This is a genomic window from Pseudomonas sp. PSB11, assembly GCF_014596605.1.
GTDB classification, from domain to species: domain Bacteria; phylum Pseudomonadota; class Gammaproteobacteria; order Pseudomonadales; family Pseudomonadaceae; genus Aquipseudomonas; species Aquipseudomonas umsongensis.
Window position 1 is genome coordinate 1 of sequence record NZ_NOIO01000003.1, and the last position, 375,985, is coordinate 375,985.

Sequence of the window (375,985 nt, forward strand, 5' to 3'; positions counted from 1 at the left end):
AGCGTTGGAACCACCTGATCCCATCCCGAACTCAGAAGTGAAACGATGCATCGCCGATGGTAGTGTGGGGTTTCCCCATGTGAGAGTAGGTCATCGTCAAGATTAAATTCCAAAACCCCTATCTGCGCATGCAGGTAGGGGTTTTGTCTTTGTGGCCATCGCTAACCCCCCCCTGTAGGAGCGAGCATGCTCGCGAAGAACCGGAGAGCGCCACGGAATATGAGGCCCCAGCCTTATCGTTAACGCCCACCGTCGAAACGCCACCCGGAGCATGTTCGCTCCTACCACCATGAAGCAAACCGCTCAATTCCACTCCCCTCGCTTCAAGAGAATGCGACTGCCGGCCGATAACCCTTAGGTCGCAGCGAGCTTTATATCTCGCCGCGTCAACAGTCATCACGGTTTCGAGAAAAACCCCTTGATGACTAATGGCTAACCGCTATCATCTGCGCGCCGTAAAGGGCAGTGAAGCTGATCTTGTTCGTGTATTCGCCTCTCGGTTCTTCTTCTTAAATTGCCTGGAAATCTTCGATGCTGTCGTATCACCAAAAGAGTTTTCTGATCGTCGATGATTTCTCGGATTTCCGCAGTTCGGTCAGGTCGATGCTGCGGGAGTTGGGTGTCAAGGATGTGGACACAGCCGACACTGGCGAACAGGCGCTGAAGATGTGTTCGCAGAAATCCTACGATTTCATCCTCCAGGATTTCCACCTGGGCGATGGCAAGAAGAACGGTCAGCAGGTGCTCGAAGACTTGATGATCGACAAGCTGATCAGTCATGAAAGTGTATTCGTGATGGTCACCGCTGAAACCAGCCAGGCCATGGTGCTCAGCGCCCTGGAGCACGAGCCTGATGCTTACCTGACCAAACCCTTCAACCGTTCCGGTCTGGCTCAACGCCTGGAGCGACTGGTGCAGCGCAAGACGTTGCTCAAGCCAATACTGCAGGCCCTCGACCGTGGAAAGCCGGTGGAAGTGCTCAATGCCTGCATAGCCTTGTGCAAACAGGACATCCGCTATTCGCCGTTGTGCTTGCGCTACCGTGCTGACGCCCTGCGTGACCTCAATCAGAACGAGGTGCTGGAGCGACTCTACGACGGCATCATCGCCGACCGACCCTTGCCATGGGCATTTGCCGGACTGGGCAAGTTGCTGTTCAAGCGGGGCCAGGTCACCCAGGCAAAAGCTGTCTACGAAAAAGCGCTGAAAGTGTTTCCGATGATGCCAGCGCTCTACGATGGCATGGCAGAGGTGCTGATTGCCGAAGGCGATACCAAGGCCGCTCAACGCGTTCTTGAAGAGGCGATTCGCTTGTCGCCACTGGCGGTGCGCAGACAAGCGCAATTGGGAAAATTGGCAATGGCCAATGAGGATTTTGACACGGCGTCCAAAGCCTACCGCCAGGCTGTTGCCCAAGGCGCCCAGTCACGCTTCAAGGATGCGGAAAGCAACCTCGGACTGGCTCATGCCTTGATCAGCAAGGGCAGTGAAAAGGGCCTTGATACCCGCACTCGCCTGGAAATCAACACGACCCTGAGTGCGGTGGCAAAGGAGAACCCGTCTGATCCCGGTCTGCAAATCAGGGCGCGATTGATGAAGGCGACCAGCCTGCTGCTCAACGACGCCGAAACGGCGGAAAAGCTGACTGAGCAAGCCATCATGCGGCTCGATGGCATGGAGCAGTTCATGAGTGCCGAAGCGGCGCTGTTGGTGGCCAAGCAATTACAGATGCTGGGCCAAGCCAATGCGGGCGCTTCGATGTTGAAAAACTGCGCAGAGATTTACGGCGACGATCCTGCGGTCATGAAGGGCATCGCCAAGTTGACTGATGATCCGAGCATCCTCAACTCCGGCAACGTTGCAGCCGATCTCAATCGGCAGGGCGTGCGCGTGTACAAGACCGGTGACTTGGTGCAGGCCCGAGGAATTTTTCGCAAAGCCCTGGCGCTGCAGCCCAAGAACATCAGCATCGCGCTGAACCTCGCACAGGCGTTGCTGCACGGCACCGATACCAATGTGCCCTCAGAGGAACTGGTGGAATGCCGGGCCTGCCTGAAAATGGTCGGCTTGATGCCGGACACCGATTCGCGTTTTGCGCGTTATCAAAAGCTCAAGAACAAGGCATTTGGCGAATGAACGAACACCAACAGGCACTGGATTTCTCGACGGTGATTGCGTCCACCGTCCATGACATGAAGAACTCGCTGGCCACACTGATGCAGGCTCACAGCCAATGCCTGGCGAGCTTGCCGGCGTCTGCCCGGCACTCTCCTTCGCTGGGTGCGATCGAGTTCGAGTTCGCGCACCTCAATGGCATGCTGGTGCAGTTGCTGGGCCTGTACAAACTGGGCGTCAACCAGATGCCCCTGCAGCCGGCCTACCACGAACTGGACGATTTCATCGAAGCGCAATTGGCGTGTCATCAAGACGTGTTCGCCAGCCGCGGTATTGCCGCCACGTTTGAAGTCGATCCCTTGAGTCCCCTGGGGTTTTTTGACCGAGAGCTGATCGCTTCGGTACTGGCCAATAGCATCAACAACGCGATCCGTTATGCCCGTCACGCAGTGTTGATCAGCGCCAGCGACGAAGCCGGGCAGTTGGTCTTGACCATCAACGACGATGGTGAAGGCTATCCTGCGCAAATGATCGAACACCAGGCCGAGTATGTGCAGGGCATCAACCACAGCACCGGCAGCACCGGCCTGGGACTGTACTTCGCCGGTCGGATTGCAGCACTGCATCAACGTAACGGCGTAGGCGGGCGCACGGAAATCAGCAATGGCGGTCCTTTGGGTGGGGGCGTCTTCCGGCTCTATCTCCCTTGAAACCTCGGGGCCTACATATTTGAGAATCCTGCTTGATATTCTGAACACGCGGAGCCTATTTTGTACGAGTTGCCGCTCGCGGCTCGTGTAAAAACAAGGATTGCGTCATGACAACCGATGGCCTGGGTTCACTCGCGCAGCGATTGACGGGCATTGATGAGATCGAATGCGTCACACCGGATTTGAATGGCGTGCCCCGTGGCAAGGTGATGACTGCCGAGGGCTTCCTCGAAGGACGCCGCTTGCAGATGGCGCGGGGAGTGATGTTGCAATGCATCATGGGCGGATATCCGCCTGCACGCTTTTACGGTTGCGATGACGGCGACCTCGCGCTCGTCCCTGATCCGGCGCAGATCCACCGCTTGCCTTGGAGCCAGCAACCTCGGGCATTGGCCATCTGTGATGCGGATGAATTGACGGGCGAAAGCTCCAGTCTGTCGACCCGCGGCCAGCTCAAGGCTGTCATCGCGCGTTACGCGGCGGTGGGGCTGGCTCCAGTGGTGGCGACTGAACTTGAGTTTTTTGTCTTCGCTCCCAATACCGATTCGACCCAGCCCTTCCTGCCGCCGACGGGCTTGGACGGTCGGCGCGAGGAAGGTCACTCGGCGTTCAGTGTCAGCTCCAACAATGGCCTGCGGCCATTCTTCCGCGAGGTGTATGAGTGCATGGCTGCGCTGGGCTTGCCGCGCGATACCTTTATGCACGAGATGGGCATCAGTCAGTTCGAAATCAACTTGCTGCACGGCGATCCTTTGCTGCTGGCAGACCAGACATTCCTGTTCAAGCATTTACTCAAGGAAGTCGCGCTCAAGCACGGCCTGATCGTGGTTTGCATGGCCAAGCCATTGGCGCACACGCCAGGCAGTTCGATGCACATTCACCAGAGCATCATAGAGATCGGCACGGGGCGCAATGTCTTCAGTGACGAAACCGGTCAACCGACTGCTGCCTTTCGCCATTTCATAGGGGGGCAGCAAGCCGGCATGGCGGATTTTACCGCGCTGTTTGCACCCAACGTGAATTCGTATCAGCGCTTGTGCCATCCCTTTGCATCACCGAATAATGCCTGCTGGTCCCATGACAATCGGTCGGCTGGATTGCGCATCCCCGCCAGCTCGCCGGTCGCTCGTCGGGTCGAGAACCGATTGCCGGGGGCTGACGCTAACCCATACCTGGCGATCGCAGCGAGCCTGGCCTGCGGGTTGTACGGCATCGAGCATCGACTGGAGCCCGACGAACCGGTTCAGGGTGAGTTCCAGGTGCCGGATAAACTTTCATTGCCCTGTACCTTGCATGCAGCGCTTGAGCGTCTGAAACGTAGCCATTTGGCAATTGAACTGTTCGGCAAGGAATTCATCGAAGGCTACGTCGCTTCGAAGACCCTGGAATTGACCAGTTTCCTTGACGAAATTACTCCCTGGGAACGGCGTGTCCTGGCCGCCCAGGCCTGATGAAATGTCGACACCGGGCTATCGTTTGAATAGCCCGTCACCCACTGCAAGGAGTCGCTCGTTGCGCCTAATCTGGAAGTCCTTTCGAGCGCTTTATTTCGCGTCGCTGATGATGTTGATCGGCTCGGGCCTGCTGAGTACTTACCTGGCTTTGCGCCTGGCTGCCGATCATGTCGATAGCCTGTGGGTCGGTGCGTTGATGGCTGCCAACTATTTCGGCCTGGTGCTGGGCGGCAAGATCGGCCATCGGTTGATAGCCCGGGTCGGGCATATTCGGGCCTACTCGGCCTGTGCCGGGATAGTCGGCGCCGCGGTGCTGGGCCATGGCCTGGTAGACTGGTTGCCTGCGTGGTTGTTCCTGCGGGTGATCGTCGGTCTCGGCATGATGTGCCAGTACATGGTCATCGAGAGCTGGCTCAATGAGCAGGCCGATGCCAAGCAGCGCGGCCTGGTGTTCAGCGGATACATGATCGCCTCCTACCTGGGGTTGGTGCTGGGTCAGTTGATTCTGGTCATGCACCCGGGGCTGGGGTTGGAACTGCTGATGCTGGTAGCCCTATGTTTCACGCTTTGCCTGGTGCCGGTGGCCCTGACCCGACGGATTCACCCGGCGCCTTTGCATCCCGCACCGATGGAGCCGCGGTTCTTTATCAAGCGGGTGCCACAGTCATTGAGTACCGTCCTAGGCGCAGGCCTGATTGTCGGTTCGTTCTACGGTCTGGCACCGCTGTATGCCTCCCAGCAAGGGCTTTCCACGGAGCAGGTCGGCCTGTTCATGGGTAGCTGCATTTTTGCCGGGTTGCTGGTGCAGTGGCCGTTGGGATGGTTGTCCGATCGCTATGACCGGGCGCTGTTGATTCGCTGTTTTGCGTTCAGCCTGGCGTTGGCTGCCTTGCCGCTGGCGATCATGGAGCGGGTGCCGCTGGAAGTCCTGTTCGTTGCCGGTTTCCTCTGCTCGTTGGTCCAGTTCTGCCTGTATCCGTTGGCGGTGGCCTTTTCCAATGACCATGTCGAGGGCGATCGACGGGTATCGCTGACGGCGATGTTGCTGGTGACCTACGGCGTTGGCGCCAGCATCGGTCCACTGGTGGCGGGCGTGCTGATGAAGTTGTTCGGCAGCCAGATGCTCTATGCATTCTTCAGTTTCTTCGCGTTGGTGCTGGTGTGGCGAATTCGTCCGAAAGCGGTGACGAATTTGCATCAGGTGGACGATGCACCGCTGCATCACGTCGCCATGCCAGACAGTATGTCGAGTTCACCACTGGTGGCGGCCCTGGATCCTAGGGTGGACGAGCAGGTGGTGCAGGATCAGATGCAGAATCCACTTCCTGCCGATCCGAGTCCGGAAACCGAACCGGAAACCGATCCTCCCCCGCAAGAACCGGATTCTGGCAGGGAGCAGAGTTTTACCGAGGCCAGGCCCTGACATTCAGTCAAAAAAAAACGGGCAGTCACCGCAAGGGACTGCCCGTTTTTGCTTGAAGCGTTGCCTCAGAAGTCGTCTTTGTCGAAGCGCCGCGCTTCGCGTTGCAGCTGGTAGACGAACCGCTCGACCTGACGTTGCACCAGTCCGCTCATGTTGTGGAAACGAACGCCAGCGAAAGTGGTGGAGATCTTTTCTTCAAAGTGCAGGTAGCGCAGTTCAACCGGTGCCGTCATTTTGCCAAAAGGCAGATCGGCGTTGAAACGGTCGTAAACCTGACCCAGTTGCAGGCTGCCGGTGATATCGCCTTCGAAGCGCAACTTGCAGCCAGTGGCGGAGATGTCCAGCAGCTTGCCGCTAATCGACGCCTTGAGTTTTTCACCGTCCAGATTGACGTTGACCAATTGGGCCAATTTCAAGGCAGCACGGAATGCATTGCGGCGCTGGTGGTAGACAACTTCATCAGGCAGGGTGCCACGGTAGCAACGGCTGCCGTTGGATTCGTCGATGGTCAGCGGGCCATTGCTTTCCCACGCGATGCGCACGCCTTCATGAAAACCTTCGACTTTGAAGGGTTCGCCGGCCAGCAGGAAACGTTCGCCATCGCGGGGAATCATTTCGTCCAGGGCAATCATGTTGCGCTCACGATCAAGGTCCACCAGATAGCTCTGGAAGCGCTGGCTGCGCTCGTGGAACGTGATGATCAGCGGGTCATGGCTGTCTAGCAATTGGCGCAAATTGCCGGAGATTTCCAGGGGCGTTCTGAGCACCTTGGGTGGCTGCGGAGCATCTTCCGCGTTTAAGGCATTGGACACGGCTAATCAATCTCCAGACAAATGTTGACTACGGCAAGCAGCATTTTGCCATCATGTTTCGCGTCTTGATAGAGCGGGCTTATCGACAGGCTCAAGCCTGACTGAGCGGGCGTGGTTTCACTAATCGGGAGAATGATCCGCTGGCGTCATAGAGCGCGGGCTGGTCACCGCCGTTAAGGATTCTCAGCTGGGTGGCCGTGGCGGCCTGCTGTACAAGGATCGATTGTCCATTGTCGGCGTTGGCGGCGTGGCATTGAGCCAACAGGTCGGTCAGCGCATCACTTTGCACCAGCAGTTCTTGACCAATGCTCGATTGACTGGCCAGTTGCTCCAGACCGCTGCGGTTGGCTGGCAAGTTGAGGCTGGCAAGAATCTCACTGCGTCTGCGGCCATGCTGATCGAGTTCGATGACCAATGCCTGCTTGCGCGCCAGGATTTCTTCCAGCAACCGCATGTCGCGGCCGTGCAGGGCGAGGGATTCGGTGTGCAGTAATTCCAGCAAGCGTTGCGCTGGAGCAAGGTCGTCGGTGATCAGTTGCAGTAAATTAGTGTCGTGCATGGCTGGCCTTGGGGTTTAAGCGTCCAAAAGCCTGGCGCGGGCCTAGGCCTAGCGCTGGGCTTCGAAGTTGAGCAGTTTGCTGGCTACACGGTTGCTGTCGACTTTATAGCTGCCATCGGCGATAGCTGCTTTCAACTCAGCTACGCGGGATTTGTCGACGACAGGCTGATCACGCAGCGTATCGGAGATCTTTTGCAACTGTTGCGCCTCATTGCTCAGATGTACCGACTCCCCGCTCTGGACGGTACTGGCCTGTTCCGCCGCGGAGGCAGGCTCGGCAGGTTTGCCGGATTCGGCGGTTTCCCTGGCGGCGCTGGTACGTGTACTGCCCGTGACTGACGGGGAGCTGTTCAATCGGCTGAAATCGATAACCATGTTAAAAACCTCTGGGAATTTGGACGCTTGCCATGTTTTCGGCCATTCCCTGAAAAACTTTAGGCTCATTGATCAAATGAGCTTGCGCGCGCCAGCGCTTGCCGTGCCTGGCACACAGTTTAGGGAACCGCCGAGGCCGGCGCCACTTCTTCACCCACAGTAAATCCTACATGGACACTTCCACCTGGCCTGGTGCGATCACCTGGGCCTTGATGACCCGTTTGGAATTGAGATTCTTGACTCGGATCTGTTCGCTCAGGCCGCCACTGGCCAATGCCTCGCCGGGCATTCGCACGCTGAGCGTACCACTGCGGGCGGTAATCACCACCTGGTCACCCTTGCGTATCACTTCCGCTTGTTCGATGTGCACCAGGCTGATGACCTGATCGTTGACCATTGGTCGGGTAAGTCGCTGTCCCACGGCCTGGTCCACGGCAGTCAGGTACCCCTGGTTAAGCAGGCTGATATCGCGCTCACGCAGCATGACGTCCTGCGACTCGATAACACCGGCCCGGCGCAGTGGCCGGGTGGTCGTGACGACCTCGCGAAACAGGCGTACTTGAGCGGGCACGAAGACTGTCCAGGGGGATGCTCCCTCACAGCGAACCTTGACCGTTACACGGCCCAGGGGCTTGGCCGGACTCTCCAACGTGGCTGTCAATTCCTTGTCGCACGTCGGCATGCGCAGGCGCGGATCGAGCGGGTTTACCTGGATTTCATAGCGACCCTGGGTTTGACTGGTCGCCAGATAGTCCTCTACGGTGAATTCAAGAAAGCCCTGGGTGACGCCGATAAGCATGTCAGGCAAGGTAACCGCGTCAGCAAGGGCAGGGCTGCCAGCGTTGAACAGGCAAACAGCCGACATCACCCCTAGCCATTGGCGGCAGCGGGTGGTCAGGCGTCGGAATAATGTCGGTTCTGAGTTCATGACAGATAAAAAGCAAGCGCCGTGCCGTTTAGTGAAGAAGGCGCGTCGCAACAACACTTAGCGTTGGCGTAGGAGTCAGGCATGGCTGGTGTAATGGATTCGGTAAACCAGCGCACGCAACTGGTGGGGCAGAATCGCCTTGAGTTGCTGTTGTTCCGTCTCGACGGCCAGCAGCTTTATGGGATCAACGTGTTCAAGGTGCGGGAGGTGCTGCAATGCCCCAAACTGACGCTGATGCCCAAGTCCAGTCCTGTCGTGTGTGGCGTGGCAAATATTCGGGGGGCGACCATTCCGATCCTTGATCTGGCAATGGCGACCGGTTCCGGTGGCTTGAAGGACAAGAACAACCCCTTCGTGATCATCACGGAGTACAACACCAAGACCCAGGGATTCCTGGTTCGCTCGGTGGAACGCATCGTCAACATGAACTGGGAGGAGATTCATCCACCACCCAAGGGCACGGGACGTGATCATTACCTGACGGCGGTGACCCGGGTCGACAACCAGTTGGTGGAAATCATCGACGTCGAAAAGGTGCTGGCGGAAGTGGCTCCAACCCCGGAAGCGATCTCCGCTGGCGTGGTGGATGTCGAGACCCAGCACAAGGCGCTCTCCTTGCGCGTGCTGACGGTCGATGACTCCTCGGTGGCGCGCAAGCAGGTCACCCGTTGCCTGCAAACGGTCGGTGTTGAAGTGGTGGCGTTGAACGACGGTCGGCAAGCGCTGGATTACCTGCGCAAACTGGTCGACGAGGGCAAGAGGCCGGAGGAGGAGTTCCTGATGATGATTTCCGACATCGAGATGCCGGAAATGGACGGATACACCCTCACGGCCGAGATCCGCAACGACCCTCGCATGCAAAAGCTTCATATCATCCTGCATACTTCGTTGTCGGGTGTATTCAATCAGGCGATGGTCAGGAAGGTCGGTGCCGATGACTTCCTCGCCAAATTCCGTCCTGATGACCTGGCATCCCGGGTAGTCGACCGGATCAAGGCAGCAGACATCAGCTAGGGGCGTTCGGCCCCCGGCAGTCAACACGATTTTAGAGGCGGCAGCATTGTCTACGGGTAATTTGGATTTCGAACAGTTCCGGGTGTTCCTGGAAAAAGCCTGTGGCATTTTGCTCGGTGAAAACAAGCAATATCTAGTCTCCAGCCGTCTCAACAAACTGATGGAGCAGCAAGGCATCAAGTCCCTGGGTGAGCTGGTCCAGCGCATTCAGACCCAGCCGCGCAGCGGGTTGCGCGAGATGGTGGTGGATGCGATGACGACCAACGAAACCCTGTGGTTTCGTGATACCTATCCGTTTGAAGTCTTGAAGAACAAGGTGCTGCCCGAAGCGATCAAGGCCAGCCCCGGCCAGCGTCTGCGGATCTGGTCGGCGGCCTGCTCGTCGGGTCAGGAACCGTATTCGCTGTCGATGTCCATCGATGAGTTCGAGCGGTTCAATGCCGGGCAGTTGAGGATGGGCGTACAGATCGTGGCGACCGACCTGTCGGGCACCATGCTGAACAACTGCAAGACCGGCGAGTACGACAGCCTGGCCATCGGTCGCGGCTTGTCTCCCGAGCGGCTGCAGCGTTATTTCGATCCCAAGGGACCGGGTCGCTGGGCCATCAAGGCACCGATCAAGAGCCGGGTCGAGTTTCGCTCGTTCAACCTGCTGGACAGCTACGCCGGCCTTGGCAAGTTCGACATCGTGTTCTGTCGCAATGTGCTGATCTACTTCTCCGCCGAAGTGAAGAAGGACATCCTTTTGCGCATTCACAGCACGTTGAAGCCGGGAGGTTATCTGTTCCTCGGTGCTTCCGAAGCGTTGAACGGATTGCCGGACCATTACCAGATGGTCCAATGCAGCCCGGGGATTATTTACCAGGCGAAGTGATGCAAGCGCGACAGGCATAAAAAATGGGAGCCCACAGGGGCTCCTTTTTTATGCCTGTCGCGCTTGCATCACGTAGGAGCTGCCGAAGGCTCGGGCCGCGTTCGGACGATCTTTTGGACTTGATCTTAAAAAACAAAATCAAAAGATCGCAGCCTGCGGCAGCTCCTACAGGGTATGTGTTGTCCACGGGAAGCGGCAGAAAAGCGGCATCCAGCGGAAACCGGTTGCCGCTTTTCTGTCGTTGCCGCATGGGTCGATGCCCGCAAAGCCCCGGTTTATGGGGTTTTGTGAATTGGCATGACGCTTGCTTTGACCATCGTACGAAAAACAGGTCAGCCGAAGGTTTCCCGCCATGAGCATCAGCTTCGATAAAGCGCTCGGTATTCACGAAAAGGCCTTGGGCTTCCGCGCTCAGCGTGCCGAAGTCCTGGCCAACAACATTGCCAACGCCGATACCCCCAACTACAAGGCTCGGGACCTGGAGTTCTCGAAAGTGCTCGAGGCGCAGAACGACAAGGCCAAAAATGGCACCTTCGCCTTGAACATGACCAACAGCCGTCACATCGAAGCCCAGGGCCTGGGCAATGGCGACGAGTCGCTGATGTACCGCACGCCGATGCAACCGTCGATCGACCAGAACACCGTGGACGCCCAGCTGGAACAGTCGAACTACGCAGAAAACTCGGTCAACTTCCAGGCCAGCTTCACCCTGCTCAACAGCAAATTCAAAGGGCTGGTGTCAGCCCTGCGCGGAGAATAAGTCATGTCTCTCTCCAGTGTTTTCAACATTGCCGGTAGCGGCATGAGTGCCCAGACCACGCGCTTGAACACCGTGGCTTCGAACATCGCCAACGCCGAGACCGTCTCGTCGAGCATCGACCAGACCTACCGTGCGCGTCACCCGGTGTTCGCCACCATGTTCCAGGGTGCTCAAGGTGCTGGCAGCGACTCTCTGTTCCAGAACCAGGACGCGGCCGGTCAGGGCGTGCAGGTACTGGGCGTGGTCGAGGACCAGAGCAACCTTGAGGCACGCTACGAGCCGAACCATCCGGCCGCCGATGCCAAGGGCTACGTCTACTACCCGAACGTTAACGTGGTAGAAGAAATGGCCGACATGATTTCCGCAAGCCGCTCGTTCCAGACCAACGCCGAAATGATGAACACCGCCAAAACCATGATGCAGAAGGTACTGACCCTCGGTCAGTGATAAGGGGCGACTCAGATGAGTGTTACCGATACCACCAGTGCTCCGAGTCTCAACGACATCCTGGCCAACTCGTCGATCAAGACCAATACCAATTCAGATAGCCTGGCATCGGCGGCCGGCAGTGCCACGGGTAAAAAGGCCCTGGGCAAGGACGCGTTCCTGCAATTGCTGGTGACCCAGCTGAAAAACCAGAACCCGTTGGAACCCCAGGATAACGGCGAATTCGTGGCACAGCTGGCGCAGTTCAGCAGCCTGGAAGGCATCACCACGCTCAACGATACCGTGTCCGGCATCGCCGGAAACTACAACTCGTCCCAGGCGTTGCAGGCTTCTTCACTGGTCGGGCGTTCAGTCATCGCGCCGGGCGACAAGGCCGTGGTCGATACCACGAAGGGCCTGACCGGTTCGGTTGTTCTACCGCAGTCGGTGGCTGAAGTGGCGGTGAAAATCACCGACAAGGATGGCAAGACTGTCCGCACCATCACCCTGGACGATCAGAAAGCCGGCACCAGCAGCTTCACCTGGGACGGCAAGGACGATGCCGGCCAAGTCGTCGATTCGGGTACTTACACCTTTGTGGCAAACACCACCATCGATGACAAGGCTGTTGCGCTGGTCACCAATCTGCCGGCAACGGTCAACAGCGTGACCATCAGCCAGACCGGCGGTGAGTTGATGCTCAACCTGGCCGGGCTTGGCAGTGTCGCCCTGTCCAAAGTGCAAACCATTGGTATATAGAGCCGACTAATGCGGCATAAAGGAGTGGAATATGTCTTTCAACATCGGCCTTAGCGGTCTCTATGCCGCCAACAAACAATTGGACGTCACCGGCAACAACATCGCCAACGTGGCAACCACCGGCTTCAAGTCGTCCCGCGCAGAATTCGAAGACGTGTACTCGGCGACCAAACTGGGTACGGGCAGCAAGGTCGTCGGCAGCGGCGTGCGTCTGGCCAACGTTTCCCAGCAATTCACCCAGGGCGATATCAGCGCCACCGGTAACGTGCTGGACATGGGCATCAATGGCTCAGGTTTCTTCGTATTGAACAACAGCGGCTCGTTGTCCTATACCCGCGCGGGCACGTTCAAGGTCGACAAGGAAGGCTACGTCACCAACAGCGATGGCACCTCGCGCCTGCAGGGCTATGGAGTTGATAACAATGGCAAGATTGTCAACGGCGTATTGACCGACCTGCGCATCGACACCTCCAACCTGGCGCCAAAATCCACCACCACGGTGTCGTCGACGATCAACCTGAACTCGACGTCTCCCGTGATCGATCAGGCAGTGGCAACCAACAAGTTCGACCCTAGCAAATCGGAAACCTTTACCAAGCAGTTCAGTACGCCGGTTTTCGATACTCAAGGCAACCAGCACACCATGGATCAATACATGGTCAAGACCGGTCCGAACACCTGGGACACCTACACCCTGATCGATGATCGCAATCCGGATGGCAGCGACCCGACGGATGCTACGACACCGCCAATCGCGTCGACCATGTCCTTCGACACTTCGGGCAAGCTGGTGTCGGTCAGTACGCCGGTTCCACCGACCGTGCCTCCAACCGTTCCAACGCCTGCACCGGTGATCAGTAATGAGCTGAAAATCACCAATTGGACCCCGGGCAAAGTCAAGGATGGTGTCTGGACGGCTAACGGTGCAGCCGCCGATCCGGCTGGCCTGACGATCGCCATGGGTAGCACGACTCAGTTCAACGCCGATACCGCGCGCTCCATTCCCGTGCAGAACGGTTATGCCACGGGTCAGATCACCAACCTGACCATCGACGGCAGCGGCGTGCTGTTGGCCAACTTCAGTAACTATCAGACCAAGCCGATTGGCCAACTGGCGCTGGCCAGCTTCACCAACGAACAAGGCCTGCAGGCAGTCGGCGGTACCAGCTGGAAAGAAACCTACGCGTCGGGCATTCCGGGCTACGACGCGCCGGAAACCGGCTCGCTGGGTACGATCCGCTCCAACTCCCTGGAAGAGTCCAACGTCAACGTGACCAATGAGCTGGTCGATTTGATCAAGGCGCAGAGCAATTACCAGGCGAACGCCAAGACCATCTCTACCCAGAGCACCATCATGCAGACCATCATTCAAATGGCCTGATGTGGAATAGCTCAAAGCACTGCACAAGGAGCCCCTCGATCGAGGGGCTTTTTTTTGTAGATCAAAAGATCGCAGCCTCGCTTCGCTCGTCAGCTCCTACAGGGATCGCATTTTCAATGTAGGAGCTGACGAGCGAAGCGAGGCTGCGATCTTTTTCGTGGGCAAAAGAAAACCCCCGACAAGCCAGGGGCCTGTCGGGGGTCTTGTATTACCGGCTCAGCTTATTGACAGAGTGCCGATGTATGATTCATATACATTGTTGTAACCCTTGTATAGCGGGGCTTCCAGCAAGATTTTCTAATTATCTTTTCGAGAGAACGTATACTTTTGAGGTTTTTTGCCCTATTTGAAGCTGTAAAGTATACGTTTTTTAGCTGAGAGTCTGGCTTCGAAATTTTTTTCCTCCCACATCATATCGCCTCGATTTTACGGCGCTATCACTCTCTTTAGGCAGAAGCCTCGTGCGCTATTCGATCACCTTGAAGGGCGTGAGAATTCGCTTCAGCCGCTCCGGGTCGTCGAAACGAATCGACTGATGAAGAAAAGGTGGGGCGAATTGGCAGATTGAATTGCTCAGTTCCCTCTGGCAGACCAGGGCTCTTCTATGGGGCACGCAGCGCGAGTGTTGTACGTGAGGAAATTGTGCTCAGCTTGAGAGCGCCAGGGGCACTCTGTTGGGTCGTCACGTCCAACGAGACGGAAGGTACCTGAGCCGCTAAGGATGAGCTGATAAAAATCACTCGATTCTTCTGTGCCAGTGCTTATGAACGGTAGCCGTAGAGATACCTAATTCATCTGCGATCTCTTTTTGAGTAAGTCCTTGCTCGCGCAATGAGTGGACTTTGGTGGTCGTAAGCAGGCCTTTCTCTGTTGGCGATAGCCTAGGGGTGGCTGTTTCTTCTCGAAGCTCATCGATGGCGCCAACTTCAGTTAGGTGCTGAATTTCGGCGGTCAGGCGCGAGAGCGTTACACCCATCGGCTCATCGTTTCGGCTGCAAATTGCCATAGCGAATAACGCCAAAGGATCAACTCCTAAGGCTTTGGAAATCTGGTCAAGCTTCTCCAGCGTCACGCCAGAGCGTCCACTCTCCAGCAAAGCTAAGTAACTTCGGCTGGTCACGTTAGCCAGGTCATCCTGCCGAAGCTCCTTGGCCCGACGCGCAGCCCGTAACGCTTTTGCGAATGCCTGACTCAACGACATTGAAGACCCTCAAAAACGAGGATCAGGCCATGTTGATTGATTAGCTGCCACCCTATATATTGTACGTAGCTAATTATTGGTTTACAGCGCTCACATTCACTGAGAGCTTGATGTGCAGTGGGCTTCGGATGAGGCTAACGTAATAACAATGATTATAAATTGACAGAAAAATCGGGCGGGCGGGGAAAATGAAAATTCAATTTTTTTCAGATATTCATAACGAATTCTCCATGTTCAACCCGCCGTGCCTAGACGTTGATGTTGTGGTTTTAGCCGGTGACATTGATACAGGGACTCGTGGTGTGGAATGGGCGAACAAGACCTTTCACTGCCCCGTGATCTACGTTGCTGGAAACCACGAGTTCTACAAAGGCCATCTGCACCGAACGTTGGAAAAAATGCGTGCTAAAGCGCTCTCGCGTGTTCACGTTCTAGAAAACGAGCAAGTCATCATTAATGGGGTAAGGTTTCTTGGCACTACTGGTTGGACTGATTTTTACTCAGCAGACAACGCCACCACTGCGATGCTTGCCGCTCACATTTCCATGAACGACTACAAACAAATAAGAACAGGAAATCAGTATCACCGAATAACGCCAGAAGACCTCCAGCAAAAGTCGCAATTTGCGAAACACTGGTTGCTTTCGAATTTGTCCACTAAATATCAAGGAAAGACGGTTGTCGTAACGCATCATGCACCTTTGCCGGAATGTGCCCCTGGAATCAACTATGAACTAGGGCATTTGGCTGCAGCTTATGTCAATGATTGGAACGAATTTTCTGGATTCGATATTGATCTGTGGCTACACGGCCACACACATGTCGGTTACGAGAAGACCATAGAGGGCATTCGCTGTGCGTCCAATCCGCGGGGCTATCCTTTCGAAGAGACCGGTTTTGTAAACGATCTAATACTTACTATCTGAATTCAGATTAGCGCCAAAGAAATAAATCGTCAGCCAGGAGTAGTGTTTTGTTCAGAACAAACGAGAGTCAACTGCACGGCAGATTTAAAATGCCGGATGAAAGCCTCCTGCTTTGGAAATCAGTAGATATTAGTCACAACCAATATTCCTTCTTGATAGAAGGGGTAGGGTTCTTCGATGGGACTATGGGGCCAAGCGCGCGCCTCGTCTGTGACGCAGCATCGGTTCAAAATATTTGCAATTCGGGCGATTCAGAGTTTCTTGCTGTCACCAAGGTATACCTCATTTCGCCGCCTTGGATGAACCGGCAGCATGAACGTCTGATGGAACCGCTTTCCGAAATCAGATTGCAAAGTTCTGATAAAGAACAGCCAGTTTACGAATTCGTAACCATGGCAGGGCAGACTTATACAAGCGTTCCTCAACCTAGAACAACTTGAGACTCCAATATGGTCACGTTGGATGAAATCGCTCAGCTCCTGTATGGCATCGACGGGGAGACTTCGGGTTGGACTGGTTCCCAAGAGGATTTGATTTCCTTAGCGGGAAAGCTGTTCCCCAGCAAAGCGTTTTGTTTGGTGCGGCAGTGGATTTTGATCGACCTCACTGTGACGCCAGTTGAAAAGGAAAAGCTTACTGGCCTAGGTCTGCTCCCCATGACGCTATTCGCTCACGAGTTAGTCCTAGACAGTAAAGGCCGCTTCCAACCAAAAATGTGGGTGCGCAGCAACTTCGGAGTGTCACTTATCTACGGCTGCATGTTTGAAACCAAGAACACTGTTTACCTTCTCTGGGGCCCAGGCCAGCGAAAAGAAGCGACTCTGGAGGTTGCTTTTTCGATGTCGCCCGCTTGAGCGCGCCGTAAACACATAGTGAGTCATTTTGGAGATTTGGCCGGATGCCTAATGCAATCGAAGTAGAGCTTCACGGTAAGGATGTAAGTGACTTTCAGCTGAGTCGCTTGATGCGAGCAAGCCACCGAAAATACAGCGTGCCGATAACTGCTTTTATCAGTGAAGCTTTCATCGCCGAGGATACGTGTGCGGGCGTTTCTTTTGACCACGCAGAAAAACACGAGGGATACCGCAAAGCAGATGGCGCCATCCTTCGAACAGGAAAAATTCACACCGTACGGAAAGAGGGGCGTTTCTGGATGCTTGAAGCACAGGATGGCAATTACGTCATAGCCGGTTTTTTGCGAGGCGTTGGACGGCAGAGTTTTCTGAGGTTTCTGCGCACTGGTGAGCGCGTCTGAGACGTCAGTCAAAGAGCTCCGAAACCGTAATTCGGAGCCCTTAACTTGGTCGGCTCCATCCCGTGACTCGCCTCATCCGTGGGCTGTTTTTACGAGAGTGGTACCTGGCTCAGTAGCCGAACTCGTTCAGCAATTTCTGCAAAAACTCGCGCCGCCTTTGAACGATGCAAAGAATCAAATAATCACGGTCGGCGTCTCTCGTTGACAGGTGCCCAGCGTCCACCAGGCCATGGATGTAGCCTTCAGCTTTGCCCCTTGCCTCAAGTAATGCCTCAATGGAGGTGCTTTTGTAAATGTCGTCAGCGATGAGCTGCCACCGCTTTTTTTCGGCGGTACCCGATAGGATCGTCCGAAAATTTTGGTGCGCTGATCAGTGCCTCGAAATCGTTAGGTACGTGGGTTGTTCTCAAGATGGTTTCTCACGACGTTGACATCTGAGAGGAGGCTATCTTGCGTACACTATATGACCGGTTACTGGCTGTCGTACCGTTAAAAACAACCATACAGCCGAGAGATAAAACCCTCGATATTCGTTTCAGCTTGGCAGATTCGGCCCGCGTCTCTAGCTGTGAGATGAACCCTCCGATATTCTTCTGAGACCTGGTGTTGCGGCTCGCAGCAGCCGTTGAGCCGAGAGATAAAACCCTCGATATTCGTTTCAGCCTGCTGATGCGGCCCGCGTCTCCAGGTGGGAGATGAAACTACGGATATTCGTCTGAGACCTGGTGTTGCGGGTTGCAGCAGCCGTGGAGCCGGGAGATAAAACCCTCGATATTCATTTCAGCCTGCTGATTGGGCCCGCGTCTCTAGGTGGGAGATGAAACCCCCGATATTCGTTTGAGCCCGTGTTTGTTGGGTCAAACGACCACGGGGTCGAGAGATAAACCCCTCGATATTCGCATCAACCAGCTCGTTCAGCCTGCTCCGGCAGGTGGGAGATGAAACTCCTGATATTCGTCTGAGACCCGGTGTGCGGGCCGAAAAACATTCACGTTGCGAGAAAAAGGCATCAGAAGCTTCGTACTTCGTCGCTAAAAGCACCGTTGGCTTCCACTTCTTCGTTGTAGGCATTTACGGCTTCGCTGTTCTCTGCCAGCCATTGCTCGCACTGTTTATTCCTCAGTGCCTCGGCCAGGGCCCGCTCCAATTGATGTTCTTCCTGAGTTTGCATGGTCTTTTCCTCTCAACCGCGATACCCAAGCTTACCCTTAAGCAAGCACCCTATTTCAAGACGGCTGATAGAACTGTTCCTGGGTGGAACACTCCAGCCCGCACGGCTAGCCGCTTACGCGAAGAAGCGACTGCATTATTGCCGGCGGCGCAACGAAAAACCCTTACATCCCAGCAATCAATCCCTCTTGGACAGCCTTAAGACTTTGCTTCCAGCGAATCCATCGGTCGCAATTTTCCTCGCCCAAGATTGACCGCAAGCACGCTTCCACGTTTACTGTATGTATATACAGTTTTGGTTAAGGCATCCATCATGAGCGTCACCATTCTCGGCCCATTGGCAGAAGGGGGAGTTCAGCTTCCGTTCTACTCCTTCAAAGTCCCTGCGGGCTTCCCATCACCTGCGGCTGATCACCTTGAACAGCACATCTCCATCGACGAGCTGCTGGACATCCGTGCGCCGCATATCTACCTAGTGCGCATTGAAGGCCACAGCATGGAGGGTGCCGGGATATTCGATGGAGATATGGCAGTGGTGGATCGCTCGATCACCGCCGAGCATGGGCATATCGTGATTGCGGCAGTGAACTGCGAGCCAGTGTGCAAGCGCCTGTGCAAGCGAGGCTCGGACATCATCCTAATGTCTGAGAATGTAGGTTACCCTCCGCGATACATCCTCGAGGGCGATGAGTTGATCATATGGGGTGTAGTGACATTCAGCGTGCGTGCACATGATCCGAAAGCCTGATCCTGTATTCGCCCTGATCGACTGCAACAGCTTCTACGCAAGCTGCGAGCGAGTGTTCCGACCTGACCTGGTGAAGACGCCCATCGTGGTTTTGTCGAACAACGATGGCTGTGTGATCGCCCGCAGCGCGGACAGCAAGCCGTTCGTGAAAATGGGCGAGCCGTACTTTCAAATCAAGCACAAACTCAAGCAGCACGGCATCGTGGCGTTCTCGTCGAACTATGCGCTTTACGGTGACATGAGCGAGCGAGTGATGAGTGTGATTGAGTCAATGGTGCCTGCCGTTGAGGTCTATAGCATCGATGAAGCTTTCGCAGACTTAGCCGGGGTGCCAGGTAATCTTGAGGCGCTTGGACGACGTATCCGTGCCCAGGTCTATCAAAGCACTGGCATCCCTGTCGGCGTTGGTATTGCCGGTACGAAAACCTTGAGCAAACTCGCGAATCATTCGGCCAAAAAATGGCAGGCGCAGACTGGCGGTGTCGTTGATCTACGTGACCAGGTTAAGCGCGACTGGGTGCTTAAGAAATGCTCGGTCTCACACGTCTGGGGTGTAGGTCGGAAGATGACTGTTCACTTGGAGGGTATGGGTATCAAGACGGCTTGGGATCTCTCCAAAACAGATCCCTGGATGTTGCGCAAAAAATTCAGCGTGGTGATCGAGAAGACAGCTCGTGAGTTGGCGGGTACACCGTGCCTGGAACTCGATGAGCCTGATCCACCCAAGCAAGAGATCTGTTGCAGTCGGATGTTCGGAAAACGCCTCACAGAGATTGCGCCAATCAAAGAGGCCGTGGCCACATACATGATGCGAGCCACGGAAAAGCTCCGTGCGCAGCAGTCACTTTGCAAGAAAATACGCGTGTCTATTCGCACAGGCATGTTCAATCCGGAGGAAGCCAAATACGCCAATGGAGTCCTGGTCGAATTGCCGTACCCAACTGACGATGTGCGGTTAATGACAAGGGCTGCTGTGGAAGCTGTGGATCGCGTCTTCCGACCAGGCTTCAAGTACAGCAAAGCCGAGGTGCTCCTACTCAGCCTTTGCCAGAAGGGCGAGTACACCGAAGATCTTTTCTCGATCTCTCAACCGGTTGCCACTGAGAAAGTCATGGGTGTTCTCGATGCTATCAATGGCCGATGGGGCAGAGGGACTATGAGACTTGCGAGTGTACCTACCAATCCGGTTTGGGGTATGCGGCGGGAGATGATGAGCCAGAGCTTTACTACTAGGGTGGATCAGCTATGGACTGTATTCTCTAAATAGGCTTTGCTCAAATAGGGTAGAGAGGGGCGGATAGAGCTTAAACGTCTTCAACGTGGTGCGATTCATCAGTACCGTCGGTCGCTTTACCGGTCAGTGATGAGCCTCAGTCGGCTTTCTCAGTGTCGCTTCAACGCCTCCACGGCTCTGCGCTTGTGAGAAATGGTTTGGTTTTTAGCTAATCCGCCTTCGCAACTGGGATTAGAAAAGGACGCTAGTTTTCTGCAAACAGAGGCCAATGAGGCCTATAATGCCCGGCTTGTATGAGGTCAAATATGGCAAGCGCAGAACAGGTCAAAGCACTGCTGAAATCGCATATCACTGGTGATGAAAGTCACTTTTTCTCTGTGGCTATGCAGGTTGCGGCGCACGAGGCCAAGCTAGGCCACGGAAAGTTAGCAGGGGAGCTTAAAGCTCTTATCGATGCTGCTAAGGCACGCCCGACTTCAAAAATCACCAGTAAAACTGTTCCCATCAGTCAACCCCGTGGTGAGCTAGCTGACCTTCTTCAAGCGTCTTACCCCCAAGCTCGATTGTCCGACATGATATTGGACGAGCACGTTGCGATGCGCCTAAATCGGATCATCAAAGAGCAGCAAAGCCATGCAAAAATTCGGGCGCATGGCCTGTCTCCAAGACGAAAATTACTTTTGGTCGGCCCACCAGGTACGGGTAAAACTCTGACTGCTTCAGCTTTAGCAGGTGAGTTGGGTATCCCTCTATTTGTAGTAAGGCTAGACGCGTTAATCACCAAATACATGGGTGAGACTGCCGCTAAGCTTCGTCAGGTTTTCGAAACTATCTCCGAAGTTCGTGGCGTCTATTTCTTTGACGAATTTGATGCAATTGGCTCGCAACGAGGATTGGCTAATGACGTTGGTGAGATTCGCCGCGTGCTAAACAGCTTCCTGCAAATGCTTGAGCAAGATCAATCTCACAGCCTTGTAATCGCAGCCACGAATCACCCTGAAATTTTAGATTACGCTTTGTTTCGCCGCTTTGATGACATGATCCAATATGGGCTTCCCGAACCCCAGCAAATTATTGCGGTTCTGAAAAATCGCTTAGCCAGCTTCAAGCCCAAACGGTTGTCTTGGATTAAACTGGCTGAGAGAGCAATGGGTTTGAGTTACGCAGATATTGCACGTGCTGCTGACGATAGTCTTAAAGATGCGATCATTCATGATCGCGCAGTAATTACCGATGCGGACATCTTCCGAATGCTGGAAGAGCGGAAACTGATCAGCAAAAAACTCGTAATCGACACTTAACTTAAAGAGCTGTATCGCGATGACGGATCAACGCCAAGCCAATCTTCCCCATCTATATCCTCAAAACACATCATCAAAAGAACCATTTACGTCTCACAAGGTTATTGTTAGGCCATCCCCCTTGCCTGATCGAGATCGCACACAGCACGGCAGTTCATTGCAAGGGCAGGTTAAGCAACTTCAGCCCATTGCGGAGCAAGCCAAAGCTGAACAGCAGGCGTTGGGTATTGAGGGCGGAATTGGTCTACGCGTTCAGTTCGAAAGCTTCACTGATGTTAAATTAGCGTTTGAAAGCCTGGCCAACAAAACGCAAGGCATCGAGCTTCTAAATTATAAAGAGGAGGGAGAGCAGAGCTTTGCAACTGTATTCGTCCCTGACGGAAAGCTCGCCTATTTTGAAAAGATTATTGTTGAGTATCTCAATGATCGCAAGGGAGCTAAGGGGCAGAGCCTTGATCACAAGGCTTTGATAAACACTATTAGATCTATCCATGTTGCACAGCTTGAAGCACTTTGGACAGACAGCCCCGAGCTATTACCATCAGATGAAAATGAAGTTATTTGGTGGGAAGCTTGGTTGCCGATCAGGGATAGTCGAGAAGCTACGCGTGAAACATTCACTAGAATTGCAGAGATGCTTGGGATTAGGGTGTTAAATGGAACACTCAATTTTCCTGAGCGAACAGTAGTTTTAATTCAAAGTAGCAAAGCCCAATTGCAGCACTCCGTTCTAACGCTTAACTGCATAGCAGAGCTGCGGCGCGCAAAAGAAACAGCAGATTTTTTCGATTCTTTCACTCCCGCTGAGCAACACCAGTGGGGGCAAGAGTTACTGGAAAGAACGAGTTTTTCTGAAAATAATAACGTACCTCATGTTTGTATCATCGATACCGGAGTCAATCACGGCCATCCTTTATTAGTTTCTGCCTTATCAGGTGAGGATTTACACTCCATTGAGCCTGATTGGGGGGTAGATGACCGCAATGGGCATGGAACCAGTATGGCCGGCTTGGCACTATATGGAGATCTTTCAGCGGCTCTCCACTCAGCAGATCCGCTAATCATCGGACACCGTTTAGAGTCAGTAAAGTTACTTCCAAGTAGCGGTGCGAGCACGGATGACGAAAAGCAATATGGCGTCAACACCATTGAAGCCGTAGCCAGAACCGAAATAACCGCACCATTTAGAGCTCGTGTGTTCAGTATGGCAGTCACGACACTGGATGGTCGGGATAGGGGTCGTCCTTCTTCATGGTCATCAACGCTCGACCGCCTTGCCTTCGATGCAGACGAGCAAGGCGCCAATCCGAGACTTTTCATTGTATCGGCAGGTAATATACGAAATCCGTCTGATTGGGCGACTTACCCTGAAAGCAATACTCTGATGGGTATTTGTGATCCTGCACAATCTTGGAATTCGCTGACAGTAGGTGCCTTTACTAATCTGGTAGACCTCCCACGTGGCTTACGCGCAGTTGCCGAGCTAGGGGCGCTCAGTCCATTCAGTACCACCTCTCAAACATGGGTAAATTATTACCCCCTGAAGCCGGATGTACTATTTGAAGGTGGAAATCTTATTCAAGATGACCACATGGGGCCAGCAACAGCCGGTGAGCTGTCCCTGCTTACAACGCACCATCTGCCTATCGAAAGGCCTCTAACGCTCGTTACCGCAACCAGTGCTGCGACGGCTCTCTGTTCGCGTATGACAGCGCAACTGATGGGTGCATATCCTCAGCTATGGCCTGAAAGCATCCGAGCCTTGGTCGTTCACTCAGCAAAGTGGACGAATGCGATGAGGAGCATGTTTCTTCCTCCTGACCGCTCACCAACAAAGCAAGATTATGAGCGCCTCGTTCGGCATTGTGGATTTGGGGTTCCTAATCTTGAGAAAGCACTGTGGAGCGCTTCTGATTCACTCACACTCATGATTGAAGATATTCTCCATCCCTTCAAAAAGTTAAAGGGGAAGGAACCATCCCTCTGCGACATGCACCTGCATGCATTGCCATGGCCAAAGGATGAACTGGAAGCGTTAGGAGCAACTCCAGTCGAGATGACTGTAACGCTATCTTACTTCATCGAACCCAACCCCTCAGCAAGAGGGCGTTCTCGTTATCGCTATGAATCACACGGCCTTCGTTTCGACGCAAAGCGGCCCGCTGAAGAACTGGATAATTTCAGGGCAAGGGTTAACGCCGCAGCAGTTGATGACGAGAACGGTATGGTTAGCCGTGATGGTGATCCTGCATGGATTTTAGGTAAGCAGAAACGTCATCGTGGCTCTCTTCATCAGGATACTTGGAGCGGTACTGCAGCAGAGTTGGCAAGTCGAGGTTTTATCGCTGTTTATCCATCGCTAGGATGGTGGAAGACGAGAGCGGCTCTCGCGCGATATGACACCCCAGCCCGGTACTCGCTGATAATTTCAATCAGAACACCTGGGGTCGATACAGATATTTACAATGTCGTCGCAGCCAAGATTGCGGCTAAAAATGTTGTCCAAGTTTAATCGTTGATTTAAACCTTAATAGTTAAGAGGCCTTCTATGTCCAAACTCGCAGAATTCCGCCAGCTCGAAAAACACCTTGCCGAGCAACTCGAAGCGCTCGAAGCCCTGAAAGGCGACGCTGGCCTCAAGAAAGAAATCGAATTTGAAACCAAGCTGCGCGCTCTGCTTGCCGAGTACAGCTACAGCCTTCCGAACGTGATCAACCTGCTTGATCCGAAGCCTGGTCGTCGCGCACTAGCAGCCGACTCCAAAACCGGCACTCGTAAACCACGCCAGGTAAAGATCTACAAGAACCCGCACACCGGCGAAGTCGTCGAGACCAAAGGCGGCAACCACAAGACCCTGAAAGAGTGGAAAGCAGAGCACGGCTCCGCAACCGTCGAGTCTTGGCTGACCAAGTGATTTTGGTTTGAGTGCAAAAGGGCCCTTCAAGGGCCCTTTTTGTTAGGTGAGCCAGGTAAGGCGCGTTATCCGTATCGAAGTCTGTAAGGCCGTCCCATAGCTAAGCCATGCTCAGAAATCGACCGCGATGATCGGGAGGTGCTAGAGCCAGTACCGACGTGATCGGGTTATTTCATCGAGTACCGCATGCCCGCTGGGTGTGATGCAGTGGCCAGTAGCCTGTCCGGAAGAACCTATGCAGGATTCCTGACCATGTATAGGAATCGTGGCCAGTTATCCGATTTAGCAGTCAATCGTGAAGCAAGCCGTGGCCTCCGTACATCTCTGCGCTATGGTAAGTTTTCCGACGCATAAGACTAAAGTCGTAGGAGGGCGGGCCATGCGAATTCGTGGGGACGTGTTCTGGCAGTGGGCTGATCCGGCGCTTCACCATCGAACACACGATGAAACGTTAGACGACGGAACCTTCATTGATGTCCAAGTGAGGCTGTCGCCCTCGGGAAGCACGCAAATGTTCATTGGTGTGTATGCAGCGAGCGGCACGGCTTTGCATGAAGAGGCGCTTGATTCCAGGCCAGGTGAATCAATGACTCGTGCTTTAGCATGGGGCGTGGGGTGTGCAAGGCGACTCGCCATTGGCCTCAAGCCTACTGAAAGACATGTTGCATAGACCTATGGTTGCAGCGTGGTAGGGGTGTGGTTGCCCTATCAGTTCGTGATCAACCTGCTGATCCAGAAGTTGGCCGCCGTCGTGCTTCAGCTGTTGAGACCAAAGTAAGCCATGCCAGGTGACGGCCTATAAAAATCCGCACACCCGCGAACTCGTCGAAACCAAAGGCGGCAATCAGCGGACGCTGAAAGAGTGGAAGGCCGAATACAGCTCAGACACGGTTGAGTCCTGGCTGGCAAAGTGATTTTAGTTTGAGTACAAAAAAGGGCTCCTACACTGGGCCCTTGTTGTTGGTGTGGTAGGGAACGCTGGAAATCCTGAAATCAGAGAGACTCAAATCGCATCAGTTTGATGGGATCAAGAGCTATAGGCTTGATTCAGTCCACCGAGCAGTTCTTTCACAGCTACGTAGGAGACCTGCTTAACTAGCTCGACTACCGTTGGTTGGAGAATATCGGTGGGCATCCCTCGGATGTTGGCTTGGCTACCGACAGCAGCAACCACCGCCGTTTCCACCACAACCTGAGGTTTTCTTACTTGCTACGCTTTCCACTGTCGCCAGCTGTGCTGGATAGCCTGCGTCCTGCAGTGCTGCAAGCAGCGCATGGCTGTCCGAATCGCCGCTGACCTTCACCCGTCCGGCTTGCAGATCCACTGTTACGTCACTGACGCCTTCAAGTGGGCGCAGCGCTTCGGTGACATGTTTGACACATGAACCACAGCTCATGCCTTGGACTTGCAGTTCAACCGTTTTCATTGATGACTCCTCACAACAAAGTTGATCATGGAAAGACTGACGCATGAGGCTTTTCTGCGGCGTTGGCTAATCGTCAACCTTGCCGCCATGGCAAGGTCAAGCGGTCGTTTTCACTCAATCAAAGGACGCCTGGCGCAGGCGCAAGGCGTTGAATACCACCGACGCCGAGCTCACGCTCATGGCCAGTGCGGCAATGAGCGGTGACAGAAGGTGACCGGTAAGAGGGAAGAACAAGCCGGCGGCCAGTGGGATGCCCATGGCGTTGTAAAGGAAGGCGAAGGTCAGGTTCTGGTGCATATTTCTCACCGTTGCTACTGACAGGCTGCGAGCACGCAGGATACCGAGCAGATCGCCCTTGACCAGGGTGACCTGAGCGCTGTTCATCGCCACATCAGTGCCAGTGCCCATGGCGATACCTACATCAGCGCGAGCCAGTGCGGGGGCATCATTAATGCCGTCGCCGGCCATCGCCACGCGGTGTCCGGCTTGTTGCAGAGATGCCACCAGACGTTCTTTATCTTGCGGTTTGACCTCGCCGTGCACCTCCTCGATGCCCAACTGGCGAGCTACCGAGCGAGCAGTCGTAAGGCCGTCGCCAGTGGCCATGATGACCCTGACGCCATCCGCCTGCAGACGCTCGACGGCCAGCTTCGTGGTGGGTTTGATGGGGTCGGCAACAGCCAGCAAACCCGCCAGGGCGCCATTGACTGCCAGGTACATGATGCTCGTGCCGTCGCCGCGAAGCTTCTCGGCATGTGCTTGCAAGCTCTCTGTGGAAACGCCGGCCTCCTGCATCAACGCGGTATTGCCTAGCATCAGGCGGCGACCCTCGACCTGACCGCTTACACCAATACCTGAGGCTGACTCGAAGGTTTCAGGTGTCACCAGTTTTAGCCCTGCGGCACGAGCCTGCTCGACGATGGCGTGGGCCAATGGATGCTCACTGCCCTGATCGAGACTTGCGGCCAGGCGCAACACTTCATCCTGAGTAAATCCGGGTACGGCCTCGACGCTATGGAACGCTGGTCGACCTTCAGTGAGGGTGCCAGTTTTATCGACTATCAAGATGTCTATCTTGCGCAGGTTTTCGATGGCGGCGGCATCGCGAAACAATACGCCGCTGCCAGCAGCCTTCCCGGTGGCGACCATGACTGACATCGGTGTCGCTAAGCCAAGGGCACAGGGACAGGCGATGATCATGACTGCGACAGCGTTGATCAGTCCGAACACCCAACTTGGCTCGGGCCCCCACAGTCCCCAGCCGAGTAGAGTTAGCGCAGCGATAGCAATCACAACGATCACGAAGTAACTGGCAATCACGTCTGCCAGCCGTTGCATCGGCGCTTTTGAGCGTTGTGCCTGCACAACCATCTGCACAATCTGTGCGAGCAGGGTCGCCGACCCTATCTTCTGCGCCTGCATCACCAGACTGCCATGAATGTTGAGGGTGGCTCCGATCAGCGCGTCGCCGGCCCTTTTCATTATCGGTATTGGCTCGCCGGTGAGCATCGACTCATCTACAGCGCTTTCGCCTTGCAACACCTGGCCGTCGACAGGCACTTTTTCGCCCGGACGCACACGTAATGTGTCGCCGCTGTGTACGTGTGTCAGTGCGATGTCTTCTTCCGTGCCGTCGGCATTGATTCGACGGGCAGTTTTTGGGGCCAGTCCAAGCAGCGACTTGATGGCAGCCGAGGTTTGTGAGCGAGCCTTGAGCTCAAGCATCTGGCCGAGAAGGGTCAGTGAGATGATCACAGCCGCCGCTTCGAAGTACACACCGATGCGGCCCTCCATCATGAAGTTACTGGGGAATACATCGGGGGCCAGGGTGGCCACGACGCTGTAGAGGAAGGCCGCCGCCGTGCCAAGCCCGATCAACGTCCACATGTTCGGACTACGCTGAATCACCGAGCGCACGCCGCGCACATAAAACGGCCAGCCAGCCCATAGCACCACGGGCGTGGCTAGTCCCATCTCGATCCAGTTTTGCGTGGGCCCGTGAAACAGCACCAAGGCATGGCCGCCCATGGCCAGAACGGTGACGATTATTGTCAGTGGCAATGTCCACCAGAAGCGCAGGGAGAAGTCCTTTAGTTCTAAGTTCTCTTCTTCCTCCAATTCGGGAATCACTGGCTCCAAGGTCATGCCGCACTTAGGGCAGACGCCGGGGCCGATCTGGCGAATTTCCGGATGCATGGGACATGTGTATTCAGCGGCACCCGTTAACGGTTCTGCTGTTGTCTGATGGACGTGTTCGATTTTCAGTTGAGATATTCGATAACGCTCGGGCGCTGCCCTGAAGGTCGTTTGGCATTTCTGGCTGCAGAACCGGTAGTTTTGCCCCTCATATACCGTGCTGAACTGGCTGTCGTTACTGACGGTCATGCCACATACCGGGTCATGGGAGCCGGTGGGTGGGGGTTCAGACTTCTGTATTGGGTTGTGCTCTGAACGAAGCTCAGGGGTGGGCATGAGCTAACTCCTCTTTTCATCCTTGGTGGCGTCTGAGGTTTGGCCGTGATGACTGTGACCACCGTGGTGGTGCCCGAAAAAATGCATCAGCGGGCACAACAGCAAAATCATGTAAGGCAGTAAGCCCAGCATATGGCCGTAGTGTTCTCTTGCCAGATAGAACAGAACGATCACCAGCAGCATGCCCAGCGCTATGCCGGGCTTGCTCCTCCAAAATGCTGGTGAGGTGTTAGCGGAATGTGGTGAATTCATCATGGTTCTGTACTCCTGAGGGAGTGCTGTTGAGTGATACGTCGTAGAGGTGCAACGGGCGGCAGTTTTACCCTTGGCATATTGGCTAAAGTAAAACCGTCGCTGCGTTGCCTACAGGCTTGTGCGCGTCACTTGCTCATCGGCATGTTCATCATGCTCGTTTGCTGATCCATCATTTTCATCATCATGTTCATCATTCCCATCTCCATGCCGTCTTTGTTGCCGTCCATGCCCATGCCCTTGCCATGGCAGTTCTTATGCATCATGGCCATGCTGTCCTTCATCGTCTTCATGCTCTCCTGCATGGCGGCGTGTCGCTCGGCAGGGGTCTTGGCGGCGGCTGCCTTGTCGTGTGCAGCCTGCATTTTTTGCATTTGCTCGGCCATGACATTGTTTTGCATCGGCGTAGCTGCTTCGCTTGTCTGGCCGGGCGCGGTCTGTCCCTGCTCCGGGTGATGCTCATCGACTGCCGAAGCGATGAGTGGGCTGCTCACGAGCAGGGTGGCGAGGATAAATTTCAATGAGGCATGCATGGCTATCTCCAAAGGGTGAGGACAACTCAGGTAATAACAAGCCGCGCCAGGTTGGCGCAGTCAGACAGTGCGCCGAAGATCGGCGCGCAGAAGGTCGGATTAATCGTTGAAACGGACGAAAATCAGGCGGGCTGGTGGTCTGGCTGGTACAGGGCGCCGTAATGCAAGAAAGGCAAAAGCGGAGGGGTTGGCGGGATACAAAATCAGCAACGCAGGGATTAGGAACAGAAACGTCCAACTGTATTGGTCAAATATTTGAAGATGGAGCGAAGGACTTACAGCTATCCCCGCATCGGCACAGTGCTGAAGGCAACCGAGGGCATGGGTGTCGTGGATATCGTGGTCTTGCGCGGCGATCAGCGAGACATGAGCTGTAGCCGGATTGTGGCTGGGCTGTGCCAGACATCCCTGGGTCGCTGCCAGACCAAACGCTAACACCCACAGCACGATGGCGAGGCGTATGAACGTTGGTTGACGATGGCGAAACCAGAACATGGAGAATCTCCGGTACTGATTAGCGGATTTTGATTTTTCAACATACGCCACATTGAAGTGTCGCGGTTGATCTACATCAATTTATGCAGCCGGCTGTCGGTTCTGTGTTGCGGTCAAATTTTATGACGCCCATCGATCTTTCAGACGCTGAGTTTCTCCGTGTGCTGTCAAAAGTGTAATCAACGGCTAAGCGTGCTGACAGGTGCGTCCCCTCATCATCCTCATCGAGCTGACGCTCAAACTCTCTGGTTTCATCGAGAGTCAATTCTTTGAAGGAGATGCACTATGAAAGCAACCAACGTTGTGATTCTTACACTCAGTTTGGCTATATCGTCGCTGGCCTTCGCCGAAGGTGGCGGCGACCGTGCGGTTGAGCGCATGGAACGAGCTCGCGAAACGGCTATGGCCACCAGCAAGCCCGTTCCACAAGCGCAAGTGCAAGAGGAAATTGCACAGGAAAAGCCCACGGCTGAAGAGCAGAAGCATCAATGCTGAGCCACTCAGCTTACGGAAATGTAATCACCCCGTTTGCTAGCTTATGTCATCTTCCAATCTATTGAGCATTAGCTATCCAAAGCATGAACACTCGGGAGCACACCACAGTGTGTGTGTGCACCTGACATCTGACTGACGGGACATCAATCGGTATGCATTCCAAAACTTCTCGGCGCACCTTTGTGAAAGGTCTCACCGCAGGCGGGATCCTCGGTGGCTTAGGGCTTTGGCAGACGCCTATATGGGCGGCACCTCGCTCGGGCGAAACCAATGTTCTGTCAGGTACAGAGTTCGATCTATTTATCGGAGAAACTCCGGTAAACATCACTGGGAATGCCCGGACAGCCATGACAATTAATGGTGGGATTCCGGGGCCTCAGCTTCGTTGGCGTGAGGGCGATACCGTGACCTTGCGGGTCAAGAACCGCCTTAAGGATATGACTTCCATCCACTGGCACGGAATTATCCTCCCCGCGAATATGGACGGTGTGCCGGGCCTTAGCTTCCATGGGATCGAGCCTAACGGCACGTATGTCTATCAATTCAAGGTCAAGCAAAACGGAACGTACTGGTATCACAGTCACTCCGGCTTCCAAGAACAGGTAGGTGTGTACGGCCCGCTGGTAATCGACGCGAAAGAGCCCGAGCCATTTGAGTATGACCGTGACTACGTGGTGATGCTTACTGACTGGACGGATGAAGATCCTGCTTCGCTGATGAAAACACTGAAGAAGCAGTCTGATTATTACAACACCCACAAGCGCACAGTCAGTGATTTCATCCATGACGTAGCGGACAAAGGTTGGTCAGCCACTGTCGCTGACCGAAAGATGTGGGCCGAAATGAAGATGAATCCCACGGACATTGCAGACGTCAGTGGCGCGACATACACCTACTTGATGAACGGCCAAGCGCCGAACTCCAACTGGACGGGGACATTTAAACCTGGCGAAAAGCTTAGGTTGAGGTTCATCAATGGTTCGGCCATGACTTACTTTGACGTCCGTATTCCGGGCTTGAAGATGACCGTTGTGGCTGCCGATGGCCAGTACGTTAAGCCTGTAAGCGTGGATGAATTCAGGATCGCCACAGCTGAGACCTTCGATGTGATCGTCGAACCAACTCAGGACGCCTACACACTGTTTGCGCAGTCGATGGATCGGTCGGGGTACGCCAGAGGCACCTTGGCTGTCCGCTCTGGCCTGGCGGCTCCAGTACCTGACCTTGACCCTCGCCCTCTCGTCACCATGGCCGACATGGGAATGGCCGGTATGGATCATGGGTCGATGGCTGGTATGGGCGATATGGCTGGGATGGATCACAGCAAGATGGCCGGCATGGGCGACGACTCGATGAAGGGTATGTCAGGCATGGATGGAGGTGCCATGGAAGGTATGAACCATGGCGCTATGCAAGACATGTCCGGCATGGACAGCATGGCTGGAATGGATCACAGCAAAATGTCCATGGGCGGCATGAGTGGTATGGGGGAAATGCAGTCGCACCCAGCCACGGAATCCAACAATCCTCTCGTCGACATGCAGGCAATGTCGACGTCGCCAAAGCTTGATGATCCTGGTATGGGCCTTCGCGAGAATGGCCGAAAGGTGCTTACGTATTCCGACCTAAAAAGCACGTTTGAGGATCCAGATGGCCGTGAGCCGAGTCGAACTATCGAACTGCACTTGACCGGGCATATGGAGAAATTTTCCTGGTCTTTCAACGGCGTGAAGTTTTCGGACGCCGAGCCTTTAAAACTGAAATACGGCGAGCGAATCCGGATCGTTCTCGTCAACGACACCATGATGACTCATCCCATCCACTTGCATGGCATGTGGAGCGACCTTGAAGACGAGAATCGCCAATTCCTTGTCCGCAAACACACCATTGATATGCCGCCAGGGTCGAAGCGCAGCTACCGAGTGACAGCCGATGCGCTGGGACGCTGGGCCTATCACTGTCATCTCCTGTACCACATGGAAATGGGGATGTTCCGCGAAGTGCGAGTAGAGGAATAAGGAGTCGACTATGAGCAATTTTCTTTGCGGGACTCGCATGCACTCAGCTGTGTTTACGGTCGCTCTGACCGCTGGTTTTGTCTTTCCCGCAGCCGCTGAAACAAGCCAGGGCACCGAAGACGGACAGATGCAGACTATGGATCACGGCCAGATGCAGGGTATGGATCACAGCCAGATGCAGGGCATGGATCACAGCCAGATGCAGGGTATGGATCACAGCCAGATGCAGGGCATGGATCACAGCCAGATGCAGGGTATGGATCATGGCCAGATGCAGGGTATGGATCACAGCAAAATGGAGGGTATGCAGCCCGCCAAGCAACCACAAACCCAAAGCCGGACTCCGATACCACGGCTAACCGATGCAGACAGAGCCGCAGTCTATAAGTCCCCAGGTGGTCACGCGGTTCATGACACAGCCCTCAACTCATTTTTTATATTTGAGAAATTGGAATGGCAGGATGCTGACGATGGAAGCGCACTGAACTGGGAAGCCCAAGGTTGGATTGGGGGAGATGTTGATCGTCTATGGTTGCGCTCCGAAGGCGAACGCACCAATGGGAAGACTGAAAAGGCTGAGGTTCAAGCTTTATGGGGACACGCCATCAGCCCTTGGTGGGATCTAGTCGGCGGCGTTCGTCAAGACTTCAAACCAGGCGACCCTCAAACGTGGGCGGCTTTCGGTATCCAGGGATTGGCGCTCTACAATTTCGAGGCCCAGGCTACTGCTTATTTGGGTGAAGGCGGCCAGACCGCAGCGCGGCTGGAAGGTGACTACGACATTCTCCTAACCAATAAACTGATTTTGCAACCGACGGCAGAATTCAATTTCTATGGCAAAAACGATCCCAAACGTGGAGTCGGTTCAGGGTTGTCTGAGAGTGAAGTCGGTTTGCGGCTCCGATACGAAATCCGTCCTGAGTTTGCACCTTATGTAGGCGTTACTTGGAATCGGGCTTATGGAAAGACTGCTGACTATGCCAGCGAGGAAGGCGAAGACAATAACGAAGCACGTCTGGTGCTCGGCGTCCGGGTGTGGTTCTAAATCACAGTTAGCGGCGCCAAATAATTATTTAACCTCATTACAACAGCTACGCGCTGTGAGGAGCCTTGCATGTCTGTACTTAAATCCTGTGTTGTGGCCGTCGCACTTTCATCCAGTCTTCTGCTCAGTGCAGTTGCCCAGGCTCACCCGAAGCTAGTCTCTTCAACTCCAGCTGAAGGCGCGAACGGCCCAGCCCCAGCAAAGATTGAGCTGCACTTTTCTGAAAACCTGGTTACCCAGTTTTCCGGAGCCAAGTTGATCATGACCGACATGCCCGGCATGCCAAACTCTCCTATGGGTGTTAAAGCCAGCGTGGCCGGCAGTAACGACCCTAAAACCATGGTCTTGACCCCGGCCTCTCCTCTCACAACTGGCACCTACAAAGTGGAATGGCGAGCGGTTTCGTCCGATACCCATCCGATTACTGGCAGCGTCACCTTCAAAGTGAAATAAGTATGAGCGACCCAATTAACGTGGCGCTGCGCCTCGCGCTGTATTTGGATCTGATGCTTCTCTTCGGTCTTGCCGTCTTTGGGCTATACAGCTTTCGGGGAAAAGAGCGTGTATCGGGAACGCTGTTGCATTTTGGGTCGCTACTACCTGGCACCGCTGTTATAGGTATGCTTTTGTCCGTAGCAGCTTTTGTAGTTATGACAAAAAATATGAGTGGCGCATCCGACTGGGCGGAGCTGCGACCTCACATGGAAATGATGCTGTACGAGACTGAGGTCGGCTACAGCTGGGTGACACGTATGATCTCGCTAGCAGTGGTGATTTTTGCTGGAAGCCAGAACAGGCGATGGCCGACGGGTAGTCTCTGGGTCGCTACCATAGCGGGCAGCATTTCCTTAGCGACAATCCCATGGACAGGTCATGGGGCGATGGATGAAGGCGCCCTGCGGTTCTGGCACTTTGCCGCTGATATTCTGCACCTACTTGCCGCTGGCGGCTGGATCGGAGCTCTCGCGGCGTTTGGTCTGATGTTGAGTATTAGGGGGGCTAATTCGGAGCAACTGGTACGAGTGCTATCACGAGCGCTCAGGGGATTCGAAACGGCGGGCGCATTCATTGTTGGTACGATCATAGTTACTGGCGTCGCTAATTACCTCTTCATTGTCGGGCCGTCAGTAATCGAAGTCGTAACCAGCACCTATGGCGCTCTCCTGTTCGTGAAGATCCTGCTGTTCCTGGGCATGATCGGGCTCGCTACCCTCAATCGTTTCTACCTAAGCCCTTCACTAGAGCGGTCTGTGGTGGCCGGTGATTTTTCTCTAGCGGCAACTGCTTTGAGAAAAAGTGTGGTGATCGAATCGACCTGTGCTGTCGTCATCGTTTGCTTGGTGGCCTGGCTAGGAACATTGAGCCCCTCAATCGAGATGGCTCAAGGGTGATCCAGGAGCTAGATCCGAGCGGCCCCAAGGGCGCTCAGATCTGAGCAACGACTATCGGCTGATGGGGTAGTCAGCGACCACTTCTTGCGCACCTGCCTTGGTGAGCCCCAGGACTTGGTAAGGTTGATGATTCTGGCCGTAGTCCATGCCAGGGGAACCTGCGGGCATGCCTGGCACTGCGATTCCTGCGAGGTCTGAACGTCCATTCAGCTTCTTGATTTCATCGGCAGGGACATGACCCTCTACGAATTTGCCGTCAATCACAGCCGTATGGCATGAAGCGAGTTCCTGTGGCACGCCCAGGTTCTGCTTGATAGCGCTCATATTACTTTCCACATGGTCTACTACCTTGAATCCATTTGATTCGAGGTGCTTGACCCATTCCTTGCAGCACCCGCAGTTCGCGTCCCGATGTACATCGATTGTGAGTGGCTCAGCTGCCTGCACAACCCCACAAATCATCAATCCCACAGCAAGCGATAGCTTTCGTTTGAACATTCGATGCACCTCGTCACGTTTTAGTGTGCGGTTGCGCTGTATGCACTGGCCGTAGGCCAGGAGTCGTGCTTCCGCGCTGGATGGAAAATAGGTTAAGCGCAAAAAGCTCAGATTGCCGATTACGTTTTTGTAAGCTGCCGACTAGCTGCCCTCCCTCAATGCGCCACACCCCGCCCCGTCTTGACTGGGAACTTTCTGTTTGCTGTTTGGGCAATTACATTTGCGTAAGCTTCCGCACAGTCGTCAGATTGGTAGCACACTAGAACACCGCAAAACCGGAGCCCCTGCATGAGAATCTTGGTTGCAGAAGACGAACCCAAAATTGGGATGTACCTACAGCAAGGCCTTCTGGAAGCTGGCTTCAGTGTCGACCGGGTTGTGACGGGAACAGAGGCGCTGAACCAGGCGCAAAATGAGGCCTACGATCTTCTAATCCTGGACGTAATGATGCCGGGCCTGAATGGCTGGGAGGTCATTCGCTCTATCCGCACAGCCGGGAGCACTGTTCCTGTGCTGTTTCTGACGGCCAGGGACGGAGTTGACGACCGGGTCAAAGGTTTGGAATTAGGTGCAGACGATTATTTAGTCAAACCCTTCGCATTTTCCGAGTTGCTTGCTCGCGTCAGAAGCTTGCTTCGCCGTGGTGCCACCGTACCCAACCAGACATCAATCAAGATCGGTGATCTAGAGGTCGATCTTCTGAAGCGTCGGGCTTCGCGGTCAGGTCGACGTATTGACCTTACTGCCAAGGAATTTTCGCTGTTAGAGCTGCTGATGCGCCGTCGGGGAGAAGTCTTGCCGAAATCACTGATCGCATCGCAGGTTTGGGACATGAATTTCGACAGTGATACCAACGTGATCGAAGTCGCGATTCGTCGGCTCAGGGCCAAAATCGACGACGATTTCGACACCAAGATGATTCAGACCGCGAGGGGAATGGGCTACATGCTAGATGCTCCGGATACAGAATGAAGCGTGCATCTCTTACCCTCCGTCTAAGCATGATGTTTGTCTGTGCCGTGGTCGCTGTGCTGGTAGTAGCAGGCTTTACTTTTGACGGGTTTAGCCAACATCACTTCAAGGCCCTCGACCGACAAGCGATGACGGAAAAGCTCGAATCCATTCGGCAAATAATGGATGGCGAAGCTGGCTCCGCAGACCCTTCAGAAGTTGTGTTACAACTACAAGCACTCCTTGGTGCTCACCAGGAACTCTCAGCCTCAATTATCGCGATGGACGGGAAGACGTTCTTCATGACTTCAAATGCAGTTGGACATCCTTCTTCCTCCTCTGGTGACCCGAGGGAAGATATGTGGGAGTGGACAGCTGGAAACCATAAGTACCGAGGCATGAAAGCCCAAGTTCACTTGGCGAATGAAGCTGAGCCAATGACCGCGTGGCTGAGTCTAGACATCACAAGCCATATGCATTTCGTTGAAACTCTGCGCTGGTGGTTAGTGATCGGGCTGGCAATTAGCGCCTTGGTCAGCGCAGGTTTAGGGTGGTTGGTGGCGCTCAGCGGGCTGAAACCGGTCGCACAAGTGACGAAAGTCGCGGCCTCGATGTCAGCCGGATCGCTGAAAGAGCGTATTCCGATGGATTCTGTGCCTCGCGAGCTTGAGCTCCTTGTCACTTCGTTCAACGCTATGCTTGCTCGCCTTGAAGAGTCATTTGCTCGGTTGTCTAACTTTTCAGCCGATATCGCGCACGAGCTACGTACTCCTATCAGCAATCTGCGCACACATACCGAAGTCATCCTCACAAAGAAACGTGCACCAGAGGATTATGAAGAGAATCTTTATTCCAACCTGGAAGATCTAAACCGACTCTCCGGCATTATTGACGGCATGCTTTTCTTAGCAAAGTCGGACAACGGTCTGGTTCTACCTGCCAAAGAGAAAATCGAGTTGCGTTCGGTCGTCGAGAAATTGTTTGAGTATTACCAGCTTCTGGCAGACGACACAGGGGTGAAGCTGCAGGTAGTCGGGCACGGCGCGGTGAATGGTGACGGGACGATGCTGGATCGGACGATCTCGAATTTGCTGTCCAATGCGCTCAGGTATACCCCACCTGACTGTACGATCTCCGTGAAAATCGAGCCCCTTGGCGACATGATCTGCTTGTCAGTGGAAAACCCCGGCGAGGAAATAGCGGTAGAGCATCTGCCCCGGCTGTTTGACCGTTTTTACCGAGTCGATCCCGCACGGAGAGAGAGCACTACGAACCATGCGGGGTTAGGGCTGGCAATCGTCAAATCATTGGTTGACGCCCATGACGGCACCGTTGGGTGTGTCTCCAGAGAAGGCCATACGACCTTTATGATCAGCCTTCCCGCGTGGCGTGCTAACCACGAGTGAAAGCAAAGAGATCCCCGGCCCAGTCCACAAACATGGCGCAAACAAGCGCGAATACTACCGTTATTGTGAGTGTTCCGCTGAACATGGCGTTCGGGTTTCAACTCGTTTAATACGGTTTTGTTACGTTTGACCCATCCCCTGGGGGGGATAGGATGCCGGCGTAATTCATTGAGGCCCGGCTCCTGTTTTGTGGGGACTATCCGTAAGCGCTTCACCAATCGTGAGGTCACCACGGGCCAAATCATCATGTTCGGTCTGACTGGTGATCTGATTCCTTGTCCTGCCACCATTACCGTCCTGCTGCTGTGCCTTCAGGTTAAAGAGGTGGCGCTTGGAGGCATGCTTGTATTGTGTTTCACCATCGGCTTGGCAATCACCTTAGTGGCTGTGGGTGCAGCTGCGGCTATTGGTGCTAAACAGGCTTCCAACCGCTGGCCTTGGCTTGGCACCGTTGCTCGTCGTGCGCCATATCTGTCCAGCGTACTGATCATCGGTGTTGGTCTCTACGTGGGCTTCCAAGGCTGGATAGGCCTCAACGTATAGTGGGCATAGCGCGACAGTTGAAGCCGCACATTTAGCTAGCCTTACGACGACTAGACATCGACTCGATAATGCGGCATTGCTTGATCACGCCTCCCTCGCAACAAGCAATCAACTGCACCAGCTCAGCTTCCAAGCCTTGCAGGTCTCGGATTCGCATCCTCACCTGCTCTAACTGCCCTTCGACTTTTGAATCCACACTGGCGCAGGAGGCGTCGCGTTTATCAGCGAAACCCAACAACTCCCGAACATCGTCAAGACTGAAGCCTAATGCGCGGCTACGGCGAATGAACAATAGACGGTCACGCTCCTCGTCCGTGTAGAAGCGATAGCCCGCTGTTGATCGTCCTGCAGAGGGCAGCAGGCCGACCTGTTCGTAATAGCGGATGGTCACCGCTTTGGTGTCGGTCGCTTTTGCAAGGGCGCCAACCGTGTATGTGGCCGCATTCATTTCGCTTGACCTTATAGTCGCTAGAACCTTCATTCTACCCCGATCAGGCGATAAGCAAATCCGTGCGTACGCCCTTATCACTTCGACAAGAAGGGGCTTTCACCCGATGCCAACCTTACATCCACAGCCTCACCCCAAAGGCTGGGCGCTCCTGCTATGCGCCTGGCTGCTGGCTCTTATTTCCACCATTGCCGTGCTTTTCGTCGGTGAAGTCATGGGGCAGGAACCCTGTGTTCTTTGCTGGTTTCAGCGTGCCTTCATGTTTCCTCTGGTGCTTGTGCTGGGTGTGGCGTGCTGCATCTCGGACGCGGGCGTCTGGCGTTACGCATTGCCTTTGGCCGTTGTGGGGTGGGTGATCGCCCTGTATCACAATTTGCTTTATTTCGGACTGATCTCCGAAAGCATCCAACCCTGTGGTGCCGGCCCGTCATGCTCCGGTGCGGACATGACCATCCTCGGCGGCGTGCCGCTGCCATCGTTATCGCTGGGCGTCTTCAGCCTTCTGATCCTTCTTCTTGTTCTTATCCGCCGGAGATTTACCCAATGAGCCGACGCATCATCGTCCTCGCCATCAGTGTCCTGGCCGTGATCGGCTTTGCGGTTGCTGCATTCTTTTATGACCGCGCATCGACAGTGCCCCAGGCGACTGCTCCCGTGGAGGAGGCTGGGGCGCTGGTGCGATTCAATTCGCCAAGCTTTGGCCCTGCCAAGGCACCGGTCACTATTGTTGAGTTCTTTGACCCATCGTGTGAGAGCTGCCGCGCCTTCTATCCCATTGTCAAAAAGATGATGTCCCAGCATCCGGGCGATGTTCGTCTGGTGCTGCGCTATGTTCGACTTCATGTCGGGTCTGAAGAGGCCATCCGTATTCTAGAAACCGCGCGCAAACAAGGCGTGTTTGTGCCGGTACTGGAAGCTGTCCTTGAGGCTCAGCCGCAATGGCATGATGACGTCAAGGCTATGGCGGCATGGGACGCTGCCGGCCAGGCAGGCCTGGATGTGGCCAAGGCACGCGAGGACATGATGTCTCCCGAGATCACGGCAACTATTGAACGAGACGCCGCCGATGCGAAAAAGGTTGGTGTAAGCGGCACGCCGACATTCTTCGTCAACGGTAAACCGCTGACTAACTTCGGTGCCCAGCAGCTCTATGACTTGATCTGGAGTGAGATCAATCAGTCGCGATAAGCGAATTTAGTGATGCTAAAAACGGGTCAAAGCGCTTCACGAAGTGCTTGACCTTATAGTGGCTATAGGGTGTTCACTCTTCGCCATGAACTGCCGAGAGTGCCCTTATGAAAAGCTGTTGCGGTGACAAGCCAACACCGGAAACTCAGGCCGGTGTCGAAGTTTTTGATCCGTCCTCAGGCTCGGACTGCTGTGCACCTGCCGCCACGGCTTGCGATCCAGGCGCAGCCAAAATTCAGTCCACAAGCAGTTGTTGTGATCCGAAAGCTGCAGACGTGAGTCCAGCCCCCTCCCTAACAAAAGGCGAAGGTTGTTGCGCGCCTGCGCCGGATGCCGGCAAATCATGCTGTGCGGCCAACGCAGCTCCGTCCACCCTGTATGCCTTGGCGGAGCCGAGCAAACCTGCCCCTCCGGTCGGCAACGATCTATTTACTGAAGTGTGCTGCCCGCCATCTGACTCAAAGTCTCGTGGCGCAGAGGAGCGTCAGACTGATAGCGGGGACGCAACTCGCTTCAGCAGTTTCCGAATTGGGCAAATGTGCTGTCCTTCCGAGCAGACCATGATCGAGGGCAAGCTCGCTCGAATGAGCGGGATTCAAAAGCTCGAATTCAACATGATGAACCGCACACTGGGTGTCTGGCATGTACTGCCGGATACCTTGGGTATCGAAGCAGCAGTGCTATCGCTGGGCATGCATGCAGAGCCACAAACGCCTGAGAGCAACGCACCTGTCGCCAATTCAGCGCAAGCCAAGTCGCAAGCTCCATCCGCACATAAAAGCAGTTGGTGGCCATTAGCGCTGTCCGGTATCGCTGCGGTGATTGCAGAAGTCTTGCACTTCACCCAGTCGGCCCCGGATTGGGTGATTGCCGTCGTCGCGTTGTTCGCCATCGCGCTATGCGGGCCGACGACTTATAAGAAAGGCTGGATTGCGCTCAAACACCTGAACCTGAACATCAACGCCTTGATGAGCATCGCGGTGACTGGCGCTGTATTGATCGGACAGTGGCCAGAAGCGGCGATGGTCATGGTGCTATTTACCATTGCCGAGATGGTCGAGGCGAAGTCGCTGGATCGTGCGCGTAACGCCATCAAAGGCTTGCTGGATTTGACTCCGGAGCGCGCAACTGTCCGTCAGGTCGACGGCTCGTGGCTGGACGTCGATGTGAAGACGGTCGGGATCGGGGCCCTGGTTCGGGTGCGTCCCGGTGAACGTATCGGCCTGGATGGTTATGTCGCTTCCGGCACGTCTACCGTCAATCAGGCACCTATCACGGGGGAGAGCCTGCCCATTGAGAAGGCGGTCGATGATCCTGTGTATGCAGGCACCGTTAATGAGTCAGGATCATTTGAGTACCGCGTGACGGCGGAGGCCAACAATACGACGTTGGCTCGGATCATTCACGCGGTGGAAGAAGCCCAAAGTTCGCGAGCACCTACCCAGCGATTTGTCGACAAATTCGCCAAGGTTTATACGCCTGGTGTGTTCTTCTTCGCTTTAACCATTGCTGTGTTCCCACCCTTGTTTTTGGGTGGGGTCTGGACAGACTGGATCTATCGCGCCTTGGTGCTTCTGGTCGTAGCCTGCCCCTGTGCATTGGTCATTTCCACGCCGGTCTCCATCGTCAGCGGTCTGGCAGCAGCTGCCCGTAAAGGAATTCTGGTCAAGGGCGGCGTCTACTTGGAAATCGGCGCCAAGCTGAGCTTTGTCGCGCTGGATAAAACCGGCACCATCACCCATGGCAAGCCGGTTCAAACCGATTACATGCCACTGGTGGAGCCTTCAGCGGTTAACCCTCAGGTTATTGCCGCAAGCCTGGGTGCTCGCTCGGATCACCCAGTGTCGCAGGCAATCGCCAAACACGAGGGACTGGACACCTCAACGTTCAAACAGGTGGACAACTTTGAAGCGCTTCCCGGACGTGGGGTTAAGGGCGTGATCGAAGGACAGCTTTATCACCTTGGAAATCATCGCCTGATCGAAGAGCTGGGGCTTGGAACACTGCAGGTGGAAGCTTCACTGAATCGACTGGAGCGTCAGGGAAAAACAATTGTAGCGTTGACCAACTCTACTCAGGTCTTCGCCCTGTTTGCCGTGGCCGATACCGTAAAGGATTCAAGTCAGGCTGCGGTCAAGGAACTGCACGAGCTGGGCATCAAGACCATGATGCTGACAGGTGATAACGCGCACACGGCTGAGGCCATTGCTCAACGTGTAGGGATTGATGAGCCGCGAGGAAACCTGCTGCCTGCCGACAAGCTGGCGGCCATTGGCGAGTTGCAGAGCCGCAACCACGTGGTGGGGATGGTCGGTGACGGGATAAACGATGCACCGGCACTGGCGAAGTCCCAGATTGGTTTTGCCATGGCTGCCGCTGGTACGGGCACCGCCATTGAAACGGCTGACGTTGCGTTGATGGATGATGACCTGCGCAAGATTCCGGCCTTTGTTCGTCTGTCACGGCAGACCGCATCGATCCTCAAACAAAATATCGGATTCGCCCTTGGCATCAAAGCCATTTTCCTGGTGTTCACTCTGATGGGGATGGCGACTATGTGGATGGCGGTATTCGCCGACGTCGGGGTCAGCTTGCTGGTGGTGCTCAACGGACTTCGATTGCTGAAGAAGTAGCGTTGGAGTTCGACATGAAAGAGGTTTTGCGTAACGCCATAACCGAAGCGTTCCATGAGGCTGGACTCGCTATGAGGGCCCGTGACTTTCAGGCAGCCTACCGCTGGACTGAGCGTGCGCACATTCTCACCCAGCGTATGCCACTGGCTCACGCGAAATCTCATTGGCTCATGTTGACGCTGGGGTGGATCACGAAGGATTGGCGGGAGGTGGTAGGTCAGCTTCCTTGGATCGTTGCCGCGTTGTTGTTTTCCAGGATCTGGGTGCCTTTCGGCAATACGGGAAGAGCGCGTGTCAGTGCTTTTTCCGTCATGCCACTGTCTGCCGATCTGGAGGAGCTATTGCGCAAAGACTAGCGCAACCCACTCGCTCTTCTTTCCACAACCCTGAAACTCAGGTGCACGGATGTTCCCTTGTCTTCGTGGTGGGTCAGACTGGCTTCTCCTCCAAAACTTTCCATGATCTGCTTCACCATGATCAGCCCTATACCCAGCTTGCCTTGTTTGGTGGTGTAGAAGGTCTTGAAAGCCATCAGTTCCTGTTGCCGTGACAATCCATCCCCGGTGTCACCAATGACGAGATGCAGCCATTGATGGGTGTCATCAACATTCGCTTCGATGGTGAGCTTCCCGCCGCCCGGCATTGCCTCGATGGCATTAGCGATGACGCTATTCAGAATTTGAGACAGCAAAAGCGGATTACTGATGATCCGGGGAGTGGGCTCATTGTTGAACTCGACCTGGATTCTTGATTGAGCCAATTGCGCGCTGTAGCCGGCCAACGTGGCCTGTACCACATTCATCGGCTCCACCAGTTCCGCCTCTCCACGAATCGGTCGCAAGCACAGCAACAATTCATGCACCCACTGCGACATTCGATCCACTTGGCTGACAATATCGTCGATGTTCTTCTTGACGGGTGGGCAATCCATTTCGCTCGCCAGTTCTGCGCTAGAACGGATGCAGGCCAGGGGGTTACGCAAACTATGGGCGACTGCTGTGGACATCTCGACCAACCCCACGTAAGTCTTGTTGGCGACGAGTTGCGCCTCCTGTGATGCCAGCTGAATCGATGCACGTCGAACAATCCAATACAGTCCGAAGTAAAGGAGCAGACCGCCTAAGGCTGTAGACAGCCAGATGATCCAGTGACCACGGTTGAGCCGCTCGATCAGATCGACCGGTTCCTTGTAAATTTCTACCACGGCCAGCGTATTCCCCAGATCGTCGACCAAGGGGATGTAGCTCTCGATGAAGAACATTTTGGGAGGATGCAAAAATTGTTGCTCTGGGCGGATTTCATCCGCGTCGCTGTATTTAGTGGAGACCCGGTCTTTGGAGGTAAATGCCGCCTCAAGCACCTCATCGTTCAGAAATCGTTGTCCAATCAGTTGCGGGTTGGTCGACCACATCACTGTCCGAAGTGGCGAGTAGATGCTAATCAGAAGTGAATCCGGGAGGTGAGAAAGGTGGTCGAGGAACTCGGAGCGGGCACGGTGCCGATTCAGCGCCATTTCTTCCGATAGCATTCCATATTGGGTGGCTGCCAAAACGTCACCCATCCGCATCCCGGACAACCCGTGGTGACGGATTTCACCCACAGCGATAGTCTGAATAAATTGTGCCGACAACAGTGCGTCGCGCTCCAAGCTTTCGATGACCAGGAATCGAGTCGATACTGAACCCAGCCCAAAAGCTATCGCGCTGATCAGGATGAAGCTGATAATCGAAAACCGGCGTAGGAGATTCGGTTGTCTGCTAGAAGCAACTGAGCCAACTGCTATCCGATTTAGGCGCTTAAACAATGCTGATATTGCAGGCATGGTCGCGTCCCTTCGAAGGTTTCCTAACTACACCTTCAATTTGAATTTCTCAATGAAGCCTAGGTGACATCCAGCATTCTCTATGCCAGATATCCACCACCTAGCAATGATGGTGAGCCCGGCCCGTATCTGAACTGCCCTGCATTTGAAACAGGCAAATTAAATCCGCGACCGTTCAGATAGTCAGACACGAGCATTGGGGAAACACCCCAACTCCGGGGAAAAATCCCCTTTGATTGGGGCGCTCAGAGCCGGGATTTTTCTGGTTGAAGCGATGGGTTAAATATCTATTTTTGACACGTAATTCTGTCTTAATTGATGTCAGGTGTGATTACCTTCCTCACACCTTGACCACGGGGTGCGGATGATACGTGACCAATTGTAAGAGCCATTTGCAGCGACTACACTCCAGCCCATGAAACGCTACCTGCGGTTTTGTCTCATATTCTTGATCAGCCTGGCGCTTCCCCTTAGCGGGATGGCGGGGGTTCAGGCACCGACAGAACCTTGCCCGATGAAGACCATGGGCATGGCGATGATGGACGACATGGGGATGGACTGCTGCAACGACATGAAAAGTCCTGTCGAGCACGGTAAGCCTTGCAAGCCGGGCCAGGAATGCAAGACAGGCGGCATGCTGCAAGTATCGATCCTAAAGCCTCCCGTCACCGTGTTCAGCCCCGTTGTCGTTTCCCTTATCAGCGATTCGTTACCTATACAGACCCCGTCCGGGGTATGGCGACCGCCACGCGTTTGATTCCTGTCCCACATTGAGCCTCATTCCCATTAGCGGGATGGACTAGCTGTGCGCATGTCTTTTGAAGCGTGCAGTGGATGATCACAGGAATCGTAAACATGAACTCCAAGTGCAATTGCACAGGCTGGTCTCTCGTGGCTGGCCTGGCGGCAGGCTTGCTGGCATTGCCGAGTTTCGCTGCCGCCTTGACGCTCGATGAAGCGTTGCGGCTGGCCGAAAATAATGCGCCGTCACTGACCGCACAAGACGCGAAAATTCAGGCAGCCAGCAGTGCTGCCATTCCAGCTGGGGAATTACCTGATCCCAAGCTGCTGGTGGGCGTGCAGAACTACCCCATTGGCGGCCCGGATCGTTGGAGCATCGACCAGGACTTCATGACCATGCAGATGGTCGGTGTCATGCAGGAGATGCCCAACAGCGACAAGCGCAAAGCGCGCATTGAGGTCGCCGATGCAGCTATTGATCGCGCCGCTGCGGAGCGTCGAGTCGAACGTCTGAAGGTACGCCAGTCCACGGCATTGGCCTGGATCAGCAGCTACTCGGTTGAGCGCAAAGATGCACTGTTCCAGAACTTCTACAAAGAAAATCGTCTGCTAGCCGATACTGTCCGAGCCCAAATCGCCGGGGGCCGCGCTCAGCCCGCCGATGCGGTGACACCCAAGCAGGAAGCAGCTCAACTGGCGGAGCAACAGGACGATCTGATTCTCCAGAGAGCACAGGCCCGAGCGGCCCTCAAACGCTGGATTGGCTCCGCCGCCAACGACAAGCCCGTGGGCAGCTTGCCTGAATGGCCCGTCGACACCTCAAGTTACTCCCATAAACAGCAACACCATCCCGAGTTGGCAGCGTTTGCACCGATGACCCGCGAAGCGCAAGCCAAGGTTCGTGAAGCCGTGTCGGAGAAGCAGTCAGACTGGAGCTGGGAACTGGATTACCAGCGCCGTGGCCGTGAATTCGGGGATATGGTCAGCGTGCAATTTTCCTGGGATCTGCCGCTGTTTCCTGACTCTCGCCAAAACCCCAAAATCGCAGCCAAACAGGCGGAACTCAGTCAGCTTGAGTCCGAGCGCGAAGCCCTGTTACGCGAGCATACCCAGCAACTGGAAAACGAACTGGCTGACTATGAGCGCCTGAATCGTGCGGTACGCCGTAACCAGGAAAGCCTGTTGCCGCTGGCCAAGGAAAAGGTCGAACTCAGCATGGCCAGTTACCGTGCCGGCAAAGGCGATTTAAACGCTGTTGTTGCTGCTCGACGTGAACTCATCGAGGCCCGTCTCAAGCAGATCGACGTGGAAGAGCAGCGAGCGCTGACCAGTGCGCGTCTGTATTTTGCTTATGGGGAGGCCAGTCAATGAACCTTAAATGGAATGGGGCATTGATGGTTGGTATCTCGCTGGCATTCGGTAGTGCCGGTGGTTACTGGTTCGCTCAACATCGCATGAATGGAGTATCCAGTTCTGCCCAGGAGCAGAGCCTCGATTCACCTAACGAACGCAAGGCTCTGTATTGGTATGACCCCATGTACCCGCAGCAAAAGTTCGATAAGCCGGGTAAGTCCCCCTTCATGGATATGCAACTGATTCCTAAGTACGCCGGTGGCGCAGGGGATCGTGCGACAGTCAGTATCGATCCGAGTCTGACCCAGAATCTCGGTCTGCGTTTTGCAACAGTCACCCGTGGAATCTTTGACTCCAGCCTCGATGTGACGGGTGTCTTGGGATTCAACGAACGTGATGTCGCTGTGATTCAGGCACGCACCACAGGCTTTGTGGAGCGGGTATATGCCCACGCTCCCGGTGATGTGCTCAAAGCCAACGCGGCATTGGCGGATATCCTGGTGCCGGAATGGGCGGCTGCCCAGACAGAGTTTCTTGCATTGAAGCGCAGCGGGGATGCTGATTTGTTGACTGTGGCCCGCCAGCGACTACAGCTCACTGGGATGCCGGCAGCACTGATTACTCAGGTAGAGCGTGGCGGTAAGGTTCAGCCCTACCTGACTCTCACCAGCCCTATTGGTGGTGTGCTGCAAGAATTGAATGTACGTGCGGGTATGACTGTGGCTACTGGCGATACTCTGGCACGCGTCAATGGCTTGAGCAGTGTCTGGCTAGCCGTGGCCGTTCCAGAATCGGATGCCGGATCGATCACCGTGGGGCAGGCGGTCGAAGCGCGTCTGCCAGCCTTCCCAGGGACAATGCTCAGCGGCAAAGTCAGCGCGATTTTGCCCGAGACCAACCCGGACAGCCGTACTCTTCGCGTGCGGGTAGAACTCCCCAATCCCGACGGGCGCCTCAGACCGGGTTTGACGGCGCAGGTACGCCTGAGTCGCTCGACCGGGCAAAGTGTGTTGTGGGTGCCGAGCGAGGCTGTCATTCGCACTGGCCGACGTGCCTTGGTGATGCTCGCCGAAGACGCAGGCCACTACCGTCCAGTGGAAGTGCACCTCGGGCAGGAAAGCGATGGCAAGACGGCGATAGTGAAAGGTCTGGAAGAAGGCCAGAAGGTGGTTACGTCTGGCCAGTTCCTGCTCGACTCGGAGGCCAGTCTCAAGGGCATCGTTGCAAGCTCGGAGGAAGAGTCACCACCCGGCGCAGCAACCTCCAGTTTTCATGAGGCGGATGGGCAGATCGTTGAGATCAACGACAAAGACGTCACGCTTGCCCATGGCCCCTTCAAGACGCTGGGCATGCCTGGCATGACGATGACGTTCCCACTCGCCAACCCGGCTCTAATGCAGGGCCTTAAAACGGGCGACAAGGTTCGGGTCGCGGTGAGCCAGACTGACGATGGCTTGCGTGTTGAGCGCCTGGATAAATCAGGGAGCCAGCCATGATTGCTGCCCTCATTCGTTGGTCGGTGGCCAACCGATTCCTGGTATTACTTGCGACACTGTTCGTCACGGCTTGGGGCATTTGGTCGGTGCAGAGCACGCCCATCGATGCGCTGCCGGATCTCTCCGATGTGCAGGTGATCATCCGTACACCTTACGCAGGCCAGGCGCCGCAGATTGTCGAAAACCAGGTGACCTATCCGTTGGCGACCACCATGCTCTCGGTGCCAGGCGCAAAGACGGTGCGCGGTTATTCCTTCTTCGGTGACAGCTTCGTCTACGTGCTGTTCGAGGACGGTACTGACCTGTACTGGGCCCGCTCACGGGTGTTGGAGTATCTAAGTCAGATACAAAGTCGGTTGCCAGCCAGCGCCAAGCCAGCGTTGGGGCCGGATGCAACGGGAGTAGGTTGGATCTATCAGTACGCACTGGTAGATCGCAGTGGCGGACACGACCTAGCACAGCTTCGTGCACTTCAGGATTGGTTCCTCAAGTTCGAACTCAAGACCCTGCCGAACGTTGCGGAGGTGGCCACTGTGGGGGGTATGGTCAAGCAGTACCAGGTGCAGCTTGATCCGCTCAAACTGGCCAGCCTCGGTATCACTCAAGCTGAGGTAACCGAGGCTATCGGTAAGGCCAATCAGGAAACCGGTGGTGCCGTGCTGGAGATGGCAGAGACCGAGTTCATTGTGCGGGCCTCAGGCTACCTAAAAACGCTTAATGACTTTCGTGCTATCCCGTTGAAGCTCGGTGCTGGAGGTGTACCGGTGAGTCTTGGCGATGTCGCCACGATCCAGTTGGGGCCGGAAATGCGGCGTGGTATTACTGAACTCGACGGCGAAGGCGAGACCGTCGGCGGCGTGGTAATTTTGCGTAGTGGCAAGAATGCTCGCGAGACCATTGCGGCGGTCAAGATCAAACTCGACGAGCTGAAAAAAAGTTTGCCGGTCGGGGTGGAAATCGTTACCACCTATGACCGCAGCAAGCTGATCGACCGTGCCGTGAAAAACCTCAGCCACAAGCTAATCGAAGAGTTCATCGTCGTCGCGTTAGTTTGCGGGATCTTTCTCTGGCACTTGCGCTCATCGCTGGTGGCGATCATCTCCCTGCCTGTTGGTGTATTGATTGCCTTTATCGTCATGCGTTACCAAGGCATCAACGCCAACATCATGTCCTTGGGTGGGATTGCCATCGCCATCGGCGCCATGGTCGATGCCGCCGTGGTCATGATCGAGAACGCCCACAAGAAGGTTGAGGCCTGGCACGCGGCCAATCCTGGTGAGGAACTGAAGGGTGAGCGTCATTGGCATGTAATGACCGAAGCGGCGGCAGAGGTAGGCCCAGCACTGTTCTTCTGTTTGTTGATCATCACCCTGTCATTCATTCCGGTGTTCACCTTGGAGGCGCAGGAGGGGCGCCTGTTCGGCCCGTTGGCTTTCACCAAGACCTACGCCATGGCCGCAGCGGCTGGATTGTCAGTGACCCTGGTGCCAGTGCTGATGGGTTATTGGATTAGGGGGCGAATCCCCAGTGAACAACAAAACCCGTTGAACCGGTGGTTGATTCGGATCTATCAGCCTGCCCTGGACGTAGTCTTGCGTCGACCAAAGATCACGCTGCTGGTGGCACTCTTGGTTTTTGTCAGTGCGCTATGGCCAATGTCTCGCTTAGGTGGCGAGTTTCTTCCCCCATTGGACGAGGGCGATCTGCTCTATATGCCTTCGGCACTACCGGGATTGTCGGCGCAGAAAGCGGCGCAACTGCTGCAACAGACCGACCGCCTGATCAAGACCGTGCCCGAGGTCGAACATGTCTTCGGTAAAGCCGGTCGTGCAGAAACCGCCACCGACCCGGCACCGCTGGAGATGTTCGAAACCACCATCCAGTTCAAGCCACATGAGCAATGGCGTCCAGGCATGACCCAGGAAAAGCTGGTGGAAGAACTGGATCGAGTGGTACGAGTCCCTGGGCTTACGAATATCTGGATACCACCGATTCGCAACCGTATCGACATGCTGGCCACTGGGATCAAGAGTCCCATCGGCGTGAAAGTTGCCGGCACCAACCTGACGGAGATCGATGCCGCTACTCAGGCGGTCGAGCGGGTGGCGAAGGGTGTGCCCGGTGTCAGTTCGGCTCTGGCCGAGCGACTGACCGGTGGCCGCTATATCGACGTGGATATCGACCGCAAGGCCGCCGCCCGCTACGGACTAAATATCGCTGACGTGCAGTCCATCGTTGCCGGCGCTATCGGCGGCGAAAACGTCGGGGAAACCATTGAAGGCCTCGCACGCTTTCCGATTAACGTGCGTTACCCACGTGAGTGGCGTGACTCGCCAGGCGCTTTGGAGCAGTTGCCAATCTACACTCCGCTAGGTAGCCAGATCACCCTCGGCACGGTAGCGAAGGTCACGGTCACGGACGGCCCGCCAATGCTCAAGAGCGAGAACGCACGGCCTTCAGGCTGGGTTTATATCGATGTGCGTGGTCGGGACATTGCTTCTGTGGTCGCCGATCTACGCCAGGTCGTCAATGAGCAGGTCAAGTTGCAGCCAGGCATGAGCCTGAGCTACTCAGGACAGTTCGAGTTTCTCGAAAGAGCCAACGCACGCCTCAAACTGGTGGTGCCTGCCACGCTGTTGATCATCTTCGTGCTGCTCTACCTGACTTTCGCCCGCTTCGATGAGGCCTTGCTGATCATGGCCACTCTGCCATTCGCACTGACTGGCGGGGCATGGTTCCTCTATCTGTTGGGGTTCAACCTGTCGGTCGCCACCGGAGTCGGCTTTATCGCCCTGGCCGGGGTGTCTGCCGAGTTCGGCGTGATCATGCTGCTCTACCTGAAGAACGCCTGGGCCGAACGTGAAGACCTAGGCGACAACACTGAGCGTGGGCTGGTTGCGGCCATTCGCGAAGGCGCTGTGCAGCGCGTTCGACCCAAGGCCATGACCGTTGCCGTGATCATTGCCGGCCTGTTGCCCATCTTGTGGGGCAGCGGTACTGGTAGCGAAGTGATGAGCCGCATCGCCGCGCCTATGGTAGGCGGCATGATCACGGCACCCTTGCTTTCCCTGTTTGTCATTCCGGCAGCCTATCGCCTGATGCGTCGCCGGCACCTAATAATTGAACCCATGAAGCCTCAAGGAAAAGTCGTATGAAACTGACCATGATTGCAGTTGCAAGCACCGTATTTGCGCTTTCACTTTCTGTCCACGCTGAGGACATGCCGGGGATGAAAATGGACGGTATGGAGGGCATGGAGATGAAGCAGGATGCAAAACAGGCTCAAGTTGCCAATGCCGAGGGAACGATCAAGGCTATAGATACTACGAAGCATACGGTGACCATCTCCCACGGAGCTGTTCCAGCCGTAAAGTGGCCGCCAATGACTATGGCTTTTTCCGTAACGGAGAATCAGCTGGCAGGGCTGAAGGCCGGAGACCGTGTTTCGTTTTCGTTTCGGCTAGACGGTAGTAAAGCCACGATTGTTTCCATAAAAAAGTAAGGCTGTAGTGATGACAATTGCCGGCACGCTCTATTGTGCCGGTTTTGCGGTCATTACGAGGCGTTACGAAACGAATGGATCAGAGACTCAGGGGCATACGACCTACACCGTGCTGACGTGGATTCTCGGCATTCAGGAGCGAACAAACAGCCTCTGCCTCGACCCTGGCCTTGAACACACCGTGCTTACTAGCAGAGCCTCCCTCGACGAGATCCACAACCCGATATTGCTTGATGCCATCATCCATTCTGGTTGTTTCGATGACCCTGAATCTTGAATGCATGGTGCGTTCCCTGCTGAAACTGGTGCTTTAGGAGTACCGGTATGGCTCCATGATTTCAACAATTATGCGGGACTGAGCTGAGACAATTTATGACAGGGCGCAATGATTCTCTGCATGAGGACAGAGACTTTGCGGGAGGTGGGAGGGGTAGGTTGTGTTCAAATCATTGTGTGCGAGTCATCGCACAATTCTTACCTACCAGCCCTCGTAATGAGTAACCAGGTGGCCCCAGTACGAGAGCGCCGGCCCATTTCTGCGAAGGATGTTCATTGCCTCGGCGGCGGGAATTTTGGTCGGACAGCCCCCAGTCAAGTATGTCTTGTCTTTACCCGGGCAGTACAAGTGCATGATCGTTAAAACCATGATCTGTTGCAGCGGCGACATTGCGCGATAGCTTTTGCGCATTGCTTTCAAGGATTCGGGGACGGGCTCTTCTCCGCCACCCCAATCGAAGCCGCGAGGCCGCAAGTTGTAATGGCTACCTTCACTACCATACGCGCGTTCGACGTACTCAAAACAACCTTCAAGCGAGTAGGCTTCTACGATCCTCCACACCGCTTGTCCAAAAATATTTTCGCGCTCTGAGGCACTGGTGAACGCAGGGATGGAAGCTCCGCAAACCATCGACAGCGCAGTAAGCTCAGCACCGTCCATGCAAGGCACTCTATCCACCATATCGACCAACGCCCAGTTGGGAAAACGGCCTGCAGCGAACGTGGGGTTAACTGCCGCGTAAGCAGCAAGGGCGGCTGGCTGGAGTGAGTGGTGGATGTAAGCTTGACTGGCAGTGTGAACATCCGTGAACGCCCATACACCTTCCGAAAATTGGTGGATGCCAATCTCAGACAGAAGACTTTTAGCTTGGTCAACGTAGTTGTTGTTCATGCATTCGAATCCCTTTGCCCTTGGTGTCACACTGGCCTACGGCTCTGTCAGCAGGTGCTCGCACGAGGAGCTTTAGCGCACGACGGGTTGCGATCACGCGGTCTCAGATTTCCACGCGTAGAGTTAGATGAGCGGTTTCGTAGCTAAAGTAAACTGTAGAAGTAAACGCTGATAACCGCCTTATTTGATCAAGGGCTTGGGGACGTTAGTCTGATTGAGATTCCTGCGCGCACCGCCTGCATGCCTAATGGAAATTCGGTAGGAGATCGAGTGCAATCCAGGCCCGTAAGCCTATTTCCAGCCTATGAAGGTTAGATTGCGGGCTCATCACGATGCCTAGCTTGATCAACCGGTTGATCTGATCGTCTACTGCTTCATACGGAAGCCCGGTAAAAGTTAGGAACTCGCTTCGAGGCAATGCGCCTTGGAGCAGCAGCGCTAACAACGCAGGCATCGTTTCTGGTCGAATGCCTGAGTCCTTCAAACGCGAGTTTGTTTTGTAGGCACGAGTGACGGACTCACGAAGCCTGCGACGATTCAGGGCGGTAGTCACGTAGTCCACCTCCTCATGACAGACACCAAGCATAAAGTCGATGAAAGCGAGCTGCTCCCTGCCTATGAGTTGTTGGGCACCCTCAAACCCATCTGTCTGCATGGGATCATTCATACCTGTAGCAGACTGATACTCGTCGAGCCTTCGGCCCAGGCCTCGCGAAAGCGACCACAGCTGTGGGTGAAGTCCAAGCAGTGCGAAATACTCGAACGTAAGCGCCCGCGCAAAAGCCCCTATGCCATTACGGAGTGTTCGCCTATGGAGAAGCTGGTAGTGCTGACACAAGACCGCCACGATACGTCGACGAAGCTCCGGGATGTCCGCGAAGGTGCTCTGATGGTGCTCAAGTACGAATTCACGCTCCAGTATTTCTGGCTCAGAAGGGCTCCCATCAATAAGTCTTGAGTAATGAGCGTCGGTGAATTTCAGCAGTTCGCTCAAGCATGCAGCGGTCTCTGGTGCGACCATGCCAGCGAGGAAGGCAGTATTCCTTACAAGCTCATCTGCTCGAACCAGAGTCGATTCAGGAATCGAACTGGGAATGATGGGGCGGAGCCAGAGCTCAGTCATCTGCGTGAGTATCTATAAAAGGGCATTGCTCACTCATCATCCGCTGAAAGCGGAGAGTTGATGTCAACCTCAACACCGCCGACTAAAGAGCCGAGGCGAGCCAGGAGGGTTGAATCAACGGCGATCAGTTTTTCAGGGTGGCTCTGGATGTCGTCCTCCAGCCATTTTAGAAACTCGCCAAGCTCACGGTCATGCTCTGTGGCGTTGATGCACTCCGACCCATTGCGAGAGTGGCTCGTCGGAATGGATGGGGTAGGATCTGATTCGTTCATGCTCTGACAATATCCGTGAGTGAAGTGCTTGTCATGCGCTGCCTTCGGAAGTCGCAAACTTGTGCCTGCCGCCGAGAGGGTATGTCGCTGATTCGGGCCTTGGCCCGGCTCGCCTAAGGTCTGTCAGAGGGAGATGAAAGTGCTGTCATCGATCAAGGAATACCAGCCAGGACTTCCCGCGTCTGATTGCATTTGGTCAACTTTAGGACTGCCATCGCGCGGAACCAGATTGCATGAACTCATCCACCAAGGTCTGCCTTTCAAGCACCTTGATCAGATTGCGACCCTACTGCAGATGCAGCGAGGAGAGATCTCCAGAGCCATAGGCTTGTCGCCCGCAAGGTTGGCACGTAGGGCGAAAGCAGGGCGATTTAATACGGCAGAAAGCGACCGACTGGTTGCGTTGGTAAATCTCTTTGACGGAGCACTTTCCCTCTTCGAAAACGATAAGGTCGGTGCAGCGGAATGGATGACGTCACCAGTGCCGGGGCTCGGAGCGAAGCGTCCAATCGACATGCTAGGGACGAGGGTGGAAACGCAAGCTGTTGTCGATCTTATCGGCCAGCTGGAAAGGGGCGTTCTTGTGTGAGATTCGTCGGGCTAAGGCTTAGCGCATTCCCAATGCGCTGCCAGGTGCTGCATCTCGGCTTTCCATAGTCGTAAAAACCGACGCCAATCTCTCGCATAGCAACCCTCCCGTAAATGGGTAGACCCAGTACTCGCCTCTTCGAAACGAGTCTCCTAGGGTTCAGGTATGTGCTCGTCAAGCACGACTACAAAGTGGGATCCGCTGGCACCCTCGATCTCGGTTTCTGGGACACGCTCTCGTAGCTCCTCAACCGACATGTCAACTGCATCGCCAATGGGGGCATCTCGATCTTGGCGCTCTATTTCAAGGTACTGAATCGCTCGATCAGATCCAGGCTGCAGTTTTTCTAATTCCCACAATGCGTAGCGACGTTTTCGTTCGCGCTGCCAGAGATGATTCGTGTCAATCATCATTATTGCCCGCTAATCCAGGCCCCAGTGAGTTCGTCTAGTATCTCGAATGCTATAGATTCCTTGAGGGTGCTCATCATACTTCTCTTGTGTGGCCCATATTGCCCCTCTGTAAACTCGAGCGTTTATAACGCTATTTGGTTTCTTTACGAATAGAAACTGGGAGTGGCCTGTCGAGGTCTTTTAGCGCAAGCCCATGACGAGTGGCGTTATGAGCCCAGCGCACAAATTGCTCAAGGAGCTGATGGTTTTCTCGCTGAAGTCGCTCCACGCGGTCTTCTAGTTGTTGTATGCGGCTTACGGACAGCGTGAGTGCTACGTTGCCATGACCAACATTTGGCGCAGACTCTCTACCTCTCGCTTTAGCATGATCCCATGCTGTCTTTATCCTAGGCTGTCTTAGCATCGCTGCTTTTGTATATCTATGCCCGATTTCAACCTCGAGAATCGCCAGGTAGCGATCCCAAATAAGTTTGCCAGCCCAGCCGTCTAACACCATCACAGCTTTTTCGATTTTTTCATCAGTCAGCTTAGGAGCGCCCATTAGAAGAAATCCAAGTCATGCAAGGTTTTATCAAGATCAATCTCCTCATCCGCTTGCTGAGCGTCAGGTATCCCCTGGATTGTCCGCACCGCTTCAACTAAGCCAGTTTTTGACTGGGAGTGAGTCGGCGGCGGTAGCGTTATCACCGCTCCATCGGGGATAGAAAGATCGTTCATTTTTTCCAGCATCAAATTCCACCTTTCGAGTTTTGGTGCGTTGACAGAAATCCATCTAGAAGCGCCTGCGTCGCCTGCTGCAAGCGCAGCTTGAGCTCTCATCAACGCTCCTTCGAGCAGTTGTTTCTGATACTGAGCCTCTTTGTAGTGGCGTTCATCGCCCTTTACACAAAAGAATTCCCCGCAATTAGGACAGTCTTTGTCCTTTGGACAGGGCGTTAGCGCATAGTCATGTCTGCACAAGCCAAACCGTGTGGTGTGAACGGCTCCAAGTTCAACTTTGATCGCTTCTTGACGGGACAGCATATTCGCTATGGCGACCGATTCGATTTTTTCATCTAGTGGGCCGTTGATAGATATAGTCGGTATTTGCTTACCAAGCGAGGTATAAGCCTCGATGAACGCCTCTTGAGGTAGATGATCATACCATTCGTTTTGAGCGATACTTTTTCGGCCAGACCAAAAAGCAATCAGTGCCTCGCTCAAATGCTTAGATTGGGCGAGCGTATTTAAAAGATGCCGGAATTGGTGAGTTGTAATGGCTGCGGGGCTGCCATCAGGTAAAGTTTTAGCGTGCCTTGTGAATATAGTTATGTCACCCGGGTTCGCTCCCAGTTGGTTGTTTAGCTGGTTGACGCTTATAGGTGTTGGTATGTGTTTTGAAGGCTCGACGTTAGGTCTGAATATGTTCTCAGGAAGAATGAATAAAGCATCGTGCCAAGCTAGTCCCGTCAAAGGATCCAATATTGGGAAATTCGCAGGAAGTTTTTTGAGTACAAACGACTCCAGCGATGAAAAGGAGTATGCAGGAGCACCTCGTGGGGGCATTGACTCATGCCGGGCGGGGTCAGTGATAATTTCTTTGAGTTTTTCCAGCCCATACCTACTCGCTCTGGAGGAGTGGATGGCGGTCTCTTTCCCTAGGATTTTTGCTGCTTCCCAAAGCGTTATAGGCTGATCGCGCAAGTGCTCAAAACCTGGCGGTAAATACAAAGCTGTAGGATTATTCGCGTACCATCTAGCTGCGTCCCTAGCTGGTGCACCAAGTTGAATTAAATATTCAATTGCCTCAGTAGTGACTCGTTCAAACGTTTCTGAAGCAGCAAATTTCGTTAAAGGCATCCCTTTCTTCAACGGTGTCCACTGTAGCCCCATCAGAGGGCCTGCATCGCTTTCTACACTAGTAATACATTTGACCGGAAGCGTAAGTACCTCTGTCGCCCGGTTAGGTGCGAACATGGCTAAGGTTACAAAACAAGTCACTACTTTGTCCGGGATATGATCAGATGTATGGTGAATCTCTGCTAAATCCAATATTGATTTTACATGCGGGAGCCTCTCATGCGCTCTGTCCGTACCCGCTTGACGCACTCTGTCGTTGCGCGTAGGGGCTTTATAGGATGTAGATGATTTCCAGCTTAGCTGGTGGGGTACCATGTGTCCTGGAATAACAATATCGTGAACGAGGCGTTCGAGGCAGCGTCCTACGCTCCAGGCGTCAGCATATCGCTCATCTAACAGTTTCGCCGCATCGTCAAGTACACTCGCACTTATCGACGTAATGCATGGCGTAAGTTTTAAATTAAGTAAGGCTTGCTCTATTGCCTGCATCGCATAAAGATATCTTTTGAACTCTTGAAGCCTTGAATGTCTCATTATTTCACTAAATGCAGATTTAGCAAATGTCAAGAATGGTTCGGACAGCGGGATAGTTACAATGGGTTTATTGCCGCTTGGATCCTGCGAAGAGCGAAAGAGCACGATTTTTCGTCGTTTCCCTTGGTTACGATCCGGTGCGAAAGTGGATATATCCCAGCTATTGTCCTCCCAGTAAACATCCTTAAAAGGAAAGTTTGCTTTTGCGTGAGTAACAAACCGTGCCAGATTTTCCTTTGCTGTCAGCGTAGGTTTACCTACGAAGTGTATTATATCACCCATGAAGCTCTCTCGCTGCGATACGCTGTCGATTGTCTCGTTCGACTATGATTTCATTAATAGCGGACATCGCATTGTGATTGATCTGGCGAATGCGACTGTCGCTTTCAACTGCTTGGTCATCTTTGAGCGAAGCAAGGAGCTCCTCCCAAGGCGCCTCTTCAAGCGGTTCGAAAAATGGACAATATAGGCATGCGATTGGAGCATTTTGATGGCACTCAGCTCTAGTGCCGCATGCCCCCAATGATTGCCCGGCTAAACGAAGGAAGTCTGCGATAACTGATGACTCCTCGCCGGCGCGGGTTGCTTCTCCGAGGCTGTTAATCAACTTACCCTGGAACGCCTTGGCAAAATAGTCCATTTCGTCCCCCAGAGCCTGACGTATCGGCTTCTGGAGTTCGGGCATCGAGGCTCTATAAAACTGGATACAGCTAGTGCCACGGTGAGTTAGCAGTCTGGCAACCTCAAAGTCGGAGGCACCATGTATTAATGCACGCGTGGCCATGGTATAGCGAAAACGATAAGCGTTGACTGGTATCTGGCCTTCGAGCCTTTCGGAGTACGTATCGAGAGAATCAAATGTATTGATGATTCTCTTTGAAAGCACATTGGAGTTTCCGTCGAACAACGGGGAGTCTTTAGGGCGTTCCGACATGAACTCGCTGTCCAAATAATTGATAAGACATTCGGCCAAAACAGTGGGCGCGCGACGAAGCCAGTATTCTTGGGTGCTGGTCTTATCCCCTTTGGCCAGAGGAATACGCAATGTTACCTCTTTGCCTTCCGGCCCAGATGCAATCTGAACGTCTGATATTTTCATTCGAACTACTTGTATCGGTCGAACACCTGTGGCAATGAAAAACCAGCAAAGGGTAAATGTACTTTTGCTAATTTTAGCATGAGCGTAAGCATGATTGAGGGCGCCGTGTATATTATGTAGTTCCTGGCTAGTAAGCGCACCACAGGTTGGATCATTAGTAATTAAGGAGTAATAGGCGCCTGTTCCTCTCTCCTCCCATTGATGCCCAGATGTTAGGAAGCTACGTACGTCTGGTGATAGTCCAGCCAGTTTTTGGGCCTGAATCCTGCGTAATACCGGCAAAATGAAAGAGCGATAATCTAACGGGATAGTGACCAGGCTTTCGATGTGAGTGAGTTCTAGTAAGGCAACATCGCTCATTTGTTCAATTGTTAACCAGCTTTTGAGCGCTCGAATAATTGTATGATTGTAAACCAAACTATGAGTCGCGAGAGTGCCATACAGCACTCTGAAAATACTGGCGTGCAGCTCGTTTTCTTCCGACAAGAATGTAGTATTGAGGTTGATTTTAGCTCCATCTGAGTCCAGAATTCGCAAATCTTCCCCTAACCTAATACTTATGGCTCTGCCATCTTGCAGTACCACTGTTTTAGAGGTGGCGTTTGGTCGGTTAACGAAGTCGAATTCCTGCTGTTCAAGTCTCATTATTTTGCCCGCCGTTGGCAATTTCATTAGCCATTTCTTCTGCTATCTTGTCAGCCGCTTCTTTGATGCTGCGCCTGGCGTATTTGGCCGCTATATTAGATTTTTTACTCCAGCCCATCAGTCTGTTACGAACCTGAATCTCTTTCTCTGCAGACATGCGTTTATCTTCAGGTAAGGCATCGTTTTTCCTGCTCAGCCGATCATTCCAAGTTCGACGAAACGCATGTGGCGCAACATGCTCTGGTACTCCAGGTACCTTGCTCCTCAATGTCCTAAAGATTAGGTTGATTGAGTCTTTCGCCATATGTGCACCAAACTCAGTAATAAAGAGGTATCCGTGCTTGGTATTTTGCTTGGAAACTTTACTCCAGAACCTGACAACGAAATCGTGGAATGTTTGCGCTGTAACGCTCGAGATCGGCACAGTACGGGGCTGTGTTTTGGATACTCGGACGGTGACCCTGTTCTGGGAGTAGTCGACATCGTTGACTTTGATATAACGAAGTTCACTCCGGCGAATACCTGAGTCAGCAAATATCTGAAACATGAGATAGTTGCGGTGCCTGACGAAGTCTGTAGTAAAAGGGTTGTCAGAAGAGCTGGGATCTAACACCCTATGAATCAGGCTCATCGTGGCTTCAGGAAGACCTTCCAATGTCTCATCTTCATCAGCATATGCCGCCAGAGGTATTAGCGCCTCAAAGCGGCTAATGGCTGCATCAGCAGCTTCTTTAAAGGCACTCAGTACTTCTGGTTCTTGGCCGAGCGATGCCAGGTGGCGGTTGATGTAGAACTTGAAAAACCTAGAAACGGCTCTGATTCTATATCCGCCCTCAACAGCAGTTATGTGCGGGCCGTCCACGGGCGGTTGATTAAATCCGCCTCGGACTTTTTCAAAGCTCAACACTTTCGCCGAACTAGCTGTCTGAATATTTACTTGCAGACACTCGTCTTGGGTTTTTCGACTCAACCTCAAGAACAGGGCAAGATCTTCCACTTGGTCAATGGTGAGAAAACTGCCGCTGTTGAGCATATTGGTTAGATTAATCTGTCTGGCGCTTGCCCACAGAAATGTCATGCCCAAGGCTCTGAGAGCTTTATCAATGGTTGCGATGGATGCGCCACAGTCGCGGTATTCAAGAGTGGCGTAAGCATTGGGGAGAAAGAGAGGGCATCCTTGGTCGTCAACCAGGACAGCCATCTCAACGCCGTCACTGGCGGTGAAGGTGCGTACAGCAAAGCTTCTCAAAGTATACGGCTCCTACCCATCGTCTAGATGGGGTAGGAGCCTATACCCGATGTTTACAGCCTGTAAAGCTAAAAATCTCAATGAATACAGGCTTTAGCGTGCAAAACGTTCGTATAAGTATACGTTTTTTAGCCTGTCGTCCCTATTGGCAAGCTTCGCAATCCGGCTCGTCGATGGCGCAAGCCTTCGGCACTGGAGCAGGGCCGGCTGGTGCTGCCAGGACCGAATCGTCACCGTGGTTGCCACCGCTGGAAACAGCGTTGAGCTTGCCGGTGTTGATGGTCGACTTCTCGGTGCTGGTCGCGGCCAGGGCACGGAGGTAGTAGGTGGTTTTCAGGCCACGGTACCAGGCCATGCGGTAGGTCACGTCCAGCTTCTTGCCCGAAGCGCCAGCGATGTACAGGTTCAGCGATTGAGCCTGGTCGATCCACTTCTGACGACGGCTGGCCGCATCGACGATCCACTTGGTATCCACTTCGAACGCAGTCGCATAGAGCTCCTTGAGTTCTTGCGGGATGCGCTCGATCTGCTGCACCGAACCGTCGTAGTACTTCAGGTCGTTGATCATGACCGAATCCCACAAGCCGCGAGCCTTCAGGTCGCGAACCAGGTACGGGTTGATCACGGTGAACTCGCCCGACAGGTTCGATTTCACATACAGGTTCTGGTAGGTCGGTTCGATCGACTGCGAAACGCCAGTAATGTTGGCGATGGTCGCGGTCGGTGCGATGGCCATGATGTTCGAGTTGCGGATGCCGTTCTGAACACGGGCGCGAACCGGTGCCCAATCCAGGGTTTCGTTCAGGTCGACATCGATGTACTTCTGGCCGCGCTGCTCGATCAGGATCTGTTGCGAATCCAGTGGCAGGATGCCCTTGGACCACAGCGAACCCTGGAACGTCTCGTAGGCGCCACGCTCGTCAGCCAGGTCGCAGGAAGCCTGGATCGCGTAGTAGCTGACCGCTTCCATCGACTTGTCGGCGAACTCGACGGCAGCGTCGGAACCGTAAGGGATGTGCTGCAGGTACAGCGCGTCCTGGAAGCCCATGATGCCCAGGCCGACCGGACGGTGCTTGAAGTTGGAGTTCTTCGCTTGCGGCACCGAGTAGTAGTTGATGTCGATCACGTTGTCGAGCATGCGAACGGCGGTGTTCACGGTGCGTTGCAGCTTGGCGGTGTCCAGCTTGCCGCCCACGATGTGGTTAGGCAGGTTGATCGAGCCCAGGTTGCAAACGGCGATCTCGTCCTTGTTGGTGTTCAAGGTGATCTCGGTGCACAGGTTCGAGCTGTGGACCACGCCGACGTGCTGCTGCGGGCTGCGCAGGTTGCACGGGTCCTTGAAGGTCAGCCATGGGTGGCCGGTTTCAAACAGCATGGACAGCATCTTGCGCCACAGGTCTTTGGCCTGGATGGTCTTGAACAGCTTGACCTTGCCTGGGTACTCGGTCAGGGCTTCGTAGTACTCGTAGCGCTCTTCGAAGGCCTTGCCGGTCAGGTCGTGCAGGTCCGGCACTTCCGATGGCGAGAACAGGGTCCACTTGCCATCATCGAAGACGCGCTTCATGAACAGGTCAGGGATCCAGTTGGCGGTGTTCATGTCGTGGGTACGACGACGATCATCACCGGTGTTCTTGCGCAGCTCGATGAACTCTTCAATGTCCATGTGCCAGGTTTCCAGGTAGGCACACACAGCGCCTTTGCGCTTGCCACCCTGGTTCACGGCGACGGCGGTGTCGTTCACTACTTTCAGGAACGGCACGACGCCCTGGGACTTGCCGTTGGTGCCCTTGATGTACGAGCCCAGCGCACGAACCGGGGTCCAGTCGTTGCCCAGGCCGCCAGCGAATTTCGACAGCATGGCGTTGTCGTGGATCGCGTGATAGATGCCCGAAAGGTCATCCGGCACGGTGGTCAGGTAGCAGCTGGACAGCTGTGGACGCAGGGTGCCGGCGTTGAACAGGGTCGGAGTCGACGACATGTAGTCGAAGGACGACAACAGGTTGTAGAACTCGATCGCACGGTCTTCTTTCTGTTTCTCTTCGATCGCCAGGCCCATGGCCACGCGCATGAAGAAGATCTGCGGCAGTTCGAAACGCACGCCATCCTTGTGGATGAAGTAACGGTCGTACAGGGTTTGCAGGCCCAGGTAGGTGAACTGCTGGTCGCGTTCGTGGTTGATCGCCTTGCCCAGTTTTTCCAGGTCGAAGTCGGCCAGGACCGGGTTCAGCAATTCGAATTCGATACCTTTGGCAATGTAGGCCGGCAGGGCCTTGGCGTACAGGTCGACCATCTCGTGGTGGGTCGCGCTTTCGGCAACACCGAGGAAGCCCAGGCCTTCGGCACGCAGGGTGTCCATCAGCAGGCGCGCGGTCACGAACGAGTAGTTCGGCTCACGCTCGACCAGGGTACGGGCGGTCATCACCAGGGCGGTGTTGACGTCGGTCAGGGCCACGCCGTCGTACAGGTTTTTCAGGGTTTCACGCTGGATCAGGTCGCCGTCGACTTCTTCCAGGCCTTCGCACGCTTCGGTGACGATGGTGTTCAGGCGGCCCATGTCCAGCGGCGCCAGGCTACCGTCGGCGCGGGTGATGCGGATCGACGGGTGAGCGTTGACCGCTTCTTCGGCTGGAGCGTGGGCGGCGCGTTCCTTGGAACGCGCGTCACGGTAGATCACGTAGTCGCGAGCGACTTTTTGCTCGCCGGCACGCATCAGGGCCAGTTCGACCTGGTCCTGGATTTCTTCGATGTGGATGGTGCCGCCCGATGGCATGCGACGCTTGAAGGTGGCAGTGACCTGTTCGGTCAGGCGCGCCACGGTGTCGTGGATTCGCGACGAAGCGGCAGCGGTGCCACCCTCAACTGCGAGAAACGCTTTGGTGATGGCGACGGTGATCTTGTCATCGGTATAAGGAACGACAGTGCCGTTACGCTTGATCACGCGCAGCTGGCCCGGCGCGGTGGCGGACAGATCCGAATTCGAATCAGCGGCCTGCGGCAAGGTGCCCTGCGGGTTCTCGCGAGTTGTGTCGGTTTGCATCGGGGGGTGTCTCCACATTCTCTATGTTTGATTGGGCACCATCTCGGTGCCCACCGTTCCGTCCTGAAGCACTACAACCGGCTAAGGCCGGGCATAACAACTTCGGGACAGTAGGAAGGGGGCTATTGGGCGCCGCTTCCATGCCGAAGTCTTTGGTCTCACGCCTTGGGCCTGAGACCTTGGTCCTTTTGAGATGACAGTTGGGAGGTGGCAGCTGCACTGCAACACCCGTACCGTTTTTCACCCCATGGGCCGAAATACAGTAGCCATCCGCGCGCGCGGTTTTGGGCTTTGGAAATTACGTTTGGTTCAACCGGAAAGAGGCAATAAAAGCGCTTGAATTTGGTATCCGGTTTGTGTTTGGTAATTTTCGAAAAACCCTACATCTAGGGTTTTTTTTACGCTGGGCTACAAGATAATGCGTTTTGGGGGGTGATTGCAACGTACTACCTGTGGATAAACCTGTGCGTAAATTGTGTGTTGTGAAAGGAATCGGCGTGCAGGCCGCGACGCTGCTGGACCCGGCTTTTTTTCATCGATTTTCAACCCGCGAAAACGCCCGAGCGGATTTTTAAGGGCGCGAACCCTATCACAAAAAACTCTGTTGTCCGAACGCATTTGCCAGCTTGTGTTCTGGGTGGGCGACGTTTATACAATCGGTCGGCGTGTACGCAATTTATCCACCCCTATCATTACAAAAAGACGGGCGGATCCTTCCTTATGAGCGTTCTGGCAAGTAGAGGTCACCGGTGGAACAAGAAGCCTGGCAGGTATTGATTGTGGAGGACGATCAACGTCTGGCCGAACTGACACGTGATTACCTGCAAGCCAATGGCCTGCGTGTATCGATCGAAGGCAACGGTGCGCTGGCCGCGAACCGCATCATCAAGGAACAACCGGACCTGGTCATTCTCGACCTGATGCTGCCAGGCGAAGATGGCCTGAGCATTTGCCGCAAGGTTCGTGACCGTTATGACGGTCCGATCCTGATGCTCACCGCACGCACCGACGACACCGACCAGATCCTCGGCCTGGACCTGGGCGCCGACGACTATGTGTGCAAGCCGGTGCGCCCGCGCTTGCTGTTGGCGCGCATCCAGGCATTGCTGCGACGCAGCGAGGCGCCGGAGGTGACCCCGGAAAAACAACGACGCCTGCAATTCGGCCCGCTGGTGGTGGACAATGCATTGCGCGAAGCCTGGCTGCACGACAGTGGCATCGAACTGACCAGCGCCGAATTCGACTTGCTCTGGCTGCTGGTTGCCAACGCCGGACGCATCCTGTCCCGGGAAGAAATCTTCACCGCGTTGCGCGGCATTGGCTATGACGGCCAGGACCGTTCCATCGACGTGCGCATCTCGCGCATCCGCCCCAAGATCGGCGATGACCCGGACCATCCGCGACTGATCAAGACCGTGCGCAGCAAAGGTTATCTGTTTGTCCCCGAGGCCTGCGTAGACCCAACCCCGTGAATTCGATCTTCCTGCGTATCTACGGCGGCATGTGTGCCGCGCTGATATTGGTGGCGGTACTTGGCGTGCTGGCCTTGCACATGCTCAATCAGGTGCGCGGCGAGCAGTACCGGGAACGACTGGCACACGGCACCTTTTCGCTGATGGCCGATAACCTGCAGCCGATGAACCAGACCGAGCGCCAGCGGGCGTTGCTGGTGTGGGAGCGGCTGCTGGGGATTCCGCTGGCGCTGAAAACCTTTGCCCAGACCGATCTCGACCTCACCCAGCGCACCCGCGTCTTGCGTGGCCAGGCCCTGGTGGAGAAGACCGGCCCGCATGCGGCCCGAGTCTATCGACTGGTCAGTGACCAGGAGCAGCTTGTGCTTACGGGGGACGTCCAGCAGATCAGCGAACAACTCGCCCGGGCGACGATTTACCTGTTGGCGGACGAGTTGGTGCGCTACCCCGTGGGCGAGCAGCCGGTGCGCCTGGCGCAATTGAAAAAGGACAAAGGTTTTGGCTTCGATTTGCGTCTGGTCACGGTCCAGGAAGCCGACATGGACGAAGACCAGAGCCGTCGGGTGTCCGAGGGTGACACTGTGATGGCGCTGGGCAAGGAGGGCGATTCGATCCGGGTGTTCGCCGGCATGGTTGGCACGCCGTGGGTGCTGGAAATTGGCCCGTTGTACCAGATGAATCCGTATCCACCCGAGTGGCTGGTGCTGATTGCCGCACTGGGGCTGAGCCTGATCGGCCTGATCGTCTACCTGCTGGTGCGGCAACTGGAGCGCCGTCTGCGCGGGCTGGAAGCAGCGGCCACGCGGATCGCCAAGGGCAGTCTGGAAACCCGTGTGCCGACGCGGGGCGCGGACTCGGTGGGGCGGCTGGCGTCGGCGTTCAACGGCATGGCCGAGCACCTGCAACAACTGCTGGCCATTCAGCGCGAGCTGGTACGTGCCGTGTCCCACGAGTTGCGCACGCCGGTGGCGCGCCTGCGCTTTGGCCTGGAAATGATCGGCTCGGCCAAGACACCGCAAGCGCTGGAAAAATACTGCGAAGGCATGGACCACGATATCGAGGACCTCGACCGCCTGGTCGACGAGATGCTGACTTACGCGCGGTTGGAGCAGGGCTCGCCGGCACTGAATTTCCAGCGTATCGATCTGGACGCCTTGGTCAATCAGGTGATCGAGGAGCTGGCGCCCTTGCGCGCCGACGTCACGGTGCAACGAGGATTGTGCCTGTCGGCCGCCGACTGTGACGACGCGTGGGTCGAGGCAGAGCCGCGCTACCTGCACCGGGCACTGCAAAATCTGGTGAGCAATGCCATGCGCCATGCTCATTCGCGGGTCACCGTCAGTTATCAGGTGGGGCAACAGCGTTGTCGAGTGGATGTCGAAGATGACGGGCCGGGAGTTCCGGAAATGGCCTGGGAGAAAATTTTCACACCATTCCTGCGACTCGACGACAGCCGGACCCGGGCCTCGGGCGGCCATGGGTTGGGATTGTCGATCGTGCGACGGATCATCCATTGGCACGACGGCCGGGCGTTGATTGGCAAGAGCAAAAGCCTGGGCGGCGCGTGTTTCAGCTTGAGCTGGCCAAGGAGTCAGGAGAGGCGGTGAGCGGTTTTGTGTCGAACCTCATGTTGTGGATCGATGTAGAACTGTAGGAGCGAGGCTTGCCCGCGAAGAGTCCCTTACAAACTGCAGAAGTCTTCAGGCCTTGATGCTGACCAGACTCAACAACTGCCCATCCTTGACCCCGAACTGCGCCTCGAGCTCGGTACCGTTGCGCCACTCGCCGGACAGGTCGGTCAGCAACCGCAACCGCACTTCACCTGATTCGCTCCACTCCAACACCTCTGCGTGTTCGAAGTAGAAGCGTTGTTGGACGATCGGGTAAAGCGCCTTGAACAGGCTCTCTTTCACTGAAAAAGTCAGGGTGACCAGCAACGCCAGTTGATCACGATGCCCAGCGGTCATGCGCTGCATTTCCGGCGGAGTGAGGATTTCTCCGGCCAGGCGTTCGGCACGTTCGGCATTGAGCAGGTTTTCCAGGTCCATGCCCAACCCTCGCCAATGGGTTTTCCTGGCGACAATCGCCGCGGCCCGACCGGTGCTGTGAGTGATCGAGCCGGTGATGTGCGCAGGCCACACAGGTGCCCGATCATCACCGATGGCCGGGCTGAAGTTCAGGCCTTCCAATTGATGCAGGGCTGCGCGGGCGCAGATTCGCCCGGCGAGAAATTCTGCCTGGCGTTTGGCGACGGACCGCTGAATGCTTGCGGGCGCCTCGATGGCGCTGCGCTGGAAATCATCGCTGTGCAGTTGCGAAGTATCGAAGTGGGTACTCAGCAGCACTGCGTCGGGCAGCACCATCGGCAGCGGCCAATGGGCATCGAGGGGCGTGCAGCAGACGGGCAGGGCAGGGACGGAATTCATGTCGGGCATTTTGCCGGGTTGCCTTGATGCTGGGTAGTGCTTGCCACAAAAGCCCCTCAATACGGGATCTACTTGCTAAAGATCTTCTTGAAAAATGCCTGCATATCCGCCCACGATTTTTCATCCGCCGCCTTGTTGTAGCCGATATCCGGCCCGCCATGATCGCCATGGCTCAAGCGATCAGCATCGGGGTTGCTGAAACCGTGCTTGGCGCCGTCGAGGCTGACAAACTGGTAGTCAGCGCCGGCCTTGTCCATCTCGGCCTTGAAGGCCGCGACGTTTTGCGGTGTGACCAGGCTGTCCTGGGCGCCGTGTTCGACGAGGATTTTCGCCTTGACGCTGCCTGGTGTCGCAGGGGTATTGGTCGCCAGCGCGCCATGGAAACTGACGACACCGGCCAGAGGAACACCCTGGCGAGCGGCATTGAGCACCACGCCGCCACCGAAGCAATAGCCAATGGCGGCAAGCTTGTTCGGATCGGTTTGCGCCTGTCGCTTGAGCAAGTCGAGGCCCGCCTGAAACCGCGCGCTGGCAATTGCGTTGTCCCTTTGCACGGCCTGCATGAAAGCCATTGCGTCCTTGGGATGCTCGGTATTCTTGCCGTCGCCATACATATCGATGGCCAGGGCGCTGTAACCCAGACCGGCGAGGTCGCGGGCGCGACGCTTGGCGTAGTCGTTCAAACCCCAGAACTCATGTACCACCACGACACCGGGACGCGGACCTTTTATCGCGTCATCAAAGGCGTAGTAGCCAATCATCCGGGTGCCGTCGGGACCTTGGTACGGGATTTCCTGAGTCTTGATGGCGGCCTGGGCCAGCCCGCTGGCGGCGAGCAAGAAGAGGGCGAAGAGCATGCGCATGGTCGGTCTCCTGCAAGAAAATCCTCGAAACATCCAGGTGGATAGGGTTCAGCTTAGGTTAAGCGGGTGTTCAGGGTGAGTTCAGGGCTGCGTGGGTAATCTTGCCCCGTAGCCAAGACAACACTAATTCTTGAGGAGTCTCACCCATGACTGGATTCAAAAAACTGCTGCTGGCATTCACCGTCTTCGGCGCTAGCACCGCAGCGATCGCTTCCAACGACAGTTTCGCCAGCCTTACTTATGGGCAGACCAGCGACAAGATCAAAAAATCCCACGCCTTGAACAATAACCTGGACAGGCCGAACGCCGACGGCGTGATTGGAAAGGACAACACATGGGGCTTGCGTTTAGGCCAGCAAAACAGCCAAGGCCGCTACTACGCCACTTACGATAACGTGTCGGGCTCGCACAATGGCATTAAACTGCGCCAGGAAAACCTGCTGGGCAGCTACGATCTGTTCCATCCGCTGGGAGCCAATACCAAGCTGTTCGGCGGCGCCTCGGCCGGATTGACCAAAATGACCCAGGAATCGCCAGGCTTCAGTCGCGACAGCGACATCGGTTACGCCATTGGTGCACAGGCAGGCATTCTGCAACAGGTTTCGCAAAACACTTCTGTTGAACTGGGGTACCGTTACCTGCGCAGTAACGCCAGCACCGAAATGAGTGAGCGAGGTGGTAGCAAACAAGGTTCGCTGAGCTTGACCAGCAGCGCGCAGACTTACCTTTCAGCCAACTACGCTTTCTGAAAAGCGAGTGTGACCGCCGCGCCGGGTCAATCCAGGAGATTGATCCGGCGCGGCCCGTCAACCATGGAGGTCCGTCAATCGTGCCTCAGAAGTATTTGATTTGCCTGGGAGAGCGAGATGAAACTGCTGGTCGTCGAGGATGAAGCGCTGTTGCGTCATCACCTGCAAACCCGCCTGACGGATAGTGGCCATGTGGTCGAGTCCGTGGCCAACGCCGTCGATGCGCTGTACCAGACAGATCAGTTCAACCATGACCTGGCGGTGATCGATCTCGGGTTGCCGGGTATGGGCGGGCTGGATCTGATCCGTCAGTTGCGCTCGCAGGGCAAGACCTTTCCAATCCTGATCCTCACAGCACGTGGTAACTGGCAGGACAAGGTGGAAGGCCTTGCTGCCGGCGCCGACGACTATGTGGTCAAGCCCTTCCAGTTTGAAGAACTGGAAGCTCGGCTAAATGCCTTGTTGCGTCGCTCCAGCGGGTTTACCCAGTCAACGATCGTTGCCGGGCCGCTGCTGCTGGACCTCAATCGCAAGCAGGCGACCCTTGATGAGCAACCCTTGGCGCTGACTGCGTATGAATATCGGATACTCGAGTACTTGATGCGCCACCACCAGCAGGTGGTGCCCAAGGATCGTTTGATGGAGCAACTTTATCCCGATGACGACGAACGCGATCCGAACGTGATTGAAGTGCTGGTTGGCCGGCTGCGTCGCAAACTCGAAGGTACCTCCGGTTTCAAGCCAATTGATACGGTGCGCGGCCTGGGCTATCTGTTCACCGAGCGTTGCACTTGATCGGTTCTCTTCGCGTTCGCCTGATGCTCGCCGCCACGATCCTGGCGGTATTGTTCATGCTGGCATTGTTGCCGGCGATGCAGGGAGCATTCAGCCTGGCGCTGCAGGATGCCATCGAGCAGCGACTGGCGTCGGACGTCACCACGTTGATCTCTGCCGCAAGGGTCGAGAACAACCGCTTGCTGATGCCGGAACAGTTGCCCGATGAGCGCTTCAACCTGGCCGATGGCAATTTGCTCGGTTATATCTACAGCCGCGAAGGCCAATTGGTTTGGCGCTCGAAGGACACCCTTGACGAGAATATCAATTACACGCCGCGTTACGACGGGCGCGGTAATGAATTCGCCAGGATTCGCCAGGACAATGGCCAGGAATTTTTTGTCTATGACGTCGAGGTCAAACTGCTCGGTGGCAAAAGTGCGGCGTTCAGCTTCGTCGCGTTGCAACCGGCGCGTGAGTACGACGCCACGCTCGGCGGCCTGCGGGACAACCTGTACTTGGGTTTCGGCGCGGCGTTACTGGTGCTTCTGGCGTTGCTTTGGGTCGGCTTGACCTGGGGGTTGCAGGCATTGCGCCGGCTGAGCCAGGAACTGGACGAGATCGAAAGTGGCACCCGTGAAAGCCTGAGTGAACAGCACCCGCGTGAACTGCTGCGCCTGACGGGCTCTCTCAACCGCCTGCTGTTCAGCGAGCGCGAACAGCGTAGCCGTTATCGCGATTCACTCGACGACCTGGCCCATAGCTTGAAAACCCCATTGGCGGTATTGCAGGGTGTCAGCGAAGGCATGGCGCAACGCCCTGAGGACCGGGAGCAGGCCTGGGTGCTGCAGACCCAGATTGAGCGCATGAGCCAGCAGATCAGTTACCAACTGCAACGAGCCAGCCTGCGCAAAAGCGGTCTGGTGCGTCATCAGGTACGCCTGCAGCCGGTGTTGCAGAGCCTTTGCGACACACTGGACAAGGTCTATCGCGACAAACAGGTACAGGTAACCTTCGATTTGCCGGAGCCGTGTCTGGTCCCTATCGAGCAGGGCGCCTTGCTGGAAATGTTGGGCAATCTGCTCGAGAACGCTTATCGACTGTGCCTGAGCGAGGTGCGCGTCAGCGTGCGCGCCCTCAACGGAATCGAGATATGTGTAGAAGACGATGGTCCAGGCGTCCCGCTCGATCAGCGCACGCGGATCCTGCAGCGCGGTGAGCGCCTGGACCGACAGCATCCGGGGCAGGGTATTGGCTTGGCGGTGGTCAAGGACATCATCGAAAGCTACAGCGCAAGACTTACCCTGGGTGACTCGCCCTTGGGCGGTGCGGCTTTCCGTATTCAGTTTCCGCAGGCGTGATGCTGCATGAGCCGGCTTGCTGGCGATGGCGATCGTACAGACGCTATCGCCAGCAAGCCGGCTCCTACAAATCCCGAGCCCGATAGGCCCCTGGCGTCAGTCCGGTCCACTTCTTGAATGCTCTATGAAACGCTGACGGTTCGGAAAATCCCAATTGCTCGGCGATCTGTTGCAATGGCAAGTCGTTGCGGCCCAGGTGATAAATGGCGATGTCGCGGCGTAGTTGGTCCTTCAGTTCCTGAAAACTGGTGTTTTCTTCACGCAGATGCCGGCGTAGCGTTTGCGGGCTGATGTGCAGGTGCGCAGCCACGGCCTCCAGATCCGGCCAGGGTGACCGGTCGCGACTGAGCAAGCGTCGTAACTGGCTGCTCAGGCTATGGCCGTCATCGGGGCGTGATAACAGATCGGCAGGCGAGCGTTCAAGGAACTGCTTGAGCGTGCGTTCGTCTTGCAACAGTGGCATGTCCAAGTAGCGGCTGTGAAACAGCAGGCTGCTCTGTTGTGCCGAAAACTCGAGCGGGCACGAGAACAGCAACTCGTATTCGGCGCCATGTTCCGGTCGCTGATAGCTGAACGTGGCGTGCTCCAGCCGAATACGCTGGCCGATCAACCAGCTGGCGAAGCGATGCCAGATCACCAATAGACTCTCGGTGAGAAAATGTTCCGGGTCCCAGAGGTGTGAGTCATCCAGGCTCAGTCGAATCATTTCGTCTTCGCGCGCCAGCGTCAGGCGCGGGGAGTCCGGGAATAGGCTATAAAACATTAATCCGCGATGCAGTGCCTTATCCAGATTGCGGCAATGGATAACGGCATGACACATCATCGCGAAGCTGCCTGGCTTGCTGACACCTTGCCCGAAACCCAGGTACTCATCGTCCAGTGCCAGCCAAAGTCCCTGGATCAGGCGGGTGAATTGTTCCGGAGGAATGCGCGCTCGAGGCTCGTCGAGCAATTCGGGGCTGATCCCCAATTGCTGCAGCAGTCTTGAATAATCGTAGCCACGCCGTTGCGCCCCACCGAGGACGGCGCGGGCGAAATGACTGGCGATGGTGCGTTCGCGCATAGCTGGCAAGTCCGTCCATTGAACGACGGATGGTAGCCGCGCTTCATACCCATGAACAAGGCGGATATCCGCCAGATTGCCGGGGTGTGATTCGACGAGTGGGCGGAAATCCGCCATGGCGCAAACGTCGTGCGCGGCCCTGGAAAAACCTGCAGCCCTTGTTGTCACAAGGCTTACAGACTTTTCGTACAAGGTGGCACGGCCCTTGCGATTAAACCAGCAGATGCCTGCCGTCGCGCAGCTCGAAAAAACAAATCCCTCCAGTGCAGGAGGGTTCGCCATTGAGGTGGGGTGGGCAACAGATGGATGTTGTCGCCGCGCACTCTTGAGGAACTTTGCAATGACGACTCGTCAGCCACTGTACAAATCCCTGTATTTCCAGGTGATCGTTGCAATTGTCATCGGTATTTTGCTCGGTCACTACTATCCACAGCTCGGTGTGGCCGTAAAACCGCTGGGTGACGGGTTCATCAAGCTGATCAAGATGATCATCGCGCCGATCATCTTCTGCACCGTGGTCAGCGGCATCGCTGGCATGCAGGACATGAAGTCGGTCGGCAAGACCGGCGGTTACGCACTGCTGTACTTCGAGATCGTTTCGACCATCGCGCTGCTGGTGGGCCTGGTGGTGGTCAACATCGTCCAGCCGGGCGCCGGCATGCACATCGACGTGTCCACGCTGGATGCCTCCAAAGTGGCTGCCTATGTCTCGGCCGGTGCGGATCAAAGCGTCGTCGGCTTTCTGCTCAACGTGATCCCGTCCACCATCGTCGGTGCGTTCGCCACCGGTGACATTCTGCAAGTGCTGATGTTCTCGGTGATCTTCGGTTTCGCCCTGCATCGCCTGGGTGCCTACGGCAAGCCGCTGCTGGACTTCATCGATCGCTTCGCCCACGTGATGTTCAACATCATCAACATGATCATGAAACTCGCGCCAATCGGTGCCTTCGGTGCCATGGCTTTCACCATCGGTGCCTACGGTGTCGGCTCGCTGGTGCAACTGGGCCAGTTGATGGCTTGCTTCTACATCACTTGCCTGCTGTTCATCCTGATTGTGCTGGGCAGTATCGCCCGCGCTCATGGCTTCAGCGTGTTGAAACTGATCCGCTACATCCGTGAAGAGCTGCTGATCGTGCTGGGTACATCCTCTTCGGAGTCGGTGCTGCCGCGTATGCTGATCAAGATGGAGCGTCTGGGGGCGCAGAAGTCCGTGGTTGGTCTGGTGATCCCGACCGGCTACTCGTTCAACCTCGACGGTACTGCGATCTACCTGACCATGGCGGCCGTGTTCATTGCCCAGGCCACCGACACCCACATGGACATCACGCACCAGATCACCTTGCTGGTGGTGTTGTTGCTGTCTTCCAAAGGCGCTGCAGGCGTGACCGGTTCGGGCTTCATCGTACTGGCGGCCACCCTGTCCGCCGTAGGCCACCTGCCGGTTGCCGGCCTGGCGCTTATCCTGGGTATCGACCGCTTCATGTCCGAAGCCCGTGCGTTGACCAACCTGGTCGGTAACGCCGTTGCCACCATCGTTGTCGCCAAATGGGTCAAGGAACTGGACACCGACGTGCTGCAGGCAGAGCTGGCCTCGGGCGGCCGCGGGATTGCCGACGAGCCTAAAGACGATGTTCTGGGCCACGTCGAAGGGGCTACCCCGACGAACGCCAAGTAAGCCTTGTTGTCATGAAAAACCCGCTTCGGCGGGTTTTTTCTCGCCCGGGATTTGAGCGCAACGGTCATTGCGTTTGGCGCATAAGGTGATTGCTGCAAAGCGCTTGGCTGCCTAGGCTGGGGAATCATCCAGGGAGAACGCTCATGCTCGGTCCACTGGCATCACTCAAGGTTCTGGATTTCTCGACACTGCTGCCGGGGCCGTTCGCTTCGCTATTGCTGGCGGACATGGGCGCCGAGGTGCTGCGCATCGAATCGCCGGCCCGCATGGACCTGCTGCGCGAGCTGCCGCCGCACGATCAAGGTGTATCGGCCAGCCACGCCTACCTCAATCGCAACAAACGCAGCCTGGCTCTGGATCTCAAGCAGCCCGAAGCACTGGAAGTGGTCAGGCAATTGTTGCAGGACTACGACATCGTGCTTGAGCAGTTCCGCCCCGGCGTCATGGAACGCTTGGGCCTGGGTTATGAGGCCCTGAAGGCGATCAATCCAGGACTGATCTATGTATCGATCACCGGTTACGGCCAAACCGGCCCCTATAAGGACCGTGCCGGCCATGACATCAATTACCTGGCGCTGGCCGGGCTTTCGAGCTACAGCGGTCGCGCTGACAGCGGGCCGCTGCCGTTGGGCATGCAGGTGGCAGACATTGCCGGTGGTTCGCTGCACGGGGTCATCGGCCTGCTGGCCGCCGTGATCGCTCGACAGCAAACCGGACAGGGCCAGCACCTGGACGTGAGCATGACCGACTGCGTGTTCAGCTTGAATGCCATGGCGGGTGCCGGGTACCTGGCTTGTGGTGTCGAGCCGGATCGGGAAGCCCAGATGCTCAATGGCGGCAGCTTCTATGACTATTACCGTTCCCGGGATGGGCGTTGGCTGTCGGTGGGCAGCCTGGAACCGGGGTTCATGAAACAGTTGTGTGCGGCGCTGGGGCTGGAGGAGTGGGCCAGCCTGGGGCTATCTGCGCAACCTGCACAGCAACGCAGGCTCAAGGATGCGTTGAAGATTGAGTTCGAAAAGCATGATTTTGCCGAGCTGTGTGCGCTGTTCGCCGAGCTTGACGCTTGTGTCGAGCCGGTACTGAGCCTGGGTGAGGCGGTGCGGCATCCGCAGTTGCAGGCGCGGGAGCTGGTGACGCAAGTGCCCCGGGGGGATGGTTCGAGTCAGGCGCAGATGGCGTGCCCGTTGAAGTTTTCCCAAGGACTGCCTCAGCCTCGGCATATTGGCGCGGCGCTGGGGCAGCATACGGATCAGGTGTTGGGGGAGTTGGGGTTCACTGCTGAAAGGATTGCCGAGTTGCGGCGTGCCAAGGTAATTCTTTAGCGCCTGCCAGTGCGCCTTCGCGAGCAAGCCCGCTCCCACATCGGATTTGAGCTGGAACGAAAATTCCCTGTGGGAGCGGGCTTGCCCGCGAAGAGGCCGGCGCAGACACTGAAAATCCTGTTACTCGACCCGCATTTCGCCGCTGAATACCAAGGTGTTGCGACACCGCCGACATAAATACCGCCGCCCCTGGCGCACCAGGCCATGACGTTGCGCCGAGAACGGGAAATCGCTGTCGGCGCACGGGCACTTGTAGATGTAGCGGGTCACGCTGCGGCGCTTGACGTCGTAGGTGTGGCAGCGGTTGGGCGGCAATTCGTAAACGCCGCGCATGATCAGTTGCCACTCTTCGCCATGGGGCTGGATGCGGTCGCCGAACAATTGATGGGCGATCAGGTGCGCGACCTCGTGGGCGACGGTCTGCTTGAGAAAATCTTCGGTGTTTTCACGGTACAACTGCGGGTTGAAGCGCAGCAGGTTTTCGTGCAAGTGCGCGACACCGGCTTTTTGCCCACGCAGCTTGAAACTCACCACGGGGCGCTTGAAAGGTCGTTTGAAAAAGGATTCGGCTTGTTGGAAACAGTCTTCGACGCGGTTATTGAGTTGCTCGGGCATGCTTGATGGATCTCCAGAGCGGTCGAGTATGCCGCAAGCCAGGGGCCTTGCGAATCTGCGAGGTGCCGAATGGTCTTCGGACTCTTTGTGCCTGGGCATTAAAAGGCCGCCTTGCGGCGGCCTGTGTCGGCAGATCTGATTTTTTTGTGGTGAGCTGTTAATTGGTATAGACCGGCCCCACGCCGAGTCCCCAGACAATCACGGTGAACGCCATGATGGCGACCAGCACCACCAGGCCTACGGCGAGCACCGAACTTGAAAACAGAAAGCCCTCGTCAGATGGAATGTTCATGAAAGTTGGCAATCCCACATACAGCAGGTACACCGTGTAGCAGATGGCCGCCGTGCCGACGATCATCCCCAGCCACAAGTGGGGGTACAAGGCCGCGAGGCCGCCGATGAACAGCGGCGTAGCGGTATAGGTTGCGAACGCAATGCAGCGTGCGAGGCTCGGATTGGCGTCATAGGTGCGGGCCATCCAGTGGATGAACGCGCCCATCACCGCCACTCCGCCGAGCATCGCCAGGTACGACATGACTGTCATCCATAGTGCGCTTTCCACGGTCAGCATTACCGGCGGGCGATTGCCGATGACCCAGCCCACCTGCGTGGTCCCGATGAATGCCGATACCGCAGGTATCGCCGCCAGGATCAGCGTATGGGTCAGGTACATGTGGCTGATACTTTCTTCCTGATCGCCACGAATCTCTTTCCATTCTTGGTCAGGGTGGGTAAATAGCCCCACTACGTGATGGATCATGCCAGTCACTCCTCTTGTTTTTACCGTCGCCCCCCAGTGGAGCGCCCTACGGGCCAATGAGGCCAAGTAAGTACTAGGTCTGTATGTGATTGCGACCTTATGTCGCAGTATAGGAAGGACTTAACCCCACAGGGGGTAGGGCTTAGAGCAAATTGCGCTGTAAAGCACCGGGGTAATCGCTGTTGCATCTGTAGGACGGGCGATCCGTCGGGGCACTTCGCCCCTGGAGGGTTTTTGCGTAAAATGCCGGCCTTTCGTCACACCTCACGGATTTCGCGTCATGGGCACTCTTACGGTCAACCAGAACAAACTGCAAAAGCGCCTTCGCCGACAGGCCGGTGAGGCGGTCGCCGATTTCAACATGATTGAGGACGGGGACAAGGTCATGGTCTGCCTGTCCGGCGGCAAGGACAGCTACACCATGCTTGATGTGCTGATGCACTTGCAGAAGGTCGCGCCGATCAAGTTCGAGATCGTGGCCGTTAACATGGATCAGAAACAGCCGGGTTTTCCCGAGCATGTGCTGCCGGCCTACCTCAAGGAATTGGGCGTCGAGTATCACATCGTCGAGAAAGACACTTACTCGGTGGTCAAGGAGCTGATTCCGGAAGGCAAGACCACCTGTTCCCTGTGCTCGCGCCTGCGTCGCGGCACGCTCTACACCTTTGCCGACGAAATCGGCGCGACCAAGATGGCCTTGGGGCATCACCGCGACGACATCGTCGAAACGTTCTTCCTGAACATGTTCTTCAACGGCTCGCTCAAGGCCATGCCGCCGAAGTTGCGTGCCGATGACGGGCGTAACGTGGTGATCCGCCCCTTGGCCTACTGCAACGAAAAAGATATCCAGGCCTACTCGGACCTTAAGCAATTCCCGATCATCCCTTGCAACCTCTGCGGCTCCCAGGAAAACCTGCAGCGCCAAGTGGTCAAGGAAATGCTGCAGGACTGGGAGCGCAAGACCCCAGGCCGTACCGAAAGCATTTTCCGCAGCCTGCAGAACGTGATCCCGTCGCAATTGGCGGACCGCAACCTGTTCGATTTCACCAGCCTGAAGATCGACGAATCCGCCGCTTCGCGCTTCGTCAACGTGGTCAACCTCTAAACACGATGACTGTGGGAGCCAGCCTGCTGGCGCCCACAGGTGTTGTTTCCGGAGTGGGGCGTTTATTTTTCAATCCTCAGGAGAGGGCATGCGCGACTACAAGTGGCTGAACGAATACTGCTTGAACCGCTTCGGTTCGGCGGCTGAACTGGAAGCCCATCTGCCCGTTCCCAAGACTGCGGCACAACTGCGTGACATCACCGACGATCGTTACTTGTCGACCATGGCGCTGCGCGTATTCCGCGCCGGACTCAAGCACAGCCTGGTGGACGCCAAGTGGCCGGCCTTCGAAGAAGTGTTCTTCAAATTCGACCCGGAAAAAGTCGTGCTGATGAGCGCCGAACACCTGGAGCGGCTGATGCAGGACACGCGGATCATCCGCCATCTGGGCAAGCTCAAGAGCGTACCGCGTAATGCGCAGTTCGTGCTGGACGTGGCCCATGAGCAGGGCAGCTTCGGGGCGATGATCGCCGATTGGCCGGTGACCGACATCGTCGGACTGTGGACCTTGCTGAAAAAACGCGGTCATCAATTGGGCGGCTTGTCGGCGCCACGATTCTTGCGCATGGTCGGCAAGGATACGTTTGTGCCGAGCTATGACGTGGTGGCGGCGTTGAATGCGCAGAAGATCGTCGACAAGGTGCCGAGCAGCCAACGGGATCTGGCGTTGGTGCAGGACGTGTTCAACCAGTGGCATGAGGAAAGTGGCGGGCGGCCGATGAGCCAGATTTCGATGATGCTGGCCTACACCGTCAACCATTAAGACCGAGTTGCCCCCTTCGCTGGCAAGCCAGCTCCTACAAAAACACCAGACTTGTAGGAGCTGGCTTGCCAGCGATGAAGGCCGATCAGGCGACGGAGATTTCTCCCTCGCCAGCCAACTTGCGGTTCAATTGATATCGCCACCGCACATACAACAGTGCCGAACAGAACACCGCCAAACTCGCGGCCATCTCCAGCATGCCGAAGATCTGGCGATTCGGGTCATAAGCGGCCAATGCGCCCTTGATGAAATACAGGTTCACCACAAAGCACATCCACGAATGCCCGCGGGCATTGCCGACTATCATCCCCGGCGCGAGCAGCAGCAACGGCACCAGCTCAATCAGCAGAATCACCCACGGCCGTGCTCCGTGCAGGTCGGCGACCATCAGGTAGTAAACGCACAGCAACCCCACCAGGCCGAAAAAACACAACAGGCTGATAACGCGCATGGCCCGAACCCTTGGTTCAAGCCATTCGATAGCGGGCAGGACCTTCGGTTTCCTGGCCACCCTTAACCCTCCAGTTTCTGAGCAGTCTTGGCCAAGCGCATGCCCAAGGCCCGGCACAGTGCAACTTCATGGGCATCCAACCCGCTTTTGCCATCGGCCCCGGCGTGATGGCTGGCACCGTACGGCGTACCGCCGCCCTGGGTTTCGAGCAATGCCGACTCGCTGTAGGGCAGGCCGGTGATCAGCATGCCGTGGTGCAACAGCGGCAGCATCATCGACAGCAGGGTGGTTTCCTGCCCGCCATGCAGGCTCGCGGTGGAGGTGAACACACCGGCGGGTTTGCCCACCAGGGCGCCGGTCAGCCACAAGTTGCTGGTGCCGTCGAGAAAGTACTTGAGTGGCGCCGCCATGTTGCCGAAGCGGGTCGGACTGCCTAGCGCCAGGCCTGCGCAGTTCTTCAGGTCATCGAGGCTGGCATAGAGCGCGCCTTCATCCGGGATATCCGGCGCGACGGCTTCGCACTCGGTGGAAATGGCCGGTACCGTGCGCAATCGGGCTTCAAGGCCGGCCTGTTCGACACCGCGGGCAATTTGCCGGGCCATTTCGTTGGTCGAACCGCTGCGGCTGTAATACAGCACCAGAATATACGGCGCAGTCACGGCAACAACTCCAGGATCTGCTCTGGCGGACGGCCGATGATTGCCTTGTCGCCGACTTCGAGGATCGGTCGCTCCATCAGTTTCGGGTGGGCGGCGATGGCGGCGATCAATTGCGCCTCGCTCAGGCTGCTGTCGGCCAGGGCGAGGGTCTTGTATTCGTCTTCGCCGGTGCGCAACAGTTGCCGTGCACTGATCCCGAGTTTGCCCAGCAGGCTCTGGATTTGCGCGGCGTCCAGCGGCGTTTCCAGGTAGCGGACCACCGTCGGAGCCAGGCCGCGGGCTTCCAGCAGTTCGAGCGCACCGCGGGATTTCGAGCAGCGCGGGTTGTGATAAAGCGTCAGATCGGTCATGAGCGGGTCGCATCTTGCGTAAGGTGGCGGCTATTCTAACTGGGCAGCGCGTAATCCTGAACCTTGCCGGGCGATGGGTCGCAGGCGCTTTCAATTTTTGACAAGGAACACGACATGACTAGGCGACTGGCAGCGGCATTGACGATTATCGGGGCGTTGATGTTGGGGGGCTGCGGTAACGACTACGGGATCGATCAGAACGGACAGAAGGTCGCCGCCGAGCGCCTGGATGGCAAATGGCTGGTGATCAATTATTGGGCTGAATGGTGCAGCCCGTGCCGTACCGAGATTCCGGAATTGAACGCGTTGGCCGACCAGCTCAAGGACAAGAAGATCGGCGTGTTCGGGGTCAACTTTGACAATGTGCAGGGCGAAGAGCTGAAAAGTGCCAGTGAGAAACTCGGAATCAAGTTCACTGTGCTGGCGCAGGACCCTTCCGAGTTATTCGAATTGCCGCGCAGTGAAGCACTGCCGGTGACCTACATCATCGATAACAAGGGCAAGGTGCGCGAACAGTTGATGGGCGAGCAGACGGCGGCGGGGGTGGTGGCGAAGCTGGAGGCGTTGCAGGCTAAAAACTGATTGAGCTGATGGTTCCCCCTGTGGCGAGGGGATTTATTCCCGTTGGGTTGCGAAGCGGCCCCAAAAAAGGGACTGCTGCGCAGTCCAACGGGGATAAATCCCCTCGCCACAAGAACGATCAGGCAGAGGAGATCAACCCTCTTCCAGCCACCAGCGCAACGGCTTGCCTTCAGCGGGCCAGAAGCGCATCTGGTCGATCGACGAGACGTCCCAGCGCTGCACGCTTTCCAGCGCCTGGAGGAAGCGTTTTTCCTGCTCCATCAGCGCCGGTGCGCAGAGTTTGCGGGTGCTGCCGATCTTGCCGAAGCTCAGCTTGTCGCCTTCCAGTGTGTACGGCGCGAACCAGTGGTTGCAGCCGCCGCTACCGTAGGCGCGACCGTCTTCACCCAGGGTGATGGTCAGGTGGCTGTAGTCCATCAACGGCCGTTCGCCGATCCACTCCAGGATGTAGCTGCGATTTTGCTGCAGTTGCACTGGCTCCGCGGCGCAACCCAGCAGGCTTGCACCGGCCATCGCGGTCAGGGCGAGGCGTTTCATCACGCAGGCTCCTGGCATTTGGGGCACAGGTGTTTTTCGCCAACGGTGGTCCAACCCAACTCGGCAATCCGCGCGGTGGCAGCAGGCTTTTCGGCCTTGTTGCCGAGCTTGGCGTCAACGGCGAACTCGAAACTCAGTTCCTTGGCGCAGCTGTCGCAGTTCACCTGCCAGGTATGGATCGCCAGTTCGCCGAACACCGGGCCACTGGCCACAGCGACCCATTGCCCTGGCGGGTTGATCAGGTGTCGAACCGTTTCGACGGTCAGGCGCATGGACAGGTCCTTTGCGCCCTTGAGAGTCACGACCAGCACGTCGTTATTACGAATCGAGCCGCCGTTGCCGGTGACTTGATAACGTCCCGGCACCAGGGCGCGGCATTCAGTGAGGGTGTGTTGCGGGTTCATCAGGGTGTAGCGGAAATCGTGTTCGACCATGGGTCCTCCAAATATGCGCGATATGCTAGCACGGGCATAAGCGCAGCATGGCGCAGGCATATGACCTTCGATCAGGTTCAATCACCCTCGACCTGATTCTGCGGGGTTCCTGCCGCCCAGGCCGCGATGTTCTGCAAGGTGGTCGCGGCAATCGCGCCCAGGGCTTCGCGGGTGAGGAAGGCCTGGTGTGCCGTGACGATCACGTTGGGGAAGGTCAGCAACCGCGCGAGTACATCGTCCTGCAACGGCAGATCGGAACGGTCTTCGAAAAACAGTTGCGCTTCCTCTTCATACACATCGAGTCCCAAATAACCCAGTTGGCCGAGCTTCAAGGCATCGATCAGCGCCGGGGTGTCCACCAGGCCGCCGCGGCCAGTGTTGATCAACATGGCGCCAGGCTGCATGTGCGCCAGGGACTGGTGGTTGATCAAGTGCTTGCTCTGCTCGTTGAGCGGGCAGTGCAGGCTGATGATCTGCGACTCGGCCAGCAGCTGCGGCAAGCTCAGGTAACGGGCGCCCAGCGCTTCGACCTGCGGATTGGGGAAGGGATCGTAGGCCAGCAACTGGCAGCCGAAGCCATGCATGATTTTCGCAAAAGTCGCGCCGATCTGTCCGGTGCCGACCACGCCGACGGTCTTGCCCACCAGGTCGAACCCCGTCAACCCGTGCAGGCTGAAATCGCCTTCGCGCGTGCGGTTGTAGGCGCGGTGCAGGCGTCGGTTGAGGGCCAGGATCAGGGCTACCGCATGCTCGGCCACGGCGTGGGGCGAATAGGCCGGGACGCGCACGACCGCCAGCCCCAGTCGCTTGGCTGCCGCCAGGTCGACATGGTTGTAACCGGCCGAACGCAGGGCAATCAGACGGGTCCCGGCCGCAGCCAGGCGTTCGAGCACCGGGGCGCTTAGATCATCGTTGATGAAGGCGCAGACCACCTCGTGGTGCTCCGCCAGCGCGACGGTATCGAGGCTCAGTCGTGCCGACTGGAAGTGCAACTCGATACCCGGTGGCAGGCTGGCGGCGAGAAAGCTGTCGCGGTCGTAGGTCTGGCTGCTGAAAAGAATCGTGCGCATCTGTTCTCCTTGAAGACTCATGCCCTGGCGTTTTCACAACCTTGCAGGAGCTGCCGCAGGCTGCGATCTTTTGATCTTGAAAATCAATATCAAAAGATCGCAGCCTGCGGCAGCTCGTACATTATTAGCCCTCCCATCGCCCGGCGCCTTGCGCTGCATCAGGCGTTGATGCGCGCCTGGGCGGCCAGGCGGTTGATCGCCCGGTCGAGATCTTCAAGTGCGCCGAAGGCCTTCGGGTCTTGCTGCTTGAGCAAGGTTTCACTGCGTTGGCAAGCGGCGCGCAATTGCGGAACGCCGCAATAGCGGGTAGCGCCATGCAGGCGATGAACCCGTTCGATCAAGGCGTTGTGGTCATTACTTTGCCGAGCCTGGCGGATGGCTTCGCGGTCGGCTTCCAGAGATGCCAGCAGCATTGCCAGCATGTCTGCCGCCAGATCGGCCTTGCCGGCGGCCAGGCGCAAGCCTTCTTCGTGATCGAGCACCTGCAACTCGTAGGTGTTGGCGTGGCCATCGCCTGCACGCTCTGGCGAATGGTTGCGCAGTGCCAACCCGCTCCATTTGAGTACCACTTGCGCCAGTTGCCGCTCGCTGATCGGCTTGGTCAGGTAATCGTCCATGCCGCTTTGCAGCAATGCGCGTTTTTCATTGGCCATGGCATGCGCCGTGAGGGCCACGATCGGCAGCGGCGTGCAATGCCGTTCGCTTTCCCATTGGCGGATCGCTTCGGTACTTTGGCGCCCATCCATGCCGGGCATCTGCACGTCCATCAATACCAGGTCGAATGTCTCGTTCTGCACCGCCTTGATCGCCGCGTAGCCGCTTTCCACGGCGAGCACCTTGGCGCCCATGTCTTCAAGCAGGGTTTGCACCAGCAGCAAATTGGCCGGATTGTCGTCGACGCACAGCACCTTCGGCGCACGGCTCGACAGCGGCTCGCTGGACTCGGTGCGCGACTGCCGCGGGTTGGCCAGGTCGGACAGCGCGCGCCGCAGCTTGCGGGTACAGGCCGGTTTGGCCTGGAGCTGGCTGTGGGGGTTGGGCACCGACAGGTGGAATAGCGTCTGCTCCGTGGTGGGGCACAGCACCAGCACCTTGCAACCCAGGTGCTCGAGGTCCCAGATGTGTTGGTTCAAGCGTTCCGGTGGCATGTCGTTGCTGGTGATGCCGAGGACCGCGAGTTCGATCGCCTGATCGGTCTGATGCACGCCGGTGACGCCGTTCGTCAGGCTTTCCAGGGTATTGAACGTGGTGACGTCCAGGCCACAGTCTTCCAGTTGATGCTGCAACGCCTGGCGTGCCAGCTCATGATTTTCCAGCACCGCAACCCGCCGTCCGAGCAGCGGTGCACTCGGCAGGTCCTCGGCATCGTCGCGGGTCTTGGGCAGGTTCAGGCTGATCCAGAACTCCGAACCCTCGCCCGGGGTGCTGTCGACGCCAATCTCGCCCCCCATCTGTTCGATCAGGCGCTTGGAGATCACCAGGCCCAGGCCCGTGCCACCGGGTTGGCGCGACAGCGAGTTATCGGCCTGGCTGAAGGCCTGGAACAGCGCGCGCACGTCCTGGTTCGACAGGCCGATGCCGGTGTCCTGGATGCTGATGCGCAATTGCACGCTGTCTTCGTGCTCTTCTTCGAGCATGGCCCGGGCGACGATGGTGCCCTCGCGGGTGAACTTGATCGCATTGCTGACCAGGTTGGTCAGGATCTGCTTGAGCCGCAACGGATCGCCCACCAGCGACAGGGGTGTATCGCGATACACCAGGCTGATCAGTTCCAGCTGTTTGGCGTGGGCGGCCGGGGCGAGGATGGTCAGTGTGTCTTGCAGCAGGTCACGCAAATTGAACGGAATATGGTCGAGCACCAGCTTGCCTGCCTCGATCTTCGAAAAGTCGAGGATCTCGTTGATGATCCCCAGCAGGCTGTCGGCAGACTTTTCGATGGTGCCCAGGTAATCGAGCTGGCGCGGGGTCAGTTCACTTTTTTGCAGCAGGTGGGTGAAGCCGAGGATGCCGTTGAGCGGCGTGCGTATTTCATGGCTCATGTTGGCCAGGAACTCGGACTTGATACGGCTCGCCTCCAGGGCCTCCATGCGCGCCAGGTCCAGTTCGATGTTCTGGATCTCGATGGTCTCGAGGTTCTGGCGCACGTCCTCGGTGGCCTGGTCGATGCTGTGTTGCAGTTCTTCCTGGGCATTCTGCAGGGTGCCGGCCATGCGATTGATGCCGGAGGCCAATTCATCCAGCTCCTGGCTGCCCAGGGGGGGCAGGCGGGTTTCCAGATGACCGTCCTTGAGTTGAGCCACGGCTTGTTTGATCTGGGTCAGCGGCCGATTGATCGTGCGGCCCATACGCAATGCCAACAGCGCCGCGCCGCCGAGACCGGCGCCGATCATCAGCAGGCTGGCGAACAGGCTGCGGTAGCCACGCAGCAGCATGCCGTTGTGGGACAGTTCGAGTTCGACCCAGCCCAGCAGGCGGTCGGTTTCATCGGGGATCACGTCGCCGGCGAGGTTGCGGTGTTTGCCAAACACCGGCAGCAGGTAACGCGTTGCTTCGCTGCCACTGCGACGCTGCATCTGCGAGCCTTCGCCCATTGGCGCCTGGGTCAGCATGATCGGCCCGGCGTGGGCTCGCGGCGTGCGGTCTGGCGCAAGGAAGGTCACGGCTCGCACGTCCGGTTGTTCCAGGGACTGGGTGGCGATACGTTCCAGCATTTCGTTGTTGTTGTGCCCCATGGCTGGCGCCACCAGCGGCGCCAGTTGCTCGGCGATCATTTCGCCGCGCTGAAGCAGTTGGGTTTGCAGGTCCGATTGCTGCATCCAGGTGAAATAGCCGCCCAGGACCAATGCCATGAGGCTGGTCGGCAGCAACGTCAGCAACAGCACACGGCCCTTGATTCCCAGTTTCGTCAGCACGCCACTCTCCTGCAACCGGCTGTTTATCGAGCTGCGCGTGCGTCTGGCACGCGCCACTTGCGCAGTGTAGCGATTTGCAGGCGGGCGATCCTCGATAATTGATGCCGTCACTCGTCGGTTGGTCGTGCGCTTTTGCCCCCCGCGCAAACCCTTGGGTTGCCCCAAGAGAAGCAATCTTGAATAATTACCAACTGAGAATTATTTGCAGATACTAATGACGACCATCAACGCTGGCCATCCCCGTATCCTCTCCATCGAAGACGACCTCGTACTCGGTGCCTATGTGCATGAACATTTGTGCCGTAGCGGCTTTCAGGTGACGTGGTGCCAGAACGGCCGGGAGGGCCTGGACATTGCCCGAGAGCAGGCCTTCGATGTGGTGTTGATGGACATTTTGTTGCCAGGTATGGACGGGCTGGCGGTACTGACGCAACTACGCCGCAGCCATTCCACTCCGGTGTTGCTGATGTCGGCACTCGGTGCCGAAGCCGATCGCGTTAGCGGTTTTCGCCTGGGGGCCGATGATTATCTGCCCAAACCCTTCAGCATGATCGAGTTGCGCGTGCGCATCGAAGCCATCCTGCGCCGCGTAGCGCTCGATCGCCGGCCGACGCCTGTGGCGATGGTGGCCGAGGTGGACAGCCTGCGTTTTGACGACGATCACTTCGACGTTTTTCACGGCCAACAGCCTGCCGGCCTGACTCGAACTGAGTATCGCCTGCTGGAAACCCTGAGCCGCAGCGTCGACGAAGTGCTGAGCAAAGCCTTTCTTTATCAACAGGTACTGCAACGCGGTTATGCCGCCCACGATCGTAGCCTCGACATGCACATCAGCCAGATTCGCCGCAAACTCAAGGCCATCGGCTATACCGAGCGGGAGGTGCGCACGGTCTGGGGCAAGGGCTATATCCTGAGTGCCGTCGATGAGATGTAACTTGCCGGGCCGGCACTCGCTGTTCTGGAAACTGGCGTGCCTGTTGGTGGCGTTCTGTCTGCTGATGATCTGGTTGAGCTGGTCCTGGGGCCGCTACATGGAGCAGCGCAACCAGTTTCTCTCCGATGAGGCCCGCGGCACCCTGGCGCGCTATGCCGCCGAAGCCGAACAAGCCTGGCAGCAGGGCCAGAGTGTCGGCGTCGATGACTGGCTGCAGGGCATGCATCAGCGGGAGAAAGGCTGGGTCGGTGTCATCGGCGGTGATTTGCAATCCTTGAGCAACCAATCGCTGACGGACAAGGAAGTCGAGCGCCTGACTTTTTTGCGTGGCCTCGATTGGCCGATCCACAAAAAAGGCCGGCCGTGGATGCGCATACCGTTTCCCAGTGACCCGTCCGTCGGCAGCCTGGTGATCGAACTGCCGCAACGCTTCGTGCCCGGGCGCTACCGGGTGTTCTGGCGGGTGATCACCAACGGCGTGATTCCGGGCTTGTTCACCTTGCTGTTGTGCGTCGGCCTGTATCGCTTGTTGGTAGTGCCACTCAATCACTTGCGCGAACAGGCCAATGCCTGGCGTGCCGATCAACTGAACGTACGCCTGTCGAGCCGCACCACCAATCGTTCCGATGAATTGGGCGAATTGGCCAGGGCGTTCGATCACATGTCCGAGCGCCTGCAAAGTACCGTGGCCCTGCAGCAACAACTGCTCCGCGACCTGTCCCACGAATTGCGTACGCCGTTGAGCCGCCTGCGGGTGGCCAGTGAAAGCGAGCAGGGGCTTGAACAATTGTGCGAGCGCATTGGCCGCGAGGTCGATGGCATGCAACGGCTGGTGGACGACACGCTGCAATTGGCCTGGCTCGATACCGAACGCACGCGATTACCCGACGAATCGATCCAGGTCCAGGCCCTGTGGGAAATGCTCACGGAAAACGCCTGCTATGAAAGTTGCTGGCCGGAAACGCAGTTGCAATGCTCGGTGGACGCCTCCTGCTGGGTGCGCGGCCATCTCAACACCCTGGCCCAGGCCCTGGAGAACATGCTGCGCAACGCCATTCGACATTCACCCAAGGGTGGCATCGTCCATCTGGGCGGGCGGCGCGACGGCGACTTCTGGCACCTGTGGCTGGAGGATCAGGGTGGCGGCGTGGCGGAGGCGGATCTTGAGCGGATCTTCCTGCCCTTTACCCGCCTCGACGGCTCGCGGCCGGGGGATGGCGGATTTGGCCTGGGCTTGAGCATTGCCAGGAATGCGGTGCGGCGTCAGGGTGGAAGGCTTTGGGCTCAGAACACAGGGAGCGGGTTGCGGATGAATATGCGCCTGGTGGCGGATGATGGAACTGTCAGTGACGATGCCATCGCGAGCAGGTTCTCCCATCCTGCAACGCGCTGATTTTGCCGGAGCGTTCCTGAGTTTCTGTACGACATTTCCCAAAGGGTATCACCGGTCATTTCAAGCAGCCTTGACGGTTTAAGCTCAGGCTCTAACTCGTGTCCAAGGAGCCATTGCATGACTGTAACCCAGGTGCCTGGTGGTACCACCGACGATCGCTTCAAGTCGCACCACTGGCGCGACAATTGTCCTGGGCCCACAACTTGATCATCTTCGGCCAAAGCAGGCACCCGCAAGAGCGCGAGTTTTATCTGCGAAGCTCAATCGGAAGAGGGCTGAATCAGACGCTTATTCCCATAAGCCATAAGCACCACACTTTGCGTGATATGGCCTTGCGAGGTTTGCCGGTATGATAGGCGCCCCCGCAGTCTGGATTGCGAATACGCCATGACCTTGCAGTACCCAACCATCGCCGATTGCGTCGGCAACACTCCGCTGGTCCGTTTGCAGCGCCTGCCCGGCGAAACCAGCAACACTCTTTTGCTCAAGCTCGAAGGGAACAACCCGGCGGGTTCGGTCAAGGACCGTCCGGCGCTGTCGATGATCACCCGCGCCGAGTTGCGCGGGCAGATCCATGCCGGCGATACGTTGATCGAAGCGACCTCCGGTAACACCGGCATCGCGCTGGCCATGGCCGCGGCGATCAAGGGTTACAAGATGATCCTGATCATGCCGGACAACTCCAGCGCCGAACGCAAGGCCGCCATGACCGCTTATGGTGCCGAACTGATTCTGGTCAGCCAGGAACAAGGCATGGAAGGCGCCCGCGACCTCGCCCAGCGTATGGAAGCAGAGGGCCGCGGCAAGGTGCTGGACCAGTTCGCCAACGGTGACAACCCTGAGGCGCACTACACGACCACCGGTCCGGAAATCTGGCGCCAGACCCAGGGCACCATCACCCATTTTGTCAGCTCCATGGGCACCACCGGCACCATCATGGGCGTCTCGCGCTACCTGAAAGAACAGAACGAGAACGTGCAGATCATCGGTCTGCAACCGATGGAAGGCTCGGCGATCCCGGGTATCCGTCGCTGGCCCCAGGAGTATCTGCCGAAGATCTACCAGGCCGATCGCGTGGACCGTATCGTCGATATGGCCCAGAGCGAAGCCGAAGACGTGACCCGTCGGCTGGCTCGCGAAGAAGGCATCTTCTGTGGCGTGTCATCCGGCGGTGCCGTGGCAGCGATGCTGCGCCTGTCCAAAGAAGTTGAAAACGCGGTGATCGTCGCGATCATCTGCGACCGTGGCGACCGATACCTGTCGACCGGCATTTTCGACGCGCCCAACTGATGGCCAAGCATGAGAGAGGCCTGCGCTTCCAGCCCACGGGCGGCAGCAAGGCCCCGCAAGTCCCGACCGGCAAAAAGCAGCGCCTGAACATCGAGCGCCTGGCCAACGACGGTCGCGGTATCGCGTTTTTCGAAGGTCGCACCTGGTTCGTCATCGGCGCACTGGCCGGTGAAGAAGTCGAGGCACGCGTGCTCGGTGCCCACGGCAAAGTGGTCGAGGCGCGTACCGAGCGGGTGTTCAAGTCCAGTGAACTGCGTCGCCCGGCACCGTGCGCCCATGCTGGTAGTTGTGGCGGCTGCAGCGTGCAACACCTGCCCCATAGCGAACAGCTCGCCTTGAAACAGCGCATGCTCGCCGAGCAATTGTCGAAGGTCGCCGGTGTCGAGCCCGAAGAGTGGGTTGCGCCTTTGAGCGGTCCGGAGTTCGCTTATCGCCGTCGCGCGCGGGTAGCGGTGCGTTGGGACATGAAAGCGAAAAAGCTCGAAGTCGGTTTCCGCGCCGCCGGCAGCCAGGACATCGTCGGCATCGATGATTGCCCGGTGCTGGTACAGCCCTTACAGCCGATCATGGCCCACTTGCCGCAGATGCTGCGACGATTGAGCAAACCTCAGGCCCTGGGGCACGTGGAATTGTTCAGCGGCTCATCGCTGGCGGTATTGCTGCGCCACATGGCGCCGTTGTCCGAAAGCGACTTGACCATCCTCAAGGAATTCTGCGCGCTCCATGAAGCCCAGTTGTGGTTGCACGGGGACGGCGAGCCGCATCCGGTCGAGGCCGATCAGTCCTTGGGCTATCGTCTTGAACAGTGGGATTTGAATCTGGCGTATCGGCCCGGGGATTTCATCCAGGTCAATGCCGGGGTCAACGAAGCGATGGTTGCCCAGGCGCTGGATTGGCTGAAACCGCAAGCCGATGAGCGAGTTCTCGATCTATTCTGTGGGTTGGGTAACTTTGCCTTGCCATTGGCTAAAGCCGTTCGCGAAGTCGTTGCGGTGGAGGGTGTGCAGGTGATGGTCGATCGCGCAGCCGCGAATGCTGTCAGCAACAATCTGCATAATGCGCAGTTTTTTCAGGCCGATTTATCCCAGCCTTTGACCGATGCTGAATGGGCGCGTGAAGGCTTTTGTGCGGTACTCTTGGACCCACCGCGTGACGGCGCTTTCGAGGTCGTGCGCAAGCTCAAGTCCCTGGGGGCCGAGCGGTTGGTCTATGTGTCGTGCAACCCGGCTACCCTGGCGCGCGACACGGTCGAATTGATCAAGCAGGGCTACCGGTTAAAACGTGCCGGGATTCTCGATATGTTTCCTCAGACGGCACATGTCGAAGCCATGGCGTTATTTGAAGCGAGCTAGGATGCTCGTCTGGTCCGACTGGCCCGCCCGTGCAGCCGCGTACCAGCCCGACGTGGGCTCATGGGCAACGAAGGTCAGCGATTTGACGCATTGAATCTGCGTCGTAGGGAAGGTAAGCAAGATGGTACAGGTGAGAGCACACCAGCCGATCAACACCGACGGCAGTATCAATCTCGAGGCTTGGCTCGATCACGCGGTCAGTGTCGATCTGGCACTGGATCGCGAAGCCTTGAAAGAAGCCTGCGAGTACGCTCGCGAGGCCGAACAACAAGCCAATGCGGCGAAGAATTTGTGGTCCGAAGGGACCTCGAGTTTCCGCACCGGCCTTGAGATCGCCGAGATCCTCGCCGACCTCAAGCTCGATCAGGACTCGCTGGTTGCCGCGGTTCTCTACCGCGGTGTGCGTGAAGGCCAGATTCCGTTGCCGGCCGTCAGCCAGCGCTTTGGTCCCGTAGTCGCCAAACTCATCGACGGCGTGCAACGCATGGCCGCGATCAGCGACAGCCTGAGCCCGCGCAAGTCCATGGTGATGGGTACTCAGGGCCAGGTTGAAAACCTGCGCAAGATGCTGGTGGCCATGGTCGACGACGTTCGCGTCGCCCTGATCAAACTGGCCGAGCGTACCTGTGCGATCCGTGCGGTAAAAACCGCCGATGACGAAAAACGCAACCGCGTTGCCCGCGAGGTGTTCGACATCTACGCGCCGCTCGCTCATCGCCTGGGTATCGGTCACATCAAGTGGGAACTGGAAGACTTGTCCTTCCGTTACCTCGAGCCGGACCAGTACAAGCAGATCGCCAAGTTGCTCCACGAGCGGCGACTCGATCGCGAGCGCTTCATCAGCGACGTGATGAGCCAGCTGAAAAACGAATTGCAGGCCACCGGGGTCGATGCCGACATCAGCGGCCGGGCCAAACATATCTATTCGATCTGGCGCAAAATGCAGCGCAAGGGCCTGGAGTTCAGCCAGATCTACGACGTGCGCGCCGTGCGTGTGCTGGTGCCGGAAATGCGCGACTGCTACACCGCGCTGGGCATTGTCCACACCTTGTGGCGGCACATCCCCAAAGAATTCGACGACTACATCGCCAACCCCAAGGAAAACGGCTATCGCTCGCTGCACACGGCGGTGATCGGTCCTGAGGGCAAGGTGCTGGAAGTACAGATCCGTACCCACGCCATGCATGAGGAGGCCGAACTCGGTGTATGCGCCCACTGGCGCTACAAGGGCACCGACGTCAAGTCCGGCTCCAATCACTATGAAGAAAAAATCTCCTGGCTGCGTCAGGTGCTCGAGTGGCACGAAGAGCTGGGTGACATTGGCGGGTTGGCCGAACAGCTGCGGGTCGATATCGAACCGGACCGGGTCTACATCTTTACCCCGGACGGTCACGCCATCGATTTGCCCAAGGGCGCTACGCCACTGGACTTCGCCTACCGTGTGCACACCGAGATCGGTCACAACTGCCGTGGCGCCAAGATCAACGGGCGCATCGTGCCGCTCAACTACAGCCTGCAAACCGGTGAACAGGTCGAGATCATCACCAGCAAGCACGGCACGCCAAGCCGCGACTGGTTGAACCCCAACCTGGGTTACGTCACGACGTCACGGGCACGGGCGAAGATCGTTCACTGGTTCAAGTTGCAGGCCCGCGACCAGAACGTCGCCGCCGGTAAAACCCTGCTGGAACGGGAACTCAATCGCCTCGGCTTGCCAGCGGTGGATTTCGACAAGCTGGCCGACAAAGCCAACATGAAAACCGCCGAGGACATGTTTGCCGCGCTCGGTGCTGGCGACCTGCGCCTGGCGCAACTGGTCAACCTGGCGCAGCAACTGGTCGAGCCGGAACGCGGCAACGAACAGCTGGAACTGATTCCACGCAAGGCCACCGGCTACAAGCCAGGCAAGCGTGGTGATATCCAGATCCAGGGCGTGGGCAATCTGATGACCCAGATGGCAGGTTGCTGCCAGCCGTTGCCGGGGGATGCGATCGTCGGCTACATCACCCAGGGGCGTGGCGTCAGTATCCACCGCCAGGACTGTGCCTCGGTGCTGCAATTGGCCGGGCGCGAGCCTGAGCGGATCATTCAGGTCAGCTGGGGGCCGGTACCGGTGCTCACCTATCCGGTGGACATCGTCATCCGTGCCTACGACCGTTCCGGATTGCTGCGTGATGTCTCGCAGGTGTTGCTCAACGAGCGAATCAACGTGTTGGCGGTCAATACCCGCTCGAACAAGGAGGACAACACCGCGCTGATGTCCCTGACCATCGAGATTCCAGGGCTGGACGCGTTGGGGCGGTTGCTGGGGCGGATTTCCCAGTTACCGAACATCATCGAAACCCGGCGTAACCGTACGCCATGAACCTCACCCCTGTAGGAGCTGCCGCAGGCTGCGATCTTTTGATCTTGATTTTTTAAGATCAAAAGATCGTAGCCTGCGGCAGCTCCTACAGTGCGTTTGAATGGGATTAATGATGTACAGCCTTGAAGACTTATTGCACCTGATGAACCGCCTGCGCGACCCGCAGTACGGCTGTCCGTGGGACATCAAGCAAACCTACGCCACCATCGTCCCGCACACCCTCGAGGAAGCCTATGAAGTTGCCGATGCCATCGAGCGGGGTGATTTCGATCACCTGCAGGGTGAGTTGGGCGACCTGCTGTTCCAGGTGGTCTACTACAGCCAGTTGGCGCGGGAAGAAGGGCGTTTCGAATTCGCTGGTGTGGTCGACAGCATCACCCGCAAGCTGATCCGCCGTCATCCGCATGTATTTCCCACCGGTGATCTGTACGCGCCGCTGGATGTACCGCGCTTGAATGAAGAGCAGGTCAAGCAGCGCTGGGAGGAGATCAAGGCCGAAGAGCGCGCTGAGAAATCCGCTGCACCGCAACAGCTGTCCTTGCTCGATGATGTCCCGGCAGCATTGCCGGCATTGTCCCGTTCGGCAAAATTGCAGAAGCGCGCTGGGCAGGTCGGTTTCGACTGGCCCGACGCCTTGCCCGTGCTGGACAAGGTCCGGGAAGAACTCGATGAAATACTCGAAGCGATGGCCGATGACGACTCGGTGGCGATTGCCGATGAAGTCGGCGACCTGCTGTTTTCCGTGGTCAATCTGGCGCGTCACCTCAAGGTCGATCCGGAAACCGCGCTGCGTGGTGCCAACAGCAAGTTCGAGCGACGCTTCCGTTTTATCGAACAGGCATTGCGCGACACCCATCGTCCCATGGAAGATTGCACCCTCGAAGAGTTGGACGCCCTGTGGGGCGAAGCCAAACGCCAGGAAAAGAATGTGCCCAGCTGCGGTTGAGCAGTTGCCTAAGTGAGTAATAAGCACCATGAGCATTTCCCTTCGCGACCAGTTGCTCAAAGCAGGGCTGGTCAACCAGAAGCAGGCCAAGCAGGTCAGCAAAGACAAACAGAAGCAGCAACGCCTGGCCCACAAGGGACAGATCGAGCTTGATGATTCCCAGCAGCGCGCAGCCCAGGAAGCCATGGCTGAGAAGGTCAAGCGTGACCAGGAACTCAACCGCCAGCAGCAGGAAAAAGCCGAGGCCAAGGCCCGTGTCGCGCAGATCAAGCAATTGATCGAGGCCACGCGCCTGCCGAAATTGACGACCGAGGACTACTACAACTTCGTCGACGACAAGAAGGTCAAGCGCCTCTCGGTCAACACGCTGATGCGTAACAAGCTCAGCAACGGTTCGCTGGCTATCGTGCATCACGCCGGCGGTTATGAAGTGATCCCCCGTGAAGCCGCCCTGAAGATCCAGGAGCGCGATCCGCAGCGCATCGTGCAACTGAATGTGCAGACCGAAGAAGTGGCCGCCGAGGACGATCCGTACGCGGCCTATCAGATCCCGGATGACCTGATGTGGTAAGTGGTTAACCGCTGCAATAACGACAAACCCCGCTCATGGCGGGGTTTGTCGTTTTCAATGCGGTCATTGCTCAAGCGGAGCGTAGCGCTCGTTGCTGCTCCAGGGTTTCCAGTTCGGCCTTGTAGTTGTGGGCGTCAGTCTCGCTATGGAACATCCCGACCAGCAGGTCCTGTTGGTACACATCCCAGATGCGGACACCGGCGGCTACGCCTTCGTGTGACATGCGTGAATCGTCGCGTTCAGTTACTTTTACAGTCATCTGCTAGCTCCAATTTCTATTATCTGCAGCAAGGCATGTGCAGGACTTCGTTATAGAGTTTGGTAGCTTGCTAAGTAAACGACTGAGTTTGGAAAGAGTTTGTTGCAGAATTGGAAACAGTCCTGCAGCCCGCGTAATCCGCGACATTCGGTCGCAGCGCCGTAAGTTTCATGACAAAAGCTTCATCTCCAGAGGCCTCACGCACCCCCGTAGGAGCTGCCGAAGGCTGCGATCTTTTGATCTTGTTTTTCGGCGATGCCAGGAAGATCAAGATCAAAAGATCGCAGCCTTCGGCAGCTCCTACAGGGGTTTGTGTTTGCCGCGAGGTTTTCTCAAGACGAAAAAAAACGCCCCGAACCAGTCGGGGCGTTTTCATGTGCGACTCAGCAGCGGGGAATTACTTGCCTTCCCAGCGCTTCAGTACCAGCGTGGCGTTGGTGCCACCGAAACCGAAGCTGTTGCTCATCACGGTGTTGATGGTGGCGTTTTCGCGGGTCTTGGTCAGCACCGGCAGGTCGGCCACTTCAGGGTCCAGCTCGTCGATGTTGGCGGAACCGGCAATGAAATTGCCTTCCATCATCAGCATGCAGTAGATCGCTTCGTGAACGCCGGCGGCGCCCAGGGAGTGACCCGACAGGCTCTTGGTGGAGCTGATGGCCGGAGCCTTGTCGCCGAACACTTCACGCACGCCTTTCATTTCCGCGACGTCGCCGACCGGAGTCGAAGTGCCGTGGGTGTTCAGGTAGTCGATCGGGGTGTCGACGGTGGACAGCGCCTGCTGCATGCAGCGGATCGCGCCTTCGCCGCTTGGGGCGACCATGTCGTAGCCGTCGGAGGTCGCGCCGTAGCCAACGATTTCCGCGTAGATCTTCGCGCCGCGGGCCAGAGCGTGTTCCAGCTCTTCCACCACGACCATGCCGCCACCGCCTGCAATGACGAAGCCGTCACGGTCTGCGTCGTAGGCGCGGGAAGCTTTTTCCGGGGTGTCGTTACGCTTGCTGGACAGTGCGCCCATGGCGTCGAACAGGAACGACTGGCTCCAATGCTCTTCTTCACCGCCGCCAGCGAACACGATGTCCTGCTTGCCCATCTGGATCTGTTCCATGGCGGTACCGATGCAGTGAGCACTGGTGGCACAGGCAGAAGCGATGGAGTAGTTCAGGCCCTTGATCTTGAACGGCGTGGCCAGGCAGGCGGAAACGGTGCTGCTCATGGTCCGCGTGACGCGGTATGGGCCAACGCGCTTTACGCCTTTCTCGCGCAGGATGTCCAGCGCTTCCATCTGGTTCAGTGTCGATGCGCCACCGGAACCGGCGATCAGGCCGGTGCGCGGGTTGGACACTTGCTCTTCGGTCAGGCCGGAGTCAGCAATGGCGTCTTTCATGGCCAGGTAGGCGTATGCCGCCGCGTGGCCGACGAAGCGATAGATCTTGCGATCGATCAGTTCTTCAAGGTTGAGGTCAATGGAGCCGGAAACCTGGCTACGCAGACCCATTTCGGCATATTCCGGGTTGAACCGGATGCCAGGGCGGCTTGCACGCAGGTTAGCGGAGACGGTCTCTTTGTCATTGCCCAGGCACGAAACAATGCCCAGACCAGTGATAACGACGCGGCGCATGCGGATAACCCTTAGAAGTTGTCAGTGGAGGTGAAAACGCCGACCCGGAGGCCTTCGGCGGTGTAGATTTCGCGACCGTCGACAGTCACCGAACCGTCGGCGATGGCCAGGTTCAGCTTGCCCTTGAGGACGCGCTTGATATGAATGTTATAGGTGACTTTCTTGGCGGTCGGCAGGACCTGGCCGAAGAATTTCACTTCGCCCGAACCCAGCGCACGGCCACGGCCCGGCAGGCCTTGCCAGCCCAGGAAGAAGCCGACCAATTGCCACATGGCGTCGAGGCCCAGGCAGCCCGGCATCACCGGATCACCTTCGAAGTGGCAGGCGAAGAACCACAGGTCCGGAGTGATATCCAGCTCGGCGACCAATTCACCTTTGCCGTACTTGCCACCCTCTTCGCTGATCAGGGTGATGCGATCGACCATCAGCATGTTCGGGGCGGGCAGTTGCGCGTTACCTGGGCCGAACAGCTCACCGCGACTGCAGCGCAGCAGGTCTTCCCGGGTAAAGGCGTTTTGTTTGGTCATGCGAGCTCCTCAATAGTCCCATGCGGCAGGTGGGGCAAATCATCCCGGCCGATCGAAGCGTTCATGCCTCGAGCCGGCAGCCTACTCATAGACTATTGCGTTGTAGTGAAAGTCACAGCACCAAGGACATGAATGTACACTTGTGCACTGAAATTTTTAATCAAGCCCCTTTTCGAGCTTGTTCGGGTGCCTAAGACTGCCGCACTTTCGCCTTTCACGCCAGTCACAGATGCTCGAAAGGCCTGTACTACTGCACCCATCGCTGCAGAATTTGCTGAAGATCAGTGCGTTTGAAGGGCTTGGCCAGGTAATCGTTCATTCCCGCCGACAAACAAGCTTCGCGATCCCCCTGCAAGGCGTTGGCGGTCAGGGCAATGATCGGCAAGTCGGTACAGCCAGGCAGTTCACGAATCTGCCGGGTGGCCTCATAACCGTCGATGACCGGCAGTCGGCAGTCCATCAGTATCGCCTCGAAGATAAGGCTCTCGGCACTGCGCACTGCCTGTGCGCCATCGGCGGCAACGCTGACAGTAAAGCCCAGGCTGCGCAGCATGGCTTCGATCACTGTCTGGTTGACCGGATTGTCTTCGACCAGCAGCACATTGCGCCCTTCGCCATCCCCCTTGTGGGTCGGTACGCGCGGTACCCGAGCCGGCAAGGCCTGCTGATACAACGCCAGCGGAATTTCGAGGGTAAAGACCGAGCCACGGCCTTCCTCGCTCTGGGCGCGCAAGGTGCCACCCATGCGTTCGGCGAGTGTGCGTGCAATCGGCAGGCCCAGGCCGGTCCCACCATAGCGTCTTGATATGGAGCTGTCGGCCTGTTGAAACGCGTCGAACATCAATTCCAGGCTTTCGGGGGGAATGCCAATCCCACTGTCGCGCACCGTGCAGGTGAACCACAGCAGTTCGTGATCCAGGGACTGCCACTGCGATTCGATGCGCACGCGTCCCTGTTCAGTAAACTTCAAGGCATTGCCGACCAGATTGACCAGTATTTGCCGGATGCGCGTCGGGTCACCCTGAACCTGCAGCGCGCGCATGTCTTGTGGGATCTGCAACTGTAGATCGAGCCCGCGTTGGACGGCGCTGTGCTGGAACGACTGGGCGCAACTGCCGATCAGGTCCGCGAGATTGAAGGGAATATGCTCCAACTCCAGTTCTGAGCGTTCGATACGCGAAAAATCCAGGATGTCATTGATGACTTTGAGCAGGTGCTCGGTGGATTCCGAAGCCAGGGCAGCGTATTCGAGCTGTTCTTCGGTCATCCGGGTGGTTTCCAGCAACTGCAGCATGCCCAGCACGCCATTCATCGGCGTGCGCAGTTCGTGGCTCATCATGGCGAGGAAGTCGGACTTGGCGTTATTGGCCTTTTCCGCTTCCTCGCGGGTCTGGATCAACTGCGCCATGGCCTGGTGCTGTTCGTGGCTGGCCTGCTCGAGTCCCTTGGCGAGGTTGTTGATGTGTTGCGACAGGGCGCCGAGTTCGGTGTCATCAACGATGGGCAGGGGCGTTTTGTAGTCGCCAGCCTGGATCGCCTTGACCGCATTGCCGATATCGCGGATCGGTTGCGACAGGCTCGCGGCCAGGCGCCGGGCGACCATGAAGGTAAACAACAGGGCGAACAGCGCCAGAATGCCAGCCTTGAGCAGGATTTCCTGCTGACGCTGGCTGAACGCATCACTGGAAAGCCCCACAATCACCCGACCCAGGTAATCCTCGGTGGGAGCCGTGGGGGGCACGCTGGCGTCCTGGAAAAAATCATTGTGCAGCGCGATCCGTTGCAGGCGCACGGGGGCCTGGAAGACTTCAACCTGGTGCGGCTTTTGGTAGCTTGCCGAAGGTTGCTCGACATACACCAGAATCCGGTTGGCGCTGTCCTGCACCTCCAGGAACCGTACGTTGGGCGTGGCCAGCGTGGCCTTGAGCAGGCTCTCGAGCACTTCGTTATTGCCCGAAATCACCCCGTATTCGGTGGCCGGCGCCAGTTGGTTGGCAATCAACTGGCCGGTGTGGTTGAGCTCCTGGCGCAGGTCCTGGATCCGCACGAAAGTGAAGAAGCTGATCAACAGTAACGTCAGCAGCAGGGCGGGGCCGAGGCTGATGATCTGGGTACGGGTACTGATGTCCCAGCGGCGACGGAAGGTCATGGCTGGCGTTCTCCTTCTGCCAACAGCGTTGCGACAGCCACTTCATTGACCTGTTCAAGCCCCAGGGAACGAGACACCTGCCGATTGCTCGAGACTTTGAAGCGGTGTGGATATTGCGTGCGTGGCCACGTGGCGGGTGGCAGGTCGAGCAGCTCATCGAGAATCGCCAGCCAGTCGCTTTGATCGCTGTAGGTACTGGCCAGGCTCCCGGCCTTGACGAACCCTGCATTGGGACCGATCAAGGCCAGTTGTCGCGCATAGCTGCTGAGCAACAGGTTTTTCGCGGTTTTCGGGTTGTACAGATCGGGGTCGTCGAGGCCCAGTACTACATCGCTGTTGTCCAGCAAAGCCTGCAAGGGACGACTGTCCTGGGTGTTTTCCCAACGTTCGGTGACCACTTCAAGACCCAGGGGGTAGGCGGCCTGGCGCAATTCCCGCAACAGGAACTCGCTATGGCTGTCGTACAGGACGCCAACCCGCTTGGCCTGGGGCAGCAGGACACGGGTGAGGCGCAATTGCCGGTCCAGTGGCGGATCGCTCCAGAGCAGGCTGAGGTGCGGGGGCAGGGCGTGCCCAAGGTGTTGTCGCGCCTGCAGGCGGCTGATACGCAGCACCAGTGTCGCCGGGCCGCGAGGGTCCTGCAGGCGCCAGTCGAGACTGGGCAGGTCGAGCAGGATCAAGCGGGTGTCCGCCGCCAGCTTGCCAGGTGGCGGCAGGCTGGCCAATGGCTGGAAGTGCACGTTGTCGGCCGGTCGCATTTGCACCAGGGCCTGGACGAAGGATTGCACGCCGGGGCTATCGTCGACACCGGTGAGGAGAATGTCCGCGGCGCTGGCCGACTGGTTGTGTAGCCAGCCACCGGACAACAGGCAAGCCATGGCCAGCAGGTGGCCAAGGATTGACGGCTTGCGTGACGGACGATGGGGCATCTTAAAACGCCAACTGCGCGCTGAAATACATCAAGCGACGCTCGTCATAGTTGTTGTCGACAAAGGAGGTGGGCTGGTTGTCGAGGCGCTGCTGCAGCACACCGGCCAGTTCCAGATGAGTCTTGCCCAGGCGGATGCGCCTGGCGATGCGCGTGTCGACGCGTTCGAAGCGGTAGCCGTTGAGCGCGTCGTCAGCATAATAGAAGAGCGCGCTGTTCCAGCCATGGCCCCAGTCGCGCAACCAGGCGGCAGAACCACTGTTGCCTGCAGTCTGTTGTGCATCTAGCCGGTTGCTCGCGTCAGCGTCGACGTAGGCATAGGTTAGGCGCAAGCGGTCGGCGCTGCTGATTTTCCAGTCGAGTTGGGTTTCCGCTCCGGTGTAGCGAGCGGTGTTGGCATTGCTGGCGATGTACTGGTTATTGCGCAACGGCTCACTGATCATCCCGGTGATCTCGTCGTAGAACAGCTTTACATCGACGGCCAGGCCCGATTCGGCAAAGTAACCGTTATAGCCCAGTTCCCGGGAACGCATGTGTTCCTGGTCGAGGTCGCCGGGGCCGCGGGTCTTGACGAAATAGCGGGCACTGGGCTGGCCATAGGCGCCGGGTTGCAGGTGGGTGACCTGGTAGCTCCAGTTGACGTTGTTCTCGAACATGTCCGGCGAGCGGACGGCTTGCGAGTACACCGCACGCAAGCCGTGGCGCGGATTGATCAGGTAGTTGACCGCCATCCGTGGGCTCAGTGAGCTGCCGATCAACTGCGTGTCTTCGAACATGGCACCGCCCTGCAGGAGCCAGTGTTCGCTGGCGCGCCATTCGAGCTGGCCGAACGCTCGCCAGGTGGTGTCATCGAGAGTGCCATTGAAGTAGGTCTCGGAATCTGCCCGGTCGTAACGATAGTTCAATCCGCTGACCAGCCGCAGGTTATCGGACAGGCTCAGGGTGTCCTGCAATTCAAGGTCGTAGCGCGATTCCCGAGTGCTTTGGTCGATATCGCCGCAGACCGTTTGCCGGGCGCCGTTGCGCCACTGGTCAAGGACTTGATTGGCCAATGCGCGTTGGGTCGGATCGGCGTCAGGGGGCCCGGAGACCAGAAAGCTCTCGATGTTACGCGCCAGGCGTTCCGTGTAGTTCGGGTTGAGTTGCCAAAGCTCGCTGAGTTCGGGGCTGAACGATACTTCGGCATCGCAGGCGCGCCAGGTTTGCTGACGGTCCCAGTGCTGGGCCGACCCCTGGATGTAAAGGCTGTGCTCGGTGTCCAGGTCGAGATTCCAGCGCAGCGAGCCGGCGTAGTCCTTGGCGCTGACGTCGGAATTGTCCCCAGCGCGGGTAATCCCTGAAAACACCGGGCGGTAGGTATAGGGGCGCTGATTGGTGCCGTCCTTGGCATTCACCTGCCATTCGATGCCTTGTCGTTCGTCGAGCGACTGACTGACGGCAAGGTTGAAGCGCTTCAAGCGTCGACTGTCATGGTAGTCGCCGCCCCAACGGTCGGTATCAAAGCCATCGTCTTGCTGGCCAGACAGCGACAGACGTAAATCGCCGTCCTCCCAACCCACGCCCTGGCTGGCATAAAAGTCGTCGATGCCACGCTGGCCGCGGGTGACTTTCAGGCGCGTACCGTGGCTGTCGGCCGGATTACGCGTGATGATGTTGACCACCGCCATCAGCGCATTGGCGCCATAGCTGACGGTATTCGGGCCGCGGAAAACCTCGATACGCTCGATGTCCTCCATGGCAACCGGAATATCGCTCCAGTCGACCGTGGCCAGCCCTGCGCGGTACACCGAGCGGCCGTCGATCAATACTTGCAGGCGCCGTGCTTCGGTGGCGCTGGTGCCGTGGTAATTCACCGTGGCCTGATTACCGCTGATATTGCCGACCATCATGCCGGGTACCAGGCGCAGCACTTCACTGATGTCGCGCGCGCCGCTGGCATTGATCAGCGCAGTGTCGAGCACCGTCATGCTCCCCGGCACGGCAGCCGGCGACTGTTTCAGGCGCGTGGCCGTGAGTACTTGCGGCAACGGTTCGCTGTCGAGAAACAAGTCGTCGGCCATCGCCGGCGAGCTGAACACCAGCGCCAGGACCAACGGCGAATGGGGTGAAGTCGAACCCAGGGACACAGCACATCCTTGTTAACGATCGATGGCGCGCATGTTAACCGAGCCCGTTGACTTTTCCAGTCACGATGTAAGCATTTTCCTGGGTATTACCGGACTTCTTCCTACCCGTGCCGGTAATTGACGCGGGGACTGGCCGACACGGGGGCGCTCCGTATAATGCCGACATTGCCACTGGTATGGATTAACGGATTACATATGACTCAACAGCGCCCGATCGCGGTTTTGGGAGGCGGAAGTTTTGGTACCGCCGTGGCTAACTTGCTGGCCGAAAATGGTCATCAAGTCCTGCAATGGATGCGTGACCCTGAACAGGCCGAGGCCATTCGGGTCAATCGCGAGAACCCGCGTTACCTCAAAGGCATCAAGATCCTGCCCGGCGTCACGCCGGTCACTGACCTGCTGGCCACCCTGGATGCGTGCGACCTGAGTTTTGTCGCGCTGCCCTCCAGCGCGTTGCGCTCGGTGCTGGCCCCGCAGGCTGATCGACTCAGCGGCAAAATGCTGGTGAGCCTGACCAAGGGCATCGAAGCCCACACCTTCAAGCTGATGAGCCAGATTCTCGAAGAGATCGCGCCACAGGCACGCATCGGTGTGTTGTCCGGGCCGAACCTGGCTCGTGAAATCGCCGAACATGCATTGACCGCCACAGTGGTCGCCAGCGAAGACGAGGCGCTCTGCCAGCATGTCCAGGAAGTTCTGCACGGCCGCACCTTTCGTGTGTATGCCAGCGCCGACCGGTTTGGCGTGGAACTGGGCGGTGCGTTGAAAAACGTCTACGCGATCATTGCCGGCATGGCGGTGGCGATGGGCATGGGCGAAAACACCAAGAGCATGCTGATAACCCGGGCGCTGGCGGAAATGACCCGCTTCGCGGTGAATCAGGGTGCCAACCCGATGACATTCCTCGGCCTGGCGGGCGTGGGTGACCTGATCGTGACCTGCTCGTCGCCAAAAAGCCGTAACTATCAGGTCGGGTTCGCCCTCGGCCAGGGCCTGAGCCTCGACGAGGCAGTCAATCGCCTGGGCGAAGTCGCCGAAGGCGTGAATACCCTCAAGGTGCTCAAGGCCAAGTCCCAGGAAGTTGGCGTGTACATGCCATTGGTCGCCGGGTTGCACGCGATCCTGTTCGAAGGGCGCACGCTTGAGCAGGTGATCGAACTGTTGATGCGGGGCGAGCCGAAGACCGATGTCGACTTTATTTCCACCAGCGGCTTCAACTGAACCCCCACTTCACAGGAACGGAGCGAGAAATGAGTGATCCAAAAGTAGAAGCCAAATACGAGTCCATCCTGCTTCGAGTGCTGTGGATGGTGGTGTTCCTGCTGGTCTGGCAGGTGGCGCAGTTCATGCTTGGCGCCGTGGTGCTGGTGCAATTGATCTATCGTTTGATCTATGGCGCCCCGAGCGCCAGCCTGATGAACTTCGGCGACAGCCTGAGCCAGTTCCTGGCCCAGATCGGTCGTTTCGGCAGCTTCCACAGCGACCAGAAACCTTGGCCGTTCGCCGATTGGCCGACGCCGCGTACGCCGGAAGGTGAAGCGCCGCACGTGGTGGCGCCTGCGCCGCACCCGGCCAGAGATGAGGAACCCAAGCTATGAAACTCTGGGTATTGCGTCATGGTGAAGCCGAGCCACACGGCTCCAAACCCCACGATTCGGAGCGGGAGCTGACCGACAATGGTCGTGAAGAAGTGCTGCGGGCCGCCGCCAACCTGGTTGGCCAGCCGCTGACAGCGATTTACGCCAGCCCTTACATGCGAGCGCAGCAAACCGCACACCTGGTGAAAGATGCATTGGGTTTCGAACCGGAAATCCGCACGGTTGAGTGGCTGACCCCGGATTTCGATCCCGACCGAGTCACCGATCAACTGAAATCGGTGACCAACGTGCTGCTGGTTTCTCATAACCCGCTCGTGGGAAACCTGCTCAGCTACCTGCAACATGGTGCGGGTCATCCGCCAGAGAAGGTCAGCACCGCGGGCCTGGCCGAGCTGGAAAACTCTGAATTGCTGATTGGCGCAATGAAGCTCAACAGCATCAAGCACCCTTAAAGGCAAAAGACCACTGCCAGCGGCGGCGCCTAAAAGGGGTTTCAGCGTTTCCGCCGTAGGAGCTGCCGCAGGCTGCGATCTTTTGATCTTGAAAAATAGCCAACCAAGCATTTGCTTGGTTGGCTACGCTTGCTCCAGACCAAAACAAAGGAGCGAGTCCCATGCCTGCTGCTTCCCGTTTGCCCCTGGACGTCTTCTACGAGCGCGAGGCCCGTCATCCTCGCCAGCGCTTTCTCGTCCAGCCTGTGGGCGGTGGCCGAGTCGAGACCTTGAGCTGGGAGGACGTCGGTCATCAGGCACGCTGCGCGGCCCATTGGCTGCGATCCCGGGAACTGCCCCAGGGCAGTCATATCGCCCTGATCTCAAAAAACTGCGCACACTGGATCATTGCCGACCTGGCAATCTGGATGGCCGGGCATGTCTCGGTGCCGTTGTACCCCAACCTCACCGCCGAATCGGTGGCCCAGGTGCTCGAACACTCTGAAGCGGCGCTGGTATTCATCGGTAAACTCGATGACTGGCCTGGCATGTCCCGTGGGGTGAATCCCGAGCTACCGACCATCAGCCTGCCGCTACATCCGCCCGGCACTTTCGATTTCAGCTGGGACGACCTGCAACGCAGTTCGCCGATCCAGGACGATCCCAAGCCCGCCGCCGATCAACTGGCAACCATCATCTACACGTCCGGCACCACCGGCATGCCCAAGGGCGTGATGCACAGCTTCGCCAACCTGGGATTCGCCACCACGCGCGGCACGCAGTTATTCGGTCTCAATGAGTCGGATCGACTGTTGTCGTATTTGCCGTTGTGCCACGTTGCCGAACGGATGTTCGTCGAACTGGCATCGATTTACACCGGGCAAACCGTGTTCTTTGCCGAAAGCCTTGACACCTTCCTGACGGACTTGCGACGTGCCCGGCCAACGGCGCTGTTTGGCGTGCCGCGCATCTGGACCAAGTTCCAGATGGGGGTGTACAGCAAGATCCCGGCAAAGCGCCTGGATTTCCTGCTCGGGCTGCCGATTATCGGCAAGCGGGTCGGGCACAAAGTCCTCGCCGGGTTGGGGCTCGATGCCTTGCGCGTGGCCTTGTCCGGTGCGGCGCCGGTGCCCCTGAGTCTGCTGCTGTGGTATCGCAAGCTCGGACTGGACGTGCTGGAGGTCTATGGCATGACGGAGAGTTGCGGTTACTCGCACATTTGCCTGCCGGGCCAGAACAAACCAGGCTGGATTGGCATGCCGTGCCCGGAGGTCGAGGTGCGCATCGACGAATCGGGCGAGGTCATGGTACGTAGCGGGGCGACCATGCTGGGGTATTTCAAGGATCCGCAGAAAACCGCCGACACCATCACCGAGGACGGCTTCCTGCGCACCGGCGACAAGGGCGAGGAAGATGCCGAAGGCAACCTGCGCCTGACCGGGCGCTTGAAGGAAATCTTCAAGACCAGCAAAGGCAAGTACGTAGCGCCGGCGCCGATCGAAAATCGCCTGGCGGTGCATTCGCGCATCGAGCAGGTGTGCGTGGTCGGTGATGGCTTGAATGCGCCACTGGGCCTGTGCGTGCTTTCGGCCGTCGGGCAGCAGGAGACACGGGCCGGGTTGCATTCAAGCCTGGAAAAGCTGCTGGAAGAGGTCAACAGCGTCCTCGACAAGCACGAACGCTTGCGGCGGCTGGTGGTAGTCAAGGACAGCTGGGCGGTGGAAAACGGTTTTCTCACACCGACCCTGAAGATCAAGCGCAACGTCATCGAAGCCACTTACGGCGCTCGCTTCGAAGAATGGAGCGAGCACACCGAAGCGGTGCTGTGGCAGGATTGAGCCACGATAAAACCAACAAGGAAAACCTGCTATGAGTCTGTGGCGTACCGTTCCCAACATCGAACAACTGAACGCAATTCAGAAAAACACCATCGGCGAACTGTTGGACATCCGTTTCGAAGCCTTCGATGAAGAGTCCCTGACCGCGAGCATGGTCATCGACCATCGCACCCATCAGCCGTATGGCTTGCTGCATGGCGGCGCTTCGGTGGTGCTGGCTGAATCAGTCGGCTCCATGGCCAGTTACCTGTGCATCGATGCCAGCAAGTTTTACTGCGTGGGGCTGGAAATCAACGCCAACCACCTGCGCGGCTTGCGCAGCGGCCGCGTGACGGCGGTCGCCAAACCCATTCACATCGGGCGTACGACCCATGTCTGGGATATCCGCTTGACCAGTGACGAAGGCAAGGCCAGTTGTGTCTCGCGGCTGACCATGGCTGTGGTGCCACTGGGTGATAATCCGCCAGCACGTTGAACTCCCCGTTCCTTTTATTCGCATGGCCGGACTGTCATCATTCCTGTCAGTTACGGTCATTGCTCAAGAACGCGGTCTTGCGGACAATCGGGTTTGTTTTCGCGGATGGATCGACCGGTATGTCGCAACAGATATTTTTCGCCCACGCCAATGGTTTTCCTTCGGGAACCTACGGCAAGTTGTTTGCGGCGCTGGCACCCGAATTTCAGGTGACGCATCTGGAGCAACACGCCCACGACCCACGTTTTCCGGCGGACGACAACTGGTACAACCTGGTGGATGAACTGATCCACCACCTGCAGCAGCAGTCGCAGCCGGTGTGGGGCGTCGGTCATTCCTTCGGTGGCGTACTGCATCTGCACGCGGCGTTGCGTTGCCCCCAGTTGTATCGCGGTGTGGTGATGCTCGATTCGCCGGTGCTGACGCGCACCGATCAATGGGTCATTCGCGCAGCCAAGCGCTTGGGTTTCATCGACCGCCTGACCCCGGCCGGGCGCACCCTGGGGCGTCGTGAAGAATTCGCCGACCTCGAGAGCGCCCGCCGTTATTTCGCTGGCAAGAGCCTGTTTCGCAGCTTCGATCCGGAGTGTTTCGATGCCTACCTGCACTATGGTTTGCATCAGGACGGCGACAGGTTGCGCTTGCGTTTCGACCCAGCCACGGAAATCAGCATCTACCGTGGCGTACCCCACACCAGCCCGGGCCGCCTGCGGCAGTTGCAAGTGCCGCTGGCGGTCGTTCGCGGGCACGAGAGCCGGGTGGTGATGCGGCATCACACCAGTTCAGTCGGGCGCATGCCAAATGGCGAGGCGCTGAGCATGCCTGGCGGGCACATGTTTCCTCTGGAACGGCCGCAGGAGACGGCCGTACTGCTGAAAAACCTGTTCGAACGCTGGACCGCTCGCCAGCAACGGGATTGCGCATGAGCCAGGTCGTCGAAGAAGTGCGCCTGAGCCTGCCGCATATCGAGTTGGCGGCGCATTTGTTTGGCCCTGAAGACGGTTTGCCGGTCATTGCCCTGCATGGCTGGCTGGACAACGCCAATAGCTTCGCCCGCCTGGCACCCAAGCTCAAAGGCTTGCGCGTGATCGCCCTGGACATGGCCGGTCACGGGCACTCAGGGCACCGCCCACCCGGTGCCGGTTACGCCATGTGGGACTATGCCCACGATGTGTTGCAAGTTGCAGAGCAGCTTGGATTGAAGCGGTTTGCGTTGCTGGGACATTCGATGGGCGCCATCGCCTCGCTGATCATTGCCGGTTCGTTTCCGCAGCGAGTCACTCACCTGGCGTTGATTGACGGGGTCATCCCTCCCACCGACAAAGGCGAAAACGCTGCCGAACGTATGGGCATGGCCCTGCAGGCGCAACTGGACCTGCGGGAAAAACGCAAACCGGTCTACAGCACCCAGGACCGCGCCATCGAAGCGCGCATGAAAGGCCTGGTGGCGGTCAGTCGCGAAGCCGCCGAGTTGCTGGCCCAGCGTGGCTTGATGCCGGTGCCGGGCGGCTATACCTGGCGCACCGACAATCGCCTCACGCTACCATCGCCGCTGCGCCTCACCACCGAGCAGGCCATGGCCTTCGTCCAGCGGGTCGCCTGTCCGGCGAAACTGGTGGTCGCCGCTGACGGCATGCTCGCCACACATCCGGAGTTGCTGGAGCGTCTACCCTTTAGCCTTGAACAGCTGCCAGGCGGCCATCATTTGCACTTGAATGATGAACCCGGTGCCGACCTTGTCGCAGACTGTTTCAATCGGTTCTTCGCCATTCCTTGACTTGCGCCGGGCAACTGTCGAGGCTGGGTGGGTTGAAAAGGGAGACAACCATGATAGACCTCTACACCGCTGCGCCCCCGAATGGCCACAAGGGCATGCTGATCCAATGAGTCTATCCATGCGCTCATTCAGTTTGCTGGTGCTCTGTTGTTTCAGTCCACTCTCATTAGCCGCCGATCTGCCCGGCAGTCAGGACTTGCCGATCGTGCCGCGCATGACCGATGCGCAAATCGTCGACTATCGCCCCATGGCAGAGCTTGAACGGATCTACCCGCTCGGCTCGATCCGCAAGATCAGCGGTCAGTTGCGCTTTGACGGGCAGGTCAGTGCTCGTGGGCATGTTACCTCGGTGACCTATGAATTGCCGGCGGAGCATTCCTCGACCGAGGCCTTCACCGCTGCGCGCGAAGCGCTTCAACAGCAGGACGCCCAATTGCTGTTCTGGTGCCAGGCGCGAGATTGCGGCGAAAGCAGCCTATGGGCCAACGAAGTGTTCGGCAACGCCAAGCTCTATGGCGCCGATAGTGAGCAGGCTTACCTGCTGTTACGCCTGGCCGCACCGAAGGACAATACGCTGGTGGCGCTCTACAGCATCACCCGTGGCAATCGCAAAGCCTATCTGCACGTCGAACAATTCGACGCCGTCGCCCCGCTGGGGGAATTGCTGCCGACGTCCGCAACCTTGTTGCGCGAGCTCAAGAGTACCGGTGAACTCGACTTCCCCAAGTTGACGCAAGCACCCGATGACACCTGGTTGCGCCTGATCTCCCGGGGCCTGAACCTGGACACCACCTTGCGGGTCAGTGTGTCCGGGCCCAACGCTGAAGCCTGGCGTCAATCGTTGATCGAGCAGGGTGTACGTGCGGCGCGGATGGAAACCGGTGGTGTCGACGGTTCTGGATTGCATATCAAACTGCTGCGATAAGTGTCATCCGGCGAACACGCGTGGCGTGTTCGCCTACTCTTTTTGCTGAATGACTTTTTCGAGACTGTGATGATCAATAACGATCGGCTGTTGGTGCAGATCCTGCTCCTGGTGCTGTTTGGCGCGAGCTTATGGGTGATGGCGCCGTTCTGGTCGGCCCTGTTCTGGGGCGCGGTACTGGCATTCGCCAGTTGGCCACTGATGCGCCTGCTGACCCGCTGGCTCAATGGCCGCGAATCCCTGGCAGCGGCCCTGCTGACCGTGGGCTGGATGGTGCTGGTGGCGGCGCCGCTGGTATGGCTGGGGTTCAACCTGGCGGACCATGTGCGCGACGCCACGGCGTTCATCAAGGACGTGCAGGTCGACGGCCTGCCTGAAGCGCCGCACTGGCTGGGTGGCATTCCCCTGGTGGGCGAGCGGCTGGTGGTCATCTGGAACAGTGTCGATCAGCAGGGCGCGGCGATGATGGTGTCGCTCAAGCCTTATCTGGGGCAGGTCGGCAACTGGTTGCTGGCGCGTAGCGCACAGATTGGCGGCGGCATCCTCGAGCTGACCCTGAGCATTGTCTTCGTATTCTTTTTCTATCGCGATGGCCCACGGTTGGCGGCCTTTGTTCATGGATTGCTGGAGCGGCTGATCGGCCACCGTGCCGGTTACTACATCGAGCTGGTGGCCGGCACCGTGCAACGGGTGGTAAACGGCGTGATCGGCACCGCCGCGGCCCAGGCGGTCCTGGCGTTGATCGGCTTCCTGATTGCCGGGGTCCCCGGGGCACTGGTGCTCGGTATCGTGACCTTCCTGCTCAGCCTGATTCCCATGGGGCCGCCGCTGGTATGGATTCCAGCCACTGCCTGGCTGGCCTGGAAGGGCGAGTACGGGATGGCGGTGTTCCTCGGCGTATGGGGCATGTTCATCATCAGCGGCGTGGACAACGTGCTCAAGCCTTACCTGATCAGCCGGGGTGGGAATTTGCCGCTGGTGATTGTGTTGCTAGGGGTGTTTGGTGGGTTGATCGCGTTCGGATTCATTGGCCTGTTTATCGGGCCGACGTTGCTGGCCGTGGCTTACAGCCTGTTGACCGACTGGAGCAAAAGCCATTCGCGGATTGATGACCGTCGCTGAATTCAATCCTTGCGCTGCACTCAAGTCCTGGGCAGGCGGATGATCGCCGTCAGCCCACCACCGGGCGTTTCTTCCAGGCTGAGCTGCCCGCCCAGGCGTTGCGCTGCCTCGCGAGCAATGGTCATGCCCAGGCCGACGCCGCCGGAGTTGCGGTTGCGTGAGCCCTCCAATCGGAAGAACGGTTCGAATACGGCTTCACGTTTATCCGCCGCGATCCCTGGACCATGGTCGATGACCCTGATCACCAGGTGTTGGCGATTATCTTCGAGCGTGATCAACGCATTCCCGGCATAACGCAAGGCGTTGTCCAGCAGGTTGTTGATACAGGAGCGCAGCGCCATCGGCTGGACTTGCAGCGGCGCGCAATGACCGCTGGCCTGGACGTTTGCCCCCTGATCCTGGGCGTTTTCGCTCAGGGACTCGACCAGCGCCTGCACATCCATCCACTGTGACGCCTCGCTGGTGCGCTGTTCGTGCAGGTAGCCGAGCGTTGCATCGAGCATGCTGATCATGTCGTCCAGATCCTGGCGCATCTGTCCTTGCAGCTTGTCATCGTCAATTTGCTCCAGGCGCAGTTTGAGCCGCGACAGGGGCGTGCGCAGGTCGTGGGACACCGCGCCGAGCATGCGCGAGCGCTGCTTGACCTGCTCGATGATGCGTTGCTGCATTTTGTTGAACGTGTGCGCCGCTTGTCGCGCTTCCCGCGGGCCGGATTCCTCCAGTGGCTTACTGTCGAGGTTTTCACTCAGGCGTTCGGCCGCGTCGCTCAGGCGCTGAATCGGCCGGCTGAGTAATTTGGCGCCGTACCAGGCTGCAATGATCAGCGAGATCAGCTGAAACGTCAGCGGTACCAGTGGTCCGCCAAACCATGGCCTCGCAGGGTGGGGGGCCAGGCGCGGGTCCATCGGCGGGCGTTGACCCGCCAGGTCTTCGGAAAATGTCGGTGGCGTGGGGGGAGGGGGCGGCGGGCCGTAATAGTGAAACCATGCAAATGCCAGCAGGTGTGCCAGGACAATCGCGATCAGCAGTACTCCAAACAGGCGGCCGAACAACGTATCGAAGCGCGCCCGCATCAACCGATGTCCCGGGCGTCAAACAGGTAACCCTCACCACGGACGGTTTTGATCAGTTGCGGGGCCTTGGGATCGTCACCGAGTTTCTGCCGCAGGCGCGACACCAGCAGGTCAATGCTGCGATCGAAGGCTTCGATCGAACGGCCACGAGCGGCATCCAGCAGTTGCTCGCGGCTGAGGACCCGGCGCGGACGTTCAATAAACACCCACAACAGGCGAAATTCGGCATTGGACAGCGGCACCACCAGGCCATCGGCTGCAACCAATTGGCGCAGCACGCTGTTCAGGCGCCAATTGTCGAAACGGATGTTCGCCCGTTGTTCGCTGCGGTCGTCCCGCACCCGGCGCAGAATGGTCTGGATGCGTGCGACCAGCTCGCGGGGTTCGAACGGCTTGGCCATGTAGTCGTCGGCGCCGAGCTCGAGGCCGATGATCCGGTCGGTGGGTTCGCAACGTGCCGTGAGCATCAGAATCGGAATATCCGATTCGCCGCGTAACCAGCGGCACAGCGACAGGCCGTCTTCGCCGGGCAGCATCAAGTCGAGCACCACCACGTCGAAATGCTCCGCCTGCATCGCCAGGCGCATGGCGGCGCCATCGGTGACACCGCTGGCGTGGATGTTGAAGCGCGCCAGGTAGTCGATCATCAGCTCGCGGATCGGCACATCATCGTCGACGATCAGTGCGCGAATGCTCCAGCGCTTTTCATCGCCGGGCGCTTTTTGATCGTCGTTCACGGGGGCTGGAGAGTTGTGCATGCGTGGGTTCATCTGCCAGGTAGGCTGCCAACCACAAAGATAGGCTGCGAGGTTGTGGTTCCAGCATAGGCGTCCTGCCCGGAGGCGGGAAGTGCTGAGCCGAGGACGTAAAGCGGTTGCCGAGGGTAGCGGAGAAGGATGTTGGGGGCGTGTCGTGACTGTACCGAACTCGACACAATTGCCGCAGAGGCTAGTCTTGGCGCAGCGATCTCGACGATTTACCGATCATCGGGTCCCGCAGGGCCATTGGTTCCGCTACAATGCGCGCCGATTTCGACTTGCCTGAGAGCCCACTCATGTCCGCCTGCCAGACTCCTATCATCGTCGCCCTGGATTTCCCTACCCGTGACGCCGCACTGAAGCTGGCCGATCAATTGGACCCGAAACTGTGCCGGGTCAAAGTCGGTAAAGAACTGTTCACCAGCTGCGCCTCGGAAATCGTCGGCACCCTGCGTGACAAGGGTTTCGAAGTGTTCCTGGACCTCAAGTTCCACGACATCCCCAACACCACGGCCATGGCCGTCAAGGCCGCGGCGGAAATGGGCGTGTGGATGGTCAACGTTCACTGCTCCGGTGGCCTGCGCATGATGGCGGCTTGTCGCGAAGTGCTGGACCAGCGCACCGGGCCAAAACCGCTGCTGATCGGGGTGACGGTGTTGACCAGCATGGAGCGTGAGGATCTGGCGGGTATCGGTCTGGACATCGAGCCGCAAGAGCAGGTTCTGCGCTTGGCCGCCTTGGCGGAAAAAGCCGGTATGGATGGCCTGGTGTGCTCGGCCCTGGAAGCCCAGGCGCTGAAATCGGCGCACCCGTCGCTGCAACTGGTGACCCCTGGGATTCGCCCGGCGGGCAGCGCCCAGGACGATCAACGCCGTATCCTGACTCCGCGCCAGGCGCTGGATGCCGGTTCCGATTACCTGGTGATCGGCCGCCCGATCAGCCAGGCCGCAGACCCGGCCAAGGCACTGGCTTCTGTAGTGGCTGAGCTTGCCTGAATACCTGTAGGAGCCGGCTTGCCGGCGAATGCACCACCGCGGTTCACCTGAATAACCGCGGTGCCTGCATCGCTGGCAAGCCAGCTCCTACAGAACAGCGTCAGACTTTCAGCACCAACTTGCCGAAATTCTCCCCGCTGAACAACTTCATCAGCGTCTCCGGGAAGGTCTCCAGGCCTTCGACGATGTCTTCCTTGCTCTTGAGCTGCCCCTTGGCGATCCAGCCAGCCATTTCCTGTCCGGCGGCGGCGAATTGCGCGGCGTAGTCCATCACCACAAAACCTTCCATGCGTGCGCGGTTGACCAGCAGTGACAGATAGTTGGCCGGGCCCTTGACCGCTTCCTTGTTGTTGTACTGGCTGATGGCGCCACAGATCACCACCCTTGCCTTGAAGTTCAAGCGGCTCAATACCGCGTCGAGGATATCGCCGCCCACGTTATCGAAAAACACGTCCACGCCTTTGGGGCACTCGCGCTTGAGGCCGGCAACGACATCTTCATTCTTGTAGTCAATGGCGCCGTCAAAACCCAGCTCGTCGATGAGGAACCTGCACTTGTCCGCGCCGCCAGCGATACCGACTACCCTACAGCCCTTGATCTTGGCAATCTGCCCGGCAATGCTGCCCACCGCACCGGCAGCGCCCGACAGTACGACGGTATCGCCGGCCTTGGGCGCACCCACGTCAAGCAACGCGAAGTAAGCGGTCATACCGGTCATGCCCAGTGCGGATAAATAGCGCGGTAGCGGCGCCAGTTGCGGATCGACCTTATAGAACCCGCGCGGCTCACCCAGGAAATAATCCTGTACGCCGAGGGCGCCGTTGACGTAGTCGCCCACCGCAAAGCCGGGGTTGTTTGAAGCGATGACTTTGCCCACGCCCAACGCGCGCATCACTTCGCCAAGACCGACCGGCGGGATGTAGGACTTGCCTTCGTTCATCCAGCCGCGCATGGCCGGGTCCAGGGACAGGTATTCGTTCTTGACCAGGATCTGGCCTGCAGCCGGTTCGCCGACCGGTACTTCCTGATAAGTGAATGTTTCCCGGGTCGCGGCACCCACTGGGCGTTTGGCGAGCAGAAATTGGCGATTGGTCTGGGACGTCATGGCAGGCACTCAGGATGAATGAAACCTTGTTGATAGACCCTCGAGGTCGATGCCGCAAGTTCGGCTGATCCGGCGAATACGGTCTTATCCAGTACAGTGATAGTTGGTACGGTAGTTCCATCACTGCCACTCATGGGGACTCAACCGGCCTTTTGATAGTGCTGCCGGGCCATGGGGGCTGTGGCTATGCTGGGAACTCGCGATCCCCCGCAAACTACTCTTCGAGGACAGCACAATGAGCATGACGTTTTCCGGCCAGGTGGCAGTGGTGACAGGCGCGGCAGCCGGCATCGGCCGAGCCACTGCCCAGGCGTTTGCCGCCGAAGGCTTGAAGGTGGTGGTGGCCGACCTGGACACAGCGGGCGGCGAGGGCACGGTCGCGCTGATCCGTACGGCTGGCGGTGAAGCGACCTTCGTGCGGTGCAACGTGACAGTGGAAAGCGATGTAAAGAACCTGATGGATGAAGTGGTCAATACCTACGGCCGTCTCGACTATGCGTTCAACAATGCCGGTATCGAGATCGAAAAAGGCAAGCTGGCCGAAGGTACGGTCGAGGAGTTCGACGCCATCATGGGCGTCAACGTCAAGGGCGTCTGGTTGTGCATGAAATACCAATTGCCTTTGTTGCTGGCCCAGGGCGGCGGTGCAATCGTCAATACCGCGTCAGTGGCAGGTCTCGGGGCTGCGCCGAAGATGAGCATCTACGCGGCGTCCAAGCACGCTGTCATCGGCCTGACCAAATCGGCCGCGATTGAATACGCCAAGAAAAAAATCCGCGTCAATGCCGTGTGCCCGGCGGTGATCGACACCGACATGTTCCGCCGTGCTTATGAGGCAGACCCGAAGAAGGGCGAGTTCGCCAATGCGATGCACCCGGTCGGCCGCATCGGCAAGGTCGAGGAAATCGCCAGCGCGGTGCTGTACCTGTGCAGTGATGGTGCGGCGTTCACCACCGGGCATTCATTGGCCGTGGATGGCGGGGTTACGGCGTTTTGATAGCGGATCGACCTCCAGCGTTCTGAAAACGACGCGGGCGTAGCTTTTTGCCATTATTCAGGCGCCAGAGTCTTGTGTTGATACGGGGCCGTTGCGACTCTGCCGTAACGATAATGGCGGGGGACTGAGTGCAATGAATTCGGCCGTGCAAGGACGTTTTGCCAACCTCGGTATGGCAAAAAAACTGGGTATAGGGTTTGCGCTGGTGTTGCTGCTGACGGCCCTGGTGGCGGCGATCGGTGTATGGTCGCTGCAAACCATCAGCCATCGCTTCGATGGGCTCAAGCAGATGTCTTCGCTCAACAGCGGTTTGCTCAAGGTGCGACTGCTGGAGCAGGAATATGCCTTGCATGGCAGCTCGAAAACCGTCGATGCCCTGCACGCAGGCGTTGACGGCCTGATCGCCCTGGCAAACCAGCTCAAGTCAGCATCGGCGGCCAATGTACCGGTCATGAATGATGTCGAGCAGTCCCTGGGGGCTTACCGCAAGGCGTTTGACGAGTTCGTCTCGCTCAGCCAGGCCAAGGACCTGGCGCTGGAAATGGCCAGTTGGTCGGTGTCCAGCGTGGCCAACAATCTCGACATCCTGCAAGCCGGGCTCGCCGATGATGGCGCTTACACGCTGAAGGAAACCGAAGGCAAGGACGGGGCCGCGTTCATCGAGCAAGCCAGTCAGGTCAGCCAGGTTTCGCGGTTGATGTTGCAAGCCATGAACGAAGCACACGTGCGTCTGGCCCAGAGCCGCAAGGGCGACGACAGCGCCGGGCAGGGCAAGATCGAGCAGGCCAGTCAGGCGCTGGCCCAGGCCGAGCAACTCAAGACCACGGTCAAGGATGAGGGCTACCAGACGGTCCTCAATGAAGTCACCGGCCATATCGCCAGTTTCAGCGACAAGCTCGCTGAGTACACCGGCCTGCTGGAGCAGGAAAAAACCGTCTACCAACAATTGCACCAACGCGCTGCCCAAGTGGTGGAGCGGGTGGATCAGGCCTATGTCGCCGAAGACCAGTCGATGCAGGTGCAACTGAAAAACAACTCGCTACTGATACTCGGCTCTTCGGTGCTGGCCTTGCTGGTCGGCTTGATTGCAGCGTGGGTGATTACCCGCTTGATCGTGGCGCCGCTGCGCTCTGTGATTCGTGTGGCGCAGCAGATCGCTGCAGGGGACCTGAGTGCGAAGGTCGAGGTGACCCGCCGTGACGAGATCGGTCAGTTGATGCAGGCCATGCAGCAGATGGGCGCAGGGCTGAGCCAGATCGTCAGCGGTTTGCAGGCGGGCATCGAGCAGTTGGCCACTTCAGCGCAATCCTTGTCTGCCGTGACTGAGCAGACCAACCTCGAAGTCAGCAGCCAGAAGGAAGAAACCGAACAGGTTGCCACGGCCATGAACCAGATGACCGCCACCGTGCACGACGTTGCGCGTAACGCCGAAGAGGCCGCGCTGGCGGCGCAAACGGCGGATGGCAAGGTTGAAAGCGGGCAGCAGGTGGTGCGCCAGAGTATGGTGCGGATCGAGCAACTGGCGGATTCCGCAACGTCGGCCAGTTCAAGTATCGAAAGCCTAAGCGCGGAAATCCAGAACATCGGCACGGTGCTCGGCGTTATCAAGAGCGTGGCGGAACAGACCAACCTGTTGGCCCTGAACGCGGCCATCGAAGCAGCCCGGGCGGGCGAGCAGGGCAGGGGGTTTGCGGTGGTGGCCGATGAAGTGCGGGCCCTGGCCAAACGCACCCAGCAATCGACCGAAGAGATCGAGCGACTGGTCAGCGCCTTGCGCGCGGCGGCGCAGGCCTCGGTGCAGCAGATACAAAGCAGCGGTGAGTTGGTGAAGCTGGCCGTCAGCGATGCACTGCAGACCGAGAGTGCGCTGGGGAGTATCGCGGCGGCCGTGTCCTTGATTCAGCAGATGAACCAGCAGATCGCCGCTGCTGCCGAGGAGCAGAGTTCGGTGGCCGAGGAAATCAATCGCAGCGTCACGAGCATTCGAGCGAGTGCGGACCAGTCTTCGCTGGCGATGCAGGGCAACGCGGCGTCGAGTATCGAGCTGGCGCAGTTGGGGGTTGAGTTGAAGGGGATGGTGGGGCATTTCAGGCTTTAATGCTGGCCTGACAGCCGCTAAAAGATCGCAGCCTGCGGCAGCTCCTACTGGATCACATTTCATGTGGGAGCTGCCGCAGGCTGCGGTCTTTTGATCTTCGTGTGTATTACTGCTTTTTTACGTTCGTTCTGTGATCAGTCGTAGATCACTTTCTTCTTCCAGTCCGCATCCGCCTCGACGTCCTTCAGGCCTTCGGTCAATTGGTTGACGTCACCTTCTACCGGAGCGATACGGTCCATGACCTGGTCGTTGGCGCGGGCCAGGAGTTTTTCCAGGTATTCCAGTTGTTCGGCGTAGACCTGGGGTTCCTGTTGTTTGCGCAGGTACTGCACGCCGCGTTCGAACGCCAGTCGCGCTTGGCCGGGCTGGTTCTGCTGCAGGGAATGCTGGCCGAGGTTGTTGAAAAACTCGATGTGCAGCAGCACAAGGATATGGCGCACTTGACGAATCCAGCCCTTGGCTTCATTGGGTGGCAAAAAACCATCCTGGGCAGCGCGGGTGATTTGGCCGTGCAGGGCTTCGAGCAGGAAACGCACGTCCTTGGCCTTGGCCTCGGTCTGGATCGGTGCCGGCGGGTTGTTGACTGGAATTGATTCGCCCTGGCCGACCAGAGCCTCCAGTTCAGTAATCCGTGCCTTGAGGTTGGCGCTGGTCTTTTCCAGGTTCAGCAGGCGTTGGCAAACATTCAGTTCCAGGCGCGTCAGCAACAGTTTCAGCGCTGGCGTCATCAACTGGCCGGGAAACGTCTCGGTGATCTCCCCACAGCGACGCAGTCGATCATTGAGTTCAACCTTGGTGCGGGCCCTTTCCAGCTTATTGTTTTCCACCACATGGTTGATGTAGCCAATGGCGATCAAGAGTGCAATCCCGGCTACGACGAGCAGGGTGATCATGAGTGGTGTCACCGGTAAGACCTCTTTATAGGGTTTGCATGCGAGTGAAGTGGCCTGGCCTTCAGGCGCCTGGCTCGGCGTGGCTGAAGGTTTATCGGCCGCGGTCCGCGTATATAAATGCTGGCACTCTGAAGCATATTGCCATCACTCATGGCGTCGACTATAACGTCTTGGCGAGTGTCAGAATATAGGCGCCAGACCCCAGGCGACAGAAAAGCCGGGAGGGGTCGCAAAGCAGCGCGAAGTCATTGATTTAAATAAATTTATAACAGGGGGTTGACGACCTCTCAATCCATCCATAGAATGCGCGCCACTTGCAGCGTAAAGCGAACAGCGAAACGAAGCAGGGAGTGAATGTTGTAGTGTGTCCCCTTCGTCTAGTGGCCTAGGACACCGCCCTTTCACGGCGGTAACAGGGGTTCGAGTCCCCTAGGGGACGCCAATGCGGGAATAGCTCAGTTGGTAGAGCACGACCTTGCCAAGGTCGGGGTCGCGAGTTCGAGTCTCGTTTCCCGCTCCATTTTTAAACAGTATTGCCTTCGGGCGGTACTGAGTGAAACCAGAACCAAGTCTTAGGATGCGGATCTGGGCACCGAAACACACACCATGTGTTCCGGGCAGCGTGTCCCCTTCGTCTAGTGGCCTAGGACACCGCCCTTTCACGGCGGTAACAGGGGTTCGAGTCCCCTAGGGGACGCCATTTGCGGGAATAGCTCAGTTGGTAGAGCACGACCTTGCCAAGGTCGGGGTCGCGAGTTCGAGTCTCGTTTCCCGCTCCATATTTAACGAGAATGCCGCTCATTGAGCGGCGTTTTTGTTTGAAACAAGTGTTTGAGTCCCCCAGGGGATGCCATTTGCGGGAATAGCTCAGTTGGTAGAGCACGACCTTGCCAAGGTCGGGGTCGCGAGTTCGAGTCTCGTTTCCCGCTCCATATTTAACAAAAACGCCGCTCATTGAGCGGCGTTTTTGTTTGTGCGCGATTCAGGTGCTGACGCTGTTTTACATCGACAGGATCAACCGCCCGGCGAACAGAATCAGGACCACCCCCATGCTGCGTTCGAACCAGTGTCCCATGCGCATGAACAGCAACCTGACCCGGCTGCTTGAAAAGAACAAGGCAACGATCACAAACCACAGGGCATTCACAAGGCACATCCATGCACCGTATAGCGCCTGAATCTTCAGGGGTGTTGCGGCGCTGATGATTGTGGTGAAGATCGCCAGGAAGAACAGGGTGGCCTTGGGATTGGTGGCGTTGGTCAGAAAACCTGTCGTGAACGCCTTCAGCAGCGTTTGCTCGACGGCGGGCTGATCCGTCGGCTGATCACCTTCCAATACGGATTTCGGCCGGCTGCGAACCAGGCTGACACCCAGATAAAGAATGTAGGCTCCCCCCACGACCTTGGCCACCGTCAATAGCCAGGGCGTGGTATGCATCAGCGCTCCGACTCCGAGCAAGGTATACAGCACGTGCACGGAAATCCCCACGCCGATTCCCAGTGCCGTGCAGATGCCAACCATTCGGCCGAAACGCACACTCTGGCGAATCGTCACGGCGAAATCCGGTCCGGGTGCGACCACGGCCAGAAAGTGAATCGTCGCCAATGCCAGGAATTCGCCCAGGTAATTAGAAAGCATCTCAACTCCAGAAGGTCGGGGGGACTCAGTCCACGAGGTAGTGGACGGACAACGTGCCTTTCTTTTGGGAAAGCGACGTGATCGTGACCGAGCCCAAATCCTTCAGGCTACGTACGTGTGTGCCGCCGCAGCCATAGGCGGGCAGTTCGCCAAAACTGATTTCCCGGGCGCCTTCGCGCAGCGACGTCAGGCGCGGCAGGTCATGGGCGATCCACTGTTCGAGGCCGTTTTGCACGGTCTGCGCGTCTACGTCCTGCGCCGATTCTGACGGTTTGAATTGCACCCGCCCTTCACCGGGCCAGTGATGCGCCTTGATCGGCATCCAGCCCATGGCCTGGACGAAGTGTCCAATCAGATGGCCGGCTGAATGCATGCGCGTATTGATCTGGCGAGGTTGTTCATCCACCCGAATCAAGGTCATGCCAAGGTTGATCGGCTGATCGACGAAATGGACGATCCGGTCTGGGTCCTGGACTACGCGTAGTACCCGGCTGTCGCCAATCCAGCCCGTATCACAAGGTTGCCCGCCGCCCTGAGGGTGAAACAAGGTTGCGCGCAGCACCACGGCAAATTCGCTCTCGTGAGGTGCGCAGTTCAGGACTTCCACATTGGCCTTGAGGTCATCACTATGGAAAAAGAGGCGAAGCGTCATATTCCATGCTCGTATTCAAATTTCTATTTTTTATTATATGAAGCGCGGTTTAGCGTGATAATCCGTTCAAACATCAAAGGACTGTTGCGTTGTGAGCATAAATCTTCCACTGCCGTTGCTGGGTGAAATGGCGATTTTCGTCAAGGTCGTCGAAACCGGCAGTTTCTCCGAAGCCGCACGCCAGTTGGGCTCTTCGCCCTCGGCTGTCAGTCGCAGTATTTCGCGTCTGGAAAAGGCCCTGGCCACTCGCCTGCTGCAACGGACCACACGCAAGTTACGGTTGAGCGATGGTGGCGAGGAGGTCTTCAAGCACTGTCAGGAAATGGTCAACGCCGCCCGGTCAGTGATGGAAATCAGTGGCCAGTTCACCGACGAGCCCGAAGGGGTGGTGCGCCTCAGCGTGCCGAAAGCGGTCGGTCGAATTGTGATTCACCCGCATATGCCGGAGTTTTTGCGCCGTTACCCCAAGGTGGATGTGGAGCTGTTGCTTGAGGATCGTCAGGTGGATTTGATCGACGATCACGTCGACCTGGCGATTCGCATCACCGACCGGCCGCCAGCGGGGTTGGTGGGGCGACAGCTGCTGAGCATCGACCATTTACTCTGCGCCACCCCTCAATACCTGGCTGAGCACGGTACGCCGACTCACCCCCATGACCTGCTCAACCACAGTTGCATCTACTTGGGCGAAACCCCGAGCGATGCGCGCTGGAAGTTCAAGAAGGGCAGCAAATCCGTAACCGTCGGGGTGCGCGGGCGATATGCCGCCAATCACACAGGCGTACGTTTTGGCGCGGTACTGCAGCACATCGGCATCGGCAGCCTGCCGTACTTCACCGCGCGTCGTGCCTTGGAGAAGGGATTGATGGTGCAAGTGTTGCCGGACTGGACTTTCCTGGCGTCCTACCACGGAGGTGCGTGGTTGCTGTACTCGCCCACGCGATACCTGCCACCGAAGCTACGAGTGTTGATCGATTACCTGGTGGAGTGCCTGGAGAAGGAGCCGACATTGGGCAAGCCGGGCAAGTCGAGCAGTTCGAATATTGCGGTTTCGGAGTATGAGCTGCCCGAAAGTGAGGGGTTGTTCTGAGGAAAGATCAAAAGATCGCAGCCTTCGGCAGCTCCTACAGGGTGTACGTGATTTCCATGTAGGAGCTGCCGAAGGCTGCGATCTTTTGATCCTGAAAAAAGGCCCGCATGTTCAACCATGCGGGCCTTTTGCATCAGTGCTTACTGTCTTGATTGGACAAGGACAGCAGCTGTTTTTCCTGGTTCCAGTCGAAAGGCTCGTCATTCTGTTCGGCTTCGAAACGACGTTCTTCCAGTGCCTGGTACAGGTCGATTTCATCATCGGGCATGTAATGCAGGCAGTCACCGGCGAAGTACCAAAGCAGGTCGCGTGGCACCAGGTGGGCGATTTGCGGGTAGCGGGCGATGACCTGGCACAGGATGTCCTGGCCCAGGTATTGGCTTTCGATCGGGTCGACCGGCAGCAGTGCAAGCAGTTCGTCGAAGCGCTCCAGGAACAAGGCATGGCTTTCGTCGGGAACCTGTTCGGCCTCACCTACGGCGACCAGGATGCTGCGCAGATGGTCGAGCAAAACGAGATGATCGGCAACGATGTTGGACACGAGATTAGTCCTCAAGAGCAAAACGGGCGCGGGAGTATAAAGCCCCCGCGCGCATTTTCCCATGATGGTGCGCTGGATGGATCAGCGGACCTTGCCATCGGTCAGTGCTATTTCCTCTTTGTCGAAAGCATCGACATCGATCACTTTGCGACGTGCCACTTCGGCCTCGCGTAGCGTGTGTGCTTCCAACGGTTGCAGCACGCCGGCTTCCAGTGCGGCATCGATGACATTTTCTCCAGCGACCGGTTTGACCTGGCCGCTCTTGAGCGCCACATGCAGTTTTTTACGCATGGGTAGCGCGGCGTTCAACTGATCGCAGGTGTGCTGCAGGACGCCAACAGGGTCTTCGACCGATTGCGGGCGATAGCAACCCAGCAGCACTTCCTCCAGGGCCGGATCCCCCTTGGCGCGGCCAATCACGGCGGCGACTTCGGCGCCGAGTTTGTCCGACGGCCCTTTGTGGCGACGCCCGAACGGGAACACGATCACCCGCAGCAGGCAGGCCAGCACCTTGCTCGGAAAGTTGTTCAGCAATTCATCCATGGCCCGCTCGCCGTGACCGAGGCTTTCCTCCATGGCCCAGGTAAACAGCGGCTTCATGTATTCCGGCGAGTCGAGGTCGTTGTAGCGCTTGAGCGCGGCGCTGGCCAGATACAGGTTGCTCAGCACATCACCCAATCGTGCCGACAGGCGTTCGCGCCGTTTCAGTTCGCCGCCGAGCAGCATCATGCTGAGGTCTGCGAGCAGGGCGAATGCGGCTGCCTGACGGTTCAGCGCGCGGAAATAACCCTGGCTGAGCTTGTCGCCCGGTACGTGCTCCAGGTGCCCGAAACCGAGGTTCAGCACCAGCGTGCTGGCGGCGTTGCCTACGGCAAAGCCGATGTGCTTGAGCAGCAGGCCATCGAACTCGGTGAGTGCCTGATCCTTGTCCTCCCGAGTGGCCAGGGCCATTTCCTTGAGCACGAAGGGGTGGCAGCGAATCGCGCCCTGGCCGAAGATCATCAGGTTGCGCGAAAGAATGTTCGCGCCTTCCACGGTAATGAAGATCGGTGCGCCGTTCCATTTGCGGCCCAGGTAGTTGTTCGGCCCCATGATGATCGCCTTGCCGCCGTGTACATCCATCGCCTGGCTGATGCACTCGCGGCCACGCTCGGTGAGGTGGTACTTGAGAATCGCCGACAGTACCGACGGTTTCTCGCCGAGGTCCACCGCGTTGGCAGTCAGCATCCGCGCGGCGTCCATCATCCAGGCATTGCCGCCGATGCGCGCCATGGCTTCCTGGATGCCTTCGAAAGCGCCAATCGGCACGTTGAACTGCTCGCGAATCTGCGCGTACTGGCCGGTCACCAGGCTGGTGAACTTGGCCATGCCGGTGCCCACTGCCGGCAAGGAAATCGAACGCCCGACGGACAGGCAATTCATCAGCATCATCCAGCCCTTGCCGAGCATTTCCTGGCCACCGATCAGGTAATCGAGCGGCACGAACACGTCCTTGCCGGAGTTCGGACCGTTCATGAACGCCGCCCCCAGGGGCAGGTGACGGCGGCCGATTTCCACGCCGGGCAGATCGGTTGGAATTAGTGCCAGGCTGATACCCAGGTCTTCCTCTTCACCCAGCAGGTGGTCCGGGTCGTACGCCTTGAACGCCAGGCCGAGCAGGGTGGCGACCGGGCCCAGGGTGATGTAGCGCTTTTCCCAATTGAGGCGTAGGCCGAGGGTTTCCTTGCCTTCCCATTCGCCTTTGCAGATCACCCCGGTGTCAGGCATGCCGCCCGCGTCCGAGCCCGCGAGAGGGCCGGTCAGTGCAAAACAGGGAATTTCGTCGCCGCGCGCCAGGCGTGGCAGGTAATGGTTACGTTGCTCGTCGGTGCCGTAGTGCAGCAACAGTTCGGCCGGGCCGAGGGAGTTGGGGACCATCACGGTAGACGCCAGATCGCCGCTGTGACTGGCCAGTTTCATCGCCACTTGCGAGTGGGCGTAGGCCGAGAACCCCTTGCCGCCAAACTCTTTGGGAATGATCAGGGCAAAAAAGCCGTTGTCCTTGATGTAAGTCCAGGCCTCGGCCGGCAAGTCCATGGTTTGACCGAGCTGCCAGTCGCTGACCATGGCACAGAGCTCTTCGGTCGGACCGTCGATGAAAGCCTGTTCTTCCTCGTTCAGTTGCACCTTGGGATAGGAGAGCAGTTTGTTCCAGTCCGGACGACCGCTGAACAGCTCGCCGTCCCACCACACCGTACCGGCTTCGATGGCGTCGCGTTCGGTGTCCGACATCGGCGGCAGGGTTTTCTGAAACCAGTTGAACATCGGTGCGCTGAAGAATTTGCGGCGCAGGTCAGGCAATAGCAGAGGCGCCGCCACGGCGGCGGTGAGCACCCAGAAAATCAACAGCAGCCAGCCCGGTGCGCGGCTGAATGCGCCCATTGCCAGCAGAAAGACAGCCACGATGCCCAGGGCAGGCAGCGGCGCGATGCGACGATGGGCTAAATAAGCTATCCCGACAACCAGAACCAGTATCCACAACAGCAGCATATTTAATCCTCCGTGAACCCAGGGCGAACCAACCCACAGAGCTTAGACGGCATCCGCGAAACGGGCTGGTCAGAGCGAGGTGATTGAAATCGTGGGAAACCCTGGATGATTGTGTAGGCCTTAGGTGTGACAGACCGTGAAAAATCGTTCATTGAGCGGGCGGCAAAGCGCCCATGTTTGGCCGAAACGTCGTTATCTCTGTGCTTAACCTCTCGCTAGACTCGGGGCTTGCCCTGGAGATTGCCCGCATGCACGAGTATCTGAGCCCCGGCCGCTTCATCGATAGTGACCACCCTTGCGTGGTGGAGTTCGCCGAAAAACATCGTGGTGCCAGTCGCGACCCGCTCGAGCAAGCGATTCAGCTCTATTACGCCGTGCGCGAGGCGGTGCGCTACAACCCGTACACCTTCAGCCGTGACCCACAGACCTTGCGTGGCAGTTATGCGCTGGCGAGCGGGGAGAGTTATTGCGTGCCCAAAGCCACGCTGCTGGCCGGTGCCGCGCGGCACTGCGGGATTGCTGCACGCATCGGTCTGGCGGACGTGCGCAATCATCTGTCGACCCCGCGCCTGCTCAAATTGCTCAAGAGCGACGTGTTCGCCATGCACGGCTACACCGAGCTCTATTTGAATGGTCGTTGGGTCAAGGCCACTCCGGCGTTCAACCAGGGCCTGTGCGACTTATTCAATGTGGCGCCGCTGGAATTCGACGGGATCAATGACAGCGTATTTCATCCCTTCAATCGCGACGGTGAGAAGCTGATGGAGTACCTGATCGACCACGGCCAGTTCACCGACGTGCCGGAAAAGTTCTTCTTCGAACACCTTGAAAAGTGCTATCCGCACCTGTTCGGCGAGCATCTTTCGCCGCTACTTGGAGACATGCGAAGCGATTTGAGTCGCGCCTGATCCGGCGTATGCTGCCTGCGCATTCATCCATAAAGAGGCGGTCATGCTGAAGATCTGGGGTCGGAAAAATTCATCGAATGTCAGAAAACCATTGTGGGCCGCCGAGGAATTGGGCCTGGCCTATGAAGCCATTGATGCGGGCGGTGCCTTTGGTGTTGTCGATACGCCCGAGTACCGTGCCATGAACCCCAATGGCCGCGTGCCGGTGATTGAAGACGATGGATTCGTGTTGTGGGAATCCAACGCCATCGTCCGCTACCTGATGGCCAGGCATGCGCCGAACACTCCGTGGTATCCGTCAGATCTGCAAGCGCGGGCCAGCGCCGAGAAGTGGATGGACTGGACCACTTCGAGTTTGGCAGGACCGTTCCGTACGGTGTTCTGGGGCGTAATGCGCACCCCGGCCGATCAACAGGACTGGCCTGCGATCCAGGCTGCAATCAAGGAATGCGAAGCGCTGCTGGCGATGGCCGATCAGGCGCTGGCGAGCCAGCCATACCTGTCCGGTGACGAGATCGGCATGGGCGACATTCCCCTGGGGAGTTTCATTTATGCCTGGTTCGAGATGCCGATCGAACGCTCGCCGCAGCCCCATCTGCAGGCCTGGTACGCACGGTTGAAAGAGCGTCCGGCGTATCGCAAGGCAGTCATGACCGCGTTGACTTAATACTCACTATCGACACACTTGACTGTACTTGTGCGGCGGCGACAAGCACCATTGCACTGATGCGCCGCGGTTGCATTGCTCGCCGCCCGCCCATATCTGTCCCTTTCTTCCCTTCTTGGTGCGTAATCCGATATGAGTTCCGCTCTGTCCATCCGGCAGCTAACCAAAACCTACGGCAACGGTTTCCAGGCCTTGAGTGGTATCGATCTGGATGTCGCCGAAGGTGACTTCTTCGCCTTGCTCGGCCCCAACGGCGCCGGCAAATCCACGACCATCGGCATTCTTTCGACCCTGGTGAACAAGACCAGCGGCACGGTGAATATCTTCGGCCACGACCTGGACAAGAACCCGGCGGCGCTCAAGCGCTGCATCGGCGTCGTACCCCAGGAGTTCAACTTCAACCAGTTCGAAAAGACCTTCGACATCGTCGTGACCCAGGCGGGTTACTACGGCATCCCGGCGAAAGTTGCCAAGGAACGCGCCGAGCAATACCTGACCCAGCTTGGCCTGTGGGACAAGCGCGATGTGCCGTCGCGTTCGCTGTCCGGCGGCATGAAGCGTCGCCTGATGATCGCCCGTGCGCTGGTCCACGAACCGCGCCTGCTGATCCTCGACGAACCGACTGCCGGAGTGGACATCGAACTGCGCCGCTCGATGTGGACCTTCCTTACCGAGCTGAACAAGAAAGGCATCACCATCATCCTCACCACGCACTATCTGGAAGAGGCTGAGCAGTTGTGTCGCAATATCGGCATCATCGATCACGGCACCATCGTCGAGAACACCAGCATGAAACAGTTGCTCGGCCAGCTGCACGTCGAGACTTTCCTGCTGGATCTGAAGGGCAGCGTAAGCGCGCCGCCACAGTTGATCGGCTATCCGTCACGCTTGCTCGATGCCCACACCCTGGAAGTCCAGGTGGACAAAAGCATGGGCATCACTGCGCTGTTCACTCAGCTCGCCCAACAGAACATTGAAGTGCTGAGCCTGCGTAACAAAACCAATCGCCTCGAGGAGTTGTTCGTGTCCCTGGTGGAGAAAAATCTGTCGAAGGTGGCGGTATGAGTTCCGAGCTGCAGCCCAACCTCGTTGCCCTCAATACCATCGTTTACCGTGAGGTCCGGCGCTTTACCCGGATCTGGCCGCAGACCCTGCTGCCGCCGGCGATCACCATGGTTCTGTACTTCGTGATCTTCGGCAACCTGATCGGTCGACAAATCGGCGATATGGGTGGCTTCACTTACATGGAGTACATCGTGCCGGGCCTGATCATGATGTCGGTGATCACCAACTCCTACGGCAACGTGGTATCGAGTTTCTTCGGCAGCAAATTCCAGCGCTCCATCGAAGAATTGATGGTGTCACCGGTGTCGCCGCACACCATCTTGATCGGCTACACCCTCGGCGGCGTACTGCGCGGCTTGATGGTCGGGATCATCGTGACGCTGTTGTCGCTGTTCTTCACCGATCTGCAGGTGCATCACCTGGGCGTAACCATTCTGGTGGTGGTGCTGACGGCGACGATCTTCTCGCTGCTGGGCTTCATCAATGCCGTGTTTGCGCGCAACTTCGACGACATCTCGATCATCCCGACGTTTGTGCTGACGCCCTTGACCTACCTGGGCGGGGTGTTCTACTCGATCTCGTTGCTGCCGCCGTTCTGGCAGACGGTGTCCCTGGCCAACCCGGTGCTGCATATGGTCAATGCGTTCCGTTACGGCATTCTCGGGGTGTCGGATATCCGGATCAGCATTGCGATTACGTTCATGGTGGTGGCGACGATCGTGCTGTACATCGGTTGTGCGCGGCTGCTGGTGAGTGGGCGGGGGATGCGTACTTAAGATTTTCAAACGATGGCGGCCTGGCAGCCGACCTATTGATTGTTGACGGAGTACATATCCATTCCTGCGGTAACGGCCACTTAGGGTTTCGCTCTTACAGCGAGTCACTTGGAAGAGCCCCAAGTAACCAAGGGCTCTTGCCCCCGGCGTTCGGTGCCTCGCTCCGGTCCTGCTCCGTGGGTCGCCGCGATGGGCCATCCATGGCCCAGCGCGGCTAAACCGGAATCCATGCCGGTTTACCCACTGCGCAGAACCTCCACTCGGCCTCTCGATGGGGCAAGAAAATCAAAAGCCAGATCAAGATCAAACGCGAAAGCGAGGCGGCCTTAAAGCCGACCTGATTTTGCGGGTGTACCCCCCCGTAGGAGCCAGCGGTGCGGCGATCCGACTTGCCGGCGAAGAACGATAACGCGGTACAACAGACACACCGCAGCGCCTGATTCGCCGGCAAGCGTGGCTCCTACAAGGGATTGGGGTGCCTGGAAAAGATCAGGTCGGCTGTAAGGCCGCCTCGCTTTTGTTTTTGATCTGGGCGCCCCGTTAACCACGATGGCCGAACGCAGGCATTGCGCAGAGGGTAAACCGGCAGGACGCCGGTTTAGCCGCGCTGGGCCAGGGACGGCCCATCGCGGCGACCCACGGAGCAATGCCGGAGTGAGGGCATGCCGAGCCCAAGCGAGGCACCGAGTGGTGGGGCAAGAGCGCTTTGGTTACTTTCGCGCTTTTCGAAAGTGACTCGCCGTAAGGGCGAAACCATAAGCAGTCGTTACCGCAGCAACGGATATGCACACGATCAACCGGCCTCTCACATCCGACTTCGCTTACGCCGCCGCCACTGCCGCGCCACCCACCAGCGCCAATACATCATCACCAGGCAATAAGCCAACGCCCCAAGCACAACGCCTACCACCACCGACCCCAGCAAAAATGGCTGCCACAGGGTCGATAGTTCACCGCTGATCCATTCCCAGGTCAGCTCGTCCGGCAGATGCCGTGCTGGAACATCCATCAACCAGGCACCGGTCTGATAAGTACAGAAGAAGACCGCCGGCATGGTGATCGGGTTGGTCAACCAGACCAGGCTGACCGCAATCGGCATGTTGCCGCGCACGATGATCGCGAGAACCGCAGCGACCAGCATCTGCATCGGAATCGGCAGGAATGCCGCGAACAAGCCGACTGCCATGGCCCGGGCGACGGAATGGCGATTGAGGTGCCAGAGGTTCGGGTCATGCAGCAGGGTGCCAAGAAAGCGTAAGGACTTGTGTTCCCTGATGCTGGTCGGGTCTGGCATGTAGCGTTTGAATAAGCGCCGGGGCATAAGGCTTCTCGGTCGATCAAGGTGGCAAGTATGTCTGGATTCCATGAGGCACCCATTCAGACTTTGTGACAATTGTTAACGACGGACGTGCGTCGGGCCGACTATGCCTAGGGACTGGACTCTCAAGGACGGGCTTATGCGCACAGGGATGATGGCGCTGGCGTTGGGCTTGCTGGCCTTGCGTTTTTTACCGGTGTTACCGCCGGTCTGGTTGTGGTTGTTGATGCCGGTGGCAGGCTTGATGTTGCTGCCGTTCAGGGCGTATCCGGCTGCGTTTTTCCTGTTCGGCTTGAGTTGGGCCTGTGCCCATGCCCAATGGGCCCTGGATGATCGGCTGTCGCCGGCCCTCGACGGGGAAACCCGTTGGGTCGAAGGGCGGGTCACCGGGCTGCCACAGAATGGTGAGGGGGTGGTGCGTTTCGAACTGACTGACAGTCGGTCACGCCGTACCGTCCTGCCGCGACAGTTGCGTCTGGCCTGGTATGACGGCCCGCCGGTAAACAGCGGCGAACGCTGGCGGCTCGCGGTCAAGCTGAAGCGACCCGTGGGGTTGCTCAATCCGCATGCCTTCGACTATGAGGCTTGGTTGTTGGCGCAACGCATCGGTGCGACCGGGACGGTCAAGGCCGGGGAGCGGCTTGCGCCCGCCCGGTGGGCCTGGCGCGACGGTATCCGCCAGAGGCTGCAGGCCGTGGACGCGCAAGGTCAAACTGGCGTGCTGGTGGCGCTGGTGCTGGGAGACGGCGCGGGGCTCAGCCGCGAAGACTGGCAGGTGTTGCAAGACACTGGCACCGTGCACCTGTTGGTGATTTCCGGGCAGCACGTCGGCTTGTTGGCGGGACTGGTTTATCTGTTGATCGCCGGGCTTGCCCGTTACGGCTTGTGGCCAGCCCGTCTACCATGGTTGCCCTGGGCCTGCAGCCTGGCTTTCGTGGCCGCCCTTGGCTATGGGCTGTTGGCTGGCTTCGAAGTGCCGGTCCGCCGAGCCTGCCTGATGATCGGCCTGGTGCTGCTATGGCGCCTGCGTTTTCGCCACCTGGGTGCCTGGTGGCCACTGTTGCTGGCGCTCAATGGCGTCTTGCTGATGGACCCGTTGGCGAGTCTGCAACCGGGGTTCTGGCTGTCCTTCGCGGCGGTGGCGGTGCTGATCTTCACGTTCGGTGGGCGCCTGGGGCCTTGGCCATGGTGGCAAACCTGGACCCGTGCCCAGTGGCTGATCGCTATTGGCCTTGGACCGTTTTTGCTGGTCCTGGGATTGCCGATCAGCCTTAGCGGGCCGCTGGTCAATCTGCTGGCGGTACCCTGGATCAGCCTGGTGGTGCTGCCCCCTGCGTTGCTCGGGACACTTTTGCTGCCGGTGCCCTACGTCGGCGAGTGGCTGCTGTGGCTGGCGGGCGGCTTGATAGATTGGCTGTTCACCGGGTTGGCATTGGTCGCCGGCAAGCTTCCCGCCTGGGTGCCCGCGGCCATCCCGCTATGGGTCTGGGCTATCGGCACGCTGGGCGCCTTTTTGTTGCTGCTGCCGCGCGGCGTGCCGATGCGACCGTTAGGCTGGCCCATGCTGCTACTGCTGGTTTTTCCGCCACGGCCGATCCTGCCCGAAGGCATCGCCGAGGTCTGGCAACTGGATGTGGGCCAAGGACTGGCGATCATGGTGCGCACGCGTCATCACACGCTGTTGTATGACGCCGGTCCGCGTTTGCGCGGTCTTGACCAGGGGGAACGGGTGGTCTTGCCCGCGCTGCGCAAGTTGGGTGTGAAGGCGATCGACCTGATGTTGATCAGCCATGCCCATGCCGATCATGCCGGTGGCGCCCAGGCAGTGGCCAATGGATTGCCGGTGAAACGGGTGCTCAGTGGCGAACCAGCCGACCTGCCTGGCGAGTTGCAGGCCGAGGGCTGTGAGAGCGGTCGGCAATGGACGTGGGACGGGGTCAACTTTCAACTGTGGCACTGGCCACAGGCCAGGGACAGCAACCAGAACTCCTGTGTGTTGCAGATCGAAGCCAATGGCGAGCGATTGCTGCTCAGCGGTGACATCGACACCCACGCCGAGCGCGCGTTGCTCGCCAGCCCATTGGCCGTGCCTACCGACTGGTTGCAGTCACCGCACCACGGTAGTCGCAGTTCGTCGTCGACGGCGCTGCTCAACGTTTTGCAGCCCAAGGCGGCACTGATTTCCCGTGGACAGGGCAACTCCTTCGGCCATCCTCATCCGGTGGTGATCGAACGCTATCGACATCGCGCGATGGACATCTACGACAGTGCGCAGCAAGGCGCCGTTCATCTGCAACTGGGGCGTTTCGAACCCCCGCGCGCGATGCGTCAAGAACGGCGCTTCTGGCGCGATCCGCCACCTTCGGGGAAATGACCTTGGGTGATCAAAGGCCGACCGGATGCGACATCACAGTCTTCGGTGAGTCCACCCCCTATGTTAGAGTGGCGCACTTTTTCGAGGGGACTGTCACTGTGTGGGAATTGGTCAAATCCGGCGGCTGGATGATGCTGCCGATCATCCTGAGTTCCATCGCGGCAATGGCTATCGTTGCCGAACGTCTGTGGACCCTGCGGGCCAGTCGCGTGACCCCGGAGCATTTGCTCGGGCAGGTCTGGGTCTGGATCAAGGACAAGCAACTCAACAAGGAGAAGCTCAAGGAACTGCGCGCCAATTCGCCGTTGGGCGAGATCCTGGCCGCTGGCCTGGCGAACTCCCGGCATGGTCGCGAGATCATGAAGGAGTGCATCGAAGAGGCCGCTGCGCGGGTCATCCATGAGCTGGAACGCTACATCAATGCCCTCGGTACCATCGCTGCCATGGCGCCGTTGCTGGGCCTGCTGGGTACGGTGCTGGGCATGATCGATATTTTCAGTGCGTTCATGGGCACGGGCATGACCACCAATGCGGCGGTATTGGCCGGGGGTATCTCCAAGGCGCTGATCACCACGGCCGCGGGCTTGATGGTCGGTATCCCGTCGGTATTCTTCCACCGTTTCCTGCAACGCCGGATCGATGAGCTGGTGGTCGGCATGGAGCAGGAAGCGATCAAGCTGGTCGAAGTCGTGCAGGGTGATCGTGACGTGGACCTGGCGGGGGGCAAAGCGTGAAATTCCGCCGCAAGCAACGGGAGAATGTGGACATCAACCTCGCGTCGCTGATCGACGTGGTGTTTATCCTGCTGCTGTTTTTCGTCGTGACCACGACGTTCACCCGTGAAACCCAGTTGCGCGTCGATCTGCCCGAAGCGGTCAGCGGAGCGCCTTCCGAGGACCAGAACCGGCAACTGGACATCGCGATCAGTGCCGACGGCATATTTTCGGTGAACAACCAGGTATTGCCCAAAAGTGACCTGGCAACGCTGATGGATGCCCTGCAGAAACAATCCAATGGCGATACCAGTCGACCGCTGTCCATCAGCGCCGACGGAAAATCCCAGCATCAGTCGGTCATCACCGCCATGGACGCTGCCGGCAAGCTCGGCTTCAGCCATTTGCGCATGACCACAGTCGAGGCGGCGCCGCCCGCGCCTTGAAAAGCATGTCCGAACGCTTGCTCGCTGCCTGGTACCGGGGGCATCCGGCCCTGAAGCTGTTACAGCCGCTGGAGTGGTTGTACCGCCGCGTGGTCAACAACAAGCGCAAGCGCTTTCTGGCGGGCGAGGGCGATATCTATCAGCCACCGGTGCCGCTGATCGTGGTGGGCAACATCACCGTGGGCGGCACCGGCAAGACACCGCTGATCCTGTGGATGATCCAGCACTGTCAACGTAGTGGCCTGCGGGTTGGCGTGGTCAGCCGGGGTTACGGTGCCAAGCCAGCGCAATTGCCGTGGCGGGTCGAAGCGGATCAAAGCGCCGACATCGCTGGCGATGAGCCGCTGTTGATCGTGCAGCGCACCGGCGTGCCGTTGATGATCGATCCGGATCGCAGCCGCGCGGTCAAAGCCCTGCTGGACAGTGAATCGCTGGACCTGATCCTGTCCGATGATGGCATGCAGCATTACCGCCTGGCGCGGGATCTGGAGCTGGTCCTGATCGACGCTGCCCGCGGATTGGGCAACCGCCGCTGCTTGCCGGCCGGGCCGCTGCGTGAACCGGTCGAGCGTTTGCAAAGTGTCGATGCGGTGCTCTACAACGGTGCAACGGCTGACAGTGGCGACGGCTTTGCCTTCCAGTTGCAACCGACGGCGCTGGTCAACCTGCAAAGCGGCGAACGGCGCCCGCTCGATCACTTTCCCGCGGGCCAGGCGTTGCATGCGGTGGCCGGGATCGGCAACCCGCAGCGTTTCTTCAGGACCCTCGAAACGCTACACTGGCAGCCAGTCCCGCATGCATTCGCCGACCACGCCGAATACAGTGCGCAGGCCTTGAATTTCAACCCGTCATTGCCATTGGTGATGACCGAAAAGGATGCGGTGAAGTGCCGTGCCTTCGCCGCCGCCGACTGGTGGTACCTGGCGGTCGACGCTGTGCCGTCGCCAGCCTTCACGGCCTGGTTCGATACACAGTTGATGCGCCTGTTGCCGGCTCGTCTTTTGCCTTAAATCCGTTTCTATCCAGGGAATGTTCATGGACACCAAATTGCTCGATATCCTCGCTTGCCCGGTCTGCAAAGGTCCGCTCAAGCTCAGCGCTGACAAGACCGAGCTGATCAGCAAGGGCGCTGGCCTTGCGTACCCGATTCGCGACGGCATCCCGGTGATGCTCGAATCCGAAGCCCGTACCCTGACCACCGACGAGCGTCTGGATAAATGACTTCAGCCTTTACCGTTGTTATTCCTGCGCGCTACGCCTCCACCCGCCTGCCGGGCAAGCCGCTGCTGTTGATCGCTGGCAAGCCGATGATCCAGCACGTTTGGGAGCAGGCGTGCAAAAGTAGCGCAGAGCGCGTGGTGGTTGCCACGGACGATGCGCGCATCGCCCAGGCCTGTGAAGGTTTTGGTGCCGAAGTGGTGATGACTCGCGAAGACCACAACTCCGGAACCGATCGCCTGGCTGAAGTCGCGGCAAAGCTGGGCCTGGCGCCCGACGCGATCGTGGTCAACGTCCAGGGTGACGAGCCGTTGATACCGCCGAGTGTCATTGACCAGGTGGCCGTAAACCTGGCTGCCCATACCGAAGCGCGCATGGCCACGCTGGCCGAGCCGATCGAAGACGTGGAGAGCCTGTTCAACACCAACGTGGTCAAGGTCGTCAGTGACCTCAATGGCCTGGCGCTGACCTTCAGTCGCGCCACGTTGCCATGGGCACGGGACACGTTCGCCAAGAGCCTCGAGCAAATGCCCGAAGGCGTGCCGTATCGCCGCCACATCGGCATCTATGCCTACCGCGCCGGTTTCCTGCATGACTTCGTCAGCTGGGGCCCGTGCTGGCTGGAAAACACCGAGTGCCTGGAACAACTGCGTGCCTTGTGGCACGGGGTACGGATCCACGTCGCCGATGCACTGATCGCGCCGCCTGCCGGCGTCGATACCGTTGAAGACCTCGAGCGCGTTCGTCGCCTGCTGGAGGCCTGATGCGGGTTCTGTTTGTCTGTCTGGGCAATATCTGTCGTTCACCCACGGCCGAAGGCGTTCTGCGGCATAAATTGCGTGAAGCGGGGCTGGCCGATCAAGTCGAAGTGGCCTCTGCCGGCACCGGCGACTGGCACGTGGGCAGCGCGCCGGACAAGCGCAGCCAGGCGGCGGCAAAACGCCGTGGTTACGATTTGTCCACCCAGCGCGCCCAGCAGGTCACCCGTGCCGATTTCGCCACGTACGACCTGATCCTGGCGATGGACAACAGTAACCTGCGCAACCTCATGGATCTGCAACCGCCCAAGTGCAAGGCGGAGCTGGACCTGTTCCTGCGTCGCTACCCGGCGCAGGTCGAGGAAGTCCCGGACCCGTACAACGACAGTGAACATGGCTTCGAGCACGTGCTGGACTTGATCGAGCGCGCCAGTGACCTGCTGGTGATCGAACTGAAGGAACGGTTATGAGTTTGCAATTGCGATCCCAGGTTTCGCTCAAGCCGTTCAACAGCTTTGGCGTGGATGTCCAGGCCCGCCTGTTTGCCGAGGCCCATAGCGACGCCGATGTGCGTGAGGCCCTGGCCTATGCGCGGGAACACCAGGTGCCCTTGCTGGTGATCGGCGGTGGCAGCAACTTGCTGCTGACCGCTGACATTGAGTCGATGGTACTGCGCATGGCCACCCGCGGAATACGCGTGATCAGCGACGATGGCAGCAAGGTCGTGATCGAGGCCGAGGCGGGCGAGCCCTGGCATCCATTCGTGCAACACACCCTGGTGCAGGGCTTGTCAGGCCTGGAAAACCTTAGCCTGATTCCCGGCACCGTTGGTGCGGCCCCCATGCAGAACATCGGCGCCTATGGCGTGGAAATCAAGGACGTGTTCGCCGGCCTGACCGCCCTGGATCGCCAGACTGGCGAACTGCGCGACTTCAGTCTGCAAGAATGCAACTTCGCCTACCGCGACAGCGTGTTCAAACAGGAGCCTGGGCGCTGGTTGATCCTGCGCGTGCGTTTCACCCTCGATCGCACCGCCCACCTGCACCTGGAGTACGGTCCTGTGCGTCAGCGCCTGACCGAGCAGGGCATCGATCATCCGACGGCCACGGACGTCAGTCAGGCCATTTGCAGCATTCGCAACGAGAAGCTTCCGGACCCGGCGGTGCTCGGCAATGCCGGCAGCTTTTTCAAGAACCCCTTGGTCCCAGCGGCACTGGTCGCACAGCTCAAGGGTGAATACCCGGACCTGGTGGCCTACGCGCAACCCGACGGACAGATGAAGCTGGCTGCCGGCTGGTTGATCGAGCGGGCAGGGTGGAAAGGCTTCCGCGATGCCGATGCAGGCGTACACAAAATGCAGGCACTGGTGCTGGTCAATTACGGCAGTGCGACAGGGCTGCAACTGCTGCACCTGGCGCAGCGCATCCAGAAAGACATTTCAGAGCGTTTCCATGTCGACCTGGAAATGGAGCCGAACCGCTATTGAGGCTACGCTTTCAAGGTGGACTTCAAAGCCCTGCACTGATGAAAAGTGCAGGGCTTTTTTGTTAATGCTGGGTTAACTTAGCGAGCTAACGATGCATTGCATTTGTTCCATCAAAGGCCCGGTGCAGACGTCTCCGTCCGGCATAAGAGAGCCCTATTAGCCTGAGTAGATCTGCGTTATGCCAACCGCCGACCTCCCGGCGGCAGATTGCTCGACCCCATGACCTTTATAACTATGCGGGCGTGCCCATGATTACCCTGAAACTCAACGGTCAAGACCATCCACTCGATGTCACCGAGGATATGCCCTTGCTCTGGGCGATTCGCGACGTGGCCGGTTACAACGGCACCAAGTTTGGCTGTGGCATGGGCCTTTGCGGCGCCTGCACAATTCATATCGAAGGTGCTCCCGCGCGCAGTTGCATCACGCCGATTGGCTCGGTCGTCGGCCAGAATGTCACCACCATCGACAACCTGCACGCCGACCCGGTCGGCAAAGTCGTGCAGCAAGCCTGGCTCGACACGGCCGTGGCCCAATGCGGTTACTGCCAGGGTGGGCAGATCATGTCCGCCACTGCGCTGCTCAAGACCAATCCCGACCCCAGCGATGAGCAGATTGAAGAGGCGATGGTCGGCAACATCTGCCGCTGCGGCACCTACAACCGCATCAAGACCGCCATTCGCCAGGCATCCACTCACCTGAAGGAGGCCAAGGCATGAGCCGGTTACCGAATGATTTCGCCCTGAGCAACCTCAGTCGGCGGGGTTTCCTCAAGGGCGTGGGGGCCACCAGTGCGCTGGTGGTTGCCGCGAGTTGGGGCTGGCAAGACGCGTTTGCCGAAGAGGCGCAGAAAAAGTTCGGCGCCGATGGCATGCCCAATGGTTGGATCGACGATCCCAAGGTGTATGTGAGCATCGCCACTGATGGCACGGTGACGGTGGTCTGCAACCGTTCGGAAATGGGCCAGGGCGTACGGACCAGCCTGACCATGGTGGTGGCCGACGAGCTGGAAGCCGATTGGGCGCGGGTCAAGGTGCAACAGGCGCCGGGCGATGAAGTGCGGTTCGGCAACCAGGACACCGATGGTTCGCGCAGCATGCGTCACTGGTACGAACCGATGCGCCGCTGCGGCGCCGCCGCCCGGACCATGCTGGAACAGGCCGCCGCCGACCAATGGAAAGTGCCGGTTGGCGAATGCCATGCGCAGCTGCATAAAGTCATCCATAAGCCTTCCGGTCGCGAACTGGAGTATGGCGCTCTGGCCGCCGCAGCTGGCGCCTTGGCCGTGCCGGCCAGGGACAGCTTGCGACTCAAGCAGCCCTCGGAGTTTCGCTACATCGGCAAGGAAGGCACCAGGGCCATCGATGGCGAAGATATCGTCAACGGCCGCGCGGTATACGGCGCAGACGTGCATTTCGATGGCATGCTGTTTGCCGTCATTGCCCGGCCGGCGGTATATGGCGGCAAGGTCAAGAGCTTCGATGGCAGCGCTGCGATGAAAGTGCCGGGAGTGGTCAAGGTCATCCAGATTGAAAGCCGTCCACTGCCCTCGGAGTTTCAACCCCTGGGCGGCATCGCGGTGGTGGCCAATAACACCTGGGCGGCGATCAAGGGTCGCGAGGCGTTGAAAATCGAATGGGACGACGGCCCCAACGCCAGCTACGACTCGATCGCCTACCGCAAGGAGCTCGAGGCCGCTTCGCTCAAGCCGGGCAAAGTGGTGCGCAATACCGGCAATATCGACGACGCCATGGCCAATGCCGCCAGCACACTGGAAGCCTCCTACTATTTGCCGCACCTGTCACAATCGCCAATGGAGCCGATGGTTGCCATCGCTCGCTACAAGGACGGTGTTTGCCAAGCCTGGGGGCCAAGCCAGGCGCCACAGGTCACCCGCGAGCGGATCGCCGAACGCCTGGGCGTGCCATTCGATAAAGTCACCTTCAACGTGACGTTGCTGGGCGGAGGCTTCGGGCGCAAGTCCAAGCCCGACTTCATTATCGAAGCGGCCATCCTGGCCAAGGAGTTCCCCGGCAAGGCAGTGCGGGTGCAATGGACCCGTGAAGACGATATTCACTGTTCCTATTTTCACACGGTGTCGGCCGAATACCTCAAGGCCAGCCTGAACAAGGACGGCTTGCCCTCCGGCTGGCTGCACCGCACGGTGGCGCCGAGCATCACTGCGTTGTTTGCGCCGGGCATGAACCATGAGGCCGCCTTCGAGCTGGGCATGGGCTTCACCAACATGGCCTACGCAATTCCCAACATTCGCCTGGAAAACCCCGAGGCCACTGTCCATACGCGGGTTGGCTGGTATCGATCGGTATCGAACATCCCCCACGGTTTTGCGATCCAGAGCTTCATCGATGAACTGGCGCACAAGGCCGGAGAAGACCCGCTCAAGTACCAGGTCAGATTGCTCGGCCCGGACCGGCAGATCGATCCACGCACCTTGAGTGAAGAATGGAACTACGGTGAATCGCCCGAGCGTTATCCGATCGATACCGCTCGCCTGCGCACGGTACTGGAAACTGCCGCGAAGGCCGCCGGTTGGGGACGTGAGTTGCCCAAGGGCCGAGGCCTGGGCCTGGCGGTGCACTACAGCTTCGTGACGTACGTGGCGGCAGTGATCGAAGTTGAAGTCAAGGACGATGGCACCTTGATCGTGCACAAAGCTGACATTGCCGTGGATTGCGGGCCGCAGATCAACCCCGAGCGGATTCGTTCGCAGTTCGAAGGTGCCTGCGTCATGGGCCTGGGCAATGCGGTGCTGGGCGAAATCAGCTTCAAGGATGGCAAGGTCCAGCAGGACAACTTCCACATGTACGAGGTGGCGCGCATGTCCCTGGCGCCCAAGGAGGTCGCGGTGCACCTGGTAACGCCGCCGGGCAATGTGCCGTTGGGCGGTGTCGGCGAACCGGGTGTGCCACCGATTGCACCGGCGCTGTGCAACGCGATCTTTGCCGCCACCGGCAAGCGTATCCGCAGCCTGCCGGTCCGTTATCAATTACAGGGTTGGCAGAAGGTCGAGGCGTGATGGACAGTGCCGATCTGAATGTCCTGCGCAGCGTGCTGGAATGGCGTCGCGCCGGCCAGCGGGTGATGTTGTACAGCGTCGTGCAGACCTGGGGTACTGCGCCCCGGGCGCCTGGTGCAATGCTGGCATTGCGCGAGGACGGCGTGGTGATTGGCTCGGTGTCCGGTGGTTGTGTCGAAGACGACCTGATTGCCCGTTTGCATGACGGTCGCATTGCGGCCGACGGACCGCCGGTGCAACTGATCACCTACGGCGTCACCCGTGAGGAGGCGGCACGCTTCGGTTTGCCCTGCGGCGGCACTTTGCGTTTGACCGAGGAGCGCGTTGGCGATCCTGCGTGGGTCACCGAGTTGCTGGCGCGCTGCGAGGGCCATGAAATCGTCGCGCGTTCGCTGGATATCGCGACCGGGGAAGTCATTTTGCAGCCCGCCGCCAAGACCGATGTGCTGGCTTTCGATGGGCAGACCCTGCGGGCCATTTATGGCCCGCGTTGGCGCTTGTTGTTGATTGGTGCCGGGCAGTTGTCTCGCTTTGTCGCCGAGATGGCACGGCTGCTGGATTTTGAAGTGCTGATTTGCGATCCGCGCAGCGAATTCGTCTACGGCTGGGAGGAACAGCACGGTCGATTCGTCTCGGGCATGCCCGATGAGGCGGTGCTGAACATCCAGACCGACGAGCGCACGGCTATCGTTGCGCTGACTCATGATCCGCGCCTGGATGATATGGCCTTGCTGACGGCCCTTGACTCCCGGGCCTTTTATGTTGGCGCACTCGGCTCCCGGGTCAACAGCCAAAAGCGCCGGGACAACCTGGCTCTGCTCGGTCTGTCACAGCAGGCCATCGAGCGGTTGCACGGCCCGGTCGGCTTGCACATCGGCAGCCACAGCCCGGCGGAAATCGCCTTGTCGCTGATGGCCGAGATTGTGGCGATCAAGAATGGTATCGAGCTTAAGCAGAAGAAACCGCTGCGGGAGGGTGTATGAGTCAATCCATCGGAGTGATCGTGTTGGCGGCGGGGCAGGGCAGTCGTTTCCGACAGGTCGCGGGCGACGACAAGGACAAGCTGCTGGCTGACTGCAAGGGGCGTGATGGCGCGGTTCGATCGGTCATCGAACAAGTCCTGGTGAATCTGCCTTCCACGCTGGATAAGCGCTTTCTGGTGACCACGGCCGCTCGTCCGCAAGTCAGTCGCATGGCCAAGGCCTATGGCTGCGAGATCGTCCTGATCGAAACGACCGGAATGGGCGACAGCATTGCGGCAGGGGTGGCGGCATGCGCTCAACTTGATGGTTGGCTGATGGTACTGGGAGATATGCCGTTCATCCTGCCATCGAGTATTGAACGCGTTGTGGATCAGATAGCCGATGACTGCGTCAGCGTGCCGGTACAGGAGGGTGAGTACGGGCATCCGGTGGGCTTTGGACGCAGTTTTGCTCCGGGATTGATGGCGTTATCAGGCGATCGCGGCGCCAAGGGGTTGTTTGCCCAGGGGCGGGTGGTACAAGTGAGGGTGGATGACCCCGGTGTGTTGTGGGATGTGGATGTGCCTGAGAAGCTGACTTTCAAATAATCGCAGATTTTCTGTAGGAGCGAGCATGTCGAATCGTCGCACCGTCGCGATGGACGTCAACGATGACGCGGGGAACCTGGATACACGCGGTGCATTTGAGATCATCGCGAGCATGCTCGCTCCTACAGAGGTATAAACGATCATGTTTCCCAGGATTGCGTGAAGAACCAAAAAAAAGCCCCGCCCGGGTTCACCGGGCGGGGCTTTTTAATGGCCGAGGGAATCAGACGAGAGGTTTAGGCTCGTGCTCTTTTTCCTGGGCTTTCTCGTGTTGCTCGACCGCTTCCTGAACGGAGCGAGGTGCTTCGGCAATCACCGACTCAACCGGCTCGGCAGCGACTTCGGCAGCCGGGGCAGATGCCTCGACCACTTCGGCGGCAACCGGTGCTGGCTCGGCAGCAACAGCCTGGGCAGCAGCGGCCGCCAGTTCGGCTTCCTTCTGCAGACGCTCTTCTTCACGCTTGCGGCGACGCACTTCACGTGGGTCGTTCGGTGCGCGGCCACTTGGCGTCAGGGCGCTGATTGGCGCGGCTTCAACCACCGGAGCAGGCGCTTGGGCAACAACCGGCGCTTCAACCACTGGAGCTGGCTCGGCAGCGGCAACTGGCTCGGAGACCAGCGCTGGCGCCACCTCGGCTTCAGCAACCGGCGCTGGAGCAGGGGTTTCGGCTACGGCTGGCTCGGCAACCCAGTTGAAAGCGGTTTGCTCTTCGCGAACTTCACGAACGGCCTCGGTCACGGTTTCAGTCACGGTGTCGGCAACCGGTTCTGCAACCACGGCTGGTTCAGCGGCAGCTTCAACCACTGGCTGTGCTTCTGGCGCTGCTGCCACTTCGATTTCCGGCGAAGCTGTGGCTTCGACCGGAGTCGTCGCTTCCACCACTGGCGCTTCGGCGGGAGCCGTTTCCAGGGTGGCGGCGGTGGCGCGTTCGGCTTGCTGGTTGGCCTGTGCTTCGGCCGGAGCGCTGATCACGCTGCTGGCAACGGCTGCGGTAACAGCCAGGCCGGCGGCCAGGTCAGCAGTGCTTGGCGCTTCAGTGTTATCGCCGGCTTCGGACTCTTCCGAACCTTCGATTACGTTGCCGTTGGCATCACGCTGACGCTCGCGGCGGTTGCTGCGACGACGCTGGCCGCGGGAGCGGCGGCGTGGACGATCGCCTTCGGCGCCTTCCTGGCCTTCTTCCTGCAGTTGCTCTTCGTTGCCGGTCAGCTCTTCTTCGGCTACAGCAGCCGCTTGCTCGGCACGCGGTTGACGTTCTTCACGCGGAGGGCGTGGAGCGCGTTCTTCGCGTGGCGGGCGGGCCGGGCGTTCTTCAGTGGTCGCGGCAGCAACAGCAGCGGCAGCAGGAGCGACAGCGTCCAGCGGCTCGCGCAGTTCACGCACACGCTCCTCACGCTCGCCACGTGGCTTGCGATCTTCGCGCGGGGCACGCGGAGTACGCTCTTCACGTGGCGCGCGCGGAGCGCGTTCTTCACGTGGAGCGCGTTCTTCGCGGGCTACGACTGGCGTTTCTTCGCGGGTCTCACGAGGCTCGCGTACTTCGCGTGGCTGGCGCTCTTCGCGGGGTTCACGTGGAGCGCGTTCTTCGCGGGGCGCGCGCTCTTCACGAGGCTTGCGCTCTTCATCGCGGCGACCGTTACGGGTGCGGCTCTGCTGGCGGCCGGTGCGGCGTTGTTCCTCGTTGCTGCGGGCCGGACGCTCGGTGGTAGCCGGTTTCTCAACCACGGTCGGAGCGACAGGCTCTTCCTTGGACGCGAACAGGCTGACCAGCGACTTCACCAGGCCCTTGAACAGGCTTGGCTCTGGCGCGGCGACAGGAGCGGCAACGGGAGCGGCGACAACTTCGGTCGGTACCGGAGCATTGGCGCGGGCTGGCGCCGTCTTGACCGCGGCTTCCTGGCGAACCAGGGTGCGGGTCGCGGCAGCTGGCTGCACTTCTTCGACTTCGGCGGCGGCCGCTGCGATTTCGTAGCTGGACTGGTTGATCGCCGCTTCCGGGCTGTCATCGCGCAGGCGTTGCACTTCGAAGTGCGGCGTTTCGAGGTGATCGTTCGGCAGGATGACGATGCGGGCACGGGTACGCAGTTCGATCTTGGTGATCGAGTTACGTTTTTCGTTGAGCAGGAACGCGGCCACCGGGATCGGCACTTGTGCACGAACTTCGGCGGTACGGTCTTTCAGGGCTTCTTCTTCGATCAGGCGCAGGATCGCCAAGGACAGCGATTCGACGTCACGGATGATGCCGGTGCCGTTGCAACGCGGGCAAACGATGCCGCTGCTTTCACCCAGGGATGGGCGCAGGCGCTGACGGGACATTTCCAGCAGGCCGAAGCGCGAAATGCGGCCGACTTGCACGCGGGCGCGGTCGGCTTCCAGGCATTCGCGGACTTTTTCTTCCACGGCGCGCTGGTTCTTGGCCGGGGTCATGTCGATGAAGTCGATGACGATCAGGCCGCCGATGTCGCGCAGGCGCAACTGACGGGCGATTTCTTCGGCGGCTTCAAGGTTGGTCTGCAGCGCGGTTTCTTCGATGTCGCTACCTTTGGTGGCGCGCGCCGAGTTGATGTCGATGGACACCAGGGCTTCGGTCGGATCGATCACGATGGAGCCGCCGGAAGGCAGTTCAACGACGCGCTGGAACGCGGTCTCGATCTGGCTTTCGATCTGGAAGCGGTTGAACAGTGGCACGCTGTCTTCGTACAGCTTGATCTTGCTGGCGTACTGCGGCATCACCTGGCGAATGAAGGTCAGGGCTTCGTCCTGGGCTTCAACGCTGTCGATCAGCACTTCGCCGATGTCCTGGCGCAGGTAATCGCGGATCGCGCGGATGATCACGTTGCTTTCCTGATAGATCAGGAACGGCGCGGAACGATCCAGCGAAGCTTCTTTGATGGCAGTCCACAGTTGCAGCAGGTAGTCGAGGTCCCACTGCATTTCTTCGCTGCTGCGACCCAGGCCGGCCGTGCGCACGATCAGGCCCATGTCGGCCGGGGCAACCAGGCCGTTCAGCGCTTCACGCAATTCATTGCGCTCTTCGCCTTCGATGCGACGGGAGATACCGCCGGCACGCGGGTTGTTCGGCATCAGCACGAGGTAACGACCGGCCAGGCTGATGAACGTGGTCAGGGCGGCGCCCTTGTTGCCACGCTCTTCTTTTTCGACCTGAACGATGACTTCCTGGCCTTCGCTCAGGACGTCCTTGATGTTGACGCGGCCTTCAGGGGTTTTCTTGAAGTATTCGCGGGAGATTTCTTTGAGGGGCAGGAAGCCGTGGCGCTCAGAGCCGAAATCGACAAAGGCAGCCTCCAGGCTTGGTTCGATGCGAGTAATCCGGCCTTTATAGATGTTGGCCTTCTTCTGCTCGCGTGCACCGGATTCGATGTCCAGGTCGTAGAGGCGCTGGCCATCTACCAGTGCAACACGCAACTCTTCGGGTTGAGTTGCGTTAATCAGCATTCTTTTCATGTAGTACCGTCGGTTTCCGGGCTGCCGGAAACGGCGTTCGGCACACACGACTTCTCATGGTCGGTGTCAGGTGCGTCGGGAGTGGTTGGCCATTCCCGTGTCCAGCGATGTCCGGCCAATGTGGGCCTTTGTCGCGACGTACGCGTCCTGCTTGCTGTGGCTACTTAAGCACTCAGTCAGGAGGAGGAATCAACCGGCGGCTGTGGACGAGATGAAGCGTCTTGATAAAGCCTATTGCTACACAGGCCAGCGGTTGTGCATCTCCACCCTACACGTATCCCTGATAATTCGGGTGCTGCCGCGCGCAGAATCCGCAGCGGGTTGGCATTTACCGTGAGCTCCGAAAGGGGAGGTCACGCATCATGGCTAATTTAGGCGTTGTTTCCGAAGCGTTTCGCTCGGGGTCATCCGCAGCTGACTGCACTTTGTGAACTGGCCATGAATATTGGCTCGAAAAGCGAGTGGAAACTCTGCTTTGCGGTTTGATTCAGGCCTCATGTCACCTGCGCTTGTTACAGTTGCAAACTCCACCGTTACGTAGCGAAAACCCCGTAGGACGGCCTCGCGTCCTGGTGAATTGCGTTGGTCAGGGCCGGTTTTTGACCGTTGGTCCGCTGGCCAGGCCGCTTTTGGCGGCGTTCGCGACTATAGCAGCAATGATTAAGTGCTTCAATTCCATAAAAAATTGTTATCATCCGCGCCATGACGACGACTACCCCCCCGACTCCAGGCGTACAACTGCTTGAGGTCTCGCCGGAATATGCCGGCCAACGTATTGATAACTTCCTTCTCGCTCGGCTCAAAGGCGTGCCCAAGACCTTGATTTACCGCATTTTGCGTAAAGGCGAAGTGCGAGTGAACAAGGGTCGGATCAAGCCCGAATACAAGCTGCAGGCGGGCGATATCGTGCGCGTGCCGCCGGTGCGCGTGCCTGAGCGCGACGAGCCGGTGCCGCTGGCCCAAGGGCTGTTGCAGCGCCTGGAAGCCTCGATTGTCTTTGAAGACAAGGCCCTGATCGTGATCAACAAGCCCGCGGGCATTGCGGTTCACGGTGGTAGCGGGCTGACCTTCGGGGTGATCGAAGCCTTCCGTCAGTTGCGCCCCGATTGCAAGGAGCTTGAGCTGGTTCACCGCCTCGACCGTGATACGTCGGGCCTGTTGATGATCGCCAAGAAGCGCAGCATGTTGCGCCACCTGCACACCGCTTTGCGCGGTGATGGCGTCGACAAGCGCTACATGGCGCTGGTGCGCGGTAACTGGGCGAGCTCGATCAAGCAGGTTCGTGCGGCGCTGGGCAAGAGCAACCTGCGCTCCGGCGAGCGCATGGTCGAGGTCGACGAAGAGGAGGGCAAGGAGTCCGTGACCGTGTTCAAGGTCCTGCGCCGCTTCGGTGACTTTGCCACCCTGATCGAAGCCAAGCCGATCACTGGCCGGACTCACCAGATCCGTGTGCATACCCTGCACGCCGGGCATTGCATCGCTGGTGACAGCAAGTATGGTGACGAAGGTTTCAGCAAGGAAATTCGCGATCTGGGCGGTAAGCGCCTGTTCCTGCATGCCTACATGCTGACCGTGCCGTTGCCGGATGGTGGCGAATTGAAATTGCAGGCGCCTGTCGACGAAATGTGGGCTAAAACCGTGGAGCGCCTGAGTGCACCCATCTGATTACAAGCTGCTGATATTCGATTGGGACGGCACGCTGGCCGATTCCATTGGTCGGATTGTCGAGGCGATGCACGTGGCGTCGCAGCGGTCCGGGTTCGAGCAGTGCGATGATCTTGCCGTCAAAGGCATCATCGGCCTGGGCCTGCCGGAGGCGATTCGTACCCTGTATCCGCAAATCGGCGATGCCGAACTTGTAGCGTTTCGTCAGCACTACGCCGATCACTACATCGCCTCGGAGGCGGTACCATCGCCCTTGTTCGAGGGTGTGGTCGAGTCGCTCGAAGCGTTTCGTGCCGAGGGCTATCACCTGGCCGTGGCCACGGGCAAGGCCCGTCGCGGGCTGGATCGGGTGCTGAAGTCTCACGGTTGGGAAAATTATTTCGATATCACCCGGGCCGCCGACGAGACGGCCAGCAAGCCCCATCCGCTGATGCTTGAGCAGATACTGGCGCATTGTGATGTGCGTGCGGATCAGGCCCTGATGGTTGGCGACTCGTCCTTCGATCTGCAGATGGCACGCAACGCCGGCATGGATTCGGTGGCGGTCAGCTACGGCGCGCAATCGATTGAAGCGCTGAAGCTGTTCGAGCCACGACTGGCTATCGATCGTTTTTCACAATTGCACGCCTGGCTGGGTCAGCGGGCCTAATACGTTTTTGCTGGGGTAAATGGCATGGCCGACGAATGGAAAGCGCCCGCCAAGGCGAGCGCAGAGAGCGGTGACGAAAAAAGCTGGAAGCTGTTGGAGAAGACCCTGCTGGCTGGTGTGCAGGAGCAGCGTCGCTCCCGGCGTTGGGGGATTTTCTTCAAGTTGTTGACCTTCGTGTACCTGTTTGTCGCATTGGCGCTGTTTACGCCCCTGATGGATATCGAGAAGGCTGCAACCCGCAGTGGCAACTACACCGCGTTGATCGACATCGATGGCATGATCGCCGACAAGGAGCCGGCCAGTGCCGACAACATCGTCGGTAGCCTGCGGGCCGCCTTCGAAGACGACAAGGTCAAGGGTGTCATCCTGCGCATCAATAGCCCGGGCGGCAGTCCGGTGCAGTCAGGCTATGTCTATGACGAGATCCGCCGGCTGCGTGGTCTGCATCCGGATACCAAGCTTTACGCGGTGATTTCCGACCTGGGCGCTTCCGGTGCGTATTACATTGCCAGTGCAGCGGACCAGATCTATGCCGACAAGGCGAGCCTGGTGGGCTCCATCGGGGTAACGGCAGCCGGCTACGGGTTTGTCGGCACCATGGAGAAGCTGGGAGTGGAGCGTCGCACCTACACCTCGGGCGAGCACAAATCCTTCCTCGATCCGTTCCAGCCGCAGAAGCCTGAAGAAACGGCGTTCTGGCAGGGCGTGCTCGATACCACCCACAAGCAGTTCATCAATAGCGTCAAGCAGGGTCGTGGCGATCGCCTGAAGGACAAGGAGCATCCAGAGCTGTTCTCTGGGCTGGTCTGGTCGGGTGAGCAGGCGCTGCCGCTGGGCTTGATCGACGGCCTGGGTAATGCCAGTTATGTCGCGCGGGATGTGATCGGCGAAAAAGAGCTGGTGGACTTCACCGTTCAGGAATCGCCGTTCGATCGCTTCTCGAAAAAGCTCGGCGCCAGCGTGGCCGAGCATCTGGCGATGTGGATGGGGTTTAACGGTCCGTCGTTGCGTTAAGTTTTTTAAAGTCAAAAGATCGCAGCCTGCGGCAGCTCCTACACCGATCACCTGTAGGAGCTGCCGCAGGCTGCGATCTTTTGCTTTTAGGGGATTTGCACGCCTTCGGTTAGAAGCATATCGACAAGGCGAATCAACGGCAGGCCGACAAGGCTGGTAGCGTCGGGGCCCTCGGTGCTCTGAAACAGGCTTACCCCCAACCCTTCGGCCTTGAAACTGCCAGCACAGTCGTAGGGTTGTTCGGCGCGCAGGTAGCGTTCGATGCGTTCACTGTCGAGTGTGCGCATGTGCACCGTGAAGGGCACGCAGTCGACCTGGCAGTGGCCGGTCTGGCTATTCAGCAGGGCGAGCCCGGTCAGGAACGTCACGCTGGCGCCGCTTGCCGCCAGCAGTTGCTCGCGGGCCTTTTCGAAGGTGTGGGGCTTGCCGACGATTCGCTCGCCAAGCACCGCGACCTGGTCTGAGCCGATAATCAGATGAGCGGTATGGCTGGCGGCCAGTGCGCGTGCTTTCTCTTCGGCGAGGCGTTTGACCAGCTCGACGGCGGATTCACCGAGGCGATGGCTTTCATCGATGTCCGGCGAGCTGCAGCTGAATGGCAGCTGCAAGCGGGCCAGCAAATCCCGGCGATAAACCGAGCTTGAAGCGAGTAATAAAGGCAGCATGCGCAACTCCAAATGGCAGGCATGAATTCTATCGGGGCTTCCAAGTGACGGACAGGGCTGAATTTCCTTTGACATGGGCGGGTGCATCCCTATAATGCTGCGCCTATGTTGAATGACCCGATTCCACCTCACGTTGACCCGCGCAAATTGGCTGATCGTGGCACCACCCTCCAAGGTGAAATGCTGCTGGCCGATTTGGAGAGACTCTGCGACCCGCTTTCCGACAATGTCGGTACGGTGCAGGCTAAATTCGTTTTTGAACGAGATGAACGTAAATCTGTGGTCATCCACAGCTTTATCGACACTGAAGTCAAAATGGTTTGCCAGCGTTGTCTTGAGCTGGTCACCCTGCCGATCCATAGCGAATGCAGTTACGCTGTGGTGAAGGAGGGTGCGAATACCCAGTCGTTGCCGAAAGGTTATGACGTGCTGGAACTGGGCGAAGATCCATTGGATCTGCAGTCACTGATCGAGGAGGAGCTTCTGCTCGCCTTGCCCATTGTGCCTGCTCATCATCCGGAAGAATGCCAGCAGCCGGCGGGAGCAGATGAGCCCGAACCGAGCGAGGACGAGGTAACGCGGTCCAACCCGTTCAGTGTATTGGCGCAGTTAAAGCGTGACCCAAACGTTTAGGAGTTAATCAATTATGGCTGTTCAGCAGAACAAAAAATCCCGCTCTGCCCGTGACATGCGCCGTTCGCACGACGCTCTCGAGGCTAGCACCCTGTCTGTAGAAAAAACCACCGGTGAAGTTCACCTGCGTCACCACGTATCGCCAGAAGGCGTATACCGTGGCCGTAAAGTGATCGACAAGGGCGCTGACGAGTAATCACTTGTCCGCTCAAGTCATCGCGATTGACGCAATGGGCGGGGACTTCGGTCCCCGCAGCATTGTCCAGGCCAGTCTTGCTTGCCTGTCTGCCACGCCCTCGCTGTCCCTGACCCTCGTCGGTCAACCCTCCCTCCTTGAAGAATTGATCGCTGGCCAATCGGCTGTGGATCGCGCGCGCCTGTCGATTACTCCGGCGTCCGAAGTCATCACCATGGACGAAAAACCTGCCCAGGCCCTGCGTGGCAAGCCCGACTCGTCGATGCGCGTGGCGCTTGAGTTGCTGCGCGATGGCAAGGTCCAGGCGTGTGTCAGTGCCGGTAATACCGGGGCCCTGATGGCGCTGTCGCGCTTTGTGCTCAAGACCTTGCCGGGCATTGATCGGCCGGCCATGGTAGCGGCGATCCCGACGCAGAAAGGTTACTGCCAGTTGCTCGACCTGGGCGCCAATGTCGATTGCAGCGCCGAGCATCTGTTGCAGTTTGCAGTGATGGGCTCGGTTGCCGCCGAGACCCTGGGCATCGTGCGTCCGCGCGTCGCATTGCTGAACATCGGCACCGAGGACATCAAGGGCAATCAGCAGGTCAAGCTGGCCGCGACCTTGCTGCAAAGTGCCCGTGGCATCAATTACATCGGTTTTGTCGAGGGCGACGGGTTGTACCGTGGCGAAGCGGATGTGGTGGTGTGCGACGGTTTTGTCGGCAACATCCTGCTCAAGTCCAGCGAAGGCCTGGCCACCATGATTGCCGGGCGCATCGAGGCGTTGTTCAAGAAGAACCTGCCATCACGCATGGTGGGAGCGTTAGCCTTGCCCCTGATGAAGCGCTTGCAAGCCGACCTCGCCCCGGCTCGGCATAACGGAGCGAGCTTTCTCGGCTTGCAGGGAATTGTCGTAAAAAGTCACGGATCTGCAGGGGTTCAGGGCTTTCAAAGCGCCATTTCCCGTGCTCTGATCGAGATCCAGGAAAACCTGCCGGAACGTATCCACGGTCGTCTGGAGGATTTGTTGCTTTAGGCGTTTTCGTCGGACAATGCTTAAATGTGACCGCTTGGTTCAAATGGCCATCCAACTCTCAGTTTCTTGCGTCCCCCTGAGCGGGACGTCAATTCTCCGACGACAAGATCATTAGGGGCTTGTTACATGTCTGCTTCCCTCGCATTCGTCTTTCCGGGACAGGGTTCGCAGTCCCTCGGCATGCTGGCCGAGTTGGGCGCGCAACACCCGGTCGTCCTCGACACGTTCAAAGAAGCTTCCGATGCCCTGGGTTACGACCTGTGGGCACTGACCCAGCAAGGGCCGGAAGAACAACTCAACCAGACCGATAAGACCCAGCCGGCCATTTTGACCGCTTCGATCGCCCTGTGGCGTCTGTGGTTGGCTGAAGGCGGCGCGCGCCCGGCGTATGTGGCCGGTCACAGCCTGGGCGAATACAGTGCCTTGGTCGCTGCTGGCAGCCTGAGCCTGGCTGATGCGGTGAAACTCGTCGAACGTCGTGGCCAACTGATGCAGGAAGCCGTTCCTGCAGGGCAGGGCGGCATGGCTGCCATCCTCGGCCTGGAAGACGCTGACGTACTGGCTGCCTGTGCCGAAGCGGCACAAGGCGAAGTGGTCAGCGCGGTCAACTTCAACTCCCCGGGGCAAGTGGTCATTGCCGGTGCCAAGGCAGCGGTCGAGCGTGCCATTGAAGGCTGCAAGGCACGTGGCGCCAAACGCGCCATGCCGTTGCCAGTCAGCGTGCCGTCGCACTGCGAACTGATGCGTCCGGCAGCCGAGCGTTTCGCCGAATCGATCGCCGCGATCGATTGGCAGGCTCCGCAGATCCTGGTAGTACAGAACGTCAGCGCCCAGGTGCCGGCGGATCTGGAAACCCTCAAGCGTGATCTGCTCGAGCAACTGTACAAGCCAGTACGCTGGGTAGAATCCGTACAGACCCTGGCCGCCAAAGGCGCGACCAATCTGGTCGAATGCGGCCCGGGCAAGGTACTGGCCGGTCTGAACAAGCGCTGCGCCGAAGGCGTATCGACTTCCAATCTCAATACCCCAGACGCTTTCGCTGCCGCCCGTGCAGCGCTGGCCTGAATCAGGAGAAGCTTGCATGAGTCTGCAAGGTAAAGTTGCACTGGTCACCGGCGCGAGCCGCGGCATCGGCCAGGCTATCGCCCTGGAATTGGGTCGTCAGGGCGCCATCGTTGTAGGCACCGCGACCTCCGCTTCTGGTGCCGAGCGCATTGCCGCCACTTTGAAGGAAAACGGCATTCAGGGCACTGGCCTTGAGCTCAATGTCACCAGCGACGAGTCCGTGGCGGCTGTCCTGGCGACCATTCAGGCGCAGTTCGGTGCCCCGGCGATCCTGGTCAATAATGCCGGCATCACCCGTGATAACCTGATGATGCGCATGAAAGACGACGAGTGGCATGACGTGGTCGATACCAACCTGAACAGTCTGTTCCGCCTGTCCAAGGGCGTTTTGCGCGGTATGACCAAGGCCCGTTGGGGACGAATTATCAGTATTGGCTCGGTTGTGGGTGCCATGGGCAACGCAGGCCAAGTAAACTACGCTGCCGCCAAGGCCGGCCTGGAAGGTTTCAGCCGCTCTCTGGCGCGTGAAGTCGGTTCGCGTTCGATTACGGTAAACTCGGTAACCCCTGGGTTCATCGATACCGATATGACCCGCGAACTGCCCGAGGCACAGCGTGAAGCCTTGCAGACGCAGATTCCGCTGGGTCGTCTGGGGCAAGCTCAAGAGATCGCGTCGGTGGTCGCTTTTCTTGCGTCGGACGGTGCGGCTTACGTTACTGGGGCTACAATCCCGGTGAACGGCGGGATGTACATGAGTTAAATGTGACGGATCGTTTCAAAAAAATGTCATACGAGCTGTCTAAAATCCGTTATAAAGCTGCAATCTATTTATAGGCAGTGGGTCACCGGGTTTGAGGAGCGAAGCTTTCAGTTGAAAAGCTGAAAAGTCTTTCTATACACTTACCCACTGGCCAGCTGCCTGAATTTGTCCATTAGGAGTGAAAACAAGGTATGAGCACCATCGAAGAGCGCGTCAAGAAAATCGTTGCCGAGCAACTGGGCGTTAAAGAAGAAGAAGTGGTCAACACTGCTTCCTTCGTTGAAGACCTGGGTGCCGACTCCCTTGACACCGTTGAGCTGGTGATGGCTCTGGAAGAGGAATTCGAGACCGAAATCCCTGACGAAGAAGCTGAGAAGATCACTACCGTACAAGCTGCAATCGACTACGTAACTAGCCACCAGGCGTAATAGTTTGTAATCGTTGCTCGCTGTCATGGAAAAACCGCACTGCCATCATGGCGTGCGGTTTTTTCTTTAGGCCTGATGCAAAGTCGTCATTTGAAAAAAGGAGAGTGCTGTGTCGCGTAGACGCGTCGTAGTCACCGGTATGGGTATGTTGTCGCCACTGGGCACGGATGTGCCGAGCAGCTGGCAGGGCATTCTGGCTGGCCGCAGTGGCATTGGTCTGATCGAACACACCGACCTTTCTGCCTATTCCACCCGTTTTGGCGGCTCGGTAAAGGACTTCAAAGTCGAGGATTACCTGTCGGTCAAGGAAGCTCGCAAGCTCGACCTGTTCATTCAGTACGGTCTGGCGGCAGGTTTTCAGGCAGTGCGCAATGCCGGTCTGGAAGTGACCGACGCCAATCGCGAGCGCATCGGCGTGGCCATGGGTTCGGGCATCGGTGGACTGACCAACATTGAAGAAACCAGTCGCACCTTGCATGAGACCGGTCCGCGACGGATTTCCCCGTTCTTCGTGCCTGGCTCGATCATCAATATGATTTCCGGCTTCCTGTCCATCCACCTGGGCGCACAGGGGCCTAACTATGCCATCGCCACGGCGTGTACCACCGGTACGCACTGCATCGGCATGGCTGCTCGCAACATCATGTACGACGAAGCCGATGTGATGATCGCCGGCGGTGCCGAAATGGCCGCCTGCGGCCTGGGCATGGGTGGTTTCGGCGCTTCCCGCGCGCTGTCGACCCGCAACGACGAGCCGACCCGCGCCAGCCGCCCGTGGGACAAGGGCCGAGATGGCTTCGTATTGTCCAATGGCGCCGGTGCGCTGGTGCTGGAAGAGCTGGAACACGCCAAGGCCCGTGGCGCTACCATCTATGCCGAACTGATCGGTTTCGGTACCAGCGGCGATGCCTACCACATGACTTCGCCGCCAGCCGATGGCGCGGGGGCTGCACGTTGCATCACCAATGCGCTGCGTGATGCCAGGATCAATGGCGATCAGGTGCAGTACATCAACGCCCACGGTACCTCGACGCCGGCTGGCGACCTTGCTGAAGTCAATGCGATCAAGTCGGTGTTTGGCGAGCACGCCTACAAGTTGGCCGTCAGCTCGACCAAGTCGATGACCGGTCACTTGCTGGGTGCGGCGGGCGCGGTCGAAGCCATCTTCAGCGTGCTGGCGATCAATAGCCAGGTAGCGCCACCGACCATCAACCTCGATGAGCCGGACGAAGGCTGCGACCTCGACTTCGTGCCGCACACCGCGCGCAACATGGATATTGATGTGGTCGTGTCCAACTCCTTCGGCTTTGGCGGCACCAACGGCTCGCTGGTGTTTCGCCGGTTTGCAGGCTGATGGACAGCTGGGTCGACGGTCAGCCGGCTGACGCATTGTCGCTGAAGGATCGCGGCCTGGCCTACGGCGACGGTCTGTTCGAGACCATCGCCGTGCATGATGGCTTTCCGGTCCTGCTGGATCGTCATCTGGTGCGGCTGGCCAAGGGGTGCCGTCGGTTGGCAATCAATCTGGATCATGCTGCCGTGGTTTCGGAGGTGTTGACCTATGCCGAGCAACTGAACGACGGCGTGCTCAAACTGATCATTACCCGCGGCGACAGCCTGCGCGGTTACGCTTTCGATCCTTCGGCCCAGGCTCGTCGTATCCTGTCGGGTAATCCTCCCGCGGTTTACCCGGATGCCCATGCGGAGCAGGGCATTCGCCTGTTCCCGTGCACCACGCGACTTTCCTTTCAACCCCTTCTTGCGGGTCTCAAGCACTTGAACCGTCTTGAGCAGGTGATGGCGCGTGCCGAATGGCAGGACACCGAACATGCCGAAGGCTTGATGCTCGATCAGGCCGGTCGCGTCATCGAGGGCGTTTTCAGCAACCTGTTCCTGGTGCATGACGGCGTGTTGATCACCGCAGATTTGAGCAACTGCGGCGTAGAAGGTGTGATGCGTGCCGAATTATTGTCTCAGGCCGAATCTTTGGGTATCCCCCTGCAAATCACCGATATCACGCTTGAGCAGCTGCAAGGCGCTGACGAAGTTTTTGTCTGTAACAGCGTGTATGGCGTTTGGCCGGTGCGCGCCTATGCCGCACTGAGCTGGCCGGTTGGGCCGCTCACCCGTAAACTCCAAACCATTGCCCGCGCGCTACTGGATGCTTGATACGTGAGACGTAAATTCTTGCTGCTGCTGGAAACCGGACTGGTTCTGGCGGGGCTGATGTTAGGTGCTTCTGCCTGGAAAATTCATTCGGCGCTGGTACAGCCGCTGAATATCAAACAGGAAGAATTGCTGGAGGTGCCCAAGGGCACTACCCCGAACCGCACTTTCCTGCGGATGGAAGCCGACGGCGTCATCAAGGACGCGTTCTGGCTGCGCGTCTACTGGCGCTTCAATTTGCCCAAGCAGCCGTTGCACAGCGGCGAGTACCGCATGACGCCCGGCATGACCGTCGAAGGTCTGATCGATCTGTGGAAGCGCGGGGAAATGGTGCAATACAGCCTGACCCTGGTCGAAGGCTGGAATTTCCACCAGGTCCGTGCGGCCCTGGCCAAGGAAGAAAAGCTCGAGCAAACCTTGAAAGGCCTGAGCGACAGCCAGGTCATGGACAGGCTCGGCCATAGCGGGATTTTTCCCGAGGGACGATTCTTTCCCGACACTTATCGCTTCGTGCGTGGCATGACCGACGCCGAATTGCTCAAAACCGCTTACCAGCGCCTCGACGACGTGCTGGCCAAGGAGTGGAGTCAGCGTGCCGCCGACCTGCCTTACACCGGTCCCTATCAAGCCCTGATCATGGCCTCGCTGGTGGAGAAGGAAACCGGCGTGCCGCAGGAGCGCGGGCAAATCGCCGGCGTGTTCGTGCGTCGGATGGAGATCGGCATGCTGTTGCAGACAGACCCAACGGTGATCTATGGCCTGGGTGACCGTTACAACGGCAAGCTGACTCGCGCCCATCTCAAGGAGGCGACCCCCTACAACACCTATATGATTTCCGGCCTGCCGCCGACACCGATTGCCATGGTCGGCCGCGAAGCCATCCACGCTGCACTCAATCCGGTGGAGGGCACCAGCCTCTACTTTGTCGCTCGCGGCGACGGCAGCCATGTGTTCTCCGATGATCTGGACGCGCACAACAGTGCCGTGCGAGAGTTCCAGCTCAAGCGTCGCGCCGATTACCGCTCCAGTCCGGCGCCGGTGGGCTCGCCCGAAACGCCGGATACCCAGGCGTCGCCAACCGATGCACCGCCAATGGAGGTGCCGCAAACGGAAACTGCGCAACCCGAGGCTTCCGAAGCCCATCCCCCTGTCCCGGCGGCTTCGCCCGACTCAGCGCCAGAATCAGCGCCCGAGGCTGCATCTGCGGTTCCCGCGCAAGATCCCGTGCCTGAACCTGCTGCAACGCCGGAACCGCAATCCGAGCCGAATACAACACCACCGCAAAGCCCGCAATGAATCTGACTAAGGACTGCCTGTGACTGGCTTGTTTATTACGCTGGAAGGCCCGGAAGGCGCCGGCAAGAGCACCAATCGCGAATACCTGGCCGAACGCCTGCGCGCTGCCGGTATCGAGGTGCTGCTGACCCGCGAACCGGGCGGCACGCCGCTGGCCGAACGCATTCGCGAAGTGCTATTGGCCCCGGTCGATGAGGTGATGAACCCGGACACTGAGCTGTTGCTGGTGTTCGCGGCGCGCGCCCAGCACTTGGCCGAAGTCATTCGCCCGGCACTGGCCCGCGGTGCCGTGGTGTTATGTGATCGTTTCACCGATTCGACCTACGCCTACCAGGGCGGTGGCCGCGGCTTGTCGCTGGAGCGTATTGCGACGCTGGAAACCTTTGTCCAAGGCGACCTGCGCCCTGACCTGACGTTGATTTTCGACCTGCCGGTGGAAGTGGGGCTGGCGCGCGCCAGTGCCCGTGGACGCCTGGATCGCTTTGAGCTCGAGGGCCGGGCCTTTTTCGATGCCGTGCGCAGCGCATTCCTCAAGCGCGCAGCGGCAGAGCCTGCGCGGTACGTGCTGATCGACGCCGCGCAACCGTTGGCGCAAGTCCAGCAATCCCTGGATGCCTTGCTGCCACGCCTGTTGGAGCTGAGCCGTGGCTGAAGCCTATCCATGGCAAGACAGCCTCTGGCAGCAACTGGCGGGTCGTGCGCAACACGCCCATGCCTATTTGCTGCATGGCCCGGCCGGAATCGGCAAGCGGGCCCTGGCCGAACGCTTGATGGCCAGTTTGCTGTGCCAGCGTCCGACCCCGCAGGGCGCTTGTGGCGAATGCAAGTCGTGCCTGTTGCTCAAGGCCGGCAGTCATCCCGACAACTACATCCTGGAGCCGGAAGAAGCCGACAAGGCAATCAAGGTCGACCAGGTGCGCGACCTGGTCAGTTTCGTGGTGCAGACCGCGCAACTGGGTGGGCGTAAAGTAGTGTTGATCGAGCCGGTCGAGTCGATGAACATCAATGCTGCCAACGCCTTGCTCAAAAGCCTGGAAGAACCGTCTGGCGACACGGTATTGCTATTGGTCAGCCACCAGCCCAGTCGTCTGTTGCCGACCATCAAGAGTCGCTGTGTGCAGCAAGCCTGTCCGCTGCCGGGCGAGGCCATGAGTCTGAACTGGCTGGCCACGGCCTTGCCGGACTGTTCGCCGCAAGAGCGCATCGAGTTGCTGACGCTGGCGGCCGGTTCGCCGTTGGCCGCCGTGAACCTGAACGCCCAGGGCGTGCGCGAGCAGCGCGCGCAAGTGGTCGATGGGGTGAAGAAGTTGCTCAAGCAGCAACAATCGCCGACACAGTTGGCCGAAGGCTGGAATGCAATTCCGTTGTTGCTGCTGTTCGACTGGTTCTGTGATTGGTCGAGCCTGATCCTGCGCTATCAGCTGACCCAGGATGAAGAAGGGTTGGGGCTGACGGACATGCGCAAGGTGATCCAGTATCTGGCGCAAAAAACCGCTCAGGACAAAGTCCTGAATATCCAGGACTGGATTCTCGCCCAGCGGCAGAAGGTGTTGAGCAAAGCCAACCTCAACCGAGTGTTGTTGCTGGAGGCGCTGCTGGTGCAATGGGCGACGCTGCCTACCCAGCGGTGACCGTCTGCGCCTGGACTCTGCATCAGCCATCATTGAAGGCGATAATATTACCTGCAGTCGAACCGAAACCTACCTGGCCGGACCCCTGAAACCCGACCGTCCCACTCATACGATGTAAGTTGCAGCCCTTTATGCTCGTAGATTCCCATTGTCACCTTGATCGCCTCGACCTTGCCGCCCATGACGGCTCGTTGGATGCCGCCCTGGATGCGGCCCGCCAGCGTGGGGTAGGGCACTTCCTGTGTATCGGCGTCAGCGCTGACAACGCGGCCGATGTCAAAGCCCTGGCCGAGCGCTATGACGATGTCGATTGCTCAGTCGGCGTGCATCCGCTGGATGTGCAGCCGGGGGCGGCGCCTGCCTTGGACTGGCTGTTGCACGAGCTCAACCATCCGCGCGTGGTGGCGATCGGTGAAACCGGTCTGGATTATCACTACGAGCCGGAAGCGGCCGCGTTGCAGCAGCAATCTTTCCGATTGCACCTGCAGGCGGCGCAACAGACCGGCAAGCCGGTGATCATCCATACTCGAGGCGCACGCGCCGATACCTTGAACCTGCTGCGTGAGGCGGCGCTGCCCCAGGCAGGCGTGCTGCACTGCTTCACCGAGGACTGGGAGATGGCGAAATCCGCCCTGGACATGGGTTACTACATTTCCCTGTCCGGGATTGTCACATTCCGCAACGCCGACGCGTTGCGCGATGTGGCAAGCAAGGTGCCGGCCGACCGTTTGCTGGTGGAAACCGACTCACCGTACCTGGCGCCGATCCCTTACCGTGGCAAGCCGAATCTGCCGCAGTACGTGCGCGAAGTAGCGGAATTTCTGGCAATGTTGCGGGGTGAGCCCTATGAGCGATTTGCCGAGCAGACCACTGAGAACTTCAAGCGGTTGTTTCCGTTGGCGCATGTAAAAGGTTAAATCGCAGGCAAAAAAAACCCGGGTTCTGGGGGGTGAATCCGGGTTAAGACCATTAGGAGTAAAACAATGGCACGCGGTCCGTTGGTACCAATATCGGCGTGACACTTGGGGGAGATGCCCCGCCGACAGTTCAAGTATTGATCAGTATTTCGCACCGTCCAGTTTGTAGGCCGTGGTTTTTAAACAAATTTGGAATACGGGCGCTTCAGAAGAGTTCTCATCAACGGACGATGTTGCGAGAAATCATCAAGAAACACAGATATGGTCGGATGATCCGTGCATTTTTGCGCAATTTAGGCATAATACGCGGCTTCGAATTTTGACCCCTACAGACCTTTTCTTATGCATAAAGAACCTCGTAAGGTCCGTGAGTTTCGTCGCCGCGAGCAAGAAATTCTCGATACCGCGCTCAAGCTGTTCCTCGACCAGGGTGAAGACAGTGTCACCGTCGAGATGATTGCTGATGCTGTCGGTATCGGCAAAGGCACGATCTACAAGCACTTCAAGTCCAAGGCCGAAATCTATCTGCGCCTGATGCTCGACTATGAGCGCGATTTGAACGAGCTGTTGCATTCGGCCGATGTCGACAAGGACAAGGAGGCCCTGTCCCGCGCCTATTTCGAATTCCGCATGCGCGACCCGCAGCGGTACCGGTTGTTTGACCGCCTGGAAGAAAAGGTCGTCAAGGGCAACCAGGTGCCGGAGATGGTCGAGGAGCTGCACAAGATCCGCGCCTCGAACTTCGAACGCTTGACCTTGCTTATCAAGGGCCGGATCAGCGAAGGCAAGCTTGAAGACGTGCCACCTTATTTCCATTATTGCGCGTCCTGGGCGCTGGTGCACGGAGCCGTAGCGCTCTACCACTCGCCGTTCTGGAGCAATGTGCTGGAAGACCAGGAAGGCTTCTTCCAGTTCCTGATGGACATCGGCGTGCGCATGGGCAACAAGCGCAAGCGGGACAGCGATACCCCGAGCAGTTGAGCCATTCGGCCGCCTTATTGCGCGTGATTTCGCTACATGGCGCAGCAGTGCAGGAATATACTCAGGCAGAGGGCTTGCTAAAACTTGATTTGTGAGTCAAGTTTTAGCAAGCCCGAATATTCTTGCGCCGGAGTGATCATGATCGTTGACCGACAAGGCAGGCGTTTCCGCAATTTGCGAGTCAGCCTGACCTCAGCCTGCAATTATGCTTGTACCTACTGCGTGCCCAACGGCAAGCGGCTGGTGGCTGCGCAGGATGAATTGTCGGCCGAAGCCATGGCGCGTGGCGTCGCCTACCTGATTGAAGCGGCGGGTATCGAGCGCTTGCGCATCACCGGTGGCGAACCGCTGGTCAGTCCGAAACTCGAAGCCTTCATGGCGGCCGTCGGCCAGATGGGGCTGCAGGACATCAGCCTGACCACCAACGGCCAGCTACTGGCGAAGAAGCTGCCGATCCTGGTGGATGCCGGCATTCGACGCATCAACGTTTCCCTCGATACCCTCGACGCCTCTGCGTTTCGCGGCATTGCCCGTGGCGGTGATCTGGCGACGGTGCTTGACGGCATGGACCAGGCCCGTGCAGCGGGCATGAAGGTCAAGGTCAACATGGTGCCGCTGCGCGGCCAGAACCTCGATCAGGTAATGCCGCTGCTCGATTATTGCCTGGAACGCGGTTATGAACTGCGCTTCATCGAGTTGATGCGCATGGGCCACCTGGCCAGCGACTCCAATGCCTTCCTGCAGCAGTTTGTCAGCCTGCAACAGCTGCTGGGCCTGATCGGCGAGCGTTATGAATATCTCCAGGCCGATGCGCCTGTCGATGCCACCGCTGTGCGTTATGAAATTCCGGGGCTGGGGCATTTCGGCGTGATAGCCAATGAAAGCGTGCCGTTCTGCCGCACCTGCTCCCGGTTGCGCCTGTCGTCCACGGGCTGGCTGCATGGCTGTTTGTCGTCAAGCAATCGCCACTATGTGGGCGATCTGCTGGACAAGCCGCGTCATCAAGCGTTGCCGGCGTTGCAACGACTGCTGGTGAAAGCCTTGGGTGACAAGCAGGAAGTGGCGTTTTCCGGTGGTGCCACCGTCATGAAGATTATCGGCGGCTGAGTCGGCCTCTTCGCGAGCAGGCTCGCTCCCACAGGTATGGCGCCAACCCTTGTGGGAGCGAGCCTGCTCGCGAATGCGATTTATCAAGCGGCGACGCACTTGAGCTGGCGTAAAAGCTGCATCCTAAGGCCATTCGCCGGTTTTCCGTCACCGGCCCCTGGAGGATAGGATGCGTAGCCTGGTTTTGCTGCTGGCCATTATGGCGCTCGGTGGCTGCATGAATGTCAGCGACATGGCCGAAGGGACTCGCTACCACATGAGTGACGCCGGCCTGCTGGACCACAGTGACAGCCGCCGGGTGAATAACCTGCGTATCCAGCCGGACTCGTTCGTCTACATTGCCCAGGGCGCCTTTATGCCGCCGGGCAGTGCCGTCTACCCGCGCCCCAATGTGATCGCCGAAGTCGCCTTCGATGGTTTCGTCGAGTATTTCCCGATGGTTCGCCGCGCCCGCACACCGCAAGGCCTTGACCAGGCCATGGGCGAAGCCCGTGCCGTCGGTGCCCACTACCTGCTCTATACCCGTTTCGCCAAGTCCGATGACCGCATTGGCAACTCGGATGAATGGCTGGATCAGGAGGCCCTGGATCGCCTTGGTATCGATACCGGCGTGATTCAGATCATGTTGATCGAGACCAGCACCCAGTATTTGATTGATACTGCACGTATCAACAGTCGTGGCGGTCTACTGACATTCCACGACGAAAAACCAGAAGACCTGATGGGCCCGCCGCTGCAGCAGTACGCGCGTAGCCTATTGGGGCTCAGCGACCAGTAATTTCAAGGAGAGCACCATGAGTGGCCCGCAAAAAGCCAATGACCTGCTGGGGCAAATCCCCAAGACCCAAGGCTTGCCACCGGTCCACCTGTGGAACCCCGATTTTTGCGGCGACATCGACATGCGCATCGCCCGCGACGGCACCTGGTATTACCTGGGCACGCCGATCGGACGCAAGCCGATGGTCAAGCTGTTCTCCACCATCATTCGCCGTGACGGTGATGATTACTTCCTCATCACTCCGGTCGAGAAGGTCGGGATCAAGGTAGACGATGCGCCCTTCGTGGCGATTGCGGTGGACGTGGAAGGCGAGGGCGAGGCGCAGGTGTTGCGCTTCACCACCAATGTCGACGAAACCACCGAGGCCGGTCCCGAGCACCCGATTCGCGTGGTGATCGATCCAGCCACTCAAGAGCCGGCGCCTTACGTGCATGTGCGCACCAATCTCGAAGCACTGATCCATCGCAATGTGTTCTACCAACTGGTAGAGCTGGCGGTGACGCGAGAGATCGACGGGCAGCGTTGGCTGGGCGTGTGGAGCGGTGGAGAGTTCTTCCCCATCGGCCTCGAACCCTGACCACAACACTGTGGGAGCGGGCTTGCTCCGGGCGGCGTTCCGACGAAGAGGACATAACATTCAATATCATTGTCGTCTGTCATGCCGCCTTCGCGAGCAAGCCCGCTCCCACATTGATCTTGAAAATTCGAATTGACAGCCAATCATATGATGATTAGCGTGGACACCCATCACAAACGGCTTTGAGGTGTCCATGTCCAGCAGTTTTCACGCCTCGACGGTTGATTGGCTGGGCTGCTGGATCGCTGCCCGGCACGTCAAGCCGGGGGAGACGCTCAAGGTCGAAGCTGACCTCGGCGAACAACTGGGTGTCAGTCGCACCGTTATCCGCGAAGCCATCAAGACCCTGGTCGCCAAGGGCATGCTCGAAGTCGGGCCTAAAGTCGGTACGCGGGTGTTGCCGGTGCGGCGCTGGAACCTCTTCGATCCGCAGGTCGTAGGCTGGCTGTCACGCAGCGGCTTGCCGGAAAATTTCGTCGATGACTTGCTCGACTTGCGCCGCACCATCGAACCGATGGCCGTGCGCTGGGCCTGCGAACGCGCAACCGCCGAACAGCTCGACGCCATTTCATTGGCCTACAACGCGTTGGCGCGGGCGGTGGACAGTGGCGTTGATTACAACCGCGCCGACCAGCTCTTCCACGAGTGCATTCTCGCTGCCAGCCACAATCAATTCATCGAGCAAATGGTCCCGGCCCTGGGCGCACTGTTGGCAGTGTGTTTCGAAGTGTCCGCCGCCGACCCCGACGAGCTGCGCCGCACCTTGCCCATTCATAAAGACATGGCCGACGCCATCGCCGCCCGGGACACCGCGCGGGGTGTGTGGGCCTGCATGACCCTGATCGATAACGCCGACCTGGCGATCAAGCGCTATTACCCGCAGGTCATGGCCGACAAAAAAGCCGGCTGACAACCTGTAGGAGCCGGCTTGCTGGCGATGTGGCTCTGAAGGACGCCATCGCCAGCCAGCCGGCTCGTACCGAAAAACAATAAAAAAGCAGGAGGTTTCATGACGTTGACTGCGGTTACCGAGCACCGGGCGCAACTCGGCGAAGGTCCGTTCTGGGATGCGCCGACCCAGGCGCTGTACTGGGTGGACATTGCCGGCAAACAGGCGCTGCGGTTGATCGGCGCCAACGTGCAGATCTGGCAGATGCCGGAGCATGTGTCGGCATTCATCCCCTGTACGAGCGGTGATGCGCTGGTGACCTTGAGCAGCGGCGTGTATCGGCTTGACCTTGATTCTCCGGGATTGGAACCGCGACTGAGCTTGTTTTGCGTCGCGGATCCGCAGCCTGGTAACCGCGCCAACGAAGCCCGCTGCGATGCCCAGGGCAGGCTGTGGCTTGGCACCATGCAGAACAACATCGGCGAGCAGGGCGAAGACCTGCCCGTCGAACGGCGTTGCGGTGGCCTGTTCCGAATCGATAGCGATGCGCGGGTCACGCCACTGCTGCGTGGGCTGGGTATCCCCAATACGTTGTTGTGGAGCGACGACGCCACTACCGTCTATTTCGGTGACAGTCTCGACGGCACGTTGTGCAGATACTTCATTCGTGCTGACGGCCATCTTGACCCGCCACAAGCCTGGTTCGGTCCTCATCCACTCGGCGGCCCGGACGGCTCGGCAATGGACGCCGAGGGTTTTGTCTGGAATGCCCGATGGGACGGCAGTTGCCTACTCAGGCTGACACCGGACGGGCAGGTCGATCGAGTGGTCGAACTGCCCGTCAGCCGTCCGACCAGTTGCGTATTCGGCGATGCGGACCTGAAAACCCTGTACATCACCAGCGCCGCGAGCCCCTTGGGGCATCCGCTGGATGGGGCGGTGCTGGCGATTCGCGTCGACGTTGCAGGAAAGTTCTGTAGCCGATTCTCAGGTTAAATCCCTAAATATGGGATGCAAATATATATATTGAGATTTCCTGCGCGTCGGGTTTATAGTCGGCGCCATCAGTTACACGCACTCACACTTACAAAAACAAAACAGGTGAAGTGATGCAGCGATATTCCCCCGCACTCCCTCGTGGAGTCCGCGTTTCAAAGCACCCCGATGCTGAAACGTTTCGCGCCTGCCTGTTTCTTCCTCAACGCCCTTTTGACCGGACCTGACGTCCGGTTTTCGTCGTGCTTTCGAACAGGAGTCCTGATCCATGGCTGAACCTCTTTCGTTACCGCCGGTGCCCGAGCCACCCAAGGGCGAGCGCCTGAAAAACAAAGTCGTACTGCTGACCGGCGCCGCTCAGGGCATCGGCGAGGCGATCGTTGCGACCTTCGCTTCCCAGCAGGCCAAGCTGGTCATCAGCGATATCCAGGCCGAAAAAGTCGAAAACGTCGCGTCACAGTGGCGGAGCAAAGGGGCTGACGTGGTGGCGATCAAGGCCGACGTTTCCCAGCAGCAGGACTTGCAGGCGATGGCCAGGCTGGCGGTTGAGCTTCACGGGCGGATCGACGTGTTGGTCAACTGTGCTGGGGTCAACGTGTTCCGAGATCCGCTGGAAATGACCGAGGAAGACTGGCGTCGCTGCTTCGCCATTGACCTGGACGGTGCCTGGTACGGCTGCAAGGCTGTATTGCCGCAGATGATCGAGCAGGGTATCGGCAGCATCATCAACATCGCCTCCACCCATTCCACCCACATCATTCCAGGCTGCTTCCCTTATCCGGTGGCCAAGCACGGCCTGCTCGGCCTGACCCGCGCCCTGGGTATCGAATACGCACCCAAGGGCATTCGGGTCAACGCCATCGCGCCGGGCTACATCGAAACCCAATTGAACGTCGACTACTGGAACGGCTTTGCCGACCCCCAGGCCGAACGTCAGCGCGCCTTTGACCTGCACCCGCCGCGGCGCATCGGCCAGCCAATCGAGGTGGCCATGACCGCAGTGTTCCTGGCCAGTGATGAAGCACCGTTCATCAACGCTTCGTGCATCACCATCGATGGCGGGCGCTCAGTGATGTACCACGACTAGGTCATCCGGGCCTCAGGTGCAAAACTGCGCCTGAAATTCAATCATCATACGATATGACTATTGGCACTACGCTCAACAAAAACAACAAGGAGTCAGCTTATGAATCGTCGTCATGCCATCCGTTCCCTATGCTGCGCCGCCGTGGCGGTCAGCGCGTTCAGCCTGAGCAGCACGCTGCTGGCGGCTGAGGAAGTGAAAATCGGTTTCCTGGTCAAGCAAGCGGAGGAACCCTGGTTCCAGACCGAATGGGCCTTCGCTGAAAAGGCCGGCAAGGAGAAGGGCTTTACCCTGATCAAGATCGCCGTGCCCGATGGCGAGAAAACCCTGTCGGCCATCGACAGCCTGGCCGCCAACGGCGCCAAGGGCTTCGTGATCTGCCCGCCGGACGTGTCCCTGGGCCCTGCGATCATGGCCAAGGCCAAGCTCAATGGCTTGAAAGTGATCGCCGTGGATGACCGCTTCGTCGATGCCAGTGGCAAGTTCATGGAGGACGTCCCATACCTGGGCATGGCCGCCTTTGAAGTCGGCCAGAAGCAAGGCAGCGCCATGGCCACCGAGGCGAAGAAGCGCGGTTGGGAGTGGAAAGACACCTATGCGGTGATCAATACCTTCAACGAACTCGACACCGGCAAGAAACGCACCGACGGCTCGGTCAAGGCGCTGGAAGATGCCGGCATGCCCAAAGACCACATCCTGTTCGCGGCCCTGAAAACCCTCGACGTACCGGGCAGCATGGACGCCACCAACTCGGCACTGGTGAAGCTACCGAGCGCGGCGAAGAACCTGATCATCGGCGGCATGAACGACAACACGGTGCTGGGTGGCGTGCGTGCCACTGAAGCCGCCGGTTTTGCCGCGTCGAACGTGATCGGCATCGGCATCAACGGCACCGACGCCATTGGCGAGCTTAAGAAACCCGACAGCGGCTTCTACGGGTCGATGCTGCCAAGCCCGCACATCGAGGGCTACAACACCGCCAGCATGATGTACGAGTGGGTCACCAGCGGCAAAGAACCGGCGAAATACACCGCCATGGACGACGTGACACTGATCACGCGCGACAACTTCAAGCAGGAACTGGAAAAGATCGGCCTGTGGAACTGAGGGCCGGTTGATTTCATCGGTGACCCTGGCAGCGGGGTTGCCCGATCTGTGCGATGAGGTGGTTATGGCCCAAAGACAAGTACAACAACACACCGGCAGCTCTTTGAGTGGCAGTGGCAGCTTGCGCTTCAACGGGATCGGCAAGACCTTTCCCGGTGTGAAGGCGCTGGACAACATTAACTTCGTCGCCCATCCGGGGCAGGTTCATGCCTTGATGGGCGAGAACGGTGCCGGCAAGTCGACCCTGCTGAAAATCCTCGGCGGCGCCTACACCCCGAGCAGCGGCGACCTGCAGATCGGCGGCCAGACGATGGCGTTCAAGTCCACGGCCGACAGCATTGGCAGCGGGGTCGCGGTGATTCATCAGGAACTGCACCTGGTGCCGGAAATGACCGTGGCGGAAAATCTGTTTCTCGGTCACCTGCCGGCCAGTTTCGGCTTGATCAATCGCGCAACGTTGCGTCAGCAAGCCCTGGCCTGTCTCAGGGGCCTGGCCGACGAAATCGACCCGCAGGAGAAAGTCGGGCGCTTGTCCCTCGGTCAGCGGCAGCTGGTCGAGATCGCCAAGGCGTTGTCCCGTGGTGCGCATGTCATCGCTTTCGACGAGCCCACCAGCAGTCTTTCGGCGCGGGAGATCGACCGCTTGATGGCGATCATCGGTCGGCTGCGCGATGAAGGCAAAGTGGTGCTCTACGTCTCCCATCGCATGGAGGAGGTGTTCCGCATCTGCAATGCGGTGACGGTGTTCAAGGACGGCCGTTACGTGCGCACCTTCGAAGACATGAGCGAGTTGACCCATGATCAGTTGGTCACCTGCATGGTCGGTCGCGACATTCAGGACATCTACGATTACCGCCCGCGCCAGCGCGGCGCGGTGGCGTTGAAGGTCGATGCCCTGCTCGGGCCAGGCCTGCGCGAACCGGTGAGTTTCGATGCGCACAAGGGTGAGATCCTTGGCTTGTTCGGCCTGGTCGGCGCGGGGCGCACGGAATTGTTTCGCCTGCTTAGCGGGCTGGAGCGCAACAGCGCCGGGCGTCTTGAACTGCGCGGCCATGAACTGAAACTGCGCTCGCCCCGGGATGCGATTGCGGCCGGGATCCTGCTCTGTCCAGAAGACCGCAAGAAGGAGGGCATCCTGCCGCTGGCAAGCGTCGCCGAGAACATCAACATCAGCGCCCGTGGTGCGCATTCAACCTTTGGTTGCCTGTTGCGTGGCCTGTGGGAGAAGGGCAACGCCGACAAGCAGATCAAGGCGCTCAAGGTAAAAACGCCACACGCCGGGCAACAGATCAAGTTCCTGTCCGGCGGCAACCAGCAGAAGGCCATTCTCGGTCGCTGGCTGTCGATGCCGATGAAAGTCCTGCTGCTCGACGAGCCCACCCGTGGCATCGACATCGGCGCCAAGGCCGAAATCTACCAGATCATCCATAACCTGGCCGCCAGCGGCATTGCGGTGATCGTGGTGTCCAGCGACCTGATGGAAGTGATGGGCATTTCCGACCGCATCCTGGTGTTGTGCGAAGGCGCGCTGCGCGGCGAACTGAGCCGCGAACAGGCCAATGAATCCAACCTGCTGCAACTGGCTTTGCCGCGCCAACGCGCTGACGGCGTGGCGAACTGAGAGGTGACTATGATGACAACCCAAAACGAAACCCTGCCGACTGCACGCAAACCCCTGGACCTGCGGCGCTTTCTCGATGACTGGGTGATGCTGCTGGCGGCCGTCGGTATCTTCGTGCTCTGCACCTTGCTGATCGACAACTTCCTCTCGCCATTGAACATGCGCGGCCTGGGCCTGGCGATTTCCACCACCGGGATCGCGGCATGCACCATGTTGTACTGCCTGGCGTCCGGGCATTTCGACTTGTCGGTGGGATCGGTGATCGCCTGCGCCGGGGTGGTTGCCGCCGTGGTCATGCGTGACACCGACAGCGTATTTCTCGGTGTCAGCGCGGCGCTGGCGATGGGGCTGATCGTCGGCCTGATCAACGGCATCGTGATTGCCAAGCTGCGGGTCAACGCACTGATCACCACGCTGGCGACCATGCAGATCGTGCGCGGTCTGGCCTACATCTTCGCCAATGGCAAGGCGGTGGGGGTGTCCCAGGAGTCGTTCTTCGTGTTCGGCAACGGCCAGTTGTTCGGGGTGCCGGTGCCGATCCTGATCACCATCGTCTGCTTCCTGTTCTTTGGCTGGTTGCTCAACTACACCACCTACGGGCGCAACACCATGGCCATCGGCGGCAACCAGGAAGCGGCGCTGCTGGCGGGGGTCAACGTTGACCGGACCAAGATCATCATCTTCGCCGTGCACGGCCTGATCGGTGCACTGGCCGGGGTGATCCTGGCATCGCGCATGACCTCGGGCCAGCCGATGATCGGCCAGGGCTTCGAGCTGACGGTAATCTCGGCCTGCGTGCTCGGCGGCGTGTCGCTCAGTGGCGGGATCGGCATGATCCGGCATGTGATTGCCGGGGTGTTGATCCTGGCAATCATCGAGAACGCGATGAACCTGAAAAACATCGATACGTTCTACCAGTACGTGATCCGCGGATCGATCCTGTTGCTGGCCGTCGTCATCGACCGCCTCAAGCAGCGTTAACCCTACAATTGATCGTTCCCACGCTCCGCGTTCCAGCTCTCGAAAGGGACGCAGAGCGTCCCGGGCTGCATTCCCACGCAGAGCGTGGGAACGATCCCTTCTGTCATCTCCCGTAAATATTTCTTGCCCGTCGCAACCCGTTTCGGGTATCAATTTGTACATGATTAGACAGGTACGCTTTGACAAGAAACAACGGGTGGTCGACGAACTCATTCGGCGCATCGAAAGCGGTCTCATGGAGGACGGTTTTCATCTGCCGGGCGAGCATCAGTTGGCTCAAGAATTCAAAGTCAGCCGAGGAACCTTGCGTGAAGCGCTAGCCGAGCTGAAACGGCGCAACTACATTGCGACGCAAAGCGGGGTCGGGTCCATCGTCACTTTCGACGGTGTGGTACTGGATCAGCGCAGCGGCTGGGCCCAGGCCCTTGCCGACAGCGGCGCACTGGTCAATACCGAAGTGTTGCGGCTGGAAGCCGTGAGCCGTCCCGACCTGCTACCGCGTTTCGGCACTGACCAGTTCATCACCCTGGACCGTCGCCGCCGATCCAACGATGGCACGCTGGTCTCCCTTGAACGCTCATTGATGCCTGCTACCGGCGGCCTGGAAAGCCTGCCGCGGGTTGGCTTGATCGATAACTCGCTGACCATCACGTTGGCCGCCTATGGCTATATCGGCGAGCGCGGTGATCAATGGATCGGCGCCGAGCCGTTGAACGCCACCGATGCCGAACTGTTGGGGCGGCCGGTCGGCACGGTTTTCCTCAAGGCCTTGCGCACCACCTATGACCGGAAAAACCGCTTCATGGAACAGGTGGAAAGCCTGCTCGATCCTGTGCATTTTCGCCTGCACCTGCAATTCGGACCATCGAAATGACGGCGCTCAATCGTGCGCTAGGCGCGTTTTATGGCCTGGCGCTGGGCGATGCGCTTGGCATGCCGACCCAATCCCTTAGTCGCAGCCAGATTCGGGCGCGCTTTGGCGAGATCACCGGCCTTGAAGATGCCGGTCCCGATCAGCCGATCGCCGCCAATATGCCCAAGGGCTCGATCACCGACGACACCGAACAAGCCATTCTGGTCGGCCAACTGTTGCTCGAAGGTCAAGGCAATATCCAACCCACGGTGCTGGCACAGCGCTTGATCGAATGGGAAGCCGTGATGCAGGCCAAGGGCTCGCAGGACTTGCTCGGCCCTTCGACCAAACGCGCGATCGAAATGATCCTCGCCGGCCATTCGCCCGAAGAAGCTGGTCGCTACGGCACTACCAATGGCGCGGCGATGCGGATCACGCCGGTCGGGATTGCCGCGGACGTGGCCAGTCCCGAGCGCTTCATCGATGCCGTGGTGCAGGCCTGCCAGGTCACCCACAACACCACGCTGGGCATTTCCAGCGCGGCGGCGGTGGCGGCGGTGGTTTCCGCCGGCATCAACGGCATGGACCTGGGCGAGGCGCTGAACCTCGGCCAGCAAATCGCCCAGCAAGCCGAAGGCCATGGCCACTGGGTTGCCGGCGGACGAATCGCTTCGCGCATCAGTTGGGCGCGCAGCATCAGCGTCGACAGTGACAAGGCGTTGCTCGCCGATGTGCTGTACGACGTGATCGGCACCTCGGTGGCGTCCCAGGAGTCGGTGGTGGTGTCGTTTGCCCTGGCCCAGCAAGTGGCCATCGGCGAAATGAATGCCTTCGACGCGCTGTGCATGGCGGCAAGCCTGGGCGGCGACACCGACACCATCGCGGCGATTCTGGGGGCGATGCTCGGGGCTTGCCTTGGGTTGGAGAGTTGGCCGGTGGCGATGATCGAGAAGGTCAAGGCGGTCAATGATCTGGAACTTGAACCCCTCGTCAGAGGACTCCTCACCCTGCGCTGAGGAGCCCCTGTAGGAGCTGCCGCAGGCTGCGATCTTTTGATCTTGGCGGCCTTGAGGTCGCTGAAAATCAAGGTCAAAAGATCGCAGCCTGCGGCAGCTCCTACAGGGGATTGTCGGGAGCCACCCAATATCTGAATTGCCCACAACCACAAAAATGGCAACAGGAGCATTTTTCATGAGTTCATCGAACGCCGGGCAACTGGAAACCCGCGGCATCGAGCCGGTGCCGGAGGCCGAGTGCAATGGCCATCCGCTGCAGCTGTTCTGGGTCTGGTTCGCTGCCAACATTTCCATTCTCGGCCTGCCGCTGGGCGCGACCCTCGTGGCGTTTCGCGGGTTGGCGATCTGGCAGGCAATCATTGTCGCGATCCTCGGCGCCGCCGGTTCCTTCGCGGTGGTCGGGATCATATCCATCGCCGGTCGTCGTGGCCGCGCGCCAAGCCTGACCCTGTCACGCGCCATCTTCGGCGTGCGCGGCAATATTGGCCCGACCCTGGTGTCGCTGATGTCGCGCCTGGGCTGGGAAACCGTCAACACCACCACCGCCGCGTTCGTTCTGCTGTCGCTGTGCTCGATCCTCTTTGGTTCGCCGGTAGAGGCCAAAAGCGCGCCACTGCTGACCCTGCTGTTCATCGCGATATTCGTGCTGCTGACCTTGTCGGTGTCCGGCCTCGGTCACGCCACATTGCTGGTGATCCAGAAGTGGGCGACCTATGTGTTCGGGGCACTGAATATCCTGGTCGGCGGTTTCCTTTGCGCCACCATCGACTGGAGCGCGGTGTTCAACGCCGCACCGGCACCTATGAGCGCGATGATCATCGGTATCGGCACCATGGCGGCCGGCACCGGGATCGGTTGGGCCAACGCTGGCGCGGACATGTCGCGTTACCAGCACCGCAGTGTGAAGGCCGTGCGCCTGGTGGCGTCAGCGGCGTTCGGCGCGGGCATTCCACTGGTGCTGTTGATCACCCTCGGAGGCCTGTTGTCGGTGGGCAACAGCGACCTGGCCCAGGCCACTGACCCAATCATCGCCATCCGCGACATGCTGCCGACCTGGATGGCCGTGCCCTACCTGATCACCGCGTTCGGTGGCCTGCTGCTGTCGAACAACCTGTCGGTGTATTCCGCCGGCCTGACCACACTGACCCTCGGCCTGAAGGTCAAGCGCGTCTACGCCGTGGTGGTGGACATCGTGGCGATCTTCGCCGGTTCGATTTACTTCATGTTGATCGCCGACAGTTTCTATGGCCCGTTCATCACCTTCATTTCCCTGTTGGCGGTGCCGATCACGGCATGGGTAGGGATCTTCGTGGTCGATCTGATTCATCGTCATTACTACAGTCCCAAGGACCTGCTGGACGTCAGCCCGCGTAGCGCCTACTGGTATCAAGGCGGCGTCGAGTGGCGCGCGTTCGGTGCCTGGGCGGTGGCGATCGTGCTCGGTTTCAGTTTCACCACCATCGGCACCACGGCAGAAAACGTCTGGTTCAAAGGCTTCCTGTCCGACTCGTGGCTGGGGCATAACGGTCTCGGCTGGATCGTGACCTTCGTGGTCGCCGGTGGCATTTATCGGGTGCTCGGCGGGGCGAAAGACCGTCGGGCCGCGTTGATCGAGAATGCTCATGCCTAAGATGCTGCACACGGGCCAGGTCATCATCGACCTGGTCATGGCCGTGGATAAATTGCCGCAAGCGGGGGGCGATGTGTTGGCGCAGTCCGCGAGTTTCCAGGCTGGCGGCGGTTTTAATGTAATGGCAGCCGCCCAGCGCAATGGGCTTTCGGTGGTCTACCTCGGTCGCCACGGCACCGGGCGATTCGGTGACCTGGCGCGTGAAGCAATGAACGCCGAAGGCATCCGGATCGGCATTACTGAGCGCGCCGAGCGCGATACCGGGTTATGCGTCGCCATCACCGACGCCTCGGCCGAACGCAGTTTCGTTTCCTACATCGGTGCCGAAGGCGAATTGACTGCGCAAGACCTGGGCAGCGTGCCGGTCGAGGCGGGCGATTATGTCTACGTCAGCGGCTACAGCCTCCTGCAGGCGGGGAAGGCGCGGGCGCTGGTGGATTGGGTGCTGGCGTTGCCGAACGGGATCAATGTGGTGTTCGATCCGGGGCCGTTGGTGGATTCCCCGGATGCGCCGCTGATGCAAACGTTGTTGGCGCGCATCGACGTGTGGACCAGTAACAGCGCCGAAGCGTTGAAGATTACAGGTGCAACGCAAATCGATCAGGCGCTGGATCGTCTGGTTGAACATTTGCCGCGCGATGTCCTCATGGTCGTTCGCGACGGGCCGCAAGGATGCTGGGTTCATCAGCAAGGCGAACGTCGGCATGTACCAGGTTTCAAGGTGCAGGCGGTGGACAGCAATGGCGCCGGCGATGCCCATGCCGGGGTGTTCGTGGCGGGATTGGCGCAGGGGTTGTCTGCGCTTGATGCCGCGCAACGGGCCAATGCGGCAGCGGCGCTGGCGGTGACCCGGTGGGGGCCGGCGACTTCGCCTGGGATTGCCGAGGTAGATGCTTTTATCTGCAGGACTCTCGGCGCCTGATCGACCGTCATCGCTGGCAAGCCAGCTCCTACAAGGGATCTTGTCGTCACGTAATTCTTGTGGGAGCGGGCTTGCTCGCGAAGAGGCCCTGGCATTCAACATATATCAGCCAGCCTTGCGCAACGCCTCGATCAACTCCTGCTTGCGCATGCTGGACCGGCCCGGAATATTCTTCGCCCGGGCTTCTTTCATCAGGCTGTCGACGGTCTGCACCTCGCGCGAAGCCTTGCTGTTGCGCGAATGACCTTCACGGCTGAGCACTGCGCGTCGCGACGATTCCTCTCGATCCTGCGCCTTGGCGCGGGCCGGCTTCTTGCGCCCTGAACCACCGGCACGCTCACCACCGCCGGACTGTTTGTTCACGGTCGCCCAGGCACGCGCTTCGGCTTCGTCCTTGGACACGCCTTTGCGCTCGTAACTGTCTTCGATATGTTCAGCCTTGCGTTTCTGCTCGGCGGTGTATTTGTCTTTGCTTCCACGAGGCATGGGATTTCTCCTGGCTTCTTGGTGGGTTCAAACATCCAGCTTGCGTGCCGCTTCGACGCCGGCAGCGCTGAGTTTGATCGGCAGGTTCAGCGAGTGTTCGCCGGCTTCGTTGCATTGCACGTTGCCGTGCTGGATCAGTCCACGCTCCTGCAGTGCGGCGAGGGTACTGGCCACGACTTTCTCCCCCCGGTAATTGTCCAGCACCTCCTTGCCCAGACCGCTGGGGTGGGCGTGCAGGAGGCGGGTCAGGACTTCTTTTTCCAGGTTTTTATCGGCGTTCATGGTTACCTCTTCGTTGTGATGAGTCGGTAAAGTGGCGAGCTACTGGCTCGCGCCGCCTATTGAGCCCGGGCTTTCGGTGGTGGTAGAGCCTATGCCGGGGCTGGCGTTATCAGGTGTCTTGGTATCGGGCAGGTTCAAGCCGCCCTGGCGGCCCGCATCGTTACCCTGGATCCGCGGATCGGTGCCAGTCGACGGCGGCAAGTTACTGTCGACGCCCGTGCCGTTGATGTTGATCAGGGGGACGCTCTGGAGGGCGGGGGCTCTGGGCGTTTCGACCGGGTTGGTCAGGCCGGTGCCGGACGCGGTCGTGGCAGCGATGGCAAGCGGGGACATCAGGACAGCGAGGGCGAGGGCGGTCAACCTGGTCGAGAGCATGGCGCGGTGTCTCCATTGATTAAGAGTCCTTACCTGATGTTGGTCCGCCCCCGTTTTGAATTGGTGCCTGATCAGCGACGAACGGTCTAGACCCACAGCAGGATCGAGCCCCGCCGATGAATCACCTGCCACAGATGAATCACCTGCCACATGCCACAAGTCCCCTCGCCACAGGCCGAGCGGCGCCTTAGTATGGCGTTTTCAACTTCTGACAAGGCACGTCCATGACGATCGAAATCCGCCCGGCAACCCCCAGTGACGCGCCGCAAATCCTCGCGTTCATCACTGAACTGGCCGACTACGAACGTGCTCGCCATGAAGTCATCGCCAGTGTCGCCGACATCGAGCGCAGCCTGTTCAGTGAAGGCGCGACGGCCCATGGCCTGATCTGCCTGCGCGAGGGGGTGCCCATCGGTTTTGCGGTGTTCTTTTTCAGCTACTCCACCTGGCTGGGCAGCAACTGCCTGTACCTCGAAGACTTGTACATCACACCGGAACAGCGCGGTGGCGGTGCGGGTAAAACCTTGTTGCGGCACCTGGCGAAAATCGCCTGTGCCAACGACTGTGGGCGCTTCGAATGGAGCGTGCTGGAGTGGAACACCCCGGCTATCGACTTCTACAAATCCCTGGGCGCGCAGCCGCAGGAAGAGTGGGTGCGCTACCGCATGGACGGGGCCGTCTTGCGGGATTTTGCCGAGGGTAATTGATACCGTTTAAGAGATCGCAGCCTTCGGCAGCGCCATGAATCGCGTGTAAACCCGATCCTGGAGCTGCCGAAGGCTGCGATCTTTTTTTGTCTTGTCTCAATATATGGGATTGATATTTATATATTGAGATTTGGCGGCGCCAAGGTTTATAGTCCGCCTCACTCACTGCCAAAAACAGAACAGGTGAAGCGATGCAGGCGCAATTAATCGCGCTCGATTGGGGGACAACCTCATTACGTGCCTACAAACTTGCCGCGGGCGGCCAGGTGCTCGAACAGCGCTCGTTGTCGTCGGGGATCATGCAGTTGCCCAAGGCTGCGCGAATGATCAACGGCCGCGAGTGCGTCGATGGTTTTGAACTGGCTTTTGACCAGGCCTGTGGCGATTGGCTCGACGAACAGCCTGACTTGCCGGTGATAGCCTGCGGCATGGTGGGCAGCGCCCAGGGCTGGCGCGAGGCGGCTTATCGCGACACGCCGGCGAACGTCGCCAATCTCGGTACCGCCCTGCAAACCGTGCGCAGTCTTCGCGGTGTCGATGTACACATCGTGCCGGGGGTGATCCAGCGTTCGCGCCTGCCGAACGTGATGCGCGGCGAAGAAACCCAAGTGCTCGGCGTACTGCAGAACATCGCAGGGGAGGCGGGCACCGATCTGCTGATCGGCCTGCCGGGCAGCCATTCGAAATGGGTGGAAGTGGCCGACGGCTGCATCGTGCATTTCGATACCTTCATGACCGGTGAAGTCTTCGCCGTGCTCAGCGAACACAGCATTCTGGGGCGTACCCAGCAACGCGGCGCGTCATTCGATGGCGATGCGTTCGATCGCGGCGTGCAGGTGGCGTTGTCGTCGGACGGCGAAATCGGCCCCTTGTCGACCTTGTTCAGCGCCCGCAGCCTCGGTCTGACCGGCGAGCTCAGCGCCACGGCGCAAGCCGATTACTTGTCCGGCCTGTTGATCGGCCATGAACTGTCGGCCCTGGCTTGCGTGCAACGTCGTCGACGCAACAGCGTGCAGCTGCCTTCGATCATCCTGATTGGCAATTCCCAACTGTGCAGCCGCTACAGCCGCGCGCTCGATGCCTGCGGTTATGCGCGGGTGACGTTGGCCGAGCAGGCCACCGAACGCGGGTTGTGGCAGCTGGCACTGGCTGCCGGCCTGATCTCGCCCACGCCACATCGTTAACCCTGACTGGAGTCCTGACATGCTCAAACACGCACTGGCGCAAAACGGGCTGATCGCGATCCTGCGTGGCCTGCGCCCGCAAGAGGCCGCTGCTATCGGCGAAGTCCTGTATGAAGCCGGATTTCGCGTCATCGAAGTGCCGCTCAATTCCCCGGAGCCGTACGAAAGCATCCGCATCCTGCGCAGTACGTTGCCCGCCGATTGCCTGATTGGCGCGGGTACGGTGCTGACGCCGCAGCAGGTTGAACAGGTAAAGGCAGCGGGTGGCCAGGTGATCGTCATGCCCCACAGCGATCCGAAGGTGTTGCGCGCGGCGAAAGCGGCTGGCCTTTATCTGTCGCCCGGTGTTGCCACCCCCACCGAGGCCTTCGCGGCACTGGCCGAGGGCGCTGATGTGCTGAAGTTGTTCCCGGCCGAGCAGATGGGCCCGGCGGTCGTCAAGGCCTGGCTCGCGGTGCTGCCGGCGGGAACGATCCTGGCGCCCGTCGGTGGCATTACCCCGGACAACATGCAGGTGTTTATCGACGCGGGCGTCAAAGGCTTCGGCCTCGGGTCCGGGTTGTTCAAGCCGGGCATGACGCCTGAGCAAGTAGCGGCCAATGCCAAGGCCTACGTGACTGCCTGGAAAGCCCTTCGCTAAGACTTTTTTGGCGCTGCGAGCGCTGGATCTAACAAGAGAGACCGACAGATGAAAATCACCAAACTGACCACCTTCATCGTTCCGCCACGCTGGTGCTTCCTCAAGGTCGAGACCGATGAAGGCGTGACCGGCTGGGGCGAGCCCGTAGTCGAAGGCCGCGCTCACACTGTCGCGGCTGCCGTTGAGGAATTGTCCGACTACCTGATCGGCAAAGACCCACGCAATATCGAAGACATCTGGACCGTGCTGTACCGCGGTGGTTTTTACCGTGGTGGCGCCATTCACATGAGCGCCCTGGCCGGCATCGACCAGGCGTTGTGGGACATCAAGGGCAAGGCGCTGGGCGTGTCGGTCAGTGATCTGCTGGGTGGACAGGTGCGGGATAAGATCCGCGTGTATTCGTGGATCGGCGGCGACCGCCCGGCAGACACTGCGCGCGCGGCGAAAGAAGCGGTCAGTCGGGGCTTCACCGCAGTGAAAATGAATGGCACCGAAGAGCTGCAGTTCCTCGATACCTTCGACAAAGTCGACCTGGCGCTGGCCAACGTGGCTGCCGTGCGTGATGCGGTCGGGCCGAACGTCGGCATCGGCGTCGACTTCCATGGCCGGGTGCACAAGCCCATGGCCAAGGTGCTGATGAAGGAACTCGATCCGTACAAGCTGATGTTCATCGAAGAACCGGTGCTCAGCGAAAACTACGAAGCGCTCAAGGAGCTGGCCCCGCTGACCAGCACGCCGATTGCCCTGGGTGAGCGGCTGTTCTCGCGCTGGGATTTCAAGCGCGTGCTCAGCGAGGGCTACGTCGACATCATCCAGCCGGATGCTTCACATGCGGGCGGCATCACCGAAACCCGCAAGATCGCCAACATGGCCGAAGCCTATGACGTGGCGTTGGCGCTGCATTGCCCGCTGGGTCCGATTGCCCTGGCGGCATGCCTGCAACTGGATGCTGTCTGCTACAACGCGTTCATCCAGGAACAGAGCCTGGGCATCCATTACAACGAGAGCAACGACCTGCTCGACTATGTGAAGGATCCACAGGTATTCGATTACGACAAAGGCTTCGTGAAAATCCCGAACGGGCCGGGCCTGGGCATCGAGATCAACGAGGAATATGTGATCGAACGCGCCGCTGTTGGCCACCGTTGGCGCAACCCGATCTGGCGCCATGCCGACGGCAGTTTTGCCGAGTGGTAATGCCTGTGCGGTGATTGTTCCCACGCTCTGCGTGGGAATACCTCACAGGACGCTCTGCGTCCGCTTTTGGGACGCAGAGCGTCCCTGGCTGCATTCCCACGCAGAGCGTGGGAACGATCACGACCTCAATAAACATAAAAAGAGGCACTCCCCATGCAACCGCAAACCCTCACCGGGCAGGCGTCGTTGGCGGCACCCAGCCGCAAGCGTTTTTTCATCATGGTCCTGTTGTTCATCACCGTGGTGATCAACTACCTGGACCGCAGCAACCTGTCGATCGCTGCGCCAGCGCTGACCAGCGACCTGGGCATCGATCCAATACACGTCGGCCTGATCTTCTCGGCCTTCGGCTGGACCTACGCCGCCATGCAGATTCCCGGTGGCTGGCTGGTGGACCGGGTGCCGCCGCGCATTCTGTATACCGCTGCACTCCTGTTATGGTCGATTGCCACGGTCATGCTCGGCTTCGCGGGCAGCTTCATCGCCCTGTTCGTATTGCGCATGGCGGTCGGTGCCCTGGAAGCGCCGGCCTATCCGATCAACAGTCGCGTGGTTACCACCTGGTTCCCGGAGCGTGAGCGTGCCACGGCCATCGGTTTCTACACGTCTGGACAGTTCGTCGGCCTGGCTTTCCTGACACCGGTATTGGCTTGGCTGCAGCATGAATTCGGCTGGCACATGGTGTTCGTGGCCACCGGCGCAGTGGGCATTCTCTGGGCGGTGATCTGGTACGCGGTGTATCGCGAGCCACGGGATTTCAAAGGCGCCAACGACGCCGAAATCGACTTGATCCGCGAAGGCGGCGGGCTGGTGGATATCCAGGCCGAACAAGCCAGGGTCAAAGCCAAATTCAGCTGGACCGACCTGGGGATCGTCCTCACCAAGCGCAAACTCTGGGGCATCTACCTCGGCCAGTTCTGCCTCAACTCGACGCTGTGGTTTTTCCTGACGTGGTTCCCGACCTACCTGGTGAAATACCGCGGCATGGACTTCATCAAGTCCGGATTGCTGGCATCGCTGCCGTTTCTCGCGGCGTTCGTCGGCGTGCTGTGCTCCGGTTTCTTCTCGGACTTTCTGATTCGTCGCGGCTACTCCGTGGGCTTCGCCCGCAAGTTGCCGATCATCAGTGGCCTGCTGATTTCCACTTCGATCATTGGCGCCAACTTCGTTGAGTCGACGCCGCTGGTAATTGCCTTCCTCGCGCTGGCGTTTTTCGGCAACGGCCTGGCTTCGATCACCTGGTCGCTGGTGTCGACCCTGGCTCCGGCGCGACTGCTTGGGCTGACCGGTGGGGTATTCAACTTCATCGGCAACCTGTCGGCCATCGCCACGCCGATCGTCATCGGCTTCCTTGCCAGCGGTGACTCCTTTGCCCCGGCCATTACCTATATCTCGGTCCTGGCGTTGATCGGTGCACTTTCCTACATCTTGCTGGTGGGCAAGGTCGAGCGTATCAAGTTGTAGTCGTGACCCGCGGGCGACCATAATGCCGCCCGTTCACTCGCTCAACGGTAAAGGCTGGATATGCAGGAAGACGCCCCAAAAATCGCCAAGGACGCCGCACCGACCGGCACCCAGACCCTGCTTCGCGGGCTGGGTGTGGTTCAGGCCGTGGCCAGTGGCGCCCGCGATCTCAAGGAAATCGCCCGGTTGATCGGCACCACGCGCAGCACCACCCATCGCCTGGCCAGTTGCCTGGTGGACGAGCGATATCTGCGGGTGGTGCCGCAGGTCGGTTACCTGTTGGGGCCCAAGTTGATCGAACTGGGGTTTCAGGCGCGTGAGGAATTGCCGCTGGTGACCCTGGCCGGGCCATATCTGGATGAGCTGTCGGCGTTGACCGGCGATACCATTCACCTGGCCATCCGCGAAGGCGACGAGGTGCTGTACCTGCTCAAGAACCCGGGGCGCAACGGCCCGGAAATGCGCTCGCGGGTCGGCCATCGCATGCCCTTGGCGCGTACTGGAATCGGCAAGGCGTTGATGCTCGATGACTCGCCGCAAGAGTGGCAGCGCTTGTACGAAATCAGCCTGCCAGTGGGTGGGAAAAACCAGTTCTGGCCGCTGCACCCCGAGCAGTCGTGGGAACAGTTCCAGCAGCGCATGATCGAGTACGTGGCCGGCGGTTATGCCTTCGACCTGGAAGACAACGAACCGTCGATCCGCTGCGTGGCGGCACCGATCCGCGATGCCAGCAAACGCATTGTCGCCGGTATCAGCATCGCCAGTACCGTGCCGTACATGCCGCTGGAAAAAATGGCCGAGCTGATTCCTTTGATCAAAGGGGTTACGGCCCGACTCTCGGCGGAGCTGGGCGCCAAAATCTGACGATATGCGGTCATCCTTGTGGGAGCGAGCCTGCTCGCGAAAGCGATTTATCATTCGATACGGGTATCGACTGACACACTGCCTTCGCGAGCAGGCTCGCTCCCACATTGGTTTAATGGTGTTGCCTAAATTGCAGGCAACAAAAAGGCCCCCAATTCGGGAGCCTTGATGTTCAGTGGTTCGGCTTACATGTTCGGGTAAGTCGGGCCGCCGGCACCTTCCGGTGTCACCCAGGTGATGTTCTGTGCAGGGTCCTTGATGTCGCAGGTCTTGCAGTGAACGCAGTTCTGGGCGTTGATCTGGAAGCGCTTCTCACCGTCTTCCTTGGTCACCACTTCATACACGCCGGCCGGGCAGTAGCGCTGGGCCGGTTCGTCGTACAGCGGCAGGTTCTTGCTGATCGGGATGCTCGCGTCAGCCAGTTTCAGGTGGCACGGCTGCTCTTCTTCATGGTTAGTCCCGGAAATGAACACCGAGCTCAATTTGTCGAAGCTGATCTTGCCGTCCGGTTTCGGGTAGTCGATCTTCTTGCAGTCGGCTGCCAGTTTCAGGCACGCGTAATCCGGCTTGGTGTCGTGCAGGGTGAACGGCAGTTTGCCGCCGAAGATGTTCTGATCCAGCCAGTTGAAGCCGCCGCCGACGATAGCGCCGAACTTGTGGATCGCCGGGCCGAAGTTGCGGCTGGCGAACAGTTCTTCGTACAGCCAGCTCTTCTTGAAGCTTTCGACGTATTGGGTGAGTTCATCACCACCTTCGGACTCGGCGAACAGGCGATCGGCCACGGCGTCAGCCGCCAGCATGCCGGACTTCATCGCGGTGTGGCTGCCCTTGATCTTGGCGAAGTTCAGGGTGCCGAGGTCGCAGCCGATCAGCGCGCCGCCCTTGAAGACCATTTTCGGCAGCGAGTTCAGGCCGCCCTTGCAGATGGCGCGGGCGCCGTAGCTGACGCGCTTGCCGCCTTCCAGGTACTGCTTGAGCACCGGGTGATGCTTGAGGCGCTGAAACTCGTCGAACGGCGACAGGTAGGTGTTGCTGTAGGACAGGTCGACGATCAGGCCCACGACCACCTGGTTGTTTTCCAGGTGGTAGAGGAACGAGCCACCGGTATTCTCGGTGCCCATGATGTCCATCGGCCAACCGGCGGTGTGCACCACCAGGCCTGGTTGGTGCTTGGCCGGATCGATTTCCCAGATCTCTTTCAGGCCGATGCCGTAGTGCTGGGCGTCGGCATCGCTGGCGAGGTTGAAGCGCTTGATCAGTTGCTTGCCGATGTGGCCGCGGCAACCTTCGGCGAACAGCGTGTACTTGCCGCGCAGTTCCATGCCCGGGGTGTACAGGCCTTCTTTTGGGTTGCCTTCGCGGTCAACGCCCAGATCGCCGGTGATGATCCCGCGGACCACGCCATTCTCGTCGAACAGCGCTTCCTGGGCGGCGAAGCCCGGGTAGATCTCCACGCCCAGGTTCTCGGCCTGCTGGGCCAGCCAGCGGCACAGGTTGCCCAGGGAAATGATGTAGTTGCCTTCGTTGTGCATGGTCTTGGGCACAAAGAAGTCTGGGATTTTTTGCGCGCTTTCGGCGTTTTTCAGCACGAAGATGTCATCGCGCGTGACCGGCGTGTTCAGCGGCGCGCCAAGTTCTTTCCAGTTCGGGAACAGTTCGTTCAGGGCGCGGGGTTCGAATACCGCACCGGACAAGATGTGAGCACCGACTTCGGAGCCTTTTTCGACCACGCAGACGCTGATTTCCTTACCGGCTTCGGCGGCCTTCTGCTTCAATCGGCAGGCAGCGGAAAGACCAGCGGGGCCGGCACCGACGATGACCACGTCGAATTCCATGTATTCGCGTTCCACAGGTTATCTCCTACTCAAGGCTCAACAGTTTTTTTTCTAATATGGAGGTTGGGTGTCGCATCCATGAATCCCTGCGCAGCGCCGGGAGAGGACAATCGATTAACCACCTTTCTCTTTGGTGGCGCATTATATCTACACCACTCTCAGCGTCCAATACAAACGTTTGTTTGAAATGGCTCCAAGCCAGAGAAATCAAAGTCACGCGGCTTACCAACGGCCATTTTGGCGTATTGACCGGAATAGGTGTTCCGGTCAAGATACGGGCGGTTTTGCGCTCGCCGTAGGCTGACTATTGGTTTCAAGAGCACCTCTAAAGACAGGGCGATGGCAGTAGAAGGTGATGGGCCGCGCGGGTTTGACGCGCAGTTTACACGTCGCGATATTGAATGACTCGTCAGTCACTGCTGACAAACGGTCATCAGCATCATGAACGATGGTCACTTGACACTTTTGCCGGCGTTTTTGGAGGTGCCCTTGCGCCCGATGAGCATTATCCGCCAGGTTCGCCTAGGCGACTTTCTTTTCACCGGAGAGTAACGAGGAATCCATGAAGGTTCTTGTAGCTGTCAAACGCGTTGTGGATTACAACGTGAAAGTTCGCGTCAAGGCGGACAATTCCGGCGTCGACCTTGCCAACGTCAAGATGTCGATGAACCCGTTCTGCGAGATCGCCGTGGAAGAAGCCGTACGCCTGAAAGAGAAAGGTGTTGCGACTGAAATCGTCGTCGTCTCCGTCGGCCCGTCCACCGCTCAGGAGCAACTGCGCACCGCGCTGGCCCTGGGTGCCGACCGCGCCATCCTCGTCGAGTCCGCCGAAGACCTGACTTCCCTGGCGGTTGCCAAACTGTTGAAAGCCGTTGTCGACAAGGAACAGCCTCAGCTGGTGATCCTTGGCAAACAAGCCATCGACAGCGACAACAACCAGACTGGCCAGATGCTGGCTGCATTGAGCGGCTACGGTCAGGGCACCTTCGCCTCCAAAGTCGAAATCAGCGGCGACAGCGTAGCCGTCACCCGTGAAATCGACGGCGGCGCGCAGACAGTTTCCCTGAAGCTGCCGGCCATCGTCACCACCGACCTGCGTTTGAACGAGCCGCGCTACGCGTCCCTGCCAAACATCATGAAAGCCAAGAAGAAGCCTCTCGAGACGCTGACTCCGGACGCTTTGGGCGTTTCCACCGCCTCCACCAACACAACCTTGAAAGTCGAAGCGCCTGCTGCACGCAGCGCGGGTATCAAGGTCAAGTCGGTGGCTGAACTGGTCGAGAAACTGAAAAACGAAGCGAAGGTAATCTAAATGACTATCTTGGTTATTGCTGAACACGACAACAAAGTAGTGGCCCCGGCCACACTGAACACCGTTGCTGCCGCTGCCAAGATTGGCGGCGACGTCCACGTGCTGGTTGCCGGCCAGGGCGCTGGCGCCGTGGCTGAAGCCGCTGCGAAAATCGCTGGCGTGGCTAAAGTGCTGCTGGCCGACAACGCCGCTTACGCGCATCAGCTGCCGGAAAACGTTGCGCCTCTGGTTGCAGAGTTGGGCAAGGGCTACAGCCACATCCTGGCTGCCGCTACTTCCAACGGCAAAAACATCCTGCCGCGCGTTGCCGCAGCCCTGGACGTTGACCAGATCTCCGAGATCATCTCGGTCGAAAGCGCTGACACCTTCAAGCGTCCGATCTACGCCGGTAACGCCATCGCTACCGTTCAATCGAACGCTGCAGTGAAAGTTATCACCGTGCGTGCCACCGGTTTCGACCCGGTTGCCGCTGAAGGCGGTTGCGCAGCTGTTGAAGCCGTTGGCGCTGCCCACGACGCGGGCATCTCCAGCTTCGTTGGCGAAGAGCTGGCCAAGTCCGATCGTCCGGAACTGACCGCTGCCAAGATCGTCGTTTCCGGCGGTCGCGGCATGCAGAACGGTGACAACTTCAAGCACCTGTACGCCCTGGCCGACAAGCTGGGCGCAGCCGTGGGTGCTTCGCGCGCCGCGGTCGACGCAGGTTTCGTACCCAACGACATGCAGGTCGGTCAGACCGGCAAGATCGTTGCGCCACAGCTGTACATCGCCGTCGGTATTTCCGGCGCGATCCAGCACCTGGCCGGCATGAAAGACTCCAAGGTGATCGTTGCGATCAACAAGGACGAAGAAGCGCCGATCTTCCAGGTGGCCGATTACGGCCTGGTGGCGGACCTGTTCGAAGCCATCCCCGAGTTGGAGAAGCTGGTCTAATCCGGCTGCTTCACTTATAAAGAGCCCGACCCTTTGGTCGGGCTTTTTTTTTGCTTCTCCCCCCCCCCCCCCCCCCCCTGTAGGAGCGAGCATGCTCCTACAGGGATATAAACGGTCTCAACGGGAGCGTGTTGCCATGGATTTGCGCCTACTACTGGTGTTGACGATATTCCCGGCGCTGTCCAATGCCGCCGGCAAGTGCGAACGCCTGGTGGTCACCGGTAGCCCGGATGCGCCACCGTACCTGTGGCAAGACCCGCAGGATCCAAAGCACTTGATTGGCGCCAGTGCCGATATGTTGCAACAGGTAGCGGGGCAGTTGGGCATCAAGGTCCAGTTGCTCTACGCCGGCAAACGCTCCCAGGCCCTGGACGAAGTGCGCAGCGGGCGCATGGACATGCTGGCGGACGCGCCGTTGACAGTTGGCGAGCTGGAATCCCTGGACTACATCCATCCGCCGTTGCTGGAAAACGATTATCTGGTGTGGACCCGCAAGGACTCGTCGCTGGTCTACAACGACGTCCAGGACTTGCACGGTCACCCCGGGGCGTTGTCGGAAAAGTCTCGATTGACCTCGCAATTCGCCACTTTCGCCGAGCAGCAATTGACCCTCACCCGTACGCCAAACCTGACCCAGGCCTTTCAGAAACTGCTCCTGGGGGAGGTGGAGTATGTCTTGGCAGGGCGCTACTCCGGCATGGCCATGGCGCAGACACTGGGCATGGCCAATGACCTGGTCGCCCGCGCGCAACCGGTCGACAAACCCGGACTGTTTCTGGCGCTTTCCCACAACTCCGCCTGCAACGATCCGTGGTTGCGCGGACAGTTGGCCAAAAAGATGACAGAATTGCCCGCGTCCGGACTGACGGAAGCCGTGCTGCAACGCAATATCGAGCTTTGGAACGCGCAGCAGAAGCAACCTGTCAGTACCCCAAAACAGTAGGGATTTTTAGTGAGTATTCGACCTCTTTTCGCTGCCCTGGCCATTCTGGCTCTGGCGGGTTGTGCAGCCGATCCGGCGCCGAATGAACAAATGCGCCTGACCGCACAGGCCGTCGAGCAAGCCCGTGCCGTGGGTGCCACTGCCGACGAAGTGCCGGAGATGAAACTGGCCGAAGACAAATACAACCGGGCCAAGGGCAGCATGGCAGACCAGTCTTTCAGGAATGCGCGGATGCGCGCCGAGCAGGCCGAGCTGGACGCGCGCCTGGCCGAAGCCCGGGTCCTGACCCTCAAGAGTGAAGAACAGCTGAACGTGCTCAATACCCGCATCGCCCGCCTGCAAAAGCAGTTGGGAGCAGCCCAATGAGCCTCAAGTCCAACATTCTCGGCGCTTTGATCCTGGCAGGAACCGTCAGCCTTGTCGGCTGCGCCGGCCAGCAAGGCGAAGCGGCGCTGCAACAGGCGGGCGCCGACTTCCAGAAGGTCAAGGAAGACTCCAACGTGCTGCGCATCGCCCCCAAGGACGTGATTCGCGCCGGTGAGTCCCTGGCCCGCGCCGACCGTTTGTCCACCTATTGGGGCAGCGGCTCGGATGTGGTGCATTACGCTTACCTGAGCCAGCGCTACAGTGAGATCGCCCGGGAGCACACCAATCAGGTGCTCAACGAAGAGCGCGCGGCCAAGCTCGAGCTGGAACGTCAGCGCCTGCAACTGGCCTTGCGCGAATCCAAGTTGCTCAGCGTGCAGCAGCAGGGCAAATGGCTGGAAGAGCAGATCCTGGCCCTGGCCACCACCCAGACCGACCGTGGCCTGGTGATGACCCTGGGTGATGTGCTGTTCGACACCGGCGAAGCAGAGCTGAAAAACTCGGCCAACCGCGTGGTGCTGAAGATCGTGCAGTTCCTGCAGCTCAACCCCAAGCGCGTGGTGCGCATCGAGGGTTACGCCGACAGTACCGGCGGCAAGCAGGAAAACCTCAAGCTGTCCCGCGACCGGGCACAATCGGTCGCGGATGTGCTGATGGACCTGGGTATCGACGACAAGCGCATCCTGGTGGAAGGGTATGGCGACGAGTATCCGGTTGACGCGAACGCCTCCGAACGGGGCCGGGCGCAGAACCGTCGGGTGGAAATTGTGTTTTCCGACGAAAAAGGCCAGCTCGGCGCTGCCCGCTAATGAAATCACGCACTCCGTAGAGCCGGCTTGCTGGCGATGCCATCACTGCGATTGATCTGAAACACCGCGGTTTTGCCATCGCCAGCAAACCGCTTCCTGCAAAGCCCGGCCTGGTAGACAGCGCCGGGTTTTTTTTCGCCTGCCGATTAGCGCACAAAACAGTACAGTTTTTGCTGACACTGCACTGTACTGTCGACTATTGTGGCAACTGTCCCAGTACACTTCTAAACTGTTCCGGTATTGTTTCACACAAGAATAAAATGCCCGTGAAATCGAGTGCTGCGTCATGACCAACCTGTTGCTCTATCAACGTATTGCTCAGCAACTGGCTGAAGACATCCGCCGAGGTGTCTATCAACCGGGAGAGCGCGTGCCTTCGGTGCGCAAGATGAGTTCGCAGCTCAATGTCAGCCACGCCACGGTGTTGCAGGCCTATGCCAACCTTGAAGACCAGGGGCTGATTCGCGCCCGGCCGCAGTCCGGCTACTACGTGCACCAGACCCCGGCGCTGACTGCCCCGACACCGGACATCGCCCGCGTCGAACGTCCAGGCCTGGTCACCCGCAGCAGCATCATTCAGCAAGTGTTGGTCGAATCGCGCCGCGAAGGCGTTTTCCCGTTGGGTGCCGCGGTGCCCAGCGTCGACTATTTGCCGGTGCGTGCCCTGCATCAGCAACTGGCCAAAGTCACCCGGTTCCATAGCCCGCGGGCTTTCAGCTACATGTTCAGCCCCGGTTTCGAGCCCTTGCGTCGACAGGTGGCGATCCGCATGCGCGATGCCGGCGTGGTGGTCGATCCTTCGGAGGTGGTGATCACCCACGGCTGCGTCGACGCCTTGCAGATGTCCCTGCGGGTGCTGACCCGGCCCGGTGACCTGATCGCGGCCGAGTCGCCGACTTACTACGGTCTGCTGCAATTGGCCGATCTGCTGGGCCTCAAGGTCATCGAAATCCCCAGCGACCCGTCCACCGGCATGAGCCTTGAAGCGCTGCAATTGGCGGCCAACCAATGGTCGATCAAGGCGCTGGTGCTGACCACGCGCTTGAGCAATCCGTTGGGCGGCACCATGCCTGAAGAGCGGCAGAAGCAGCTGCTGCGCCTGGCGTCGGACTTTGACATCCAGATAGTCGAAGACGATATCTACGGCGAGCTGATGTTTGAGCAAGGTCGCACCAAATCGCTCAAGGCCTATGATCGGCTGGATCGGGTGATTTATTGCTCGAGCTTCTCCAAGACCCTGTCGCCGGGGGTGCGGATCGGCTGGATGATTGCCGGCAAGTACCAGCAGGAGATCCAGCGCTTGCAGACCTTCAGTACCCATTCGGCCTGTAGCGTCACACAGATGGGCATTGCCGCCTATCTGGAAAATGGTGGTTACGACCGCCATTTGCGTTACATCCGCCAGGAGTACCGCAAGAACCTCAGCGCTTTCCAATTGGCGGTGCAGCAGTATTTCCCCGAAGGCACACAGATGACCCGACCAACAGGCGGTTTCATTTTGTGGGTGAGCCTGCCGGGACGGGTCAATACCCAGGAACTGCATGTGCGCGCGTTGCAGCAGGGCATCAGTATCGCGCCGGGGCTGATTTTCAGTAACACCGAGCAGTTCAATCACTGCATCCGGCTCAATTGCGGCATCCCGTGGAACCGCGAAGCCGAACGTGCGTTGATGACCCTGGGCATGCTTGCCACCCAGCTCTGCCAGGAGATGGCAGGGGGCTTTTGACCAGGCGGTCTCCGTCCGTGCTTGTCACGGGGCGCGCAACAGGGGAGCATAGGCACCTCTGTCGTTTTCGCCGTTTGCATCGTTGGGTACATGAAGCCGATTTTTCCTGCCGTCTGGCTGTTGATCTGCCTGTTAGTGAGTGTTCAGCCGGCGTCCGTCAAGGCCGAGTCCGCGCAGGCAAAGCCCGCCGCAAGCGATGCCAAGGCAACCCCCAGAAAAACCGCACCGGTTAAAAAGCCAACCGCGGTAAAAAAGCGCCCACCGAATGCCGCCAGGTCAAAACCGGCCAGTGCGGTGGTGAAAACCCCGGTACCTTCAGCCAACCTCGATTTGAGCCTGCCCAAGGACATGGTTGAGGAGCTGAAACCGGTCGGTACCGTTCCATTGCCCAAGCGTGAACCGGTACTGCCGCAAATGTTCGGCGACAAAAGCAGTCAGTTCCAGCTCAATGGCAGGCTGATCAACAACGAAATGCAGTTGCAAATGCGTAACGAAGAGCGCCGTGAAGTCGAAGGCGCCGCCCTGGAATTCGAGTTCAAGCGGTAAATCCCGCCTTTGGCTGACCTGCCAGCAGCAGTTGGTCGGAGACTGGCCGGTCACGCCCGTTTGCAGATAAATACCCAGGCAAGGGTAATTTAAAACAACTGTTTTAGCGGTTACTCTGTGCCCGTCCTTTAACACATTGCTCGTCGCGAGGAGCTTTTCGTCATGAAATGCCGTGAGGGCTGTGGCGCCTGCTGCATTGCCCCTTCCATCAGTTCACCGATTCCCGGTATGCCCCATGGCAAAGCCGCCGGGGAACGTTGCCTGCAACTGTCTGCCGAAAACCTGTGCAAGATTTTCGGTAAGCCCGAGCGCCCGGCGGTGTGTTCGGCGTTCGAGGCTGACGTCGAGGTATGTGGCAACAGCAGCGAAGAGGCTATCCGGTTGATTGGCTGGTGGGAGCAGATGACTGCCGCGTGATGTGTTTACAGAACGGAACTTCAACAATAAGGAATAAGATTATGGGTTCGCTGCATCGTATCGCTGTGTTGTGTGGTTTGACGGCTGTTCTGGCCACTTCAGTTGCCCAGGCCGAAGACTGGAAAGTCGCCAGGAACGAAGACGGCATCAAGATCTCCCTGAGTGAAGTGGCCGGTTCCGACTACAAGGCCTATCAGGGCGTCACCCTGATGAAAACCACCGTGGCCAAGTTGCGCGCCCTGCAGGAAGACGTGGTCGGTGCCTGCGCCTGGATTCACGAGTGCAAGACCCAGAAGTTGCTCAAGCAGGAAGGCGATCAGAACTGGACCTACACCCAGTTCAATACGCCATGGCCGGTCACGCCGCGAGATTCGGTGCTGCATATCACCACGATCGCAGGCGCCGACGGCAGCCTGACGCGCAAGCTCGAGGGCGTGCCCAAATACCTTCCAGAAGAAAAGGGCTTTGTCCGGGTCGCCAAGGTCGATGGCTTCTGGAAGTTCGTACCCAAGGGCGATCAGGTTGAAGTGACCTATCAGGTGCATACCGAGCCCGGTGGTAGCGTGCCATCGATGGTGGCCAACAAGTTTGTGGTGGATGCGCCATTCAATACCTTGAAGAACCTGAAGGCTCTGGCCGAGAAATAAAAACAGGTGCCACCTGTTCCTTGTAGGAGCGAGCATGCTCGCGAAAAACGCCAGGACAATCCGGGCATGCAGACAACCCGCGTAATCGTTGACGTCCATCGCGAGCGTGCTCGCTCCTACAGAAGCCTTTATTGTGTTACCTAATATTCGCTGCACAAAATTTTCACAAAGCCTCCAAGACAATTCCCCCCCGCGCGGCCATCGATGAACAGTAATCAATGGCAATGCCGCGATTGATCGTGCAACATTTGCGCACCGCGCGAACCCCGGGGCCGAGTACTGGCCAACAGAGGGCAGGGCGCAGCTGTATTTTTGAAACTTCAACTTCCAATGGGTCCTAAAAACGACATGGCTATTCCGGACGCCCTGAGTCAGAAGCGAGCATCGAGTCGCTTGCTGCAACCGACCGTCAAATCGCATCTGGCCTACACACTGTTGTGCGCCCTGGTCATGATGGTGATGTTTTCCGTGCTGCGCCTCGCGCTGCTCGTCTACAACCGCGAAATGATCCTCGACACACCGGCCGCGACCTTTTTCGAAGCATTCGCCAATGGCTTGCGTTTCGACCTGCGCCTGGTGGTCTACCTCAGCGTTCCGTTGGTGCTGGCGCTGTTCAGTGCCCGGGCCATGGCCGCGCGGGGGCTCTTCCGTCTCTGGCTGACGGTGACCGCCAGCATCGCGCTGTTCCTGGGCCTGATGGAGATGGACTTCTACCGTGAATTCCACCAGCGCCTCAACGGGTTGGTCTTCCAGTATGTGAAGGAAGACCCGAAAACCGTGATGAGCATGCTCTGGTACGGTTTTCCGGTGGTCCGCTACCTGCTGGCCTGGGCCCTGGGTACCTGGATCCTGAGCCTCGCGTTCAAGGGCGCAGACCGTGCCACGCGTCCTCGTGGACCTTTCAGCGGCGGTAGCATCGGTACTCGGCAGGTTGCCCCCTGGTACGCGCGCGCCATGGTGTTCGTGGTGTGCCTGTTGATCTGCGTGGTCGCGGCCCGCGGTACCTTGCGTCAGGGCCCGCCAATGCGTTGGGGTGATGTCTACACCACCGATTCCAACTTCGCCAACCAACTGGGCCTCAACGGTACACTGTCCCTGGTGGCTGCCGCGAAGAGCCGGATGTCCGAAGATCGCGACAACATCTGGAAAGCCACGTTGCCACAACCGATGGCGCAGCAGACTGTACGCGACCTGTTGGTCATGAAGGACGACAAACTGGTGGATGGCGACACCGCAGCCGTGCGTCGCGACTACACGCCACCCGCTGACAAGACCCTGCCGATCAAGAACGTCGTCGTGATCCTGATGGAAAGCATGGCCGGTCACTCGGTGGGTGCACTGGGCGCACCGGGCAACATCACGCCGTACCTCGACAAGCTGTCGAAGGAAGGCCTGCTGTTCGATCGTTTCTTCTCCAACGGTACCCACACTCACCAGGGCATGTTCGCCACCATGGCTTGCTTCCCGAACCTGCCGGGTTTCGAGTACTTGATGCAGACCCCGGAAGGCAGCCACAAACTGTCTGGCCTGCCGCAGTTGCTCAGCGCCCGTCACTACGACGATGTGTATGTCTACAACGGCGATTTCGCCTGGGACAACCAGTCGGGTTTCTTCAGCAACCAGGGCATGACCAATTTCATCGGGCGTAACGACTTCGTTAACCCGGTGTTCTCCGATCCGACCTGGGGTGTGTCCGACCAGGATATGTTCGACCGTGGCCTGGTGGAGCTCAAGGCTCGCGATGGCAAGGACAAGAAACCTTTCTATGCCTTGCTGCAAACCTTGTCCAACCATACGCCCTATGCGTTGCCGACCCCATTGCCGGTCGAACGCGTCACCGATCGTGGCAGTTTGAACGAGCATTTGACCGCCATGCGCTATTCGGATTGGGCACTGGGTCAGTTCTTCGAGAAGGCGCGCAAAGAGCCTTACTTCAAGGAGACCCTGTTCGTCATCGTTGGCGACCACGGCTTCGGTAACGAACGTCAGATCACCGAAATGGACCTGGGCCGTTTCAACGTGCCGATGTTGATGATCGCACCGGGCATCCAGGAAAAATTTGGCACGCTCGACCACACCGTGGGCACTCAAGTCGACATCGTGCCGACCATCATGGGCCGCATCGGTGGCGAAGTGCGTCATCAGTGCTGGGGTCGTGACTTGCTCAACCTGCCAGAAGGCGACACCGGTTTCGGTGTGATCAAACCGTCGGGCAGCGAGCAGACCACCGCGATCATCACCGCGGACCAGATCCTGGTATTGCCGAAGGACAAGGACATGGCGCCGAAGATGTACCAGTACGAACTGGGCGCTACGCCTCGGGCGGAGGTGATTCCGGATGCTCCGCGCACCGCCGAGATGAAGCTCAAGCTCGAAGCGTTCCTGCAAACGGCGACCAAGAGCCTGATCGACAACACCGCTGGTGTGGTCGACGGCACACCTGATTGAGTATTCAGTCAGGCTTTGCTGCCTGACCTTGGGCTACAAAAAATCCGATGCCTGTACAGGCATCGGATTTTTTTATGCTCGCCGTAAGGCGCTGTGCCGAATCCAAGGGTAAAACCTGTCAACTTTGACAGTAGACACCCTGGGGGTTTGGGGATTTTATACAGGTGCTTCCAGTGCCTGACCCAACGTCTGCAACAGCGGCGTTGAAAGCGGGCAGTGTTGCAAGAATGAGTGTCTGTCAGTTCCTGTCTCTATGGCTTTCGTGCCATGTATTGGTCATGCAGTGGAACCGCGTTGGAAGGCATTCCAATAGAAACGCCGGGGTTGGCTTTGGCTCCTTCTTGCCTGCCGCTTCGGTTCAGGTGGTTCACCGCAGGACACTGAATCAACAGATTTGTCCGAGGGTTGAACACTTGGCTGACGAGTGAGGCTCGCTTCATGAATAAGTCTGTCGGTGTGCTTCGTTTGCTGTGGCTCGTGGGGCTTGCGGCGCTCGCCGCTGTCATCGCCTTAGTGATGTTTACCCGATCATCGGAGTCAGCTCCATCAGTTCAGTCCTGTACAGCGCCTGCTTATGAAAAGGGCGCGCTCTACGAACAGGGGCAGCAGGTTCAGCATGCCGACCAGCTGTTTGAATGCTGGAAAGATGACGAGGCCCCATCTGGCGTCGGCAGTTGGCAGTGGTGCAAATTGCCGGTCTATGAGCCATTGGTGGTCGGCGGCCCGTGGAAGGATGCATGGAAAGAACTCGGTGAATGCGGTGGCTTCGAAGGCAACCGCCTGACGCTGAGCTTTTCCACCCTCAGCGGCAAAGCCCCTCTGAAACCGGCAGTGAAGGGTGTCGCTCGCGCAGATCAGACGGTCACCGGGACGCTGCGTTGCAAGGCCGAAGAGATTGCGATCAGCGCAAAGGCCAACGAAACGATCCACCTCGATAATCTGAAAGCTTGCGACTACCAGCTGGTAATGAACAGCGCTGATGGATACATCCCGCTGAACACCCCGCGCATTGTTTCGTTCAAGGAGGCGCAGGGGGCCGAGCAAACGGTAGCGGTGAAGTATCGGCCTCCGGTTGAGGTGAGCAAGCTCAATGGCTTGCCGGGGATAAAAATCGAGTTGTTTGCCCAGGGCCTTATCCAGCCCAGGCAGATGGCCATGGGCAAGAACGTCCTGTATGTCGGCTCCAGCGCCATCCCGTCATACGTCTATGACGGAAAAATCGGCGACATGATCTACGCGTTGCCACTGGACGGGGCGGGTAAACCGACCGGCATTCATGTCATTGCCAGCGGCCTGGAAGAGCCTCACGGTGTGGCATATCGCGACGGTGATCTGTATTACTCGACCACGGGCGGCCTGTATCGCTTGCGTAACGCGGACGATCATTACAAAGACCCGAAACCGGAATTGGTTTTCAATTTTCCGGCCGACGGCAAGCTATTTCCCTTGCCCCCTCTGTCGTCCGGCTCGAACACTCGTATCTGGCACATGAAACACCCGTTGCGCTTCAACCCAGTCGATCCGTCGGACAAGTGGCTTTATACGGCGGTCGGCACTCCGTGCAACCTATGCATGATTCCCGCCGACAAGCGCTATGGGACGGTCTTGCGGTACTCCCTGGAAACGGGGGAGTCGGAGATTCTGGCCATGGGGGTGCGTAACTCTGTCGGCTTCGACTGGAATCCCAAGGACGGCAAAATCTGGTTCAGCGATAACAATCGCCAAGGCTTCCCCAACCCTGACGAGGTCAACGTCATCCGGGGCCCCGGGTTGCATTTCGGTGTGCCTTATCGGTTTGGCAGGGACACGCCCGGTTTCACTCAAGAGGAGTACCAGAACCCGGGCGTGATCCAGCCGCCGCTGGTACCCGGTGCCATTGTGTCCGACAAGTCGCTCGAGCAGATCCACCCCGCTGACTATGTGCCGGCCGCTTTTGAGTCGGGTACCAACACTGCACCACTCGGCGTCAAGTTCTGGTCAGGTTACCCGGCTGCGGCGGGTACCCAACGTTTGTTGGTGGCCGTGCATGGTGCGGGTTCCACCGCCCGCCCGGGCATGGACATACAAATGCTGACCATCCAGGGCGGTACGCGCGTGGTCAACCAGATCCCGCTGATCAATGGATTTGTGCAGGACCCGGATCGATTTGATGTCTATTGCCTGGACAACTCTTGCATTGGTCGTCCCGTCGAGTTTCTTGAACTGGCGGATGGCAGCCTGCTGATCAGCGACGACGTCGCCGGGGTCATCTATCGCATGCGCTATGACGCAACCGGGCTGCCGGAGACAGAACTGGCCCTGCGTCCAATGCTGTCACCCCCCGGCCTGGAAGACGAAATGATCAGTGGCTACCTGATCGCCCCCGACGGCAATAGCCGACTGGTGCAACTGTCGTGGGATCCGTTAAACAATGAGTCCGCACTGATTCTCAAAGGGCTGGCGTATGGTGAGTATCAGTTGCGCCTCAATGATGTGAAAAAATGGATTCCTCTGGTGCGCAACACCTCGTTCACGCTATCGCCAACCAACAAGAGCCAGGCCATCAACCTGCGATACCGCGAGCGGCCGATCAAGCTAGAGGTCAAGATCACGATCAACGCGCCGAGCAAGCCTGCTTCTGTCACCGATGACCAATGGCACATCAGTCTGGTTAACGAGGATCAGAGTCATGCTGAGCCGCTGCTCATACAGATTCCGTGGGGGGCAAGCACGACGCATATCCTCGATTATGGCAAGTACAAGGTGATCTACCCGTTTTACTCCAAGGAAAAACCGGAGCCGGAACTGGAGCCGGTGGTGATTGATGAGTCCAGCGAGGACCGGCAGCTACCCCTCATCGCCTATCGACATGTCGAGAACCTGGGCGAGTCGGTCCTGGCGGGGGCCTGTACCAAGTGCCATTCGGTCGAATATTTCGACAGTGCGGCCAAGGCCTTGATCTGGAGCGCGGCGGGTCGTGAAGCGTTGGTCAATCAGATCAAGAGCATGCCGGTTTCGAGGCACTGCGACACCACCTGTGCGACCGAAATCAGCCACCAGTTGTTCGACGTCATCTGGAAACCCTACCTGGACCAAAGCGAGACCTATGGAGCGCGGCAGTTGCGATTGCTCACGCCCAGTGAGTATGCCGCCAGCATCCGGGACATCCTGGGGGTCGAGGTCAATCCCGAGAAACTACCGGCCGACAAGTCGGAAAAAGATTTCAAATACCCAGGGGAAGCGAGCAAGGGCATTCTGCAGGCCGAGGACGTCAAGCTGTTTTATGACATGGCGTTGTCGGTGGCAGAGAAGGTGGCACCTGCGCGCTTGAGTGCGCTGGCAACCTCTCGCACAGGCACCGACCTGGTCACTTCCCTGGGCTATCAGATGTTCCGTCGTCCCGTTACAGATGCCGAGCGTTTGCGTTATCAGAAAATACACGACGAGCAAGGGGCCCCGGCTGTGATTGCGGCGCTATTGATGTCGCCGCATTTTCTCTATCGCTCGGAGTTGGGGGTGGAGTCAGCCACGGCAAGCAAGGTGTATAAGCTCACGCCGTTCGAGCTGGTAACAGCACTTTCTTACGGGTTCCTGGGCACGACACCGGATGTCGAACTGTTGGCCAAGGCGCAGCGCAACGAACTGCAGACTTCACAACAGATCTCCGCCGAAATTCAGCGGATGATGCAAACGGACCGCGGTATCGAGCAGTTCAACCGCTTCGTCAGCTACTACATCAAAACCGCACGCGGCGTTCAGGAAAAACCGGGACTGACCAAGCCAATGATTGCGCTCATGGCACAGGAGCAATACCTGCTGAGCAAAAGCATGCTGCTCGATTCAGGCACCCTGGATAAGTTGTTTAACCCCGGTTACACCTATCTGAATCAGGACCTGGCTGCGCATTATGGCATCAGCGGGGTCGCGGGCAGCACGATGCAAAAAGTCGCGGTGGACGACAAACGGGGCGGGTTGTTGCACCTGGGGCTGACTCAGGCAGCCACGGCGGATTTCGAGACCACCTCACTGGTCAAGCGTGGAATCATGATTCGCGAGCAGATGTTCTGTCGTGAGTTCGGTGCACCGGTTGAGCCAGATCCTACAGGTCCGGTTTTTCCTGCTCAGCCCATCACCACCCGTGAACGCTGGGATCTGGTCAACGGTGAGCAAGCGTCAGGAGGGCGCTGCTGGCAATGTCACCAATTCATGAATGACACCGGCGCCGCGATGGAGCATTACGATGCAGCTGGCCGTTATCGTACCCAGGAAAAAGCCTACAACTTTGACCAATATCCTCAGATGTTGCCGATCAAGGCATCCGGTCCCTTTTTAACTTCGACCGGCTCAGAGACGATCAATGACGTTCGCGGTATCGCCAAAATCGTACCCCGCCATCCCGCATCCCAGTTCTGTATGGCCGACAGTTATTTCCGGTTTGTGTTCGGCAGCAAATCGGACGCATCGACGTCGGGAGTCGTAAAGGCAATTGCCGATGGCTTGAAAAAATCCGGCTCCCTGGAAGAGATGTTGCGAACCCTGGGGACTTCCAACGCGTTCATCTACAAAACCGAGAGGAACTGATCATGGACATCTTGAAAAGTCGCCGGCGTTTTCTCGCGGGATTGGTTGCGGCAGGTGTCTATGGTCCATTGACCCAATTCGGTTTGACGCGCATGGCATTGGCGGGGCAATCCGAGCAACCCTTGTTGAAGGTCTTGATTGTAGTCATACCCGACGGAACGGCAGTGGACTCCTATCGGGGCGGCCCATTTGGCGATGGGCGCGGTTTGTGGCATCCCACTGCACAGGGGATGGATACCACGGCTTTTACATTGAATGAAGTCAGTAAAGAGCTGGAGGCTTATCGCAACCAGTCGTTGTACCTGCGCGGGATTATTGCGGGGCCAGGCAACTCGGGCCATAACAACTGGAACTATATTTTGCGTGATAGCGAAAAGAGTGAGTCATCAATCGACGTCCTCTTGGGAAATGCACTGCCGGGTAATGAACCCTCGCATCGCAGCTTGTTTGCCGGGCCCCACGCAGGGATCGACGGTACGCCCTGGTTCGTGTCGTTTCAGGGCAAAGCGATTCGCACGCCCTACCGCGACCCCATGCTGATGGCCGAATCGCTGTTCAAGTCGCCAGCTCAAGCTCGACGCGCACTGGAGCCTGGCGCTGGAAAACTGTTAGAGGCATCCCTGGCGGATATCCAGGACATCAAAAACCAGCTCTCCCCCGGCCAGAGGCAAAAGCTGGATACCCATCTGGATTCAGTCGAGCAGGTCATCAAGGACCTTGAGGCAACGCGGCCGCCCGTGGGGGCATGCGAGCCTGTGATGCTCGAGCCCCTGGATTACCAGTCGGCGGAGCACCGCACACGCATACAGGCCGACCACCATAAAGTGGTGGCCACCGCCTTGAGTTGCGGGATTACCCGCGTTGCCACCATTCAGATCGGACGCTCGGCGGAGTCACTCAATATCATTGATGTCAGTCGCGACAAAAATCCCCATGACTGCGCTCACCGTTACGCTGGGGAAGCCGTCTGGAAAGGAACCCGGCAATGGTACGTCCGGCAGGTCAAGGAATTGATGGATGAGCTGTCCAGGCATGCAGATCCGGACATGCCCGGTCACAACTTGCTCGAATCTGTGCTGGTCATTGTCACCAGCGAAATGGCTGATGGAGCCCCCGAGCACTCCATTGATATGCCGCTGGTCATGATGGGCGGCGCGTGCGGATTGTTGAAAAGCGGGGAGGGCGCAGGACGGTATCTGAATATCACGACGCAAGCCGATAAGAAGCATCACGCGGGGAACCCGGTTATCGGCCGGGACTTCGTCGACATGCAGCGGATCTGGGCAACCGTTGCCAAGGCCGCAGGAACCAGTGTGCCTTATGCAGGCAATATTGATCCTGTCAGTGGCATTTTCACTAACGTGTGACGCAAACTTTGAAAAAAAGATGCCAGTCAGTTTTACCTGACTGGCATCGGAATTTTTGCAGCCTTTATTGTCTTCTCAGAACGTCATATCTTCCCGAGCAACAACAGGATCAATATCACCACCAACACCACGCCGATAATACCGGACGGGCCATAACCCCAATTTCTGGAGTGTGGGAAGACCGGTAGACCACCGATCAGTAACAGGATCAGAATGATCAGAAGTATTGTGCCCATATCTGTTTCCTTGCTGTAAGTATTCAGGAATGACCTAGCTGTTATCAGTCAGCGGGAACGTCATTTATTCGAGCTGCTTAAAAAATCCGACCTCGGCGCAGGGCAAAAAATTCCAAGTTTTTTTGCGGTTTTTAAAATCGTCCACCCATCAATCTGTTGTCGCGTTAGTTGGTTGAGCCACGATTGCGGTTTGCTCGGGGCATTCAGCAATTTGATAGAGCGTGGGGCGGCCAATTTCCTTCGCTACACTCGACGCATCTTCCCCGGAACAACAAGGCTGTTTGCTATGCAAAATCGCATGATGATCACTGGCGCGGGCTCCGGCCTGGGTCGCGAAATCGCGTTGCGCTGGGCGCGCGAAGGCTGGCAGCTGGCCTTGTCGGACGTCAGCGAACCAGGCCTGCAGGAAACCTTGAAACAAGTGCGCGAAGTCGGTGGTGACGGTTTTATCCAGCGTTGCGATGTGCGTGATTACAGCCAGCTGACCGCGTTTGCCCAGGCCTGCGAGTCGAAGTTCGGTGGTATCGATATCATCGTCAACAACGCGGGGGTTGCCTCTGGCGGATTCTTCAGCGAACTGTCCCTCGAAGACTGGGACTGGCAGATCGCAATCAACCTCATGGGGGTGGTCAAGGGCTGCAAGGCCTTCCTGCCGTTGCTGGAAAAGAGCAAGGGCAAGATCATCAACATCGCCTCGATGGCGGCGTTGATGCAGGGGCCGGCCATGAGCAACTACAACGTGGCCAAGGCCGGCGTGGTGGCGTTGTCCGAAAGCCTGTTGATCGAACTCGCGCATCAGGAAGTCGGCGTGCATGTGGTTTGCCCGTCGTTTTTCCAGACCAATCTGCTGGACTCCTTCCGCGGCCCGACGCCGGCCATGAAAGCCCAGGTTGGCAAGTTGCTGGAAAGCTCGCCCATCAGTGCCACCGATATTGCCGATTACATCTTTCAGCAGGTCGCTGTCGGCGAGTTCATGATCCTGCCCCACGAACAGGGCCGCCAGGCCTGGGCGCTCAAGCAGAAAAACCCGCAATTGCTCTACAACGAAATGACCCTGATGGCCGACAAGATGCGCGCCAAGGCCAAGCAATCCGCAAGCTGAACTTGCCCGCACACGACAGCCTCGTTAGGGTGGCCGCCATCGGCCATCCTCGCGAGACGTTCGCATGCTCAATTACCTGTGGTTTTTCCTCGCCGCGTTGTTCGAAATCGCCGGTTGCTTCGCCTTCTGGATGTGGTTGCGCCAGGGTAAAAGTGCCTGGTGGGTGGTGCCGGCGTTACTCAGCCTGACGTTGTTCGCGTTGTTGCTGACGCGCATCGAGGCGACTTACGCGGGCCGTGCCTATGCCGCTTACGGCGGTATCTATATCATTGCTTCGATTGGTTGGCTGGCGGTGGTCGAGCGGATTCGCCCACTGGGTTCCGACTGGCTTGGCGTGGCACTGTGCGTGATCGGGGCAAGCGTTATCCTGTTCGGCCCGCGCTTCTCGGCCTCCTGACGTAGCGACCCTTGATTAAGGCGGCGTGTCAGGCATTTCCTTCAGCAAGGCAGCCGCGTGGCTGTAGGTTTGGTCTGGATTACCGTGGCTGTCTTGTAGGCCCGTCGTGCACCGGGCATCTTCAAGGCCCGGTAACCCTGAAGGACCAAAGCCATGCTTGTACTAAGTCGTGTAGTCGGCGAGATGATTTCCATCGGTGACACCATTTCGGTGCGCATTCTTGCCGTCAATGGCGGTAACGTGCGCTTCGGCATCGAAGCCCCGAACCATGTCAACGTGCACCGCAGCGAGATCTACGAGCGAATCCAGCGCAAGCTGTCGCGAAACAAAAAATCAGTCGAATAAATGCTTGGGCACGTCATGCTTGAGCATCAGCTGGCACTGCTCGCTCTCCGGATCAAAGACAATCAGGGCCTGGCCCTTTATCAATGCCTGGCGAACCCGCAATACACGGGTCTCCAGCGGCGTGTCATCGCCATTGTCGGTGCCGTCGCGGGTCACGAAATCTTCGATCAGGCGGGTCAGGGTATCGACTTCAAGTTGGTCGTGTGGAATCAGCATAGGCACCTCGGCTAAACAATGGCGCGATGCTACGGCGAATCACGGGTCGGGGCTAGCTTGTGGTTCACGCCTTGCCTGATAGATCGCTTTCGCGAGCAGGCTCGCTCCCACAGTTAAGCGCTTGACCCTGTGGGAGCGGGCTTGCCCGCGAAGGCGTCAGTCCAGGCTACCTAAAGTCCGGATCAGTTATTGGATCGCTGTCCCACCAGGCTATCCACCGACGGCACCCGCGTATCGCTTTCCATCTGCGTCTCGTGTTCGATCTGGTGACTGAACCGGTCGAGCGAGCCTTTGGCCGGCTGCGCGTCGCTGGCGAACACCGGCGGGCTGAGGATGTAGGCGCCGAGCAGGCGGCTGAGGGCGGCGAGACTGTCGATGTGGGTGCGTTCGTAGCCGTGGGTGGCGTCGCAGCCAAAGGCGAGCAGGGCGGTGCGGATGTCATGGCCGGCGGTGACCGCCGAGTGAGCGTCGCTGAAGTAGTAGCGGAACAGGTCGCGGCGTACGGGCAACTCGTTGTCACTGGCCAGGCGCAACAGGTGGCGCGACAAGTGATAGTCGTACGGCCCGCCGGAATCCTGCATCGCAATGCTCACCGCATGCTCGCTGGAGTGCTGGCCGGGCGCGACCGGGGCGATGTCGATGCCGACGAATTCGCTGACATCCCAAGGCAACGCCGCCGCGGCGCCACTGCCGGTTTCCTCGGTGATAGTGAACAGCGGATGACAGTCGATCGCCAGCTCTTCGCCGCTGTCGACGATCGCTTTCAACGCTGCCAGCAACGCTGCGACACCAGCCTTGTCGTCCAGGTGGCGGGCACTGATGTGGCCACTTTCGGTGAACTCCGGCAGCGGGTCGAAGGCGACGAAATCACCGACGCTGATGCCAAGCGAGTCACAATCGGCGCGGGTGGCGCAATAGGCGTCCAGGCGCAATTCGATGTGGTCCCAGCTGATTGGCATTTCATCCACGGCAGTGTTGAACGCGTGCCCGGAGGCCATTAGCGGCAGCACGCTGCCACGGATCACGCCGTTGTCGGTAAACAGGCTGACGCGGCTGCCTTCGGCAAAACGGCTGGACCAGCAACCCACCGGGGCCAGTGTCAGGCGGCCGTTGTCCTTGATGGCGCGCACGGCGGCGCCAATGGTGTCCAGGTGCGCGGAAACGGCGCGGTCCGGGCTGTTTTTCTTGCCCTTGAGGGTGGCGCGGATGGTGCCGCGACGTGTCATCTCGAAGGGAATGCCCAGCTCTTCGAGCCGTTCGGCGACATAGCGCACGATGGTGTCGGTGAAGCCGGTGGGGCTGGGAATGGCGAGCATTTCCAGCAGGACTTTCTGCAGGTAGGTCAGGTCTGGTTCCGGGTATTGGCGGGTCATGGAAACTCCTGATGAGTTGAGGGATCGTTTTCACGCGCAGCAAAGGAATGAATCAACGAACGCTCTGAGTTCGGCTCTTGAGGGACGCGGAGCGTCCCGGGCTGTATTCCCACACAGAGCATGGGAACGATCGGGCGCTACACGGCCGGCTGACTGTGCGGAAACAGCAGGTCTACAAACCGCTCGGCCGTCGGCTGCGGTTCATGGTTGGCCAGTCCGGCGCGCTCGTTGGCTTCTATGAATACGTACTGCGGTTGATCGGCGGCAGATACCATCAGGTCGAGGCCGACCACGGGAATATCCAGCGCCCGCGCCGCGCGCACCGCGGCATCCACCAGCGTGGGATGAAGCATCGAGGTGACATCTTCGAGAATCCCGCCGGTATGAAGGTTTGCCGTGCGCCGCACGAAAAGGTGCTCGCCCGGCGGCAGTATGCTGTCGTAGTCGTAGCCGGCTGCCTGCAAGGTGCGCTCGGTCTCAGGGTCCAGAGGGATCTTGCTTTCGCCGCCTGTAGCCGCCTGGCGCCGTCGACTCTGGGCTTCGATCAGCGCGCCGATGGAGTGCTGGCCATCGCCCACCACTTCGGCGGGCCGTCGAATCGCCGCAGCGACCACTTCAAAGCCGATCACCAGAATTCGCAGGTCGAGGCCTTCATGGAAGCTTTCCAGCAGCACGCGACTGTCGAACTGACGAGCTGCTTCGATGGCGTTCTGGACCTCTTCGATGGTCTGTAGATCCACCGCCACGCCTTGCCCCTGTTCACCGTCCAGTGGCTTGACCACCACTCGCTGGTGTTCGTCGAGAAACGCCAGGTTGTCATCGGCGTTACCCGCCAATTGCTGCGCGGGCAGGTTCAGGCCGGCGGCCGTGAGCGCTTTATGGGTCAGGCTTTTGTCCTGGCACAGGCTCATGCTGATGGCGCTGGTCAGGTCGGTCAGTGACTCGCGGCAACGTACCCGCCGTCCGCCGTGGCTGAGGGTAAACATCCCCGCCTCGGCATCATCGACCTGCACATCAATGCCGCGGCGATGGGCTTCCTCGACGATGATCCGCGCGTAAGGGTTGAACTTGGCTTCAGGGCCAGGGCCGAGAAACAACGGCTGGTTAATGCCGTTCTTGCGCTTGATCGCAAAGGTCGACAGGTTGCGAAAACCAAGCTTGGCGTAAAGATTTTTGGCCTGGCGATTGTCGTGCAGCACGGACAAGTCCAGGTAACTCAGCCCACGGCTCATGAAGTGTTCAATCAGATGCCGCACCAGCACCTCACCGACGCCGGGCCGCGAACAGTGCGGATCGACGGCCAGGCACCAGAGGCTGCTGCCGTGTTCCGGATCGTTGAACGCCTTCTGATGATTAAGGCCCATGACGCTGCCGATGACCGCGCCGCTGTCCTCGTCCTCGGCCAGCCAGTACACCGGGCCGCCCAGATGACGGGGAGTCAGCAAGCTGGCGTCGATCGGCAACATGCCGCGTGCCAGATACAACTGATTGATCGCCTGCCAGTCGGCATCGCCTTGCGCGCGACGAATGCGAAAACCGCGAAACACACGGGTCGCCTGCCGGTAATCGCTGAACCACAACCGCAAAGTATCGGAGGGGTCGAGAAACAACTGGGCCGGCTCCAGCCCCAGTACTTGCTGAGGCGCGGCGACATACAGGGCGATGTCGCGCTCGCCCGGTCGTTCATTGAGCAATGCCTGGGCAAGGCTCGTCGGGTCGGGGAACGTATGGCCGATCAACAACCGGCCCCAGCCGCAATGCAGGGCAATCGGCGCGGTACTGAGTTCACTGCCGTCTTCGGCCAGACGCGCCTGCAAGCGTTCGTAGGAAGGCGCCTGACCGCGTAACAGGCGTTGGTTATACGCCGTGGCTTGAGGTTTCATCGATCAGATTCCTTGTTCACTGAGCCACAGGTTCAGCGCCGCCAATTGCCACAGCTTGGAGCCGCGCAACGGAGTCAATTGGCCTTGTGGGTCCGTCAGCAAGCGGTCGAGCATCGCCGGGTTGAACAGGCCACGATCCTGGCTCGGATCCAGCAGCAATTCACGTACCCAGTTCAGCGTGTCACCCTGCAAATGCTTGAGACCCGGCACCGGGAAGTAGCCTTTTTTGCGGTCGATGACTTCGCTTGGAATGACCAGGCGCGCGGCTTCCTTCAGGACTTGCTTGCCACCGTCAGGCAGTTTGAATTTGCCCGGCACCCGGGCTGACAATTCCACCAGGCGATAGTCGAGAAACGGCGTGCGCGCTTCCAGGCCCCAGGCCATGGTCATGTTGTCGACGCGTTTGACCGGGTCATCCACCAGCATCACCGTGCTGTCCAGACGCAAGGCCTTGTCCACCGACGCATCGGCGCCGGGTTGTGCGAAATGCTCCTTCACGAAGTCGCCGGCGGCGTCATTCGCGGTCAGCCATTTCGGCTGGACAGTGGCGACGTAGTCCTCATAGCTGCGATCGAAGAATGCATCGCGATAGGCCGTGTAGGGATCGGCAGCGCCATCGACCTGCGGATACCAGTGATACCCGGCGAACAATTCGTCCGCACCCTGGCCGCTCTGCACCACTTTGCAATGCTTGGCCACTTCGCGCGATAACAGATAGAAAGCGATGCAGTCATGACTGACCATCGGCTCGCTCATTGCGCGGAAGGCGGCGGGCAGTTGTTCGATAATCTCTTTTTCGTCGATGCGCAATTGATGGTGTTGGGTGCCGTAATGCCTGGCGATCAAGTCCGAATACTGGAACTCGTCACCGCGCTCGCCACCGGCATCCTGGAAGCCGATGGAGAAGGTCGACAGGTTTTCCACACCGACTTCACGCAACAAGCCGACGAGCATGCTCGAATCGACACCGCCCGACAGCAGCACGCCAACATCCACTGCGGCCCGTTGACGAATCGCCACCGCATCGCGGGTGCTGTCGAGTACGCGGTCGCGCCAGTCCTCGAGCGTCAGATTGATCTCGTCGGCACGTGGGCCGTAGGGCAGGGTCCACCAGGTTTTCTGTTCGGTTCGGCCATCCGCGTCAATGCGCATCCAGGTCGCCGGTGGCAGTTTTTCGATGCCGGCCAGCAAAGTGCGTGGGGCTGGGACCACGGCATGGAAATTCAGATAGTGGTTCAGGGCCACCGGATCGAGAATCGGTTTAATGTCGCCGCCCTTGAGCAGCGCTGGCAACGCTGAAGCGAAGCGCAGGCGCTGGCCGGTGCGCGACAGGTACAGCGGCTTCACGCCAAGACGGTCACGGGCGATGAACAGGCGCTTGGCGTCGCGTTCCCAGATAGCGAAGGCAAACATGCCGTTGAGCTTGGGCAACAGCGCTTCGCCCCAGGCGTGGTAACCCTTGAGCAGCACTTCGGTGTCGCCGCCGGAATAGAAGGCATAACCGAGGCTTTCGAGTTCGGTTCGCAGTTCCGGGAAGTTGTAGATCGCGCCGTTGAAGGCCAGGGACAGGCCCAGTTGGGTATCGATCATCGGTTGTGCCGAGCCGTCCGACAGGTCCATGATTTTCAGGCGTCGATGGCCCAGGGCTATCGGCCCTTGGCTATGAAAACCCCAGGCGTCAGGGCCTCGAGGTGCCAGGTGATGGGTGATTCGCTCAATGGCTGCAAGATCTGCAGGTTGATTGTCAAAACGTAACTCGCCAGCTAATCCGCACATAAATTCCTTACCGGTTTTTCCGTTGGGGAGGGGTATCGGCACCTGGCCTGAAAGGCCGGGTACTCAGAAACTGACCCAGTGAGATCGCGGGAGTTTTAGATCGATAAGTTATAAGTGCGCTGGATGGGCTGGCGCTGACCTGCCAGCCCTAGGGATGTGCTCGACGAATTGAAGACCTGTTCGATTCTCGATCGAGCGACTCAGGCCTTGCCCCGGATCAACTGACGCAAGGCAAAGCGATTCGGATGACAGGCCTCGGCCACGGTCCTGGGCAGAGGCAGCGGTTCGCCATCCAGCCACGCGGCAATCAACTCCCCTGACAGTGGCGCGGTGATCAGCCCTCGCGAACCGTGGCCGCTGTTGACGTACAGGCCATCCAGCCAGGGACAGGGGATATCCGGGGTTTGCCGGGCATCCTTGCTCAATACTTTGTAGGCGTCGGCGAATGCCTGGCTGTCGGCCAATGGCCCGACAATCGGCAAGTAATCCGGGCTGGTACAGCGAAACGCTGCACGACCTTCAAGTTCATCGGCTTGCAAGGTGTGCGCGCCGAGCCGAGCGACCAGATCCAGGGAGATTTCTTCGAGCATCTGCAAGTTACCCAAATGCTCGGCAGTGGTCGGGGTCAGGTCGTCGCTGTTGAAATCGAAACTCGCCCCCAGCGTGTGTTCGCCCAGGCGTGCCGGCGCGATATAGCCTTCGGCGCACACTACGGTACTCAGCGTCCGGCTTTCGGTCGTTTGGGGCAAACGGGTGATTTGTCCGCGAATGCGTTTGAGCGGCAACTCGCTGCTGTAGGTGAATCGCTTGATCTCGGCTGCGCCGGCCAGCACCACGGTGGGTGCGTCGGCCAGCAAGCTGTCGCCATCCCACGCTTGCCAACCGCCGTCCACGCGGCGCAGCTCCAGCACATCGTGATGGGTTAGCAATTCAACGTTCGATTGCCCAGCCTGCCATTGGCACAGCGCAGGCGGGTGTACCCAACCGCCTTCGGGGAAAAACAGGCCCCCCGATGGCAGCGCGATACCGGCGCGAGCCTCGGCCTGTGCCTGATCGAGTGTGTGCAGCAAGTCACTGGGGAACGCCGTCGCCAATTGCGCCTGACGCTCGGTTTCCTTGGCATTGAAGGCCAGTTGCAAGACGCCGCAATCGTCCCAGTCAACGCCCCGTTGCAAATGCTCAAGCAAGCGCCGGGTGTAGCCGAAGCCGCTGACAATCAATTGCGACAGCGCTGTGCCGTGGGCGGAAAGCTTGAGGTACAGCACGCCCTGGGGATTGCCCGAGGCTTCCTGCGCCAGCGTTGCGTGACGTTCCAGCAGACTCACCTGCCAGCCGCGAGCAGCGAGGCTGGCGGCCGTGGCACAACCGGCCAACCCGGCACCGATCACCAGCGCGCGACGTTCAAAGGTTAGCGAGGCCGGTCGGGCAAACCAGGGTTTCGCCGCAGCGGGTGCCGGGGCTTGCGCAGGCCAGCCGAGGAAGGTGCCACGCAGGATTTCCCATTTATGGCCGATGCCAGGCGTTCGTTTCATCTTGAACCCGGCGGCATTCAACAGACGACGCACCCAACCTGTGCTGGTGAAGGTGCTGATGGTCGAACCGGGCGCCGCCAGTCGGGCCAACTCGGCAAACAGCTCGGCGGTCCACATGTCGGGATTTTTCGCCGGGGCGAAGCCGTCGAGAAACCAGGCGTCGATCTGCGCGTCCAGTTGCGGCAGCAACGCCAGTGCATCGCCGATCAGCAAGGTGAGCGTGACGCGGCCGTTATCCAGGACCAGGCGCTGGAAGCCTTGGTGGATCGCCCTGTATTGCGCCAGCAGTTGATCAGCCAACGGCTTGAGTTCCGGCCACAACGCCAGCGCTCGTTGCAGGTCGGCAAGACTCAGCGGGTACTTTTCGACACTGACAAAATGCAGCCGTGCACCGGCCGCAGCGTGCTGCTCGAACAACTGCCACGCGCACAGGAAATTCAATCCGGTACCGAACCCGGTTTCGCCAATCACCAACCGACCGCCCACTGGAAGCGCCGCGAAACGCTCACCCAAGGCATTCTGTTCCAGGAACACGTAGCGGGTTTCGTCCAGCCCTGAGAGGTCGGAAAAATACACATCGTCGAACACCCGCGAGCGCGGGAGCCCTTGGTCGTCCCAGTCGATCTGGGCATGGGGCATTACAGGTTTCATGGCAGGCTCGGTAACGGCAAGGTCGTCATTCTATCCGATCGCGGCAGGGGGCATGATCCATGGCAAGACCTGTAACGACCAAGGCGATGAAAATGGGATTTCTCCCCCGCAGGAGAGATCAATCCACTAGTCTTGCTCACATCTGCCAGGGAGCCGCTCATGTTCGAATCTGCTGAAATCGATCACGCCATTGATAAAGAAACCTTCGACGCCGAAGTGCCGGCCTTGCGTGAAGCCTTGCTTGAAGCGCAATTCGAACTGCGCCAGCAGCGCCGGTTTCCGGTGATCATCCTGATCAACGGCATCGAAGGCGCCGGCAAGGGCGAGACGGTCAAGTTGCTCAATGAATGGATGGACCCGCGCCTGATCGAGGTCCGCACCTTTGATCAGCAAACCGACGAGGAGCTGGCGCGCCCACCGGCCTGGCGCTATTGGCGGATGCTTCCGGCACAGGGCCGCATGGGCATTTTCTTCGGCAACTGGTACAGCCAGATGCTGCAGGCCAGGGTTCACGGCGTGATCAAGGACCCCAGGTTCGATCAAAGCATCAACGGCGCCGAACGCCTGGAAAAAATGCTTTGCGACGAAGGCGCACTGATCTTCAAATTCTGGTTCCACCTCTCCAAGAAACAAATGAAGGCACGCCTCAAGGCGTTGGCCGACGATCCGCTGCACAGCTGGCGCATCAGCCCGCTGGACTGGCAGCAGTCCGAAACCTACGATCGCTTCGTGAAATACGGTGAGCGCATCTTGCGGCGCACCAGCCGCGACTATGCGCCGTGGCATGTGATCGCCGGAAAGGATGCGCATTATCGCAGCCTGGTGGTGGGGAAGATTTTGCTCGAAGGCTTGCAGAACGCCCTGAAACGACCGCAAATCCACCCGGAAAAAGTCAACGCCGCGCCTGTGTTTCCCAGCGTTGATCAATTGAACCTGCTGGACTGCCTTGATCTGACCTTGCAGTTGGCCAAGGGCGATTATGAAGAGCAACTGATTACCGAGCAGGCCAGGTTCTCCGGCTTGATGCGTGACAAACGCATGCGCCGACACGCGTTGATGGCAGTGTTCGAAGGCAATGACGCGGCGGGCAAGGGTGGGGCGATTCGCCGCGTGGCCGCGGCCCTGGACCCGCGCCAATACAATATCGTGCCGATTGCCGCGCCCACCGAAGAGGAACGGGCGCAGCCGTATCTCTGGCGTTTTTGGCGGCATGTTCCAGCCCGGGGAAAATTCACCGTGTTCGACCGTTCCTGGTACGGCCGGGTGTTGGTGGAACGCGTCGAAGGATTCTGCTCCCAGGCGGATTGGCTGCGTGCCTACGGTGAAATCAACGACTTTGAAGAGCAACTGAGCGACGCCGGGGTGATTGTGGTCAAGTTCTGGCTGGCCATCGACAAGCAGACGCAACTGGAGCGTTTTCAGGAACGTGAAGAGATCCCGTTCAAACGCTTCAAGATCACCGAGGACGACTGGCGCAACCGTGAAAAGTGGGATGACTATCGCGCCGCCGTCGGCGACATGGTTGACCGCACCAGTACGGAGATCTCGCCCTGGACGCTGGTGGAGGCCAATGACAAGCGCTGGGCGCGGGTCAAGGTGTTGCGCACCATCAACCACGCCCTGGAAGAGGCGTTCGAAAAATCGGGCAAGCGCAAGGGCAAGTAGTCAGGCGATGGTTACGCATACGCGAGGTGAATGATTGTCGCGGTCGGTTATTGAGTGGGCTTATGCTCGATCCACTCTCAACCGACAACAACAATGAGGTATGCCATGCGTGAAGTGGTGATCGTCGACAGCGTGCGGACCGGCCTGGCCAAATCCTTTCGCGGCAAGTTCAACATGACCCGTCCCGATGACATGGCGGCGCATTGTGTCGACGCCTTGTTGGCGCGCACCGGCATCGATCCGGCCAGTGTCGAGGACTGCATCGTAGGTGCAGGCTCGAACGAAGGTTCCCAAGGCTATAACATCGGGCGAAACGTCGCGGTATTGTCGCGCCTGGGCATCGGCGTCGCCGGCATGACCCTCAACCGCTTCTGCTCCTCGGGCTTGCAGGCGATCGCCATTGCCGCCAACCAGATCGCCTCCGGTTGCAGCGACATCATCGTTGCCGGTGGCGTCGAGTCCATCAGCCTGACGATGAAAAGCATCAACACCGATCACCTGATCAATCCGCTGCTCAAGGAGCAGGTGCCGGGCATCTACTTTCCGATGGGCCAGACCGCCGAAATCGTCGCTCGACGTTACAACGTCAGCCGTGAAGAACAGGACTTGTACGCCCTGCAAAGCCAGCAGCGCACAGCCCAGGCACAGGCAGCAGGGTTGTTCGACGATGAAATCGTGCCAATGGCGGTGAAGTACCGGGTTGAAGACAAGGCCACAGGCGAAGTGCAGATTCTTGAGGGGGTCGTGGATCACGATGATTGCAACCGTCCCGATACCACCCTGCAAAGCCTGGCCGGGTTGAAGCCGGTATTCCTCGAAGACGGCTCGGTCACCGCCGGTAACTCCTCGCAATTGTCCGACGGTGCCTCCATGACCCTGGTGATGAGCCTGGAAAAAGCCCTGGCGCTGGGCTTGCAGCCCAAGGCGTTCTTCCGCGGATTCACCGTGGCCGGCTGCGAACCGGACGAGATGGGCATCGGCCCGGTGTTCTCGGTGCCCAAGCTGCTGAAGGCCAAGGGTTTGCACCTGGGTGAAATCGATTTGTGGGAACTCAACGAAGCCTTCGCCTCGCAGTGCCTGTACGCGCGCAATCGGCTGGAGATCGATAACGACAGGTACAACGTCAATGGCGGCTCGATCTCCATTGGCCACCCATTCGGCATGACCGGCTCGCGTCAGGTCGGACATATCGTTCGCGAATTGCAGCGGCGCAATCTGCGCTACGGCGTCGTCACCATGTGCGTGGGCGGTGGGATGGGGGCTACCGGGTTGTTCGAGGCGGTGCGTTAGTCGCCTGCCCGACTGGCCAGCGGCATGTTGCGACCTGCACAGTTTCATTCGCGGCCAAGCGGTAACTGTCCCTGTGTGCGGCGCGGCACAGCGCCTAGAATGGTGCGACTTGTTTCCGGATTGGGGTTCGCATGCACATTTCATCGGGTCGCTGGGTTTATGGGCTGTTGCTGGCCTTGCTGACCGCGCTGTTGTGGGGAATCCTGCCGATCAAACTCAAGCAGGTGCTGCTGGTGATGGACCCGGTCACGGTGACCTGGTTTCGCCTGATGGTGTCCGGTGGCTGCCTGTTCATTTACCTCGCGGCGACCGGGCGCCTGCCGAGTCGCAAAGCGCTCGGGCCACGGGGTGGCTGGCTGGTGCTGATGGCAGTGCTTGGCCTGGTGGGCAACTACGTGCTGTACCTGATGGGGTTGAACCTGCTCAGCCCAGGCACCGCGCAACTGGTGGTGCAGATGGGCCCGATCATGTTGCTGATCGCCAGTGTGTTCGTGTTCAAGGAGCGGTTCAGCCTGGGGCAGGGGATTGGCCTGTTGGTGTTGTTGATCGGCTTTGCGCTGTTTTTCAATCAGCGCCTGAGTGAGTTGCTGACCTCGTTGAGCGACTATACCGCCGGTGTACTGCTGGTGTTGCTGGCCTCCACGGTCTGGACATTTTATGCGCTGGGGCAGAAGCAGTTACTGACCGTGTGGAATTCGTTGCAGGTGATGATGGTGATCTACCTGTTTTGCGGGCTGTTGCTGACGCCTTGGGTGCATCCGCTGCAAGCCCTGCAACTTGACCCGTTGCAAGGTTGGCTGTTGCTGGCGTGCTGCATGAACACCCTGATCGCCTATGGCGCCTTTGCCGAGGCGCTGGCGCATTGGGAGGCGTCGCGGGTCAGTGCGACGCTGGCCATTACACCCTTGGTGACTTTTGGCGCAGTGGCACTGGCCGCCTGGTGGTGGCCGGAGTACGTGCACGCCGAAACCATCAATGGCCTGGGTTACGGCGGGGCGGTGTTGGTGGTGTTGGGTTCGGCATTGGTGGCGTTGGGGCCGTCGTTGATGGCCGGGCTCAAGGCTCGCAAGGTGCGGATGGCGGCCAGTTAGACCGCGTTATCGTTCTTCGCGATCAGGCTCGCTCCCACAAGGAATGGCGTCGGTCACAAATATTGCAATCGACGCAAAACCTGTGGGAGCGAGCCTGCTCGCGAAAGCCGACCATCAGGCACTAAAGAACTCAGCCCTTGGCCGCGGCCTCCCACAAGGAATGGCGTCGGTCACAAATATTGCAATCGACGCAAAACCTGTGGGAGCGGGCTTGCCCGCGAAAGCGCACTATCAGGCACTAAAGACTCAGCCCTTGGCCCCGGCCTCCAACATGTTCTCCGGCCGCACCCAGGCATCGAACTCTTCATCGGTCAGATACCCCAACTGCAACGCCGCCGCACGCAAGGTCAGCCCTTCGCTGTAAGCCTTCTTGGCAATCTCCGCCGATTTGTCATAACCAATGTGCGGGTTCAGTGCCGTTACCAGCATCAACCCTTGTTCCAGATGCTCAGCCATTTTCCCTGAGTCCGGTTCCAGGCCGGCGATGCAGTGCTGCTGGAAGTTGCTGCAGCCATCGGCCAGCAAGCGGATCGATTGCAGCAGGTTGTGGATGATCACCGGCTTGAACACATTGAGCTGCAAGTGACCCTGGCTCGCCGCGAAGCCGATGGTCACGTCGTTGCCCAAGACCTGGCAGGCCAGCATCGACAGTGCTTCGCACTGGGTCGGATTGACCTTGCCCGGCATGATCGAGCTGCCTGGTTCGTTGGCCGGCAGTTTCACTTCGGCGAAGCCGGCGCGCGGGCCGGAGCCCAGCAAGCGCAAGTCATTGGCAATTTTCATCAGCGTCACGGCGAGGGTTTTCAACGCGCCGGACAGTGAGGTCAGCGGCTCATGGCCGGCCAGGGCCGCAAACTTGTTGGGCGCGGTGATGAACGGCAAGCCGGAAAGCGCGGCAAGTTCCGCGGCAATCGCTTCACCGAAGCCGTGGGGCGAGTTCAGCCCGGTACCGACCGCCGTGCCGCCCTGGGCCAGTTCACAGACCGCGGGCAGCGCGCTGCGGATCGCCCGTTCAGCGTAATCGAGCTGGGCGATGAACGCCGAGACTTCCTGGCCAAAGGTGATGGGGGTGGCGTCCATCATGTGGGTGCGGCCGGTCTTGACCAGTTTCATGTGGCGCGCTGATAGCTCGGCCAGGCCACCGGACAGCTCACTGATCGCCGGCAGCAAGTGTTGTTGCACCGCCTGTACGGTGGCGATGTGCATGGCTGTGGGGAAACAGTCGTTGGAACTCTGGGAACGGTTGACGTGATCGTTGGGGTGCACCGGGGACTTGCCGCCACGCGGGTTGCCGGCCAGCTCGTTGGCGCGCCCGGCGATCACTTCGTTGACGTTCATGTTGCTCTGGGTGCCGCTGCCCGTCTGCCAGACCACCAGCGGGAACTGATCGTCATGCTCGCCGTCGAGCACTTCATCGGCCGCCTGTTCGATCAGCCTGGCAATGTCGGCGGGCAAATCACCATTACGGTCGTTGACTCGTGCCGCCGCTTTCTTGATCAATGCCAAGGCGTGCAGTACCGCCAGCGGCATCCGTTCGTCGCCGATGGCGAAGTTGACCAGCGAGCGTTGCGTTTGAGCACCCCAATAGGCCTCATCCGGGACTTCCACCTGGCCCAGGCTGTCGGTTTCGATTCGGCTCATCATGCACACTCCTGTAGGTCTGATTGCGCAGTTTAGGCCGTGATCGCCGGCCGTGGTTCCATCAGTCTGGAATCTGCTGATTCAACCCGTCTAAATCAGGCGCGACAAGGCTTGGGGTTGAGCGGCAGAGTTTTTTAGGCGCAGAATGGACGTCCTTGGGGTTTTACCTCGCCTGCTAGAAAAGGAAACTCGATGACTCGTCTTCGTGCCATCTGTACCGCGGTTGCACTGGTCTGCGCCAGCGGCCCTGTTTTTGCCGATACCGCCAGCCACAACGCCAGTGCCGAGGCTTTCCTGACCCTGGCGCATGCCGACAAACTGGGTACTCCGGTGTACATGCAAGTACAGCAGATGTTTGCCCAGCGCTTCCAGCAAACCAAAGCCCCCGAGTCGAAAAAAGCCGTACTGGAAACCTACCAGGCCAAGGCCAACGCCGCTCTGGACCAAGCCATTGGCTGGAACAAGCTGAAACCGGACATGGTCAAGCTCTACACCACCAACTTCACCGAGTCTGAGCTCAAGGACCTGGTCGCGTTCTACCAGTCGCCATTGGGCAAGAAAGTCCTGGAGAAAATGCCGCAGCTGACCCAGCAATCGGCGCAAATGACACAGGCCAAACTGGAAAGCGCGGTGCCTGTGGTCAACAAGCTGCTGGCTGACATGACCGCCGAGCTGGAGCCTAAAGGCGCCGCTCCCGCCAAGAAAAAGCCTTGAACCGGAGTTGGGCATGACCATGCAGCAACGCATTGAATCGACACTGGGTTTGCTACAGCCCGAGTATTTGCAGGTGCTTGATGAAAGCCACATGCACAGCCGTGGTTTGCAAACACACTTCAAGGCCGTGGTGGTCAGTTCGCAGTTCGAAGGCTTGAACCGGGTCAAGCGCCACCAGAAAGTCTACGGCACGCTCGGCGAGCTGATGGGCGAGTTCCATGCCTTGGCGCTGCATACCTACACGCCTGGGGAATGGGCGCAAATCGACGCGGCCCCGGCCTCGCCGACTTGTGCCGGTGGCAGCAAACACTGACACCCCCTGTAGGAGCCGGCTTGCTGGCGATAGCATCACCGCGGTTCTGCTGCATCACCGCGGTGATGCTATCGCCAGCAAGCCGGCTCCTACAGGAATTGCGTTATTTTTGTTAGACTATGAAACGCGCCGCTCACCCGGCGCGTTTTTTTTCGCATCCGGTTCACCCCTTACGAGGGTAGCCACCTGGAGATTGATCCATGACACAACAGATTGTCGTGGCGGCACTGTATAAGTTCGTCACCCTGCAAGATTACGTCGCCCTGCGCGAGCCCCTGCTCAAGGCCATGGTCGACAACGGCATCAAGGGCACGCTGCTGATCGCTGAAGAAGGCATCAACGGCACCGTATCCGGCAGCCGCGAAGGCATCGACGGGCTGATGGCCTGGCTCAAGAACGACCCGCGCATGGATGACATCGACCATAAAGAGTCCTACTGCGACGAACAGCCGTTCTACCGCACCAAGGTCAAGCTCAAGAAAGAGATCGTGACCCTGGGCGTTGAAGGCGTGGACCCGAACAAGAAAGTCGGCACCTACGTCGAGCCGCAGGACTGGAATGCGCTGATCAGCGATCCTGAAGTCCTGCTGATCGATACCCGCAATGACTACGAGGTCTCGATCGGCACCTTTGAAGGCGCTATCGACCCGAAAACCACCAGTTTTCGCGAATTTCCCGACTACATCAAAGCCAACTTCGACCCGGCCGTGCATAAGAAGGTGGCGATGTTCTGCACCGGCGGCATTCGTTGTGAAAAAGCGTCGAGCTACATGCTCAGCGAGGGCTTCGATGAGGTCTATCACCTCAAGGGTGGCATCCTGAAATACCTCGAGGAGGTGCCTCAGGAAGAAACCAAGTGGCAGGGCGACTGCTTTGTGTTCGACAACCGTGTGACGGTTCGCCACGACCTCAGCGAAGGCGACTACGATCAATGTCATGCCTGCCGCACACCGGTCAGCGTCGAAGATCGCGCCTCCGAGCATTACGTGGCCGGGATCAGTTGCCCGCATTGCTGGAATACGCTGAGCGAGAAAACCCGTCGCAGCGCCATCGACCGGCAAAAGCAGATCGAACTGGCCAAGGCTCGCAACATGCCGCACCCGATCGGCTACAACTACAAGCAAACATCCACCGAGGCCTGAATCATGTCTGCACGCCTGCTCTATGTGATGGACCCGATGTGTTCCTGGTGCTGGGGCTTCGCGCCGGTGGCCAACGCGTTGGTCGAGCAGGCGCAAGCCGCAGGCGTGGACGTGCACCTGGTGGTAGGTGGTTTGCGCACCGGCAGTGGTTCGGCCCTGGAGCCGACCACCCGCCGTTATATTCTGGAGCACTGGCAGGCGGTCAACGAGGCCACGGGGCAACCCTTCAAGCTCGACGGCGCGTTGCCCGACGGCTTCGTCTATGACACCGAGCCGGCCTGCCGGGCGTTGGTGACGGCACGCGGCCTGGCGCCGGATTGCGCGTGGAAGCTGCTGGGGTTGATCCAGCATGCGTTCTACGCCGAAGGTCGCGATGTCACCCACGCCAGCGTTCTGGTTGAGTTGGCCGAACAGGCCGGGCTGCCGCGCATCGAGTTCGCTGCCGCTTTCGACCGTGCCGATACGCACGCCGCGACGGCTGCCGATTTCACCTGGGTCCAGGACCTGGGCATCGCCGGTTTCCCGACGTTGCTGGCTGAACGCAATGGTCAATTGGCGTTGCTGACCAATGGCTATCAGCCGCTTGGCGTCCTGTCCCCCTTGCTCGGTCGCTGGCTGGAGCGTGCCGCCTGTGCATGATCCGGCCAACGACACCCCAGCCGTTAAACGTGTCGACCGGCTGAGCTGGGCAGAAATCCGTCGTCTGGCTCTTCATCACAAGAAATCCCTGTGGATCGCCAACGGCGTGGCCGTGTTGGCGACTCTGTGCAGCGTACCGATTCCCTTGCTCCTGCCATTGCTGGTAGACGAAGTGTTGCTGGGGCACGGCGACGCCGCGCTGAAAATCATGAACCTTGCGCTGCCGGGGGCCTGGCAAAAAGCCGCGGGCTACATCGGCCTGATGCTGGTGGTGACCCTGGCACTGCGGTGCGCGGCATTGCTGTTCAACGTGGTGCAGGCGCGCTTGTTCGCCGCCCTGGCCAAGGACATCGTCTACCGCATTCGCATCCGTCTGATCGAACGCCTCAAGCGTATTTCGCTGGGAGAATACGAAAGCCTGGGTAGCGGCACGGTGACCACGCACCTGGTGACCGATCTCGACACCCTGGACAAGTTCGTCGGCGAAACCCTCAGTCGTTTCCTGGTGGCCATGCTAACGCTGGTCGGCACCGCGGGCATTCTGCTGTGGATGCACTGGCAGCTGGCGCTGCTGATCCTGTTGTTCAATCCGCTGGTGATCTACGCCACGGTGCAATTGGGCAAGCGGGTCAAGCACCTGAAGAAACTCGAGAACGACAGCACCTCGCGCTTCACCCAGGCATTGACCGAAACCCTGGACGCGATCCAGGAAGTGCGCGCCGGTAACCGCCAGGGCTTTTTCCTCGGTCGATTGGGGCAGCGCGCCCGGGACGTGCGCGATTATGCGGTGAACTCACAATGGAAAACCGACGCTTCGAACCGCGCCAGCGGCTTGCTGTTCCAGTTTGGCATCGATATTTTCCGTGCCGCCGCCATGCTGACCGTGCTGTTTTCCGACCTGTCCATCGGCCAGATGCTCGCGGTATTCAGCTACCTTTGGTTCATGATCGGTCCGGTCGAGCAGCTGCTGAATTTGCAGTACGCGTATTACGCCGCCGGCGGCGCATTATCGCGGATCAACGAGCTGCTTGCCCGGGCCGATGAGCCGCAACACCCGGGCGGTGTCGACCCGTTCAAAGGTCGCGAAACCGTGGGTATCGAAGTCCAGGGATTGAGTTTCGGCTATGGCGACGAACTGGTCTTGAACCAGATGGATCTGTCGATCGCTCCCGGTGAAAAAGTCGCGATCGTCGGTGCCAGCGGTGGCGGCAAAAGCACGCTGGTGCAGTTGCTGCTGGGCTTGTACACGCCGCTGGCGGGGACCATTCGCTTCGGCGGTTCAACCCAGCAGGAGATCGGCCTGGAAACCGTGCGGGAAAACGTCGCGGTGGTCCTGCAACATCCGGCGCTGTTCAACGACACGGTGCGCGCAAACCTGACCATGGGGCGTGAGCGCAGCGACGAGGCTTGCTGGCAAGCGCTGGAAATCGCCCAATTGCACACCACTGTGCGCGAGTTGCCCAATGGCCTGGACAGCATCGTCGGGCGTTCCGGCGTGCGCTTGTCCGGCGGCCAGCGCCAACGCCTGGCCATTGCGCGGATGGTGCTGGCCGACCCCAAGGTGGTGATTCTCGACGAAGCCACCTCAGCCCTGGATGCCGCCACCGAATACAACCTGCACCAGGCCCTGGCGCGGTTCCTCAGCCACCGCACCACCTTGATCATCGCCCACCGCTTGTCGGCGGTGAAGCAGGCCGACCGCGTGCTGGTGTTCGACGGCGGGCAGATTGCCGAGGATGGCGACCACCAGCAGCTGATTGCCGATGGTGGGTTGTACGCCAAGCTGTATGGGCATTTGCAGCAGCATTGATTGCTTTTGATTCAATCTGAATTGGCAGAGGAACTTTGAGGGCTGCCGCTGCCGCTACTGCCGCTGCTGCTGTCCAGGTGCGGGCGCTTGCGTAAATCAGGTCGCTTCCCCCATATGACATTGAGTGCGCTGGCTCCTCGCTCATGACCAAACTCTTTCATTACGATCGAACAGGAATCGCAGGGGGGGAGAGTGGTCACGACGGTGATCGATCTAATATCCTCCGCGTTCGGGTACTTTTCATTGATGAAACCCACCAGTTTGCTTTCACTGTCCGCTGAAGTGACCCGATTTATTTGATCGACATCGCTTGCGACATTTATGGGGTGTGGTATCGCCAGTAATTTTCCGTCATCGCTCAGACGCAGGGAAGTGGGAGCAGAAAGTGTTGTAAATTTGTCAATATTTATATAAAAAGTTTCATTGATATTAACCTCTGGCAAATGGTTGTTGGATTGGAAAAGAGGGAGGTGACGTGTATTGTCTCCTACTCCGGAAACGCTGACATAGACCTCGTCTCGTCCTGTTGCAGTTCTTACCTTGGCATATGCGATATTTCTCAATCTTTCTGAAGATTGTCCAGAAGGCAGGTGTTTTTGTAGCTGTTCCATCGCCTGATCAATGTTGACGACGTTTGTCCTCGAACCTGAAGGGGTGGCAGAGGCCGGATCTGAAAAGAGAGTATCAAATGTCGCTGCGGTTGATTTCTGTAGTTCTTCAGGCGTCTGTGTACTGGGCTTCCATATCGCTGCTCCGTCTGGTAACTCTGCAACCATCAATCTTGTTTTTTGATCAAACATCAGTGCTTCGGTCGAGTTAGTGTCTACCTTTATCCACTTCATATTTTCGGAAGGGTTTTTCGGACTGCCGATGGGTATCGCAATCTCATTCATTTTTTGCAGTGCACGTTCGAGCTTCTCTATCCCGTGAATACGTGCTGTATTATTTGCATTCAATGAACCGACATACGCTCGATGCAGTTCCTCGCCCGCCGTACCTACGACCAGTTCAGCAGTACTCAGCTTTCGCATTGTCAGTGGGGCCAATATGCTGTCGCCGGCCGATAGTGTGGCGATATAGTAGTCGTTAAAATTGAGTCGAGTGAAGACGTGTTTGGACTTCCCTTCAATGGAGGGGAGGATAATTGCACCTACGATATGGACGTCATCGATTTTTTTTGCGGTACCGATAACTTTAAGGCTTCCATAGATCCCTGTCTGAAACTCCAGTGTGGCTGATACTTTCGCTCTGGGAACGGGAATTTTTTGATCAAGACCAATCCACTCGGGTTTTCCCTTATAGGTATTCAGTTTGCCGTCTTTTAGCTCATAGATTTTCTCCTCATAGGCTAGCAATCTACGGTCGTTGGCTGATTTTGCTGTTGAGGGATAGAAAGTACGGTCCCCAAACCATTCAGCCCATTTTTTTTCTTCGATAACTGTTCCTGCACTGGGGCGTTCGGCAGGACTGTCTGATAGTACGTATTCGAATTTGCAAACATCGTCCAGGCCGCGACGAATACGACAGGGAATCTGTTTGAGTTTTTCACTGTCTTCAAGGCTGCTGACGCGGCGCAGCGTATCGCCATCGAGTCGATACGGCACATCGTCAAGAAACACCGTGGTTCGGCCATCGACTTCAAGCACCTCACGCACGCGTGTGTTTTCAGCGACCTCGACCAGTACGTGGCTATTGTGTTTTTCCAGAGCGTTGTAGTGGGATCGGCCTAACGAAAGTTCGCCTGCAGCGTGGGATAATAATGGGCCATAGGGTCGGGACGATATCGGATCAACCAGGCGGAAGTCGGCCTTGCCTGCCGACGCAATGTTGCGCACCGGTATATCGTGCATCCCCCGTAAGCTTGCTAACTGATCACCCGCTACCAATGGACGCCAGCTTGCCGGATTGTCCATGTGCGCAAAGCCATTGATAAAACTGTGGCTGCCAACTCTGCCCACCGTCGTCCGAATGCTTTTGTACGCAGGGCTGAGCACACTGTGCAGGCCTGTGTACAAGCCTTTTATTGAACCCCGTACGAGCCGAAAACCCAGCGTCGGCAGGCCGTAGAACGGAATTATGTTTTGTACGAGTGAAACGGTCAGCTTCTGAAAAAGCGAACCGAACTCGGGAAGTGCGACACGAACACCTGACCGAACTGATGCGGAAACCAGCTTCATTGAGCCGGAAACAAATTTTCCCAGCGGAAATGCAAATGAGACGACATCGACGATCAAGCCAAATACGGCCCATATCCTTTTTCTGGGATCGCCTGACAGCAGGTCGCTGATACCGCCCCAAAACGGTATGAACCCTTTGACCTTATCCAGCCAATGAGGGCGGGCAGCTTCATGTTCAATTTCAGTTTCGCCTTGCGCCGCTTTGCGGAGCATTTTTTCGTCAAAAAAGAAAAAATGGTGGGCGATGTAGTGGGCAAGCTCAGAGGAACGGGAAAACGCTGCGGCAGGATGCGATGTTCGTTCGAGGTCAGGACTAAGGGACGACGTCGTAAACGTTTTGCCAAACTGGTCAATGATGGCTGTGCATGTCGCTTTTTCTTTTGGGGGGGTGCCCCTCTCATGAGCCTCCCAATCAAACGGAACACTTTTGCCGCGTATCACCTTGATGACATTGGCCTCCGCATAGACGGGTCCTTTGACCTGTTGAGCTTGGTATTCACCATTGAGCATGGTCGATAGGATATCTGTACGCTTTCGAATGATCCCTGCTCGAGGAAAACATTCGTAATAGGCAACGTTGGTTTGATAAGTGATTTTGAGAACGAAGCCCATACGAAGCCGCAGTGGTAGCGTGTGGTCCGGCTTTTCCTCATCAAATGCGATTTCATCGGTGGATTTTCTCAAGGTGTAGATCTTTACTTCTCCCCGCTCCATGCCTTTCCGATCGTTGTGGGGGAGTGAGGAAAATAGGCTTTTGAGCAGTGTTTGATAGGCGTTTTTACTCAGTTCAAGATAGTTGTTGAAGTCTGACTCAAATAATTTTTCTACATCTGGCAAGGGGTTTTGCGTCACTGTTGCGGGAAGCCAGGGGGCTGTGGTTTTTATCGTGCGATCATTGTTGATGCCGATTCGGTGGGGCGTTTTTCGTATTCCGTCATTCATTGTTATGAACCAGGTTCTTTTTGGCGTCAGTCCCCCCGACATGTAGACATCCAGAAAGGTGTAGGCCTTATCCTTTAGAGGCGGTCCTTGAAGGAGGCCGCCTCCATCGATGCCTCCAAAGTCCTCGATCAATTTTCGCCCATCGGAGATGAACACGGAGGACTTCGAGTGAATGGGTTTGACCAGCTTCCCTTCCCCGTTGCGCCGCAACGCGTGCTTGAAGTATTTTTTTATCTCCCGCTCGGCGATAACTTTTCTTTCGGGATAACTGACGTCCAATTGAATGATGGCCTTCTTCAAGGCGTCCATGTGCTCGTCAAGTGATTTTATGGATTGGGCTTTATCCTGAGGCGAGTAATCCGAGTCGCTCCTCTCGAGAATCACGCCACTAGTGATTGCCCATTCCAGGGTCGGGGGCATTCGAGCCATCGCTATAAGCTCTAACTCTTGCGAAGTCGCTTGCATCGACTGCTGAAGCGGAAACTCCACCAGTTGCTGGAAGGACATGCGCTGGATCAGATCAGGTTCCATGGCATCTGCGAGCGTTACACCATGAACGAAGTTGACCCAGACCGCTGAGCTTCTGTAGGGCAGGTCGGGCGGGATATCGGGAATCTGGAATTCCCTCGGAAATTCGGGTTGGAACAGACGAGCGAGCAAGATCGACTCCGTCACTGACGACGCGCGATCGGTATCCCTTAGATGTTGTTCGAATTCCGCCCAAATCGTCTGGTAACTTTTTCCCCAGTTGGAACGTTGATGCCAGGGGTAACCGGCGATATCCTCGGGCTTATTCTCGCGTGCCAGGCCTGAATATAATCGAATGGCTCTGCTGACAAGTTTTATCCGGATTTCAGGCGAAGTGTTTTCGAGTGGGCCGGTGCCGTACCATTTCAGACCTTTTAGTAAAGCGTCACTCAGGCGCACGGACTCGGCAGAGCGCAAGATCTTTTCAAGAAACACCGTAGGTGTCGCTCGGGCTTGCTCGACGGTGGGTCTAGGGAGTGTTGTTTTTTCCAGGTGAGTGAAAAGGGAAGTTTTCGTAGAAGCAAGGAAGTTATTGACAATGTCGTTGATTTCCCTTTCTGTAAGTTGGGTTATCAGTGCGTCCATGGTCATTGGGGTGGCCGAATTGCGCCGATTCAGGGTTTTGAGCAGTCTCCTGTCTGCTTTGGTGGGCGCACGATTCAACAGGTCGATATCGAGGCGGCTGTCCAGTCGCAACGAATGCCGAGCTCGTTTCTCTTCCAGTGCGTTGATCGTAGTGCGATGTTCCTCTGCAATTCCCGCGTGCCAAGGGAGAATTCCGTAGTAATTAGTCATCTGCACCAGACTGACGGCGCCGTTGGCATAAATAGTCCCCCCGATTTTTTTCGCTTCTGGGGCAATGGCGGTCATCAGACTGACCCATTTCGGAGCACTGACTACTAATGCCAGTTTTCCCTTGCTGTCGTGCTCCAATTTTTGTTGGAGAGGGGGGCGAAAATTTGACTTTCTTTTTTTGTCCGTTGAGCGAATCTCGTACGTCACCGTATCGTCTTTGACCGTCAGTTCCAGTGTATCCGGGTCATTGCCTGATTTCAGGCAGTGCGCGCGGTATCCTGGATCTGTCAGGAGGGGCTGAAGTAGTGCGCGTCCCGGAGCGCTAAATTGCAGAAGTGGAGAGTGAGCGCTGGGGATTATTGATGTTTTTTCGAAATCGGCTGTCGAACTTTCCGGTTTTTCTAGAAAGTCGAGAAGGAGGTCGTAGTCCGATTGAACGGCTCTGTATTTCAGGGATTCGGAATATTCTGTTGTTTCCATTTGGAAGATTCTCTTGAGTGTCAGTGGATCGGTTCCCCGCAAAAAAACGATGGAGCTAGGGGCCGATTTCAAGAGAAAACGAGCAGGAGAGAGTGGTACATAGTTAGGTGATGACGGTTTTTTTTGACTGGCTGTGTCGGTGGCCAGTCCGCGTTTCACTGAAAGCAGTTATTTTTCAGGCCCTTGCCCACAGAAAGGGCTTCGCGCTTGCCTGAACCGGCAACGCCCCCTAGTCTAGCTTTAGCGATCACGTGGATGATGATCTGGCAGTGCTAGAACAAGGGACCTCATGAATCAAGCGCGGACTCTCGGAACGCCACGGTTGCTGGGCATCGTCTGGCCTTTTATTGCCGTTGTGTTATTTCAGGCCCTGTTGGGGGGCGTCAGTCTTTATGTATTGTCGGCGGTCCGCGGTTATGTTGCCGGCGAGAGCCTGTGGTCCAAGGGCCAGAAGGACGCGATCTATTACCTCAACCTGTATGCCGACAGTCGCGATGAGAGCAAATTCCTCAAGTACCAGGAGTCCATTGCCGTCCCTCAGGGCGGGCATGAGCTGCGTCTGGCGCTTGACCAGCAGCCACCCGATATCGAAGCGGCCAGGCGGGCGATTCTCAAGGGGGGCAACCACCCCGATGACGTCCCCAGCCTGATCTGGCTTTACCTCAACTTTCGCCATTTCAGCTACCTCGAAAAAGCCATCGAGCGCTGGACCGTGGGTGATGCGTACCTTGATCGACTCGATGATGTCGCCAGGGACATGCACCAGCACATCAGCATCAAGCCGGCCCATCCTGACGACATCCAACGCTGGAAAGAGCAGATATTCGATATCAACAACGGGGTGACGCCGGCGGCGAAGGCCTTCAGCGATGCCCTTGGCGAAGGCTCGCGGATGATCATGCGCCTGCTGCTGGCGACGAACCTGGCCACCGCCCTCGGCCTGATCGCCCTGGCGCTGCTGCGCACTCATAAACTGCTCAAGCAGCGGCACGCTTTTGCCGACGCCCTGCAACTGGAGAAAGAGCGGGCGCAAATCACCCTGCAATCGATTGGCGACGCGGTGATCACCACGAATGTCGAGGGCGCGATCGCCTACATGAATCCGGCCGCCGAAGCCTTGACCCACTGGAAAGCCGAACAGGCGAGCGGGTTGCCGCTGGCGGCGCTGTTCAATCTGCTGGATGACAATGCCCAGGCCGACGGCTTTACCTTGATCGAGCACATCCTGAGCGGTCAGCTCAGTGGCGGCAGCGAACATTCCAAGCTCATTCAGCGCCTTGATGGCAGCACGGTGTCGGTCACCCTGGTCGGGGCGCCGATCCGCAATGCCGGGAAGGTCAGCGGAGCCGTGCTGGTGCTGCATGACATGACTCAGGAGCGCCAATACATTGCCAATCTCTCCTGGCAGGCGACCCATGATGCGCTGACGGGGCTCGCCAACCGCCGCGAGTTCGAATTCCGTCTGGAACAGGCGCTGCAGGGCCTGACGCGACAGTCGGGGCGCCACGCCTTGATGTTCCTCGATCTGGATCAATTCAAGTTGGTCAACGATACCAGCGGACACGCGGCGGGTGACGAGTTGCTGCGGCATATCTGTGCGCTGTTGCAATCCGGATTGCGCGAGGGCGACACCCTGGCCCGGTTGGGCGGCGACGAGTTTGGCATCTTGCTGGAGAACTGTGCTCCGCAGGCAGCTGAAAAAATTGCCGAAGGGCTGCGCCAGACCGTGCAGAACCTGCACTTCGTCTGGAAGGGGCGGCCGTTCGTGACCACCGTGAGCATCGGCCTGGTGCACATCAATGCCCATCCGACTACCCTGGAAGTCTCGCTGCGCGCGGCTGACATGGCCTGCTACATGGCCAAGGAAAAGGGCCGTAACCGGGTTCAGGTGTATCACGCCGACGACTCGGAGTTGTCCCTGCGCTTTGGCGAGATGGCCTGGGTGCAGCGCTTGCACATGGCCCTGGAAGAAGACCGTTTTTGTCTGTACGCCCAGGAAATCGCGCCGCTCGGTCATGTCGAACAGGGTGGCGGCCATATCGAGATCCTGCTGCGTCTGCATGACGAAGCGGGACGCATGATATTGCCGGACAGTTTTATTCCGGCTGCCGAACGATATGGCTTGATGACGTCCCTGGATCGTTGGGTCGTAAAGAACGTGTTCAAGATCATTGCCCAATGTATGGCCGAAAAGCACAAAGAGCCTCTAGCGATGTGTGCGATTAATCTGTCAGGCACAACTATAGGAGATGAAGCGTTCCTGGACTTCCTGCGTCAACAGTTCATTAGTTACGCCATACCACCTGAAATAATTTGTTTTGAAATCACTGAAACCAGCGCCATTTCCAATCTGGCGAGTGCAATTAAATTTATTAATGAACTCAAAGGCTTAGGGTGCCTGTTTTCCCTGGATGACTTTTGCGCCGGTATGTCCTCGTTCGCCTACTTGAAACATTTGCCTGTAGACTTCCTGAAGATCGACGGGAGTTTTGTAAAGGATATGCTGGACGACCCGATTAACCGCGCCATGGTCGAAGTGATCAACCACATCGGTCATGTCATGGGTAAGCGTACGATTGCCGAGTTTGTTGAAACGCCCCAGATCGAGCAGGCATTGCTGGATATCGGGGTTGATTACGCTCAAGGGTATGTCATTGAACGCCCGCATCTGTTTACCTGCGACAGCTTGAAAAGTCGTCCAGCCAGGCCGCAGCCCCTGTTGTTCAAGGCGCCCGGCACGTTCCGTTGAAGTCTCTCGTTGATCGGAACAATCACAATCAAAAGGAGCCCGACAGTGATCGAGACATTCAACCGAACCGGACCACTCATGGAAGCTGCAAGTTATCCCGATTGGGCCCAGCGCCTGATTCAGGATTGCAGCGCGAGTAAGCGCCGGGTTGTAGAGCACGAGCTGTATCAGCGCATGCGAGATAACAGACTCAGTGCCAAGACGATGCGCCAGTACCTTATCGGGGGCTGGCCCGTGGTCGAACAGTTCGCGTTATACATGGCCCAGAACCTGACCAAGACCCGTTTTGCCCGCCACCCTGGCGAGGACATGGCGCGTCGCTGGTTGATGCGTAATATCCGTGTCGAACTCAACCATGCCGACTACTGGGTGAATTGGAGCCGTGCCCACGGCGTCAGCCTGGAAGATCTGCAGGCGCAGCAGGTGGCCCCCGAGCTACACGCCTTGAGCCATTGGTGCTGGCACACCAGTTCCGCCGATTCGCTGATCGTTGCCATTGCCGCCACCAACTACGCCATCGAAGGCGCGACCGGTGAGTGGTCGGCGGTGGTCTGTTCCAATGGTCTGTACGCGGCAGCCTTCCCGGAGGAGGATCGCAAGCGGGCCATGAAATGGTTGAAGATGCACGCCCAGTATGACGATGCCCACCCTTGGGAAGCGCTGGAAATCATCTGCACCCTGGCCGGCATGAATCCGAGCAGGTCATTGCAAATGGAATTGCGCCAGGCCGTGTGCAAGAGCTACGACTATATGTTCCTGTTCCTGGAGCGTTGCATGCAGTTGGAGCATTCGGAAAAGGCGCCGGTGATGCGTGAGCGATTGGCGATGGCCGAAAGCTGACGGATTGGCGTTCATGAAAAAGCCCGCGCCTGGTGACAGGAGGCGGGCTTTTTTGCAGATGGGCTGCGCAGTCAGGCGCTGACTTTTAGCCCCACCAGGCCGGTGATGATCAATGCCACACTGGCCAGGCGGACCAGCGCCATGGATTCGCCAAACAAAATGATTCCGGCAATCACGGTGCCGACTGCACCCACTCCGGTCCAGATCGCATAGGCCGTGCCCAGCGGCAACTCCTTCATCGCAAGGCCGAGCAAGCCGAGGCTGACGGCCATGGCGGCAACGGTCAATGCAGTAGGGAGAGGGCGGCTGAAACCATCGGTGTACTTGAGGCCAACGGCCCAGCCGACTTCGAACAAGCCGGCGAAAAACAGAATGATCCAGGACATGGAAGACCTCCATCCATTGACGGGGTCGTCCCCAAGGTTAATGACTCGATCGAGCCGCGAGGTCGTCCTCGCGTTGCGCAATATAGTGCCCAGCATTAACCCTGGGATCAAGTTTCGGTTCAGTCGGTCGCCTGTCGCGCGGCGACTTCACGATCCTGCTTCTCGCTCATGCGACGGAAATACGTCGAAAGCAGCGCCCCGGAAATGTTGTGCCAGACACTGAACAACGCGCTCGGTACCGCCGCCAAAGGCGAAAAATGCGCACTGGCCAAGGCGGCGCCCAGCCCTGAGTTCTGCATGCCGACTTCCAGCGCCAGGGATTTGCGCTGGGGCAGTGGCAACTTGAACAGGCGCCCGGTGAAGTAACCCAGCAGGTAACCAAAGCTGTTGTGCAGCATGACCACGGCCATGATCAACAGGCCCGATTCGGCAATTTTCGCCTGGCTGGCGGCCACCACGGCAGTGACGATGATCACGATGCTCACCACCGAAACCAGAGGCAACACGTCCACGGCGTGGCGAACCTTGTCGCCGAGCAGTCGCTGGGCAACGACACCCAGTACGATCGGCAGCAGCACTACCTGGAGAATCGACCAGAACAGCTCCATGAACGACACCGGCAGCCAGGCCGAAGCCAGCAGCCAGATCAACGCGGGTGTCAGCAGCGGAGCGAGGAGGGTGGTCACGGCAGCGATAGCCACCGACAACGCCAGGTCGCCGCGTGCCAGCCAAGTCATCACGTTCGACGAGGTGCCGCTTGGGCAGCAGCCGACCAGAATCACGCCGACGGCAATCTCTGGGGGCAAATGGAACGCTTGGCAGAGCAACCAGGCCACGCCGGGCATGATCACAAAATGCGCCACCACGCCCAAGGCCACGCGCCACGGGTGGCGGGCGACCTCGGCGAAGTCTTCGAGCTTGAGGGTCAGGCCCATGCCGAACATCACCAGCCCCAGCAACGGCACGATGGCGCCCTTGAGGCCGATGAACCAGGCCGGCTGCAGGAATGCCACGACGGCGAATATCAGAACCCAGTAGGCGAAGGTGTTACCGACAAAACGACTCAATGCAGCCAGTGCACGCATGGCCAGATCCTTATTTTAATGAACGCCACAAACCCAATGTGGGAGCGGGCTTGCTCGCGAAAGCGGCGGGTCAGTCAATATATATGTCGACTGATCCACCGCTTTCGCGAGCAAGCCCGCTCCCACAGTTTCAAATCACAAGGCTTTAGATGCCTTGTGGTGTCTCTTCCCCGCCCAACGCCTCGACCAGCGCTGGCAGGAAATCACCGAACGTCAGCATCATCAGCGTGAAGCTGGCATCCAGTTGGCCGAGGGCTTCATCGCCACCGTCTTGTTCCGCCTGGTCTTGCAGCAGGTCTTCGAACTTCAGGCGCTTGACCACCATCTTGTCGTCGAGGACGAACGACAGTTTGTCCTGCCAGGCCAGCGACAGCTGGGTGACCACTTTGCCGGTGCTCAGGTGCAACTGGATTTCTTCGCTGGTCAGGTCCTGACGCTTGCAACGCACGATGCCGCCGTCTTCGTGGGTGTCGCGCAGTTCGCACTCGTCCAGCACAAAGAAGTCGTCCGCGGCTTTTTGCGTGGTGACCCACTCGGTCATGGTCGCGGTCGGGGACATTTTCACGGTCAGTGGGCGCACCGGCAGGGTACCGATCACTTCACGCAGGGTGGACAGCAGGTCTTCGGCACGTTTCGGGCTGGCCGAGTTGACCAGGATCAGGCCCTGTTTCGGCGCGATGGCGGCAAAGGTCGAGGAGCGACGGATAAAGGCGCGCGGCAGGAAGGCCTGGATGATTTCATCCTTGATCTGGTCGCGTTCCTTTTTATAGACCTTGCGCATTTGCTCGGCCTCGATCTCTTCGACCTTTTCCTTCACCGCGTCACGCACGACGCTGCCCGGCAGAATGCGTTCTTCCTTGCGCGCGCTGATCAGCAGGAAATCACCGCTGACGTGTACCAGCGGGGCATCTTCGCCCTTGCCGAACGGTGCGACGAAACCGTAGGTGGTCAACTCCTGGCTTGCACATGGACGCGCCAGCTTGGTGGCCAGTGCAGTCTCCAACGCCTCGGCATCAACAGGCAGATCTTGGGTCAGGCGATAGATAAGCAGGTTTTTGAACCACATGGGGTAAGTCTCTCCTTATATGCAAAGGCGGGCATTATTGTCCTCCGTGTGCCATAGGCCAACCCTTCTCTAAGCCTTTGGAAGGCATCAGAAAATTAATTAAAAAAGTGCTTGCCAGAGGTGGGGGCGCTCCGTAGAATGCGCGCCACACCGAAGCGAAGGGTGATTAGCTCAGCTGGGAGAGCGTCTGCCTTACAAGCAGAATGTCGGCGGTTCGATCCCGTCATCACCCACCATTCGTTTCAAGTGTTTAGCGCAGCGGTAGTTCAGTCGGTTAGAATACCGGCCTGTCACGCCGGGGGTCGCGGGTTCGAGTCCCGTCCGCTGCGCCATATTCGGTAACCTGGACCACTGAACGCCAGGTCACCACGGAAAAACCCGCCAAGGCGGGTTTTTTTCTGCCTCAAGTTTGTACGTTGTACCCGCGGGATGTGTCGTTTCACCGGTTTTCAGATTTTTTTGAAAAAACTTCAAATAAATCAACACTTTATGAAAATCTGTGGCATAATGCGTCCCGTAACGAAGCGAAGGGTGATTAGCTCAGCTGGGAGAGCGTCTGCCTTACAAGCAGAATGTCGGCGGTTCGATCCCGTCATCACCCACCATTCGTTTCAAGCGTTTCGCGCAGCGGTAGTTCAGTCGGTTAGAATACCGGCCTGTCACGCCGGGGGTCGCGGGTTCGAGTCCCGTCCGCTGCGCCATATTCGGTAACCTGGAACACTGAACGCCAGGTCACCACAGAAAGCCCGCTGAATGCGGGCTTTTTGCTGTCTGGCGTTTGGGTTTTCCTTCCGTGTAGGAGCGAGCATGCTCGCGATGGACGTCAACGATGACGCGGGATACCTGATACCCCGTGGTGCCCTCCAGTTTTTCGCGAGCGTGCTCGCTCCTACATAGCTTGATTACGGGCATGACGGTAATCGCTGACCGCTTCATAAACCGCCTTGCGCAAGCGGTTGATCCCGCCGATGGGGCGGTGCGCCTCAAGCCCGAACCAAGGGTTGAACGACTGGTTATCGCATTGCAGGTTCAGTGCCGGGGTGTCGAAATCCTGGGCGGGCAGGGTGATTCGCGCCACCGTCTCGAAGGGCGCATCGCTCTCTTGCCATTCAATACTGGTGTCCTCGATCGGCATGTACTTGCCGGGGTCCTGCCGCTGTATTTGCAAGACGAAACACGCGGGCATCCGATCGGTCGATAACTGCTGGTACAGCGCATTTCGCAGAAAATTCGGTAACTCGCGGTTCTGCGCGGGCAAGGAGTAGGCCGGGCAGCTGCCAGGATCCGGCACGACGCGAAACTTGGCATTGCCCTCACCGAATTTGTAGGGCGAAACCGAAAAGTACCGGGTGCGCGTCGGGCTTTCCGGGGCAGGGGAGAGTGTCGCCAGGGCGATAAACAGATGACGGACCTGCCAGGTGCGCGGGTCCCAGTCCGGAAAGAACGCCAGCATCTTTTTGCCATCCGCCTGGGCAGCCACATTCTGACGATACTCGGCGACATCGCTGACAAAGAAGTTCGGATGACTGAACATCACGAAGTCCTGTTCAGCACGACCCGGCTGATCGCGCAGTAGCTGTTTTCCGGGCACATCGTGCAACTTGATCGCCATGCCCCGGGCATCGCGGATGCTGTCGAATTGAGGGTAGGCGTTGCCGTTGGACAGGCGCAGCGTCGCCTGCCAGGTTTTGCCCGGCTCGCTGAACACACCCTGACGCAGTTCTCCCGCCAGTTCCGATAACACCTGCACTTGGGCTTTAAAACAGCCGTGGGCCTTGGCGTGGGCATCGCGCAGGTAGCGGGTGTTTTCCCGGTGCTGGTCGACGATACGCACCGCCGTCTGGATGATGTCCTGAGTCATTGCGGCTTCGCCGTCGGGGATCAGCTCTTGCGTAGATACCGGTCCACGGTGCTGCCAGGCGAACCATGCCGTGGCCAATGCCCAGCCGAGTAACCCCAGGACCAGCAAACAGAGCAGAGTCTTGCCGAGAAAGGCGCCCAGGCGTATCCAGAGTCGTTTCATGGCAGTTGCGCCTCCAGAGGGCCGCCCAGCACTTTCAAATACTCCAGCAACGCCCAGCGCTCTTCGGGTTGCAGCAAGCGCCCGATCACGCCGTTGCCACGCTTGCCGGCGCGGAACTCGTGCCCGCTGTTGTGATTGCCGGTAATACGCGTGTCGAACACAAAGCCATTGCTAAAGGCTTCGGTGCGATAGCCCAAATGCTTCGGGTCGTACTCGAACGTGCCCTTGTAAAAGGTGGTGGCGCGTTCGTCCTGTGACGAAAGCAATTGATAAATGCTCGGCACAGAACCGTTGTGCAGGAATGGCGGCGTTGCCCATACACCCGCCAGGGGCCGGGCCTTGTAGGCGCGCAATTCCTGGACGCCGATCGGCAGGCCGAAGCCATCCATGTCCGCGCGCTCGGCCGGCGTGACGGCGGCCTCGCGATAGGCGCGGTTGCCGACGAATGCCGTGACATACGCCAGCCCCTTGGCGACCGACAACTGGCTCAGGTCCAGAGGTTCGGTGGGGGCTGGATGCAGTTGTACGTCCAGGCGCGCCAACTCGGCCGGGTCCCACTGCAAGGCTGTCAGGTCGAAGCGGTGATTGGCGATATTGTTGGCGGCGCCCGGGTCGGTGCCGATTGCCTCCACGGGCAGCATTTTCAACTGTTGCACCGGGCGCCCTTCGCTGATGCTGACGCGCGGTACGTGGCAACCGGCGCAGTTCTCGGCGAACAACGCGCGACCTTTGGCGGCCAGCGGCTTGTCCACCGCGCCCAACCATTCTTCCGGCCAGGCTGGTGGCTTGAGTCGTTGCAGGGTTTGTTCGATCAGGTGCAGATCCCGCACCCGGACGCTGGACGGGTACCGATTGTCGTCCATGAGGGGCTTACCTTCGGCATCGAAAAAACTCAGCGTGGCGCCTACTCCCAGGGCTTCACCGATATTGCGCGCCATGGGCTGCTGCGCCGAGCCATTCCACTGCACCCAGTCGAAGGTCCACATATCCCATAACTGTGGGTAGTCGACGGGGGCATCGGCCACGCGGTAGTTGGCGGGGGAAATTGCGTCGCCGAAGCTGGCGTTGGCAATGCGCCCGAACGCGTCGGTGCGCCCGGGACCTTCTTCGGTGGGGTAGAGCCCGCGGTGAGTGTCGTTCCAGGCCACCTTCAGGAAAGTATCCAGAGAACCCTTGAATGCCTCGCGCAGTGCCTGGTGCCCGGTGTCGTAGTCAGGTCCAAGGACGTTGCGGGCGAAACGTTCGAACTTCCAGGGGTTGTAGTAAGTGAAAGCCAGGCTCGCGACCAGCGCCTGGCCAAAACTGCCGCCCTGCAAGGTGGGGACGCTGGAGGGCAACACATGCTGCGCGGAGCCGCCGTCGATGCGCACGGCTTGACCGTTCAAGCGCAGTTCACCGGTGTGGCAGGCGGCGCAGGTAATATCCAGAAATGTATCCGCGCTGCCGGGATTCTGATGCCGGGCGAAGCCCACGGGCAGGTTGCCGGGGTTGTTCGGCGTGGGTTTCTGCTCGGGGTCGATCAGGAAACCGAAGCGCGCGAGGGAGTCCGGCGCGGCGAAACGTTGTTGCGAAAAGGGCAGTTCCAGGGCGGTGAACCAGTCGTAATGCAAGCCCTTGACCTGAGTACCCTGGGGCGTGAAATAGTAACGCTGGCGGTCTTCGGCGTTCCATTGCTCCAGGTAATGCACCTGTTGCGCGGCCGCGTGGCGCGGCAGTTTCGGGTTGGCGACGTAGTACAGGACCACGGCCAGGGCGAGGAGCACCAAAGCAGCAAAAAGAGCCAATAAGCGGAGCAAAACGCGCACGTGGACCATCCTTGTCTATTATTGCTACCGTTATGCCTTAGGGTCAGGGATGCGGCAAGAGGCCATTACGCCAGATGTTCAGCTTTCCTGAGTGCAAGATGACGCAAGTTTCATCATCAACTTGGTTAAATGCGTTTAAACACCTGAACTTATCGCCAGTTTGTGGCTCTCATGCCGGTAGCCATTGGTCGTGGCCGCCTGATAAGCTCGCGACTTTACTCGATTGCCCTTTAGGCGCATGAACAAGGAAATAGCATGAAACAGCATCGGTTGGCGGCGGCGGTGGCCCTGGTTAGCCTGGTACTTGCGGGTTGCGATTCGCAAACCAGCGTAGAGCTGAAAACCCCGGCGCAAAAAGCTTCCTACGGAATTGGCCTGAACATGGGCAAGAGCCTGGCTCAGGAAGGCATGGATGATCTGGACTCCAAAGCCGTTGCCCAGGGCATCGAAGATGCGGTCGGCAAGAAAGAACAGAAACTCAAGGATGAAGAATTGGTAGAAGCCTTCGCGGCGCTGCAAAAGCGCGCTGAAGAGCGTATGGCCAAGATGAGCGAAGAGTCGGCAGCTGCCGGCAAGAAATTCCTCGAAGAAAACGCCAAGAAAGCTGGCGTCGTGACTACCGCTTCGGGCCTGCAATATGAAGTGGAAAAGAAAGCCGATGGCGCCCAGCCAAAGCCGACTGACGTAGTGACCGTCCACTACACCGGCAAGCTGACCAACGGCACCGTTTTCGACAGCTCCGTCGAGCGCGGCAGCCCGATCGATCTGCCGGTCAGCGGTGTGATCCCGGGTTGGGTCGAAGGCCTGCAACTGATGCACGTAGGCGAGAAGTACAAGCTGTATATTCCTAGCGAATTGGCTTACGGCGCGCAAAGCCCAAGCCCGGCGATCCCGGCCAACTCGGTGCTGGTGTTCGACCTGGAACTGCTGGGAATCAAAGATCCAGCAAAAGAAGACGCTGCCAAGTAATTCGCGTCTGCTTTAACGACAACGCCTCGCTCATGCGGGGCGTTGTTGCATTTGGCGTTGATTGCACGAACCTGCGTGCACAGGTAAACAAAGCGAACAGTTGCCGTACACTGAAGTCATAGTCAGTGTGGGGGGGGGCGTGCCTAACCTTCGGCAGACCTCCAAGTCAATGAAATATTAGGTTTTTTTAGATGGGTAAAAAACGCCCGATCTGAGTGAAGCCCTTATGCAGCGGGCCTTTCAGCCATGAAAAGTGGCTCTGTTCACAAGGTTATCCACAATTTGTGTGGATAACATTTCTGCCGGAGGCGTCATGAAAGCACCCTGGAATTTTGCTCGTTTCCTGCCCTTGGCCGGACGCCTGCTCGCCCGTGGGCGCTTGCCGACCTTGCTGTTTGCGGTGGCCAGCAAAAGTGCCAGCCAGGGTAACCGATTGGGCAAGCTCAAGGATGATCTGCGCCTGTTACAGGCGTTGTGCCTGGCGTACTGGCGTGGCGAATACCGGGCCATCAGTCCCAAGGCGCTGATATCGGTGGTCGCCGGCCTGATGTATTTCCTCAGTCCGGTCGATGCCATTCCGGATTTTCTGCCGCTGTTCGGCATGATCGATGACATCGCCGTGCTGGCTTGGCTGATGAAAGTCCTCGACGATGAGCTCAACGCCTTCCGCGCCTGGCGCAAACGCCAGGTCCCGGAAAAACTCGCGGTGGTCGAGCGATTGCCCGACACCCCTGAGCAACTCAAGCTGCAGAAACCGAAAAAAACCTGATTCGATCCCGTCTGCGCTTCATATAGATAGCCCCCGCGACCTTGGCCGCTGTTAGGATTACACTTCTAGGGAAAAGTGCCGACTCGCTAAGTGTTGTTGTCCTACGGGGTAATCATGGATATTCAGATAATTACACGCGAAGGCGAGCCCGAATACGCGGTTCTGCCGTGGGCTCAGTATCAGGCTCTACTGAAAGCAGCAGGCATCAACGAAGCACCGTCACGTGCGGCCCCGACGCCGCTCGCGACTACACCAGACGCTATTCTTCCGGGTCTGGATCAACTACGCAGTTTGCGCGAAGGGAAGGGCATCGCCATCGAGGCGCTCGCCCGCACGGTAGGCATCAGCCCGTCTTACCTGGCCATGATCGAAAGTGGCGAGCGTCTGCCCGACGCCGCGATTCGCCGCAGCCTGGCCTGGGAATTGACGGTGCCAGGGTGGAGGGATGAATCGTGAGCGTACGCATCAGTCGTCAACACTGGGATGGATTGCTGGGCGAGCTGGATCAGGCACGCCGACAGCGTCATCTCCTGACCTACCGGGCATTGCTGGAGCGATTGCAGCTTCCTACGCCCGCCATGCAAACCCTGACCGCCGCACTTGAACATCTGGCCGCACTGGATGCCAAGGCCGAACAGCCGCTGCGCAGTTCCCTGGTGATCAGCCAGGGTGCCAGCCGCTTGCCACGTACCGGATTCTTCGAATGCGTCGAGCGCCTGGGGCGCTTCACCGGCCCGTCCGATGGCGTCGCCGCTGCCTCATGGCATGCCTCGGAAGTGGTTCGCGTATTCGAATACGAGTACCCCGAATCGGCGGAAGCCTGAGTGTTCCTGAAGCTCAAGGCGCGGGCCGGTTACTGGCTGGCTCGCCGGTTGTTTCACTGGCCATGGTTCGTGCGCCAGCCTCGCGGCTGGCGCTGGATGGAGGGTCAATTCGCACGCATGGCCAACCTGGGCGATGTCGGCGCGCAGAGTTTCTATGGGCACATCCTGACCTTTCGTGGCGTCGGCCTGGGGGCGCGGGAGGAGGGTATTCGGCTGTTGCGCCTGGCCGCACTGGCCGGTGATGGCAAGGCCGCCTACCAAGTGGGCGTGATCAGCCTGGCCGGAAGCCCGAGCAAGGCGCCGGATCCGGCGGAAGCGGCGCGGTTCTGGGCACTGGCGGCCAAGGCCGGGCATCCATTGGCCGAGATCAAACTCAAGGAGTTGGCGGCTGGCGGGTCTTCGCAGTAATCGATTATTTTTCGAAACGAGGGCATCTGCCGCTCGCGTTGTTGAGTTACTGACAGCGATCACTTGGTAGCCGATCGATGGGGAAGTCCACTTGAGTCTTCACCCTTCGGATCGGCTTGCCAACGATAGTGACCTAGAGAAGCGACTTAATGTTGTGTTGGATCTCCAGCATCCTGAACGTCACTCTTGCGCCCTCGGTGGGATAGCCGGTGTTGTCCTGCACATACGCCCCTGCTTTGAAATAAAGTGGTTTAGTCTTCCAGCTCGGGTCGATGGTGGTTCTCCAGTTGTTTCCTGCTGCGCTGATGCCCAGTGCGCCCTTCGGGCTGAGGTGGATCTGGTAGGAAAAGTCGTGGTCGAGTGGCACCCCCGTCGCAATGGTAATGACCCGGCCCTCTTCATCGTCGGGGCGCATGCGCACCTTGGCGACAATGTTCCCCGTCGAAGCCGACGTTTTGTATTGGTATTCCAGCTTCACCATGGGGTTGTTGCTGTCCTTGTTGTGAATCTGTCCAATCACGATCTTGCCGGTGCTGGGGACCTGATTGACTGTCAGGCTCGCCCGCAGGATGTTATCCGCCGCTGAATACTGCCAGTTGCGCAGCGTTCCATCACTATAGGTTTCCCGCAACTCGCTGCGCGGATAAATGGCGTTGGCCGTTCTGGAACCGGTCACAGGTGCCCAGAAGGAAAGCGTAGCGGCTTCGGAGCTGAAATACTGGTCCTTGAAGCCTTGCGCCAATCGAGGTGTTTCTATTGTGGCCGGTGGGCTGCCTTCAGGGATGCTTAAATTCCAGGTGGCGAGATCGATCATGTCAATAATCCTGTATGTGGGGGAATGTTGCGGCCACAGTTGCACTCGAACCGACGCTATTGAGCTGTATCAATTGGGTCTGCTGATTAGGAAAATCCGTATGGCGGTAGATTGACGTCAAATGCTCGTCAGGGTGTTTATTGCAGGCTTTGTGCCTATGGGTTTTACCGTTCGTCGGCTATTTTCGTAGTGGATGGAACTAATCCGGGTTGCGCAGGCGCAGCAGCGAACGTGCCTAGGCCAGCCTTTCGCACGATTTACTGAGCCTGGCGGGCCCTACACGATGGAGCAGGACGGTCCGGTAACGGTCTTGCGCTGGGGCGGCGGTTTCGCGTCTGACGAGCAAAACGTGGTTTTCGCCGATCAATTGGAGAAGGTGCTGGAGGTGCCTTTCGGGCAAGGCAACGATCACGCTGAAGGCATGTGTCTGTTTAAATCGGGCGGGCAGCCTGGGGAGGTTCTGATGATCGTCTACGACTCCGCGGCGCAGAGTCGTAAACACGGCGATACGGATGTGGAAGGGGACCTGTTCATCCTGGATTAGCCACGTACATCGACGTCAACGCGGGCGTCACCCCTCATTGGCACCGGCTCTTCATCGTCGTGCTGCCGGCAGAGGAATTCGCGTATCGCTTCGGCGGTTCGCCTGGTGCTGGTCACCACGAAAAAATGCCCCTCGCCCTGCAGGACGTGCAGTTCGGCACGGCGAATGGTGCGACTTAGGATGTGCGCGTTGTACAGCCGCACCAGGGTATCGCGTTCGCCGGTGAGAATCAGCGTGCGCTGTCGCAGACGGAACAGCCGCAGCAGGCTGGTCCAGCCGACCAGGGCGGTGAGCTGGTGGTAATAGGTTCGCGGGTTGGCCGTGAGCATGCCCTTCATCACACCGAAGCGCAGCAGCGCCTGCAGTGAATTGCGCGAGCCTTCTTGCTTGCGCTGCCTGGGGCTTTTACCGCTGGCAAAAAAGTCCAGGATATCGGCGGGCTTCACCAGCATCGCCGGACCCGCCGATGTCGCCGCCAGGATCAACCGGCGCACCATGCCCGGGTAACGCAGGGCGAATTCCTGCGCCAATGCACCGCCCCAACTTACGCCGAACACATCGACCTGGTCGATGCCCAATTGCTTGAGCAGCTCGGCGATCAGGTCGGCATGGCGCGGCAGACGCATGGGCCAGCGCGGCATTTGCGATTTGCCGACCCCGGGCACGTCCAGCGTAATGGTCCTGTAGTCCGCCAGTTCATCGCGCAAGAGGTCGAAAGTACGGATCAAACCACCCAGGCCGTTGAGCAAGAGCAGCGGTGAGCCTTGGCCGCGTATTGAAACGTTCAATTGCAGGTCTTTGACGGTTAGTTTTTGCGTTGTCATGGTTTCCCCTTGGGCCTGCCCGCTGTTAAGACAGCGTCTGGGGTGCAGATGATCCCTGGCCGATTAGCCAAGGAAACCATTTCAACATCAACCCTGATGAATTCAATCGGTTGAACCACCTCGTTCTGCGAGGCCGTGGCCAATACGCTGGCCACCCGGCAATTGCCTGCGTCGTCAGAATGGGCTCGCCGTCGGCCGAACGATCAGCTCGCTTACATCTACATCCGCAGGTTGCTCAATGGCATAGGTGATTGCTCTCGCGATGGCGTCGGCCGAAATCGCGATCTTGCGAAACTCTTTCATCTCTGCGCGCCCCCCTTCATCAGAGATGCTTTCGGCCAGCTCGGACTCAGTGACACCAGGCGCTATGACGGTAACCCGAATATCGCCTCCCACCTCTTGTCGCAGACCTTCGGAAATGGCCCGCACGGCGTACTTGGTGGCGCAATAAACGGCCGCGGTCGGGCTCACTGCGTAGGCACCGATAGAGGCAATATTGATGATCTGCCCCGCCCGTTGGCGCTGCATCAGTGGCAATGTGGCAGCGATGCCGTGCAGCACTCCGCGGATATTCACGTCAATCATACGGTCCCACTCATCCACCTTGAGTGCCTCGAGTTTGGAAAGAGGCATCACACCCGCGTTATTCACCAGCACATCGACCCGATCGAACCGGTTAACGGCGAAGTCGATGAAGTCCTGGACATCCTTTCTGTCTGTGACGTCCAGGGCACGGAATTCAGCCCTGCCGCCGCAGGCGTTGATATCGCCAGCAATCTTTTCAAGTCGGTCGGTACGACGCGCGCCGAGTACTACCTTCGCGCCTTGGCTAGCCAGCAGGCGCGCGGTAGCCTCTCCGATACCGCTGCTTGCACCGGTGATTGCGATGACTTTGTCCTTGATGTTCAACATGATCGGTTTCCTCTTCTGTTCGCCCAGGAAGCGGGTCTGGAAGCTAGGTTAGGGACGGACAACACGTTTTCGTTAGTCGAATACTGCGTAACTTTTGCCTATTTCTGCGGTGAAGCTTTTGCATTAAGGCTCAGCTCACCAGTGCATAGGGCATCTGTTGCCGCGCAGCCTTCAAAGCTCTCGCCCACCAGTTCAGCTGTACCAGCATTCGAGCCATTGGAAGCCTGGCTTGATCAGGTTGACGTAACACTCCATCCGCATCGATTAGCGCCCAAGGATCAGGGAAGGACACGAAATTGCAGATGGGTACCGCGTGCTGTCCGGCCAGTATCTGGCGAAGCTGATCAATCGCACACAGTCCACCCGACGCTGCGCCGTAGCCGATGAATGCCACCGGCCTTGCGTGCCAACGATCCGAAACCCGGTCAATGAATGCTTTCAGCTCGCAGTGATGCACATTGCGGTGTTCCGATGTAATGATCAGGAACGCATCAGCGTCGGCCAAATGACGAAGACTTTCCTGAACGACTGCATTGTCAGACCTGGCCATGAGGTGGGCGGGTTCTACCCACCAGGGCTCGAACTCCGCACGTTGCGCTAGAACATCGGCAACCCATTTCACCAGCGCAGGCTGTAGTCCTTCTTCATCCTCACCACTGTGAATCAGGACCAGTTTCATCTCGTTATTCATCTCATCCTCCAGACTTGGTATCCAAGTGGTGGCACGTCATTTGCTGAATTTCACCTGCGCCTTTCAGGCTCTGGATTAGAGTATGAGCGGGAGCGCGGCAGATATAGCCGGTTCTGGGGCATACAACTTGTGACGTGAATTCATATGAGACGGTTGGACATAAACTGCTTCGCCGAAATGAACGTGTTCGTCAGGGTCGTTGAAGATGGCGGCTACACGGCTGCCGCCAGGCACTGTGCGATGACCCCATCAGCGGTCAGTAAGCTGGTTTCAAGGCTGGAAAACCGCCTGGGGACGCGTCTGCTCAATCGCTCGACAAGACGGCAGTTGCTCACCCCTGAAGGGGCCGCGTTCTATGAGCGCAGCCTGACTATCCTGGCCGCGCTCGATGAGGCGGAGCAGGAGGCGGCGGCAAGCAGCGCACCTCAGGGAACAGTGCGGGTCAACTGCAATGTCGACATCGGGCGTTTGTACCTGCTGCCCCTGTTGAAGACTTTCTTGCGAGACCACCCAGGGGTATCAGTGGAGGTTTTCCTCAGTGACGAAGTCGTCGACCTGATCAGCGCACGCGTTGACGTGGCCATCCGCAGCGGCCCGCTCAAAAGCTCCAATCTTGTGGCCAGGCGCTTGGGCGAGACGCGAGCTCTCATCGTGGCTTCACCTGACTACCTGGCAGCACGTGGCCTACCAAAAACTCCGGCCGATCTCGTAGACCACAACTGTCTGGGGTTCACTTTTGGCCAACCCATGATGGAGTGGAACTTCATGGGCGATGACGGCCAACCTGTTCCGGTGTCCGTTACCGGCAATGCACGGGTCAGTGACGGCAATGGAGTACGAGAACTTGCAATCCTCGGGCTCGGCCTTGCGCGCGTAGGATTTTGCCAGGTCGAGCACGATCTTGCGGATGGCCGGCTTCTCCCGGTATTACAGGACTTCATGCCCATTGCGAAAACTGAAGTGCATGCGGTTTACGTAGGGCAGGGAGGAAAGTTGCCCACACGCGTCAGAGTCTTCATGGATTTTCTGGCGGCAAACCTCGCGATCCACTAATCGCGAACTTGCAGGGCATGTCACGCTTGGCGAAAAGCGCTGGGCGTGACACCCACCTCACGACGAAAAACCTGGGAGAAATGGCTGGGGCTGGAATAACCCACTTCCAATCCAACATCAATAATGCTGCGATCGGTCTCAAGCAGCAGATGGCGGGCGCGACTCATGCGCAGACGGATGAAGTACTGCGATGGTGCCAGCCCGGTGGCGCGTTTGAACATCCGACTGAAGTGATACTCGCTCAGTTCGGCGATATCAGCCAAATGCGCAAGGCGGAATTCATCGGCCAGCTGCTCGTTCATCGCATCGATGACGCGTCGCAGCTTGTAAGCCTGTAGTGCGGTACTGCGTCGGGGAGCGCTCTGCAGATCGAGATAACGGCGTATCAGGTGAACGGTCAGCGCCTGAGCCAGGCTGTGTACGAACAACAGGCTGGGCTCAGGTTCCTCGATCAACTCCAGGCGCAACTGATCAAGCATGAAATTCACGCGCTCATCCTGGGCACCGGAGACATCGAGGAAAGTCACTGAAGCAGTGTGCTCGCCCAGAAGATCACGGGCAGCCTGGTCGATCAGTGGAAGGCCGAGATAGAGATGCATAACTTCGAAGGTGTCGCACCCGATTGTCTGCCAGCGCATCTCGTAAGGCTCGGTTGTATTGGTGAGAAAGAAGTCGCCAGCCTGCACCTGGACGGCTTTCCATGCGCCACCGAGGGAGCGTTCTTCGACCCTGGCCGTTCCAGCCAGGACCAATACCAGCAGTGGCTCTACCACTGCAGGCACCAGTATCGGCTCGACGGTGCTCCGATGGTTAAACAACTGCACCACCACATCCGGCATCTGCGGGAGCCGCGGCACCACCTGCGGTGTTCCCGGCAGATGACGTGGCATCGATTCGGCCGTGATGCGCTGTGCATCGAGCGGCGTCAGGTCTTCATATTCGTGCGGATGCACTGGAGGCTCCATCGAAAAAGCTGGGGGCGGTATTAACGTTAGCGCAAAACTCCGACAGCTTCGGCAAGCCTGCGAAAGCTCAACCCAGCCCATTGCGAGACAGTGAAGCCGTCGATAACGACAGCGCCTCAGGGGCGCTGAGCCGCTGAATATCTCGGTGGCTTGCAATGCAGGAGAGCACCATGACTGAGATCAACCACAGCATCCCCAACGAAGTCGAAGGCAAAGTCGCGCTGGTCACCGGCGCTGCCAGTGGCATCGGCAAGGCTATCGCACTGTTGCTGCATGCGCGCGGCGCCAAGGTCATCGCTGAAGACCGCAATCCCACCGTCGAAGAACTCGCCCGCCCCGGGTTAGTGCCACTGGTGGCCGATATCACCGAAGACGGCGTCGCCGAGCGCGCAGTCGGTTTGGCCGTCGAGACGTTCGGTCGGCTGGACATTCTGGTCAACAACGCCGGGATCATCATCAACAAGTTGGTCATTGACATGACCCGCGAAGACTGGGAGCGCATCCAGGCGGTCAATGCAACCGCGGCCTTCCTGCATTGCCGCGAAGCGGTCAAGGCGATGATGCCCAATAAATCGGGAGCGATAGTCAACATTGCCTCTTACGCAGCCTATTTCGCATTCCCAACCATTGCCGCTTACACCGCATCAAAAGGCGCACTGGCCCAGTTGACCCGCACGCTGGCGCTCGAGGTAATCGAGCATGGCATTCGAGTCAATGCCATCGGCGTCGGCGACGTGGTGACCAACATCCTCAACGACGTGGTTGACGACGGTCCCGGCTTCCTGGCCCGGCATGGCGAAGCCGCTCCCATTGGCCGTGCCGCGCAGCCTGAGGAAATCGCCGAAGTGGTGGCATTTCTCGCCTCGGACCGCGCGAGCTTCATCGTCGGTTCCGTGGTCATGGCCGACGGTGGCATGACTGTCACCGCTGGTTGATCGGGCGACCTGGCAGTCTGAGCACTGAAGCAATGAGCAGCCTGCGCAGGTCATGGTGACCAAGCATGCCGGTAAATCCGTTGAATCGGTGGTCAGGTCAAATGCAGATGGCTGGTCAAGTGGAGTGCAATGGCGCAATCAACCATTCACTCCCTCGCCCCGTCCCCTCCAGGCTATCCATCACATGCACGCTATACCCCGGCACATCCTTGGCGTGATGCTTGGCCTGCGAAGCCATCTCCGCCAACTGGCTCGCATCGAGTTGCCCACAGGCCTGTGGGTGTAGATGCACCACCCCGATCGACAGTGACAACAAGGGGAATTCCTGGCGCGTGCCCTGGCGGTTGGGGGCGGTGAAGCAGCCGGCTTCCAGGTGTTCGCTGCGGTAGAAGCGTCGGCACTGCACCTGGAAGTCCTCCAGCAGTTGGTTCAAGCGCTTGCGCCAGTCGTCCGGGCCCAGCACCAGCAGGAAGTCATCGCCACCGATGTGGCCGACGAAGTCGCGGGCGGGGTCAATGCGCTCATTCAGGCATTGTGCCAGGCACAGCAGGACTTCATCGCCACGGCCGTAGCCGTAGATGTCGTTGAAGGGTTTGAAGCTGTCGATGTCCACGTAGCAGATCAGCGATTCGCGTTGCTGTTGCAGCAGCCGTGTCAGGCATTGCTGGATGGGTACGTTGCCCGGCAGCAGGGTCAGGGGGTTGGCGTAGCGCGCTTGCTGGATTTTCAGTTCGGTGATCAGCTTGAGCACGTCGATCACCCGGCCCAGGCCCAGGTAGTTGCCATCGAGGGTGATGATGAAATCTTCCTCGATGCGTTGCCGGGCGCGGCTGGTGATCAACCGGCTGACTTGCTGCAGTGACTGGCCCAGCTCGACGGCGAGGAAGTCGTCGCTCATCAGGCGGCTGATCGGTTTGCGGGCGAACAGGTCGGTGGCAAACGGCTTGAGCAGGGCATCCGAGAGCGAATGGCGATGGACGATACCGCAAGGCTGGCCTTGCTCATCCAGCACCGCCAGCGAGTTCAGGTTGGCCTGGCGACGGAAGGCTTCGAGCACGGTGGCGGTCGGGGTGTGGCGGGCCACCGCGGGCTGGTCGTTGAGCAGGGCACTCAAGTCGCTGCCGTCTTCGCCCAGCGCCACGGCGCTGCTGTCGCGCCTGGGCATCAAGGTGCGGGCATCGCGCGGTGGATGTTCCTGTGGCCGACAGAGAAGGTAGCCCTGGACCAGATCGACGCCCATTTCAGTCAGTACCGCCAGTTCTTCCGCCAATTCGATGCCTTCGGCGATCACCTGTGCCCGCGAGGCGTTGGCAATTTGCAGGATCGAGCCAACGAACTCGCGCTTGAGGGCATCCAGGTGAATGCCGTCGATGAAATGTCGGTCGATCTTCACGTAGTCGGGACGCAGTTCGGACCACAGGCGCAAGCTGGAGTAACCCGCGCCCAGGTCGTCCAGTGCAATGGAAAACCCCATGGCCCGGTAATGATGCAGGGCGGTGTGCAGCAGCTGGAAGTCGTCGGTGGGGGTCTGCTCGGTGAGTTCGATGACCACCTGGTTCGGTTCAATGCCGAAATCCTGCAGCAACTGCAAGGTGCGACCGGGCTGGTGGGCCGCTTCGAGCAAGGATTCCGGGGAGACGTTGAGGAACAGTTTGCCGGGCAGTTGCTGTTCGTTGAAACGCCGGCACGCGCTCTGTCGGCAGGCGATTTCCAGTTCGCTGAGGCGACCCGCCTGGCGGGCGACGGCGAACAGGGCGACAGGGGAGTGCAACGGACTGTTGGAGGGGCCGCGGCTCAGGGCTTCGTAGCCCAGGATGCGTCGCTCGGAAAGGCTGATGATGGGTTGGAACAGGCTGTGCAAACCGCTTTGAGCCAGGATTGAACTCAAGGCACTCAGCTGTTCGGTTGTGGTCATGGCGATCTCTGGCGAAAAAAAAGGACCGGGCGTCCTCTTGGTTGAAAGAGCCGCTACCGGTCCGTTATTTCACGACAGAATGATGACTGTTTAATGACGCTCCGGGGAGCGTCAGCATTAAATTGCCATCAGCTTAGTGCTTGGCTACCGCCGTATTGAGCTTCAAGTAATCCAGCAGGATGCGCCCGGTCTCGCTCAGGTAGGCGTCGTCTTCCGGCTTGGTCTTGTCGTCCTCGGCCGCGATAGCGTCTTCGTCTTCTTTCTTCAGCTCCTTGAGCGGCTCTTCGCCCTTGGCCTTGCGGCGGATATTCTCCATGGCAAGCTGCTTGGCTTCGATATCGGCGTGCTGGGCGCGACGCTCGGCCTCATTGAGGCTGACGGTTTTTTCCGTCATCAGTTTTTGCGCCAGGGCCAGTTTGTCACGGATGAACACGAACTCCGCGTCCTTGGCCGTGCGTACGTCATGCTCGGACTTGAGTTGGGTGATGTACGGTTTGAACGGGTCGACCGCAGGCTTGATCGCCGCACGGATGGTGTCCCACGGCATGGCTTCGGGCAGGGCGCTTTCGCCGATTTCCTTGGTGTCGATGATCGACGGGTAATCGATGTCCGGCAGTACGCCCTGATGCTGGGTGCTCTGTCCGGAAACCCGGTAGAACTTGGCCAGGGTCAACTTGAGCTCGCCATGGTTCAGCGGCTGGATGGTCTGCACGGTGCCTTTGCCGAAGGTCTGGCCGCCGATGATCAGTGCGCGGTGGTAGTCCTGCATGGCGCCGGCGAAAATTTCCGAAGCCGAGGCGGACAGGCGGTTGACCAGCAACGCCATCGGGCCTTTGTAGAAGGCGCCCGGGTTTTCATCTTCCAGGACATCGACACGGCCGTCGGCGTTACGCACGAGTACGGTCGGGCCTTTGTCGATGAACAGGCTGGTCAGCTCGGTGGCTTCCTGCAAGGAGCCACCGCCGTTGTTGCGCAGGTCGATGACCACGCCGTCGACCTTGTCCTTTTGCAACTCGGTCAGCAGCTTCTTGACGTCGCGGGTGGTGCTCTTGTAATCCGGATCGCCGGCACGGAACGCCTTGAAGTCCAGGTAGAAAGCCGGAATCTCGATGACGCCGAGCTTGTAGTCCTTGCCATCCTGCTTGAGGTTGAGTACCGACTTCTTCACCGCCTGGTCTTCGAGCTTCACCGCTTCGCGAGTGATCGGCACGATCTTGCTGGTCTGGTCGTTCGGTGCATTGCTGGCCGGAATCACTTCCAGGCGCACGATGGTGCCTTTGGGGCCGCGGATCAGCTTGACCACTTCGTCCAGGCGCCAGCCGACCACGTCGACCATCTCTTTGTTGCCCTGGGCAACGCCGATGATCTTGTCGGCCGGTGCGACCTGCTTGGTCTTGTCCGCCGGGCCTGCAGGCACCAGGCGCACGACCTTGACTTGATCGTTATCGCTCTGCAATACGGCGCCAATGCCCTCCAGGGACAGGCTCATGTTGATGTCGAAGTTTTCCGCGTTATCCGGCGACAGATAGTTGGTGTGCGGGTCATAGGACATGGCGAAGGTGTTGATGTACGCCTGGAAGATGTCTTCCGCGCGGGTCTGGTCAAGGCGCGCCAGCTGGTTCTTGTAGCGCTTGGTCAGGGTTTCCTGGATTTGCTTGGAATCCTTGCCGGCGATCTTCTGCCGCAGCACTTCGTCCTTGACGCGTTTGCGCCACAGGTCGTCAAGTTCCGCGGTGGATTTGAGCCAAGGGGCATCCTTGCGGTCGACCAGCAAGGTTTCCTTGGTGGTGAAGTCGATCTTGTCGACGCCCTTGTTCAGCTCGGCAAGGGCAAAGTCCAGGCGCGCCTTGACGCGGTCCAGGTAGCGCTTGTAGATGGTGAACCCGGCGTTGAGGTCGCCGCTCTTGAGGAAGTCGTCGAACTGGGTCTTCCACTTGTCGAATTCGGCGATGTCGCTGGCCATGAAGTAGCTGCGCGACGGGTCGAGCAATTTCAGGTAGCTGTCGTAGATGATCACCGAGCGGGCGTCATCGAGCGGCGGCTTGCTGTAGTGGTGGCGCTTGAGCAACTCTACGACATTCAGACTGGCGATGACTTCGTCACGGTCGGGCTGAAGCTTGTCCCAGCTGTTGGCTGCGAAAGTAGTGCCGGACATCGGCAGCAAGCCGATACCGATGAAAAGGGCGAGGGCAGTGCTGGGGAACAAACGCTTCATGTTGATTCGACGCGGGGACAATTGATAACGCATATTAGGCCGTCTTTGAAGTCGCCGGTTCCACAAGGGCCGGTCGCATAATGCAAAAAGCCCGGTGCTACAGCTTCGGGCTCAGTCCAGACTCACTATGGAGGCACTGTGAAAGCATTGCAAGGCGTTGACGGTCAAGTGGTGTGGGTTGAAGAGCCCAGTCCTGGGTGTGATGTAGGGCAAGTTCGTATTCGAGTGGCGGCAGCGGGTCTCAATCGTGCCGACTTGTTGCAGAAGGCCGGTCTTTATCCGCCACCGCCGGGTGCCAGCCAAGTGCTTGGTCTAGAGTGTTCGGGGGTGATCAGCGAGGTCGGGCCGGGTTCGGCCTGGCAGGTGGGCGATCGGGTTTGCGCCTTGCTGGCCGGGGGCGGGATGGCCCAGGAGGTGGTGGTCGACGGGCGGCACGTGTTGCCGGTTCCCGACGAAATGTCGTTGGCCGAAGCGGCTGCGTTGCCGGAAGTCTACGCAACCGTCTGGCTGAATTTGTTTCAACTCGCGGCACTCAAGCCGGGTGAAAAAGTTTTGTTGCACGCCGGAGCGAGTGGAATCGGTTCAGCTGCCATTCAGCTATGCAAGGCATTCGGCAATCCGTGCTGGGTCAGTGTCGGCTCCGCTGAGCGGCTGGCCTATTGCGAAGCGCTCGGCGCCCAGGGCGGAGTAGTGCGTACTGACGAGCTGGACAGCCTGCGCGACTTGGGGCCATTCGACGTCGTCCTCGATCCGGTGGGCGGCAACTACGCAGCGCTGAACCTGAAACTGATGGCGATCGACGGTCGTTGGGTGTTGATCGGCCTGATGGGAGGCCGCGAGGCCACGCTCGACCTGGCGCAGGTGCTGGCCAAGCGTGTGCAGTTGCTGGGCTCGACCCTGCGCAGCCGCGATGATCAGTTCAAGGCGGATCTGTTCAGCGATCTGCGCCAGCACGTCTGGCCGCTGTTTGCGGATAAACGCTTGAGCCCGCAACTGGCCAAGGCTTTCCCGATCAAGGACGCCGAAGCGGCGTTTGCCGAGTTGGCGAGTAACAAGGTGGCGGGGAAGTTGGTGTTGGTGATTGACGAAAGCCTGACCTGACCTCTGTAGATCGTTCCCATGCTCTGCCTGGGAACGCCTCAAGGGACGCTCCGCGTTCGGCTCTGGGACGCAGAGCGTCCCGGGCTGCATTCCCACGCGGAGCGTGGGAATGATCAGGGCGAGGTACTACTTCCAGAGATGGATTGGCCAGTTGGATTTTTCGGCCTGCTCAAGCAACACCGGGTCCGGATTGACCACGTGCGGGTAATCGACCTTTAGCAACAACGGCAAATCATTGCGTGAGTCCGAGTAGAAACTCGCGCCTTCCAGGTTTTCCTCTTCGGCATCCAGCCACTCCAGCAACCGGGTGATCTTGCCTTCGCGGTAGGTCAGGGTGCCGACGGTCTTGCCGGTATAGACCCCGTGTGCCACTTCCAGCTCGATACCCAGGATTTCATCGATGCCCAGGCGTTCGGCGATCGGCTTGACCAAATGGACGCCCGAGGCCGAGATCACCAGGATCCGGTCGCCGGCCTTGCGGTGGGCGGCGATGGTTTTGGTGGCGTCGCTGAAGATGATCGGTTCGATGAAATCTTCCACCCAAGGGCCGACCAAGTGTTCGACTTCTGCGGGAGTTCGGCCGACCAAGGGTTCCAGGCTGAAGGCCATGTAGTCCTCCATGGCCAGGTGCCCCCTGCCGTAGGCGTCCATCAATTCCTTGTCACGACGCAGGAAGGATTCTCCGTCGACCCAGCCGAGGCGGACCATTTGTTCGCTCCACAACGAGGCGCAGTCGCCGTGGATCAGGGTTTCGTCCAGATCAAAAATTGCCAGGGCCATCAGTGCAGTTCTCTCTTCAACTTCAGCAAGGGCATCAGGCTACCTCACGCAGGGCCGTCGGATCGATGGAAAGCGCCAGGCGCTGACCATCGGGATGCAGGTCGGACGCCGAGCGGTTGAGCACATCCACCACCAGTTCCACGCCGCGGGCTTCGATCCGGTAGCGAATCACGTTGCCCAGCAGGCTGTGGCTGCGTACCTGGGCGTCGAGATCGCCGTCGAGGCTCAGTTCGATGGCCTCCGGGCGAATGGCGATGCGGTGCTTGATCGGCCGTTGCAACAGCTTCGACGCGCTGTCGGCGTCCAGCAAATTGTAGTTGCCGATGAAACCGGCGGCGAAAACGTCCACCGGTGCGGTGTAAAGGGTTTCAGCGTCACCGCTTTGTACGATCTTTCCCTGGTTCATCAGGAAAATGCGGTCGGACATCGTCAGCGCTTCTTCCTGATCGTGAGTGACGAAGATAGTGGTCAGGCCCAGTTCGCGCTGGATCTGACGGATTTGTTCGCGCAGGTGCTTACGAATCCGCGCATCCAGGGCTGACAGCGGTTCGTCCAGCAGCAACAGCCGGGGCCGGGTCACCAGCGAACGGGCGAGGGCGACGCGCTGGCATTGACCGCCGGACAACTGATGCGGATAACGGGCGGCAAACTCTTGCAGCTCCACCAGTTTCAATACTTCTGCGACACGCTTCTGGCTGTCGTCAGAATTGACTTTCTGCATGCGCAAACCGAAGGCGACATTCTGCTCAACGGTCATGTTGGGGAACAATGCATAACTCTGGAACACCATGCCGATCCCGCGTTTTTGCGGGCTTAATGGCACGATATCGACGCCATCGAGCAAGATCTTGCCGCCATCGACCGATGTCAGCCCGGCGATGCAGCGCAGCAACGTGGACTTTCCGCAACCAGACGGGCCCAGCAGGGTAACGAACTCACCCTTCTGGATTTCGCAGTTGATATCGCTGAATACCGTGGTGCCCGAATAGTTTTTCTGCAGATGTTGGACGCTGACATAGCTCATTCGCTTTTGTCCCTGTTCAAGATATTGGCAATCCAGGTCAAGACCAGCACAAAGAGGAAGTAGGAAATCACCAGTGCACTGGTGAAGTGACCGCTACTGTTGCGCATGTTGTTGAGATAAACCTGCAGGGTTTCGTAGCGAGTGCCGACGAGGATGTTGGCGAACACGAACTCACCGAACAGGAACGAGAACGACAGCAGCAGCGCCACCATCAAGCCTTTTCGCAAGTTCGGCAGCACGACCAGGAATGCAGCCTGGAAGGTGCTCGCGCCGAGCAGCTGGGCGGCGTCCATCAGGTCGCGCAGGTTGATTGCTTGCAGGTTGTTGGTGATGGCGCGGTACATGAACGGCAGCGCTACGGTGAAATAACAGCCGATCAGGATCCATGGCGTGCCGACCATCGCAAACGGCCCGGAACCATAGAGCTGCAAAAGCCCCACCGATGACACCACGGGCGGTACTGCAAAGGGCAGCAGGATCAGGATGTTCATCAGCGCATCGAGTTTGGGGAAGTGGTAATGCACCACGAACAGCAGCGGCAGGATCAGCACGACCGCCAGGATCAGCGCACCGACACAAACCAGCAGTGACTGGCCGAAAGCGCTCAGGAAGCGCGGATCGCTCCACAGCTGCGCATACCATTTGATACTGAAACCGCTGGGTAGAATGGTGGCCGACCAACTGCTGGAAATCGAATAGACAAAGGTGCCGATCAGCGGCAGCAGCATGATTGCAAACAGCAGGTAGACCACCACCCGATGGTAGATGCCGGCAGGCCCCAATTCAGCGCGAGACATGGTAGCTCCTCTTCAACAGCAGTTGATGGACGATGGTCACCAGGGTCATCAATGCCACCAGCACCACGGCCAAAGCACTGGCCAGGTTCGGGTCCAGGGAAATATCGCCCGAGACCATCGCGGCGATCCGGATCGTCAGCACGTTGAAGTTGCCGGTAGTCAGGGCGTACACCGTGGCGTAGGCGCCGAGGGCGTTGGCCAGCAGGATCACGAAGGTGCCGAGCAGGGCCGGGGTCAGCACCGGCAAACCGATGTGGCGCCAGAACTGCCAGCCGTTGGCACCGAGCAGTGCGGCGGATTCGCGCCAGTCTTCGCGCAGTGCATCGAAGGCCGGGTACAGCAGCAGTACGCCCAGGGGAATCTGGAAGTAGGTGTAGAGAATGATCAGCCCGGTTTTCGAGTACAGGTTGAAGTCCTGAATGAGCCCGGCCTGCTTGAGCATGATGGTGAAGCTGCCGTTGAATCCCAGCAAAATGATGAAGGCGAACGCTAACGGTACCCCGGAGAAGTTACTGGTCATGTTGGCAAAGGCATTGACGAAATTACGCAGCCTGGAGTCGACACGGCGCAAGGAATAGGCGCCAAGTACGGCAATGATGATGCCGAACACGCTGGACCAGAAACTGATTTCGAGGCTGTACCGGATCGCCTGCAGGTAGAATTTCGAATTGAAGATTTTAGTGAAATTGGCCAGGCCCCAGCCGAACTCTTCCGATTGCAGGCTGTTGATCATCACCCAGAACAGCGGCGCGAGTTGGAACACGAAGAAAAACAGCGCGAAAGGTATCAGGCAAAGGGCTGCCATCCATTTGCCGCGGGTCATGGCGTTCACTTGAGTAGCTCCCGGCAGATCGGCTTGTCGTGGGGGACACCCAGTAATTCGCACACGGTGCCGCACAGTTCTGTTTGTTTGGGTGTGGCGCCGGCATTGAAACTGAAGGCGTCGCCGAGGACGAACAGCGGCACTTCACGCTCCTCGGGCAGCAAGCCGTTATGGGAGCGGTCACTGTTCATGCCATGGTCAGCAGTCACCAGCACCTGATACCCGGCGTCGAGCCAGGCTTGCAGGTAGTCGGCGATGATGATGTCCGCCGAGCGGGCGCTGTTGCGGTACTGCGAGGTGTCGAGGCCATGCTTGTGCCCGGCGTCGTCGATGTTCATCGGGTGCACCAGCAGGAAATTCGGTGCGTGGCGCAGGCGCAGGTTTTCGGCATCGGCGAACAGGTGTGAGTCGGGGTAGTGGTCGTTCCAGTAGAAGTGCCCGTGCTGGATTGGCAGGTTTGGGTCGTCGGTATGGCGATCCCGGGCCGCCACGAACGGCGATCGGTTATACAACTCACTGACCCAGTGATAGGCCGCGGCGGCGGTTTTCAGGCCGGCAGCGGTGGCGTAGTGATAAATGCTGCGCTGGTTGGACAGGCGCGAGACGTTGTTGTGAACGATGCCGCTGTCGATCGGTGTGACACCGGTGAGGATGCATTCGTAGAGCGGTCGGGACAAGGCCGGCAGCTCGCATTCCAGCTTGTAGAGTGCGGCGCGTCCTGCGCCGACGTAGGCCTGCAGGTGCCCCATGGCGTGACGGGCGACCTCGTAGTTGAGGCCGTCGAGCACGACAAGGATGACGTTGTGTTTCATGGGGGCAAAACTCCGTGGATGTTCTCCAAACCCGTAGGAGCCGGCTTGCTGGCGCTTGGATCAACGCGATGCTCAAAGAGACCGCGTTGACTGGATCGCCAGCAAGCCGGCTCCTACGGATGAAGCATTACTTCATTTCAACAATGACTTCTTCGTTCCACTTCTGCGGCAAGGACTTGGAGGTCTTCTCCCACGCATCCGCATCCTTGATCGGCGTGACTTTCTTGTACTGCTCGTTCGGCAGCAGCTTGGCCTGGACCTCGGCTGGCAGGGTCAGGTGCTCGGCCCGGATCGGACGGGCGTTACCCTTGGCCAGGTTGATCTGGCCAGCGTCGCTGAAGATGTACTCGCGGGTCAGCTTGGCGGCGTTCGGGTTCTTGGCGTATTTGTTGATGATGGTGGTGTAGCCGGAAATCACCGAGCCATCGGACGGGATCAGCACCACGTAGTCATCCGGATTGGCCATCTTGGCCTTGTAACTCAGGCCGTTGAAGTCCCAGACCACACCCACTTCGATCTCGCCTTTTTCCATGGCGCCGATGACCGGGTTGGACATCGACAGGCGACCCTGTTTAGCGAGGTCGGCAAATAGCGCCAGTGCCGGCTGCAGGTTTTTCTCGTCGCCACCGTTGGCATAGGCAGCAGCCAGAACGCCGTTGGCAGCCTGGGCGGCGGTGCTCACGTCACCGATCGATACCTTGTATTTGCCGGTTTTGAGGTCAGCCCACTTGGTCGGTACCTCGGAGCCGTGCAGCAACTTCTTGTTGACGATAAAGGCGATGGTGCCGGTGTAGGCCAGTGCCCAGTGACCGTCCTTGTCTTTAGCCCAGGTCGGTACCTGGTCCCAGGTGGACGGCTTGTAGGGCTGGGTAACGTTCTGTTTCACCGCAATCGGGCCGAAGGCTGCGCCCACATCGCCTATATCGGCACTGGCGTTGTCTTTCTCGGCGGCAAACTTGGCGATTTCCTGGGCCGAGCTCATGTCGGTGTCGATGTGCTTGAGGCCGTAGTTCTTCGCCAGGTCTTCCCAGGTGCCTCTCCAGTTGGCCCAGTCATCGGGCATGCCGACACTGTTGACGGCGCCTTCCGCTTTCGCAGCGGCTTCCAGGGTTTTCAAATCATCAGCCGCCATGGCGGCGGTGCACATGGCAATGGTCGAGCCTAACAGTGATGCCAGGAAAAGCTGTTTCATTCCGAAGCTCCTATGGGCGTTTTCAACGCTGCGATTGCGATTGTGTTGGTCTAGGTCAGCAATACCTGAGCCAATCTAGGGTGACTCGATGACATTTTGATGTCGTTCGTCGCTCCAATGAACGTTTACTTGCCCGGTATTGGCGGGTGCCAAGTAAGCGTAGACCATGGGTGAAGGCCCGGTGTGCAAGGACTTGGCCGATGTCTTGCACGTGCGTAGGATGACCGTCCGGCGGCTATGTCATCTCTCGGTCATCTGCATTGCCTACGCTTGCAGGATCGTTAAACAGCCGGTTTTTTCGCCGGTTCTGCCCTGTAAGTGTGCTGGTCTAGTCCAGATAGGTAACGTTGATGCGCGATGAGGCAACAAAAGCGGTGACAGCCATTGGCCAGGTGCTTCAGGAGCAGATCGATCACGGGCTGCTGGCGCCGGGGAGCAAGTTGCCAGCCGAACGCAAGCTCAGTGAGTTGTTTGGGACCACGCGCATAACCGTGCGCGAGGCCTTGCTGCAGCTCGAAGCCCAGGGTCAGATCTATCGCGAGGAGCGTCGTGGCTGGTTCGTGTCGCCCCCACGCCTGGCCTATAACCTGATGCAGCGCAGCCACTTTCACGCCATGGTCAGCGCCCAGGGGCGGGTGCCGTCCACCGAAGTCATTTCGGCGCGCTTGCAGCCGGCATCGGCGGCGGTCTGTGCCTGGTTACAGTTGCCAGCATTGTCGAGCGTGATTCAGGTCTGTCGTTCGCGGCGCATCGATGGGCGACTGGTGCTGTACGTGGAGCACTATCTCAATCCGCAGTATTTTCCGGGCATTCTGGAGTTCGACCTGAATCAGTCGATCACCGAACTGTATGCGCGGCACTACGACCTGCACTACGGTCGGGTGCGCTTCGAGATTGTGCCGACGGCGTTGTCGGCAGACGCGGCGGCCGCTTTGCGGGTGTCGGTGGGCAGTCCTGGGCTGCGCATCGCCCGGGTCAATTACGATCAGCATGGGCGGCTGATCGATTGTGACCTGGAGTTTTGGCGCCACGATGCGATCCATGTGGGGGTCGATGTGGCTTGAACCTGGCCGCCGCAGGTTCTGGCCCTTATCCGAAGCGGTAGATGTCCATGCCCAGCGCGCCCAGGGTGAATCCCTGGTGGGCAATACTGAATGGGCCCCCGGCGCTGCGGGCAAAGTACAACGGCAACAGATGTTCATCGCTGGGATGGTTACGCACCGCGTTCGGTGCTTGCCGGCGATAGTCTTGCAAGGCGGCTTCATCGTTGGCCGCCAACTTGTCGATCATCCAGTCGCGAAATACCTGGGCCCAGGGTTGCACGCTCTCGGGGCCGGCATGCCAGTCCAGCTCTCGCAGGTTGTGGGTAATGCTGCCGGAACCAATCAACAGCACGCCCCGTTCACGCAAGCCGCTCAGGGCTTTGCCAACGCGGGCCTGTAGCGCGGGACCGCCTCGGGTAGGCAGTGAAACCTGCACAATCGGGATATCGGCCTGCGGATACATCAACGACAGCGGCACCCAGACACCATGGTCGAACGGTCGAGTGCTGTCGATGCGGGCGGGAAGGGCGTTGGCCTGCAACAGACTGACCACCTGTGCGGCCAGCTCGGGGTTGCCGGGGGCCGGGTATTGCACTTCGAACAGGGCTCGCGGAAAACCGCCGAAGTCATGCCAGGTGTCCGGCTGCGGGTTGCCGCCGACCAGCAGTTCATCGCTTTCCCAATGCGCAGAGACAATCACGATAGCGTCTGGCCTGGGCATCTCTGTCGCCAGGCGAGCAAGGGCCGGCCCACTGGCCCCAGGTTCCAGGGCCAGCATTGGCGAACCATGGGATATGTAGAGGCTGGGGAACATGGATGAGCTCCTGAGAGTTAAGATAGAGCCATCTTCTGTCAGATCATTGATCTAAATCTAATATAAGTTTTAGGGTGTTTTGATCGAATTTTGGGGTTATTTATGCAGCCGGAGTTTTGGCACAAAAAATGGAAATCGAATCAGATCGGTTTTCACTTGCCGCAAGTGAACCCATATCTCCAGCGATTCTGGCCGGCGCTGGGCCTGGAAGAGGGCGCTCGCGTACTGGTACCGTTATGCGGCAAGAGCCTGGACCTGCTGTGGCTGGCGCAGCGAGGCCATGAGGTGCTGGGGATCGAACTGTCGGAAAAGGCTGTCGAGGATTTCTTCAGCGAGCACCATTTCGATCCAGCAGTCGATGAACAAGGGCCTTTCAAGGTATACCGCGCAGGTTCCATCGAGCTGTGGTGTGGCGATTTCTTCGATCTGACGCCAGGCGATGTCGCCGACTGCTCGGCCGTCTATGATCGAGCCGCATTGATTGCGTTGCCCGCGCCAATGCGTCAGCGCTATGCGGCTCATTTGACGCGGATCCTGCCCAAGGGCTCCAACGGGTTGTTGATTACCCTGGACTACGACCAGGCGCAGATGGAGGGGCCGCCTTTTGCCGTGCTCGATGAAGAAGTGCAGCGGTTGTTCGGTGCTTCGTGGACGCTTAAGACCCTCGAAGACCAGGATGTGCTGAGCGAGAGCGGCAAGTTTCTGGAGGCAGGCGTTACGCGGCTCGAGGAGCGGGTGTATCGGGTTTCCAGTCGATAGGTTGTAGCCGCCAGTGCCGGCCCCTTCGCGGGCTTGCCCGCGAAGGGGCCCTGATGAGCGCCGTATAAATCAGCAGGCAAAAAAAGGCCCGCATCATTGCGGGCCTTTTTGTTTATATCGCCAGCGTTCAGCCGCGACGACGCGCCAGTGCGTCGATACGCTCTTCCAGCGGCGGGTGGCTCATGAACATGCGGGCGAACCCCTGTTTGATGCCACCGTTGATGCCGAAGGCATTCAGGGTGTCAGGCATATGCACCGGCAGGCCCTGTTCAGCGCGCAGGCGTTGCAGTGCGCCAATCATCGCGCTGGTACCGGCCAGGCGTGCACCGGCTTCGTCGGCGCGGAATTCGCGTTTGCGCGAGAACCACATGACGATGGCACTGGCCAGGATACCCAGGACAAGCTCGGCGAAGATGGTGGCTATGTAGTAGGCAATGCCCTGGCCTTCTTCGTTCTTGAAGATCACCTTGTCGACAAAGTTGCCGATGATCCGTGCGAAGAACATCACGAAGGTGTTCACTACGCCCTGGATCAAGGCCAGGGTCACCATGTCGCCATTGGCCACGTGGCCGATTTCGTGGGCCAGGACGGCTTTCACTTCATCCGGCGAGAAACGCTCCAGCAGGCCCTGGCTGACCGCGACCAGTGCGTCGTTCTTGTTCCAGCCGGTGGCGAACGCGTTCGCCTCATAGGCCGGGAAAATCCCGACTTCGGGCATCTTGATCCCGGCTTCGCGGGACAATTGCTCGACCGTTTGCAGCAGCCATTGCTCGTGACGCGTGCGTGGCTGGCTGATGATTTGGGTGCTGGTGCTCATCTTCGCCATCCACTTGGAGATGAACAGCGAGAACAGGGAACCGGCGAAACCGAAGACCGCACAGAAAATCAGCAGCTGATTGAGGTTGAGATCAACCCCATTGGCCGCCATGAACCCGTTGAAGCCGAAAAGGCTCAGGGTGATGCTGGCAATCAGCACGACCGCCAGGTTAGTGGCCAAGAACAGCAGGATGCGCATCATGGTTGTAGAAATCTCCTCATGCTAAAGATGTAGCGTACTGCGGGGTATATAAGGTGCCGCAACGGGGTATTCAACCGAGTGACTATTTCAAACTGTGTCCTACAGCAACAGCGTAGCTGTTTGCAGGGCATTTCCGACAAGGGCTGGCAAAGTGATTTGCCAGCCAACCGGCAACAGAGTGCCCGTCGTTACTCGATGTGACCAGGCAATGGGGCAGTGCACGGGCATCGCGAGTGAGGTCACGGGTAGGGCGCGAGCATATGTTGCAGAATGAATCACGGTGCGATGTTTCTGGCATCGCACGGTGACTGGCTGCTTACTGGCGATAGGATTTGAGGAAATTGCCAATGCGTCCGATGGCCATGTCCAAGTCATCGACGCGCGGCAGGGTCACGACGCGGAAGTGGTCGGGCCATGGCCAGTTGAACGCCGTGCCTTGCACCACCAGCAGCTTCTCCGAGAGCAGCAGGTCGAGGACGAATTTTTCGTCGTTGTGGATCGGGCAGACCTTCGGGTCGATCCGCGGGAACGCATACAGTGCACCCATCGGTTTGACGCAGCTCACGCCAGGAATGTCGTTGAGCAGTTCCCAGGTGCGGTTACGCTGCTCCAGCAGTCGCCCTGGCGGCAGCACCAGGTCGTTGATGCTTTGATAGCCACCCAGTGCAGTCTGGATCGCGTGCTGGCTCGGCACGTTGGCGCACAGGCGCATGTTAGCCAGCATGTCGATGCCTTCGATGTAGCTCTGGGCGTGGTGCTTCGGCCCGGAAATAGCGATCCAGCCGGAACGGAAACCCGCCACTCGATAAGACTTGGACAGGCCGTTGAAGGTCAGGCACAGCAGGTCCGGCGCCAGGGACGCGGTGCAGATGTGCACGGCGTCGTCGTACAGGATCTTGTCGTAGATTTCGTCGGAAAACACCACCAGGTTGTGCTGGCGGGCCAGCTCCAGCATGCCCAGCAGGACTTCTTTGGAATACACCGCACCGGTCGGGTTGTTCGGGTTGATGATCACCAGTGCCTTGGTGTTCGGGGTGATCTTGGCCTTGATGTCCGCCAGGTCCGGCCACCAGTTGGCTTGCTCGTCGCACAGGTAATGCACCGGGTTACCGCCCGAGAGGCTTACCGCGGCGGTCCACAACGGGTAGTCGGGCGCTGGCACCAGCACTTCGTCGCCGTTGTTGAGCAGGGCCTGCATCGACATCACGATCAGCTCGGAAACGCCGTTGCCCAGGTAGATGTCTTCAATGCCGACGCCTTCCACCTGCTTTTGCTGGTAGTACTGCATCACGGCCTTGCGCGCGCTGAACAAGCCCTTGGAGTCGCTGTAACCCTGGGCAGTGGGCAGATTGCGGATCACGTCCTGGAGGATTTCGTCCGGCGCTTCGAAACCAAAGGGCGCCGGGTTGCCGATGTTCAGCTTGAGGATGCGATGGCCTTCCTCTTCCAGGCGTTTGGCGTGCTTGAGCACTGGGCCGCGAATGTCGTAGCAGACGTTGGCGAGCTTGTTCGATTTGCTGACCTGCATGGCGATGTGTTCCCGAAAATGAACGATCCAGGCGGTGTGTGGACAACCGTGCTGGGAATCCTGCGTAATCACACAGGCCTGACGCCTTGAGAGGCAGCACCCATAAATCCGTTTGAATGCGCGTGGTCTGGCTGCCAGACTGGCGTTTGACGAGGCGCAATCATACGTGCCGCCCGATCCGTGGAAAAGGTACAGATCGGGCTTTTTCAGTTGCTGAGGTGTGATGATGGAAAAGTTGGAAAAAACCCTGGAAGAATGGAAAGCCATGCTCGATCCCGAGCAGTACAACGTTTGCCGCCTCAAGGGCACCGAACGCCCGTTTTCCGGTAAGTACAACGGCACCAAGACCGACGGTATCTACCACTGCATCTGCTGTAGCGAGCCGTTGTTCGATTCCAGCACCAAGTTCGATTCCGGCTGTGGCTGGCCAAGCTTTTATGCGCCGATCGGCGATAGCGCCATGACCGAGATTCGTGATGTCAGCCACGGCATGATCCGCACCGAAGTGGTCTGCGCCAAATGTGACGCGCACCTGGGCCACGTATTCCCGGATGGCCCGCCGCCAACCGGCCTGCGTTACTGCATCAACTCTGTGTGCCTGGACCTGGTACCCCGCTCGTAACGCGAACCCTGTAGGAGCTGCCGCAGGCTGCGATCTTTTGATCTTTGTTTTCTCTCTCAATCGCGAAAGATCAAGATCAAAAGATCGCAGCCTGCGGCAGCTCCTACAGAGATTGAGTGTTGATTGAGGGGCAGGTGGGATTTATTAGATTGCACACAATTCAATTGCTCGCTATGTTTGTCGCATCATCCCCTTTTCGAGTGCCTCGATCATGAGCGACAACCTCCTAAACATTCCCTGCACCACCATCAAGGGCGAACAAAAAACCTTGGCGGATTTTGCCGGCAAGGCCGTATTGGTGGTCAACACCGCCAGCAAATGCGGCTTCACCCCGCAATACAAAGGCCTTGAGGACCTGTGGCAGACCTACAAGGATCAAGGCCTGGTGGTGCTTGGCTTCCCCTGCAATCAATTCGGCAAGCAGGAACCGGGCAGCGAAGGGGCGATCAGCGAGTTCTGCGAGCTGAACTACGGTGTCAGTTTCCCGCTGTTCAAAAAGATTGAAGTCAATGGCGACGGCGCCCATCCCTTGTTTGTGCAGTTGAAAAAGCGTGCGCCGGGTGTGCTCGGTTCCCAAGGCATCAAGTGGAATTTCACCAAATTCCTGATCGGCAAGGACGGCCAGCTGGTCAAGCGCTTCGCGCCAGCGACCAAGCCGCAGGACTTGAGCGGTGAGATCGAAGCACTGCTCAAATGAACAGCTTGTCCGTCGACTCGCTGAGCCTCGACAGCCAGCTCTGCTTCAAACTGTATGCGGCGTCCCGCGCGGTCATTCGCGCCTACAAGCCGATGCTCGATCAGTTGGGCCTGACTTATCCACAGTACCTGGCGATGCTGGTGTTGTGGGAATGGCAGGCGGTTGCCCCGGAGCAGCCGACGGTCAAGGCGCTGGGTGAGCGCCTGGCGTTGGACTCCGGCACGCTGACGCCGCTGCTCAAGCGTCTTGAGCAACTGCAACTGGTTCAGCGTCAGCGCTCGGCGCGCGATGAGCGCGAGGTACACCTGAGCTTGTCGCCCAAGGGCACCGCACTGCGTGATCAGGTCGGGCCGCTCAAGGCCCGCCTGTTATGCGACAGCGGTGTGGATCTGGATCGGCTGAATGACCTGCGCGACGGCCTTGACCACTTGCTGGGGCAAATCAAGGCGTTGTCGTAGCCGGTATCCAAACGTCCAGCAGGGCGGCAAGCTCTTCCCGGCGGAAAGGCTTGGCCAGGTAGTCGCTCATGCCCGCTGCACGGCAGCGTTCGCGTTCTTCGGACATGGCGTTGGCGGTCAGGGCGACGATGGGCAGTTGCGGCCACCGACCACTGCGGCGGATTTGCCGACTGGCTTCATAGCCGTCCATGACCGGCATATTGCAATCCATCAGCACCAGATCGAAGTCGCGGCCTTCCAATTGATCCAGTGCCTCGGCACCGTGCGCGGCGACAATCACGTCGCAACCGAGTTTACCCAGCATGCCCTTGGCCACCAGTTGATTGACCGGGTTGTCCTCCACCAGCAGCACTCGCGCACGTCGCTGCGGGACGTGGCTATCGACCCGGGTATCGATGGGGGTATCGGTTTGCGCCAGCAAGATTCGTCGCAAAGTCTGATACAGCGCATTGCGTGCCAGTGGGCGTGCCTGCTGCTGCAGGGGGGCGAGGGCGCTGACTTGTTCGCTGGGCATGAAGCTGCCGTAAGCGGTCACCAGCAGGATGGGCGCGCCGACGGTAGGGCGCAGGTTGAACAGGCACTCGGGGCAGTCGGTGATCAGTACATCGGGGTTCAAGCCGAGCAATGGATCATCAATCGACCGTTGCTGATAATCGAGCCCCCACCCGGGCAATACACGGCTCAGCAGCTCCGCCAGGCCGCTGCTGGCGGCGGTAATCGCGATAACCTTGCCCTGCAGGGAAGCCGGGGCCAGTGCCCGGGTGTGACTGGGCAGGGGCAGTTGCGCGCAGAACTGGCTGCCGAAACCGGGTTCAGAACTGATGGTGAGCCGGCCTTGCATGGCTTCACACAGGTTGTGGGTCAGGGCCAAACCCAACCCGGTGCCGCCAAATTGTCGGGTAATCCCGGCCCCAGCCTGGGTGAAGGGCTTGAAGATCTTCACCTGAGCATCCCGGGGGATGCCAATGCCGGTGTCGCAGACTTCGATGCTGACGCCATCCTGGTAGGTCGACAGACGCACATCGACCCGGCCAAAGCGGGTGAACTTGAGCGCATTGGACAGCAGATTACTGACGATCTGCCGGACCCGTGTCGGATCGCCGAGCACCAGCGCAGGAAAGTCCGGATCGATCAGGCAGGTCAGTTCGACACTCGGCGCGGCGTTCTGCGACAGCAGGTTGGCCGTGTCTTCGACCAGCGAACCAAGGTCGAACGGGATGTGCTCGAGTTCGAGCTGGCCGGCATCGAATTTCGACAGGTCGAGAATATCGTTGAGCAACTCCACCAGCACTTTGCCCGAGTCATGGGCGATGGCCAGCTGTTGCTGTTGCTCGGCAGACAGCGGGCCGTCCAGCGACAGCGCGATCATGCCCAGCAAGCCATTGAGGGGCGTGCGAATTTCGTGGCTCATGTTGGCCAGGAACACTGAACGCGCTTCGGCCATGTCCAGGGCGGTACTGCGCGCGACTTCCAGTTCCTGGTTGGACTGACTGAGCCGGGCGTTGATGCTCTTGAGTTCGGTGGTGCGCGCCGAAACGATGTTTTCCAGCTGGCCAAGATAGTCGGTCAGACGGTTTTCGGCGTTGCGTCGCTGCTGGATTTCGGTGGCGATGTTTTCGAATTGCTGGTTGGCGACTTTCACCAGTACGCCGATTTCATCGTTGGCATGCCCCGCCGGACATTCCAGGGAGGTCGGCTCCGCGCTGCGCGGATCGCGGCCACTGAGTTCGCGGATGACCCGCACCAACGGCTTGGTCAGCATCACGTAGAACAGCGCCAGCAGGATACCGCTCAGGAGCAGGCTGCGGGCGAAACCATTGATCAGGGTGACCTCGGCCCGCCGCAGGAACCGGTAGCCGAACGAGTAAGTGTCGACGTCCAGTTGCAGGGTACCCAGGGATTCGCTGGGCAAATGATCCAGGTACAGGCGGTCTTCGAACTGCCGGTTGGCCCCGAACAGAAGGTCACTCAAGACCCGATAGTCGCTTTGCAGGCCTGGACGCTTGACCTTGGCCAGGATACTGCCGTTGTTGTCTGTCAGTTTCGCACCGATGATCGCGGGCGAGCGCAACAGGCCCAAGGTCAGTTCCTGGGCGAGTTCGGCGTCGATGTTGTAGGCGATGCGCGAGGCGGGGTTGTGACTGATTTCGAGCAAAGACAGGATTTCGCGGTTGATGGAGGCGTCTTCACTGGCATAATCGATGCCTATTTGCAGCACGCTGAGCAGCATACCCAGAACAAAACCGACCAGCACGGTGAGCCGCGCTTGTTTGTAAGACAGCCGGTTGGTGAACTTGATGTCCATGGGGTGTTGAATCACTTCCGTTTTCCTTCGCTGCTCAAGCATAGTCGATCATGCAGGGTGATCCCGCGAGCCCCGCAACAGGGCGGTTGACCGTTCATCGAACGCTGTATTTCGTTGCTGTATCGCCATCATTACTGTGAACGTGCCCGAGGAGAAGACGTGGATTCCCGATTAAATGCTTTTCTTGAGCGTGCCGATGCCGTTCTGGCCCGTATCGAACCGTTGTTGCCCACCCCTCGGCAAGCCATCGACTGGACCCATTGCCTGGCTGCGCGCTGGCAGCGTGAGGGGCGCAGCGGTTTTCTGCTACCGCTGCAGGTCAGCCTGGACATGCGTCTGAGCGACCTCATCGGTGTCGACCGCCAGGTGGAGCAACTGGGACGAAATACCCGCCAGTTCCTCGATGGCCTGCCGGCCAACCACGCCCTGCTCTGGGGTTCGCGTGGCACTGGCAAATCGTCGCTGGTGCGCGCCTTGCTGGCTGAGCACGCCGAGGCCGGTCTGCGCCTGATCGAAATCGAGCGTGATCACCTGGCGGACTTACCGCGGGTGGTCGAGCAGATCGCCAAGCTACCGCAGCGTTTCGTATTGTTCTGCGATGACCTGTCGTTCGAGTCAGGCGAGGGCGACTATCGCGTGCTCAAAAGCGTTCTCGACGGTTCGCTCGAACAGGCACCGGACAACGTGTTGCTGTACGCCACCTCCAACCGTCGACACCTGGTGCCGGAAAAGGAAAGCGATAACGAAAACTGGAAACGGGTCGATGGTGAATTGCACCCCAGCGAGGCAGTGGAAGACAAGATCGCCCTGTCGGATCGCTTCGGCTTGTGGCTATCGTTCTATCCGTTCACCCAGGAGCACTTCCTGGATGTGGTCGAACACTGGATCGGTCAATTGGCCGACAAGGCAGGCCTGCCGTGGCAACGCACCGAAGAGCTGGACGTCCTTGCGGTGCGCTGGGCCACGGGGCGGGGCAATCGCAACGGACGTTGCGCGTATCAATTTGCCCGCTATTGGGTGGGGTTGAAACTGTTGGAGCACAAGGCATGATCGATTTACAAAAGAGCGGCCAGGGCCTCGAGGGCTACGGCATGCTGCACGCGCAGCTGGAGTCCTTGCTGGCGGATGAGCGTGATTTCATTGCCAACGCCGCTCAGTTTTCGGCGTTCCTGTTCAATCAACTCGAGGGCTTGAACTGGGCCGGGTTCTACCTCAATCGTGATGGGGAGCTGGTGCTGGGGCCGTTCCAAGGGCAAATCGCTTGCGTGCGGATTCCGTTCGGCCGGGGCGTGTGCGGGACGGCGGCGGCGACCTTGCAGACCCAGCGAGTCGAAGACGTGCACGCGTTTGCCGGGCATATCGCGTGCGACAGTGCGTCGAACAGCGAACTGGTCGTGCCCTTGGTCAAGGATGGTCGCCTGATCGGCGTGCTCGATCTCGACAGCCCGCAACTGGCGCGTTTCACTGCGCAGGATCAAGCCGGCATCGAGCAATTGGCCGCTATTTTCCTGCGCCTGACCGACTGCTGATCACGCTCTCAAGCCTGCCTTGACCAGCAGGCTTGGCGCATCCACTGCATCGACCTGCTCTGGGGCGAGGAAGCGTCGGGCGTACTGCAGGTAAATCTGCGCGTTGATGAACAGTTCGAACAACTGTGGGTCGATGTGGGCATCCCGGCACATGTTGGCCATGATGCCCAGCGCTTCACTCAGGGTCTTGGCTTTCTTGTAGGGACGGTCGGCGGCGGTCAGCGCCTCGAAGATATCGGCAATCGCCATCATCCGCGCCGGCAGGCTCATCTGCTCACGCTTCAAGCGTTTCGGATAACCCGTACCGTCCATTTTTTCGTGATGGCCGCCGGCGATCTCCGCGACGTTGCCCAGGTGCTCGGGGAAGGGCAGGTGGCTGAGCATCAGAATCGTTTGCACCATGTGGTGGTTGATGATGTAGCGCTCTTCGCGTGTCAGGGTGCCTCGGGTAATGCTCAAGTTGTAGAGCTCGCCGCGGTTGTACTTGTAATGCGGGACATCGAGCTTGAAACCCCAGGGATTGTCCTGGGCAATCACTTCGGCTTCGGTGCGTTCGAACAGATGCTCGGGCCGGTCCGCCAGCAACGTCTCGCAGACGGGCAGTGTGGGTGCGGGCGTGCGTGCCTGGCGCTGGTTCTCCTCCCAGGAAACACCCAGGCGGTCATCCAGGGTCCGCGTCCAGGTGCGTTGACCGATACTGCGCAGGCGTTGCAGATCGGCTTCGGCCATGGTCTCGCCGCCGAGGTTGCAGCGGGCGATGAAGGCGAAATCATCATCGAGCTCCGCCAAAGTGGCATCGCGCTGTTGCGCCAGGGGCTGCTCATCGCCACCTTGGGCAATGGCTTGCCAATAGTGGATCCAGGCATCGCGCTTGAGCACTTCGAAGCGGGTGCGTATTTCGTGGATTCGGTCGTTCAGGGTTTCGAGCTTGGTGGCTTTGTCGACGACGTACTCCGGGGTTGTCACCTTGCCGCAGTCATGCAGCCAGGCGGCGATGTGCAGCGCCTCCCACTCATCGTCCGTTGGCTGGTAGCCGCTGAAAGCCGGGTCCTGGCTGGCTGCCGCAGCCTGGGCGAGCATCAGCGTCAGCGCCGGCACTCGTTGGCAATGGCCACCGGTATAGGGGCTCTTGGCATCTATCGCGCCGGCCAGCAGCTTGATGAAGGCGTCCAACAGCTTTTTTTGCCGGTCCTGCAAGCGATGGCTTTCAATACTCACAGCGGCGGCACCGGATACCGCCTGCAGGAATGCGATGCGGTCGGGACGCAGTTTGTCCAGGTCGCTCTCGTTGCCGCTGTCGGCCAGTAGAAACACCAGCAGGCCGACGGTTTCGTTGTGACGATTGTGTAAGCGGATGCCGATCAGGTGAACGCGGGGACAGGCCATTGCCAGCAGGACTTTTTGGAGATCCCCCGCCTGTTCGAAGCCCAGGTGGGTGACAACGTTGTCGGCCGTCGACAGCTGCTGCAGCCAGGCGGGGCTGTCTGCGTCCTTGAATGCGTGTGCGCGAAGGTCGAATGAAGACAGGGCGTGTGCGGTGTCGTTGATCACCAGGCCCTGGGGTTCCATCAGGTCGCCATCCCCTTCGCGCAGGTAGATCAGGCCAGCCTGGGCCCGGCCGATCCTTACCGTTTCAAACAGCACCCGCTCCAGCAATGGGGCAAACCGGGTCTCGGCGCTCAGGCTGTCAGTGATCTGGAAAAAGCTCGCCAGGGTATCTTTCATCCGCTCCATGGACAGGCTTAGCTGGTCGACCTCAAGTACCGGAGAGCGACGTGTGGCCGGAAAGTTGAAATCGAAACTGCGAATGGCATCCGCTTCCTGCACCAGGGAGCGCAGGGGCTTGACCAGGATCCTGGACGTCAGCCAACCCAGTGGCACGCACAGCAGCAGGGTCGCCAGGGTAATCAGTGCGCCTTGCCAGCGCATGCGGTAGGCATCGACGAGCAGTTCATCTTCAGGTATCAGCATTGCCAGTTGCAGCCCCTGGGGGCCGCCTTCCTGCATGCGGCTACGCGCAACAATCCATTGACGACCCATGGCAGCCAGGCGATTACCCGGCGCAGGTGTGCCGAGCAGCGCCTGCAGGGCCGGGCTGAGGTCGGCGGCCTTGCTCAGGCGGGCGGTTTGATCGTCAACGATCAGGCGCCGGCTGTCGGGATAAGCGATGGCATTGCCTTGCGCGTCGAACAGCACGATCTCGGTAGCGGGCGTCACCACATGCTTGGCCAGTGTGGCCGAAAGCTCGGCCAGGGTCAGGTCGGCCGCGAGTACGGCATGCTCGCCGCTGCGCCGTGCCAGGGTGGTACCGACATTGTGGGTCGAGAAAAAAACGTAGGGTTCGGTGGTGATCTGGTCAGTGTTTTGGCTGGCGCTGATAAACCAAGCGCGGCCACGCGGATCGTAGGTTTCTTCCGGGTTGTCCTGACGGCTGACGAGCGTCAGCTCCCGATCAAAAAACAGGGATTGCGAATGGGCCTGGCCGTTGCTGTTTCGCTCGATACTCCAGACCTGGTAGACCGCGGTATCCGGGGCCTTGAGTAGCGCCTTCTGATCTGGGGTGCGCAGCGGGCGAACCATGAAGAAGTCACCGGTGTCGTACCCCACGTACAGCGAAGCCAGGTCGGGGTTGTCCTGGAGTGACTGACTGAAGGGCAGTAGCAGCGCCAGGCGCTGCTGCAGATCGGGCGCCTGGGTGGCGGGGGTAAGCGTCAACAGGCTCAGCAGGTGCCGAATCGGTTCATAGGTGGCGTGCAGGTCCAGGCGCACGTCCTGTTCAATTCGGCTGAACAGTTTTTCACTGCTCGACAGAATGATTTGCGTGGTTTGCTGATAGTTGAAAATGCCCAGCACGATCCCGGTCAGCAACAGCAGGCAAGTGAACATCACGCTGATATGAACGTGCAGGGGAAAACGGCGTTGATCCGGACGCAGTGGGCTGGGCATGCAGGTCACTCCATGATGGTTAACACACTGCTCCGCGTCCAAGCATAGTTAAGGCTCGCTCATTGTGCAGGGGGCGTTTGCTCGATCTGTTGCAGCAATGCCTGCTCCAGTTCGAGCAAAGCGTGCTCTACGGCGTCGCAGCATTCGCTTACTTTCTCGGGGGAGAAGGGGGCATGGCCGGCAGCCTCGAGCGCCTCGCAGCTGTCGATCAACCGAGTGGCCTGGACGATTCGGGCGGCGCCCTTGATTCTATGGGCAATGTCGAGATATGCCTGTGGGTCCCGTGTGCCTGACAGCGCCTGCAGGCTCTGTCGATCCAGGCGGTTGCTGTTCAACAGTTCGGTCAGCAGGCGCAGGTTTAACGTTGAATTGCCACCCGTCAACACATGCAAGCCTTGCTGGCTGAAGGCTGGTGCGGCGGCCGCGGGCTGGATGCCCTTGACCCATTGACCCAGGGCGGCCAGGGACAGTGGCTTGAACAGGCAGTCGTCCATCCCGGCCTGTTTGCAACGTTGAATCTCTTCCGGTTGAGCATTGGCGGTAAAGCCCAGGAGGGTGCAGCGCGGCAATTGTGTTTGCTGTTCATGTCGACGAATGGCTTGGGCCAGTTCGTATCCGTTCATGACCGGCATGTTGCAATCGGCGATCACCAGGTCAAATTTGTCGGATTTCCATGCGTCCAAGCCAGCCTGGCCATCTGCCGCGACGCTGAATCGATGGCCCAGAAACTCCAGCTGCTGGCACATCAGCAAGCGATTGGCTGCGTGGTCGTCGACCACCAGCACATTCAATGGGACCGTGGCGCAGTGGATGGGCGGCTCAGCTGTTTGCTCCCGTGATTGGCGAGGCAGTGCAGGTAACGGCAATGAAATCCTCACCCGGGTACCGACGCAAGGCTGGCTGCTCAACTGCAGGCTGCCGTTCATCATCTCGCACAGGCTGCGGCTGATTACCAGGCCAAGCCCGGCACCCCCCCTGGCCGACTGAGCAGTATTACCGGCCTGGGCGAACGGTTCGAACAGGCGTTGTTGATCCTCATGGCTGATCCCCGGGCCAGTGTCTTCGACCAGCAGCAGCATTTGAACCTGGTTGGGTTTATCGGTCAGGTGCAGGGCGACAATAATCCTGACCTGGCCATGCTCGGTAAACTTGATGGCATTGCTGACCAGGTTCGACAACACCTGCTTGAAGCGCAGGGGGTCGAGCAACACGTCGATCATCGGGTTGGCCGGATTGAATTCCAATTGCAGTTCGAGGCCCTTCTGTCGTGCCAGCCCATCGAAAATACGCGCCACTGACGCCACGATTTCCTCTGGATTGACCCGTTCCGGGTTCAGGCTCAGGTGGCCGGACTCAATGCGGGCAATATCGAGGATGTCCCCGATCAGTTCCAGCAGGTCCCTCGCCGAGTGGTAGGCCACATCAATGGCGGGACGATCCGGGTGCTGGTGGTCGATGCGTTTGAGCGTCAGTTCGAGCATGCCGATGATGGCATTCATCGGGGTGCGAATTTCATGACTCATGGTTGCCAGGAACGTACTCTTGGCGCGGTTCGCTTCGTCGGCACGTTCCTTGGCACAACGCAGGTCATCGAGCAATTGCCGCCGTTCGCTGATGTCGATCCAGCCACCAATGATGCCCTGGACCTCACCACTCGAGTCACGGTACGGAAGAATCCAGTGATAGATCGTCAATCGGCGGTCGCCAATGTGCAGCGCACGGTCAAGGATCATGGGCGTGCCCTCGGTCACGACACGCTGGTAATCGGCCTGGTACTCCCGGGCTTCGAAGGCGTTCCCGAGGGTGCCCTGGATCACGCTTTTGCCGATCACGTCTTCGCGTTTTGTGTTGAAGGTTCGCAGGTAACTGTCATTGCAACTTTGCAGCAGTCCTTGACGATCACGCACATAAATTGGATGAGGCGTGCCATTGACCAATGAACCCATGAATTCCAATTGATCGTTCAGCGCTCGCTCGGCCGCCCTGCGTTGATTGATCTGACGCCGCATGTAGGCGTTCCAGGTCACGGAGATCAACAACAGTAATCCCGCACCGATGACGATCTGATAGAACACCCGTTGATAATTGCGCCAGGTACTTTGCGAGGACGCCGAGTAGCCACGCCAACGGTTATTGATGACGCCCAGCTCCTGTGGCGTGATGCTCAACAGTGCCTTGTTGAGGATGTCATTGAGTTCCTTGGCATCGCGCCCGGTTGCCAGGGAGAACGCCGCCTGCCGGGTGCCGATGGTGGTGCTGATTTGCAGATCGGTTTCGAACAGTTGCGAGGCGATGAAGTAGTTGGCGATCACCAGCGAATTCACTGCGCCTTCCACCCGGCCTTCGGCGAGCATTTCTACCGCACTGAAGGTGTCCGGGGTCTTGATCAACCGGATCTGCGGAAACTCGCTGCGCAGATACTCGACCAGGGGATTGCCTCGGGCAATTGCCAGGCTCTTGCCCTTGAGCTGCGCAAGGTTTGTCGGACTGTCATGCGCCTTGCGTGTCAACAGGACGTAGGAGTTCTGCAGGTAGGGGCGGGTAAAATTCAGCAAGTTATCGCGTTTCGCGCTGGGGAGCAGCGCGGCGATCACGTCGGCCTGACCGGTCTTGATCCGCTCGATCATGTCGCTGTCGCTGCGGCTGCGCTGAATATCGAAGCGCAGGCCGGTACGCAACCTGATCAACTCGAGCAGATCCGCGGCAATTCCACGAAAGTTGCCGGCGCTGTCAAAAAAAGTCAGTGGCGCATAGGCCTCATTGACGACTACCCGGACCACCGGATGTTGCGCCAGCCAGTGTTCCTCATTGTAACTGAGCTCCAGTTTCTGGTCGGTGAGCAGGATATCGCTCCCGGCGCTCCAGCGCTTGGCGATGTTTTCCCGTTCGCTGGCGGGGATAGCCTTGAGCATCGTGTTGATGATGTCGAGCAGTTGTGGATTGGTCTTGTGCACCGCAAAACTGAAACCGTGGGCTTCGTGCCTACCGAAACTGGCCATGCGAATGTTGTTCAGATAGCCCTTGTTGATCATGTAGTGGGTTGAAATGGTGTCACCGAGAAAAACATCGGCCTGACCGAAAGCAACGGCATTGATCGCGTTCTGGTAGGAGGGGTAGGAGGTGATGATTGCCTTCGGATACAGGGCCTTTACCTCCTCCAGGGGCAGGTAGTGATAAAGCATGCTCAGCCGTAATCCGGACAGCCCATCATTGAGCGTGCGGGTTTCGCCTTCACGTGTCACCAGGACCGGTTGATCGACCGCATAGGGCCTGGAAAGCGCGATATGGTCATTGCTCGCCTCGAATCCGTTGGCGGTGCCCAGCAGGTCTACCTCGCCGTTTTCCAGTGCTTCGATTGCAGCTCCCCGGGAGGTGAAGCGCCGGACCTTGATGGGCAGGTCAAGCACCGTGCCAAGAATGCCCGCGTAGTCCGCAGTAAAACCTTCGTAGTCATGACCGCTGCTGGTCAGGTCGAAGGGGGGATAGTCGGGTGCTGAAGTACCCAGGATCAGTTCCTGTTTGCTCCGGGCCCAATGTCGCTGTGATTGATCCAGCTCGACTTTCAGGTGCAGGGGGGCTGAACGACTGAGCAGGGTGAGTTGCTCGGAGGCCTGCGCGGCGTGCAGCGAGGTGCACAGGCACAAGCTTGTAATCATGATCAGCAAATAGTCCTTCAAGCGACTGGGCATCCTGTGTCTCACACTAACAAGTTACGTTTTGCCATCTCGATGAGTTCAACCAGTGATTTGGCCTTGAGCTTTTGCATGAGTCGTTTTTTATAAGTACTGACCGTTTTGTTGCTGAGAAACATGCCCTTGGCAATTTCCTTGTTGTTGCGACCTTGTGCAAAAAGTTGCATGACCATGAGCTCCCTGTCATTGACTGACTTGAACAGTTCGAGTTCGGCGCACCGCGCTTCATCACCACGGGCAGGGTTCAAGGCTTCACTGGGGAAATAGTTGTAACCTGACAGTACCGCTTTAATGGCGCTCACCAGTTCGCTCAGTTCTTCCTGTTTGCAAACATATCCCGAGGCGCCGGATTGCATGCAGCGTATACCGAACAGTTTCGGGCATTGTGCGGTCAATACCAGGATTCTCGGGGGTGTATGCATGGCGTTGAAACGGGTCAGCACTTCCAGGCCATCCAGTTTGGGAATGCTGATATCGAGAATGACCAGGTCGGGCATGCATTCACGCACCATCTGCATGGCATCGACACCATTATCGGTTTCACCGACGACTTTGAAGCCCTCGTGCTCAAGCAACATACGAACGGCAAGGCGGATGACAGGGTGATCGTCGACGATAAAAACGGAGTTCATAATCAAATCCCATGCGAGCTCAGATAAAGCGCGCACCTTAGCTCAGATAGTTGATGTGCCGTATGAACTGACGGGTCTGTCGTGGCAATATAGGAAAGTTCCTACGTGCGAAAAGGAAATTACTTACGTGTCAACTGGTATTTGGTGAGGTTAACGCAATTAGTGTTGCTGTTTAATTATGGGGCGCAGGCGAAAATTTGCAGGTCACGGATTTTTCATCTGGGCCTGTTCGGAGGGTGCGGAATAAGTTTCAACAGGCGACTCAGTTCGCATTGTTTCAAAGGTTTTATCAAGCAGCCAAGTAATGGCAGTCCATTGAGCAATGCCATCATTTCAAGTTCGCGCAGTTCGGTAGATGTCAGGCTACTTAAAAGTATCGCCTGCTTGATCATTCCCCGATGACTGGCAATTTTTATCAGGTCAATGCCGGATACTTCGGGCAGGCACTGGTCGCATAACAGAATATCGAACGGCTGTTCTGCCCTGAGCATGTGTTGCAATGCGCCTGTGGCACAGTCGCTGGTGGTTAAATGAATGAAGCCGTAACTCTCAAGCAGGCATTGAGTAGCCTTGAGCTGAAATGGGTGGTCTTCCACCAGCATGATGCGCAGACTGTCGTCGATCATATTATTCACGCTTCTTCTATCGGAACCGATAGGCGTGATTGTTTCCTGTCAAAATCGCGCATTCGATCAGTGCACTCGACAGATGCTGTAGGGGAATTCGGTGTTCGTTGAAAGTTATTTGAACTTCAGGACTGAACGGCCATTACCTGCGGGGTAATAGCCGCTCGACCAATAGTTTTCAGTGGCTGGAGCGTCCTGTCATCTCGAGAGCCATATGGCTGGCGTAGCTATCGGTCATGCCAGCGATGAAATCGATCATGCGCAGGAACGAGTTGTGCAGGGGGCCGTTCGGATCGGGTGCATTGTTGCCCAGCAGGTCGAGAACCCGTCGGCTCTTGAAGGACGGCGTTCGACCGTTGTGTTGCTCCAGTGCGGCACCGCAGAAAGCGTTGAGCAGAATTTCCAGGGTGGTGTAGGCACCGATTTCGTGCAGGGTCTTGCGTTTGTCCTGGAAGATTTTCTGCCGAGCCATGTCCTTTGCATTGAGGACACAGCGTTTGGCCGGGCCGTGCATATGCTCCACCAGGTCGCCAGGCAGGGAGCCGGCCAACAGTGCATCCTGTTGCTCGACAAAGGCGCGGGCCGCTGCGTTGGTCAGGTGCTCGATGGCCTTGCCCCGCAGGATCGCCAGTTTGCGTCGCCGCGAATCGTTCGGGCCGAGCAGGCGATAGGTTTGCGGTAAATCGTCGCCCACCAGATCCAGTAACAGGGACTCGACTTCGGCGTACTCCAGCAACTCCATTTCCAGGCCGTCTTCGAGGTCGATCAATGCGTAGCAGATGTCATCCGCGGCTTCCATCAGGTACACCAACGGGTGGCGTGCCCAGCGCTGCTCCTCAAGCTGTGGCAGGCCAAGTTTTTGCGCGATCTGTTCCAGCAGCGGCAGTTCGCTCTGGTAGCACCCGAATTTGTGCTTCTTGTACCCCAGAGAGTCGGCGTGCCTGGCTGTCCATGGGTATTTCAGGTAAGTGCCCAAGGTGGCATAGGTCAGCCGGGTTCCGCCGTCGAACTGGTGATACTCAAGCTGGGTCAGTACCCGAAAGCCTTGGGCGTTACCTTCGAAGTTGAGGAAGTCATTGCGCTGCGCTTCACTCATCGCATCCAGCCAGCCCCGTCCAGCGGCTTGCTGGAACCAGTGCCGAATCGCGTCTTCGCCGGAATGGCCGAAGGGTGGATTGCCGATGTCATGGGCCAGGCAGGCCGATTGGACCACCATTCCCAGATCACTGGGTTCACACCAGTCGGGCAGGGCGCTGCGGATGCTTTCACCGACGCGCATGCCCAATGAACGGCCTACACAGCTGACTTCCAGCGAGTGGGTCAGGCGCGTGTGGATATGGTCGTTGCTGTGGACCGGATGAACTTGAGTCTTGCGTCCGAGACGGCGGAACGCCCCCGAGAAAATGATGCGGTCGTGGTCTTTGTGAAAAGGACTGCGGCCCACTTCTTCCGGGCTGTACAGGGGCTTTCCGAGGCGTTCGCGGGTAAGCAGGGTAGGCCAATCCAAGGCTGGTTCTCTCCGTCAGGTGACTGATTGGCTAGCTTCCCGGTTCGCATCGTTACCTGCAAGTGTCACTACAGCCCCATGGCATCGATATCGATGAGCAGCAGGCGTTCGCCGTTGTCGAAAAATTGCCCGGCGGTGAGGCAGTACTGATTGCTGGTGGCGTCGCGATACGTATTGGAAAGGGTCAGCTGACACTCGTCCCAACCCTGCGCCAGCAGGTGATAGAAATACGGACGCCACGACCAGTTATGGCCCAGATAGCGGTTGTCGGCGACCCACTCGCTATTGCGCCACTCCAGGTTGGGCGTCAGCTGCGTACCGTGACGGTCACACTGGTAGAAACGCAGTAGCCAGGGAAAGGCCTCCAGTCGTGGCAGGGCACTCAGGGGTGCCCTGGCCTGTGCCCAGGCCTGCAGGATCGCCATCAGCTCACTGAGTTGCTGGCGCATGATCTTCAGGCGACCGCGCTCGGCCAGCTTTTGCTCCACATAGCGCTGGCGCAGATGCGCAAAGCGCTCGACGAAGGCGTCAGCGGCAAAGAAATCCGCTTGTGCCCCGGCAAACAGAAACCCCTGGACGTAACGTGAGCCGCACTCCAGGGCGAAATTCAGTTGCGCTTCGGTTTCCACGCCTTCGGCAATGATCCAGCAACCGGTTTTTTCCGCCATTTGTGCAAGGGCCTTGACCACATCGCTGCTGGGTCCGCCCAGAGCCGCCGCCTGGAACAGGCGCATATCGAGTTTGAGGATGTCCGGTTGCAGCGCCAGTACCCGATCGAGCTGAGAGTACCCGGCACCGAAATCATCGATGGCAATCCGTGCGCCGGCTTGCCGATAGCGGGCCACCACGTGAGCCAGGCGCTGGACGTCACCACCCAGTTCGGTGATTTCGAAAACGATGCGTTGCGGGTCGACGCCGTGCTTTTGCAGCTGGCCGAGGCTGGGCAACGGCTGGTCCGGGCGCAGGCGGCTGATCCAGCGTGGAGAAATGTTCAGGCTGAGAAACCAGTCGCCGGGTGCTTCATGCAGGCGGCTCAGCGCGTTATCGCGTAGCTGGCGGTCCAACCGACGCAGGGCAACGGCGTTGGTTCTGGGATCTGCGAACAGCGGCCCCACCGAAACCAGTTGGCCGTCCGCCCGGCGAAGGCGGCCCAAGGCCTCCACGCCGGCGATACCGCCGGTGGCGGTATCGATGAACGGCTGAAAGCAGGCGAGCGGTTGCCCGTCGATCACAAGGCCTCCTTGATGGATCTTGTTATTGGATAAAGCCCGGGCCACCGGATAGGCGCGCAGGATTGAACCCCTCGATGGAGAGGTTCGATCCCGTGGGTACTGCAAGAATGTAGCCAGATACTGACAGGGTCAGTGTTTACGCGAAGAACCTTGCAAGACCAGTTTGACCAGAGGCCCCAGCGTGGTGCCCAGGCGGACCAGTCGGGCCAGGCTACCCACGCCGTTGGCCTTCCTGGCGCCCTTGCCGCTCAGAAACCCCAGCAGGGTGACAGCGGCCACGCCCCACAGCGGGGCATGCTTGATGCCGAAACCGTCCTGCAGGTTTTGGGTCATTCCACGTACCCGCTGCAAGGGTTGCAGTAGTTGCGCGGATTCGTGGCGGATCTCTTGGCGATGCATTTCCATGCGCAGGCGTATCAGTGCCTTGCGCATTTCCGTGCGCGAGCTGTTTCGAGGCAGTTCAGGCAGGTTCATGGCAGCAGGCGCTCCCGATCATTGGCCAGCTCTTCCAGCGTGCCATGGAAAGGCGAGGACTCGTCGAAGATCGCCGCTCTCAGGCGCATGCCGCAGAAGACGCATGCCAAGGTGTAGAACACGCAAAGCGCGATGATGGCAGGCAAGCGGTAAGTGTCCCAAAACAGGATCAGCACCAGGGTGGACAACCCCACCAGCAACAATAAGGCAAACACCAGCGCCAGGCCTGCGAACAGCAACAGGCTCACAGTGCGGGCTTTTTGTTCCTGCAGTTCGATGCCGAACAGTTCGACATGGCTGTGCAGCAGTCCAAGGAAAGCGGCACCCAGGCGCCGCGGTGAGGAACTTGGGCCTGTCCCGGACGAGCCGGATTCATCGATGGCCATATCAGCGCCGAGTAGCTAGCAAGCCAATCAGGAAGCCCACGCCGGCCGCGATTCCGACCGATTGCCATGGGTTGGCCTGGACATAGTCCTCGGTGGCGGTCACGGCAGCCTTTCCGCGTTCGCGCAGGGAGTCTTCAGTCAGTTTCAAGGTTTCACGTGCACGCAGCAGACTGTCGTGGATCTGGTCGCGCAATTCATCGGCCTGGTCACCGGCCAGGGAGGCGGTGTGCTCCAGCAACCGTTCGGTATCGCTGACCAGTGTCTGAAAATCGCTCATCAAAATTTCTTGAGCAGTCTTTGCCTTGATGCTGGCCATTGGTGATCTCCATAAGTGGCGTCTGAATCGTTCGAGTATGAGCCTTGTGCGAAGGTTCAGTACAAATGACTGGTACAACTTTTGCTGTGTCGTGGTGCGTCAGCCCGCGCTGTTGCGCTGTTGCTGGGCAAGATTCCCGTAAAACCTTAACTCAAACAATCGAAACCCGCGCGAATGTCCCGGTCGTGATTGGCCTTGATGAACCTGTGCTCCAAAACGGTTCATCGGTAGAGACGTGTTGAAGTCTCAACTTGGTGCATGGATTGCCCGCACGAACTGCTTTGGTGCTTTTTTCAGCCTTAAGGTCTGCCTAATCCATGGAAAATCTGCAAAGCGCTGTGGACACCCTGGTCCATAGCTCCAATACCTTGTTCATCCTGATCGGCGCGGTCATGGTGCTGGCCATGCATGCCGGGTTCGCCTTTCTTGAAGTGGGCACGGTTCGGCAAAAAAACCAGGTCAACGCCTTGTCGAAGATTCTCAGCGACTTCGCTGTTTCGACCCTGGCCTACTTCTTTATAGGCTATTGGATTTCCTATGGGGTGACTTTCATGCAACCGGCGGCGGTGATCAACGCCGATCACGGCTATGGCCTGGTGAAGTTTTTCTTCCTGCTGACCTTTGCCGCGGCGATCCCGGCAATCATTTCCGGAGGCATCGCCGAGCGGGCCCGGTTCGTCCCGCAGTTGTGCGCGACGGCGTTGATCGTGGCATTCATCTACCCCTTCTTCGAAGGCATGATCTGGAACGGCAACCTGGGCCTGCAGGCCTGGCTGCTGGAGCATTTGGGCGCCAGCTTCCACGATTTTGCCGGTTCCGTGGTGGTGCACGCCATGGGCGGTTGGCTGGCGCTTGCAGCGGTGCTGTTGTTAGGGCCACGCAACGGGCGTTATCGCGAAGGGAAACTGGTGGCGTTCGCGCCGTCGAGCATCCCGTTTCTGGCATTGGGCTCGTGGATTCTCATCGTCGGCTGGTTCGGCTTCAACGTGATGAGCGCGCAAACCCTGCAAGGGGTCAGCGGGCTGGTAGCGGTAAACTCGCTGATGGCCATGGTCGGCGGTACGGTGGCGGCGCTGATTGTCGGGCGCAACGACCCGGGCTTTCTGCACAACGGTCCACTGGCCGGCCTGGTAGCGATCTGTGCCGGTTCCGACCTGATGCACCCGGTGGGTGCCCTGGCCACCGGTGCCATCGCCGGGGCGCTGTTTGTCTGGTGCTTTACGGCCGCGCAAGGCAAATGGCATATCGATGACGTGCTGGGCGTCTGGCCACTGCATGGTCTGTGTGGCGCCTGGGGCGGGATTGCCTGCGGCATTTTTGGCCAGGCGGCCTTGGGTGGATTGGGCGGTGTCAGCCTGCTCAGCCAGTTGATTGGCACTGCGCTGGGTGTGATGGTGGCGCTGGCCGGTGGCTTTGCGGTGTATGGCGTGATCAAGGTGTTCCATGGTTTGCGCCTGAGCCAGGAAGAAGAGTATTACGGCGCGGACTTGTCGGTGCACAAGATCGGCGCCGTCAGCCAGGATTAACCGTGGGTTCATTGGCTCGACGGCATTTCCGGGCAGGCCTAGAATAGGCTCTTAATTTTTTGGTTGAGCGCTCATGCTTCCTGAATGTCAGCTGTTCGGCACGCTTGGGTGCCATCTCTGTGAAGTGGCCGAAGCCATGTTGATGGAGTTTGTCGAGCGTGGCTTGCTGGTGGAGCTGGTGGACATCGCGGAAGACGAAACATGGTTCCAGGCCTACAGCCTGCGCATTCCGGTGTTGCGTCGGCTCGACACCGGCTCGGAACTGGGTTGGCCCTTTAGTCCCGACGAAGTGGTGGCCTTCTTGCGTGAATGATTTTGTTCCGCCCGTCGAACTTCAGGATCTATCCCCTTGGCTTAATTGGCGCGATTCGGATACTGTATGCGCATACAGTTATCCGGGTTGTTGCCTTGTCTGCGCTGATTTTCGGCTTTGAGCGGGGCAAATCCGGGCGAGAGAGGGTGAGTCGTGGTCAATGTCGAACAATTGAAAAGCAGCGTTAACCGCATGTCGGTGGATGTAGTACGCGAAGCCGTCGCTGAATTGCGTCTGGACGGCTTGGTAACGGAGGGCAAGACGCCCTTCAACAAGCTGCATTTCAATACCTGTTTCGCTGAAATCGAAGCCTTGTTTCAGCGCGCTGGCTATCACCGGCAGCTGGATGTCGTGGGCTATCAGGGTTTGTTGTATGCACTGTATGACCCGGGTCGCTGGGAGGCGGTCGACGTGTTGCGCTGGCTCAAGGAGTACACCGAGGCAGCCGGGCGAGCGCAGATACCGGCTTGAGGATTCTGCGCTAGGTTCGCTTGCGTTGCTGTTGGATAATGCCGCTCTGCATTCAAGGTAAGAGCTTTTGTATGTCCACTTCATCTTTTTCTGCTGCACACAGCCAGGCCAGCACGCTGTACTTGCCGCCCGGCCCGTGGCAGACCGTTTTCGATTGCCTGTGCGAGCACTTCAGCGCCATCGGTCGTGAACAGTGGCTGGACAGAATCGCTCGCGGCCGCGTGCTCGATGGGCAGGGCGCGCCAATTGCCCTGGACCTGCCCTACAAGGAAGGCCTGCGGATTCACTATTTTCGCGAAGTGCCGGATGAAAAATCGATCCCGGTGGTCGAGTCGATCCTGTACGCGGACGAGCATCTGGTCGTGGCAGACAAGCCTCATTTCCTGCCCGTGACCCCGGCGGGAGAATACGTTGAGCAGACCCTGTTGCGCCGTCTTATCCGTCGACTGGATAACCCGCATCTGGTGCCTTTGCATCGCATCGACCGGCATACGGCGGGGCTTGTGCTGTTTTCAGCCAATCCGCAAAGCCGTTCGGCGTATCAATCGTTGTTTCCAACACGACAAATAGAAAAGCGCTACGAAGCTATTGCCCGGGCGTTGCCTGAATTGACGTTCCCCCTGGTGCACAAGAGCCGGCTCATCGATGGCGAGCCTTTCTTTCGCATGCAGGAAGGTCCGGGCGCGAGCAACACCGAGACGGCTGTCGAAGTCCGGGAGAAGAACGGTGATCTCTGGCGTTATGGCCTTTATCCGGTAACGGGCAAGAAGCATCAGTTGCGGGTGCACATGACGGCGTTGGGCGCGAGCATCTGCAACGATCCGTTTTATCCCCAGGTGCTCAAGGATGTGCAGGATGACTACGCCAACCCGCTGAAGCTGCTGGCCCAGGGCCTGAAATTTGTAGACCCGGTATCCGGCGAGGACAGGGAGTTCGAGAGCGCAATCACACTGCAATGGTGAGCAAGGGCGTCAAAAAAATCGAATTTGTGCGCAGCGCTACAGTCTTTTGATCAGGCGCCACGCATGTGGCGTCCGATGAACTCGGCGCAGCCGCATGGTTATCAGGCGCGCCGAGACCTCCCAAGCAAGGAGATTTTCATGAAACGCACTGTTTTCGCTGGAATGTTGATTTGCGCCGCCATGTTGTCCTCTTCCGTCTATGCCGCAGACAACGATCTGTGCACCATCAAGCTGCAGGAGCTCAAGGACAAGGTCACAAGCCTGCCTGCCACGTCCGAAAACACCACCATGGAAATCAAGCGGATGCAGGCCAGCGCTGAAGCGGCCCGGGCTGCCAAGGATGACAAGAAATGCATCACCGAAGCCACCCAGGCGCTGGCACGGGTGGATAAACTGAACAACGAGCCAAACCCGTAGCGCGGGGTTTTCGGTTGCATAAAAAAATGCCCCGACAAGTCGGGGCATTTTCATGTATCCGGTAGTCACCGCGAAGATTACAACTCTTTGACGGTACGAACCTGATCCTTGTTGATGCGGTTTTGCTTGCCATCCAGTTGTTCGAATTCGTAGAAGCCCGAATCCTTGTCATAGCTTGGCGTATCGACGGCCTGGATTTCGCGACCGTCATTCAAAGTGATCACAGTAGGCGATGCGCAACCGGCGAGGGTAGCGAGGCCCAGTGCAAGCATGAAAGTGGCCAGGGTCCGTTGAGTCATGGAAGTGTCTCCGAAAATGAATTCTTTTGGTTGCTGGGGTTGAGACGTGAACAGCGCGTGCAAGTTCCTTGATACTCAGTCTGACACACCGTCTGGCATGCTTAATAGTTCCGGCGTATTAAGGTTTGCCAGGCGCGGATCGTTGTCGGGGCACTGCAATGCAGTAGCGCCCAGCCTGCGCATGAGTCGTCCCGGACTACGCTCCCCCTCCTTCCAGGCCGTTTCGAAATCAACGCGCAGGGCCAGGGGAATTACGCACAACAGGGGTTCCCAGTGATCGTCATGGCGCAGCATCAACGGTTTGTCGGGATGCTCGGCGGCGGCTTCGCGCATGCGGGTGAGCAGTGCGTTGTCGATGCGCGGGACATCACAAGGCAAGACTAGCAGGTGTGGATGCCGAGCAGCCTTCAGACCTGCAAGAATGCCCGCCAAGGGGCCCGGAAAGTCGCCTTCGTCGTCATGGACCAATTGATCGGCGTAGGGCGCGTACCTTTCCAGGTTCCTGTTGCAAGAAACGATCAAGTCATCGCTCAGAGGGCGCGTCTTGCGGTGCAAATGCGCAATCAGCGGCTCGCCGTGCCATTCCAGCAATCCTTTGTCCTGGCCGCCCATGCGTTGGCCACGGCCGCCTGCCAGGAGCAAAATGGAGCAGGGTGGCAACGCAGGATTTGAAGTCATGGCAGGCCTCCATGGGGGCGGCGGAAAATGGGGTCGCTGTGATATAACACCGGGCTGTTTCTCCTACAACTGGACGAGCCTATGAAAGCCAAGGCTGATGTACCTTTCGCACCGCTCAACATCGCGGTGTTGACGGTCAGCGACACCCGTACCCTGGAAACCGATACCTCAGGCCAGGTCTTCGTTGACCGCCTGACGGCTGCCGGACATAACCTGGCCTGTCGGGTCTTGCTCAAAGATGATCTCTACAAGATTCGCGCGCAAGTTGCCAACTGGATCGCCGACGACGTCGTACAGGTGGTGCTGATCACCGGTGGCACTGGCTTCACTGGTCGTGACAGCACGCCGGAAGCGGTGAGCTGCCTGCTCGACAAGCAAGTCGATGGTTTTGGTGAGTTGTTCCGCCAGATATCGGTGGCGGACATCGGCACCTCCACCGTCCAGTCCCGCGCATTGGCCGGTCTGGCCAACGGCACGCTGGTGTGCTGCTTGCCGGGGTCGACCAATGCAGTGCGCACCGGTTGGGATGGCATTCTTGGCGAGCAGCTGGATTCGCGGCATCGCCCGTGCAATTTCGTGACTCACCTGAAACAGGCGGCACCCTGTGAATCCCGCGGGTAAGCCGGGCAAGACTGGCAGCCTGATGCCAGTCGAGGTGGCCCTCGCTCGCTTGCTGGAAATGGCGGACGCCTCACGAATTGTCGAGCGCGAGCGTTTGCCATTGGCGCAAGTCCAGGGCCGGGTGCTGGCCGATGATCTGCTGTCGTCCCTCGATCTGCCGCCGTGGCCCAATAGCGCGATGGATGGATATGCCCTGCGCGTGGCCGACTGGAACACAGAGCCGCTGGTCGTCAGTCAGAAAGTGTTTGCTGGCCAGGCCCCTGTTGAGTTGACGCCGGGCACCTGTGCACGAATCTTCACCGGGGCACCTGTGCCACCCGGTGCAGATTGCGTCGAGATGCAGGAGAACGCCGAAGTCCTGGGGGATGAACGTGTACGTTTCACCGAAACCCTGGTCATCGGGCAGAACATTCGTGCGCAAGGACAGGAAACCACCGTTGGCGAACTGATCCTGCCTGCAGGAACACGGCTGGGGCCAATCGAACAAGGCCTGGCAGCCTCGCTGGGGTGTGCCGAGCTGGAAGTGATTCGCAAGGTACGCGTGGCGGTGCTGTCCACTGGCGACGAATTGATCGAGCCAGGCCAGGCGTTGGGGCCAGGGCAAATCTACAACAGCAACCGCGTGTTGCTCTGCAGCTGGTTGCAGCGCCTGGGTTGCGAGGTCATTGATGCCGGAATTCTGCCGGATGACCTGGATACCACGCGCACACGCCTGGGCGAGTTAGGGGATGTCGACCTGATTCTCTCGACCGGTGGCGTATCGGTGGGGGAGGCCGACTTTCTGGGTATCGCCCTGAGAGAAGAGGGCGAGCTGGCGCTGTGGAAACTCGCCATCAAACCTGGAAAACCCCTGACTTTCGGGCATTTTCGTGGCGTACCGGTGATTGGCTTGCCAGGCAACCCCGCCTCGACCCTGGTGACCTTTGCCTTGTTGGCAAGGCCTTATCTGCTGCGGCGCATGGGTGTCCTGGAGGTGGAGCCTCTGAAGGTGCAAGTGCCAGCTGGGTTCGACTGGCCCAAGGCCGGCAACCGACGCGAGTACCTGCGCGGTCGGCTGCAGAACGGCCGGGCCATCCTCTACAGCAATCAGAGTTCCGGTGTGCTGCGTAGCGCGGCCTGGGCCGATGGATTGGTCGAGGTCATGGAGGAGCGAACACTGGTGCCAGGCGATGTCGTCTACTTCATCCCGCTGAGCGAAGTGTTGGGCTGAGCCTGGCCGCCGCCAGGCGTGCAAGTCCGGTTGATCGCGCCGGGTTTTGCACCCATGCCCAGTCAATGGGCCAACAGCAGTAGTACCACCTGATCAAAACGGCTGTTGGCGATCCAGCCCAGCAGCCCCAGGACTACGGCTGTTCCGACCGCCGAATAGGCGAGCCTATGCCTGACGGACTTGATGTCACTGCGAATCTTTTCCAGGTCGCTGCGCAGGGTGTCCAGTGTCTCAAGCTCGTTGAGGCGATGTGGCATATCAACTTCTCCGCTGGATTTTGCATCGCTGACGAATTCAGCTTGATGATTGGCCCGTTTCATTGCGAGCGGCATCACCGGAACCACCGGTGACCTGGTGTCATGTTGTTGCATTGCACATCCTTGTGTCTGTCCTGCTGATGACTGAAAACCGCTGACACAAAAGTGGACCAATCGTCATTTCTGGTCAATTGAGCCGTTTCCTCACGTTTTGTAAGAAAAATCTCCTTATTGAACTCAAGTGTAAATAATTCAGTTTTTTGCGACTTTTCCGCAGGGAAGCAAGGTCACATGTCCCATACGCCTTCAATAATGGGAGTGACGACAATGAGCGAACGCAAGGCGCTGTTGATTTTGCATGGCAAGCAGGCGCTCAACGAAGCGGTTCGGGCCGCCGTCGACAGCAAGCGTGAACAAGGCTGGGAGCTGGCCGTTCGATTGACGTGGGAGGCCGGGGATGCGCAAAGGCTGGTGGGTGAAGCGCTGGATGCAGGTTATCGGCAAATCATCGCCGGTGGCGGCGACGGTACCCTGCGCGATATCGCTGAAGCGATGGCCGGACAGGCGCAGCAGGCCAGCCTGGTATTGATGCCGCTGGGAACCGCCAACGATTTTGCCCGTGCTGCCGGTGTTCCACTGGAGCCGGATGAGGCACTGGCGCTTCTGGACGTTGCCCCCAGTGCCATCGACCTCGGGGAGGTCGGTGGGCAGGTATTTCTGAACATGGCCACTGGTGGTTTTGGCAGCCAGGTTACGGCCAATACCTCCGAGGAACTGAAAAAGGTTTTAGGCGGGGCGGCGTATCTGTTCACCGGTTTGTCGCGGTTCAGTGAGTTGCATGCCGCCTATGGTGAGTTACAGGGGCCTGATTTCCACTGGAGTGGCGAGTTGCTGGCTCTGGGGATCGGCAATGGCCGGCAGGCGGGCGGTGGGCATCTGCTCTGCCCGCAGGCCCTGGCTGACGACGGGATGCTCGACATCAGTATTTTGCCGGCGCCGCAGGAGCTGCTCAGCACCTTGAAAGACCTGCTGGCCGATGGCTTCGGAATCGACAACATGTTCGTTCGTGCTCGCCTGCCATGGGTTGAGATCAAGTCCTCGGAGGGGCTTTACATCAACCTTGATGGGGAGCCGCTCGAGGGTGACAGTCTGCGTTTCTCGGCCCGACCGGCAGCGTTGTGGGTGCATTTACCCGAGCAGTCACCCTTGTTGAGCAAAGCCTGCGCTGTCAGTCATCCAGACTGATGATTTGCTCTCGGACGGCGAACAATACCAGGCCGGCCACGTCGAAGATCTGCAAGCGCTTCATGACTTGCGAGCGATGGGTTTCGACCGTCTTGACGCTCAGGCCCAGGCCGTTGGCGATTTCCCGGGTGGATTTTCCGCGCACGATCAGCCGCAGGATTTCCAGTTGGCGAGCTGTCAGGTTGTGCGAGTCTGCCGACTCTACCGGGTTTTTCTGGGTCCGGTTCAATGCCTGGGTGATCACGGTATGGGCGATGGCCGGGCTCAGGTAGCGCTCATTGTTACGCAGGGCGTGCAGCGCGTGTTCCAGTTCGGTGGCCGTGGTGTCCTTGAGCAGGTAACCATGTGCGCCCGATTCCAGGGCCTGCATGATCAGGGCCGGGTCGGTGTGCATCGACAGGATCAGCACTTTGGCCTGCGGGCGGACCCGCTTGAGTTGCTGCAGGGCTTCGAGGCCGCCTGTCTGCTTCATGGAAATATCCAGCAGCACGATATCAGGCGACAGTTGCTGGACCATGTCGAGCAACTGCGAGCCATCATTGGCCTCGCCAATAACCGCATAGCCAGGAAGATCCAGCACCAGGGCGCGTACGCCTGCCCTGATCAGCGAGTGGTCATCCACCAGAAGTAAGTTACAAGTCAATGCATAACCTTATTCGGACTGGCCCGTTCGAACGCACGCGGCGCCCATGGGAAGAGGGCTTCGATTTGAGTGCCTTTGCCTGGCTCGCTGGTCACGGTCAGAGTGCCACCCAGTTGTTTGATCCGTTCCGACATCCCGGCCATTCCGCGTTGTCCCTCACGCCCCGGGTCGGTGGCGGGCGCGAACCCCAGGCCATCGTCACTGATCATCAATGTCAGGCCCTGGGGCAAACGCTGCAGGCAGACCAACAGGTTTTGCGCTTGGGCATGGCGCAGCATATTGGTGACGGCTTCCTGGGTAATACGAAAGGCCGCCACCGCTATTTCTTCCGGGATGCCGGTCAGTCGTTGATGGCATTCCAGGCTCCAGTGCACCGAAGTGTTGCTCAGCGTCTTGAGCAAATGCGCCCGCAGGCTGGCTTCCAGCCCAAGGCTGGTCAGTTGCCGGGGGTTAAGGATGGCCGATACATCGCGAACCTTGGCCAGGGTTTCCTCGAGCGTGTCGCACAGCACCGAGCACTGCGCCTGGAGGTCTTCGGGCATCCTGCGCTTGAGCCAGTCACTTTGGAGTTTTGCCGCCGTCAGCAACTGGCCGATGTCGTCGTGCAACTCCCGACTGAGGCGGTGGCGTTCGTTTTCCTGGACTTGCAGCAGCCGATCGGCCAGCTCCTGGGGCTGGAACTTGATCGACTTGCGTGACAGGCGGTACTGCACCCACACGCAGCCCAGTGCAGCACTATCGAGTATCAGCAGGCCCAGCGGCAAGCGCGTGGACAGGCTGTAGACCAGCAGGCTGCCGAGCGTCGAACCGACACACAGCAATAACGTGAACCGACGTGCGTTTTCTCGGGAGGGTGGCCATTTGGCAATTGACTTGAGGCTGGCGTACATAGCGGATGGAGCCAATGGATGTTCGCTGCGGGCTGATCGGTCATGCTCGCTGACAGATCGATGATTTTTATGGTCAGCTATCGATTTCAACTGAATTTTGTATAAGAAAATCAGAGTTTTGTATAAGAAATCAGGCCTGCAACTTGTTGGCTGCAATCGTTGCCGTTAATTGACGTCAACTAATGGGCGGCATAATACCACTTCGGATACCGTTGGTCGCGCCTGTGATAAAGATCCAGGAGGGCAGGACATAGCGCGCAGGAATTACGCAGGGTTCGATTATTCAGGTCGTTACATATCCGAAAAGTCGGGTCAGGCAGACAAATACTTGTACAAGCAATAGTTACTTGTTTCGAGTGTCGCTGATCGATATGAAGTATTCAATTGCGACATTGATTCTAGTGATGCAGTTCTCTATTGCCGCTGAATTGTACTTGCAAAAAACTAAGCCTGGCGCTCCGAGTAAGAGAGGAGCGTGAACGGCGTGGAATTAACTGGCGGACGAAACTGACTCTGGCCGACCTGGAACGCAAAAGCTTCGATCAGGGTGGTCTGTTCGGTTTCATCAAGGCTGAGCTGTCCGGTGTTCTGGTCGATCAGCTCAAGTTGCCAGGCGATCAGCGTCAGGCAGTCCTTGAGCGCGTCCAGGGCTTCGTCGTGCAGTTCCATGTGGTTCAGGGCGTGATTGAGCAAACCATGAATATGCAATGAAAACTCTGACACTGCGGCGAGAGCGAGGGCGTCGGCCTTGCTGGCGAGCTTGAGCAGGGTGCTGAGCAAGCAGTCAATGGCGTCCGGGTCGTTGCTGATCAATTGCAGATGACTCAGGCATTCCTCGGTCCTGGCCAGGAGCGTTTCAGCCTCGACGATAAACTCCGGAATACGCTTTGCCCACTCTTTACGATTGTTCGGCATGCTTATCTCCACAACATCATGTCAAATGAGGAGGGTGTCGTGTCTTGAGTTCGCGCTCTGAACGGCTCAAGTGCGGGCTGGACGCTTGAGAGGGTGGCTGGCCACTGGTTTGCGATCGCACACAAATGCCCGACTCCACTTCATGCAATGAGAATGGCGTCACATTAATGGCTATTGGATATCGCGAATATCAGGTTGCACCTGATTGTTGCTAGGGGAATCCCTTATGTGACGGAACTCATCGCACGAACTGTGGTCGCGGCGAAGAGAATGCAGCAGATGAAATAACAGCGCCAGTAAAGCATGATGTTAATGTGACATCAATGCAGGGCGTGGCATTTGCCAAGGGGGTCAAGGTCCAGCGAAAACCGCCGATAACCCTCTATCCAGTGAATTCATCCGAACAAGCCCAGGAGTCATCGATGGCCGGCATTCTCGATACGGTAGACCAACGAACGCAACTTGTGGGTGAGAACCGCCTGGAAATTCTCATGTTCCGGCTTGCCGGGCGGCAACTGTTCGCGATCAACGTGTTTAAAGTGCAGGAAGTCCTGCAACTGCCGAAGCTGACTTTGATGCCCCAGCGGCACCCGTTCGTTTGCGGCGTGGTCAATTTGCGCGGCCAGACCCTGCCGGTCATCGACCTGTCCCAGGCAATCGGGATGCGTCCTTTGGTGCCAGGTCCTGGCAGCACGATCATCGTTACCGAGTACAACCGATCGGTTCAGGCCTTCCTGGTCGGTGGGGTGGACCGCATCGTCAATATGAATTGGGAAGCCATCCTGCCGCCGCCCAGCAGTGCTGGTCGGCAGCATTACCTGACTGCGATCAGCAAGGTCGATGATCAGCTGGTGGAGATCATCGACGTCGAGAAAGTCCTCGCCGAAATCGTGCCTTACAGCGCCAAGGTCTCCCGGGAAAAACTCGAGGATCCAGTGCTGGAACGCGCCCGTGGCCGCGAGGTGCTGCTGGTGGATGACTCGAATGTGGCCCTGGCGCAATTGCGCGATACCCTGGGGCAGTTGGGTGTGAAGATGCACATCGCCAGCGATGGCCTTAAGGCCTTGAACATGCTCAAGGCCTGGGCGGATACCGGCGTCAATATGACCGACAAGCTGCTGATGGTATTCACCGACGCGGAAATGCCGGAAATGGATGGCTACCGGCTGACCACCGAAATCCGCAACGATCCGCGACTGCGTGGCCTTTATGTGGTGCTGCATACGTCCCTGTCCGGCAGTTTCAACGAATCGATGGTCAAGAAGGTTGGCTGCGACAACTTTCTCTCCAAGTTCCAGCCGGACAAGCTCGTTGATGTGGTGCGCCAGCGCTTGATGCTTGATGCGGTACCGGCCTGACAGCCGGTCAGGATTTTTCGGCTGCACCCGTCCCTGTAGGAGCGAGCATGCTCGCTCCTACAGGCTTCTTGAAAATCCAGGCCACCTTGGTTGGGGGGCTTTGATTCGCTGATCAAGCTCGTATAGGGTGGCGTTTTTGTCCATCAGGGAGCTGGCCATGTTGCGTCTGAGCGCGCTGTATCGTTATCCGTTGAAATCCGGCAAAGGGGAGATCCTGCAACAGGTTGGCCTCGACAAGCTGGGGCTGGACGGCGATCGACGCTGGATGTTGGTGGATGAAGCCAGTGGACGCTTCTTGACCCAGCGCGCGGTAGCGCAGATGAGCCAGCTGTCGGCATTGTGCAATGCCGAGGGCGGCTTGACCCTCAGCGCGCCCGGCCATTCGCCGATCGATGTCGACTTGCCCGACAGCGATGCTCAATTGCGCGGCGTGACCATCTGGCGTGACAGCTTGCGTGTGCCCGACGCCGGCGATGCGGCGGCCGCCTGGGTCAGCCGGTTCATCGGCAAGCCGACGCGCCTGGTGCAGGTGCCACTGGACCGCGCACGGACCACCGCATCGGGCTATGGCCAGGACGACGATCAGGTCGCCTTCGCCGATGGCTTCCCGTTGTTGCTGATTGGCCAGGCATCGCTTGCGGACTTATCGCAACGCGTCGGGCGCCCGCTGGAGATGCTGCGTTTTCGTCCGAACCTGGTGATAGAGGGCAGCGAGGCGTTTGCCGAGGATGGCTGGAAACGCCTGCGCATCGGTGATGTCGAGTTCCGCGTGGTCAAGCCCTGTTCACGCTGCATCATGACCACTATCGACCCGCAGACCGGCGAGCGTAGCGCTGACCGCGAACCCTTCGCCACCTTGCAGAAGTACCGTGCCCAGGCCGAGGGTGCGATGTTTGGGCAGAACCTGGTCAACGACGGCAATGGCCGGCTCGAAGTCGGCATGCCAGTCACCGTGCTCGAATAAATACCCCTCAATGAAAATGCCCGTGTCGATGGACACGGGCATTTTTTTTCGCGATGAAACCGGGATTTTAGCCGCGGTATTCGCACAGGTAGGCGGTGTCGACGGCCACCTTGAGCTGGAACTTGCTGTTGGCCGGCACATTGAACTGGCTGCCAGCGGCGAAGGTTTCCCAATCGTTGCTGTCCGGGAGCTTGACGGTCAGGGCGCCGGACACCACGTGCATGATTTCACGCTGGCTGGTGCCGAATTCGTATTCGCCCGGAGCCATGACGCCAATGGTCGCTGGACCTTCAGCAGTGCCAAAGGCGATCGACTTGACGGTGCCGTCGAAGTACTCGTTGACTTTAAACATGGGCGATTCCTCGAAAAGGGCTAAAAAGGGCCGGCCAGTATGCACAAGGCCCAAGGCCTAGTCACCTCTCTAAAGCGCAAGGACAAGGGGCAACAGGCGTGCGGTATTGCGCGCGTCTTCCAGCGCCCGGTGTTGCTGCCCGCTGAACTGCAGTCCCGCCAGTTGCAGGGCACCGTTGAGTCCCAAGGGTCGTTCCAGGCGCCGGGCCTTGGCAAAGCGCTGCTTGAGATTCATGTGCGGCACTTGGCTCAACGCGCTATCGAGTGCCAGGCGTTGCCAATCCTGGAGCAACTGTTTGCGATCGTAGTCGCCCCAACTGACCCAGCCTTCAAGCCGCGCGTGATGTTGGCCCAGCCAACGCTCGAACGCCGCCCAGACTTCGCCGAGGGGCTGTGCGGCATCGATATTGGCCTGGGTGATGTGCGTTAACTCCCGGCAAAACGGCGTCAACAAAGGGCGCCGCAACGGGCGCACGAAACGCTGGAAGAAATCCAGCTCGCGGCCTTTGTGATCCACCAGGGTGGCACCAATTTCGATGATTTCCATTTCCGTAATGGGCCAACCACCCTCATCGGTGGTGGCTTCCAGATCAATGACCAACCAGTGAGGCATCGCAGGGTTCCCGGTATCCGCATGCTGATAGGGCTTGAGCGTAGCCAAAGCCTGCGGTTACGCCTAGCGGCTTATTCGACCTCCAGCAGAATCTGACGGTTTTTCACCTGGTCTCCGACCTGCACCTGCAAGCGCTTGAGCACGCCGTCGATACCCGACTTGAGCGGGTGCTCCATTTTCATGGCTTCCAGCACCACCAGCAATTGGCCTTTGCTGACCTTGCTGCCCTCACTGACCAGCACGTCGATGACCGCACCGTCCATGGGCGCCTTGAGGGTGCCGCAGCTGACACTGGCCTGGCTGCAGGCCGGCGCTTGAGTGCGATCCACCAGTCGCAGGCTGCCGGGACCTGTGTGCAGCCAAAGTTGCCCGGCCTCCATGCGGTACGCATGACGCTGGCGGATGCCGTCGAGTTGCAGCGTGGCCCAGCGGCCGTCGCTCTGGATGATCTTAAGTTCGAGGTGGCGACTGGCGACTTCAACCCGCAGCGGCTCACCGGGAACCGCGTGCAACGCCACCGGCCAATCCTGATCGTCCAGTGCGAGGCGATAGTGCAGCGGCACGCTGGCGTTATTGCGCCAACCGGCCAGCGCCACCGGATGCGCCTGTGCCGATGCCTGATAGAACAGCGCCGCGGCAATCGCCAGTTGTTCGGCACTCGGGACCTGGCGCTGCAAACAGGAATGTTCGGCGAAATGCTGCTCGATGAACCCGGTGCTGAACTCGCCACCGATGAATTGCGGATGTTGCAGCAGGCTGACGAGCAAGCGCTGGTTGCTCTGTACGCCCAGCAGCACGCAGTCCTGCACGGCCCGCAGCAACTTGCGCCGAGCCTCTTCACGGGTCTGGCCGTGGGCGATGATTTTGCCCAGCAGCGGGTCGTAGAACGGGCTGATCCCCTGGCTTTCGACCAGCCCATGGTCGATCCGCACGCCATCCTGCAAACGCGGTTCCCAGGCCGTGACTCGTCCGGTTTGTGGCAGGAAACCTTGCGCAGGGTCTTCGGCGTACAGGCGCACTTCCATGGCATGTCCCTTGAGCTGAACGTCTTCCTGACGCAGCGGCAGCGCCTGTCCCTGGGCGATGTTCAACTGCCAGGCCACCAGGTCCAGGCCGGTGATGAATTCGGTCACCGGATGTTCCACTTGCAGTCGGGTGTTCATTTCCAGGAAGTAAAACTGTCCGCGCGCATCCAGCAGGAATTCCACCGTGCCCGCGCCGACATAGTTGACCGCGCGTCCCGCCTTGAGCGCCGCTTCGCCCATGGCCTGGCGCAACGGACTCGTCATCACGGGGCAGGGGGCCTCTTCGATGACTTTCTGGTGGCGACGCTGGATCGAACAATCACGCTCGCCAAGGTAGATCAGGTTACCGTGCGAGTCGCCGAACAACTGCACCTCGACATGGCGCGGTTCGATCAAGGCCTGCTCGAGGATCAGTTCGTCACTGCCAAAACCGTGCAAGGCTTCGGAGCGAGCGCTTCGCAGCTGTTGCACCAGGTCGCTGGCCCCATGCACCAGGCGCATGCCACGCCCACCGCCGCCGGCACTGGCCTTGATCATCAGCGGGTAGCCGATGCGGTCGGCTTCGCGGATGAGGGTGGCATCGTCCTGTTCGGCACCCTGATAACCCTCGATGCAGGGTACGCCGGCATTGAGCATGGCGATTTTCGACCGGCGCTTGCTGCCCATCAGCTCGATGGCTTCGGGGCTGGGCCCGATGAAAGTGATGCGGGCGTCCTGGCAGGCGCGGGCGAAAGCGGCATTTTCCGAGAGGAAACCGTAGCCCGGATGGATGGCATCCGCGCCAGTGCGCCGGGCCGCGTCGATGATCGCCTGGATATTCAGGTAGGACTGCTGCACCGGAGCCGGGCCGATGTTCACCGCTTCGTCGGCCATTTGCACGTGCAGGGCATCGGCGTCGGTGTCGCTGAATACCGCGACGGTGCGGTAGCCCAGGGCCTGGGCGGTGCGCTGGAGGCGGCAGGCGATTTCACCGCGATTGGCGATCAGGATCTTGCTGAATCCGGGCATGTTCTGCTCCCAGGGATTTGCGTTGAATGTGAGGGCCTCTTCGCGAGCAGGCTCGCGCCCACAGTTGAAACGCATTCCAATTGTGGGCGCGAGCCTGCTCGCGAAGCTTTTAAAGGGCCCACCCCGGTTTGCGTTTTTGCACGAATGCCGTGGTCCCCTCGACCCCTTCAACCCCGGTCACTGCTTCGCTGAACCACTCGGCCGCCTCATCGAGCAAAGCATCCGATGGCTGCATGGCGCTCGCCAGCAACAGTTTCTTGGTCGCCGCATTCGCCCCGGGCGCGCAACAAAGCACATGGGCCAGCACTTCATCGAGTCGCTCGGCCAATGCCTGCGTATCGTGCTCGACAAAATGCACCAGCCCCATCCGCCGTGCCTGGGTGCCGTCGAAACGGGCTGCGGTCAGGGCGAGGCGGCGGGCCTGGGTCAGGCCGATGCGCTGCACCACGAACGGTGCGATCTGCGCTGGCAACAGACCGAGGCTGGTTTCCGGCAGGCCGAACTGCGCCTGGTGATCGGCCAGGGCTATATCGCTGACACAGGCCAAACCGAAGCCACCACCGAGCACCGCGCCTTGCAGGACGGTGATCACCACCTGCGGCGCATGCTGCACCTCTTGCAGCAACGCACCGAACAGTCGATTCAAGTCGCGGTGCGCGCCCGGACCTTGGGCGCGTGCATTGGCCATGTCCTTGATGTCGCCCCCGGCACAGAAATGCCCGCCGGCACCGCCGATCACCAAGGCCCTGACTCCCCGGTCATCGTGCACTGCCACCAGCACCGCACGCAGTTCGCTGACCATCTGCAAGTTCATGGCGTTGCGGTTGTCCGGTCGATTGAGGGTGATGTGCAGCACGCCGTTGTGCATATCGAGCAGCAGTGTCTGGCAATCCGGCAGAGTACTCATTTGTTTTTCCCGGGCAGGATGCCCATGAGCTTGCAGATAATCCCCAGCATGATTTCGTCGGCACCGCCGCCGATCGACACCAGGCGCACATCGCGGTAGGCGCGGGCCACCGGGTTGTCCCACATGAAGCCCATGCCGCCCCAGTACTGCAGGCAGCTGTCGGTCACCTCGCGACCCAGGCGACCGGCCTTGAGCTTGGCCATGGACGCCAGGCGCGTGACGTCCTGGCCCTTGATGTATTGTTCGGTGGCTTGATAGACCAGCGCCCGCAGGCATTCGATCTCGGTTTGCAGTTCAGCCAGGCGAAAGTGAATGACCTGATTGTCGATCAGCGCACTGCCGAAGGTTCTGCGCTCCTTGCAATACTCGATGGTGCTGTCGACGCAGTACTCCAATCCCTTGATCATATTGGCCGCACCGAACAGGCGCTCCTCCTGGAACTGCAGCATCTGCATCATGAACCCCGCGCCTTCGTGACCGATGCGATTGCGCTGTGGCACCCGCACGTTGTCGAAAAATACCTGGGCGGTTTCCGAGCTGCGCATGCCCAGTTTGTCCAGGTGCGAGCTGAGGCTGATGCCCGGCGTGTTCATCGGCACCATGATCAGCGACTTGTTGACGTGCGGTTTGTCATCCGAGGTGTTGGCCAGCAGGCAGATGAAATCGGCGCTCGGCGAGTTGGTGATCCACATCTTGCTGCCGTTGATCACGTAGTCGTCGCCGTCCTTGCGCGCCGTGGTTTTCAAGCCGGCCACGTCGGACCCCGCGCCGACTTCGGAGACGCCGATGCAGCCGACCTGCTCGCCGCTGATGGCCGGGCGCAGGAACTCATCGCGCAACTCATCGGAACCGAAACGTGCCAGGGCCGGGGTGCACATGTCGGTCTGCACGCCGATCGACATGGGAATCCCGCCACAATGAATGGTGCCGAACTCTTCGGCGGCGACGATCGAGTAGCTGTAGTCCAGGCCCATGCCGCCGAATTTTTCCGGTTTGGAAATGCCCAGCAGGCCGAGGTCGCCGGCCTTGCGAAAGATCTCGTGGATCGGAAAGCGCCCGGCCTTTTCCCATTCCTCGACGTGTGGATTGATCTCATGATCGACGAACTGGCGGACGGTACGACGCAGTGCTTCGTGTTCCTGGGTGAAGATCATTTTTATTTTTCTCCTGGCAAACCACGCAGAGCGTGGGAACGATCAAAACCTCGCGACACCGAAGCTGTTGGTTTGCAGCGAGCGCACCTCGGCCTCGTGACAGATATCCAGCAGGTAACCAAGAAGGGTCCGGGTGTCCCGTGGATCGATCAGGCCGTCGTCCCACAGGTTGGCGCTGCCATACAGCGCCGTGGACTGGCTGTCGAGTTTCTGCGCGGTGACCTGTTCGAGCATGTCGAGCATTTTCGGGTCGGGCACCAGGCCGTCCTTGGCCTGCTTGGCTTCGGTGACGATGCGCAACACCTTGCCGGCCTGGGTGCCGCCCATGACGGCGGTGCGACTGTTGGGCCAGGCGAAGATGAAGCGTGGGTCCAGGCCCCGGCCGCACATCGCGTAGTTGCCGGCGCCGTAGGAGCCGCCCACCACGATGGTCAGTTTCGGCACCCGGGCATTGGCCACCGCCTGGATCATTTTGGCGCCATGCTTGATCACTCCTTGCTGCTCTGATTCGGTGCCAACCATGAACCCGGTGGTGTTGTGGAAAAACAGTAGGGGCGTCTGGCTCTGGTCGCACAGCTGAATGAATTGTGCAGCCTTGCTCGCACCCTTGGGCGTAATCGGACCGTTGTTGCCGATGAATCCGCAGGCGCGCCCCTGGATTGTCAATTGGCCGCACACGGTCTGCTGATCGAACTCGGCCTTGAACTCGAGGAGGTTCGAGCCATCGGCGATTCGGGCGACGATCTCACGCACGTCGTAGGGTTTTTTCGGATCATCGGGAATCAGGCCCAGCAATTGGTCGATGGGGTAGAGCGGTTCCTGCCATTGTCTGGCAGGCAACACCGGCAAGCGAGCATTCCATGGCAGCAGGCTGACGATCTCGCGCACCTGGCGCACGCCGTCGGCGTCATTCTCTGCCAGGTATTCGGCGGTGCCGGCGGTTTGCGCGTGCATCAACGCGCCACCCAGTTCTTCGTCGCTGGCGACCTCTCCGGTTGCTGCTTTTAAAAGAGGCGGGCCGGCCAGGAACAGCTTGGCCTTGCCACGCACCACCACCACATAGTCCGACAGCCCCGGCTGATAGGCACCGCCAGCCGTCGCCGAGCCGTGGACCACGGTAATCTGCGGCAGGCCCATGGCCGACATGCGTGCCTGGTTGGCAAAGCTGCGCGCGCCTTCGACGAAAATCTCCGCCGCGTAATTGAGGTTGGCGCCGCCACTCTCGGCCAGGGTAATCACCGGCAGTTTGTTTTCCATGGCGATCTGTTGCAGGCGCAGGGATTTTTTCAGGCCTGAAGGGGAAATGGTGCCGCCCTTGATCGCACTGTTATTGGCCACCACCAACACCCGCACACCTGACACGTAGCCGATCCCGGCAATCAAGCCGCCGCCGGCCGAACTGCCGTCCTTGTCGTCGTGCAACTTGTAGCCGGCCAGGCTCGCCAGTTCGAGAAATGGCGCACCCGGGTCGAGCAGCAGGTTGAGGCGCTCGCGGGGCAGTAACTGACCGCGTTTTTCGAACCTGGGCCTGGCCTCGGCCGCCTTGTCCAGCAGGTTCTGTTCGAGGGTACGGACCTGTTCGACGGCGTCCAGCATGGCCGCGCGATGACGGGCGAACTGTTCGCTGTGGGGGTCCAGTTGCGATTCAATCACCGGCATGGGTTATTCCTTGTCCTTGAGGACATCAGGCAAGTACGCGCGGTGGAAGCCGTTGTACGAGTGGCTGTTGGTCGCCTTGTGAATCGGCCATGCGCGCCCGCCGAGGCTGGCCGCTCCGTCGATGCGCAGGGTGCTGCCGCTGATGAACGCCGCCGCCGGGCTGAGCAGGAACACGATCGCCGCGCTGACCTCCGATTCGGTGCCGATGCGCTTGAGTGGTACGTGCTCACGCAAGGTCGGAATCACCGCCTTGAACGCACCTTCGTAGGTGTCCATGCCGCTGGAAGCGATCCACCCCGGCGCCACAGCGTTGACCCGGACCCCGGCGTACCCCCATTCGAAGGCTGCGGTCTTGGTCAGGTTGTCCATGCCCGAGCGCGCCGCGCCCGAGTGGCCCATGCCGGGCATGCCGCCCCACATGTCGGCGAGCATGTTGACGATGGCGCCGCCGTGCTTGCTCATGGACTGGTTGAACACTTCCCGGGCCATCAGGAATCCGCCCAGCAGATTGGTGCGCATCACGGTTTCGAAACCCTTCTGGTTGATCGAGGCCAGGGGCGATGGGTACTGGCCCCCAGCGTTATTGACCAGGCCGTGAATCGGGCCGTACTTGCGGATGAATTCGCTGACAAGGTGCGTGACCGCTTCTTCCTCACGGATATCGCAGGTGCCCCAGTCAGCCTTGCCGCCATCTTCGGTAATCTCGGCAGCGACATTTTTCAACTTGTCAGCCTTGCGCCCGACCAGCAGCACATGCGCACCGAGGGCCGCCAGTTCGTGAGCCGTGCAGCGGCCAATGCCACTGCCGCCACCGGTGACGATGATGGTCTGGCCGGCAAACAGACCGGCTTTGAAAATCGAATCGTAAGCCATGGCGGCAATCCTCTAGTTGACCTGGTCGGCGATGCGCTGTGGCACCGGAATCTGGATCTCCAGCAATTGCTGGGCGAAGGCCTTGCCCTGCGGATCGATCCGCAGGCTGGCGACGCCTCCGCCACCCAAAGCGTTTTCCAAAAGGAAATTCAGGCTGTGGCTGGCGGGCAAATACCAACGCTCGACGCGCCCGTGGATCGGGTCGAGGACATGGCTCATCCAGTCGACGATCACGGCCGGGGTCAAGGCTTCGGCGATCCACGGCAGGTACTGCGGGTCGCGGGCCATGACGCCGATGTTGCTGTGATTGCCCTTGTCACCAGAGCGGGCCACCGCGAGCTTGACCAGAGCGACGCTGGCATCGGCAGGTCCCGTGGGGCGGGGTGGCTCAATCGGCACGGGCAAGTCGGCGCTGTCGAGCACATCGAGGGCGGGCAGGGCGCACGAGTGGCGCTGGCCCATGAGATCAATTTCCAGCGTGCAGGCAGTTTTGTCGATCAGGAACGAAAACAAGCGGATCAGCGGATACACCGTCGGCCGGCCGCCGACGATCCCGGTCAGCCCCGGCGCCATGCCGGTGGCGGCCTGGGCGATTTCCCGGGAGAACAGGATCAATGCCTGCTTGTGCGGATGGCGCACCGCGAGTTTGATCACCACTTCGCGACTGTCCTGGCGCTGCCCGTGGGGGCCGTACGTGGCTTCGCTGCCAAGCAGTTCAATGTTCACCTCGCTGTAGGGCGCCCAGCCGCGCTGGCTGAACATCTGTGAGGTCTTGTTGATGATCGCTTCGCTGACCCTGCGGCCCTTGGCGACCGCATCGATTCCGGCGATCAGGCAACTGGCGGTGCAACGGAAACCGTCCGGGTACGTGGCGCTGACCTTGTACTGAGCGGTGGGCGGCAAGCCTTTTGCGCCGTGCACCCGGACCGCGTTCCTGCCTTGCTGCACGAGTTTGACCTGGGTGAAATCACAGACCACGTCGGGCAGCAGGTAGGCCCGCGGGTCACCGATTTCGTAGAGCATCTGTTCGCCCACGGTCAAGGGTGTGACCAGGCCGCCGGTGCCTTCGGGTTTGCTGACGATGAACTGGCTGTCGGCGCTGACTTCGACGATGGGAAAACCGATGTGCTCGTAATCGGGCACATCGCGCCAGTCGGTGAAGTTGCCGCCGGTGCATTGCGCGCCACACTCGATGATGTGCCCGGCCAGCGCCGCCTGGGCCAGTTTGTCGTAGTCGTGCCACGACCAGCCGAACTCATGCACCAGCGCGCCGCTGACCACGGCGCTGTCGACCACGCGTCCGGTGATCACGATGTCCGCGCCCAGGCGCAAGGCCTCGACAATGCCCGGTGCGCCCAGGTAGGCGTTGGTCGAGACACACATCGGCGGCAGGGGGGCGGCGCTGAACATTTCATAAATGCCAAGGCTGCCCAGTTGTTTGATCTGCGGTTGCAAGTCATCGCCTGACAAGACGGCGATCTTCAGCGCGACGCCGGCCTTGTCGCAAGCTGCCTGCAGGGCGGCTGCACAGGCTTGAGGGTTGACCCCGCCGGCATTGCTGATGACGCGGATCTTTTGTTCGGCCAGTTGAGAGAGCAGAGGAGCGAGCACTTCGATGAAGTCACTGGCGTACCCGGCCTGGGGATCTTTCATCCGTGCGCCGGCCATGATCGACAGGGTGATTTCGGCCAGGTAATCGAAGACCAGGTAGTCCAGGCGCCCGCCTTCGACCAGTTGCGCGGCGGCGGTCGAGGTGTCGCCCCAGAAGGCGCTGGCGCACCCGATGCGAATTGTTCTTGGCGCAGTCAACTCCATAACCACCTCCGGCAACAATGCTGTGAGACTACCAAGCAAGCGCTTGGTTTGTAAACGACTGAACTATCTTCTGCCCGAGCGCTTGCTTGGTCGTCGCCAGTTGCTTAAATTGCCAGCGCAACCCAATGTTTTCGCGGGGAGCGCGGCATTGGACTGATCGACTGTAGGAGAGAACGGGTGGATGAGCAAAAAGCCTTGAGCGTCATGCGCGAGTTGGTCGACAGCGGACAATTGACCGACCCGGACAGCGCCCGGGGCAAGTTGCTGCAAGTGGCGGCCCACCTGTTTCGCAACAAAGGCTATGAACGCACTACCGTGCGCGACCTGGCCGGTGCCGTGGGCATCCAGTCGGGAAGTATTTTTCATCACTTCAAGAGCAAGGACGATATCCTGCGGGCGGTGATGGAGGAGACCATTCGCTACAACACCGCGTTGATGCGTGCGGCCATCGCCGAGGCCGACACCGTGCGCGAGCGGGTGCTGGCGCTGATTCGCTGCGAATTGCAGTCCATCATGGGCGGCAGTGGCGAGGCCATGGCGGTGCTGGTCTATGAATGGCGGTCACTGTCCAATGAGGGGCAGGCCAAGGTCCTGGCGTTGCGCGATATCTATGAAGACATCTGGCTGCAGGTGCTGGGTGAAGCCAAAAGCGCCGGTTTTATCCGCGGCGATGTGTTTATCACCCGGCGTTTCCTGACCGGAGCGTTGTCCTGGACCACCACCTGGTTTCGCGCCGATGGCAGCATGAACCTGGATCAACTGGCCGAGGAGGCCTTGATTCTGGTACTGGCGGGCAAATAGGGCGTGCAGGCGGGTCGGCAGGAAACTGGCTAAGTGGTCGAAATCGCCTAGCTTCAATGCATTGATGCAGTTTTCGGGGAGTGGGTTGTTTTGATGTCTTCGCCAATTCGGACGGCTTCGCGACTTTTACTGGCGGTACTCGCGGCGCTGGCAATCATGCCGACCCAGGCCGCGCAGCTGGTGCGCATCGGTGCCGCGCACTTTCCTCCCTATACGGTACGCCCGGAGTCCGGTGCCGACACCGGCCTGCTACCGCAATTGGTCGCCGCTCTCAACAACCTGCAAAGCGACTACCGGTTCGTGTTGGTACCCACCTCCATTCCCCGCCGCTTTGGCGACTTCAAGCAAGGCCGGGTGGACATGGCGATCTTCGAGAACCCTGACTGGGGCTGGAGGGACATACCCCACACCAGCGTCGACATGGGCCTGGAAGACGCCGAAATCTTCGTTGCGCAACGCTTGCCACAGCGCCAGCAAAGCTACTTCAGCGAGCTCGCCGGCAAGCGCCTGGCATTGTTCAGCGGGTATCACTACGAATTCGCCCACTTCAATGCCGATCCCAAGTACCTCGCCACTCACCACAACGCCACCTTGACCTATTCCCATGACAGCAACCTGCTGATGGTGCTGCGTGACCGCGCCGATGTCGCCCTGGTCACCCGCTCCTACCTGAGCGACTACTTCCTGCGCAACGAGAAAGTCGCCAGTGAGTTACTGGTATCCGAGCGCGTCGACCAGATCTATCACCACTACGCCATTCTCCGCCCGACCGCGCCGATCAGCGGCGAGGTCTTCGGCAGGTTGCTGCAAGGGTTGCGCGATAATGGCCAGATGCTGAAGATTTTCGCCCCCTATAAAATCGCGGTATTGCCGGTGCCCGGTAACTGAGCGGACACCGCAAGTCATGTCGCTTAAATTTCCAGGCTCCGCTCACGTCATCCGTTGACCTGTCGATGAATAACGTGAGCCCGACCCATGTCCATTGCGAATGTCCTGACTGCGTTGCCTTTATCAACCGGCGGTAGTCTTGTAGCCGATGAAACCGCAACCGGGCTGAGCCTCAGTCTTGAAGGCCAGCCGTTGATCTCGTTACACCTGACGCGCGAGCCGGAGTTGCTGCTGCAGTTGCCAGAGGGCGCAGCATGCCTCGACCATCGAGCGGTCTGGGCCGCTTGTTATTGGTTGTTCGCCCGTGACCCTGCTTGCCAGCGTCTGCTCTGGCAACTGGATGAGGCCCCGCCTGCCGCCTTGCTCGACGCATTGCTGATCCCTACCGAAACGGTTGGCCAATACCGGAGCGAACGCACGCTGTTCTGGCAGTTGCCACAGCCGTGGGTGGGCCGATCGCTGATGGGCTGTTACCCGCAGCAGAGGGTCCTCAGCGGCGGCAAGCGTCACCCCCTGCGCCCACCGAAGCCGCAAGGCGAGGTGTATCGGCGTTTCGATGTCGGGCTGGGAGCCTGGGTTTCCCTGCGCACGGTGGATATCGACGAGGATCTTGCGCGTTTCAATGGCTGGCAGAACAGTCCTCGGGTCGCGAATTTCTGGCAAGAGCAGGGCAGCCTCCATCAGCATCGAGAGTACCTGGGCAAACGCCAGGACGATCCCCATACCCTGACGTTGATCGGTTGTTTCGACGATCAACCCTTTGCCTATTTCGAAGCTTACTGGGCTAAGGAAGATCGTATCGCACCGTTCTATGATGCGGATGATTACGACCGTGGCATCCATATGCTGGTGGGCGAAGAATGTCACCGTGGTCCGCACAAGGTGGCGAGCTGGCTGACGGCGCTGGTGCATTACCTGTTTCTCGACGATCCACGGACTCGTCGGGTGGTCGCCGAGCCCCGTGCCGACAACGCGAAGATGATTGGGCACCTGCAGCGACAGGGGTTTTATTGCGAGAAGGAATTCGACTTTCCACACAAGCGCGCAGCACTGATGGCGCTGGGGCGCGAGCGTTTTTTTGATCGCTGCTCGTTGACCTGAACCGCAGGAAAATCGTCCGAATGCCGCACAGGTCTCGGACGATTTTGCCGCTAGCGGTCCTGCGCTTCCTTGGCGTCCATCTCCGCATTGCGTTCGGCGACGCGTTTGCGCTGTTCATCGGTCAGCTCAACCTTGTGGGCGGTGTCGCGCAACATCATTAAACCGCCAACGATAGAGCCAATGGCAACCACCAGAATCAACCAGGCATACCAGGGCATACGACCTCCTTGAAAGCCGGCCGGCGGGCGAGGGTTTCGCCTGTCGAACGTGCATACCACTTTGAGCGATTGGATTTCGCAGTGGTTCCATTGTATGCCTGTTCTGTGTCGTTCACCCCTGTGTCGTCTGCATCGCCCCTTCGCGAGCAGGCTCGCTCCCACAGGGGGTAAGCGTTCGCCCAAACACTGCAAAACACTGTGGGAGCGAGCCTGCTCGCGAAGAGGCCCGCCAAGACAGCGCTGTAACAGAGCCATAAACCCACTCTTTACGCTTTCTTTATGCCCCGCCGCACCCCTCGGTCTCGTTCCTTTACAGCCTCCCTGCCGACAATACCTCCACACGCGGCAATACGCCGTAACACGGAGAACTTCCATGAGCGTTCTGGACGGAGTGTCACTGCTGCTGGCAGTGGGACTGTTCATTTATCTGTTGGTTGCGCTGTTGCGCGCGGACCGCAACTAGGAGCGGCTATGCACAGTTATGACTATTGGCTGATCCTGGCATTTTTCGCCCTGGTACTGGTCCCCGCGCCGTTTCTCGGGCGTTTCTACTACAAGGTCATGGAAGGCCAGCGCACCTGGCTGACACCGATCCTTGGCCCGCTCGAACGCGGTTGTTATCGCCTGGCCGGCGTCGATCCCCAGGCCGAGCAGAGCTGGCAGAAGTACACCCTGGCCTTGCTCGCCTTCAACCTGGCGGGTTTTGTACTGTTGTTCGCGATCCTGTTGTTCCAGGACCACTTGCCGCTGAACCCGCAAAACCTGCCGGGCCAGGAATGGACGCAAGCGTTCAATACCGCAGTCAGCTTCATGACCAATACCAACTGGCAGTCCTACAGCGGCGAAGCGACCCTGAGCTACCTGAGCCAGATGGTCGGCCTCACCGTGCAGAACTTCGTCAGCGCCGCTACCGGTCTAGCAGTCCTGGTTGCGCTGTGCCGCGGCATCGGTCGCAAATCCACTGCATCGCTGGGCAACTTCTGGGTCGACATGACTCGCGCCACCCTCTACGGCTTGTTGCCGCTGTGCCTGCTGCTGGCGCTATACCTGGTCTGGCAGGGCGTGCCGCAAACCTTCGCGCAATATGTGAATGCCGTGACCGTGCAGGGCATCGATCAAGTGATCCCGCTGGGGCCGGCCGCCAGCCAGATTGCGATCAAGCAACTGGGCACTAACGGCGGTGGCTTCTTTGGCGTCAACTCGGCGCATCCGTTCGAGAACCCGACGGCCTGGAGCAACCTGTTCGAAGTCGCGTCGATCATCCTGATCCCGGTGGCGCTGGTGTTCACCTTCGGCCATTACGTGAAAGACCTGCGTCAGAGCCGCGCGATCATCGCCTGCATGCTGGCGCTGTTCCTGATCGGTGGCGCGACGTCGTTGTGGGCTGAATACCAACCCAATCCGACCCTGGCCAACGTCGCCGTCGAACAGACCGCACCGCTGGAGGGCAAGGAGGCGCGTTTCGGTACCACCGCCACGGTGCTGTGGTCGGTGACCACCACGGCGGCGTCGAACGGTTCGGTCAATGGCATGCATGACAGTCTCAACCCGCTCAGCGGCATGGTCGCGCTGGTCAACATGATGGTCGGCGAAGTGATCTTCGGCGGCGTCGGCGCGGGGCTCTATGGCATGTTGCTCAACGTGCTGATCGCGGTGTTCCTCGCCGGCCTGATGATCGGCCGGACGCCGGAATACCTCGGCAAGAAACTGCAAGCCCGAGAGGTGCAGCTATTGGTGGTGACCTTGCTGGTCATGCCGATCGGCGTGCTGGTGCTCGGTGCGATTGCCGCCAGCCTGCCAGGGCCTGTGGCCTCGGTGAGCAACCCCGGCGCCCATGGTTTCAGTCAGTTGCTTTACGCCTATACCTCGGCCAGTGCCAACAACGGCTCCGCGTTCGGGGGCTTCGGCGCCAACACAGCGTTCCACAACCTGATGCTGGGCCTGGGCATGTTGATCGGTCGCTTCGGCTACATCCTGCCGGTGCTGGCCCTGGCCGGCAGCCTGGCGATGAAGAAGACCGCGCCGACTGGCCAGAACAGCTTCCCGACCCACGGCCCGCTGTTCGTGACCTTGCTGACCGTGACCATTTTGCTGGTGGGTGGCTTGACCTTCCTGCCGACGCTGGCGCTGGGCCCGATTGCTGAACATTTAAGCCTGGGCTTCTAAGGAGCAGATGATGAATATGCCCGCAATCAAACCGGTCGCTGCCAAGGCCCCGGAAAAAGCAAAAACCGCGATCTCGGCCCTCTGGCGCCCAGCGCTGGTACAAGCTTTCGTCAAGCTCGATCCGCAACAATTGCAGCGTGCGCCGGTGATGCTGGTGGTCGAACTGACGGCGATCCTGACCACCGTGCTGTGCTTCATTCCCGACACGGCGGTGCCGACCTTCGTCGCCGCACAGATTGCCCTGTGGCTGTGGTTTACCGTGCTGTTCGCCAACTTCGCCGAGGCCCTGGCCGAAGGTCGTGGCAAGGCCCGTGCCGACAGCCTCAAGGCGGGTAGCGAAGGCTTGAGCGCCCGGCGCAGAACCAGCAACGGCAGCTTTCAAGTGGTGCCGGCCGCCAGCTTGCGCAAAGGCGATGTGGTGCGCGTCGAAGCAGGAGAGATGATCCCCGGTGACGGTGAAGTCATCGAAGGCATTGCGGCGGTCAATGAAGCGGCCATCACCGGTGAATCGGCGCCGGTCATTCGTGAATCCGGTGGCGACCGCTCGGCCGTCACCGGCAACACCCGGCTGGTGTCTGACTGGCTGTTGGTGAAGATCACCGCCAACCCCGGCGAATCGACCCTGGATCGCATGATCGCCCTGGTCGAAGGCGCCAAGCGCCAGAAAACCCCGAACGAAGTGGCGTTGGACATCCTGTTGATCGGCCTGACCCTGATCTTCCTGCTGGTGGTCGTGACTCTTCAACCGTTCGCCCACTTTGCCAATGGCAGCCTGCCGCTGGTGTTCCTGGTGGCGTTATTGGTCACGCTGATCCCGACCACCATAGGCGGTTTGTTGTCGGCCATCGGTATCGCCGGCATGGACCGCCTGGTGCGCCTGAACGTGATCGCCAAGTCCGGTCGCGCGGTGGAGGCGGCGGGGGACGTGCACGTCCTGCTGCTGGACAAGACCGGCACCATCACCTTCGGTAACCGTCGTTGCGCCGCCGTTGTTGCCGCTCCAGGCGTGACGGCCAGCGAACTGGCCGAGGGTGCCTTGTTGGCCTCTCTGGCCGATGACACGGCGGAAGGTAAATCCATCGTCGAATACCTGCGTGGCACGCAACCGCAACCGGAGCCGGCCGCCGAATTGCTGACGGCTGTACCGTTCAGTGCCGAAACCCGGCTGTCAGGTGTCGACTATCAGGGCCGCGTGTATCGCAAGGGCGCAGTGGATTCCCTGCTGGCGTTCGTCGGCTTGAAGCGCGCCGATCTGGCCGCGCCGTTGTCCCGGGAAATCGACAGGATTGCCCAAAGTGGCGGCACGCCGTTGCTGGTCTGCGCCAACGGCAAACTGCTCGGTGTGATCCACCTCAAGGACGTGGTCAAGCCGGGCATCCGCGAGCGTTTCGCCGAGCTGCGCAAGCTGGGGATTCGCACGGTCATGGTGACCGGCGACAACCCGCTGACCGCTGCCGCGATCGCCGCCGAAGCGGGTGTTGACGACGTGCTGGCCGAAGCCACGCCGGAGAAAAAACTGGCGCGCATCCGGCACGAGCAGAACGACGGTCGCCTGGTTGCCATGTGCGGCGACGGCGCCAACGACGCCCCGGCCCTGGCCCAGGCGGACGTCGGCATGGCGATGAATGACGGCACGCAGGCGGCACGTGAAGCGGCCAACATGGTTGACCTCGACAGTGACCCGACCAAGCTGCTGGACGTGGTGCAGATCGGCAAGGAACTGTTGGTGACCCGCGGCGCGCTGACGACCTTTTCCATTGCCAACGACGTGGCCAAGTATTTCGCCATCCTGCCGGCGCTGTTTGCCGCGATCTACCCGCAACTGGGCGTGTTGAACGTCATGCAGCTGCACAGCCCGCAGAGCGCGATTCTCTCGGCGATCGTGTTCAACGCCCTGATCATCGTGGTGCTGATTCCTCTGGCTTTACGCGGTGTGCGCGTGCAGGCGGCGAGCGCGGCGGCGTTGCTGCGACGCAATCTGCTGATCTATGGCCTGGGGGGGATTGTGGTGCCGTTCGTGGGCATCAAGGCGATCGACATGCTGTTGACGGCGTTGCATCTGGTTTGACGATGCCGGGTTGTGATGGCTTCCCGTGGCGAGGGGATTTATCCCCGTTGGGCTGCGAAGCAGCCCCCGACCAACATGCAATATGAATGAAGAATCGGGTCACAGGTTTTGGGGCTGCTTCGCAGCCCGACGGGGATAAATCCCCTCGCCACAGGCGGTGGCGGTTTCAACTATCGAATATGAGGATTTTGAGATGTCCACAATGATACGCCCGGCCCTGAGCCTGTTGGTCCTGATGACCCTGATCACGGGCGTCGCCTATCCCCTGGTGGTCACCGGCGTGGCTCAGGTCGCCTTCCCGGATCAGGCCAATGGCAGCCTGGTGCGCGATGCCGACGGCAAGGTTCGCGGCTCATCGCTGATTGCCCAGGATTTCGTCGGCGACGCCTGGTTCCACCCGCGGCCATCGGCTGGTGCCTTTGCTACCGTATCGAGCAGCGCCAGCAACCTGTCGCCAAGCAACCCGGCCCTGGCCACTCGGGTGATCGACGACGCCAACAAGCTGCTGGTGCCAGGGCAAGGGCCGGTACCGCTGGCGCTGGTCACCACCTCTGGCAGCGGCCTCGATCCGCACTTGCCACCGGCCGCGATTGCCTATCAACTGGCGCGTGTTGCGGCGGCGCGCAACCTGCCGGTTGCGACGCTCCAGCAACTGCTGGACGCCCACACCGAACAGCCATTGGTAGGCCCTGCGGTCGTGAATGTGCTTGAGTTGAACCTGGCACTGGAAAAGTTGTAGTCGGCAGTGACGCCATTCGCGAGCAGGCTCGCTCCCACAGGAGAATGCATTCCAAATGTGGGAGCGAGCCTGCTCGTGAAGACGGCCCCCCAGGCACCACATGAATACCTGAATAAAGAGTACTGAAAGCATGAGCGACTCCGGCCGCGCCGACGCGCTATTAGCAAACCTGCCCCGTGATGGCCGTGGCCGGCTCAAGGTATTCCTCGGCGCCGCGCCCGGCGTCGGCAAGACCTACGCCATGCTGCAAGCGGCCCACACCCAATTGCGCCAAGGCGTGAAAGTCATTGCCGGTGTGGTCGAGACCCATGGCCGCTCCGAGACCGAAGCGTTGCTCAGCGGATTGCCGCAAATGCCGTTGGTGCGCTCGGTGTACCGTGGCGTGGAGCTCGAGGAGATGGACCTCGACGGTCTGCTCGCAGCCAAGCCCAGGCTGGTGCTGGTGGACGAACTGGCCCACACCAACGCCCCCGGCAGCCGTCACGAAAAACGCTGGCAGGACATCCAGGAGCTGCTCGCCGCGGGCATCGACGTGTACACCACGGTCAACGTCCAGCACCTGGAAAGCCTGAATGACCAGGTGCGTGGCATCACGGGCGTGCAAGTGCGCGAAACCCTGCCCGACTGGGTATTGCAGGAAGCGTACGAACTGCTGCTGATCGATTTGCCACCGCGCGAATTGCTCGAGCGTTTGCGCGACGGCAAGGTCTACGTGCCCGAACAGGCGAGGGCCGCCATCGATGCGTATTTCTCCCAGACCAACCTCACGGCGCTGCGTGAGCTGGCCATGCAAACCGCGGCGGCCCAGGTCGATAACGACCTGACCCAGGGCTATCGCCAGATGGGGCAAGCGGCGCCGACGGTGCGCGGTCGCTTGTTGGTCGGCGTCGATGGCGATGCCCAGGCCGAGCGCCTGGTGCGTCACGCCAGCCGCGTCGCCCAGCGTCGGCATCTGCCGTGGAGCCTGGTGCATGTGGATAATGGCAGCGTGCGTGACGAGCAGTCGCGCCTGCGTCTGCAAAGTGCCCAGCAACTGGCCGAACGCCTGGGCGGCGAAGTGGTGCTGCTGCGGGCCGGCGAGGTCGCCAAGACCCTGATCCAGCATGCCGCCGAACGCCGCGCCAGCCTGGTGCTGGTCGGCCAGTCGCGGCCGCGCCTGCGTCGTCGATTGTTCGGCGGCGGCCTGGCGGCGCGACTGCTGCGCAATGCCCGTGGGCTGGAAATCAACGTGCTCGACACCGAGCATCAACAGCATCAACCACGCCAGCGTTCGATGCAGGCGCCGGTATGGTTCGACTACGCCCTGGCCGTGGTGGCGACGCTGTTGGCCACTGCCCTGGCCTGGGCAGTGGCCAGTGTGCTGCCGTTGCCGAACATCTCGCTGGTGTTTCTCGCCGCGGTGTTGCTGGTAGCGGTGCGCAGCAGTCTTGGCCCGGCCCTGGCCTGTGCGGCGTTGTCGTTCCTGACCTACGATTTTTTGTTCATTCCGCCGAATTTTTCCTTCAGCATCCAGCGCGAAGAAGACGTGCTGACCTTGCTGTTTTTCCTGCTGATGGCGGCACTCACCGGCAACCTTGCTGCACGCCAGCGTCGGCAATTGCAGGCCCTGCGTGATACCCAGGAAGAGACCAGCGAACTGCTCGATCTGTCGCGCAAACTCACCGCCGCCACCGATCGTCAGGCGGTGGTCAACGCGGCGGCCCAGCACCTCAGCGGCTGGAGCGACCTGCAACTGTGCCTGCTCAATCGCGACGGCCAGAGCGGCTGGAAAGTCGAGATCGGTGGCCCGCTGGCGTTCACCGAAGCCGAACGTGCCGCCGCCGATTGGGCGTGGCAGCACGATCAGCCGGCGGGCGCGGGCACCGGGACCTTGCCGTTCGGTCGTTGGTGGTGGTGGCCATTGTCGGTGGAGGATGGGCCGCTGGCGCTGCTCGGTGTGTGTGCCAAAGAAGGCCAGGCCTTGAGCGGCCAGCGTCGACGTTTGTTGACCGCGTTGAGCCAGCCGTTGGCCCAGGCGCTGGCCCGAGCACAACTGGCCGATGATCTGGAAGCCGCGCGGCTGCACGGCGAAACCGAACAACTGCGCAGTGCCTTGCTGGCCTCGGTGTCCCATGATTTGCGTACCCCGCTGACCTCCATGCGCGGCAGTATCGATAGCCTGCTGGCCCTCGGTGAGGCCATTCCCCTGGAGGATCGCCGTGAATTGCTGGAAGGTACCCGCGACGAAGCCGAACGCCTCGATCGCTACATTCAAAACCTGCTGGACATGACCCGCCTCGGTCACGGCGCATTGAAGCTGGCACGGGACTGGGTGTCGCCGGCAGACATTGTCGGCAGTGCGCTCAATCGCCTGCGCGCGGTATTGGCGCCGTTGCAGGTCACCACCGAAGTGCCGGCGCAACTGCCGCTGTTGTTCGTCCACGCCGCGCTGATCGAGCAGGCCCTGGTCAACGTGATGGAAAACGCTGCGCGTTTCTCGCCATCCCACGGGCGCCTGCACGTGCGCGCGGGGGCTGATGACACGGAGCTGTTTTTCTCGGTAAGCGACGAAGGGCCGGGGATTCCGGAAGCGGAGCGGGAGAAGATTTTCGATATGTTCTACACCGCCGCCCGCGGCGACCGTGGCGGGCAGGGTACCGGGCTGGGGTTGGCGATCTGTCAGGGCATGGTCGGTGCCCATGGCGGGCGGATCAGCGTGGCCGACGGTATTGAAGGGCGCGGCACCTGCATCACTTTGCACTTGCCTTTGCAGGCGCAGCCGGGCTTTGAGAGTGAAGCCTGATCGTGCTTGCGTTACTCTCTTGCCACTACTTTGTGTTGATGTGAATTCATGAGCCAGACCGCGACCATCCTGGTCATCGACGACGAACCGCAAATCCGCAAATTCCTGCGCATCAGCCTCGCTTCACAGGGCTACAAAGTGCTGGAGGCCGGTACCGGCACCGAAGGCCTGGCGCAAGCGGCGTTGAACAAACCGGATTTGCTGGTGCTCGACCTCGGCCTGCCGGACATGGACGGCCAGCAGGTACTGCGTGAGTTTCGCGAGTGGTCGACGGTGCCGGTGCTGGTGCTCTCGGTGCGTGCCGGTGAAGGGCAGAAAGTCGAGGCGCTGGATGGCGGTGCCAATGACTACGTGACCAAGCCCTTTGGCATCCAGGAATTCCTGGCGCGAATTCGAGCGCTATTGCGCCAGGCGCCGGTGGGCGAGGCCCAGCAAGCGGCACTGGCCTTCGGTCCGCTGACGGTGGACCTGGCCTATCGGCGGGTATTGCTCGATGGTAGCGAAGTCGCGCTGACCCGCAAGGAATACGCAGTGCTGGCGCAACTGGCACGGCATCCCGGACGAGTCATCACCCAGCAACAACTGCTCAAGGACATCTGGGGGCCGACCCACACTGAAGACACGCATTACTTGCGGATCGTGGTGGGGCACCTGCGCCAGAAACTGGCGGACGACCCGATGCAACCGCGGTTCATCGTGACTGAGGCGGGGGTGGGGTATCGGTTGTTGAACGAGGGTGGCTTCTGATTTTTGTGTTGAATTGTTCGGCCTCATCGCCAGCAAGCGGGCTCCTACAGGGATCTGCGTCGAACACAAAACCTGTAGGAGCCCGCTTGCTGGCGATGAGGCCCTCACATTCACTCGAAAATTTCAGGAATCTCGCTCACTCTCATAGCGATCCAGCGTATCGCGCGCAATCTCGCGTCCCAGCGCGATCAACTCCGGCGCCTTGTAGAACTCGAAAAACCGGCACACCCGCTTCGGCACGTTGATCAGGATGTCCGGCGGATACCCGGCAATCTTGTATTGCGCCAAGGAGGTCTGCATGACCTCGAAACTCTGGTTGATCAAATCCAGCAGGGACGCCGGCCCCACGTTGTCGATGATGAACGACCCGGTGGCGGACTTCGGCGCACCGTCCCGTTCAGGCGCGGCCGCCGGTTGCTGGGCTTCAGGTTCGGCCGACTCGACCCAGGGGTTGATCTCTGCCGCTTCGGCCATCAACGCCTCCTTCTCCAGCAGCAGCAATTGTTCGGCCTGCTTGCGCCGGAACGGCAACTTCGAGCCCAGGGAATTGATCAGGCTGTCGAAGCGGGTCTTGAAGGCAGCTGGGCGCTGGATCACCGGTAACTGGTAGTGACGCTGGTTGGTGGAGTTGAGGTTGACCGCGATGATCAGATCGCAATGGCTCGACACCACCGGCACGATCGGCAAGGGGTTGAGGATGCCGCCATCGACCAGCATGCGGTTGCCCTGCATCACCGGGGTAAACAGACTGGGAATCGCCGCCGAGGCACGCATGGCCTGGTGCAGGCAGCCCTCCTGGAACCAGATTTCCTGCTGGTTGGTCAGGTCGGTGGCCACCGCGGTATAGGGGATGCGCAGGTCTTCGATATTGATTTCGCCAACGATCTTGCGGATTTGCCCGAAGACCTTTTCCCCACGGATGGCCCCGAGGCGAAAACTGACGTCCACCAGGCGCAGTACGTCGAGGTAATCCAGGCTCTCAATCCAGTCGCGATAATCATCCAGTTTGCCGGCGGCGTAGATCCCACCGACCACCGCGCCCATGGAACAACCGGCGATACAGGCGATATCGTAGCCTCGCCGTTCAATTTCCTGGATGACGCCGATATGGGCATAGCCCCGGGCTCCGCCCGAGCCCAATACCAGTGCGACACGCTTTTTCATTGATCGCCCTCGTTAGAATCGTTCAACAATGCACCCAACGAGGGGCGCGCTTCAATCGACAGGTCGTTCGGCCGCGTGAATGGGTCGTTTTTTCGACACTCCATGGCGGTGGATGGGTATTCTCGCCCCGTTGGGTTAACGTTGCCGACGGACGGCACTTTTTGTCCGCCGGACCGTCCTACCTGCATGACTGTTTACCTATTTTAGAGGTGTAAGAAATGAAAGCCTGGATCTGTGTGCCACTGATTGCCCTGGCACTGGCCGGTTGTGCCGGCAAAACTGCTTATCGCGACAGCTGCGGCAGCCAGCTCGATGCCGCCTGGCGTGAGCTGGACCTGGCAAAGGCCGAAGGTTTCGCCGGAACCGTTAGCTACTCCAAGGCTTTATCGCTGCTGACCGCAGCCAAGACCCAGCAACAATTCGAAGGCTTCGAGGGATGCGCGAAGAAGGCCGAAAAGGCGCGTTTCTATATTCGTGAGTCGCGCGCAGGGCGATAGGCGAAAAGCAGCTATAGGTTATAAGCTGCAAGCTACGCTCTCAGCTTGCAGCTTGCAGCTGTCTACGGAGTAAATGCCCATGATCGATAGGTTGGTGGCCCGGGTCTTGGGCTTGGAAATTCGTCTATTGGCCTGTCAGGCACGCTTGAGTGCCCACACCGATTCTGAGGCATTGCACGAGTTGCGTACCACGGTGCGCCGGTTGCGCAGCCTGCTGCGGCCGTTGCGGGGGCTGCCCGGAGTCGAGCAGCTGGAAGCGGCGGCGTCCGAAGTTGGCGACTTGACCACGCCATTGCGTGATCGCGAGGTGTTGGCGGCCTACTTGCTCGATCACGATCAAGTGCAAGCCGCGCAGCGGCGCATGGTGCAAATGGCCAAGGCTTATCCTGCGGTGGCGACCAGTTCGCAGTTTAAGCAGCTGCTGCTGATCCTCGATGCCTTTCCGCGATTCCTGCGCGCCGCCCAGCGCCATGGTTTGCTCAAGGGGCTGGACAAGCGCATCGAAAAACGCCTGGGCAAACAGTGGAAGAAACTCGACACCGCCTTGCACGATCCGGCCCATGACCGCCATCGTTTGCGCTTGCTGATCAAGCGCGTGCGTTATGCCATCGACGCTTACCCCGAACTGGATCGCCTGCCCAAGGCCGCCATGCCCCGGCTGAAATCTGCCCAAGGGGCCTTGGGGGACTGGCACGACTGTGTGCAATGGCTGGCGATGGCCGAGCAGGAGGCGGATTTGCAGCCTTGTGTCGCCGCTTGGCAAGCCACCATGGCCAAGGCCGAACAGCGCGCGGACCGGGTGCTGGAAAAACTCAGCAAGGCCTGTTTCAAATCCTGAAACCACCACGACCCCCCTCCTGTAGGAGCGAGCATGCTCGCGATGGACGTCAACGATAACGCGGGAAACCTGATACCCCGCGGCGTTCTCGGGTTCATCGCGAGCATGCTCGCTCCTACAGGGGCGTGCAGGCGGCTTATCTGTCAGTCAATTTGACCGGAATAGGCACTGCACAGCCTTCGTGAGCTGGTTAAGATCCTGTCATCCTTTTACTGTCCTTGAGGTCTTCATGCGCTTTTGCGATTTGCTCGACGCTGTTCGCCGTCAACCACTGGAACTGTCGATCCCGACTGGATGGGCGCAAGGCCGTGCCAGTTTCGGTGGCCTGGTGGCTGCCTTGCAGTACGAAGCCATGCGCGCCAAGGTGCCAGCGGACCGACCGGTGCGCTCACTGGCAGTCACCTTTGTCGGCCCGGTCGAGCCCGACGTGCCGGTCAGTTTTGAAGTCGATGTATTGCGCGAGGGCAAGGCGGTCAGCCAAGTGCTGGGCCGCGCAATGCAGGGCGGCCAGGTAGTCACCCTGGTGCAGGGCAGCTTCGGCGCCTCGCGTCCATCGGAAGTGGCGGTGCAAGCGTTGCCGGCACCCGAGATGAAGCACTGGGACGACTGTCAGGAATTGCCTTTCATCGAGGGCGTGCTCCCGCAATTCATGCAGCACCTGGCAATGCGCTGGAGTGTTGGCGGGTTGCCATTCACCGGCAATACATCGCGTCAAATGGGCGGCTGGGTGCGCTTGCGTGGTGATGTGAAGGAGGAACCTGTCACCGAAGCGCACATCCTGGCGCTGGTGGATGCCTGGCCACCAGCCCTGATGCCGTTTCTGAAGAAGCCGGCGATGGGCAGCACGCTGACCTGGACCATCGAATTCGTCCAGCCATTGCTGGCGCTAAGCACCCTGGACTGGTGCAAATACCTGGTTGAAACCGAGCATGCCGCCGACGGCTACGGCCATGCCGCGGCGAAGCTGTGGGACGTGGAGGGGCGGTTGATTGCCATGAGCCGGCAGACGGTGACGGTGTTCGGCTGATCAATGTCGACGGTGGCGTTCGCGCCAGGCGCGCCACCAGCCGCCGCTGAGGACGTATCGCGGGAAGGTCAGGAACTGCTCGACCAACAAGCGTGAAACCGCATCTTTGCGATCGCTGAATGGCTCGGAGGCTTGCGCCTCCAGGGTATGGCCATGACGTTGCAATCCCAAGGCGGCAATTACACCGATGACGCCGATGGCGAAATTCGCCAGGTTCAGGCCGAATACCCCGCAGGCGATCAGCAGGAAGGCGACAATGAACAGTGGCACGGCAATCAGGTGCAACACCAGGTTGGTCGGGTGCTGGTGATTGTTCGGGTACGCACGCCATTGCCAGGCGGGAAGGTTGGGGTGACGTTTACCCATGATGCTTATCCTCGATCCTTGTTGAACTCATGAATCAAGGATAGGCCCGGTAAATGCAGGCGGCGAATCAAGCTTGGCTATCGAAGCGATAGGGGTCATGTTCACCCTCGATGTTATAGCTTGAGCTGCCCGATCGCCGTGCTCAACTCCCCGGCCAACACCGCCAGTTCATCACTGGTGGTAGCCGAGCTGACGGTCTGGCGCACCGTATTTTCGGTCACATCGCGGATGCTCACTACCGCCCGGTTCATCTCTTCGGCCACCTGGCTTTGTTGCTCGGCCGCCACGGCGATCTGGGTGTTGCTTTCGCGCATCTGCGCCACTGCCCCGGTAATCTGCGCCAACGCGGCCCCAGCCTCCTGGGCTTGCTGTACGCATTCATCGGCCTTGAATGAACTCTCCTGCATGAAGTCCACCGCATCGCGAGTACCTGATTGCAAGGCGGACACCATCACGGTGATTTCATCGGTGGAGGTTTGGACGCGCTTGGCCAGGTTGCGTACTTCATCGGCGACCACCGCAAACCCACGGCCCATTTCGCCGGCCCGGGCCGCTTCGATTGCCGCGTTCAGCGCCAGCAGATTGGTCTGCTCGGCAATGCTGTGAATTACGTTGACCACACCGTTGATCTTCTGGCTGTCCTCGGCGAGGCGCTGGATCATCTCGGCGGTCTGCTGCACCCCGGTAGACAGTCCGGCAATCGATCGCTGTACCCGCATGACCACTTCCTGCCCGCTGCCGGCCAAGGTGTCGGCAGATTGCGAAAGGTCTCGGGTGGCACCGGCGTGCTGGGCGATGTGATAGACGGTGGCGGTCATTTCATTGATGGCCGTTGCCGCCTGATCGGTTTCGCTCTGCTGGCCAAGCATGCCATGACGCACTTCATTCATGTTCGATGCCAGGCGTGCGGCGCCTTCGTCCAGTTGTCGGACGGTGCTGGCGACGGTACTGACCACGCCTTGGTAACCGGCCTGCATGGCGTTGAAAGCGTTGGCCATCTGCCCGACTTCGTCGCTGCAGGTCAGCGGGACACGGGCCGACAAGTCGCCAGTTTTTTCAACGTGGAGCATCACGTCTTTCAGGGTATTGAGTTGACTGAGCAAAAAGCGAATCAACAACTGTGAGGCACCGAGCATCGCCAGCATCAGGATAAACACCGCCAGCGCATAATTGACAACACGCTCGCTGAACACCTGGCCCAGGCTTGGACCATGGGCAATCAAGGCGACCCGCTGGCCGTCAGTGCGGGTGAAGACTTCGGCGCCGATCGGCGGGTTGCCACCGAAATACGGCAGCGCGTCGAACTCGACCCAGCCGGTGGCATCGGCCAGTGCCTGCAGCGGCTGTCCGTCCAACCGCGGTGCCTGGCCGTGATCGAAGGTCAGCAGGTTCCCGACCCTGGGCAACGGCTGCCCGGCAGGCCAGGCTTCGAGCAATCGCGCCTGGGCCTGGGCCGATTCCTGGGCGGCATGGCTGCGGGCTTGTTGTTCGAGTTGCACGGCATAAAACACCAGCAGTAGCGTGGTGACGAAAGCGACGGCGTTCACCGCCCAGAATTTGTACTTCAGTGAGATGTTGCTAAGCCAGGCACCCATGGAGGTCTTCTCTGATAGCGGAAACAGTTTTGGCAAGGTGCCATTATTGTGCCGCTATTGTTGGGCTGAACGCTTGATGCAGGTCAAGATTGCGAGGCTTGCTTGCAAGACGCCATCGCAGGGCGTAATGCGCTATCCTGCGCGCCCTGAAAATTTACCAGCTACAGGATCCGCCCCCATGAAAGCCGCCCTCATCGAACTCATCAGCAACATCAGCTCCGGGTGCATGGCCGATGACGAAATCGAGAAAGTCGCTGATGAAGCGGCCCAGGCTTACGCTGATCCGGCGGCTTTCCTGAGCGCCAACCCGGACATCAACTACGACGACAGCTTCCCGATCCCGCTGGGTGAGTGGGTCGTGGTTGGCAGCCTGCCCGAAACCGTGTTGTTTCAGGCCGACACCTATGTGGACCTGTTTGCCCAGATCGTCGCCTCGTTCGGCCCCGGGGTTGAGTTCAATCTCAAGCCCAAGCAGTTGGCCAGGACCGAAGCCCTGACCGCACTGAATCGCATCCAGGTGCAGATGAGCAGCCTGAACAAGGAAAACGGTGGCTACACGCTGATGAACTTCAGCCAACTGCTGGACGATGAACTGCAAGTGGTGCTGGTCTATGGCAATGCCGTGCCTCGGGTGCTCGAACTGTGCGCGCAAGTCGGCATCGCCGCTGCGCCATCGCTGGAAGCCTTGAAAGTGGCGATCCACGTCTGAACCGGTAAAGCTGTCAAAAAAAGGGAACCCTGTTCACGGCGAGCTATCCTAAGAGGGCATATCACTCTTCAGGAGCGTCATCATGGGTTCCACGTTCAATAGCCTGGTTGGCTTGATCATTCTTGCCCTGGACATCTGGGCAATCATCAACGTGCTGAAAAGTGGCGCCGAGACCGGAATGAAAATCTTCTGGGTGCTGTTGATCCTGTTGCTGCCGGTTCTGGGCCTGATCATCTGGGCCATTGCAGGCCCACGAGGAAATGTGCGCATCTGAAGCGAAACACTCGCCGGAACATTGCCCGGCGCCCGAGGTCGAGATAGGTGTAAGCCCATCCATGGGTTTTATCGAGGAGGCACCGATGCAAAGGTGGAAAGTCACTTTCGTGGATGATCATGGTGAAATAATCGACGAAGTCTTCGAGTGCGATGAGTGCCCGAGTCACGAAAAGGCCGCCAAACTCATCAAGGAACGATTGCTTCCCGTGGCCGCCGAACTGGATTTGAACGACTATGAGGGCCGGACCCCTGATGCAGGCGTCAAAAGCCTGAAAGCCCAGAACAGTATTGAAATTCGCAGCATCACCCCCGTCTGAACCTCTTCTCGTTATCGACTACACAACCAGGCCTTGGCAGCGGCTCTATCTTGGGGCTACTCTGCAGGCGAGATCAGCGAATGGATCGCTAAGGTCTGGTCTTGTCAGCTCCATGCTTGTTTCCCGTCGCGCGCACCCTTGGGTTCGCACAAGGGAGTACGGAAAGTCTATCCATCAGTTTGAGGAGGACGTTTCATGAGCACAGCCTATCAAGAAGACATCAGCAGCAGTGTACTGCGCCGCATGAAAGAAGGCGGTTTTGACTTTTCCCGGTTCCATCCCATCGAGTTCTACGCCATTTTCCCGGACGAGGAGCGGGCACGCAGGGCGGCAGGTCATTTCCACCGTGGTGAATCCCTGGATGCGCAAATCAGTGTGCGCGACGATGGCGCCTGGGCGTTGGAATTGTGCAAGGTCATGTATGCGACCTACGACGACATTGGCGATTTCGAACAGGGTTTCGAGGCAGTGGTCGAGCCTCTGGGCGGCATCATCGAAGGCTGGGGTGTGAAACAGGAGGTACGAGGGCGACTCGCATAAACCTATGAACAGTTACAACCAGCAATGACGGCTAACCTTCGGGTTGGCCGTTTTCGTTTTTGCCGATGGCAATCAAACAAGGCCGACCCGATCGCCGGCAAGCCGGCGCCTACGGTCTATGCTGGTGATGGGCGACGACAACGCCTTGCAATGAAGCGGGGGCCGTCAGGTGGGGGCATTTGCCGCACAGGATTGGTGCGGCGCTCGCGTAGTGATTATCCAACCGATTGAAATCAAAGCGTTTCTGCCGATGGCACGGGCCTTGCGAAGGCCTGTATGTCCGGGTGACAAGGAGTACGGCATGATCCGCACCTATTTTGATGAAATGTACGACGCCGGCGGCCAGGTCCGCCCGCATTATCGGGAGTTTGCCCGTTGGCTGGCCGAGACGCCTGACGAGCTTCTGGCACAACGGCGACGCGAGGCCGATCTGCTGTTTCATCGCGCCGGGATTACCTTCACGCTCTACGGTGATGAGCAGGGCACAGAGCGCCTGATTCCCTTCGACACCATCCCGCGCAGTATCCCCGCCAGCGAATGGCGTGTGGTCGAGCGCGGCTGTATCCAGCGGGTCAAGGCGTTGAACATGTTTCTCGCCGACCTTTACCACGAGCAGCGCATCATCAAGGCCGGGATCATTCCGGCCGAGCAGGTGCTGGCCAACGAGCAGTACCAGTTGGCGATGCAAGGCCTGGACCTGCATCGGGATATCTATTCGCACATTTCCGGCGTCGACCTGGTGCGCGACGGCGACGGCACGTACTACGTGCTCGAAGACAATCTTCGTACACCGAGCGGCGTCAGCTACATGCTCGAAGACCGCAAGATGATGATGCGCCTGTTCCCCGAGCTGTTTGCGGCCCAGCGCATTGCCCCGATCGACCATTACCCGAACCTGTTGCTCGACACCCTGAAAAGCTCAAGCCCGATCGAAAACCCGAGTGTCGTGGTGCTGACGCCGGGGCGCTTCAACAGCGCTTTCTTCGAGCATGCGTTCCTGGCGCGGGAAATGGGCGTGGAACTGGTGGAGGGCGCGGACCTGTTCGTGCGTGACGACAAGGTGTTCATGCGCACCACCGACGGGCCGAAAGCCGTCGATGTGATTTACCGCCGTCTCGACGATGCGTTCCTCGACCCGCTGGCGTTCAATCCCGACTCGATGCTGGGCGTGCCCGGCCTGCTGTCGTCCTATCGTTCGGGCAATGTCGTGTTGGCGAACGCCATCGGAACCGGGGTGGCGGACGACAAATCGGTGTATCCATTCGTCACCGACATGATCCGTTTCTACCTGGACGAAGAGCCGATCCTGAAAAACGTGCCCACGTGGCAGTGTCGCAATCCTTCTGAACTGTCCCACGTCCTGGCCAATCTTGCGGAGCTCGTGGTCAAGGAAACCCAAGGCTCCGGCGGCTACGGAATGCTGGTGGGGCCCGCGGCAAGCACCGCGGAAATCGAAGCCTTCCGCGCACGCATCATCGCCAAGCCCCATGCCTACATCGCACAGCCGACGCTGTCGCTGTCGACCTGTCCGACCTTTGTCGAAAGCGGCATCGCGCCACGCCATATCGACCTGCGTCCGTTTGTACTGTCTGGCCGCGAAACCCGGGTCGTGCCCGGCGGCTTGACCCGTGTTGCCCTGCGCGAAGGCTCCCTGGTGGTGAATTCCTCACAGGGCGGCGGAACCAAGGACACCTGGGTGGTTGAGGATTGAAGGAAGCCTGACATGTTAAGTAGAACTGCCTCGGATTTGTATTGGATGTCGCGTTACCTGGAGCGGGCGGAAAACCTCGCGCGGATGCTCGACATCAGTTATTCGCTGTCGCTGATGCCCCAGGATGGCCGTGGTAACGGCCTGCACGAATTGGCCATGCCGTTGCTGATTACCGGCACGCTGGATGATTATCTCGAACGCCACGGCGAGCTGCATGCCGAAAGGTTGTTGCATTTCTTTGCGCTGGACGCGGCCAACCCGGCCAGCATCTACAGTTGCCTCGGCGCCGCACGGGCCAGTGCCCATGCGGTACGTGGCCGCATCACCGCCGACATGTGGGAAAACATCAACGCCACTTGGCTGGAGATTCGCGGCATCGCCGAACAGGGCCTGGGCCGCTACGGCATGAGCCGTTTCTGCGAGTGGATCAAGGAACGTTCCCATCTGTTCCGTGGAGCGTCCTACGGCACCATCATGCGCAACGACGCGTTCCGTTTCATTCGCCTGGGGACGTTCATCGAAAGGGCCGACAACACACTGCGCCTGCTCGATGCGCGCTATGAAATGGCCGGTGATCAGGCCGAAGCGGTCAGCGACGGCACGGCCCACGCCTATTACCAGTGGAGTGCGCTGTTGCGGGCCCTGTCGTCTTTCGAGGCGTACACCGAGATCTACCGTGACGCCCCCGGCGCCCGGCATGTGGCCGAGTTGCTGCTGCTGCGGGCCGATGTTCCACGCTCCTTGCGCGCCTGCACCGAAGAAATCGATCTGATCCTGGCGCAACTGCCGGGGGCCAATGGCCGCCCGGCACAGCGCCTGGCTGCGGAGATGGACGCACGATTGCGCTACACCGGCATCAACGAAATCCTCGACGAAGGCCTGCATGCCTGGCTGACCGAGTTCATCCCGCTGGTGCGCCAGTTGGGTAATGCCATTCACAGTTCCTACCTGGAGGCTGCATGAGACTTTCCATAAGCCACGAGACCACCTATCACTACGAGGATCAGGTGCGGGCGAGCATCCAGTACCTGCGGCTGACGCCTCACGACAGCGAGCGCCAACACGTGCTCAGCTGGCAGCTCGATCTGCCGCGGCCGGTGCGCGCGCAACTGGACCCGTTCGGCAACATCCTGCACGTACTGACCATGGACGAACCTCACGCGGCCATCATCATCGGTGCCCGTGGCCAGGTTGACATCGACGAGTTGCGCGAAGCCGAGCACGAGAGCCAGTCGGCATTGCCGTTCCTGCGTTTCACCCGGCTGACCGAGGCCGACCAGGCGCTACGCGCGTTCGCCGACAAGGCGTGCAAGCAGCGCCGCGACCGAACGGCGCTGATCGACTTGATGCATGGCTTGAACCAGCACATGACCTACACGCCGGGCGCCACCGAAGTGGACACCAGCGCCGCCCAGGCTTTCGCCGGACGTTCGGGCGTGTGCCAGGACCATACCCACGCGTTCCTTGCCTGCGCCCGCAGCCTGGGCGTGCCGGCGCGCTATGTGTCGGGTTACCTGTACAGCGAAAACAGCGAACACCTGGCCAGCCATGCCTGGGCCGAAGCCTGGCTCGATGACGCCTGGTACAGCTTCGATGTGACCAATGAACTGGCCCGTCCTGAACGCCATTTGAAACTCGCGGTAGGACTCGATTACCTGGACGCCTGCCCGGTACGTGGCATGCGCCGCGGTGGTGGGTGTGAGCAGATGCATGCCAAGGTGTTCGTATCGCCGACGCCTGCGCCGGTGATCTCCGTGCAGCAACAGTAAAATCGGGGATACCGCTTCGCGAGCAAGCCCGCTCCCACATTTGATCTTTGTTGGTCACAAATTCTGTGTTCGCAGAAGATCGAATGTGGGAGCGGGCTTGCTCGCGAAGAGGCCGGCCCAGACACCACAAACTCAGGGTTTAACCTTGCGCCCGGCCATGTGCTGCAAATACCCCACCAACATCTGCAGATCCCCATCCGGCAGCACCTCGGCCGAGAACCCCGGCATTTTCGCCTGTGGCCACTGGCGCAAACTCTGCGGGTCGCGGATATAGCGCTGGAGGAAATCCGCGCCGAAGTACTCGGTCGGGTTGTACGGGATATTCAGGTCCGGGCCGAACTGCGAATCCCCGGTACCGTTGAGTCGATGGCACGCCAGGCAGTTTTTCTGAAACAGCGCAAAACCCTTGTTCACCGGATCGTCGGCCTTCAACGCAGGATCAGGCAGCAGGGCAGGGAAGCGCGCGGCCACCGGTGCCATGCGCTTGATGCTGGCGACTTCGAACGGCCATTGTTCCGGGCTGATGTTGCCTGCCCGCGGATCGGTCCAGACCAGGTAGAACGGCCCGGCGCTGTGTTTGCCTTCTGCCAGCGGCGGCCACGGCTGGGCCGGATCTTCGATCGCCAACCAGGCACGCGCGCCTTGGGTATTGAGCAGCGGCGCCGCTGACAACTCGGCCGCGAAGCCGTCCAGCGCCACGGCTTGCAGGTGATCATCAGGCTGGATGTCGGTCATTAGCGCAGCGAGCGGCACGGCGCGATAGGTCATGTCACGCTTGTAGGACACGTCATTGCTGATATTGATGGTCTGGACCTGAGGATGCTTGAGCAACTCCTCGGTTTGCCACGTGCGACTGTTCGCGCCCAGCTCCAGGTTCAGCTGTGCGGCATGAAGAGGCGTGCTGAGTAGCAAGGCCCCGAACACAATAAGCGTTTTCAAATGATCGCCATCCATGTCGTGCAAGTGCCGCAGAGGTTGGCACAGCCAGGCTGGCCCGGGAAGCGAGCCAGTCACATTTTTACATGGCGATTAAAGACCTGCCGCCGTCTTTTCAAGATCGACTAACCGATCACCTTGGTCAGGTTTGGCAAAATCAACAATAGAGTGGTGGCGAAAAGAATGAGTCCGGCTTGACGAACTTTCGATTGTTTGAACATGGCTGACCGCCTTTTTTTTTGTTATTTCCTGATGCCTGCCTGCCCATCTCCATGACGGCAAACGTTGCACTTCCTGTAGCACGAGCGCCTCGGCAAAACCCGACGACAACTTCGTACACCTTCACCTTAGAGCCCGCGTCACACTTGGTTTAGATCCATTTAGTATGGTGTTCTCACCGAATGCTATTAAAACGGCATGAGGCCTATTGCCAGCTTCTTGGGCGGCCTTTTGCTAGACACCTGCGTGTGCTGAACCCCATCGCCGGTGGCGGGATGACCGTCCGTCTGAGCGTGGGGGGCAACGTTGGTGAGCGTTGCGGTCATTGAATGGCCGGCAGCTCGGAATAAGGTGGAGGCTCTCTGGTAGATCAAAATATCGCAGCCCCATCAGGTTCGAGGACGCCATGACCCAAGCTTTGATTTTCGACGCGTTACGTACGCCCCGTGGCAAAGGCAAGCCCAGTGGCGCCTTGCACAGTGTCAAGCCGGTGAGCCTGGTGGCCGGCTTGCTCACGGCCTTGCAACGGCGAACCGACCTTGATACCAGCCAGGTCGACGACGTGGTGCTCGGATGCGTGACGCCCATCGGTGACCAGGGCTCAGACATCGCCAAGACCGCGGTCCAGGTGGCGGATTGGGACGTCAGCGTGGCGGGCGTGCAGATCAATCGTTTCTGCGCCTCTGGGCTGGAGGCAGTGAACCTGGGGGCGATGAAAGTCCGTTCCGGTTTCGAAGACCTGGTGGTGGTCGGCGGCGTCGAGTCCATGTCACGCGTCCCCATGGGCAGCGACGGCGGGGCGTGGGCGCTGGACCCGCAAACCAACCTGCACGGCCATTTCATTCCACAGGGCGTGAGCGCCGACCTGATCGCCACGCTTGAAGGTTTCAGCCGGCAGGACGTCGATGCCTACGCCTTGCACTCGCAACAAAAAGCCGCAAGGGCGAGGGCTGACGGGGCTTTCAAAAACTCATTGGTGCCGGTGCAGGACCAGAACGGCATCATCCTGCTCGATCATGACGAGTTCATCCGCGCCGAATCGACCCTGGAAGGCCTTGGCAAACTCAAGCCGAGTTTCGAAATGATCGGGCAAATGGGGTTCGACGCAACTGCGCTGCGGGTTTTCAGCCAGGTGGAGCGGATCGATCATGTACACACCCCCGGCAACAGTTCCGGGATCGTCGATGGCGCGGCGTTGATGTTGATCGGCTCCGAAGCCATGGGCCGGGTCCTGGGCTTGCAGCCACGGGCGCGGATCGTCGCCACCGCAGTCACCAGCACCGATCCGACCCTGATGCTCACCGGTCCTGCGCCGGCCACCCGCAAGGCGTTGGCCAAGGCCGGGTTGCGGGTCGACGACATTGATCTGTTCGAGGTCAACGAGGCGTTTGCCTCGGTGGTGTTGAAGTTCATCAGGGACATGGCCGTCGACCCGGAAAAAGTCAATGTCAACGGTGGTTCGATTGCCATGGGCCACCCGTTGGGCGCCACAGGCTGCGCCATTCTCGGCACGCTGCTCGATGAACTGGAAAGTCGGAGCCTGCGCTATGGCCTGGCGACCTTGTGTGTTGGCGGCGGCATGGGCATTGCCACCATCATCGAACGCCTCTGAGCCCCGATTGCAAGGAACCTGTATATGAGCCAAGCCATTCGCTACGAAAAAGGCCAGGACCAGATCGTCGTCCTGACTATCGACCTGCCGGGCCAGAGCGCCAACACCATGAATGCGCTGTACCGCGAGGCCATGGCCGACTGTGTCGCCCGCCTGCAGGCCGAAAAAGACAGCATCGCGGGCGTGATCATCACCTCGGCCAAGAAAACCTTCTTTGCTGGCGGCGATCTCAATGAGCTGATCAAGGTCGACAGGCCCCAGGCCACGTCTTTTTACAACAGGGTGCTGAGCCTCAAGAGCCAACTGCGCACCCTGGAAACCCTTGGTAAACCCGTGGTCGCCGCAATCAACGGCACGGCGTTGGGTGGCGGCTGGGAAATCTGCCTGGCTTGCCATCACCGCATAGCGCTGGACGATCCCTCCCTGCAACTCGGCCTGCCGGAAGTGACCCTCGGTTTGCTGCCGGGTGGTGGGGGAGTGGTGCGCATGGTGCGAATGCTGGGCATTGAAAAAGCCCTGCCGTATCTGCTCGAAGGCAAGAAATTAGCCCCGCAGAAGGCCTTGCAAGCGGGTTTGATCGATGACCTGGCGAGCGATCGCGAGGCGCTGCTGAGCAAGGCGCGCACTTGGATCAAGGCCAATCCAACGGCGGTCCAGCGCTGGGATGTGAAGGGCTATCAGATTCCCGGTGGCACGCCGTCGAACCCGAAAGTCGCCCAGATGCTGGCGATTGCACCGTCGATCCTGCGTAGTAAAACCCAGGGTACGTTGCCCGCGCCGGAGAAAATCCTGTGTGCGGCGGTGGAGGGTGCCCAAGTGGATTTCGACACGGCGCAGCTGATTGAAACCCGTTACTTCACGGAGCTGGTCACCGGCCAGGTCGCGAAAAACCTGATCGGCACCTTCTGGTTCCAGCTCAACCAGATCAATGCCGGTGGTTCGCGTCCTGAAGGTTTCGCACTTTATGTGACGAAAAAAGTCGGCGTGCTCGGCGCCGGGATGATGGGGGCGGGTATCGCTTTTGTCAGCGCGTCGGCCGGTGTCGACGTGGTGCTCAAGGACGTCAACCTGGCGGCGGCCGAGAAGGGCAAGGCGCATTCAGCGGCGTTGCTGGACAAGAAAGTGGCGCGCCGGCAAATCAGCGTCGAGCAACGTGAAGCCGTGCTGGCGCGCATCCATACCACGGACAACGACGCCGATCTGGCAGGCTGCGATCTGATCATCGAGGCCGTATTCGAGGACCGCGAATTGAAGGCCAGGGTCTCATCGGCCGCGCAAAAAGTAGTGGGCGCCGATGCAGTGATCGCCTCCAACACCTCGACCCTGCCGATCAGCGGCCTGGCCACGGCGGTGCCCGACCCGAGCAAATTCATTGGCCTGCATTTCTTCAGCCCCGTGGAAAAAATGCCGTTGGTGGAAATTATCAAGGGCGCCAGCACCAGCGACGAAACCCTGGCCCGTGGGTTCGATTTCGTGCTGCAAATCAGGAAAACCCCGATCGTCGTCAACGACAGTCGGGGTTTCTTCACTTCTCGGGTGTTCGGCACATTTACCAATGAAGGCATTGCCATGCTGGGTGAAGGCGTCTGCGCGGCGATGATCGAGACCGAGGCGCGCAAGGCCGGCATGCCAGTCGGACCTCTGGCGATCTCCGACGAAGTTTCCCTCAGCCTCATGAGCCATATCCGACAGCAAACCGCCAAGGACCTGCAGGCAGAGGGCAAGGCGCTGGTCGAACACCCGGCGTACGCCGTGATCGACTTGCTGCTCAGCGAGTACAAGCGTGCAGGCAAGGCCGCCGGGGGTGGGTTCTATGAATACCCGGCGGGCCGGCAAAAACAATTATGGCCGGAACTGAAAACCCGCTTTGAAAAGGCTGATGGGCAGATTTCGCCCAAGGATGTGCGCGATCGCCTGCTGTTTGTGCAAGCCATCGAAACCGTGCGCTGTGTGGAGGAGGGCGTGTTGACGTCGACGGCGGATGCCAACGTCGGTTCGATCTTCGGTATCGGCTTCGCTGCCTGGACCGGCGGTGCACTGCAGTTCATCAATCAGTACGGGGTCAAGGACTTCGTCGCTCGCGCCCAGTACCTGGCCGGGCAATACGGCGAGCGCTTCGCACCACCGGCCCTGCTGCTGGAAAAAGCCGCCAAGGGCGAGGCGTTTTAGGGATCGGTGACACACTGCGGGGCTTGCCTTGTCACGGTGTTTCAAGGCAGGCTCTGGGGTGTGCATTATTCCCATCACGTGTCAGGTATTTTTTATGTCGTTACGCATCTGCATTCTGGAAACCGACAACCTGCGTCCGGAATTGGTCGACCAATATCAGGGCTACGGGCAGATGTTCAAACACCTGTTTTCGCAGCAACCCATCGCCGCTGAATTCACGATCTATAACGTGGTACAGGGTGAATATCCCAGCGATGACCTGACCTTCGACGCCTACCTGGTTACCGGCAGCAAGGCTGACTCCTTTGGCACCGATCCGTGGATCCAGACCCTCAAGGAGTACTTGCTGACCCGCTATGAGCGTGGCGACAAACTGTTGGGCGTGTGCTTCGGCCATCAGTTGCTGGCGCTGTTGCTGGGCGGCAAAAGCGAACGTGCAACGCAAGGCTGGGGCGTTGGCACCCATAAATACAAACTCGCTGCCAGGGCTCCCTGGATGAACCCGGTGAGGGAAGAGCTGACCCTGTTGATCAGCCACCAGGATCAGGTCACCTCGCTACCGGAAAACGCTACGGTGATCGCCTCCAGCGATTTCTGCCCATTTGCCGCCTACCACATCAACGACCAGGTGCTGTGCTTCCAGGGACATCCGGAATTCATCCACGACTATTCCCGGGCCTTGCTGGAAATTCGCCAGCAGGCGCTGGGGGAGCAGGTGTATTCCAAAGGAATCGCGAGCCTGGAAAGTGAACACCACGGCACCACGGTCGCCGAGTGGATGATGCGGTTTGTGGCGCACAAACCTGAAGCCCTTTAACGGCTAAAACCTTCGCGAGCAGGCTCGCTCCCACACGGATCTGTGCAGCATCGAAGATCCGATGTGGGAGCGAGCCTGCTCGCGAATATCCCAGACACATCGGTCTCGATTACAACCACCCCGACCTTTTGAAGCTCGCCCACAACCCCACACACCCCACCGTGATAAACGCCAGAACCCCGAAGTACCCGTAATGCCAGGACAACTCCGGAATGTTCTGGAAGTTCATCCCGTAAATGCCCGCCACCGCCGTCGGGAACGCCAGGATCGCCGCCCACGCGGCAAACTTGCGCTGCACCACGCTCTGGCGTGAGGCTTCCAGCAACACCCCGACCTCAATGGTCTGGCTGGCAATGTCCGCCAGGGTCGTCAGGTCCTCCATCTGCCGCGTCACATGAATCTGCACGTCGCGAAAATACGGGCGCATGTTCTTGTCGATGAAGGGGAAGCTCAGCTTTTGCAGTTCCTCGCCAATTTCCACCATCGGCGCCGCGAACCGGCGCAAGCGCAACACATCCCGGCGTAGGCTGTGGAGTTTTTGAATGTCGTGCTCGTTCAGGGAGCCGCACATGACGTTGCGTTCCAGCTCATCGATTTGAGCATGAATGGCTTCGCCCATCGGCTGGTAGTTTTCAATGACGAAATCGAGGATGGCATAGAGAACGAAGTCCTCCCCATGCTCCAGCAACAACGGGCGCGCCTCACAACGCTGGCGGACATACGCGTAGGACGCCGAATGGCCGTTGCGCGCGGTGATGATGTAACCATTGCCGGCAAAAATATGGGTCTCGATGAACTTGAGCTTGCCTTCTTCCATGATGGGCGAATACGTGACGATGAACAGCGCATCGCCAAAGGTTTCCAGCTTCGGACGGCTGTGTTTTTCCAGGGCGTCTTCAATGGCCAGTTCATGCAGGTTGAACTGGCGTTGCAGGTTGTAAAGTTCCTCGGCGTTCGGCTCTTCAAGGCCGATCCAGACAAAGTGGCCTGGCTTCGCAGCCCAGGCTGCGCCTTCGTCGAGGGTGATGTTGGTGACTTTTTTACCAGCGCTGTAAACCGCAGCAGCAACAACTCTACCCATGATGTTGATTCACTTCTTCTTGGCAGCGTTCAGCTTAGCCTTGTCTGCTATCGAGAGTCAGTGAAATCTTGTAGGAGCCGGCTTGCCGGCGATGGCGCCCGCTCAGGCGATGAATTTGTCGACGGTCAGACTGCATTCAAGCGGCTTGCAATTGCCGATCCATCGAATCGATGCATTCGCGCATCTGCTCGCGACACTGGGCCATCAGCATGGGCATGTCATCCAGGCTCAATCCCGCGGTCGGAATGGCCGGCAAGGAACGGATCAGAATTTTCCCACTGCGCCAGCGGTTCAATCGCATGTGCTTGACGTAACTGCTGACGCACACCGGTACGATGGGCACCCCGGCTGCGATGGCCATCTGAAAGGCGCCTTTCTTGAACGGCAACAGCTCTTCGCCCAGGTTGCGCGTGCCTTCCGGGAAAACCCAGATCGAAGTGTCTTCGTTTTGCAGGGTATGGGTGGTGGTCAACATCGACTGACGCGCCTTCTGCGCATTGCCACGGTCGATCAGTACATTGCCGGCCAGCCAGAACAACTGCCCGAACAAGGGCACCCATTTCAGGCTCTTTTTACCGATGCATACCGTACGGCGGGGCACCACATTACCAAACACGAACAAATCATAGTTGGACTGGTGGTTGGCAATGATCACGCAACTGTCGGGTTTGTCCATCAACGGCCCGACGTCGGCTTTTACCCGCAGTCGCAGTATGCACATGGCTGGCCAAGCATAGAGGCGCGCGCACAGGCGACTGTTGTCCGGATTGAACGGGCGACACAGGCCAAGCACGACGCCCAGCACGCCCGCCACAATAAAGTGCAGGCCCATCAAAGACATACGTAAAGCGAACAGCATTTGCAGGCCCCACCGGGACAAAAGGTGGCGCAGTGTACGGATGTGCACTGTTTTCGGCAATTGCCACTATAGAGGCGGGAGATAGGCGATGTTTGAGCGCATGTTTCCGACTGATGGGTCAGACGCGCTCTAGAGCGGTTGCAGGCTTTTCAACGTGGCGCGTACGAAAAGCCCGACACGACGGTCGGGCTTTTCGTTGCTACCTGTCAGGGCTTAACCCATATGCTCCTGATCCAGCATGATTGCGTTGTCCAGAGTTTCCAGCAGTGCCTTGCGTACTTTGAGCTTGGTGTTCTTGTGCGCGGTCATGTTGATCTTCTTCAACTGTCGAGCCGCTGTCAGTGCTGCACCTTGCAGCTCCTCGGCCGACACCACCACGTCAAGGAAACCGGCATCCACCGCAGACTGCGGATTGAACATCTCAGCGTTGATCACCGAACGGTGGAACGCCGATTTGCGCAGGCGATCACGGGCCAGTTCGATACCCGCGTGGTGCATGGTCATGCCGATCTGTACTTCATTCAGGCCAATGCTGAACGGACCGTCGACACCGATGCGATAGTCGGCGGACAGCAGTAGAAACGCGCCCTTGGCCACGGCATGCCCAGGGCAAGCCACAATCACCGGGAAAGGGTGTGACAACAGGCGACGGGCGAGCGTCGAGCCGGCAGTCACCAGCGCCACGGCTTCTTTAGGGCCAGACGTCATCACCTTCAAATCGTAACCGCCCGAGAGAATCCCTGGCTGACCGGTAATGATCACCACCGCGCGATCAGTCACTGCCTGATCCAGCGCAGCGTTGAACGCTGCGATCACGTCCGGAGAGATGGCATTGACCTTGCCGTTACTCAAGGTCAGGGTCGCGATACCGTCTTCGAGGTGGTAGGAAATCAACTCACTCATGACGCTAATCCTTTCAGTAAAGTAGGGCAGACGTTACTCACCGACACCCGCCAGGTAAAGCGCCGTGACTGACTCGCCGGTCACGCTTTACGCCGTCGGCGAGCGTCACCCGGCACGCCAGCCGCGGATCGCCGGCTATATAGAGAGGGATGCCAAGCCGGAGATTGGCCGGTTTGCCATTACCCAGGGCAACCAGAAACAGCTATGCGAGTTAAGCGCATGAAAATTCTGAAAAAAATGTTTGCCATCAGAAAAGCTTTCGACTACATTAGCGCGCCTCGACAGACAGAACTTGTTTGAAGAGATACGGTGAAGTGTCCGAGTGGCTTAAGGAGCACGCCTGGAAAGTGTGTATACAGGAAACTGTATCGAGAGTTCGAATCTCTCCTTCACCGCCACATTTATACGAAAAAGCCCTGATTATTCAGGGCTTTTTCGTTTCTGCGTTTCTGAAAAGATCCCAGCCCGCGACAATGCTTACCCTGGCATCGCCCAGGATTGCAGCGTGTAACCCCCCTGGCTCAACTCGGCGCGCACGTCTTGCAGCAGGCTTTCCAGCTGCGCCGGGTCGGAATAGGTGCTGCTTGGAATCTGTTTGCGACAAATTCGAGTGGCGGCACGGTCGATGACGGTCAGGCTCAGGTCGCCATTACCGTCTTGCGGAGCCCAGGCGACGCATTGAAAGGGTTCGAATGCTCGACCTGCAATCAAGAGTGCTTCGTTGATGCGGAACGGGGTGCTCATGGAGCCTCTCTCCTTGTACCCAAACAAATGAAGTGCCGCCGGTTGGGCTTACCGGCGGCTATCTATTGCGTTTGCGTGATTTGATTCGTCTGTGCGATCAATCTGCTGTGTTGCAGGCAGTGTTGCGCTGCGCAGCACTCCACAGCAGTATTTCATTGCTTTACAAAGCTGCCTGGCGCCGGCTCCAGAGGCGGGTATTGGTCATTGCCGATGTGCGCAACCGCGGGTTGACGCTCGCCTGAGTGCCCCGCCAGCCAGTTGAACCAGTCATTCCACCAGCTACCTTGTTGCTGCTCGGCATTCTTGAACCAGGTCTCGGGGTTTTTACTCACCCTATTGTTGGTCCAGTAATGACGCTTCTGCTTGGCCGGCGGATTGACGACGCCGGCGATGTGCCCGGAAGCACCCAGTACGAAACGCTTGGGCCCGGAGAGCAGGTGGGTGCTGGCGTAGGCACTCTTCCACGGCACGATGTGATCGTCATGGGTGGCGAGGATGTAGGCGGGAGCGTCGATTGCACGAAAATCCAGCCGGGTCCCGCAGCACTCCAGCTCGCCTGACTTCAAGTCGTTCTGCAGGTAGGTGTGGCGCAGGTACCAGCAGTACATCGGCCCGGGAAGGTTGGTGCTGTCGTTGTTCCAGAACAGCAGGTCCAGTGGAATCGGCTTTTGCCCCTTGAGGTATTTGTCGACGTTGTAGTTCCACCACAGTTCGTTGGGGCGCAGCAGGGAAAAGGTATTGCCCATGTCTTCGCCACGGAACAGTCCGATAGGGCCGTTGACACCGCCAATGGTGCGCTCGCGGTAGGCCACCAGTTCTTCATCGACGAAGATGTCGATGGGGCCGGTATCCAGGTAATCGAGGAACGTGGCGAACAGGCTCAGGCTGGCGATCTCGCGGTCGCCACGTGCAGACAATACGGCCAGCGCCGTGCTCAACAGGGTGCCGCCAATGCAGAAACCCACGCAATTGAGGCGCTGTTGGCCACTGATCTCGCGGGTCACTTTCACGGCGTTTATCACCCCGTGCTCGATCAGGTCGTCCCAGGTGGTACCGGCGTGTTCCTGGTCAAAGTTGCGCCAGGAGACCAGGAATACGGGATGTCCCTTTTCCAGCAGGTGGCGGACCATCGAGTTGTCGGGGCGCAGATCAAGGATGTAGTACTTGTTGATCGATGGAGGTACGACGAGCACCGGCTGTTGGTACTGGGTTTCGCTTTGCGGGTAGTACTGGATGAGTTGGAAGATGCGATTCTCGAAGACGACTTCGCCGGGGGTATTGGCCAGGTCGACTCCCACCTTGAAGGCGCCGCTGTCGCACTGGCGCATTTTGCCTTCGTTCATATCGCTGGCCAGGTGCTGCATCCCTGTGATCAGGCTGGCGCCTTGGGTCTCGACCGCACGCTGCAACGCATCAGGGTTACTGACCAGGAAATTGCTCGGTGCACTGGCGGCAATGGCTTGTTCCACCAGATAGCGCAGGCGTTCGCGTGCTTTCTTTTCGTCGATTCGCAGCTTGTCGAGCAGTTTCAGCAGGAAGCTGGAGTTGAGCAGGTAAAAGGCAGCAAGGGAGCCGAACAGGGGGGCGCTCCAGTTGCCACTGGTGAAGCGTCGATCATCGAAGCTGAAGGGCTGGCCGGTCAGCAGTTTCTGGCCGAGTTGCGCCCATTCAACCTGATAGTCCGCTTGGAGGCTGTCCAGGGTCTCGCGTGGCAGGTCGAACCAGGTGTCGTGGTCATGCCCGGAAAACCAAGGATTGGTGCTCACCCATAGGCGCAATTGTTGCACTGCAAAAGAGGCGATGAACGGAACCTGTCCTGACCAGAAGGTTTTGAATGTATGCGCGTTGTTGTCCATAAAATTCATACCGATGTGCCGGGCAGAAAAAAGCCGCGCTATACCGGATTGCGGCGTAGCGACGGCAAGGGAGGCGGGCAACGTTGTCCGAGGCCAGCCTGATGCGCGGAGCAAGGAGCCCGCGTCCGCGCATTGGCTATTCGTATGCCGTTGGTTAGCGTTCGATAGCCAGGCCGACGCCTTGTCCGCCACCGATGCACAAGGTGGCCAACCCTTTCTTGCCATCGCGACGGATCAGTTCGTGCACCAGCGACACCAGGATCCGTGCGCCCGACGCGCCGATCGGATGGCCAAGGGCGATCGCGCCGCCATTGACGTTGACTTTGCTGGTGTCCCAGCCCATCTCTTTGCCAACCGCCAGCGCCTGGGCGGCGAAGGCTTCGTTGGCTTCGATCAGGTCCAGGTCCTCGACGCTCCAGCCGGCCTTTTGCAGGGTCAGGCGTGTGGCCGGGACCGGCCCGATGCCCATGATCGACGGGTCCACGCCGGCGCTGGCATAGGCCTTGATTTTGGCCAGTACTGGAAGGCCCAGCGCCTGGGCTTTGGCGGCGCTGGCCAGCAACAGCACGGCCGCACCGTCGTTGAGGGTCGAGGCGTTGCCAGCGGTTACGCTGCCGTCGTTCTGGAAAGCCGGTTTGAGTTTGGCCAAGGCTTGCGCCGTGCTGTCGACACGCGGCTGTTCGTCGGTGTCGAAGGTCAGCGGTTCGCCCTTGCGCTGAGGGATCAGGATCGGTGTGATTTCGCTCTGGAAACGCCCGCCCTCAATGGCGGCGGCGGCCTTCTGTTGCGAGGCGGCAGCGAAGGCATCCTGTGCTTCACGGGAGATTTCGTACTTCTGCGCCAGGTTCTCGGCGGTGATGCCCATGTGGTAGTCGTTGAATGCATCCCACAGGCCATCTTGGATCATGCTGTCTTGCAGTTGTGCATGGCCCATGCGCAGGCCGGTGCGTGCCTTGGGTAGGACATAGGGGGCCAGGCTCATGTTTTCCTGACCGCCAGCGATGATCAGTTCCGCGTCGCCGCAACGGATGGCCTGGACGGCGAGGTGGACCGCCTTGAGGCCGGAGCCGCAGACCTTGTTCAAGGTCAGGGCAGGCGTGGTGTGGGGCAAGCCAGCCTTGATCGCGGTCTGGCGTGCCGGGTTTTGCCCAGCGCCGGCGGTGAGCACCTGGCCGAGGATCACTTCATCAATGTGCGCAGCTTCGACACCCGTCTGCTCCAGCAGGCGGCGAATCACTGCTGCACCCAGTTCGGTCGCGGGAATTGCAGACAAGGCACCCTGAAAACTGCCAATGGCGGTACGAGTAGCGGCAACGATTACGACTTCGTTCATGCATGACCTCATGGAAAAGACAAAATTCGACGAGCAAACCAGGGCATTCAGGCCCGGGTCAGGGTTACTGCATGTTCATGCCGCCGTTTACCGAGAAGTCGGCACCGGTGCTGTAGGCGGATTCATCGGATGCCAGCCAGGCCACGATCGAGGCGATCTCTTCCGGCAGGCCAAGGCGACCTACCGGGATTCCCGAGATCATGCCTTCGAGAATGTCCGGGCGAATGGCTGCGGTCATGGAGGTCTGGATGTAGCCTGGGGATACGGTGTTGACGGTCACGCCCTTGCCGGAGACTTCCCGGGCCAGTGCCATGGTGAAACCATGGATGCCAGCCTTGGCGGCGGAGTAGTTGGTCTGGCCGAACTGGCCACGCTGACCGTTGATCGAGGAGATATTGATGATCCGCCCCCAACCTTTGGAGAGCATGCCCTCAATGACCTGCTTGGTGGTGTTGAACAAGCCTGTCAGGTTGGTCCCGATCACGCTGTTCCAGTCTTCTGGAGTGAGCTTGCGAAAGGACGCATCGCGGGTGATGCCGGCGTTGTTGACCAGCACATCGATCTGCCCGAATTGTTCACGAGCCATCTCGAAAGCCTTGCGGGTCGACTCCCAGTCGGTGACGTCGCCATAGATGAACTCGAACTCGTAACCTGCCTCACGCTGGCTGGCAGCCCAGGCGTCCTTGCGGCTGGAGTCAGAACTGCAGCCGACGATTACCTTGAATCCTTCCTTGTATAGACGTTGGCTGATTGCTGTACCGATACCGCCCATACCACCCGTTACCAAAGCAATACGACTACGCGATTCCATACATCTACTCCGTTTTTTTTTTTGCGCTGCAGGAGTGGTGATTGTTGGTTATCGACGGGCTGTGGGGGAAGTGTTTGAAGGTGACGTTCTCCTGTCCTTCGGTGCCACGCGGGGAGGGAGGGGATGGCAAAAAATGAGGAGTACCTATACTTGGATCAATGTTTAGAACTGAATGGATAGTTAATATTTCTGCAACAGAGTTGAAATATGTTCTACACGTGTCAGCATCGGCTCCGGACAGGACGTTCGGTTCCACTGGTCATTGAGGACGCCATGTACAGGATAAGTTCAGGTTATGCCAGCGTGCTGGCGAATACGTTTTTTGCCCAGGGTCTCGACCTGGCCGCTTTGTGCGAGGAGGCGGGGCTGGATGTCGGGTTCGTGAATAAACCAGGAGCATTCTGCGAGCGAAACGTTATCTATCGTCTCTGGAATCTGGCGGCCGAGGCATCGAACGATCCGAATATCGGTCTGAAAGCCTACGGGGAATGCCATCCCAGCAGTTTCCAGATCGTGGGTTACACGATGATGTCCAGTTCGAACCTGAAAAGGGCGCTGGAACGCCTGGTCCGTTTCAGCCCGTTGATCGGAACCGGATTCAGCCTTTTCCTTGTACAGGAGGAGCAGCATTACCGATTGGCCAGTCTCGATCATCAGCAAGATGGCTCGGTCAAACCCCGGCAATACACGGATGCTGCCTTGGCGTCGCTGCTGGGTTTCTGCCGTTGGCTGGCAGGTGGCAAGTCACCGCAACCCATGAGTGTGGAGTTCTCCTATCCCGAGCCGGAAGACACGTCGCAGCATCAGCGACTTTTTGGCTGCCCGCTGAGTTTCGGGGCGGCCTATGACAGCATCCTGTTCGATGGCCAGGAGCTCCTGACGCCATTGAGCATGGCCAACGAGGCGTTGGCCACGCTGCATGACAGTTTTGCCGAAGCTCAATTGGACCTGTTGTCCGGTTACTCGATCGTTGGCAGGATTCGTCGCCTTTTGACCGAGCGCTTGAGCCAGGGGCAAGGCCAGGGGCAGTGTGATATGGAGTCGATTGCAGCAGCGCTGAACATCAGCAAGCGCACACTTCAACGGGGTCTTGAGAAGGATGGCACGCAATTCAAGGATGTCCTGAGCGATGTGCGCCGGCAGATGGCCGAATTCTACTTGCGCCACTCTCATTTCAACCTGAAGCATGTCACCCACCTGCTCGGCTTTCATGATCACAGCAGCTTCCACAAGGCGTGCACCCGTTGGTTCGGTATGACCCCCGGCCAATATCGAACCCATGAGTCGCTGCCTGTGTTCAAGGACATCGTGCCGGTCCTACCCATGAGTGCTATAGGTCGGAGCGGGGATCACAAGATTCCAGGCTTCGCCAAAGATTACGTCGAACGGATGCACCGCTAATTTCCTGTGAAGGCACATTGAGAGATGGGGCTCCACGAGGGCCTCCAGGATGACAACCGATTCATCGGGCGATCGGCTCAGGTGCCTGGAGATTTCTCGCAGGCTGGGCGCCGGCGAAGGCGCCCAGTGCGCCGTAAATACCGTAAAAGCAGATCTCCTGAGTAGCGTCACGCACATCGCGGTACGCATTCAGGGTGTCTTGCATCTGGTTGGAGAACAGTTCCTGCCAGGCCAGCAGCGGGTTGTCCTCGTGTACGGGGCGACGATTACGATTGACCGCGGAAATTGTCCCGGGTAACCACCACAGCGCTGGATTCAAGCTACTCCAAAACAACTGCTGCTGATGGAAGGGGTGTGTCCTGCGCATCCATTCGGCCATGGGCTCGTTGACGACTTGACGCAGCCACGGACGTATTGATCCGTCGTAAAACGCGTTGTTGATTTCAGAGGTGCGCACTACCGACGAGAATTCGCGATCGTCGTCACGGGCTGGCTCGTCGTCATCGTGGATATCGGCAATTCGCCTGGGTTCGAAGCGCACTCGGTATTGCACGTCACTGCTGCCTGAAGAGGCCGGCAGATCGTCAATCAGCATTTCATGCAGCCCCGGCGGCAGCGCATTGATGGTTTCGACCGCGCCGAGCAACCCCCGGTGTTCGCGTCGCGCGACCTGGCCGGAAACAAAGATCCCCAAATGGCCGATGCTGGCGTGCCGCAGGTAGACGATAGTGCGGCCTGCCTCCTGCAAGGCGAGATCGCTGGAATAGATATCGGCGATCCAGTTCAATGCCTGCTGGGGAGGGGTGATGTTGTCGCCGAAGGAACAGAACACCACCACCGGCACTTCGATCTGTTTCAGGTCGATACCGTTGCTCTTGCGGTCGGGACCGCCCGACAATTGGTTGCCGATGAACAGATCATCGACAATCATCTCGATCTCTTCGCCATTGAGCAGGGTCGGGCTGCCCCACCAGCGTTCGAAGTCGAGGAAGCGCCCGGCCTCGCTGTCGACCTGGCTGAACAACTGGTAGTACTTGCCCCAATAGGTGTTGGCCGGGTCCAGGTTTTCGAAGTTGCTGACCAGCCAGGTACCGTCAAATCGGCCATTGCCCAAGTCGCTGCCAAGGCGAGCCATCCAGCCGCCCCCCAGCAGGCCGCCGGTATAGCGCATTGGATTGCGTCCATTGGCGCCGGCCCAATATGACAAGGGGGCGCCGTTGATAATGATCAGGCCGGGTAGCTCCGGTCGTGTGGCCGCCAGGCCCATCAAGGCCCAGCCGGCCTGGCAGTTGCCGATGATGATCGGCTTGTCGTTGGCTGGGTGCAGGGCGCTGACGGCTTCGATGAACCGGGCCTGGGCCTGGACGATATCGTCCAGGGTTTGCCCAGGCTGTGGCGAGTGACTGAAAGAGATGAAGTAGGTGGGGTGCCCGGCCCTGAGGCTCTCACCTATGATCGAATCCTGCTTGAAACCACCGATTCCCGAACCATGTCCGCCGCGCGGGTCAATGATGATCACCGGCTGGCTGTTACTGTCGATTTCTTGCTCGGTGCCGGGGAGGATCCGCAACAGTGAAAAATTGACCGGGCGCGCAAGATCAGGGCCAGCGATCAAGGTTTCATGATCGAACTTGAGCAGCAGTGGATACCCGGCGCGTTCATGGGCCAGCCTGTTGTCGCCGCGCTGGCGCAGGGTGTCCCAGAACAGCAGGCAGCGTTGGCCGAAGTCGATGACATATTCCTGCCATTGAGCGGGAGTAGGTTGTCTGAGTTGGCCGCGTTTCAGGGGCGTGAGGGTTTTTTTCTGGCGTTGGCGCACAGCCTCGAGGACGTTCAGCGCATTGAGGCGCTGCAGATGACTCAGGTGTTCCCACAGGCCGCGTTGTGAGGCGGGTTTTTCCTGTTGCGATGCACTAATGTCTTCCTGGTCCATGGTGATCTCCCGAGGATTATGCATGTTGAGCACGCGTCTGCGGCTCATTGACAAAGCGAAGGCTTTGGCTGTCCGTTCTTTAACAGGAGTCTATAGCGATTATGGGGAGGAGGGGAAAGTCTTTTGTGCGGCGCACAAAAAACGTTGCCAAAAGAAATTGTGCGCTGCAATATAAACCCTAACGCGATGACCGGCAGGATCGCTATCGCGTCCTCAGGCCCGAGTCGGCCTTCAAACCAGGAGATTCAAGCATGTCTTTTTTCAACTCGGAAAAATTGCAAGACGCTCAGAAAGCCAACCTCGACCTGCTGCAGCAAATCAGCGGCAAAATCTTTTCCAGTGTCGAGCAGCTGAGCCAGTTGCAGTTCAAGACCCTGCAGGCTTCCACCGAGGAGCAGTTCGACGGCCTTCGCAAGCTGCTTTCGGTTCGTGATCCCCAAGGATTCGCTGAGCTGCAGGCTTCTTTCACCCAGCCAAATGTGCAAGTCGAACGTCTTGTCGATTTCAATCGCCAAGTGCAAGCGTTGATTGTCGATACTCACTCGGAAATCGCCAAGCTGACCTCGCGTCAGTTCGAGGCGGGCACCCAGCAGGTGCAAGAGTTCGTTGAAGTGATCAGCAAGAATGCACCGGCTGGCTCCGAGCCGGTGGTGTCCGGGTTCAAATCGTCGCTGGCCAATGCCGGTGCCGTTTTTGAAAGTGCACAGAAAGCTGTAAAACAGGCTGCTGACGTTGCCCAGAGCAATTTTGACGCAGCGACCGCTGCAGTTGGAAAAACCGCAGCTGGTGGCAAGGCTGATAGCAAGTAAGCCTGACCAGGCTGGTTACAGGATGGCGATGGGGTTTACTCCCCATCGCCATTTTTTTTCGGCCCGCCATCGGCACCTGGCTTGCCGGGTGGCACCGCGCCGAACATTCCGAACAGGTTCTGGGTATTCATGTAGAGCGCTTTTGACTGGTCGACATACTGGCGCATCAAATCCTGCATGACCGGAGCCTGCTGGTGCATGAACGCGCTCCAGGTTTCGGAGGATTGAGCGCCGGTCTGGGACTGGATGTCGATGACCGTCTGGATGCTTTTATCCAGATAGCTGCCGAGGACGCTCTGGTAGGGCCCGTAGAACTGGATGATCCCCATCAGCATCTCGCTGGAAAATATTGGCTGGCCGCCACTTTCGGCTTCCAGAATGACCTGCAGCAAAATACTCCGGGTCAGGTTCTCGCCAGTCTTGGCGTCGACCACCTCGAACGGGATTCTATCGACCACCAACTGGCGAATATCCGCAAGGGTCAAATGACTGCTGGTGTGCGTGTCATACAGACGGCGATTCGGGTACTTCTTGATCAGGCGGGTGGTGTTCCGACTGTTTTCTGTCATGCGGGGCTACTCACGGCGAGCCTGGTTTGCTGGCATCTTATCCTACTCTGGGCAGTGCCACTCTTATGTGTTGCCTCACAATCACACCGCGGTGTAGGTCAAACTGCTCTGACAGGCTTCGCCCATTCGTCGGGCATTCGATTGTCTGAACCACAAGTCCGTTAATGACCGGCTAGTCTCAAAATCCTTGGTGATCGATATTTTTCGGGCAAAGGGCTTGCCGGTGTCGATCGCATATTTTGAGAGGGGTGAAGCGATGACTGAACCGTATATCGAAGACGACGGCGCAGAATATCCGATCAACAATTACGTTCAATGCGGCCAGACTGAGTATGTAGCCAGCTTTGGCGAAGATCAGGCCAAGGTCCTCAAGATCAAGACCAAGGCTTGCCGAGCACTGAAGGGAAAATTCCTGCCCAAGCTTACAGAACCGGCCAGTAAGTAAATGACCCGCGAGCGAACCCCGTCATCGAACGGGGTTTTTTGTGCTTGAAATGTGAACGAATATTTAAGCCGGGAATTTTTCACAAACTTTTCACAACGCCGTACGTAGGCTCAACTCATCCGTTAGAAGCAACACCCTGCCCGTTCCCCAGCGGGCTTTTTTTTGCCTGCGATAAAACCTTTTCCAAAATTGCTGTCCAACCGTCGCCTACAACGAGGTTGAGCGCGCGCATGTCTGGACTTTGTTCCCTCTAAAGCATTCAATCTCGACCCTTTTGAATTTCATCCCTTTTTTGAGGTTTTTGTCATGCGTTTCACTTTGCCTGCTCTGGTTCTGGGTCTTCTGGTTGCTCAAGGCGCAATCGCCGGTGACGGTACTGCTGCCATTGGTGGCGGCCTCGGTGGTGCTCTGGGCAACGTTGTGGGCCAAAGCATGGGTGGAAGCACCGGTGCCGCGATCGGTGCTGGTGTCGCGGGCGCTGCGGGCAGTGCGGTTGCCGCCAAGAAAGGCCGCCGCACCAGCGCGGCCATCGGTGGTGGCGTGGGCGCTGCCGGCGGTTCGATCATCGGTAACAGCCTGGGTGGCAGGACCGGCTCGACGATCGGCGCAGGCCTGGGCGGCGCCTTGGGCGGCGGCGTAGGCAGCAACCTGGCCCACGGCCACAAACGTCATTGATCCGTAGGGTAGTCAACAAAAGCCCGGCTTGATGCCGGGCTTTTGCGTTTTTGAACGTTTATGGAATTAAAGGCTCGTATACACATACCCCCGATAAATAAGAGGCGTGCCATGACCCCGAAAACCCAAGGTAATGAAGTGCAGTACCCGAGTACTCGACGCTTGACGTTACCGGCGATTGTTTTTGGATTGTTGTTTACACCGTTTGTAATGGCTGCAGGCGATGGTACCGCAGCCGTGGGCGGTGGTATTGGTGGTGCATTGGGCAACGTGGTAGGCGGTCAAATGGGTGGCAGCACGGGTGCTGCAATCGGTGCCGGTGTCGGTGGCGCCGCTGGTAGCGCGATCGGCGCACCCAAGGGCAGTCGCACCGAAGCGGCGGTAGGCGGTGGATTGGGTTCCGCCGGCGGTTCGGTGATCGGCAACAGCCTGGGCGGCAGAACCGGATCGACCATTGGCGCCGGCCTGGGTGGTGCAGCCGGTGGTGCGGTCGGTAACAATCTGGGAAGCGACGATGGCGATTCTCACTCCCATTCCGGCAACGGTCACAAGCATAAGCACAAACACAAGAACAAACATCACTGACGGATTCGATCGGCAACATAACCGATGGTCTCCCTGATCGAACCTGACGATCGACGCTGCCTCCAACGGTCAGGGCCTGCCTTTCAGGTCCGTTGCGAGGTGCTCCATGAACGCAGATCCGAAAGTCGCCGACATCGACGAAACCCCCGAATACCCCCTGCCTTCACCTACCGATTCCCTGAGTCGCGATCAGCGGCCTCCCGATGACGAGCCCGGTGTCGAACAGGTCCCCAACGATGACCTCAAGCGCACGGATTCTGATGTCGAAGTCGATCCGGACGATCCGGACATCGCTGGTGAGGACGCATCCGGCGAGCCGAGCTGACTGACCTCTGGCGCGAGACCGCCTGTCGAATGAGTGGCAACCCTGCCGATGCACTGCTGCCAGACTCAAGGTATGCAACGGGTAAAAGGAGACGTCCATGATCAGGTCAAGCGTGTTGGCCCTGGCAGTGGCTAGTCTGTTATCGATCGGTTCAGGCGTAGCATTTTCACAATCCTCAGGTAACGACGCGCCCGTCGATAAGGGCGGTATGCCGCCGTCTACTGAAATGAATGCAGGCTCTGGAACGGAGAACGCATTACCGCCTGGCGCCATCAGGAATGGCAATGCAGGCGATGCTAACGGGAGCACCACCCGCCCGGAGACGGGAAGCGGGTCGACCAGCGGTGGCAGTTCGACGGGGAGCGCTTCTGGCAATGGGTCTGGAGGATCAGATAGTGCTGCCAAGGTAGTGGGACAGGCAAGGCGGGCGGTTAGCCTGGCATAAATCAACAGCGCGTAACGCTGTCCGGGCCCGGCGATTTGCCGGGCTTTTTGCATCATGCGCCCGTTGCTCTTGGCCACGGCGGCTCGTTATGCTGCTGAAACCTTTAATCTGTCGCGGAACGGCCGTACCTGAGCCGCCTGGGATGTCATGAAAACGGATCAGATGCGATGAATTTACCGCTCAAGGAGTTCGGCCCCATCAAGGCCGTGATTTTCGATATGGACGGCTTGTTGCTGGACACCGAGGGGATTTACACCGAAGTCACGGCCACGATTGCCGCGCGCTATGGCCGAACGTTTGACTGGAGCGTCAAGCAGAACATCATCGGCCGTGGCGCAGGTGACCTGGCGAGTTATGTGGTGCAGGCGCTGGACTTGCCGATCAGCGCCGAAGAGTTCTTGGTGATTCGCGAGCCGCTGATGCGCGAGCGTTTTCCTGCGGCGCAGGCGATGCCGGGAGCAGAAGAGCTGGTTCGGCACTTGAAGGCGCACAACATTCCCATTGCGGTGGGAACCAGCTCCTCAAGCCAGTCGTTCGGCCAGAAAACCACCTTGCATCGCGACTGGTTCGCCTTGTTCGACTTCATCGTCACGGCCGATGATCCAGAGGTAGGCGCGGCCAAACCGGCGCCGGATATCTTCCTGACGGCCGCGCGGCGCCTGGGTGTCGACCCGCGCGATTGCCTGGTGTTCGAGGATTCGCCGTTCGGTGTCACGGCGGCCAAGGCGGCGGGGATGACGGCGATTGCGATTCCGGATGCGGCGATGGCCGACGAAAAATACGCACACGCCGATGGCATTCTTCGTTCGCTGAAAGCCTTCAAGCCCAGTGCCTGTGGTTTGCCAGCGCTCGATTGGGCCTGATGATCAAAACTTGTAAGAGCGAGCATGCTCGCGATGAGCCTGAGAGCGCCGCTGGGTGTCAGGGTTCACTCGTCATCGTTGACGACCATCGCGAGCATGCTCGCTCCTACAGGGTCAGGCGCCAAACCCACCGTCGATGGTCAGGCTCGCACCGGTGATGTAGCCAGCTTCGGGACCGACCAGGTAGGCGACGAAACTGGCGATCTCTTCGGCTTTGCCGTAGCGGCCCACTGCCATCAACGGGATCAGGCTGTCGGCGAAGTCGCCGTGGGCAGGGTTCATGTCGGTATCGACCGGGCCCGGTTGCACGTTGTTGATGGTGATGCCCTTGGGGCCGAGGTCGCGGGCCAGGCCCTTGGTCAGGCCAACCAGCGCCGATTTGCTCATGGCGTACGGGCCACCACCGGCGAAGGGCATGCGATCGGCATTGGTGCTGCCGATATTGATGATGCGACCGCCTTCGGTCATGTGGCTGGCGGCAGCCTGGGTGGCGATGAATACGCTGCGTACGTTGATCGCCAGGGTCTGGTCGAAGTCTTCGAGCTTGAAATCTTCCAGCGGTGCGACGGCCAGCACACCAGCGTTATTGACCAGGATATCCAACTGGCCAAACGTTTCTACGGTGCTCGTTACGGCTGCGCGAATGGCCTCGGCGTCAGCGCTGTCGGCCTTGATGGCCAGGGCTTTGCCGCCGCCCTGGATGATGCTGTTCTGCAATTCTTCGGCCTTGGCCGTGGAGCTGACATAGGTAAAGGCGACTGTCGCGCCTTCAGCGGCCAGGCGCTTGACGATGGCAGCGCCGATGCCGCGGGAACCGCCTTGGATCAAAGCCACTTTGCCGCTGAGGTTCTGAGTAGTCATATCGATCTCCAAAGTCCCGAGGCGAGATGTCCCGGTTGATGGAGCCTAGTATCGATTCAGGATTTCAAGCTGACTTCAGTGGTCAGCAGAAAATAAAATCACCTCGTTTCTGATCAACGGGTTACGGTGAGTGAGTCATCTGAAAATAAAAGAAAACAGCATTTGATCTTAAAATTGGTACGACTGCGATCAATTGAAGATAAAAACATTGCGTGAAGGCGACAGCCCTCAGGTTGCGGTGGCCTGGAGCAGATGAGTACAGTTTGTGCTGCAAATTGTTCAATCCCCCCCCTAGTATCATCAGGCACAGGACAGAAAAAGTGCATCGCTTTACCTCGTAAACGACGTCTATGCAAGTGATTGAATACCGGGCATGTCGTCTTGGAGTCGAGCAATTATCGAGGGCGGTGAGACTATTTTTGAATGTTACATCCCGTATAGGGACTCTAGAAGGTGACCCATTAACAATGCACGTTGAAGCAGGTCGTTTTTCGTAGAGAGAGTTGTAACTCTTGAAGGGGGGGGTTAAGCGGCTGAAACCAATTTTTCCGATTTTACCGATATCACAATGGAGGCATAACCCAAAGCCAGGTAAGTGGCGAGTCAGGCATCACTGGTTCAGTGGCAGGCGCAAGCAAGTTTTGATTAGCTGTGTTTGTTGCTTGATATTCTGTGTATTTTTTCGTTAGTGAGTGGGCTTTTAGAATGTGGATATCACATTGGCTGTAGAGCAGTTGTATGTCTCCATTGGAGTAGGCCAGTGCACAAGATGCCTGAAGTTCTGAAGTGTTGATCAGGCGGAGGACCTCATCGCGCGAGCATTTCATTGTTTTGGTTACTTGTTCGAGCGACAAATGTTGTTGCAGGTGACTGTTTATGATCTGAATGTGGGCCAGAGAGTAGCATGGGGTTTCCCCGATAATGTCTGGTTTTATTAAACCTGTCAGAACGAATCGAAAATGTAATAGGCGGGGGGATATTTTCAAAAAATTGGCCACTTGACTGGCTGTGAAACCAGTTGCTTGGCGTTCGATGGATGTAGGTCTAAACTGTGTGGTTTCTTCGGTTGGTGCTGTGTTAGTACTTGCTATCTTGAGTGTGTTGTCTATATTCTGAGGTGGTGGTAGTGCGATTGGAAAGAGTTGCGCGGGTTGTTTTATTTTGTCTCGTAGTTCTTCCAAAATAAAAGGAATTTTAAATTGTTCATAAATGTGCGGTCCTTGTTTGTTTTGGTGTTTGGTGATGCCAAGCTGATTGAGTTGGCGGATCGTTTGTCTTTGTGTTGTTTTTAGGGTGTGAGAGAGTTTGCTGGCTAAGATATAGGTGTTGTTGAAGTTTTTGATGGATGTTTTGCTAATTAGTATGGCGTACCCTTTGCCAGTTTTTTTGTTTTTGGCTCGCTGTAAATAGCCTAGTTCGGCTAGTTGTAATATCGTAGTGATTCTACAGTGCAGTAGCGCAGCGGCCTCCCGCATAGTTAAATAGTTATGAGAGAGGCTCTCCGCTTTAGATTTAATATTAAGTAAGCGATCAAGTGTGCTCCGAATTAGTCTGCAAATAGGAGCGTGACAATGGTAGTAAGGCACGCCTCTGCCGTAGCGTTTTACTTCGAAGTTGTGAGAGTTGAAAATTTTTTGTGACCACTTTTTCGAGCCGGCCATAGAGTAATTAATTTCACGCAGCGTCAGTTCTACGTCAATACAGCATAATCCTGTTTCACAGTTTAAGTTCGCAGGATTCGGTTCTGTTATTAGTTCGTTTGCGAGCTTAATTAGCAGTGGGTGAGATGTGCGCCATGGTGAAAGATGCATTGATCGTGTGAACCCTGGGTAATTTGCAAGTTGTTCTGTAATCATTTTTGAAGCGTGATTTCTAATTTCATCTATAAGAAAGAATGAATTTTTTTCTTTGTTTGGCTTTCTAGATATCCAGATGTCCTCACATATATGCGCGATGTAGGTCATTTGCGAAAGTTTGTGAATGTCAGAAATCGGGCCAAACGCCTGAAGGCGATCGGCTTCCATCATTGTGCCCTTTAGGCATTTTGAGTTGCGTCTGTCGGATCCGCATTTGCAAAAAAGAAGATTTGCATTGGTCCAATGCTCACGCTCATGGCAATCAGGACAGTGTGTGACTATAAGTGTTTGATGCAGAGGACAGACAGGTAAATCCCGTACGTCTTGAAAAACGGTGATCAATTCGTTGCGTAAGCATTCGGGGCAGTACGCGAAGTAATGTGCAAACTGTGAGCGATACAGGGAGATTTCATCGAGGATCCAAAGTGTAGCATCTGTATTTTTTACCGTATAGCTATTTGCCGAGAGCCGTTGCGCGAGATCCGGCGCTGTCATGGTCAACCTACTGAATAAGGGTGATTGCTCTGTTAATAAATCCAGCGCGTCTCTATGGTAGGGGACATTGAGAAACGCGCACATAGTGGCAACAGTGGAGTACCCATTGTGATACGCAGTCCGTATCATCACTCCCTTAGGGCTTTCCCATTGTTGGGGGATGCCCACGTAACATAGAGCGCTCATTTGTGCGGTACCAATATCTTATTGATTTTGGATTTTAATGTGCTATTCAGTTGCTTGGGTGTCATGCGGAAGTGATTGGGGTTGCAGCAAAACGCCAGGTCGTCGGCGGCCTCTGCGAAGTCGTTGATTGTTAAGCTATAGTCTCCCCTGAGGAGTGCTATTCGAAAGCTATCGTGCAGCAAATTACTCAATCGCCTAAAATTTCCTTCGGTGGCGAGATAAATAGCTTTATAGGGGGTGGGGTCGGTTAAGTGGATATAGTCTGTTAAACAACCTAATCTGATAATTTCCTGTTGTAAGGCGGCAAGCACACCCAGTAGTGTCGGTGTACCTGACTCCTCAGCCAAAGGCAACCACTGCAAGTGGGCGCGATAAGGAAAGCGGTCACTTAGTTCTTGAACTGTATCTATTGTGGCTTCAGCAGTATCTGAACCAGAGATCAAAAATGGTATGCCGGATTTGTTTAGAAGTAAAATAATCCACTTGCACAACGACGCCTTGGTTTTAGATAATCCTTTACCGGCTACATGGTGGAAGTCGTCAAAAATTACCAGTTTTACCTCCATTGTTATGAGTCTCTCGATGATGAGGGTCTCTAAGACAGTAATGCTTTGATGGTCGCTGACATCCCCGGCAAGAATTTTGGCCATCACCATGGACAAGCTTTTTATCGTGGCAGATTCCGGTAGTTCGACATACACACAGGGTTTTATTGTTTTTTCGCAGTCTGCGCGAATAACTTTTTGACTGTAACCAAGTTGCTTCTCAAGCTTTAAGCATAATCTGGTTTTTCCAACGCCAGTAGGACCGATCAACATGGCTGACGAGGGGTCTTTACGGTCGCGCGTAGAGTCGATACTTTTGGTAACGAGCCGCATTGCCTCCTGGTAGGCTGGGTACCAAATCGTACAGGCGGCCAATTCTTCGAGTGCTTCATCAATATTGATGCCGTTAGGAGAGGTGCTCATAGGCGGTCCACTTTGAAGATAGGGATTTCACTGTCTCCCACGGGCCTCTCATCCAGCACAGCAGTGTTGCTTGGGTTATCCATACCACTATCTTTGGAATTGGTATTTTTGCCAAGCTGCACATTATGGCGTAGTTGGCGAGATTCCTCGTACTCTTTGGCCATGCGGCGTCGAAGCATTAATAACGCGACATCGGCTTCACTGTCGTCAAATTCTCGTCCTGCGGCGAGATATTCTTTATGCAGTAAATCATGCTCTGTCAGGGTAAGACCGTTTTGATACCTAGAGTTGGTGGCGTAGGCGCGCACAGGTTGGCGTGGAGTGTCGGGGTGAGCGACCCATATCTCGCCTAAATCTAACGGGTTGTAACTGCAAATCGCTAATTGTCCTTTTTTTAGTTTTGATCGAATTTCTTGCAGATCCGGGCCATACCAGCTTAAACATAAAAATTGTACTCGCCCTGCAGCGCTGATCATTGCTGATTGAACAACACGGCACAATGTATCCAAATCCTCTGCGGTAAATTTTTCCGGTGGAAGTTTGTTTTTCATTGCCCGCTCCCACGCCACCGCTGGCGGCATGTTTAGGGTACGGTGTCTCCGTTGATGGTAGATATTTTCTATCCAATCCTCTATATGCCGATTCATACTAGCCATGGTAAATGCCGCTTCGCCTTCCGAGTCGTAGAATCGACGTTCGGCTGGACTAGACATAGTGGTACCCGCCTGCTCGTGCAACCACAGTTCAAATGTTTCAAAAAAACGCTCTATGCGCGCGCGCGCATTGGCGGTGTAGGGTGGACCTCGATTAAAAAGAATATTCAGTCGATCCAGAAAATACCGAATTGTCGCATTGACGAATTCAGCGCCATTGTCGCTGTGCAGGTAGATAGGTTTTCCCCGACGACGTTCTTCGCCAGGCACTGCCTGCAATGCCTTTTTCAATGCGCGAATTGTTTTTTCTGCGCATGGGTACGTCGTTGATAGTTCCCAGCCGATGACACTTCGCGTTTTGATTTCAAAAATTACGGTCCACCAAAGAATTTTGCCTAACAGATTTCCTTTTTCATCGATGATGAAAATATCGAGCAGATGGTTGTCTATTTCTGCCAGTTCCAACAGTTCATGAGGTTCGTCGCTTAATTCACTTGAGTGGTGGTATTTCTTTACAAACTCCGCACCTTGACGGGCTAGATCACTCGTATATTGGCACAGTTTTTTTATTTTTCTCTGAACGGTAGACGGTGAAGGCGTTTTCAGTAATCGGGTGGAGTAGCCCTCGCGGAGGCGGTTCATCAGGATGATCTGACCATGAATTAAACTATGAATAGTTTTAGGGCTGGTAGGTGGTATTTTATCTTCATACTCTTGAGCAATAATTTCCCGAGTTATAGCTTCGACCTCCTTTTCCAAGCGTTTGCCGCGCGGTAAATAACTCTGTTCTTTCAATAGGCAGAAGCGATCGCAGTTATGTTTTTTGTAGTGCGTGGTCCATTTGTATAAAGAGTTATAGCAGGGCGGTGATGGGTCTCCCATTTCAAGAGCAATCTGTTTAATCAGCTTCTTGGTGGCTTTTACGGGCAGTGCGCCGCCTAGTTGTTTGAGCGCGGCTTCGACGTAACGATATTTGCGCTGGGCGGCAATCACCTGCGGGTCTTGTGGGTTGAGAAAAGCTAGGGCGTTGGAGCCCGCACCCGGCGGACGGGCATACTGCACAATAGTTTGATGAGACACCTCGGTCATCATTGTATCGACGGCCAGTGCTCGGGTGTACGGTTTCTCCAGGTCCCTGAGCGTCACCAACTCGTCATCGACGTGAATAACCGCCATGATTCGGCCATTGACGAGGTATTGGCACCCAACGGTAGGCACATCTGGTGACTTACTCATGGGACGGAGCCCAATCCACCATCAGGTCCAACGTCAAACGTTGGGTCAAGTCGGCAGTCAGTCGGCCCGTGAATAGGTTGTAACAGATTGTCCCGATGTCGGGTGCAGCGCTGTCCTGGACCAAGTCGCCCAGCGTCGTCGGCCACACACGCTGCTGCAGGTAGTGCAAGCAATACATCTGCCGCTGCTGGTTGTAGGTACTCGAGCGGCTATAAAGCTCTAGCAGGGTGTGAAACATGGTTGACCCGGTAATTCGCTGTTGGTTGCGGCGTTTAAAGGACCACCCCTCCTGGAAGCACAGCGCATGGAAGCTCTCCAGCTTGGTCAGTAGACTCTGCCGTTGCTTGGTGAAATCGTGCTTGATCTCAGTGAAGTAGTTTTCCCCGTGCGTCAGCACGACGAGAAAATCCGGCGTATAGCGATAGCGCTGTTCCGCATCTATCCAGGTAAAGGTGTGTGGTTGCGTGTAGTACCTAACGACCTGGGGGGCAAACTCCAGCCAAATGCAGTACGCAGACTCCAATACCGAATGGCACTCCATCGAATGGCCATTTTTGCGGGAAGGAAAGTCCACGAGGAAATTTTGGCGACGTCGCTGGAAGCAAGACCGCACGGGGCCATCGTCGAGGTTCATTGCCTTGGACGTGATGATCATCTTGCGACCTCCCCTGTGATACTGAGGGTTCCACCGCGACGTGGCGGATGCGAATACACCTCGGCAATTTTTGGTGGGGGTGCTTCGTTCGTAAAGGGGACCTAAGTACCTCCGGCTATAACGACCCGGCCATGTAGTAATTACCCTCCTGGACCAATGACGAGCTCGATATTTGTTGAGCTTTTCGGGGTTACCCGAAATGACGAAGGAGGAGTGTTTGGCCGACTAATTGGCCTGGTCTTTTGCGCAACAGTTTGAGAGTTCGACGTCAGAAGGGACCGCTGAGGTCGATGAGATGTACCGCCATGGTGATGAACGAAGGAGCGCGGCCTTTTCAGCCCATGTGAACCAGCATTCGACAACTGATTGGTTGGGGGGAAAGTTTGCCCGGTCCGCGAGTAATTTTTGATCCCAGCGCGAATCCGGCCAGGCCGGCCATTGGGATGATTCGCCATGGCTTCGACCGTACCAATTACCCACTCGCATACCGCATACCTGACGCAAATATGTACCCCGAGTACAAAGCGTGTCTGTGTATCAGACAGTATTACGATTTGCATAAGCGCACCCTTAGGTTCGTTGGCATGGATGTCGGGTGCCCATGTCGACAGCGATTCGACGCTGACCGTCATCCCGAGCGCGCCCAGCAGGTAACCGGCCAAACCGTACGCTTGGTCACGATGAAACTCTCCCTGGAGCAGTAAGTTGTCCCGGCGAAACAGATTCAGGTTGGGTGGCGTACTTGCCTGCCGAGAGAAAAAGGGGCGGAGATGAAGGCTGGCGAGGGACTGCGTTGTTCGCAAAGGAAAGGCGTGATGCGGCAGCGCTTTGCCGGGTACTGGTTGAAAGTTTGGTCGGTGCAGGTAGTTCGACATCGGGTGAGAAATGCCAAACGATCTAAAAGCTAATGCTGTGCTGAGGTGGCGTTTAAGCGTTTCACTTCGCAAGCTATACCGGAAAAGTATGGTATTCATGATGGATAGTTCCCGGCAGTTCAGAGGTTTATTGACGTCGCTGCGTTCAGATTATTCAACACTTTCTTTTTCGGCAGGTCGACGCCGTTTGGTTGTTGGGCGAGGCAGCTAATTTCTCGGTGTTGCCTGCCTTGTTCGCCGCTTTTTATAAACACCTGTTACGTTTCGTCGCCGCGGCCTCCGTGCGCCCCAGTTAGAGCTGTGCTTGACTGCGGGTGTTGAGAGCTGAAAAAGGTGACGTGCCATGAGTTGTTCATCCTTGGTCGGTCGGCTGAGGGGCCGTGTGTTTGCTCATAGCCTGTGCAGCTGTTTTGGATGCCCGTACGACCCCGGGGCATTGGAGCGATGTGGCTCCGCCTGGGAATATCAGCATCATTCGTGGTTAGACTTGGCCCGTAATAACAAATGGCGGCGGTTACTGGACGGTAGTGAGCTCCGCACCATGTGTTTGCAGTTACTGTTAAAGGACTATCCAGTTCTGCAGTCTGTGCAGATTGATCCGCTGTGGGAGGTCCTGAGCGCACTCTGGGATGAGCGCCGCGACACCAATCATTTGGCGCATACACTGCATTTTGAAAACGGCTACCTGCTACCGGCGATTGGCCCCGCCCTGATGCGTCGCCTGTGTGTCTGCCCCGACTGGCGCAACCTGGGATTTGTCCTTGCCCTGCTGGGCTCGACGTCCAGACAATTCAAATCTCACCGTCATTGGTTGCGCACGCATTTCCTCAATTACCTGCTCCTGGTGTGCATGACTGAACCGGGTTGTATCGTCCGTCAGCCGCTGTACGAGTTGCTTAATGAATTGTATGAACGACAGTTTTTTGGACGTATCGATGATTGGCCGTCTGACTTCACTGCCTTCGAACAGGCTTACCAAGTTATTAACCGCTACGGGGACTGGCTGCGCTATCGCGGGCGGATCTCTGGCTGGGATCTCTACGCCTGTACGCTTGTGCAGCATTGCTGGCCGGACGAAGAATGGCTGCGTCAGAACGTCTTGGCGCTGGTCGGTCCGCCAGCGCCCTTTGAACGGTCACCGCGACAGGCTAAATGGGTTGAGGACGCCCTTAAAGGCCACTACCGTGACCGTTTTGCGACGGGAGAATGGCCTGATGTTCCCGATTCGCTACCGGTCGAGCCTGCGCCCGTGGCAGCGGGCTTAAGCTAGGGGTGGACAGGGAGAGCAAAGTTAGCTGTCGTCGGTGGGCGAGGGTGGTCGTGCCGAGTGGCTGAGCAAGCCCTGCAAGCGCGCGACCTGTTGCCGCTGGAACCGCAGCTCGCGACGGTTCTGCCGTTCCGTGAGCACCTGACGCTTGAGCCGTTCGCGCAGGCCGGCGTGCTCGGCGGCTAACGCCTGGACCCGCGCCTGCGCGCTGTGCTCGCGGACCTCCGCATCCTGGTTTTTTTGCAACAACTGCTGCAGTGCACGTTCACGCTGGCGATCTTGCTGGCCCTGGTGGCGCAGTTCACCGACCAGCCGTTCGTTGTCCTGGAATAGGTGGGCGAGTTCATCCTGCTTGTCCGAAAGACTGATACGGAGCGCACGCAACTCGTGTTGCAACTGTTGGATTTGAGCGTCGTGTCGCTGGGTTTCCTGCTCTCGCTGCGACAGATGCTGTTGGCGAAAGTGCTTGAGCGCTTCACGTGCTTGGCGGTGCTTGTCCTCCAGCGATTGGATGTGCGCCGCCCGTTCGACCAACAGCTGGTTCTGGTCGCGTTCCAGCTGGCCCAAACGTTGGCATTCGCCTTCCGCTTGGCGCAGTTGCTCCTGGAGTGTTCGCTCGTGCTCACGCAGGGCCTGCAGCTCACGATCAAGGCCAGCGTAAGCGCCCTGCAGTTGATCGATTTGCGCCCGGTGCTGCAGCCGCTGCTGCTCATACGCCGAACGATCCCGCTGCAGGCACTGGCGATCCTCGGCGACCGACTGTTCGGCCAGCACCGTGAGTCGAGCGCTTAAACCGGCGACAAAGCTGTGCAGTTCCTCGTCTGGGGTCGGCGGCAGCGCCTGCTCTCGGGCGCCGAGTTCCTTCAGGTAGCGCTGAATGGTGCTCTTCGAACCGGTGTTGCCCAGCTCCACGCGCACGGCGTCGATGCTGGGGTGCTGGCCGCGGGCGAGCAGTGCTTCGCGGGCGATTTGCACCACGGCCTTGTTGATGCCTCCGCGTGCCATGGCCTGACTCCGACGATTTCGTACTGGTTTACAGAGTATGCAATTACAGCTGTAACCCTGCCTTTAGGACGGCAGGAATTCGGACGGACTGGCGTTCGAGAATGCTGAATTCTTGAACGTGACAAGCCTTTTTCGATGCGGGGTCCCGAAATCGCGGTATGCGGGAGGTGCAATGAGCGATTCAGCCGAGCGGTACCTGCAAGCGGCGCGACGCGTCAGTACCCTGCGGCGCTATGCACAAGCCGTTGAGCACTTTGAGGTGGAGTGGGGCGGCATGCTGCCGGCCTCCAGTGAAAGCGTCGTGCGCTACCTGGCGGCTTATGGTGCCCGGTTATCCAGCAACACCTTGCGCACGCACCTGGCGGCTTTGGCGCAGTGGCACCAGCAGTACGGCTTCGATGACCCGACCAAGGCGTCGCGGGTGCGTGATGTGCTGCGCGGCATTCAGGCGCTGCACCCGCAACCCATTAAGCAGGCTGAAGCGCTGCAGTTACAGATGTTGGAAGCGTGCGTCGAGGGGTTGGTCGGGCAATTGACCTCGGATCAATTAGCGGTGCGGCTGCGCGCGGCGCGGGACCAGGCTTTGATGCTAATGGGCTTTTGGCGTGCGCTGCGGGGTGACGAACTGTGCCGGCTGCAAGTCGAGCATATTCAGCTGCGCGAAGGGCAAGCGTTGGACATCTTCCTTGCCAGCAGCAAGACCGACCGCGACCATCGCGGTCGTACTTTGGTGCTTCCGGCGCTGAAGCGGCTCTGTCCAGTGGATGCCTACCAGCACTGGCTGGCGGTCAGTGGCATTAACCAAGGGCCGGTATTTCGCGCCATCGATCGCTGGGGTCACTTAGCGGAGGAACCGGTCAACCCGAACAGTCTCTCGCGCATTTTGCGTCTGGCGTTTTTGCGCAGCGGTGTGGCTGGCGAGGGTTATACCGCGCATTCACTGCGCCGCGGTTTTGCCACCTGGGCCAGTCGCAACCAGTGGAGCAGCAAGGCGTTGATGGAGTACGTCGGTTGGCGCGACGTGCAGTCGGCGGTGCGCTATGTTGAGGCTGATGCGCCCTTCGGCGATTGGGCACGTTGAGCGCACTGACGCCAAAGGGATGACCTGGCGGGAAGGGTATGGGGGCATTGCCGCCACTGACTCCTGGAAGATCTCGGCAGTAACGCTTCGCCGATTGTCGAGCGGCAAGCCGCCCTATTCGGTGAGCAGAGTATGGTAGGCCTACCGTGTTAGTAATGGACCCGGATCGGCCGCTGACGACATGTTTCACTCTCCCCATTTAAACCGTTGGCTCGACGGTGTGAGGGGGGCAGGGAAGACGACTGTTCATCGCGATTGAACCGAGACCGGGAAGGCCATTTTTGGGAGATGGCGAGCCGGTAGGCGACCGCGTGAGCTAGGTGCGTGTTTTTGTCGACCCGGATTACAGAATTTGTCACTGAATAGACTGTTTACCTAATTCTAAGGGGAAGTGAAAAATCCGACCAAATGAGAGGAATCAAGCGGGCAAAAGAGATTGTCGCCTGAGAGGTAAATGAGATGAACGAATCGAAATTTGATCCTGAGGACATGTCGATCATCGAGCTTGACACTTCCGGTACCAGCCTCTACGAAGCTTCGTGCTTCCTCGACACCCCGGAAACCATCAGCGCATATCTTGCTGAAAGTATGATGGCTCAAGACCCGCAAATATTCATGAAAGCGCTCGCCGAGGTTGTTAAAGCCCGAGGCTTGAACAAGGTTGCCCAAGAAGCGGGAGTCGATCGAGAGAGCCTTTGTAAATCCCTTCAAGGCGGGGCAAAAATTCGCTTTGAGACTGTCAAGAAGCTGTTAATGGCAGTAGGAGTAGAACTCACCGTGCAGCCGATTGCAGCAAGCCAGTCCGCGCCAAATTTCACCAACCCCGCTGCGGGTGTTGCCAAAAAAGCGGCGGCAGCAAAATTACGGTAGCTGCCAAACCAGCGTCCATGCTGACTACGACACCGCTACCGCGTGGTACGCCAGTAACAAAAGAGGAACACAACCATGACCGCTGTTCTTGAAAATTCGCAGAGCGTGCGCGCTGCGCTCGAAAGTCTTCAAATGCTTCTGGAGCAGTTGCGCGGTCAATTCGTGAACGGCATCGAGGGGCCAGAGGATTACGCTCGGGCCACTGTACTGCTTGATGAACTGACCGACGGACATGAACTCAACAAGTATGAGGAGCGGATCCTTATCGAGCTTGAAGACGCGATTCTGGCTTACGAACAAAAAGGCGAACAGCTCAAGGCGTTTAACGCTGCGATCAAGGCCACCATCACACCGTTGCAGCTGCTCAAGGACTTGATGGAGACACTGGAACTGACCGGCTCGGATCTGCCCGAAATTGGCGACAAATTCGTGGTGTCCAAGGTTCTCAATGGCAATAGGTCGATCAGCCCTAGAATGGCATTCGCCCTGGCCGAGCGCTTCCATATGGACCCGAAAGCATTCGTTTCGGATACTCCTATGCTTCCCGGGAAGCATCGGCTACAGGCCCACGTCACGCCCGGTAAATTGGAACGCAAGCGTAAAGCCGAACTGGTTCCCAAGAGGCTCTGAAGGTCAACGTCCGGAGAGTTCGTATGTGTTGGCGATCTTCCCCCGACGCGTGATGACCAGAAGTTGGCTGCATCGTCGAGGAAGGCCCCGGCCAAAGGCTGATAAGACAGTCCTTCAGTGACAACTTTTGACCGATTCCTTACTGTCGAGAAAGGCAGCAATCGACCGATTCTGTTGAAAAAGTAGGCTCTGATTTCCACGGTAGAAAAGTACGCGCTTGAGATTGAAATCTTTACATTGAGCAGAGGATTTCGGGGTCAGATTTCTTGTAGCGGCGCGCAAAAAACGCATTTTCAGCGGTCAGTATGTGGGCGGTCTGTAAGAACCGACTTTTTCAACAGAATCGACCCAGGCTGTGTGAAAACGCCTGCGATTGTCTAATCTTCTGATCGTCTAGATCGTGGTGGGGACGATCATGAAGCGATTCATCGAAGGTGAGTCTCGGACGCAAGTCACCTTGCTGCCGGAGTGCCTGGACGATTACGTAGCCGAAGAAAATCCAGTGCGCGTGGTCGACGTTTTCGTCGATGAACTCGACCTGGGTGCACTTGGTTTTGAGGGCGTCGATCCTGCTGCAACGGGTCGCCCCGCCTACCATCCAGCGGTCTTGCTGAAGATCTATATCTACGGCTACCTCAATCGTATTCAGTCCAGTCGCCGGCTTGAGCGTGAGGCCGAGCGCAACGTCGAGTTGATGTGGCTAACGGGGCGTTTGGCTCCGGATTTCAAAACCATTGCCGACTTTCGCAAGGACAACGGCAAAGCTATTCGCAGCGTATGCCGCCAGTTCGTGGTGCTTTGCCGTAACCTCAATCTCTTCTCTCAATCGATCATCGCCATCGATGGCAGCAAATTCAAAGCCGTCAATAATCGCGACCGCAACTTCACCCAGGGCAAAGTGAAGGCACGCATGCGGCAGATCGAGCAGAGCATTGATCGATATCTGGCGGCAATGGATTCGGCGGATCGGGCAACGCCCGAAGTGGCTGAGGCCAAAGCCGAGCGGCTAAAAGAAAAGATTGAAACCCTGAAACAGCAGATGCAGAAACTCAAAGACATCGAGGCGCAGCTTCACGACAGCCCAGACCAGCAAATCTCCCTCACCGATCCAGATGCACGCTCAATGGCCACGAGCGGCCGAGGCACCGGAACGGTTGGCTATAACGTACAAACGGCCGTCGACGACAAACACCATCTGATCATTGCCCATGAGGTGACCAACGTTGGCAATGACCGGACGCAACTCAGCAATATGGCGAACCAGGCGCGTGAGGAGATCAGCGCCGAGTCGCTGACAGTGGTAGCCGACCGAGGTTATTACAAGGGTCTGGAAATCCTTGCCTGCGAGCAGGCTGGCATCACCACCTTCGTACCGAAACCCCTGACATCAGGCAGCAAAGCCGAAGGCCGATTTGGTAAGCAGGACTTCATCTACCTTGCCGCATCGGACGAGTATCGATGCCCTGCGGGACAGTTGCTGACCCGGCGGCATTCTTCAGTGGAAGACGGCATGTTATTGCACTGTTACTACTTCTCGGGGTGCCAGTCCTGCTCAATGCACAAGCAATGTACGACCGGTAAGGAGCGCCGGGTAAAGCGCTGGGAACATGAAGCCGTAGCCGATGCAATGCAGGTACGGCTTGAAAATGATCCAACGATGATGAGGCGCCGCCGACAGACCGTTGAACATCCATTTGGAACGCTCAAATACTGGATGGGAAGTACCCACTTCCTGACCAAAACCCTGCCGAGGGTAAGCACCGAGATGAGCCTTCATGTGCTGGCCTACAACCTCAAACGAATGATGAGCATCTTCGGTATCTCAGGACTGCTTGAAGCGATCAGGGCGTGATCCACCCGCTTGATCGTCCGTGAGTTGCTGTTTGGGCCGCTGACGCGGCCCAAACAGCATTAACGAACGCCTATGTAACTGACTAGGGCAATTCGCGATTCCGTCTGCTGGTTTCGCAGGCAACGCCCGTAGCTCTCAGCTTTCGAAGTGTTCAGTGCGTTTTCACACAGCCTGGACCCAAAGCTGCCTTTCAGGATTGGCTGGTAACGAATAAAACCCGATCATTCGTGATAGACAGAAAGCTGCCAATAGAAGCCATCAGATTACGAGAGGTAAATTTTTTTACTTTTTTGCGCTCCTGACTTTCCCGAGGTCCTCCAGGTGTCAAGCGAGAAGACCTAAATCTTGGCTTTCATCCACGAAACCAAGTGAGAGCCCTCTCTGGGAAAAATAACCCGATCCTGCGGCGTGTTACCGATCACCTCTGGCACGGGGTGTTGGTGGCGTAGGAATCGTTGGGGACACACTCTCAACTGCGCCCTTGCTCGGAAAATGAAGCTTTACTAGGCGCCATTTCGCAGCGGATCTCGCCAATCTGCAACGGGAAGGCATACTGGCTTCCAGCACGAGATCACTTCAAACAACCGGGACTGTTAATGTTCCGGGAAATTGACGCAAACCCACCGACCAATCTTCCTCGCTGGCTTTCGGTCAAAACCGAGTCCGGAATATTGCGTGCATTAGCCTTTATCGCAGCACGCGACGGAATGGCCTACGCAGGCAGGTTGCCCATGGAAAAGATTGCGCACGTATTGGCTCGCGCAGCCGGGCACTGGAGCTCGTCGGCCCAGTATTTATTCCGCGCTACGAAGAAGTCGTAGAACAGCTTCAGGGCCACTATCAACGCGTTTTGAACAGGATGCATCTTGCTGGCTACACTACGTTCACCAACCTCATCTGTAACAAGGAAATAACCTATGGGCGTGCTGAGTGAGTTCAAGGCCTTTGCGATCAAAGGCAACGTAGTCGATTTGGCTGTCGGTATCATCATCGGTGCCGCTTTCGGAAAGATCGTTTCGTCGTTTGTCGGCGATGTGATCATGCCGCCAATCGGCCTGCTGATCGGTGGAGTGGATTTCAGCGATCTGGCCATTACGCTCAAGGCAGCCAGTGGGGACATTCCGGCGGTACTGCTGTCGTACGGTAAATTCATCCAGAGCCTGATCGATTTCATCATCGTCGCGTTTGCGATCTTCATGGCCGTCAAAGTCATCAACCGCATGAAGCGCGAAGAGGCCGTCGCCCCCACCCTGCCACCGGTTCCGACCAAGGAAGAAGAGCTGCTGGGTGAGATCCGCGACCTGCTCAAGGCCGAGAATAATCGGCGCTGAACGCTTGAATGAAACAACAAATGGCGCCATAAACGTGCCGTTTTACAAATAGTTGTCCACCTCGCTTGTCGAGCAAACCGACCAATTGCAGCATTTAGAAAATAATGGCACCAGTAAATGGCTGTGCGGCGTGAGAGGCTAAATGGCAGGCTTGACATGAAGCAGCCTAAAAATGCCCTTATCGAGTAGGGGGGAAGCTGATGGTGGATCTGACAGAAATGGTGAAGTCCGGGGAGCAACTCTTACAACGAGCTCTGGAAGCTGTTGGTAGATATCACGAAGCTAGAGACTCATCAGTGCCGGAGGATGAAGTGGAGCGCCTTCGTGCTGAAGCTAACTTATTGTTGCGGGTCGTATGGGAATATCAATTCCGAGCTCTGAGTTCGACGTAGCAGCACAGCCATCCATCGTCAGGGCATGCAATGGCGGAGCTATGAGCGCTTAAAGAAAACCGCCCGGTGCGAATTCCTTTTAAGCTACGAACGCCTCATTGAGTTGCTCGATGAATCGGGCAGCTGCCCTGGATAATTATGTGGGTACTTGATGAAGGATGACTGTAACCGTCCGGTAGACACGTCTTGACGGATCTTATTCCTTGCGAGCCATTGGCCGTGCTGAAGTTGTTCCGGTCGGATGTGGGTCAGTGTTGCGTCGGCACGCGGATCAATTCGCCAGTGATTCCCCTCTAATGCAGCTGAATCGCGGGTTGCAAAAAATTGTTTTGAACGACCGGTCGATAAGCCGATCTATGAAGTGATCGACCGGTTGCCCAACGGATCAGTTTCCCCCTTCTTAGACACCGCTCTTTTGATCGTAGCCAGCCCTTTCATCCTTACCAGACTTGTTAAGGCTATGTTGCTTGAACGCCTGCGCGACAGTTCCCCTTAATTGCTCGTCGTCCCAAGGTTTAGTGAGGAATTTATAGATAGCTCCCTGGTTTATCGATTCGGTCACTGACTTGAGGTCCGTATATCCAGACAAGATGAGACGGATGGTCTCCGGGTAGAGGCTCTTGACCTGACTGAAGAACTCCGTTCCGCTCATCTCTGGCATGCGTTGATCCGAGAGGATGACCTGTACATCGTGTTTGGCGAGAAGGACGAAGGCATCTTGGGCGCTGGTGGCGGTTATAATCTGGTAGCCATCACGTCGAAGGACCCGGTTCAGGGCGCGCAGAATATTCTCCTCGTCGTCGAGCAATAGCAGGGTCTGCCCTGTGTTGTTCTGTTTTTGCTCAAGCGATTGTCGACTTTGTTGTGCCTTGTGCGTATGCAAAAAGCTCTCTAGCTGGGCTAACGGCATGGGTTTGGCGAAGTAGTAGCCTTGAAATTCGTCGCAATGGTTTTTTTTCAGGAAGGCGACCTGGGATTCCGTTTCGACACCTTCGGCGATCACCTTGAGCTCAAGGTGGTGAGCCATCGAAATGATGCCTCGAGTGATTGCGGCATCATGACGGTCGCTGATCACCTCTTGAATGAAGGTATGGTCGATCTTGATCTTGTCGACCGGAAGACGCTTGAGGTAGTTCAGGCTGGAGTAGCCTGTGCCGAAATCATCGATCGAAACCTGTACACCAAGATCTTTTAATGCGTGCAACGTGTAGACGGCTTTTTCAGTGTTATCCAATAACACTGTCTCGGTGATTTCTAGCTCCAGCATTCTGGCCGGCAAATGCGTCTGTTCAAGTACTGTGCGCACGCTCTCGACGAAGTTAGCCCTCCTAAACTGGACGGGTGAAACATTCACGGCCATCACCAATTCATTCCAGCCCTTGTCGGCCAGTGAGCGAGCATGACGGCAAGCGGTTCTAAACACCCAGTCGCTCAGCGGAATGATCTGTCCGGTTTCCTCAGCCACTGGGATGAACTGCGCCGGTGAAATAGGACCATGATCGGCGTGCGTCCAGCGCAACAGCGCCTCGACACCAATGACTTTACCGCTTCGCCCATCGATCTGTGGCTGGTAATGGAGTTGAAAGGCCTCGGCGTCGAGGGCTTTCTGCATTTCGTTGCGTAGACTAAAGCGTTCGCTGATTTTGCGTTCCAGATCGGTGGTATACCACTGACAGTTGTTATGACCTTGTTGCTTGGCTTTTTGCATGGCAATGCTGGCCTGCTGAATTAGCAGGGAGGGCTGTTCGATAGTGCCGTCGCTTAGCGTAATGCCGATGCTGGCAGTTAAGTGCATATCGGCATTATCGATCCGGTAGACACGGGCGATGTTTTCGATCATCCGCTTGCTCACCAGCAACGCATCTTCTTCCCGTGCTAGATCAGGTAATACGACCACGAACCTATCGCTGTCCAGGCGCGCAACGGTGTCACCTGGGCGTACCTGCTGGCTGATGCGCTGGGCCACTTCGATAAGCAGCTGATCGCCAACCGAATGCCCTAAGCTTTGGTTTATAGGTTTGAAGCCGTCAAGGTCGATGAACATCACTGCTAGGCTGCGCTGGTAACGCTGGCTTATTTGGCAGCCCTGGTTAAGACGATCTTCCAATAGCGAACGGTTAGGTAGGCCCGTGAGCACGTCGTGGCTGGCAACATATGCTAGTTGGGATTCATTGTGCCTTTTCTCGGAAATATCGTTCTGCACGCCAATGAAGTGGGTGATCTCCCCCCGTTCATTAGGTACCGGGGTGATGTACAGGTCGTTCCAAAACGGCGTGCCGTCCTTGCGAAAATTTCGTAGCACGACGTGTATATCGTCGAGTAGCGTCAGGCACCGGTGAATCTCGCTTATCCCAGGTTGATCACGCTCGCCGTTTTGCAGAAAGCGGCAGTTGCGTCCAATGATTTCCTCGGCGCAGTAACCGGTCATGCGTTCAAATCCGGGGTTGGCGTAAATGATCGGTAGGTCTTCTGCCCGGGCATCGCAGATCACGACGCCGTTGGAGCTGGCCTCAAGGCTGCGTTGTAGTAAACGCATTTTATTTTCGGCGATCTTGCGCTGGCTGATATCACGTAGCGACAGCAGCCGTACCGGTTCCCCGTCCCATTCGGTCTGGGTGCAATGCACTTCCGCTTCCAAGGTACTTCCATCACTCAGCGGAATGTTCCATTCATAGAGCTGGTCTGGATCATATGATTTAGCCAGGTACGTTTTCACTGATGGCATCAACGATGTGCCGAAGAGCCTTGTTGCAGCCCGATTGGAGTAGAGCACACTGTCATGCTGATCAACGAGAAGTTGAACGTCGAGGCTGCTGTTAAATATTCGGCGGAACGATTTGTTTTTTCGTTCAATTTCCCGGCGAGCCGACATCGTCGCGGTCACATTCCTGGCCATTACCAAGAAAGCCGGAGCCTCGCTGTACTCAATTTTTTGGACCAGCAGTTCCAAGATCACATCATGGCCATCCTTGTGGCGATGTGCCCATATCCCTTGGTTGCATGGCTCATCAGTGCGAAGCACTTGTTCCACGGACCTGGAAAGGCGTTTCCGTTCCTTTGGCGCGAGGATGTCCGCTATTGTCATGCGCAGCAATTCTTCATGCGAATAGCCGTGCAACTCAATCGTCGTTTGGTTAACCGCGAGGATTGCCAAGTGTTGTTGATCAACGACGTAGATAGCTTCTGGACAGGTGTCGAACAGTAGGCGATAGCGTTTTTCGCTGCGGATCAAGGCATGCTTAGCGTGCTCACGCTCCAGAGCGTAACGGAGGGTTCGCAGCAGCAGTTGGCTGCTGAACTCACCCTTGACCAAGTAGTCGGTGGCGCCCATTTCGAGAGCGCTCATATCCAGCTCGTCGTTGCCCTGGCCGGTGAGGAGGATCAACGGCACCGTGATTCCAAAGCCCTTAGCTTGAGCTATTAGATCCAGACCGTTTTCAGCGCCTAGGCGATAATCAATCAGGTAAAGGTCGTGTGCCTGTTGCGCAATTGTAGTCAACGCCTCGCCGTAATCACTGATCCAGTCCAGTTGATACTGCAATTGCCGATCTTCATTGAGAAAATCGCGAATGATTATGTAGTCGTCCTCGTCATCCTCGATCAATAGCAAGCGCAGCTTACAGGGGGCATTCATCGGATTTTGTCCTCCGTTGGGAGGATCGCAGTTCCGAGCCAAAAGCTGCAAAGAGTATGAGTCATTGAGACCAGGTCAGAAAAGGAGGAGGGTTTGCTGATGAAGGCGTTGGCTCCGCTCTCGTAACTGTGCTTTACATCCTCGATTGCATTTGAGGTCGTCAGTACTATGACGGGAATAGAGCGCAGAAGAGGGTCGACCTTGATTTCGTTAAGGGCCTCGCGACCGCTTTTGCGTGGCATATTCAGATCCAGTAGGATTAGCCCTGGTAGGCGATAACAGTGCTTCAAGTAGTCCAGCAACTCTTCGCCGTCATGTTTAAAGATCACCTTGTTGACGATCATATTTTCCTTGAGCGCCTCCTGCAAAAGCTGGCAATCATCGAGGTCGTCGTCGACGATGAGAATATCCAAACCGTTGATGCCCTTCATAATCGGCTACTCCGACTTATCCATGGTGAAGCTAATGCGAAACAGACTACCCTGGCCTGGTTTGCTGGAAGCGCTGATACGCGCGTGGTGGCGTTCGGCGATTTTTTTCACGATAGCCAAGCCGATCCCGGTTCCCGGATAGACATCCCGCCCGTGCAAGCGCTGAAAGGGATTAAAAATCCGGTCCAGATATTTCTCGTCGAAACCAATGCCTTGATCCGCCACGCAGAGTGTCCATTCACCGCTCTTCTCCTGTTCAGAATAGATATGAATGTGCGCGGGGTGGTTGTCCTTGCGAAATTTCATTGCGTTACTCAACAAGTTCTGCAGGAGCTGGCGTATCTGTGTCGGGTCACCCGGCAAAGGCGGTAGCGGCTCGCGATGGATTTGCGCATTACTATGCTCAATCTCGGTTTCCAAATCACGCAGTACGCCATCGAGAATCAGCTCGGTATCCAGCATTTTTAAGGGCTTGCCCTGGGAGCTGACGCGAGAGTAAACAAGCAGATCACGGATTAACGTCTGCATGCGTTTAGCAGCTGTGCTCATGCGCTCCAGGTAGTCACGACTCTGCGGGTCGAGGTCTTCCGCATGTGCTACCAAGCGTTCAGAAAATGTTTGGATCTTGCGTAGGGGCTCCTGCAGATCATGGGACGCAACGAAGGCGAACTCCTGCAGTTCGTTGTTGCTGCGTTGCAGCTCTTGCATGGTGAGCTGAAGTTGCTCCTGCTCTTTCTTGCGCTCGCTGATATCTTTGGCAACGGCAAAGACGCCGACAATGACGTCGTCCACCCTTATCGGCAGAAAAGTGAAGCTCAGGTTTCGAACCTCATCACACAGGCCAACGGGGCGGTAGCGCGCCTCGAAGTGCCGAGTTTTTCCCGAGCATGCCTCGACAAAGTGTTGGTGAGTCGCCGGGAGATCTTCATTGATAATGCTGTCGAAAAGCTGTTTTCCTTGCAAATCCTTGTCCAAGCCGAATAGCTTGCCAGCGGCGTAGTTGAGCCTCTCAAACTCGCCATTGAGGCCGAGTGCGACAACGGCATCTGGAGAGAAACTGAACAGAGAGCGGAAGCGCTGTTCGCTTTCCTGAAGATACTGGCGGTCCTGCTCGCGTTCGATGGCTATGGATGTGAGTTGGGCAGCATTGGCCAGCAGTTTCAGCTGCTCGTCACTGGGCGTCATCACCTGGCGGTGGTAAATACTTAGACAACCGAGGAAACGGCTCTGGCTGGATATCAGCGGAATAGACCAACAGGCACGTAGTCCGTGCGCCAGAGCAGATGTCCAAAAGTCCTGACAGAGCGGATCCTGTGCAATGTCCTCAACGATTACCATTTGCTGGAGACACGCTGAAATAACGCATGTACTGCTAGGATCAATGACAACTCTATCGATGGCCTGACGGTAAGTCGGCGGAAGGCTGGGAGCTGCGCGCAAACGCAAGTGCTGTTGGCCTTTTTCCACCTGCAGAACGGAGCAGAGTCCTGTTGGGTCGCGGGACTCGGCCATAAGGCAGATGGCGTTTAAAATATCGGTCAGCGCTTGATCGGTGGAGATCATCCCGAGTATGTCGAGCTGGTCTTGAAGATAATGTTCCGCACGCATCAGGGTAGTAATGTTGTGTGCTACGCAGAAGAAGCTGCGTTCGGCAGCCGACCAGCCAAAGGCCCAGAGTAGATGGACAACTCTACCGTCCTTGTGGCGATAGCGATTGTAAAAGCCATCAGTTTGATGGCCCTCAGTGGACTTTTCTAGGGCTAGCAGGGTCTGCGGGCGATCTTCTGGCAGTACAAAACCGATATACGGCTGGCCGATCAGCTCCTCGCGCGTGTAGCCGAGCAGATCGACGCAGGCGGAATTAATCTCGGTGAAGCGGCCCTGTACGTCGATAGAACAGAGCATATCCATGGAGTACTGCATCATTCGCTGGTTAAAGGTTTGCAACGAAGTCTGACGTTGTAAGCTTTTCTCCAGCGCTTTGTTGGCGTGCTCTAAATGCAGGGAATGGCGGACAGCCTGCATTCGCAGGCGCTGACTGAGCATGATCATAGAGCTCAACATAAGGCCGAACAGCAAAATCAAATTCGATAAATACTGTTCAGGTCTTATCTTGATGGTGTCCTGGTAGCTGGTCAAACGCCAGTCGGTGTCACCCAGGCCCTTTATCGTTTTTTCGCTGATAGGGCTAAAGGAGGCGTATTTCGACGGGACAGACGACTCGAACAGCAGATGTTCGCCTTCAATGACGCGCACGTAGAAGCCGTCAAGCTCACTGCCCGAGATTTCTCCTACAAAACGAGATAAATTAACACTTGCGACAAGCACCCACCCGGGTTGGTTGGGCAGGCTCAATGGCATCGCAATTATGCTATGTGGCTGATTATCATGGCTGTTTGCGCTTGTTACAAAGGGCTTAGCGCCTTGAGGTAGTACTTGCAGCCAGTTACGCAACCGCACCTGGGTAAGCAGTCGATGGAGTTCGTCAGTTTCAAAAAAACTGCGGCTGGAGAGCCGCAGTGGCTGCAGTTTTTCGTCCAGTACGGCGATTGTGTCGAAACCAGAAAACTCACCCAAATAATCTTGGGTTTCTTCCTGCCACAACGGCTCAGAGTGCAAAGATCCGTGTAATTCCCAGCGTGCGGCCATACGCTGAATGTAATGTAGTTGTGCATCGTTTTTACGCACGAGGACAGCGCCCAAGTGGTTCAGTACTTCCTCACTGCGATGCACGTCAGACTCATAGTTCTGTAGGCTTAGCAGGTACCAGCCAAAACAACTTAGAAAAGCGCAAAATAATCCGGTAATCAGTGTGGTTCGATCAAACACGCTCTCTTTCTTGGCCCAGCAACAGCTGATGCAGAGCAAAGCCAGTCCGGTGGCTAGGGCAAGCAGGTTGGCTGAGCTGCTGACATTAATGTTAAAGCTCAGTCTCCAGCCGTCCAGCTCTGGGAATGTATTTACAAGATGCGAGATAGTGCCGAGACTCACTACTGCGAGGCCGAAAGCGCTGACTAGTTTGCGCGCTCTTTCACCATATTGACTGCTGAGCAGGCCGGTCGCCAATAGACCAAATGTTAAAGCCATAGCCTTGCGCATGCGTGGAAAGCCGCTGATGACAGAGAGTCCCTGGTCGCCCTCTAGAGCCAGCGAACTATGCAATAGGCTATATCCAGCGATAACCAGCAGAAGACCAGCTGCTGCTTTCAAAATTGTTTTGCAGTTATTGGCGTAACCTAGGACAGCCGATCCAAGTAACAGTATTGAGAGGATGCCATCCGGCAGCAACATACTCTGAGAGAGGTTGTTAGACTTCCCTATAAAGTAATCGCCCAGGTTAATGGCTGCGATGCATAACAAGGCATAGCCGAGGGCATGCAAGTAGGCCAAACAAATTAAATGACGCAGGCTAATGCCCAATTTGTGATCCAACCCTGAGGGTGATTAAAGTGAGGGCCTAGCAAGGCTTATTGCGAGGAGCTCTTCGATGAGCTCGGATTTATCAGTCTCGTTCTCAACCAGCTAGATTTTGATTATCAGACGGCACTGTGAGCTGATTCTAGCCTCCGGGGGCGGCGGGGCGAACGAACAGAGTGTATCGCGCATTCTCGCTCTCTTCGAAGACAATCAGTTTATCGATCAGCGAGCGACTGAGTTGCTTACCTTCGTTGAGCAGTAAGGTACCGTTTTCAGCCATCAGATTTCGGGCTAGCACCATGCCAGGTTCCAATCTTCGGGTGTCGAGCATCAGGATGCTGGGATCCGCCATTGCCAAATCAGGGGCGAGCTCGGTGCACAGTGCGATAAAGCGCTCACACAGCTGTGGGTCATAAAGCTTGCCGCTATATTTCTGCATCAGCAGGAGCGCGTCGTCGCGACTTAGGCAGCGCTCCACTACTAGGCCGCATTGCAACTCAGTGAAGTCCACTGCCAACTTGAGCAAGCGGGCGCTGGAAGGGATGGCTTCGCCCTTGAGCCTATCAGGAAAACCGCTGCCGTCCCAGCGCTCCTGATGGTGGCGGATCAGTCGTGCTGCGTCTTGTAGCGGTTCAAGGCTCATCAGTAGACTTTCGCCTACTACGGGGTACTGCAGATAAAACTCACGCTCTTGTTTGTATAATCGGTCCGCAGCGCTGTTGAGTAAATTATCGCCCCAAGTTAGCTTGCCGATGTTGTACAACGCAGCGGCCATGACCAATTCTCTACTAGTGCTTTCATCGAAGGCATGGTGTGCGCAATAAGCGCGGATCAGAGCAATGACCTTGGCGTTACTTTGCTTATTGCGGGGGACTCGTTGAGCGACGAGACCGGAAAACACCTCAGTGGCGGTCACGTAGCTGCGCCGCAGTTCGGCGTATGCAAGGTCGAGCATGTCGGCGGTTTGTTGCAATTCTGCTGTGCGGGAAACCACTCGTTGCTCAAGGGTCGCATTAAGGTCCTGCAGACGCAGGTTCTGTTCCCGGGTGAGTTGCTCCAAACGCTTGCGTTCGCGCTCCGAGTGCTGGAAGGCAAGCGTCTGGCGAATGGTTTGGCGAAGCTCCTCGTCATCCCAAGGTTTGCTGATGTAGCGGTGGATCTGGCCCTGGTTGATGGCCTTGATCGTTGTGCCGAGATCCACGTACCCGGTGAGAAGTATGCGAAGGCAATCAGGCCAGCGCTGCTGTACCTCGGTAAGCAGCGTGGCGCCATCTATGCCAGGCATACGTGCATCGGAAATTACCAGGTCAACCGACTGCTGACTGAGCAGTTGCAGTGCTTGCTCACCACCAGTGGCGATGAGGATTTGGTAAGGCTCATCACGAAGCAGGCGACGCAGGCTCTTGAGGATGTTTTCCTCATCATCGACCAGCAATAAAGTGGCGCGGTGTTGCCCCTGCGACTCACTCATGACAAGGCACCACTTGGGCTGATCGCGGCAGGCTGGCGTATTGGAAGCCAGACTCTAAAGCGCGTACCCTGGCCCAGCTCGCTGCTCACGTCGATACGGCCTTGGTGTTTCTGCACGATGTTGTACGACAGCGACAGGCCCAGTCCGGTACCTTTGCCTATTGGTTTGGTGGTGAAGAACGGCTCGTAGACACGATTGAGTAAATGTGGCGGTATACCGACTCCGTTGTCTTCAACTTCAAACCAGACCCAGTCATCTTCATGGCCACTGCGCAGAGTAATCCGGCCGAACTGTTCTATGGCATGAGCGGCATTGACCAGCAGGTTCATCAGCACCTGATTAATCTGCGATGGGATGCATTCGATTTCCGGCAGTTGTTGGAACTCTTTGATGATATCTGCCTTGTACTTCAACTCGTTATTGACCACCTTGAGTGTGGTGTCCAGGCCGCGCTGAAGGTCGGCTAAGCGGAACCCCTCTTCTTCCATGTGGGAGAAGTCCTTGAGGGCGGTGATGATCTTCTTGACCCGATCGATACCGTCTTCTGATTCAGCGATCAGAGCTTCGACATCGCCGCGTATGTAGTCGTAATCCACGCTGCTCTTGAGCTGGCGTAGTTCGTTTAGACTTTCTGCGTCGTCGACTGCGTCGCTGATTCGTAGCAGGTCATTTACATAGGTGGCGAGCGTCTTGAGGTTGGAAAACACGTAACCGATGGGGTTGTTGATCTCATGGGCGACGCCGGCAGCAAGTTGGCCAATGGCCGCAAGCTTCTCCGATTGCAGGAGCTGGGCGTTAGCTTTCTCTAGCTTCGTGATCAGTCGTTCCTGCTCGATTTTCTTAGCGCTGAGGGCAGTCAGTGCGGCATCCAGTAGTTCATTTGAGTGTGCCAGTTCGGTGATTTCATACACTATCAAGGCAAGGCACTGTTCACCTTCTGCGCCATGGAAAGGCATCAAAAGTGTATTTTGCAGCATTAATTCCCCAGAATCTCTTAACGGCTTGTGGGGCAGCTGGATCAAGTAGGGATTGTCGCGCCAATGAGTGTATACATGCTGTCCATGTTCCCGTGCCTGCGCCACCATTTGGCTGAAATTAGGAGTATCTGCCTCTGGGAAAATATGAGTCAGCAGTTGAAGGTGAACCTGCTCAAGCGGCTTGCCTGTGCAGTGGCTGATAAACGGGTTCCAATATTGGATGCGCAATCCCATATCAAGGATGATCACCCCGATTCCGATCTGATCAACTAGAGCAGCGGACCACCCTTTCATTTCCGGTTCCAAGGAGCGGCAGAGAGGGGCTAGAGGATGTGATATCTGCTTCAAGGATTGGAGTGCTCCATGAACATATAAATGACGCCGGAATTATGGCGACTTTGAGCTGCCGCTGCTATAGGAGATATCGCTTATTTCGGCATGCCCTCGACAATTATCTGATTGACCCTGAAGAGACCATACGCGCAACGCTTGTTTTGCTGAATTGCTTGAGGCATTCGAGAAAGACGGCTACGCCGTGTACCGGCTCAATTCCGGCTTCTAAGACCCGTGGCGCAAAGCTACGGCCTCGTCAAATGCAAGCATGAGCATGCCATCAAGCGGGCCCGAAACCGAACAACATCCTGGCACCGGGCGGGTCTGACATTGATATCGCCAACCTATTTTGATGACGGTTGATGCCCCGCCTGACCGGCCCCGGCGCGGCTTTTTTTGGTCTTTCACGAATTGCCGGGAGACGTTATTGATCTTCGTGAAAATAATCCGCTTTCCCTGTATGGGCCATGGGAAACCCTTGCAAGAGACTTTGAGCAGCTCTCACAGTTCGACGGCAAAACCGTTCATGCCCTGGTTTCTTCGGCAAAGCGTCCCATGGCGTGCAGGCTGGCCCAGATTCGCGGCGCTTGACGCCGCGAGCGCCCCGGCATCCGGCGGGCCGGCACCGCCTAGGCGATGGTCAAACGCCATTTATCGTCGTGCCGGCTCACCAGCACCTCGCGTACGACGCCGCCTTCGTGCAAGATGCGCGGGGTGTCCTCCTGAATACAATTAACCATGGAGCAGGGCCGTCGCATGCAGCGTCAAGAGGCTGAAAGCTTTCTGGCTCAACGCCCCCTCCAGGTACCAGCGTTTTAATTGGTCCAACAAAGGAAGCCCGCCGGCGTGCGGATTTTGGTGCACGTAGCTGCACAACCGAATGAGCGTTGCCTGGGTAGCGGCGGGTCATACGCCACCTTTTCATCCAAAGCATCACTGATCGCCGTCGCGAATTCAGCAAGGTGGGGGGCCACCTGGCGCAACGTTTCCAAACCTTCCCGCGGGCGATGACTGGGGGGCAACAACATTGGCGATCCTTTCTAGTGGGGCACTGGTTGCGTATAAGGCCATATCCGGCACGCTTGGTTAACCAGAAGTTGGGGGCGGGGGTGGCGTTCATCAGGTCAAAAAATTCCCTCTAAGGATTTTCCGATCAAGTCGGATTTTGCTTGGAAAGCCTGATGGAGCCCGTATTTGCTGGGGACTGCCTTGCATGGAACGACTTAATCGGCTGGATCCTACGCGAGTTTGACTGTGGGGATCGATTGAACGGAAACGCCGATTTTTGAAGCCTGATTAGCTCAACTTCATCCAGGTAAATATCATCGTGGCACCGGTCGTACAGCTGGGTGTTGCGCATCGAGGCAAGACTGGCTATAGCGGCGGCGTTCTCTTGGGTGCCACTATTTTTCAAATAGGCGTTTATCCCGGTGGCTCGAAAGGTGTGATTGCCGATGAGGGTTTTAAGCCCGGCGGCCAGGGCCCGCTAGCGCACCATGGCATGGGATTGGCCTGTGGGAGGGGCGCAGGACTCAGCTGTCCGGTACCGCGTCCAATTTTGCGAAACTGCGGCCGGTGGGTGTGCAGATACACCTCCAGCGTGTGATGGCAGGGAGGCATGTGCTGTTTGTCGCCTATCTCGCGAGGCGCTCCAATAACCGCCGATTTTGCGAGCAAACGTCCTCGACCTTCATGGCCAAGGCCGTCCCGATCCGCGCAGTGTAAAATATCATCAATCCAATTAATCCGATCAAGACGCAGTCGCGCAAGCCTGCAGTACTGACATCGAGACTGTACAGCACCCGCCTTGCCTCGCGCGGATCCAGTACCAGAGTATTGCCGCAGCGGCGGTGGGACTGGGCCCGCCACTGACGATGCCGGGTTGTGGGGAATAACTTGCCCGACTATCGACCAATCGAGCAAATGTGGAATCGCCGCAGGGGACTGTTTCATCGTCGGCGCCGCCAAGGTGTGGCTGAAGCTCGATCCAGGTGGCAACGTGTTTAGGGGCGACCGCAACTAAACTTTGGACACCCGCCGCTTGACACGAGGTTTAAAAATCATGGGTCCCGTGTCATAGGCGCGTCGGGTGTTGTGGTTGCGAATATTGGCCCTAAAGTTCTCCAAAAAGCGCACCCCGGTGCGCTCGCCGGCCTGACTGATCGGCGCCGGAACATGTGTCGTGAGCGCGGACGATAGCACGAGCGGATTCATTGCCCCTAGTCCTGCTCCGCTAGCAGCGCTTGAAGCGCGAGTGCCTGCGCTAACAGTCGCTCAATGTCTGCTTGGCTGTTTGCTTCGAGCTCGACATCATCCACTTTCAGTCGCAACTGGCGCCCGGCCTTTCCATTTATCCAGGTCACCGCCCCCACGCTGACGGTATTCAAGATAGAGACGACCGTAGGCGCCCACGAGAGCAGGAACTGTCCAGTGAGAACACTGCCAGCCCCTTGACTGTCGAACACGGTAACTGTAGGGGATACCCCAAGGCCGGCGGCCTCCATGTGCTGTTTAAACTTGCGCAGTTCCGCTTGGTAGTCCGCGCCGAAGACTGCCGCATCGTCGGGAGCCTTCAACAGCCGCAGCTGCAGGCGAAGGGGAGGCGTAGGAACGGTCGTGAGGGCCATCGGGTAAAAATCCTTTCTGATCTTAAATGTGATTAAGGATATTTTGACATATAGGTACAGCCTATGTGCCTGTATAGGGAACATTCCCGATTTGGAAAAATTGATTTTTGCCCAACTGTGATGAGTGAGCGTCGTGGGCATCCCAATTTGGGGGGCTCTGCATTACTGCGAGTGCAAGGCAACACTTTGCTCAATTTGGGCATGAATTCGATGTCGCATGTGAGGTCGCAGACTGAGGGAATCTGCGACAGACTTATGCTTCAGCTCAAAGTCAGCCCGGGGCTGTCTCGTAAAGAATTAAGGCGACTGATGGGGTCGAAGCGACGATGCGCTATCCGCCGTTAGCGTTGCGCCATTCGTATGCCATACTAAAAAGCTGCCCGGAAATGAACGTGCATTGCAGACGCTTGACTGGAGGTAGGAATGATCCAAAAGTCGATCGAGGACGACTGTACTGCCATTGACGCTTCCGCCCCCCTAATACCATTAGAGGGATGCCCTGTGAGCTCTCAGGAGATGAATGTGCGCGCTGTCATAGAGGCGCTGCCCGAGGCAATTTTTACAACTGATGCCCGTGGTTTAATAACTTTTTACAATAACGCGGCTGCTTCTCTTTGGGGAATGACTCCTCAACTTGGGACTATTTTTTTTTGCGGGGCTTGGAAGCTTTACCGATCTAATGGTACGCCTTTACCTCGTGACGAAAGTCCTATGGCCATGGCATTAAAAGATACGCGTCCTTACCGGGGAGTTGAGGCGATCGCAGAGCGACCAGATGGCTCTCGTATACACTTTCTTGCCTACCCGTCGCCTATCTTCAATGCAACTGGAGATCTTATCGGTGGCGTTAACATGCTGATCGATATTACTAACCAGACGATTGCTGACGAAGTAGCGTTTAGACATGACGCGATCGTGGAGAGTTCCGACGATGCAATCATCGCCAAGGATCTGGACGGAACAATTCTCAATTGGAACAGAGGGGCCGAGAGGCTCTTCGGTTATGCGGCTAGCGAAGCGATCGGCAAGCCTGTCGCCATGCTCATTCCTTTAGATCGTCCAAATGAAGAACCTGATATTTTGCTGCGCATCCGACACGGCGAGCGTATTGAACATTACGAAACTATAAGGCGGCGAAAGGACGGAAGTTTAGTCGAGATATCTCTATCTGTCTCGCCGATCAGAAATCGGGAGGGTCGTGTCATTGGAGCGACAAAAATTGCTCGCGATATCACCGAGCGGAGACAAGCAGAAGCACAAAAAAATCTTCTCATCAGGGAAATGGATCATCGGGTGAAAAATCTGTTTGCGCTTGCGAATAGCGTTATTTCACTCAGCGTCCGTTCGGTAACGACCCCTGGCGAACTCGCATCTGCTGTTTCTGCTCGGTTGAGCGCATTGGCTAAGGCGCATGCCCTGACCATATCGCACGATCTTGGAAATGAACAATCTACGACGCTTCATACTCTGATTCAAACCATCATCGCACCGTATGTCGGTGGAGCATACAACAGTCAGTCACGCGCTTGCGTGACAGGCCCAGACCTCACTCTTACTGGTAGTGCAGTAACCGGTTTCGCTCTGCTTTTGCATGAATTTGCTACGAACGCCGCAAAATATGGAGCTCTATCTTCCCCTGACGGAGAATTGAAAATCTGCTGCAATGAAAACGGCGGTTTATTTACCATCGAATGGATCGAAAGTAATGGACCAATAATTGAACGTGAACCGGATAGTACTGGTTTCGGGGCGTTACTCGCTAATACGACAGTACAGAGACAGTTTCGCGGCGAAATTTTTCGCCAGTGGAAGCGCGAGGGCCTATCAATCCTGTTAATGTTTCCAACACGTAGCATTTGATCGCCGTAAAAGCATAACCGCACCTGTTACAAATTATCTAAACTCGTTTTTTGGATAAGAAAATTAAACGTGACGATGCTGACACATTGAATAAGATAGGACCTGGGATGGAAAGGGAAATGTGAGAGGCGTTTTAGGCTTCCCAACCTCGCGGTTTGTTGGCTCGCTCCAACAGTGGTTATTAAGATGCATCCACGAACCGCGATTGGGCTATCTGGCAGCTTGCATGGAGGGCGGCGCTGAACTCGAAATCATTGTCGATTGTGGAATATTCGCTGACACATGATTTGACTGATGAAGAAGTCAATTTTCTGAAGCAGTTGTTCCGTTATTCCGACAAGTACGAAATCACCTCGTCGTTCAGGGAAAAGACGTGTATCTAGCTTGGAGCTCACGGGGGTTTTCTCGTAGTTATCTGCAATAAATAAAAGTTGTCACGGTTGCAGTTGCTCCCCTACGTCGGGAAAGCAACCGCAATCGTCAATAAGGTTCGCAACCATTATGTGAGATTGTGATTCTTAATGCCATTTGCTGCGACTCAACAGCGTGGAATCCCTCCTCTCCCAGCAATTCTCCTCACGGGGCGCTGCCACGTCATTTAGGTAGTCCGGTAAGCCAGATGAGCCAGGTTCAATCGTCACCTAGCAGGCCAGTGCGCTCGAAGGTCGTTACACAGGAAAAGATAGATAAACGAATAGCAGGACCATAGCCAAGAGGTCAGAGAAAATTACGCTCCTTGGATGAAGGTGCGGGCATTTGCGTCGCGTGGAACGTGGAACATCATGCCAGTACTAAAAGTCCATCGAACTCAACACCTGCTTTCGAATGCGGAGTACTACTATCACGTGATACTTGACCATGACCGGTCAATTATTGATATTCGGGAACAGTTTCCACTATTTCCTGCCGCTGAGGTCCAAGCAATTGCTTCGAGCTTGAATGTCCGGCCACCTGTTTACCCTGGGACTTCGGTACCTCTTGTGCTAACGACCGACTTTCTAATAACGCAGGTGGACAGTGCGGGAAATTAACGATTGGTCGCAAGATCAATTAAATATATTATCGATATCGAGGATGCCTCGAAAGCCGAGCAGGGCAATTCCACTTTGGAGATTGTTTCCACCAGGCAGGTCCTTTAGCTACAACTACTCATTATCGAACAGCCACGGGGTGCAGCCAGCTCAAAGCGTTTGTACGCTCGTGGCGCGGCGGGCAAGGCAAATCCTTACGTGCGTTTGTACCGCTGACGTTCGCCCTCGGTGAGGCGGTATGGAACAGCGTCTGGAGCTGCGATCCTAGCGGCCGGGCACGGACGAAAATGAAAAAGCGCGGAGCGGAGCAGGGCGCAACGTCTACTACTCACTTCGAAGCGGTCAAACGGGGCGCGGGTCAAGACCATAGGCCGAATGGTCCATCAATCAGCCAGGTCGTCTGCGCGTGGCAATTAGGTGTCGGTACTAAGCATATCCACAACTTCAAGTATGATTGTGGGTGGCTCCTGCGCCGAGGGCGGTACCATGCTAATCCACGTTTGAGTTGTGCTACACCCACTATGAAACCGTAGGCTCCTCACCGCGTATCCTACCCGCCGTGCTGGCGACCACAAGCGCCACTGCACAAGCCAGCAACGCGAATGCCGTGAAAACCCCCATCACATGCAAGCATGGCATTACATGATTCCAGGCTCGAGCCACCCCTAGGAAAGCGGCGAACAGCCAGCCGCTCATAGAAAATGCCCCCAAGAGTGCAAGGCGACCGCGGTCGGAACCCGGTAATAGAACGAAGGGGGCTTTTTGCAACAACGGGAAGCCAACGCGATGCAGCAGACCGCCGTTCAGGGTCAGCAGCGCAACAACTGTCACTTTGGCCCAGAGCTTTTGGTTGAGCAAGTACCCAGTGCCCTCGAGGAGATACCCCTGAAGTACCAATAGCAGACCACTGCCCCAAAGGACCAATAATGCGAGGGTTGCGATTTTCCTGGTTTCTTCAAGATACTCATGCTTCGCCTGATCCAGTGCTTCCTTGCGCCAACTCCAAAGCTTGTGATCGGCCAGCAATACCCTGCCCAGGGCAATACAGGTGGCGAGCAGATGAACATACACGAAGAGCATTTTCAGCATTATTTTTGGACCTTTTTTTATATGGACAATGCACTCCTTGCGCCCTGAATGAATCTTAATGATATGTATTAACAGTTGTAACATCAAGTTTCAAAATCATCGAATCAGCATTTTTGGCGCTTCCTGCATATATCGGGTCAATTCGGTCAGGTATTGGCCGATTTCTGCCGGTCGTCACCGTCAGCTTTGGGTCCAGGCTGTGTGAAAACGCCTGCGATTGTCTAATCTTCTGATCGTCTAGATCGTGGTGGGGACGATCATGAAGCGATTCATCGAAGGTGAGTCTCGGACGCAAGTCACCTTGCTCCCGGAGTGCCTGGACGATTACGTAGCCGAAGAAAATCCAGTGCGCGTGGTCGACGTTTTCGTCGATGAACTCGACCTGGGTGCACTTGGTTTTGAGGGCGTCGATCCTGCTGCAACGGGTCGCCCCGCCTACCATCCAGCGGTCTTGCTGAAGATCTATATCTACGGCTACCTCAATCGTATTCAGTCCAGTCGCCGGCTTGAGCGTGAGGCCGAGCGCAACGTCGAGTTGATGTGGCTAACGGGGCGTTTGGCTCCGGATTTCAAAACCATTGCCGACTTTCGCAAGGACAACGGCAAAGCTATTCGCAGCGTATGCCGCCAGTTCGTGGTGCTTTGCCGTAACCTCAATCTCTTCTCTCAATCGATCATCGCCATCGATGGCAGCAAATTCAAAGCCGTCAATAATCGCGACCGCAACTTCACCCAGGGCAAAGTGAAGGCACGCATGCGGCAGATCGAGCAGAGCATTGATCGATATCTGGCGGCAATGGATTCGGCGGATCGGGCAACGCCCGAAGTGGCTGAGGCCAAAGCCGAGCGGCTAAAAGAAAAGATTGAAACCCTGAAACAGCAGATGCAGAAACTCAAAGACATCGAGGCGCAGCTTCACGACAGCCCAGACCAGCAAATCTCCCTCACCGATCCAGATGCACGCTCAATGGCCACGAGCGGCCGAGGCACCGGAACGGTTGGCTATAACGTACAAACGGCCGTCGACGACAAACACCATCTGATCATTGCCCATGAGGTGACCAACGTTGGCAATGACCGGACGCAACTCAGCAATATGGCGAACCAGGCGCGTGAGGAGATCAGCGCCGAGTCGCTGACAGTGGTAGCCGACCGAGGTTATTACAAGGGTCTGGAAATCCTTGCCTGCGAGCAGGCTGGCATCACCACCTTCGTACCGAAACCCCTGACATCAGGCAGCAAAGCCGAAGGCCGATTTGGTAAGCAGGACTTCATCTACCTTGCCGCATCGGACGAGTATCGATGCCCTGCGGGACAGTTGCTGACCCGGCGGCATTCTTCAGTGGAAGACGGCATGTTATTGCACTGTTACTACTTCTCGGGGTGCCAGTCCTGCTCAATGCACAAGCAATGTACGACCGGTAAGGAGCGCCGGGTAAAGCGCTGGGAACATGAAGCCGTAGCCGATGCAATGCAGGTACGGCTTGAAAATGATCCAACGATGATGAGGCGCCGCCGACAGACCGTTGAACATCCATTTGGAACGCTCAAATACTGGATGGGAAGTACCCACTTCCTGACCAAAACCCTGCCGAGGGTAAGCACCGAGATGAGCCTTCATGTGCTGGCCTACAACCTCAAACGAATGATGAGCATCTTCGGTATCTCAGGACTGCTTGAAGCGATCAGGGCGTGATCCACCCGCTTGATCGTCCGTGAGTTGCTGTTTGGGCCGCTGACGCGGCCCAAACAGCATTAACGAACGCCTATGTAACTGACTAGGGCAATTCGCGATTCCGTCTGCTGGTTTCGCAGGCAACGCCCGTAGCTCTCAGCTTTCGAAGTGTTCAGTGCGTTTTCACACAGCCTGG

Annotated in this window: 346 protein-coding genes, 10 tRNA genes, 1 rRNA gene and 2 pseudogenes; 223 read left to right on the plus strand and 136 right to left on the minus strand. The window is 58.3% G+C overall.

Features of this window, described 5'->3' with window-relative positions; translation table 11 throughout:
• The 5 genes from rrf to CGA21_RS04980 form a co-directional block, all read left to right on the plus strand.
• Positions 1-102 (plus strand): 5S ribosomal RNA (gene rrf, locus CGA21_RS04960); the annotation flags it as partial.
• Positions 103-531: 429 nt separating this feature from the next.
• On the plus strand, positions 532-2,136 hold the full coding sequence (locus CGA21_RS04965) for a tetratricopeptide repeat-containing response regulator (protein ID WP_188263690.1): 1,605 nt from the start codon (positions 532-534) through the stop codon (positions 2,134-2,136).
• Entirely contained in the window at positions 2,133-2,825 is a 693-nt protein-coding gene (locus CGA21_RS04970) for a sensor histidine kinase (protein ID WP_110754249.1), read from the plus strand. The genes CGA21_RS04965 and CGA21_RS04970 overlap by 4 nt, the downstream gene beginning before the upstream one ends.
• 209 nt (positions 2,826-3,034) lie before the next feature.
• Complete coding sequence (locus tag CGA21_RS04975) at positions 3,035-4,276, plus strand: glutamine synthetase family protein (RefSeq protein ID WP_188263819.1); 1,242 nt, start codon at positions 3,035-3,037, stop codon at positions 4,274-4,276.
• Positions 4,277-4,337: 61 nt separating this feature from the next.
• Positions 4,338-5,702, plus strand: coding sequence for an MFS transporter (locus CGA21_RS04980; RefSeq protein ID WP_110754245.1), 1,365 nt, complete (start codon positions 4,338-4,340; stop codon positions 5,700-5,702).
• Between the two features lie 65 nt (positions 5,703-5,767).
• Here the strand turns inward: CGA21_RS04980 and CGA21_RS04985 are convergent, their stop codons facing one another.
• From CGA21_RS04985 to flgA, 4 genes are all read right to left on the minus strand, one after another.
• Entirely contained in the window at positions 5,768-6,514 is a 747-nt protein-coding gene (locus tag CGA21_RS04985; RefSeq protein ID WP_033040709.1) for a flagellar brake protein, read from the minus strand.
• Positions 6,515-6,605: 91 nt separating this feature from the next.
• Positions 6,606-7,073 carry a flagella synthesis protein FlgN gene (locus CGA21_RS04990; protein ID WP_110754241.1) on the minus strand — a complete coding sequence of 156 codons (468 nt, stop codon included), beginning with the start codon at positions 7,071-7,073 and terminating at the stop codon, positions 6,606-6,608.
• Between the two features lie 48 nt (positions 7,074-7,121).
• Positions 7,122-7,448 carry a flagellar biosynthesis anti-sigma factor FlgM gene (flgM, locus tag CGA21_RS04995; protein ID WP_110754239.1) on the minus strand — a complete coding sequence of 109 codons (327 nt, stop codon included), beginning with the start codon at positions 7,446-7,448 and terminating at the stop codon, positions 7,122-7,124.
• A 166-nt stretch (positions 7,449-7,614) separates the two neighbouring features.
• Positions 7,615-8,376: a flagellar basal body P-ring formation chaperone FlgA gene (gene flgA, locus CGA21_RS05000; RefSeq protein WP_188263691.1), complete on the minus strand. Its 762-nt coding sequence runs from the start codon at positions 8,374-8,376 to the stop codon at positions 7,615-7,617.
• 81 nt (positions 8,377-8,457) lie between these two features.
• Here flgA and CGA21_RS05005 point away from each other — a divergent pair, with 81 nt between their 5' ends.
• From CGA21_RS05005 to flgE, 6 genes are all read left to right on the plus strand, one after another.
• Positions 8,458-9,390 carry a chemotaxis protein CheV gene (locus CGA21_RS05005; RefSeq protein ID WP_020801355.1) on the plus strand — a complete coding sequence of 311 codons (933 nt, stop codon included), beginning with the start codon at positions 8,458-8,460 and terminating at the stop codon, positions 9,388-9,390.
• 46 nt (positions 9,391-9,436) lie between these two features.
• Positions 9,437-10,264, plus strand: coding sequence for a protein-glutamate O-methyltransferase CheR (cheR, locus tag CGA21_RS05010; RefSeq protein ID WP_033040711.1), 828 nt, complete (start codon positions 9,437-9,439; stop codon positions 10,262-10,264).
• A gap of 352 nt (positions 10,265-10,616) precedes the next feature.
• Positions 10,617-11,024 (plus strand): flagellar basal body rod protein FlgB, encoded by a 408-nt coding sequence (gene flgB, locus CGA21_RS05015; RefSeq protein WP_020800602.1) that lies wholly within the window; start codon positions 10,617-10,619, stop codon positions 11,022-11,024.
• 3 nt (positions 11,025-11,027) lie between these two features.
• A complete protein-coding gene (flgC, locus tag CGA21_RS05020) occupies positions 11,028-11,471 on the plus strand; it encodes a flagellar basal body rod protein FlgC (protein WP_020800603.1) in 444 nt (147 codons plus the stop codon).
• Between the two features lie 15 nt (positions 11,472-11,486).
• Positions 11,487-12,209: a flagellar hook assembly protein FlgD gene (flgD, locus tag CGA21_RS05025; RefSeq protein ID WP_110754235.1), complete on the plus strand. Its 723-nt coding sequence runs from the start codon at positions 11,487-11,489 to the stop codon at positions 12,207-12,209.
• 31 nt (positions 12,210-12,240) lie between these two features.
• Positions 12,241-13,590 carry a flagellar hook protein FlgE gene (flgE, locus tag CGA21_RS05030; RefSeq protein WP_188263692.1) on the plus strand — a complete coding sequence of 450 codons (1,350 nt, stop codon included), beginning with the start codon at positions 12,241-12,243 and terminating at the stop codon, positions 13,588-13,590.
• A gap of 736 nt (positions 13,591-14,326) precedes the next feature.
• Here flgE and CGA21_RS05035 read toward each other — a convergent pair.
• Positions 14,327-14,791 (minus strand): helix-turn-helix domain-containing protein, encoded by a 465-nt coding sequence (locus CGA21_RS05035; protein ID WP_188263693.1) that lies wholly within the window; start codon positions 14,789-14,791, stop codon positions 14,327-14,329.
• A 188-nt stretch (positions 14,792-14,979) separates the two neighbouring features.
• Here CGA21_RS05035 and CGA21_RS05040 point away from each other — a divergent pair, with 188 nt between their 5' ends.
• Genes CGA21_RS05040 through CGA21_RS05055 form a run of 4 tightly spaced genes read left to right on the plus strand, consistent with a single transcriptional unit; the run spans position 14,980 to position 16,972 of the window.
• On the plus strand, positions 14,980-15,717 hold the full coding sequence (locus CGA21_RS05040; protein WP_188263694.1) for a metallophosphoesterase: 738 nt from the start codon (positions 14,980-14,982) through the stop codon (positions 15,715-15,717).
• Positions 15,718-15,764: 47 nt separating this feature from the next.
• The gene (locus CGA21_RS05045; protein ID WP_188263695.1) at positions 15,765-16,157 is read left to right on the plus strand and encodes a hypothetical protein; all 393 of its coding nucleotides are present in this window, start codon (positions 15,765-15,767) and stop codon (positions 16,155-16,157) included.
• 9 nt (positions 16,158-16,166) lie between these two features.
• Positions 16,167-16,571: a DUF6957 family protein gene (locus tag CGA21_RS05050; protein ID WP_188263696.1), complete on the plus strand. Its 405-nt coding sequence runs from the start codon at positions 16,167-16,169 to the stop codon at positions 16,569-16,571.
• 44 nt (positions 16,572-16,615) lie between these two features.
• Positions 16,616-16,972 (plus strand): hypothetical protein, encoded by a 357-nt coding sequence (locus CGA21_RS05055; protein ID WP_188263697.1) that lies wholly within the window; start codon positions 16,616-16,618, stop codon positions 16,970-16,972.
• Positions 16,973-17,981: 1,009 nt separating this feature from the next.
• Here the strand turns inward: CGA21_RS05055 and CGA21_RS05060 are convergent.
• Positions 17,982-18,143 carry a type II toxin-antitoxin system CcdA family antitoxin gene (locus CGA21_RS05060; RefSeq protein WP_188263698.1) on the minus strand — a complete coding sequence of 54 codons (162 nt, stop codon included), beginning with the start codon at positions 18,141-18,143 and terminating at the stop codon, positions 17,982-17,984.
• Positions 18,144-18,455: 312 nt separating this feature from the next.
• Between CGA21_RS05060 and CGA21_RS05065 the strand changes: the two genes are divergently transcribed.
• The 7 genes and pseudogenes from CGA21_RS05065 to CGA21_RS29840 all read left to right on the plus strand — a co-directional run.
• Positions 18,456-18,890, plus strand: coding sequence for a LexA family protein (locus CGA21_RS05065; RefSeq protein ID WP_188263699.1), 435 nt, complete (start codon positions 18,456-18,458; stop codon positions 18,888-18,890).
• Positions 18,877-20,157, plus strand: a complete 1,281-nt coding sequence (umuC, locus tag CGA21_RS05070; protein ID WP_188263820.1) for a translesion error-prone DNA polymerase V subunit UmuC — start codon at positions 18,877-18,879, stop codon at positions 20,155-20,157. The genes CGA21_RS05065 and umuC overlap by 14 nt, the downstream gene beginning before the upstream one ends.
• Before the next feature lie 272 nt (positions 20,158-20,429).
• The gene (locus CGA21_RS05075) at positions 20,430-21,425 is read left to right on the plus strand and encodes an AAA family ATPase (protein ID WP_188263700.1); all 996 of its coding nucleotides are present in this window, start codon (positions 20,430-20,432) and stop codon (positions 21,423-21,425) included.
• A gap of 19 nt (positions 21,426-21,444) precedes the next feature.
• Positions 21,445-23,937: a S8 family peptidase gene (locus tag CGA21_RS05080; RefSeq protein ID WP_188263701.1), complete on the plus strand. Its 2,493-nt coding sequence runs from the start codon at positions 21,445-21,447 to the stop codon at positions 23,935-23,937.
• Between the two features lie 36 nt (positions 23,938-23,973).
• On the plus strand, positions 23,974-24,339 hold the full coding sequence (locus CGA21_RS05085) for a histone-like nucleoid-structuring protein, MvaT/MvaU family (RefSeq protein WP_188263702.1): 366 nt from the start codon (positions 23,974-23,976) through the stop codon (positions 24,337-24,339).
• Between the two features lie 379 nt (positions 24,340-24,718).
• A complete protein-coding gene (locus CGA21_RS29835; protein ID WP_223194015.1) occupies positions 24,719-25,009 on the plus strand; it encodes a hypothetical protein in 291 nt (96 codons plus the stop codon).
• A 106-nt stretch (positions 25,010-25,115) separates the two neighbouring features.
• A pseudogene (locus CGA21_RS29840) lies at positions 25,116-25,253 on the plus strand (transcriptional regulator); the annotation flags it as partial.
• 240 nt (positions 25,254-25,493) lie between these two features.
• Here the strand turns inward: CGA21_RS29840 and CGA21_RS05090 are convergent.
• From CGA21_RS05090 to CGA21_RS05105, 5 genes are all read right to left on the minus strand, one after another.
• Positions 25,494-25,766, minus strand: a complete 273-nt coding sequence (locus tag CGA21_RS05090) for a heavy-metal-associated domain-containing protein (RefSeq protein WP_188263703.1) — start codon at positions 25,764-25,766, stop codon at positions 25,494-25,496.
• Between the two features lie 114 nt (positions 25,767-25,880).
• Positions 25,881-28,151 (minus strand): heavy metal translocating P-type ATPase, encoded by a 2,271-nt coding sequence (locus CGA21_RS05095; protein ID WP_223194016.1) that lies wholly within the window; start codon positions 28,149-28,151, stop codon positions 25,881-25,883.
• Positions 28,152-28,241: 90 nt separating this feature from the next.
• Entirely contained in the window at positions 28,242-28,493 is a 252-nt protein-coding gene (locus CGA21_RS29845) for a DUF2933 domain-containing protein (protein ID WP_102668791.1), read from the minus strand.
• Positions 28,494-28,618: 125 nt separating this feature from the next.
• Complete coding sequence (locus CGA21_RS05100; RefSeq protein WP_188263704.1) at positions 28,619-29,023, minus strand: hypothetical protein; 405 nt, start codon at positions 29,021-29,023, stop codon at positions 28,619-28,621.
• A 99-nt stretch (positions 29,024-29,122) separates the two neighbouring features.
• Complete coding sequence (locus tag CGA21_RS05105) at positions 29,123-29,518, minus strand: hypothetical protein (RefSeq protein ID WP_188263705.1); 396 nt, start codon at positions 29,516-29,518, stop codon at positions 29,123-29,125.
• Positions 29,519-29,803: 285 nt separating this feature from the next.
• Between CGA21_RS05105 and CGA21_RS05110 the strand changes: the two genes are divergently transcribed.
• The 5 genes from CGA21_RS05110 to copD all read left to right on the plus strand — a co-directional run bounded on the left by CGA21_RS05110 (position 29,804) and on the right by copD (position 34,467).
• Positions 29,804-30,013 carry a co-regulatory protein PtrA N-terminal domain-containing protein gene (locus CGA21_RS05110; protein WP_188263706.1) on the plus strand — a complete coding sequence of 70 codons (210 nt, stop codon included), beginning with the start codon at positions 29,804-29,806 and terminating at the stop codon, positions 30,011-30,013.
• A 152-nt stretch (positions 30,014-30,165) separates the two neighbouring features.
• Positions 30,166-32,031 carry a copper resistance system multicopper oxidase gene (locus CGA21_RS05115; protein WP_188263707.1) on the plus strand — a complete coding sequence of 622 codons (1,866 nt, stop codon included), beginning with the start codon at positions 30,166-30,168 and terminating at the stop codon, positions 32,029-32,031.
• Between the two features lie 10 nt (positions 32,032-32,041).
• Entirely contained in the window at positions 32,042-33,076 is a 1,035-nt protein-coding gene (locus tag CGA21_RS05120; RefSeq protein WP_188263708.1) for a copper resistance protein B, read from the plus strand.
• Positions 33,077-33,145: 69 nt separating this feature from the next.
• A complete protein-coding gene (copC, locus tag CGA21_RS05125; protein ID WP_188263709.1) occupies positions 33,146-33,529 on the plus strand; it encodes a copper homeostasis periplasmic binding protein CopC in 384 nt (127 codons plus the stop codon).
• 2 nt (positions 33,530-33,531) lie between these two features.
• Complete coding sequence (gene copD, locus CGA21_RS05130) at positions 33,532-34,467, plus strand: copper homeostasis membrane protein CopD (protein WP_188263710.1); 936 nt, start codon at positions 33,532-33,534, stop codon at positions 34,465-34,467.
• Positions 34,468-34,518: 51 nt separating this feature from the next.
• Here the strand turns inward: copD and CGA21_RS05135 are convergent, their stop codons facing one another.
• Positions 34,519-34,965 carry a DUF411 domain-containing protein gene (locus CGA21_RS05135; protein WP_188263711.1) on the minus strand — a complete coding sequence of 149 codons (447 nt, stop codon included), beginning with the start codon at positions 34,963-34,965 and terminating at the stop codon, positions 34,519-34,521.
• Between the two features lie 288 nt (positions 34,966-35,253).
• Here CGA21_RS05135 and CGA21_RS05140 point away from each other — a divergent pair, with 288 nt between their 5' ends.
• The 3 genes from CGA21_RS05140 to CGA21_RS05150 all read left to right on the plus strand — a co-directional run bounded on the left by CGA21_RS05140 (position 35,254) and on the right by CGA21_RS05150 (position 37,865).
• Entirely contained in the window at positions 35,254-35,937 is a 684-nt protein-coding gene (locus CGA21_RS05140; RefSeq protein ID WP_188263712.1) for a heavy metal response regulator transcription factor, read from the plus strand.
• Positions 35,934-37,322, plus strand: coding sequence for a heavy metal sensor histidine kinase (locus CGA21_RS05145; RefSeq protein ID WP_188263713.1), 1,389 nt, complete (start codon positions 35,934-35,936; stop codon positions 37,320-37,322). The genes CGA21_RS05140 and CGA21_RS05145 overlap by 4 nt, the downstream gene beginning before the upstream one ends.
• A 126-nt stretch (positions 37,323-37,448) precedes the next feature.
• The gene (locus CGA21_RS05150; protein ID WP_411157057.1) at positions 37,449-37,865 is read left to right on the plus strand and encodes a sulfite exporter TauE/SafE family protein; all 417 of its coding nucleotides are present in this window, start codon (positions 37,449-37,451) and stop codon (positions 37,863-37,865) included.
• A gap of 31 nt (positions 37,866-37,896) precedes the next feature.
• On the opposite strand, the gene CGA21_RS05155 is transcribed toward CGA21_RS05150, so the two are convergent.
• Positions 37,897-38,313, minus strand: coding sequence for a MerR family transcriptional regulator (locus tag CGA21_RS05155; protein WP_188263714.1), 417 nt, complete (start codon positions 38,311-38,313; stop codon positions 37,897-37,899).
• A 106-nt stretch (positions 38,314-38,419) separates the two neighbouring features.
• Between CGA21_RS05155 and CGA21_RS05160 the strand changes: the two genes are divergently transcribed.
• The 4 genes from CGA21_RS05160 (at position 38,420) to CGA21_RS05175 (ending at position 42,490) form a co-directional block, all read left to right on the plus strand.
• Positions 38,420-38,860: a disulfide bond formation protein B gene (locus CGA21_RS05160; RefSeq protein ID WP_188263715.1), complete on the plus strand. Its 441-nt coding sequence runs from the start codon at positions 38,420-38,422 to the stop codon at positions 38,858-38,860.
• On the plus strand, positions 38,857-39,501 hold the full coding sequence (locus CGA21_RS05165) for a DsbA family protein (protein WP_188263716.1): 645 nt from the start codon (positions 38,857-38,859) through the stop codon (positions 39,499-39,501). The genes CGA21_RS05160 and CGA21_RS05165 overlap by 4 nt, the downstream gene beginning before the upstream one ends.
• A 536-nt stretch (positions 39,502-40,037) precedes the next feature.
• Positions 40,038-42,134, plus strand: a complete 2,097-nt coding sequence (locus tag CGA21_RS05170; RefSeq protein WP_188263821.1) for a heavy metal translocating P-type ATPase — start codon at positions 40,038-40,040, stop codon at positions 42,132-42,134.
• A gap of 14 nt (positions 42,135-42,148) precedes the next feature.
• Complete coding sequence (locus CGA21_RS05175) at positions 42,149-42,490, plus strand: DUF3703 domain-containing protein (RefSeq protein WP_188263717.1); 342 nt, start codon at positions 42,149-42,151, stop codon at positions 42,488-42,490.
• Here CGA21_RS05175 and CGA21_RS05180 read toward each other — a convergent pair.
• On the minus strand, positions 42,487-43,956 hold the full coding sequence (locus tag CGA21_RS05180) for a sensor histidine kinase (protein WP_188263718.1): 1,470 nt from the start codon (positions 43,954-43,956) through the stop codon (positions 42,487-42,489). The genes CGA21_RS05175 and CGA21_RS05180 overlap by 4 nt on opposite strands.
• Before the next feature lie 415 nt (positions 43,957-44,371).
• On the opposite strand from CGA21_RS05180, the gene CGA21_RS29850 reads away from it, so the two are divergent.
• The 6 genes from CGA21_RS29850 to CGA21_RS05205 all read left to right on the plus strand — a co-directional run bounded on the left by CGA21_RS29850 (position 44,372) and on the right by CGA21_RS05205 (position 51,325).
• On the plus strand, positions 44,372-44,713 hold the full coding sequence (locus tag CGA21_RS29850; protein ID WP_223194017.1) for a hypothetical protein: 342 nt from the start codon (positions 44,372-44,374) through the stop codon (positions 44,711-44,713).
• 98 nt (positions 44,714-44,811) lie between these two features.
• On the plus strand, positions 44,812-46,068 hold the full coding sequence (locus CGA21_RS05185; RefSeq protein WP_188263719.1) for a TolC family protein: 1,257 nt from the start codon (positions 44,812-44,814) through the stop codon (positions 46,066-46,068).
• Positions 46,065-47,546 (plus strand): efflux RND transporter periplasmic adaptor subunit, encoded by a 1,482-nt coding sequence (locus CGA21_RS05190; RefSeq protein WP_188263720.1) that lies wholly within the window; start codon positions 46,065-46,067, stop codon positions 47,544-47,546. The genes CGA21_RS05185 and CGA21_RS05190 overlap by 4 nt, the downstream gene beginning before the upstream one ends.
• A complete protein-coding gene (locus CGA21_RS05195; protein WP_188263721.1) occupies positions 47,543-50,701 on the plus strand; it encodes an efflux RND transporter permease subunit in 3,159 nt (1,052 codons plus the stop codon). The genes CGA21_RS05190 and CGA21_RS05195 overlap by 4 nt, the downstream gene beginning before the upstream one ends.
• A complete protein-coding gene (locus CGA21_RS05200) occupies positions 50,698-51,048 on the plus strand; it encodes a copper-binding protein (protein WP_188263722.1) in 351 nt (116 codons plus the stop codon). Before CGA21_RS05195 ends, CGA21_RS05200 begins: the two co-directional genes overlap by 4 nt.
• A gap of 10 nt (positions 51,049-51,058) precedes the next feature.
• Entirely contained in the window at positions 51,059-51,325 is a 267-nt protein-coding gene (locus tag CGA21_RS05205) for a hypothetical protein (RefSeq protein ID WP_188263723.1), read from the plus strand.
• A gap of 201 nt (positions 51,326-51,526) precedes the next feature.
• Here the strand turns inward: CGA21_RS05205 and CGA21_RS05210 are convergent, their stop codons facing one another.
• The 3 genes from CGA21_RS05210 to CGA21_RS05220 form a co-directional block, all read right to left on the minus strand.
• Entirely contained in the window at positions 51,527-52,216 is a 690-nt protein-coding gene (locus CGA21_RS05210; RefSeq protein ID WP_188263724.1) for a hypothetical protein, read from the minus strand.
• A gap of 244 nt (positions 52,217-52,460) precedes the next feature.
• Complete coding sequence (locus tag CGA21_RS05215; protein ID WP_188263725.1) at positions 52,461-53,339, minus strand: hypothetical protein; 879 nt, start codon at positions 53,337-53,339, stop codon at positions 52,461-52,463.
• A 29-nt stretch (positions 53,340-53,368) separates the two neighbouring features.
• Positions 53,369-53,611, minus strand: coding sequence for a type II toxin-antitoxin system PrlF family antitoxin (locus CGA21_RS05220; protein WP_188263726.1), 243 nt, complete (start codon positions 53,609-53,611; stop codon positions 53,369-53,371).
• Between the two features lie 133 nt (positions 53,612-53,744).
• Here CGA21_RS05220 and CGA21_RS05225 point away from each other — a divergent pair, with 133 nt between their 5' ends.
• Positions 53,745-54,200, plus strand: a complete 456-nt coding sequence (locus CGA21_RS05225) for an antitoxin Xre-like helix-turn-helix domain-containing protein (protein ID WP_188263727.1) — start codon at positions 53,745-53,747, stop codon at positions 54,198-54,200.
• Positions 54,201-54,743: 543 nt separating this feature from the next.
• Here the strand turns inward: CGA21_RS05225 and CGA21_RS05230 are convergent.
• The 5 genes from CGA21_RS05230 to CGA21_RS05250 form a co-directional block, all read right to left on the minus strand.
• A complete protein-coding gene (locus CGA21_RS05230) occupies positions 54,744-55,154 on the minus strand; it encodes a hypothetical protein (RefSeq protein WP_188263728.1) in 411 nt (136 codons plus the stop codon).
• Positions 55,154-57,268 (minus strand): hypothetical protein, encoded by a 2,115-nt coding sequence (locus CGA21_RS05235; protein WP_188263729.1) that lies wholly within the window; start codon positions 57,266-57,268, stop codon positions 55,154-55,156. Before CGA21_RS05235 ends, CGA21_RS05230 begins: the two co-directional genes overlap by 1 nt.
• Positions 57,261-58,757 (minus strand): site-specific integrase, encoded by a 1,497-nt coding sequence (locus tag CGA21_RS05240; protein WP_188263730.1) that lies wholly within the window; start codon positions 58,755-58,757, stop codon positions 57,261-57,263. Before CGA21_RS05240 ends, CGA21_RS05235 begins: the two co-directional genes overlap by 8 nt.
• The gene (locus CGA21_RS05245; protein ID WP_223194018.1) at positions 58,720-59,979 is read right to left on the minus strand and encodes a tyrosine-type recombinase/integrase; all 1,260 of its coding nucleotides are present in this window, start codon (positions 59,977-59,979) and stop codon (positions 58,720-58,722) included. The genes CGA21_RS05240 and CGA21_RS05245 overlap by 38 nt, the downstream gene beginning before the upstream one ends.
• Positions 59,980-60,121: 142 nt before the next feature.
• Entirely contained in the window at positions 60,122-63,016 is a 2,895-nt protein-coding gene (locus tag CGA21_RS05250) for a ribonucleoside-diphosphate reductase subunit alpha (protein WP_188263731.1), read from the minus strand.
• Between the two features lie 749 nt (positions 63,017-63,765).
• Between CGA21_RS05250 and CGA21_RS05255 the strand changes: the two genes are divergently transcribed.
• Both CGA21_RS05255 and CGA21_RS05260 read left to right on the plus strand, forming a co-directional pair.
• Complete coding sequence (locus CGA21_RS05255) at positions 63,766-64,488, plus strand: winged helix-turn-helix domain-containing protein (RefSeq protein WP_020800609.1); 723 nt, start codon at positions 63,766-63,768, stop codon at positions 64,486-64,488.
• Positions 64,485-66,095 (plus strand): ATP-binding protein, encoded by a 1,611-nt coding sequence (locus CGA21_RS05260; RefSeq protein ID WP_110754231.1) that lies wholly within the window; start codon positions 64,485-64,487, stop codon positions 66,093-66,095. Before CGA21_RS05255 ends, CGA21_RS05260 begins: the two co-directional genes overlap by 4 nt.
• 93 nt (positions 66,096-66,188) lie before the next feature.
• Here CGA21_RS05260 and CGA21_RS05265 read toward each other — a convergent pair whose 3' ends face one another.
• Both CGA21_RS05265 and CGA21_RS05270 read right to left on the minus strand, forming a co-directional pair.
• Complete coding sequence (locus CGA21_RS05265) at positions 66,189-66,914, minus strand: 4'-phosphopantetheinyl transferase (protein WP_218278491.1); 726 nt, start codon at positions 66,912-66,914, stop codon at positions 66,189-66,191.
• Positions 66,915-66,982: 68 nt separating this feature from the next.
• Positions 66,983-67,777 (minus strand): dienelactone hydrolase family protein, encoded by a 795-nt coding sequence (locus tag CGA21_RS05270; RefSeq protein WP_188263732.1) that lies wholly within the window; start codon positions 67,775-67,777, stop codon positions 66,983-66,985.
• Between the two features lie 146 nt (positions 67,778-67,923).
• On the opposite strand from CGA21_RS05270, the gene CGA21_RS05275 reads away from it, so the two are divergent.
• From CGA21_RS05275 to CGA21_RS05285, 3 genes are all read left to right on the plus strand, one after another.
• The gene (locus CGA21_RS05275) at positions 67,924-68,526 is read left to right on the plus strand and encodes a hypothetical protein (protein ID WP_110754225.1); all 603 of its coding nucleotides are present in this window, start codon (positions 67,924-67,926) and stop codon (positions 68,524-68,526) included.
• Positions 68,527-68,643: 117 nt separating this feature from the next.
• Entirely contained in the window at positions 68,644-69,321 is a 678-nt protein-coding gene (locus tag CGA21_RS05280) for a response regulator (protein WP_110754223.1), read from the plus strand.
• On the plus strand, positions 69,318-70,661 hold the full coding sequence (locus CGA21_RS05285) for an ATP-binding protein (protein WP_110754221.1): 1,344 nt from the start codon (positions 69,318-69,320) through the stop codon (positions 70,659-70,661). The genes CGA21_RS05280 and CGA21_RS05285 overlap by 4 nt, the downstream gene beginning before the upstream one ends.
• Before the next feature lie 64 nt (positions 70,662-70,725).
• Here CGA21_RS05285 and CGA21_RS05290 read toward each other — a convergent pair whose 3' ends face one another.
• Positions 70,726-71,724 carry an AraC family transcriptional regulator gene (locus CGA21_RS05290; RefSeq protein ID WP_110754219.1) on the minus strand — a complete coding sequence of 333 codons (999 nt, stop codon included), beginning with the start codon at positions 71,722-71,724 and terminating at the stop codon, positions 70,726-70,728.
• 340 nt (positions 71,725-72,064) lie between these two features.
• Here CGA21_RS05290 and CGA21_RS05295 point away from each other — a divergent pair, with 340 nt between their 5' ends.
• Entirely contained in the window at positions 72,065-73,399 is a 1,335-nt protein-coding gene (locus CGA21_RS05295) for a dicarboxylate/amino acid:cation symporter (RefSeq protein WP_110754217.1), read from the plus strand.
• Between the two features lie 143 nt (positions 73,400-73,542).
• Entirely contained in the window at positions 73,543-74,724 is a 1,182-nt protein-coding gene (locus CGA21_RS05300) for a CaiB/BaiF CoA transferase family protein (protein ID WP_188263733.1), read from the plus strand.
• A gap of 120 nt (positions 74,725-74,844) precedes the next feature.
• On the opposite strand, the gene CGA21_RS05305 is transcribed toward CGA21_RS05300, so the two are convergent.
• Entirely contained in the window at positions 74,845-75,339 is a 495-nt protein-coding gene (locus CGA21_RS05305) for a SprT family zinc-dependent metalloprotease (protein ID WP_033040846.1), read from the minus strand.
• Between the two features lie 157 nt (positions 75,340-75,496).
• Entirely contained in the window at positions 75,497-76,099 is a 603-nt protein-coding gene (locus tag CGA21_RS05310; protein WP_020800620.1) for a Yip1 family protein, read from the minus strand.
• A gap of 280 nt (positions 76,100-76,379) precedes the next feature.
• Between CGA21_RS05310 and ttcA the strand changes: the two genes are divergently transcribed.
• Positions 76,380-77,204: a tRNA 2-thiocytidine(32) synthetase TtcA gene (gene ttcA, locus CGA21_RS05315; protein WP_020800621.1), complete on the plus strand. Its 825-nt coding sequence runs from the start codon at positions 76,380-76,382 to the stop codon at positions 77,202-77,204.
• 88 nt (positions 77,205-77,292) lie between these two features.
• Positions 77,293-77,967 carry a DNA-3-methyladenine glycosylase I gene (locus CGA21_RS05320; RefSeq protein ID WP_110754213.1) on the plus strand — a complete coding sequence of 225 codons (675 nt, stop codon included), beginning with the start codon at positions 77,293-77,295 and terminating at the stop codon, positions 77,965-77,967.
• An 85-nt stretch (positions 77,968-78,052) separates the two neighbouring features.
• On the opposite strand, the gene CGA21_RS05325 is transcribed toward CGA21_RS05320, so the two are convergent.
• From CGA21_RS05325 to arsC, 3 genes are read right to left on the minus strand one after another with little or no spacing between them, the layout of a single operon-like run.
• Positions 78,053-78,478, minus strand: coding sequence for a DUF2069 domain-containing protein (locus CGA21_RS05325; RefSeq protein WP_188263734.1), 426 nt, complete (start codon positions 78,476-78,478; stop codon positions 78,053-78,055).
• A gap of 2 nt (positions 78,479-78,480) precedes the next feature.
• Complete coding sequence (gene wrbA / locus CGA21_RS05330) at positions 78,481-79,077, minus strand: NAD(P)H:quinone oxidoreductase (RefSeq protein WP_020800624.1); 597 nt, start codon at positions 79,075-79,077, stop codon at positions 78,481-78,483.
• Positions 79,074-79,427, minus strand: a complete 354-nt coding sequence (gene arsC / locus CGA21_RS05335) for an arsenate reductase (glutaredoxin) (RefSeq protein ID WP_083349660.1) — start codon at positions 79,425-79,427, stop codon at positions 79,074-79,076. The genes wrbA and arsC overlap by 4 nt, the downstream gene beginning before the upstream one ends.
• 114 nt (positions 79,428-79,541) lie before the next feature.
• On the opposite strand from arsC, the gene CGA21_RS05340 reads away from it, so the two are divergent.
• Complete coding sequence (locus tag CGA21_RS05340) at positions 79,542-80,009, plus strand: TlpA disulfide reductase family protein (protein ID WP_020800625.1); 468 nt, start codon at positions 79,542-79,544, stop codon at positions 80,007-80,009.
• A gap of 132 nt (positions 80,010-80,141) precedes the next feature.
• On the opposite strand, the gene CGA21_RS05345 is transcribed toward CGA21_RS05340, so the two are convergent.
• From CGA21_RS05345 to CGA21_RS05360, 4 genes are all read right to left on the minus strand, one after another.
• Positions 80,142-80,546, minus strand: coding sequence for an META domain-containing protein (locus CGA21_RS05345; RefSeq protein WP_020799715.1), 405 nt, complete (start codon positions 80,544-80,546; stop codon positions 80,142-80,144).
• On the minus strand, positions 80,546-80,980 hold the full coding sequence (locus tag CGA21_RS05350; RefSeq protein ID WP_020799714.1) for a hypothetical protein: 435 nt from the start codon (positions 80,978-80,980) through the stop codon (positions 80,546-80,548). The genes CGA21_RS05345 and CGA21_RS05350 overlap by 1 nt, the downstream gene beginning before the upstream one ends.
• 77 nt (positions 80,981-81,057) lie before the next feature.
• Positions 81,058-82,050, minus strand: a complete 993-nt coding sequence (locus tag CGA21_RS05355; protein ID WP_110754209.1) for a 2-hydroxyacid dehydrogenase — start codon at positions 82,048-82,050, stop codon at positions 81,058-81,060.
• 158 nt (positions 82,051-82,208) lie between these two features.
• Positions 82,209-84,962, minus strand: coding sequence for a response regulator (locus CGA21_RS05360; protein ID WP_188263735.1), 2,754 nt, complete (start codon positions 84,960-84,962; stop codon positions 82,209-82,211).
• A 214-nt stretch (positions 84,963-85,176) separates the two neighbouring features.
• On the opposite strand from CGA21_RS05360, the gene CGA21_RS05365 reads away from it, so the two are divergent.
• From CGA21_RS05365 to CGA21_RS05400, 7 genes are all read left to right on the plus strand, one after another.
• Positions 85,177-85,896, plus strand: a complete 720-nt coding sequence (locus tag CGA21_RS05365) for a response regulator transcription factor (protein ID WP_110754205.1) — start codon at positions 85,177-85,179, stop codon at positions 85,894-85,896.
• Entirely contained in the window at positions 85,886-87,289 is a 1,404-nt protein-coding gene (locus CGA21_RS05370) for a sensor histidine kinase (protein WP_188263736.1), read from the plus strand. Before CGA21_RS05365 ends, CGA21_RS05370 begins: the two co-directional genes overlap by 11 nt.
• Positions 87,290-87,676: 387 nt before the next feature.
• Positions 87,677-88,579 (plus strand): cysteine synthase CysM, encoded by a 903-nt coding sequence (gene cysM / locus CGA21_RS05380; protein ID WP_020799708.1) that lies wholly within the window; start codon positions 87,677-87,679, stop codon positions 88,577-88,579.
• A complete protein-coding gene (rlmD, locus tag CGA21_RS05385; protein WP_188263737.1) occupies positions 88,579-89,931 on the plus strand; it encodes a 23S rRNA (uracil(1939)-C(5))-methyltransferase RlmD in 1,353 nt (450 codons plus the stop codon). Before cysM ends, rlmD begins: the two co-directional genes overlap by 1 nt.
• Before the next feature lie 121 nt (positions 89,932-90,052).
• On the plus strand, positions 90,053-92,296 hold the full coding sequence (gene relA, locus CGA21_RS05390; RefSeq protein ID WP_020799706.1) for a GTP diphosphokinase: 2,244 nt from the start codon (positions 90,053-90,055) through the stop codon (positions 92,294-92,296).
• Positions 92,297-92,408: 112 nt separating this feature from the next.
• Complete coding sequence (gene mazG, locus CGA21_RS05395) at positions 92,409-93,242, plus strand: nucleoside triphosphate pyrophosphohydrolase (protein WP_188263823.1); 834 nt, start codon at positions 92,409-92,411, stop codon at positions 93,240-93,242.
• Positions 93,243-93,270: 28 nt separating this feature from the next.
• On the plus strand, positions 93,271-93,813 hold the full coding sequence (locus tag CGA21_RS05400; RefSeq protein ID WP_020799705.1) for a DUF2058 domain-containing protein: 543 nt from the start codon (positions 93,271-93,273) through the stop codon (positions 93,811-93,813).
• Positions 93,814-93,883: 70 nt separating this feature from the next.
• On the opposite strand, the gene CGA21_RS05405 is transcribed toward CGA21_RS05400, so the two are convergent.
• The 6 genes from CGA21_RS05405 to CGA21_RS05430 form a co-directional block, all read right to left on the minus strand.
• Complete coding sequence (locus CGA21_RS05405) at positions 93,884-94,072, minus strand: hypothetical protein (protein ID WP_020799704.1); 189 nt, start codon at positions 94,070-94,072, stop codon at positions 93,884-93,886.
• Positions 94,073-94,469: 397 nt separating this feature from the next.
• On the minus strand, positions 94,470-95,690 hold the full coding sequence (gene fabB, locus CGA21_RS05410; RefSeq protein ID WP_008016529.1) for a beta-ketoacyl-ACP synthase I: 1,221 nt from the start codon (positions 95,688-95,690) through the stop codon (positions 94,470-94,472).
• 11 nt (positions 95,691-95,701) lie between these two features.
• The gene (gene fabA / locus CGA21_RS05415; protein WP_003179264.1) at positions 95,702-96,217 is read right to left on the minus strand and encodes a 3-hydroxyacyl-[acyl-carrier-protein] dehydratase FabA; all 516 of its coding nucleotides are present in this window, start codon (positions 96,215-96,217) and stop codon (positions 95,702-95,704) included.
• Between the two features lie 247 nt (positions 96,218-96,464).
• Entirely contained in the window at positions 96,465-98,366 is a 1,902-nt protein-coding gene (locus CGA21_RS05420) for an ATP-binding protein (protein ID WP_110754197.1), read from the minus strand.
• A complete protein-coding gene (locus CGA21_RS05425) occupies positions 98,363-99,295 on the minus strand; it encodes an ABC transporter substrate-binding protein (protein ID WP_110754195.1) in 933 nt (310 codons plus the stop codon). The genes CGA21_RS05420 and CGA21_RS05425 overlap by 4 nt, the downstream gene beginning before the upstream one ends.
• A gap of 1 nt (position 99,296) precedes the next feature.
• The gene (locus CGA21_RS05430; RefSeq protein ID WP_110754193.1) at positions 99,297-101,420 is read right to left on the minus strand and encodes a TonB-dependent receptor plug domain-containing protein; all 2,124 of its coding nucleotides are present in this window, start codon (positions 101,418-101,420) and stop codon (positions 99,297-99,299) included.
• A 195-nt stretch (positions 101,421-101,615) separates the two neighbouring features.
• On the opposite strand from CGA21_RS05430, the gene CGA21_RS05435 reads away from it, so the two are divergent.
• The 9 genes from CGA21_RS05435 (at position 101,616) to CGA21_RS05475 (ending at position 109,586) form a co-directional block, all read left to right on the plus strand.
• Positions 101,616-102,641: an NAD(P)H-dependent glycerol-3-phosphate dehydrogenase gene (locus CGA21_RS05435; RefSeq protein WP_110754191.1), complete on the plus strand. Its 1,026-nt coding sequence runs from the start codon at positions 101,616-101,618 to the stop codon at positions 102,639-102,641.
• A 29-nt stretch (positions 102,642-102,670) separates the two neighbouring features.
• Positions 102,671-103,018, plus strand: a complete 348-nt coding sequence (locus CGA21_RS05440; RefSeq protein WP_020799699.1) for a DUF4389 domain-containing protein — start codon at positions 102,671-102,673, stop codon at positions 103,016-103,018.
• On the plus strand, positions 103,015-103,470 hold the full coding sequence (gene sixA, locus CGA21_RS05445; protein ID WP_179053713.1) for a phosphohistidine phosphatase SixA: 456 nt from the start codon (positions 103,015-103,017) through the stop codon (positions 103,468-103,470). Before CGA21_RS05440 ends, sixA begins: the two co-directional genes overlap by 4 nt.
• A 161-nt stretch (positions 103,471-103,631) precedes the next feature.
• Positions 103,632-105,287, plus strand: coding sequence for an AMP-binding protein (locus CGA21_RS05450; RefSeq protein WP_188263738.1), 1,656 nt, complete (start codon positions 103,632-103,634; stop codon positions 105,285-105,287).
• 31 nt (positions 105,288-105,318) lie between these two features.
• On the plus strand, positions 105,319-105,762 hold the full coding sequence (locus CGA21_RS05455; protein WP_020799696.1) for a hotdog fold thioesterase: 444 nt from the start codon (positions 105,319-105,321) through the stop codon (positions 105,760-105,762).
• Between the two features lie 119 nt (positions 105,763-105,881).
• The gene (locus CGA21_RS05460) at positions 105,882-106,688 is read left to right on the plus strand and encodes an alpha/beta fold hydrolase (protein ID WP_188263739.1); all 807 of its coding nucleotides are present in this window, start codon (positions 105,882-105,884) and stop codon (positions 106,686-106,688) included.
• Entirely contained in the window at positions 106,685-107,539 is an 855-nt protein-coding gene (locus CGA21_RS05465; protein ID WP_188263740.1) for an alpha/beta hydrolase, read from the plus strand. Before CGA21_RS05460 ends, CGA21_RS05465 begins: the two co-directional genes overlap by 4 nt.
• Before the next feature lie 118 nt (positions 107,540-107,657).
• Complete coding sequence (locus CGA21_RS05470; RefSeq protein ID WP_110754184.1) at positions 107,658-108,464, plus strand: DUF4892 domain-containing protein; 807 nt, start codon at positions 107,658-107,660, stop codon at positions 108,462-108,464.
• A 69-nt stretch (positions 108,465-108,533) separates the two neighbouring features.
• On the plus strand, positions 108,534-109,586 hold the full coding sequence (locus CGA21_RS05475; protein WP_188263741.1) for an AI-2E family transporter: 1,053 nt from the start codon (positions 108,534-108,536) through the stop codon (positions 109,584-109,586).
• 20 nt (positions 109,587-109,606) lie between these two features.
• On the opposite strand, the gene CGA21_RS05480 is transcribed toward CGA21_RS05475, so the two are convergent.
• Entirely contained in the window at positions 109,607-110,659 is a 1,053-nt protein-coding gene (locus tag CGA21_RS05480) for a sensor histidine kinase (RefSeq protein WP_188263742.1), read from the minus strand.
• Positions 110,659-111,417, minus strand: a complete 759-nt coding sequence (locus tag CGA21_RS05485) for a response regulator (RefSeq protein WP_110754179.1) — start codon at positions 111,415-111,417, stop codon at positions 110,659-110,661. Before CGA21_RS05485 ends, CGA21_RS05480 begins: the two co-directional genes overlap by 1 nt.
• Positions 111,418-111,713: 296 nt before the next feature.
• On the opposite strand from CGA21_RS05485, the gene pyrF reads away from it, so the two are divergent.
• On the plus strand, positions 111,714-112,412 hold the full coding sequence (gene pyrF / locus CGA21_RS05490) for an orotidine-5'-phosphate decarboxylase (protein WP_008051442.1): 699 nt from the start codon (positions 111,714-111,716) through the stop codon (positions 112,410-112,412).
• A 100-nt stretch (positions 112,413-112,512) separates the two neighbouring features.
• Here pyrF and CGA21_RS05495 read toward each other — a convergent pair whose 3' ends face one another.
• Entirely contained in the window at positions 112,513-113,517 is a 1,005-nt protein-coding gene (locus CGA21_RS05495) for an NADP-dependent oxidoreductase (protein WP_110754177.1), read from the minus strand.
• A 235-nt stretch (positions 113,518-113,752) separates the two neighbouring features.
• On the opposite strand from CGA21_RS05495, the gene CGA21_RS05500 reads away from it, so the two are divergent.
• From CGA21_RS05500 to CGA21_RS30320, 3 genes and pseudogenes are all read left to right on the plus strand, one after another.
• Positions 113,753-114,514, plus strand: coding sequence for an SDR family oxidoreductase (locus CGA21_RS05500; protein ID WP_179053723.1), 762 nt, complete (start codon positions 113,753-113,755; stop codon positions 114,512-114,514).
• A 1,012-nt stretch (positions 114,515-115,526) separates the two neighbouring features.
• A pseudogene (locus CGA21_RS30315) lies at positions 115,527-115,754 on the plus strand (HAMP domain-containing protein); the annotation flags it as partial.
• Positions 115,749-116,612 carry a methyl-accepting chemotaxis protein gene (locus tag CGA21_RS30320; protein WP_411157058.1) on the plus strand — a complete coding sequence of 288 codons (864 nt, stop codon included), beginning with the start codon at positions 115,749-115,751 and terminating at the stop codon, positions 116,610-116,612. The pseudogene CGA21_RS30315 and the gene CGA21_RS30320, both read left to right, overlap by 6 nt.
• Before the next feature lie 134 nt (positions 116,613-116,746).
• Here the strand turns inward: CGA21_RS30320 and CGA21_RS05510 are convergent, their stop codons facing one another.
• Complete coding sequence (locus CGA21_RS05510) at positions 116,747-117,505, minus strand: hypothetical protein (protein WP_177411676.1); 759 nt, start codon at positions 117,503-117,505, stop codon at positions 116,747-116,749.
• A 366-nt stretch (positions 117,506-117,871) separates the two neighbouring features.
• Between CGA21_RS05510 and CGA21_RS05515 the strand changes: the two genes are divergently transcribed.
• The 5 genes from CGA21_RS05515 to CGA21_RS05535 all read left to right on the plus strand — a co-directional run bounded on the left by CGA21_RS05515 (position 117,872) and on the right by CGA21_RS05535 (position 118,437).
• Positions 117,872-117,947, plus strand: a tRNA-Glu gene (locus CGA21_RS05515).
• Positions 117,948-117,949: 2 nt separating this feature from the next.
• A tRNA-Gly gene (locus CGA21_RS05520) sits at positions 117,950-118,025 on the plus strand.
• 104 nt (positions 118,026-118,129) lie between these two features.
• Positions 118,130-118,205 (plus strand) — tRNA-Glu (locus CGA21_RS05525).
• Positions 118,206-118,208: 3 nt separating this feature from the next.
• Positions 118,209-118,284 (plus strand) — tRNA-Gly (locus tag CGA21_RS05530).
• 77 nt (positions 118,285-118,361) lie between these two features.
• A tRNA-Gly gene (locus tag CGA21_RS05535) sits at positions 118,362-118,437 on the plus strand.
• Between the two features lie 68 nt (positions 118,438-118,505).
• Here the strand turns inward: CGA21_RS05535 and CGA21_RS05540 are convergent.
• Both CGA21_RS05540 and CGA21_RS05545 read right to left on the minus strand, forming a co-directional pair.
• Entirely contained in the window at positions 118,506-119,144 is a 639-nt protein-coding gene (locus CGA21_RS05540; protein ID WP_188263743.1) for a LysE family translocator, read from the minus strand.
• A gap of 25 nt (positions 119,145-119,169) precedes the next feature.
• Positions 119,170-119,796 carry an alanyl-tRNA editing protein gene (locus tag CGA21_RS05545; protein WP_110754167.1) on the minus strand — a complete coding sequence of 209 codons (627 nt, stop codon included), beginning with the start codon at positions 119,794-119,796 and terminating at the stop codon, positions 119,170-119,172.
• Between the two features lie 91 nt (positions 119,797-119,887).
• On the opposite strand from CGA21_RS05545, the gene CGA21_RS05550 reads away from it, so the two are divergent.
• Positions 119,888-120,886 carry a LysR family transcriptional regulator gene (locus CGA21_RS05550; RefSeq protein WP_110754164.1) on the plus strand — a complete coding sequence of 333 codons (999 nt, stop codon included), beginning with the start codon at positions 119,888-119,890 and terminating at the stop codon, positions 120,884-120,886.
• Between the two features lie 133 nt (positions 120,887-121,019).
• Here the strand turns inward: CGA21_RS05550 and CGA21_RS05555 are convergent, their stop codons facing one another.
• Together CGA21_RS05555 and CGA21_RS05560 are read right to left on the minus strand one after the other, a co-directional pair.
• The gene (locus tag CGA21_RS05555) at positions 121,020-121,427 is read right to left on the minus strand and encodes a PA2817 family protein (protein ID WP_110754162.1); all 408 of its coding nucleotides are present in this window, start codon (positions 121,425-121,427) and stop codon (positions 121,020-121,022) included.
• An 81-nt stretch (positions 121,428-121,508) separates the two neighbouring features.
• The gene (locus CGA21_RS05560; protein ID WP_110754160.1) at positions 121,509-123,956 is read right to left on the minus strand and encodes an acyl-CoA dehydrogenase; all 2,448 of its coding nucleotides are present in this window, start codon (positions 123,954-123,956) and stop codon (positions 121,509-121,511) included.
• Positions 123,957-124,204: 248 nt separating this feature from the next.
• Between CGA21_RS05560 and CGA21_RS05565 the strand changes: the two genes are divergently transcribed.
• The 4 genes from CGA21_RS05565 (at position 124,205) to CGA21_RS05580 (ending at position 127,372) form a co-directional block, all read left to right on the plus strand.
• Positions 124,205-124,864 carry a transglutaminase-like domain-containing protein gene (locus tag CGA21_RS05565; protein WP_188263744.1) on the plus strand — a complete coding sequence of 220 codons (660 nt, stop codon included), beginning with the start codon at positions 124,205-124,207 and terminating at the stop codon, positions 124,862-124,864.
• Positions 124,865-124,907: 43 nt separating this feature from the next.
• On the plus strand, positions 124,908-125,531 hold the full coding sequence (locus tag CGA21_RS05570) for a glutathione S-transferase family protein (RefSeq protein WP_110754156.1): 624 nt from the start codon (positions 124,908-124,910) through the stop codon (positions 125,529-125,531).
• A gap of 132 nt (positions 125,532-125,663) precedes the next feature.
• Positions 125,664-126,596 carry an ABC transporter ATP-binding protein gene (locus CGA21_RS05575; RefSeq protein WP_020799678.1) on the plus strand — a complete coding sequence of 311 codons (933 nt, stop codon included), beginning with the start codon at positions 125,664-125,666 and terminating at the stop codon, positions 126,594-126,596.
• Positions 126,593-127,372, plus strand: coding sequence for an ABC transporter permease (locus CGA21_RS05580; protein ID WP_020799677.1), 780 nt, complete (start codon positions 126,593-126,595; stop codon positions 127,370-127,372). Before CGA21_RS05575 ends, CGA21_RS05580 begins: the two co-directional genes overlap by 4 nt.
• An 805-nt stretch (positions 127,373-128,177) precedes the next feature.
• On the opposite strand, the gene CGA21_RS05585 is transcribed toward CGA21_RS05580, so the two are convergent.
• On the minus strand, positions 128,178-128,693 hold the full coding sequence (locus tag CGA21_RS05585; protein WP_033044086.1) for a DUF2062 domain-containing protein: 516 nt from the start codon (positions 128,691-128,693) through the stop codon (positions 128,178-128,180).
• Between the two features lie 136 nt (positions 128,694-128,829).
• On the opposite strand from CGA21_RS05585, the gene CGA21_RS05590 reads away from it, so the two are divergent.
• From CGA21_RS05590 to CGA21_RS05645, 12 genes are all read left to right on the plus strand, one after another.
• Complete coding sequence (locus CGA21_RS05590; protein WP_188263745.1) at positions 128,830-131,064, plus strand: DNA internalization-related competence protein ComEC/Rec2; 2,235 nt, start codon at positions 128,830-128,832, stop codon at positions 131,062-131,064.
• Positions 131,065-131,162: 98 nt separating this feature from the next.
• Entirely contained in the window at positions 131,163-131,798 is a 636-nt protein-coding gene (locus tag CGA21_RS05595; protein WP_020799918.1) for a MotA/TolQ/ExbB proton channel family protein, read from the plus strand.
• Complete coding sequence (locus tag CGA21_RS05600) at positions 131,795-132,223, plus strand: ExbD/TolR family protein (protein WP_110754152.1); 429 nt, start codon at positions 131,795-131,797, stop codon at positions 132,221-132,223. The genes CGA21_RS05595 and CGA21_RS05600 overlap by 4 nt, the downstream gene beginning before the upstream one ends.
• A 5-nt stretch (positions 132,224-132,228) precedes the next feature.
• On the plus strand, positions 132,229-133,233 hold the full coding sequence (gene lpxK / locus CGA21_RS05605) for a tetraacyldisaccharide 4'-kinase (RefSeq protein WP_110754150.1): 1,005 nt from the start codon (positions 132,229-132,231) through the stop codon (positions 133,231-133,233).
• Positions 133,234-133,258: 25 nt separating this feature from the next.
• On the plus strand, positions 133,259-133,444 hold the full coding sequence (locus CGA21_RS05610; protein WP_003179363.1) for a Trm112 family protein: 186 nt from the start codon (positions 133,259-133,261) through the stop codon (positions 133,442-133,444).
• On the plus strand, positions 133,441-134,205 hold the full coding sequence (gene kdsB, locus CGA21_RS05615; protein WP_110754148.1) for a 3-deoxy-manno-octulosonate cytidylyltransferase: 765 nt from the start codon (positions 133,441-133,443) through the stop codon (positions 134,203-134,205). Before CGA21_RS05610 ends, kdsB begins: the two co-directional genes overlap by 4 nt.
• On the plus strand, positions 134,205-134,669 hold the full coding sequence (locus CGA21_RS05620) for a low molecular weight protein-tyrosine-phosphatase (RefSeq protein WP_110754146.1): 465 nt from the start codon (positions 134,205-134,207) through the stop codon (positions 134,667-134,669). The genes kdsB and CGA21_RS05620 overlap by 1 nt, the downstream gene beginning before the upstream one ends.
• The gene (gene murB, locus CGA21_RS05625) at positions 134,666-135,685 is read left to right on the plus strand and encodes a UDP-N-acetylmuramate dehydrogenase (RefSeq protein WP_033044088.1); all 1,020 of its coding nucleotides are present in this window, start codon (positions 134,666-134,668) and stop codon (positions 135,683-135,685) included. Before CGA21_RS05620 ends, murB begins: the two co-directional genes overlap by 4 nt.
• Before the next feature lie 248 nt (positions 135,686-135,933).
• Entirely contained in the window at positions 135,934-136,404 is a 471-nt protein-coding gene (locus CGA21_RS05630; protein ID WP_008066557.1) for a (2Fe-2S)-binding protein, read from the plus strand.
• Positions 136,401-138,722 (plus strand): xanthine dehydrogenase family protein molybdopterin-binding subunit, encoded by a 2,322-nt coding sequence (locus tag CGA21_RS05635; protein WP_188263746.1) that lies wholly within the window; start codon positions 136,401-136,403, stop codon positions 138,720-138,722. Before CGA21_RS05630 ends, CGA21_RS05635 begins: the two co-directional genes overlap by 4 nt.
• Entirely contained in the window at positions 138,722-139,705 is a 984-nt protein-coding gene (locus CGA21_RS05640) for an XdhC family protein (protein ID WP_188263747.1), read from the plus strand. The genes CGA21_RS05635 and CGA21_RS05640 overlap by 1 nt, the downstream gene beginning before the upstream one ends.
• The gene (locus tag CGA21_RS05645) at positions 139,702-140,292 is read left to right on the plus strand and encodes a nucleotidyltransferase family protein (protein ID WP_110754138.1); all 591 of its coding nucleotides are present in this window, start codon (positions 139,702-139,704) and stop codon (positions 140,290-140,292) included. The genes CGA21_RS05640 and CGA21_RS05645 overlap by 4 nt, the downstream gene beginning before the upstream one ends.
• 223 nt (positions 140,293-140,515) lie before the next feature.
• Here CGA21_RS05645 and rne read toward each other — a convergent pair whose 3' ends face one another.
• A complete protein-coding gene (gene rne, locus CGA21_RS05650; RefSeq protein ID WP_188263748.1) occupies positions 140,516-143,758 on the minus strand; it encodes a ribonuclease E in 3,243 nt (1,080 codons plus the stop codon).
• Positions 143,759-144,460: 702 nt separating this feature from the next.
• Between rne and rluC the strand changes: the two genes are divergently transcribed.
• Genes rluC through CGA21_RS05665 form a run of 3 tightly spaced genes read left to right on the plus strand, consistent with a single transcriptional unit; the run spans position 144,461 to position 147,086 of the window.
• Positions 144,461-145,423 (plus strand): 23S rRNA pseudouridine(955/2504/2580) synthase RluC, encoded by a 963-nt coding sequence (rluC, locus tag CGA21_RS05655; RefSeq protein WP_033041019.1) that lies wholly within the window; start codon positions 144,461-144,463, stop codon positions 145,421-145,423.
• Entirely contained in the window at positions 145,410-146,072 is a 663-nt protein-coding gene (locus CGA21_RS05660) for an HAD-IA family hydrolase (RefSeq protein WP_110754134.1), read from the plus strand. Before rluC ends, CGA21_RS05660 begins: the two co-directional genes overlap by 14 nt.
• Positions 146,073-146,096: 24 nt before the next feature.
• Complete coding sequence (locus tag CGA21_RS05665; protein WP_188263749.1) at positions 146,097-147,086, plus strand: S49 family peptidase; 990 nt, start codon at positions 146,097-146,099, stop codon at positions 147,084-147,086.
• A gap of 86 nt (positions 147,087-147,172) precedes the next feature.
• Here CGA21_RS05665 and CGA21_RS05670 read toward each other — a convergent pair whose 3' ends face one another.
• On the minus strand, positions 147,173-147,751 hold the full coding sequence (locus CGA21_RS05670) for a Maf family protein (RefSeq protein WP_020799933.1): 579 nt from the start codon (positions 147,749-147,751) through the stop codon (positions 147,173-147,175).
• Between the two features lie 105 nt (positions 147,752-147,856).
• Here CGA21_RS05670 and CGA21_RS05675 point away from each other — a divergent pair, with 105 nt between their 5' ends.
• The 26 genes from CGA21_RS05675 to CGA21_RS05800 all read left to right on the plus strand — a co-directional run bounded on the left by CGA21_RS05675 (position 147,857) and on the right by CGA21_RS05800 (position 172,400).
• Positions 147,857-148,384 carry a YceD family protein gene (locus CGA21_RS05675; RefSeq protein ID WP_007942001.1) on the plus strand — a complete coding sequence of 176 codons (528 nt, stop codon included), beginning with the start codon at positions 147,857-147,859 and terminating at the stop codon, positions 148,382-148,384.
• Positions 148,385-148,397: 13 nt separating this feature from the next.
• On the plus strand, positions 148,398-148,580 hold the full coding sequence (gene rpmF / locus CGA21_RS05680; RefSeq protein ID WP_003179396.1) for a 50S ribosomal protein L32: 183 nt from the start codon (positions 148,398-148,400) through the stop codon (positions 148,578-148,580).
• Between the two features lie 4 nt (positions 148,581-148,584).
• Positions 148,585-149,595: a phosphate acyltransferase PlsX gene (gene plsX / locus CGA21_RS05685; RefSeq protein WP_110754130.1), complete on the plus strand. Its 1,011-nt coding sequence runs from the start codon at positions 148,585-148,587 to the stop codon at positions 149,593-149,595.
• 126 nt (positions 149,596-149,721) lie between these two features.
• Positions 149,722-150,660, plus strand: coding sequence for an ACP S-malonyltransferase (gene fabD, locus CGA21_RS05690; RefSeq protein WP_188263750.1), 939 nt, complete (start codon positions 149,722-149,724; stop codon positions 150,658-150,660).
• Positions 150,661-150,676: 16 nt separating this feature from the next.
• Positions 150,677-151,420 carry a 3-oxoacyl-ACP reductase FabG gene (gene fabG, locus CGA21_RS05695; protein ID WP_020799936.1) on the plus strand — a complete coding sequence of 248 codons (744 nt, stop codon included), beginning with the start codon at positions 150,677-150,679 and terminating at the stop codon, positions 151,418-151,420.
• 191 nt (positions 151,421-151,611) lie between these two features.
• On the plus strand, positions 151,612-151,848 hold the full coding sequence (acpP, locus tag CGA21_RS05700) for an acyl carrier protein (RefSeq protein WP_003175607.1): 237 nt from the start codon (positions 151,612-151,614) through the stop codon (positions 151,846-151,848).
• A gap of 109 nt (positions 151,849-151,957) precedes the next feature.
• Entirely contained in the window at positions 151,958-153,202 is a 1,245-nt protein-coding gene (gene fabF / locus CGA21_RS05705) for a beta-ketoacyl-ACP synthase II (protein ID WP_033043585.1), read from the plus strand.
• A complete protein-coding gene (gene pabC / locus CGA21_RS05710) occupies positions 153,202-154,017 on the plus strand; it encodes an aminodeoxychorismate lyase (protein ID WP_188263751.1) in 816 nt (271 codons plus the stop codon). The genes fabF and pabC overlap by 1 nt, the downstream gene beginning before the upstream one ends.
• Before the next feature lie 3 nt (positions 154,018-154,020).
• Entirely contained in the window at positions 154,021-155,310 is a 1,290-nt protein-coding gene (mltG, locus tag CGA21_RS05715) for an endolytic transglycosylase MltG (RefSeq protein ID WP_188263752.1), read from the plus strand.
• Between the two features lie 19 nt (positions 155,311-155,329).
• Positions 155,330-155,962 (plus strand): dTMP kinase, encoded by a 633-nt coding sequence (tmk, locus tag CGA21_RS05720; protein ID WP_020799940.1) that lies wholly within the window; start codon positions 155,330-155,332, stop codon positions 155,960-155,962.
• A complete protein-coding gene (locus tag CGA21_RS05725; protein ID WP_188263753.1) occupies positions 155,955-156,941 on the plus strand; it encodes a DNA polymerase III subunit delta' in 987 nt (328 codons plus the stop codon). The genes tmk and CGA21_RS05725 overlap by 8 nt, the downstream gene beginning before the upstream one ends.
• Positions 156,942-157,072: 131 nt before the next feature.
• The gene (locus tag CGA21_RS05730; protein ID WP_188263754.1) at positions 157,073-157,858 is read left to right on the plus strand and encodes a TatD family hydrolase; all 786 of its coding nucleotides are present in this window, start codon (positions 157,073-157,075) and stop codon (positions 157,856-157,858) included.
• A 342-nt stretch (positions 157,859-158,200) separates the two neighbouring features.
• Positions 158,201-158,839 (plus strand): TetR/AcrR family transcriptional regulator, encoded by a 639-nt coding sequence (locus tag CGA21_RS05735; protein WP_007945721.1) that lies wholly within the window; start codon positions 158,201-158,203, stop codon positions 158,837-158,839.
• A gap of 138 nt (positions 158,840-158,977) precedes the next feature.
• Positions 158,978-159,946 (plus strand): GTP 3',8-cyclase MoaA, encoded by a 969-nt coding sequence (locus tag CGA21_RS05740; RefSeq protein WP_020799943.1) that lies wholly within the window; start codon positions 158,978-158,980, stop codon positions 159,944-159,946.
• A 169-nt stretch (positions 159,947-160,115) separates the two neighbouring features.
• Positions 160,116-160,724 carry a DUF4823 domain-containing protein gene (locus tag CGA21_RS05745; RefSeq protein ID WP_110754116.1) on the plus strand — a complete coding sequence of 203 codons (609 nt, stop codon included), beginning with the start codon at positions 160,116-160,118 and terminating at the stop codon, positions 160,722-160,724.
• 16 nt (positions 160,725-160,740) lie between these two features.
• Positions 160,741-161,301 carry a DUF1285 domain-containing protein gene (locus CGA21_RS05750; RefSeq protein WP_110754113.1) on the plus strand — a complete coding sequence of 187 codons (561 nt, stop codon included), beginning with the start codon at positions 160,741-160,743 and terminating at the stop codon, positions 161,299-161,301.
• A 193-nt stretch (positions 161,302-161,494) separates the two neighbouring features.
• Positions 161,495-162,211: a FadR/GntR family transcriptional regulator gene (locus CGA21_RS05755; RefSeq protein ID WP_110754111.1), complete on the plus strand. Its 717-nt coding sequence runs from the start codon at positions 161,495-161,497 to the stop codon at positions 162,209-162,211.
• 99 nt (positions 162,212-162,310) lie between these two features.
• Positions 162,311-163,186, plus strand: coding sequence for an SMP-30/gluconolactonase/LRE family protein (locus CGA21_RS05760; protein WP_188263755.1), 876 nt, complete (start codon positions 162,311-162,313; stop codon positions 163,184-163,186).
• Positions 163,187-163,454: 268 nt separating this feature from the next.
• The gene (locus tag CGA21_RS05765) at positions 163,455-164,273 is read left to right on the plus strand and encodes an SDR family oxidoreductase (RefSeq protein WP_110754107.1); all 819 of its coding nucleotides are present in this window, start codon (positions 163,455-163,457) and stop codon (positions 164,271-164,273) included.
• 99 nt (positions 164,274-164,372) lie between these two features.
• Positions 164,373-165,377, plus strand: a complete 1,005-nt coding sequence (locus CGA21_RS05770; RefSeq protein WP_083349643.1) for a substrate-binding domain-containing protein — start codon at positions 164,373-164,375, stop codon at positions 165,375-165,377.
• 64 nt (positions 165,378-165,441) lie between these two features.
• The gene (gene araG, locus CGA21_RS05775; protein WP_188263756.1) at positions 165,442-166,998 is read left to right on the plus strand and encodes an L-arabinose ABC transporter ATP-binding protein AraG; all 1,557 of its coding nucleotides are present in this window, start codon (positions 165,442-165,444) and stop codon (positions 166,996-166,998) included.
• Between the two features lie 12 nt (positions 166,999-167,010).
• Positions 167,011-167,979, plus strand: coding sequence for an L-arabinose ABC transporter permease AraH (gene araH / locus CGA21_RS05780; protein ID WP_032832152.1), 969 nt, complete (start codon positions 167,011-167,013; stop codon positions 167,977-167,979).
• A gap of 160 nt (positions 167,980-168,139) precedes the next feature.
• Positions 168,140-168,853: a GntR family transcriptional regulator gene (locus CGA21_RS05785; RefSeq protein ID WP_020799951.1), complete on the plus strand. Its 714-nt coding sequence runs from the start codon at positions 168,140-168,142 to the stop codon at positions 168,851-168,853.
• Positions 168,850-169,848 carry an ADP-ribosylglycohydrolase family protein gene (locus CGA21_RS05790; protein WP_188263757.1) on the plus strand — a complete coding sequence of 333 codons (999 nt, stop codon included), beginning with the start codon at positions 168,850-168,852 and terminating at the stop codon, positions 169,846-169,848. Before CGA21_RS05785 ends, CGA21_RS05790 begins: the two co-directional genes overlap by 4 nt.
• Before the next feature lie 175 nt (positions 169,849-170,023).
• Positions 170,024-171,478, plus strand: coding sequence for a purine-cytosine permease family protein (locus CGA21_RS05795; RefSeq protein WP_110749790.1), 1,455 nt, complete (start codon positions 170,024-170,026; stop codon positions 171,476-171,478).
• The gene (locus CGA21_RS05800; protein WP_188263758.1) at positions 171,471-172,400 is read left to right on the plus strand and encodes a PfkB family carbohydrate kinase; all 930 of its coding nucleotides are present in this window, start codon (positions 171,471-171,473) and stop codon (positions 172,398-172,400) included. The genes CGA21_RS05795 and CGA21_RS05800 overlap by 8 nt, the downstream gene beginning before the upstream one ends.
• 105 nt (positions 172,401-172,505) lie before the next feature.
• Here the strand turns inward: CGA21_RS05800 and CGA21_RS05805 are convergent, their stop codons facing one another.
• Genes CGA21_RS05805 through CGA21_RS05815 form a run of 3 tightly spaced genes read right to left on the minus strand, consistent with a single transcriptional unit; the run spans position 172,506 to position 173,543 of the window.
• Positions 172,506-172,886: a Rho termination factor N-terminal domain-containing protein gene (locus CGA21_RS05805; protein ID WP_020799955.1), complete on the minus strand. Its 381-nt coding sequence runs from the start codon at positions 172,884-172,886 to the stop codon at positions 172,506-172,508.
• Between the two features lie 27 nt (positions 172,887-172,913).
• Complete coding sequence (locus CGA21_RS05810; RefSeq protein ID WP_020799956.1) at positions 172,914-173,168, minus strand: hypothetical protein; 255 nt, start codon at positions 173,166-173,168, stop codon at positions 172,914-172,916.
• Between the two features lie 39 nt (positions 173,169-173,207).
• Positions 173,208-173,543: a hypothetical protein gene (locus CGA21_RS05815; protein ID WP_188263759.1), complete on the minus strand. Its 336-nt coding sequence runs from the start codon at positions 173,541-173,543 to the stop codon at positions 173,208-173,210.
• Positions 173,544-173,767: 224 nt separating this feature from the next.
• Between CGA21_RS05815 and CGA21_RS05820 the strand changes: the two genes are divergently transcribed.
• The 6 genes from CGA21_RS05820 (at position 173,768) to CGA21_RS05845 (ending at position 179,599) form a co-directional block, all read left to right on the plus strand.
• On the plus strand, positions 173,768-174,250 hold the full coding sequence (locus CGA21_RS05820) for a GNAT family N-acetyltransferase (RefSeq protein WP_008065853.1): 483 nt from the start codon (positions 173,768-173,770) through the stop codon (positions 174,248-174,250).
• A 191-nt stretch (positions 174,251-174,441) separates the two neighbouring features.
• Entirely contained in the window at positions 174,442-175,434 is a 993-nt protein-coding gene (locus tag CGA21_RS05825) for a 2-dehydro-3-deoxygalactonokinase (RefSeq protein ID WP_188263760.1), read from the plus strand.
• A gap of 19 nt (positions 175,435-175,453) precedes the next feature.
• Entirely contained in the window at positions 175,454-176,074 is a 621-nt protein-coding gene (locus CGA21_RS05830) for a 2-dehydro-3-deoxy-6-phosphogalactonate aldolase (protein ID WP_110749782.1), read from the plus strand.
• A gap of 48 nt (positions 176,075-176,122) precedes the next feature.
• On the plus strand, positions 176,123-177,271 hold the full coding sequence (gene dgoD, locus CGA21_RS05835; protein ID WP_110749780.1) for a galactonate dehydratase: 1,149 nt from the start codon (positions 176,123-176,125) through the stop codon (positions 177,269-177,271).
• A gap of 153 nt (positions 177,272-177,424) precedes the next feature.
• Entirely contained in the window at positions 177,425-178,735 is a 1,311-nt protein-coding gene (locus tag CGA21_RS05840) for an MFS transporter (protein WP_020799962.1), read from the plus strand.
• A 60-nt stretch (positions 178,736-178,795) separates the two neighbouring features.
• A complete protein-coding gene (locus CGA21_RS05845) occupies positions 178,796-179,599 on the plus strand; it encodes an IclR family transcriptional regulator (protein WP_188263761.1) in 804 nt (267 codons plus the stop codon).
• A gap of 185 nt (positions 179,600-179,784) precedes the next feature.
• Here the strand turns inward: CGA21_RS05845 and CGA21_RS05850 are convergent, their stop codons facing one another.
• Positions 179,785-181,449, minus strand: coding sequence for an electron transfer flavoprotein-ubiquinone oxidoreductase (locus CGA21_RS05850; RefSeq protein ID WP_110749775.1), 1,665 nt, complete (start codon positions 181,447-181,449; stop codon positions 179,785-179,787).
• Between the two features lie 547 nt (positions 181,450-181,996).
• On the opposite strand from CGA21_RS05850, the gene CGA21_RS05855 reads away from it, so the two are divergent.
• The 12 genes from CGA21_RS05855 to CGA21_RS05910 all read left to right on the plus strand — a co-directional run bounded on the left by CGA21_RS05855 (position 181,997) and on the right by CGA21_RS05910 (position 197,505).
• Positions 181,997-182,746, plus strand: a complete 750-nt coding sequence (locus tag CGA21_RS05855; protein ID WP_110749773.1) for an electron transfer flavoprotein subunit beta/FixA family protein — start codon at positions 181,997-181,999, stop codon at positions 182,744-182,746.
• Positions 182,747-183,676 carry an electron transfer flavoprotein subunit alpha/FixB family protein gene (locus CGA21_RS05860; RefSeq protein ID WP_188263762.1) on the plus strand — a complete coding sequence of 310 codons (930 nt, stop codon included), beginning with the start codon at positions 182,747-182,749 and terminating at the stop codon, positions 183,674-183,676.
• A gap of 136 nt (positions 183,677-183,812) precedes the next feature.
• On the plus strand, positions 183,813-184,619 hold the full coding sequence (locus CGA21_RS05865; RefSeq protein ID WP_188263763.1) for a substrate-binding periplasmic protein: 807 nt from the start codon (positions 183,813-183,815) through the stop codon (positions 184,617-184,619).
• 9 nt (positions 184,620-184,628) lie between these two features.
• Positions 184,629-184,985 (plus strand): DUF4398 domain-containing protein, encoded by a 357-nt coding sequence (locus CGA21_RS05870; RefSeq protein WP_110749767.1) that lies wholly within the window; start codon positions 184,629-184,631, stop codon positions 184,983-184,985.
• Complete coding sequence (locus CGA21_RS05875) at positions 184,982-185,794, plus strand: OmpA family protein (RefSeq protein WP_110749765.1); 813 nt, start codon at positions 184,982-184,984, stop codon at positions 185,792-185,794. The genes CGA21_RS05870 and CGA21_RS05875 overlap by 4 nt, the downstream gene beginning before the upstream one ends.
• 286 nt (positions 185,795-186,080) lie before the next feature.
• Positions 186,081-187,520: a PLP-dependent aminotransferase family protein gene (locus tag CGA21_RS05880; RefSeq protein ID WP_020799971.1), complete on the plus strand. Its 1,440-nt coding sequence runs from the start codon at positions 186,081-186,083 to the stop codon at positions 187,518-187,520.
• 90 nt (positions 187,521-187,610) lie between these two features.
• Positions 187,611-188,066 (plus strand): translation initiation factor 2, encoded by a 456-nt coding sequence (locus CGA21_RS05885; protein WP_110749763.1) that lies wholly within the window; start codon positions 187,611-187,613, stop codon positions 188,064-188,066.
• 162 nt (positions 188,067-188,228) lie between these two features.
• Complete coding sequence (locus CGA21_RS05890) at positions 188,229-188,483, plus strand: YkgJ family cysteine cluster protein (RefSeq protein WP_020799973.1); 255 nt, start codon at positions 188,229-188,231, stop codon at positions 188,481-188,483.
• A gap of 41 nt (positions 188,484-188,524) precedes the next feature.
• The gene (locus tag CGA21_RS05895; protein WP_110749761.1) at positions 188,525-189,130 is read left to right on the plus strand and encodes an START domain-containing protein; all 606 of its coding nucleotides are present in this window, start codon (positions 188,525-188,527) and stop codon (positions 189,128-189,130) included.
• A 348-nt stretch (positions 189,131-189,478) separates the two neighbouring features.
• Entirely contained in the window at positions 189,479-191,578 is a 2,100-nt protein-coding gene (locus CGA21_RS05900) for an LTA synthase family protein (RefSeq protein ID WP_110749802.1), read from the plus strand.
• 438 nt (positions 191,579-192,016) lie between these two features.
• Positions 192,017-196,138 (plus strand): DUF1592 domain-containing protein, encoded by a 4,122-nt coding sequence (locus CGA21_RS05905; protein ID WP_188263764.1) that lies wholly within the window; start codon positions 192,017-192,019, stop codon positions 196,136-196,138.
• Positions 196,139-196,140: 2 nt separating this feature from the next.
• Positions 196,141-197,505, plus strand: coding sequence for a DUF1552 domain-containing protein (locus CGA21_RS05910; protein ID WP_188263765.1), 1,365 nt, complete (start codon positions 196,141-196,143; stop codon positions 197,503-197,505).
• Between the two features lie 83 nt (positions 197,506-197,588).
• Here CGA21_RS05910 and CGA21_RS05915 read toward each other — a convergent pair whose 3' ends face one another.
• Positions 197,589-197,741 (minus strand): DUF3309 family protein, encoded by a 153-nt coding sequence (locus tag CGA21_RS05915; protein ID WP_110749756.1) that lies wholly within the window; start codon positions 197,739-197,741, stop codon positions 197,589-197,591.
• 286 nt (positions 197,742-198,027) lie between these two features.
• Between CGA21_RS05915 and CGA21_RS05920 the strand changes: the two genes are divergently transcribed.
• The 3 genes from CGA21_RS05920 (at position 198,028) to csrA (ending at position 199,585) form a co-directional block, all read left to right on the plus strand.
• The gene (locus CGA21_RS05920; protein ID WP_188263766.1) at positions 198,028-198,843 is read left to right on the plus strand and encodes an SDR family oxidoreductase; all 816 of its coding nucleotides are present in this window, start codon (positions 198,028-198,030) and stop codon (positions 198,841-198,843) included.
• Between the two features lie 64 nt (positions 198,844-198,907).
• Positions 198,908-199,240, plus strand: coding sequence for a YnfA family protein (locus tag CGA21_RS05925; RefSeq protein WP_074878904.1), 333 nt, complete (start codon positions 198,908-198,910; stop codon positions 199,238-199,240).
• A 153-nt stretch (positions 199,241-199,393) separates the two neighbouring features.
• Positions 199,394-199,585, plus strand: a complete 192-nt coding sequence (gene csrA / locus CGA21_RS05930) for a carbon storage regulator CsrA (protein ID WP_110749752.1) — start codon at positions 199,394-199,396, stop codon at positions 199,583-199,585.
• On the opposite strand, the gene CGA21_RS05935 is transcribed toward csrA, so the two are convergent.
• The 5 genes from CGA21_RS05935 to mnmC form a co-directional block, all read right to left on the minus strand.
• Positions 199,574-199,801 carry a YheU family protein gene (locus CGA21_RS05935; RefSeq protein WP_008060849.1) on the minus strand — a complete coding sequence of 76 codons (228 nt, stop codon included), beginning with the start codon at positions 199,799-199,801 and terminating at the stop codon, positions 199,574-199,576. The two genes, csrA and CGA21_RS05935, sit on opposite strands and share 12 nt — an antisense overlap.
• A gap of 182 nt (positions 199,802-199,983) precedes the next feature.
• A complete protein-coding gene (locus CGA21_RS05940) occupies positions 199,984-201,174 on the minus strand; it encodes an osmoprotectant NAGGN system M42 family peptidase (protein ID WP_110749750.1) in 1,191 nt (396 codons plus the stop codon).
• A gap of 137 nt (positions 201,175-201,311) precedes the next feature.
• Positions 201,312-203,057 carry an N-acetylglutaminylglutamine synthetase gene (ngg, locus tag CGA21_RS05945; protein ID WP_110749747.1) on the minus strand — a complete coding sequence of 582 codons (1,746 nt, stop codon included), beginning with the start codon at positions 203,055-203,057 and terminating at the stop codon, positions 201,312-201,314.
• A gap of 3 nt (positions 203,058-203,060) precedes the next feature.
• Positions 203,061-204,833, minus strand: coding sequence for an N-acetylglutaminylglutamine amidotransferase (locus CGA21_RS05950; protein WP_110749745.1), 1,773 nt, complete (start codon positions 204,831-204,833; stop codon positions 203,061-203,063).
• A 200-nt stretch (positions 204,834-205,033) separates the two neighbouring features.
• The gene (gene mnmC, locus CGA21_RS05955; RefSeq protein ID WP_188263767.1) at positions 205,034-207,016 is read right to left on the minus strand and encodes a bifunctional tRNA (5-methylaminomethyl-2-thiouridine)(34)-methyltransferase MnmD/FAD-dependent 5-carboxymethylaminomethyl-2-thiouridine(34) oxidoreductase MnmC; all 1,983 of its coding nucleotides are present in this window, start codon (positions 207,014-207,016) and stop codon (positions 205,034-205,036) included.
• A 159-nt stretch (positions 207,017-207,175) separates the two neighbouring features.
• Here mnmC and pap point away from each other — a divergent pair, with 159 nt between their 5' ends.
• From pap to CGA21_RS05970, 3 genes are all read left to right on the plus strand, one after another.
• Complete coding sequence (gene pap / locus CGA21_RS05960; protein WP_110749741.1) at positions 207,176-208,681, plus strand: polyphosphate:AMP phosphotransferase; 1,506 nt, start codon at positions 207,176-207,178, stop codon at positions 208,679-208,681.
• Positions 208,682-208,786: 105 nt separating this feature from the next.
• On the plus strand, positions 208,787-209,971 hold the full coding sequence (locus tag CGA21_RS05965) for a thiolase family protein (protein ID WP_110749739.1): 1,185 nt from the start codon (positions 208,787-208,789) through the stop codon (positions 209,969-209,971).
• Positions 209,972-210,102: 131 nt separating this feature from the next.
• Entirely contained in the window at positions 210,103-211,062 is a 960-nt protein-coding gene (locus tag CGA21_RS05970) for a DMT family transporter (protein WP_110749738.1), read from the plus strand.
• Between the two features lie 246 nt (positions 211,063-211,308).
• On the opposite strand, the gene CGA21_RS05975 is transcribed toward CGA21_RS05970, so the two are convergent.
• A complete protein-coding gene (locus CGA21_RS05975; protein ID WP_110749736.1) occupies positions 211,309-212,703 on the minus strand; it encodes a class II fumarate hydratase in 1,395 nt (464 codons plus the stop codon).
• 192 nt (positions 212,704-212,895) lie between these two features.
• On the opposite strand from CGA21_RS05975, the gene CGA21_RS05980 reads away from it, so the two are divergent.
• The 5 genes from CGA21_RS05980 (at position 212,896) to CGA21_RS06000 (ending at position 217,321) form a co-directional block, all read left to right on the plus strand.
• The gene (locus CGA21_RS05980) at positions 212,896-213,417 is read left to right on the plus strand and encodes a DUF2059 domain-containing protein (RefSeq protein ID WP_020799991.1); all 522 of its coding nucleotides are present in this window, start codon (positions 212,896-212,898) and stop codon (positions 213,415-213,417) included.
• 13 nt (positions 213,418-213,430) lie between these two features.
• Entirely contained in the window at positions 213,431-213,730 is a 300-nt protein-coding gene (locus tag CGA21_RS05985; RefSeq protein ID WP_110749734.1) for a BolA family protein, read from the plus strand.
• Positions 213,731-213,930: 200 nt separating this feature from the next.
• Entirely contained in the window at positions 213,931-214,872 is a 942-nt protein-coding gene (locus CGA21_RS05990) for a rhodanese-related sulfurtransferase (protein ID WP_110749732.1), read from the plus strand.
• Positions 214,873-214,908: 36 nt separating this feature from the next.
• On the plus strand, positions 214,909-215,511 hold the full coding sequence (locus CGA21_RS05995) for a DsbA family protein (RefSeq protein WP_173667180.1): 603 nt from the start codon (positions 214,909-214,911) through the stop codon (positions 215,509-215,511).
• Positions 215,504-217,321, plus strand: a complete 1,818-nt coding sequence (locus CGA21_RS06000; RefSeq protein ID WP_110749730.1) for an ABC transporter ATP-binding protein — start codon at positions 215,504-215,506, stop codon at positions 217,319-217,321. Before CGA21_RS05995 ends, CGA21_RS06000 begins: the two co-directional genes overlap by 8 nt.
• 11 nt (positions 217,322-217,332) lie before the next feature.
• Here CGA21_RS06000 and CGA21_RS06005 read toward each other — a convergent pair whose 3' ends face one another.
• Positions 217,333-222,243 (minus strand): deaminase domain-containing protein, encoded by a 4,911-nt coding sequence (locus tag CGA21_RS06005; protein WP_188263768.1) that lies wholly within the window; start codon positions 222,241-222,243, stop codon positions 217,333-217,335.
• A gap of 289 nt (positions 222,244-222,532) precedes the next feature.
• On the opposite strand from CGA21_RS06005, the gene CGA21_RS06010 reads away from it, so the two are divergent.
• Together CGA21_RS06010 and CGA21_RS06015 are read left to right on the plus strand one after the other, a co-directional pair.
• Entirely contained in the window at positions 222,533-224,992 is a 2,460-nt protein-coding gene (locus CGA21_RS06010) for an EAL domain-containing protein (RefSeq protein ID WP_110749727.1), read from the plus strand.
• A 45-nt stretch (positions 224,993-225,037) separates the two neighbouring features.
• The gene (locus CGA21_RS06015; RefSeq protein ID WP_188263769.1) at positions 225,038-225,832 is read left to right on the plus strand and encodes a TenA family transcriptional regulator; all 795 of its coding nucleotides are present in this window, start codon (positions 225,038-225,040) and stop codon (positions 225,830-225,832) included.
• Between the two features lie 71 nt (positions 225,833-225,903).
• Here CGA21_RS06015 and sugE read toward each other — a convergent pair whose 3' ends face one another.
• The 3 genes from sugE to rdgC all read right to left on the minus strand — a co-directional run bounded on the left by sugE (position 225,904) and on the right by rdgC (position 228,369).
• Positions 225,904-226,218, minus strand: coding sequence for a quaternary ammonium compound efflux SMR transporter SugE (gene sugE, locus CGA21_RS06020; protein ID WP_008060873.1), 315 nt, complete (start codon positions 226,216-226,218; stop codon positions 225,904-225,906).
• 119 nt (positions 226,219-226,337) lie between these two features.
• Positions 226,338-227,303: a bile acid:sodium symporter family protein gene (locus tag CGA21_RS06025; RefSeq protein WP_110749723.1), complete on the minus strand. Its 966-nt coding sequence runs from the start codon at positions 227,301-227,303 to the stop codon at positions 226,338-226,340.
• A 145-nt stretch (positions 227,304-227,448) separates the two neighbouring features.
• Entirely contained in the window at positions 227,449-228,369 is a 921-nt protein-coding gene (rdgC, locus tag CGA21_RS06030) for a recombination-associated protein RdgC (RefSeq protein WP_008060875.1), read from the minus strand.
• Positions 228,370-228,529: 160 nt separating this feature from the next.
• On the opposite strand from rdgC, the gene CGA21_RS06035 reads away from it, so the two are divergent.
• The 4 genes from CGA21_RS06035 to CGA21_RS06050 all read left to right on the plus strand — a co-directional run bounded on the left by CGA21_RS06035 (position 228,530) and on the right by CGA21_RS06050 (position 229,070).
• Positions 228,530-228,605 (plus strand) — tRNA-Val (locus CGA21_RS06035).
• 19 nt (positions 228,606-228,624) lie between these two features.
• Positions 228,625-228,701, plus strand: a tRNA-Asp gene (locus CGA21_RS06040).
• Positions 228,702-228,898: 197 nt separating this feature from the next.
• Positions 228,899-228,974 (plus strand) — tRNA-Val (locus tag CGA21_RS06045).
• Between the two features lie 19 nt (positions 228,975-228,993).
• A tRNA-Asp gene (locus CGA21_RS06050) sits at positions 228,994-229,070 on the plus strand.
• A gap of 188 nt (positions 229,071-229,258) precedes the next feature.
• Here the strand turns inward: CGA21_RS06050 and CGA21_RS06055 are convergent.
• Entirely contained in the window at positions 229,259-230,392 is a 1,134-nt protein-coding gene (locus CGA21_RS06055) for a catalase family protein (protein ID WP_188263770.1), read from the minus strand.
• Positions 230,389-232,197, minus strand: a complete 1,809-nt coding sequence (locus CGA21_RS06060) for a di-heme-cytochrome C peroxidase (protein ID WP_188263771.1) — start codon at positions 232,195-232,197, stop codon at positions 230,389-230,391. The genes CGA21_RS06055 and CGA21_RS06060 overlap by 4 nt, the downstream gene beginning before the upstream one ends.
• A 255-nt stretch (positions 232,198-232,452) precedes the next feature.
• Between CGA21_RS06060 and CGA21_RS06065 the strand changes: the two genes are divergently transcribed.
• The 5 genes from CGA21_RS06065 (at position 232,453) to CGA21_RS06085 (ending at position 235,167) form a co-directional block, all read left to right on the plus strand.
• Positions 232,453-233,166 carry an FKBP-type peptidyl-prolyl cis-trans isomerase gene (locus tag CGA21_RS06065; protein WP_020796775.1) on the plus strand — a complete coding sequence of 238 codons (714 nt, stop codon included), beginning with the start codon at positions 232,453-232,455 and terminating at the stop codon, positions 233,164-233,166.
• A gap of 313 nt (positions 233,167-233,479) precedes the next feature.
• Entirely contained in the window at positions 233,480-233,935 is a 456-nt protein-coding gene (locus CGA21_RS06070) for a YkvA family protein (protein WP_020796776.1), read from the plus strand.
• Between the two features lie 114 nt (positions 233,936-234,049).
• Complete coding sequence (locus CGA21_RS06075; protein WP_110749800.1) at positions 234,050-234,391, plus strand: helix-turn-helix transcriptional regulator; 342 nt, start codon at positions 234,050-234,052, stop codon at positions 234,389-234,391.
• Positions 234,388-234,759 carry a hypothetical protein gene (locus CGA21_RS06080; protein ID WP_020796778.1) on the plus strand — a complete coding sequence of 124 codons (372 nt, stop codon included), beginning with the start codon at positions 234,388-234,390 and terminating at the stop codon, positions 234,757-234,759. Before CGA21_RS06075 ends, CGA21_RS06080 begins: the two co-directional genes overlap by 4 nt.
• The gene (locus CGA21_RS06085; protein WP_110749715.1) at positions 234,760-235,167 is read left to right on the plus strand and encodes a sel1 repeat family protein; all 408 of its coding nucleotides are present in this window, start codon (positions 234,760-234,762) and stop codon (positions 235,165-235,167) included.
• A 133-nt stretch (positions 235,168-235,300) separates the two neighbouring features.
• On the opposite strand, the gene CGA21_RS06090 is transcribed toward CGA21_RS06085, so the two are convergent.
• On the minus strand, positions 235,301-235,981 hold the full coding sequence (locus CGA21_RS06090; RefSeq protein ID WP_188263772.1) for a polysaccharide lyase family 7 protein: 681 nt from the start codon (positions 235,979-235,981) through the stop codon (positions 235,301-235,303).
• A 283-nt stretch (positions 235,982-236,264) separates the two neighbouring features.
• Between CGA21_RS06090 and CGA21_RS06095 the strand changes: the two genes are divergently transcribed.
• Positions 236,265-236,525, plus strand: a complete 261-nt coding sequence (locus tag CGA21_RS06095) for a DUF3616 domain-containing protein (RefSeq protein ID WP_223194022.1) — start codon at positions 236,265-236,267, stop codon at positions 236,523-236,525.
• On the opposite strand, the gene CGA21_RS06100 is transcribed toward CGA21_RS06095, so the two are convergent.
• The 3 genes from CGA21_RS06100 to CGA21_RS06110 all read right to left on the minus strand — a co-directional run bounded on the left by CGA21_RS06100 (position 236,522) and on the right by CGA21_RS06110 (position 238,952).
• Positions 236,522-237,349 (minus strand): alpha/beta fold hydrolase, encoded by an 828-nt coding sequence (locus CGA21_RS06100; RefSeq protein WP_188263773.1) that lies wholly within the window; start codon positions 237,347-237,349, stop codon positions 236,522-236,524. The two genes, CGA21_RS06095 and CGA21_RS06100, sit on opposite strands and share 4 nt — an antisense overlap.
• A gap of 174 nt (positions 237,350-237,523) precedes the next feature.
• Entirely contained in the window at positions 237,524-238,261 is a 738-nt protein-coding gene (locus CGA21_RS06105) for an SDR family oxidoreductase (RefSeq protein ID WP_188263774.1), read from the minus strand.
• A gap of 130 nt (positions 238,262-238,391) precedes the next feature.
• On the minus strand, positions 238,392-238,952 hold the full coding sequence (locus CGA21_RS06110) for an NADPH-dependent FMN reductase (RefSeq protein WP_188263775.1): 561 nt from the start codon (positions 238,950-238,952) through the stop codon (positions 238,392-238,394).
• A gap of 144 nt (positions 238,953-239,096) precedes the next feature.
• Here CGA21_RS06110 and CGA21_RS06115 point away from each other — a divergent pair, with 144 nt between their 5' ends.
• Entirely contained in the window at positions 239,097-240,005 is a 909-nt protein-coding gene (locus tag CGA21_RS06115; protein ID WP_188263776.1) for a LysR family transcriptional regulator, read from the plus strand.
• A gap of 20 nt (positions 240,006-240,025) precedes the next feature.
• Here the strand turns inward: CGA21_RS06115 and CGA21_RS06120 are convergent, their stop codons facing one another.
• Positions 240,026-240,970, minus strand: a complete 945-nt coding sequence (locus CGA21_RS06120) for a helix-turn-helix domain-containing protein (protein ID WP_188263777.1) — start codon at positions 240,968-240,970, stop codon at positions 240,026-240,028.
• 170 nt (positions 240,971-241,140) lie between these two features.
• Between CGA21_RS06120 and CGA21_RS06125 the strand changes: the two genes are divergently transcribed.
• Positions 241,141-241,905: an SDR family NAD(P)-dependent oxidoreductase gene (locus tag CGA21_RS06125; RefSeq protein WP_188263778.1), complete on the plus strand. Its 765-nt coding sequence runs from the start codon at positions 241,141-241,143 to the stop codon at positions 241,903-241,905.
• A gap of 115 nt (positions 241,906-242,020) precedes the next feature.
• Here CGA21_RS06125 and CGA21_RS06130 read toward each other — a convergent pair whose 3' ends face one another.
• Together CGA21_RS06130 and CGA21_RS06135 are read right to left on the minus strand one after the other, a co-directional pair.
• Complete coding sequence (locus CGA21_RS06130) at positions 242,021-243,820, minus strand: bifunctional diguanylate cyclase/phosphodiesterase (protein WP_110749701.1); 1,800 nt, start codon at positions 243,818-243,820, stop codon at positions 242,021-242,023.
• A 133-nt stretch (positions 243,821-243,953) separates the two neighbouring features.
• Positions 243,954-246,035, minus strand: a complete 2,082-nt coding sequence (locus CGA21_RS06135; protein ID WP_177411597.1) for a carboxy terminal-processing peptidase — start codon at positions 246,033-246,035, stop codon at positions 243,954-243,956.
• 138 nt (positions 246,036-246,173) lie between these two features.
• Between CGA21_RS06135 and CGA21_RS06140 the strand changes: the two genes are divergently transcribed.
• The gene (locus CGA21_RS06140) at positions 246,174-247,136 is read left to right on the plus strand and encodes an NAD(P)H-quinone oxidoreductase (protein WP_110749697.1); all 963 of its coding nucleotides are present in this window, start codon (positions 246,174-246,176) and stop codon (positions 247,134-247,136) included.
• A gap of 126 nt (positions 247,137-247,262) precedes the next feature.
• Here the strand turns inward: CGA21_RS06140 and CGA21_RS06145 are convergent, their stop codons facing one another.
• From CGA21_RS06145 to CGA21_RS06170, 6 genes are all read right to left on the minus strand, one after another.
• A complete protein-coding gene (locus CGA21_RS06145; protein ID WP_110749693.1) occupies positions 247,263-247,916 on the minus strand; it encodes an HAD family hydrolase in 654 nt (217 codons plus the stop codon).
• 34 nt (positions 247,917-247,950) lie between these two features.
• On the minus strand, positions 247,951-248,940 hold the full coding sequence (locus tag CGA21_RS06150; RefSeq protein ID WP_110749691.1) for an ABC transporter ATP-binding protein: 990 nt from the start codon (positions 248,938-248,940) through the stop codon (positions 247,951-247,953).
• Positions 248,937-249,737 (minus strand): ABC transporter permease, encoded by an 801-nt coding sequence (locus CGA21_RS06155; RefSeq protein WP_110749689.1) that lies wholly within the window; start codon positions 249,735-249,737, stop codon positions 248,937-248,939. Before CGA21_RS06155 ends, CGA21_RS06150 begins: the two co-directional genes overlap by 4 nt.
• Positions 249,724-250,560 (minus strand): ABC transporter permease, encoded by an 837-nt coding sequence (locus tag CGA21_RS06160; RefSeq protein ID WP_177411605.1) that lies wholly within the window; start codon positions 250,558-250,560, stop codon positions 249,724-249,726. Before CGA21_RS06160 ends, CGA21_RS06155 begins: the two co-directional genes overlap by 14 nt.
• A 5-nt stretch (positions 250,561-250,565) precedes the next feature.
• A complete protein-coding gene (locus CGA21_RS06165) occupies positions 250,566-251,372 on the minus strand; it encodes an alkaline phosphatase family protein (RefSeq protein WP_110749686.1) in 807 nt (268 codons plus the stop codon).
• Positions 251,373-251,499: 127 nt separating this feature from the next.
• Positions 251,500-252,564: an ABC transporter substrate-binding protein gene (locus tag CGA21_RS06170; protein ID WP_110749684.1), complete on the minus strand. Its 1,065-nt coding sequence runs from the start codon at positions 252,562-252,564 to the stop codon at positions 251,500-251,502.
• Positions 252,565-252,914: 350 nt separating this feature from the next.
• Here CGA21_RS06170 and phnR point away from each other — a divergent pair, with 350 nt between their 5' ends.
• Complete coding sequence (phnR, locus tag CGA21_RS06175; protein ID WP_110749682.1) at positions 252,915-253,628, plus strand: phosphonate utilization transcriptional regulator PhnR; 714 nt, start codon at positions 252,915-252,917, stop codon at positions 253,626-253,628.
• A gap of 25 nt (positions 253,629-253,653) precedes the next feature.
• Here phnR and CGA21_RS06180 read toward each other — a convergent pair whose 3' ends face one another.
• The gene (locus tag CGA21_RS06180; protein ID WP_110749680.1) at positions 253,654-254,421 is read right to left on the minus strand and encodes a DODA-type extradiol aromatic ring-opening family dioxygenase; all 768 of its coding nucleotides are present in this window, start codon (positions 254,419-254,421) and stop codon (positions 253,654-253,656) included.
• 102 nt (positions 254,422-254,523) lie between these two features.
• On the opposite strand from CGA21_RS06180, the gene CGA21_RS06185 reads away from it, so the two are divergent.
• Entirely contained in the window at positions 254,524-255,180 is a 657-nt protein-coding gene (locus CGA21_RS06185; RefSeq protein WP_110749678.1) for a thiopurine S-methyltransferase, read from the plus strand.
• Between the two features lie 127 nt (positions 255,181-255,307).
• Here the strand turns inward: CGA21_RS06185 and htpX are convergent, their stop codons facing one another.
• A complete protein-coding gene (gene htpX, locus CGA21_RS06190) occupies positions 255,308-256,198 on the minus strand; it encodes a protease HtpX (protein WP_110749676.1) in 891 nt (296 codons plus the stop codon).
• Positions 256,199-256,514: 316 nt separating this feature from the next.
• On the minus strand, positions 256,515-257,726 hold the full coding sequence (locus CGA21_RS06195) for a pyridoxal phosphate-dependent aminotransferase (RefSeq protein ID WP_007983502.1): 1,212 nt from the start codon (positions 257,724-257,726) through the stop codon (positions 256,515-256,517).
• 226 nt (positions 257,727-257,952) lie between these two features.
• Between CGA21_RS06195 and msrB the strand changes: the two genes are divergently transcribed.
• The 3 genes from msrB to CGA21_RS06210 all read left to right on the plus strand — a co-directional run bounded on the left by msrB (position 257,953) and on the right by CGA21_RS06210 (position 259,503).
• Positions 257,953-258,348: a peptide-methionine (R)-S-oxide reductase MsrB gene (gene msrB / locus CGA21_RS06200; protein ID WP_020796802.1), complete on the plus strand. Its 396-nt coding sequence runs from the start codon at positions 257,953-257,955 to the stop codon at positions 258,346-258,348.
• A gap of 211 nt (positions 258,349-258,559) precedes the next feature.
• Positions 258,560-259,045 carry a glutathione peroxidase gene (locus tag CGA21_RS06205; RefSeq protein ID WP_110749674.1) on the plus strand — a complete coding sequence of 162 codons (486 nt, stop codon included), beginning with the start codon at positions 258,560-258,562 and terminating at the stop codon, positions 259,043-259,045.
• On the plus strand, positions 259,042-259,503 hold the full coding sequence (locus CGA21_RS06210; protein WP_020796804.1) for a MarR family winged helix-turn-helix transcriptional regulator: 462 nt from the start codon (positions 259,042-259,044) through the stop codon (positions 259,501-259,503). The genes CGA21_RS06205 and CGA21_RS06210 overlap by 4 nt, the downstream gene beginning before the upstream one ends.
• Here CGA21_RS06210 and CGA21_RS06215 read toward each other — a convergent pair.
• Positions 259,487-261,850 carry a response regulator gene (locus tag CGA21_RS06215; RefSeq protein ID WP_110749672.1) on the minus strand — a complete coding sequence of 788 codons (2,364 nt, stop codon included), beginning with the start codon at positions 261,848-261,850 and terminating at the stop codon, positions 259,487-259,489. The genes CGA21_RS06210 and CGA21_RS06215 overlap by 17 nt on opposite strands.
• A gap of 117 nt (positions 261,851-261,967) precedes the next feature.
• On the opposite strand from CGA21_RS06215, the gene CGA21_RS06220 reads away from it, so the two are divergent.
• A complete protein-coding gene (locus CGA21_RS06220) occupies positions 261,968-262,858 on the plus strand; it encodes an ATP-binding protein (RefSeq protein ID WP_110749670.1) in 891 nt (296 codons plus the stop codon).
• Positions 262,855-263,337: a GAF domain-containing protein gene (locus tag CGA21_RS06225; RefSeq protein WP_020796807.1), complete on the plus strand. Its 483-nt coding sequence runs from the start codon at positions 262,855-262,857 to the stop codon at positions 263,335-263,337. The genes CGA21_RS06220 and CGA21_RS06225 overlap by 4 nt, the downstream gene beginning before the upstream one ends.
• Here CGA21_RS06225 and CGA21_RS06230 read toward each other — a convergent pair whose 3' ends face one another.
• From CGA21_RS06230 to CGA21_RS06270, 9 genes are all read right to left on the minus strand, one after another.
• Positions 263,338-266,283 (minus strand): HD domain-containing phosphohydrolase, encoded by a 2,946-nt coding sequence (locus CGA21_RS06230; RefSeq protein WP_188263779.1) that lies wholly within the window; start codon positions 266,281-266,283, stop codon positions 263,338-263,340.
• A gap of 59 nt (positions 266,284-266,342) precedes the next feature.
• A complete protein-coding gene (locus CGA21_RS06235; protein ID WP_188263780.1) occupies positions 266,343-269,972 on the minus strand; it encodes a transporter substrate-binding domain-containing protein in 3,630 nt (1,209 codons plus the stop codon).
• An 8-nt stretch (positions 269,973-269,980) separates the two neighbouring features.
• Entirely contained in the window at positions 269,981-270,607 is a 627-nt protein-coding gene (locus tag CGA21_RS06240; RefSeq protein ID WP_110749658.1) for a response regulator transcription factor, read from the minus strand.
• A gap of 215 nt (positions 270,608-270,822) precedes the next feature.
• Entirely contained in the window at positions 270,823-271,233 is a 411-nt protein-coding gene (locus CGA21_RS06245) for a response regulator (RefSeq protein ID WP_110749656.1), read from the minus strand.
• A gap of 178 nt (positions 271,234-271,411) precedes the next feature.
• Complete coding sequence (locus tag CGA21_RS06250; protein ID WP_020796813.1) at positions 271,412-272,740, minus strand: deoxyguanosinetriphosphate triphosphohydrolase; 1,329 nt, start codon at positions 272,738-272,740, stop codon at positions 271,412-271,414.
• Positions 272,741-272,808: 68 nt separating this feature from the next.
• Positions 272,809-273,972, minus strand: coding sequence for an EAL domain-containing protein (locus tag CGA21_RS06255; RefSeq protein ID WP_110749652.1), 1,164 nt, complete (start codon positions 273,970-273,972; stop codon positions 272,809-272,811).
• 129 nt (positions 273,973-274,101) lie between these two features.
• Positions 274,102-274,446, minus strand: coding sequence for a hypothetical protein (locus CGA21_RS06260; protein ID WP_188263781.1), 345 nt, complete (start codon positions 274,444-274,446; stop codon positions 274,102-274,104).
• On the minus strand, positions 274,443-274,832 hold the full coding sequence (locus tag CGA21_RS06265) for a phage holin family protein (RefSeq protein WP_020796816.1): 390 nt from the start codon (positions 274,830-274,832) through the stop codon (positions 274,443-274,445). Before CGA21_RS06265 ends, CGA21_RS06260 begins: the two co-directional genes overlap by 4 nt.
• A 1-nt stretch (position 274,833) precedes the next feature.
• Positions 274,834-275,148 carry a YqjD family protein gene (locus tag CGA21_RS06270; RefSeq protein ID WP_008055105.1) on the minus strand — a complete coding sequence of 105 codons (315 nt, stop codon included), beginning with the start codon at positions 275,146-275,148 and terminating at the stop codon, positions 274,834-274,836.
• Positions 275,149-275,465: 317 nt separating this feature from the next.
• On the opposite strand from CGA21_RS06270, the gene CGA21_RS06275 reads away from it, so the two are divergent.
• The 5 genes from CGA21_RS06275 (at position 275,466) to CGA21_RS06295 (ending at position 278,837) form a co-directional block, all read left to right on the plus strand.
• Positions 275,466-276,674 carry an ammonium transporter gene (locus tag CGA21_RS06275; protein WP_110749648.1) on the plus strand — a complete coding sequence of 403 codons (1,209 nt, stop codon included), beginning with the start codon at positions 275,466-275,468 and terminating at the stop codon, positions 276,672-276,674.
• 73 nt (positions 276,675-276,747) lie between these two features.
• Positions 276,748-276,987, plus strand: a complete 240-nt coding sequence (locus CGA21_RS06280; RefSeq protein ID WP_110749647.1) for a glutaredoxin family protein — start codon at positions 276,748-276,750, stop codon at positions 276,985-276,987.
• Positions 276,988-277,140: 153 nt separating this feature from the next.
• Positions 277,141-277,458, plus strand: a complete 318-nt coding sequence (locus CGA21_RS06285) for a hypothetical protein (RefSeq protein ID WP_020796820.1) — start codon at positions 277,141-277,143, stop codon at positions 277,456-277,458.
• Positions 277,459-277,529: 71 nt separating this feature from the next.
• The gene (locus CGA21_RS06290; protein ID WP_110749645.1) at positions 277,530-278,420 is read left to right on the plus strand and encodes a pseudouridine synthase; all 891 of its coding nucleotides are present in this window, start codon (positions 277,530-277,532) and stop codon (positions 278,418-278,420) included.
• A gap of 138 nt (positions 278,421-278,558) precedes the next feature.
• Positions 278,559-278,837 carry a hypothetical protein gene (locus CGA21_RS06295; RefSeq protein WP_020796822.1) on the plus strand — a complete coding sequence of 93 codons (279 nt, stop codon included), beginning with the start codon at positions 278,559-278,561 and terminating at the stop codon, positions 278,835-278,837.
• A 77-nt stretch (positions 278,838-278,914) separates the two neighbouring features.
• On the opposite strand, the gene CGA21_RS06300 is transcribed toward CGA21_RS06295, so the two are convergent.
• Positions 278,915-279,136, minus strand: a complete 222-nt coding sequence (locus CGA21_RS06300) for a YgdI/YgdR family lipoprotein (protein ID WP_020796823.1) — start codon at positions 279,134-279,136, stop codon at positions 278,915-278,917.
• A 75-nt stretch (positions 279,137-279,211) separates the two neighbouring features.
• On the minus strand, positions 279,212-279,814 hold the full coding sequence (mobA, locus tag CGA21_RS06305) for a molybdenum cofactor guanylyltransferase MobA (RefSeq protein WP_110749643.1): 603 nt from the start codon (positions 279,812-279,814) through the stop codon (positions 279,212-279,214).
• Between the two features lie 81 nt (positions 279,815-279,895).
• Between mobA and moaB the strand changes: the two genes are divergently transcribed.
• Both moaB and glp read left to right on the plus strand, forming a co-directional pair.
• On the plus strand, positions 279,896-280,435 hold the full coding sequence (gene moaB / locus CGA21_RS06310; RefSeq protein ID WP_020796825.1) for a molybdenum cofactor biosynthesis protein B: 540 nt from the start codon (positions 279,896-279,898) through the stop codon (positions 280,433-280,435).
• Positions 280,419-281,645, plus strand: coding sequence for a gephyrin-like molybdotransferase Glp (gene glp / locus CGA21_RS06315; protein ID WP_110749641.1), 1,227 nt, complete (start codon positions 280,419-280,421; stop codon positions 281,643-281,645). Before moaB ends, glp begins: the two co-directional genes overlap by 17 nt.
• Positions 281,646-281,707: 62 nt before the next feature.
• On the opposite strand, the gene CGA21_RS06320 is transcribed toward glp, so the two are convergent.
• Positions 281,708-282,016 carry a hypothetical protein gene (locus CGA21_RS06320; protein WP_110749639.1) on the minus strand — a complete coding sequence of 103 codons (309 nt, stop codon included), beginning with the start codon at positions 282,014-282,016 and terminating at the stop codon, positions 281,708-281,710.
• Between the two features lie 213 nt (positions 282,017-282,229).
• Here CGA21_RS06320 and yegS point away from each other — a divergent pair, with 213 nt between their 5' ends.
• Positions 282,230-283,147 (plus strand): lipid kinase YegS, encoded by a 918-nt coding sequence (gene yegS / locus CGA21_RS06325; protein WP_188263782.1) that lies wholly within the window; start codon positions 282,230-282,232, stop codon positions 283,145-283,147.
• On the opposite strand, the gene CGA21_RS06330 is transcribed toward yegS, so the two are convergent.
• The 3 genes from CGA21_RS06330 to CGA21_RS06340 form a co-directional block, all read right to left on the minus strand.
• Positions 283,131-283,790, minus strand: coding sequence for a response regulator transcription factor (locus CGA21_RS06330; protein WP_188263783.1), 660 nt, complete (start codon positions 283,788-283,790; stop codon positions 283,131-283,133). The genes yegS and CGA21_RS06330 overlap by 17 nt on opposite strands.
• The gene (locus tag CGA21_RS06335; protein ID WP_188263824.1) at positions 283,787-284,680 is read right to left on the minus strand and encodes a sensor histidine kinase; all 894 of its coding nucleotides are present in this window, start codon (positions 284,678-284,680) and stop codon (positions 283,787-283,789) included. The genes CGA21_RS06330 and CGA21_RS06335 overlap by 4 nt, the downstream gene beginning before the upstream one ends.
• A 444-nt stretch (positions 284,681-285,124) precedes the next feature.
• Positions 285,125-285,595 (minus strand): hypothetical protein, encoded by a 471-nt coding sequence (locus CGA21_RS06340; protein WP_188263784.1) that lies wholly within the window; start codon positions 285,593-285,595, stop codon positions 285,125-285,127.
• A gap of 422 nt (positions 285,596-286,017) precedes the next feature.
• On the opposite strand from CGA21_RS06340, the gene CGA21_RS06345 reads away from it, so the two are divergent.
• The gene (locus CGA21_RS06345; RefSeq protein WP_188263785.1) at positions 286,018-286,953 is read left to right on the plus strand and encodes a chemotaxis protein CheV; all 936 of its coding nucleotides are present in this window, start codon (positions 286,018-286,020) and stop codon (positions 286,951-286,953) included.
• Between the two features lie 157 nt (positions 286,954-287,110).
• Positions 287,111-287,917 carry an MOSC domain-containing protein gene (locus tag CGA21_RS06350; protein WP_110749628.1) on the plus strand — a complete coding sequence of 269 codons (807 nt, stop codon included), beginning with the start codon at positions 287,111-287,113 and terminating at the stop codon, positions 287,915-287,917.
• 67 nt (positions 287,918-287,984) lie between these two features.
• Here CGA21_RS06350 and CGA21_RS06355 read toward each other — a convergent pair whose 3' ends face one another.
• The 8 genes from CGA21_RS06355 to CGA21_RS06390 all read right to left on the minus strand — a co-directional run bounded on the left by CGA21_RS06355 (position 287,985) and on the right by CGA21_RS06390 (position 297,322).
• A complete protein-coding gene (locus CGA21_RS06355) occupies positions 287,985-288,269 on the minus strand; it encodes a pyrimidine/purine nucleoside phosphorylase (protein WP_007973461.1) in 285 nt (94 codons plus the stop codon).
• 69 nt (positions 288,270-288,338) lie between these two features.
• Complete coding sequence (locus CGA21_RS06360) at positions 288,339-288,881, minus strand: exonuclease domain-containing protein (RefSeq protein WP_033042085.1); 543 nt, start codon at positions 288,879-288,881, stop codon at positions 288,339-288,341.
• Positions 288,882-288,952: 71 nt separating this feature from the next.
• Positions 288,953-290,914: an acetyl/propionyl/methylcrotonyl-CoA carboxylase subunit alpha gene (locus CGA21_RS06365; RefSeq protein WP_110749627.1), complete on the minus strand. Its 1,962-nt coding sequence runs from the start codon at positions 290,912-290,914 to the stop codon at positions 288,953-288,955.
• Positions 290,915-291,023: 109 nt separating this feature from the next.
• A complete protein-coding gene (locus CGA21_RS06370; protein ID WP_110749625.1) occupies positions 291,024-291,821 on the minus strand; it encodes an enoyl-CoA hydratase/isomerase family protein in 798 nt (265 codons plus the stop codon).
• Positions 291,818-292,975 (minus strand): citronellyl-CoA dehydrogenase, encoded by a 1,158-nt coding sequence (gene atuD / locus CGA21_RS06375; protein ID WP_110749623.1) that lies wholly within the window; start codon positions 292,973-292,975, stop codon positions 291,818-291,820. The genes CGA21_RS06370 and atuD overlap by 4 nt, the downstream gene beginning before the upstream one ends.
• 42 nt (positions 292,976-293,017) lie before the next feature.
• Positions 293,018-294,634 (minus strand): geranyl-CoA carboxylase subunit beta, encoded by a 1,617-nt coding sequence (gene atuC, locus CGA21_RS06380; protein WP_188263786.1) that lies wholly within the window; start codon positions 294,632-294,634, stop codon positions 293,018-293,020.
• 3 nt (positions 294,635-294,637) lie between these two features.
• Entirely contained in the window at positions 294,638-295,507 is an 870-nt protein-coding gene (locus CGA21_RS06385) for an SDR family oxidoreductase (protein ID WP_110749619.1), read from the minus strand.
• 12 nt (positions 295,508-295,519) lie between these two features.
• Positions 295,520-297,322 (minus strand): acyclic terpene utilization AtuA family protein, encoded by a 1,803-nt coding sequence (locus CGA21_RS06390; protein ID WP_188263787.1) that lies wholly within the window; start codon positions 297,320-297,322, stop codon positions 295,520-295,522.
• Between the two features lie 177 nt (positions 297,323-297,499).
• Here CGA21_RS06390 and CGA21_RS06395 point away from each other — a divergent pair, with 177 nt between their 5' ends.
• The 3 genes from CGA21_RS06395 to CGA21_RS06405 all read left to right on the plus strand — a co-directional run bounded on the left by CGA21_RS06395 (position 297,500) and on the right by CGA21_RS06405 (position 300,112).
• Positions 297,500-298,123 carry a TetR/AcrR family transcriptional regulator gene (locus CGA21_RS06395; RefSeq protein WP_110749615.1) on the plus strand — a complete coding sequence of 208 codons (624 nt, stop codon included), beginning with the start codon at positions 297,500-297,502 and terminating at the stop codon, positions 298,121-298,123.
• Positions 298,124-298,216: 93 nt separating this feature from the next.
• A complete protein-coding gene (locus tag CGA21_RS06400) occupies positions 298,217-299,011 on the plus strand; it encodes a substrate-binding periplasmic protein (RefSeq protein ID WP_188263788.1) in 795 nt (264 codons plus the stop codon).
• An 87-nt stretch (positions 299,012-299,098) separates the two neighbouring features.
• Entirely contained in the window at positions 299,099-300,112 is a 1,014-nt protein-coding gene (locus CGA21_RS06405; RefSeq protein ID WP_188263789.1) for a GNAT family N-acetyltransferase, read from the plus strand.
• Between the two features lie 50 nt (positions 300,113-300,162).
• On the opposite strand, the gene CGA21_RS06410 is transcribed toward CGA21_RS06405, so the two are convergent.
• Complete coding sequence (locus tag CGA21_RS06410; RefSeq protein ID WP_020796133.1) at positions 300,163-300,330, minus strand: DUF2897 family protein; 168 nt, start codon at positions 300,328-300,330, stop codon at positions 300,163-300,165.
• 373 nt (positions 300,331-300,703) lie between these two features.
• On the opposite strand from CGA21_RS06410, the gene kdpF reads away from it, so the two are divergent.
• From kdpF to CGA21_RS06440, 6 genes are all read left to right on the plus strand, one after another.
• Complete coding sequence (gene kdpF / locus CGA21_RS06415) at positions 300,704-300,793, plus strand: K(+)-transporting ATPase subunit F (protein ID WP_007899818.1); 90 nt, start codon at positions 300,704-300,706, stop codon at positions 300,791-300,793.
• Between the two features lie 8 nt (positions 300,794-300,801).
• Complete coding sequence (kdpA, locus tag CGA21_RS06420; RefSeq protein ID WP_110749609.1) at positions 300,802-302,496, plus strand: potassium-transporting ATPase subunit KdpA; 1,695 nt, start codon at positions 300,802-300,804, stop codon at positions 302,494-302,496.
• Positions 302,497-302,506: 10 nt separating this feature from the next.
• Positions 302,507-304,564, plus strand: a complete 2,058-nt coding sequence (kdpB, locus tag CGA21_RS06425) for a potassium-transporting ATPase subunit KdpB (RefSeq protein ID WP_188263790.1) — start codon at positions 302,507-302,509, stop codon at positions 304,562-304,564.
• Between the two features lie 193 nt (positions 304,565-304,757).
• Entirely contained in the window at positions 304,758-305,303 is a 546-nt protein-coding gene (gene kdpC, locus CGA21_RS06430; protein ID WP_110749798.1) for a potassium-transporting ATPase subunit KdpC, read from the plus strand.
• A 130-nt stretch (positions 305,304-305,433) separates the two neighbouring features.
• Complete coding sequence (locus tag CGA21_RS06435) at positions 305,434-308,085, plus strand: sensor histidine kinase (protein ID WP_188263791.1); 2,652 nt, start codon at positions 305,434-305,436, stop codon at positions 308,083-308,085.
• 48 nt (positions 308,086-308,133) lie between these two features.
• Positions 308,134-308,832, plus strand: coding sequence for a response regulator (locus CGA21_RS06440; RefSeq protein WP_110749603.1), 699 nt, complete (start codon positions 308,134-308,136; stop codon positions 308,830-308,832).
• Positions 308,833-308,955: 123 nt separating this feature from the next.
• On the opposite strand, the gene CGA21_RS06445 is transcribed toward CGA21_RS06440, so the two are convergent.
• Positions 308,956-309,996 (minus strand): patatin-like phospholipase family protein, encoded by a 1,041-nt coding sequence (locus CGA21_RS06445; RefSeq protein WP_110749601.1) that lies wholly within the window; start codon positions 309,994-309,996, stop codon positions 308,956-308,958.
• 218 nt (positions 309,997-310,214) lie between these two features.
• On the opposite strand from CGA21_RS06445, the gene CGA21_RS06450 reads away from it, so the two are divergent.
• From CGA21_RS06450 to CGA21_RS06460, 3 genes are all read left to right on the plus strand, one after another.
• Positions 310,215-310,493 (plus strand): hypothetical protein, encoded by a 279-nt coding sequence (locus CGA21_RS06450; RefSeq protein WP_020796126.1) that lies wholly within the window; start codon positions 310,215-310,217, stop codon positions 310,491-310,493.
• Between the two features lie 79 nt (positions 310,494-310,572).
• Positions 310,573-311,331, plus strand: coding sequence for a CHAD domain-containing protein (locus tag CGA21_RS06455; RefSeq protein ID WP_188263792.1), 759 nt, complete (start codon positions 310,573-310,575; stop codon positions 311,329-311,331).
• Positions 311,332-311,560: 229 nt separating this feature from the next.
• Positions 311,561-312,358, plus strand: coding sequence for an acyl-CoA thioesterase (locus CGA21_RS06460; protein ID WP_188263793.1), 798 nt, complete (start codon positions 311,561-311,563; stop codon positions 312,356-312,358).
• Here CGA21_RS06460 and CGA21_RS06465 read toward each other — a convergent pair whose 3' ends face one another.
• A complete protein-coding gene (locus CGA21_RS06465) occupies positions 312,359-312,724 on the minus strand; it encodes an Mpo1-like protein (RefSeq protein ID WP_020796123.1) in 366 nt (121 codons plus the stop codon). It lies immediately after the preceding gene.
• 113 nt (positions 312,725-312,837) lie between these two features.
• The gene (locus CGA21_RS06470; protein ID WP_110749595.1) at positions 312,838-314,319 is read right to left on the minus strand and encodes a methyl-accepting chemotaxis protein; all 1,482 of its coding nucleotides are present in this window, start codon (positions 314,317-314,319) and stop codon (positions 312,838-312,840) included.
• Between the two features lie 178 nt (positions 314,320-314,497).
• On the opposite strand from CGA21_RS06470, the gene CGA21_RS06475 reads away from it, so the two are divergent.
• The 7 genes from CGA21_RS06475 to CGA21_RS06505 all read left to right on the plus strand — a co-directional run bounded on the left by CGA21_RS06475 (position 314,498) and on the right by CGA21_RS06505 (position 319,641).
• Entirely contained in the window at positions 314,498-315,028 is a 531-nt protein-coding gene (locus tag CGA21_RS06475; protein WP_110749593.1) for a hypothetical protein, read from the plus strand.
• A gap of 82 nt (positions 315,029-315,110) precedes the next feature.
• Positions 315,111-315,302, plus strand: coding sequence for a PLDc N-terminal domain-containing protein (locus tag CGA21_RS06480; RefSeq protein ID WP_020796120.1), 192 nt, complete (start codon positions 315,111-315,113; stop codon positions 315,300-315,302).
• A gap of 85 nt (positions 315,303-315,387) precedes the next feature.
• Positions 315,388-315,621, plus strand: a complete 234-nt coding sequence (locus tag CGA21_RS06485) for a hypothetical protein (protein WP_110749591.1) — start codon at positions 315,388-315,390, stop codon at positions 315,619-315,621.
• A gap of 195 nt (positions 315,622-315,816) precedes the next feature.
• A complete protein-coding gene (locus CGA21_RS06490) occupies positions 315,817-316,161 on the plus strand; it encodes a ribonuclease E inhibitor RraB (RefSeq protein WP_020796118.1) in 345 nt (114 codons plus the stop codon).
• Between the two features lie 301 nt (positions 316,162-316,462).
• Positions 316,463-317,872 (plus strand): circularly permuted type 2 ATP-grasp protein, encoded by a 1,410-nt coding sequence (locus CGA21_RS06495; protein ID WP_110749589.1) that lies wholly within the window; start codon positions 316,463-316,465, stop codon positions 317,870-317,872.
• A 12-nt stretch (positions 317,873-317,884) separates the two neighbouring features.
• Positions 317,885-318,835 carry an alpha-E domain-containing protein gene (locus CGA21_RS06500; RefSeq protein WP_020796116.1) on the plus strand — a complete coding sequence of 317 codons (951 nt, stop codon included), beginning with the start codon at positions 317,885-317,887 and terminating at the stop codon, positions 318,833-318,835.
• The gene (locus CGA21_RS06505) at positions 318,832-319,641 is read left to right on the plus strand and encodes a transglutaminase domain-containing protein (RefSeq protein ID WP_110749588.1); all 810 of its coding nucleotides are present in this window, start codon (positions 318,832-318,834) and stop codon (positions 319,639-319,641) included. The genes CGA21_RS06500 and CGA21_RS06505 overlap by 4 nt, the downstream gene beginning before the upstream one ends.
• Positions 319,642-319,773: 132 nt before the next feature.
• Here CGA21_RS06505 and CGA21_RS06510 read toward each other — a convergent pair whose 3' ends face one another.
• Positions 319,774-320,595: a c-type cytochrome gene (locus CGA21_RS06510; protein ID WP_188263794.1), complete on the minus strand. Its 822-nt coding sequence runs from the start codon at positions 320,593-320,595 to the stop codon at positions 319,774-319,776.
• A gap of 607 nt (positions 320,596-321,202) precedes the next feature.
• Between CGA21_RS06510 and CGA21_RS06515 the strand changes: the two genes are divergently transcribed.
• The 3 genes from CGA21_RS06515 (at position 321,203) to CGA21_RS06525 (ending at position 325,394) form a co-directional block, all read left to right on the plus strand.
• On the plus strand, positions 321,203-322,408 hold the full coding sequence (locus CGA21_RS06515; RefSeq protein ID WP_110749583.1) for an acetyl-CoA C-acetyltransferase: 1,206 nt from the start codon (positions 321,203-321,205) through the stop codon (positions 322,406-322,408).
• A 24-nt stretch (positions 322,409-322,432) separates the two neighbouring features.
• Positions 322,433-324,577: a 3-hydroxyacyl-CoA dehydrogenase NAD-binding domain-containing protein gene (locus tag CGA21_RS06520; RefSeq protein WP_188263795.1), complete on the plus strand. Its 2,145-nt coding sequence runs from the start codon at positions 322,433-322,435 to the stop codon at positions 324,575-324,577.
• Positions 324,578-324,671: 94 nt separating this feature from the next.
• A complete protein-coding gene (locus tag CGA21_RS06525; protein ID WP_110749580.1) occupies positions 324,672-325,394 on the plus strand; it encodes an amidotransferase in 723 nt (240 codons plus the stop codon).
• A gap of 109 nt (positions 325,395-325,503) precedes the next feature.
• Here CGA21_RS06525 and CGA21_RS06530 read toward each other — a convergent pair whose 3' ends face one another.
• From CGA21_RS06530 to CGA21_RS06540, 3 genes are all read right to left on the minus strand, one after another.
• Positions 325,504-326,475: a magnesium and cobalt transport protein CorA gene (locus tag CGA21_RS06530; RefSeq protein WP_110749578.1), complete on the minus strand. Its 972-nt coding sequence runs from the start codon at positions 326,473-326,475 to the stop codon at positions 325,504-325,506.
• 136 nt (positions 326,476-326,611) lie between these two features.
• The gene (locus tag CGA21_RS06535) at positions 326,612-327,334 is read right to left on the minus strand and encodes a lysophospholipid acyltransferase family protein (protein WP_020796108.1); all 723 of its coding nucleotides are present in this window, start codon (positions 327,332-327,334) and stop codon (positions 326,612-326,614) included.
• 213 nt (positions 327,335-327,547) lie between these two features.
• On the minus strand, positions 327,548-328,237 hold the full coding sequence (locus tag CGA21_RS06540; protein WP_110749574.1) for a crotonase/enoyl-CoA hydratase family protein: 690 nt from the start codon (positions 328,235-328,237) through the stop codon (positions 327,548-327,550).
• A 64-nt stretch (positions 328,238-328,301) separates the two neighbouring features.
• Between CGA21_RS06540 and CGA21_RS06545 the strand changes: the two genes are divergently transcribed.
• On the plus strand, positions 328,302-328,460 hold the full coding sequence (locus tag CGA21_RS06545) for a hypothetical protein (RefSeq protein ID WP_188263796.1): 159 nt from the start codon (positions 328,302-328,304) through the stop codon (positions 328,458-328,460).
• Between the two features lie 85 nt (positions 328,461-328,545).
• Positions 328,546-328,635 (plus strand) — tRNA-Ser (locus CGA21_RS06550).
• Between the two features lie 79 nt (positions 328,636-328,714).
• On the opposite strand, the gene CGA21_RS06555 is transcribed toward CGA21_RS06550, so the two are convergent.
• The 4 genes from CGA21_RS06555 to phbB form a co-directional block, all read right to left on the minus strand.
• Positions 328,715-328,981: a hypothetical protein gene (locus tag CGA21_RS06555; protein WP_188263797.1), complete on the minus strand. Its 267-nt coding sequence runs from the start codon at positions 328,979-328,981 to the stop codon at positions 328,715-328,717.
• Between the two features lie 152 nt (positions 328,982-329,133).
• Entirely contained in the window at positions 329,134-330,837 is a 1,704-nt protein-coding gene (gene phaC, locus CGA21_RS06560; protein WP_188263825.1) for a class I poly(R)-hydroxyalkanoic acid synthase, read from the minus strand.
• Positions 330,838-330,991: 154 nt separating this feature from the next.
• The gene (locus CGA21_RS06565) at positions 330,992-332,170 is read right to left on the minus strand and encodes an acetyl-CoA C-acetyltransferase (RefSeq protein WP_188263798.1); all 1,179 of its coding nucleotides are present in this window, start codon (positions 332,168-332,170) and stop codon (positions 330,992-330,994) included.
• Between the two features lie 64 nt (positions 332,171-332,234).
• Complete coding sequence (gene phbB / locus CGA21_RS06570; RefSeq protein WP_110749569.1) at positions 332,235-332,981, minus strand: acetoacetyl-CoA reductase; 747 nt, start codon at positions 332,979-332,981, stop codon at positions 332,235-332,237.
• A gap of 273 nt (positions 332,982-333,254) precedes the next feature.
• On the opposite strand from phbB, the gene CGA21_RS06575 reads away from it, so the two are divergent.
• A complete protein-coding gene (locus CGA21_RS06575) occupies positions 333,255-334,382 on the plus strand; it encodes an AraC family transcriptional regulator (protein ID WP_188263799.1) in 1,128 nt (375 codons plus the stop codon).
• 61 nt (positions 334,383-334,443) lie between these two features.
• Here the strand turns inward: CGA21_RS06575 and CGA21_RS06580 are convergent, their stop codons facing one another.
• On the minus strand, positions 334,444-336,315 hold the full coding sequence (locus CGA21_RS06580) for a DUF3141 domain-containing protein (protein ID WP_188263800.1): 1,872 nt from the start codon (positions 336,313-336,315) through the stop codon (positions 334,444-334,446).
• Between the two features lie 251 nt (positions 336,316-336,566).
• Here CGA21_RS06580 and phaP point away from each other — a divergent pair, with 251 nt between their 5' ends.
• Positions 336,567-337,124, plus strand: coding sequence for a TIGR01841 family phasin (gene phaP, locus CGA21_RS06585; protein WP_110749563.1), 558 nt, complete (start codon positions 336,567-336,569; stop codon positions 337,122-337,124).
• A gap of 35 nt (positions 337,125-337,159) precedes the next feature.
• On the opposite strand, the gene phaR is transcribed toward phaP, so the two are convergent.
• Complete coding sequence (gene phaR / locus CGA21_RS06590) at positions 337,160-337,693, minus strand: polyhydroxyalkanoate synthesis repressor PhaR (RefSeq protein ID WP_110749562.1); 534 nt, start codon at positions 337,691-337,693, stop codon at positions 337,160-337,162.
• Positions 337,694-337,949: 256 nt separating this feature from the next.
• Between phaR and CGA21_RS06595 the strand changes: the two genes are divergently transcribed.
• The 5 genes from CGA21_RS06595 (at position 337,950) to CGA21_RS06615 (ending at position 341,031) form a co-directional block, all read left to right on the plus strand.
• Complete coding sequence (locus tag CGA21_RS06595) at positions 337,950-338,138, plus strand: hypothetical protein (protein WP_110749796.1); 189 nt, start codon at positions 337,950-337,952, stop codon at positions 338,136-338,138.
• Between the two features lie 306 nt (positions 338,139-338,444).
• Positions 338,445-338,813 (plus strand): bacteriocin, encoded by a 369-nt coding sequence (locus tag CGA21_RS06600; RefSeq protein ID WP_110749560.1) that lies wholly within the window; start codon positions 338,445-338,447, stop codon positions 338,811-338,813.
• 111 nt (positions 338,814-338,924) lie between these two features.
• Positions 338,925-339,398 (plus strand): glycine zipper domain-containing protein, encoded by a 474-nt coding sequence (locus CGA21_RS06605; RefSeq protein WP_110749558.1) that lies wholly within the window; start codon positions 338,925-338,927, stop codon positions 339,396-339,398.
• Between the two features lie 106 nt (positions 339,399-339,504).
• Positions 339,505-339,723, plus strand: a complete 219-nt coding sequence (locus tag CGA21_RS06610; protein ID WP_033041340.1) for a hypothetical protein — start codon at positions 339,505-339,507, stop codon at positions 339,721-339,723.
• Positions 339,724-340,335: 612 nt separating this feature from the next.
• Positions 340,336-341,031, plus strand: a complete 696-nt coding sequence (locus CGA21_RS06615) for an HAD-IA family hydrolase (protein WP_110749554.1) — start codon at positions 340,336-340,338, stop codon at positions 341,029-341,031.
• 114 nt (positions 341,032-341,145) lie between these two features.
• Here the strand turns inward: CGA21_RS06615 and CGA21_RS06620 are convergent, their stop codons facing one another.
• The 5 genes from CGA21_RS06620 to CGA21_RS06640 all read right to left on the minus strand — a co-directional run bounded on the left by CGA21_RS06620 (position 341,146) and on the right by CGA21_RS06640 (position 347,941).
• The gene (locus CGA21_RS06620; RefSeq protein ID WP_188263801.1) at positions 341,146-341,892 is read right to left on the minus strand and encodes a 3-oxoacyl-ACP reductase family protein; all 747 of its coding nucleotides are present in this window, start codon (positions 341,890-341,892) and stop codon (positions 341,146-341,148) included.
• A 563-nt stretch (positions 341,893-342,455) separates the two neighbouring features.
• The gene (locus CGA21_RS06625) at positions 342,456-344,429 is read right to left on the minus strand and encodes a TniQ family protein (protein WP_188263802.1); all 1,974 of its coding nucleotides are present in this window, start codon (positions 344,427-344,429) and stop codon (positions 342,456-342,458) included.
• Complete coding sequence (locus tag CGA21_RS06630; RefSeq protein ID WP_188263803.1) at positions 344,426-345,397, minus strand: TniB family NTP-binding protein; 972 nt, start codon at positions 345,395-345,397, stop codon at positions 344,426-344,428. The genes CGA21_RS06625 and CGA21_RS06630 overlap by 4 nt, the downstream gene beginning before the upstream one ends.
• Positions 345,394-347,286 (minus strand): DDE-type integrase/transposase/recombinase, encoded by a 1,893-nt coding sequence (locus tag CGA21_RS06635; RefSeq protein WP_188263804.1) that lies wholly within the window; start codon positions 347,284-347,286, stop codon positions 345,394-345,396. Before CGA21_RS06635 ends, CGA21_RS06630 begins: the two co-directional genes overlap by 4 nt.
• Positions 347,279-347,941: a TnsA endonuclease N-terminal domain-containing protein gene (locus CGA21_RS06640; RefSeq protein WP_188263805.1), complete on the minus strand. Its 663-nt coding sequence runs from the start codon at positions 347,939-347,941 to the stop codon at positions 347,279-347,281. Before CGA21_RS06640 ends, CGA21_RS06635 begins: the two co-directional genes overlap by 8 nt.
• Positions 347,942-349,303: 1,362 nt before the next feature.
• On the opposite strand from CGA21_RS06640, the gene CGA21_RS06645 reads away from it, so the two are divergent.
• Entirely contained in the window at positions 349,304-350,086 is a 783-nt protein-coding gene (locus CGA21_RS06645) for a hypothetical protein (RefSeq protein ID WP_223194024.1), read from the plus strand.
• A gap of 21 nt (positions 350,087-350,107) precedes the next feature.
• Here CGA21_RS06645 and CGA21_RS06650 read toward each other — a convergent pair whose 3' ends face one another.
• Positions 350,108-351,088: a DNA-binding protein gene (locus tag CGA21_RS06650; RefSeq protein WP_188263807.1), complete on the minus strand. Its 981-nt coding sequence runs from the start codon at positions 351,086-351,088 to the stop codon at positions 350,108-350,110.
• Between the two features lie 172 nt (positions 351,089-351,260).
• Here CGA21_RS06650 and CGA21_RS06655 point away from each other — a divergent pair, with 172 nt between their 5' ends.
• From CGA21_RS06655 to mscL, 6 genes are all read left to right on the plus strand, one after another.
• Positions 351,261-352,169: a site-specific integrase gene (locus tag CGA21_RS06655; protein ID WP_188263808.1), complete on the plus strand. Its 909-nt coding sequence runs from the start codon at positions 351,261-351,263 to the stop codon at positions 352,167-352,169.
• 459 nt (positions 352,170-352,628) lie between these two features.
• The gene (locus CGA21_RS06660) at positions 352,629-353,039 is read left to right on the plus strand and encodes an addiction module antidote protein (protein WP_188263809.1); all 411 of its coding nucleotides are present in this window, start codon (positions 352,629-352,631) and stop codon (positions 353,037-353,039) included.
• 75 nt (positions 353,040-353,114) lie between these two features.
• A complete protein-coding gene (locus CGA21_RS06665; RefSeq protein WP_223194025.1) occupies positions 353,115-353,669 on the plus strand; it encodes a type II toxin-antitoxin system HigA family antitoxin in 555 nt (184 codons plus the stop codon).
• A 415-nt stretch (positions 353,670-354,084) separates the two neighbouring features.
• On the plus strand, positions 354,085-355,521 hold the full coding sequence (locus CGA21_RS06670) for an IS1182 family transposase (protein ID WP_188263810.1): 1,437 nt from the start codon (positions 354,085-354,087) through the stop codon (positions 355,519-355,521).
• 455 nt (positions 355,522-355,976) lie between these two features.
• Positions 355,977-356,342: a gamma-glutamylcyclotransferase gene (locus tag CGA21_RS06675; RefSeq protein WP_188263811.1), complete on the plus strand. Its 366-nt coding sequence runs from the start codon at positions 355,977-355,979 to the stop codon at positions 356,340-356,342.
• A 96-nt stretch (positions 356,343-356,438) separates the two neighbouring features.
• On the plus strand, positions 356,439-356,852 hold the full coding sequence (gene mscL, locus CGA21_RS06680) for a large-conductance mechanosensitive channel protein MscL (protein ID WP_188263812.1): 414 nt from the start codon (positions 356,439-356,441) through the stop codon (positions 356,850-356,852).
• 792 nt (positions 356,853-357,644) lie between these two features.
• Here mscL and CGA21_RS06685 read toward each other — a convergent pair.
• The 7 genes from CGA21_RS06685 to CGA21_RS06720 form a co-directional block, all read right to left on the minus strand.
• Entirely contained in the window at positions 357,645-360,878 is a 3,234-nt protein-coding gene (locus tag CGA21_RS06685) for an EAL domain-containing protein (protein WP_188263813.1), read from the minus strand.
• On the minus strand, positions 360,875-361,309 hold the full coding sequence (locus CGA21_RS06690) for a response regulator (protein ID WP_188263814.1): 435 nt from the start codon (positions 361,307-361,309) through the stop codon (positions 360,875-360,877). The genes CGA21_RS06685 and CGA21_RS06690 overlap by 4 nt, the downstream gene beginning before the upstream one ends.
• A 6-nt stretch (positions 361,310-361,315) precedes the next feature.
• On the minus strand, positions 361,316-364,729 hold the full coding sequence (locus tag CGA21_RS29860; protein WP_223194026.1) for a PAS domain S-box protein: 3,414 nt from the start codon (positions 364,727-364,729) through the stop codon (positions 361,316-361,318).
• A gap of 139 nt (positions 364,730-364,868) precedes the next feature.
• Complete coding sequence (locus CGA21_RS06700; RefSeq protein ID WP_188263815.1) at positions 364,869-366,197, minus strand: HD domain-containing phosphohydrolase; 1,329 nt, start codon at positions 366,195-366,197, stop codon at positions 364,869-364,871.
• Positions 366,194-367,468, minus strand: a complete 1,275-nt coding sequence (locus CGA21_RS06705) for an ATP-binding protein (RefSeq protein WP_188263816.1) — start codon at positions 367,466-367,468, stop codon at positions 366,194-366,196. The genes CGA21_RS06700 and CGA21_RS06705 overlap by 4 nt, the downstream gene beginning before the upstream one ends.
• A gap of 2,058 nt (positions 367,469-369,526) precedes the next feature.
• Positions 369,527-369,721, minus strand: coding sequence for a hypothetical protein (locus tag CGA21_RS29870; RefSeq protein ID WP_223194027.1), 195 nt, complete (start codon positions 369,719-369,721; stop codon positions 369,527-369,529).
• A 5-nt stretch (positions 369,722-369,726) separates the two neighbouring features.
• Entirely contained in the window at positions 369,727-370,134 is a 408-nt protein-coding gene (locus CGA21_RS06720) for a hypothetical protein (protein ID WP_188263817.1), read from the minus strand.
• 522 nt (positions 370,135-370,656) lie between these two features.
• On the opposite strand from CGA21_RS06720, the gene CGA21_RS06725 reads away from it, so the two are divergent.
• A complete protein-coding gene (locus CGA21_RS06725) occupies positions 370,657-371,994 on the plus strand; it encodes a PAS domain S-box protein (RefSeq protein WP_188263818.1) in 1,338 nt (445 codons plus the stop codon).
• A gap of 1,550 nt (positions 371,995-373,544) precedes the next feature.
• Here the strand turns inward: CGA21_RS06725 and CGA21_RS06735 are convergent.
• Entirely contained in the window at positions 373,545-374,114 is a 570-nt protein-coding gene (locus CGA21_RS06735; protein ID WP_188263827.1) for a hypothetical protein, read from the minus strand.
• A gap of 259 nt (positions 374,115-374,373) precedes the next feature.
• On the opposite strand from CGA21_RS06735, the gene CGA21_RS06740 reads away from it, so the two are divergent.
• On the plus strand, positions 374,374-375,810 hold the full coding sequence (locus CGA21_RS06740) for an IS1182 family transposase (RefSeq protein WP_188263810.1): 1,437 nt from the start codon (positions 374,374-374,376) through the stop codon (positions 375,808-375,810).
• The last annotated feature ends 175 nt before the right edge of the window (positions 375,811-375,985 follow it).

Bases quoted from the DNA above. Each gene is read 5' to 3' on its own strand.
- CGA21_RS04965 (WP_188263690.1), top strand. From the start codon at position 532: ATGCTGTCGTATCACCAAAAGAGTTTTCTGATCGTCGATGATTTCTCG.
- CGA21_RS04970 (WP_110754249.1), top strand. From the start codon at position 2,133: ATGAACGAACACCAACAGGCACTGGATTTCTCGACGGTGATTGCGTCC.
- CGA21_RS04975 (WP_188263819.1), top strand. From the start codon at position 3,035: ATGACTGCCGAGGGCTTCCTCGAAGGACGCCGCTTGCAGATGGCGCGG.
- CGA21_RS04990 (WP_110754241.1), bottom strand. From the start codon at position 7,073: ATGCACGACACTAATTTACTGCAACTGATCACCGACGACCTTGCTCCA.
- flgM (WP_110754239.1), bottom strand. From the start codon at position 7,448: ATGGTTATCGATTTCAGCCGATTGAACAGCTCCCCGTCAGTCACGGGC.
- flgA (WP_188263691.1), bottom strand. From the start codon at position 8,376: ATGAACTCAGAACCGACATTATTCCGACGCCTGACCACCCGCTGCCGC.
- CGA21_RS05005 (WP_020801355.1), top strand. From the start codon at position 8,458: ATGGCTGGTGTAATGGATTCGGTAAACCAGCGCACGCAACTGGTGGGG.
- flgB (WP_020800602.1), top strand. From the start codon at position 10,617: ATGAGCATCAGCTTCGATAAAGCGCTCGGTATTCACGAAAAGGCCTTG.
- flgC (WP_020800603.1), top strand. From the start codon at position 11,028: ATGTCTCTCTCCAGTGTTTTCAACATTGCCGGTAGCGGCATGAGTGCC.
- flgD (WP_110754235.1), top strand. From the start codon at position 11,487: ATGAGTGTTACCGATACCACCAGTGCTCCGAGTCTCAACGACATCCTG.
- flgE (WP_188263692.1), top strand. From the start codon at position 12,241: ATGTCTTTCAACATCGGCCTTAGCGGTCTCTATGCCGCCAACAAACAA.
- CGA21_RS05035 (WP_188263693.1), bottom strand. From the start codon at position 14,791: ATGTCGTTGAGTCAGGCATTCGCAAAAGCGTTACGGGCTGCGCGTCGG.
- CGA21_RS05040 (WP_188263694.1), top strand. From the start codon at position 14,980: ATGAAAATTCAATTTTTTTCAGATATTCATAACGAATTCTCCATGTTC.
- CGA21_RS05050 (WP_188263696.1), top strand. From the start codon at position 16,167: ATGGTCACGTTGGATGAAATCGCTCAGCTCCTGTATGGCATCGACGGG.
- CGA21_RS05055 (WP_188263697.1), top strand. From the start codon at position 16,616: ATGCCTAATGCAATCGAAGTAGAGCTTCACGGTAAGGATGTAAGTGAC.
- CGA21_RS05060 (WP_188263698.1), bottom strand. From the start codon at position 18,143: ATGCAAACTCAGGAAGAACATCAATTGGAGCGGGCCCTGGCCGAGGCA.
- CGA21_RS05065 (WP_188263699.1), top strand. From the start codon at position 18,456: ATGAGCGTCACCATTCTCGGCCCATTGGCAGAAGGGGGAGTTCAGCTT.
- CGA21_RS05075 (WP_188263700.1), top strand. From the start codon at position 20,430: ATGGCAAGCGCAGAACAGGTCAAAGCACTGCTGAAATCGCATATCACT.
- CGA21_RS05080 (WP_188263701.1), top strand. From the start codon at position 21,445: ATGACGGATCAACGCCAAGCCAATCTTCCCCATCTATATCCTCAAAAC.
- CGA21_RS05085 (WP_188263702.1), top strand. From the start codon at position 23,974: ATGTCCAAACTCGCAGAATTCCGCCAGCTCGAAAAACACCTTGCCGAG.
- CGA21_RS29835 (WP_223194015.1), top strand. From the start codon at position 24,719: ATGCGAATTCGTGGGGACGTGTTCTGGCAGTGGGCTGATCCGGCGCTT.
- CGA21_RS05090 (WP_188263703.1), bottom strand. From the start codon at position 25,766: ATGAAAACGGTTGAACTGCAAGTCCAAGGCATGAGCTGTGGTTCATGT.
- CGA21_RS05095 (WP_223194016.1), bottom strand. From the start codon at position 28,151: ATGACCGTCAGTAACGACAGCCAGTTCAGCACGGTATATGAGGGGCAA.
- CGA21_RS29845 (WP_102668791.1), bottom strand. From the start codon at position 28,493: ATGATGAATTCACCACATTCCGCTAACACCTCACCAGCATTTTGGAGG.
- CGA21_RS05100 (WP_188263704.1), bottom strand. From the start codon at position 29,023: ATGCATGCCTCATTGAAATTTATCCTCGCCACCCTGCTCGTGAGCAGC.
- CGA21_RS05105 (WP_188263705.1), bottom strand. From the start codon at position 29,518: ATGTTCTGGTTTCGCCATCGTCAACCAACGTTCATACGCCTCGCCATC.
- CGA21_RS05110 (WP_188263706.1), top strand. From the start codon at position 29,804: ATGAAAGCAACCAACGTTGTGATTCTTACACTCAGTTTGGCTATATCG.
- CGA21_RS05115 (WP_188263707.1), top strand. From the start codon at position 30,166: ATGCATTCCAAAACTTCTCGGCGCACCTTTGTGAAAGGTCTCACCGCA.
- CGA21_RS05120 (WP_188263708.1), top strand. From the start codon at position 32,042: ATGAGCAATTTTCTTTGCGGGACTCGCATGCACTCAGCTGTGTTTACG.
- copC (WP_188263709.1), top strand. From the start codon at position 33,146: ATGTCTGTACTTAAATCCTGTGTTGTGGCCGTCGCACTTTCATCCAGT.
- copD (WP_188263710.1), top strand. From the start codon at position 33,532: ATGAGCGACCCAATTAACGTGGCGCTGCGCCTCGCGCTGTATTTGGAT.
- CGA21_RS05135 (WP_188263711.1), bottom strand. From the start codon at position 34,965: ATGTTCAAACGAAAGCTATCGCTTGCTGTGGGATTGATGATTTGTGGG.
- CGA21_RS05140 (WP_188263712.1), top strand. From the start codon at position 35,254: ATGAGAATCTTGGTTGCAGAAGACGAACCCAAAATTGGGATGTACCTA.
- CGA21_RS05145 (WP_188263713.1), top strand. From the start codon at position 35,934: ATGAAGCGTGCATCTCTTACCCTCCGTCTAAGCATGATGTTTGTCTGT.
- CGA21_RS05155 (WP_188263714.1), bottom strand. From the start codon at position 38,313: ATGAATGCGGCCACATACACGGTTGGCGCCCTTGCAAAAGCGACCGAC.
- CGA21_RS05160 (WP_188263715.1), top strand. From the start codon at position 38,420: ATGCCAACCTTACATCCACAGCCTCACCCCAAAGGCTGGGCGCTCCTG.
- CGA21_RS05165 (WP_188263716.1), top strand. From the start codon at position 38,857: ATGAGCCGACGCATCATCGTCCTCGCCATCAGTGTCCTGGCCGTGATC.
- CGA21_RS05170 (WP_188263821.1), top strand. From the start codon at position 40,038: ATGTGCTGTCCTTCCGAGCAGACCATGATCGAGGGCAAGCTCGCTCGA.
- CGA21_RS05175 (WP_188263717.1), top strand. From the start codon at position 42,149: ATGAAAGAGGTTTTGCGTAACGCCATAACCGAAGCGTTCCATGAGGCT.
- CGA21_RS05180 (WP_188263718.1), bottom strand. From the start codon at position 43,956: ATGCCTGCAATATCAGCATTGTTTAAGCGCCTAAATCGGATAGCAGTT.
- CGA21_RS29850 (WP_223194017.1), top strand. From the start codon at position 44,372: ATGAAACGCTACCTGCGGTTTTGTCTCATATTCTTGATCAGCCTGGCG.
- CGA21_RS05185 (WP_188263719.1), top strand. From the start codon at position 44,812: ATGAACTCCAAGTGCAATTGCACAGGCTGGTCTCTCGTGGCTGGCCTG.
- CGA21_RS05190 (WP_188263720.1), top strand. From the start codon at position 46,065: ATGAACCTTAAATGGAATGGGGCATTGATGGTTGGTATCTCGCTGGCA.
- CGA21_RS05195 (WP_188263721.1), top strand. From the start codon at position 47,543: ATGATTGCTGCCCTCATTCGTTGGTCGGTGGCCAACCGATTCCTGGTA.
- CGA21_RS05200 (WP_188263722.1), top strand. From the start codon at position 50,698: ATGAAACTGACCATGATTGCAGTTGCAAGCACCGTATTTGCGCTTTCA.
- CGA21_RS05205 (WP_188263723.1), top strand. From the start codon at position 51,059: ATGACAATTGCCGGCACGCTCTATTGTGCCGGTTTTGCGGTCATTACG.
- CGA21_RS05210 (WP_188263724.1), bottom strand. From the start codon at position 52,216: ATGAACAACAACTACGTTGACCAAGCTAAAAGTCTTCTGTCTGAGATT.
- CGA21_RS05215 (WP_188263725.1), bottom strand. From the start codon at position 53,339: ATGACTGAGCTCTGGCTCCGCCCCATCATTCCCAGTTCGATTCCTGAA.
- CGA21_RS05220 (WP_188263726.1), bottom strand. From the start codon at position 53,611: ATGAACGAATCAGATCCTACCCCATCCATTCCGACGAGCCACTCTCGC.
- CGA21_RS05225 (WP_188263727.1), top strand. From the start codon at position 53,745: ATGAAAGTGCTGTCATCGATCAAGGAATACCAGCCAGGACTTCCCGCG.
- CGA21_RS05230 (WP_188263728.1), bottom strand. From the start codon at position 55,154: ATGGGCGCTCCTAAGCTGACTGATGAAAAAATCGAAAAAGCTGTGATG.
- CGA21_RS05235 (WP_188263729.1), bottom strand. From the start codon at position 57,268: ATGGGTGATATAATACACTTCGTAGGTAAACCTACGCTGACAGCAAAG.
- CGA21_RS05240 (WP_188263730.1), bottom strand. From the start codon at position 58,757: ATGAAATTGCCAACGGCGGGCAAAATAATGAGACTTGAACAGCAGGAA.
- CGA21_RS05250 (WP_188263731.1), bottom strand. From the start codon at position 63,016: ATGCAAACCGACACAACTCGCGAGAACCCGCAGGGCACCTTGCCGCAG.
- CGA21_RS05265 (WP_218278491.1), bottom strand. From the start codon at position 66,914: ATGAATTCCGTCCCTGCCCTGCCCGTCTGCTGCACGCCCCTCGATGCC.
- CGA21_RS05270 (WP_188263732.1), bottom strand. From the start codon at position 67,777: ATGCGCATGCTCTTCGCCCTCTTCTTGCTCGCCGCCAGCGGGCTGGCC.
- CGA21_RS05275 (WP_110754225.1), top strand. From the start codon at position 67,924: ATGACTGGATTCAAAAAACTGCTGCTGGCATTCACCGTCTTCGGCGCT.
- CGA21_RS05280 (WP_110754223.1), top strand. From the start codon at position 68,644: ATGAAACTGCTGGTCGTCGAGGATGAAGCGCTGTTGCGTCATCACCTG.
- CGA21_RS05290 (WP_110754219.1), bottom strand. From the start codon at position 71,724: ATGCGCGAACGCACCATCGCCAGTCATTTCGCCCGCGCCGTCCTCGGT.
- CGA21_RS05295 (WP_110754217.1), top strand. From the start codon at position 72,065: ATGACGACTCGTCAGCCACTGTACAAATCCCTGTATTTCCAGGTGATC.
- CGA21_RS05300 (WP_188263733.1), top strand. From the start codon at position 73,543: ATGCTCGGTCCACTGGCATCACTCAAGGTTCTGGATTTCTCGACACTG.
- CGA21_RS05305 (WP_033040846.1), bottom strand. From the start codon at position 75,339: ATGCCCGAGCAACTCAATAACCGCGTCGAAGACTGTTTCCAACAAGCC.
- CGA21_RS05310 (WP_020800620.1), bottom strand. From the start codon at position 76,099: ATGATCCATCACGTAGTGGGGCTATTTACCCACCCTGACCAAGAATGG.
- ttcA (WP_020800621.1), top strand. From the start codon at position 76,380: ATGGGCACTCTTACGGTCAACCAGAACAAACTGCAAAAGCGCCTTCGC.
- CGA21_RS05320 (WP_110754213.1), top strand. From the start codon at position 77,293: ATGCGCGACTACAAGTGGCTGAACGAATACTGCTTGAACCGCTTCGGT.
- arsC (WP_083349660.1), bottom strand. From the start codon at position 79,427: ATGACCGATCTGACGCTTTATCACAACCCGCGCTGCTCGAAATCCCGC.
- CGA21_RS05340 (WP_020800625.1), top strand. From the start codon at position 79,542: ATGACTAGGCGACTGGCAGCGGCATTGACGATTATCGGGGCGTTGATG.
- CGA21_RS05345 (WP_020799715.1), bottom strand. From the start codon at position 80,546: ATGAAACGCCTCGCCCTGACCGCGATGGCCGGTGCAAGCCTGCTGGGT.
- CGA21_RS05350 (WP_020799714.1), bottom strand. From the start codon at position 80,980: ATGGTCGAACACGATTTCCGCTACACCCTGATGAACCCGCAACACACC.
- CGA21_RS05355 (WP_110754209.1), bottom strand. From the start codon at position 82,050: ATGCGCACGATTCTTTTCAGCAGCCAGACCTACGACCGCGACAGCTTT.
- CGA21_RS05365 (WP_110754205.1), top strand. From the start codon at position 85,177: ATGACGACCATCAACGCTGGCCATCCCCGTATCCTCTCCATCGAAGAC.
- CGA21_RS05370 (WP_188263736.1), top strand. From the start codon at position 85,886: ATGAGATGTAACTTGCCGGGCCGGCACTCGCTGTTCTGGAAACTGGCG.
- cysM (WP_020799708.1), top strand. From the start codon at position 87,677: ATGACCTTGCAGTACCCAACCATCGCCGATTGCGTCGGCAACACTCCG.
- rlmD (WP_188263737.1), top strand. From the start codon at position 88,579: ATGGCCAAGCATGAGAGAGGCCTGCGCTTCCAGCCCACGGGCGGCAGC.
- relA (WP_020799706.1), top strand. From the start codon at position 90,053: ATGGTACAGGTGAGAGCACACCAGCCGATCAACACCGACGGCAGTATC.
- mazG (WP_188263823.1), top strand. From the start codon at position 92,409: ATGTACAGCCTTGAAGACTTATTGCACCTGATGAACCGCCTGCGCGAC.
- CGA21_RS05400 (WP_020799705.1), top strand. From the start codon at position 93,271: ATGAGCATTTCCCTTCGCGACCAGTTGCTCAAAGCAGGGCTGGTCAAC.
- CGA21_RS05405 (WP_020799704.1), bottom strand. From the start codon at position 94,072: ATGACTGTAAAAGTAACTGAACGCGACGATTCACGCATGTCACACGAA.
- fabB (WP_008016529.1), bottom strand. From the start codon at position 95,690: ATGCGCCGCGTCGTTATCACTGGTCTGGGCATTGTTTCGTGCCTGGGC.
- fabA (WP_003179264.1), bottom strand. From the start codon at position 96,217: ATGACCAAACAAAACGCCTTTACCCGGGAAGACCTGCTGCGCTGCAGT.
- CGA21_RS05420 (WP_110754197.1), bottom strand. From the start codon at position 98,366: ATGACCTTCCGTCGCCGCTGGGACATCAGTACCCGTACCCAGATCATC.
- CGA21_RS05425 (WP_110754195.1), bottom strand. From the start codon at position 99,295: ATGCCCCATCGTCCGTCACGCAAGCCGTCAATCCTTGGCCACCTGCTG.
- CGA21_RS05435 (WP_110754191.1), top strand. From the start codon at position 101,616: ATGACTCAACAGCGCCCGATCGCGGTTTTGGGAGGCGGAAGTTTTGGT.
- CGA21_RS05440 (WP_020799699.1), top strand. From the start codon at position 102,671: ATGAGTGATCCAAAAGTAGAAGCCAAATACGAGTCCATCCTGCTTCGA.
- sixA (WP_179053713.1), top strand. From the start codon at position 103,015: ATGAAACTCTGGGTATTGCGTCATGGTGAAGCCGAGCCACACGGCTCC.
- CGA21_RS05450 (WP_188263738.1), top strand. From the start codon at position 103,632: ATGCCTGCTGCTTCCCGTTTGCCCCTGGACGTCTTCTACGAGCGCGAG.
- CGA21_RS05455 (WP_020799696.1), top strand. From the start codon at position 105,319: ATGAGTCTGTGGCGTACCGTTCCCAACATCGAACAACTGAACGCAATT.
- CGA21_RS05460 (WP_188263739.1), top strand. From the start codon at position 105,882: ATGTCGCAACAGATATTTTTCGCCCACGCCAATGGTTTTCCTTCGGGA.
- CGA21_RS05465 (WP_188263740.1), top strand. From the start codon at position 106,685: ATGAGCCAGGTCGTCGAAGAAGTGCGCCTGAGCCTGCCGCATATCGAG.
- CGA21_RS05470 (WP_110754184.1), top strand. From the start codon at position 107,658: ATGCGCTCATTCAGTTTGCTGGTGCTCTGTTGTTTCAGTCCACTCTCA.
- CGA21_RS05475 (WP_188263741.1), top strand. From the start codon at position 108,534: ATGATCAATAACGATCGGCTGTTGGTGCAGATCCTGCTCCTGGTGCTG.
- CGA21_RS05480 (WP_188263742.1), bottom strand. From the start codon at position 110,659: ATGCGGGCGCGCTTCGATACGTTGTTCGGCCGCCTGTTTGGAGTACTG.
- CGA21_RS05485 (WP_110754179.1), bottom strand. From the start codon at position 111,417: ATGCACAACTCTCCAGCCCCCGTGAACGACGATCAAAAAGCGCCCGGC.
- pyrF (WP_008051442.1), top strand. From the start codon at position 111,714: ATGTCCGCCTGCCAGACTCCTATCATCGTCGCCCTGGATTTCCCTACC.
- CGA21_RS05495 (WP_110754177.1), bottom strand. From the start codon at position 113,517: ATGACGTCCCAGACCAATCGCCAATTTCTGCTCGCCAAACGCCCAGTG.
- CGA21_RS05500 (WP_179053723.1), top strand. From the start codon at position 113,753: ATGAGCATGACGTTTTCCGGCCAGGTGGCAGTGGTGACAGGCGCGGCA.
- CGA21_RS30320 (WP_411157058.1), top strand. From the start codon at position 115,749: ATGGGCGCAGGGCTGAGCCAGATCGTCAGCGGTTTGCAGGCGGGCATC.
- CGA21_RS05510 (WP_177411676.1), bottom strand. From the start codon at position 117,505: ATGATCACCCTGCTCGTCGTAGCCGGGATTGCACTCTTGATCGCCATT.
- CGA21_RS05540 (WP_188263743.1), bottom strand. From the start codon at position 119,144: ATGCTTTCTAATTACCTGGGCGAATTCCTGGCATTGGCGACGATTCAC.
- CGA21_RS05545 (WP_110754167.1), bottom strand. From the start codon at position 119,796: ATGACGCTTCGCCTCTTTTTCCATAGTGATGACCTCAAGGCCAATGTG.
- CGA21_RS05560 (WP_110754160.1), bottom strand. From the start codon at position 123,956: ATGCTGCTGTTGTGGATACTGGTTCTGGTTGTCGGGATAGCTTATTTA.
- CGA21_RS05565 (WP_188263744.1), top strand. From the start codon at position 124,205: ATGCACGAGTATCTGAGCCCCGGCCGCTTCATCGATAGTGACCACCCT.
- CGA21_RS05570 (WP_110754156.1), top strand. From the start codon at position 124,908: ATGCTGAAGATCTGGGGTCGGAAAAATTCATCGAATGTCAGAAAACCA.
- CGA21_RS05575 (WP_020799678.1), top strand. From the start codon at position 125,664: ATGAGTTCCGCTCTGTCCATCCGGCAGCTAACCAAAACCTACGGCAAC.
- CGA21_RS05580 (WP_020799677.1), top strand. From the start codon at position 126,593: ATGAGTTCCGAGCTGCAGCCCAACCTCGTTGCCCTCAATACCATCGTT.
- CGA21_RS05585 (WP_033044086.1), bottom strand. From the start codon at position 128,693: ATGCCCCGGCGCTTATTCAAACGCTACATGCCAGACCCGACCAGCATC.
- CGA21_RS05590 (WP_188263745.1), top strand. From the start codon at position 128,830: ATGCGCACAGGGATGATGGCGCTGGCGTTGGGCTTGCTGGCCTTGCGT.
- lpxK (WP_110754150.1), top strand. From the start codon at position 132,229: ATGTCCGAACGCTTGCTCGCTGCCTGGTACCGGGGGCATCCGGCCCTG.
- CGA21_RS05610 (WP_003179363.1), top strand. From the start codon at position 133,259: ATGGACACCAAATTGCTCGATATCCTCGCTTGCCCGGTCTGCAAAGGT.
- kdsB (WP_110754148.1), top strand. From the start codon at position 133,441: ATGACTTCAGCCTTTACCGTTGTTATTCCTGCGCGCTACGCCTCCACC.
- CGA21_RS05620 (WP_110754146.1), top strand. From the start codon at position 134,205: ATGCGGGTTCTGTTTGTCTGTCTGGGCAATATCTGTCGTTCACCCACG.
- murB (WP_033044088.1), top strand. From the start codon at position 134,666: ATGAGTTTGCAATTGCGATCCCAGGTTTCGCTCAAGCCGTTCAACAGC.
- CGA21_RS05630 (WP_008066557.1), top strand. From the start codon at position 135,934: ATGATTACCCTGAAACTCAACGGTCAAGACCATCCACTCGATGTCACC.
- CGA21_RS05635 (WP_188263746.1), top strand. From the start codon at position 136,401: ATGAGCCGGTTACCGAATGATTTCGCCCTGAGCAACCTCAGTCGGCGG.
- CGA21_RS05640 (WP_188263747.1), top strand. From the start codon at position 138,722: ATGGACAGTGCCGATCTGAATGTCCTGCGCAGCGTGCTGGAATGGCGT.
- CGA21_RS05645 (WP_110754138.1), top strand. From the start codon at position 139,702: ATGAGTCAATCCATCGGAGTGATCGTGTTGGCGGCGGGGCAGGGCAGT.
- rne (WP_188263748.1), bottom strand. From the start codon at position 143,758: ATGAAAAGAATGCTGATTAACGCAACTCAACCCGAAGAGTTGCGTGTT.
- rluC (WP_033041019.1), top strand. From the start codon at position 144,461: ATGACGACGACTACCCCCCCGACTCCAGGCGTACAACTGCTTGAGGTC.
- CGA21_RS05665 (WP_188263749.1), top strand. From the start codon at position 146,097: ATGGCCGACGAATGGAAAGCGCCCGCCAAGGCGAGCGCAGAGAGCGGT.
- CGA21_RS05670 (WP_020799933.1), bottom strand. From the start codon at position 147,751: ATGCTGCCTTTATTACTCGCTTCAAGCTCGGTTTATCGCCGGGATTTG.
- CGA21_RS05675 (WP_007942001.1), top strand. From the start codon at position 147,857: ATGTTGAATGACCCGATTCCACCTCACGTTGACCCGCGCAAATTGGCT.
- rpmF (WP_003179396.1), top strand. From the start codon at position 148,398: ATGGCTGTTCAGCAGAACAAAAAATCCCGCTCTGCCCGTGACATGCGC.
- fabD (WP_188263750.1), top strand. From the start codon at position 149,722: ATGTCTGCTTCCCTCGCATTCGTCTTTCCGGGACAGGGTTCGCAGTCC.
- fabG (WP_020799936.1), top strand. From the start codon at position 150,677: ATGAGTCTGCAAGGTAAAGTTGCACTGGTCACCGGCGCGAGCCGCGGC.
- acpP (WP_003175607.1), top strand. From the start codon at position 151,612: ATGAGCACCATCGAAGAGCGCGTCAAGAAAATCGTTGCCGAGCAACTG.
- pabC (WP_188263751.1), top strand. From the start codon at position 153,202: ATGGACAGCTGGGTCGACGGTCAGCCGGCTGACGCATTGTCGCTGAAG.
- CGA21_RS05730 (WP_188263754.1), top strand. From the start codon at position 157,073: ATGCTCGTAGATTCCCATTGTCACCTTGATCGCCTCGACCTTGCCGCC.
- CGA21_RS05735 (WP_007945721.1), top strand. From the start codon at position 158,201: ATGCATAAAGAACCTCGTAAGGTCCGTGAGTTTCGTCGCCGCGAGCAA.
- CGA21_RS05740 (WP_020799943.1), top strand. From the start codon at position 158,978: ATGATCGTTGACCGACAAGGCAGGCGTTTCCGCAATTTGCGAGTCAGC.
- CGA21_RS05745 (WP_110754116.1), top strand. From the start codon at position 160,116: ATGCGTAGCCTGGTTTTGCTGCTGGCCATTATGGCGCTCGGTGGCTGC.
- CGA21_RS05750 (WP_110754113.1), top strand. From the start codon at position 160,741: ATGAGTGGCCCGCAAAAAGCCAATGACCTGCTGGGGCAAATCCCCAAG.
- CGA21_RS05755 (WP_110754111.1), top strand. From the start codon at position 161,495: ATGTCCAGCAGTTTTCACGCCTCGACGGTTGATTGGCTGGGCTGCTGG.
- CGA21_RS05760 (WP_188263755.1), top strand. From the start codon at position 162,311: ATGACGTTGACTGCGGTTACCGAGCACCGGGCGCAACTCGGCGAAGGT.
- CGA21_RS05765 (WP_110754107.1), top strand. From the start codon at position 163,455: ATGGCTGAACCTCTTTCGTTACCGCCGGTGCCCGAGCCACCCAAGGGC.
- CGA21_RS05770 (WP_083349643.1), top strand. From the start codon at position 164,373: ATGAATCGTCGTCATGCCATCCGTTCCCTATGCTGCGCCGCCGTGGCG.
- araG (WP_188263756.1), top strand. From the start codon at position 165,442: ATGGCCCAAAGACAAGTACAACAACACACCGGCAGCTCTTTGAGTGGC.
- araH (WP_032832152.1), top strand. From the start codon at position 167,011: ATGACAACCCAAAACGAAACCCTGCCGACTGCACGCAAACCCCTGGAC.
- CGA21_RS05785 (WP_020799951.1), top strand. From the start codon at position 168,140: ATGATTAGACAGGTACGCTTTGACAAGAAACAACGGGTGGTCGACGAA.
- CGA21_RS05790 (WP_188263757.1), top strand. From the start codon at position 168,850: ATGACGGCGCTCAATCGTGCGCTAGGCGCGTTTTATGGCCTGGCGCTG.
- CGA21_RS05795 (WP_110749790.1), top strand. From the start codon at position 170,024: ATGAGTTCATCGAACGCCGGGCAACTGGAAACCCGCGGCATCGAGCCG.
- CGA21_RS05800 (WP_188263758.1), top strand. From the start codon at position 171,471: ATGCCTAAGATGCTGCACACGGGCCAGGTCATCATCGACCTGGTCATG.
- CGA21_RS05805 (WP_020799955.1), bottom strand. From the start codon at position 172,886: ATGCCTCGTGGAAGCAAAGACAAATACACCGCCGAGCAGAAACGCAAG.
- CGA21_RS05810 (WP_020799956.1), bottom strand. From the start codon at position 173,168: ATGAACGCCGATAAAAACCTGGAAAAAGAAGTCCTGACCCGCCTCCTG.
- CGA21_RS05815 (WP_188263759.1), bottom strand. From the start codon at position 173,543: ATGCTCTCGACCAGGTTGACCGCCCTCGCCCTCGCTGTCCTGATGTCC.
- CGA21_RS05820 (WP_008065853.1), top strand. From the start codon at position 173,768: ATGACGATCGAAATCCGCCCGGCAACCCCCAGTGACGCGCCGCAAATC.
- CGA21_RS05825 (WP_188263760.1), top strand. From the start codon at position 174,442: ATGCAGGCGCAATTAATCGCGCTCGATTGGGGGACAACCTCATTACGT.
- CGA21_RS05830 (WP_110749782.1), top strand. From the start codon at position 175,454: ATGCTCAAACACGCACTGGCGCAAAACGGGCTGATCGCGATCCTGCGT.
- dgoD (WP_110749780.1), top strand. From the start codon at position 176,123: ATGAAAATCACCAAACTGACCACCTTCATCGTTCCGCCACGCTGGTGC.
- CGA21_RS05840 (WP_020799962.1), top strand. From the start codon at position 177,425: ATGCAACCGCAAACCCTCACCGGGCAGGCGTCGTTGGCGGCACCCAGC.
- CGA21_RS05845 (WP_188263761.1), top strand. From the start codon at position 178,796: ATGCAGGAAGACGCCCCAAAAATCGCCAAGGACGCCGCACCGACCGGC.
- CGA21_RS05855 (WP_110749773.1), top strand. From the start codon at position 181,997: ATGAAGGTTCTTGTAGCTGTCAAACGCGTTGTGGATTACAACGTGAAA.
- CGA21_RS05860 (WP_188263762.1), top strand. From the start codon at position 182,747: ATGACTATCTTGGTTATTGCTGAACACGACAACAAAGTAGTGGCCCCG.
- CGA21_RS05865 (WP_188263763.1), top strand. From the start codon at position 183,813: ATGGATTTGCGCCTACTACTGGTGTTGACGATATTCCCGGCGCTGTCC.
- CGA21_RS05875 (WP_110749765.1), top strand. From the start codon at position 184,982: ATGAGCCTCAAGTCCAACATTCTCGGCGCTTTGATCCTGGCAGGAACC.
- CGA21_RS05880 (WP_020799971.1), top strand. From the start codon at position 186,081: ATGACCAACCTGTTGCTCTATCAACGTATTGCTCAGCAACTGGCTGAA.
- CGA21_RS05885 (WP_110749763.1), top strand. From the start codon at position 187,611: ATGAAGCCGATTTTTCCTGCCGTCTGGCTGTTGATCTGCCTGTTAGTG.
- CGA21_RS05890 (WP_020799973.1), top strand. From the start codon at position 188,229: ATGAAATGCCGTGAGGGCTGTGGCGCCTGCTGCATTGCCCCTTCCATC.
- CGA21_RS05895 (WP_110749761.1), top strand. From the start codon at position 188,525: ATGGGTTCGCTGCATCGTATCGCTGTGTTGTGTGGTTTGACGGCTGTT.
- CGA21_RS05900 (WP_110749802.1), top strand. From the start codon at position 189,479: ATGGCTATTCCGGACGCCCTGAGTCAGAAGCGAGCATCGAGTCGCTTG.
- CGA21_RS05905 (WP_188263764.1), top strand. From the start codon at position 192,017: ATGAATAAGTCTGTCGGTGTGCTTCGTTTGCTGTGGCTCGTGGGGCTT.
- CGA21_RS05910 (WP_188263765.1), top strand. From the start codon at position 196,141: ATGGACATCTTGAAAAGTCGCCGGCGTTTTCTCGCGGGATTGGTTGCG.
- CGA21_RS05915 (WP_110749756.1), bottom strand. From the start codon at position 197,741: ATGGGCACAATACTTCTGATCATTCTGATCCTGTTACTGATCGGTGGT.
- CGA21_RS05920 (WP_188263766.1), top strand. From the start codon at position 198,028: ATGCAAAATCGCATGATGATCACTGGCGCGGGCTCCGGCCTGGGTCGC.
- CGA21_RS05925 (WP_074878904.1), top strand. From the start codon at position 198,908: ATGCTCAATTACCTGTGGTTTTTCCTCGCCGCGTTGTTCGAAATCGCC.
- csrA (WP_110749752.1), top strand. From the start codon at position 199,394: ATGCTTGTACTAAGTCGTGTAGTCGGCGAGATGATTTCCATCGGTGAC.
- CGA21_RS05935 (WP_008060849.1), bottom strand. From the start codon at position 199,801: ATGCTGATTCCACACGACCAACTTGAAGTCGATACCCTGACCCGCCTG.
- CGA21_RS05940 (WP_110749750.1), bottom strand. From the start codon at position 201,174: ATGACCCGCCAATACCCGGAACCAGACCTGACCTACCTGCAGAAAGTC.
- ngg (WP_110749747.1), bottom strand. From the start codon at position 203,057: ATGAAACCTCAAGCCACGGCGTATAACCAACGCCTGTTACGCGGTCAG.
- CGA21_RS05950 (WP_110749745.1), bottom strand. From the start codon at position 204,833: ATGTGCGGATTAGCTGGCGAGTTACGTTTTGACAATCAACCTGCAGAT.
- mnmC (WP_188263767.1), bottom strand. From the start codon at position 207,016: ATGAAACCTGTAATGCCCCATGCCCAGATCGACTGGGACGACCAAGGG.
- pap (WP_110749741.1), top strand. From the start codon at position 207,176: ATGTTCGAATCTGCTGAAATCGATCACGCCATTGATAAAGAAACCTTC.
- CGA21_RS05965 (WP_110749739.1), top strand. From the start codon at position 208,787: ATGCGTGAAGTGGTGATCGTCGACAGCGTGCGGACCGGCCTGGCCAAA.
- CGA21_RS05970 (WP_110749738.1), top strand. From the start codon at position 210,103: ATGCACATTTCATCGGGTCGCTGGGTTTATGGGCTGTTGCTGGCCTTG.
- CGA21_RS05975 (WP_110749736.1), bottom strand. From the start codon at position 212,703: ATGAGCCGAATCGAAACCGACAGCCTGGGCCAGGTGGAAGTCCCGGAT.
- CGA21_RS05980 (WP_020799991.1), top strand. From the start codon at position 212,896: ATGACTCGTCTTCGTGCCATCTGTACCGCGGTTGCACTGGTCTGCGCC.
- CGA21_RS05985 (WP_110749734.1), top strand. From the start codon at position 213,431: ATGACCATGCAGCAACGCATTGAATCGACACTGGGTTTGCTACAGCCC.
- CGA21_RS05990 (WP_110749732.1), top strand. From the start codon at position 213,931: ATGACACAACAGATTGTCGTGGCGGCACTGTATAAGTTCGTCACCCTG.
- CGA21_RS05995 (WP_173667180.1), top strand. From the start codon at position 214,909: ATGTGTTCCTGGTGCTGGGGCTTCGCGCCGGTGGCCAACGCGTTGGTC.
- CGA21_RS06005 (WP_188263768.1), bottom strand. From the start codon at position 222,243: ATGGAAACAACAGAATATTCCGAATCCCTGAAATACAGAGCCGTTCAA.
- CGA21_RS06010 (WP_110749727.1), top strand. From the start codon at position 222,533: ATGAATCAAGCGCGGACTCTCGGAACGCCACGGTTGCTGGGCATCGTC.
- sugE (WP_008060873.1), bottom strand. From the start codon at position 226,218: ATGTCCTGGATCATTCTGTTTTTCGCCGGCTTGTTCGAAGTCGGCTGG.
- CGA21_RS06025 (WP_110749723.1), bottom strand. From the start codon at position 227,303: ATGCGTGCACTGGCTGCATTGAGTCGTTTTGTCGGTAACACCTTCGCC.
- rdgC (WP_008060875.1), bottom strand. From the start codon at position 228,369: ATGTGGTTCAAAAACCTGCTTATCTATCGCCTGACCCAAGATCTGCCT.
- CGA21_RS06055 (WP_188263770.1), bottom strand. From the start codon at position 230,392: ATGAAACGACTCTGGATACGCCTGGGCGCCTTTCTCGGCAAGACTCTG.
- CGA21_RS06065 (WP_020796775.1), top strand. From the start codon at position 232,453: ATGAAACAGCATCGGTTGGCGGCGGCGGTGGCCCTGGTTAGCCTGGTA.
- CGA21_RS06070 (WP_020796776.1), top strand. From the start codon at position 233,480: ATGAAAGCACCCTGGAATTTTGCTCGTTTCCTGCCCTTGGCCGGACGC.
- CGA21_RS06075 (WP_110749800.1), top strand. From the start codon at position 234,050: ATGGATATTCAGATAATTACACGCGAAGGCGAGCCCGAATACGCGGTT.
- CGA21_RS06090 (WP_188263772.1), bottom strand. From the start codon at position 235,981: ATGATCGATCTCGCCACCTGGAATTTAAGCATCCCTGAAGGCAGCCCA.
- CGA21_RS06095 (WP_223194022.1), top strand. From the start codon at position 236,265: ATGGAGCAGGACGGTCCGGTAACGGTCTTGCGCTGGGGCGGCGGTTTC.
- CGA21_RS06100 (WP_188263773.1), bottom strand. From the start codon at position 237,349: ATGACAACGCAAAAACTAACCGTCAAAGACCTGCAATTGAACGTTTCA.
- CGA21_RS06105 (WP_188263774.1), bottom strand. From the start codon at position 238,261: ATGTTGAACATCAAGGACAAAGTCATCGCAATCACCGGTGCAAGCAGC.
- CGA21_RS06110 (WP_188263775.1), bottom strand. From the start codon at position 238,952: ATGAATAACGAGATGAAACTGGTCCTGATTCACAGTGGTGAGGATGAA.
- CGA21_RS06115 (WP_188263776.1), top strand. From the start codon at position 239,097: ATGAGACGGTTGGACATAAACTGCTTCGCCGAAATGAACGTGTTCGTC.
- CGA21_RS06120 (WP_188263777.1), bottom strand. From the start codon at position 240,970: ATGGAGCCTCCAGTGCATCCGCACGAATATGAAGACCTGACGCCGCTC.
- CGA21_RS06125 (WP_188263778.1), top strand. From the start codon at position 241,141: ATGACTGAGATCAACCACAGCATCCCCAACGAAGTCGAAGGCAAAGTC.
- CGA21_RS06130 (WP_110749701.1), bottom strand. From the start codon at position 243,820: ATGACCACAACCGAACAGCTGAGTGCCTTGAGTTCAATCCTGGCTCAA.
- CGA21_RS06135 (WP_177411597.1), bottom strand. From the start codon at position 246,035: ATGAAGCGTTTGTTCCCCAGCACTGCCCTCGCCCTTTTCATCGGTATC.
- CGA21_RS06145 (WP_110749693.1), bottom strand. From the start codon at position 247,916: ATGGCCCTGGCAATTTTTGATCTGGACGAAACCCTGATCCACGGCGAC.
- CGA21_RS06150 (WP_110749691.1), bottom strand. From the start codon at position 248,940: ATGAGCTATGTCAGCGTCCAACATCTGCAGAAAAACTATTCGGGCACC.
- CGA21_RS06155 (WP_110749689.1), bottom strand. From the start codon at position 249,737: ATGTCTCGCGCTGAATTGGGGCCTGCCGGCATCTACCATCGGGTGGTG.
- CGA21_RS06160 (WP_177411605.1), bottom strand. From the start codon at position 250,560: ATGACCCGCGGCAAATGGATGGCAGCCCTTTGCCTGATACCTTTCGCG.
- CGA21_RS06165 (WP_110749686.1), bottom strand. From the start codon at position 251,372: ATGAAACACAACGTCATCCTTGTCGTGCTCGACGGCCTCAACTACGAG.
- CGA21_RS06170 (WP_110749684.1), bottom strand. From the start codon at position 252,564: ATGAAACAGCTTTTCCTGGCATCACTGTTAGGCTCGACCATTGCCATG.
- phnR (WP_110749682.1), top strand. From the start codon at position 252,915: ATGCGCGATGAGGCAACAAAAGCGGTGACAGCCATTGGCCAGGTGCTT.
- CGA21_RS06180 (WP_110749680.1), bottom strand. From the start codon at position 254,421: ATGTTCCCCAGCCTCTACATATCCCATGGTTCGCCAATGCTGGCCCTG.
- CGA21_RS06185 (WP_110749678.1), top strand. From the start codon at position 254,524: ATGCAGCCGGAGTTTTGGCACAAAAAATGGAAATCGAATCAGATCGGT.
- htpX (WP_110749676.1), bottom strand. From the start codon at position 256,198: ATGATGCGCATCCTGCTGTTCTTGGCCACTAACCTGGCGGTCGTGCTG.
- CGA21_RS06195 (WP_007983502.1), bottom strand. From the start codon at position 257,726: ATGCAGGTCAGCAAATCGAACAAGCTCGCCAACGTCTGCTACGACATT.
- msrB (WP_020796802.1), top strand. From the start codon at position 257,953: ATGGAAAAGTTGGAAAAAACCCTGGAAGAATGGAAAGCCATGCTCGAT.
- CGA21_RS06205 (WP_110749674.1), top strand. From the start codon at position 258,560: ATGAGCGACAACCTCCTAAACATTCCCTGCACCACCATCAAGGGCGAA.
- CGA21_RS06210 (WP_020796804.1), top strand. From the start codon at position 259,042: ATGAACAGCTTGTCCGTCGACTCGCTGAGCCTCGACAGCCAGCTCTGC.
- CGA21_RS06215 (WP_110749672.1), bottom strand. From the start codon at position 261,850: ATGCTTGAGCAGCGAAGGAAAACGGAAGTGATTCAACACCCCATGGAC.
- CGA21_RS06225 (WP_020796807.1), top strand. From the start codon at position 262,855: ATGATCGATTTACAAAAGAGCGGCCAGGGCCTCGAGGGCTACGGCATG.
- CGA21_RS06230 (WP_188263779.1), bottom strand. From the start codon at position 266,283: ATGCCCAGCCCACTGCGTCCGGATCAACGCCGTTTTCCCCTGCACGTT.
- CGA21_RS06235 (WP_188263780.1), bottom strand. From the start codon at position 269,972: ATGCCCAGTCGCTTGAAGGACTATTTGCTGATCATGATTACAAGCTTG.
- CGA21_RS06240 (WP_110749658.1), bottom strand. From the start codon at position 270,607: ATGAACTCCGTTTTTATCGTCGACGATCACCCTGTCATCCGCCTTGCC.
- CGA21_RS06245 (WP_110749656.1), bottom strand. From the start codon at position 271,233: ATGATCGACGACAGTCTGCGCATCATGCTGGTGGAAGACCACCCATTT.
- CGA21_RS06260 (WP_188263781.1), bottom strand. From the start codon at position 274,446: ATGAACCTGCCTGAACTGCCTCGAAACAGCTCGCGCACGGAAATGCGC.
- CGA21_RS06265 (WP_020796816.1), bottom strand. From the start codon at position 274,832: ATGGCCATCGATGAATCCGGCTCGTCCGGGACAGGCCCAAGTTCCTCA.
- CGA21_RS06270 (WP_008055105.1), bottom strand. From the start codon at position 275,148: ATGGCCAGCATCAAGGCAAAGACTGCTCAAGAAATTTTGATGAGCGAT.
- CGA21_RS06275 (WP_110749648.1), top strand. From the start codon at position 275,466: ATGGAAAATCTGCAAAGCGCTGTGGACACCCTGGTCCATAGCTCCAAT.
- CGA21_RS06280 (WP_110749647.1), top strand. From the start codon at position 276,748: ATGCTTCCTGAATGTCAGCTGTTCGGCACGCTTGGGTGCCATCTCTGT.
- CGA21_RS06290 (WP_110749645.1), top strand. From the start codon at position 277,530: ATGTCCACTTCATCTTTTTCTGCTGCACACAGCCAGGCCAGCACGCTG.
- CGA21_RS06295 (WP_020796822.1), top strand. From the start codon at position 278,559: ATGAAACGCACTGTTTTCGCTGGAATGTTGATTTGCGCCGCCATGTTG.
- CGA21_RS06300 (WP_020796823.1), bottom strand. From the start codon at position 279,136: ATGACTCAACGGACCCTGGCCACTTTCATGCTTGCACTGGGCCTCGCT.
- mobA (WP_110749643.1), bottom strand. From the start codon at position 279,814: ATGACTTCAAATCCTGCGTTGCCACCCTGCTCCATTTTGCTCCTGGCA.
- moaB (WP_020796825.1), top strand. From the start codon at position 279,896: ATGAAAGCCAAGGCTGATGTACCTTTCGCACCGCTCAACATCGCGGTG.
- CGA21_RS06320 (WP_110749639.1), bottom strand. From the start codon at position 282,016: ATGCAACAACATGACACCAGGTCACCGGTGGTTCCGGTGATGCCGCTC.
- yegS (WP_188263782.1), top strand. From the start codon at position 282,230: ATGAGCGAACGCAAGGCGCTGTTGATTTTGCATGGCAAGCAGGCGCTC.
- CGA21_RS06335 (WP_188263824.1), bottom strand. From the start codon at position 284,680: ATGTACGCCAGCCTCAAGTCAATTGCCAAATGGCCACCCTCCCGAGAA.
- CGA21_RS06340 (WP_188263784.1), bottom strand. From the start codon at position 285,595: ATGCCGAACAATCGTAAAGAGTGGGCAAAGCGTATTCCGGAGTTTATC.
- CGA21_RS06345 (WP_188263785.1), top strand. From the start codon at position 286,018: ATGGCCGGCATTCTCGATACGGTAGACCAACGAACGCAACTTGTGGGT.
- CGA21_RS06350 (WP_110749628.1), top strand. From the start codon at position 287,111: ATGTTGCGTCTGAGCGCGCTGTATCGTTATCCGTTGAAATCCGGCAAA.
- CGA21_RS06355 (WP_007973461.1), bottom strand. From the start codon at position 288,269: ATGTTTAAAGTCAACGAGTACTTCGACGGCACCGTCAAGTCGATCGCC.
- CGA21_RS06360 (WP_033042085.1), bottom strand. From the start codon at position 288,881: ATGCCTCACTGGTTGGTCATTGATCTGGAAGCCACCACCGATGAGGGT.
- CGA21_RS06365 (WP_110749627.1), bottom strand. From the start codon at position 290,914: ATGCCCGGATTCAGCAAGATCCTGATCGCCAATCGCGGTGAAATCGCC.
- CGA21_RS06370 (WP_110749625.1), bottom strand. From the start codon at position 291,821: ATGAGTACTCTGCCGGATTGCCAGACACTGCTGCTCGATATGCACAAC.
- atuD (WP_110749623.1), bottom strand. From the start codon at position 292,975: ATGATCTTCACCCAGGAACACGAAGCACTGCGTCGTACCGTCCGCCAG.
- atuC (WP_188263786.1), bottom strand. From the start codon at position 294,634: ATGCCGGTGATTGAATCGCAACTGGACCCCCACAGCGAACAGTTCGCC.
- CGA21_RS06385 (WP_110749619.1), bottom strand. From the start codon at position 295,507: ATGGCTTACGATTCGATTTTCAAAGCCGGTCTGTTTGCCGGCCAGACC.
- CGA21_RS06390 (WP_188263787.1), bottom strand. From the start codon at position 297,322: ATGGAGTTGACTGCGCCAAGAACAATTCGCATCGGGTGCGCCAGCGCC.
- CGA21_RS06400 (WP_188263788.1), top strand. From the start codon at position 298,217: ATGTCTTCGCCAATTCGGACGGCTTCGCGACTTTTACTGGCGGTACTC.
- CGA21_RS06405 (WP_188263789.1), top strand. From the start codon at position 299,099: ATGTCCATTGCGAATGTCCTGACTGCGTTGCCTTTATCAACCGGCGGT.
- CGA21_RS06410 (WP_020796133.1), bottom strand. From the start codon at position 300,330: ATGCCCTGGTATGCCTGGTTGATTCTGGTGGTTGCCATTGGCTCTATC.
- kdpF (WP_007899818.1), top strand. From the start codon at position 300,704: ATGAGCGTTCTGGACGGAGTGTCACTGCTGCTGGCAGTGGGACTGTTC.
- kdpA (WP_110749609.1), top strand. From the start codon at position 300,802: ATGCACAGTTATGACTATTGGCTGATCCTGGCATTTTTCGCCCTGGTA.
- kdpB (WP_188263790.1), top strand. From the start codon at position 302,507: ATGAATATGCCCGCAATCAAACCGGTCGCTGCCAAGGCCCCGGAAAAA.
- kdpC (WP_110749798.1), top strand. From the start codon at position 304,758: ATGTCCACAATGATACGCCCGGCCCTGAGCCTGTTGGTCCTGATGACC.
- CGA21_RS06435 (WP_188263791.1), top strand. From the start codon at position 305,434: ATGAGCGACTCCGGCCGCGCCGACGCGCTATTAGCAAACCTGCCCCGT.
- CGA21_RS06440 (WP_110749603.1), top strand. From the start codon at position 308,134: ATGAGCCAGACCGCGACCATCCTGGTCATCGACGACGAACCGCAAATC.
- CGA21_RS06445 (WP_110749601.1), bottom strand. From the start codon at position 309,996: ATGAAAAAGCGTGTCGCACTGGTATTGGGCTCGGGCGGAGCCCGGGGC.
- CGA21_RS06450 (WP_020796126.1), top strand. From the start codon at position 310,215: ATGAAAGCCTGGATCTGTGTGCCACTGATTGCCCTGGCACTGGCCGGT.
- CGA21_RS06455 (WP_188263792.1), top strand. From the start codon at position 310,573: ATGATCGATAGGTTGGTGGCCCGGGTCTTGGGCTTGGAAATTCGTCTA.
- CGA21_RS06460 (WP_188263793.1), top strand. From the start codon at position 311,561: ATGCGCTTTTGCGATTTGCTCGACGCTGTTCGCCGTCAACCACTGGAA.
- CGA21_RS06465 (WP_020796123.1), bottom strand. From the start codon at position 312,724: ATGGGTAAACGTCACCCCAACCTTCCCGCCTGGCAATGGCGTGCGTAC.
- CGA21_RS06470 (WP_110749595.1), bottom strand. From the start codon at position 314,319: ATGGGTGCCTGGCTTAGCAACATCTCACTGAAGTACAAATTCTGGGCG.
- CGA21_RS06475 (WP_110749593.1), top strand. From the start codon at position 314,498: ATGAAAGCCGCCCTCATCGAACTCATCAGCAACATCAGCTCCGGGTGC.
- CGA21_RS06480 (WP_020796120.1), top strand. From the start codon at position 315,111: ATGGGTTCCACGTTCAATAGCCTGGTTGGCTTGATCATTCTTGCCCTG.
- CGA21_RS06485 (WP_110749591.1), top strand. From the start codon at position 315,388: ATGCAAAGGTGGAAAGTCACTTTCGTGGATGATCATGGTGAAATAATC.
- CGA21_RS06490 (WP_020796118.1), top strand. From the start codon at position 315,817: ATGAGCACAGCCTATCAAGAAGACATCAGCAGCAGTGTACTGCGCCGC.
- CGA21_RS06495 (WP_110749589.1), top strand. From the start codon at position 316,463: ATGATCCGCACCTATTTTGATGAAATGTACGACGCCGGCGGCCAGGTC.
- CGA21_RS06500 (WP_020796116.1), top strand. From the start codon at position 317,885: ATGTTAAGTAGAACTGCCTCGGATTTGTATTGGATGTCGCGTTACCTG.
- CGA21_RS06505 (WP_110749588.1), top strand. From the start codon at position 318,832: ATGAGACTTTCCATAAGCCACGAGACCACCTATCACTACGAGGATCAG.
- CGA21_RS06510 (WP_188263794.1), bottom strand. From the start codon at position 320,595: ATGGATGGCGATCATTTGAAAACGCTTATTGTGTTCGGGGCCTTGCTA.
- CGA21_RS06515 (WP_110749583.1), top strand. From the start codon at position 321,203: ATGACCCAAGCTTTGATTTTCGACGCGTTACGTACGCCCCGTGGCAAA.
- CGA21_RS06520 (WP_188263795.1), top strand. From the start codon at position 322,433: ATGAGCCAAGCCATTCGCTACGAAAAAGGCCAGGACCAGATCGTCGTC.
- CGA21_RS06525 (WP_110749580.1), top strand. From the start codon at position 324,672: ATGTCGTTACGCATCTGCATTCTGGAAACCGACAACCTGCGTCCGGAA.
- CGA21_RS06530 (WP_110749578.1), bottom strand. From the start codon at position 326,475: ATGGGTAGAGTTGTTGCTGCTGCGGTTTACAGCGCTGGTAAAAAAGTC.
- CGA21_RS06535 (WP_020796108.1), bottom strand. From the start codon at position 327,334: ATGCTGTTCGCTTTACGTATGTCTTTGATGGGCCTGCACTTTATTGTG.
- CGA21_RS06540 (WP_110749574.1), bottom strand. From the start codon at position 328,237: ATGAGTGAGTTGATTTCCTACCACCTCGAAGACGGTATCGCGACCCTG.
- CGA21_RS06555 (WP_188263797.1), bottom strand. From the start codon at position 328,981: ATGAGCACCCCGTTCCGCATCAACGAAGCACTCTTGATTGCAGGTCGA.
- phaC (WP_188263825.1), bottom strand. From the start codon at position 330,837: ATGGACAACAACGCGCATACATTCAAAACCTTCTGGTCAGGACAGGTT.
- CGA21_RS06565 (WP_188263798.1), bottom strand. From the start codon at position 332,170: ATGAACGAAGTCGTAATCGTTGCCGCTACTCGTACCGCCATTGGCAGT.
- phbB (WP_110749569.1), bottom strand. From the start codon at position 332,981: ATGGAATCGCGTAGTCGTATTGCTTTGGTAACGGGTGGTATGGGCGGT.
- CGA21_RS06575 (WP_188263799.1), top strand. From the start codon at position 333,255: ATGTACAGGATAAGTTCAGGTTATGCCAGCGTGCTGGCGAATACGTTT.
- CGA21_RS06580 (WP_188263800.1), bottom strand. From the start codon at position 336,315: ATGGACCAGGAAGACATTAGTGCATCGCAACAGGAAAAACCCGCCTCA.
- phaP (WP_110749563.1), top strand. From the start codon at position 336,567: ATGTCTTTTTTCAACTCGGAAAAATTGCAAGACGCTCAGAAAGCCAAC.
- phaR (WP_110749562.1), bottom strand. From the start codon at position 337,693: ATGACAGAAAACAGTCGGAACACCACCCGCCTGATCAAGAAGTACCCG.
- CGA21_RS06595 (WP_110749796.1), top strand. From the start codon at position 337,950: ATGACTGAACCGTATATCGAAGACGACGGCGCAGAATATCCGATCAAC.
- CGA21_RS06600 (WP_110749560.1), top strand. From the start codon at position 338,445: ATGCGTTTCACTTTGCCTGCTCTGGTTCTGGGTCTTCTGGTTGCTCAA.
- CGA21_RS06605 (WP_110749558.1), top strand. From the start codon at position 338,925: ATGACCCCGAAAACCCAAGGTAATGAAGTGCAGTACCCGAGTACTCGA.
- CGA21_RS06610 (WP_033041340.1), top strand. From the start codon at position 339,505: ATGAACGCAGATCCGAAAGTCGCCGACATCGACGAAACCCCCGAATAC.
- CGA21_RS06615 (WP_110749554.1), top strand. From the start codon at position 340,336: ATGAATTTACCGCTCAAGGAGTTCGGCCCCATCAAGGCCGTGATTTTC.
- CGA21_RS06620 (WP_188263801.1), bottom strand. From the start codon at position 341,892: ATGACTACTCAGAACCTCAGCGGCAAAGTGGCTTTGATCCAAGGCGGT.
- CGA21_RS06625 (WP_188263802.1), bottom strand. From the start codon at position 344,429: ATGAGCGCTCTATGTTACGTGGGCATCCCCCAACAATGGGAAAGCCCT.
- CGA21_RS06630 (WP_188263803.1), bottom strand. From the start codon at position 345,397: ATGAGCACCTCTCCTAACGGCATCAATATTGATGAAGCACTCGAAGAA.
- CGA21_RS06635 (WP_188263804.1), bottom strand. From the start codon at position 347,286: ATGAGTAAGTCACCAGATGTGCCTACCGTTGGGTGCCAATACCTCGTC.
- CGA21_RS06640 (WP_188263805.1), bottom strand. From the start codon at position 347,941: ATGATCATCACGTCCAAGGCAATGAACCTCGACGATGGCCCCGTGCGG.
- CGA21_RS06650 (WP_188263807.1), bottom strand. From the start codon at position 351,088: ATGGCACGCGGAGGCATCAACAAGGCCGTGGTGCAAATCGCCCGCGAA.
- CGA21_RS06655 (WP_188263808.1), top strand. From the start codon at position 351,261: ATGAGCGATTCAGCCGAGCGGTACCTGCAAGCGGCGCGACGCGTCAGT.
- CGA21_RS06660 (WP_188263809.1), top strand. From the start codon at position 352,629: ATGAACGAATCGAAATTTGATCCTGAGGACATGTCGATCATCGAGCTT.
- CGA21_RS06665 (WP_223194025.1), top strand. From the start codon at position 353,115: ATGACCGCTGTTCTTGAAAATTCGCAGAGCGTGCGCGCTGCGCTCGAA.
- CGA21_RS06670 (WP_188263810.1), top strand. From the start codon at position 354,085: ATGAAGCGATTCATCGAAGGTGAGTCTCGGACGCAAGTCACCTTGCTG.
- mscL (WP_188263812.1), top strand. From the start codon at position 356,439: ATGGGCGTGCTGAGTGAGTTCAAGGCCTTTGCGATCAAAGGCAACGTA.
- CGA21_RS06685 (WP_188263813.1), bottom strand. From the start codon at position 360,878: ATGAATGCCCCCTGTAAGCTGCGCTTGCTATTGATCGAGGATGACGAG.
- CGA21_RS06690 (WP_188263814.1), bottom strand. From the start codon at position 361,309: ATGAAGGGCATCAACGGTTTGGATATTCTCATCGTCGACGACGACCTC.
- CGA21_RS06700 (WP_188263815.1), bottom strand. From the start codon at position 366,197: ATGAGTGAGTCGCAGGGGCAACACCGCGCCACTTTATTGCTGGTCGAT.
- CGA21_RS06705 (WP_188263816.1), bottom strand. From the start codon at position 367,468: ATGAAAGGGTGGTCCGCTGCTCTAGTTGATCAGATCGGAATCGGGGTG.
- CGA21_RS29870 (WP_223194027.1), bottom strand. From the start codon at position 369,721: ATGAATCCGCTCGTGCTATCGTCCGCGCTCACGACACATGTTCCGGCG.
- CGA21_RS06720 (WP_188263817.1), bottom strand. From the start codon at position 370,134: ATGGCCCTCACGACCGTTCCTACGCCTCCCCTTCGCCTGCAGCTGCGG.
- CGA21_RS06735 (WP_188263827.1), bottom strand. From the start codon at position 374,114: ATGCTGAAAATGCTCTTCGTGTATGTTCATCTGCTCGCCACCTGTATT.
- CGA21_RS06740 (WP_188263810.1), top strand. From the start codon at position 374,374: ATGAAGCGATTCATCGAAGGTGAGTCTCGGACGCAAGTCACCTTGCTC.